General features: G+C 69.1%; 337 protein-coding genes, 6 tRNA genes and 1 riboswitch (1 of these 344 only partly in view). Of the genes, 174 read left to right on the forward strand and 169 right to left on the reverse strand.

Annotation, left to right across the window (positions count from 1 at the left end; translation table 11 throughout):
• A protein-coding gene (locus ACIA8G_RS16490; RefSeq protein WP_396419319.1) for an SGNH/GDSL hydrolase family protein crosses the window boundary here: on the forward strand, positions 1-440 show its 3' portion. The gene continues 442 nt to the left of window position 1, outside the view; the window shows 440 of its 882 coding nt (coding positions 443-882); the start codon falls outside the window, past its left edge; its stop codon occupies positions 438-440.
• 87 nt (positions 441-527) lie between these two features.
• Positions 528-908, forward strand: coding sequence for an SSI family serine proteinase inhibitor (locus ACIA8G_RS16495; RefSeq protein ID WP_396419320.1), 381 nt, complete (start codon positions 528-530; stop codon positions 906-908).
• Positions 909-965: 57 nt separating this feature from the next.
• Here the strand turns inward: ACIA8G_RS16495 and ACIA8G_RS16500 are convergent, their stop codons facing one another.
• On the reverse strand, positions 966-3,233 hold the full coding sequence (locus ACIA8G_RS16500; RefSeq protein WP_396419321.1) for a glycosyl hydrolase family 95 catalytic domain-containing protein: 2,268 nt from the start codon (positions 3,231-3,233) through the stop codon (positions 966-968).
• A gap of 108 nt (positions 3,234-3,341) precedes the next feature.
• Here ACIA8G_RS16500 and ACIA8G_RS16505 point away from each other — a divergent pair, with 108 nt between their 5' ends.
• On the forward strand, positions 3,342-5,219 hold the full coding sequence (locus ACIA8G_RS16505; protein ID WP_396419323.1) for an ABC1 kinase family protein: 1,878 nt from the start codon (positions 3,342-3,344) through the stop codon (positions 5,217-5,219).
• Here the strand turns inward: ACIA8G_RS16505 and ACIA8G_RS16510 are convergent.
• The gene (locus tag ACIA8G_RS16510) at positions 5,216-5,620 is read right to left on the reverse strand and encodes a hypothetical protein (protein ID WP_396419324.1); all 405 of its coding nucleotides are present in this window, start codon (positions 5,618-5,620) and stop codon (positions 5,216-5,218) included. The genes ACIA8G_RS16505 and ACIA8G_RS16510 overlap by 4 nt on opposite strands.
• 71 nt (positions 5,621-5,691) lie before the next feature.
• Between ACIA8G_RS16510 and ACIA8G_RS16515 the strand changes: the two genes are divergently transcribed.
• From ACIA8G_RS16515 to ACIA8G_RS16525, 3 genes are all read left to right on the forward strand, one after another.
• Complete coding sequence (locus tag ACIA8G_RS16515) at positions 5,692-6,342, forward strand: TVP38/TMEM64 family protein (RefSeq protein WP_396419325.1); 651 nt, start codon at positions 5,692-5,694, stop codon at positions 6,340-6,342.
• 308 nt (positions 6,343-6,650) lie between these two features.
• The gene (locus ACIA8G_RS16520) at positions 6,651-8,228 is read left to right on the forward strand and encodes a TROVE domain-containing protein (RefSeq protein WP_396419326.1); all 1,578 of its coding nucleotides are present in this window, start codon (positions 6,651-6,653) and stop codon (positions 8,226-8,228) included.
• 56 nt (positions 8,229-8,284) lie between these two features.
• The gene (locus ACIA8G_RS16525) at positions 8,285-8,638 is read left to right on the forward strand and encodes a winged helix-turn-helix transcriptional regulator (protein WP_396419327.1); all 354 of its coding nucleotides are present in this window, start codon (positions 8,285-8,287) and stop codon (positions 8,636-8,638) included.
• A gap of 165 nt (positions 8,639-8,803) precedes the next feature.
• On the opposite strand, the gene ACIA8G_RS16530 is transcribed toward ACIA8G_RS16525, so the two are convergent.
• Together ACIA8G_RS16530 and gcvH are read right to left on the reverse strand one after the other, a co-directional pair.
• On the reverse strand, positions 8,804-10,168 hold the full coding sequence (locus ACIA8G_RS16530; RefSeq protein WP_396419328.1) for an L-serine ammonia-lyase: 1,365 nt from the start codon (positions 10,166-10,168) through the stop codon (positions 8,804-8,806).
• A 28-nt stretch (positions 10,169-10,196) separates the two neighbouring features.
• The gene (gcvH, locus tag ACIA8G_RS16535; protein ID WP_396419330.1) at positions 10,197-10,580 is read right to left on the reverse strand and encodes a glycine cleavage system protein GcvH; all 384 of its coding nucleotides are present in this window, start codon (positions 10,578-10,580) and stop codon (positions 10,197-10,199) included.
• Positions 10,581-10,653: 73 nt separating this feature from the next.
• Positions 10,654-10,746, reverse strand: a riboswitch (glycine riboswitch).
• A gap of 137 nt (positions 10,747-10,883) precedes the next feature.
• On the opposite strand from gcvH, the gene ACIA8G_RS16540 reads away from it, so the two are divergent.
• Both ACIA8G_RS16540 and ald read left to right on the forward strand, forming a co-directional pair.
• Positions 10,884-13,127: an alpha-L-fucosidase gene (locus ACIA8G_RS16540; protein ID WP_396419331.1), complete on the forward strand. Its 2,244-nt coding sequence runs from the start codon at positions 10,884-10,886 to the stop codon at positions 13,125-13,127.
• A 102-nt stretch (positions 13,128-13,229) separates the two neighbouring features.
• Positions 13,230-14,342: an alanine dehydrogenase gene (gene ald / locus ACIA8G_RS16545; RefSeq protein ID WP_396419332.1), complete on the forward strand. Its 1,113-nt coding sequence runs from the start codon at positions 13,230-13,232 to the stop codon at positions 14,340-14,342.
• Positions 14,343-14,399: 57 nt separating this feature from the next.
• On the opposite strand, the gene ACIA8G_RS16550 is transcribed toward ald, so the two are convergent.
• The 3 genes from ACIA8G_RS16550 to ACIA8G_RS16560 all read right to left on the reverse strand — a co-directional run bounded on the left by ACIA8G_RS16550 (position 14,400) and on the right by ACIA8G_RS16560 (position 17,067).
• Entirely contained in the window at positions 14,400-14,633 is a 234-nt protein-coding gene (locus tag ACIA8G_RS16550; RefSeq protein ID WP_396419333.1) for a hypothetical protein, read from the reverse strand.
• 291 nt (positions 14,634-14,924) lie between these two features.
• The gene (locus ACIA8G_RS16555) at positions 14,925-15,608 is read right to left on the reverse strand and encodes a TetR/AcrR family transcriptional regulator (protein ID WP_396419334.1); all 684 of its coding nucleotides are present in this window, start codon (positions 15,606-15,608) and stop codon (positions 14,925-14,927) included.
• Positions 15,609-15,618: 10 nt separating this feature from the next.
• Positions 15,619-17,067: an MFS transporter gene (locus tag ACIA8G_RS16560; RefSeq protein WP_396419336.1), complete on the reverse strand. Its 1,449-nt coding sequence runs from the start codon at positions 17,065-17,067 to the stop codon at positions 15,619-15,621.
• A 358-nt stretch (positions 17,068-17,425) separates the two neighbouring features.
• Between ACIA8G_RS16560 and ACIA8G_RS16565 the strand changes: the two genes are divergently transcribed.
• The 10 genes from ACIA8G_RS16565 to ACIA8G_RS16610 all read left to right on the forward strand — a co-directional run bounded on the left by ACIA8G_RS16565 (position 17,426) and on the right by ACIA8G_RS16610 (position 30,997).
• The gene (locus ACIA8G_RS16565) at positions 17,426-17,608 is read left to right on the forward strand and encodes a hypothetical protein (protein WP_167979970.1); all 183 of its coding nucleotides are present in this window, start codon (positions 17,426-17,428) and stop codon (positions 17,606-17,608) included.
• Complete coding sequence (locus ACIA8G_RS16570) at positions 17,608-18,048, forward strand: hypothetical protein (RefSeq protein ID WP_396419338.1); 441 nt, start codon at positions 17,608-17,610, stop codon at positions 18,046-18,048. The genes ACIA8G_RS16565 and ACIA8G_RS16570 overlap by 1 nt, the downstream gene beginning before the upstream one ends.
• A 22-nt stretch (positions 18,049-18,070) precedes the next feature.
• Positions 18,071-19,027, forward strand: a complete 957-nt coding sequence (locus ACIA8G_RS16575; protein WP_396419339.1) for an ABC transporter ATP-binding protein — start codon at positions 18,071-18,073, stop codon at positions 19,025-19,027.
• On the forward strand, positions 19,027-19,902 hold the full coding sequence (locus tag ACIA8G_RS16580; protein WP_396419340.1) for a hypothetical protein: 876 nt from the start codon (positions 19,027-19,029) through the stop codon (positions 19,900-19,902). Before ACIA8G_RS16575 ends, ACIA8G_RS16580 begins: the two co-directional genes overlap by 1 nt.
• Positions 19,903-19,949: 47 nt before the next feature.
• Positions 19,950-23,660, forward strand: a complete 3,711-nt coding sequence (locus tag ACIA8G_RS16585) for an ABC transporter ATP-binding protein (RefSeq protein ID WP_396419672.1) — start codon at positions 19,950-19,952, stop codon at positions 23,658-23,660.
• Positions 23,661-24,157: 497 nt separating this feature from the next.
• The gene (locus ACIA8G_RS16590) at positions 24,158-25,057 is read left to right on the forward strand and encodes a hypothetical protein (RefSeq protein WP_396419341.1); all 900 of its coding nucleotides are present in this window, start codon (positions 24,158-24,160) and stop codon (positions 25,055-25,057) included.
• Positions 25,058-25,360: 303 nt separating this feature from the next.
• Entirely contained in the window at positions 25,361-29,035 is a 3,675-nt protein-coding gene (locus ACIA8G_RS16595) for a multifunctional oxoglutarate decarboxylase/oxoglutarate dehydrogenase thiamine pyrophosphate-binding subunit/dihydrolipoyllysine-residue succinyltransferase subunit (RefSeq protein WP_396419342.1), read from the forward strand.
• Between the two features lie 83 nt (positions 29,036-29,118).
• The gene (locus tag ACIA8G_RS16600) at positions 29,119-29,301 is read left to right on the forward strand and encodes a DUF6104 family protein (RefSeq protein WP_045312145.1); all 183 of its coding nucleotides are present in this window, start codon (positions 29,119-29,121) and stop codon (positions 29,299-29,301) included.
• A gap of 581 nt (positions 29,302-29,882) precedes the next feature.
• Positions 29,883-30,410, forward strand: coding sequence for an RICIN domain-containing protein (locus ACIA8G_RS16605; RefSeq protein WP_396419343.1), 528 nt, complete (start codon positions 29,883-29,885; stop codon positions 30,408-30,410).
• A 104-nt stretch (positions 30,411-30,514) separates the two neighbouring features.
• Positions 30,515-30,997 (forward strand): RICIN domain-containing protein, encoded by a 483-nt coding sequence (locus ACIA8G_RS16610; RefSeq protein WP_396419344.1) that lies wholly within the window; start codon positions 30,515-30,517, stop codon positions 30,995-30,997.
• A 61-nt stretch (positions 30,998-31,058) separates the two neighbouring features.
• Here ACIA8G_RS16610 and ACIA8G_RS16615 read toward each other — a convergent pair whose 3' ends face one another.
• Positions 31,059-32,051 carry an aldo/keto reductase gene (locus tag ACIA8G_RS16615; RefSeq protein WP_396419345.1) on the reverse strand — a complete coding sequence of 331 codons (993 nt, stop codon included), beginning with the start codon at positions 32,049-32,051 and terminating at the stop codon, positions 31,059-31,061.
• Between the two features lie 156 nt (positions 32,052-32,207).
• Between ACIA8G_RS16615 and ACIA8G_RS16620 the strand changes: the two genes are divergently transcribed.
• A complete protein-coding gene (locus tag ACIA8G_RS16620; protein ID WP_396419346.1) occupies positions 32,208-33,374 on the forward strand; it encodes a S8 family peptidase in 1,167 nt (388 codons plus the stop codon).
• A 49-nt stretch (positions 33,375-33,423) separates the two neighbouring features.
• On the opposite strand, the gene ACIA8G_RS16625 is transcribed toward ACIA8G_RS16620, so the two are convergent.
• Positions 33,424-34,308: an XRE family transcriptional regulator gene (locus ACIA8G_RS16625; protein ID WP_396419347.1), complete on the reverse strand. Its 885-nt coding sequence runs from the start codon at positions 34,306-34,308 to the stop codon at positions 33,424-33,426.
• A gap of 176 nt (positions 34,309-34,484) precedes the next feature.
• On the opposite strand from ACIA8G_RS16625, the gene ACIA8G_RS16630 reads away from it, so the two are divergent.
• Positions 34,485-35,660 (forward strand): S8 family peptidase, encoded by a 1,176-nt coding sequence (locus ACIA8G_RS16630; protein WP_396419348.1) that lies wholly within the window; start codon positions 34,485-34,487, stop codon positions 35,658-35,660.
• 125 nt (positions 35,661-35,785) lie between these two features.
• Here ACIA8G_RS16630 and ACIA8G_RS16635 read toward each other — a convergent pair whose 3' ends face one another.
• Positions 35,786-36,667, reverse strand: a complete 882-nt coding sequence (locus tag ACIA8G_RS16635; protein WP_396419349.1) for a hypothetical protein — start codon at positions 36,665-36,667, stop codon at positions 35,786-35,788.
• Positions 36,668-36,740: 73 nt separating this feature from the next.
• Here ACIA8G_RS16635 and ACIA8G_RS16640 point away from each other — a divergent pair, with 73 nt between their 5' ends.
• Positions 36,741-38,084 carry a PLP-dependent aminotransferase family protein gene (locus ACIA8G_RS16640; protein WP_396419350.1) on the forward strand — a complete coding sequence of 448 codons (1,344 nt, stop codon included), beginning with the start codon at positions 36,741-36,743 and terminating at the stop codon, positions 38,082-38,084.
• Here ACIA8G_RS16640 and ACIA8G_RS16645 read toward each other — a convergent pair.
• The 8 genes from ACIA8G_RS16645 to ACIA8G_RS16680 form a co-directional block, all read right to left on the reverse strand.
• On the reverse strand, positions 38,072-38,521 hold the full coding sequence (locus ACIA8G_RS16645; protein WP_396419351.1) for a hypothetical protein: 450 nt from the start codon (positions 38,519-38,521) through the stop codon (positions 38,072-38,074). The genes ACIA8G_RS16640 and ACIA8G_RS16645 overlap by 13 nt on opposite strands.
• 110 nt (positions 38,522-38,631) lie before the next feature.
• Entirely contained in the window at positions 38,632-39,765 is a 1,134-nt protein-coding gene (gene hutI, locus ACIA8G_RS16650) for an imidazolonepropionase (RefSeq protein WP_396419352.1), read from the reverse strand.
• Complete coding sequence (locus tag ACIA8G_RS16655; RefSeq protein WP_396419353.1) at positions 39,762-41,036, reverse strand: formimidoylglutamate deiminase; 1,275 nt, start codon at positions 41,034-41,036, stop codon at positions 39,762-39,764. Before ACIA8G_RS16655 ends, hutI begins: the two co-directional genes overlap by 4 nt.
• On the reverse strand, positions 41,033-42,202 hold the full coding sequence (locus ACIA8G_RS16660) for an allantoate amidohydrolase (protein ID WP_396419354.1): 1,170 nt from the start codon (positions 42,200-42,202) through the stop codon (positions 41,033-41,035). Before ACIA8G_RS16660 ends, ACIA8G_RS16655 begins: the two co-directional genes overlap by 4 nt.
• 155 nt (positions 42,203-42,357) lie before the next feature.
• Positions 42,358-43,998, reverse strand: coding sequence for a urocanate hydratase (hutU, locus tag ACIA8G_RS16665; RefSeq protein ID WP_396419355.1), 1,641 nt, complete (start codon positions 43,996-43,998; stop codon positions 42,358-42,360).
• Positions 43,998-45,503 carry a histidine ammonia-lyase gene (gene hutH / locus ACIA8G_RS16670; protein WP_396419356.1) on the reverse strand — a complete coding sequence of 502 codons (1,506 nt, stop codon included), beginning with the start codon at positions 45,501-45,503 and terminating at the stop codon, positions 43,998-44,000. The genes hutU and hutH overlap by 1 nt, the downstream gene beginning before the upstream one ends.
• Before the next feature lie 76 nt (positions 45,504-45,579).
• Positions 45,580-46,545 carry a hypothetical protein gene (locus ACIA8G_RS16675; protein WP_396419357.1) on the reverse strand — a complete coding sequence of 322 codons (966 nt, stop codon included), beginning with the start codon at positions 46,543-46,545 and terminating at the stop codon, positions 45,580-45,582.
• On the reverse strand, positions 46,542-47,069 hold the full coding sequence (locus tag ACIA8G_RS16680; RefSeq protein WP_396419358.1) for a SigE family RNA polymerase sigma factor: 528 nt from the start codon (positions 47,067-47,069) through the stop codon (positions 46,542-46,544). The genes ACIA8G_RS16675 and ACIA8G_RS16680 overlap by 4 nt, the downstream gene beginning before the upstream one ends.
• A gap of 114 nt (positions 47,070-47,183) precedes the next feature.
• Here ACIA8G_RS16680 and ACIA8G_RS16685 point away from each other — a divergent pair, with 114 nt between their 5' ends.
• The 4 genes from ACIA8G_RS16685 to ACIA8G_RS16700 are packed head-to-tail and all read left to right on the forward strand — an operon-like array spanning position 47,184 to position 50,303.
• Positions 47,184-47,969, forward strand: coding sequence for an IclR family transcriptional regulator (locus ACIA8G_RS16685; RefSeq protein WP_396419359.1), 786 nt, complete (start codon positions 47,184-47,186; stop codon positions 47,967-47,969).
• A gap of 36 nt (positions 47,970-48,005) precedes the next feature.
• On the forward strand, positions 48,006-48,443 hold the full coding sequence (locus tag ACIA8G_RS16690; RefSeq protein ID WP_396419360.1) for a MarR family winged helix-turn-helix transcriptional regulator: 438 nt from the start codon (positions 48,006-48,008) through the stop codon (positions 48,441-48,443).
• 12 nt (positions 48,444-48,455) lie between these two features.
• Entirely contained in the window at positions 48,456-49,298 is an 843-nt protein-coding gene (locus ACIA8G_RS16695; RefSeq protein ID WP_396419361.1) for a haloalkane dehalogenase, read from the forward strand.
• Between the two features lie 9 nt (positions 49,299-49,307).
• Positions 49,308-50,303: a GNAT family N-acetyltransferase gene (locus ACIA8G_RS16700; protein WP_396419362.1), complete on the forward strand. Its 996-nt coding sequence runs from the start codon at positions 49,308-49,310 to the stop codon at positions 50,301-50,303.
• 60 nt (positions 50,304-50,363) lie between these two features.
• Here ACIA8G_RS16700 and ACIA8G_RS16705 read toward each other — a convergent pair whose 3' ends face one another.
• The 4 genes from ACIA8G_RS16705 to ACIA8G_RS16720 are packed head-to-tail and all read right to left on the reverse strand — an operon-like array spanning position 50,364 to position 53,643.
• Positions 50,364-51,263: an ABC transporter substrate-binding protein gene (locus ACIA8G_RS16705; protein WP_396419363.1), complete on the reverse strand. Its 900-nt coding sequence runs from the start codon at positions 51,261-51,263 to the stop codon at positions 50,364-50,366.
• Positions 51,260-51,919, reverse strand: a complete 660-nt coding sequence (locus ACIA8G_RS16710) for an ABC transporter permease (RefSeq protein ID WP_396419364.1) — start codon at positions 51,917-51,919, stop codon at positions 51,260-51,262. Before ACIA8G_RS16710 ends, ACIA8G_RS16705 begins: the two co-directional genes overlap by 4 nt.
• 6 nt (positions 51,920-51,925) lie before the next feature.
• Complete coding sequence (locus ACIA8G_RS16715) at positions 51,926-52,564, reverse strand: ABC transporter permease (RefSeq protein ID WP_396419365.1); 639 nt, start codon at positions 52,562-52,564, stop codon at positions 51,926-51,928.
• Positions 52,561-53,643 (reverse strand): ABC transporter ATP-binding protein, encoded by a 1,083-nt coding sequence (locus tag ACIA8G_RS16720; RefSeq protein WP_396419366.1) that lies wholly within the window; start codon positions 53,641-53,643, stop codon positions 52,561-52,563. The genes ACIA8G_RS16715 and ACIA8G_RS16720 overlap by 4 nt, the downstream gene beginning before the upstream one ends.
• Before the next feature lie 132 nt (positions 53,644-53,775).
• Here ACIA8G_RS16720 and ACIA8G_RS16725 point away from each other — a divergent pair, with 132 nt between their 5' ends.
• Complete coding sequence (locus ACIA8G_RS16725) at positions 53,776-55,326, forward strand: bis-aminopropyl spermidine synthase family protein (protein WP_396419367.1); 1,551 nt, start codon at positions 53,776-53,778, stop codon at positions 55,324-55,326.
• Here the strand turns inward: ACIA8G_RS16725 and ACIA8G_RS16730 are convergent.
• Together ACIA8G_RS16730 and ACIA8G_RS16735 are read right to left on the reverse strand one after the other, a co-directional pair.
• The gene (locus ACIA8G_RS16730) at positions 55,288-58,464 is read right to left on the reverse strand and encodes an EAL domain-containing protein (protein WP_396419368.1); all 3,177 of its coding nucleotides are present in this window, start codon (positions 58,462-58,464) and stop codon (positions 55,288-55,290) included. The genes ACIA8G_RS16725 and ACIA8G_RS16730 overlap by 39 nt on opposite strands.
• A 225-nt stretch (positions 58,465-58,689) precedes the next feature.
• Complete coding sequence (locus ACIA8G_RS16735; RefSeq protein ID WP_396419369.1) at positions 58,690-59,886, reverse strand: NADP-dependent malic enzyme; 1,197 nt, start codon at positions 59,884-59,886, stop codon at positions 58,690-58,692.
• Positions 59,887-60,220: 334 nt separating this feature from the next.
• Between ACIA8G_RS16735 and ACIA8G_RS16740 the strand changes: the two genes are divergently transcribed.
• The gene (locus ACIA8G_RS16740) at positions 60,221-60,820 is read left to right on the forward strand and encodes a dTDP-4-dehydrorhamnose 3,5-epimerase family protein (protein ID WP_396419370.1); all 600 of its coding nucleotides are present in this window, start codon (positions 60,221-60,223) and stop codon (positions 60,818-60,820) included.
• On the opposite strand, the gene ACIA8G_RS16745 is transcribed toward ACIA8G_RS16740, so the two are convergent.
• Entirely contained in the window at positions 60,810-61,091 is a 282-nt protein-coding gene (locus tag ACIA8G_RS16745; protein ID WP_396419673.1) for a S24 family peptidase, read from the reverse strand. The two genes, ACIA8G_RS16740 and ACIA8G_RS16745, sit on opposite strands and share 11 nt — an antisense overlap.
• A gap of 98 nt (positions 61,092-61,189) precedes the next feature.
• Between ACIA8G_RS16745 and sodN the strand changes: the two genes are divergently transcribed.
• Both sodN and ACIA8G_RS16755 read left to right on the forward strand, forming a co-directional pair.
• Complete coding sequence (gene sodN / locus ACIA8G_RS16750; protein ID WP_396419371.1) at positions 61,190-61,597, forward strand: superoxide dismutase, Ni; 408 nt, start codon at positions 61,190-61,192, stop codon at positions 61,595-61,597.
• 131 nt (positions 61,598-61,728) lie between these two features.
• Positions 61,729-63,072: a tetratricopeptide repeat protein gene (locus tag ACIA8G_RS16755; RefSeq protein WP_396419372.1), complete on the forward strand. Its 1,344-nt coding sequence runs from the start codon at positions 61,729-61,731 to the stop codon at positions 63,070-63,072.
• 36 nt (positions 63,073-63,108) lie between these two features.
• Here the strand turns inward: ACIA8G_RS16755 and ACIA8G_RS16760 are convergent, their stop codons facing one another.
• Together ACIA8G_RS16760 and ACIA8G_RS16765 are read right to left on the reverse strand one after the other, a co-directional pair.
• Positions 63,109-65,769, reverse strand: coding sequence for an alpha/beta hydrolase family protein (locus ACIA8G_RS16760; protein WP_396419373.1), 2,661 nt, complete (start codon positions 65,767-65,769; stop codon positions 63,109-63,111).
• Between the two features lie 243 nt (positions 65,770-66,012).
• Positions 66,013-66,174 (reverse strand): hypothetical protein, encoded by a 162-nt coding sequence (locus ACIA8G_RS16765; protein WP_396419374.1) that lies wholly within the window; start codon positions 66,172-66,174, stop codon positions 66,013-66,015.
• A 68-nt stretch (positions 66,175-66,242) separates the two neighbouring features.
• Between ACIA8G_RS16765 and ACIA8G_RS16770 the strand changes: the two genes are divergently transcribed.
• From ACIA8G_RS16770 to ACIA8G_RS16785, 4 genes are all read left to right on the forward strand, one after another.
• On the forward strand, positions 66,243-66,839 hold the full coding sequence (locus ACIA8G_RS16770; RefSeq protein ID WP_396419375.1) for a histidine phosphatase family protein: 597 nt from the start codon (positions 66,243-66,245) through the stop codon (positions 66,837-66,839).
• On the forward strand, positions 66,839-67,312 hold the full coding sequence (locus ACIA8G_RS16775; protein ID WP_396419376.1) for a GNAT family N-acetyltransferase: 474 nt from the start codon (positions 66,839-66,841) through the stop codon (positions 67,310-67,312). Before ACIA8G_RS16770 ends, ACIA8G_RS16775 begins: the two co-directional genes overlap by 1 nt.
• A gap of 115 nt (positions 67,313-67,427) precedes the next feature.
• Positions 67,428-67,790 carry a DUF5684 domain-containing protein gene (locus ACIA8G_RS16780; RefSeq protein WP_396419377.1) on the forward strand — a complete coding sequence of 121 codons (363 nt, stop codon included), beginning with the start codon at positions 67,428-67,430 and terminating at the stop codon, positions 67,788-67,790.
• A gap of 139 nt (positions 67,791-67,929) precedes the next feature.
• Positions 67,930-69,405, forward strand: coding sequence for a glycoside hydrolase family 28 protein (locus ACIA8G_RS16785; protein WP_396419378.1), 1,476 nt, complete (start codon positions 67,930-67,932; stop codon positions 69,403-69,405).
• Here the strand turns inward: ACIA8G_RS16785 and ACIA8G_RS16790 are convergent.
• The 3 genes from ACIA8G_RS16790 to ACIA8G_RS16800 all read right to left on the reverse strand — a co-directional run bounded on the left by ACIA8G_RS16790 (position 69,402) and on the right by ACIA8G_RS16800 (position 71,578).
• Positions 69,402-70,253 carry an SAM-dependent methyltransferase gene (locus tag ACIA8G_RS16790; protein WP_396419379.1) on the reverse strand — a complete coding sequence of 284 codons (852 nt, stop codon included), beginning with the start codon at positions 70,251-70,253 and terminating at the stop codon, positions 69,402-69,404. The genes ACIA8G_RS16785 and ACIA8G_RS16790 overlap by 4 nt on opposite strands.
• 112 nt (positions 70,254-70,365) lie before the next feature.
• Complete coding sequence (locus ACIA8G_RS16795; protein ID WP_396419380.1) at positions 70,366-71,076, reverse strand: S1 family peptidase; 711 nt, start codon at positions 71,074-71,076, stop codon at positions 70,366-70,368.
• Between the two features lie 82 nt (positions 71,077-71,158).
• On the reverse strand, positions 71,159-71,578 hold the full coding sequence (locus ACIA8G_RS16800; RefSeq protein ID WP_396419381.1) for a hypothetical protein: 420 nt from the start codon (positions 71,576-71,578) through the stop codon (positions 71,159-71,161).
• A gap of 251 nt (positions 71,579-71,829) precedes the next feature.
• Here ACIA8G_RS16800 and ACIA8G_RS16805 point away from each other — a divergent pair, with 251 nt between their 5' ends.
• Together ACIA8G_RS16805 and ACIA8G_RS16810 are read left to right on the forward strand one after the other, a co-directional pair.
• On the forward strand, positions 71,830-72,765 hold the full coding sequence (locus ACIA8G_RS16805; RefSeq protein WP_396419382.1) for a diacylglycerol/lipid kinase family protein: 936 nt from the start codon (positions 71,830-71,832) through the stop codon (positions 72,763-72,765).
• 245 nt (positions 72,766-73,010) lie between these two features.
• The gene (locus tag ACIA8G_RS16810; RefSeq protein ID WP_015104912.1) at positions 73,011-73,265 is read left to right on the forward strand and encodes a WhiB family transcriptional regulator; all 255 of its coding nucleotides are present in this window, start codon (positions 73,011-73,013) and stop codon (positions 73,263-73,265) included.
• 142 nt (positions 73,266-73,407) lie between these two features.
• Here ACIA8G_RS16810 and ACIA8G_RS16815 read toward each other — a convergent pair whose 3' ends face one another.
• Positions 73,408-74,886, reverse strand: coding sequence for a sensor histidine kinase (locus ACIA8G_RS16815; RefSeq protein ID WP_396419674.1), 1,479 nt, complete (start codon positions 74,884-74,886; stop codon positions 73,408-73,410).
• 53 nt (positions 74,887-74,939) lie between these two features.
• On the opposite strand from ACIA8G_RS16815, the gene ACIA8G_RS16820 reads away from it, so the two are divergent.
• The gene (locus ACIA8G_RS16820) at positions 74,940-75,014 is read left to right on the forward strand and encodes a 50S ribosomal protein bL37 (protein WP_369809028.1); all 75 of its coding nucleotides are present in this window, start codon (positions 74,940-74,942) and stop codon (positions 75,012-75,014) included.
• A 53-nt stretch (positions 75,015-75,067) separates the two neighbouring features.
• On the opposite strand, the gene rsrA is transcribed toward ACIA8G_RS16820, so the two are convergent.
• Together rsrA and ACIA8G_RS16830 are read right to left on the reverse strand one after the other, a co-directional pair.
• Entirely contained in the window at positions 75,068-75,328 is a 261-nt protein-coding gene (rsrA, locus tag ACIA8G_RS16825; protein ID WP_396419383.1) for a mycothiol system anti-sigma-R factor, read from the reverse strand.
• Positions 75,325-75,990, reverse strand: coding sequence for a sigma-70 family RNA polymerase sigma factor (locus ACIA8G_RS16830; protein ID WP_396419384.1), 666 nt, complete (start codon positions 75,988-75,990; stop codon positions 75,325-75,327). The genes rsrA and ACIA8G_RS16830 overlap by 4 nt, the downstream gene beginning before the upstream one ends.
• Before the next feature lie 50 nt (positions 75,991-76,040).
• Here ACIA8G_RS16830 and ybaK point away from each other — a divergent pair, with 50 nt between their 5' ends.
• Entirely contained in the window at positions 76,041-76,517 is a 477-nt protein-coding gene (gene ybaK, locus ACIA8G_RS16835; RefSeq protein ID WP_396419385.1) for a Cys-tRNA(Pro) deacylase, read from the forward strand.
• Between the two features lie 12 nt (positions 76,518-76,529).
• Here ybaK and ACIA8G_RS16840 read toward each other — a convergent pair whose 3' ends face one another.
• Positions 76,530-77,075 (reverse strand): DinB family protein, encoded by a 546-nt coding sequence (locus tag ACIA8G_RS16840; RefSeq protein WP_396419386.1) that lies wholly within the window; start codon positions 77,073-77,075, stop codon positions 76,530-76,532.
• 133 nt (positions 77,076-77,208) lie between these two features.
• On the opposite strand from ACIA8G_RS16840, the gene ACIA8G_RS16845 reads away from it, so the two are divergent.
• Positions 77,209-78,066, forward strand: a complete 858-nt coding sequence (locus tag ACIA8G_RS16845) for a hypothetical protein (RefSeq protein ID WP_396419387.1) — start codon at positions 77,209-77,211, stop codon at positions 78,064-78,066.
• Here the strand turns inward: ACIA8G_RS16845 and ACIA8G_RS16850 are convergent.
• On the reverse strand, positions 78,063-78,674 hold the full coding sequence (locus ACIA8G_RS16850) for an alpha/beta family hydrolase (protein ID WP_396419388.1): 612 nt from the start codon (positions 78,672-78,674) through the stop codon (positions 78,063-78,065). The two genes, ACIA8G_RS16845 and ACIA8G_RS16850, sit on opposite strands and share 4 nt — an antisense overlap.
• The gene (locus ACIA8G_RS16855) at positions 78,671-79,399 is read right to left on the reverse strand and encodes an SOS response-associated peptidase (RefSeq protein WP_396419389.1); all 729 of its coding nucleotides are present in this window, start codon (positions 79,397-79,399) and stop codon (positions 78,671-78,673) included. Before ACIA8G_RS16855 ends, ACIA8G_RS16850 begins: the two co-directional genes overlap by 4 nt.
• 85 nt (positions 79,400-79,484) lie before the next feature.
• On the opposite strand from ACIA8G_RS16855, the gene aroA reads away from it, so the two are divergent.
• Genes aroA through ACIA8G_RS16885 form a run of 6 tightly spaced genes read left to right on the forward strand, consistent with a single transcriptional unit; the run spans position 79,485 to position 84,018 of the window.
• The gene (gene aroA / locus ACIA8G_RS16860) at positions 79,485-80,750 is read left to right on the forward strand and encodes a 3-phosphoshikimate 1-carboxyvinyltransferase (protein WP_396419390.1); all 1,266 of its coding nucleotides are present in this window, start codon (positions 79,485-79,487) and stop codon (positions 80,748-80,750) included.
• Between the two features lies 1 nt (position 80,751).
• Positions 80,752-81,765, forward strand: coding sequence for a ribosome small subunit-dependent GTPase A (gene rsgA, locus ACIA8G_RS16865; RefSeq protein WP_396419391.1), 1,014 nt, complete (start codon positions 80,752-80,754; stop codon positions 81,763-81,765).
• Between the two features lie 28 nt (positions 81,766-81,793).
• A complete protein-coding gene (locus tag ACIA8G_RS16870; RefSeq protein WP_396419392.1) occupies positions 81,794-82,297 on the forward strand; it encodes a hypothetical protein in 504 nt (167 codons plus the stop codon).
• On the forward strand, positions 82,294-82,743 hold the full coding sequence (locus ACIA8G_RS16875; protein ID WP_396419393.1) for a hypothetical protein: 450 nt from the start codon (positions 82,294-82,296) through the stop codon (positions 82,741-82,743). The genes ACIA8G_RS16870 and ACIA8G_RS16875 overlap by 4 nt, the downstream gene beginning before the upstream one ends.
• Positions 82,740-83,270, forward strand: a complete 531-nt coding sequence (locus ACIA8G_RS16880) for a hypothetical protein (protein ID WP_396419394.1) — start codon at positions 82,740-82,742, stop codon at positions 83,268-83,270. Before ACIA8G_RS16875 ends, ACIA8G_RS16880 begins: the two co-directional genes overlap by 4 nt.
• Before the next feature lie 34 nt (positions 83,271-83,304).
• Entirely contained in the window at positions 83,305-84,018 is a 714-nt protein-coding gene (locus ACIA8G_RS16885; protein WP_396419395.1) for an NAD-dependent epimerase/dehydratase family protein, read from the forward strand.
• Here the strand turns inward: ACIA8G_RS16885 and pruA are convergent.
• Positions 84,015-85,643 carry an L-glutamate gamma-semialdehyde dehydrogenase gene (gene pruA, locus ACIA8G_RS16890; protein ID WP_396419396.1) on the reverse strand — a complete coding sequence of 543 codons (1,629 nt, stop codon included), beginning with the start codon at positions 85,641-85,643 and terminating at the stop codon, positions 84,015-84,017. The two genes, ACIA8G_RS16885 and pruA, sit on opposite strands and share 4 nt — an antisense overlap.
• Before the next feature lie 36 nt (positions 85,644-85,679).
• Here pruA and ACIA8G_RS16895 point away from each other — a divergent pair, with 36 nt between their 5' ends.
• Positions 85,680-86,066 (forward strand): VOC family protein, encoded by a 387-nt coding sequence (locus ACIA8G_RS16895; protein WP_396419397.1) that lies wholly within the window; start codon positions 85,680-85,682, stop codon positions 86,064-86,066.
• Between the two features lie 16 nt (positions 86,067-86,082).
• Here ACIA8G_RS16895 and ACIA8G_RS16900 read toward each other — a convergent pair whose 3' ends face one another.
• The 3 genes from ACIA8G_RS16900 to ACIA8G_RS16910 are packed head-to-tail and all read right to left on the reverse strand — an operon-like array spanning position 86,083 to position 88,638.
• Positions 86,083-86,574, reverse strand: coding sequence for a DUF6912 family protein (locus ACIA8G_RS16900; RefSeq protein ID WP_396419398.1), 492 nt, complete (start codon positions 86,572-86,574; stop codon positions 86,083-86,085).
• Positions 86,571-87,962, reverse strand: coding sequence for a wax ester/triacylglycerol synthase family O-acyltransferase (locus ACIA8G_RS16905; protein ID WP_396419399.1), 1,392 nt, complete (start codon positions 87,960-87,962; stop codon positions 86,571-86,573). The genes ACIA8G_RS16900 and ACIA8G_RS16905 overlap by 4 nt, the downstream gene beginning before the upstream one ends.
• A gap of 10 nt (positions 87,963-87,972) precedes the next feature.
• On the reverse strand, positions 87,973-88,638 hold the full coding sequence (locus tag ACIA8G_RS16910) for a phosphotransferase (RefSeq protein WP_396419400.1): 666 nt from the start codon (positions 88,636-88,638) through the stop codon (positions 87,973-87,975).
• A 106-nt stretch (positions 88,639-88,744) separates the two neighbouring features.
• Here ACIA8G_RS16910 and ACIA8G_RS16915 point away from each other — a divergent pair, with 106 nt between their 5' ends.
• Positions 88,745-89,494 carry a TrmH family RNA methyltransferase gene (locus ACIA8G_RS16915; protein WP_396419401.1) on the forward strand — a complete coding sequence of 250 codons (750 nt, stop codon included), beginning with the start codon at positions 88,745-88,747 and terminating at the stop codon, positions 89,492-89,494.
• A 2-nt stretch (positions 89,495-89,496) separates the two neighbouring features.
• Here the strand turns inward: ACIA8G_RS16915 and ACIA8G_RS16920 are convergent, their stop codons facing one another.
• Together ACIA8G_RS16920 and ACIA8G_RS16925 are read right to left on the reverse strand one after the other, a co-directional pair.
• Positions 89,497-89,802: a hypothetical protein gene (locus ACIA8G_RS16920; protein WP_396419402.1), complete on the reverse strand. Its 306-nt coding sequence runs from the start codon at positions 89,800-89,802 to the stop codon at positions 89,497-89,499.
• Positions 89,803-89,886: 84 nt separating this feature from the next.
• Positions 89,887-90,297: an HAD-IA family hydrolase gene (locus ACIA8G_RS16925; protein ID WP_396419403.1), complete on the reverse strand. Its 411-nt coding sequence runs from the start codon at positions 90,295-90,297 to the stop codon at positions 89,887-89,889.
• 67 nt (positions 90,298-90,364) lie between these two features.
• Here ACIA8G_RS16925 and ACIA8G_RS16930 point away from each other — a divergent pair, with 67 nt between their 5' ends.
• On the forward strand, positions 90,365-90,769 hold the full coding sequence (locus ACIA8G_RS16930; protein WP_396419404.1) for an Rv3235 family protein: 405 nt from the start codon (positions 90,365-90,367) through the stop codon (positions 90,767-90,769).
• A gap of 80 nt (positions 90,770-90,849) precedes the next feature.
• On the opposite strand, the gene secA is transcribed toward ACIA8G_RS16930, so the two are convergent.
• Both secA and hpf read right to left on the reverse strand, forming a co-directional pair.
• Positions 90,850-93,714 carry a preprotein translocase subunit SecA gene (secA, locus tag ACIA8G_RS16935; RefSeq protein ID WP_396419405.1) on the reverse strand — a complete coding sequence of 955 codons (2,865 nt, stop codon included), beginning with the start codon at positions 93,712-93,714 and terminating at the stop codon, positions 90,850-90,852.
• 370 nt (positions 93,715-94,084) lie between these two features.
• Positions 94,085-94,753 (reverse strand): ribosome hibernation-promoting factor, HPF/YfiA family, encoded by a 669-nt coding sequence (hpf, locus tag ACIA8G_RS16940; RefSeq protein WP_396419406.1) that lies wholly within the window; start codon positions 94,751-94,753, stop codon positions 94,085-94,087.
• 971 nt (positions 94,754-95,724) lie between these two features.
• Between hpf and ACIA8G_RS16945 the strand changes: the two genes are divergently transcribed.
• Complete coding sequence (locus tag ACIA8G_RS16945) at positions 95,725-96,339, forward strand: ComF family protein (RefSeq protein ID WP_396419407.1); 615 nt, start codon at positions 95,725-95,727, stop codon at positions 96,337-96,339.
• Between the two features lie 240 nt (positions 96,340-96,579).
• On the opposite strand, the gene ACIA8G_RS16950 is transcribed toward ACIA8G_RS16945, so the two are convergent.
• The 5 genes from ACIA8G_RS16950 to ACIA8G_RS16970 all read right to left on the reverse strand — a co-directional run bounded on the left by ACIA8G_RS16950 (position 96,580) and on the right by ACIA8G_RS16970 (position 102,498).
• The gene (locus ACIA8G_RS16950; RefSeq protein ID WP_396419408.1) at positions 96,580-98,316 is read right to left on the reverse strand and encodes an LpqB family beta-propeller domain-containing protein; all 1,737 of its coding nucleotides are present in this window, start codon (positions 98,314-98,316) and stop codon (positions 96,580-96,582) included.
• Positions 98,313-100,064: an MtrAB system histidine kinase MtrB gene (gene mtrB, locus ACIA8G_RS16955; RefSeq protein WP_396419409.1), complete on the reverse strand. Its 1,752-nt coding sequence runs from the start codon at positions 100,062-100,064 to the stop codon at positions 98,313-98,315. The genes ACIA8G_RS16950 and mtrB overlap by 4 nt, the downstream gene beginning before the upstream one ends.
• Before the next feature lie 10 nt (positions 100,065-100,074).
• The gene (gene mtrA / locus ACIA8G_RS16960; RefSeq protein ID WP_030471262.1) at positions 100,075-100,752 is read right to left on the reverse strand and encodes an MtrAB system response regulator MtrA; all 678 of its coding nucleotides are present in this window, start codon (positions 100,750-100,752) and stop codon (positions 100,075-100,077) included.
• A 194-nt stretch (positions 100,753-100,946) separates the two neighbouring features.
• A complete protein-coding gene (locus tag ACIA8G_RS16965; protein ID WP_396419410.1) occupies positions 100,947-101,777 on the reverse strand; it encodes an SAM-dependent methyltransferase in 831 nt (276 codons plus the stop codon).
• Positions 101,778-101,853: 76 nt separating this feature from the next.
• Positions 101,854-102,498 (reverse strand): dTMP kinase, encoded by a 645-nt coding sequence (locus ACIA8G_RS16970; RefSeq protein ID WP_396419411.1) that lies wholly within the window; start codon positions 102,496-102,498, stop codon positions 101,854-101,856.
• A gap of 142 nt (positions 102,499-102,640) precedes the next feature.
• Between ACIA8G_RS16970 and ACIA8G_RS16975 the strand changes: the two genes are divergently transcribed.
• Entirely contained in the window at positions 102,641-103,609 is a 969-nt protein-coding gene (locus tag ACIA8G_RS16975) for a hypothetical protein (protein ID WP_396419412.1), read from the forward strand.
• Between the two features lie 148 nt (positions 103,610-103,757).
• Here the strand turns inward: ACIA8G_RS16975 and ACIA8G_RS16980 are convergent, their stop codons facing one another.
• The 3 genes from ACIA8G_RS16980 to ahcY form a co-directional block, all read right to left on the reverse strand.
• Positions 103,758-105,836 (reverse strand): hypothetical protein, encoded by a 2,079-nt coding sequence (locus ACIA8G_RS16980; protein WP_396419413.1) that lies wholly within the window; start codon positions 105,834-105,836, stop codon positions 103,758-103,760.
• A 346-nt stretch (positions 105,837-106,182) separates the two neighbouring features.
• Positions 106,183-106,653, reverse strand: coding sequence for a hypothetical protein (locus tag ACIA8G_RS16985; protein ID WP_396419414.1), 471 nt, complete (start codon positions 106,651-106,653; stop codon positions 106,183-106,185).
• A 52-nt stretch (positions 106,654-106,705) separates the two neighbouring features.
• Positions 106,706-108,169 carry an adenosylhomocysteinase gene (gene ahcY, locus ACIA8G_RS16990; RefSeq protein WP_396419415.1) on the reverse strand — a complete coding sequence of 488 codons (1,464 nt, stop codon included), beginning with the start codon at positions 108,167-108,169 and terminating at the stop codon, positions 106,706-106,708.
• Positions 108,170-108,267: 98 nt separating this feature from the next.
• Between ahcY and ACIA8G_RS16995 the strand changes: the two genes are divergently transcribed.
• Positions 108,268-110,673: a hypothetical protein gene (locus ACIA8G_RS16995; RefSeq protein ID WP_396419416.1), complete on the forward strand. Its 2,406-nt coding sequence runs from the start codon at positions 108,268-108,270 to the stop codon at positions 110,671-110,673.
• Positions 110,674-110,682: 9 nt separating this feature from the next.
• Positions 110,683-111,207 (forward strand): GNAT family N-acetyltransferase, encoded by a 525-nt coding sequence (locus tag ACIA8G_RS17000; RefSeq protein WP_396419417.1) that lies wholly within the window; start codon positions 110,683-110,685, stop codon positions 111,205-111,207.
• Here the strand turns inward: ACIA8G_RS17000 and ACIA8G_RS17005 are convergent.
• On the reverse strand, positions 111,200-111,778 hold the full coding sequence (locus ACIA8G_RS17005; protein ID WP_396419418.1) for a TetR/AcrR family transcriptional regulator: 579 nt from the start codon (positions 111,776-111,778) through the stop codon (positions 111,200-111,202). The genes ACIA8G_RS17000 and ACIA8G_RS17005 overlap by 8 nt on opposite strands.
• Before the next feature lie 78 nt (positions 111,779-111,856).
• Here ACIA8G_RS17005 and ACIA8G_RS17010 point away from each other — a divergent pair, with 78 nt between their 5' ends.
• Positions 111,857-112,336: a DUF2975 domain-containing protein gene (locus tag ACIA8G_RS17010; RefSeq protein WP_396419419.1), complete on the forward strand. Its 480-nt coding sequence runs from the start codon at positions 111,857-111,859 to the stop codon at positions 112,334-112,336.
• Positions 112,336-112,548, forward strand: coding sequence for a helix-turn-helix domain-containing protein (locus ACIA8G_RS17015; protein ID WP_396419420.1), 213 nt, complete (start codon positions 112,336-112,338; stop codon positions 112,546-112,548). Before ACIA8G_RS17010 ends, ACIA8G_RS17015 begins: the two co-directional genes overlap by 1 nt.
• Here the strand turns inward: ACIA8G_RS17015 and ACIA8G_RS17020 are convergent.
• From ACIA8G_RS17020 to ACIA8G_RS17060, 9 genes are all read right to left on the reverse strand, one after another.
• Complete coding sequence (locus tag ACIA8G_RS17020; protein WP_396419421.1) at positions 112,545-113,780, reverse strand: glutamate mutase L; 1,236 nt, start codon at positions 113,778-113,780, stop codon at positions 112,545-112,547. The two genes, ACIA8G_RS17015 and ACIA8G_RS17020, sit on opposite strands and share 4 nt — an antisense overlap.
• 124 nt (positions 113,781-113,904) lie before the next feature.
• On the reverse strand, positions 113,905-114,360 hold the full coding sequence (locus ACIA8G_RS17025; protein ID WP_396419422.1) for a MarR family winged helix-turn-helix transcriptional regulator: 456 nt from the start codon (positions 114,358-114,360) through the stop codon (positions 113,905-113,907).
• Positions 114,361-114,370: 10 nt separating this feature from the next.
• On the reverse strand, positions 114,371-115,906 hold the full coding sequence (locus ACIA8G_RS17030) for an amino acid permease (protein ID WP_396419423.1): 1,536 nt from the start codon (positions 115,904-115,906) through the stop codon (positions 114,371-114,373).
• A gap of 77 nt (positions 115,907-115,983) precedes the next feature.
• On the reverse strand, positions 115,984-116,907 hold the full coding sequence (locus tag ACIA8G_RS17035) for a cation diffusion facilitator family transporter (protein WP_396419424.1): 924 nt from the start codon (positions 116,905-116,907) through the stop codon (positions 115,984-115,986).
• A 44-nt stretch (positions 116,908-116,951) separates the two neighbouring features.
• Positions 116,952-118,166 carry a mannose-6-phosphate isomerase, class I gene (manA, locus tag ACIA8G_RS17040; protein ID WP_396419425.1) on the reverse strand — a complete coding sequence of 405 codons (1,215 nt, stop codon included), beginning with the start codon at positions 118,164-118,166 and terminating at the stop codon, positions 116,952-116,954.
• 19 nt (positions 118,167-118,185) lie between these two features.
• The gene (locus ACIA8G_RS17045; protein WP_396419426.1) at positions 118,186-119,253 is read right to left on the reverse strand and encodes a hypothetical protein; all 1,068 of its coding nucleotides are present in this window, start codon (positions 119,251-119,253) and stop codon (positions 118,186-118,188) included.
• Positions 119,254-119,257: 4 nt separating this feature from the next.
• Entirely contained in the window at positions 119,258-119,458 is a 201-nt protein-coding gene (locus tag ACIA8G_RS17050) for a Trm112 family protein (protein WP_189154297.1), read from the reverse strand.
• Positions 119,459-119,470: 12 nt separating this feature from the next.
• A complete protein-coding gene (locus tag ACIA8G_RS17055; protein WP_396419427.1) occupies positions 119,471-120,823 on the reverse strand; it encodes a phosphomannomutase/phosphoglucomutase in 1,353 nt (450 codons plus the stop codon).
• Positions 120,824-120,905: 82 nt separating this feature from the next.
• Entirely contained in the window at positions 120,906-121,265 is a 360-nt protein-coding gene (locus ACIA8G_RS17060; protein ID WP_396419428.1) for a DUF3499 domain-containing protein, read from the reverse strand.
• A 93-nt stretch (positions 121,266-121,358) separates the two neighbouring features.
• On the opposite strand from ACIA8G_RS17060, the gene ACIA8G_RS17065 reads away from it, so the two are divergent.
• Positions 121,359-121,805 (forward strand): metallopeptidase family protein, encoded by a 447-nt coding sequence (locus tag ACIA8G_RS17065; protein WP_396419429.1) that lies wholly within the window; start codon positions 121,359-121,361, stop codon positions 121,803-121,805.
• A 159-nt stretch (positions 121,806-121,964) separates the two neighbouring features.
• Here ACIA8G_RS17065 and ACIA8G_RS17070 read toward each other — a convergent pair whose 3' ends face one another.
• Entirely contained in the window at positions 121,965-125,117 is a 3,153-nt protein-coding gene (locus tag ACIA8G_RS17070) for a glycosyltransferase (protein ID WP_396419430.1), read from the reverse strand.
• A gap of 53 nt (positions 125,118-125,170) precedes the next feature.
• Positions 125,171-125,467 (reverse strand): WhiB family transcriptional regulator, encoded by a 297-nt coding sequence (locus ACIA8G_RS17075; protein ID WP_396419676.1) that lies wholly within the window; start codon positions 125,465-125,467, stop codon positions 125,171-125,173.
• A 245-nt stretch (positions 125,468-125,712) separates the two neighbouring features.
• On the opposite strand from ACIA8G_RS17075, the gene ACIA8G_RS17080 reads away from it, so the two are divergent.
• Genes ACIA8G_RS17080 through ACIA8G_RS17095 form a run of 4 tightly spaced genes read left to right on the forward strand, consistent with a single transcriptional unit; the run spans position 125,713 to position 129,294 of the window.
• Positions 125,713-126,468 (forward strand): site-2 protease family protein, encoded by a 756-nt coding sequence (locus ACIA8G_RS17080; RefSeq protein ID WP_396419431.1) that lies wholly within the window; start codon positions 125,713-125,715, stop codon positions 126,466-126,468.
• A 33-nt stretch (positions 126,469-126,501) separates the two neighbouring features.
• Positions 126,502-127,455 carry a 2-phospho-L-lactate transferase gene (gene cofD / locus ACIA8G_RS17085; protein WP_396419432.1) on the forward strand — a complete coding sequence of 318 codons (954 nt, stop codon included), beginning with the start codon at positions 126,502-126,504 and terminating at the stop codon, positions 127,453-127,455.
• Positions 127,448-128,770, forward strand: a complete 1,323-nt coding sequence (locus tag ACIA8G_RS17090) for a coenzyme F420-0:L-glutamate ligase (protein ID WP_396419433.1) — start codon at positions 127,448-127,450, stop codon at positions 128,768-128,770. Before cofD ends, ACIA8G_RS17090 begins: the two co-directional genes overlap by 8 nt.
• Entirely contained in the window at positions 128,767-129,294 is a 528-nt protein-coding gene (locus ACIA8G_RS17095) for an NUDIX hydrolase (RefSeq protein WP_396419434.1), read from the forward strand. Before ACIA8G_RS17090 ends, ACIA8G_RS17095 begins: the two co-directional genes overlap by 4 nt.
• Here ACIA8G_RS17095 and ACIA8G_RS17100 read toward each other — a convergent pair.
• Positions 129,291-130,169, reverse strand: a complete 879-nt coding sequence (locus tag ACIA8G_RS17100; RefSeq protein WP_396419435.1) for a DNA-3-methyladenine glycosylase family protein — start codon at positions 130,167-130,169, stop codon at positions 129,291-129,293. The genes ACIA8G_RS17095 and ACIA8G_RS17100 overlap by 4 nt on opposite strands.
• On the reverse strand, positions 130,162-131,229 hold the full coding sequence (locus tag ACIA8G_RS17105; RefSeq protein WP_396419436.1) for a sugar phosphate nucleotidyltransferase: 1,068 nt from the start codon (positions 131,227-131,229) through the stop codon (positions 130,162-130,164). The genes ACIA8G_RS17100 and ACIA8G_RS17105 overlap by 8 nt, the downstream gene beginning before the upstream one ends.
• 101 nt (positions 131,230-131,330) lie before the next feature.
• Between ACIA8G_RS17105 and ACIA8G_RS17110 the strand changes: the two genes are divergently transcribed.
• Entirely contained in the window at positions 131,331-131,702 is a 372-nt protein-coding gene (locus tag ACIA8G_RS17110) for a hypothetical protein (protein ID WP_396419437.1), read from the forward strand.
• On the opposite strand, the gene ACIA8G_RS17115 is transcribed toward ACIA8G_RS17110, so the two are convergent.
• Complete coding sequence (locus ACIA8G_RS17115) at positions 131,699-132,619, reverse strand: glycosyltransferase family 2 protein (protein WP_396419438.1); 921 nt, start codon at positions 132,617-132,619, stop codon at positions 131,699-131,701. The genes ACIA8G_RS17110 and ACIA8G_RS17115 overlap by 4 nt on opposite strands.
• Before the next feature lie 20 nt (positions 132,620-132,639).
• On the opposite strand from ACIA8G_RS17115, the gene ACIA8G_RS17120 reads away from it, so the two are divergent.
• From ACIA8G_RS17120 to ACIA8G_RS17150, 7 genes are all read left to right on the forward strand, one after another.
• Positions 132,640-133,611, forward strand: coding sequence for a glycosyltransferase family 4 protein (locus ACIA8G_RS17120; RefSeq protein WP_396419439.1), 972 nt, complete (start codon positions 132,640-132,642; stop codon positions 133,609-133,611).
• Between the two features lie 80 nt (positions 133,612-133,691).
• Positions 133,692-134,819 (forward strand): glycosyltransferase family 4 protein, encoded by a 1,128-nt coding sequence (locus tag ACIA8G_RS17125; protein WP_396419677.1) that lies wholly within the window; start codon positions 133,692-133,694, stop codon positions 134,817-134,819.
• Between the two features lie 16 nt (positions 134,820-134,835).
• Entirely contained in the window at positions 134,836-135,693 is an 858-nt protein-coding gene (locus ACIA8G_RS17130) for a glycosyltransferase family 2 protein (protein ID WP_396419440.1), read from the forward strand.
• Between the two features lies 1 nt (position 135,694).
• The gene (locus ACIA8G_RS17135; RefSeq protein WP_396419441.1) at positions 135,695-136,270 is read left to right on the forward strand and encodes a hypothetical protein; all 576 of its coding nucleotides are present in this window, start codon (positions 135,695-135,697) and stop codon (positions 136,268-136,270) included.
• Positions 136,267-136,818, forward strand: coding sequence for a hypothetical protein (locus ACIA8G_RS17140; protein WP_396419442.1), 552 nt, complete (start codon positions 136,267-136,269; stop codon positions 136,816-136,818). The genes ACIA8G_RS17135 and ACIA8G_RS17140 overlap by 4 nt, the downstream gene beginning before the upstream one ends.
• Before the next feature lie 3 nt (positions 136,819-136,821).
• Entirely contained in the window at positions 136,822-139,314 is a 2,493-nt protein-coding gene (locus ACIA8G_RS17145) for a glycosyltransferase (protein ID WP_396419443.1), read from the forward strand.
• Complete coding sequence (locus ACIA8G_RS17150; RefSeq protein ID WP_396419444.1) at positions 139,307-140,398, forward strand: glycosyltransferase family 4 protein; 1,092 nt, start codon at positions 139,307-139,309, stop codon at positions 140,396-140,398. The genes ACIA8G_RS17145 and ACIA8G_RS17150 overlap by 8 nt, the downstream gene beginning before the upstream one ends.
• A 230-nt stretch (positions 140,399-140,628) precedes the next feature.
• Here ACIA8G_RS17150 and rfbD read toward each other — a convergent pair whose 3' ends face one another.
• Together rfbD and rfbB are read right to left on the reverse strand one after the other, a co-directional pair.
• Positions 140,629-141,477: a dTDP-4-dehydrorhamnose reductase gene (gene rfbD / locus ACIA8G_RS17155; protein WP_396419445.1), complete on the reverse strand. Its 849-nt coding sequence runs from the start codon at positions 141,475-141,477 to the stop codon at positions 140,629-140,631.
• 3 nt (positions 141,478-141,480) lie between these two features.
• The gene (gene rfbB / locus ACIA8G_RS17160) at positions 141,481-142,467 is read right to left on the reverse strand and encodes a dTDP-glucose 4,6-dehydratase (RefSeq protein WP_396419446.1); all 987 of its coding nucleotides are present in this window, start codon (positions 142,465-142,467) and stop codon (positions 141,481-141,483) included.
• A 126-nt stretch (positions 142,468-142,593) separates the two neighbouring features.
• On the opposite strand from rfbB, the gene ACIA8G_RS17165 reads away from it, so the two are divergent.
• The 3 genes from ACIA8G_RS17165 (at position 142,594) to ACIA8G_RS17175 (ending at position 146,090) form a co-directional block, all read left to right on the forward strand.
• The gene (locus ACIA8G_RS17165; RefSeq protein ID WP_396419447.1) at positions 142,594-144,141 is read left to right on the forward strand and encodes an LCP family protein; all 1,548 of its coding nucleotides are present in this window, start codon (positions 142,594-142,596) and stop codon (positions 144,139-144,141) included.
• Positions 144,142-144,209: 68 nt separating this feature from the next.
• A complete protein-coding gene (locus tag ACIA8G_RS17170) occupies positions 144,210-145,397 on the forward strand; it encodes an LCP family protein (RefSeq protein ID WP_396419448.1) in 1,188 nt (395 codons plus the stop codon).
• 9 nt (positions 145,398-145,406) lie between these two features.
• Positions 145,407-146,090 (forward strand): TIGR03089 family protein, encoded by a 684-nt coding sequence (locus ACIA8G_RS17175; protein WP_396419449.1) that lies wholly within the window; start codon positions 145,407-145,409, stop codon positions 146,088-146,090.
• Here the strand turns inward: ACIA8G_RS17175 and ACIA8G_RS17180 are convergent.
• From ACIA8G_RS17180 to ACIA8G_RS17190, 3 genes are all read right to left on the reverse strand, one after another.
• A complete protein-coding gene (locus ACIA8G_RS17180; RefSeq protein WP_396419450.1) occupies positions 146,071-146,487 on the reverse strand; it encodes a DoxX family protein in 417 nt (138 codons plus the stop codon). The two genes, ACIA8G_RS17175 and ACIA8G_RS17180, sit on opposite strands and share 20 nt — an antisense overlap.
• Positions 146,488-146,592: 105 nt before the next feature.
• A complete protein-coding gene (locus ACIA8G_RS17185; protein WP_396419451.1) occupies positions 146,593-147,369 on the reverse strand; it encodes an META domain-containing protein in 777 nt (258 codons plus the stop codon).
• A gap of 76 nt (positions 147,370-147,445) precedes the next feature.
• Positions 147,446-148,378: a trypsin-like serine peptidase gene (locus tag ACIA8G_RS17190; RefSeq protein WP_396419452.1), complete on the reverse strand. Its 933-nt coding sequence runs from the start codon at positions 148,376-148,378 to the stop codon at positions 147,446-147,448.
• Between the two features lie 313 nt (positions 148,379-148,691).
• Between ACIA8G_RS17190 and ACIA8G_RS17195 the strand changes: the two genes are divergently transcribed.
• From ACIA8G_RS17195 to ACIA8G_RS17215, 5 genes are all read left to right on the forward strand, one after another.
• Complete coding sequence (locus ACIA8G_RS17195; protein WP_396419678.1) at positions 148,692-149,018, forward strand: ArsR/SmtB family transcription factor; 327 nt, start codon at positions 148,692-148,694, stop codon at positions 149,016-149,018.
• Entirely contained in the window at positions 149,015-149,491 is a 477-nt protein-coding gene (locus ACIA8G_RS17200) for an SRPBCC family protein (protein WP_396419453.1), read from the forward strand. The genes ACIA8G_RS17195 and ACIA8G_RS17200 overlap by 4 nt, the downstream gene beginning before the upstream one ends.
• A 66-nt stretch (positions 149,492-149,557) precedes the next feature.
• A complete protein-coding gene (locus ACIA8G_RS17205) occupies positions 149,558-150,376 on the forward strand; it encodes a hypothetical protein (protein ID WP_396419454.1) in 819 nt (272 codons plus the stop codon).
• A gap of 98 nt (positions 150,377-150,474) precedes the next feature.
• Positions 150,475-150,831 (forward strand): hypothetical protein, encoded by a 357-nt coding sequence (locus ACIA8G_RS17210; protein ID WP_396419455.1) that lies wholly within the window; start codon positions 150,475-150,477, stop codon positions 150,829-150,831.
• A 66-nt stretch (positions 150,832-150,897) separates the two neighbouring features.
• The gene (locus ACIA8G_RS17215; protein ID WP_396419456.1) at positions 150,898-151,347 is read left to right on the forward strand and encodes a macro domain-containing protein; all 450 of its coding nucleotides are present in this window, start codon (positions 150,898-150,900) and stop codon (positions 151,345-151,347) included.
• A gap of 20 nt (positions 151,348-151,367) precedes the next feature.
• Here the strand turns inward: ACIA8G_RS17215 and ACIA8G_RS17220 are convergent, their stop codons facing one another.
• From ACIA8G_RS17220 to ACIA8G_RS17235, 4 genes are all read right to left on the reverse strand, one after another.
• Complete coding sequence (locus ACIA8G_RS17220) at positions 151,368-152,531, reverse strand: acyl-CoA dehydrogenase (RefSeq protein ID WP_396419457.1); 1,164 nt, start codon at positions 152,529-152,531, stop codon at positions 151,368-151,370.
• Positions 152,532-152,609: 78 nt separating this feature from the next.
• On the reverse strand, positions 152,610-153,098 hold the full coding sequence (purE, locus tag ACIA8G_RS17225) for a 5-(carboxyamino)imidazole ribonucleotide mutase (protein ID WP_396419458.1): 489 nt from the start codon (positions 153,096-153,098) through the stop codon (positions 152,610-152,612).
• Positions 153,095-154,285 (reverse strand): 5-(carboxyamino)imidazole ribonucleotide synthase, encoded by a 1,191-nt coding sequence (locus ACIA8G_RS17230; RefSeq protein WP_396419459.1) that lies wholly within the window; start codon positions 154,283-154,285, stop codon positions 153,095-153,097. Before ACIA8G_RS17230 ends, purE begins: the two co-directional genes overlap by 4 nt.
• Positions 154,249-155,079: a helix-turn-helix transcriptional regulator gene (locus tag ACIA8G_RS17235; RefSeq protein ID WP_396419460.1), complete on the reverse strand. Its 831-nt coding sequence runs from the start codon at positions 155,077-155,079 to the stop codon at positions 154,249-154,251. The genes ACIA8G_RS17230 and ACIA8G_RS17235 overlap by 37 nt, the downstream gene beginning before the upstream one ends.
• Before the next feature lie 67 nt (positions 155,080-155,146).
• On the opposite strand from ACIA8G_RS17235, the gene ACIA8G_RS17240 reads away from it, so the two are divergent.
• Positions 155,147-155,908 carry an NAD-dependent epimerase/dehydratase family protein gene (locus ACIA8G_RS17240; RefSeq protein ID WP_396419461.1) on the forward strand — a complete coding sequence of 254 codons (762 nt, stop codon included), beginning with the start codon at positions 155,147-155,149 and terminating at the stop codon, positions 155,906-155,908.
• On the opposite strand, the gene ACIA8G_RS17245 is transcribed toward ACIA8G_RS17240, so the two are convergent.
• The 4 genes from ACIA8G_RS17245 to ACIA8G_RS17260 form a co-directional block, all read right to left on the reverse strand.
• Positions 155,866-156,813, reverse strand: coding sequence for a hypothetical protein (locus ACIA8G_RS17245; RefSeq protein WP_396419462.1), 948 nt, complete (start codon positions 156,811-156,813; stop codon positions 155,866-155,868). The two genes, ACIA8G_RS17240 and ACIA8G_RS17245, sit on opposite strands and share 43 nt — an antisense overlap.
• The gene (locus ACIA8G_RS17250) at positions 156,810-157,604 is read right to left on the reverse strand and encodes an ATP-binding cassette domain-containing protein (protein WP_396419463.1); all 795 of its coding nucleotides are present in this window, start codon (positions 157,602-157,604) and stop codon (positions 156,810-156,812) included. Before ACIA8G_RS17250 ends, ACIA8G_RS17245 begins: the two co-directional genes overlap by 4 nt.
• Positions 157,601-157,981, reverse strand: coding sequence for a GntR family transcriptional regulator (locus ACIA8G_RS17255; RefSeq protein WP_396419464.1), 381 nt, complete (start codon positions 157,979-157,981; stop codon positions 157,601-157,603). Before ACIA8G_RS17255 ends, ACIA8G_RS17250 begins: the two co-directional genes overlap by 4 nt.
• A gap of 115 nt (positions 157,982-158,096) precedes the next feature.
• The gene (locus tag ACIA8G_RS17260; protein WP_396419465.1) at positions 158,097-158,864 is read right to left on the reverse strand and encodes a GGDEF domain-containing protein; all 768 of its coding nucleotides are present in this window, start codon (positions 158,862-158,864) and stop codon (positions 158,097-158,099) included.
• 139 nt (positions 158,865-159,003) lie between these two features.
• Between ACIA8G_RS17260 and ACIA8G_RS17265 the strand changes: the two genes are divergently transcribed.
• The 4 genes from ACIA8G_RS17265 (at position 159,004) to ACIA8G_RS17280 (ending at position 163,251) form a co-directional block, all read left to right on the forward strand.
• Positions 159,004-161,208 (forward strand): sigma-70 family RNA polymerase sigma factor, encoded by a 2,205-nt coding sequence (locus tag ACIA8G_RS17265; protein WP_396419466.1) that lies wholly within the window; start codon positions 159,004-159,006, stop codon positions 161,206-161,208.
• Positions 161,209-161,309: 101 nt separating this feature from the next.
• The gene (locus ACIA8G_RS17270; RefSeq protein ID WP_396419679.1) at positions 161,310-161,909 is read left to right on the forward strand and encodes a GtrA family protein; all 600 of its coding nucleotides are present in this window, start codon (positions 161,310-161,312) and stop codon (positions 161,907-161,909) included.
• Positions 161,839-162,372 (forward strand): GtrA family protein, encoded by a 534-nt coding sequence (locus tag ACIA8G_RS17275; RefSeq protein ID WP_396419467.1) that lies wholly within the window; start codon positions 161,839-161,841, stop codon positions 162,370-162,372. Before ACIA8G_RS17270 ends, ACIA8G_RS17275 begins: the two co-directional genes overlap by 71 nt.
• A 57-nt stretch (positions 162,373-162,429) precedes the next feature.
• Positions 162,430-163,251 carry a methyltransferase domain-containing protein gene (locus tag ACIA8G_RS17280; protein ID WP_396419468.1) on the forward strand — a complete coding sequence of 274 codons (822 nt, stop codon included), beginning with the start codon at positions 162,430-162,432 and terminating at the stop codon, positions 163,249-163,251.
• 58 nt (positions 163,252-163,309) lie between these two features.
• On the opposite strand, the gene ACIA8G_RS17285 is transcribed toward ACIA8G_RS17280, so the two are convergent.
• Complete coding sequence (locus ACIA8G_RS17285; protein ID WP_396419469.1) at positions 163,310-164,584, reverse strand: ATP-binding protein; 1,275 nt, start codon at positions 164,582-164,584, stop codon at positions 163,310-163,312.
• Positions 164,584-165,258, reverse strand: coding sequence for a response regulator transcription factor (locus tag ACIA8G_RS17290; protein WP_396419470.1), 675 nt, complete (start codon positions 165,256-165,258; stop codon positions 164,584-164,586). The genes ACIA8G_RS17285 and ACIA8G_RS17290 overlap by 1 nt, the downstream gene beginning before the upstream one ends.
• Before the next feature lie 31 nt (positions 165,259-165,289).
• Here ACIA8G_RS17290 and hisN point away from each other — a divergent pair, with 31 nt between their 5' ends.
• Positions 165,290-166,069, forward strand: coding sequence for a histidinol-phosphatase (hisN, locus tag ACIA8G_RS17295; protein ID WP_396419471.1), 780 nt, complete (start codon positions 165,290-165,292; stop codon positions 166,067-166,069).
• Here the strand turns inward: hisN and ACIA8G_RS17300 are convergent.
• The 4 genes from ACIA8G_RS17300 to ACIA8G_RS17315 are packed head-to-tail and all read right to left on the reverse strand — an operon-like array spanning position 166,050 to position 169,702.
• Entirely contained in the window at positions 166,050-166,310 is a 261-nt protein-coding gene (locus tag ACIA8G_RS17300) for a hypothetical protein (RefSeq protein WP_396419472.1), read from the reverse strand. The two genes, hisN and ACIA8G_RS17300, sit on opposite strands and share 20 nt — an antisense overlap.
• Positions 166,307-168,904: a TNT domain-containing protein gene (locus ACIA8G_RS17305; protein WP_396419473.1), complete on the reverse strand. Its 2,598-nt coding sequence runs from the start codon at positions 168,902-168,904 to the stop codon at positions 166,307-166,309. The genes ACIA8G_RS17300 and ACIA8G_RS17305 overlap by 4 nt, the downstream gene beginning before the upstream one ends.
• Before the next feature lies 1 nt (position 168,905).
• On the reverse strand, positions 168,906-169,220 hold the full coding sequence (locus ACIA8G_RS17310) for a WXG100 family type VII secretion target (protein WP_396419474.1): 315 nt from the start codon (positions 169,218-169,220) through the stop codon (positions 168,906-168,908).
• Positions 169,217-169,702 (reverse strand): YbaB/EbfC family nucleoid-associated protein, encoded by a 486-nt coding sequence (locus tag ACIA8G_RS17315; protein ID WP_396419475.1) that lies wholly within the window; start codon positions 169,700-169,702, stop codon positions 169,217-169,219. The genes ACIA8G_RS17310 and ACIA8G_RS17315 overlap by 4 nt, the downstream gene beginning before the upstream one ends.
• Before the next feature lie 99 nt (positions 169,703-169,801).
• Here ACIA8G_RS17315 and ACIA8G_RS17320 point away from each other — a divergent pair, with 99 nt between their 5' ends.
• Positions 169,802-170,239, forward strand: a complete 438-nt coding sequence (locus ACIA8G_RS17320; protein WP_396419476.1) for a MaoC family dehydratase — start codon at positions 169,802-169,804, stop codon at positions 170,237-170,239.
• On the opposite strand, the gene ACIA8G_RS17325 is transcribed toward ACIA8G_RS17320, so the two are convergent.
• The 4 genes from ACIA8G_RS17325 to ACIA8G_RS17340 are packed head-to-tail and all read right to left on the reverse strand — an operon-like array spanning position 170,223 to position 173,037.
• Complete coding sequence (locus ACIA8G_RS17325) at positions 170,223-170,768, reverse strand: GNAT family N-acetyltransferase (RefSeq protein WP_396419477.1); 546 nt, start codon at positions 170,766-170,768, stop codon at positions 170,223-170,225. The two genes, ACIA8G_RS17320 and ACIA8G_RS17325, sit on opposite strands and share 17 nt — an antisense overlap.
• The gene (locus ACIA8G_RS17330; RefSeq protein ID WP_396419478.1) at positions 170,765-171,694 is read right to left on the reverse strand and encodes a hydroxymethylglutaryl-CoA lyase; all 930 of its coding nucleotides are present in this window, start codon (positions 171,692-171,694) and stop codon (positions 170,765-170,767) included. The genes ACIA8G_RS17325 and ACIA8G_RS17330 overlap by 4 nt, the downstream gene beginning before the upstream one ends.
• The gene (locus ACIA8G_RS17335; RefSeq protein WP_396419479.1) at positions 171,681-172,205 is read right to left on the reverse strand and encodes a PH domain-containing protein; all 525 of its coding nucleotides are present in this window, start codon (positions 172,203-172,205) and stop codon (positions 171,681-171,683) included. Before ACIA8G_RS17335 ends, ACIA8G_RS17330 begins: the two co-directional genes overlap by 14 nt.
• 13 nt (positions 172,206-172,218) lie before the next feature.
• Complete coding sequence (locus ACIA8G_RS17340; protein ID WP_396419480.1) at positions 172,219-173,037, reverse strand: biotin--[acetyl-CoA-carboxylase] ligase; 819 nt, start codon at positions 173,035-173,037, stop codon at positions 172,219-172,221.
• 117 nt (positions 173,038-173,154) lie between these two features.
• On the opposite strand from ACIA8G_RS17340, the gene ACIA8G_RS17345 reads away from it, so the two are divergent.
• Complete coding sequence (locus ACIA8G_RS17345; protein ID WP_396419481.1) at positions 173,155-174,792, forward strand: acyl-CoA carboxylase subunit beta; 1,638 nt, start codon at positions 173,155-173,157, stop codon at positions 174,790-174,792.
• Positions 174,789-175,010 carry an acyl-CoA carboxylase subunit epsilon gene (locus tag ACIA8G_RS17350; protein WP_396419482.1) on the forward strand — a complete coding sequence of 74 codons (222 nt, stop codon included), beginning with the start codon at positions 174,789-174,791 and terminating at the stop codon, positions 175,008-175,010. The genes ACIA8G_RS17345 and ACIA8G_RS17350 overlap by 4 nt, the downstream gene beginning before the upstream one ends.
• Before the next feature lie 64 nt (positions 175,011-175,074).
• On the opposite strand, the gene ACIA8G_RS17355 is transcribed toward ACIA8G_RS17350, so the two are convergent.
• Positions 175,075-175,461 (reverse strand): hypothetical protein, encoded by a 387-nt coding sequence (locus ACIA8G_RS17355; RefSeq protein ID WP_396419483.1) that lies wholly within the window; start codon positions 175,459-175,461, stop codon positions 175,075-175,077.
• 35 nt (positions 175,462-175,496) lie between these two features.
• Here ACIA8G_RS17355 and ACIA8G_RS17360 point away from each other — a divergent pair, with 35 nt between their 5' ends.
• The 3 genes from ACIA8G_RS17360 (at position 175,497) to ACIA8G_RS17370 (ending at position 178,972) form a co-directional block, all read left to right on the forward strand.
• Positions 175,497-176,939 (forward strand): MFS transporter, encoded by a 1,443-nt coding sequence (locus ACIA8G_RS17360; RefSeq protein WP_396419680.1) that lies wholly within the window; start codon positions 175,497-175,499, stop codon positions 176,937-176,939.
• On the forward strand, positions 176,899-177,498 hold the full coding sequence (locus ACIA8G_RS17365; RefSeq protein WP_396419484.1) for a Maf family protein: 600 nt from the start codon (positions 176,899-176,901) through the stop codon (positions 177,496-177,498). Before ACIA8G_RS17360 ends, ACIA8G_RS17365 begins: the two co-directional genes overlap by 41 nt.
• A 193-nt stretch (positions 177,499-177,691) precedes the next feature.
• On the forward strand, positions 177,692-178,972 hold the full coding sequence (locus ACIA8G_RS17370; protein WP_396419681.1) for a dicarboxylate/amino acid:cation symporter: 1,281 nt from the start codon (positions 177,692-177,694) through the stop codon (positions 178,970-178,972).
• Here the strand turns inward: ACIA8G_RS17370 and ACIA8G_RS17375 are convergent.
• Positions 178,969-179,622, reverse strand: coding sequence for a hypothetical protein (locus tag ACIA8G_RS17375; protein ID WP_396419485.1), 654 nt, complete (start codon positions 179,620-179,622; stop codon positions 178,969-178,971). The genes ACIA8G_RS17370 and ACIA8G_RS17375 overlap by 4 nt on opposite strands.
• Positions 179,623-179,755: 133 nt before the next feature.
• On the opposite strand from ACIA8G_RS17375, the gene ACIA8G_RS17380 reads away from it, so the two are divergent.
• The 8 genes from ACIA8G_RS17380 to ACIA8G_RS17415 all read left to right on the forward strand — a co-directional run bounded on the left by ACIA8G_RS17380 (position 179,756) and on the right by ACIA8G_RS17415 (position 186,309).
• The gene (locus ACIA8G_RS17380) at positions 179,756-181,522 is read left to right on the forward strand and encodes an acetyl/propionyl/methylcrotonyl-CoA carboxylase subunit alpha (protein WP_396419486.1); all 1,767 of its coding nucleotides are present in this window, start codon (positions 179,756-179,758) and stop codon (positions 181,520-181,522) included.
• Positions 181,523-181,553: 31 nt separating this feature from the next.
• Complete coding sequence (locus tag ACIA8G_RS17385; RefSeq protein WP_396419487.1) at positions 181,554-181,937, forward strand: DUF1707 domain-containing protein; 384 nt, start codon at positions 181,554-181,556, stop codon at positions 181,935-181,937.
• Complete coding sequence (locus tag ACIA8G_RS17390) at positions 181,916-182,689, forward strand: HAD-IA family hydrolase (protein WP_396419488.1); 774 nt, start codon at positions 181,916-181,918, stop codon at positions 182,687-182,689. The genes ACIA8G_RS17385 and ACIA8G_RS17390 overlap by 22 nt, the downstream gene beginning before the upstream one ends.
• A gap of 10 nt (positions 182,690-182,699) precedes the next feature.
• The gene (locus tag ACIA8G_RS17395; protein ID WP_396419489.1) at positions 182,700-183,266 is read left to right on the forward strand and encodes a GNAT family N-acetyltransferase; all 567 of its coding nucleotides are present in this window, start codon (positions 182,700-182,702) and stop codon (positions 183,264-183,266) included.
• Positions 183,267-183,272: 6 nt separating this feature from the next.
• On the forward strand, positions 183,273-183,848 hold the full coding sequence (locus ACIA8G_RS17400) for a DUF3558 domain-containing protein (protein ID WP_396419490.1): 576 nt from the start codon (positions 183,273-183,275) through the stop codon (positions 183,846-183,848).
• A gap of 157 nt (positions 183,849-184,005) precedes the next feature.
• Entirely contained in the window at positions 184,006-184,311 is a 306-nt protein-coding gene (locus ACIA8G_RS17405; RefSeq protein WP_396419491.1) for a transcriptional regulator, read from the forward strand.
• Position 184,312: 1 nt separating this feature from the next.
• Positions 184,313-185,503, forward strand: coding sequence for a PPE domain-containing protein (locus ACIA8G_RS17410; RefSeq protein ID WP_396419492.1), 1,191 nt, complete (start codon positions 184,313-184,315; stop codon positions 185,501-185,503).
• Positions 185,503-186,309: an ESX secretion-associated protein EspG gene (locus ACIA8G_RS17415; protein WP_396419493.1), complete on the forward strand. Its 807-nt coding sequence runs from the start codon at positions 185,503-185,505 to the stop codon at positions 186,307-186,309. Before ACIA8G_RS17410 ends, ACIA8G_RS17415 begins: the two co-directional genes overlap by 1 nt.
• Before the next feature lie 6 nt (positions 186,310-186,315).
• Here the strand turns inward: ACIA8G_RS17415 and ACIA8G_RS17420 are convergent, their stop codons facing one another.
• Positions 186,316-186,765 (reverse strand): gamma-glutamylcyclotransferase family protein, encoded by a 450-nt coding sequence (locus ACIA8G_RS17420; protein ID WP_396419494.1) that lies wholly within the window; start codon positions 186,763-186,765, stop codon positions 186,316-186,318.
• Positions 186,766-186,874: 109 nt separating this feature from the next.
• Between ACIA8G_RS17420 and ACIA8G_RS17425 the strand changes: the two genes are divergently transcribed.
• From ACIA8G_RS17425 to ACIA8G_RS17440, 4 genes are all read left to right on the forward strand, one after another.
• Positions 186,875-188,278: an NAD(P)H-quinone dehydrogenase gene (locus ACIA8G_RS17425; RefSeq protein WP_396419495.1), complete on the forward strand. Its 1,404-nt coding sequence runs from the start codon at positions 186,875-186,877 to the stop codon at positions 188,276-188,278.
• A gap of 62 nt (positions 188,279-188,340) precedes the next feature.
• Positions 188,341-189,045, forward strand: coding sequence for a hypothetical protein (locus ACIA8G_RS17430; protein WP_396419496.1), 705 nt, complete (start codon positions 188,341-188,343; stop codon positions 189,043-189,045).
• Entirely contained in the window at positions 189,042-189,635 is a 594-nt protein-coding gene (locus ACIA8G_RS17435; protein ID WP_396419497.1) for a class F sortase, read from the forward strand. Before ACIA8G_RS17430 ends, ACIA8G_RS17435 begins: the two co-directional genes overlap by 4 nt.
• Before the next feature lie 98 nt (positions 189,636-189,733).
• A complete protein-coding gene (locus ACIA8G_RS17440) occupies positions 189,734-190,270 on the forward strand; it encodes a sortase domain-bontaining protein (RefSeq protein ID WP_396419498.1) in 537 nt (178 codons plus the stop codon).
• Positions 190,271-190,305: 35 nt separating this feature from the next.
• On the opposite strand, the gene glpK is transcribed toward ACIA8G_RS17440, so the two are convergent.
• Complete coding sequence (gene glpK / locus ACIA8G_RS17445) at positions 190,306-191,814, reverse strand: glycerol kinase GlpK (protein WP_396419499.1); 1,509 nt, start codon at positions 191,812-191,814, stop codon at positions 190,306-190,308.
• Between the two features lie 14 nt (positions 191,815-191,828).
• On the reverse strand, positions 191,829-192,572 hold the full coding sequence (locus ACIA8G_RS17450) for an MIP/aquaporin family protein (RefSeq protein ID WP_396419500.1): 744 nt from the start codon (positions 192,570-192,572) through the stop codon (positions 191,829-191,831).
• A gap of 282 nt (positions 192,573-192,854) precedes the next feature.
• Between ACIA8G_RS17450 and ACIA8G_RS17455 the strand changes: the two genes are divergently transcribed.
• Both ACIA8G_RS17455 and ACIA8G_RS17460 read left to right on the forward strand, forming a co-directional pair.
• The gene (locus tag ACIA8G_RS17455; protein ID WP_396419682.1) at positions 192,855-194,564 is read left to right on the forward strand and encodes a glycerol-3-phosphate dehydrogenase/oxidase; all 1,710 of its coding nucleotides are present in this window, start codon (positions 192,855-192,857) and stop codon (positions 194,562-194,564) included.
• A gap of 61 nt (positions 194,565-194,625) precedes the next feature.
• Positions 194,626-195,993 carry an alkaline phosphatase D family protein gene (locus ACIA8G_RS17460; protein ID WP_396419501.1) on the forward strand — a complete coding sequence of 456 codons (1,368 nt, stop codon included), beginning with the start codon at positions 194,626-194,628 and terminating at the stop codon, positions 195,991-195,993.
• Here the strand turns inward: ACIA8G_RS17460 and ACIA8G_RS17465 are convergent.
• From ACIA8G_RS17465 to ACIA8G_RS17490, 6 genes are all read right to left on the reverse strand, one after another.
• A complete protein-coding gene (locus ACIA8G_RS17465; RefSeq protein ID WP_396419502.1) occupies positions 195,990-197,267 on the reverse strand; it encodes a M20 family metallopeptidase in 1,278 nt (425 codons plus the stop codon). The genes ACIA8G_RS17460 and ACIA8G_RS17465 overlap by 4 nt on opposite strands.
• Positions 197,264-198,436, reverse strand: a complete 1,173-nt coding sequence (locus tag ACIA8G_RS17470) for a M20 family metallopeptidase (protein WP_396419683.1) — start codon at positions 198,434-198,436, stop codon at positions 197,264-197,266. Before ACIA8G_RS17470 ends, ACIA8G_RS17465 begins: the two co-directional genes overlap by 4 nt.
• A 216-nt stretch (positions 198,437-198,652) precedes the next feature.
• On the reverse strand, positions 198,653-198,946 hold the full coding sequence (locus ACIA8G_RS17475; RefSeq protein ID WP_396419503.1) for a hypothetical protein: 294 nt from the start codon (positions 198,944-198,946) through the stop codon (positions 198,653-198,655).
• Between the two features lie 56 nt (positions 198,947-199,002).
• Positions 199,003-199,995 carry a methylmalonyl Co-A mutase-associated GTPase MeaB gene (gene meaB / locus ACIA8G_RS17480; protein ID WP_396419504.1) on the reverse strand — a complete coding sequence of 331 codons (993 nt, stop codon included), beginning with the start codon at positions 199,993-199,995 and terminating at the stop codon, positions 199,003-199,005.
• A complete protein-coding gene (scpA, locus tag ACIA8G_RS17485) occupies positions 199,988-202,123 on the reverse strand; it encodes a methylmalonyl-CoA mutase (protein ID WP_396419505.1) in 2,136 nt (711 codons plus the stop codon). Before scpA ends, meaB begins: the two co-directional genes overlap by 8 nt.
• Positions 202,120-203,913 carry a methylmalonyl-CoA mutase family protein gene (locus ACIA8G_RS17490; protein WP_396419506.1) on the reverse strand — a complete coding sequence of 598 codons (1,794 nt, stop codon included), beginning with the start codon at positions 203,911-203,913 and terminating at the stop codon, positions 202,120-202,122. Before ACIA8G_RS17490 ends, scpA begins: the two co-directional genes overlap by 4 nt.
• 114 nt (positions 203,914-204,027) lie before the next feature.
• Here ACIA8G_RS17490 and ACIA8G_RS17495 point away from each other — a divergent pair, with 114 nt between their 5' ends.
• The 3 genes from ACIA8G_RS17495 to ACIA8G_RS17505 all read left to right on the forward strand — a co-directional run bounded on the left by ACIA8G_RS17495 (position 204,028) and on the right by ACIA8G_RS17505 (position 208,164).
• Positions 204,028-205,644: a serine/threonine-protein kinase gene (locus ACIA8G_RS17495; protein WP_396419507.1), complete on the forward strand. Its 1,617-nt coding sequence runs from the start codon at positions 204,028-204,030 to the stop codon at positions 205,642-205,644.
• Positions 205,645-205,768: 124 nt separating this feature from the next.
• On the forward strand, positions 205,769-206,560 hold the full coding sequence (locus ACIA8G_RS17500) for a purine-nucleoside phosphorylase (protein ID WP_396419508.1): 792 nt from the start codon (positions 205,769-205,771) through the stop codon (positions 206,558-206,560).
• On the forward strand, positions 206,557-208,164 hold the full coding sequence (locus ACIA8G_RS17505) for a phospho-sugar mutase (protein ID WP_396419509.1): 1,608 nt from the start codon (positions 206,557-206,559) through the stop codon (positions 208,162-208,164). Before ACIA8G_RS17500 ends, ACIA8G_RS17505 begins: the two co-directional genes overlap by 4 nt.
• Before the next feature lies 1 nt (position 208,165).
• Here the strand turns inward: ACIA8G_RS17505 and ACIA8G_RS17510 are convergent, their stop codons facing one another.
• Positions 208,166-208,501: a hypothetical protein gene (locus ACIA8G_RS17510; protein WP_396419510.1), complete on the reverse strand. Its 336-nt coding sequence runs from the start codon at positions 208,499-208,501 to the stop codon at positions 208,166-208,168.
• Between the two features lie 21 nt (positions 208,502-208,522).
• Positions 208,523-209,065, reverse strand: a complete 543-nt coding sequence (locus ACIA8G_RS17515; protein WP_396419511.1) for a class I SAM-dependent methyltransferase — start codon at positions 209,063-209,065, stop codon at positions 208,523-208,525.
• A 109-nt stretch (positions 209,066-209,174) separates the two neighbouring features.
• Between ACIA8G_RS17515 and ACIA8G_RS17520 the strand changes: the two genes are divergently transcribed.
• Together ACIA8G_RS17520 and ACIA8G_RS17525 are read left to right on the forward strand one after the other, a co-directional pair.
• The gene (locus ACIA8G_RS17520) at positions 209,175-209,642 is read left to right on the forward strand and encodes a hypothetical protein (RefSeq protein ID WP_396419512.1); all 468 of its coding nucleotides are present in this window, start codon (positions 209,175-209,177) and stop codon (positions 209,640-209,642) included.
• The gene (locus ACIA8G_RS17525; protein WP_396419513.1) at positions 209,642-210,094 is read left to right on the forward strand and encodes a flavodoxin family protein; all 453 of its coding nucleotides are present in this window, start codon (positions 209,642-209,644) and stop codon (positions 210,092-210,094) included. Before ACIA8G_RS17520 ends, ACIA8G_RS17525 begins: the two co-directional genes overlap by 1 nt.
• Before the next feature lie 70 nt (positions 210,095-210,164).
• Here ACIA8G_RS17525 and ACIA8G_RS17530 read toward each other — a convergent pair whose 3' ends face one another.
• The 4 genes from ACIA8G_RS17530 to ACIA8G_RS17545 are packed head-to-tail and all read right to left on the reverse strand — an operon-like array spanning position 210,165 to position 212,167.
• A complete protein-coding gene (locus ACIA8G_RS17530) occupies positions 210,165-211,085 on the reverse strand; it encodes an aldo/keto reductase (RefSeq protein ID WP_396419684.1) in 921 nt (306 codons plus the stop codon).
• Between the two features lie 47 nt (positions 211,086-211,132).
• Positions 211,133-211,507, reverse strand: coding sequence for a MerR family transcriptional regulator (locus ACIA8G_RS17535; RefSeq protein WP_396419514.1), 375 nt, complete (start codon positions 211,505-211,507; stop codon positions 211,133-211,135).
• A gap of 34 nt (positions 211,508-211,541) precedes the next feature.
• A complete protein-coding gene (locus tag ACIA8G_RS17540) occupies positions 211,542-211,928 on the reverse strand; it encodes a type II toxin-antitoxin system death-on-curing family toxin (RefSeq protein ID WP_396419515.1) in 387 nt (128 codons plus the stop codon).
• 32 nt (positions 211,929-211,960) lie between these two features.
• Entirely contained in the window at positions 211,961-212,167 is a 207-nt protein-coding gene (locus ACIA8G_RS17545) for a ribbon-helix-helix protein, CopG family (RefSeq protein WP_030470728.1), read from the reverse strand.
• Between the two features lie 55 nt (positions 212,168-212,222).
• Between ACIA8G_RS17545 and ACIA8G_RS17550 the strand changes: the two genes are divergently transcribed.
• Positions 212,223-212,846, forward strand: a complete 624-nt coding sequence (locus tag ACIA8G_RS17550) for a TetR/AcrR family transcriptional regulator (RefSeq protein WP_396419516.1) — start codon at positions 212,223-212,225, stop codon at positions 212,844-212,846.
• Positions 212,847-212,882: 36 nt separating this feature from the next.
• Here ACIA8G_RS17550 and ACIA8G_RS17555 read toward each other — a convergent pair whose 3' ends face one another.
• Positions 212,883-214,175, reverse strand: a complete 1,293-nt coding sequence (locus tag ACIA8G_RS17555) for a glycoside hydrolase family 18 protein (protein ID WP_396419517.1) — start codon at positions 214,173-214,175, stop codon at positions 212,883-212,885.
• A gap of 97 nt (positions 214,176-214,272) precedes the next feature.
• Positions 214,273-214,896 carry a uracil phosphoribosyltransferase gene (upp, locus tag ACIA8G_RS17560; RefSeq protein WP_396419518.1) on the reverse strand — a complete coding sequence of 208 codons (624 nt, stop codon included), beginning with the start codon at positions 214,894-214,896 and terminating at the stop codon, positions 214,273-214,275.
• Here upp and ACIA8G_RS17565 point away from each other — a divergent pair.
• The 10 genes from ACIA8G_RS17565 (at position 214,895) to ACIA8G_RS17610 (ending at position 222,362) form a co-directional block, all read left to right on the forward strand.
• Positions 214,895-215,542 carry a maleylpyruvate isomerase N-terminal domain-containing protein gene (locus ACIA8G_RS17565; protein ID WP_396419519.1) on the forward strand — a complete coding sequence of 216 codons (648 nt, stop codon included), beginning with the start codon at positions 214,895-214,897 and terminating at the stop codon, positions 215,540-215,542. The two genes, upp and ACIA8G_RS17565, sit on opposite strands and share 2 nt — an antisense overlap.
• A gap of 34 nt (positions 215,543-215,576) precedes the next feature.
• Positions 215,577-216,569, forward strand: a complete 993-nt coding sequence (locus ACIA8G_RS17570) for a Gfo/Idh/MocA family protein (protein ID WP_396419520.1) — start codon at positions 215,577-215,579, stop codon at positions 216,567-216,569.
• Between the two features lie 9 nt (positions 216,570-216,578).
• Entirely contained in the window at positions 216,579-217,226 is a 648-nt protein-coding gene (locus ACIA8G_RS17575; RefSeq protein WP_396419521.1) for an ArsR family transcriptional regulator, read from the forward strand.
• A complete protein-coding gene (locus ACIA8G_RS17580; RefSeq protein ID WP_396419522.1) occupies positions 217,223-217,687 on the forward strand; it encodes a hypothetical protein in 465 nt (154 codons plus the stop codon). The genes ACIA8G_RS17575 and ACIA8G_RS17580 overlap by 4 nt, the downstream gene beginning before the upstream one ends.
• Positions 217,688-217,789: 102 nt before the next feature.
• Positions 217,790-217,987 carry a hypothetical protein gene (locus ACIA8G_RS17585; protein WP_396419523.1) on the forward strand — a complete coding sequence of 66 codons (198 nt, stop codon included), beginning with the start codon at positions 217,790-217,792 and terminating at the stop codon, positions 217,985-217,987.
• Positions 217,988-218,087: 100 nt separating this feature from the next.
• Positions 218,088-218,732 carry a DUF1707 domain-containing protein gene (locus ACIA8G_RS17590; protein WP_396419524.1) on the forward strand — a complete coding sequence of 215 codons (645 nt, stop codon included), beginning with the start codon at positions 218,088-218,090 and terminating at the stop codon, positions 218,730-218,732.
• Positions 218,732-219,061, forward strand: a complete 330-nt coding sequence (locus ACIA8G_RS17595; RefSeq protein WP_396419525.1) for a hypothetical protein — start codon at positions 218,732-218,734, stop codon at positions 219,059-219,061. The genes ACIA8G_RS17590 and ACIA8G_RS17595 overlap by 1 nt, the downstream gene beginning before the upstream one ends.
• Positions 219,062-219,117: 56 nt before the next feature.
• The gene (gene deoC, locus ACIA8G_RS17600) at positions 219,118-220,074 is read left to right on the forward strand and encodes a deoxyribose-phosphate aldolase (protein WP_396419526.1); all 957 of its coding nucleotides are present in this window, start codon (positions 219,118-219,120) and stop codon (positions 220,072-220,074) included.
• Positions 220,075-220,078: 4 nt separating this feature from the next.
• Positions 220,079-221,506 carry an aldehyde dehydrogenase family protein gene (locus tag ACIA8G_RS17605; protein WP_396419527.1) on the forward strand — a complete coding sequence of 476 codons (1,428 nt, stop codon included), beginning with the start codon at positions 220,079-220,081 and terminating at the stop codon, positions 221,504-221,506.
• Positions 221,499-222,362 (forward strand): aldehyde dehydrogenase family protein, encoded by an 864-nt coding sequence (locus ACIA8G_RS17610; RefSeq protein ID WP_396419528.1) that lies wholly within the window; start codon positions 221,499-221,501, stop codon positions 222,360-222,362. The genes ACIA8G_RS17605 and ACIA8G_RS17610 overlap by 8 nt, the downstream gene beginning before the upstream one ends.
• A gap of 3 nt (positions 222,363-222,365) precedes the next feature.
• On the opposite strand, the gene ACIA8G_RS17615 is transcribed toward ACIA8G_RS17610, so the two are convergent.
• The 3 genes from ACIA8G_RS17615 to ACIA8G_RS17625 are packed head-to-tail and all read right to left on the reverse strand — an operon-like array spanning position 222,366 to position 224,313.
• Entirely contained in the window at positions 222,366-222,557 is a 192-nt protein-coding gene (locus ACIA8G_RS17615) for a helix-hairpin-helix domain-containing protein (protein ID WP_396419529.1), read from the reverse strand.
• Between the two features lie 2 nt (positions 222,558-222,559).
• Positions 222,560-223,186 (reverse strand): response regulator, encoded by a 627-nt coding sequence (locus ACIA8G_RS17620; protein ID WP_396419530.1) that lies wholly within the window; start codon positions 223,184-223,186, stop codon positions 222,560-222,562.
• Positions 223,183-224,313 (reverse strand): sensor histidine kinase, encoded by a 1,131-nt coding sequence (locus tag ACIA8G_RS17625; RefSeq protein WP_396419531.1) that lies wholly within the window; start codon positions 224,311-224,313, stop codon positions 223,183-223,185. The genes ACIA8G_RS17620 and ACIA8G_RS17625 overlap by 4 nt, the downstream gene beginning before the upstream one ends.
• Positions 224,314-224,422: 109 nt before the next feature.
• Between ACIA8G_RS17625 and ACIA8G_RS17630 the strand changes: the two genes are divergently transcribed.
• The 3 genes from ACIA8G_RS17630 to ACIA8G_RS17640 all read left to right on the forward strand — a co-directional run bounded on the left by ACIA8G_RS17630 (position 224,423) and on the right by ACIA8G_RS17640 (position 227,981).
• The gene (locus tag ACIA8G_RS17630; protein WP_396419532.1) at positions 224,423-225,112 is read left to right on the forward strand and encodes an ABC transporter ATP-binding protein; all 690 of its coding nucleotides are present in this window, start codon (positions 224,423-224,425) and stop codon (positions 225,110-225,112) included.
• Positions 225,109-227,295 (forward strand): FtsX-like permease family protein, encoded by a 2,187-nt coding sequence (locus ACIA8G_RS17635; RefSeq protein WP_396419533.1) that lies wholly within the window; start codon positions 225,109-225,111, stop codon positions 227,293-227,295. The genes ACIA8G_RS17630 and ACIA8G_RS17635 overlap by 4 nt, the downstream gene beginning before the upstream one ends.
• Positions 227,296-227,384: 89 nt before the next feature.
• The gene (locus ACIA8G_RS17640) at positions 227,385-227,981 is read left to right on the forward strand and encodes a MarC family protein (protein ID WP_396419534.1); all 597 of its coding nucleotides are present in this window, start codon (positions 227,385-227,387) and stop codon (positions 227,979-227,981) included.
• Here the strand turns inward: ACIA8G_RS17640 and ACIA8G_RS17645 are convergent.
• On the reverse strand, positions 227,978-228,514 hold the full coding sequence (locus tag ACIA8G_RS17645; protein WP_396419535.1) for an SMI1/KNR4 family protein: 537 nt from the start codon (positions 228,512-228,514) through the stop codon (positions 227,978-227,980). The two genes, ACIA8G_RS17640 and ACIA8G_RS17645, sit on opposite strands and share 4 nt — an antisense overlap.
• A 93-nt stretch (positions 228,515-228,607) precedes the next feature.
• Here ACIA8G_RS17645 and ACIA8G_RS17650 point away from each other — a divergent pair, with 93 nt between their 5' ends.
• Both ACIA8G_RS17650 and ACIA8G_RS17655 read left to right on the forward strand, forming a co-directional pair.
• Positions 228,608-228,934 carry a hypothetical protein gene (locus ACIA8G_RS17650; RefSeq protein ID WP_396419536.1) on the forward strand — a complete coding sequence of 109 codons (327 nt, stop codon included), beginning with the start codon at positions 228,608-228,610 and terminating at the stop codon, positions 228,932-228,934.
• Entirely contained in the window at positions 228,931-230,094 is a 1,164-nt protein-coding gene (locus ACIA8G_RS17655; RefSeq protein ID WP_396419537.1) for an NlpC/P60 family protein, read from the forward strand. The genes ACIA8G_RS17650 and ACIA8G_RS17655 overlap by 4 nt, the downstream gene beginning before the upstream one ends.
• On the opposite strand, the gene ACIA8G_RS17660 is transcribed toward ACIA8G_RS17655, so the two are convergent.
• The 3 genes from ACIA8G_RS17660 to ACIA8G_RS17670 are packed head-to-tail and all read right to left on the reverse strand — an operon-like array spanning position 230,084 to position 231,930.
• Positions 230,084-230,503: a limonene-1,2-epoxide hydrolase family protein gene (locus ACIA8G_RS17660; protein ID WP_396419538.1), complete on the reverse strand. Its 420-nt coding sequence runs from the start codon at positions 230,501-230,503 to the stop codon at positions 230,084-230,086. The genes ACIA8G_RS17655 and ACIA8G_RS17660 overlap by 11 nt on opposite strands.
• Before the next feature lie 10 nt (positions 230,504-230,513).
• Positions 230,514-231,512: a zinc-binding dehydrogenase gene (locus ACIA8G_RS17665; RefSeq protein ID WP_396419539.1), complete on the reverse strand. Its 999-nt coding sequence runs from the start codon at positions 231,510-231,512 to the stop codon at positions 230,514-230,516.
• Positions 231,505-231,930 carry a 4-oxalocrotonate tautomerase family protein gene (locus ACIA8G_RS17670; protein ID WP_396419540.1) on the reverse strand — a complete coding sequence of 142 codons (426 nt, stop codon included), beginning with the start codon at positions 231,928-231,930 and terminating at the stop codon, positions 231,505-231,507. Before ACIA8G_RS17670 ends, ACIA8G_RS17665 begins: the two co-directional genes overlap by 8 nt.
• A gap of 83 nt (positions 231,931-232,013) precedes the next feature.
• On the opposite strand from ACIA8G_RS17670, the gene ACIA8G_RS17675 reads away from it, so the two are divergent.
• Entirely contained in the window at positions 232,014-232,577 is a 564-nt protein-coding gene (locus ACIA8G_RS17675; RefSeq protein ID WP_396419541.1) for a TetR/AcrR family transcriptional regulator, read from the forward strand.
• On the opposite strand, the gene ACIA8G_RS17680 is transcribed toward ACIA8G_RS17675, so the two are convergent.
• The gene (locus ACIA8G_RS17680) at positions 232,558-232,884 is read right to left on the reverse strand and encodes a YnfA family protein (RefSeq protein ID WP_396419542.1); all 327 of its coding nucleotides are present in this window, start codon (positions 232,882-232,884) and stop codon (positions 232,558-232,560) included. The genes ACIA8G_RS17675 and ACIA8G_RS17680 overlap by 20 nt on opposite strands.
• A 16-nt stretch (positions 232,885-232,900) precedes the next feature.
• Here ACIA8G_RS17680 and ACIA8G_RS17685 point away from each other — a divergent pair, with 16 nt between their 5' ends.
• The 3 genes from ACIA8G_RS17685 to ACIA8G_RS17695 are packed head-to-tail and all read left to right on the forward strand — an operon-like array spanning position 232,901 to position 234,975.
• Positions 232,901-233,269 carry a hypothetical protein gene (locus tag ACIA8G_RS17685; protein ID WP_396419543.1) on the forward strand — a complete coding sequence of 123 codons (369 nt, stop codon included), beginning with the start codon at positions 232,901-232,903 and terminating at the stop codon, positions 233,267-233,269.
• Positions 233,266-233,703: a YbaB/EbfC family nucleoid-associated protein gene (locus tag ACIA8G_RS17690; RefSeq protein WP_396419544.1), complete on the forward strand. Its 438-nt coding sequence runs from the start codon at positions 233,266-233,268 to the stop codon at positions 233,701-233,703. The genes ACIA8G_RS17685 and ACIA8G_RS17690 overlap by 4 nt, the downstream gene beginning before the upstream one ends.
• Before the next feature lie 54 nt (positions 233,704-233,757).
• Positions 233,758-234,975, forward strand: a complete 1,218-nt coding sequence (locus tag ACIA8G_RS17695; RefSeq protein ID WP_396419545.1) for a primosomal protein — start codon at positions 233,758-233,760, stop codon at positions 234,973-234,975.
• Between the two features lie 76 nt (positions 234,976-235,051).
• Here ACIA8G_RS17695 and ACIA8G_RS17700 read toward each other — a convergent pair whose 3' ends face one another.
• Positions 235,052-235,384, reverse strand: coding sequence for a hypothetical protein (locus ACIA8G_RS17700; protein WP_396419546.1), 333 nt, complete (start codon positions 235,382-235,384; stop codon positions 235,052-235,054).
• Between the two features lie 141 nt (positions 235,385-235,525).
• Between ACIA8G_RS17700 and ACIA8G_RS17705 the strand changes: the two genes are divergently transcribed.
• Both ACIA8G_RS17705 and ACIA8G_RS17710 read left to right on the forward strand, forming a co-directional pair.
• On the forward strand, positions 235,526-236,269 hold the full coding sequence (locus ACIA8G_RS17705) for a GntR family transcriptional regulator (protein WP_396419547.1): 744 nt from the start codon (positions 235,526-235,528) through the stop codon (positions 236,267-236,269).
• A gap of 1 nt (position 236,270) precedes the next feature.
• Positions 236,271-237,251, forward strand: coding sequence for a dTDP-glucose 4,6-dehydratase (locus ACIA8G_RS17710; RefSeq protein ID WP_396419549.1), 981 nt, complete (start codon positions 236,271-236,273; stop codon positions 237,249-237,251).
• Here ACIA8G_RS17710 and ACIA8G_RS17715 read toward each other — a convergent pair.
• The gene (locus tag ACIA8G_RS17715; protein WP_396419551.1) at positions 237,241-238,329 is read right to left on the reverse strand and encodes an adenosine deaminase; all 1,089 of its coding nucleotides are present in this window, start codon (positions 238,327-238,329) and stop codon (positions 237,241-237,243) included. The genes ACIA8G_RS17710 and ACIA8G_RS17715 overlap by 11 nt on opposite strands.
• Before the next feature lie 359 nt (positions 238,330-238,688).
• Here ACIA8G_RS17715 and ACIA8G_RS17720 point away from each other — a divergent pair, with 359 nt between their 5' ends.
• Positions 238,689-240,065 carry a hypothetical protein gene (locus ACIA8G_RS17720; RefSeq protein ID WP_396419552.1) on the forward strand — a complete coding sequence of 459 codons (1,377 nt, stop codon included), beginning with the start codon at positions 238,689-238,691 and terminating at the stop codon, positions 240,063-240,065.
• Between the two features lie 189 nt (positions 240,066-240,254).
• Positions 240,255-241,718, forward strand: coding sequence for a serine/threonine-protein kinase (locus tag ACIA8G_RS17725; RefSeq protein ID WP_396419553.1), 1,464 nt, complete (start codon positions 240,255-240,257; stop codon positions 241,716-241,718).
• Here the strand turns inward: ACIA8G_RS17725 and ACIA8G_RS17730 are convergent.
• From ACIA8G_RS17730 to ACIA8G_RS17755, 6 genes are all read right to left on the reverse strand, one after another.
• On the reverse strand, positions 241,715-242,989 hold the full coding sequence (locus ACIA8G_RS17730) for a thymidine phosphorylase (RefSeq protein WP_396419554.1): 1,275 nt from the start codon (positions 242,987-242,989) through the stop codon (positions 241,715-241,717). The genes ACIA8G_RS17725 and ACIA8G_RS17730 overlap by 4 nt on opposite strands.
• A complete protein-coding gene (locus ACIA8G_RS17735) occupies positions 242,986-243,375 on the reverse strand; it encodes a cytidine deaminase (protein WP_396419555.1) in 390 nt (129 codons plus the stop codon). The genes ACIA8G_RS17730 and ACIA8G_RS17735 overlap by 4 nt, the downstream gene beginning before the upstream one ends.
• Complete coding sequence (locus tag ACIA8G_RS17740; protein ID WP_396419685.1) at positions 243,368-244,564, reverse strand: ABC transporter permease; 1,197 nt, start codon at positions 244,562-244,564, stop codon at positions 243,368-243,370. Before ACIA8G_RS17740 ends, ACIA8G_RS17735 begins: the two co-directional genes overlap by 8 nt.
• A gap of 53 nt (positions 244,565-244,617) precedes the next feature.
• Positions 244,618-245,691, reverse strand: coding sequence for an ABC transporter permease (locus ACIA8G_RS17745; RefSeq protein WP_396419556.1), 1,074 nt, complete (start codon positions 245,689-245,691; stop codon positions 244,618-244,620).
• Positions 245,691-247,271 (reverse strand): ABC transporter ATP-binding protein, encoded by a 1,581-nt coding sequence (locus ACIA8G_RS17750; protein ID WP_396419557.1) that lies wholly within the window; start codon positions 247,269-247,271, stop codon positions 245,691-245,693. The genes ACIA8G_RS17745 and ACIA8G_RS17750 overlap by 1 nt, the downstream gene beginning before the upstream one ends.
• A gap of 81 nt (positions 247,272-247,352) precedes the next feature.
• Positions 247,353-248,483 (reverse strand): BMP family protein, encoded by a 1,131-nt coding sequence (locus tag ACIA8G_RS17755; RefSeq protein ID WP_396419686.1) that lies wholly within the window; start codon positions 248,481-248,483, stop codon positions 247,353-247,355.
• Positions 248,484-249,182: 699 nt separating this feature from the next.
• Between ACIA8G_RS17755 and sdhC the strand changes: the two genes are divergently transcribed.
• Genes sdhC through ACIA8G_RS17775 form a run of 4 tightly spaced genes read left to right on the forward strand, consistent with a single transcriptional unit; the run spans position 249,183 to position 252,574 of the window.
• Complete coding sequence (gene sdhC / locus ACIA8G_RS17760; protein ID WP_396419559.1) at positions 249,183-249,605, forward strand: succinate dehydrogenase, cytochrome b556 subunit; 423 nt, start codon at positions 249,183-249,185, stop codon at positions 249,603-249,605.
• Between the two features lie 2 nt (positions 249,606-249,607).
• Positions 249,608-250,015 carry a succinate dehydrogenase hydrophobic membrane anchor subunit gene (locus tag ACIA8G_RS17765; protein WP_396419560.1) on the forward strand — a complete coding sequence of 136 codons (408 nt, stop codon included), beginning with the start codon at positions 249,608-249,610 and terminating at the stop codon, positions 250,013-250,015.
• A gap of 22 nt (positions 250,016-250,037) precedes the next feature.
• A complete protein-coding gene (sdhA, locus tag ACIA8G_RS17770; RefSeq protein WP_396419561.1) occupies positions 250,038-251,792 on the forward strand; it encodes a succinate dehydrogenase flavoprotein subunit in 1,755 nt (584 codons plus the stop codon).
• Positions 251,792-252,574 (forward strand): succinate dehydrogenase iron-sulfur subunit, encoded by a 783-nt coding sequence (locus ACIA8G_RS17775; RefSeq protein ID WP_396419562.1) that lies wholly within the window; start codon positions 251,792-251,794, stop codon positions 252,572-252,574. Before sdhA ends, ACIA8G_RS17775 begins: the two co-directional genes overlap by 1 nt.
• A 1-nt stretch (position 252,575) precedes the next feature.
• Here ACIA8G_RS17775 and ACIA8G_RS17780 read toward each other — a convergent pair whose 3' ends face one another.
• From ACIA8G_RS17780 to ACIA8G_RS17795, 4 genes are all read right to left on the reverse strand, one after another.
• On the reverse strand, positions 252,576-253,481 hold the full coding sequence (locus tag ACIA8G_RS17780; RefSeq protein ID WP_396419563.1) for a hypothetical protein: 906 nt from the start codon (positions 253,479-253,481) through the stop codon (positions 252,576-252,578).
• 39 nt (positions 253,482-253,520) lie between these two features.
• Positions 253,521-254,087 (reverse strand): hypothetical protein, encoded by a 567-nt coding sequence (locus ACIA8G_RS17785; protein ID WP_396419564.1) that lies wholly within the window; start codon positions 254,085-254,087, stop codon positions 253,521-253,523.
• Positions 254,088-254,168: 81 nt separating this feature from the next.
• Positions 254,169-254,519, reverse strand: a complete 351-nt coding sequence (locus ACIA8G_RS17790) for a hypothetical protein (protein ID WP_396419565.1) — start codon at positions 254,517-254,519, stop codon at positions 254,169-254,171.
• Between the two features lie 8 nt (positions 254,520-254,527).
• A complete protein-coding gene (locus ACIA8G_RS17795; protein ID WP_396419566.1) occupies positions 254,528-254,755 on the reverse strand; it encodes an SCO4848 family membrane protein in 228 nt (75 codons plus the stop codon).
• A gap of 61 nt (positions 254,756-254,816) precedes the next feature.
• Between ACIA8G_RS17795 and ACIA8G_RS17800 the strand changes: the two genes are divergently transcribed.
• Positions 254,817-256,076, forward strand: a complete 1,260-nt coding sequence (locus ACIA8G_RS17800; RefSeq protein WP_396419567.1) for a D-alanyl-D-alanine carboxypeptidase family protein — start codon at positions 254,817-254,819, stop codon at positions 256,074-256,076.
• A gap of 72 nt (positions 256,077-256,148) precedes the next feature.
• Here the strand turns inward: ACIA8G_RS17800 and yhjD are convergent, their stop codons facing one another.
• The 10 genes from yhjD to ACIA8G_RS17850 all read right to left on the reverse strand — a co-directional run bounded on the left by yhjD (position 256,149) and on the right by ACIA8G_RS17850 (position 265,347).
• Positions 256,149-257,135, reverse strand: a complete 987-nt coding sequence (gene yhjD / locus ACIA8G_RS17805) for an inner membrane protein YhjD (RefSeq protein ID WP_396419568.1) — start codon at positions 257,133-257,135, stop codon at positions 256,149-256,151.
• A gap of 24 nt (positions 257,136-257,159) precedes the next feature.
• A complete protein-coding gene (gene trpS / locus ACIA8G_RS17810) occupies positions 257,160-258,185 on the reverse strand; it encodes a tryptophan--tRNA ligase (protein WP_396419569.1) in 1,026 nt (341 codons plus the stop codon).
• Between the two features lie 25 nt (positions 258,186-258,210).
• Positions 258,211-258,366 carry a hypothetical protein gene (locus ACIA8G_RS17815; protein WP_396419570.1) on the reverse strand — a complete coding sequence of 52 codons (156 nt, stop codon included), beginning with the start codon at positions 258,364-258,366 and terminating at the stop codon, positions 258,211-258,213.
• A gap of 159 nt (positions 258,367-258,525) precedes the next feature.
• Positions 258,526-261,048, reverse strand: coding sequence for a bifunctional FO biosynthesis protein CofGH (locus ACIA8G_RS17820; protein ID WP_396419571.1), 2,523 nt, complete (start codon positions 261,046-261,048; stop codon positions 258,526-258,528).
• Between the two features lie 62 nt (positions 261,049-261,110).
• On the reverse strand, positions 261,111-262,772 hold the full coding sequence (locus ACIA8G_RS17825) for a TIGR03767 family metallophosphoesterase (RefSeq protein WP_396419572.1): 1,662 nt from the start codon (positions 262,770-262,772) through the stop codon (positions 261,111-261,113).
• A gap of 119 nt (positions 262,773-262,891) precedes the next feature.
• Entirely contained in the window at positions 262,892-263,614 is a 723-nt protein-coding gene (locus ACIA8G_RS17830) for a S1 family peptidase (RefSeq protein WP_396419573.1), read from the reverse strand.
• Between the two features lie 127 nt (positions 263,615-263,741).
• Entirely contained in the window at positions 263,742-263,870 is a 129-nt protein-coding gene (locus tag ACIA8G_RS17835) for a HepT-like ribonuclease domain-containing protein (protein WP_396419574.1), read from the reverse strand.
• Between the two features lie 98 nt (positions 263,871-263,968).
• Positions 263,969-264,277 carry a nucleotidyltransferase family protein gene (locus ACIA8G_RS17840; protein ID WP_396419575.1) on the reverse strand — a complete coding sequence of 103 codons (309 nt, stop codon included), beginning with the start codon at positions 264,275-264,277 and terminating at the stop codon, positions 263,969-263,971.
• Positions 264,278-264,322: 45 nt separating this feature from the next.
• The gene (locus ACIA8G_RS17845) at positions 264,323-265,117 is read right to left on the reverse strand and encodes an exodeoxyribonuclease III (RefSeq protein ID WP_396419576.1); all 795 of its coding nucleotides are present in this window, start codon (positions 265,115-265,117) and stop codon (positions 264,323-264,325) included.
• A gap of 11 nt (positions 265,118-265,128) precedes the next feature.
• Positions 265,129-265,347: a hypothetical protein gene (locus ACIA8G_RS17850; RefSeq protein WP_396419577.1), complete on the reverse strand. Its 219-nt coding sequence runs from the start codon at positions 265,345-265,347 to the stop codon at positions 265,129-265,131.
• Positions 265,348-265,513: 166 nt separating this feature from the next.
• Here ACIA8G_RS17850 and ACIA8G_RS17855 point away from each other — a divergent pair, with 166 nt between their 5' ends.
• Complete coding sequence (locus ACIA8G_RS17855; RefSeq protein WP_396419578.1) at positions 265,514-265,828, forward strand: hypothetical protein; 315 nt, start codon at positions 265,514-265,516, stop codon at positions 265,826-265,828.
• A 28-nt stretch (positions 265,829-265,856) separates the two neighbouring features.
• Here ACIA8G_RS17855 and ACIA8G_RS17860 read toward each other — a convergent pair whose 3' ends face one another.
• The 4 genes from ACIA8G_RS17860 to ACIA8G_RS17875 all read right to left on the reverse strand — a co-directional run bounded on the left by ACIA8G_RS17860 (position 265,857) and on the right by ACIA8G_RS17875 (position 271,316).
• Positions 265,857-268,487: an AAA family ATPase gene (locus ACIA8G_RS17860; RefSeq protein WP_396419579.1), complete on the reverse strand. Its 2,631-nt coding sequence runs from the start codon at positions 268,485-268,487 to the stop codon at positions 265,857-265,859.
• A 190-nt stretch (positions 268,488-268,677) separates the two neighbouring features.
• On the reverse strand, positions 268,678-268,959 hold the full coding sequence (locus tag ACIA8G_RS17865) for an SH3 domain-containing protein (protein WP_396419581.1): 282 nt from the start codon (positions 268,957-268,959) through the stop codon (positions 268,678-268,680).
• Between the two features lie 212 nt (positions 268,960-269,171).
• On the reverse strand, positions 269,172-270,395 hold the full coding sequence (locus tag ACIA8G_RS17870) for an NADP-dependent isocitrate dehydrogenase (RefSeq protein WP_319975034.1): 1,224 nt from the start codon (positions 270,393-270,395) through the stop codon (positions 269,172-269,174).
• Positions 270,396-270,473: 78 nt separating this feature from the next.
• Positions 270,474-271,316: an SDR family NAD(P)-dependent oxidoreductase gene (locus ACIA8G_RS17875; protein ID WP_396419582.1), complete on the reverse strand. Its 843-nt coding sequence runs from the start codon at positions 271,314-271,316 to the stop codon at positions 270,474-270,476.
• A 113-nt stretch (positions 271,317-271,429) separates the two neighbouring features.
• Between ACIA8G_RS17875 and ACIA8G_RS17880 the strand changes: the two genes are divergently transcribed.
• From ACIA8G_RS17880 to ACIA8G_RS17895, 4 genes are all read left to right on the forward strand, one after another.
• A complete protein-coding gene (locus ACIA8G_RS17880; RefSeq protein ID WP_396419583.1) occupies positions 271,430-272,236 on the forward strand; it encodes a metal-dependent hydrolase in 807 nt (268 codons plus the stop codon).
• Positions 272,237-272,382: 146 nt separating this feature from the next.
• Positions 272,383-273,849, forward strand: coding sequence for a PHP domain-containing protein (locus ACIA8G_RS17885; RefSeq protein ID WP_396419585.1), 1,467 nt, complete (start codon positions 272,383-272,385; stop codon positions 273,847-273,849).
• Entirely contained in the window at positions 273,846-274,328 is a 483-nt protein-coding gene (locus ACIA8G_RS17890) for a hypothetical protein (protein WP_396419586.1), read from the forward strand. Before ACIA8G_RS17885 ends, ACIA8G_RS17890 begins: the two co-directional genes overlap by 4 nt.
• A 9-nt stretch (positions 274,329-274,337) precedes the next feature.
• Positions 274,338-275,288, forward strand: a complete 951-nt coding sequence (locus tag ACIA8G_RS17895; protein ID WP_396419587.1) for a ribose-phosphate diphosphokinase — start codon at positions 274,338-274,340, stop codon at positions 275,286-275,288.
• Here ACIA8G_RS17895 and ACIA8G_RS17900 read toward each other — a convergent pair.
• The gene (locus ACIA8G_RS17900; RefSeq protein ID WP_396419588.1) at positions 275,281-275,919 is read right to left on the reverse strand and encodes a TetR/AcrR family transcriptional regulator; all 639 of its coding nucleotides are present in this window, start codon (positions 275,917-275,919) and stop codon (positions 275,281-275,283) included. The two genes, ACIA8G_RS17895 and ACIA8G_RS17900, sit on opposite strands and share 8 nt — an antisense overlap.
• A gap of 103 nt (positions 275,920-276,022) precedes the next feature.
• Here ACIA8G_RS17900 and ACIA8G_RS17905 point away from each other — a divergent pair, with 103 nt between their 5' ends.
• The 3 genes from ACIA8G_RS17905 to ACIA8G_RS17915 are packed head-to-tail and all read left to right on the forward strand — an operon-like array spanning position 276,023 to position 278,114.
• Complete coding sequence (locus tag ACIA8G_RS17905) at positions 276,023-277,069, forward strand: medium chain dehydrogenase/reductase family protein (protein ID WP_396419590.1); 1,047 nt, start codon at positions 276,023-276,025, stop codon at positions 277,067-277,069.
• Positions 277,066-277,506 (forward strand): TetR/AcrR family transcriptional regulator, encoded by a 441-nt coding sequence (locus ACIA8G_RS17910; RefSeq protein WP_396419591.1) that lies wholly within the window; start codon positions 277,066-277,068, stop codon positions 277,504-277,506. The genes ACIA8G_RS17905 and ACIA8G_RS17910 overlap by 4 nt, the downstream gene beginning before the upstream one ends.
• A gap of 20 nt (positions 277,507-277,526) precedes the next feature.
• Positions 277,527-278,114: an ABC transporter permease gene (locus ACIA8G_RS17915; protein ID WP_396419592.1), complete on the forward strand. Its 588-nt coding sequence runs from the start codon at positions 277,527-277,529 to the stop codon at positions 278,112-278,114.
• Here the strand turns inward: ACIA8G_RS17915 and ACIA8G_RS17920 are convergent.
• The 5 genes from ACIA8G_RS17920 to ACIA8G_RS17940 all read right to left on the reverse strand — a co-directional run bounded on the left by ACIA8G_RS17920 (position 278,060) and on the right by ACIA8G_RS17940 (position 280,784).
• Complete coding sequence (locus ACIA8G_RS17920) at positions 278,060-278,518, reverse strand: DUF3995 domain-containing protein (protein WP_396419593.1); 459 nt, start codon at positions 278,516-278,518, stop codon at positions 278,060-278,062. The genes ACIA8G_RS17915 and ACIA8G_RS17920 overlap by 55 nt on opposite strands.
• A gap of 46 nt (positions 278,519-278,564) precedes the next feature.
• On the reverse strand, positions 278,565-278,825 hold the full coding sequence (locus ACIA8G_RS17925; protein ID WP_396419594.1) for a Prokaryotic metallothionein: 261 nt from the start codon (positions 278,823-278,825) through the stop codon (positions 278,565-278,567).
• A 20-nt stretch (positions 278,826-278,845) separates the two neighbouring features.
• The gene (locus ACIA8G_RS17930; RefSeq protein WP_396419595.1) at positions 278,846-279,217 is read right to left on the reverse strand and encodes an MmcQ/YjbR family DNA-binding protein; all 372 of its coding nucleotides are present in this window, start codon (positions 279,215-279,217) and stop codon (positions 278,846-278,848) included.
• 28 nt (positions 279,218-279,245) lie between these two features.
• Entirely contained in the window at positions 279,246-280,487 is a 1,242-nt protein-coding gene (locus ACIA8G_RS17935) for a glycoside hydrolase family 18 protein (RefSeq protein WP_396419596.1), read from the reverse strand.
• A 223-nt stretch (positions 280,488-280,710) separates the two neighbouring features.
• A tRNA-Arg gene (locus ACIA8G_RS17940) sits at positions 280,711-280,784 on the reverse strand.
• Positions 280,785-280,890: 106 nt separating this feature from the next.
• Between ACIA8G_RS17940 and ACIA8G_RS17945 the strand changes: the two genes are divergently transcribed.
• Complete coding sequence (locus ACIA8G_RS17945; protein WP_396419597.1) at positions 280,891-282,006, forward strand: DnaJ domain-containing protein; 1,116 nt, start codon at positions 280,891-280,893, stop codon at positions 282,004-282,006.
• Here ACIA8G_RS17945 and ACIA8G_RS17950 read toward each other — a convergent pair.
• Together ACIA8G_RS17950 and ACIA8G_RS17955 are read right to left on the reverse strand one after the other, a co-directional pair.
• A complete protein-coding gene (locus ACIA8G_RS17950) occupies positions 282,003-282,407 on the reverse strand; it encodes a hypothetical protein (protein WP_396419599.1) in 405 nt (134 codons plus the stop codon). The two genes, ACIA8G_RS17945 and ACIA8G_RS17950, sit on opposite strands and share 4 nt — an antisense overlap.
• Before the next feature lie 83 nt (positions 282,408-282,490).
• Positions 282,491-283,303, reverse strand: coding sequence for an NADP-dependent oxidoreductase (locus ACIA8G_RS17955; RefSeq protein WP_396419601.1), 813 nt, complete (start codon positions 283,301-283,303; stop codon positions 282,491-282,493).
• A 74-nt stretch (positions 283,304-283,377) separates the two neighbouring features.
• Between ACIA8G_RS17955 and ACIA8G_RS17960 the strand changes: the two genes are divergently transcribed.
• From ACIA8G_RS17960 to ACIA8G_RS18005, 10 genes are all read left to right on the forward strand, one after another.
• Positions 283,378-284,157: an AraC family transcriptional regulator gene (locus ACIA8G_RS17960; protein WP_396419602.1), complete on the forward strand. Its 780-nt coding sequence runs from the start codon at positions 283,378-283,380 to the stop codon at positions 284,155-284,157.
• Between the two features lie 99 nt (positions 284,158-284,256).
• Positions 284,257-284,829: an HhH-GPD-type base excision DNA repair protein gene (locus ACIA8G_RS17965; protein ID WP_396419604.1), complete on the forward strand. Its 573-nt coding sequence runs from the start codon at positions 284,257-284,259 to the stop codon at positions 284,827-284,829.
• A gap of 90 nt (positions 284,830-284,919) precedes the next feature.
• Positions 284,920-285,840, forward strand: coding sequence for an esterase-like activity of phytase family protein (locus ACIA8G_RS17970; protein ID WP_396419605.1), 921 nt, complete (start codon positions 284,920-284,922; stop codon positions 285,838-285,840).
• Positions 285,841-285,897: 57 nt separating this feature from the next.
• On the forward strand, positions 285,898-287,268 hold the full coding sequence (locus ACIA8G_RS17975) for a serine/threonine-protein kinase (protein ID WP_396419607.1): 1,371 nt from the start codon (positions 285,898-285,900) through the stop codon (positions 287,266-287,268).
• Between the two features lie 34 nt (positions 287,269-287,302).
• Complete coding sequence (locus ACIA8G_RS17980) at positions 287,303-287,821, forward strand: hypothetical protein (protein ID WP_396419608.1); 519 nt, start codon at positions 287,303-287,305, stop codon at positions 287,819-287,821.
• A gap of 111 nt (positions 287,822-287,932) precedes the next feature.
• Positions 287,933-288,643, forward strand: a complete 711-nt coding sequence (locus tag ACIA8G_RS17985; protein WP_396419609.1) for an ABC transporter permease — start codon at positions 287,933-287,935, stop codon at positions 288,641-288,643.
• Positions 288,636-289,433 carry an ABC transporter permease gene (locus tag ACIA8G_RS17990; protein WP_396419610.1) on the forward strand — a complete coding sequence of 266 codons (798 nt, stop codon included), beginning with the start codon at positions 288,636-288,638 and terminating at the stop codon, positions 289,431-289,433. The genes ACIA8G_RS17985 and ACIA8G_RS17990 overlap by 8 nt, the downstream gene beginning before the upstream one ends.
• The gene (locus ACIA8G_RS17995; RefSeq protein WP_396419611.1) at positions 289,430-290,401 is read left to right on the forward strand and encodes an ATP-binding cassette domain-containing protein; all 972 of its coding nucleotides are present in this window, start codon (positions 289,430-289,432) and stop codon (positions 290,399-290,401) included. The genes ACIA8G_RS17990 and ACIA8G_RS17995 overlap by 4 nt, the downstream gene beginning before the upstream one ends.
• 45 nt (positions 290,402-290,446) lie before the next feature.
• Entirely contained in the window at positions 290,447-290,794 is a 348-nt protein-coding gene (locus ACIA8G_RS18000) for a hypothetical protein (RefSeq protein ID WP_396419612.1), read from the forward strand.
• A gap of 87 nt (positions 290,795-290,881) precedes the next feature.
• Entirely contained in the window at positions 290,882-291,073 is a 192-nt protein-coding gene (locus ACIA8G_RS18005) for a DUF1918 domain-containing protein (protein ID WP_396419613.1), read from the forward strand.
• Here the strand turns inward: ACIA8G_RS18005 and ACIA8G_RS18010 are convergent.
• On the reverse strand, positions 291,070-291,882 hold the full coding sequence (locus tag ACIA8G_RS18010) for an inositol monophosphatase family protein (RefSeq protein ID WP_396419614.1): 813 nt from the start codon (positions 291,880-291,882) through the stop codon (positions 291,070-291,072). The genes ACIA8G_RS18005 and ACIA8G_RS18010 overlap by 4 nt on opposite strands.
• Before the next feature lie 20 nt (positions 291,883-291,902).
• The gene (locus ACIA8G_RS18015; RefSeq protein ID WP_396419615.1) at positions 291,903-292,883 is read right to left on the reverse strand and encodes a malate dehydrogenase; all 981 of its coding nucleotides are present in this window, start codon (positions 292,881-292,883) and stop codon (positions 291,903-291,905) included.
• Between the two features lie 140 nt (positions 292,884-293,023).
• Between ACIA8G_RS18015 and ACIA8G_RS18020 the strand changes: the two genes are divergently transcribed.
• Positions 293,024-293,575: a pentapeptide repeat-containing protein gene (locus ACIA8G_RS18020; RefSeq protein WP_396419687.1), complete on the forward strand. Its 552-nt coding sequence runs from the start codon at positions 293,024-293,026 to the stop codon at positions 293,573-293,575.
• A 3-nt stretch (positions 293,576-293,578) separates the two neighbouring features.
• Here the strand turns inward: ACIA8G_RS18020 and ACIA8G_RS18025 are convergent, their stop codons facing one another.
• Complete coding sequence (locus ACIA8G_RS18025) at positions 293,579-296,215, reverse strand: glycohydrolase toxin TNT-related protein (RefSeq protein ID WP_396419617.1); 2,637 nt, start codon at positions 296,213-296,215, stop codon at positions 293,579-293,581.
• A gap of 138 nt (positions 296,216-296,353) precedes the next feature.
• Here ACIA8G_RS18025 and ACIA8G_RS18030 point away from each other — a divergent pair, with 138 nt between their 5' ends.
• Genes ACIA8G_RS18030 through ACIA8G_RS18040 form a run of 3 tightly spaced genes read left to right on the forward strand, consistent with a single transcriptional unit; the run spans position 296,354 to position 298,426 of the window.
• Positions 296,354-297,274: a DMT family transporter gene (locus ACIA8G_RS18030; protein ID WP_396419618.1), complete on the forward strand. Its 921-nt coding sequence runs from the start codon at positions 296,354-296,356 to the stop codon at positions 297,272-297,274.
• A complete protein-coding gene (locus tag ACIA8G_RS18035) occupies positions 297,271-298,119 on the forward strand; it encodes a bifunctional methylenetetrahydrofolate dehydrogenase/methenyltetrahydrofolate cyclohydrolase (protein WP_396419619.1) in 849 nt (282 codons plus the stop codon). The genes ACIA8G_RS18030 and ACIA8G_RS18035 overlap by 4 nt, the downstream gene beginning before the upstream one ends.
• Positions 298,106-298,426 carry a DUF3017 domain-containing protein gene (locus ACIA8G_RS18040; protein ID WP_396419620.1) on the forward strand — a complete coding sequence of 107 codons (321 nt, stop codon included), beginning with the start codon at positions 298,106-298,108 and terminating at the stop codon, positions 298,424-298,426. The genes ACIA8G_RS18035 and ACIA8G_RS18040 overlap by 14 nt, the downstream gene beginning before the upstream one ends.
• On the opposite strand, the gene ACIA8G_RS18045 is transcribed toward ACIA8G_RS18040, so the two are convergent.
• Entirely contained in the window at positions 298,416-298,985 is a 570-nt protein-coding gene (locus ACIA8G_RS18045; RefSeq protein WP_396419621.1) for a TetR/AcrR family transcriptional regulator, read from the reverse strand. The genes ACIA8G_RS18040 and ACIA8G_RS18045 overlap by 11 nt on opposite strands.
• Positions 298,986-299,179: 194 nt before the next feature.
• Here ACIA8G_RS18045 and ACIA8G_RS18050 point away from each other — a divergent pair, with 194 nt between their 5' ends.
• The 6 genes from ACIA8G_RS18050 to ACIA8G_RS18075 all read left to right on the forward strand — a co-directional run bounded on the left by ACIA8G_RS18050 (position 299,180) and on the right by ACIA8G_RS18075 (position 300,510).
• Entirely contained in the window at positions 299,180-299,752 is a 573-nt protein-coding gene (locus tag ACIA8G_RS18050; protein WP_396419622.1) for a dihydrofolate reductase family protein, read from the forward strand.
• A gap of 230 nt (positions 299,753-299,982) precedes the next feature.
• Positions 299,983-300,054: transfer RNA gene (locus ACIA8G_RS18055), tRNA-Arg, on the forward strand.
• Between the two features lie 107 nt (positions 300,055-300,161).
• A tRNA-Phe gene (locus tag ACIA8G_RS18060) sits at positions 300,162-300,233 on the forward strand.
• Positions 300,234-300,237: 4 nt separating this feature from the next.
• Positions 300,238-300,325: transfer RNA gene (locus ACIA8G_RS18065), tRNA-Ser, on the forward strand.
• A gap of 20 nt (positions 300,326-300,345) precedes the next feature.
• A tRNA-Ser gene (locus ACIA8G_RS18070) sits at positions 300,346-300,437 on the forward strand.
• 1 nt (position 300,438) lies between these two features.
• Positions 300,439-300,510: transfer RNA gene (locus ACIA8G_RS18075), tRNA-Arg, on the forward strand.
• Between the two features lie 115 nt (positions 300,511-300,625).
• On the opposite strand, the gene ACIA8G_RS18080 is transcribed toward ACIA8G_RS18075, so the two are convergent.
• Positions 300,626-301,249, reverse strand: a complete 624-nt coding sequence (locus ACIA8G_RS18080; RefSeq protein ID WP_396419623.1) for a hypothetical protein — start codon at positions 301,247-301,249, stop codon at positions 300,626-300,628.
• Between the two features lie 213 nt (positions 301,250-301,462).
• Between ACIA8G_RS18080 and ACIA8G_RS18085 the strand changes: the two genes are divergently transcribed.
• From ACIA8G_RS18085 to ACIA8G_RS18115, 7 genes are all read left to right on the forward strand, one after another.
• Positions 301,463-302,011: a MauE/DoxX family redox-associated membrane protein gene (locus ACIA8G_RS18085; protein ID WP_396419624.1), complete on the forward strand. Its 549-nt coding sequence runs from the start codon at positions 301,463-301,465 to the stop codon at positions 302,009-302,011.
• Positions 301,999-302,532: a TlpA family protein disulfide reductase gene (locus ACIA8G_RS18090; protein ID WP_396419625.1), complete on the forward strand. Its 534-nt coding sequence runs from the start codon at positions 301,999-302,001 to the stop codon at positions 302,530-302,532. Before ACIA8G_RS18085 ends, ACIA8G_RS18090 begins: the two co-directional genes overlap by 13 nt.
• Positions 302,532-304,376, forward strand: coding sequence for an ABC transporter ATP-binding protein (locus ACIA8G_RS18095; protein WP_396419626.1), 1,845 nt, complete (start codon positions 302,532-302,534; stop codon positions 304,374-304,376). Before ACIA8G_RS18090 ends, ACIA8G_RS18095 begins: the two co-directional genes overlap by 1 nt.
• Before the next feature lies 1 nt (position 304,377).
• Positions 304,378-304,911: a S26 family signal peptidase gene (locus tag ACIA8G_RS18100; protein ID WP_396419627.1), complete on the forward strand. Its 534-nt coding sequence runs from the start codon at positions 304,378-304,380 to the stop codon at positions 304,909-304,911.
• Positions 304,912-304,995: 84 nt separating this feature from the next.
• Complete coding sequence (locus ACIA8G_RS18105) at positions 304,996-305,202, forward strand: hypothetical protein (protein ID WP_396419628.1); 207 nt, start codon at positions 304,996-304,998, stop codon at positions 305,200-305,202.
• Positions 305,203-305,286: 84 nt separating this feature from the next.
• Positions 305,287-308,079, forward strand: coding sequence for an FtsX-like permease family protein (locus ACIA8G_RS18110; protein ID WP_396419629.1), 2,793 nt, complete (start codon positions 305,287-305,289; stop codon positions 308,077-308,079).
• Positions 308,080-308,081: 2 nt separating this feature from the next.
• Positions 308,082-308,813, forward strand: a complete 732-nt coding sequence (locus tag ACIA8G_RS18115) for an ABC transporter ATP-binding protein (protein ID WP_396419630.1) — start codon at positions 308,082-308,084, stop codon at positions 308,811-308,813.
• Here ACIA8G_RS18115 and ACIA8G_RS18120 read toward each other — a convergent pair.
• From ACIA8G_RS18120 to ACIA8G_RS18145, 6 genes are all read right to left on the reverse strand, one after another.
• Positions 308,772-310,559: a BTAD domain-containing putative transcriptional regulator gene (locus tag ACIA8G_RS18120; RefSeq protein WP_396419632.1), complete on the reverse strand. Its 1,788-nt coding sequence runs from the start codon at positions 310,557-310,559 to the stop codon at positions 308,772-308,774. The genes ACIA8G_RS18115 and ACIA8G_RS18120 overlap by 42 nt on opposite strands.
• 372 nt (positions 310,560-310,931) lie before the next feature.
• Positions 310,932-311,375, reverse strand: a complete 444-nt coding sequence (locus tag ACIA8G_RS18125) for an RICIN domain-containing protein (protein ID WP_396419634.1) — start codon at positions 311,373-311,375, stop codon at positions 310,932-310,934.
• Positions 311,372-311,776, reverse strand: a complete 405-nt coding sequence (locus ACIA8G_RS18130; RefSeq protein WP_396419635.1) for a hypothetical protein — start codon at positions 311,774-311,776, stop codon at positions 311,372-311,374. The genes ACIA8G_RS18125 and ACIA8G_RS18130 overlap by 4 nt, the downstream gene beginning before the upstream one ends.
• An 83-nt stretch (positions 311,777-311,859) precedes the next feature.
• Positions 311,860-315,147 carry an error-prone DNA polymerase gene (locus ACIA8G_RS18135; protein ID WP_396419636.1) on the reverse strand — a complete coding sequence of 1,096 codons (3,288 nt, stop codon included), beginning with the start codon at positions 315,145-315,147 and terminating at the stop codon, positions 311,860-311,862.
• Between the two features lie 51 nt (positions 315,148-315,198).
• The gene (locus ACIA8G_RS18140; protein ID WP_396419637.1) at positions 315,199-316,701 is read right to left on the reverse strand and encodes a DNA polymerase Y family protein; all 1,503 of its coding nucleotides are present in this window, start codon (positions 316,699-316,701) and stop codon (positions 315,199-315,201) included.
• Positions 316,698-317,450 carry a hypothetical protein gene (locus ACIA8G_RS18145; RefSeq protein ID WP_396419688.1) on the reverse strand — a complete coding sequence of 251 codons (753 nt, stop codon included), beginning with the start codon at positions 317,448-317,450 and terminating at the stop codon, positions 316,698-316,700. The genes ACIA8G_RS18140 and ACIA8G_RS18145 overlap by 4 nt, the downstream gene beginning before the upstream one ends.
• Before the next feature lie 270 nt (positions 317,451-317,720).
• On the opposite strand from ACIA8G_RS18145, the gene ACIA8G_RS18150 reads away from it, so the two are divergent.
• Both ACIA8G_RS18150 and ACIA8G_RS18155 read left to right on the forward strand, forming a co-directional pair.
• Positions 317,721-318,482, forward strand: a complete 762-nt coding sequence (locus ACIA8G_RS18150) for a hypothetical protein (RefSeq protein WP_396419638.1) — start codon at positions 317,721-317,723, stop codon at positions 318,480-318,482.
• Complete coding sequence (locus ACIA8G_RS18155; protein ID WP_396419639.1) at positions 318,479-319,129, forward strand: hypothetical protein; 651 nt, start codon at positions 318,479-318,481, stop codon at positions 319,127-319,129. Before ACIA8G_RS18150 ends, ACIA8G_RS18155 begins: the two co-directional genes overlap by 4 nt.
• Before the next feature lie 50 nt (positions 319,130-319,179).
• On the opposite strand, the gene purH is transcribed toward ACIA8G_RS18155, so the two are convergent.
• From purH to ACIA8G_RS18190, 7 genes are all read right to left on the reverse strand, one after another.
• Positions 319,180-320,751 carry a bifunctional phosphoribosylaminoimidazolecarboxamide formyltransferase/IMP cyclohydrolase gene (gene purH, locus ACIA8G_RS18160; RefSeq protein WP_396419640.1) on the reverse strand — a complete coding sequence of 524 codons (1,572 nt, stop codon included), beginning with the start codon at positions 320,749-320,751 and terminating at the stop codon, positions 319,180-319,182.
• Entirely contained in the window at positions 320,748-321,368 is a 621-nt protein-coding gene (gene purN, locus ACIA8G_RS18165; protein WP_396419689.1) for a phosphoribosylglycinamide formyltransferase, read from the reverse strand. Before purN ends, purH begins: the two co-directional genes overlap by 4 nt.
• Positions 321,369-321,420: 52 nt before the next feature.
• Positions 321,421-322,962 carry a DUF6350 family protein gene (locus ACIA8G_RS18170; RefSeq protein WP_396419642.1) on the reverse strand — a complete coding sequence of 514 codons (1,542 nt, stop codon included), beginning with the start codon at positions 322,960-322,962 and terminating at the stop codon, positions 321,421-321,423.
• Between the two features lie 110 nt (positions 322,963-323,072).
• Positions 323,073-323,771, reverse strand: a complete 699-nt coding sequence (locus ACIA8G_RS18175; protein WP_396419643.1) for a DUF5336 domain-containing protein — start codon at positions 323,769-323,771, stop codon at positions 323,073-323,075.
• Positions 323,772-323,929: 158 nt separating this feature from the next.
• Positions 323,930-324,817: a succinate--CoA ligase subunit alpha gene (sucD, locus tag ACIA8G_RS18180; RefSeq protein WP_396419644.1), complete on the reverse strand. Its 888-nt coding sequence runs from the start codon at positions 324,815-324,817 to the stop codon at positions 323,930-323,932.
• Positions 324,818-324,822: 5 nt separating this feature from the next.
• Complete coding sequence (gene sucC, locus ACIA8G_RS18185; protein WP_396419645.1) at positions 324,823-325,989, reverse strand: ADP-forming succinate--CoA ligase subunit beta; 1,167 nt, start codon at positions 325,987-325,989, stop codon at positions 324,823-324,825.
• A 173-nt stretch (positions 325,990-326,162) separates the two neighbouring features.
• Entirely contained in the window at positions 326,163-327,842 is a 1,680-nt protein-coding gene (locus ACIA8G_RS18190; protein ID WP_396419646.1) for a hypothetical protein, read from the reverse strand.
• A 261-nt stretch (positions 327,843-328,103) separates the two neighbouring features.
• On the opposite strand from ACIA8G_RS18190, the gene ACIA8G_RS18195 reads away from it, so the two are divergent.
• Both ACIA8G_RS18195 and ACIA8G_RS18200 read left to right on the forward strand, forming a co-directional pair.
• Positions 328,104-329,084: an esterase/lipase family protein gene (locus tag ACIA8G_RS18195; RefSeq protein ID WP_396419647.1), complete on the forward strand. Its 981-nt coding sequence runs from the start codon at positions 328,104-328,106 to the stop codon at positions 329,082-329,084.
• A 209-nt stretch (positions 329,085-329,293) separates the two neighbouring features.
• A complete protein-coding gene (locus ACIA8G_RS18200) occupies positions 329,294-330,082 on the forward strand; it encodes a M23 family metallopeptidase (RefSeq protein WP_396419648.1) in 789 nt (262 codons plus the stop codon).
• The last annotated feature ends 1,243 nt before the right edge of the window (positions 330,083-331,325 follow it).

A 331,325-nucleotide genomic window follows, 5' to 3' on the forward strand; every position in this document is an offset into this window, starting at 1 on the left:
ACGGTGACGAGCTCGCCCAGCGCGTCGCCGCGACCGCGCCGAAGGTCGCCGAGGTGCTCAAGGGCATCAAGCAGCGCTCGCCCAAGGCCAAGATCGTGCTCGTCGGCTACCTGCGGATCCTGCCGCCGTCCGGGGGCTGCTGGCCGATCGTGCCCATCTCGAGGGGCGACGTCCCGTACCTCGACACCGTGCAGAAGCAGCTCAACGGAATGCTCGGTGCCGAGGCCGAGGCCGCCGGTGCCACTTTCGTGAACCCGTACGACATCAGCCTCGGTCGCGACACGTGCGCGGCACCGTGGGACAAGTGGGTCGAGGGCATCATCCCGACCAGCCTCGCGTTCCCGGTTCACCCGAATGCCAGGGGCATGGCAGCGGTGGGTAAGCAGGTCGCCGGAGTGCTCGGTTCCGGGCTCGCCGGGACGGAGTTCGACGGCGTCTAGTTGCACGTACTTGAGGCGGTTTACACGATCCGGTGTTACCGCCGAGTTGGTTGGAATTCCGGGTCCTTGCCGCGCCACAGTGTTGGCATGGCAAGGACCCGACTTTTGTTTGCCTGCCTCGCGCTCGCAACGCCGCTCGTTCCCGCGACGGCCACCGCGGCGCCGCTGCCCGCATCCGGCCTGGTGCTGTCGGTGCGGCAGGAGATGGGCACCTTCAGCACCACGCAGCTGTCCTGCGAGCCCGCAGGCGGACTGCACAAGAACGCCAAGGAGGCGTGCGCCGGCCTCGCTCCCGTCGAAGGTGACTTCACCAAGATGAGCCCGGGCGACGCCATGTGCACCATGGAGCTGAACCCGACGAAGGCGACGCTGCGCGGAAAGTGGCGCGGCAAGAAGGTCGACTTCCAGGAGGTCTTCTCCAACCCGTGCGTCATGCACGTGAACACCGGCAAGGTGTTCGAGTTCTAGACCGCGTTCGCCGGTGTCCCGCCGCACCGCCGTCGCGGCGGGGCACCGGCAACGCCCTTACTCGGGCAGACCCCAGGACGGTGCGGGTGCACCGACCACCGGTCCGACCTTCAGCTCCGGCTTGTCTCCCGCGCGGTGGATGACAGCTTCCTCACCGCGCTTCAGGTCGATGCGCAGATCTCCGTTGCCCAGCACCGAGAAGTGCTTCTGCCGGCCGTACCGATCGCGCACAACGGGGTCCTTGATGTCCGTGCGGACAACGCACGGCGCCCCGGCCTCGCTGCGCAGCCTGATCCACCGCGTGACGCCTTTCTGCCGCGAAGCGCTGAGCAGGAACGCGCCCTGCGTGCGGAAGTTGTCGAGCGAGATCTCGGGCCACGGCACCGCCGGGAACACGCGGATCACGCCACCCCAGCTCTGGCACAGCATGTCGTACATGGACTGCACCGCGGACAAGGGCGTCTCGATGACCGGACCGGACTCCTGGTACATCGTGTTCGGCTTGATGTACCGGCGCATCAGCTCGCCGAGGTAGAAGTCCGCCTTGTCACCGCGCAACATCTGCGCGCTGATCGACGCCGCACCCGTGAACGTGTAGCCCTGCAACGCACCCTCGAAGCTGACCCAGTGGTTCAGCGACGTCTCGATCAACTGGCGCTGCGCCGGGTCCTCCCAGGTCACCTCGTACAACGGGTAGATCTGCAGCAGGTGCGAGTAGTGCCGGTGCGACTTCGCGAACGGCACCCCGGCGCCGATCATGTAGCCGTTCTTGTCGACCGGGTACGGAGTGAGGTTCGCGAGCGTGTCCTGCCACTTCGGGATGAGCGGATCGTTGACGCGCAACGACTTCGCGGACTCGATCAGGGTCTGGCAGCCCCACCGGATCAGTGCGAGGTCGTAGTTGCAGTCCGCCGCGTTGACGCCGTACTCGGGTGAGAAGGTGAACGGCAGGTGCCACTTGCCGTCCGCGCCCTTCGTCAGGAAGTGGAAGTAGTAGTTGATGGCTCTGCGCAGCAACGGGAACAGCACGTTGCGCAGCACGCGGTCGTCCATCGTGTGCCGGTAGGTGAGCCAGACGTTGTGCAACGTCCAGGTCAGGTTGCCGACCTCGGGCGTCGGCACGTCCTTGCCGGGAATGCCCACGCCGTAACCGGAGTTGCCGATCCCCGCGCCGTTGTTCAGCACGGTGTCGGTGGTGCGCGGGATGCCGGCCGAGTCGTGCCGGTACTCCGCGGGCACCTGCTCGACGAGCACGTCGCGATACCTGTCGACGGAGTACGTGACGGCGTCGAAGTCGACGTGGTTGGAGCCGTGGATCAGCCAGTACTCCAGCTGCACGTTGAGGTTCCACCACGTGTTCGGCCACGGCGTGTTCTCGAGCCACGGCCCGCAGGTCGCGATGGCGGGTGCCTCCTTGCGCGCCGCGGACGCGAACTTGTAGAGCTGGATCCAGTAGAACGCCTGCAGCCGTTTGTCCGGAATGGACAGGAAGCTCTTGCGGTAGAAGTCGTGCCACCACAACCGGTGGTCGACGGCGAGCCCTTCGATGGAGCCGCACCGGACGTTGCCGATCGCCTTGCTCACCGCGGTTTTCGTCGGGTGTGACCAGGCGACGCTGGTGTAGAGCGTGCGACGGGTGCCACGGGTGACTTCGCGCCACGCCGTCACGTGCTCGCCGCCCGAGTTCAACGGCTGCACCGCGAGTTGCACGTCACCGCTGCTGGTGAGCTGGACGGGCGGGTTGTCGGTGAAGCCCGCGGGTGGCTGGCGGCCCCACTTCGGGTCGGTGCGCGGGCTGATCGCCTTGAGCGGGTGGAAGACCCACTTGAACGAGCGCTCGCCCTCGGTCGCCTGGACGTCGATGGCGTAGAGGTCGCGCTCGGTGTGGATGAACGCCCGGAGTCGCAGGCTGCCGGCGGCCGTGGTGATCGTTCCGGTGAGCTCCGCGTTCCACAGGTCGAGGCGCCAGTCGACGCCGGTGATCGCGCCGACGGGTTCGAGCGTGAAGTACCCGATGGGCAGCCGGGCGAGGCCGAACAGCGCCCCGAACTCCGGCCGGTGGTCCTGCACCTGGGAGTGCTGGACGTTGAACCTGATGGCGTTGGCGTTCGGCTCGGCGTAGATGCCGGACCCCAGGTAGCCGTTGCCGAGGTACGGACCCTCGTACCACGTCTTCGGCATCCTCTTCCAAATGAGATCCGATGACCCGAGGAAGTCTTGCCAGTTGAAGTCGTCCCGCGCGAACGCGCTGCCAGGGAGCAGCGCACTGCCCGCCACCCCAGCTAACGCGCCTCCGATCAGCGTGCGCCGGTTGAGTTCGACCACTTTCGGACACCTCACTTCGATGTGCGGTCATGTCAACGCGGGCGGCGATTCATCGGATCTTTCGTGACTGCCGTGCCTCAAGTCAAGGCCCGTGCATAGGCTTCGATCATGGGGGACTTCCTCGTCTACACGATCGGCTTCCCGATCACGTTCCTGCTGCTGGTCCTGGGCATGGCGCTGGCGGCGCGCCGAATTCTCGGCCTGCGCATCGGCCTGATCCGCACCGCGCTCGTGTGCCTGCTGGCGATGTCCATCGCGTCCACCGCGTTCGGCGAGACGACCGCCGAACCGTCGTCCGGGCTCGTCACGATCCAGCTCGGGCTGTCGCTGCTCGTGGTGATCGGGCTGCTGGCGTTCGCGGAGATCATCGTGCCGACCGGCTCGATCCCACCGCCGACGGAGTGGTGGGGCATGGCACGGCGGCGGATCGCGCGGACCCGGCGGTACTCGCGGATCACCGCGATCGCGTTCCGGCACGGGCTCGGGCCCTACCTGCGCGGCCGGGAGCGGACCTCCACCGGCCTGGCGCGGTCCTTGCGGCTGGCGTTGCAGGACGCGGGCGTCACGTTCGTGAAGCTGGGGCAGGTGTTGTCCACGCGGGCCGACCTGCTGCCGGAGGACTTCGTGGAGGAGCTGAGCCTGCTCCAGGACAGGGTGCCGCCGGCGTCCTGGGAGTCGGTGCGGGCCGTGCTGGACGCCGAGGTGGGGCTCGACTCCTTCACCTCGGTCGATCCCGAGCCGCTGGCCGCCGCCTCGATCGCCCAGGTGCATCGGGCGGTGCTGAAGTCCGGCGCCGAGGTCGTGGTCAAGGTGCAGCGGCCGGACGTGCGCGCGGTGGCCGAGGGCGACCTGGACATCGTCTCCCGGCTGGCGGAGACGTTGCAGCGCACGCGGTGGGGCTCGGCGCTGGGCGTCAGGGACCTGGCGGCGGGGTTCGCGGCGGCGTTGCGGGAGGAGCTCGACTTCCGGGTCGAGGCGCGCAACATCGCGGCGGTGTCGGCGGCCTCGGACGCGTCGGTCGGGCTGCCGAACGTCCACCTGTCGACCTCCCGCGTGCTCGTGATGGACCGGCTCGACGGCGTGCCGCTCAAGGGCGCGGCGGAGGACCTGGACCTCGCCAGGACGTTGCTGCGGTTCGTGCTGCGGCAGGTGATGCTGGACGGCGTCTTCCACGCGGACCCGCATCCGGGCAACGTGATGCTGCTGAGCGACGGACGGCTGGGGCTGCTCGACTTCGGCTCGGTCGGGCGGATCGACTCGGTCCTGCGCTCGGCCCTGCAACGGTTGCTGCTGGCGATCGACCGCAGCGATCCGGCGGGGCTGACGGACGCGTTGCTGGAGCTGACCTCACGGCCGGAGGACATCGACGAGCAACGGCTCGAACGCTCGCTCGGGCAGTTCATGGCGCGGCACCTGGGCGCGGGGATGCGGCCGGACGTGGAGATGTTCGGCGACCTGTTCCAGATCGTGTCGCGGTTCGGGCTGAGCATCCCGCCGGAGATCGCGGCGGTGTTCCGTGCGCTCGCGACGCTGGAGGGCACGCTGGCCGTGCTCGCGCCGGGCTTCAACATCGTGGTCGAGTCGCGGTCGTTCGCCGCCGAGCAGATCTCCGAACGGCTCACGCCGGAGTCGGTGCGGCACACGCTGACCGAGGAGCTCCAGGCGGTGCTGCCGATGCTGCGGCGGCTGCCGAGGCGGATCGACCGGATCACCGGCGCGGTGGAGCAGGGCCGGCTGAGCATGTCGATGCGACTGTTCGCCGACGAGCGCGACCGCTCGTTCGTGACCGGCCTGCTGCACCAGGTCATGCTGACCGCGCTGGGCGCGACCGCCGGCGTGATGGCTGTGCTGCTGCTGGGCTCCACCGGTGGGCCGCAGATCACGCCGGACGTGGGGTTGTACCAGGTGTTCGGCTACAACCTGCTGATCATCTCGATCCTGCTAGGCCTGCGCGTGGTCGTCACCGTGTTCAGGCCGCGGGCCTAGAACTGCCTCCGGTAGACGGACACGTCGTCACGCCACACGCCGAACTGATCAGGTGCCGATTGGACGATCGTCATCTCGTTGAGGTTGCCGAGGATCCGCCACGACCGGGCCATGGCCTGCGCGCCCGCGTAGGCGATCGTGCAGAACCGCCGCGGCTCGACGACCGTGCGCACCCGGTCGACCTTGCCGACGTTCATCGGCGTGTCCTGCCAGAGGTCCAATGTGTACCCCGTGCGGATGGGATCACCGGACCCCAGCACGCCTTCGATGCTCACGACGAGCCGGTCGCCCTCCAGGCGCAGGTCGTGGTGACCGCTGCGGGGAGGCACACCGCCGGTGTACGCGGAACGCGCCGGGTCGAGCACCCAGTGCCCGAGAAACGGCACGAGATCGTCACTCATGTGTGTCTCCTTCTCGGAACCTGCGCCACTGGCGGATTGTCCGGCGCATCGAGGTGGGCGACCATCACCCGATGAGTTATGAGACAGGCGTCCGGTGGAAGTGGATACCGGCCGTCGTGCTCGGCTTCGTGCTGCTGAGCTGGATCGTGTTCGAGGCACTCGACCTCATCGACTTCGAAGGTGTCGTGACGTGGGTGCGTGGCATCGACCCGGTGTGGGCGGCAGTGGCGATCTTCGCCCTGCTCGTCGTGGACGTGCTGCTACCCGTGCCGTCGACTCCGCTCATCGTGCTCGCGGGAACGGCACTCGGCCTGCCCGTCGGGCTGGCACTCGCGATCGTCGGGTCCCTGGGTTCCTCTGCCGCAGGGTACGCCCTCGGCCGGTATGCAGGCCCGTGGTTGGTGCGCCGGGTCGTGACCATTGACGAACTGACTGAAATGCGGCGCTGGGGCCGCCAGTTCGGTCCCTGGTTCTTCGGCGTGGCGCGCGGCATTCCGATGATGGCGGAGACCGTGTCGGTGTCGGCAGGCGTGTCCAGGGTGTCATTCCGGACTTTCATGCTGTTCACCCTCGTCGGAACCGTGCCGATTTGTTCCGCCTACGTGTTCGCGGGTTCGCAGGCGGACACCATGGAGCAGATCGTGATGATCAGCGCGGTCGGATTCCTGCTGACGGTGGGGCTGTTCTACCTGCTGCGCCGGCTCGTGAAGGCGGCGCCCTAGAAAAATCGCTGGCGCAGCGTGGTTGTATGAGTGTGCACCCGGTGCGAAGCCAGCGGTTACTTCGTCTCGAAAACGCAAACAACCCGTTGGCGACCTTGATCTCGGGAGCGCACAACTTCACACGTGGCCCGGTGCGAAGTGGGGGGTTACTTCCACTGTTAATGGGGCGGTCGCAGGTTCGAATCCTGTCAGCCATTCGGCTGTAGCTCAGTCCGGCAGAGCACCAAACACCTTCCGCGACTTTGATCTCGGGCCACGTGTGGAGTTCGTGGGCTCCCTTTTCTTTTTCTCTGAGGGGGGAAGAGCCGATGTCGAAGTTCAACATCTTCCGCGCGCGTCCGGCGGGCACCAGCCCGGTCGCCACGGCGCCGGCTCCGTCCGGCCGCACCTACGAGGGCGGCGACGGTTACGCCCGCGACACGAAGTCCGAGCTGTTCCTGCTCGCCGTGTCGAACATGGGCGGCGAGGACACCTTCTACGAGTCCTCGGACCAGCGTGACACCCGCTTCGCCCAGCTCGTCCACACCGCGGCGCTCGCGGATCCCGAGTGGACCGCGCGCCTGCTGAAGTGGCTGCGCAGCGAGGCCAACATGCGCACCGCGTCGCTCGTCGGCGCGGCCGAGTTCGTCCACGCACGGCTCGCGGCAGAGTCCGACGCGGGCGTCACCAACCGCGCGGTCGTGGACTCGGTGCTGCAGCGAGCGGACGAGCCGGGCGAACTCCTCGCCTATTGGACCGGCACGAACGGCCGGCGCGTGCCGAAGCCGATCAAGCGCGGCATCGCCGACGCCGTCGCTCGCCTCTACGACGAGCGCGCCGCCGTGAAGTGGGACAGCGACGCACGCGGCTTCAAGATGGCCGACGTGCTCAACCTCGTGCACCCGTCGCCACGCGCCGGCTGGCAGGGCGACCTGTTCGAGTACGTGCTCGACCGGCGCCGGGACGGCGACGCGGCGGTACCTGAGTCGCTGCGGGTGATCACGGCACGGCGTGAGCTGATGGCGTGGCCGGTCGAGGAGCGGCGTGCCCTGTTCGAGCGTCCTGACGCGGCCGACGTGCTGCGCCGGGTCGGGATGACCTGGGAGTCGGTGGCCGGGTGGCTGCAGGGACCGCTGACGAAGGAGGTGTGGGAGGCACTGGCGCCGTCCATGGGTTACATGGCGCTCCTGCGCAACCTGCGCAACTTCGACCAGGCGGGAATGTCCGACGAGGTCGCCGCGCAGGTGGCGGCACGCCTGGCCGACCCGGCTCAGGTCGCTCGCTCGCGCCAGTTCCCGTTCCGGTTCCTGTCCGCGTACGAGGCGGCACCGAGCCTGCGCTGGGGCCACGCCCTGGACCAGGCGCTGCAGGCGTCGCTCGGCAACCTGCCGGCTCTGCCCGGCCGGTCGCTGATCCTGATCGACACCTCGGCGTCGATGACGCACACCACGATCTCGGCGAAGTCCAAGGTCACCCCGGCCAAGGCCGCGGCGGTGTTCGGCGTCGCGCTGGGCGCGAAGGGTGAGCGGGTCGACGTCCACGGGTTCGCGGACGGCACGTTCCGGCACGACATCGCGCCGGGCGCGTCGGTGATCCGGACGGTCGACCGGTTCCTGAAGCGGATCGGTGAGGTCGGGCACGGCACCGACATCGCCGGGGCGCTGCGGCGGACCTACCGGGGCCACGACCGCGTGTTCATCATTTCGGACATGCAGACCCAGGGCCGGGGCGTCTGCAACGCCGTGCCGCGGCACGTGCCGATCTACGGCTTCAACCTGGCCGGATACCAGAAGGCCGCGTACGCCACCGGCAAGGCGAACCGGCACGAGTTCGGTGGCCTGACCGACGCGACCTTCCGGCTCATCCCCCTGCTCGAGGCAGGTCAGAACGCCGACTGGCCGTTCTGATGACCCCGAGATAGCGCTAACTTTCGGTTAGCGCTATCTCGGGGTATTCTCGGCCGGTGGAGTACAACGTGTTCGCGAAGGCGTGTCCGTCACGCCCGACGCTGGAGCACGTCACCGGCAGGTGGGGCAGCCTGACGATGGGCGTGCTCGTGGACGGTCCGCTGCGGTTCAACGAGCTGCGCCGCCGGGTCGACGGGGTCAGCGAGAAGATGCTGTCCCAGACGTTGCACGCGCTGGAGCGCGACGGCCTCGTGCACCGCGACGCGCAGCCGACGAACCCGCCGCGCGTCGACTACAGCCTCACGCCGCTCGGGCAGGAGACGGCCGAGCGGGTGCTCGCGCTGATCCAGCTCCTGGAGGCGCGGATGCCGGACGTGCTGGCGGCCCAGCAGGCGTACGACGCCCGCTGACCTGCCACTTCGCGCCGGACGAGCACTCGCTCGCTTGGCGGCGGCTCGCGCCCGCCGAGCCGATCCGGGAGTGGTTGCTCACCCCCGCACTGCGCGTGCGGCTGTCCGAAATGGACAACGAGCACGCGCAGTACGCGGCGATGCACATCGACGCGCTGGTGGAGATCAGCACTCGATGACGTTCACGGCGAGCCCGCCTCGAGCTGTCTCCTTGTACTTCACCGACATGTCCTTACCGGTGTCCCGCATGGTCTTGATGACCTTGTCCAGCGACACGAAGTGCGAACCGTCACCGCGCAAAGCCATGCGCACCGCGGTGATCGCCTTGATCGACGCGACGGCGTTGCGTTCGATGCACGGGATCTGCACCAGGCCGCCGATCGGGTCGCAGGTGAGGCCGAGGTTGTGCTCCATGGCGATCTCGGCGGCGTTCTCGACCTGTTCGGGGGTGCCGCCGAGCACCTCGGCGAGACCGCCGGCGGCCATCGAGCAGGCCGAGCCGACCTCGCCCTGGCAGCCGACCTCGGCGCCGGAGATGGAGGCGTTCTCCTTGAACAGCACGCCGATCGCGGCCGCGGTGAGCAGGAACTTGATCACGCCGTCATCCGAAGCGCCCGGCACGAACTTCGTGTAGTAGTGCAGAACCGCCGGGACGATGCCGGCCGCGCCGTTGGTCGGCGCGGTGACGACACGGCCGCCCGCCGCGTTCTCCTCGTTGACCGCCAACGCGAAGAGCGTCACCCAGTCCATGACGCGCAGCGGGTCGGTGACGAAGTGCTCTCGCTCCAGCGTCTTGCGCATTTCGGCGGCACGGCGGCGGACCTTGAGGCCGCCGGGCAGGATGCCGTGCTCGTTGCAGCCGCGTTCGACGCACTCCTGCATCACGTGCCAGATGTGCAGAAGTCCTTGGCGGATCTCGTCTTCGCTTCGCCACGACTGCTCGTTGGCCATCATGATCTCGCTGATGGACAGGCCCGTCTCGCGGCACCGCGCGAGCAGCTGGTCGCCGGTGAGGAACGGGTGCGGCAGCGGGGTGGTGTCCGGCTTGATCCGGTCGGTGCCCGACGCGTTCTCGTCGACGACGAAGCCGCCGCCGATCGAGTAGTAGACGGCGTGCTCGACCGACTCCTCGCCCCGGTACGCCTCGAAGCTCATGCCGTTGGGGTGCAACGGAAGCGACTTGCGCCGGTGCATGACGAGGTCGCGGTCGTGCACGAAGTCGATCTCGTGCACGCCGCCGAGCCTCAGCCGGTTGCCGGTGACGATCTCCTCGACGCGCCCGGCCGCGACCGCCGGATCGACTTCTTCCGGGTGGTTGCCCTCGAGGCCGAGGAAGACGGCTTTCGGGCTGCCGTGGCCGTGCCCGGTCGCGCCGAGCGAGCCGAACAGCTCGACGTGCACGCGGTCCACTTCGGACACTCGTGCACCGAGCTTCTCGACGAACATCGCGGCCGCCCGCATCGGGCCGACCGTGTGGGAGCTGGACGGTCCGATGCCGACGGAGAAAAGGTCGAAAACGCTGATCGCCACTGATCAGTCCTTCGTGGTGGTGGGGCGGTCAGTCAGTCTTGGTGAGCTCGGCGTACTTCGCCGACGTCAGGAGGTTCTCGGCCGACTCGACGCGCACGCGGAAGAGCCAGCCGGCGCCGTACGGGTCGTTGTTGACGATCGCCGGGTCGTCGACGACGGCCTGGTTGACCTCGAGGACCTCGCCGCTGACCGGGGAGTAGAGGTCGCTGACCGACTTGGTGGACTCGAGCTCGCCGCAGACCGCGTTCGAGACGACCTTGGTGCCGACCTCGGGGAGTTGCACGAAGACGATGTCGCCGAGCGCGTCCGCCGCGAACTCGGTGATTCCGCAGGTGAGCGGGTCCTGGGTACCCGGCGTCCAGTCGACCCACTCGTGCTCGACGGTGTAGAGCAGGTTCTCGGGGAACTCCACGGCGACTCCTCTGGCATCTCTGGCATCACGGCTCGGTCAGGAAACTTGCGCCCCCTCCGCCGTGCAGAGTTGCCTACCCCGAGCGGTCTTGCTGCCTGAGAGTGTGCGGGAGCTTGCCCCTTCGGCGCCCCGACTCGTTCGTCGAGGTCTCTCCCACTCGGGTTCTGATGCCAGTGGCATCGCGGCGATCTTCAGTTCTCGGAACGCCCGAACGCTATGTGCGGCCACCGCCAAGTGTCAACGCGAAGTGGGTTGACATGAATGAGGGAGCGGTCTCAGATGAAGGGAGACATCGGAGGTCTTATGAGGACAGCGCTCCCTGCCGCTCTGCTCGCCTCACTTCTCGTCGCACCGCTCCCCACCGCGAGTGCAGCGGAAGCTCCCCAGCCCATCCCCGTACCGATCAGCTCCCACTTCAACAACGACGGCATCGACTCCGCCGCCGACCGGACCGGCAACTTCGACGGTTCCGGTTACGCCTTCCCTGCGGAAGGACTCCCATCCGGGCAGGTCACAGCCGATTCCGTACCGTACTTGTTCCCGGAACATTCACAGTCGCGGCCCAACAACGTGGTCGCTCTCGGTCAGCGGATCGACCTGCCGCGCGGCCGTTACTTGACCGCGCACTTCCTCGTCTCGTCCAGCTACGGCACGGCGGGAGGCACCGTGACGGTGCATTACGCCGACGGGACGACGACCACCGGCGGACTGACCGGACCCGACTGGTACACGGGCAGTGGTCCGATCTCCGCTCCGTTCCGCTATTCGCCGGACGGAACCGACCAGCACCCTGTGTCGATCGGCACTGGTCAGGTGTGGACGGATCCCGCGCGGGAGGCCGTCGGCATCACGCTGCCGACCACGAACCCGGCCGTCGAGGGCAAGTCATCGCTGCACGTGTTCGCGCTGTCGTTGCAGCCGGCGGGCAAGGGCGAGGTGCTCGCGGTCCGTTCCGCGCGCAGCACGGCCAAGCTGCCTCGCGTGGGTGGCCAGACGATCGAGGCGACCGTCGTGAACCTCGGTGACCAGTGGATCTCGAACGTGTCGGTGCGCGCCGAGGGGCTGGGCGTCGTCACGCTGCAGCCGGCCCTGGTGAAACGCCTCGCTCCCGGCGAGGACGCGCGGGTGCGGATCGGCGTCCACGCGTACCGGACCGGCACGTTCGACGGGAAGGTCATCGCTCAGACTGCCCGTGTGACCGCCTCGCAGAAGGCCCGGTTCGTCCTGGGCGTGGCGGACTACCAGGCGACCGACGCGTCACTGGCCGCGCACGAGTCGCCGTACTGGTTCGACGACGCCAAGTTCGGCATCTTCATCCACTGGGGCCTGTACTCGGTGCCCGCGTGGTCGCCGCCGGGCGAGCAGTACGCGGAGTGGTACTGGCAGTGGATGCAGAACCCCTCGAACGCCGTGCACCCGTACCACGCGGCGACGCACGGGAAGGACTTCGCGTACGACCAGTTCATCCCGCAGTTCACCGCCTCGAAGTTCAACCCGCGCGAGTGGGCCGAGCTGTTCCAGGCCGCCGGCGCGAAGTACTACGTGCTGACCTCGAAGCACCACGAGGGCTTCGCGCTGTGGGACTCGAAGGTGTCCGGACGGGACTCCGTCGATCTCGGGCCCCGTCGCGACCTGGTGAAGGAGCTGTTCGACGCGTCGCGGAAGTACACGCCGGCCATGAAGAACGGTCTCTACTTCTCGATGCCGGAGTGGTTCAACCCGGACAACCCGTGGAGCGGCAACGCGCCGCGCAACCCGTACACGGGCGCTCCCGAGCCCTACACCGGCTACCAGGCCGGGCGGGACTTCGTGCGCGACTACCAGGCGCCGCAGATGACCGAGCTGGTCGACGGCTACGACCCGGACGTCATCTGGTGCGACATCGGCGGTGCGAACGACAGCCGCCGCGTGCTGGCCGACTACTTCAACAAGGCCAAGAACCGGGCGAAGCCGAAGGACGTGACGGTCGACGACCGGTGCGGCATCCCGACCCACGACTACACGACGCCGGAGTACGCGACGTACCCGAACACCGTGGTGAAGAAGTGGGAGGCCTCGCGGGGTCTCGACCCGCGCTCCTACGGGTGGAACCGGGCGACGCCCGACTCGATGTACATGACCGCGGACGAGGTGGTCGACACGCTGGTCGACACGACGTCCAAGAACGGCAACTTCCTGCTGGACATCGGCCCGCGGGCGGACGGTTCGATTCCGGAGATCATGCAGCAGCGGCTGCGCGAGACCGGTGCCTGGCTGAAGACCAACGGTGAGTCGATCTACGGCACGACGTACTGGTCGCGGATGGCCCAGCTCGGTTCGCTGCGGTTCACCGTGAAGCCGAACGAGGCGTTCTACATCACCTCGTTGGTCCAGCCGGGGTCACAGCTCGTGGTCGACGCTCCGGTGCCGCTCAAGGACGGCGACAAGATCACCTTGCTCGGCCATGACAGGCCCCTGAAATGGACCCGATCGGGTGGAAAACTGGTGGTCGACGTGCCTGCCGGCGTTGGCCAGCACGCATGGGTCTTCAAGGTGGCTTTGTCCTAGCAGAACAACCGGACAGTGACCGGATAGTGCGATCCGCACGGTGACATGACCTTCAGGCTGCCTCACATTGTGAGATGTCGGCCACCGAACGGAGGAGTCATCGTGCGGATCGCTGTTCCCCGCGAGATCAAGAACCACGAGTACCGCGTCGCCCTCACCCCTGCCGGTGCCCACGAACTGACCAGCCGCGGCCACGACGTCTACGTCGAGCAGGGCGCCGGTCTGGGCTCCGCGATCACCGACGAGGAGTACCTCGCCGCGGGCGCCAAGATCCTCCCCACGGCCGACGACGTCTGGGCCGAGGGCGACCTGGTCCTCAAGGTCAAGGAGCCCATCGCGGAGGAGTACCCCCGCCTGCGCGCCGGCCAGACCCTCTTCACCTACCTGCACCTCGCCGCCGACAAGCCGCTGACCGAGGCCCTGCTGGCCTCCGGCACCACGGCCATCGCCTACGAGACCGTGCAGCTCCCGAACCGCTCGCTGCCGCTGCTCGCCCCGATGTCCGAGGTCGCGGGCCGGCTGGCCCCGCAGGTCGGCGCGTTCGCCCTGATGAAGCCCTCCGGCGGCCGCGGCGTGCTGCCCGGCGGCGTCCCCGGCGTCGCCCCGGCCCGCGTGGTCGTGATCGGCGGCGGCGTGGCCGGCATCAACGCCGCCACCATCGCCGTCGGCATGGGCGCCGACGTCCAGATCCTCGACACCAACGTCGACCGCCTGCGCCAGATCGACGCCCAGTTCCAGGGCCGACTGCGCACGCTGGCGTCGAACGCTTTCTCTGTTGAGCAGGCCGTCCGCGAGGCCGACCTGGTCATCGGCGCCGTGCTCGTCCCCGGTGCCGCGGCCCCGAAGCTGGTCTCGAACGCGCTCGTCGCCGACATGAAGCCGGGCTCGGTGCTCGTCGACATCGCCATCGACCAGGGCGGTTGCTTCGAGGACTCCCGCGCCACCACGCACGCCGAGCCGACCTACGAGGTCCACAACTCGGTCTTCTACTGCGTGGCCAACATGCCGGGCGCCGTCCCGCGCACCTCGACCTACGCGCTGACCAACGTGACGCTGCCCTACGCGGTCGCGCTGGCCGACAAGGGCTGGGCGCAGGCGCTGAAGGACGACCGTTCGTTGGCCCTGGGCCTGAACGTCCACGCCGGCCAGCTCACCAACGGCCCGGTGGCCGAGGCGACCGGCCTCGTGCACACGCCGCTGGAGACCGTGATCTAACACAGGCCAACTGAATGAATGAGGCCCCCGCACGCGATCACGCTGCGGGGGTTTCGCCTATTCGGCGAGGGTGACGAGCTGCGGCCAGCCACCGAGGTGGCGGAACTGGCGCAGGTAGTGCTCGCACCGCCGGGCGAAGGTCAGGTCGCTGCGGGCCAGCCGGGTCGTCGCGATCACCCGCTCCGGTTCGTACGTCAGCGGCCGCACGATCGCGCGCTCCTCGTCGAGGTACTCACCGCCGCCGAGGTCGGCCGCGGCCACGGCGATCGCGATGCACAGCACCACGCTCACGCAGCTGATTCCGACGTTGTGGCGCGGGCAGACCGAGACGAGCACGGGCCGCGGGGCGACGTCGAGGAGCTCCTCCTGGATGAGCGTGCCGACCTCCGCGCCGTCTCCCGTGGCCAGCAGGACCTGGAAGTCGAAGTCCGGTCCGTGCCGTCTCGATGGTCAGCACCGGGGCGTTGGCTGTCAGCTCCGGAAGTTCGTCCAACGCCAGCAACTCGCGCAGCACCTCACGGGTGCGCTGCACCAGCGTCGCGACCTCGACCGGTCGCGTGATCTCGCCGTACAGGCTCCAGCTCATGACCGCGGCACCGCGACCCTCGCCCGGACGCCGTCGATCACGCAGTCCAGCCCGAACTCGAACTGCCCGTCCACCGACCACAGCGCGGGCTCGTCCAGCATCTCGACGTAGTGCGGGTGCCTGTCGCGGTACAGATCGGCGATCCTCGACATGTCCGGCGGCGCGACGTCCATCCTGCCGCTGCCGTTGAAGTTCACCTCGGCGATCGCGAACCCGATGACGAAGCTCGACACCGTCGACACCGACCGCGACGCCTCGACCACCGAAAGACCGGCCGCCCGCAGGCATTCGAGCATCGCGTCCGCCATCGCGACAGCGTTCGGGCCGATCGTCGCGAACTCGCCGATGTTGCGCACCCACCACGGGTGCCTGAGCGCGAGATGACGCAACGAGTGCATCATCCCGCGCAACGCCGTCTCCCAGTCGGTGCCGGACTCCGGCCGCCCGAACTCGCCCCAGACCTCGTCCAGGCAGAGTTCGAGCAACGCGTCCTTCGTCGGCACGTGCCAGTACAGCGACATCGGTGCCGCGCCGAGCTCGGCGGCGAGCTTGCGCATGGAGAGCTTCTGCAGGCCGTGTTCGTCCAGCACCTCCAGCGCCTTGCGGACGATGGCCTCCCGGCTCAGGCCGAGGGGCTGCCCGCTGCTGGGCCGGGGCTTGCCGAACCACACGCTGTCCACAGCAGCGATCCTAAGCACGCCGAAGCAACACGCTGGCCACAACACCTCCCAGGAACACGGCGATCGCACCGATCACCAGGCTCACGGTCATGCCGTTCGAGAACGCCTCACGCACGACCGTGAGATCCGCACCGCTGTGCAGTGCCTCGGACAGCGACCGCGACGGCACGCCGTCCGGCAGCGAAGCCGCGAACCGCGCCGACAGGAACGCGCCCAGCACCGCGATGCCGAACGACGCACCCAGCTCCGTCAGCGTGCTCGACAGGCCGGACGCGATGCCCGCGCGCTCCGGCGGGATGGCGCCCATCAACGCGTTGACCGCAACCGGTTGTGCGACACCGACACCGACGCCGATCAGGATCAGCCCGGCCAGCGTGGGCGGGTAGGTCGCGCCGATCGAGAGCAGCACCACGCCGCCCGCGACGATCGTCATGCCGAGCAGCATCGCCTTGCCGGCGCCCAGCTTCAGCACGAGCTGGCCGAGGGTGTTGCTGGTGACGAGCAACGCGATCGCCATCGGCGCGACGCGCACCCCCGCCTCCAGCGGGCTGTAGCCGAGCACGCCCTGAAGGTGTTGCGTCAGCAGGAAAAGCGAGCCGGCCATGCCGAACGACGCCAGCACGCCCGACGCCACCGCGCCGGTGAAGCGGCGATCCTTGAAGAACCCGAGGTCCAGCATCGGTTCCGCGGTGTGCCTCTCCCACAACGCGAACGCCGTCATGGTGACGAGCCCGAGCGCGAGCGGCAGACCGAACTCCAGCGAGCCGAAACCGTTCTCCGGCACCGAGATCACCGCGTACACCAGCGAGACCATGCCGATGATCGACAGGATCGAGCCGAGGACGTCCGGCCTGCGCACGGTCGGATCCTTCGACTCCGGCACGAGTGCCGCCACGGCCGCGATCGCGAGGACCGCCACCGGGACGTTGATCAGGAACACCGAGCCCCACCAGAAGTGCTTGATCAGCGCGCCACCGATCACCGGTCCGGCCGCGAAGCCGAGGCTGGTGACCGCGGCCCAGATGCCGATGGCTTTAGGGCGTTCCTTCTCGTCGAACAACTGCATCAGCACGGCCAGCGTGCCGGGCATCAACATGGCGGCGCCGATGCCCATGAAGCCGCGAGCGGCGATCAACGCCTCGGACGAACCCGCGTAGGCCGCGACGGCGCTGCCAGCGCCGAAGAGCGCCAGCCCGGTCAGAAGTGCGCGCTTGCGGCCGAAGCGGTCGCTCAGCGAGCCGGTCGTCAGCAGCAGCCCGGCCAGTGCGAGCGAGTAGGCGTTGATCATCCACTGGATGTCCGCGGTGCTGGCGCCGAGACCAGTGGAGATCGACGGGATCGCCACGTTCAGCACGGTGTTGTCGAGCACCACGACCATCACGGACAGGCAGAGCACGCCGAGCACGGCCCAGCGCTGCGGGTGCGGCTGCACCCCGACCTTCTCGGTCGTTGAAGTCATCTCGTCCCCCTTACGGTGTACGAGCAACTTACAGTGTACGAGGCCTCAGGGCGCAAGAGGATTTCACTGAGGGAAGAAGAGAGAGCTTGCGGGGGTTTGTCACCCGGATACGTAAAGGGCGGCCGCGCTCAACCAGCCTGGGGGTCACTGGGAGCGGGGCCGCCGTAATCAAATATAGCGGGCCGATGGCAGCGGCGCCCAGCACCCCCGCCCAAACGCGACCCAAAAGTTTCCCCGACTGGACCACCGCCCGTGTTCGGCCCGTCCAGCAAACGAGTGAATTCCCCGCGGGACGGTGCGCCGAGCAGGGCCGACGGCCGATGAAGACGGAGTCGGGTGTCCCTCGAAGGGAGATTCCATGGCTGAACCACAGGGATGGATCCACTGCCACGACCCGTTCGGTCGGGACAGATCGATGACCGTTCTGGTCGAGAACGACCGAGTTCTGCTGGTCGCGCCGCCCGGCGAGACCGCTGTGATGTCCGCCACTCAGACGCGTCGACTGGGCTCTTTGCTCGACCAGGCCTCGGCGAAGATGTGATGGACGAGACCCTGCGCGACGCGGTGCTGCAACGTCTGGCACTGCTCGACAAGGTGGCCGAGCACGGCGAGGCCGAGGCGCTGGTTCCGCTGGCACGCGCGGAGATCCACCGCCTGGCGGACGGCTGGCGTCTGCTGCTGACGGTCCACCAACCCGACGAGGACGGCCGCTGCAAGGCCTGTCCCGGCTGGCTGCGCCGCCGCCGGTGGCCGTGCCAGATCTGGAACATGGCGCACCAGCACCTGATCGGAGAGGGCCTGCCGCATCGCGAGCGCCGCAAGCCGTTGCGCAACCCTTTCACCCGATCGGGCACGATCGACGAACTGCCCGTGGAAGCACCCGCAGAGCTCACCGCTGAGCTGCCGATCTTGACCGACGCACCGCCCGTGGTGCACCGCGCTCCCGTGGTGACTCGGCCGAAGCACGCCTTGCCCGACTGACCTGTCGGGCAGGATGGGTCGCATGCATGACGGCAGCGGCCTCATCGCGGTGCAGAACCTGACCAAGCAGTTCGGTTCGGTGACCGCGGTGCAGAACCTGAGCTTCACCGTGTCTCCTGGCACCGTGACGGGCTTCCTCGGCCCGAACGGCGCCGGCAAGACGACGACTCTGAGGATGTTGCTCGGGCTCGTCCAGCCGACCTCGGGCACGGCGACGATCAACGGACGGCAGTTCCACCAGCTCGGCCAGCCCGGCCGCGTGGTGGGCGCGGTGCTGGAGGCGCAGGGGTTCCACCCCGCCCGCACGGCCCGCAACCACCTGCGCGTGTACGCGGCGGCCGTCGGCGTGCCGGACGCACAGGCCGACCAGGTGCTCGGTCTGGTCGGTCTCGGTACCGCGGCCGACCGCAGGGTGGGCGGGTTCTCGCTGGGCATGAAGCAGCGGCTGGCGCTGGCGACGGCGTTGCTCGGTGACCCGCAGGTGCTCGTGCTCGACGAGCCCGCGAACGGCCTCGACCCCGAGGGCATCGCGTGGCTGCGCACGTTCCTGCAGTCGTACGCGCGGATGGGCCGCACGGTGCTGATCTCCAGCCACCTGCTGGCCGAGGTGGAGCAGACCGTCGACCAGGTCGTGATCATCTCGCGCGGTCAGACCGTGTACTACGGGGCGCTGGATCACCTGCGCCAGCAACAACAACGCCGCGTTCTCGTGCAGCCGTCGGACGTCAACGCACTGGCGGCCGCGCTGCGGGAGGACGGCATCGAGACGATCGAGCAGCTCGTGGACGGGCGGCTCGCCGTGTCCGGAGTGGACTCGAAGCACGTCGCGGACGTCGCGTTGCGCGCCGGTGTGTCGGTCTACGGCATCCAGGAGGAACAGGTCGACCTGGAGCGGCTCTTCTTCCAGCTCACCAGTGGCCAGTACGCCGGATACGCCCCGGCCCCGGCTCCGTTCAATCAGCAGGGTGGTTGGGCCTGATGGGCAACCTCGTACAGGCGGAGCTCCGCAAGACGACGACGACCGGCCTGTGGTGGGGTCTGCTGATCCCGACGGTGCTGCTGGCGCTGGGCGGCGGTCTTCTGTCCGGCCTGATCGGCCAGTGGTTCGTCAACCTGATCTCGACCTCGGAGGCGGAAGAGCTTTCGCAGGTGCTGGGCGTCACGCCGGACCAGTGGCGCGTCTCGATGTTCGGCATGGCGCGGTCCATCAACCTCGCCACGCTGTTCCCGCTGGTGTTCGGCGCGCTGGCCATCTCCGGCGAGATCAGCAGGCGGACGATCACGACGACGTTCCTGACCGCGCCGTCGCGGATGCACGCCATGCTGGCCAAGATGCTGGTCTACGCGTTCTGGGGCGCGGTGTACGGGCTGGCGATCATGGCGTCCACCGCGCTCGGCGTCGTGCTCGTCAGCGAGTCCTCCCAGCTTCCCGACGCGGGCGGCTGGGCGATGCTCACGCTGGTCTGCGTGCTGTCGTCGATCCTGATGACGATGTTCGGCATCGGCATCGGCGCGTTGATCCCGAACGTCGCCGGGGTGGTCGTGCTGCTGATCATGTACTTCCTGGTGATCGAGAACGCGCTGCAGCTCGGACTGCGGATCTCCGGCACGCCGGAGACGCTCGTCGGCTTCCTGCCGAACGGGTCGGTCGACGGGCTCACCGGCACGGTGGCCGTCGACCTGTTCCTCTCCACGGCCGGCGTGGTGCCCGAAGAGGGTGTCGAGTGGCTGCGGATCATCGCGGGTGCCGGTGGCGCGCAGGCGTGGTGGCTGTCCGGGCTCATCTTCCTCGGCTGGGTCGGGGTCGCCTTCGGTGGCGGCTGGGCGCTCGTGGCGCGCAAGAACATCACCTGACCTGCGGTTTCTGAGATCACAATTTTCTGTCGGACCCCGTCCGTAACCTGGGACGCGTGACCAAGGGCTGGATCCGCCGACTGACCGCGGCCTGCTGGCAACACCCCCGCCTGGTGGTGTTGTCGGTGGTGGCCGCGGTCGTCGGCGTCGGCCTGCAGGCGGCGGGTCCGTTGCTGCTCAAGACCGCGATCGACGACTCGACGACGGGCCGCACCGACAGGTTGTGGGTGCTGACGGTCGCGCTGATCGTGCTGGAGCTGCTCACGTTCGGGTCGGCGTTCCTGCGCCGGTATCTGGGCGGGCGGCTGGCGCTGGGCGTGCAGCACGATCTGAGGCTCGGGGTCTTCTCCGCCGTGCAACGGCTCGACGGCGCGAAGCAGGACGAGATGCGGACCGGGCAGATCGTGTCGCGGTCGATCACGGACCTGCAGCTGGTGCAGTCGTTGCTGATGATGGCGCCGTTGGCAGTCGGCACCGTGGTGTTCGCATTGGCCGCTCTGGCCGCGATGCTCTACCTGTCGGTGCCGCTGACGATCATCGCGCTGGTCGTGCTGCCGCTGGTGGCGTGGCTGGCGGGCCGCACCCGGCTGACGTTGTTCCCGGCCACGTGGTCCGCGCAGCAGCGGGCCGCCGATCTCGCGCAGCACGTCGAGGAGACCGTCACCGGTGTCCGCGTGGTGAAGGGGTTCGGCCAGGAGGCGCGTGAGGTCGCGCGGCTGGAGAAGCACGCGAAAACCCTGTTCGCGGAACGGATGCGGGCGGCCAGGTTGTCGTCGCGGCCGCTCGCGACGGTCACCGCGCTGCCGTTGCTCGGCCAGGTCGCGGTGCTGGGCCTGGGCGGCTGGCTGGCGTTGCACGGCCAGGTCACGCTGGGCACGTTCCTCGCGTTCACGGCGTACGTGGCAAACCTGGTGGGCCCGACCAGGTTGCTGTCGAGCCTGATGGTGTCCGCGCAGCTGGCCCGCGCCGGCGTAGAGCGGGTGTACGAGCTGATCGACTCGCAGCCGGACGTGCGGGACGGGCCTGGCGAGGTGCCGGACGGTCCGCTCGGGATCACGTTCTCGGACGTGACGTTCGGCTACGCCCGCAGCGAACCGGTGCTGAAGGACTTCTCGATCTCGGTGCAGCCGGGCGAGACGCTGGCGCTGGTCGGCACCGCGGGTTCCGGCAAGTCGACGGTTTCCCTGCTGCTGCCCCGGTTCTACGACGTGCACGCCGGCGCGGTCCGGGTGGGCGGCGTGGACGTGCGGACGCTGCGCCTGGAGTCGTTGCGCGGCGCGGTCGGCGTGGTGTTCGAGGAAGCGTTCCTCTTCTCCGACACGGTGTTCACGAACATCGCGTACGGCCGTCCCGACGCGTCCAGGGCCGAGGTCGAGCAGGCCGCGAAGGCCGCAGAGGCGCACGAGTTCATCGAGGCGCTGCCGGCGGGCTACGACACGGTGGTGGGCGAACGCGGCCTCACGCTGTCGGGCGGTCAGCGCCAACGCGTCGCGCTGGCGCGTGCCCTGCTCTCCGACCCCCGCGTGCTGCTGCTGGACGACGCGACGTCCGCGGTGGACAACGCGACCGAGGCCGCGATCCACGCGACGCTGGCCTCGGTGACGGCGTCACGCACGACGTTGTTGGTGGCGCACAGACGTTCCACGCTGTCGTTGGCCGATCGCATCGCGGTTCTGGACGCGGGCCGCGTGGTCGACGTGGGCACACACGACGAGCTGATGTCCCGCTGTTCCCTCTACCGCGATCTGCTGGCGGGCCCGGACGAGGCGATCGAGTCGACAGCTCCGGCCGTGTCCGGCGAACTGTGGCCTGCCGTCACCCAGACCGAGCTGGACCAGCGCCTGATCGACGAGGGCAGAGCACCCGCGCCGACGTCGTCCGGTGGCAGGAGGGGCGGCGGTGGTGGCGGCATGTCCGCACTGTCCGGCGGCCCGCCGACGCCGGAACTGCTGGCCCAGGTCCGCAAGCTGCCGCCCGCGACGGAGGCCCCGGTGCTGCACGGCGAAGACCCGCGCGCCCCCGACCCCGGCTTCCGGCTGGCCCGCCTGCTCCGCCCGGTGCGCTGGGCGCTGGCCGGCGTCGGCGTCCTGGTGGTGCTGGACACCCTGCTCGGCATGGGCATGCCCGCGCTGGTGCGCCTGGGCATCGACGGCGGCGTGGTCGCCGGCACCGAGGCGCCGCTCTGGCAGGCCGTCGGCCTGGGCGTCGCCCTGGTGGTGGCCGGCTGGTTCACGACGGCGGGCAGCACGATCTTCGCCGCGCGCCTGGGCGAACGCCTGCTCTACCTGCTCCGCGTCCGCAGCTACGCCCACCTGCAACGCCTCGGCCTCGACTACTACGAGCGCGAGATGGCCGGCCGCATCATGACGAGGATGACGACGGACGTCGACGCCCTCTCGACGTTCCTGCAGACCGGCCTCGTGACGGCCGTGATCAGCCTGTTCACCGTCGTCGGCGTCACCGGGGCCCTGGTGGTGACGGACGCGTCGCTGGCCCTGATCGCCCTGTCCGTCGTCCCGGTGCTGGCGGTCGCCACGGTGATCTTCCAGCGCCTCTCCTCCGCCGCCTACGCGGAAGCCCGCGAACGCGTGAGCGCGGTGAACGCCGACCTGCAGGAGAACGTCTCGGGTCTGCGCGTCTCCCAGGCCTACACCCGCGAACGCCGCTCCGCGGAAGCCTTCGCTGAACGCAGCGACGCCTACCGCCGCACCCGCCTGCGGGCCCAGCGCTACATCGCGACGTACTTCCCGTTCGTGGCAATGCTCTCCGGCGTGGCCCAGGCCCTGGTCCTGGCGGTGGGCACCCACCGGGTGGCCGCCGGCACGCTGACTCCGGGCGTCCTGCTGGCCTTCCTGCTGTACCTGGGCCTGTTCTTCAGCCCGGTCCAGCAGCTCTCCGGCGTCTTCGACGGCTACCAGCAGGCCCGCGTGGGCTTACGTCGCATCGGCGACCTCCTGCGCACCCCGAGCGCGGTCGAGCCCCCGCCGAACCCGATCCCAGTCCCCGCCCGCCTGCGCGGCGAGGTGGAACTCCGCAACGTCACCTTCACCTACGCGGGAGCCGACCACCCGGCCCTCGACGACGTGTCGCTCCACGTGACCCCCGGCGAGACCGTGGCCCTGGTCGGCGAGACCGGCGCCGGCAAGTCCACCCTCGTGAAGCTGGTGGCCCGCTTCTACGACGCCACCGCCGGCACCGTCCTGATCGACGGCGTGGACGTCCGCACCTACGACCTCTCCGCCTACCGCCAACGCCTGGGCGTGGTCCCCCAGGAGGCCCACCTCTTCGGCGGCGACGTGGCCGAGAACGTCGCCTACGGCCGCCCGGCAGCCACCAACACCGAGATCCAGCGGGCCGTGGAGGCCGTGGGCGCCCTCCCGATGGTCGCGACCCTCCCCGCCGGCTTCCACCAGCCGGTGGGCGAACGCGGCAACCAGCTCTCCGCGGGCCAGCGCCAGCTGGTGGCCCTGGCCAGAGCCGAGCTGGTAAACCCGGACCTCCTCCTGCTCGACGAGGCCACCGCCGCCCTCGACCCGTCCACGGAGTCCGCCGTCCTGGCCGCAAGCGACCACCTGACGGGTACCCGCACGACGTTCGTGGTGGCGCACCGCCTGGCCACCGCCGCACGCGCCGACCGCATCGTCGTACTGGCCGACGGCCGGATCGCCGAGCAAGGAACCCACGCCGAGCTCCTGGCCGCCAACGGCGCCTACGCCCGGCTGTGGCGACACGGCACCACCCCGGAAGCCGCCGCCTGACCGCCCGTGACGGCAGCGCCGCGGGCGCCACCGCACTCGCCTGACCACCGCCGCGCGCGCCGACCGCATCGTCGTACTGGCCGACGGCCGAATCGCCGAGCAAGGAACCCACGCGGAACTCCTGGCCGCCAACGGCCCCTACGCCCGGCTGTGGCAACACGACACCACCCCGGAAGCCGCCGCCTGACCGCCCGTCACGGCAGCGCCACCGAGCAAGGAACCCACGCCGAACTCCTCGCCGCCGACGGCCCCTACGCCCGGCTGTGGCGACACAGCACCACCCCGGAAGCCGCCGCCTAGCCACCTTGTCGCGCCCCCAGCCACCTGGCACGCCACCAGCCACCCGGTCACGGCAGCGCCATCCGTGCCACCGGCCCCGCGTGGCCGGTGGCCGCAGGCGACAGGACCGTGGCTCCCAACACGATCCCTCGTCCCCATGCCCCGCCATGACGTAGAAACCAGCTCCCAGCCCACCCGAGGCCGAGGAGCCCCAAGCCATGCCGGAACGCCCCCGCGTCCTGTACGTCTCCGACCTCACCTACCCGGCCAGGGGCCGCCGCTACTGCGACGAGGACATCTACCTGACCTCGAAGCTCCGCGAGGCCTTCGACCTGGCCGTCTGCCACCCCCGCGACGCCGCCGCCCTCATGCCCGGCTTCGACACCGTCGTGGTCCGCAACAGCGGCGCGGTGCTCGGCTACCCCGACGCCTACCGGCACTTCCGCGACCAGGCCGAAGCGCAGCGCCAGCGCGTCTACAACCCGTTGACCGGCAAGGCCGACATGGCCGGCAAGCAGTACCTGCTCGACCTCACCGAACTGGGCTACCCGGTGATCCCCACGATCGACAGCCTGAGCGACCTGGACCGCCTCCCGCACACCAGCCGGTACGTCGTGAAGCCCAAAGCCGGCGCCGACTCGCACGGCCTCGAGTTCGTCACCCGCGACGAGCTCCACGACGAGCTCCGCGACAAGCTCCGCGACGAGCTCCACGACAAAGCCAGCTACAAAACCGGCGACAGGACCAGCGACAGGACCAGCGACAAATCCGACGTCCTCATCCAGCCCATGATCGATTTCAGGTACGAAGTGTCGTTCTACTTCGTCGACCACGAGTTCCAGTACGCCCTGCACGCCCCGCACCCAGCCCAACGCTGGGAACTCACCCACTACGAGGCCGCCGCCGCAGACCTGGACTTCGCGCAGAAGTTCATCGACTGGAACGGCCTCGACCACGGCATCCAGCGGGTCGACGCGTGCCGCACACAGGACGGGGACCTGCTGCTCGTGGAGCTGGAGGACCTGAACCCGTACCTGTCCCTGGACCGCACGACGGACGAGAACCGGGCAGCGTTCGTGCAGGCGATGACCGGCTCGATCCGGCGATCGCTCGGCTGACCGAGCCAGGCAAGATCAATCCGCGAGGTACCCGACGTGTACCTATTGTGAACTGATCACTGCTCTCAGTGCGTATGCCCGTCCAACAGCTCAGTGGGCATTGCCCGAAAAGGAGGCGCCGTAGTGAGACGCACATCAAGAATTGCTCAACTGCGGGTGACGCCAGGCCCGTCCTGATCGATCCTGTGACTGAGCACTCCTTGCCAGGTGCCTCCAGCGTGTGAAGGCCGGGGCCAGGGGGACTAGCCTGACTACCGCATGAGTCAACACCAAGAGCGAGATGGATAGAGGCGAGCGCCAGCCGTGTCCAGCAGCAGTCCTGCGTCACAATTCGGGCCGAACGAATGGCTCGTCGAGGAGATGTACGAGCAGTTCCTCGCCGACCCTTCATCCGTAGACCCGGCGTGGCATGACTTCTTTGCCGACTACAAGCGCGCGGGTGGTAACGGCAACGCCGCCGCCAGCGCCGGTGGTTCGACGACCACCACGACGACCGTGACGGCGCCCGCCGCTGACAACGGCCAGGCCGCGCCAAAGCCCGCTGCCGTGCAGCCGAAGCCCGCGGCCACGTTGCCGCAGACGGGCAAGCCGGCGCCGCAGCAGGCCGCGAAGGCCGCCCCGGTCAAGCCGAGCGCGCAGCCGGAGCAGAAGCAGTTGCGCGGTGCCGCCGCCGCGATCGCGAAGAACATGGAGCTCTCGCTCACCGTTCCGACCGCGACCAGCGTGCGTGCCGTGCCCGCCAAGCTGCTGGCCGACAACCGCATCGTCATCAACAACCACCTGAAGCGGACGCGTGGCGGGAAGGTCTCCTTCACGCACGTCATCGGCTACGCGGTGGTCAGGGCGCTGCAGGCGTACCCGAACATGAACCGGCACTACGCCGAGGCCGACGGCAAGCCGTTCGTCGTCACGCCGGAGCACGTGAACTTCGGTCTGGCGATCGACCTGCCCGGCAAGGACGGTCAGCGCACGCTGGTCGTCGCGTCGGTCAAGGGCTGCGAGAACATGACGTTCACGCAGTTCTGGCAGGCCTACGAGGACCTGATCCGCAAGGCCCGCGGCGGGTCGCTGACCGCGGACGACTTCTCCGGCACCACGATCTCGCTGACCAACCCCGGCACGATCGGCACGAACCACTCGGTGCCGCGGCTGCAGTCCGGTCAGGGCGCGATCATCGGCGTCGGCGCCATGGAGTACCCCGCGCACTTCCAGGGCACCAGCGAGCAGGCGCTCACGGACATGGGCGTCAGCAAGATCATCACGCTGACCTCCACGTACGACCACCGCATCATCCAGGGCGCGGAGTCGGGCGAGTTCCTCAAGCGCGTGCACCAGCTGCTGCTCGGCGAGGACGGCTTCTACGACGACATCTTCGCGTCGCTGCGGCTGCCCTACGAGCCGATCCGCTGGGTCGCCGACATCCCCGAGGGCGCTGTCGACAAGACGGCCCGCGTCATCGAGCTGATCGACGCGTTCCGCACCCGCGGCCACCTGATGGCCGACACGGACCCGCTGAACTACCGCCAGCGCTCCCACGCCGACCTGGACGTGCTCAGCCACGGCCTGACGCTGTGGGACCTGGACCGCGAGTTCCCGGTCGGCGGGTTCGCCGGCCAGGAGCGGATGAAGCTCCGCGACATCCTGGGCGTGCTGCGCAACTCGTACTGCCGCACCGTCGGCGTCGAGTACATGCACATCCTGGAGCCGGAGGAGCGCCGGTGGATCCAGGACCGCGTCGAGGTCCCGCACGAGAAGCCCCCGGCCACCGTGCAGAAGTACATCCTCAGCAAGCTGAACGCGGCTGAGGCGTTCGAGACGTTCCTGCAGACGAAGTACGTCGGCCAGAAGCGCTTCTCGCTGGAGGGCGGCGAGACCGTCATCCCGCTGCTCGACGCGGTGCTCGACAAGGCCGCCGAGCACGAGCTCGACGAGGTCGTCATCGGCATGCCGCACCGCGGCCGCCTGAACGTGCTCGCGAACATCGTCGGCAAGCCGATCTCGCAGATCTTCCGCGAGTTCGAGGGCAACCTCGACCCCGGCCAGGCGCACGGCTCCGGCGACGTGAAGTACCACCTCGGTGCCGAGGGCAAGTACTTCCGGATGTTCGGCGACGGCGAGACCAAGGTGTCGCTGACCGCGAACCCGTCGCACCTGGAGGCCGTCGACCCGGTGCTCGAGGGCATCGTGCGCGCCAAGCAGGACCTGCTCGACAAGGGCGGCGACTTCTTCCCCGTCCTGCCGGTCGCCATGCACGGTGACGCGGCGTTCGCGGGCCAGGGTGTCGTCGCCGAGACGCTGAACCTGGCGCTCGTGCGCGGCTACCGCACCGGTGGCACGGTCCACATCGTCGTCAACAACCAGGTCGGCTTCACCACCGCGCCGGAGCACTCGCGGTCGTCGAAGTACTCGACCGACGTCGCGAAGATGATCGGCTCGCCGGTCTTCCACGTGAACGGCGACGACCCGGAGGCCTGCTACTGGGTCGCCAAGCTGGCCGTGGAGTACCGCCAGGCGTTCCACAAGGACGTCGTGATCGACATGGTCTGCTACCGCCGCCGCGGTCACAACGAGGGCGACGACCCCTCGATGACGCAGCCGGCGATGTACGACGTGATCGACCAGAAGCGCTCGGTCCGCAAGACCTACACCGAGTCCCTGATCGGCCGCGGCGACATCACGGTCGAAGAGGCCGAGAAGGCGCTGCAGGACTTCTCCAGCCAGCTCGAGCACGTCTTCAACGAGGTGCGCGAGCTCGAGAAGCACCCGGTCACGGTCAGCCCGTCGGTCGAGGCCGAGCAGCAGGTCCCGGCGAAGCTGCCGACCGGCATCTCGCGCGAGGTGCTGGAGCACATCGCCGACGCGCACGTGAACCTGCCCGAGGGCTTCACGCCGCACGCCCGCGTCAAGCCGGTGCTGGACCGCCGCGCGAAGATGGCCCGCGAAGGCGGCATCGACTGGGCGTTCGCCGAGCTGCTCGCGTTCGGCTCGCTCGCGATCGAGGGCCGCAACATCCGCCTGGCCGGCCAGGACTCGCGCCGCGGCACGTTCGTGCAGCGCCACGCGACCCTGATCGACCGCAAGACCGGCGAAGAGCACACGCCGCTGCAGCACCTGTCGGACGACCAGGGCAAGTTCATGGTCTACGACTCGGTGCTGTCGGAGTTCGCGGCGGTCGGCTTCGAGTACGGCTACTCGGTGGCGAACCCGCAGGCGCTGGTGCTGTGGGAGGCGCAGTTCGGCGACTTCGTCAACGGCGCGCAGCCGATCATCGACGAGTTCATCTCGTCCGGTGAGGCGAAGTGGGGTCAGCGTTCCGACGTCGTGATCCTGCTGCCGCACGGCCACGAGGGTCAGGGCCCGGACCACACGTCCGGCCGCATCGAGCGCTGGCTGCAGCTGTGTGCCGAGGGCTCGATGACCGTCGCGGTGCCGTCGACCCCGGCGAACTACTTCCACCTGCTGCGTCGCCACGCCCTCGACGGCGTCGACCGGCCGCTGATCGTGTTCACGCCGAAGTCGATGCTGCGCCTGAAGGCCGCGGTGTCCGGGACCGACGAGTTCATCAACGACCGCTTCCAGTCGGTCATCGACGACCCGACGATCAAGGACCCGAACGCGGTCACCAGGGTCCTGCTGTGCAGCGGCAAGATCTCCTACGAGCTGCACGCGGAGCGCGAGAAGCGCGGCGGCGGCGAGGTGGCGATCGTGCGCGTCGAGCAGCTCTACCCGGTCCCGGCCCGCAAGCTGACCGAGACGCTGGAGCGCTACCCGAACGCGAAGGACGTCCGCTGGGTGCAGGAAGAGCCGGCGAACCAGGGTGCCTGGCCGTTCTACGGTCTGGCCCTGCCGGAGCTGCTGCCCGAGCACCTCGGCGTCGTCCGCCGCGTGTCGCGCCGCCCGATGGCCGCCCCGTCGGCCGGTTCGAGCAAGGTGCACGAGGTCGAGCAGCGCGAGATCATCACCCGCGCGTTCGAGTGATCACCGTTTGACCGAACGAGCCGCCGGGCCCTCTTCTTGGGGGTCCGGCGGCTCGTTTTCTGAGCCCACACAGGAGTTTGAGCATGTACCACACCGATCGTGGCATCGAGGAGCTCGAGAAGCGGCGCGGCGAGGAGGAGGTCACCCTCGCGTGGCTCGCCGACAAGCTCCGCTCGTTCGTCGACGCGAACCCGGACTTCGAGACCGCTGTCGAGCGGTTCGCCACCTACCTGGCGCGCGACGACGAGGACGACTTCGAGGACTGATCACCTTTTGGGCTTTTGCCGACGTTTTTGAGCATGCCGATGCTCAGGTACTCCCCCTCTGTGCGGCGATGAGATGGGCCTTTGTCCGATCATCAGCTCGTTTCCGAGGGGGAGTTTTGTTCACGACGACCTTGATCGGGCCACCGCGCTGATCGCGGGGCTGCCCTGTGCGTGCTCAGCGACACGGTGGGCCAAGACGGCGGCACTGTCCGCATGTAGGCAGGCGACGGCACCGATGAGCAGAAGTGGCTGTTCTTCAGCGATAACACCATCCGTCCCTTACTGGACGCGACGATGTGCCTCACCGCCAACCCGGACACTCCTGGGGACGGCGGCCAGGTCTACCTCTGGAAGTGCTACATCGTTGCCTGGGGACCAACGGCCGCACCGTGTACCGGTTGCGCTGCAACGGTTCCGTCCAGCAGCAGTGGGCCTTCGCGGGCTGACGCATCCTCACGTTTTGGCCCTTTGGCCTTTTGGCCTTTTGCCAACGTTTTTGAGCATGTCGATGCTCAGGCACTCCCTCTCGGGACGCCGAGAAGATCGAGTCGTTCGATCACCGCGACTCCTGAGGGGGAGTTTTGTTCAAGAAGTTGATGGTGGCCGCGGCCGCGATCGCGATGACGTTGTCCGGCACCGCATTGGCTGTGGCACAGGACCAGGCGGCGAACCCCGGCGTTGGTGCGCAGGCCGTCGATGGGCCGTTCATCATGAGGATCGGCTTCGCCCCGTACCGCAACCTCGAGGTGGTGCGCACCGAGGTCAGCCAGAGCGGCGGCCGGATCCGCCAGTGGCAGAACGACAACTCCGATGAGCAGAAATGGCTGCGCTTCAGCGACAACACGATCAGACCAGTGCTGGACACCACGATGTGCTTGGACGCCAACCCGAACGAGAACTGGGACGGCGGCAGGGTGTACGTCTGGAAGTGCCACGGCGGGGCGCCGCAGGTCTGGCGGCAGTCGCCCGGTCTCCCCAAGACGCTGGCCAACGACGCCACCCTGCGTTGCCTCGATGCCAACCCGAACACCAACTACAACAACGGCGTCATCTACCAGTGGCGCTGCCACGGCGGTGAGCCGCAGCAGTGGACGTTCGTCCGTGTCTGATGGTCTGTGCAGCGTCGGCTGATATTTGAGCATGTCGATGCTCAGGTGCTCCCCCTCGCAACGCGGTGACGATGGATTCGTTCACCGAGTTCCGAGGGGGAGCTTTGTTCAGGAAGATTCTCACGCTGGCCGCCGCGCTGGCACTGACCGCCGTACTGCCCGTGGCCGCGCAGGCCGAGCCCGGCCCGGCGTTGCGCCTGACAAGCATGCTGGCGCCGCACCGCGTGATCGACGTCGTGCCCGACCAGGTGCACAACAACGGCGGCTGGGTGCACATGTGGTCCTACCACGGCGGCAAGAACCAGCAGTGGTACTGGTACAGCGACCACACGATCCGGCCGGTGCTCGACACGTCGATGTGCCTCGACATGGAACCCATCCAGCAGGACGGCGCGCGGCTGCGGGTGTGGAAGTGCAACAGGTCGGACAGTCAGAGCTTCTGGCTCGGCACGCGCGACAACATCTACGCGATGTACCCGCGCCTCAACATCGACGTCAACCCGAACACGAACCGCGATGGCGGCCAGGTCTACGGCTGGACGGGCAACGGCGCGATCCAGCAGCAGTGGTGGAGGTACCTCGCGTGATGACACGTCTGCAAGTACCGCCGACCAGGGCGTTGGCGGTACTTGCAGACGCCGAGAAGCCTTACCAGGCGTAGGCCTCGGGGGCGGGCTTGGAGCCGTTGGGCGCGGGTGCCGGGAAGAGCTCGTCGAGCTTCGCCAGGACGTCCGCGTCGAGCGAAAGTTCCGCCGCACGAAGGGAGTTGTCGAGCTGCTCCACGGTGCGCGGCCCGATGATCGGCGCGGTGACGCCGTCCTGGTGCAGCAGCCACGCGAGGCCGACGTTGGCCGGGTCCTCACCCAGTTCGGCGCAGAGCTTCTCGTAGGCGTCGATCGTGTCGCGGTACTTCTCCAGCGCGTCCGCGGAACGGCCGGAGGCGCCACGCGAAGCCGTGCCCTCGCGCTGCTTGCGCAGCACACCACCGAGCAGGCCGCCGTGCAGCGGCGACCACGGGATGACGCCGAGGCCGTAGTGCTTGGCGGCGGGCAGCACCTCCAGTTCGACCCAGCGGGTCATCAGGTTGTAGATCGACTGCTCGGACACCAACCCCAGAAACCCGCGCGTGCGAGCGGCTTCCTGAGCCTGGGCGATGTGCCAGCCGGCGAAGTTCGACGAGCCGAAGTAGATGACCTTGCCCTGCTGGCGCAGCACCGAGAACGCTTCCCAGATCTCGTCCCACGGCGTTTCCCGGTCGACGTGGTGCATCTGGTACAGGTCGATGTAGTCGGTCTGCAGGCGCTTCAACGAGGCGTCGGCGGCGCGGCGGATGTTCAACGCCGACAGCTTGTTGTCGTTGGGCCAGTCACCCATGCTGCCGTAGAGCTTGGTGGCGACGACCGTCTTCTCGCGACGGGTGCCGCCCTGCGCGAACCACCGGCCGATGATCTGCTCGGTGACGCCTTCGCCCTGCTTCCAGCCGTAGACGTTGGCCGTGTCGAAGAAGTTCAGGCCGTGCTCATGGGCGCGGTCCATGATCGCGTGGCTGTCGGCCTCGGTCGTCTCCGGGCCGAAGTTCATCGTGCCCAGGCACAGGCGCGAGACGGACAGGCCGCTGCGGCCGAGGTGGGTGTATTCCATGCACTCCACCCTGCCTCGCGCGGCGGCATTGTGCCACGTGGAGTTGCTCCAGCTCGCCACAGATTTGACAGTATTGGCCACCAAATTTTCTCACCTGCCATTTCACCCTCTCGTGAAGTTACGTTTCATCGCGTTCAACCTGCCAGGAGGAACTCGATGAGAATCAAGATCTGCATTGCCGCGGCATTGATCGCGACCACTCTCAGCACTCCCTCCGCCAATGCGGAAAAGGATGTCATCGGCACCGGGGACGCCGTCGCGGACAGCTACATCGTCGTCCTGAAGGACGGCGTCAGCGCCTCCCCTCAGACCCTCCTGAACAAGTACAAGGGCACGCTCAAGCGGACTTACAAGGCCGCGCTCAACGGCTTCTCCGTGCACGACATGTCCGAGAAGCAGGCAAGACGGCTGGCGGCCGACTCGACGGTCGCCTACGTGCAGCGCAACCTCCGGACCAAGATCCAGCAGAACCAGTTCAACCCCGTGTGGGGCCTCGACCGCATCGACCAGCGCGCCCTTCCGCTCAACAACCGCTACACCTATCCGGACCAGGCGGCGGCGGGCGTGCGGGCATATGTGCTCGACACCGGAATTCGAACCACCCACCAGGAATTCCAGGGACGCGCCTCACACGGGTTCGACTTCGTCAACGACGACCCGATCGCGGACGACTGCAACGGGCACGGCACCCATGTCGCGGGCACGATCGCGGGCAGGACCTTCGGCGTCGCCAAGCAGGCGCGGGTCATCGGCGTCAAGGTGCTCGGCTGCAACGGCTTCGCGGTCGCGGACAGCGTGGTGGCCGGCATCGACTGGATCACCGAGAACGGGGTGCGCCCCGCCGTGGTCAACATGAGCCTCGGCGCCTTCGGCCAGAACCCCGGCCAGGAGGAGGCGATCAGGCGGTCGATCAGGGCCGGGTTCACCTACGTGCTGGCGGCAGGCAACGACGGCATCGACGCCTGCAACTTCACGCCGGCCAGGCTCCCGGAAGCGATCACGGTCGCCGCCACCGACCGCTTCGACGCCCGCGCGGTGCACGCCAGGTGGCAGTCGAACCACGGCCGCTGCGTCGACATCTGGGCCCCTGGCGCGGACATCCAGTCGGCGTCGTTCAACGGCGACATCGCCACCGAGATCAGGGGCGGCACGTCCATGGCCACACCGCACGTCGCGGGCGCCGCGGCTCTGCACCTGGGCGCGAACCCGAACGCCACGCACCAGCAGGTGCGGGACGCGCTCGTGAACGGCGCGACGACGACGGCCAACCTGCGCGACCTCCGGATCGGATCGCCCGACAGGCTGCTGCGCATCGGGAACTAGGGGAACAGGACCCTCGATGTGCAGTCGTGGGAGTAGCGAGCGAGGGCCGCTACTCCCACTCCCACTTGATGCCGTAGACGAAGCCCGGCTGAGCTTCCTTCACCACGAGATGCGCGGAGGCAGTGGTGCCGATCCACAGCTCGCCGGTGTCCACGTCCGGCGCACTCGGCTCGGACCGGCTGAAACCGTGACACCGCACGGGCACCGCGTCGGGGTGGAACTCGACCTCCAGCACGTAGTCGCGCAGTGGCCGGACGAACGTGCGGCTGGCCAGGACGCTGTCCGCGCCGGGATCCGAGATGTACCGGAGATCGACGAGCGCGGTGTCCCCCGCTCGCAACACGCGGTCGAGGATGATCTCCGCGACGTACAGCTTGTGCTCGTCGTCCTTGCGCACCCGGCCCACGCGGCAGGACTTCTCGGCGGAGATCTCGCCGGGAGAGCGGTCGGTCTCGTCCGCGGTCTTCGCGACGAGGAACCGGTCGACGCCGTCCTCGAACGCCTCGATCACCGAACTGGTCCGCATCTCGACCTCACGCCGGTCAGGACCGATCACCATCAGGTCCCGCACGCTGACGTACTTCGCCGGATACGGCAGCAGGCGGTCGACGCGGGCGATGGCGCGGCCGAGATCGATGGCGGCGTCCTGCCAGATCCCCTCCAGCGCGGCCGCCCGATCGACCCACCGCCCGCGCGGCCGCTTGTCGCCGAGCTTCCCGGTCAGTTCGCCCTGCGGGAGTTTCAAGATCTCTTCGAGCACGGCGACGGCGTGCAGGGACTCCGGTCGTTCCGGGCGGCTGCGGCCGCGGCGCCAGTAGCTCAGCGTCGACAGGCTCACCTGCACGCCGTGCAGTTCGAGGTGGTGCTGGATCCGCTCCAGGCTGAGGCCACTCGCCTCCACGGCTCTGCCCAACGCCTCAGCGAATTCCGCCATGACGGAATGCTACGGCCCGTAACCGAATCCGGCTCAGTCGGTACCGCGAGTGCACAAATCGGGGTTCGCCACAGTTTTGACAGTATTGCGGACTGAAGTTTCGAACCTGTTATCCAAGCCACAGACCGCGTTAGTTTCTTCGTGTTCCCCAGTTCATTCCCTGCCAGGAGGAACCCATGGCACGACTACGGCGTCATGTCGCCATTGCGGCGGCAATCGGCATCGCTTCCACCGCGATGTGGACGCCCACCGCGATCGCTGAGGAGGCGGTGCTGCCCGGTGCGGGCACACAGGCGGTCGAAGGCAGCTACATCGTCGTGCTGAAGAACGGAGCGCGCACCCCTGCAAGCGCGCTGGCGTCCCGCTACCAAGGGTCGGTCCGGCACACCTACAGCACCGCGTTGCACGGTTTCTCCGTCGCCGGCATGTCCGAGCGGCAGGCCAGGCGGCTCGCGGCGGACCCCGAGGTCGAGTTCGTCGAGCGCAACACCTTCGCGACGATCCAGGAGACCCAGTCGAACCCGACCTGGGGCCTCGACCGGATCGACCAGGCGAACCTGCCGCTGGACCGCAAGTACACCTACCCGAACACCGCGTCGAACGTGACCGCGTACGTTCTCGACACCGGAATCCGGAAAACGCATTCCGAATTCGAGAATCGCGCCGCGGACGGTTACGACTTCATCGACAACGACGCGATCGCGGAGGACTGCCAGGGTCACGGCACGCACGTCGCGGGCACGATCGCGGGCAAGACGTACGGCGTCGCGAAGAAGGCGAAGGTCGTCGGCGTGCGCGTGCTCAACTGCGCCGGAAGCGGAGCGTGGGACGGCATCATCCGCGGCATCGACTGGGTGACGCAGAACGGCCAGAAGCCCGCCGTGGTGAACATGAGCCTGGGCGGCAGCGGCACGAACAGCGCGCTGGAGAGCGCCGTGCAGCGCTCGATCACCGCGGGCTTCACCTACGTGCTGGCGGGCGGCAACAGCGGCCAGGACGCGTGCACCTTCACCCCGGCCCGCACGCCGGAGGCGATCACGGTCGGCGCGTCGGACCGCACCGACAAGAGGTCGATCTACACGTCGGGCTCGTCGAACCACGGCCGATGCCTCGACATCTGGGCGCCGGGCAGCGACATCGTCTCGGCCTCGCACAGCGACAACACCGGCACCCGGTCGATGGGTGGCACGTCGATGGCCTCTCCGCACGTCGCGGGTGCGGCGGCGCTCTACCTGAGCACGAACCCGTCGGCGACGCCGGCCCAGGTGCGGTCCGCGCTGGTCGGCGCGGCTACTCCCGACAAGCTGACCGACATCAAGACAGGTTCACCGAACCTGCTGCTGAAGGTCTAGAAAGCCTGCCGCCGCCGGACTCCCTGCTCCGGCGACGGCCATCCTGGCGCCCTTGATGCCCAGGCCGAATGCGGCTCGGCCCCGGCATCGGCAACCCATGGGGGCGCGTGCGGTGGGAGTGGGTCCTAATCCCACTCCCACCGCACTCCGTAGATCCCGGGTCCGGAGTTGCGCACCGAGATGTGCGTCGAGGCGGTCGTGCCGATCCACAGCTCGTTGAGCAGGACTTCGGGTTCCTGCAACGAAGGCTGCGTGAACGAGTAGCACCGGACCGGCACGGCGTCCGGGTGGAAGTCGACCTGCAGCACGTAGTCGTGCACCGCACGCAGGAACCGCCGGTCGCACACCTCGCTGTCCGCGCCGGGCCGCATCGTGATCTTGTAGTCGACGACCGCGGTCTCACCGGCTCGCAGGACGCGGTCGAACACGATCTCCGCGACGAGGAACCCGCTGGCCTCCTCGGTCCGCACCCGCCCGAGCCGGCACGGCGCCAGCGCCTCGATCGTGCCCACGCCGAGATCCGTGGCATCGGCGGCCTGGATGGCCAGGAACCTGTCGACGCCGTCCTCCAGCGCCTGGATGAGCCCGGTGCAGTGCATCTCGACCTCGCGCCGGTCCGGCCCGATCACCTGCCGGTCGCGCACGCTGAGGTACGTGCTCGGGGTGGGCGCAAGCCGGGCGACCCGCGCCATGACCTCGCTGAGGGTCGTGGCGCGCGAGTCCCAGATCTCCTCCAGCGACAGCGCCTGCCCGACCCATCTGCCGCGCGGCCGCTTGTCGCCGAGGCGGTCGGTGAGGTGCCCGTCGCCGAGGTTGAGCAGCTCTTCCAGCGCGGTGACGACCTTCAGCGACTCCGGCCGCTCCGGCCTGCTGCGGCCGCGGCGCCAGTAGCTCAGCGTCGAGAGGCTCACCTGCATGCCGCGGGCGGCGAGGTGGTGCTGAATGCGTTCGAGGCTGAGGCCGCTGCTGTCGACGGCTTTCGTCAGTGCCTCCGAGAAGTCCACCACAGGGGGAACCGTACGGCGAGTGGCCTATCGCGGAGTAGGACCACTCGTAGGGCCGGTCCGTACAGTCGATCATGTGACTGGGTGGGACGCGCTGCTCGACCTGGACGACCGCGAAGGCTCGCTGCACCAGCGGTTGACCGACGCGATCAGGGTGGCGGTGGTGAGCGGCAGGGTCGGGCCCGGCTGCGCGTTGCCGGCCAGCAGGACGCTGGCGAGCGATCTCGGCTGTTCGCGCTGGGTGGTGACGGAGGCGTACGCACAGCTCGTCGCCGAAGGGCTGCTCGAGGCGCGCAGTGGTTCGGCCACCACGGTGCGCTGCCCCGGCGTCGTCGGTGCCACGGCGAAGAACGCGCAGTGCACGCCTGCCTTCGACCTGTCGCCCGGCGTGCCCGACCACCGCACGTTCCCCGCCGGCCGATGGGCCCGCCACGTCAGGGAGGCCGCCGAGGCGTTGACCGCCGGCGAGATCGGCTTCCCCGATCCACGCGGGCACCACCGGCTGCGGCAGCAGCTCACCGACTACCTCGTCCGGGCCCGCGGCGCCGTGCTGACCGTGGACGACCTCGTGATCTGCATGGGCACGCCGGACGCCGTGCGGCGACTGGGCCAGGTTCTTCGCGCCGAAGGGCACACCCACGTCGGGGTGGAGGATCCCGGCTGGCCGGAACTGAGCGCGGCCGTCCGTGCGGCCGAGCTCGTGCCCGTCCCGGTTCCCGTGGATGACGACGGGCTTCGCGTGGACGTCCTGCACCGCATGCCGCACGTGCGTTCGGTGATCGTGACGCCCGCCCATCAGTTCCCGACCGGTGTCGCACTCGCAGCCACCCGCCGGGCCGCGTTGGTCAGGTGGGCCCGTGACGTCGACGGGCTGATCGTGGAGAGCGACTTCGACGGCGAGTTCCGCTACGACCGGCGCCGGATCGGCGTGCTGCAGGCGCTGGACCCCACACGGGTCGCGCTGATCGGCGCGATCCACAAGGTGCTCTCGCCCGCGTTGCTGATGGGGTGGCTGGTGGCGCCGGCGCGGTGGCTGCGGCCCGGCCACGCGCCGTCGGTGTTCGACCAGGAGGCACTCGCGCGCTTCATCGGCGCCGGCTCCTACGACCGCTGCCTGCGCCAGTCGCGCCTGCTGCACCGGCGCAGACGCGACCGGCTGCGCAGTGAGATCGCGGCCGCGCTACCCGGTCACCGGATGACCGCCATCGATGCCGGGCTGCATCTCGTGCTGCACCTGAACGACCGTGCGGCCGCAGCGGTGGTCGCTGCGGCCGCACGGCGTGATCTGCGGCTCGTCGACCTCGACGAGTACCGCTCAGCACAGGGACCGCCCGCGCTGGTGCTCGGTTACGGCAACCTCGCCGACTCGGCGGTGCGCGGTGCCGCGCGAGCAGTGGCGGACGCCGTTCAGCAGTCTTGACGGACGTTCGGCGCGAAGGCCCAGCTGGTCGACCCGTTCACCGTGAGGTAGACCGTGTTCAGGTGGTCACCACAGGGAACGACGACGGTCGGCCCGAAGCAACCGCGCTGGAAGCCGGGGTTGAGCACCGAGTCGGCGCACGTGACGTTGCTCCCGAACTGGGAGTTGATCCACCCTCCGATCTTGACCGCTTTGGGCGCGTTCGCGCTGTTGACCACGAGCACGGCCTGAGCGTGGCCGTTGGAGTTGATGACGACGCATCCCTGGAAGTGGATCTGCGGATAGGTCGCGTGGGCGACCGTCGGCCGGCAGGTCCAGGTGGAGGTCGGGTTGATCGGCTGCCAGTTGGCCGCGGCGGACGCGGGCGCGGTCATCACCCCCATCGCGAGCAACGCAGCGAACACGGCCCCCAGGCCGCGCAGGATGTGACGAATCATGGATTTCCCCTCAGATCGGCTGGTCGAACTCGCTGATCAACGTAGGAATCCACGCGGCCGAAGTCCCGGTCCGTTCCCTGGCCGGAAAGCCAGACCAATCGGGGGCCGATCTACACCTCTCGCACGCCGCGCCGCCACACCGCGTGCGTCAACGGCACGCCGGGCCGGTAGGCGAGGTGCGTGATGGACGGCGCGTCCAGCACGTGCAGGTCAGCCCGTGCTCCCGGCCTGATCACGCCTACATCGTTGCGACGCAACGCTTGCGCGCCACCGGCCGTCGCCGCCCACACCGCTTCCTCGACGCTCATCCGCATCTGCAGCACCGCGGTGGTCACGCAGAACGCCATCGACGAGGTGTAGGAGGAGCCGGGGTTGCAGTTGCTGGCGAGCGCGACCGTCGCACCGGCGTCCAGCAGCGCCCGGGCCGGCGGCAACGACTGGCGGGTCGAGAGGTCGCACGCCGGGAGCAGCGTGGCGACCGTGTCCGACGACGCCAGCGCGTCGATGTCCTGCGCGGACAGGTAGGTGCAGTGGTCGACCGACGCGGCGCCGAGCTCGACGGCCAGCCGCACGCCGGGCCCCTCGCCGAGCTGGTTGCCGTGCACGCGCAGGCCGAGGCCCTTCTCCTTGGCCGCGGTGAGCACGGCCTTCGACTGGTCGTAGTCGAAGGCGCCCTTCTCGCAGAAGACATCGGCCCAACGCACGAGCGGTGCCACGGCGTCGAGCATCTCGCCGCGGACCAGCTCGACGTACTCGTCGGCGTCCGCGCCGGGCGGCACCAGGTGGGCGCCGAGGAACGTCACCTCGTCGACGTGCTCGGCCGCGATCCTGGCGCTGCGCACCTCGTCGGGCACGTTGAGGCCGTAGCCGGTCTTGGTCTCCACGAACGTCGTGCCCTGTTTCAACGCCTCGGCGACGTGCTTGCGCACGACCTCCGACAGTTCGGCGTCGGTGGCACTTCTCGTCGCACCAACGGTTACCGCGATGCCGCCCGCGGTGTACGGCTTGCCGGCCATGCGCGCGCCGAACTCGGCGGTGCGGTCGCCCGCGAAGACCAGGTGGGTGTGGCTGTCGACCCAGCCGGGCAGGACGGCGCGGCCCTCGACGTCGACCCGCTCGTCCGCCGCCGGAGCGCTTCCGGACTGACCGACCCAGGCGATCTTCGAGCCGTCGATGATCAACGCGTCGCCGGTTGACTCGCTGTTCGTGGTCAGCTCGCCGATACCGGTGATCAGCACGCTCATGCCCACAGCTCCTCGATCGCGTCCGTCAGCAGCCTGCCGACATCTCCCAGAGTCTCGTGCACGCCGCCGGAGGCGACCACCCGCCCGCCGGCCACGACGGTGTCCACATCGGACGCCGTCGCCGACAGGAGCACCTGCTGCGGCAACGATCCCGCGGTGCGCGGCGTCGAGCAGCTGATCGCCACGAGGTCGCAGGGCGCACCCGGTTCGATGCGTCCCCCGTCCCAGCCGAGTGCGGAGTGGCGAGTGGCGGCGGCGAGCAGCTCGGCCGGCGAGAACCGGCCGCGCTCGCCGGTGCGGAGGCGTTCGTTGTGCTCCAGCGCGCGGGTCTCCAGCAGCGGGTCGATCACCGCGTGCTGGTCGCTGCCCAGCGACAGCGGGCTGCCCGCGTCGGCCAGCTCGCGGGCCGGGCCGATGCCGTCGGCCAGGTCGGCCTCGGTGGTCGGACAGAAGCACGCTCCGGTGCCAGAGTCGCCCAGCAGAGCGATGTCCTCGGGCGTCAGGTGCGTTGCGTGCACTGCCGTGGTGCGCGGTGACAACGCTCCGGCTTCCTGGAGCAAGCCAGTCGGGGTGAAGCCGTACGCGGCGAGGCACGCTTCGTTCTCGGCGGGCTGCTCGGAGAGGTGGACGTGCAGCGGAGCGTCCGGAAACGCCTGTGCCACCGCGGAAAGCTCCGCGCGAGGCACGGCCCGCACGGAGTGGATCGCAGCCCCGACGCGCATCACGTCGTCGGACTTGAGCTCCGCGACCCTGGCCGCCCACGCCTCGGCGGTGCCGTCGGAGAAGCGTTGCTGCACCTCGTTCAGCGGCTGGTCGATGCCACCGGCGAGGTAACAGGTGTCCAGCAACGTGAGCCGGATGCCCGCATCTTTGGCCGCTTCTCTTAGTGCGTACCCGAACTCGTTCGACCTGTCGTGCACGTAGTGGAACTCGCCAACGGCCGTCACGCCGGCGAGCGCCATCTCGCCGTAGACCGCGCGGGCCAGGCGGTAGTAGGACTGCGGGGTGAGTTTGCCTGCGAGGGCGTACATGCCTTCGCGCCACGTCCAGAACGTGCCGCCACCGTCGTGCGTGCGGCCTCTGAGAGCGCGATGGAAGGCGTGCGAGTGGGCGTTCGCGAAGCCGGGCACCACGACGCCGTACAACCGCCGCACACCCAGCGGAATCGTGTCCACTGTGGACACGTTGGCGATCACGCCGTTCTCGGCCCGGATCAGCACGCGTTCGGCGAGCCCGCCGGGCAACCAGGCCCGCTCGCACCAGAAGTTCATGAGCCGAGGTGTTCGATCGTCGCGGCCAGCGCCTTGACGCCCTCGTCGACGTCGGCCTGCTCGGCGAACTCCTCCGGCGCGTGACTCACGCCAGTGGGGTTGCGCACGAACAACATCGCGGTCGGCACGTGCTCGGCGAGGATGCCAGCGTCGTGCCCCGCGCCGGTCGGCAACGCCGGAACGCCGCCGAGCGCCCCCGCGATGTCGTCGCGCAGCGCCGCGTCGAAGTACACCGTGTCGCCGTACGACTCCTCGGTGATCCTCAGCTCGCAGCCCTCCTCCTTGGCTGCCTGCTGCGCCGCCTCGGAGATCTCCGCGACCATCGCGCGGGTGCGCGCGTCATCGGTGTCCCGCGCGTCCAGCCAGACGTCCACAGTGGACGCGATGACGTTGGTGCCGCCGGGGTTGGGAAGCACCCGCCCGACCGTGGCCCTGCCGCCGTCCTTGGCCGCCTTCCGCGCCGCGAGCACGAGTTGCGCGGCCGGGAGCATCGGGTCACGCCGGTCCTCGATCAGGGTGGCGCCGGCGTGGTTGCCCTCGCCGGCGAACGTGAAGCGCCACCTGCCGTGCGCGAGGATGCTGCTCGCCACGCCCACCGGCACCGTGAGGCCGCGGCCCTGCTCGACGTGCAGCTCGACGAACTGGCCGATGCGCCTGAGTGCGCGATCGTCCTTGCCGACCAGGTCCGGGTTGTAGCCGGCGGCCTTCATGGCCTCGGCCAGCGTGATGCCGTCCGGGTCTTTGAGGCCGAGCGCCTTCTCCGGGGAGATGGCGCCGGTCAGGAGGCGGGAGCCCAGGCAGGCGACGCCGAACCGGCCACCCTCCTCCTCGGCGAAGACCGTGATGGCGAACGGCTTGCTGGGCTTGAACCCCTTGGCCTGCAGCAGATCCACGGCTTCCAGGGCGCTCGTGACACCGAGGGGGCCGTCGAAGGCGCCGCCGCCGGGGACCGAGTCCAGGTGGCTGCCGGTGACGAGCGCGTTGTCGCCGCGCTCGCCCCACCAGGCCCAGAGGTTGCCGTTCTGGTCGGTTTCGACGTTCAGGCCGCGGCGGACGGCCTGTTCGACGAACCAGTGCCGGAGCTCCAGCTCGGGCTTGTCGTAACCGTGCCGGGAGTAGCCGCCGCGCTTGAGGTCGCGCCCGACATCGGTGATCTGCTGCAGCATCACGCCTCCACCCGCAGGCTCGCGCAAGGGTCCCCTCCCAGGGGGTCCCCTGATTCAATTCTCCCAGGCAGCACCGACAAGATCGGCAAGCTTGCGCAGGGGTCCCCTCCAGGGGGTCCCCCGATTTCAATTCTCCCAGCGAGGTCTGACAATTTTCAGCCCTCCATCGGAATGCGAACGCCCTTGTCAGATGCGACAGCCTTGGCCTCGTCGTACCCGGCGTCCACGTGCCGGATGACGCCCATACCGGGGTCGTTGGTGAGCACGCGCTCGATCTTCTGCGCGGCCAGCTCGGTGCCGTCCGCGACCGTCACCTGACCGGCGTGGATCGAGCGGCCGATGCCCACACCACCACCGTGGTGGATGGACACCCATGTCGCACCCGACGCCGTGTTGACCAGGGCGTTGAGCAGCGGCCAGTCCGCGATCGCGTCGGAGCCGTCGGCCATCGCCTCGGTCTCGCGGTACGGCGAGGCCACCGAGCCGCAGTCCAGGTGGTCGCGGCCGATCACGATCGGCGCGGACAACTCGCCGGAAGCCACCATCTCGTTGAACTTCAGGCCGGCCAGGTGCCGCTCGCCGTAGCCCAGCCAGCAGATCCGGGCGGGCAGGCCCTGGAACTCGACGCGCTCACCGGCCATCTTGATCCACCGGGCGAGCTGCTCGTTCTCCGGGAACAGCTCCAGGATCGCGCGGTCCGTAGCAGCGATGTCCGCCGGGTCACCGGACAGCGCGGCCCAGCGGAACGGGCCCTTGCCCTCGCAGAACAGCGGCCGGATGTACGCGGGCACGAAGCCGGGGAACGCGAACGCCCGGTCGTAGCCGGCGAGCTGCGCCTCGCCGCGGATCGAGTTGCCGTAGTCGAACACCTCGGCGCCGCGGTCCATGAACCCGACCATCGCCTCGACGTGCGTGGCCATCGACTTCCGCGCCCGGTCGGTGAACTCCTCCGGCTTCGCGGCGGCGTACGACGCCCAGTCCTCCAGCGCGACGCCGATCGGCAGGTACGCCAACGGGTCGTGCGCCGACGTCTGGTCCGTCACGACGTCGACCGCGATCTCGCGACGCAGCAGCTCGGGCAGGATCTCCGCCGCGTTGCCCACGACGCCAACGGAAACGGCCTCACCGGCGGCCTTCGCGGCGAGCACGCGCTCGATCGCCGAGTCCAGATCGGCGGCGATCTCGTCCAGGTAGCGGGTCTCCAGGCGACGCTGCGCGCGGTGCGGGTCGACCTCGATGCACAGCGCGACGCCCTCGTTCATCGTCACGGCGAGCGGCTGCGCGCCACCCATGCCGCCGAGGCCGGCCGTGACGGTGAGGGTTCCGCGAAGCGTTCCGTTGAAGCGCTTGTTGGCGACCGCCGCGAACGTCTCGAAGGTGCCCTGCAGGATGCCCTGGGTGCCGATGTAGATCCACGAACCCGCGGTCATCTGCCCGTACATCGTGAGGCCCTCGGCCTCCAGGCGGCGGAACTCTGGCCAGTTCGCCCAGTCCGGCACCAGGTTCGAGTTCGCGATCAGCACCCGCGGTGCCCACTCGTTCGTGCGCATGACGCCGACCGGACGGCCCGACTGCACCAGCAGCGTCTCGTCGGCCTCCAGGTTCTTGAGCTCGCGGGTGATCGCGTCGAACGACGGCCAGTCGCGCGCGGCCTTGCCGGTGCCGCCGTAGACGACGAGGTCCTCGGGGCGCTCGGCGACGTCCGGGTCGAGGTTGTTGTGGAACATCCGCAGCGCGGCCTCGGTCGACCAGTTCTTCGCGGTCAGTTCGGTGCCACGGTCAGCGCGTACGACCATTACAGAGCTCCACTTCGAATCAGGGCCTCGGCGGCAGCGATCTCGGGGGCGAGGTGGCGGTCAGGACCGGGGCCCTGGACGGTCTCGCGCAACTTCGCCACGGCGGCGGCCGTCGCGGGGGCGGGCTTGAGGGGCGCGCGCAGGTCGAGCGCCCGCGCGGCCGTGAGCAGTTCGATGGCCAGCACGGTCGTGAGACCGTCCACGGCCTTGCGCAGCTTGCGGGCGGCGGACCAGCCCATCGACACGTGGTCCTCCTGCATCGCGGAGGACGGGATCGAGTCGACGGACGCCGGCACGGCCAGGCGCTTGAGCTCGGACACGATCGCCGCCTGGGTGTACTGGGCGATCATGTGACCGGAGTCGACACCGGGGTCGTCGGCGAGGAACGGCGGCAGGCCGTGCGAGCGCGAGACGTCGAGCATGCGGTCGGTGCGGCGTTCGGCGATGGACGCCACGTCCGCGAGCGGGATGGCGAGGAAGTCCAGCACGTACGCGACGGGCGCGCCGTGGAAGTTGCCGTTCGACTCGACCCGGCCGTCCGCGAGCACCACCGGGTTGTCGATGACCGAGGACAGCTCGCGGTCCGCGACCGTCGCGGCGTACGCCACGGTGTCGCGCGCCGCGCCGTGCACCTGCGGAGAGCAGCGCAGCGAGTACGCGTCCTGCACGCGGGTGCAGTCCGGGCCGCGGTGCGACGCGACGATCTCGGAGTCGCGCAGGAACGCGAGCATCCGCGCGGCCGACACGTTCTGACCGGGATGCGGGCGCAGCGCGTGCAGCTCGGGCTCGAAGACGCGGTCGGTGCCGAGCAGTGCCTCGACGCTCATCGCGGCGGTGAGGTCCGCGATGTCGAGCAACCTGGTGAAGTCCGCGATCGCCAGCGACAGCATGCCGAGCATGCCGTCGGTGCCGTTGATCAGCGCGAGGCCTTCCTTCTCGGCCAGCTGCACGGGTTCGATGCCTGCGGCCTGAAGAGCTTCGGCAGCGGTCACGAGCTCGCCGGCCGCGTTGCGGACCATGCCCTCGCCCATCAACGCCAGCGCGCTCGCCGACAGCGGCGCCAGGTCACCGGAACAGCCCAGCGAGCCGAACTCGTGCACCACCGGGGTGATGCCGGCGTTGAGCATCCCGGCCATCGCGTCCACAGTGGACATCCGGACGCCGGTGTGCCCGGTCGAGAGAGTGCGCAGCCGCAGCAGCATCAACGCCCGCACGACCTCGCGCTCGACCTCGGGGCCGGAACCGGCCGCGTGCGAGCGGATCAGCGATCGCTGCAGCTGGGCGCGGCGGTCCGGCGGGATGTGCCGGATGGCGAGCGCGCCGAACCCGGTCGAGACGCCGTAGGTGGGGCGTTCGGCCGTGGCGAGCTCTTCGATGTGGGCGCGGGCGGCGGTGACCGCCTCACGGGCCGCCTCGGTGATCGCCACCGGGGCGCCGTCACGGGCGACGGCATGAACGTCATCGAGGGTCAGCGGCTTCGGACCCAGCTCCACCGGTTGTCGCATGGAGACATCACAGCGCTCCGGAGCCGACTCAGCGACCCCGGAGCGCCCGATGGTGTCTGGAATACCAGACGGGGGTCTACAACCCCTTGCCGATCCAGATCGTGTCAGGAGAGGGCACGATCTGGAGTTGAACGCGGTTGGCGGCCTCGACCAGGCTGTCGCGCGCTCCCGGAGCACCCTCCACGGTGATCCAGAAGCCGCTGCTGTCCCGCACCACGACCGCGCTGTCGTTGACGACGGTGCCCTTCTGACCGCGCACCGTCGCGAGCGCACCCTCGGTCTTGGCCGGCTGCCTCGTCGACACGGTCACCCCGAACTTCTCGCCGGCCCACCGGGCCGACCAGTCGTAGGGCGAGCTGCCCCAGACGTCGGCCGCGGCCTTTCCGTCCAGCCAGAACGGCGGCAGGAAGGAGAGGTTCGAGTCCGCGCGCACCGAGTCGGCGACGCGCAGTGCGGCCTCCGATGCGTCCGTCACGCCGCGCAAAGTCACGCTGAGGGCGTCCTGCGCCTGCCACACGACCTCGGTGGTGAGGCCCGCCGACTGCCCTTGGGACGACTTCTGCCACGCCTTGAGCCCGCGGACGGTGACCTCCTGCCACTGGTCCAGGCCGTCCGGCAGCTTCTTCAGCTTGCGCAGGGTCACCCGCGGGTCGCCGGTCTGCTCCATCGGGTTGCGGTCCTTGGCACTCACCGGCACCCAGACGCGGGTGACCTCGGGACCGACACTGCGGTAGTTCTCGACGAAGCCGTCCGGCAGCCAGTGCGGCGCGTACTTCAACTCGAAGCTCTGCCCGTTGACGTTCGTCGGCATCAGCGCGGCAGCCGCGTCGTTGTGATTGGGCGGCGTGTACCGGTCGCTGGCGATGAGACCGGTGAAGATCAGGACGGCGACCGCGGCCATACCGGCGGTGGCGATGAGGAAGACGTTGTTCCGCTGCCTCTTCCGCTTGCGCCGCAGGGCGTTGAGCGTCGGCCCTGGGTGCGGTGTGCGTTCTGCGAGCTTGCCGAGCGCATCCTTGATCAGCTGTTCGGTGTCGTTCACGACAGGCCCTCCCCGAGCCGCAACCCGACACCAGCGGGCTCCGGCGTGTGGTCCAGGCGGAGTGTGGCCAGCGCACGCGAGATGTGGCTGCGCACGGTTCCCTCGGCACAACCGAGCATCTGTGCGATCTCCGAGTCCTCGTAGTTCTCGTAGTAGCGGAGCACGACCGCCGCCCGCTGTTTGCGGGGCAGCCTCGCGATCCGCTGCAACATGGCTTCCCGTTCGTCGAAGTGGTGGGTCTTGTCCGCGACGGGCGGGGTGACGGACTCCAGCGTCGTCATGCAGAGGGCGACGTCCTTGGCCGCCCTACGTCTGCGCCACGAGAGGTACTCGTTCGTGACCATGCGTTTGACGTAGGCGTGAGGGAGGTCGACGGATCCGATGCGATCCCACTTCTGCTGCGCACGCAGCAGCACTTCCTGGACCACGTCCTGGGCCAGGTGCGGGTCGCACGTGAGCACGGTGGCGTAGCGCAGCAACGGGGTCACCTGTTCTGCCACGAAGTCATCGAAACTCGGTGTCAATCCCGACCCCCTTCAAAACCGTCACGCCACTTACAACGCACCTCGAGGCTGTTCTGTTGAGTGTGCACTGATGGCGGAACGGCGTGGGCTGGATCACGTGGGAAAATCACTTTTGTGGGCAGCAGCAGTGATGTTCCCGCGCTGCGGCGAGGGCTCGCGGTCCTGCGCCTGCTCGCCGGGCGACCAGGTCCCGTCTCCGCGGCGTCGGTGGCGCGTGAGCTGAATCTGCCCAGGTCAACGACCTACCACCTGCTGTCGGAACTGACCGAGGCCGGCTTCGCGACGCACTTCCCCGAGGAGAAGCGGTACGGCCTGGGCGTCGCGGCGTTCGAGCTCGGGTCCGCCTACCTTCGTCACGACCCGCTGGAACGGCTGGCCCGTCCACTGCTGCGCAAGCTCGCCGACCGGATGGAGAAGGTCGCCCATCTGGGTGTGCTTTACGGCGCCGAGGCGCTGTACCTCGTGCGCGAGCAGCCCCGGCAGCCGCAGACGATCGTGTCCGACGTCGGCGTCCGGCTGCCCGCCCACCTGACGGCGTCCGGCCGCGCGATGCTGGCGCACGTCCCACCCGCGCAGGCCAGGGCGCTGTTCCCGTCGGTCGCGGCGTTCGTCGACAGGACCGGACGCGGCCCGCACAACCTGCCCGCGTTGCGCCGGCTGCTCACCCTCGAGCGCCGGCAGGGGTGGGCCGTCGAGGACGGGTTCGTGACCGCGGGGTTCGCCTCGGTGGCGGCGCCGGTGTTCGACCACGGAGAACGGCCGATAGCGGCCATCACGCTGACGTTCCGGCACGTGTGCGACACGCCGTGCGGGCAGACGTGGCCAGACCTGGCCAAGGAGGTCAGGAAGGCGGCCGAGGAGCTGACGACGCGGATCGGCGGCCACGCGGCCCAGAATTAGTAGCCATGTACATAGTAGCTATGTACTGTATCTGCTATGAGCAGCTCTTCAGCAACGCCCGGACACCTCGTGTGGCGACTGGCGATGAAGTGGCGGGTGGCCGTAGATCGCGCGTTGACCCCACACGGCCTGACGCACGCCCAGTACGTGGTGCTGGCGTCGCTGCTCGCGTTCGACACCCCGCCATCGCAACGTGAACTGGCCGACTTCACCGGCCTCGAAGCGCTGTACGTGTCCAAGCTGGCGCGCGCGCTCGACGCCGACGGCCTCATCCAGCGCACCCGAGACAAGGCCGACACCCGAACCGTCCGGGTGTCGCTGACCGACCGCGGGCACTCCGTGGTCCTGCCTGCCGTAGAGCTCGTCGGCGCGCTGCTGGACCGCCTGCTGGCCCCACTGGGAGGCAGGTCCGGCGACCGCACCGCGGCCCTCTCCCGCGACCTCACCGCACTGCTCTCCGTGCCACTCGACTAGGAGCTTCTCCCGATGCCTGTCGTCCCCGTACTCGACTCGACCATCCACTACCTCTCGCAGGACAACGCGCCGTTCGTCTTCCTGCACGGCAATCCCGGCTCATCGCACATCTGGCGCAACGTGCTGCCGGAGTTGGGCGGGCTCGCGCCGGACCTCATCGGCATGGGCCGCTCCGGCAAGCCGGCCATCGACTACTCGTTCGCCGACCACGCCCGCTACCTCGACGCGTGGTTCGACGCCCTGGAGCTGGACCGCGTGGTCCTGGTCGGCCACGACTGGGGAGGCGCGCTGGCGTTCGACTGGGCGGCCCGGCATCCGTCGCGCGTGGCCGGTGTGGCGTTCTTCGAGACGATGGTCAAGCCCTTGGCGAGCACCGACCTCCAGCCCGCCGCTCAGGAGCGTGCGCACAAGTTCCGCACGCCTGGGCTCGCTGAGGAACTGGTGCTGGACCAGGACGGGTTCGTGCGTCAGGCGTTCACCGGTGGTGTGCGCACGCCGGTGTCGGAGGAGGACATGGCGGTGTACCTGGCGCCGTTCCCGGATCGGGAGAGCCGCCGGCCGGTGCTGGCGTGGGCGCAGCAGCTGCCGGTCGACGGTGAGCCGCCTGCGCTCATTCCTCGCATGGAGGCCTACGGGGAGTGGCTCGGGGCCTCCGAGGTGCCCAAGCTGCTGATGACGTTCGAGAACTCTCCGACGTTGTTGATCGGGCCGGAGATGCAGGCGTGGTGTGAGGAGAACATCGCCGCGCTGGAGGTCCTCGCGGGTGGCGAGGCCGGGCATCACGCGCAGGAGGACCGGCCGAAGGAGATCGCCGCCGCGATCGCGGCCTGGGCATCCCGGCACAGCCTTGCTTAGATCGGTTGTATGGGGGCAACAGTCGAGAAGTTCGATCCAGCGCACGCATCCGAAGCCGATCTCCGCGCCTTCTACGAGGTGCTCAGCGCCCGGTACGCGGACGACCTCCCGAAGTGGCCGGCACCGACCTATGAGGAATTCCTGCTCCGGCTGGGGACGCCGTTCCAGGGGCTCGGGCCATCACAGACGTGGGTGGCCCGCCTCGACGACGAGATCGCCGGCTTCGCCGACCTGTGGTTCCCGGACTGGGAACACACCGTACTGATCGAGATCACGGTGCACCCGCGCGCACGCCGCCAGGGAGTCGGCACGGCGATCCTGCGCACTCTGCTGCCCGAGATCCAGGCCGGTGGCCGTACCAGGATCGAGAGCCGGCAGCCGACCAGGGACAGCGACGGTTCCCGCTGGGCGGCGAACCGCGGGTTCCGGACCGTCAACACCGCGATCTTCCAGAGCCTGAAGTTCGCCGAAGTGGACAGCGCGCTCTGGGACGTCCCGGTGCCACCCGGCTACCGCCTGGCGCAGTGGACCAGCCGCACGCCCGACGACCTGTTGTCCTCCTACGCCACCGCACGCAACGCGATCCAAGACGCCCCCACGGGCGACCAGACCGTGCCGTCAGCGCAGTGGACGCCCGACAGGGTGCGGGCGGCGGAGGACGACTATCTCGAACGCGGTGCCGAGCAACGAGTGGTGGTCGCCGTGCACGAGGCCAGCGGCGCCGTGGCCGGCATGACCGAACTCGAACTGCACAGCGACCGCCCGCACCGGGCTTCTCAGCAGGAAACCTCGGTGGTGCCGGCTCATCGTGGGCACGGGCTCGGGCGCTGCATGAAGGCGCACATGATCCGGTGGGTGCGGGCGGAGCGGCCCGCGGTCACGCAGATCCTGACCGGCACCGGCGCCGAGAACGCGCACATGGCACGGGTCAACCACTCGGTCGGCTTCGTGACTGTCGGCGAGATGGTCTCGGTGAGCGCGTCGATCTCGGAACTGCGGCTGTAACCAAAGGCGTCTGCAAGTACCACCGACAGCGAGCCGGTAGTACTTGCAGACGCCCGAAAATCAGAGACCCACCGAGGCGAGCCACTCCTTGGCGACCTTGTCCGGCTCCGGCTTGTCCGGCGCGCCCAGCTTCTGGTTCAGGTCCAGCAGCGTCTTCGTGTCGAGCTTCTTCGAGATGGCGTTGAGGATCTCGCGCACCTGCTGCGACGCCTTCTTCTCGTTGATCAGCGGCAGCACGTTCTGCGCGGCGAACACGCTCTTCGGGTCCTCGAGCACCACGAACTCGTTGGCCTTGATGGAGGTGTCCGTCGTGAACAGGTCGGCCGCCTGCACCGTGTTGTCCTTCAGGCCGGCGACCGTCAGCGGGCCGCCGACGTCGAGCGCCTTGAACGACTTGAACTCGCACGCGTACTTGGCCTTCAGGCCGGGCAGGCCGTCCGGGCGGTTCTGGAACTCCGGCGGGCCGCCGAAGACCAGGTCCTTGCAGTACGGCACGAGGTCGTCGATCGACTTGAGGCTGTACTGGGCCGCGGTCTGCTTGGTGACGACGACCGCGTCCTTGTCCTCGGCCGCCGACTTGTCGAGCACGATGAGGCCCTTCGGCAACGCCTTCTGCAGCGCCGCGTACACCTCTTCGGAACCGACCTCGGGCGCTTCCTTGTTGACGTGCTTGAGCAGCACGCCGGTGTACTCGGGGATCAGGTCGATCGAGCCGTCCTGCACGCCCTTGAAGTACAGCTCGCGGTTGCCGATGTTCGGCCTCTTCGAGACCTTGATTCCCTTGGCGGCCAACGCTTCCGCGTAGATCTCCGAGAGCAGGCGCGACTCCGGGAAGTTCGCGGAGCCCACGACGATGGTGTCCGTCGGGGCCGGGTTGCCGTTGCCACCCTGCAGCGGGTCACCGCCGCACGCCGACAGAAGCATCACGGCAGCGACAGCCGTGGCGATGCGCTTCATCATTTTCCTCCGGTTCCCACTGGACGCAGCCCTGGCGAGACCGTCAGCCGTTGCAGGCCGGCGAACCCCAGGTCGACGAGAACGGCGAGCAGTGCCACGAGCACCGCGCCGGCGAGCATCTGTCCGAACTCCTGCAGGGCGAGGCCGTCGAAGACGAGCCTGCCGAGGCCACCTGCACCGGTGTAGGCGGCGATGGTGGCGGTCGCGACGACCTGCAGCGCGGCGCCGCGGAAACCGCCGTAGATCAACGGAAGCGCGTTCGGGATCTCCACCTGGAGCAGCACTCCCGACTCGCGCATGCCGACACCCCGCGCCGCGTCGACGGTCACCGGGTCGACCGCGCGGACGCCCGCGTAGGTGCCCGCCATGATCGGCGGGATCGCCAGCAGCACCAGCGCTACGTACACCGGGAAGTCGCCCAGGCCCGCCCACAGCACCACGAGGATCAGCACCGCTGTCGTGGGCAAGGCCCGGAGCGTGTTGGAGAGTCCGACGATCACGAACCCGCCCTTGCCGGTGTGGCCGACGAACGCGCCGAGCGGGATCGCGATGACCGCGGCGATCAGCAGCGTGACGAACGTGTAGCCGAGATGTTCCAGCAGCCGCACCGGAATCCCGGTCGCGCCGCTCCAGTGCGCGGGATCGAAGAGCCAGCCCACGTCAGCTCACCTCCCCGCCCTTGCCCACGGCGTGAGCACCCGTCCGAGCAGCAACAGCGAGCCGTCCGCGAGCACCGCCAGCACCACCGTGCCGATCAGGCCCGCGAGGACCTTCTCGGTGTGGTCCGCCTGGTAGCCCTCGGTGAAGAGCTGGCCGTAGCCACCGAGTCCGACGAGCGCGCCGACGCTCACCATGCTGATGTTCGACACCGTCGCGACCCGCAGTCCCGCGATCGTGACCGGTAGCGCGAGCGGGAAGTCGACGGTGAGGAACCGGCGCAACGGCCGGTATCCCATCGCGTTCGCCGCGGCGACGACGTTGCCCGGCACGGCGGAGAGCGCGTCCGCGACCGAGCGGACCATCAGCGCGACCGTGTAGACGACCAGCGGCACGATGACGTTGATCTCGTCGAGGATCTTCACGCCCAGCAGCACCGGAGTGATCACGATCAGCGCGATGGACGGGATCGTGAAGAGGATGTTGGCGAACGGGAACAGCACCGCGCGCGCCGTCTGCGACCGGCTCGCCCACCACCCCAGCGGGATGGCGAGCACGAACCCGATCAGCACCGGCACGACGGAGAGCCGGAGGTGCACCAGGGTGACTTCCCAGAACCTTTCCCAGTTCTCGAAAATCCAGGTCACTTCGGGACCTCACCCGCCGCGCGGGCCTTCGCGAGCGCCTTGATCACGTCGTCGGCCTCGACCACGCCGACCACCGCACCCTTGTCGTCGATCGTCACGCCGAGCGCGGACGGTGAGCTGAGCGCCGCGTCGAGCGCACCGCGCAACGACGAGCCGTCGTAGAGCGACCCGCCCGAGATCAGGTGCTTCTCGCTGACCTCGACCTCACCGTCCACTCCGGACAGCCAGCCCTTCGGGCGGTTCGCCTCGTCGACAACAAGCGTCCAACCGGTGACGTTGACGCGCTCGCCGAGCTTCGCCGTGGCGACTTCGCGCACGGGCACGTCGGCGTGCAGGAAGGTGAGCGTGCGGTAGCCGCGGTCCCTGCCGACGAACGACGCGACGAAGTCGTTGGCGGGAGCGCTGAGCAGCTCGGTCGGCCGCGCGTACTGCGCGAGGTGCCCGCCGGTCTGGAACACCGCGACGCGCTCGCCGAGCTTGAGCGCCTCGTCGATGTCGTGCGTGACGAACACGATCGTCTTGTCGAGTTCCGCTTGCAGGCGAAGGAGTTCGTTCTGCAGGTCCTCGCGCACCACCGGGTCGACCGCGCTGAACGGCTCGTCCATCAGCAACACCGGCGGGTCGGCCGCTAGTGCGCGGGCGACGCCGACGCGCTGCTGCTGACCGCCGGAGAGCTGTGCCGGGTAGCGCTTGCCGAAGTTCGGGTCCAGGCCGACGATCTCCAGCAGCTCCGCGGCACGGGTGCGAGCCTTTCGTCTGTCCCAACCGGACAGCAGCGGCACGGTCGCGATGTTGTCGAGCACGGTCCGGTGCGGGAAGAGCCCCGCCTGCTGGATCACGTAGCCGATACCGCGCCGCAGGGTCGGCGGGTCGACGGTCAGGACGTCCTTGCCGTCCACCAGGATCGTGCCCGAGGTGGGGTCGATCATGCGGTTGACCATGCGCAGCGACGTCGTCTTGCCGCAGCCGGAGGGGCCGACGAACACCGTGATGGTGCCCGCCTCGACCGTGAGGTCGAGCTCGTCGACAGCGATGGTCCCGTCCTCGAACCGCTTGGTGACGGCCCGGAACTCGATCACCCGAAGATCCCTCCGGTCGTGACGGTCACCCCGATTCGGACCGCCCTGGATGTAGATCCCAAAGACCTTAACTCGTTCGGTGTACCCCGGCACAGCGTTCCACGATGTGGCAGGCCGTATGGTTTACCGCTTGTGACGATTGACCAGGTTCGGCAGGTGGTGGCGGAGCGCGGTGTGCACGCGCGCAAACTCCGCGAGGTGTTGTCCCTGCTCAGCGAGGACTGGCATCCGCTGGCCGAACTCGTGCGCCTGCCGGCCGTCCCGCGCCGCACCGTGCAGGACCTGCTCAAGGCTCTGGGTGACGACGCCGAATCGTCAGGCGATCGTTACCGCATCGCGCCTGGTCGCGTCGCCGAGTACCGCGCCGCCTTCGCCGTCGCGGGCGTCCGCGATCACACCGACGTGCTGCGCCAGATCCTCGTGGACATCGCCGACGTGCCCGCGCCATTGTCCTCGTTGGACCACGTGCAGGCGACCGCGGAGACGGCGCTGAACCGCGCCGTGTGGCTGGATTCCACCTATGACCTGACAGGCAAGCGTTTGCTGTGCCTGGGCGACCACGATCTGACGTCACTGGCGGTCGCCGCCGTCAACCCGCACGTGTCGATCACGGTCGTGGATCTGGACGAGCGGCTGCTGGAGTTCATCGACACGCGGGCGGTGTCCCGCGGACTCGACGTGCGGACCTTGCACTGCGACATGCGCTTCGGCCTGCCGCCATCGGTTCTGGAGTCCGTCGACCTGGTCTTCAGCGACCCGCCCTACACGCCGGAGGGCATGGGCCTGTTCGCCGGGCGTGCCGTGGAGGCGTTGGCGGACGTGGCCGCCGGGCGCGTGTTGCTGGCGTACGGGTTCTCCGACCGCACGCCCGCGCTGGGGTTGAAGGTCCAGCAGGAGCTGCAGAAGCTCGGGCTGGTGTTCGAGGCGATCCTGCCCGCGTTCCACCGGTTCGACGGCGCCCAGGCCATCGGTTCCGCCGCGGATCTGTACGTCTGCCGTCCGACCGGGCGCCGCGCGGTCACCGGCGGCACCCGGATCTACACGCACGGCGCGCAGTCCGTGGAGTCTTCCGGGCCGTCGAAGGAAGCGCTGTCTGCGTTGTCGGAACTGGCGCCGCGCCAGGAATCCTCACCGCCGCCGAAACCGCGTTCCGCCGGGTGGGCCGAACCGGTCGGCAAGGGCGCGGCGTCGCTGGCCGTCGACCTGTCGGCGGATCCGGGACCGTGGTTGTTGCGGACGCTCCTGGCTTCCTCTCCCGCACGACTGGCATGCCTGGTGCCGAACAACCACCCGGCGGTGTCGTCGGAGGCCGGGCAGAAGGAACTTCAGGAGCTGGTGCACACCCGGTTCAAGTTGAAGTTCCTGCGCAACAACCCAGATGGCAAGACCACGATCGTCGTCGCCGATCAGGTGCTGACCGGAACGCTGTCGCTGGGCGACCGCACGGTCCGCGAGGTCCTGATGAAGGCGCACGGCAAGCTGCGCAACGTGTGGCGTGAGGCCTTGATCACGGCGTCGCAGGGCGTGCTGACCAAGCGGCAGGCGACCGAGATCGTCGACAACGCCTCCGCGTCGTCGGACGACCTCGAGCTGCGATTGATCGACCTGCCCAAGCACCGCATCGCGGCACTGCTGACGGAGATCTCAGCCAGCGCGCGGTATGTGGAGCGGTCCGAGGGCTAGCACCGCCCGGAACTCCTTCGGCGGCACCGGACGCGAGAACAGCCAGCCCTGGTAGGCGTCCACGCCGACCCCGCGCAGCACGTGGAACTGCGTGGCCGTCTCCACGCCTTCGGCCACGCACTTGCGCCCCATCGCCCGCGCCATGTCCACGACGGCGCGGGCCACGGCGAAGTCCGAGGAGTCGTTGCCGACGCCGGAAACGAACCGCCGGTCGACCTTGATGATCTGCGCGGGCAGGTCCTTCAACCTGGCCAGCGACGAGTACCCGGTGCCGAAGTCGTCCACGGCGAACTGGACGCCGCGCTGCACCAGCTCGTCCATCGACTGCCGCACCCGTGACGGCAGGTCGACCAGCGCCGTCTCGACCAGCTCCAGCACGACCCGGTCCCACGGCACGCCGGATTCCAGGATCGCGTTCGACACGATGTCGACGAACTCCGGGTCACCGGGCACCAGCCCGGCCAGGTTCACGGCCACCGACACCGGACGGCCGTCGGGGGCGGGCCAGGTCGCGGCCTCCTTCAACGCCGTCCGCAGTACCCAGCGGTCGAGCTCGCGCATCAGGTCGCCCTGCTCGGCGACCGGCAGGAACACGTCCGGCGGCAGCAGCCCGCGGTCGGGATGCGGCCAGCGCACCAGCGCCTCGGCGGTCAGCACGGCACCGTCGACGCCCACGACCGGCTGGTAGTGCAACGCCAGTCCGTCGTTCTGCAACGCGTCGCGCAACTGGCCTTCGAGGTGCACCTGGCGGTCGGCGGAGGCGATGAGGGCGGCCGAGGCGAGGGACACCCGGCCGGCGCCATTGCGCTTCGCTTCGAACATCGCGGCATCGGCGAACCGCAGCAGGTCCGCCCCGTTGGCGCGCGACCCGTTCGGGACGGCCGCGCCGATCGAGGCGGAGACCCTGACCAGCTGGCCGTGCACCGGAACAGCGGTCCGCAGCAAGGAAGCGACCTTGGTCGCCAGCGCGTCCACGCCGCCCACGGCGTCGATGTCCTCACAGATGATCACGTACTCGTCGCCGGAGAGCCGGGCCGCGGTGCAGCCGTCCGGCAGGCCGCCCTCCAACCGGCGAGCCAGCGCCACCAGCAGCTCGTCGCCCGCGTCGTGGCCGAGCGAGTCGTTGACGCGCTTGAAGTTGTCGATGTCGCAGAAGAACACGGCGACCTTGGAGCGGCCGGGCCCGTCCAGCAGCTTGCCGAGGATCTCCTTCACCAGCGCGCGGTTCGGGAGACCGGTCAGCTCGTCGTGGGTGGCCTGGTGCCGCAACGCCTCGGCGGCGCGCCGGCGTTCGGTGATGTCCAGGAACACGATCAGCCAGAAGCGACGGCCGTCGTCCTGCACGGACAACGCGATGTGCAGCTCGCAGTACACCTTCTCCCCGTCGGGACGGACGAGGATGCGCTGCGGGATCTTCTGCGTGCGCTCGGCCGCCCACTGCAGGCCGGGCGAGGTGTCCTCGGGGTGGGTGAGCTGCTCGGCGGTCATGCCGCGCAGCTGTTCCAGCTCCATGCCGAGCAGGTCGCACAGCGCGTCGTTGGCGTCGACCAGGCGTTCGCCCTCGTCGAAGAGGCCGATGCCGACCGGGGTGACGGACACCAGGTCGGTGAAGCGCTGAGAGGAACGCTTCATGCGCGCCTCCGCGGCGCGCTGCTCGGTCACGTCCTGCGCGGTGCCGACCGCGAGCTGCTTGCCGTACGGGTCGCGGACGATCATGCCGTGGCAGCGGAAGATCCGCATCGAGCCGTCGCGTCGCACCACGCGGTGCTCGCACTGCACCGCGATCTCGTCGACCGCGAGCTGGCGCCACAGGTCGTCGACCCAGGCGCGGTCCTCGGGATGCACGAGGTCGAGGTAGTACTGGTAGCTGCCCTCCACGTCGGCCGGGATGCCGTAGAGCTCGCGCAGCATCTCCGACCACACGACGTCGCCGGTCGCCGGGTTCCACTCCCACATGCCGAGGCGGGCGGCTTCCTGGGCGTCGGCCAGTCTTCGGCGGTCGTCGCGCATCTGGCGTTCCAGGGCGCGTGCCTCGGTCACGTCCTGGATGGTGCCGTGGTAGCGCTCCACGCGGCCGGACGGTTCGATCTCGGCGCGGACGCGGCAGATGTAGACGCGGTCGCCGATCTCGCTGCGGACCTCGATCTCGACCGGAGCGTCGTCACGGGTGTGCAGCAGCTGGTGCCGGATCTCCTTGACGGCCTCGCGGTCGTCCGGGTGCACGCCGCTGAGCAGGTCGTCGTCCGGCGTCATGCCCAGCTCGGCGTACATCTCCAGCAGGACTTCGCTGCGGTGCACGGCGCGCGTGCCGGTCTCGTACGCCCAGCTGCCGATGCGGGCGATGCGCTGCGCCTCCAGCAGCCGCGCGCGTTCCTGCGCGAGTTCGCTGGCCGCGCGCTTGGACTCGGTGATGTCGCGGATGTAGCCGGTGATCTTGTCCAGCCGGCCCTCGTCGGTCAGCCGCGCCTCGGCGACGCCGCGAATCCACCGCAGCTGCCCGTCCGGGCGGACGATTCGATACTCGATGTCGATCGGGTCGCCGGTGATCTCGCGGCCCTGCCAGTACGACTCGACCATCTCGTAGTCGTCCTGATGAACAACGTCCAAAACGGCCTGTGCGCCGGGCACGACCGCGCCACGTTCAACGCCGAGCAGTTCGTAATGCGTGTCCGACCACACGGTCTGGCCGGTTTCCGGGTCGTATTCCCAGGAACCCAGTTCCGCGACCCGTTGCACCTTCCGCAGCCGGCGCTGTTCGTCGCGAAACGCGTCCGCGGCGGCGGCGAGGTCCGAAACGTCGATCAGCAGCACGGCCTGCAGGCCCGTTCCCGGAACGGCGTGCCGGGCGACGCGCACGGGCAGTTCGGTGCCGTCGGCGCGCAACAAGCGCAGGTCAGACTGGTTGCCGAGAAGCAGTTCGCCGAGCGGGTGCCCTACCAGGTCGTCGGCTCCCTGGGCGCCGGACAGCTCCACGGCGGCCGGGTTCGCCTGCATGACGACACCCTTGATGTCCACGAGCAACGACGGTGCGTCGGGCAGGGTCAACCCATCGAGCGTCACCGGCGGTTTCCCCGAATTGGGAGCAGCCGTCCGAGCACGGCCGTTCACCACCGTCGCGCGTCCTACCCACTTGGGCACCGGCCCACCCTCTCCCGCATCCGCCGCCCGCGGCAATTCGGGTGGGCACGACAACGGCACCCGAACGGCGGCAAACACGAACCCTCTCCTCGAGTGAACACCCGAGGAGAGGGACGGTAGCGCTTCGGAGCGTCATCGCCCACCCCTGCACGGGTTAACGAAAAACCACGTTCGTGGTTCCGGTACCCGTGAAGATGCAAAAGGGTGGCAAATACTCGTGTGGGATCAGGCGACTCCGTCGGCCTTCGCGGCGACCGCCACAGCAGCGGCGACCTCGGGTCCAACGCGCGGGTCGAGTGCGGAAGGAACAATTCGGTCTGGACCCAAATCATCTTTCGCAACGGCCAGAATGGCGTCGGCCGCGGCGAGCTTCATGCCCTCGGTGATCCGCCGCGCACCCGCGTCCAGAGCCCCGCGGAAAATGCCGGGGAACGCGAGCACGTTGTTGATCTGGTTCGGGAAGTCGCTGCGGCCGGTCGCCACGATGGCGGCGTGCCTGGCGGCGACCTCCGGGTGCACCTCGGGGTCCGGGTTGGACAGCGCGAAGACGATCGAGTCGCTCGCCATGCTCGCGATCAGGTCCTCGGACACCTTCGAGGAGCTCACGCCGATGAACACGTCGGCGCCCCGCAGCGCCACGTCGATGCCACCGTCGAGGTTGCTCTTGTTGGTGACCGCGGCGATCTCTTCCTTGACCGGGTTGAGGCCGGCCCGCCCGGTGCGGACGATGCCACGCGAGTCGAGCAGCGTGATGTCGCCGGCGCCGGCGGCGATGAGGATCTTGGCGATCGCGATGCCCGCGGCTCCCGCACCGGAGATGACCACCCGCTGGTCACCGATGTTCTTGCTGAGCACCGTGTTCGCGCCGTTGAGCGCGGCGAGCGACACGACGGCCGTGCCGTGCTGGTCGTCGTGCATGACCGGGCAGTCGAGCGCCTCGATCAGCTTCTGCTCCAGCTCGAAGCAGCGCGGCGCGGAGACGTCCTCGAGGTTGACCGCGCCGAACGACGGGCGCAGCCGCACGAGCGTCTCGACGATCTCGTCGACGTCCGTCGTGTTGAGCACGAGCGGGATGGAGTCGAGGCCGCCGAAGGTCTTGAACAGCGCGGACTTGCCCTCCATGACGGGCAGCGACGCGCTCGGGCCGATGTCGCCGAGACCGAGCACCGCGGTGCCGTCGCTGACGACGACGACCAGGCGGTGCGCCCACGTGTACTTCGCGGCGAGGCTGGCGTCCTCCGCGATGGCCTTGCTCACTCGTGCGACACCGGGGGTGTACGCGATGGACAGCGCTTTCGGGTCAGCGAGCGAGGCGGTCGCACCGACCTCGAGCTTCCCGCCCAGGTGCGCGTTGAAGATCTCCTCATCCGTCAGCTTCGTCGGATCGGAGTTCTCGGTACGGGCTTCGTTCACTGCTGTCACGGCGTCCCTCCTGCGGTGCGGGCGGCGTAGTAGCCCCGGACATGGGCTCATCACCAAACGGCGCACCGGCCCAGCGTTGTCACGCCGGGTGCACGGGGCCTGGAAACTCGGTCGATGCCCTCCGACGAGTTGCGTCGCAGAACCACCCGAGTGCTGCGGGTGACGGAAGTGTGGCAGGGTCGCGCGCGGCTGTCTGCGGCGGGGATCACACTTTTTCCGCAGGTCAGAGGGCATGTAGCAAGACGTCCGTCCGGTTTTCTGCACCGACCGGTCGGTTTATGCAGGCAGGAAGCACCCGATCGGTCAAGAAAGATTGACGCCTTAGAGTGACGGCATGCAGGCGAGTTCGCTGAAAATTGACGGCGCGTTCGAGTTCACTCCCCGGACATTTCCCGACGACCGCGGCGTGTTCGTCTCGCCGTACCAGGAGGCCGCCTTCACCGAGGCGGTCGGCCACCCGTTCCGAGTAGCCCAGACCAACCACAGCATCTCCCGAGCGGGGACGATCCGAGGCATCCACTACGCGGACGTCCCGCCCTCCCAGGCGAAGTACGTCTTCTGCCCGCGCGGCTCGCTCATCGACGTGATCATCGACATCCGCGTCGGCTCCCCCACGTTCGGCCAGTGGGACGCGGTCCTGGTCACCTCGGCGAAGTGCAACGCGGTGTACCTGGCCGAGGGCCTGGGCCACGCGATGATCGCCCTCGAGGACGACACGACCATGAACTACCTCTGCTCCACGGTCTACAACCCGTCCGGTGAACACGGCCTGACGCCCCTCGACCCCGCGCTGGACCTGCCGTGGCCGCGCGAGCTCGAGTTCCAGCTCTCCCCGAAGGACACGGAGGCGCCGACCCTGGCCGAGGCCTACGAGGCCGGCGTGCTGCCGCGCTACGAGGACTGCCTGGCCCTGTACGCGTCCCTCAAAGCCTGAACCGCGGCCTCGGCCATAGTCGAGCTTTGACGACTCCGAGCACCTCCGCAGGTCCGAGCTGCTCGGAGTCGGTACTCGCATAGGGGTTGTCGCCTACTACGTGCCACCCGCCGTCCACTTGGTGAGAGGCACGTTTGACCGACAGTTGATCCGGCCGCTGCGCCCACCTGACGAGCACGACGTCGTTTGGCCTGGGCCGCACACCCCACCTGACCAGCACGATGTCCTCGTCCCTGAGGGCAGGAACCATCGACGGCCCGCGGACGAGCACGGTGGAGAGGCGCGGTCTCAACGATCACCCTTCGGTCGGCCGGAGTAGGGTTCCGTGTTGTCGGAGCATCCACTGTCAGCACCATTCTGGGAGGAACGATGCGACTCGTGTCGCGCATTCTCCGCCCGCGCGTCGTAGCAACCGCGCACTGCGATCTGCCCTGCGGCGTGTACGACCCGGCGCAGGCCCGCATCGAGGCCGAGTCGATCAAGGCGGTCCAGGAGAAGTACCAGGCCAACGAGGACCCGGAGTTCCGGGAGCGCGCCGTCCTGATCAAGGAACAGCGCAGCGAGCTCGTCAAGCACCACCTGTGGGTGCTGTGGACGGACTACTTCAAGCCGCCGCACTTCGAGAAGTACCCCGAGCTGCACGACCTGTTCAACCGCGCCACCAAGGCCGCGGGTGCGGGCGGCACCAAGGGGTCGATGGACCCGTCTTCTGGCCAGCAGCTGCTGGACCTGATCGCGGAGATCGACAAGATTTTCTGGGAGACCAAGCAGGGCTGAGCCCTTCTTCTGGTCTTTGAACGGCGTCGCCTCCCCGGGCAGGGAGCGGCGCCGTTCTGCTTTCTGCCGTAACCCCGGTCGAGCAGCGTGCGATGTGACCTGATGTGACTGGCGACTCGTGGGATCTTCTCGTGTCCTGCACCGAGGCCGACCGCGCCTGGGCCGAGTGGTTCGCGAGACAGCTCGAAGAACAGGGGTATCGCATCCCGGTTCGGACGGGGGACGCGCCGCAGAGCGAGGTTCCAGAGCCCGAGCGCACGTTCGCGGTGAAGTCCGCCGATTGGGAACTGCCTGATCCGCCGGCAGTGTCTCTGATCGAGCTGGGCGACCTCAGCCCCGCCGCGGCCGAGCTGCTCGCCATGCTGGCGTGGATGGCATACGCACCAGTGCCGGTCGATCTGTTCGTCAACCACCCCGGCAGCCTTCCGGCCGGCTTGGCCGTGGCTGCACGGGATCCGCGCAGCTGGGCGGAGACCGTCGACACGCTGGCGCGGCTGGGCTTCGTGCGCCGCACGCCCACCGAGGTGCTCATCGGCCACCAGCTGCTGCTGCAGTCGGTGCGGACGTGCGGGCCGTGCCGCAGTGTCGAGGTGCAGACGCTGCTCGAAGCCGATGTGCCAAGCCGGATCGTGGCCACGCCCGCCGACTGGCCGCGGTGGCAGGCGCTGCTCTCACACGTGCTCGCCGTCGCGGACCACGTGGAGAACGATCCGGCCAGGTGCGCAGCGGAGAACAGCGGGTGGCTGGTCGACCGCGCGGCCACGTATCTGCAGGTGCGTGGACGCCACGCCGACGCCATTCACCTGTTCAAACGCGCGCTGGCCATCATCGAAGGAGTTCACGGCCCCGGCAGCCTCGCCGCGGCTTCGACTCTCAACAACCTCGGGGAGAGCCTCTTCGAACAGGATCTCTCAGCCGAGGCCATTCCCGTGCTCAAGCGCTCCCTCGCCATCCACGAACGGGCTGATGGCGAGCAGATCAGCGTCGCCATCAACCTCGACAACCTGGCCAAGGCGTATGTCGGCCAACGTCGACATACAGAGGCGATTCCGCTGATGGCACGCGCCATCACGATCTGGGAGGCCGCTCTCGGCCCTGACCATCCCGACCTGGGCGTGTCTTTGCACAATCTGGCCTCGATCCACAACCAGACGAAGCGCTACGACGAAGCCATCCCCTTGCTCGAACGCGCTCTAGCCATTGACGTGTCCGCGTACGGACCCGATGACGTCACGGTCGCGACGAGCCTGGACGCGCTCGGTATGAGCCTGCGCGGTTCAGGCCGCCTCCTCGAATCCGTCTCGCTGTTCGAGCGCGCTCTTTCCATCTACGACGCCGTCTACCCGACCGGTCACCGCCATGTCGCCATCTGCCTGAGGCATCTCGCCGGCGCCTTCACCGATCTCGGTCGTCACGACGACGCCCGGAACGCGACGGCACGAGCACGGGCGATCGACGACGGTGCCGCTTCCTGAGCAGGAAGCGGCACCGTTTCGCGTACACCCCAAGAACTAGGCGGCGTCAGCCACCTTGCCGGTCACCTCCAGCGTGACCCCGGAAGGCTGCTGCCCCTCGAACTTCCACCGAACCTGCTCCTCCCCCTCGGCATCAGAGTCGACCAGGGTCGGCACCGTCACCTCGAAGGAAGTCTGACCCGGCGGGATGTAGATCCACAGGTACATCCCGGTAGAGGACAACGGCCGCGACGGCGCAACCTCTTCACCCGAGTTGTTGGAGAACCACTCGGCATCGACGTCCGTTGTGGACAGTTCGGTGGCACCGGCAGGCGCGATCGGCAGCCCAGCGAAGATGACACCCGAGTCGGCAGCCTCGGACAGGGTCAGCTTCCAGGTGAGAGACCCGCCCTCCTTCACGCTGTCCGCAACCGGCACGACCGACACAACCGGCGCCGGGTCGTCGTTGCGCACCAGCAACCCACCGAACGCGGCACCGACGACAGCGTTGGAAATCGCCTGCACCCCAACGGGATAGCGGGTGTCGGCACCCCAGCGCGTGTTGGCCGTGTAGGTCACCGGCACCTCTGCGCGGTGCTCGCCCGGCTTGAGCGTCACGAGCTTGGTGGCGGGCTTGTTCTCGGCGTCGTTGTAGAAGAGCCGGATCACACGGGTGCCGTTGCCGGAAGCCGTGACCACGATGTTGTGGGTGTGGGTGCCCGAGTTGCCCTCGTCGACCGTCGTCAGGGTGGCGTCGACACGGCCGAGGTGCGCCGGGATCACCGGGACGAGGCCCTTGTTCCAGCCGTAGGCGTCGATCAGCCACGCCTGGCCGGAGGCGGACTCGGGGACCAGTTCCAGCGCGGCCACCTCGGAAAGGCCTGCGGGCAGCGGAACGCGGACTTCCTGTGCCCACGAAGAACTCGTGCGCTCGGTGCCCGGGAGGCCGGTCACCGAGACCGAACCCAGTGACCTCTTCTGTCCACTTTGGTCAGTCACGGAGACGCCGAAGCTGGTGGCCGGAGTGTTCGCAGGAACGGCCAGGCGCAGCGCCAGCTGCTTCGATCCCCGCACCGACACCGGCGCGGCAGGCCGGATCTCGCCCGCTTGACCCGAAGCCGACCACTGAAGCGACACCGACAGGCGCTCGGGCTGGGCCGAGGCGTAGCGGAAGCCGACGAAGTGCGGCGAGCGGAAGCCACCGCAACCCACGGCGGCGTCACGAGAGATCTGCTGGCACACGCGAGCGCTGCCGGAAACGGTGGTCGTCGCGTCCGGCACGAAGGCCGGCTTGCGGTCGCCGCCGATGGCGTGCGAGAGAACGCGGGCCGGGTCGGCGGACGGGGCGCGGACGCCCGAGCCGTCGAGCAGCGGCAGCACCGACTCGTCGCGGCTGAGGAAGAGGCGCGTGGACGCCGCGATGTAGGTGGCGCCCATGGTCTGCTGCTGGTCCGCGGTCAGCCTGGTCGCCGTTCCCGGTGCACACACCGCGTCCGGCTGCTGGCCCGGCCAGAAGTCGTCGTTCGCGGGCGCCACGGCCTGGCCGGGCGTCCACTCGCTGTTGAAGAAGTTGTGGTTCGCGCCGACCATGTACAGCGCGCTGTGCAACGCCGCGCCACGGCTGATGCCGCGCGTCTGGTCGATGAACATCTGGCCCTGCAGGTCGGACACGTCGCCGTCGCAGCCGGGCAGGAACGTCACCGAGGGCACGTCCGGCGCCGGGTTGTGGCCGAAGATCGTGGGACCGATCAGCACGTCACCGCGGATGTTCCAGCGCACCGGGCCGCTGAACCCGGTGTCGCCGGGCGGCGGGGAGAGGCTGTCCGTCGCGGCGCGGTTGACGCCCTCGCCACCGCGGGAGTGGCCGACCAGCAGCACCTTCGACATGTCGGCCGGCGCGGTCTTCACGACGGCGGGTGCGGAGCCCCGGCCCGCGGACCACTCGGCCCACTTCGCCAGGTGGTGGCGCACCAGCGACGAACGTCCCTGGGCGCCGGCATCGGCGGTCATCGCGTCCTGGGCGTTGATGCCGTTCGCGGAGATCGACACCGTCACGTACCCCTGCGAGGCGAGCAGCTGCTGCGCCTTCAGGTATCCGCGGTGGCTCGGGATCGAGGTCAGGCCGGCCGGGCACGGCCACTGGCCGGTGACCTGGTTCGGATTCGTCTTGCTGTAGCAGGTGGCGTGCCTGCCGTGCAGGAACAGCACGAGCGGCCGCTTGCCGGAAGCGCCCTTGGGCGCGACGACGACGGCGTCCATCTCGATCGGCGCCGCGTAGTCGGGCAGCTTGATCGAGTCGAGCGTGTAGTCCCCGGTCGTCGTGGCGTACGGCCCCGGCTTACCGGGATCCACCGCGGCCTCCGGCTGCAACGCGGGCAGCTCCGGCGCGGAGAGACTGGCCGGCGGCGCCGGCTCGGCGACGTCCAGGCGGCGCCCGGCCGAACGCACCTGGAGCGCGGCGGGGTCCTTCAGCTTGGCGCTCAGCGTGAACGTGCGCAGGTTCGCCGACTCTCTGGCCGTGCCGAGGAGCCGGTCCCCCTCCCAGAACTCGACGCCGGCGTCGGACAACGGCATCGGCGTGGACGCGGTCCACCGGATCACGTCACCGGCGACGGTCCACCCCGGAGTGGACGGCTGTTCCGGCGCGGCGGAGGCCGGCAGCGCGGGTATGACCGCGGCCAGCATTGCAGGTATCAAGAGCGCGACTGTGCGGCGCATGTGTGAATCCCCTCAGAAAAGGACGATCCACTCCGTTCTAGCGACGTCGCGCAGCACACCGCACGTAATTTCGGCGACAAAGTGCCAATTAGGACAGCAACGGTACCCAAGTATTACGCCATACGACCAAATACCCGACGAACGACGGGTTGACGCAGCTCGCAAGGGTGCCGACACCCTCACGAACTCTCGTTGCACCTACCAGGAAAGCACAGGAGCCGTCATTCGTGAAAGTCCGAAACATCACTCTTCTCTGATGTCGGAGTCGCGCTCGTTCTGACGCAGTTTGTTCCACGTCGAGGTCAGTTCGGTCCGGATGCGCGCGATGCGAACCCCGAAGGCCTCGCGGATCTCCTGGGCGTCGACCTCGTCGGGGACGCCGTGGTCGGGGTGCTCGGCGGTCATGGGGAGTGGAGTACCTCCAAACCGGACTCCCCCAAACGTGGGCCCCGTCACTCCTTAGGATCGAACAGGTGAGCACCCACCTCTACCTGCTGCGGCACGGCCAGACCGAGTGGTCCGAGACCGGCAGGCACACGGGACGCACTGACATCGAGCTGACGCCGGAAGGCGAGCAGCAGGCACGGCGGGCGGGCGGCACCCTAGCCCGGCTGCGCGGCACCGACCAGGCGCCGCCGCTCGTGCTGACCAGCCCGCGGCAACGCGCGCGGCGAACCGCCGAGCTCGCCGGGCTGGAGATCAACGCGACGACCGAGGACCTCGCCGAGTGGGACTACGGCGACTACGAGGGCATCACCACTCCGCAGATCCGCGAGCGGGTGCCGGGGTGGACCGTGTGGTCGCACCCGATGCCGAACGGCGAGGCGCACGCGGACGTCGAACGCAGGGCCCGCAAGGTCCTCGACGAGGTGCGGAAGATCCTCCCCGGCGGCGACGTGGTGCTGGTGGGACACGGGCACTTCAGCCGCGTGCTGATCGCCGCGTGGCTCGGCCTGGCCCCCGACCAGGGGGTCCACTTCGGACTTGACCCGGCCGGCATCTGCCAGCTGGGCGACGAGCGGGGCGACCCGCAGGTGCGCAGGCTCAACGTGCCTGCCTGGGAGATGTGATGATCCGGCGGGTGGAACCGCGCGACGTCGACGCGGTCGTGCGACTGGTGCACGAACTGGCCCTGTACGAACGGGCCCCCGAGCAGTGCCACCTCACCTCGGAACAGTTGCACACCGCGCTGTTCGGCGAGAGCCCCGCACTGTTCGGCCATGTGGCCGAAGTGGACGGTCAGGTCGTCGGAATCGCCTTGTGGTTCCTCAACTTCTCGACGTGGGACGGCGTGCACGGCGTCTACCTGGAGGACCTCTACGTCACACCGGAGCAGCGCGGCAGCGGGCTCGGCAAGCAGCTTCTCGAGGCACTCGCCCAGGAGTGCATCGCCAAGGGATACACCCGGCTGCAGTGGTGGGTGCTCAAGTGGAACGAGCCGACGATCGGCTTCTACAAGTCGCTCGGCGCTATCCCGATGGACGAGTGGACGACCATGCGGGTCTCCGACGAGGCGCTGGCTGAGCTGGGCTCTTCACTCTGAAGGTTGACGGAAGGTCTCGAAAGGCTCACGAAACAGGCATTCCACACTGGACGGGTCCACGGTGCTGGCAGCGTCCCGCGACGCCGATCCTCGGCACCATTCGGAAGGACCTACCGTGTACGAAGACTCCGGCACGAGCCCGGTTTCCCTGATCTTCAGCCTCGTCTTCGCCGTGCTCGTCATCGCCGGCCTGTGGGCGACGTTCACGAAGGCCGGCAAGCCCGGCTGGGCAGCGATCATCCCGATCTACAACATCTACGTCTGGCTGAAGGTCGCCGGTCGTCCGGGCTGGTGGCTGATCCTGATGATCATCCCGATCGTCAACTTCGTCATCTCGATCATCGTGTCGCTCGACATCGCGAAGTCGTTCGGCAAGAGCGGCGTGTTCGGGTTCTTCGGCCTGTGGCTGTTCGGCTTCATCGGCTACCCGATGCTCGGCTTCGGCAGCGACCAGTACCGCGGCCCGGCCGCGGCCTGACGCACGCCCGCTAGGCGCAGGCCGGGTCTGTACTTCGGACCCGGCCTTCACTATGGTCGGAAATGAAATCGTTTTCAGAACGTTTCAGACGCCGAGTTGCCGCCGCCCTCGACGCATGATGAGGAAGGACCTCTCAACGATGAGGCGTCGACTGACCGGCGCGTTCGTCGCGCTAGCGGTGGTCATCGCACCGGTGGGCGTGGCGAAGGCAGCCAGCTTCAACGTCAAGGACTACGGGGCGAAGGGCGACGGCAAGGCGATCGACTCGGTCGCCATCGACAAGGCCATCAGCGCCGCCAGCGCGGCGGGCAACGGCATCGTCGAGATCCCGCCGGGCACCTACCTGTCCCGCTCGATCCACCTCAAGAGCAACATCACGATCAACATCCAGCAGGGCGCGCGGATCGTGGCGTCCGGCAGCGGCATCGACGCGCCGGAGCCCAACCCGACCTACGGCAAGTACCAGGACTTCGGGCACAGCCACTTCCGCAACGCGCTGCTGTGGGGCGAGAACGTCGAGAACATCAGCTTCACCGGCAAGGGCGTGATCGACGGCGCCAACAAGCTGGAGACCGGCGAGAACATCCCGGCGGGCAAGGGCGACAAGATGCTGTCGCTCAAGTTCTGCAAGAACGTCAACATCACCGACGTGACGTTCCGCGAGGCCGGTCACTTCGCGATCATCGTCAACGGCTGCAACGGGATGAAGCTCGACCGCATCACCGTCGACACCCCCGACGACCGCGACGGCATCAACTTCATCAACAGCTCCAACGTCGAGCTGTCGAACTCCACGATCATCTCCAGCGACGACGCGGTGGCGTTCAAGAGCGACTACGCCACCGGCAGGACGTTCCTGAGCGAGAACAACATCGTCCGCGACTCGACCATCCAGTCGACCGAGAACAACGCCATCCAGTTCGGCTCGGAGACCTGCGGCAGCTTCAAGAACATCCAGTTCCGCAACCTCAAGGTCACCGGCGCGTCGAAGGCCGGCCTGGGCATGGTGTCGATGGACGGCGCGGTGATCGAGGACGTGCTGTACGAGAACATCCAGCTCACCAGGACCGCCTCGCCGATCTTCATCCACATCGGCAAGCGCGGCCGCTGCCCGAACAGCCCGCCCACCGGCAAGATCCGCAACATCACCTACCGGAACATCACCGGCACGAACCTGACCGCGCCGCGCGACATCCCGGGCGACCCGGAGTACGCGTCCACGATCTCGGGCCGCTCTGACTCGAAGATCACCGGTCTGACGTTCGACAACGTGAAGCTGACCGTGCCCGGCAACCACAAGGAGTCGGACTCGTCGAAGAACCCGCCGGAGGTCTCCGGTGAGTACCCGCCGCGGATCTTCGGCGTGCGGCCCGCGTTCGGGTTCTGGATCCGCAACGCGGTGGACGTGAAGTTCACCGGCAGCACGATCGAGTTCGAGAAGAACGACGGGCGGCCCGCGTTCACCACCGACAGCGTTTCCGGGATCTCGCTCGACGGCGTGAAGGTGGAGCGCAGCACCGGCGCGAGCGACCTGTTGTGGCGCAAGAGCAGTGGCACGTCCGTCACGAACAGCAGCAGCACGAGCGGTCAGGCGTTGCGCGCCAAAGCGAGCTAACCCCTGACCACGCCGACCGCGCCGTAAGTCGACGCGTCAGCCGCGGCAGAAGTGCCGGGAAGCTCGCCGTCCGCCCGCCAATGGGCGGCGAGCACCAGTCCGGGTTCGAGCAGCCGCAGCCCGCAGATGAACTCCTCCACGTCCTGCTTGCTGCGCGGCACCAGCGTGCTCTCGACGCCGTCCGCGAGCTCGACCAGCTGGTCCACCAGCTGCGGCTCGACGTCCTTCGTCAGGTGCGTCAGCGCCAGGACGCTGCCCTCGCACAACGCGGCCCGGTAGCGCGCGACGACACCCGCGGGCTCGTCGAGGATGTACGGGAGGATGCCGACCATCAGCACCGCGGTCGGCTGGGTGAAGTCGATGAGCCGGCGCGTCTCGGGATCGCGCAGCACGGCGCCCACGTCGCAGATGTCCGCCTGCACGATGGCGGCGTTGAGGTTCTCCCGCAGCATGGTCCGGGAGTGCGCGACGGTCACCGGGTCGTGGTCCACGTAGACGACGTGGCAGGACGGGTCGATCGACTGGGCGACCTCGTGCACGTTGCCCGCGGTGGGGATGCCGCTGCCCAGGTCGAGGAACTGGCGGATGCCCATCTCCTCGACGCACAGCCGCACCACGCGGCGCGAGAAGGACCTGATCGTCCGCGCCATCTCGGCGACGGGGAACTTCTTGATGCTCTCCTCGGCCAGCGCACGGTCGACCGCGAAGTTGTGCGCCCCGCCGAGGTAGTAATCGAACAGGCGAGCCATATTTGGGCGTTCGGAACCGCCGTTTGTACTCACCCGCTTCGGGCCGTCCTGCACTGCGCACCTCACCCTGCTCCCGAGCGGCGCGAACGCTGGCAGCACGGTAACCGGCTACTCCGTTCGTGTCCATCCACCATTCGTGAACACGCAGGGTGATGGCCCCCGGCCGAAGCCGAGGGCCACCGCAGGGTTATGCCAGGTCAAACAGGGTTTGTCAGACGCCCGCGTTGGTGGTGATCCAGGAGCGGTAGGTGGCGATGCGGGTGTAGTTGGAGCGCGTCGCGCGGTCCGAGGTGGACGCGACGCCGACCTGACGACCGCCGCCGAACATCGGGCCGCCCGAGTCACCACCGGCGGCGATGCCGTCGACGCGCTGGACGGAGATCGCACGACCACCGCGGTAGTCGGAACCGTTGGGGTTCGTGACGCGGGTGTTCGCGACCTTCAGGTAACGCGACTGGCAGTTGATCTCCGGCTGGTTGGTGCAGGTGGCACCCCAGCCGTAGAGCTGCACGGTCTGGCCGGTGGCCACGCCGTCGCTGCTGCCCGCGAGCGGCGAGAACGGCGCCGACATCGCCGTGCCCACCTGGACGAGCGCCAGGTCCGCCGACGGGTGCTTGATGATCCGGGTACCGGTCACCAGCTGGCCGCCGGAGGTCTGGTCCAGGCTGCCCGCACGGAACGTGTACGTGCCGGAGGACGCCACACAGTGCTCGGCGGTCAGGATCCACCGAGGGGCGATCTTCGTGGCCGAGCAGTTCTCACGGCCGTTCACGAACAAACGGGCCGCGTAGGGGAAGTTCTGCGCGTAGCTGCCACCGATGATCATCGGTGACATGTCCGGGTCTTCCGGAGCAGCCGACGCGACAGGAGCGAGGGAAAGCGCCGCCAGGAAGGCGCCTGCGATCGCAGTCAAAACACGCATGGTTGGTCACCTCGTGAGTGCAGGGAGTGGTTAAACAACCACGCACAGCTTCACTCGGGAGTGTGACCCTGACCACCCGCCGTTAGTCGGCTTTGTCACCTTCGGCCACATCCGTGAGGCCCATCGCCCACTGGCGACCCTCACGGGTGAAAAGCAGCACGAGCACCGCGACGCAGTAGAAGCCGCCCAGCGAGCCGAGCAGCTGCTGGTCCGACGGGCCGTACGCGTACCAGGCGCAGCCGAGCAGCAGCAGCTGCGTGACGATTGCGGGCGAGCGAGCGCCGTGCCGGCCGCGGAACAACATGACCGCCGCGAAGATCACCGCGCCGAACCAGAGCACGAGCACCCCGGCGGCGCCGAGGATCGGGCCTGCCGACGGTGCTCCCCCGAGCACCCGCACGACGAGCGCGACGGCCAGCGCGATGCCGCCCAGACCCTGCAGAAAGGTCAGCACGGCGGCGATCCGCACGGCGCGCGGCGGCGCCGGGGTCTGAGTGGTCACGGGAGACCTTTCCTCACGTTCTGTACTGGTCACGGATCGTAGGCCACCCGGTTGGACGTCTCACTTGGCACGCCAGGCGCGGGAAGATCAAGGGGCCTTCAGCGAGCCGGCGGTCGTCCGGGGTGCACTCGGCTGCGAGGCGTACGCGGTGCGAGCGGAAGGGAGATTTGCGCCACTTTCGTGAAGCTGGAGCCACCCTGAGGGAGGACATGCGCGCGGCTGACGGTCACGCACTGTCTTACTCTCAAGTAGTGCGCGCTCTTCTCGTGGTGAACCCGCAGGCGACTACAACAACGCCGGCGGGCCGTGACGTATTGGCGCACGCACTCGCCAGCGACGTGAAGCTGGAGATCATCGAGACCTCCTACCGCGGCCACGCGGCGGACGCCGCCGGCCAGGCTGCGGCGGACGGCTTCGACCTGGTCATCGCCCACGGCGGCGACGGCACGGTCAACGAGGTGGTCAACGGCATCCTGCGCGACGGCCCACGCCCCAACAAGCCGATGCTCGGCGTCGTGCCGGGCGGTTCGGCGAACGTCTTCGCGGGTGCGCTCGGCATCCCGCGCGACCCGGTCGAGGCGACGCACGTCCTTCTCCAGTCCATCGAGCACGGCACCAAGCGCCGCATCGGGCTCGGTCAGGTCTTCGCCGACGTCATCGAGGGCGGCCGCTGGTTCACGTTCAACGCGGGCATGGGCCTGGACGCCGATGTCGTGGCCGGCGTGGAGGCGAAGCGCGCGAAGGGCCGGAATGCGAGCCCGGCTCTCTATCTGAGGGTCGCTTTGCGGGCTTATGCGCAGAACGTGCGCAAACCGCAGCACTTCACGGTCGAAGTACCGGGAGAAGCGCCGTTCAAGGACGTCGGCATGGTGTTCGTGTCCAACACCGATCCGTGGACGTACTTCGGCGACAAGGCCATCCAGCTCAACCCGAGCACCTCGTTCGACGGCGGCCTCGGCCTCTCGGCGCTGAAGACCCTGCGCGTGCCGACCGTGGGCCGCTATGTCGCCCAAGTGCTGAGCACCGGGAACCCAAAGGGTGGAAATCTCGTTCGGCGCGACGACGTGGGTTATGTCAGAGTGAAGTGCGAGGAGCCCGCCAACCTCCAGGTCGACGGTGATTTCCTCGGTATGACGACTGCAGTGGAGTTCCGGGCAGTCCCCGATGCGTTGACTGTTGCCGTATAAGGAACTTGACAGTCCGTGATCGGTTCGTGACCGTCTCGGTACCCACCCGGGATGTACTGCAGTCGAGTGACAGCAGAGCGTGAAACCCCAGGTGAACGATGTCGATCTTTTGGGTGAGTTCACTCACCGGGTCAGTGCTAACCCCTTGACATCCCAGCCGTTCGTGAAAGCATTCACAAGCACCCCAAAACGACCGCTGACAACCGGCGTGCCCTTGTGCGCGCCTAGGCTGAGGAGTAGTTCCAATGGACTGGCGCCACCGCGCGATCTGCCGCGACGAGGACCCCGAGCTGTTCTTCCCCGTTGGGAACAGTGGTCCCGCGCTGCTTCAGATCGCCGAGGCGAAGACCGTCTGCCGCCGCTGCCCCGTCGTCTCCGACTGCCTCGCGTGGGCGCTCGAGAGCGGCCAGGACGCCGGCGTCTGGGGCGGGATGAGCGAAGACGAGCGCCGCGCTCTCAAGCGCCGCAACGCCCGCACGCGGGCTCGCAGCAACGCCTGACCAGGCAGTTAGCTGCTAGTTAGACCTGAAGAAGAAGCCCGACACCGTGCCAGGTGTCGGGCTTTTTCTTTGTTTTGCACACCCTCCCGCATGACCACGTGAGAGCCGCTGAGGCTGGCCGTCACGTGTGCACGGCGTTAGTTTAGCGCCGCCCTCTGAGGGGCACGCGCAGGACCGCCTCTGTACCGCCTCGGGGCCTGCGCCGCAAGCTCAACGAGCCTCTCAATTCGGAATCAACAAGGGTCCGAACGATCTGCAGACCGAGACGATCGGTGCGCTCCAGAGAGAAACCGGGCGGAAGCCCCTTACCGTCGTCGGAGACCGTCACGTCGAGCCACTTCGCCGACCGCTCGGAGTGCACGACGACCTCTCCGCGCTGGCCAGGGGCGTAGGCGTGCTCGAAGGCGTTCTGCACGAGCTCGGTGAGGACCATGACGAGCGGGGTCGCGATCTCGGCGGAGACCACCCCGAATCCACCCTCGCGGCGCACCTTCACCTCGGTCTCGGTGACCGCCACGTCGCCCATCATCGGGATCACCTTGTCGATCACGTCGTCAAGATCGACTCGCTCGTCCACGGACATCGACAACGTCTCGTGAACCAGTGCGATCGAAGTCACACGGCGGACCGACTCGGCCAGCGCCTCCTTGGCCTCCGGGTTGCTCAACCTGCGGCTCTGCAGCCTGAGCAGAGCGGCCACGGTCTGCAGGTTGTTCTTCACCCGGTGGTGGATCTCGCGGATCGTGGCGTCCTTCGACATCAACGCCCGGTCGCGCCGGCGCACCTCCGTGACGTCGCGGCACAGCACGATCGCACCCGCCGCCTGGCCGCGGGGCCGCAGCGGCAACGCCCGGAACAGGACCGCGGCACCGCGCCGTGACTCGGCCTCCATGCGCATCGACGGCTGGCCGTCCAGCGCGGCACGCATGCGCTGGGCGACCTCGGTGGCGTCGAACGGATCGCCGATGAGGCTGCGGGTCAGCGGTGCGAGGTGCACGCCCACCAGGTCCGACGCGTGGCCCATGCGGTGGTAGGCCGACAGCGCGTTCGGGCTGGCGAACACCACCGCGCCGGACGGATCGAGCCTGATCAGACCGTCGCCGACGCGCGGGCTGGTGTGCACGTCCGGCGACGGTTCGGGTGCGGGGAAGGTGCCGTCCGCGATCATCTGGCAGAGGTCGGCCGCGCTGCCCAGGTACGAGATCTCGAGCGGCGACGGCACGCGCGGGACCGCCAGGTTCGTGCTGCGGCTCAGCACCGCGATGACCTGGGTGCCCAGCCGGACGGGGATGGTTTCGCGGCGCACCGGCACGCCCAGGTGCCAGCGCGGGTCCTCCTCGCGGCAGATCCGTGACTCGTCGATGGCCCTGCGCAGCTGCGGATGCTCCTCGGTGTCCACCTCGCTGCCGACCACGTCCTCCGGGTGAGCCGTCGGCGCCGTAGTGGGACGGGCCTGCGCGACGCACAGGAACTTGTTGTCGTCCAGCGGCACCCACATGTTGAAGTCCGCGAACGAGAGGTCGGAGAGGAGCTGCCACTCCGCGACGACCAGTTGGAGGTGGTCGGCGGCGGCGCCGGAGAGCTTGGTGTGCTCGGCCAGCAGGTCCGTGAGCGTGCTCAGAACTCCTCCATGTCAAACTGGTGGGTGAAGCAGTTCGATCCTAGGAGACACAGATGTCGAAGCGTGCTCGCAAGCGCCGCGACCGCAAAAAGGGCGGCGCCAACCGAGGCAAGCGCCCCAACGCCTGAGTACGACAAAAGCCCTGGTCACATAGCATGTGACCAGGGCTTTTGCGTTGTGTTCAGTCCTCGGTGCGGATCTCCACGATCGTGGCGCGGATGCGCGCCTTCAGATCCGCCGGGGCGTAATCCCCACCACACTTGCGGGCGAGCAGCGCCTTGAGGTGCTCCTCCAGCCCGAACTGCTCCAGGCACGGGTGGCACTCGTCGAGGTGCGTCTGCAGCGCCTGGCGCCGCGTCTGGTCGCATTCCTGGTCCAGGAAGAGCCAGACCTCGGACAGCACCTCGGAGCAGTCGGTGTCGTGGGGTTCGCCGCAGTTCATGACGCGTCTCCGTTGCCGTTCCGGAGGAAACCGCGCTCACGTGCGGTGTCCGCGAGCAGGTCGCGGAGCTGGCGACGGCCCCGGTGCAACCGGGACATCACCGTGCCGATCGGGGTGCCCATGATGTCTGCGATCTCCTTGTACGCGAAGCCTTCGACATCGGCGAGGTAGACCGCGATCCGGAACTCCTCCGGCAACCGCTGCAATGCTTCCTTGACGTCGCTGTCGGGCAGGTTGTCGAGTGCCTCGACCTCGGCGCTGCGCAGCCCGGACGAGGTGTGGCTCTCCGCCTGCGCCAGCTGCCAGTCCGTGATCTCGTCGGTCGGCTGCTGAATCGGCTGGCGCTGCTTCTTGCGGTAGCCGTTGATGTAGGTGTTGGTCAGGATCCGGTACAGCCAGGCCTTGAGGTTCGTACCCTCCGAAAAGGACGCGAACGCCGAGTAGGCCTTGAGGAACGTCTCCTGCACCAGGTCTTCGGCGTCAGCCGGATTGCGCGTCATGCGCAAGGCCGCCGAGTAGAGCTGGTCGAGCATCGGCATCGCGTCGCGCTCGAAACGCGCGGCACGCTCCGCCGTCGTCTCCGTCGTGCCGGTGGCGGGCACCGCGCTCCCTTCCCACTGGATCTGGGTCGGGACCGACAATACGCGGGGCCGCTCGAGCATGTTCGTCACCACGTCTTAGGTAACAACGCACGTGCTGGTAGTAATTCCGCATGGCCGGACGTGGGACGCCCGCCACAGCGCTGCTGGACAAGCAGCGGGTGGCGCACACCTTGCACTCGTACGCGCACGACCCGCGCCACGAGTCCTACGGCCTGGAGGCCGCCGAGGCGCTCGGCCTGGTTCCCGGCCGCGTCTTCAAGACCCTGGTGGCCGAGGTCGACGGCAAGCTCGCGGTCGGCGTCGTGCCGGTGACCGGGCAGCTCGACCTGAAGGGCCTGGCGGCTGCTTTGAAGGGCAAGAAGGCTCGGATGGCCGTCGTCGCCGATGCCGAGCGGGCCACCGGGTACGTCGCGGGCGGGATCTCGCCGCTCGGGCAGAAGAAGCGGTTGCCGGTCGTGGTCGATGCGTCCGCGCTGGAGTTCGAGACCGTGTTCTGCAGTGCCGGACGGCGCGGGCTCGAGGTCGAGATCGCGCCGGCCGAACTGGTTCGCCTCACTTCTGCCATGGTGGCTCCGATCAGCGCTTGAGGCCGTGGCGGCTCACTCGCCGGTCTGGCCGTCGATCGCTTCCCTGAGCAGGTCGGCGTGGCCGTTGTGCCGGGAGTACTCCTCGATCATGTGGGTGAGGATCCAGCGCAGGTTCATCTTCCTGCCGTCCTTCCACGGCGCGCGCTTGACCAGTTGACCGAGGTCGCCGGTTTCGAGTGCCTCGGCGGTGGCCTTGCGGGCGCGGTCGACCTCGTCCTGCCAGAGGGCGTTCAGCTGCTCCGGGGTGTCGTCGGCGGCCGAGTGCCAGTCCCAGTCGTTGTCGGCCTTCCAGTCGACGCTCGCCCACGGCTCCAGCGGCTCCCGGTCGTGCAGGACGACGTGGAACCACTGCTGCTCGACGTAGGCGAGGTGCTTGAGCAGGCCGCCGAGGGTCATCGCCGACTTGGCGGTGGTCTGGTTGAGCTGGTCCGCGGTGAGGCCGTCGGTCTTCCACGCGAGGGTGGCGCGCTGGAACTCCAGGAAGCCCACGAGGGTGGCGAGTTCATCGCCTGCCATCGGGGGTTCCGGGCGGCCCTGCTCGTCCAGTTCGATCGTCATCGAGGCTCCCGAAATTGTCGGTGTCGCCTGGGAGAATAAAAGTAGGGGACCCCCTGGAGGGGACCCTTGCGCGAGCTTGCCGACGTGAGGCGTTTGGTCTATACCGATGGTCTAGACCACAGTGGAGGCAGACGTGCGCATCCTCGACCTCGACCGCACCCAGCTCGCCGCGCTCCGCGGACCGGACCTCACCAGGGCCGTGGCCGCGTCCGAGGGCAGGACCATGGTCGCCGAGGTGTTCGCGGACCGCGCGGCGCTCTCGTTCGACGGTGAGACCGGCGTGCACAACGCCGAGCTGATGGCCGCGTTCGGCGCGGACGTCATCGTGCTGAACATGATCGACCGGGTCTGGGACGGCACCACCTTCCGCTTCCCCGGCCTCGGCGAGTTCGGCAGCCTGCACGAGCTGGCGGCCAGGATCGGCCGTCCGATCGGCGTGAACCTGGAGCCGGGCACCGTGCCGGAGCTGCGCAAAGCGACGCCGGAGAACGCGCGGAGGCTCGCGGACGCGGGTGCCGCGCTGATCGTGCTGACCGCCAACCCCAGCACCGACGGCTCGCTCGACGGCATGGCCAAGGCCACCGAGCTGATCGGGACCGAGGCCGCCCTCTGGGTCGGCAAGATGCACCACGCCGGTCACCCCGAGCCGATCACCGCCCAGAAGCTCGCCAACCTCGTCGACGCGGGCGCGGACGGCGTCATCCTCCCGATCCCCGGCACGCTGCCGGGCGTCACGCGCGAGGCCGCCGCCGAAGCCGTCCAGGCCGTGCACGAAAAAGGGGCAGTCGTGATGGGCGCGATCGGCACATCTCAGGAGGGCTCGCACACCAACGTGGTGCCGCAGCTCGCGCTCATGGCCAAGGAGATCGGGGTCGACGCGCACCACATCGGCGACTGCTTCCTGCCGGGCATGGGCGATCCCGAGTTCCTCTACGCGTACTCGGTGGCCGTGCGTGGGCGCCGGCACACGTGGACGCGGATGGCTCGTTAGTCGAGCGGACGCAGCACGCGGTCCAGCCACTCACCGACAAAACGGCCCACGTCCCCGACCGAAGCCTTCAGCGAGTGGTCGCCTTTCAGCAGGATGACCTCGCGGTGGTGAGCCGACGGCGGCAGGCCGAACGGGTCGTTCTCGCCCTGCACGACCAGGGTGGCGACCTCGACGCCGTCCAGCTCGGCCAGGCGGGACTTCTCCGGCTTGCCCGGCGGGTGCACCGGGAACGCCAGGCACAGCACCGCGACGGCCTGGCCCTCCACCGAGGTGCGGCAGGCCACGCGTGCGCCGGACGACCGGCCCCCGAACACCAGGGGCAGGCCGTCGAACCAGCGTTCGCCGAGGTCGTCGACCACGGAGAGCCAGGCCGTGTCGAGCTGGCCCGCGGGTGCGGGGGCGCGGCGGCCGGCCACGCGGTAGGGCTGTTCGATCAGGGCCACGTGCACGCCGACGGAGTTCGCGGCGTGGCACGCGGCCACCAGATCCGGGGCCTCGACGCCGCCACCGGCGCCGTGGCCCAGCAACAGGGCTGCACGCGGTTCGTGGGCACAGTGCAGTGAGGCCCGTGCCGGGCCGTGCGGCGTGTCCACCAACAGCGTTGTCACGACAGCTCGAACAACGTGGGTGAGGGCTTCTCGTCTTCGGTCAGCGAGACGCGGTCCATCAGGTGCGGGTTGTTGTTCTTCACGCTGTTCACCTCCGTCGACACCGGACGGAGCTCCAGCGCGTCGACGATCGACGGTTCCGGAGCCAGTAGTTCGCTCGGATCCAGCGACTCCGGGTTGAGCCATGCGGCCCAACGGTCCTGAGGCAGCAGCAACGGCATGCGGTGGTGCACCTCGGTCATCGCGCCGATGGCGTCCGTGGTGAGCACCGCGCACGTGACCGTCGGAACGTCGTCTTTCCACCACACGGACCAGATGCCGGCCATGGCCAGCGACGCGTCGTCCCCGAGGGTGATGAAGTACGGCTGCTTGCGCCCCTCGCCCGGCTGCCATTCGTACCAACCGGCGGCGGGGATGATGCAGCGGCGCTTCATCGCGGACTGCTTGTAGGCGGGCTTGCTCAGCACGCTCTCCGCGCGGGCGTTGATCATCTTGGCCGCGCCGGAGAGGTCCTTGGCCCAGTGCGGGACCAGGCCCCAGCGCATGACGCGGACGCTGCGTTCCAGCTCCTCGTCCTCGGGTTTGCGCTCGACCACCGCCATGACGTGCTTGGTGGGAGCGATGTTGTAGTCCGCCCCAGGCGCCTCGTCGCCGGTTCCGTCCACCGCGTCGAACTCGGCCGCCAGCAGCGCCGGGTCCTTGGTGGAGGCGTACCTACCACACAAAACCGATCACCTCCGAAGTCGTCATCGTCGCACGTCGGAAACACCTGTGCGAGCCGCCCCAGTAGCTATGCGGGATCATTCAGGCATGACTCAGCACTGGTCAGCCCCCAGCGCAGCAGGCCCAGTCCACTCGACGGTGCCGGTGCCCGGCTCGAAGTCGATCACGAACCGCGTTCTGGTGCTCGCGGCACTGGCCGACGGACCCTCCACGGTGCACGCGCCGTTGCGCAGTCGCGACACCGTGTTGATGGCGGCCGCGCTCACGTCGCTGGGCGTCACGTTCACCGATCGCGAGGACGGCGGCTGGGACGTGCTGCCCGGTCTGCTGCGCGGACCGGCCGACATCGACTGCGGGCTGGCCGGCACGGTCATGCGCTTCCTGCCGCCCGCCGCCGCGATCGCCGAGGGCGAGATCCGGTTCGACGGCGACCCGCACGCCCGCAAGCGCCCGATGAGCACGGTGCTGAGTGCGTTGCGCGGCCTCGGTGCGGAGGTCGAGGGCGACGCGCTGCCGTTCACGTTGCACGGCACGGGATCGCTGCCCGGCGGCGAGGTGACGATCGACGCTTCGGGCTCGTCGCAGTTCGTGTCCGGGCTGCTGCTTTCCGGCGCGCGCTACGACAAGGGCGTGACGGTGCGGCACGACGGCAAGCCCGTGCCTTCGTTGCCGCACATCGACATGACGGTCGAGACGCTGCGTTCGGTCGGCGTGCGGGTGGAGACCGGCCCGAACGTCTGGCACGTCGAGCCCGGCCCGATCGCCGCGCGCACGTGGCGCGTGGAGCCGGACCTGTCGAACGCGACGGTGTTCCTGGCGGCGGCCGCGGTGACCGGCGGCGAGGTGACGGTGCCCGGCTGGCCCGCGCAGACGACGCAGGCGGGCGACGCGGTGCGCGACATCCTGACGCGGATGGGGTGCACGGTCGAGTTGTCCGAGCGCGGCCTGACCGTGCGGGGCCCGGCGAAACTGTCCGGTTTGGACATCGACCTGCACGACGAGAGCGAGCTGACCCCGACGGTCGCCGCCCTCGCGGCGCTGGCCGAGGGCCAGACGATCATCCGCGGTGTCGCGCACATCCGCGGCCACGAGACGGACCGGATCGCGGCGCTGGTCAACGAGATCAACGCGGTGGGCGGCAACGCCACGGAGACCGAGGACGGCCTGATCATCGACCCGCGGCCGCTGCACGGCGGTGTGTGGAAGTCCTACGCGGACCATCGGATGGCGACCGCGGGCGCGATCATCGGGCTGGTGGTGCCCGGCATCTCGGTGGACGACATCGGTTCGACGACGAAGACGATCCCCGATTTCCCGGGGATGTGGGACGCCATGCTCACGGGGACGCGCTGACGTGAGCAAGCGGGACTGGCGCAAGCTCGACGAGTCCGACGTGCGCGTGCGCCCCGGCAAGGGGACGCGCCCACGCAGCAAGAGGCGGCCAGAACACGCCGACGCCGAGACCGCGATGGTGATCGGCGTGGACCGCGGCCGCTGGACGTGCGCGATGGAGTCCGGCGCCGTCGTCACCGCGATGCGTGCGCGCGAACTGGGCCGCACGCCCGTGGTGGTGGGCGACCAGGTCGGCATCGTCGGTGACACGACGGGCCAGCCGGACACGCTGGCCCGCATCGTGCGCGTCGGGGAGCGGACGTCGGTGCTGCGCAGGACCGCGGACGACACGGACCCGTTCGAACGCGTCGTCGTCGCGAACGCCTCCCAGCTCATCATGGTGGTCGCGCTGGTGGATCCACCGCCGCGCACGGGTTTCATCGACCGCTGCCTGGTCGCCGCCTACGCCGGCGGCCTGGAACCGGTGCTGTGCCTGACGAAGTCGGACCTCGCGTCCGCGGATTCGTTGCTGGCCCTCTACACCGAGCTCGACGTGCCGGTGATCGTGACGCGGTTCGACGAGGAACCGGCCGCGCTGCGGGCCCGCCTGGCGGACACGGTGTCGTGCCTGATCGGCCACTCCGGCGTCGGCAAGTCCACATTGGTCAACAAGCTCGTGCCGGACGCGAACCGCGCGGTGGGCGTGGTGTCCGGTGTGGGCAAGGGCCGGCACACCTCCACCCAGGCCGTGGCGCTGCGGCTGCCGGAGGGCGGCTGGGTCGTGGACACGCCCGGCATCAGGTCCTTCGGGCTCGCGCACATCACGCCGAACGACATCGTGAAGGCGTTCCCGGACTTCGCGGAGGCCGCCGAGGAGTGCCCGCCCGGCTGCGGTCATCTTGGCAGCCCGGAGGATCCGGGCTGCATGCTGGACGAGCTGGTGCCTGGCTCGCCTGGCCGGCTGGAGTCGCTGCGGCGGTTGCTGGCGTCACGTGCCGGGATGGACGATTACGGTCTGGACGATTCCGCGGAATGAGCTTGCGCCGATCCGGCAAACTCACCGCATGAGCAGACTTCTGGGGGTCGTCGCGCTGTGTGCCGCGCTCTCCGCGTGCACGAGCACGGTGTCCACCCCCAGGCCGGTGCCGGCCACGACGAGGCAGGCGCTGCCCGATCTCGACACGGTCGACCCCTGCTCGTTGCTCGGTGCGTCGGACTTCAAGAAGCCGTTCACGAGGCAGCCGGAGCGGTTGACGACCCTGCTGTCGTGCACCTGGGCCACCGAGGACGAGGCCGTGTGGCTGAGCGTCGAACAGGAGTCGCTGGAGCAGGGAAAGGTCCGGGTGCGCGACGGCTCCGAACTGACGGTCGAGGGCCGCAAGGCGTGGTGGGGTGTCACCACAGAACGCGTCAAGGATTCGCAGGAGTTCAGCGTGGGGATCATCGTGATCGAGTTGGAAGTGGACAGCGTGCTGGTGCTGCGTGCGCTGCGAACACCGCCGAGCTACAGCGTCGGGATGGCCGCCCGTGAGCGGTCCGTCAAGGTGCTGCAAAGGTTGGCGCCGTGAAGAGGCTGATCCCGCTGCTGCTGCTCGGCGCGCTGGCCGCGTGCACCGCCGAGCAACCCGCTCCCCCGAAGTTCGATGCCGTCGACGCCTGCACGCTGCTCGCGTCCGGTGACGCGGGCAACCTGAAGGGCACGGCCAAGGCCGATCGAGCGTGCGACTTCACGTTCGACTCGCTGACGGCGCGGGTGACGCTGCTGACCTCGACGTACGAGGACGCGTCGAAGCCGCTGCAGGCAGACGGCGGCTACGGCGCCGTGATCGGTGATCGCCCGATGACCCGCCGCTGTGCGGATGCCTCGGGCGAGGTGACGTGCGATGCCGTCGTCGAGGTGCGGGCCGGGCAGTTGATCGGGCTGAAGGTGGTGCAGCGCAGCCACGACCCGAACGCGCTCGGGCAGGTCACGCAGGGGCTCGCCGCCAAGGCGCTGGAACGGTTGCCGAAGTGAAGCTCTGGTTGCCACTGCTGGTTCTGCTCGCGGGCTGCGCCACCGCTCCGGTGACGACCATGCCGTCGAGCACGACGAGCGAGACAACGACGACGGTCGCCACAACGTCACCGCGCATCGACACGCCACGCAAGCTCGCCGGCGCCGACCCGTGCCGGATGCTCGCCGCCGAAGACTTCGACCAGTCGCTGAACGGCACTCCGCAGCCGTATCCGGACATCCCGCGGTCCTGCGCGTTCCGGGTGGGATCCGGCGCCGAGACGGATCTGGTCGTGCTGGTGGCGTTCGCGGAGGCCTACGCAAAGCCCGGAAAGGCTTTGGAAATGCTCATCGGTGATGGCCACTCAGCGGCGACTTCGTGCGCCGGCTCGGCTGATGCCATGGAATGCACCACGCTCGTGGCAGTCAACGCGACCGAGTCGTTGAAGATCATCGCGCACCTGCGGGACGGCAACGCCGACCAGGTCGCCTCGATCTCGCAGGGCTACGCCGCAAAGGCGTTCGAACGAGTGGCTGTCACATCCTGACGCGCTGCCTCGTCCACCGGTCATGAAGGTATTCGTGATCGGTGCGACGGGTGTGCTCGGACGGGAAGCGGTGCCGCTGCTGCGGGCCGCCGGCCACGAGGTCGGGGTGCTCGACCGGCACACCACCTCGATGTTCGACCCTGACCAGCTCGCCGCCGCGCTGACGGGCTACGACGCCGTCATCAACCTCGCCACCCGCATCCCGCTCAGCGTGAAGGCCGTGCTGGCCAGCGCCTGGGCGGAGAACAACCGCCTCCGCACCGAAGGCAGCGCCGCACTCGTCGAGGCCGCGCGGAAGGCAGGCGTCGGGCGGATCGTGCAGGAGGGCATCTCGTTCGTCTACGCGGACGGCGGCGATCAGGAGCTCGACGAGAACGCTCCCATCAAGCCGGTCGGGCACATCGCGAGCTCGGTGCAGGCACAGCAGAACGTTCTCGCGCGCCCCGGCGGCGTGTTCCTGCGCTTCGGGATGCTGATGGGCGGCGAGGCGATGTCCCCGCCGGTGCTCGTGGGCGACGGCTGGATGTCGGTCGTGCACCCCGGTGACGCGGCGGCCGCGGCCGTCGCCGCCCTCGACGCGCCGCCCGGCATCTACAACGTCGGATCGCCGGTGTTGAAGCGGGACCTGGGCATCACACGGCTGCCCCGGTTCTTGGGCAGGTTCGCGGCGTCGTTCGAGGTGTTCGGGCGGTCGCAGCGGGTGGTGAGCACGAAGCTCACCGAGGCGACGGGCTGGAAGCCGCGCTAACCCATGTGCGGGTACTGGTGATCCGTGGGCGGCACCAGGGTTTCCTTGATGGCGCGCGGGCTCGTCCAGCGCTGCAGGTTGTAGATCGAGCCCGCCTTGTCGTTGGTGCCGGAGCCGCGCGAGCCGCCGAACGGCTGCTGCCCGACGACGGCGCCGGTCGGCTTGTCGTTGACGTAGAAGTTGCCCGCCGCGAACCGCAAAGCCTTGTGCGCCTGCTCGACGGCCACGCGGTCGCGCGCGAAGATCGCGCCGGTCAGCGCGTACGGGGTGGACGTGTCGATGGTCTCCATGATCTTCGGGAAGTCCGCGTCCTCGTAGACGTGCACGGCGAGGATCGGCCCGAAGTACTCCGTCGTGAAGATGTCGTGGTGCGGGTCGGTGCCGAGCAGCACGGCCGGGTCGACGAAGTAGCCGACCGAGTCGTCGCACGTGCCGCCCGCGAGCACCTCGACCGACGTGGACGCGGACGCCATCAGCAACGCGTCCTTGTGCTTGGCGAACGCGCGGTGGTCGATCACCGCGCCGCCGAACGCCGACAGGTCCCTGACATCGCCGTACGCCAAGGACTTCGTGACGTCGAGCAGACGTTCGCGGACCCCGCCGTCCCACAACGACCGCGCAACGTACGCACGTGAGGCGGCGCTGCACTTCTGACCCTGGTACTCGAAAGCACCGCGGACCAGACCCGTGACGAGCGACTTCGGGTCCGCGGAAGGGTGGGCCAGCACGAAGTCCTTGCCGCCGGTCTCGCCGACGATGCGCGGATAGGCGCGGTAGTTGTCGAGATTGGTCGCCATGGTCTGCCAGAGCGCCTTGAACGTGCGGGTCGAGCCGGTGAAGTGCAGGCCGGCGAAGAACCTGTCCCGCATCGCCACCTCGCTCACCGCGTGGCCGTCACCGGTGACGAGGTTGATCACGCCCGGCGGCAGGCCCGCCTCCTCCAGCAGCCGCATGGTGAAGTGCGCGGCGAGCTGCTGCGTGGGGCTCGGTTTCCAGACCACGGTGTTGCCCATCAGCGCGGGTGCCAGCGGCAGGTTGCCCGCGATCGCGGTGAAGTTGAACGGCGTGATCGCCACGACGAACCCGTCGAGCGGCCGGTGGTCCATCCGGTTCCACCCGCCAGGGCTGGAGATCGGCTGCTCCGCGAGGATGCGGCGGCCGAAGTGGACGTTGAAGCGGAGAAAGTCGATCAGCTCGCACGCCGAGTCGATCTCGGCCTGCTGCGCGGACTTCGACTGCCCGAGGATCGTGGCGGCGTTGAGGGTGTCGCGCCACGGACCGCTCAGCAGGTCCGCCGCCCTCAGCACGACCGCGGCCCGCTCGTCGAACGGCAGCTCCTGCCAGCCGGGCGCCGCGTGCTGGGCGGCCCGCACCGCATCCGCGACGTCGGCGGAGGTGGCCTGCGCGGACACCCCGAGCACGTGCCGGCGATCGTGCGGCTGAACCACGTCGATGCGCTCGCCGCCACCCATCCGCTGCTGACCGCCGATGGTCATGGTCAGCTCGTGGGTCGTGCCTTCGAGGTTGACGATGCGTGCCTGCAGACTGGCTCGTTCAGCGCTACCAGGAGCGTAGGTGTGCACTGGCTCGTTGACCGGTTCGGGTGCAGACGTTACGGCGTCCATTCCCCCATCGTGGCACGCGGTAGTAGGGTCCGTCGGGTGGCGCGGGTGACTGGCATCGGCGGGGTTTTCCTGCGTTCCCGAGATCCCGTGCGCCTGGCCGCCTGGTACCGCGACAACCTCGGCGTGCCGATGAGCGAAAAGGGCACCGTCACCTTCCACTGGCTCGACACGGCGACGACGGATCATCCCGGCACGACGACCATGGCGTTGTTCGCTCAGGACACCGAGTACATCGGCGAGCCGCACCAGCGCACCATGCTGAACCTGCGCGTGGACGACCTGGTGTCGTTGATGGCGAAGCTCAAGGCGCGTGGGGTCGAGGTGCTGCCGGAGACCGAGGACTCCGAGTTCGGGCGGTTCGGGTGGTGCGTCGATCCGGAGGGGAACCGGATCGAGCTCTGGGAGCCCGCAGAAGGCATGTGAGTCCGCGGCGATCGGGCTACATCAGCTCCAGCACGAACGCGAGCTCCTGCGCCGCGTACCAGGCCAGTTCGTGATCCTCCGCGCTACCCAGCGCGAACTCGGCATCCGGGTCACCCAGATCGGCCGCGTCCACAACGTCAGCGGCCGCACGCACGTCGGCCTCGGCCTCAGCCGTGTCGAGATGCACGGACGCGACGTCCTTCAACGTGAAGGAGCCGGCGACCTTCACCACCGAGTAGTCGAGGTCCGGACGCAGCGTCACGTCGTCCATGTCCACCGCGAGCACGGCTCGGCGCGGCTCGGCCTTCTCGTCGCCCGCCAGCAGCCGCAACGACGCGCGGGCGGCGTCCAGCATCGCGGCGTACTCCAGCTCTTCCGTGTCGCCCGCCGCGTAGGACTCGCGCAGTGCGGGAGTCAGTGCGAAAGCGGTGCCGCCGATCGGGGTCAGTTCGCCGCTGTCGACGAACGTGCGCAGCATCGACACCGTGGCCGGGATGTAGACCCTCATGCGCTCGCCGTCCCCATCAGTTCCTCCACCGACTCCTCGACCATGCTCGCGAGTACGTCCACATCGGACATGGCGTCGCGGTCGCCGTTCAGCCCGAAGTAAACACCGCCGTCGTACGACGTCACCCCGATGGCCAGCGCCTGGTTCTTGGCGAGCGGCACGACCGGGAAGATCTCGGTCATTCTCGCGCCCGCGGCGTACAGGGGCACCTGCGGGCCGGGAACATTTGTGACGATCAGGTTGAACAACCGGCGCGAGAACGACGACGCGGCCCGTGCGCCCAGCGCGTGCAGCGTCGGCGGGGCGAAGCCGGAGACCTTCACCAGGGCGTCGGCGGCGACGGACTGGCCTGATTCCTTGTGCGCGCGCATCGCGTGGCTCACGTGGTGCAGGCGCACGACCGGGTTCGGCTCGCCGACCGGCAGGTCGACGAGGTACGCGCTCACGTTGTTGCCCGAGTCCGGATCGGCCTCGCGCACGGACAGCGGCGCCATCGCGCGGATCGTGGTGCTGCCGGTGACGTTCTCGCCGCGGCTGAGCAGCCAGTTGCGCAGCGCGCCCGACAGCGCCGCGAGCACCACGTCGTTGACCGTGCCGCCGTGGGTCTTGCGGATGGCGCGCAGGTCGTCGAGCTGGGCGCGCGCTACGGCGAACCGGCGCTGGGGCGAGGTGATGCGGACGTTCAGCGGGGTTCCGGGCGCCGGGGTGGCCGCCGTCCTGACCGCGGACGCGAGGACGCCGAACGCGTTGAAGACCTTCTCGACGGTCGCGACGGTGTCGAGCGCGGCGCTGCGGACGTTCTCGACGAGCTCGCTGGGGCGCTGCACGATGTCCGTCACCGCGTCGGCCACCAGCTGCAACGAGCCGGGTTCCGGCTGGGGCATCCAGAGGTTCTCGACGTTCGTGCGGGGCGACGGCGACACGTCCAGCATGACCTGGCCGATCTCCAGCGACGCGATGCCGTCGATCATGGCCTGGTGGGTCTTGGTGATGACCGCGGTCTGGTTCTTCGCGAGGCCCTCGACCAGGTAGGTCTCCCACAACGGGCGGGAGTGGTCGAGCGGGCGCGACATCAGGCGCGCGACCAGGTCGTGCAGCTGCGCGTCGTTGCCCGGCTTGGGGAGGGCCGACCGGCGCACGTGGTAGGTGACGTCGAAGTCCGGGTCGTCCACCCAGACCGGGCGGGCGATGCGTCCAGGGACGTGCACGACCTTCTGCCGGTAGCGCGGCACGAGGCTCAGCCGCTGCTCGATGAGGTCGACGAGCTTGTCGTAGTCGAAACCCGCCTTGGGCCGCCGGAACACCGCCACGCCACCGACGTGCATCGGCGTCGTGGAGTCCTCCAGGTACAGGAACGAGGCGTCCAGCGCTGACAGTCGGTCCGGCATGCAGCCCAGCCTAGTGGCGTTCGCGGTCCATCAACTTCTCAAGTGCGGCGCGCTCGGCCGGGTCGCGGTCGTGGCGTTCGAGCCGGATGCGCGCGGCCTCCGGAATCGCCTCGATCGCCTTCGGGTCGACGTTGGCCATGAACGACCTGAGGAACCGCCACCGCGTGAGCTTCTTGACCGGCGCGAGGCGGGCAACGGCCAGTGATACCCAGCTCAACGCGACGTCGAGCCGGCGGTCGCCCTTCGTGGCACACGCCCAGTCGAGCACCACGGGGCCCTCTGGGCCCATGACGACGTTGCCGGGGTGCAGGTCGAGGTGCAGGAGGTCGCCCTCGCCGCTGAGGAAGTCGGGGGCCGCGACGGCGTCGAGCCGGTGGTGCAGCTCCGCCAGGTCCCGGCCGAGACTGCCGGCGAGCCACGGCCTGCGGCCGATCTCCTCGGACATCCGCGGGCCGGGCACGTACTGCATGACGAGCTCGTCCGCGGTCGCGTCGTGCACGCGCGGCACCGGGATGCCGTGGCCGCTCAGGTACAACATCATCTCGGCCTCGCACCGCAGGTCACGGCCGGTGCGAGTGCGCTTGACCAGCAAGCCGTCGGACCGGAGGAACACATCCGAGTCCTGGCCGCTCGCGAGATGTTGACGTTGCGCGACGCTGCGCATACCTGCCGTCATGTGACGATCATCATCAATATGATCCGAAGCACAAGGGCCGAACGGCTCTAGTGGAGCTCTTCACCCGTTTGAGCCGGCCGTGCTCGCCTCTGTCACGCTTCTTCCCGTGGAGATCTCGCCCAAGGACCGCTTCGTCACCGTTTACGGCCGCAAGCCCGTGCTGGAAGCACTGGACGACCCCGGGCTGTCGGTGGACAAGGTGGTGCTCGCCGACACGGCCCGCGGCCCGGCCGCGCGCGAGATCATCGATGCGGCCCGTTCCCGTGGCGTCGAGGTGCAGCGGGCGACCGCGCAGCGCGTGAAGGTGCTGGCCGGCAACGGCAAGCAGGACCAGGGCGTGCTCGCCGACGTGGTGGCGCCCCGCATGAAGCCGCTCGCGCTGGCACTCGAGGAAGGCTCGCTGCGGTCGGTTCTGGTGCTCGACGGCATCACCACGCCCGCGAACGTCGGCATGATCCTGCGCACCGCGACCGCCGCGGGCATCGACGGCATCGTGGTGCCACGCCGTGGCGTCGCGTCGATCGACCCGCTCGTGGTGAAGGCCTCCGCCGGGGTGGCTTTCCGAGCGCCTGTGCTGCGCTGCGGCACCGCGGCGGAGGCCTCGGCATTGTTGCGCGCATCCGGCTATCCGCTTTACGCGTTGGATTCCCACGCATCCGACACGATTTATTCCGCCACTTTCGGAAAACGCGCCGCCTTCGTCCTCGGCAGCGAAACGTCCGGAATCACCGACGACGTGCGGCCACACATCACGTCGTGGCTGTCGATTCCGATGGCGGCGAGCGTGGAATCGCTCAACGTGGCTTCAGCAGCGGCCGTGCTCTGCTTCGAACTCGTGCGCCGCGCCCAGCCCTAGCGTCACTGCCCCAGCCACTGGACGTGGTAGTCCTCGACCCACACGGGGCCGAGCAGGGCGTCGCAGTCGGCGAACGACGGCTTGCCGTAGACCCGCCCGATGCTGCCGTAGTCGTTCCAGCTGGCCAGTGGCGTGCGGCAATGGGCGACCGCGCGGAAGTTGTCCGACCGGCCGTCGCCGCAGAAGACCTCGACGCTGCGACCGTCCCCCAGGTACTCCTCGAAGCAACCGCGCTCCTGCGCCTGCGCGGGTGAGGCAATTGCCGTGGCTGCGATGGCGATAGCAACACAAGCGACAATTCTTCGCATTTTCTCCCCTATGCATTCGACTGCTGGCAAAATTGACGGTAGTGCGCAGCCGAATAATGAGCAATTACGCAGCGGGGTGAACTCTCAATCGCGGAGAGCTATCGCTAGCAGGATTTCCAGCTCCTCGAGGGTGGACCGTGTCGACCGATGGTGGACGCCGACCATGCCTGCTTCCGCCGCACCTCGCACGTTCACCGCGAGGTCGTCGACGAAGACGCACTCCGACGGTTCGAGGTTCAGCTTCTTCGCGGTGAGCAGGTAGATGTCGATCTCCGGCTTCGCCAGGCCGACCTCGCCGGAGATGATCGTGGCGTCGAACAGGCCGTGCCAGGCGGAGGGCGGCTGCCACCAGCCGTCCGCGTTGGACAGCAGGGCGGTCTTCAGGCCGCGCTCGCGGGCCTTCCTGAGGGCGGTGAGCAGCGGCGGTTCGGCGGCGTTGTCCTCGCCGGGATCGGTGAGAACGCCGCCGTAGTCGAGCACCAGGGCTTTGAGCACCTGGTGGACGGTACCCACTTTCGGGTGGACCGTGCCCTGAACCGGCCGGTGGGTCGCCTGGTTCGGCATGCCCCCAGTTGTTCGCCGCCTGCCCGTCTACGAACCGCCGGCCGGCCTGGACCTCATCCCGCGGCCGAGACCTCGGCCGCGATGGTCACCAACGCCGGAGCCGTCGCCACCGTCGCTGGAGGCCTCACGGCTGGTCGCAGCGGTGCTGGAGGTGCTGGACGGGCGCCGATCAGGGCGGTTGCTGCGGGACATCGCCTCACCCGCACTCGCGACCAAGCTGGCCGGGCTGGTGCGGCTGCGGACCACCCGGATGGTCCGGGCGCCTCGGGTCTGCCACCCGTCGCCGCTCGTGGCCGAGATCTCGGCCGTCGTGCGCCGCGAGGAACGGGTGCTGGCGGTCGCCGCCAGAGCAGAACACCAGGCCGGCCGCTGGCACTTCACCACGTTCGCGGTACTGGAATGAACGCTTGAACTGCCATGAGGGTGACCTTCATGGACCTGAGGTCCATGAAGGTCACCCTCATGGCAAAACGGGAAGCGCGGTCAGCGCTTCTTGCGCTGGTTCTTGGCCTGCTGACGGGCCGCCTCACGGCGCTCCCTGCGGGTGCCGCCCTGCTGGCCGCCGTCGGCCTCGCCGTGCTGGTCGACACCGCCGTCCTCGGCCGGACCGCTGTAGGTCAGGTGCTGCTCACCGGGGCCACCGAGACCCTTGCCGCGCAGGGCGGGCGGGATGGCGTTGCCGCCGGCCAGCTGGGCCATCGCCGGACCGGCGGGGGCCTGCTCCTGCTGCACCCGCTGCTGCTCGGCGGCGGCAGCCGCACGGGCACGGGCCCGCGAGCCGCTCTGGGTCTGCTGGAGGGCCTGCGGCGCCGCGCTCAGCGAGACGGGCACCTGGGGCTCGGCGGGCTCCGGTTCGGCAGCCTCCACCTGGAGGTTGAACAGGAAGCCGACGATCTCCTCCTTCAACGCGTCCAGCATCGCGCCGAACATGTCGAAGCCCTCGCGCTGGTACTCGATGAGGGGATCGCGCTGCGCCATGGCGCGCAGGCCGATGCCCTCCTTCAAGTAGTCCATTTCGTACAGGTGCTCGCGCCACTTGCGGTCCAGCACGGACAGCAGGACACGACGCTCCAGCTCGCGCATCGCACCTTCGCCGACGCGGCCGTCGATCTCGGCCTCGCGGTTGCGGTAGGCCTGCCGCGCGTCCTCGACGAGCGTCTCGCGCAGGTACTCGCGGGTGACGTCCTCATCGGACTCCAGCAGCTCGTCCGCGGAGAGGCTGACCGGGTAGAGCGTCTTCAGCGCGGTCCAGAGCTTCTCGAAGTCCCAGTCCTCGGCGTAGCCGTCGGCGGTGGCGCCGTTGACGTACTCCTCGACGACGCTCTCGATCATGTGCTCGACCTGTTCCTTCAGGTCTTCGCCCGCGAGCACGCGGTGGCGCTCGGCGTAGATCACCGTGCGCTGACGGTTCATGACCTCGTCGTACTTGAGGACGTTCTTGCGGATCTCGAAGTTCTGCTGCTCGACCTGGGTCTGCGCGCTGCGGATCGCGCGGGTGACCATCTTGTGCTCGATCGGCACGTCGTCCGGCACGTTCAGGCGCGTCATGACCATCTCGACCATCGACGCGTTGAAGCGGCGCATCAGCTCGTCCTGCAGCGACAGGTAGAAGCGCGACTCACCGGGGTCGCCCTGACGGCCGGTACGACCGCGGAGCTGGTTGTCGATGCGGCGCGACTCGTGGCGCTCGGTGCCCAGCACGTAGAGGCCACCGGCCTCGCGGACCTCGTCGGCCTCGGCCTTGCCCTGGATCGTCAGTTCCTCGACGACCTTCGCCCACGCGGCCTCGTACTCGTCCGGCGTGGTCACCGGGTCGAGGCCGCGGTCGCGCAGCTCGTGGTCGGCGATGATGTCCGGGTTGCCGCCCAGCACGATGTCCGTACCGCGACCGGCCATGTTCGTGGCGACCGTGACGGCGCCCTTGCGGCCGGCCTTCGCGATGATCAGCGCCTCGCGGTCGTGGTGCTTCGCGTTCAGCACCTCGTGCGGGATGCCCTTGCGCACCAGCAGCTTCGACAGGTACTCGGAGCGCTCGACGCTCGTCGTGCCGATCAGGACCGGCTGGCCCTTCTCGTGCCGCTCGACGATGTCCTCGGCGACGGCCTCGAACTTCGCCTCCTCGCTCTTGTAGACGAGGTCGGGCTGGTCGGTGCGCTGCGGCGGCCGGTTCGTCGGGATCGACACGACGCCCAGCTTGTAGGTCTGGTGGAACTCGGCCGCCTCGGTCTCGGCGGTACCGGTCATGCCGCCGAGCTTGTCGTAGAGGCGGAAGTAGTTCTGGAGGGTGATCGTGGCGAGAGTCTGGTTCTCCGCCTTGATCTCCACGCCTTCCTTGGCCTCGATGGCCTGGTGCATGCCCTCGTTGTAGCGACGGCCGGCGAGCACGCGGCCCGTGAACTCGTCGACGATCATGACTTCACCGTTGCGGACGATGTAGTCCTTGTCCTTGGAGTAGAGCTCCTTGGCCTTGAGGGCGTTGTTCAGGTAGCCCACCAGCGGCGTGTTCGCGGCCTCGTACAGGTTCTCGATGCCGAGCTGGTCCTCGATGAACGCGACACCCTGCTCGGACACACCGACGGTGCGCTTGCGCTCGTCGACCTCGTAGTGGACGTCGCGCTTCATCAGCGGCGACATGCGCGCGAACTCGACGTACCACCGCGCGCTCTGCTCGGCCGGACCGGAAATGATCAACGGCGTGCGGGCCTCGTCGATGAGGATCGAGTCGACCTCGTCGACGATCGCGTAGTAGTGGCCGCGCTGCACGCACTCGTCCAGGCTCCACGCCATGTTGTCGCGCAGGTAGTCGAAGCCGAACTCGTTGTTCGTGCCGTACGTGATGTCCGAGTTGTAGGCGACGCGACGCTGGTCCGGCGTCATCTCGGAGAGGATCGCGCCGACCGTCAGGCCCAGGAAGCGGTGGACACGACCCATCCAGTCCGCGTCGCGCTTGGCCAGGTAGTCGTTCGTGGTGATGACGTGCACGCCCTGCCCGGCGATGGCGTTGAGGTAGACCGGCATGACCGAGGTCAGCGTCTTGCCCTCACCGGTGCGCATCTCGGAGATCTGCCCGAGGTGCAGCGCGGCGCCGCCCATCATCTGCACGTCGTAGGGGCGCTGGCCCAGCGTCCGCTTCGCGGCCTCACGGGCCACGGCGAACGCCTCTGGCAGCAGCTCGTCCAGCGACTCGCCCTCGGCGTGGCGCTTCTTGAACTCCTCCGTCTTGGCGCGCAGCTCTGCGTCGGAAAGGTCGACCACCTCGTCTTCGAGCTGGTTGATGTGTGCTGCGATGTTGCGGAGGCGCTTGAGCATCTTGCCCTCGCCGGCGCGGAGCAGTCGGGACAGCACCATCTGGATAGACCTCATCACCTGTATCGCGGCGCGCCCACGTCGGACGCCTTTCCCCTGCCCATCGTAGGCAAGTCGCCAAGATGTGCGCACAGACACAGGCGGATTGGTGCCCCCGACCTGGTATACGCAGGTCAGGCGCCCATTCTGCGATCATGCGCAGTCCGCCCGGCGCCGGTGCCCCCACTTCGGCTACTGGAGTGGTGAACGCATGAGGACCGCGTAAAGGTTCCTGGTCCGGCCAACTTCACCTTGACGGTCAACACACAGACGCCGAACGGGGTACGCGGGTGGGCCGGTCAGAACGCACGCCACCGCCCTCACACGCGAGGGGTGTGAGGGCGGCGGCGGTCGAAGGTGCTGGGTTCGGAAGTCAGGCCAGCCTGATCACGCCGTAGTCGAATCCCTTCCGGCGATAGACGACGCTCGGGCGCCCGTTGTCAGTGTCGGCGAACAGGTAGAAGTCGTGTCCGACCAGTTCCATCTCGTAGAGGGCCTGGTCGACGGTCATCGGTTTGGCGGCGTGCTCCTTTTCGCGTACGACGCGTCCGGGCAACTTGTCATCGAGGCCGTCGTCCCAACGCTGCGCGGGCACTTCCGCCATGCCCTCGTAGTCGGCCTCGGGTGCGTCGAGCACCGCGGTCTTCGCGCGGCGCGACGTCATGCTTTCGCCGGCGGAGGGGATCTCTCCCAGTCCGCTTGTCGCTTCCGCCACCGAGATCGGGGCCCGCGCCCCGTGGTGGACTCGCCTGCGGTCGTGCGACCGACGCAGACGGTTCTCGAGCTTCGCGACCGCAGAATCGAGCGCGGCGTAGAAGTCACCCGCGCAGGCTTCGGAACGGACCACAGGTCCACGTCCCTTGCCGGTGATTTCGACCCGCTGGCAGTTCTTCGACTGGCGGCGGTTCGGCTCGTGGAAAAGCTCCACGTCGAAGCGGATGACCTTGCGGTCGTAGCGCTCAAGCCGGGCCAGCTTTTCGGCGACGTGCACCCTGTAGTGATCGGGCACCTCGACGTTGCGGCCCTTAACGACGATGTCCATACACGACCTCCCTCGCTTTGCTGCGAGCTATGGCTGGACTGCATTCAGAGCGCCGTGGCGATCTTGGATCGCAGATGTGTCGCAGAGGGTCGTCTCCCTCAGCTCTCACGGCGCCAGGATCATGGGCTGTTCGCCTCCTCCCCGCGGGCCGGGAACGCTGATAGCGGTGCACGTTAGCTTGGGATTCACCGTCGCGTAAGCCCCCTTGCCGGGGGAACGCGCAGATTTTTTGGTGACTACGCAGCGCGACGACGGAGCGCCACACCTCGTGTCCCGAGCGTGCCACGAACAGTGCTCACCGGCATCTCGCTCACCCGTACGGCCCAGCCCCGGACCGGCACTCGACGGCAGTCCCACTGCGTCGAACGGGTCCAGTCGTGGCCTCATACCCAGCCAACGGGCGACCCGCGCGTCATGTTCCCGAAACCCGGAAGAGATCGATCCTGATCCGCCAACTGAGACCGATCATCACTTCTTCCCGCCGGACTGATCCGTTTCGATGCCCGATCACGACCCAGTCACGCCTGGCTGAACGGGGGATTTCGCCCAATGGCGGACAAGACCGTTGATCACCCCCGTCGCCGCAAACCCATGCATTCCAAGGAATAAGTGCTGGTCGTGGCCGCATGTGAATAGTCGTTAACTCCGAGCGGCCCGGATGGCCGCCTGCCCGCCTGTACCCCGTCACCTCGCCGCTTATGCCTGGCGGACGCCTGGGTGCGTTGGCCGTACGGGCAACGTGTGGACGCCTCAGTTCAGAAACATCCGGTCAACAGAGGTTGGGACAAACGGGTCGAAACGAGTTACCGGATCTTGGGACGTGGTCACCGAAGCCACCGCGACCTGGCGATACGAGTCCATCCTGGACCCAACGGTGATCGACAACGAATCCCGAACTTCACCCTTGTGGGCGGTGCCAAAAGTCCCCTCGACCGCAATTTTCTGTCGGACCCCGCCGTCATGCTGGCTCCATGACAGCACTCGACCTGCTCCTGCCGTCCTCTTGCGCCGGCTGCGGCCGCCGCGGCACCGCCTGCTGCGCCACGTGTCTCGCCGGTTTCGGGCCACCCACCCAAATCCAGGTTCCCGGCGTGGGGCCGCCGGTGTGGGCGCTGGCCGCCTATCACGGCGCCGCAAGGGAACTCGTGCTCGCCTTCAAGGAACGCGGCGCACGGCCGCTGGTGGCGTGGTTCGGCGCCCTCGTCGCGGCGGCCTTGGTCGCGGTGGGCCCGCCGCCGTGGACGCTCGTCCCGGCGCCGTCCCGGCGTAGCGCCGCCCGTGACCGCGGTGGCGACCACATGCTGAGAATCGCTCGGGCGGTGCATGTTGCCGCGGTGGCTCCGGTGCTGGGGCTCGCGGCTGGGGTGCGGGACTCCGTGGGGCTTGGGGCTGGGGCTCGGCGGCGGAATCTGGAGGGCCGGGTTGTGGTTGGTGGTCGGCCGCCTCCTGGGACCGTGGTGCTGCTCGATGACGTGGTCACCACGGGGGCTACTGCGGCTGCTTGTGTCAGGGCGTTGCGGGGGTGCGGGGTGCGGACGCATGCCGTGCTTGTGTTGACGTCTGCACGGCTTCGGCAATCCGGGTAGGGCGCGGCAGTCCGGGTAGGGCGAGGCAGCGTGCGTGAGAGCGCTGCAGGGGTCCGGGGTGCGCACGCACGCCGTGCTCGTACTGACGTCGGCCCGGCCGCGGCAGTCCGGGCAGGCACGCGGCCGCGTGCGTCAAAGCGCTGCCGGGTCCGGGGTGCGCACGCCGTCCTCGCGCCGACCTCCTCGCGCCCCGCCAGTCCGATCAGGTCACCCACGATCGGCCCGACAAGAGCCCCGGCCTCAGCCCGGGTAGAACACCGACGCCCCCGCCGAAACCCGGATCGCGCTCGACTTCCACACATCGGTGATGTCCGAAGCGGACCACAACCCGGACGGGTCGATCACCTGCACCTGACGCGCGGGAGCCGCCGCCACCGCGCCCACCGGCACGGTCAGGTTCGACTGGCTGTACCGGTCGATTTTGGACCCGTCGGTGTAGACCTTGCTGACCGGCCACGAAGGAAGGGAGGACGAGACGACCAGCACGTCCTGAGAAAGCCAGTCGACCGACTGCACGGCCGAACCCAGCGTCGCGGGCTGTACCGGCCGGGGTGATCGCAGCGCGACGTCCTGGTTGTTGCGCACCACCGAGGCGACGAAGAGCTTGCCGGCGATGACCAGTGCGGCGCGCGTGCCGTCGCGGGACAGCCGCAGTTCGCTGATCGCGCCGAACGGTGCGAGGTCGGTGATGTTGACGCCCTTGGCCGTCCAGGCGCCGTTGTCGGAGCGGGTGACGCGGGTGACCGAGGTGCCGTCGACCGCGGTCCACACCTCGTTGCCCGGTTCCTTGGGGCCGCTCGACACCAGCCACGTCGGTCTGCTCAGGGTCGTCGCGCGCAGGTCCACTTCGGACAGGTCCTGCTCGAGCTCGCCGACCCGCAGTCGCATCGAGCCGGACTGCCGGGACACCACGGCCAGGCGCGAGCCGTCGAGGGACTGCGCCGCGCTCACCGCGCCGTACGTGCCGGCGCCCGCGGGTCCCTTGATCGCGTTGCCGTCGGTGAGCGAGCGGAGCGCGCCGTCCACCGTGAGCATGCCCGGGAGGTTCGAGTTCGGTGCCAGCAACGCTTCTCCGGCGGTCGCCGACACGTCGGACGGCCGGTAGTCGCGCTGGTCCGGCAGGATCTGCTGGCCGTCGATCAGCACCCGCACGCGGGAGGAGGTGACGCCGGAGAACGACTTCACCACCTGCGCGACGATCTGCTTGCTCTTCTCGGGGGTCAGGTCCTTGCCGATCTTGGTGAGGTTGACCTCCAGCGCGCCGTCGTCGGACTCCTTCGTCTCCGAGAAGACGTCGGTGTCCGGGCCGAGCGAGCTGACCAGCGTGTCGCGCAGCGCGTCGCCGGGGCCCTTGATCAGCAGCTCGGTGACGCGGCTGGGAATGCTCGTCGCGGGCGGCACGACCACGAACCGCGGATCCGGCACCAGCACGGTGAACTCGGGGTTGTAGAAGTAGAGCGTGACGCGGCGGTAGTTCGTGTTGAACAGGCTCAGCGGCATGAACACGCCCGGCGGGGGCTCGGCGATGCGCCACTGGTTGTCGCTGTTGAGCTCGAGCTTCACCGGCATCTGGAAGTCGCCGAGCTGAGGCACGAACGCGTTGTCGTTGCCCAGGCGACCGACGTACTTCCCCTGCAGCAGAACGGTTTGGGCCTTCTCTTGCGGCGCCTGCGAGGTCGGCACGGCCGCGAAGACCGTTTCGATGATCGTGGGGTTCTTGGTGTCCCACCGCTTGTCGGCGTCCTGCGTGAGGAACGCGCGGGCCGCCGCGTAGTTGCCGTCCGGGTTCGACGTCGCGTCCACGAAGTCGCGCACGAGCGTGAACGGGTCGATGCCTCGCCGCGGTTCCGGCGCGACGGCCGTGTTGGAGACCTTGCTGTCCTTGGAACCGATCGGCTTCGGCTGCGTGTTCGTCGGGATCGCCGCGCACCCGCTCAGGGTCACGAGAACCAGCACCAACAACGCCAGCCGTTTCACCGCACTTCCTCCGAAACCTCGTCCGCTGCCTTGTCCGCGGGAGTCGCGTCGACCGGCTCTGCCGGTTGCCAGGTGATCTCCTCCGGGGTCAGCTCGACCTCGGCCGGCTCCTCCGCCACGACGGGTTCTTCCACCACCGCAACGGGTTCGAGCTCGATCGCGGGCGCGAGCGGCAGCGGGCTCTCCCGCACGTCCTCGCCGTGGCGGCGCGGCAACGTCAGCCGGAACACGGCGCCGTGGCCGGGTTCGCCCCACGCCTCCAGCCAGCCGCCGTGCAGGCGCGCGTCCTCCAGCGAGATCGAGAGGCCCAGGCCGGTGCCGCCGGTGCGGCGGTTGCGCGACGGGTCGGCTCGCCAGAACCGGCTGAACACCAGCTCGGCTTCACCTTGGCGCAGACCGACTCCGTGGTCCCGCACGGTGATCGCGACGGCGTCGGCGTTGCCGCGCATGGCGAGCTCGACCGGCTGGCCCTCGCCGTGGTCGATGGCGTTCGCCAGCAGGTTGCGCAGAATCCGTTCCACGCGGCGGGAATCCAGCTCCGCGATGAGCTCGTCGTCCGGCAGGTCCAGCACCACCGGTGAACCGGCGGTCGTCGAGATCGCGCGCACCGAGTCGTGCGCACGACGCGCCAGCACCCGCATGTCGACCTGCTCGGCGGTCAGCTCCTCCACACCGGCGTCCAGGCGGGAGATCTCCAGCAGGTCGCCCAGCAGCGACTCGAACCTGTCGAGCTCGTCGACCAGCAGCTCGGTGGAGCGGGCGAGGCCGGCGGGGAACTGCTCGCGCGAGGCGTGCAGGACGTCCGCGGCCATGCGCACAGTCGTGAGGGGCGTACGCAGCTCGTGCGAGACGTCCGAGGTGAACCGGCGTTGCAGCTGGCCGAACTCCTCCAGCTGCTTGAACTGGGCCTGGATCGACTCGGCCATCTCGTTGAACGACTCGGCCAGGCGTGCCACGTCGTCTTCACCGACGACGTGCATGCGTTCGTGCAAAGTGCCGTCCGCGAACCGTTCCGCGACCTCGGCCGCCTGCCGCACCGGCCGCACGACCTGGCGCGTCACCAGGTTCGCGATCAGCGCGAGAAGGATCAGCAGCACGATGCCACCGACCACCAGCGTCGACTGCACGACCTCCGCGGTGCGCTGCTCCGAGGTCAGCGGGAAGATCAGGTACAGCTGCATGGAGCGGGACGACGTGCTCATCGGCAGGCCGACGACGAACAGCGTGGTCTGCGTCTTCCCCCGCTGCACGGTGTGGATCTGGGTGCCGTCGCGGCCGTCCTCGACCATCTGACGCAGGCCGCGCGGCACGTCGTCGAGCGGGCCGACGAAGGGCACCCGCCCGGACCCGAGCCCGTCCGCCAACACAGGTTCGAACGCGCCAGCGCCCGCCGTCGTGGCGTCTGTACCGACGCCACCGACCGCGAGCTTGTTGATGGCACTGGTGAACCGCGTCTGCACGCTGTCCGGGCCGGGGTTCAGCCCGATCAGGTCGGACTGGATGAGACTGCGCGACGCGTTCGCCTGCCGCACCGCCGCCTGCTCCTTGGTGTCCAGCAGCTGGTTGGTGATCTGCATCTGCAGCACCATGCCCAGCACGAACACCACGGCGGACGACAACGCGAGCGTGGACACCACGACGCGCAACTGCAGCGAACGACGCCACAGGTCACCAAACGCGGCCCACCGCTTACGCGCTTCCTCGATGAGGATCTGCGCCTTCGCGACGACCGGTCGAACGAACTTCATACGCCACCTGTCACGGAGGGCCGGCCTTGTACCCGACGCCGCGAACAGTCAACACCACCTCGGGGTGCTCCGGGTCCCGTTCGACCTTGGAACGCAGCCGCTGCACGTGGACGTTCACCAGGCGCGTGTCGGCGGCGTGGCGGTAACCCCACACCTGCTCGAGCAGCACCTCGCGGGTGAACACCTGGCGCGGCTTGCGGGCCAGTGCGACGAGGAGGTCGAACTCCAGCGGCGTGAGCTGGATCGGCCTGCCCTCGCGCAGCACCTCGTGGCCGGGGACGTCGATGGTGAGGTCACCGATCTGCAGCACCTCGGACGGCTCGGCCTCCGTGCGGCGCAGGCGCGCCCGGATGCGGGCCACCAGCTCCTTCGGCTTGAACGGCTTCACCACGTAGTCATCCGCGCCGGACTCGAGGCCCAGCACCACGTCGACCGTGTCGCTCTTCGCGGTGAGCATCACGATCGGCACGCCCGACTCGGACCTGATCGCCTTGCAGACGTCGATGCCGTTCATGCCCGGCAACATCAGGTCGAGCAGCACGAGGTCGGGCTTGAGCTCGCGCAGCGCGGGCAGGGCACGGGCACCGTCGGCGACCACCGCGGTGTCGAAGCCCTCCCCGCGCAACACGATCGTCAGCATCTCCGCCAGGGCGGGGTCGTCATCGACGACGAGCACGCGTGCCTTCATACCCAACATCGTCGCACTGCCGGTTGCACGTTCGCGCACCGCCCACGTTCCGTTGCCGCTGGTGGCGGTGTGCGCTCGTTCGGTAACCGACCGGAACTGTCGTTCCACGTACCCCACCTCGCCCGATTTCGCCTGTTCGTCGCGGGAGTATCCGCGCGACGCTCACCTTTTGTTACCTGGTGACGCCGGTGAGTTCAGGCCGTGCGGATGGCCGAGGCCAGCCAGATGCGCGCATCACCCACCTTTCGCGGATCGGTGATGGCCGGTACCGCGCGGTCGTGCTGCGCGGCGAGGTCGACCTGATGCGTCACGGTGGCGAGCCAGCCGTAGCCGCTCAACCACTCGATCGGGTCCTCCACGTCGGACAACCAGCGGGCGTCCATCGTGTCGAACCGCTCGTGCACGGCTTTCATCTGCGGCAACTCGCGGAAGGCGAGGTTGACGTGCTCGAGCGCGAGCGTGCTGCCACGGGCGGACAGCGCGCTCACCAGGTACATGATCTGCTCGCCCGCGTCCGGCGGCAGAAACATGAAGAGGCCCTCCAGCAGCCATGCCGTGGGCCTCTTCGGGTCGAAACCAGCGTGGATCAACGCTGTCGCCCAGTCCTCACGCAAGTCGCAGGGGACGACGACTCGTTCGCATGAAGGCCGGGCGCGTTGATCGTGCAGAGCGTCTTCCTTGAACTCGATCAACTCGGGTAAGTCGAGCTCGAAGACTGTTGTGCCGGGAGGCCACATCAGCCGGAACGCTCTTGTGTCGAGGCCCGCCGCCATGATCACGACCTGGGGCTGGGCCGAGCTGAGGAGCTGGTCGTCGAAGTAACGGGTGCGCAGGACGAAGTGCTCGCCCGCGAGGGTGCGGACGCCGTCGAGGTCCCTCGCGGAGCCGGCGGCCTCCACGAGTCGAGCGGCCAGTGGATCGTCGAAGAGGCGGTGGAGATGACGTTGCTCGTTTGCGCGGGCGGCAGCGATCAGGACCGCCGTACGGGCGACACCGACCGGGGGGCGCTGCAGAACACGCTTCAAATTGTGATCTCCTATACACTCACAGTGACGTGCCGGATACACGATCGTGTCAACGGGTACGCACGTGAGCGACCACTCAAGGAGTGAAGAGTGGTCCCAATAGCGAATGAAAGTTCACGTTTGACCGCCCGTCGACCACTTGCCACGGCGCGAGCCAGCCGATCTTCGCCAATCCGTCGTAAACGACGCCGCACCTGGCCTGCAGCCCGCCATCGGATTCATAAATGTCACGGGCCCGCGAGTCGTCGTCCTGCTCGCGCTTCGCCGCCCTCTCGGCCGCGACCTCCACGGGCACGCGCAGCAGCAGGTGAAGATCAGGAACGGGCAGCCCGAAGCGGTCGATCTCGAGCTCGCGCACCCACCGGACGAACTCCCCGTTCTCGTCCTGGTGCAGACGCGCCGCGCTGTAGGCGGCACTGGACGCCACATAACGATCAAGCAGCACCACGTCGTGCTCTTCGAGGTCCTTGCGGATCTCGTCGGCCGCGCCGCGCCGGTCCAGCGCGTAGAGAACGGCCATGCCGTAGACGGAGTCGCTGAGGTCGCCGACCTTGCCGTAGAGGGCGTCGCGGACCAGGTCCGCGTGCACGCTCTGCCCGTAACGCGGGAAGGCGTGGCTGGTCACGGTCCTGCCCTGCGCCTCGATCGCCTCCGTCAGTCCGTTGGCGAGAGTGCGCTTACCGGCCCCGTCCAGGCCTTCGATCACGACGAGCTTTCCCACGCGCGAACCCTAACCGCAGCCGCCCCCGCCACTCACACGGCCGCCACGCGTCCCCCACACGGGCGAAATCCGATCTTTCGATCACCAGAACGAGTGACTACGGTGAACAGTCACACGGCGCGTGTGAAGGGTAGGTGCCGCGGTGGCCGCGGATTCCGGGCACGCCGGGTCGGTCGACGAGCCGATCGGCCACCCGACCGGGGGTCTACCGACCCCTCTCGCCGAGACGCTGCGCTACGGGCCGTTCCATCGCGCACTGCGCGAGGCGATCGCCCACCGGGGCCTCTCGCTCGCACGGCTGCGCGCCCACCTCGAACAACTCGGCGTCCAGGTAGGCCAGTCCACGCTGTCGTACTGGCAACGCGGCCTGCGCCACCCTGAAGTACCCCGCGCTATCGGCACGGTGCGCGCGCTGGAGTCCGTGCTGCGCCTACCGCCGTCGTCCCTGTTGGACCTGATCGGACCGCGCAACGCCAACACCTACGCCGCGCGCCCCGTCGCGACCTGGCCGGAGCCCGCGCCGCTGCTGGCCTCGTTCGACTCGGTGCCGGAGGCCGCGCGCGGCAACGCCGACCTCGAAGTGCTGTCCGTGCACGACACCGTGCAGCTGGGCATGCACCGCGAGCAGCGCTCGATCACCACCCGCCTGGTCGTGCGGGCGGTGCGTCAGGGCCCGGACCGGTACCTGGCGGTGCACCGCGGCGACGACGGCTCGTTGATCGAGAACGCGATGGTGAGAGCCGGCGAAGGATGCCGGCAGGGGCGTCTGCGCCGGGAAAGCGCTTCCCGCAACCTGGCGGTGGAGATGCTGTTCGACCGGCGGCTCGCGGCCGGTGAGGAACACGTCTTCAGCTTCACGATCGTGGACGACACCGGCAGCGCGACTCCTGGGCACCACCGGACGTTCCGCGACGTCTGCGGCTCGTACCTCGTGCAGCTCTCGTTCCACCGGCGGGCGATGCCGGCGCGCTGCATGAAGCAGTTCCGCGCCTCGGCGGATGCCACGCCGGTCGACGTCGAGGAGCTGGTGTGCGGGCTCGGCGGCGTCGTCAGCGCGTACTTCGGCGATGTCGGGCCAGGAATTGCCGGCATCGCCGTCGAATGGAGTTAGGCCCGGGGTCTGGGGTGTCCCCAGAGGACACTCCGAGCGACGTGGTCCGCGCATTCCGCGGACACACGTCCCCGAGCGAGGGCGAGGAAAGCGAGAGCGCTAATTTCCGAGGTTGTTAGAAGGAAGCACTCTCATAGCCTCGCTGGGCTCACGCTAGCAGCGTTGCGCCTTCGGGTTCCAGCAGTTTCGCGAGCTGGTCGACCGTGACCACGTCACGACCCTCCGGCCGCTCCAAGGCGATGTGCAGCTCCGGACCGTCCACAGTGGCCTTGCGACGGATCAGCTCCGCGAGCCTTTCGACGGTGAAGTACTTGCGGCGCAACACTCCCCCGGTGATGAGCCGGACGAGGTCGCGGTTGTCCTCGACCTGGTTCGCCCACGGCGTGCCGCGCAGGTACAGGTGCAGCCAAGTCCCGACCCACCCGTCGTCGGTCCGCTCAAAGATGATGGGCACAGCGACGTTGCCGTAGCCGCGCAAGGGAATGCGCGCCTGCACGGTGCTCGGCTCGTACGGCATGCCCTTGTGGGCGAGGTCCCGCGTCATGAAGCCGAACATCGACTCGGCGACCTCGGCGAAGGTCTCCCCCGCGAAGTGGTTCACCTGCGGCACGACGTACCTGGTCCGCACCGCGTCCCTCGGCACGTCGATGAACTCCGTGGCCCCAGCGGGCGCGTCGGTGAGATCGCCCGAGTAGTAGGCACCGTCGTCGCTGAGGTTCGTCCACGACACGTGCCCGACGTGCTCGAGCTTGTCGTTGAGCAGCACCGCCGACAGGTCGTAGTCCGTGCGCTCCTCGTGCTGACGCCAGTACGTGAACAGCCGCAACAGCTCACCGTCCAGCCTCACCTTCGAGCCGCGCGGCCACACACCGAAACCGTCCTCGGAGGTGTTGCCGGACAACGGGACCACGACGTCGAGCGCTCCGGGATCGACGGTCAGCCGTGACACCGCGGGCAGCCTGCGAACAAGCTCGTCCTCCAGCGCCGCCGTGACGGCCTCCACCGCGGCCGCGTCGAGCGGTGGCCGCGTGTCGTCAGCGATCCACGCGCGGCGCGACCGGTTGGCGAAGACCCTTGCGACGTCGGGCTTTCCCCGGTTCTCCAGGTGTTCCAGCACCGAGCACAGCACGCGGCCGGACACCTCGGGTGCGGCCTTGCGCACGGCCTCGACGATGACCGGCACGTCGTCCTCACCGCCGTGCCGGAGCAGCCGGTCGAGCTGACGCAACAACATGCCGGGCGCGGCGCTGAGGATCTCGACGGCCCTGCGGATGTCGTTGTCCTGGAACGCCATCTCCGTCCGACCGGCGAAGGACCGCGCGGCCTTGTCACCACGCGCCACCGCGAACACGTCCTGCGCGTGCGGCCACTGGTCGTGCTCGTGCGGGTGCAGGCGCTCACCGAGCCGCTTCCACGCCTCCCTGCGCTGCCCGACATCGCCGAGCTTGCCGGGATTCCGCGCGACGACCTCGTCGAGCGCGGCCAGCAGGATGCGCCGCTCCGGACGCCGGAACGACCGGAAGCGGGTCGGTTCGAGCAGCGTCACGTCGCCGCCGGAAGCCTGACAGACCAGGCGAAGCACGTCGGTGACGGTGTCGACGGCGACCGGCGCACGACCGGCACCGAGACGAGCGGCGTTGATCACCGCGCGGTTCTCCCGCAGCGTGATGGTGTCCGGCACCTCGGTGATCAACTCGGCGAGCTCGATGAACAGCGCCAGATCAGCCTCACCGAGCACGGTCGGACTCGCGGCCAGATCGCGGTAGACGCGGCGGGTCTCCTCTTCGAGCGTGCCGCCGAGGTGCAGGACGGTGAGCTTGTCCTTGATCGACGGGATCAGCTCGTCATGCGCCTCGAGCAGCTCCTCGTACGTGTGCCGGCGGGTGCCGTACATCGGCATCGCCAACAGGTTGAAGAAGCCGTTGACGCGCAGGCGTTCCGCCGGCACCTGCTTCGCCAGCGCGTCACGCAGGCACTCCGACCAGAACTCCGCGGTGTCCGGAACGTCGTGCGGGAAAGTCATGAAGTACGGGCTGTGCTGAACGTCGTCGCCCACGAGGCCGCGAACGGCGTCCACGATCGACTTCGTGTACGCGGTGGGCCGCGCGAAGCCCGCAACGTGCTCGAGCAACTCCTTCGAAGCCTTGAACCCCACCTTGAGCAGCGTGGCGTCCAGCTGCATCGCGGCGGCGCGGCCATCACCGGCGGCTCCACTCGACGTGGGCACGCGCAAGGTTCTACGGATGACGGTCGTGAGCACGAGGTAAGTCAACCTCGCACGTCAACCGAGTTCCGCGAGCTTCTCCAGCACCGTTTCGCACTGCTTGCGGTCGAACGTGTACGGCCCGAACCCGCTGTAGTCGCGCTCGCGGCGGCGCGGGTGCCGGAACTGGCGTCGATCAACGGCACGACCGCGTCCTCGCCCCAGACCTCGTGCCTTCCGTCGTAAAGCCGAACTCGTTCACCGCCTCAGCGCAGGTCCGCCCGTTTGGGCACGCTGTTGTTTTTTCTCCATCACCTGAGTTGCGTCCGGTTCGGGAGCGCTACACCTCGCGCAAAGCAGCGGCACGCCCTCAGCTGAGCTCGGTAGGCAGCGGCAGCCCCAGCACCCCGAGGAACCGAGCCGTCTTCACCTCGACGAACACCTCGGCATCATCGATCTCGACGTCCTCCGACTCGTCCCACTCGATGTCCGGCTCCTCGTCCGCGGCGAGATACCCGGCCAACTCCTCCTGCTTGGCCGCACACTCCGCAGCAGAGGCGGACCGCTGTGACGCCCACCACGCCGCCAGCCCAGCAGCCTCGACCGAGACATCAGTGGGATCCGAGGCGCTCTCGTTCTCGAAGTAGGTACGCGGCGTCAGCCCGAGGTAAGCGACACCGGTTCCAGGCCCGTGCGGCGCGTAGACGACCGACGTGATGTCGCTGTCGTGGATGTCGATCCACAGCCACGGCTCCACCAGCGGCGGCAGCTCGCCCTCGGACAGGGTCGTCCAAGAGCCGTTCTCGTAGGCATACGTGCCGAAGAATCCCACGACGGACATGAAACAGGGGTCTCCCGCATCGTGCACGGGAGACCCCTGTCAAAAGCAGAACTCAGTACCGGTAGTGGTCCGCCTTGAACGGGCCTTCGACGTCCACGTCGATGTACTCGGCCTGCTCCTTGGTGAGCTTGGTCAGCTCGCCGCCGAGCGCCTCGAGGTGGATGCGCGCGACCTTCTCGTCCAGCACCTTGGGCAGGCGGTAGACCTCGTTGTCGTACTCCTTGAACTTGGTGAACAGCTCGATCTGAGCGATCACCTGGTTCGAGAAGGAGTTCGACATGACGAACGACGGGTGGCCGGTGGCGTTGCCCAGGTTCATCAGGCGGCCCTCGGACAGCACGATGATCGTGCGGCCCGACGGGAAGACCCACTCGTCCACCTGCGGCTTGATGTTGTTCTTGCGGATGCCGGGGTAGCGCTGCAGGCCCGCCATGTCCAGCTCGTTGTCGAAGTGGCCGACGTTGCCCAGGATCGCCTGGTGCTTCATCTGCGCCATGTGCTCGACGGTGACGACGTCCTTGTTGCCGGTCGTCGTGATGACGATGTCGGCGATCGGGAGGACGGTCTCCAGGCGAGCGACCTGGTAGCCGTCCATGGCCGCCTGGAGTGCGCAGATCGGGTCGATCTCGGTGACGATCACGCGAGCGCCCTGGCCGCGCAGTGACTCGGCCGAGCCCTTGCCGACGTCGCCGTAGCCGCAGACGACCGCGACCTTGCCGCCCATCAGGACGTCGGTGCCGCGGTTGATGCCGTCGATCAGCGAGTGGCGGATGCCGTAGCGGTTGTCGAACTTCGACTTCGTCACGGCGTCGTTGACGTTGATCGCGGGGAACAGCAGCTCACCGGAGGCAGCCAGCTGGTACAGGCGCATGACGCCCGTCGTGGTCTCCTCGGTGACGCCGCGGATGCTCTCGGCGATGTTCGTCCACTTCTTGCCGTCCGCCGCGAGCGAGTTGCGCAGCGTCGCGAGGACGATCTGCCACTCTTCCGGGTCATCTTCCTCGGTGTTCGGGACGACGCCGGCCGCCTCGTACTGGACGCCCTTGTGGACGAGCAGCGTCGCGTCGCCGCCGTCGTCCAGGATCATGTTCGGGCCCTTGCCGTCGGGCCAGGTGAGCATCTGCTCGGCGGTCCACCAGTACTCCGGCAGCGTCTCGCCCTTCCAGGCGAAACAGGGGATGCCCTTGGGCTCCTCCTCCGTGCCGTACGGGCCGACGACGACAGCGGCGGCCGCGTGGTCCTGGGTCGAGAAGATGTTGCAGGAGGCCCAGCGCACCTCGGCGCCCAGGTCGACCAGCGTCTCGATGAGGACGGCGGTCTGGATCGTCATGTGCAGCGAGCCCGAGATACGCGCACCCTTGAGCGGGTACACCCCGGAGTATTCGCGGCGGAACGCCATCAGGCCGGGCATTTCGTGCTCGGCGAGGCGGATCTCCTTGCGACCGAACTCGTGGAGCGACAGGTCGGCCACTGCGAAGTCGATGCCGTTGCGGGTCTGCAACCGGTCCGCGGTCATTGAGAAGTCCTCCAGGGCACTTCAGAGAGGGTGTCGTCCGACCATACCGCCCACCTATGCACCACTATGACCCCTACTTTGGGTGAGGGAGGTCTCGGGTGTTGATCGCGGGCCCGGACACACGTGTCGTCGAACTGCGGGTGCACGGCGTGCAGGGCACGACGCCGCAAACGCTGGTCGACGCCGTTGCGGCCGTGGACGTTGCCGGTGACGGGATCGGGCGAATCGTCCGTCCTGCCGACAGACTCCGCAGGCCGGCGCCGGGTCCTGTGCTGCAGACCGAGGGGCGGCCGATGCCCCGGGTCGTCGAGGGCTACCTGTGGGGCGGCATGACGTCCGGAGGTGTGGCCAAGGCCACTTGGGCGCTGCTTTTCCCGTTCAGCATCGCGAACGTCGCGCACTGGATGCTGCCTCCCGTTCCGGAGCGGAACCTGCCTGCTCACCTGCTGGGCCTCGGCCTGCGGTCGTTGCTGCGGGTGTTCGCGCTGCTGCTGACGGCACTGCTGGTCGCGCAGGTCTCCGTGGTGAGCCTCGACCTGCTCGCGGCCCAGTGTCTGCGACCGGGTACCACGTGTTTGACCAGCATTCCGGCCGATGTGCGGACCTTTCCCTGGTTCCGCACGTTTCGCGGACTTCTGCCGATGGTGCTGCTCATCGCGGTGATGCGGCGGATCTCGCACGTCGACTGGCGGATCGAGCGCAAAGAGATCGCCGAGGCGGAGGAGGACGAGCAGCGGCCGCCGTCCGGCCTGCCCGGCGCGCACGTCGCCACTGATCCGGACACGCCGGCGCTGCGCTCGCTGCACGTCGTGACCGCGCTCGCCACGGCCGCGCTGATCGCCCTGGGCGGCCCGTTGAAGCAGCTCACGGCGAGCGGGCCGATGGGTGTCGCGATCACCGTGGCGTGGGCCGTCGCGCTGGTCTTCATCGGGCTGTCGTTGCTGGCCGTGCTCCTGCTCGACGACCCGACCGGCGGCACCCCGCACCGCGGCGGGAAGTGGCTGCGCGCGGCGCTCTCGCGGCGGCCGCGGCGGGTGTTCCTGGTGCTGTCGGCGATGCTGGTGCTGACGACGCTGGGACTGCAGGAGCAACTGCCCGCACGGGTGCCCGGCGCGGACGTGACCGTGCAGGTGGTCGCGCTGCTGCTGGCGTTCGTGCTGGTGCTGTTCGGCCTGATGCTGGTGCCCGCCGCGCTGCTGGCCCGCAAGTCCTGGGCCTCACTGCCGCGCGAACTGCGACCGTGGGCCGGTGGCTGGTTCTCCGCGCCCGTGCTGGCGATCGCCGGTCTGCTGGGCGGCGGGTTCGGTGCCGGGATCGCACTGCCGGTGCGCAAGGCGCTGGGCTCGGAGCTGCGGCTACCGGTCGGGTACGACTACATCACCCTGCTGTGGGGCGTTGCCGGAGCGTTGGGACTGCTGAGCATTTTCGCGGTGGGGTCCTTCACGGGCGCGGTGCGGTGGCGGGCGTTCCGCAAGGGCAAGCTGTGGGCGCGCGAGGCCTCCCTGCTGCACTCCGGCCGCATGCGCGACCTGCGCGCCGCGACGCGGGCGTGGTGGTGGGCGCGCTGGGAACGCAACCACGGCCACCACCTGATCCTGATCATCGCCTCGGTGCTGGTGGTCGGCGCCGTCCTGGCCACGTTGCTGCGGGTGAGCAACGTGCCGCTGCCCTCCTGGACGCTGCCGTTCTCGGCCTTCGGCGTGTTCGTGCTCGGTTTACTGGCGGTGTCGCTGCTGCGGGCCGTGTACCTGGCCGCGCGACAGCCCGAGTCCGGGCGGCGGCTGGGGATCATCGCGGACATCGCGCAGTTCTGGCCGCGCGAGGCGCACCCGATCGTGCCGCCCTGCTACGCCCTGAAAGTGGTACCGGAGCTGGTTTCCCGCGTCCAGGACCACCTGCGCGACCCCGGCGTCCGCGTGGTCCTTTGTGGACATTCGCAGGGCTCGCTGCTCGTCGCCGTCGCGGCGGCCCGGTTGCTCGAAGAACTGCCCGCGCACGACCGTGAGCGGATCGGGATGGTGACGGCGGGTTCGCAGCTGCAGTGGGCGTACCCGCGGGCGTTCCCGGCCGTGGTGCCGCACGCTTCGCTGGCCAGGCTGGCCGGCGGGCTCGACGGACGCTGGCGCGCGTTGTGCCGCGGCACCGATCCGCTGGGCGGCGCGGTGACGACGTGGCGGCGGCAGGTGTTCGACGGGATGTTGCTCGGCGTCGGCTACCGCGCGGACGGCTCGGAAGGCGCGCTGGCACCGGCGTTGCGCGGGCCTACCGGGGCTCTTGTCCTGGGTGGCGATCACTGGTTGCCGGATCCGCAGCGGGGGCCGTTCCCGGGACGGCGGTGGCGGTCCGGGGTGTCGGCGCACTCGGACTACACGTCGGATCCGGAGTGGGATCGGGCGGTGGCGATCGCGGCCGGGCTGATGCAGGTGGACACGCCGGAGTCGCCGTCGTTGCCGTTCGCGCGCAGGCCCGAAAGTCGGTCGCGGGACGCGTTGGGCGGCTCCTAGTCTGCGGTCATGCTGACCGGAGACCTCGTCCGACTGCGACCCGTCGAACCGGAGGACGCCGACGCCTTCTACCGCTGGCACAACGACGAGAACGTCATGCGCTGGCTCCAGAGCTACTTCCACGAGTCGCTCGCCGCCATCCGCAAACGCTTCGCCGACCGCAGCGACAACTCCTACGAGAAGGTCACCTTCTGCATCGAGACGCTGGAAGAGCGCATGCTCATCGGCGTTGTCGTGCTGAGGGACGCTGACCCGATCAACGCGCGCGCCGAGGTCGACATCTACATCGGCGAGCAGGAGCAGTGGGGCAGCGGCTACGGCACGGACGCCCTGCGCACGGCCTGCCGGTACGGGTTCGGCACGATGCGGCTGCACTCGATCGAGCTCACCGTCGTGGAGGCGAACAGCCGCGCCATCCGGTCCTACGAGAAGATCGGCTTCCAGGTCGACGGACGGCGGCGGCAGGCCTTCTTCCGCGACGGCGAGTGGCACGACGAGTTGCTGATGTGCGTGCTCGCCGGCGAGCTCACCTGAGCGCCGGCTCCAGGTGGCCGATGGCCTCGCGCAGGTGGTCCTCGATGGACCCGGCCGGGACCACGACCAGTCCGGACGGGCGCACGTCCACCCAGCGCTGCACGGCGAGCCGCGCGGCCGCTGACACCGCGGCGGCCAGGACCGAGGCGCCCAGTTCGGACTTGCCCAGCCGGGCGGCGATCACCGAGGCGATCGGCGGCTCCATCGACGACACCGAGTCCAGGTAGGCCTCGCGCAACGACGGGGTCGAGGTGATCAGAGCCAGCGCGTCGGACGGCGGTTCGCGGTACTGCTCGGCGAAGGCCGCGATGAGCGACTCGACCAGGGGCTCGTCGGACGGCCTGGACTCAAGAGCCGAAGCGACCTGCAACACCCGAGATGCGGTGATGCCCGCAACGATCGCCTGTTCGCGGCTGGCGAAGTAGTTGTTGTAGGTGCGGGGCGAGACGTCCGCCGCTTCGGCGATCTCGTCGACCCGCACGTTGTCGACGCCCTTCTCCAGGGCGAGCCTCAGTGCGGCCGCTGACAGCGCCGCTCGGGTCTCGGTCTTCTTGCGCTCACGCAGTCCCACGCCGATCACTGTAGAGACCTGCCGTGACACGATCGCTACCGATTGACTTTCGATAGATCACTACCGATACTCGATCGCATGATTGCTGAACGCTGGGCGGTGACAGCCCTCCGGGTGTTCCTCGTGGCGCTGTTCGGGATCCTCGTCGTGCTCGAGACGTTGTCGATCCCTGGTTCGTACGCGTACATGGCGCAGCAGAACCCCGCGGAGGCCTACCTGAGGTGGCCCTCGACGATCGTTTCGGTGTTCTGGGTGGTGTGCGTGCAGGTGGTGATCGTCGCCACGTGGAAGCTGCTCACGCTGGTGCGCAAAGATCTGATCTTCACCGACGCCGCGATCAGGTGGGTCAACGTGATGGTCTGGGCGATCGGGGCCGCGTGGGTGGTGCTGGTCGGGGTGTTCGTCTGGGTCGGCTTCAACGCGGACGACCCCGGTGTGCTGGTGTTGTTCTTCCTCTTCACGACGGGGGTCTCCGTGATCGGGCTCGTGCTGGTCGTGATGCGGGCGCTGCTGCAGCGGGCCACGACGTTGCGCGCCGACATGGAAGCGGTGATCTGATGCCGATCGTCGTGCGCATCGACGTCGAGCTCGCCAAGCGCAAGATGAGCGTCGGCGAGTTCGCGGAGAAGGTCGGGCTGACGCCGGCCAACGTCGCGGTGCTGAAGAACGGTCGCGCCAAGGCCGTGCGGTTCAGCACGCTGGAGGCCATGTGCCGGGTGCTGGAATGCCAGCCCGGCGACATCCTGGAGTTCGTCGACGAGGAACCCTAGGCCAGCCTTTTCGCCAGTCGGTCGGCGGCCTCGAGCCGCCCCGACTCGGCGAGCAGGCCCACCGGTGCCAGCACGTAGTCGCGGTCGACGGTGATCTCGGCGGTCCGCAGCACCGGCCGCAGCACCGGGTCGTCGCGCAGCGCGTTGATGATCGGCGTGATGTCCGGCGTGTGCCGGAAGACGCCGCCGGAGAGCACGAGCAGTCCCGCGCCGTGTGGTCCGAGCTGGCCGTCGACCTGCCGCAAGTGCCTGCGCACAGCCAAGATCGCCGCGAACGACGCCAGCTTCACGTCGACCGCCGGGTCGTCGGGGAGCCAGCCGACGTTCTCGGCACGCTTCTGCGCTTCTGCAGCAAGATCCTCGGTCGTCAGGCGTTCGGCCAGCGCCTCGGCCACCACTCCCGGCGCCGACCAGCGCATGCCGAGGTCACCCTCGACCGTGCGGCGGTCCGGCGGCAGCGCGACCGTCCGCTCCAGACCTTCGCTGTCCACTGTGGACACGGCTGAGTAGACGTCCGTGGTCGCGCCACCCACGTCCACGACCAGCACGGCACCCTCGCGGTCCTGTGCGGCGAGCCTGGACACACCGGCCAGCACCGCATCGGGCGTCACGGCGCGCACGAGCTGCCGGAACCGCGGCCCGCGCGAGAGTCCCTTGCCGCCGATCACGTGCTGGAGGAACGCCGCCCTGATCGCCCTGCGCGCGGGTTCGGGGGCGAGCTGGCCGACGTCCGGCAGCACGTTCGGGCACGCCATCACGGTTCGTGCGCTCAGCAGCCGCAACGCTTCCGGCTGCGCCTCGATGTTGCCCGCGAGCACGATCGGCACGGCCACGCGGGCGAGCTTCGCGGCGTTGTGCAGCAGGACGGACTGGTCGCCGCCGTCCGTGCCGCCGACCAGCAGGACCAGGTCCGGTGTGGCCGCCCGCAACGCCTTGACGTCGACCGGGCCCGCGCTGACGTGCACGATCTTGGCGCCCGCCGACAACGCGACCCGGTAGCCGGCCTCGGCGCTCACCACGCGTTCCTGACCGACGACCGCGAGCCGCAGCCCACCACCGGCCGACGAACACGCCAGGATCTCGCCGTCGCCCACCTCGGCGCGCAACGCGTCGATGCCGCGCAGCACCTCGGGCGGCGTGGTCGGGTGCTGCCCGGTCCTGACCAGCTCGCCCTCGGGGGTGATGAGGGCGGCCTTGGTCCAGGTGGAACCGACGTCGAGACACAGGATCACGGGGCAAGCTTGCCACTATGAAGCTCACGCCCAAGGTGATCCTCGAAGGCACGCCGTGGGGCCGCGAGCGTGCTTTTCGCGCCAAACACGACTGCGGGTAGGAAGTTCTGGCTTGGGCGACTTCCTAGTCGTCCGCTTTCTCGTGCACGACCTGCATGAACGAACCGAGCTGCGTGAGCTGGTCCGGCGTGAAGAGGTCGATCAGGTACTCGCGGACCGTCTCGACGTGACCGGGCGCGGTGGTCTGCAGCAGGGCCTTCCCCGCGTCGGTCAGCACGGCGAGGATGCCGCGCTCGTCGGACTCGTGCGGTTCGCGCCGCACGAGTCCCGACTTCTCCAGCTTGCCGATCTGGTAGGTGAGCGAGCTCTTCGATACCACCACGCGGCGGGCGAGCTCGGTCATCCGCATGCGGTTGGCCGGTTGTTCGGACAGGACGACCAGCACGTTGTACTGCGCGTGCGAGAGGCCCGCGTCGCGCTGCAACTGCTGTTCGATCTGCCTCTCGAGGAGGTGGTACGCCTGAACGAAGTGATGCCAGGCGTGCCCCTCCTCCTCTGAGAGCCACCGCGCGTTACCCATGGCACGAAGGTTAGATGCCCGGTTCTTCTCCGTGCTTGATGACCGGCTCCGGTTCCACCCTCGCGTGCCCCGACTTGCCGAGCACCGAATTGCGGCGGCTGTAGGCGAAGTAGACGACGACACCGAGCGCCATCCAGACGATGAACCGGACCCAGGTGAGCGCGGTCAGGTTCAGCATCAGCCACAGGCAGGCGAGGATCGCGAGGATCGGCACCAGCGGCACGAGCGGCACCTTGAACCCGCGCTCCAGGTCCGGCCTCGACTTGCGGAGCACCAGCACACCCGCGGACACGAGGATGAACGCGAACAGCGTGCCGACGTTCACCATCTCTTCCAGCTTGCCGGCCGGGAAGAAGCCCGCCGCGACCGCGACCAGACCACCGATGATGATCGTGATGCGGGTCGGCGTGCCGTGGGTGCCGGTCTTCGCGAGCTTGCGCGGCAGCAGGCCGTCGCGCGACATCGCGAACAGCACGCGGCTCTGGCCGAGCATCAGCACCATCACGACCGTGGTCAGACCGGCGAGCGCGCCGACCGAGATCACCGTTGCCGCCCAGTCGACCCCGTTGTCCGAGAACGCACTGGCGAGCGTCGCGCGCGTGCCGTCCGGCTGCGTCGCGAGCTTCGTGTACGGCACCATGCCGGTGATCACCAGCGTGACGGCGACGTACAGCACCGTGACGATCGCGAGCGAGCCGAGGATGCCGCGCGGCACTGCCTTCTGCGGGTTCTTCGTCTCCTCGGCCGTGGTCGCCACGACGTCGAAGCCGATGAACGCGAAGAACACGATGCTCGCCGCGGCCAGCATGCCGAGCACGCCGTACGTGCTGCCCGAGTAGCCGGTGATCAGCGAGAACAGCGACTGCTCGATGCCCGTGTGCGCGGCAGGGCCACCTTCGGCGGCCGGCGGGATGAACGGCGTGTAGTTCTCGGCCTTGATGTAGCTGATGCCGAGCACGATCACGAGCAGCACCACCGCGACCTTGATGGCCGTGATCACCGCGCTGACCCGCGAGCTGAGCTTCGTGCCGATGACCAGCAGCACCGTGATCACCGCGACGAGGAGCACGGCGCCCCAGTCGAACTTGAAGCCGTCGCCCACCTCGGTCTTCACGTCGAGACCCATGAGCCCCAGCGTCGTCTGCAGGTAGGCCGACCAGCCCTTGGCCACCGCGGCCGAGCCGACCGCGAACTCCAGCACCAGGTCCCAGCCGATGATCCACGCCGCGAACTCGCCGAACGTCGCGTAGGAGAACGTGTACGCGCTACCCGCGACCGGCACCGTCGAGGCGAACTCGGCGTAGCACAGCGCGGCCAGCGCACACGCGATCGCCGCCAGCACGAACGACAGCGACACCGACGGCCCCGCGAGGTTGCCGGCGGTGCTCGCGGTGAGTGTGAAGATGCCGGCACCGATGACCACCGCGACGCCGAAGACTGTCAGGTCCCAGGCGGTCAGATCCTTGCGGAGCTTGGTGTCCGGCTCGTCCGTGTCCGCGATCGACTGCTCGATCGACTTGGTGCGCCACAACCCGTTGCCCGGCACGGTGCATACCTCCTTGATGGAACCGATCGGCCCACCCTAGAGGTACCCGGCATGCGAAATCCCTACAGCTCACCCAGTCAGACGTTGGTGACCGTGGACCGGTCCAGGTCCGGCTCCAGGTAGATCAGCCGCGCGTGCGGAACCTTGTTCCGGACGCGCTGCTCGGCGTCGTTTATCGCCTGGGCGACCTCGTCCAGCTGCAGCCCGGGGTGCAGCGCGATCTTGGCCGCGACGAGGATCTCCTCTGGCCCGATGTACTGCGTCTTGATGTGGATGACGCGCTGCACCTTGCCAGCCGCCAACTCGTCGATGATCACTTCGAGGTCGGCGTCGGACGCGCCCTCACCGATCAGCAGCGACTTCATCTCGATGATCAGGATGACCGCGATGATGCCCAGCAGGACACCGATGGCGATCGTGCCGAGGGCGTCGAAGGCCGGGTTGCCGGTGACCACGGTGAGCCCGACACCGAGCAGCGCGAGCACCAGACCGACGAGCGCGCCGAGGTCCTCCAGCAGCACGACCGGCAGCTCCGGCGTGCGGGAGTTGCGGATGAAGCCCCACCAGCTGGCGTCGCCCTTGATCTTCTTCGACTCGTTGATCGCGGTGACGAAGCTGTAGGTCTCCAGGCCGATGGCGACCACGAGGATGCCCACCGCGACGAGCGGGCTGGTCAGGGCCTCCGGCGCCTGCAGCTTGTGGATGCCCTCGTACAGCGCGAACACCGAGCCGAGGCTGAAGAGCATCAGCGCCACCACGAACGACCAGAAGTACCGGTCGCGGCCGTAGCCGAACGGGTGCAGCTTGGTCGCCTTGCGCTGGGCCGTCTTCTGGCCGAGCAGCAGCAGTCCCTGGTTCGACGTGTCGGCGACCGAGTGCACCGACTCCGCCAGCATCGACGACGACCCGGTGATCAAGAATCCGACGAACTTGGCCACCGCGATACCGGCATTCGCCACCAATGCCGCGACGATGGCCTTGGTTCCGCCCCCTGCTGACACGCCTGTCTCCTCGCTGAACCGTCCGGTTTGTCCGGTCGTGAACCTTAGTCCGTTCCCGCGGTCGCGCGGAAAAGCTGGGCGGATTCAACACCATCCGGTCGCACGAGCACCGCCGGGTCCGACGCGGGCAGCCACACGGACTCGCCGCGCACGAGCCGGAGTTCGTCGCCGCGCGCGTTCGTCAGCACCGCGGCACCCGACGTGCAGATCATGATCTGCGGGCCGTCGTGGTTGATCCGCGTCTCGTTCACCAGGTCCAGCCGGGACAGCTCGAACTCCGGCGCGGGAGTGCGGTACACCCGCACGCCCGGCGAGATCTCGTCGCCCAGCAGCACCGGCATGTCACCGCAGGCGAAGTCGAGCACCCGCAACAGTTCCGGCACGTCGACGTGCTTCGGGGTGAGGCCGCAGCGCAGGACGTTGTCCGAGTTCGCCAGGATTTCGATGCCCGTACCCCGCAGGTACGCGTGCAGGTTGCCGGCGGGCAGGTGGATCGCCTCGCCCGGCTGCAGCACGATCCGGTTGAGCAGCAACGCGGCCAGCACGCCGGCGTCACCGGGGTAGGACTCGCCGAGCTCCAGGATCGTGCGGCATTCGACGTCGAACTCGCCGTGCTCCTTCACGTGCAGCACGCACGCGTCGAGCACCTGCGGCAGCAGCGTGCTCAACGACGTCTGCGGCAGCGTGATCAGCATCGTGAACAGCGCTCGCAGGCCCGACGAGTCCGGCTGCGCCACCAGCATCTCGGTGTACGGCGACAACGCGGGCGCGTCCAAGGTGCGCAGCAGCGCGACCGTGCGGTCCGGCGCCCGGAAGCCGGCGAGGGCGTGGAACTCGGTCAACGCGCAGATCAGTTCCGGCTTGGCGGCCGGGTCCTTGTAGTTGCGCACCGCGGCGTCGCGCGGCACGCCGGCGGCCTCCTCGGCCGCGAAGCCCTCGGCGGCCTGCGCCGCGGACGGGTGTGCCTGCAGGCTCAGCGCCTCCTCGGCGGCGAGCACCTTGAGCAGGAACGGGAGCCTGCTGCCCCACCGCTCGGCGACACGGGCGCCGAGCTGGCCGTCCGGGTCCTCGGTCAGCAGGTCGAGCAACGAGCGCTCGACGCCGTCCGCGCCGAGCACGCGGGACGGGTCGCCGGGGTGGGCGCCCATCCACAGCTCAGCCTCGGGATGGGGTGCGGGCACCTCCTTCCCGAGCAGCTCGGCGATGGCCGTGCGCGAGCCCCACGCGTACGGCCTTACCGCGTTGTGCAGCAGGTCCACTTCTAAGTCAGCTCCCAAATCAGTACGGGTTGCCGCCGAGCGTTCCGGCGGCGAGCCCGAGGTACAGCGCGGCCAGTTCGAAGCGCAGCGCGAGCAGCGCGGCGCAGACCGCGTCGCCTCCCGCCACCTCGACGGCCGGCTCGAGCACATCGGCTCCCGGCAGGGCGTCCTCGGCGGCGTGCCGCACAGCATCGGCCACCGGGCCCTGGCGCACGGCCAGCAACAACACCCGCACGAGACTCGGAGACCCCAGGTCGTCGTCCGGGTCGGCGAACAGGTCTGCACCAGAAGTCCCCTGCACCGCGCGGCGGTGCAGCACCGGGCGGGTCAGCGCTTGTGAATACCCGGAGACGTCGCTCGCCACACCGGCGAACGCCGCCAGCACGCCCGCGCCGTGCACACCGACCGCCGCGGCGACCTCGTCGAGGCCCCACAGCAGCGGCGTGCGGTCGGCGACGCGCAGCGCGAGCGACTTCGCCGGGTTCACGAACGACTCGTGCATCGGGTGATCGCGCTCGGCCTCGCGGTCGAGCTCGTCGGCGATCAGGTCGACGTCGATCTTGAGCAGGCCCAGCGAGTTCAGCACCACGATCCACGCGGCGAGCGCGCGGTGGAAGCTGAAGCCGGGCGGCACCTCCACCCGTGGTGCGAGCAGCACGGCCTGACCCGCCGCCGCGGCGGCGACCGGACCGGAGTCCGGGGCGGTCAGCAGCGTGCGCGCGCCACGCCGGGAAGCGCGGTAGATCGACTCGGCGAGCACCCGGTCGCTCGGGTCCTCGGTGTGGGCGAGCACCACGTCGAGCGCGCCGACCCACGGCGGCACCTCGTCGGACACCACGACCGGCACCGAGCAGCCGGGGCCGAGCAACGCCATGACGACGCCCGCGACCGCGACCGAGTGGCCGGGTCTGGTGATCAGCACGACCGCGCGCGGGCGTTCGGAGAAGATCCGCTCGACACCGGCTTCGGCCGTGGCCTCCACGGTGGAGCGGACCTGCGCTCCCGCCCGTGCGGCAGCGCGCAGCCAGCCACCGGTGTCCGCATCGGCCAGCCGGCTCGGGTCGTCGAGCAGCGTGTCGTCGAGCACCAGGTCACCCAGCCGAGGGCGGCTCGACCGCCTCGTCCAGCAGCAGGACCGGGATGCCGTCGCGCACCGGGAACGAACGACCACACGCGGTGCACGTGAGGAAGTCCGCTTCCGGGTCGCTCGGCGTCCCGACCTGCAAGGGCGCGTGCTCTGGGCACGGGCAGGCGAGAATCTCCAGCAACTGCTCTTCGAGCTTGACGGCCACGGTGTTCTCTCCTCAGGCCCGCACGATCGCGAGGACGGCGTCGCTGAGTGCGGCGACGGCCTCGGGGGTGGCGGCTTCGACGTTCAGGCGCAGCAGCGGCTCGGTGTTCGAGGCGCGGAGGTTGAACCACGACCCGTCCGGCAGCTGCACGGTGAGACCGTCCAGCTCGTCGATCGTGACGCCGTCCTTGGTGCCGTAGGCGTCCTTGATGGCGGCGATCCGGCCCGCCTGGTCCGTCACGGTGGAGTTGATCTCACCGGAGGCGGCGTAGCGGTTGTAGACCTCGGTCAGCGTCGACAGCGGACCGGCCTGCTCACCCAGCGCGGCCAGCACGTGCAGCGCGGCCAGCATGCCGGTGTCGGCGCGCCAGAAGTCGCGGAAGTAGTAGTGCGCGGAATGCTCGCCACCGAAGATGGCGCCGGTCTTGGCCATCTCCTCCTTGATGAACGAGTGGCCGACGCGGGTGCGCACGGGCTTGCCGCCGTGTTCCTGAACGATCTCCGGCACGGCGTGCGAGGTGATCAGGTTGTGGATGATCGTGCCGCCGGGGTCCTTGGCCAGCTCGCGCACGGCGACCAGCGCGGTGATCGCGGACGGGCTGACCGGGTCGCCGTTCTGGTCGACGACGAAGCAGCGGTCGGCGTCGCCGTCGAACGCGACACCGGCGTCGGCACCCTCGGCCTTGGTGCGGGCCTGGAGGTCGACGATGTTCTTGGGGTCGAGCGGGTTCGCCTCGTGGTTCGGGAAGCTGCCGTCCAGCTCGAAGTACATGGGGATGACCTCGATCGGCAGGCCCGCGAAGACCTCGGGCACCGTGTAGCCGCCCATGCCGTTGCCCGCGTCGACGACGATCTTGAGCGGGCGGATGCCCTTCAGGTCGACGAGGTTGTTGAGGTACGCCGCGTAGTCCGCGAGCATGTTGCGCTCTTCGTAGCTGCCCTCGGTGACGCCCTCGGCGTCCGGGACCTGGTTCTCGGCGTCCTGCCGGATCTGCGCGAGACCGGAGTCCTGGCCGACCGGCGAGGCGCCCGCGCGGCAGAGCTTGATGCCGTTGTACTGCGCGGGGTTGTGGCTCGCGGTGAACATCGCGCCGGGCAGGTCGAGCTTGCCGGAGGCGAAGTAGAGCATGTCGGTGCTGGCGAGGCCGATGCTGATCACATCGACGCCCTGCGCCCGCGCGCCGTCGGCGAAGGCCTTGCTCAGCCCCGGCGACGAGTCGCGCATGTCGTGCCCGATCACGATCGCGGGTCCACCGACCAAGCGCGCGAAGGCTGCGCCGAAGTCGCGGACCACGCCGGCGTCCAGCTGTTCGCCGACCACCCCGCGGATGTCGTACGCCTTGACGATGCCGGACAGGTCACGCACGCCGCACACTCCCGAAACTCGCTCTTGACGGCCACTGCTCAGGCAGCCTACCGGCGAGCTGATTAGTGATGCGTGTGGTCGTTCAGTCCTCGTGCGGATCTGGCAATACCCGCAGGTGGCCACGCCGTTGCGTGCCCAACGGCACATCAGGCAGCGACGGGGCCACATCAGCCCGCCCTGCCTCACGCACGGCTTCAGCCAAAGCCGTCAGGTCGTCCACAGTGGGCTCGGGCGCCGCGAACTCACCCTGATGCCTCACGACCTCCCAGCCGCGCGGCGCCGTGAGCCGCAAGGCGTGCTCCTCGCACAGGTCGTAGCTGTGCGGTTCGGAGTACGTGGCGAGCGGTCCGACAACTGCGGTGGAGTCCGCGTAGGCGTAGGTGAGCGTGGCGACAGCCGGGTTAGCACACCCGGTTCGCGAGCACCGTCTCACGCTCCGCACGATCGGGGACGATAGCGCGTCCACGTGAGGCTGTGTGTGAGGCACGCTGTGTTTAGTCGTCCGCGGAAGCAACTAGGCTGCTCGGTTGTGGTGATGGCACGGGGTTCACGGCGGCAGGATTCGCCGCGTCGGCGCAACCGCGACCGGCACGGACGCGGTCTGCGCGGTCCGCTCTACCCGGCCACCCTGCCTGCGGCGCGGTCCAGGGCCGAGCGGTTCGACGCGCTGGTCATCGAGGCTTTGGAGCCGATCGAGGCACGGTGGCGGACTGAGCTCACCCAGCTCGATGTAGCCGTCGACGACGTGCCGGACGTGCAGGTCGAGGGTGAGGACGGGGTGGTCGAGGACGGCAACGTCCCGCTGGCCCGGTTGCTGCCTCCTACCGGGTCTGATGCTCGCGCTCGGATCGTGCTGTACCGGCGGCCGTTGGAGGCTCGGGCCAAGGACGGTGCCGATCTTTCGGATCTGGTGCATGACGTTCTGGTGGAGCAGGTTGCCAACTATCTCGGGCTTGATCCGGACGTGGTCGACGAGGGCTGAGGCCCCTGCTGCTGGCTCCCTGCGGTGGTGCACGCGGGGAGCTTTCGTGCGCTCTGACGGCACGAAAGGGCCCGCGTGCCATGAGAGCAAGGGCACGAAAGCTCCCCGCGTGCCGTTGGAGTGCGCGAAAGGGCCCCGCGTGCCGTCTGGGAGCAGGGGTTATGGACGGCGGCGTGTGGGGATAGCCGTCAGAAACGTGAACAACGCCGCCGCAGCCTGCGCCAGCAGCAGGAAGTCCCGCAGCGTCGTAGACATCTCCACCCGCACCTCGGCACCGGACGAAGGCAACGGCAACCCGACCAGGTGACCCCAGGCGCGCACCACCGGCACCTGCTGCCCGTCCACGAACACCCGCCACCCCGGCTCGTCCTCGGCAGCCAGCACCAGCACCCGCCCCTCGCCACCGGACGACACCCGCACGGCCACGTCGGGCAGGGACACGTTCACCGGCGCCACCCCGGCCGCGGCCAGCTCGGTCGGCGGCTCACCACCCGTACGCGCGCGCCGAGCAAGGTCCGGGCCCAGCAGCACCCCGGTGTCCGCGGCCAGGCGCACGCGCAGCACCGGACGGCCGTCGGTGGCGCCGGGCGCGACCGACACCAGCTCCCCCGCGGCGCCTCGCACCCGTGCGGCGGCCTCCTGCGTAGGCAGCACCACGAAAGAGACCCCGGACGACGCCGCCTGGGCCAGTGCGACCTTCACGTTCTGTTCGGCGCCTTCTAGCAGTGCGGTGTTCCACCGGCGCAGGCGCGCGGGCGAGGAGACCGTGGGCACCAGGTCGTCGTCGCCGAACTGCGGCATGCGGCCGGCGACCTGACGCGGGGTGGAACCGAGGAGCAGCACCGATCGCCCGGTTCGCTCCAGTTCGGCGGTCAGCGAGGGGCTCAGCCGTGGGCCGCCGTCCGCTCGCAACGGGCCCGAGCGCAGGTCCAGCAGGCCTGCCACGCCGAGGCTGACCAAGGTCACCACGCCGACGACGTAGACGGCGCGGCGGACTCGCACCTGGCCGGCGACACCCGGCGCCACGCCGCGTTGGCAGCCGGCCAGCACCACACACACGAGGCCCCACGCGAGGATCACCAGCGGTGTGCCCGGCCAGGCTCGTACGGCGGCTACTCCGGCCAGTGAGCCGATGGCCAGGACGATCACGAACAGGCCGGGGAGCATCGCGGCGTTCGGGCGCAGGACGGCGGCGGCGAAGGCGGCGGCCACGAAGACCGAGCACACGATCAGGTTCGGCGGGGGTGAGTCGAAGGCCGCGCCCAGTCCGTTGAGGACCATCTCGGGGTGTTGCAGCAGCACGGCGGGCCACGGGAGCAACAGCGCCATGGGCAGCAGCACGATCACGAACAGAGCGGCGATCCGGCGGGCGCCGCCGGACACCGCGATGAAGCCGCCTAGGGCGCCGACGATCGTGACGACGTGGGTCAGCGGCGAGAAGGCGCCTAGCACCGCGACGCCGATGGCGGTGCCGGAGGCCATCGGCAGCCAGGCGTGGGTCGAAGAGGCGCGCAGCACCGCGTAGACGCCGGCGAACACCACGGGCGTCACGACGTGGACGACGACGACGTCCAACCGGCCCTCGGCCACCGCCGTCGTGGCCACGGGCAGCAACCCGTAGAACGCCGCCACCACCGCGCGCACAGAACGTCGTACGCGCATGCCCCGTGACGCGATGTACGCGGACAACGCGGCGAGCGGGATGTCGCCGAGCAGCAGCATGGCCACCGCGAAGGACGGGCCGCCGGGGATCAGGCCGAGCACGGCCAGGGCCGCGGGAGCGGGGGCCGCGGTGCCGCCGAAGACCGGGTGCCACGAGGCCAGGTAGGTCGACCACACCGAACCGGCCGAGCCGACCGGCAGCAGCCGGCCGCCGGCCAGATCCAGGCCGAGGCGGGACCAGTTGGCGGCGAGCGCGACCGCCGACAACCCCAGCAGCAGGAGCACGGGCGGCGCCAGTACCAGGGACCGCAGCACGCGCGACTGGTCGACCTCGACGAAGACCATGTCGGCGCGCGGGCCCGGCGACGGGCGCGGGCGTGGCGTCGGCCGGAGGGCGCCGGGGTGCGCGGCGGCGACCGGGACGACGACCGGTGGGCGGCGCAGGCCCGCGACGCGTGGTCGTCCGCGGGAGGCGCCCGCCGGGAGCGCGGCCGGACCGACCGGGCGGGAGTCCACTTCGGACGGTTCCAGCCAGGTCGACCTGGCATCGGTTGCGGGCAAACGACCCAGGGCGGCGTCGGCCTCGACGCGGCGGCGGATCAGGAACGCGGCTCCGGCGCGGATCGCGTTGCGAAACCTGGTGAGTCTGCTGGTGAAGAGCCCGCGCACGACGGCGGATCCGCGGCGGACGCGGCGGCCCTCGAGCAAACGGCCTCGCGTCAGCAGGTAGCGGGCGGCGCCCACTTCGGCGTGTGCGTCGGCGAAACGCCGGAGGAACAGGAACCCCAGCGCCCGCAGCAGCGAGAGAAAAAGCAGGCGTGGAAGTCCGATGAAGAACGAGAAACCTGAACAATTGACCAAGAATGTACGCATGCCGTGCGCGCGGTCGACGCCACGAAATGACGGCCCCGGACGAGCCATGGCCGCATCCAAACGGCGTGCACCTTTAGTTGCGGCGCGCGCGTGACGCATGCGGGCAACAGGAACGCACAGGACCAAATGACCGGCGCGGTTCGCGCGCCAGCCGAAGTCGACGTCGTCGCGCAGCAGCGGCATCGCCTCGTCGTAACCGCCGAGCGCGTGCCAGACCTCACGCCTGATCAACGATCCCGCCGAGGACACAGCGAGCACCTCGGTGCTCTGCTGGAACGACGCGCTGTGTTCGGACGATGACAGACCGGTTTGCCGGTGGCCGGACGCATCGGTCGACAGACCTGCCTCGACGACCAGCCGAGAATCCACCCAATCGAGGCACAGCGGGCCGAGCACCGCCGCCGAGGGTGAGACCTCGACAGCGGTCAGCAAGGCGGCCAGGCAGTCAGGTTCCGGCGCGCTGTCGTCGTGCAGCAACCACAGCCACTTGCCGGGGTCGCCCCATCGCTCGACAGCGTGCTCGACAGCGATGCGCACAGCGGTGCCGAAGCCCGTGCCACGAGGCGCGGTCAGCACTCCGTCCAGCAGATCTTCCGCCTCAGCCAGCACCTTCGCCGTGCGATCCGTGGATCCGGTGTCGACCGCGATCACGTGCCTCGGGCGAATTCGCTGACGCCGCAACGCGGACAGCGCCGTGCTGAGCCACTGGTCGCCGTCGTGGCAGACCAGGACGCACAGCACCGGCGCGGTCCGGAGCCTCGGGTGAGGACTTGTCACGTCCTCAAGTTAAGGCAAAAAGATCACGCTTCAGTGCGCCTTGATCAGCGCACTCAGACGACTCGCTTCTTCAGTTTGCGGCGCTCCCTCTCCGAGAGACCGCCCCAGATGCCGAAGCGCTCGTCGTGCTGGAGCGCGTACTCCAGGCACTCCGACCGGACCTCACAGCCCAGGCAGATGCGCTTCGCCTCCCTCGTCGAACCACCCTTTTCGGGGAAGAACGCCTCGGGATCTGTCTGCGCGCAGAGCGCGCGTTCCTGCCAATCTTGCTCGTCGGCGGGGTCGAACAGGTACGACAGCTCGCCCTGTACAACCGGCTGCGCGACGTGATCTTCTTCGAATTCCTGCATTTCGTCCGCCTCCTCGCCTTCCGCTCTCCCCGGTTGGCGGACGCCAGTCGCCGCTCCCACAACGACGAATGACACCGATGTGATTACACCTGCGTCACAGCAGGGGGTCAAGTGGAGTCCACACGTCGGGGGATATTCGCGCGGATGGACTCAAAAACCTTGACGGGTCGCACTGACAGTGATCCACGCGTCGCAACGGGTCCCCGAACGGCCCACGACGCCAGCCGACACGCCACACTGGTGGGGTGAAACGATCAGCGGTGCTCCCCAGTCCACTGTTCCTCGGCCTGCTCGCGGTGACCGCCGCCGGAGCGGCACTCACCCTGCTCGACGGCGGGTTCGCCACCACCACGGGCACCGTCCTCTTCGTGCTCGGCGGCTGGGCAGTGACGCTCTGCCTGCACGAGTTCGGGCACGCCGTCGTCGCCTACAAGGGCGGCGACTTCTCCGTGCGGGACAAGGGATATCTGACCTTGGACATCCGACGCTACACCGACCCGGTGCTCAGTGTCGTGCTGCCGCTGGTACTGCTCGCCTTCGGTGGCATCCCGCTTCCCGGCGGCGCGGTGTGGATCAACCACCACGCCCTGCGATCGAAGAAGATCGAGTCTTTGGTCTCACTCGCCGGTCCGATCTCGAACCTGCTCATCGGCGTGATCCTGGCCGGGATCGTCGCGTTGTTCTCGCCGCCGGCCGCGCTCAGCGCCGCGATTTCGTACCTTGCTTTGTTGCAGGTCTTCGCTTTCGTGCTGAACATCCTGCCGATTCCCGGGCTGGACGGCTGGGGTGTTTTGGAGCCGTTCATGTCGTACCAGGCTCAGCAGTTCGGCGCGAAGGCCAGGCCGTGGGCGCCGCTCGTGCTGTTCGCCGTGCTGATCGGCTTCGCTCAGGTCAGCGCGCTGTTCTTCCAGGCGGCGGCGTCGGTGTTCGAGGCGATCGGCGGCGTGCCGGAGGACGCGGGCGACGGAGCGCGCACCTTCATGTTCTGGCGCTCCCTCTAGGCGGTTCACCGCGCTGTGGAAGCATGGCGCGGCGTGAAGGTCGTAGCACTGGTCGGCGGGGTCGGCGGCGCGAGGTTCCTGCAAGGGCTCAAGGCACTCGGAGCCGATGTCACCGCGGTGGTGAACACCGGCGATGACGTGTGGATGCACGGACTGCGCATCTGTCCGGACCTCGACACCTGCATGTACACGCTGGGCGGTGGCATCGACACGGAGCGCGGCTGGGGCCGCTCCGGGGAGTCGTGGACCGTCAAGGAGGAGCTGGCGGCGTACGGCGCCGAGCCGACGTGGTTCGGGCTCGGTGACCGGGACATCGCCACGCACCTGATCCGCACCCGCATGCTGCGCGCCGGCTACCCGCTGTCGGCCGTCACCGAGGCGCTGTGCGACCGGTGGCAGCCGGGCGTGAAGCTGCTGCCGATGACCGACGACCGGGTGGAGACCCACGTCGTCGTCGACCTGGACGGCGAGCCGAAGGCGATCCACTTCCAGGAGTGGTGGGTCAGGCACCGGGCGGGCGTGCCCGCGCAGTCGTTCGCGTTCGTCGGCGCGGAGACCGCCACCGCCGGACCTGGCGTGCTGGACGCGATCGCCGGGGCGGACGCGGTGATTCTGGCCCCGTCGAACCCCGTGGTGAGCATCGGCACGATCCTGAACGTGCCCGGCGTGCGCGACGCGCTGCGCAAGACCGAGGCCGGCGTCGTCGGCCTGTCGCCGATCATCGGCGGGAAACCGTTGCGAGGCATGGCCGACGCCTGCCTGGACGCGATCGGCGTGGAGACCTCCGCCGAGGCCGTCGGGCGGCTCTACGGCTCCCGCAAGTGCTCCGAAGACGGCATCCTCGACGCGTGGCTGGTGCACACCGGCGACCGCGCCGACGTGCCGGGAGTCGCGGTGCGCGCGGTCCCGCTGCTGATGTCCGATGTGGACGCGACCGCGCAGATGGCCCGGGACGCGCTGGAGCTGGCCGGAGTCGAAGTTGACTGATCACGCCGCTGCCGCTCTGGAGCTGCTCGGGGTACCGGGACTGCCGGAATTCCGGCCCGGCGACGACCTGGCCGGCGCGATCGCCGCGGCCGCGCCCTGGCTGCGCGACGGCGACGTGCTGGTCGTGACGTCCAAGATCCTGTCCAAAGTGGAGGGCAGGCTGGTCCGGGTACCGGCCGACCCGGAGGAACGGGACCGGATCCGGCGCGAGCACGTGGCCGCGGAGTCCGTGCGGGTGCTCGCCCGCAAGATGCGCACGCTGATCACCGAGAACAGGCTCGGCATCGTGCAGGCCGCATCCGGCGTCGACGCCTCGAACGTGGCCGGCGACGAGATCGCGCTGCTCCCGGTCGACCCGGACGGCTCGGCGGCCGCCCTGCGCACGGCCCTGAAGGACCTGCTCGGGGTCGGGGTGGCCGTGGTCGTCACGGACACGATGGGCCGCGCGTGGCGGATCGGGCAGACCGACGCCGCGATCGGCTCGTCCGGCATCCGCGTGTTGCACGACTACGCCGGTGCGGCCGACCAGCACGGCAACGAACTGGCCGTCACGATGGTGGCGATCGCCGACGAGATCGCGGCCGCCGCCGACCTGGTGAAGGGCAAGCTCGGCGGGGTGCCGGTGGCGGTGCTGCGCGGGTTCGACGTGGTGGATGACGGTTCGTCCGCGCGCGACCTGAGCAGGCCGGTCGAGGAGGACCTGTTCTCCCTCGGCACGGAGGAGGCGCTGGCCCAGGGCCGCGCGGAGGCCGTGCTGATGCGCCGGTCCGTGCGGTTCTACGCCGACGCGCCGGTGGATCTGGCTGTGCTGAAACGCGCTGTCGGGGCCGCGTTGACCGCGCCTGCGCCGCACCACACGAAGCCACTGCGGTTCGTCCTGGTGCGGGAGAAGCGCGCCGAGCTGCTGCAGGCCATGCGCGAGCGGTGGGAAGCCGATCTGCGCGGCGACGGGTTCACCGACGAGCAGATCGCGCGCCGGCTGCGGCGGGGCGACCTGCTGGTGGAGGCGCCGGAGGTCGTGGTGCCGTTCCTGGTCCGCGACGGCGCGCACAGCTACCCCGACCCGCGCAGGTCCGAGGCCGAGAAGACGATGTTCACGGTCGCCGGCGGCGCCGCGGTCCAGGGCCTGCTGGTGGCACTGGCCGCCGAGGGCCTCGGCTCGTGCTGGGTGTCGTCGACGATCTTCTGCGCCGACGTGGTGCGCTCCGTGCTGGGCGTGCCGGAGGACTGGGAGCCGCTGGGCGCCGTGGCGGTCGGGCACCCGGCCGAGCCGCTGACGCCCCGTGCGCCGCTGGAAGGACTGATCGAGCTGTGACACTGCACGCCGACGCCGTCTCGACGCTGAGCCGGTTCGTCGGACAGGACGCGCTGAAAGAGGCCTACCTGGGCTTCCTGGCGGCGCGGGAGGACGCCTGCCGCCGATCCTGCGAGCCGGGCCATCTCACGGCCTCAGCGCTCGTTCTGGACGCCACTGCGGAGCACGCGTTGCTGACGCTGCACCCGCGCGTGGGCCGGTGGCTGCAGCTGGGCGGCCATTGCGAGCCCGAGGACGTCTCACTCGCCGCCGCCGCATTGCGCGAGGCCACCGAGGAGTCCGGCATGCGCGGGCTGCGCATCGAGCCGACGCCGATCCACCTCGACGTGCACCCGATCACGTGCTCGCTCGGGAAGCCGACGCGGCACTTCGACGTGCGGTTCCTGGTGCGGGCCCCGGTCGGCGCGCAGCCGGTGAGGTCCGCCGAGTCGGTGGACCTGCAGTGGTGGCCGCTGGACTCGCTGCCCGACAACGTGGACGACCTCCACCCGTTGATCGAGTCGGCGCTGGCGAGATTGCGTTAGACCCTGCGGTAATCACGCGGCGAGAACCTCGGGGCTCGGCGCGGCCGCTTCATGCCCGCCGCTTCCAGGTACCGGACGGCACGATGCCGTTGCGGCGTGTAGGGCTCGAGCAGCTCCATCATCCCGTCGTCGTCCACGGGCGTGCCGGTCAACGCCCAGCCGACGTTCTTCGCGATGTGGTAATCCCCGACGCTCACGGCGTCCGGGTCGCCCCACGACCGTTGCGCCACTTCGGCTGACGTCCACACACCGATCCCGGGCACCTTTTCGAGCAACTCCCGGCTGCGCATCTCGGCCGCCTTCTCCAGCCGGTGCGCGACCTGAGCAGCGTTGATCAACGTGCGGCGGCGGGCTCCGTCGAGGCCGCACTGGTGCCACTCCCAGTCCTGCAGGCTCAGCAACCGCTGCGGCGTCGGCGGAACCTTCAGCGCGAGCGGGCCCGGCGCGGGCTCGCCGAACCGGCGCCCGAGTTCGCGCCACGTCCGGAACGCCTCCGTGCCGGTGACCTTCTGCTCCAGGATCGAGGCGAACAGCAGGTCCCAGACCCGGCCGGTGGCTCCGAGCCGCAGCCCGGGCCGCCGGCGACGAGCCTCGGCGATCACGTCGTGGTGCGCGACGAACTCGTCCACCGGATCATCCGCGCCGAGCAGGGCGGGCAGGCCGTCCAGCAGCCACTGCCCTCCCTCGCCCCACGCCTCGGCTTCGACCGCGATGGTCCGGCGCACGCGCAAGGTGCCGGGACCGCACGGTGTGTTCGCCGCGAACCAGATGCCGCCCTCCGTGCTGAAGGACGGATCACCGGGCCCGCGGCGCAGTGGTCCGAGCACCGCGCCCAGATCGAGTGGGAACGGTGGTGTCCAGGACCTGTCAGACATCCGCGGAGAAGCGCACGCCGGCTTCGGGCAGCACCACGCCCGGCCAGACCCGCGCTCCACCGATCAGCTCGCAGCGCGCCCCGATGACGGCCGAGTCGCCCACCACGGCGTCCCGCAGCACCGCGCCGGCCTGGACCAGCGCGCCGGCACCGACGATCGAGCGCTCCACGACCGCGTTCTCGCCGACGACAGCACCGTCGAACAGGATCGCGCCGTCGAGCACCGCGCCGTCCGCGACCGTGCACCCGGCACCGACCGTGGAGCCACCGCGCACCGACGCACCTGGGTGCACCGAAGCGCCCTCGAGCACCAGGAAGTCGCCCGGCTGCTCGACCGCGGCCGACGGCGCGACGCCGCGCACCAGGTCGGCGGAGCCCTGCACGAACGCCTCCGGCTTGCCGAGGTCGAGCCAGTACGTGGCGTCCACGTGGCCTTGCAGGCGCTTGCCGTCGGCCAGGAGCCCCGGGAACGTCTCGCGCTCCACCGACACCGGGCGACCGGCCGGGATGGCGTCGATCACCTCGCGGCGGAACACGTAGCAACCCGCGTTGATCTGGTCCGTCGGCGGGTTCTCGGTCTTCTCCAGGAACGCCTGCACGCGGCCCTCGTCGTCGGTCGGCACGCAGCCGAACGCCCGCGGGTCCGCGACCTTCACGAGGTGCAGCGTGACATCCGCCTCGTGCTTGCGGTGGGTGTCGACGATCCCCGTCAGGTCGACACCCGACAGGATGTCGCCGTTGAAGACCATCACGTCGGGTTCGCGCAGCTTGTCAGCGACGTTGCGAATGGCCCCGGCCGTGTCGAGCGGAACCTCCTCGACCACGTACTCGAGCTCCAGCCCGAGCCTCGATCCGTCACCGAAGTACTCCTCGAACACCTCGGCCTTGTAGGAGGTCCCGAGCACCACGTGGGTGATCCCGACCTCCTTGATCCGCGACAGGAGGTGTGTCAAAAATGGCACCCCCGCGGTCGGCAACATGGGTTTGGGAGCGGACAGGGTCAGCGGGCGAAGACGGGTGCCCTTGCCCCCGACCAGCACCACAGCTTCGACGCCGTGCACCTTTTTCCTCCTCCGCGTTACAGCGAGCCGTTCGACGGAATACTCTGACACGAAGCAGATCGTCATAAGGGATCTGGTCCCGGCAAGGAGCTAAATCCGACATGGACCCCCGCGACCGGGCCGACGCCATGCTCGCCCGTGCCCGCGCACGTGGGCGGAACATCGTGACGCCGGACAACATGACGTCTCCGATGGACGCGTCCGACACGCAACAGATCCCTCGCTCGCTGGTCAACGCGGTCGACCCGCGGCGTGACCCGGACTCGACGATGATCTTGCAGCCCGCGCAGATGGGCCAGCAGCAACAACAACACCGGCCGCCTCCGCACCGGCCGGGGCACACCCAGCCGCTGCCGGTCATGGATGAGGCGGAAGTCACCCAGGTCGTCCAGCCGGGTGTGATCCCGACCGTGTCGAACCATCAGCAGACCAGGTCGTCGCTCTCGCAGCGACTCAGCGGAGACGTGGGCTAGGAGCCCGCCCAGGCCCGCCACACGGTGCGGCGGGCCACCGTGGAACGTGTACCGATCATCAGCCGCTGAACGACCGTCACCGGCATCCTGAGCAGCACCTCGCCGAACACCCGCAACCGCAACCCGATCCGGAAGTTCGCGGCCTTCGGCACGTCCTTGCGCACCGGCAGCAACGCCGTGATCACCAAAAACCGCACCAACTCGCGCACCGCGACGGACAAAGGCGCACAGCGCCACAGCATCAGCAAACGGTTGCGCTCGTTCCACCGGTGGAACTGCGCCGAGCCCGGCCGCGTGCTGGCGCCGTGCCGATGCCGCACCCGCGCCGGCCCGACCGAGACCACCCGGTGGCCGGCCAGCCGCAACCGCCAGGCCGTGTCGGTGTCCTCGTAGTAACAGAAGTAGCTCGCGGGCACGCCACCGGCGGAGCGCAGCTCCGCGGTCCGCAGCAACGCGGCACCGCCGCAGAAGCCGAACACCTCGCGCCCGGCGAGCACGACGTCCTTGCCGTGGCCGTCCGCCGTGAGCGCCACGCCGACGGACTGCGTCGAGCCGTCGGTGAGCAGGATCGACGACGTGGCCGCGGCCGCGCCGGGATCGGCCTCCAGCGCGTTCTCCAGCTCGGTCAGCCAGGACGGGTCGGGCACCGCGTCGTCGTTGAGCCACGCCACGTACGGCGTCTCCACGCGGTCCAGCACGGCGGCGAGCCCACCCGCGTAACCGCGGTTGCGCGGCAACCGCACGACCTCGTGCTCGCCGATGTGTGCACTGATCAGCTCGGCCGTGCCGTCGTCGGAGGCGTTGTCGACGATGATCGTCCTATGTGGACTCTTCTGGGCCGAGAGGGCGTCCAGGCACGCCGTGATGTGGTCACGGCCGCGCCACGTCACGACCACCACGGTGCTAAGTGCCGACACGGCGTGAGACGGTACGCGACGTGCCCGAGCTCGTAGTGCTGACCGAGCAACTCAACGCCCCCGTCCCCGGCGGCACCGGCCGCTACACGGCCGAGCTGCTCAGGGCGTTGACCGAGACCGCGCCGGACGGCTGGTCGGTGACCACCGCGGCGACCGCCAACGCGAACCGCGTGATCAGGGTGCCGAGACGGGTGCTGGTGGCGTTGTGGGAACGGGGTTTGCCGCCGAAGCTCGGCCCGCACGTGCACGCTCCCACGCCGCTCGCCCCGCTGCCGGGCGCGGTCGTGACGGTGCACGACGTGGTGCCGTGGACGCATCCCGAGACGCTGACTCCGCGCGGCGTCGCCTGGCACCGCAAGGTGATCGCGAAGGCCGCCACCGAGGCACGCGCGCTGGTCGTGCCCACGCAGGCCGTCGCGGACCAGCTGCACGACCACGTGCAGGTGCGGGTTCCGGTGCACGTTGTGCCGAACGGCGTCACCAGGCTCGTCGGCGAGAAACCCGCTGATCTTCCTGACCGCTATGTGCTCGCGATCGGCACGATCGAGCCGCGCAAGGGCTTCGAGCTCTTGGTCCGCGCGACCGAACGGCTGCGCGTCCCGCTGGTCGTGATCGGCCCGCAGGGCTGGGGCGGTGTTGATCTGCGGGCAGCGCACGTGACGTTGCTGGGCAAGGTTTCCGATGGCCGGCTCGCCGACGTGCTGGCCGGCGCGACGGTGCTCGCCGCGCCCAGCCTGGCCGAGGGTTTCGGGCTGCCGGTGCTGGAGGCGATGGCCGCCGGCGTGCCGGTCGTGCACTCCGACGACCCGGCTCTGGTGGAGGTCGGTGGCGGCGCCGGCACCGTCGTCCGGCGCGGAGATCTGGCCTCTTTGACGGAAGGTCTGCGGGCCGTGCTGACTGATCCTCATCACACCGTCGAGGCCGGGATCACCCGCGCGAGTGAGTTCACCTGGGAAAAGACTGCGCTGGGTGTCTGGGATACACACGGTTAACGAGCATGTTGGTGCATTCCTGCTAACCGCGTATGCGAATGACATTACGCTTGCGGATCGTGTCCACCGTCGAACCCAGCGTGCTGATCGACGCCACCGCGATCCCCGCAGACCGTGGTGGCGTCGGCCGATATGTGGACTCCCTCGTCGCTGCTCTGGATGCCGACGGGACGAAGCTCTCGGTCGTGTGTCAGCCGCGCGACGACGAACTGTTCTCCAAGCTCGCCCCGAATGCCCGCGTGGTGCGGGCCGCCGACGCCGTCGCCACCAGGACGGCGCGCCTGGCCTGGGAACAGACCACGTTGCCGCGGCTGGTGCGGACACTGGGCATCGACGTCGTGCACTCGCCGCACTACACACTCCCGTTGGCCAGCAAGGCCGCCTCGGTCGTGACGCTGCACGACGCCACGTTCTTCACCGACCCGGTGCTGCACTCGTCGGTGAAGGCGCGCTTCTTCCGCACGTGGACACGTGCCTCGCTGAAGCGCGCGGAGCTCTGTGTGGTGCCGTCGCAGGCCACGGCAGACGAACTGGTGCGCGTCGCCGGTGCCGAACGCCGCGTGCTGCACATCGCGCAGCACGGCGTCGACACCGAGCGGTTCCACCCGCCGTCGCCGGACGAGATCATCGCGGTGCGGCGGACGTTGTCGCTGGGTGACCTGCCCTACGTGGCGTTCCTGGGTGCGCTGGAGCCGCGCAAGAACGTCCCGGCGCTGATCCGCGGTTTCGCCCAGGCGATGGTCGGCCGCGCGAACCCGCCCGCACTGGTCCTCGCCGGCCAGCCCGGCTGGGACGGCCAGGTCGAGCGGGCGCTCGACTCGGTGCCGCACCGGATCCGGGTGATCAGGGCGGGCTACCTGCCGTTCGAGCAGCTCGCCGGGTTCCTGGGCGGCGCCGAGATGGTCGCCTACCCGTCGCTCGGCGAGGGCTTCGGCCTGCCGGTGCTGGAGGCCATGGCGTGCGGCGCCTGCGTGCTCACCACCCGAAGACTGTCGCTGCCGGAGGTCGGTGGCGAGGCCGTCGCCTACTGCGGTGTCGGAGCGGGTGACATCGCGGCCGCGATCGCCGATCTGCTGGACGACCCGGCCCGCCGTTCGGCGCTGGCAGCCTCCGGTCAGCAGCGCGCGAAGGACTTCTCGTGGGCGGTCAGCGCTGATCGTCACCGGCTGGCCTACGACCGCGCGGCTCTGGTGCGCCGCCGCCGGTGAATCGGGCACCACTACTGTGTCGCCCGTGAACTACGGCGACGGACTTGGTGTCGTGACGGTCACGTACTCGCCGGGCGAGACGCTGGCACCGTTCGTGGACACCCTCGCGAAGGCGACCACCCGCGACACACGGGTGATCCTCGCCGACAACGGCTCCACCGACGGCGTGCCGGAGCAGGTGGCGGCCGAACGCGAGCACGTCACGTTCCTGTCCACCGGCGGCAACCTCGGCTACGGCGGTGGCGCGAACCGCGGCGTCGCGGCGCTCGGCCAGGACGTCGGCTGGATCCTGATCTCCAACCCCGACATCGAGTTCGGGCCTGGCAGCGTCGACGCGCTGATCGAGGCCGCTTCGCGCTGGCCGCGCGGTGGCATGTTCGGCCCGCTGATCCGCGAGCCCAGCGGCGAGGTGTACCCGTCGGCCCGGCTGCTGCCGTCCGTCGGCCGCGGCGTCGGGCACGCGCTGTTCGCCAAGGTGTGGCCGGCGAACCCGTGGACGAAGGCCTACCGGCAGGAGAAGGCACCGGCCGAGCGCACCGCCGGGTGGCTGTCCGGCAGCTGCTTCCTGATGCGGCGCGAGGCGTTCGACTCGGTGAACGGGTTCGACGAGCGCTACTTCATGTACTTCGAGGACGTCGACCTCGGCGACCGGGTCGCGCAGGCCGGCTGGCAGAACGTCTACGTGCCGGACGCCGAGGTCACGCACATCGGTGGCCACTCCACCGCGCGGTCCTCCGACCGGATGCTGCGCGAGCACCACCTCAGCGCCTACCGGTACCTGGCGGACCGGCACCAGGGCGTGCTGTGGGCGCCGTTCCGGTTGCTGGTGAAGGCGGGTCTCACGGTGCGGGTGAAGCTCCTCACCCGGCGCTGACGTGTCGCGCAGCCGCAAGCCCCGCCTGATCCACGAGCCGGACCGCTCGCCGATGCCGAAGCGGACGGCCTGGCTGCTCATCGCGGGTGGCCTGGTCGTGCTGGCGATCGGCGTCGGGCTCGGCATCACCCTGACCACCGGGCTGCTGTTCGTCGGACTGCTCGGCAGCCTCGCGTACGTCCTCGGCGTCAGCGGTCTCGCCGAGCGCAAGTGGATCCTGCTGCCCGCGTTCGTCGTCGGCGTCGCGGCACCGTTCGTGCTGACGTTCGGCGTGCACAGCGTGCTGATGCAGCGGATCGGGCAGGTCGAGCACTGCACGGTCACGCAGGCCACGGAGCACAAGTTCGCCAAGAACCCGTCGGTCGACTACGTGCTGGCGTGCCCGAGCGGTGAGGTCGAACTGACCCGCGACTGGGACGAGCGCCTCCTGATCCAGGAGGCAGACGTGCTGGTGGGTCCGCCCCTGGAGCCGATGTTCGCGGACGGCACCCGATGGAACCTCCTGCTGGTCACAAGCGTCCCCGTGATGATGATGCTTCTCATTCCAGTCGCCAGAGCGCTCAGGAGAGCGCCGTGAGGCGGCCCGCCCCGCTGATCGTGATCGGGCTCGTCGCGATCGCCGCCGCGGTCGTGCTGGGCGCCGTCGTACCGGAGCCCTACCAGCTCGCGGTGCTGATCCCGTGCGGTCTGCTGTCGCTCGCGTTCGCGTGGGGCATCGGCAAGCTCGGTCCCGCGTGGCTGGTGCTGCCCGCGTTCATGATCGTGATTCCCGGCACGGCGGTGCTGGTGAGCGACGGTCACCGGGCGTTGATGGACCTCGTCGGCACACCGGAGCCGTGCGTGATCAGTTCGGTCGAGGACCTCCCCCGGCAGGACAACCCGGCCTTCACGCACCACGTGGCCTGCCAGGACGGCGCGGAGCTGCGGATCGTCGTGCTGGGCGAGCAGGACAAGAAGATGCAGCCTGGTCCGACGACCGTGCTGCGCCATCCGCTGATGCGGCCGTTGCTCGCCGAACGCAACGACTGGTCCGTCGAGTGGGTCTTCGGTGTGCCGCTGGCGATCGTGCTGCTGCTGATCTGTGCAACCACACTGCGGGCGCGCAGAGTGATGAGGCAGGCTTAGCGCGTGGATCGAGCCTCACTGCCCGTCGTCTCCGTCGTCGTCGTCAACTACCGCGGCGCGGACGACACCGTCACCTGCGTGCGCGGCCTGGCCGAGGTGGACTACCCCGCCGAGTTGCTGCAGGTGATCGTCGTCGACAACGAGTCGCACGACACCGCACGGCTCAAGGCGGAGCTGCCGGGCGCGAAGATCGTCCCGTCGGCGGGGAACCTCGGTTTCGCCGGTGGCTGCAACCTCGGCGTCGAGTACGCCACGGGTGACGTGCTCGCGTTCCTCAACAACGACGCGCGGCCGGACCGGAACTGGATCAAGGCCGCGATCAAGGTCTTCCACGCCGAGCCGACGGTCGGCTCGGTCGCGAGCAAGGTGCTCGACTGGGACGGCAACAAGATCGACTTCGTCGACGGTGGGCTCACCTGGTTCGGCATGGGCTACAAGCGCCACGTCGGCACGGTCGACGACGGCAGCCACGACGCCCCGCGCGATGTGATGTTCGGCACCGGGTCGGCGCTGTTCGTGCGGACCGCGCTGTACCGCGAGCTCGGCGGGTTCGACGAGCGGTTCTTCATGTTCTACGAGGACGTCGACCTCGGGTGGCGGCTGAACCTGCGCGGCTGGCGGGTGCGCTACGAGCCCGCGTCGCTCACGTTCCACCGCCACCACGGCTCGATGAGCTCGATCGACCACAGCCGCGAGCTGTACCTGCTGGAGCGCAACGCCCTCGCGACGCTCTACAAGAACTTCTCCGACGAGACGCTCGCGCGTGTGCTGCCCGCGGCCCTGGCTCTGGTGGTGCGCAGGGCCACCGCGCGCGGCGAGATCGACCCGACGCAGCTTGAGATCACCAAGCGGCCCGCGGACCCGGCTGCGGACAAGGCACCGGTCGAGATGCCGCGGCAGTCGCTCGCCGGGTTCCTCGCGATCGACCAGTTCGTCGAGATGATGCCTTCGCTGGCCGAGTCGCGCCGCGTCGAGCAGGCATCGCGGCGGATGTCGGACACCGACCTGGTTCCGTTGATGCGCAAGGCGTTGGAGCCCGCGTACGACATCGGTCGCTACATCGTGGCGCACGACATCCTGGTCGAGGCGCTCGGCATCGACGAGGTGTTCGGCAAGCCGCGCAAGATCCTGGTGATCACCGGTGACGCGATCTCCGAGCGGATGGCCGGTCCGGCGATCCGCGCGTGGCACATGGCGGACGTGCTGTCCGGCGAGCACACCGTGCGGCTGATCACGACGAACCCGTTGTGCGACCCGCCGGACGCGCCGTTCGTCGTCGAGGGCGTGAAGCAGAAGCAGCTGCCCGAGAACGTGCGGTGGGCGGACGTGATCGTGTTGCAGGGCCACGCGCTGGAGATGGCGAGCGAGCTCAAGCAGCCGGGCTCCACCAAGATCGTGGTCTGCGACATCTACGACCCGATGCACCTGGAGCTGCTGGAGCAGGGCAAGGACGACAGCGACGAGAAGCGCGCCGCCGACCTCAAGAGCGTCACGCGGGTGCTGACCAACCAGCTCGAGCGCGGCGACTTCTTCCTGTGCGCGTCGGAACGGCAGCGGCACTTCTGGCTGGGCCACCTGGCCGCGCTGGGGCGGCTCACGCCCACGTTGTACGACAACGACCCGACGACGCAGTCGCTGCTCGGCATCGTCCCCTTCGGACTGTCGGGCAAGCCGCCGCAGCGCACCGGCCCGGCGATCAAGGGCGTGGTGCCGGGCGTCACCGACGCCGACAAGGTCGTGATCTGGGCCGGCGGCGTGTACAGCTGGTTCGACCCGCTGACGCTGATCCGCGCGATGGACCACCTGCGGCAGCGGCAGCCGTCCGCGAAGCTGTACTTCCTCGGCATGAAGCACCCGAACCCCGAGGTGCCGGACATGGACATCGCCGGCCAGACACGCGGGTTGTCCGCGTCGTTGGGGCTGACCGGCGAGCACGTGTTCTTCAACGACGGGTGGGTGCCCTACACCGAGCGGCAGAACTGGCTGCTCGACGCGAACTGCGGCGTCACCACGCACTACGAGCACGTCGAGACCACGTTCGCGTTCCGCACGCGTGTGCTCGACTACCTGTGGGCCGCGCTGCCGATCGTCACCACGTCCGGCGACTCGTTCGCGGACCTGGTGGAGCGGGAAGGTTTGGGCGTCGTCGTGCCGCCGGAGGACCCGGAGGCACTGGCCGACGCACTGGAGAAGGTGCTCTACGACGAGGAGTTCGCGGCCGCGTGCCGTGAGCGCATCGCCGTCGTCCGCGAACGGTTCACCTGGGAGACGGCGCTCGCGCCGCTGGCGGAGTTCTGCCGCAACCCCAGGCCTGCCGCGGACCGTCTGCCCGGCTCGGCTCCCATGGTGCGCACGCCGGGGCTGAGCAAGGCGGACAAGGTGAAGCGGGATCTGCGGCTGGTGCGCGAGTACCTGGACGCGGGTGGCCCGTCCGAGTTGGCCAAGCGGGCGACGGGGCGTCTGCGCAAAATCGCGCGTGGTGGCAAGCATGGCTAGATCCCCGAAACCTCTGTCCGTACTGCTCGACGGCACACCTCTGCTGGGAAACCGCACCGGAATCGGCCGCTACACCGCGGCGCTGGCCGAAGAGCTGGCCTCCATGCCGGAGGAGGCGAACGTGCGGGCGGTGGCGTTCACCCTGCGCGGCTGGCGCGCGTTGCGGACGATCCTGCCGCACGACGTCACCGCGCGCGGCCTGCCCGTCGCGGCCCGCGCGCTGCGCCAGATGTGGCTGCGCGCCCCGTTCCCCCCGGTCGAGCTGCTGGCCGGCTTCTCCGACGTCATGCACGCCACGAACTTCGTGCTGCCGCCGACGATCCGCGCCGGTCGCGTCGTGACGATCCACGACCTGGCGTTCCTGGACAACCCCGGCGACCTGCCGCCGTCCGACCGCCGCCTGCCGGAGCTGGTGCGGCTGTCGGCCTCACGTGCGGACGTGATCTGCACGCCGACCGCGGCCGTTGCCGCCGTGGTGGCCGACCGGTTCGCGGTGCCGCTGGAGAAGATCGTCGTGACGCCGCTCGGCGTCGACCCGATCTGGTTCGCCGCGCGCCCGCCCTCCCCCGCCCTGCGCGGCCGGTTGGGCCTGCCGTCGGAGTACCTGCTGTTCGTCGGCGCGGACGGCCCGCGCAAGGGCCTCGAGTACCTGATCAAGGCACACGCGTCCGACCCGGAGCTGCCGCCACTGGTGATCGTCGGCCCCGGCCGGTCCGGTGTGGACGGCCGGGTGCTGCGGACCGGGTACCTGTCGGACGTGCACCTGCGGGCCGTGGTGGCCGGGGCCACCGCGCTGGTGATGCCGTCGCGGGACGAGGGCTTCGGGCTGCCGGTGCTGGAAGCGTTGGCGTGCAACGTTCCTGTCGTGTGTTCGGACGTGCCCGCCTTGCGCGAGGTCGCGGGCGGGCACGCGTTGCACGTGCCGGTCGGCGACGTGGAGGCACTGGCCGAGGCACTGGCCCAGGCCGTTGCGGCGCCGACGACTCCTGAAGCTCAGGCGGAGCGGCGTGCTTATGCGTCGGGGTTCACCTGGCGGCGGTGTGCGGAACTGACGATCGGTGCGTACCGGCAGAGCCGTGCGTGACCTGTAGGGCGTCAGGAAAACCTGACGCCCCAACAGCTTCACCGAGAATGCGGCCTCGGCGACAACCTGTCGAGCTGACTCATCGACACCTGCCGCGAGCCCGTGACAACAGCAACGCATTTCAGGAAGCGCTGCCGATCAGAATCCGTTGTCGCGGGACGCTGAGGTTTGCGCCCGGAATCGAACATGCGGAACAGGTTCTCGTACTTGAAACGGCCGTGCCAGACCGGTCACCCCAATGGCGCAGCACCGGTACGGGGAGCTACCACGCCCGCGCGGAATGCCTCCGAAAGGGCGCTTCGCCACTGCGGCAACGGACGTAGTCCCGCTGCTGCCCACGCCGCGCCCGACAGCACCGAGTAGGCAGGTCGCGGGGCCGGTCGCGGGAAATCCGCCGTCGTGCAGGGCTGCACGCGCGCCGGATCGGCGCCCAGTTCCTCGAAAATCGCCTGCGCGAAACGGAACCACGTCGTCTCGCCACCGCCGGTGGCGTGCAGCAGCCGTTGCTCGGGCAGAACTGAAACCAGTTCCAGCAGACCGGCCGCGAGGTCGCGCGACCACGTAGGCGCGCCGCGCTGGTCGTCCACAACGGACAGGGTGGGCCGCGAGGATTCCAGCGCTGCCATGGTCTTCACGAAGTTCGAGCCGCCGGCGCCGTACACCCACGAGGTGCGCACGACCCAGCCGCCCGCCTCCAGCACCCGGCGCTCGCCTTCGAGCTTCGTGCGGCCGTAAGCGGACTTCGGGCCGACCGGGTCGGACGGCTCGTAAGGCCGCGTGCCCTCACCGGAGAACACGTAGTCCGTCGACACCTGGATCATCGGAATTCCGATGGAGGCACACGCTTCGGCCAGCAGACCGGGCCCCACGGCGTTGACGGCGAACGCCCGCTCCTCGTCCGTCTCCGCCGCGTCCACCGCGGTGTAGGCGGCGCAGTTGATCACTGCGGAGGCACCGGCGAGATCAGCGGCGGTCACCTGGGTCACGTCGAGCTCGGCGGACGACACCGCACGGACGTCAGCGGACAGCGCGGCGAGGTCGTGGCCGAGCTGGCCACGACCACCTGGAACGAGGATCAACGCTCAGCCCTTCGCCAACTGAGCTCGCTCCTTGAGCGGCTCCCACCAGGCGCGGTTCTCGCGGTACCACTCGACCGTGTCGGCAAGACCCACGGCGAAGTCGACCCGCGGCTGGTAGCCCAGCTCGGCGGAGATCTTGGAGATGTCGACGGAGTAGCGGCGGTCGTGGCCCTTGCGGTCCTGCACCGGCTCGACGGACGACCAGTCGCGTCCGGTCGCGGCGAGCAGCTGCTCGGTCAGCTCGCGGTTGGTGAGCTCGGTGCCGCCGCCGATGTTGTAGATCTCACCCGCCCGGCCGGCCTCGGCGACGAGCTGGATGCCGCGGCAGTGGTCGTCGACGTGCAGCCAGTCGCGCACGTTGAGGCCGTCGCCGTAGAGCGGCACCTTCCTGCCGTCGATCAAATTGGTGACGAAGAGCGGAATCACCTTTTCGGGGAACTGGTACGGCCCGTAATTGTTCGAACACCGGGTGATGCTGACCGGCAGTCCGTGCGTGCGGTGGAACGCGCGGGCGAGCAGGTCGGAGGACGCCTTGGAGGCGGAGTAAGGCGAGTTCGGCTCAAGAATGTGGGACTCGGTCCACGAGCCCTCCTCGATGGAGCCGTAGACCTCGTCCGTCGACACGTGCACGAACCGGCCCACGCCCGCGTTCAGCGCGCCCTGCAGCAGCGTCTGCGTGCCGAGGACGTTGGTCAGCACGAAGTCCGCGGATCCCGTGATGGAGCGGTCGACGTGCGACTCGGCGGCGAAGTGCACGACGACGTCGACGCCGTTCATCTGCTCGGCGACCACGCCGGCGTCGCAGATGTCCCCCTGCACGAACTCGAACTTGCCGGCGACCGCCGCGAGGTTGGTCTCGCTGCCCGCGTAGGTGAGCTTGTCCAGCACCACCACTTCGGCACCCGCGAAGGCCGGGTACGAGCCGCTCACCAACTCCCGCACGTAGTGCGAGCCGATGAAACCGGCCCCACCTGTCACCAGTACGCGCATGCCATTTCCTCCTGTGGTGTTCCCCGCTCGCAGTCTGTCACGTAGTCAATCGTTGCAACCCACAGCAACGTCACGTCGTGTGTCTTATAAACGACTAAACTCGACGTAGTGGGGGAGGGACCAGCAGTGGAAGGCAGGACTCTGCCGGTACGGGTGGACGCCACCCGGCCGTCGGCCGCTTTCCGCGCGTTCCTGGTGACCGGCCGGATCTTCGTCGCGCTCGTCTCGGCCGCTGTGCTCCTGGTCACGTCGTACGGCTGGGCGAAGCTTCGCGCGGCCAACGACGGCATCGTCAAGACCGAGGTCATCTCCGAGGACATCGCGAAGGACGCGGGACGCAAGCCGCTGGACGGCGCGGTCGACATCCTCCTCGTCGGCATGGACAGCCGCACGGACGCGCAGGGCAACCCGCTGTCGAAGGAAGTGCTGGCGCTGCTCAACGGCGGCTACGCGGACGGCGAGCAGAACACCGACACGATGATCCTCGTGCACATCCCGGTGGACGGCACGCGCGCGGTGGCGATCTCGTTCCCGCGCGACTCCTACGTCGAGATGGCGGACGGGTTCGGCAAGCACAAGCTCAACTCGGCGTTCGCCCGCCAGCGCAACACCGTCGACCAGGAGATGCGCTCGAAGGGCGAGACCGACGAGGCGAAGATCCGCACCGAGTCGATGGCCGCCGGCCGCAAGACGCTGATCAAGACGATCGAGAACATGACCGGCGGATCGGTGCGCATCGACCGGTACGCCGAGGTGAACCTGGCGAGCTTCTACGAGGTCACGAAGGCCATCGGTGGCGTCGAGGTGTGTCTGAAGGAGGCCACCGCGGACTCCGACTCCGGCGCGAACTTCAAGGCGGGGCAGCAGATCATCGAGGGCAGGGAGGCGTTGTCGTTCGTGCGGCAGCGCAAGGGCCTGCCCGGCGGCGACCTCGACCGGATCGTGCGGCAGCAGGTGTTCATCGGCGCGCTGGCGAAGAAGGTGCTGTCGACCGGCACGCTGACGGACACGGACAAGCTGAACGGGCTCGTCGAGGCCGTGCAGAAGTCGGTGATCCTCAGCGCGGGCTGGGACATCACCACGTTCGCCGAGCAGATGCAGGGCCTGGTGGGCGGCAACTTCGAGTTCCGCACCATCCCGGTGGGTGACCCGATGGACACCTACGGCGACGGCAACGTGTTGCCGGTGAACCCGGCGCAGGTGCGCAAGTTCCTCACGAACCTCGCCTCGGACAAGCCGGCCACCAGCTCGTCGTCGCCGACCACGGCCACCTCGCTGCCCGCTCCGCCGAACTCGTCGATCACCGTGCAGGTGTACAACGCGGCGAACGTGCAGGGGCTCGCGAACCAGGTGATGAACACGTTGGCCGCCAAGGGTTTCCAGCGCGGTCTCGTGGCATCGGCGCAGGAGCTCGGCGACACCACCGTCGTGCGGTACGCGGCAGGCGAAGAGGGTTCCGCGCGCAAGGTCGCCGGTGAGCTCGGGCCGAACGTGACGGTCGAGCAGAACGCGTCCGTCCGAAAGGGACAGGTGCAGGTCTTCGTCGGCACCGACTACCAGTCCCCCGCCGACGGCGAGGACGTCGACCCGCAGGGCGCGCCCGGCACGCCGTCGGTCCCGTCCTCGAGCAGTGTTCCGCCGATCACAGCGGGCGGCCTGGTCTGCGTGAACTGACGGAAATCCCGCGTCGCGGGATTCTGATCGTTACGCTGAGCAGGCAAATCCCGTACCTGGAGGACACGTTGAGCGCCGCTGCACGCGCGAAGAAGACCGCCCTGGTCGCCGGCCGGACGGTCGTCGCGCTCGTCGCCGTGACAACGTTGGCGTTCTCCGGCTACTTCTGGACGGCACTGCGGCTCGTCAAGCAGAACACCAACACCACGCAGATCCTCGAGGTGCTGGACGACATCCCGAACTCGCCGCCCGTGGAGGACGGCGCGATCGACATCCTGCTCGTGGGCAGCGACAGCCGGACGGACGCGCAGGGTCGTCCGCTACCCGCCGACGTGTTGCGCAAGCTGCGCACCGAGGGCACCGACACGGTGAACACGGACACGATCATCGTGATGCGGGTGCCGCGCAACGGTGGCAAGGCGAGCGCGATCTCCATCCCGCGCGACACCTACGTGCCGATCGCCGGTTTCCGCGAGGACAAGATCAATTCGGCGTACGGCGCGGTGAAGTTCCTGACCGCCGAACGGCTGCAGGCCGAGGGCGTGAGTGACCAGCAGGAGCGTGAACGCAAGTCCGACGAGGCCGGGCGCAAGGCGTTGGTGCAGGCGGTGCAGGAACTGACCGGGATGCGCGTCGACCACTACGCCGAGATCAACCTCTACGGGTTCTACCTGCTGACCGAGGTGATCGGCGGCGTGAAGGTGTGCCTGAAGGCCGGCACGTCCGACCCGAACTCGGGCGCGAACTTCGCGGCTGGCGAGCAGGTGATCTCCGGCGGCGACGCGTTGTCGTTCGTGCGGCAGCGGAACATGCCGGGTGGTGACCTCGGTCGCATCGCGCGGCAGCAGGTGTTCATGAGCCAGGCGATGAAGCAGCTGCTGTCCGCGGGCACGTTCACCGACCCGGGGAAGATGAACGGTCTGCTGGACGCGGTGTCGAAGTCCGTTGTGGTGGACGAGAAGCTCGACCTCGCGACGCTGGCGACGCAGGCGCAGGGCCTCGCGTCGGGCAACGTGGAGTTCGCCACGATCCCGGTGACGAACATCGACGCGCGCAACGAGCGCGGCCAGAGCGTGGTGACGGTGGACCGCGAGGCGGTCAAGGCGTGGGTCGCGCAGCTGATCGGCGAGACGCCGAAGCCGGCGCCGTCCTCCGCTACCCCGACTCCCAGCTCGAGGTTCGGCCCTGAGAAGCTGCTGTCCCTGGACGGCTCGCACGCCGTTCAGGTGCAACCCAGCGTTCCCTGTGTCGACTAGGAGTTCCGCGTGAGCGTGACCGAGATCCTCTTCACGCCGTTGCTGAAGGCTGATTCCGGTCGTCCGCTGATCACGCACTACGACGACGCGGCGGGCTCGCGCATGGAGCTGTCCCGCGCGACCATCGCGAACTGGGCGGCGAAGACGGCGAACTGGCTGCGGGACGAGCACGACGTCGAACCGGGTGACCCGGTGGCGGTGCTGCTGCCCGCGCACTGGCAGACCGCCGGGCTGCTGCTCGGCGCGTGGTGGTGCGGTGCCCGCGTCGTCGGTGCGGGCGAGGACGCCAAGGTCGCCGTGGTGCCGCCCGGCGGTACCGCTGAGGCGGAGGTCGTGGCCGTGGCCTCGTTGCACCCCTGGGGTGTGGGTTCCGGCGCCCCCGTCGACTACCTGGACGACGTCCGCGCGCACGGCGACGACTTCACGCCGTGGGAGCCTCTTCCCGGCTCGGCGCCCGCCCTCGGCGAATCCACTGTGGATGATCTGGTGGCGCAGGCGCGAGAACTCGGCGCGAAGCTCGGCAGCGAGCCGCGGGTGCTGTCCACTCTGGAGTGGAACGTGCCTTCCGGTGTCCTGGAAGGGTTTCTCGCGGTGCTCGCGGCCGGTGGCTCGCTGGTGCAGGTGAGCAATCCCGACGCGGGCCTGCTGGCCGCGCGCCGGGACACCGAGAAGATCACGCAGCAGCTGGGTTGAGCACCTTGCTGTTCTTGAACAGCACCCGGTCGAGCGCGTAGGCGCCACCGTTGAAGCCGAGCGCGAGCGCGGCGGCGCCCAGCGCCACGACGAGCTCCGAGCCACCCTCGCCGAGCAGGCCGTTCGGCAGGTGCACGAGGACCAGCGCGCCGATCATGTCGACCGCGAGCAGCAGGCCGACGATCGGCAGCGCGACACCGGCGATCAGCGCGATACCGCCGCCGAGCTCGACCGTCGCGGCGAACCACGCGGAGATCGTGGGCAGCGGCACACCCATCTTCTCGAACGACCCGGCGACACCGGCCATGCCGAACTCGGTGAACTTCTGCCAGCCGTGCGCGACGAACACGATGCCGATGCCGATGCGGCCGATGAGTGCGGCGACGTCCTTGACCATGGTGCTGATCCCCGATCCCTGTCGTTTGGCTGTCGGTAGTTCAACTTCGAACCAAAACCTAGTACAGGTTTCAACGACCTCACGATTTCGACAGGAACCCAACAGCTACTTCTTAAGTTGCACGCCGTCACCGTTCCCGTTCGTCAGGGTCAGCGTGCTGCGGTCGATCTTGTACGCGATCTTGTCCTTCAGCGCGGCCAGCACGGCCTTCTCGACGATCATCTCGTTCTCGCCGCACGCCTTGTCGGTGTACACCAACGGCTCGAACGTGATCATCTGTCCGTCCACCTTGTACGCCCCGCCACCGCTGTTGCAGCCGGCGAACACCTCGACCTTGCCGTTCGCGAACTTGACGGTCGCCCGCACGTCGCCGGGGATGGACGAGGCGGTCTCGCCCTGGAGGAGGCCGTTGAGCTTCCACTCGCCGCCCTCGAGCGTCGCCGGCGCCTCGGCCGAGAGCACGATCTCCGAGTCGGCTCCGGTGACCACCAGGTTCGTACCGTCCATCCGCCACGACGGCTTGGCCGTCAGGAACTTGGCCAGCCACTCGTCCTGCGCGTACAGGTCGGGGTTGGGGCAGCCCATCTGCGTGATGGCGAGCTCTGCCGCCGCGATCTTCCCGCCGTCGAGGGTGACCGGGGCCTGCATCATGTTGCAGCCGGCCCTGGCGTTCAGTCTGCCGTCGTCGGTGAAGCTCAACTCGACCGACGTGCCGTCGACGAGGGGGCGCGGCTTGCCCTGCTCGGTGACGGCCGTGGAGAGGAACACCTTGCCCTGCAGCGCGGCGCTGTTGCCCTGCGCCCCCTGGGACCTGTCGCCGCAGCCGGGGGTGACGGCGAGCAGCGTGACGACCAGCGCGGCGAGGAGGATTCGGTTGCTCATGAACGTAGGACGGAACACAGAATCTCCTGGGTTGCCCGAAGGCCGGACCTGAGTCCGGCCTTCGGCATGTTCGACGTCACGGAGACAGGGACTCCGCGAAGTCGTAGAGGCTCTTGATGTCGTTGTCGAAGTACGGGCCGTCCATCTGGGCCGGGTCACCGTGCCGGTGGCTGACCACGCTGTTGATGTAGCCGAGCCCGTTCTGGTCGTTGTACTCCTGCAACCACGGACCGCCACTCGAGCCGCCGGTCATGTTGCACCAGGCCCGCACCTGCTGGCCGTGGCCGTTCCAGGTCGTGCCCTGGCAGAAGTACTGCAGCTCACCGGTGAACGGCGGTCCCGCGGGGTAGCCGAGGATCGTCACCGCCACCGAGTAACCCCAGTTCCAGCGCAACCCGTTGCCACCCACGACGTTCGCGATCGAGTTGCCGCCGAGGGTCTGCATGATGACGATGCCCATGTCCTCATCGCTGCTGCTGGAGTTGATCCAGGCCGTGCGAGCGGTGAGCTGGTAGGCGCTCCACGTGCCGAACGGCCGTGCGCCGTTGCGGTAGCGCGGAACGAAGACCCAGTTGCGCATCCACTGGCCACCAGAACCGCCGTGCACGCAGTGCCCCGCCGTCTGGACCAGCTTCTTCTTGCCACTGTTGACGGTCGCACCCGAGCACACGTAGTTCAGGTTGTTGACCGGGTTGGTGAAGTACACCTTCCCGACCGTCTGCGACTCGTTGAGCATGACGCCGATGCCCTGCGCCTGCTGGTTCTGGACCTTCACCGACGGCGCGGCACCGGCGATGCTGCCCGCACGCCCCGAGGGCTGGGGTGCGGAAGTGGTCTTCACCGTGGCAGGAGCCTCGGCCGGGATCGCGGCGGCCATGCGCTCCGGAGTCCAGTAGGACTCGCCCGCGGCCGTCGACTGGATCTTGTTGTCGGAGGTTCTGGCCAGGCTGGCCGAGCTCCCGTTCGGTGCCGCCTGCGCGGTCGGCACCAGCACGGAAGCAGCCAGCACGAATCCAAACGCTAACGAAACAGTTCTTTTCGCTCTCATTCGAAATACCCCACTAAACGAGGTTAACTTGCGGCATCGGAAACGTATCGAGGCCTCTGACCTGCTGTCTAGGGTGCAATTAAAGTTGCTCTATTCAGCAGAACTCCCATTCCATGTCGGCCAGAAAAAGGTCCATCCGGGCCATTTCCTTGCCTGATGTGCAGGATCGGAAAGCGCTATCCGATCAGTTGATCTTGAAGTTGGGGCTTGACAGTCGACGGCCGGCGGGGCTTACTTAACCCAGAGGTTAGATAACCAAGTGGTTAGGTACGAGATGGACCAGCTGAGCGCCACCTTCGCCGCACTGGCGGACCCGACCCGCCGGGCGATCCTCGCGCGGCTGACCGAGGGCCCGGCAACGGTGAAGGAGCTCTCCGAGCCGTTCGACATCAGCGGCCCGGCGATCTCCAAACACCTGCGCGTGCTGGAGAAGGCAGGCCTGATCACCCGTGGCAGGGAGGCCCAGTGGCGCCCCTGCCAGCTCGACGCGACACCTCTTCGCGACGTCGCGGTCTGGGCCGAGAACTACCGACGCTTCTGGGACGCGAGCTACGCACGCCTGGACGCACTGTTGACCGAGATGAAGGAGCAGGAATCATGACCACCAAGTTCGGCACCTCCGTGTCCCTCCCGTCCGACACCGAGATCGCCATGTCCCGTTCGTTCGACGCCCCGGCCACCCTGGTCTGGGACGCGTTCACCAAGCCGTCCCTGATCAAGCGCTGGCTGCTCGGCCCCGACGGCTGGGAGATGCCGATCTGCGAGGTCGACCTGCGCGTGGGCGGCAAGTGGCGCTACGGCTGGGCGCAGCCCGACGGTTCCGGCGCGTTCGAGATGTACGGCGAGTACTCCGAGGTCACGCCTCACTCGCGGGTCGTGCACACCGAGCACTTCGAGGACAACCCGCCGGCCGTCACGACCATCACGTTCGCTGAGGTGGATGGGCAGACGACCATGACCACCACCATGCGGCTGGTTTCGCAGGAGGCCCGGGATGCCGTGCTGGCTACCGGGATGTCGGATGGGGCTGGGCGCAGCTACGAGCGGCTGGCCGAGGTTCTCGCCACCCTGTAACCAAGGTCATACCTTGGGCGATGGTTTGCGTAGCAGACACTCACGCAAACCCGCCCAGGGGTGGCCATGGACACGTTCTTCCTGGTGATCATGGCAGTCGGCTTCGTCATCGCCGCCTACGGCCTCGGTGTCTACGTGACCGAAGAGGCCGCCAAGCGCAAGAAGGCTCACGAGTCCGCCACTCAGGCTGTAGAGAACAAGACGCCTGCCACCCTCGCCGGCCACGGATCAGAGCAGCAGGCGGAGTTCGATCGGACGCTCATCCGCACGTTCCTCTTCCTCGACGAGAACTCGATCATGAGCCTGTACAGCCAGACGGCACACGCGGCGGGCGAAGCGACGAAGATCGAAGTCGAGAAAGGGCGTCAGAACGAAGGCACGCTGGGCGTGAAGGCCTCTGTGTTCGAGGCTGCGGGCAAGCGCGGCAGTTCCGAGACCGTGCGGGAAACGTTCGAGGCAAGAACGAACGCTGAACGCGCGCTCGATCTGGTGATGAAGCAGCTTGCTGCGAGCAACTCGCTGGACCAGCTCGATCTGACAGTGCAGCAGCCCAAGCACAAACGGTCAATCTTGACCTCCTCCCTGGTCGACCTTTTCAGTGGCACGTCGTCCGATTCCCGCCTGCGATCCATGCAGGGTTACGTGAAGATCAAGGCGGAATACCGGGTCGCTTCGACGGACGACAACAACATCGCCTTGTACGCGTCGAGCGACGGGCTTGCAGAGATCAGCCTTTCGTTCAAACACGTGCAGCTGACCAGATACGGGCAGACCCTATTCGCGGACGGCAGGTCCGTCACGGCCATCTGCTTCGGCCTCGCGGCGCGGTGGGAGGAAGACCGGTCAACGCTGGTCGTGTTGCCCACCGCGCTGTACTTCGCCTGATGGCACCGTTCATCCACTTCGGACACGGCGGAGCGTAATCACCTGACGTGGCAACGGTTCCCCCGGTCAGGTGCTCGACGTCCGGTTACGTTCGGGGCATGGGACGTTTCTTCGCAGCTCTGGCCCTCACGCTCGGCTTCGTCGCGCTGTCCGCTCCCGTCGCTGCGGCGGCCGCGCCGACACGTTGGGAAGTTTCGCCGTGCGCGTCCGGGCAGAAGGCGCTTTGGATGCCGCGCGTTGACAAGTTCGGCACCGATCTCAGTTGCACGACTGAGGAAGTCCGTGCTGCTGCGGTGAAGGCGGCCGTGGACAGCGGTAGTCCGATGCGGATGATGAACATCGCGATCGCGTTCGCTCAGCAGATCTCCGACTCGTCGTTGACCGCGGAGTCGCCGTGTGTGCTGGGGGCCAAGGGGGCGATCGGTGAGGCGATCGGGAGCTGTGTGGCGGCTTGAGCTCGGTGATCTTGTCGGTGGTGTCCGGCACTATCCGGGATGAGGACACCATCTGGGGGGATTGCTGTGATCGTGCAGGGTTCTGGCGACCTGCTGGACGCCGAGGTCGATGCGCTGGTGAACGCGGTGAACTGCGTCGGCGTGATGGGCAAGGGGTTGGCGCTGCAGTTCAAGCAGCGGTTCCCGGAGTACTTCGCGACGTACGCATCGGCTTGTGCGGCCGGTGAGGTGCGGCTCGGACGGGTGCACGTCGTGGAGGTGGGGCGGCCGCGGTGGATCGTCAGCTTCCCCACCAAGGGGCATTTCCGGTCGCGGTCCAAGCTGTCCGACGTCGCGGACGGGCTGGACGACCTGGCGCGGGTGATCGCGGAGCTGGGCATCCGGTCGATCGCCGTGCCGGCGCTCGGCGCGGGCCTCGGCGGGCTGAACTGGGACGCCGTGGAGCCGTTGATCGTGGAGAAGCTGGGATCGCTGGACGCGACCGTCACCCTCTACCGGCCGGGGAGCCGGCCATGACCGGCTCCCCCCAGACCAACTCAGCCGTTGAGCACAGCGCGCGACATAACAACGCGCTGAACCTGATTAGTGCCCTCATAAATCTGCGTGATCTTGGCATCACGCATCATCCGCTCAACCGGGAAGTCACGCGTGTACCCCGCGCCACCGAACAACTGCACCGCATCCGTCGTGACCTCCATGGCCACATCAGAAGCGAAACACTTGGCAGCAGCGGTGATGAAGCCGATGTTCGGCTCCCCACGCTCAGCCTTGGCGGCGGCGACGTAGACCATGTGCCGAGCAGCCTCGATCTTCATGGCCATGTCGGCGAGCATGAACTGCACACCCTGGAAGTCCGAAATGGACTTCCCGAACTGCTTGCGGTCCTTGACGTACGCGACAGCGGCCTCGAGAGCGCCCTGCGCGATGCCGACGGCCTGCGCACCGATCGTCGGGCGCGTGTGGTCCAGGGTCCGAAGTGCCGTCTTGAGGCCCGTGCCCGGCTCACCGATGATCCGGTTGGCGGGGATGGTGCAGTTCTCGAAGTAGATCTCGCGGGTCGGCGAGCCCTTGATGCCGAGCTTGCGCTCCTTCGGGCCGACCGAGAAGCCGGGGTCGTCCTTGTGCACGACGAACGCCGAGATGCCCGCGGACTTCTTCGCGGCGTTGGGGTCGGTCACGGCCATGACCGTGTACCAGGTGGACTCGCCGGCGTTGGTGATCCAGCACTTGGTGCCGTTCAGCACCCAGTCCGAGCCGTCGAGAACGGCGCGCGTGCGCATGGAGGCTGTGTCGGAGCCCGCCTCGCGCTCGGACAGCGCGTAGGAGGCCATGGCCTCGCCGGACGCGATGGAGGGCATGACCAGCTGCTTCAGCTCTTCGGAGGCCGAGAGCAGGATCGGCATGGTGCCCAGCTTGTTCACCGCGGGGATCAGCGACGAGGAGGCGCAGACGCGGGCCACCTCTTCGATGACGATGCAGGTGGCGACGGAGTCCGCGCCCTGGCCGTCGTAGGACTCCGGGACGTGGACGGCCGCGAAACCTGACTTGACCAGGGCGTTGTGTGCCTCTACCGGGAAGCGCTCGTTGTCGTCGACCTCGGCCGCGAACGGCTTGATCTCCTTCTCGGCGAGCGAGCGGACGGCCTCTCGCAGCGCCTCGTGCTCCTCGGCGAGCTGATAGGTGCCGAAGCTCGGGTTCACCTTGTTACCTCCCAGTAGCGAGTCCTCGGCACGATGTTAGCGCCCGTTCACGTCGGGCGCCGCTGTGCTGTTGAGCACTCAGAGGGACTTCTGCAGCGCCGCGTCCTTGTCTAGTACGAGCTGCTCGAGTTCTGCCTGGAAGCGGGCCATGCGCTCCTGCAACGCGACGTCCGACGCGGCCAGCACGCGGACGGCCAGGAGGCCTGCGTTGCGGGCTCCGCCGACCGAGACGGTCGCGACCGGGACGCCTGCGGGCATCTGCACGATCGAGAGCAGCGAGTCCATGCCGTCGAGGTACTTCAGCGGCACCGGCACGCCGATGACCGGCAGCACCGTGGCCGAGGCCACCATGCCGGGCAGGTGGGCGGCGCCGCCCGCGCCCGCGATGATCACTCGAAGGCCGCGCGACGCCGCCGACGTGGCGTAGTCGAGCATGCGCTGGGGGGTGCGGTGCGCGGAGACGACGCTCACCTCGAACGGCACGTCGAACTCGGCGAGCGCTTCGGTGGCTGCCTTCATCACCGGCCAGTCCGAGTCGCTGCCCATGATCACGCCAACCTGAGTCACTCCGAGCTCCCGTGAATGTCGTATCCGTCTGACCAAATGCCGGTGGACAGCCAGTCCGCGGCCAGCCGTGCGCGCTGGCGGACCTCGGTCATGTCGTTGCCGAGGAACGTCACGTGCCCGACCTTGCGGCCCGGCCGTTCCTCCTTGCCGTACAGGTGCACGTGCGCGTCCGGGAACCGGGCGAACAGGTGGTGCACGCGCTCGTCCGGGCCCATCGTGGGCGTTTCCCCAGCTCCGAGCACGTTCGCCATCACCACGGCGGGCGCCATCAGGTCTGTGCGGCCCAACGGGTAGTCCAGCACCGCACGCAGGTGCTGCTCGAACTGCGACGTGCGCGCGCCCTCGATCGACCAGTGGCCCGAGTTGTGCGGGCGCATCGCGAGTTCGTTGACGACCACGTCGCCGCTGGAGGTCTCGAACAGCTCGACGGCCAGCACGCCCACGACGCCCAGCGCCTCGGCGACCTTCAGCGCCAGTTCCTGTGCGGCGGCACCGTCCAGGCGAGGAGCGGGCGCCAGCACTTCGACACAGATGCCGTCGGACTGCACGGTCTCGACGACCGGCCACGCGGCGCCCTGCCCGAACGGCGAGCGCGCCACCACGGCCGCCAGCTCGCGGCGCATCGGCACGCACTGCTCGACCATCAGCGGCGTCCCGGCCTCCAGCAGCTCGGGGACGACCAGCTCGGCGCTGTGCGGCTGGTTCAGCATCCACACGCCACGGCCGTCGTATCCGCCGCGGATCGCCTTCAGCACGCACGGCCAGCCGTGCGTGGCACCGAAGCGGAGCACGTCGCGGACTTCGTGCACCTCGGTGAACGGCGGCACCGGGAGTCCCAGCTCGGCCAGCTTCACCCGCATCTTCAGCTTGTCCTGCGCGTACTGCAGCGCGTCCGGACCGGGGTGCACCTTCACGCCGTCCGCGACCAACGCACGCAGGTGCTCCTGCGGCACGTGCTCGTGGTCGAACGTGACGACCTCGCAGCCCTTCGCGAACGCGCGCAACGCGTCCAGGTCGGTGTGCGTACCGAGCACGACGTCGCGCGCGACCAACGCGGCGGGGTCGTTTTCCGATGCTGCGAGCACGCGAAGCGACTGGCCGAGCGGGATCGCGGCCTGGTGCGTCATGCGGGCGAGCTGCCCGCCGCCGATCATGCCGACGACTGGGAGACGGGTACGGGAGTCCACGGTTCAGGCAGCCTACCTGCAGCTTCCGACTCGCTCACCAGCAGATCCAGGCGCTGAGCGGTGACACTGCCCGCCGGTGCGACGTGGATCACGAGTCGCTGGTCGTGCTCGGGCGCGCCGAGCACCTCGCAGTCGAACTCCAGCACGCCGAGAACGGGGTGCCGCAGCCGTTTGCGGGCCGACCGGCGGACCGCCACGTCGTGCTGCGCCCACAGCCGGGCGAACTGCGGGCTCGCCATCAGCTCGTCGACCAGCTCCCGTGCGGCGGGGCGGCGGGCGACCGTGGCCCTGAGGTCGGCGACGTGTGTCCTGGCGACCTCCTCGCGCTCCTCGGCGGGCACGCGGTCCTGGTCACCCAGGAAGAAGGCGCGCAGCAGGTTCAGGCCGGGGCGAAGGTCCGGGTGCACGAGCGCCGCCCGCGGTGTCCACGCGAGCACGTCACCGACGTCGGTGACAACCATCGCGATGTCGTCACGCAGGCGGTCGAGCAACAGCCGGACGCCGGGGCGCACTTCGCCACCGGACGCGGGTTCCTCCGGCACGGCCTCGCCTGCCAGCCGGAACAGGTGGGCGCGCTCGTCGGGGTCGAGCTCCAGCGCGCGAGCGATGCCGTTCAGGACGGACACCGACGGACGCGGGCCACGAGCCTGTTCGAGGCGCGTGTAGTAGTCCACGGACATGCCCGCGACCGCCGCGATCTCCTCACGTCGGCGCCCCGGTGTGCGTCGCCGGCCGTTGCCGAGCGGCGCCATCCGCTCGCGGCGGCTGCGCAGAAAACCCGCCAGTTCACGCATGTCTCCACCGTAGCCAGGGATCGATCGTCCCTGGCTGCCCGAGAGCGGCACGAACACGCTGGAACGCATGAAGATCGCGATGACGGGCTCGACCGGACGGGTCGGCAGCAGGCTCCTGCCGAGGCTGCGCGAACAGGGTCACGAGGTGCGCGCGTTCGCCCACCGGCTGGCGGACACCGAGGCGGTGGAGGAACTGGTCACCGGCGTGGACGCGGTCGTGCACCTGGCAGCGGGCCTCCGCACGAGCACGGACCACGAAGGTGTGAACGTGCACGGCACGAGGGCATTGGCCGAAGCAGCCGTGAAGGCGCCGCTGTTCGTCCACATCAGCACGAACCTCGTCTACCCGGGCGGACTGGGCAGGCCGGCGGCCGAGGACGACCCGGCCGCCCCCGGCCCGGAGTTCGGCGAGTACGCCCGGACGAAGGCACTCGGCGAGCAGGCGGTGCTGGAAGCGCGAGAAGAAGCCACGATCCTGCGCCTGGCCTTCGTCTACGGCGATGGCGACCCGCACCTGGAGGAATCGCTGCGCTGGGCGTCGACGTGGCCCGGCCACCAGCGGCTCCACATGGTGCATCACGAAGATGTGGCCCAGGCGATCACGAAGGTCCTGGACACCGGCGCGAGCGGGATCTTCAACATCGCCGACGACAACCCGGCCACGGCCGTGGAGCTGCACCTGCTGAACGGCCTCACCCCCAGTGAGGCCGTCCAGCAGGACTTCGACCCGTGGCAGGGGATCGTGTCGACCAACCGGGCACAAAAGGTGCTCGGCTTCCGACCGCGCTACCCCTCGGCCTGGGCCGCCGCGGCCGCGGGAGTGCTCTGAGCGCTCTCCTGTTCGACCGGCGCGATGCGGCGGTGGGAGCGCGTCGGCTTCCACCCGCCGCCACGGCGCAGCAGCCAGAACGTGATCGCGAACAGACCGGCGGCGATCGCCACGCTCACCCCGAACTCGATGAACCGGAAGAGACCGGCCCGCTCGACCGGCTGGTAGTCGACGTACGTCCCGACGGCGGTGTTCGAGCTGCGCATGCAGCTGTGCGGGGTGGGGAACTTCAGGCACTGCTCCGGCACGTCCACCGGTTTCAGGTCGGCACCGACGAAGCCGCCACCGGTGTGGAGCGCGTTGTTCGGCACTTCCACGGTGCTGTTCCAGCGGGCGATGGCGCGGTGCGCCGGCAGGTAGTGATCCCGCGCCATGAACACTATGACCAGGCGGAACATCGTGTCGAACACCAGCGTCGCCGCCATCGCGGTCAGCACGTGCCTGGTCAGCAGGCCGGTGAGCACGCCGATGGCGAGGCCGACCAGCGCGTAGCCCGCCTGCACGAACGGGCTCGCCTCGAACGTCGACCACGTGGTCAGCTGCGCGCCGCGCAGGCCGTCACCGAGACCCACCAGCCCGCCCAGGACGGCCGCGATGGCGCCGAGCACGATGACCTTGCCGCGCAACCACTTCGTGGGCGTCACGTCCTGGCCCCACGCGACGAAGTAGGTGCGCTCCTCCAGTTCGCGGGCGAGCAGTGGCGCACCCCAGAACATGCCGATGAACGCACCGAAGACGAGCTGCACGATGAGCGCGTAGAAGCCGGTCATCGACATCGTGTCGCCGCGGAACTCGTTGTTGATCTCCGTGGTGACCAGCCCGTACGCGGCGAGCAACGCGATGGCCGCGGTGCCGAGGACGACCCAGCGGTGCTGACGCCAGGTCAGCCAGACGAGTGCCCTCACGCGGCACGCTCCAGGTGTGCCACGACGAGCTCCTCCAACGTCACGTACCGAGCGGTCCACGGCTCGGCGATCTGGGCACCGCCGGAGCGGACCAGGTACGACGACTGCGACTTGCTGTGCTTCGCCAGCACCACGCGCCCCTCCACCGGTGGATCCGTGACACGTGGGCCTGTGTAGAGAACGTGCTGTTCCAGCAGTTCGTCGGTCTCGCCGTCGACCAGCAGCCGCCCGTCGGCGAGCAGCAGCAACCGGTCGGCCACGCCGCCGATCTCCGCGACGACGTGCGTGGAGAAGACCAGCGTCATGCCGTTGTCGTTCACCTCGGTCAGCAGTTCCCGCATGACTTTGCGCCGTGCGAGAGGGTCCAGTTCGGACAGTGGCTCGTCGAGCAGCAGCACGTCCGGACGCGCTCCCAGTGCCAGCGCCAGCGTCACGTGAGTGCGCTGCCCGCCGGACAGATCGCCGACCTGCAACCGGCGCGGCACCTTGAACCTGGTCAGCCACTCGTCGGCGCGGTCGTTGTCCCACACCTTGTTCATCCGGCGGCCGAACTCCAGGACGTCGGCGACCTTGAAGCTCTTGTACATCGGCTTGTGTTGCGGGACATACGCCACCCGGCCCGCGATCGCCGCGTGCCCCGATTCCGGCGGCAGGTGCCCGGCCAGCACGTTCAGCAGTGTCGACTTGCCGGAACCGTTGGCCCCCACCAAAGCCGTGACGCTGCCCGGCGGCAGGTCGAAGGAGACGTTTCGCACCGCCCACTTCGACACTTCGGCCGCAACCACGCTCATCGCGCTCCCCCACTCAGCACCTCGCGCACCAGCGCGTCGATGTCCTCGTCCTCCAACCCGGCGGAGCGTGCCTCCGCGACCCAGCCGGCGAGCACTTCGCGCAGCGAGTCCAAGGCCTCGGGGGCGGCGGACCCCAAGGAAGCCTTGACGAAGGTGCCGGAGCCCTGACGGGCTTCGACGAGGCCGGCGAGCTCCAGCTCGCGATAGGCCTTGAGCACGGTGTTCGCGTTCACGCCGCTCGTCGCGACGACATCGCGGACCGTCGGCAACCGATCACCCGGCTGCAACCAGCCGAGTCTCATGGCCTCCCGCACCTGCCTGCCGAGCTGCAGGTAGGCGGGCAGGCCACTGCCGCGGTCCACGTGGAACTCGACCACGCACGCTCCCCAGATTGTTCTAGTGAACTAGCACAATAGAACACTTCTGGAGAGCGCGGGAAGGGGTCCCTTCACTTCCGGTGGGGACGGGAAGTGCGGGCGCGGGACAGGGGAGTCAGCGCCCGAGCGAGGTGAGGAGCGCGCACGCGTCGGCGTGCGTGTCCGGCAAGCGCTCCAGCCAGACCTTCGCGGGCCCGGTGGGCCGCACGTTGGGATCGTCGGCCAGCCGATCGGCGGCAAGAACCCGGAGGTTCGAGATCCGCCGTGCCAGCGTCTCGTCGCGGCGGACCAGCACCGCGGCCACACACGGACCCAAGGTCGCGAGGGTCTCGCCACCGTCGAACACCGTGCGCAGTGCGTCCGAGACGAGGGTCATCGCGACGACCCGGGACCAGCCCGAGGCGCGATGCACGTCGAGGCGCAGCAGGACCAGCGCGTAGTCCAGGGGCGCGACGGGGGTCTCCCGGTACACCTCACCCAGACGAGTCCGCAGGTACGCGCCTGTCGCCAGGCCGGTCAGAGGATCTTCGGCCGCGCAGTCGCCGGCCTGTTTCGTCACCACGTCCGCCCATCCCAGCGCTGTCATGCGCAACATCCGCGAAGGGAGTGCGTCCACGTTCGGCGACACGATGTGCGACGGGTCCGTCAGCACGGCGTGCAGCGCGGCCAGGTCCAGCAGCGTCTCGCTGAGTCCCGCCCCTGCCTCGGCGCGGGCGCGGCCCAGCCGGACCAGCGCGTCGCCGGGGTCGGCGTTCTCCAGCATCGCCGCGCACACCTCGTCGACCTCGGCGAGCGGCCAGTCTGCGGGGAACGCCCAGCCTGCGGCCATGGTGGCGTTCCGCCACCTCGACTTCAGGAGGCGTTCCGCTTGTGCGACACCCACCCGGTCTCCCTCCAGTTCTCCCGATTCCAGGTGGGAGACGCAGCCGACGCCGACTCGTGACGCAACCCGCGCGGGGGATTGAGATGACTCTGCGCCGCGTCGTAGGTCACACTGAGCGCCGCGAGGAGGGAAACGAGACTTGGCGACCGTTCCTGCAGACGTCCAGGGGCCCAGCGACGCGGAACTCATCGAGTCCGTGCGTGGCGGGACCATCGACGCCTACGGCCAGCTGTACGAACGGCACGTCGCTGCTGCGTACAACCTCGCCCGCCAGCTGGCCCGCTCGCAGGCGGAGGCCGACGACCTGGTCTCCGAGGCGTTCGCGAAGGTCCTGGACACCCTGCGCGCCGGCCGCGGCCCCGACTCGGCGTTCCGCGCGTACCTGCTCACGGCGCTGCGCCACACCGCCTACGACAAGACGCGCCGCGACAAGAAGGTCGACCTCACCGAGGACATGACCGACGTCGCGCCGCCCGTGATGTTCAGCGACACCGCGGTGGCCGGGCTGGAGCGGTCGCTGGCCGCCCGCGCGTTCGCCGCGCTGCCGGAACGCTGGCAGATGGTGCTCTGGCACACCGAGATCGAGGGCCAGTCGCCCGCCGACGTCGCCCCGCTGCTCGGGCTGACGGCCAACGGCGTGTCCGCGCTCGCCTACCGCGCCCGTGAGGGCCTCAAGCAGCAGTACCTGCAGATGCACCTGGCCGAGACCGACGCGGAACGCTGCAAGGCGACCGTCGACCGGCTCGGCGCGTGGACCCGCGCCGGTCTGTCCAAGCGCGAGGCGACGCAGGTCGAGGCGCACCTCGACGAGTGCGGTCGCTGCCGGGCGCTGGCCGCCGAGCTCGCGGACGTCAACGGCGCGCTGCGGATCTTCGTCGCCCCGCTGGTGCTGGGCATCGGCGCCACGACCTACCTCGCGGTCGCCGGCACGACCACCGCCGTCGTCGGCGCCGGTGCGGCCGCCGGCGGCGCGGGCGCGGTCGGTGCCTCGATCCCCCGCCAGCTGGTCACCGTCGGCGGTTCCGCCGCAGCGGTGGCCGCCGCCGTGGTGATCGCGCTGACCGCGGGTGGCGGCAACCAGCAGCAGCCGGCCGTGCAGGCCGCCGTGGAACCGCCACCACCTGCACAAACGCAGGTCCAGCAGCCCCCTCCGCCGCCACCGGCTCCCACGCCGCCACCGGCCACGCAACCTCCGCCGCAGCTCCCGCCGCCGCCGTCACCGACTCCCACGCCGCCGTCACCGACGCCGACCCCGCCCACCCCGGCGCCGACGCCCACGCCGCCGTCGCTCACGCCGACGACGCCGAGCGGGTACACGCTCACGCCCGGCGAGGAGCCCAAGGACTTCCCGATCACCGTCCGGAACAGCGGCGGCACCGCGGCACCGCCCGCGAGCATGGTGCTGAACCTCCCGCCGGGCGTGCTGTCCACGGGAGGACCGGCCTCGTTCGCGTCCGCCCGCCTGCTGCAACCGGACGGTTCGGCCGACCAGACCGTGAACTGCCCGGCCGGAGGCGGCACGATCACCTGCGCGACGCCGCAGGGCATCGCGCCCGGCGGCCAGGCCACGTTCCTGTTCCGGCTGCGCGCGACGCACGAGGCGGTGCCGGGGACGATCACCGGCACCATCAGCGCGGGCGCCGCGATCTCGGTCAACGTCAGCGTCGCAGTCGACGTGCCGCCGGTGAACGACGACATCGAGCTCACCGTGTCGACGTGGCACGAGGTCTACTGGGACCCGCGCGTCGACGTGCAGGTGCGCAACATCGGCCCGCGCGCCGGCACGTTGAAGCTCGACGTGTCGTCGTCGGAGAACATCGTCGTGTACACGCCGTCCCGCGAGTGCACGCGCACGGACAAGAATTCCATCCACTGCGTCACTGACCTGGACAAGGGCGGCAAGTTCCGGCTGGCGATCTGGGCGTTCGGCCTGCCTCACCGGGGCGGGACGATCACCGTCTCGGCGTCGCTGGGCAACGCGAAGAAGTCCGTGACCGTGCCGGTGAAGACGCGGCCGGACCACCCGCCGGTCGACGACGAGAAGCCGCCGACGCCGGACCCGACCACGACCGTGCCGCCGACGACGACCACGCCGCCGACCAAGCCGACCGTGCCGGCGGACCCGACGACGCCGGGCAAGCCGACCCTGCCCGTTCCGACGGTGCCGCCGGTTCTCCCGCCGGTGCTGCCTCCGCCGACCGAGCCTTCGCCGACCGTGCCGCCGTCGACCCCGGTGCCGACCACACCGCCTCCGACGTCGGAACCGTGCGAGCCGTGGCCCGGCTGGCGCCCGCCGCTGATCCCGGACCTGCTCGGGTGGCCGTGCAAGCCCGCCCGAAGTTGATCTTTTGACGTAACGGAACGTGCAGGTGACGTGCCTCAGGGTGGCCGAAAGTGACACCCGGAGGCGGGGGCGGTGAGCATGATCCGTAAGCTGCCCTGGTGCTGCCAGTCGTTCGCCGTGCCCTGAGCCGCTTCCCGGAACCAGTTCAGTTCCTCCTGCACAAGCACCGCGAGATGATCCGTTTCGCCGTGGTCGGCGGCACGACGTTCCTCATCGACAACGGTGTCTGGTACCTGCTCAAGCTCACGATCCTGACCGACAAGGTCGTCACGGCGAAGGTCATCGGCGTCCTGGTCGCGATCATCGCCTCGTACGTGCTGTCGCGCGAATGGTCGTTCCACACCCGCGGCGGCCGCGAGCGCCACCACGAGGCGGCGCTGTTCTTCCTGGTCAGCGGCCTGGGCGTGGCGATCAACATCCTGCCGCTGTGGATGTCGCGGCACCTGTTCGCCCTGCAGTCGCCCGCCGTCTCGGTCATGACCGAGGAGATCGCGGACTTCGTCTCCGGCTCGATCATCGGCATGCTGCTCGCCACCGGCTTCAAGTTCTGGGCGATGCGGCGCTGGGTGTTCCCCGACGCGGGAGCACGACCGGACCGGCGCGTTCACCCGATCTCCGTAGACTCGTCGCGTGTCCCTAGCCGAAACAGTGGTCTCCAGGTTTCCGGAGCCGATTCGATCAATCGCGCTGAAGCATCGTGAACTAGTCAAGTTCGCCCTGGTCGGGGGCACGTGCTTCGTGATCGACACGGTTTTGTTCTTCGGAATCAAGACCATCGTCCTGCCGAACAACCCGGTGACGGCGAAGATCATCGCGACCCTGGTCGCCACGATCGTGTCGTACATCCTCAACCGGGAGTGGTCCTTCCGCACTCGCGGCGGACGTGAGCGTCACCACGAGGCAGCGCTGTTCTTCCTGGTCAACGGCATCGGCATCGTGCTGAACTCGGCACCGCTGTACATCGCGCGGTACGCGTTCCACCTGCAGGAACCGCATGTGTCGCGATTCACCGAAGAGGTCTCGGACTTCCTGAGCGCGCAGATCATCGGCACGCTCATCGCGATGGCTTTCCGCTGGTACGGCTACAAGACCTGGGTGTTCCCCGAGCAGAACGCGCGTGGGCGCCGGCCGTTGGACGAGGAAGAGGCGCTCGGCCACTCGTGAACCGGCACCGCACGTTCGGCGGCTGCTGATCGTCCCCAGGCTCGGTAAGACCGAGTCATGTCTCACTCTGCCGCCGATGTCGGCGACTTCTACGACCAGCTGACCGACGCGATCACCGAGCCGGGTGCGGGCAACATCCACTTCGGCTACTGGCACGACGACGCGGATCAGGCCGATTTCCCGCGTGCCTGCGAGCAGATGACCGAGCAGCTCGTCACGAGGCTCGGACCGACCGCCGGCCAGCACGTCCTGGACATCGGCTGCGGGGTCGGGGTACCCGCGCTGAAGCTCGCCGCCGAGCACGACGTGCGCGTCACCGGGATCTCGATCAGCGAGCGGCAGATCGGCCAGGCACAGGAGCGTGCCGCGGCCGCCGGGCTCGCGGACCGGGCGTCCTTCCAGTTCGCCGACGCGATGCGGCTGCCGTTCGAGGACGGGTCGTTCGACGCGGCGTGGGCCGTCGAGTCGTTGCTGCACATGCCGGACCGGCTGACGGTGCTGCGCGAGGCGGCGCGGGTGCTCCGGCCGGGCGGCAGGTTCGCGCTGAGCGACATCTACCTGCGCAGACCGCCGGAGACCGAGCAGGCGCGGACGACGCTGGCCGACTTCTGCCGGGCCGGGTCGGTCAACTCGCTGGTCAGCGCGGAGGAGTACCGGGCGGTGGTCGAGGAGGCCGGTCTGCGGGTGCTGGACGTCACCGACGTGACCGCGCACGTGCGGAACTCCATCGTGGCGATCGGCGAGCCGGTGTTCACCAACCCCGAGCTGGCCGAACGGGTGCACGGCCCAGGCGCCAGCGACTGGCTGAAGGACATGCTCGAACGCTTCAGCACGCTGCCGGAGGCCGGTTATCTCCTGATCTCGGCTGAGAAGCCCTAGTGCCGTGAGGCGCCCTGCTGAGCGCCGGAAGACGCGGCGAAGGCAGGCGGTTACGGCACTAGCGAGGTGTGCTCGGCGTCTTCCAGGAGATGCCGACCACGTCCTGGGCCTTCGGCACCGGCAGGAAGACCGCGAAGGTCGCCGGCCGCGCCGTCGACAGCTCCAACCGGCCGCCGTCCGCGTCGACCAGGGCACGCGCCAGCGCAAGACCCACGCCGGTCGAGCCGCCGCCGGAGACGCCGCGCTCGAAGATGTGCGCCGCCAGCTCGTCCGGGACGCCCGCGCCACCGTCGCTGACCTCGACGACGACGGTGCCTTCTTCGCTGCGTGCGGTGAGAACGACGGAGCCTTCGCCGTGGCGCAGCGCGTTGTCGAGGAGTACGCCGATGGCCTCGCGGAGGCGGGCCGGGGTGGCCCTGGCGAGCAGGCCGTCCGGGACGCGGACGCGCAGCGCCCGGCCCTGGCTCTTCACCTGCTCACGCCATTCCTCGGCGATCGCGTTCAGGGCCGGGCGGAGTTCGAGCGGCTCGGCCTCCACGGATCGGGCCGCGCGGGCTGCGGCGAGGAGCTCGTCGAGGACGGCGGCCAGGCGTTCGGCCTGTTCGAGGGCCGCGCGGGCCTCGGCCGCGGTGTCCGGTTCCGGGTGGTCGGCCAGGGCTTCCAGGCGCAGCTGCAGGGCGGTCAGGCGGCTGCGGAGCTGGTGCGAGACGTCGCCGACGAGCTCGCGTTCGCGTTGGACGAGACGCGCGAGGGCCGTGCCGGAGGTGTCGAGGGCTTCGGACACCGCGTCCAGCTCGGGGATGTTGTAGCGCTGCTCGTCGGCGCGGAAGTCGCCTGCGCCCAGCCGTGACGCGCGGGCGGCGACGTAGCGCAACGGGCGCGAGAGCGTTTGCGCGGTCACCAATGCCACGACCGTGCCGGTGCCGACCGAGAGGGCCAGCAGGAGCAGCACCAGGCCCGCGACCTGGGCCTGGGTGGTGTGCATCGGGGCGGAGGGGATCTCCAGCCGCACGGTGCCCTGCTGCGCGATCGGCAGCTCCACGGTCAGCGGGTCGGGGCCGGGAGACGGGCCGGTCACGCTCGTCGCGCCGCCCGACGTGACGGTCAGGCGGCCGTCCGTCGGCACGGCGATCTTGACGGCCTCGATGTCGATGCCCTGCCGGTCGGCGAGCTGGTCGTCCAGCGTCGTCGCGATCCGCTGGGCGCGTTCGGTGAGGACGCCGCGGGCGTTGTCCTCGACGAGCTGCAACGCCGTGTAGCCGAGCGGGATGCCGAGCACGAACCCGGTGACTGCGACGGCGAGCAGGATCGCCCGCAGGATGCGGCGGCGCATCAGTCGGCGTTGAAGCGGAAGCCGCGGCCGCGCACGGTCGCGATGCGCTTCTCGGCCGAGTTCGGCGTGCCGTCGCTGAGCTTCCGGCGCAGCCACGACATGTGCATGTCGAGCGTCTTGCTGCCCTTGAGGTCCGGGTCGTTCCACACCTCGGAGAGGATCTCGTCGCGGCTCACGACCTGGCCCGCGCGCTGGATCAGCACCTTGAGCAGCTCGAACTCCTTGTTCGCGAGCTGGATCTCGCCGCCGTCGACGGTCACTCGGCGGGCGGCCAGGTCGACGCGCACGCCGTTGACCTCGAGCGTGCCCGGCGCGCGGCGGCGCAGCAGAGCCCGGATCCTCGCCATCAGCTCGGCGAGCCGGAACGGCTTCGCGACGTAGTCGTCCGCGCCGGCGTCGAGCCCGACCACGAAGTCGACCTCGTCCGCTCGCGCTGTGAGCATCAGCACGGGGATGCCTCTGCCGTTCTGCCGGAGTCTGCGGCAGACCTCCAGGCCGTCCATGCCGGGCAGCCCGAGATCGAGCACCAGGAGGTCGATTCCCCCGGCGATCGCGGCGTCGAAGGCACTCGGCCCGTCCCCCACGACCTGCACTGAATATCCCTCCCGCGTCAACGCGCGGGAGAGCGGTTCCGCAATGGCCGGATCGTCCTCGGCCAGCAACACCACGCTCACGACCCCAGCGTATTCGTGGAACGATCGCCGCGTGTCACGCCACGATGCTGATCTCGAACTCGCCCTGCGCCTCGCCGACGCCGCCGACGCGATCACCGCGACCCGATTCCGCGCCCACGACCTCGCCGTCGAGCGCAAACCGGACCGCACGCCCGTGACCGACGCCGACGTCGCGGTCGAGGACGCGGTGCGTGCTGTGCTTGCCCTGGAACGCCCTGACGACGTCGTCATGGGAGAAGAACGCGGCGGCACCCTGGACGCCGCCCGCGTCTGGGTGCTCGACCCGATCGACGGCACCAAGAACTTCCTGCGCGGTGTACCCATCTGGGCGACGCTCATCGCCCTCGTCGAGGACGGCATCCCGGTCGTGGGTGTCGTGTCGGCGCCCGCACTCAGCCGCCGGTGGTGGGCCGCGGCCGGGGGCGGCGCGTTCGCCTCTGATGCCGCCGGTGAGCGCGCGATCTCCGTGTCCGGGGTGCGGTCGCTGGAGGACGCGTACGTGTCCACAACGGACATCAAGTCGTGGGTGGAGTACCACTCACGCGAGGCCTTCTTGAGGCTGGTCGACGCGACCTGGGAGAGCCGCGCGTTCGGCGACTTCTACCAGCACTGCCTGGTCGCCGAGGGCGCCATCGACCTCGCGCCAGAGGCCGTGGCGAACCCGTGGGACATCGCGCCGTTCCAGGTGCTGGTGACCGAGGCGGGTGGCCGTTTCACCTCACTCGAAGGTGAGGAGCGCTACGACGGCGGCAACGTGCTGACGTCGAACGGCCACCTGCACGAGGCTGCACTCAAGCTGTTGGCACGGTAAGACTTCCGCGCGCGACCTGGGCCCAGGCCAGCCGGCCGAAGAGGTAGTGGCACGCCACGCTCTCGTCGTCGAACCGGGCCCAGTCGTAGCGGTTGCCCTGCTCCTGCCAGAACACCTCATGCCCCTTGTCGTCCTCGTCGGTGAGGAGGCACCAGCGCTGGTCCGCCTCCACACCGATGCTGACGACGTCGTCCGGCACGCCGATCTTGGTCAGCCACTCGGGCAGCGTCTCGACGTTCATGCGGTGATCTCCGTGAGGTAGCCGAGCGCGACGAGGTCCGCGACGGGGTAGGTGGTGCGGTACCGGGAACCACCGCCGGGCTGGCCGAACCAGGGCGCGCTGATCGTGCGGTGCACGGGCAGGTCCCTGGTGACCTGGTAGCGGTGGTAGCCCTCGCCGGCCGCGCCCGGCGGCAGCGAGCGCTCCGCGAACGGCGTGCCGAGCTTGGCGAGGACGCGGCCTTCCGCGGTGCCGAACCTGTCGAGCTCCGCGCCCGCCTTGAGGATCTCGGGCTGGCTGTCCTCGTAGCCGCCCTCGCGTTCGACCGGCCATCTCGGGGTGCCGTCCTCGTTCTGGAACAGGCTTTCCCAGTCGCGTTCGTGCATCCCGGCGAGCTGGTCGTAGCCGGCCAGGAGCTCTTGCACGATCGGGTGATCCTTGCCGAGGCCCGCGGACTGCTTCGTGCTCTGGGCGGGGGTCGCGATGACCAGGCCGGCCTGCGGGTGGTCCTGCGGGGCGAACCGCGGGATCGCCTGCTGCTCCGGGGTCTGGGGTGCGGGGAGCTGCCGGGCAGGTTTCGGGGCCAGGCGCGGGAGCTGGCCCGCGGCGATGAACACCGCCATGAACCAGCTGCCCACGGCGGCCGCCGTGTAGGTGTGGCGGGCGATGTCGTAGGCGATGCCGGGGTTGGCGAGGGCCTGCTCGCGGTTGTCGAGGCGGTCGGTGAGGGCGCCTGCCTGCGGGGCCGAGGGGACGGTCTCGCTCGTGGAGTGGGCGCCGGTGCCGAGGTCGACTCCGGCTCCTGGGGCCGCGGGTACGGCGACCGGCTGGGCACCAGAGCCGAGGTCCACTCCGGCTCCTGGGGCCGCGGGTGCGGCGATCGTGTCGCCGACCTTGTTCGTGCCCGTGGTGAGGCCGTCGGGGCCGAGGTCGCCGAGCGCGGCTTCCTTGTCGAGCGCGTCCTTGAGGGCGTCCTTGGCTGCCGGGTCCTTGGCGAGCGCGTCCTTGGCGCCTGCCTGGCCGGGCTGGCCCTGGCTGGAGCCCTGGTTGCCGGACTGACCCTGCGCGGGCTGGCTGCCGGACTGGCCGGGGAGCTGGTTGCCGGACTGGCTCGACTGACCGCCGAGCTGACCCGCCTGGCCGCTCAGCGCCTGACCCGCTGCCGCTGCCGCGCCGGGCACGCCCGTCTTGGCCGCTGCGGCTTGCGCGGCCTGCGCGGCCGGGCCGGCCTTGGCGTCCGGTGCCTTCACGTCGGTGGCCTTGGCGGCCTGCTGAGCCTGGCCCTGCGCACCACCTTGCTGGCCGACGACCGCACCCACCTGTCCGGCGGCCGCGGGAGCCGCCGACGCGACGCCACCGACCGCACCACCCACGGCGCCGCCGACAGCACCGCCCAGCGGACCGCCGACGGGCGCACCGCCACCGAGCGGGCTGCCCACGGTCGGGGCCGTCGGCGCGGCCGGGGCGGCGGGAGCGGCGGACTGGGGTGCGGCGGAGGTCTGGCCGGGCACCTCACCGCGGACCAGCGGCTGGTCGAGGACCGCCGCAGAGGCCTGCGTGGTGCCCTCGGCGATCGGGCCGAGGGTGCCCTGGACGCTCGGGATCACGTCGGCCACCGGCTGTGCCACCTGCGGGACGGCCTGGCCGACGGACTGCGCCGTCTCGGGCAGCAGTCCCGGAAGCAGGCCCTTGTTCTGGGTCTCGCCACGGCCCTCGGCCGGGGGAGCCTCACCGCGGCCGTCCACCGCGTCGAACACGGGGGCAGCGACTTCGCGGCCGCCCGGCACCGCTTCCACGACGGGCTGAACGGCAGCGGCAATGGGTGTGGCCACCGGCGCTGCAGCGTTGACGACCGGGGCGGCGGCCTCCGTGACGGCACCGACGACCGGGGCAGCGGCCTCCGTCACCGCACCGACGACCGGGGCCACGGGTGCGGTCACCGCGCCCACGACCGGGGCGACCGGAGCGGTCACCGCGCCGACCACCGGAGCGGCTACTTCTGCGACCGGCGCGACAACCGCGGCAACGGGCGCGAGGATGCCGCCGGCGGGCGCACCGGAGGGGCCGTGGGCACCGGGCGCGGTGTTGACGGGCGGCGAGCCGTGGCTCATGTCCACGCCGCTGTCGAGGCGGATCGCGGAGGACAGGGTGCTGTGCAGGTTCGCGACGTTGGCCGCGGTGCCGCGGGTCAGGGTGTCGAGGCCGAGCAACGCGTTGGGGTTGCCCGCACCCGCCGAAGCCTGGGCCGCGTCGTTGTTCTTGGCGAGCGTCACCAGCTCGCGGACGATCTCGACCTTCGCGGCACCGACCTGCTGGGCGGCGTGGTCGAGCCGGTCGGCGGCGGCGTGGCAGCCGCGAGAAGCGCGCTGCAGGTCGCCGTCCGGTGCCACGACCTTCGCCCACCGGCCGCGCGCGGCGTCGCCGGTCGCGCCGGTCAGGCCGTCCAACGCACGCGTCGCCGCGCCGTCGGAGGAGGTGCCGAGGCCCTTGATCTTGTCGCCCGCGTCGCGCCAGGCGGTGGCACTGGCGCGCATGGCGTCCTCGTCCGCCTTGGGCCACGACACACCCGCCTTGGCGGCGACCGCGGTGAGTTCGGCGGGAAGCTCGATGCCCATGTCAGCCGTCCAACCTCTTCATCGCGGACGCGTTGCTCTGCTCGACGTGCCGGTACGTCTCGGCCGTCGCGGCGAGCTTGTCGCCCACGTCCCCCAGCGTCGTCGCCAACGCGGACAACACTCCCGTGGTGTCACCGGACGGCTTCTCGTGCGATGCCGCGAAGCTGCGCCCGACCGCGTCGTCCCCCCAGCAGGCACCGAACGCCGCCAGCGCCTTGTCCAGCGCCCCCGCGATCTCGGTCGCCTGGGAGGCAAAGCCCTTCAGCTCCCCCGCGCCGGCGTCCAGCCGCTCGAGGTCGGCCTCGTACCCGGTCATCGCACCCTCCTGTCGATGAGCTCGGAGTCGAGCCAGCTCTCCCGTTGCTCGTTGTCCTCGTCGTCGTCAACGCGACGACGGGCGGGCTGCCGCCCCAGATCCACGGTCTCGGTGTCGTCGAGCGCGTACTCGGCAGGCTGCAGGTCGGCGGTGCCGGCCACGAGCGCGGCGGGATCCGTCGCGGCGGGCAGCACGGTGCTCAACGTCTGATAGGTGTCCTCAGCGGCGGAAGCAGCGGCCGTCGCAACGGTCCGCAGGATCAGTTCCGCCAGCTGCTCCGGACGATGCCGCCGGTAGGCCAGCTCGGAGAGCTCCAGCGACGTGAGCTTCCCCCCGGCTCCCACCGTCGCGGTGACCGTCCCATCAGGACTGGTCGCCTGCCCGGACACGGCCGCGAGCTCGCGCTGGACGGACGCCAGCTGCTCTCGGCTGCGCCGGTAGTCGGCGAGCAGCTCATCGACCTGCGCACGGTGGTCGTCCACCGAGTCCCCCTCACACACGCATAGCCCTGGGCTCGGGCTCTTGGACGCCGTCGCACTTAGATCGGTTCCCAGCGAATTCAGTTACGTACGATCATCGGTGTGATCGCCTTCGAGGATCTGCCTGCAGGCCGAATCATCCCGCTCGGCGAGGTCGTCGTCGACCGGGACGACATGCTGGACTTCGCGAAGAAGTTCGACCCCCAGCCGTTCCACCTGGACGAGGAAGCGGGACGAAACTCGATTTTCGGCGGTTTGTCCGCATCCGGCTGGTACACGGCCTCGCTGTGGATGCGCCGCTGGGTCGACGCGGTCCTCTCGGACTCGACCTCGCAGGGCTCGCCCGGCGGGCGCGAACTCTCCTGGCTGGCGCCGGTGTACCCCGGTGACCGGCTGACGTTCGCGGCCGAGGTGCTGAGTGCGCGGCTGTCGAAGAGCCGGCCTGAGCTCGGGCTGGTGGAGTTCGAGGGCACGGCTCACCGCGGTGACGAACTCGTCTACCGGTTCGTCGCGACGGGGATGTTCACAGCGCGCGGCTGACGAGCGCGCGTCGCGTTCCCCTGCGCTCGACCAGCTTGAAGCCCGCGTCGAGGAACATCGTCAGCCGCCCGTGGTACAGCTCGCCTGCCTGCAGCTTGCGGCCCTCGGTGTCGATCGGATATCCCTCGATCGACCTGGCACCAGCGGCGGCCGCGTGCTCAACAGCCGCGTCCAGCAACAACCCCGTCACGCCTTGCCGGCGCGCCAACCGTTGGACGTAGAAGCACGTCACGGACCAGACGCCATCGATGTCGTCGGACACCGCGGCGGTGACCTTCGACCTGGCCAAGCGCGAGTACGACGCACGCGGCGCGACGGCCACCCAACCGACCGCCTCATCGCCGTCCACCGCCAGCAGCCCGATCGGCGAACCCAGCCGTTCGCGCAGGACGTCGCGATTGTCGTTGGTGTCCATTTCCTTGTTGGTCTGCATGAACCACGTGCAGAAGCACCACTCGACGGTCTTGCTCGTGCTGAACAACGACTCGGCCAGCGGCCAGGTCGATTCGGTCAGCTCGACGACCTTCACTTCGACAGGGCCCGCACCACACGCGAAGGACTCGGCCGCCCCAACTGCTCAGCCATCCACACCGAGCACTCGACCAGCTTGTCCAGGTCGACCCCGGTCTCGATCCCGAGCCCGTCGAGCATCCACACCAGGTCCTCGGTCGCGAGGTTCCCGGTAGCCGACTCCGCGTACGGGCAACCGCCGAGCCCACCGGCCGACGAATCGACCGTCGTGACGCCACAACGCAAGGCGGCCAGCGTGTTCGACAACGCCTGCCCGTACGTGTCGTGGAAGTGGACCGCGAGCCGCGACACGTCCCGGAAGCCCTCCAAAAGGGACTCCACCTGGCCCGGTGTCGCAACGCCGATGGTGTCGCCCAGCGACAGCTCGGAGCAGCCCATCTCCAGCAACCGCTCGCCGACGGCCACGACCTGGGAGCGCGCGACGGGGCCCTCCCACGGGTCGCCGAAGCACATCGACACGTACCCGCGGACGTCCATCCCCGCGGCCAGAGCGCGCTCGACCGTCGGCGCGAACATCTCGAACTGAGTGTCCAACGTCCGGTTCAGGTTGCGCGCCGCGAACGTCTCCGTGGCCGAGGCGAAGATCGCGATGTGCGTGACCCCGGCTTCGAGGGCCCGGTCCAGCCCGCGCTCGTTCGGCACCAGCACGGGGTAGACGACGCCCGGCCGCTGGTCCAACCCGGACAGCAGCTCGGCGGCGTCGGCCAGCTGCGGCACCCACTTGGGGTGCACGAAGGACGTTGCCTCCAAAACGGACAGTCCCGCCTCGGCCAGGCGCGCCAGGAACTCCAGCTTCACCGACACCGGTACGACGGCGGACTCGTTCTGCAGGCCGTCCCGTGCGCCGACCTCCCAGATCGTCACCCGCGAGGGCAGCGATCCGGATCCGACCACGTCGGGCAGGCCTACCTCACGCGCGCCCATCGAGCGTCCTCGGGTGGAAGTCGTCGTCCGGGTTGTCGTTGACCTCGCGGTACAGCAACGAGTGCACCCTCTCCACGGACGGGATGTCGTCGAACTCGAGCGGCTCGTCCGAGGCCGACTCGATGATCAGCGTGCCGCAGCCCAGCACCCGGTCGAGCAGGCTGTGCTCGAACCGGACGCTGTTGATGCGCGACAACGGGATGTCCAGGCCGGTGCGCTTGAACACGCCCTCGCGCGCCATCACCCGTTCCGACGTGATGATGAAGTGCGTGGTCCGCCAGCGCACCAACGGCGCCAATGTGAGCCACACCACCAACACGAGACCGATGATCGTGAGGGCGATCCACGCGATGGTGGCCCACGACTGGTCCACGACGAGTCCGGCCAGGTAGGTGCCGAGCGCGACCACCACCAGCAGCCAGAACACCGGGAAGAGCAGCATCTTCCAGTGGGGGTGCTTGTGGATCACGACGTGCTCGCCGGAGCTCAGCAGGTCGTCGGGGTAGGCCATGGGCCAACCCTAATCACGCCGGGCGCAAATGCACCACGTCACCAGCGGACACGCCGTGATCGACTCCGTCGGTGCCGCGGACGACCAACGTGCCGTCTGCCTCGATGCGCTGGGCGTTGCCGAGCAGCTGCACGCCACCCGCCAGTTCCACGCGGACACGCTCGCCGATGGTGGCCGAGTGCGACTGGTACTCCTCCAGCAGACCGGACTCGGCCGCGTCGCCACCGTTCTTGCGCCACACGCCTTCCAGCACGGCCAGCTCGGCCAGCAACCGGAAGGCCAGCTCGCCACGATCCAGCTCCGCGGCGCCCACGTCCTCCAGGGACGTCGCCGCCAGGCCACCCGGCGCGGGCTGCACGTCGTCCGGCAACTTCGCCACGTTCAGCCCGATGCCCACGACGACGGCCTGCGCGCCACCGGCGGAGATCTCGGACAGGATTCCGGCGCCCTTCTCCGCCTTCGGGCCGAGCAGCAGGTCGTTCGGCCACTTCAACGACGCCTCGACGCCGACCGACTCGGCGACCCGCACGAGCGCGAGGCCGGCGATCAGGTTGAGCCACGGCAACCGCTGCGCGGGCACGCCGGTGGGCCGGAACAACACGCTTACGTAGAGCCCGCCGGGAGGGGAGGACCAGGTGCGGCCGCGACGGCCCTGACCGGCGCTCTGCGCCTGGGCGATCAGCACACTGCGATCGGGCGCGCCGGCAGCGGCGGCCTGAGCCAGATCCGCGTTCGTGGACGGAGTGGTCTCCACGACGTCGAGGGCGGCGTACGGACCGTTGGGGGCGACCAGCCGCGCGCGCAGCGCTTCGGCGTCGAGTGCGGTGTCCATCACATCAGGCTATTGGAACGCGTGACTCTACGTGCGATCAGAGATGACCGACAGGTTGCCGTGACCTGGACAACTGCACGGCGCCGTTCCGCAATGGTCTCGTTAGGCTGCGACCCCATGAGCAGTGCGACCGAGCCGATCGGGACCGTCCCCGCGGACGCCCCGGACGTCCACACCACCGCGGGCAAGCTCGTTGACCTCTACCGGCGCAATGACGAGGCGGTTCACGCCGGCTCGGCACGCGCGGTCGAAAAGCAGCACGCGAAGGGCAAGAAAACCGCCCGCGAGCGCATCGACCTGTTGCTCGACCCCGGTTCGTTCGTCGAACTGGACGAGCTGGCACGGCACAGGTCCACCAACTTCGGACAGGAGAAGAACCGCCCGTACGGGGACGGCGTGGTGACCGGCTACGGCACCGTCGACGGCCGTCCGGTGTGCGTGTTCTCCCAGGACGTCACAGTTTTCGGTGGCTCGCTCGGCGAGGTGTACGGCGAGAAGATCGTCAAGATCATGGATCTGGCGATCAAGACCGGCCGCCCGATCGTCGGCATCAACGAGGGCGGCGGCGCGCGCATCCAGGAGGGCGTCGTCTCGCTCGGCCTCTACGGCGAGATCTTCACCCGCAACGTCCGCGCGTCCGGCGTGATCCCGCAGATCTCGCTGATCATGGGCTCCAACGCCGGCGGGCACGTCTACTCCCCGGCGCTGACCGACTTCGTGGTGATGGTCGACCAGACCTCGCACATGTTCATCACCGGCCCGGACGTCATCAAGACCGTCACCGGCGAGGACGTGACGTTCGAGGAACTCGGTGGCGGTCGCACGCACAACACCAAGTCCGGCAACGCGCACTACCTCGGCAGCGACGAGGAGGACGCGATCGCGTACGTCAAGGAACTCCTGTCGTACCTGCCGTCGAACAACCTCTCCGACACGCCGTCGTTCGAGGGAACCCTGACCGAGGGCTCGGTCAGCGACTCGATCACGGACACCGACCGCGAGCTCGACACGCTCATCCCGGACTCGGCGAACCAGCCCTACGACATGCACGAGGTCATCAGCCGAGTGCTGGACGAGGGCGACTTCCTCGAGGTGCAGCCGCTGTTCGCGCCGAACATCCTCGTGGGCTTCGGCCGCGTGGACGGCCACTCCGTCGGTGTGGTCGCGAACCAGCCCACGCAGTTCGCGGGATGCCTCGACATCGACGCCTCCGAGAAGGCCGCGCGGTTCGTGCGCACCTGCGACGCGTTCAACATCCCGGTGCTGACGTTCGTCGACGTGCCCGGCTTCCTGCCAGGCACCGACCAGGAGTGGAACGGCATCATCCGCCGCGGCGCCAAGCTGATCTACGCCTACGCCGAGGCCACCGTCCCGCTGGTCACCGTCATCACGCGCAAGGCGTACGGCGGCGCGTACGACGTCATGGGCTCCAAACACCTCGGCGCCGACATCAACCTCGCGTGGCCGACCGCGCAGATCGCCGTGATGGGCGCGTCGGGTGCGGCGAACATCGTGCACCGCAAGACTTTGGCCGCTGCCGCTGCCCACGGCGAAGACGTCGACGCACTGCGCGCGCAGCTCCAGCAGGAGTACGAGGACACGCTGTGCAACCCGTACGTCGCCGCTGAGCGCGGGTACGTCGACTCGGTGATCCCGCCGGCGTACACCCGCGGTTACGTGGCGCGGGCGCTGTCGATGCTGCGGGACAAGCGGGAGACGCTGCCGCCCAAGAAGCACGGGAACATCCCGCTGTGAGCGCGCCCGAGGACAGGCCGCTGCTCCGGGTCGTCAAGGGCGCGCCGGACGACTACCAGTTGGCGGCTTTGACCGCTGTCATCGCCGGGCTGGCTTCGGTCAGCCCGGCCGAGGACAAGGCGGCGCGGCGTTCCGAGTGGGCCAACCCGGCCCGCCGCGTGCGCCGCCCCCTCCAGCACGGCCCCGGCGCCTGGCGCGCCTCCGGTTTCCCCGGCTGATCGGGTGCACGCGGGGAGCTTTCGTACGCACTGAAGCTACGAAAGGGCCCCGCGTGCCGTCAGATCAGCAGGAGACGCGGCGGCTGGTGATGCTGAGGCCGACGGCCACTTCGCGGCAACGGATCTCGCCGTCGATCTTGAGTTTCAGGGTCCAGAACTCGCTGCCGTAAGCGGCCGTCCTGCGCAGCACCTGGACGTTGTCGCTGTTGAGCGGCAGGTTGCCGCGCACGGCCGACACGACCTGGCCGAGCAGCGCGTTCTCCGCGCGGTCGACGGTGTCGGCGAACGGCCAGACGGGTACGCCGTACCCGATCGGGTCACTCGCGAGCACACTTCCAACGGCCCACGATCCAATGAGCCCGCCGAGCACGACGAGCAGTGCCGCGATCCGTCTGCGCTTGCCTTCGCGATCGGAACCGCGTTCGGTGAGGACAAGCACCCAGCGCTTCACTCTGTCGAGAGTGCCGACGGAAGAGGTGGTCGCGCATCAGTAGTCCTACGCAATCGGACGACAGGGCCAGTTGGCGTGCGGTCTACGCGCTCTGCATCGGGTTCTTCATGACCCTGCTGGACACGACCATCGTGAACGTCGCGATGCCCGCCATGATCACGGGCCTCCACGCGTCCCTGAACGACATCATCTGGGTGAACAGCGCCTACCTGCTGGCGTTCGCGGTGCCGTTGCTGCTGACCGGCCGGCTCGGCGATCGGTTCGGGCCGAAGCGGCTGTACGGCGCCGGGCTCGTGCTGTTCGTGCTCGCCTCGCTGGCCTGTGGTCTCGCGGGCAGCGCCGAAGCGCTGATCACGGCCCGCGTGTTCCAGGGTCTCGGTGCCGCGGCCATGACCCCGCAGACGATGGCGTTCATCACGCACCTGTTCCCGGCGCACAAGCGCGGCGCGGCGCTGGGCATGTGGGGCTCGGTCGCCGGGCTCGCCACGATCACCGGGCCGTTGCTGGGCGGGGTGCTGGTCACGCACCTCGGCTGGGAGTGGATCTTCTTCGTCAACCTGCCGGTCGGCGTGCTCGCAATCGTGCTGCTCGTCCTGTGGGTGCCGGACCTGCAACCGGGCCGTGCGCACCGATTCGACGTCCTCGGCGTGATGCTGTGCTGCCTCGGGCTCGGGCTGCTGGTGTTCGGCGTCCAGAACGGCGAGCACTACGACTGGGGCCGGGTGGCGGGGCCGATCACGATCGCCGAGATCATCGCCGTCGGCGTGCTGCTGCTCGTGGGATTCGTGCTGTGGCAGGCGTCCGGGCGCAATCCCGAGCCGCTGCTGCCGTTGCGGATCTTCCGCAACCGCAACTTCTCGCTCGGCAACCTCGCGAACATCATCATCGGGTTCACGGTGACCGGGTGGTTCGTGCCGCTGGTGCTGTTCCTGCAGACGGTGCCGAAGCTGTCGCCGCTGATGGCGGGTCTGGTCACCGCTCCGGCGTCGCTGATGTCCGGTGTGGTGGCGATCTTCGCTGGTCGGCTGTCGAACCGGGCGAACGCGAAGTACCTGCCGATCACCGGGTTCACGTTGCTGGCGCTCGCCATCGGCGCGATGACGTTCCTGCTGCACGACGGTTCGCAGTGGGTGCTGATCCCGTCCATGCTCACCGCCGGCACCGGCATGGGACTCGTGTACTCGCCGCTGACGAACATCTCGACGAGGTCGCTGCCCCGCGACCTGCTCGGTGCGGGGGCCGGGATCTACAACACCTCCCGGCAGTTCGGGAACGTGCTGGGCAGCGCGGGCACGGGCGCGGTGCTGCAGGTGGTGCTGGCCTCGACCGGCGACTTCACCTCGGCGACGCGGGCGGCGTTCTACGTGCTCATCGCGGCGCTGTTGATCGGGCTGACGGTCGCGTTCGCGTTCCGGAGAGTCGTGGCAGACTCCGGCCGTGCGTCTGATCCTGGCCTCCCAGTCACCCGCCCGTCTTAGCGTCCTGCGGTCCGCGGGCATCGAGCCCGTCGTGCGGGTCTCCGGTGTCGACGAGGACGCGCTCGTCGAGTCGCTCGAGAATCCCACGCCCGAGGAGACCGTCGTCGCGCTGTCCGCGGCGAAGGCGGAGGCGATCGAGCACGACGACGAGTGCGTCGTCGTCGGCTGCGACTCGATGCTGCTGTTCGAGGGTGAGCTGGTGGGCAAGCCCGGCACGGCGGAGGTCGCGCGGGAGCGGTGGCGGCGGGTCGCCGGCAAGAGCGGCGTGCTGATCACCGGGCACACCGTGCTGCGCGTGTCCGCGGGCGTGATCACGGACCGCGCCTCGGCTGCCGAGTCGACGACCGTGCGGTTCGGCACGCCGACCGACGAGGAGCTCGAGGCGTACATCGCCACCGGTGAACCGCTGCACGTCGCGGGCGGCTTCACTATCGACGGGCTCGGCGGCTGGTTCATCGACGGCATCGACGGCGATCACACGTCCGTCATCGGCATCAGCCTGCCGCTCACCCGCCGGCTGCTCGGCCACGTGGGTGTTCCGGTGTCCGCACTCTGGTAGACGCTGGTCACACTTCCTCTGATCAGGGAAGACTGCCCTTCTGACGAGAGTTGGCGTGCGTAGGGGAACGAGTCTTTGACGCGGGATCGCGGGGTCCTGGACATTCAGATTGTCCGGGGAGTACGAAACCTCTCCCATGTCGGATTTGACCGCTCCCGACGCCCATTCGCTCGTTCCTGTGCAGGAGATCCCTGTGTCGTTCGTGCAGACATACCGCAAGCCCAAAGTCTTCGGCCTGACAGTTCTCGGCGCGCTCATGCTCGGCGCGCTGGCCGGCTGGCTCGGCAAGGGCACGTGGCTCGCGCCCGTGCTGACCAAGATCGGTTCCACTTTCACGGCGCTGCTGCAGCTGACGGTGATCCCGTTGGTGTTCACCGCGATCGTGGTGGGCATCGCCTCGCTGCGGAACCTCGGCGGCGGCCGCACCGCCGCCCGGCTCGGCGGCAAGACGTTCCTGTGGTTCGCCATCACGTCGTTCATCGCAGTGCTGATCGGCCTCGCGGTCGGCGCGATCATCAAGCCCGGCCAGGGCGTGCAGATCGAGCCCGCCGCCGGTGCGGTCGACAAGCTCGCGAAGCGCGCGTCCGGCTCGTGGAACGCGTTGCTCGACAATTTGGTGCCCACCAACATCTTCAGCGCGTTCACCGAGGGCGACGTGCTGCAGGTCGTGTTCATCGCGGTGCTGGTCGGCTTCGCCGCCTACGCGCTCGGTGAGAAGGCGGCGCCGTTCACGAACCTGGTGCGGTCGTTCTTCGACCTCGTGCAGAAGGTCGTCGGCTGGATCATCCTGCTGGCGCCGATCGGCATCTTCGGTCTTATCGGCAACGCCGTCGCGTCGTACGGCAACGCGTTCGTGAAGCCGTTGTTCTCGTTGATCCTGGCCGTGTACGCCGGCACGCTGCTGGTGCTGTTCGTCGTCTACCCGATCCTGCTGAGGTTCGTCGGCAAGACCTCGCCCGTCGAGTTCTTCCGCAAGGCGGGCACTGCGATCCAGTTCGCGTTCGTGTCGCGCTCGTCGGGCGCCACGCTTCCGTTGTCCCGCAAGGCGGTCGCCGACCTCGGCGTCTCGCAGGAGTACGCGAACTTCGCCGTGCCGCTGGGCACGACGACCAAGATGGACGGATGCGCCGCGGTCTACCCGGCCGTCGCGACGATCTTCATCGCGAACCTGTTCGGCATCCAGCTCTCGGTGTGGCAGTACGCCGGCATCGTGCTCGTCGCCGTGTTCGGCGCGCTCGCGACCGCCGGGACCACCGGCTGGTACACGATGCTCACGCTGACGCTGAGCGTGGTCGGCCTGCCGCCGCAGGTGATCGCGACCGGGGTGGCTGTGGTCTACGCGATCGACCCGATCCTCGACATGGTGCGCACCGCGACCAACGTCGCCGGCCAGATCACCGTGCCGGTGCTGGTGGCGCGCAGCGAGGGCCTGATCGCGGAACCGGCTGAGGACCGCGAACTCGTCAACGCCTAGGAATCAGCGCACGGACGGATCTGCGACATCTTCGGCGCCGGTGCGGGCCAGCCAGGGAGCTGGTCTCGCGCCGGCGCCGACGTCGTGCAGCCGACGTCCGGTCCCAGCGCCGAGAACACCTGCACGAATGCGTCGTTGCACAGGCCGTCGCACGCACGCTGGACGGCGACGATGTCCGCCGTGCCGTCCTCGTTGACGTCGTGCAGTCCGAGGTAACCGGCGCTCGAGAGGTACGCCGCCTGCGCGCGCGACCACGTGCCGCCCTTGCGGATCAGCACCTCGCCGTACACCGCGTCGCCGTCCGCCCCGCGCACCAGGCACACGCTGGTCGGGGCCTCCTGGCACAGCAGCGAGTCGTCGTTGATCTTCGCGCCCGACTCGGCGATGGTCATCTCGAAGATGAACGGGCCGGACTCGCCGGTGACCCTGATCCGCCCGCCGCCGGTACCGCCGAGCAGTTCGACGAGGTCGTTGCCGACCGATTTGCCGACGATGGTCTGACAGACCGTCGTTCCACAGCGCAAACCGGTGTCGGTGGTTTGAGCTGAATCGGTGTTGTTCGGCCGTTGGAAATAGGCGAACACCACCCCGGCGACGACGACCACGGCCGCCACGACAGCGATCACCTGCACCGACCTGGATCCACCCACAGCGCAGATTGTGACGGATGGGCCCAGGATGGATGTGAAGTGAGCCGTCTCTCGCTCTCGAATGTCACCGATTTCCGTAGACTGCGGCACCAGCCAGAGCCGTAATTGCCGGTCCAGCAGGAGGTACGACGCCGTGTCGCTGCGCAAGGTCCTCATCGCGAACCGCGGTGAGATCGCCGTCCGGGTCATCCGCGCCTGCCGTGACGCCGGTCTGACGAGCGTCGCCGTCTACGCCGACCCCGACCGCGACGCGCCGTTCGTCCGGCTCGCCGACGAGGCCTTCGCGCTCGGCGGCAACACGCCCGGCGAGAGCTACCTGTCGTTCGAGAAGGTGCTGGCCGCCGCCGCGCAGTCCGGCGCGGACTCGGTGCACCCCGGCTACGGCTTCCTGTCCGAGAACGCCGACTTCGCCCAGGCCGTGATCGACGCCGGGCTGATCTGGATCGGCCCGACCCCGCAGGCGATCCGCGACCTCGGTGACAAGGTGACCGCGCGGCACATCGCGATGCGCGCCGGCGCGCCGCTGGTGCCCGGCACCAAGGACCCGGTCGCCGGTCCCGACGAGATCGTGGCGTTCGCCGAGGAGCACGGTCTGCCCGTCGCGATCAAGGCCGCGTTCGGTGGCGGTGGCCGCGGCCTGAAGGTCGCGCGGACGCTGGAAGAGATTCCGGAGCTCTTCGACTCAGCGGTGCGCGAGGCCGTCTCGGCGTTCGGCCGCGGCGAGTGCTTCGTCGAGCGCTACCTGGACAAGCCGCGGCACGTCGAGGCGCAGGTGCTCGCGGACACGCACGGCAACGTGATCGTGGTCGGCACCCGCGACTGCTCGTTGCAGCGCCGCCACCAGAAGCTGGTCGAGGAGGCGCCCGCGCCGTTCCTCACCGACGAGCAGCGCGCGTCGATCCACTCCTCGGCCAAGGCGATCTGCAAGGAGGCCGGCTACCACGGCGCGGGCACCGTCGAGTACCTCGTCGCGCTGGACGGCACGATCTCGTTCCTGGAGGTCAACACCCGCCTGCAGGTCGAGCACCCGGTCTCCGAGGAGACCACCGGCGTCGACCTGGTGCGCGAGCAGTTCCGCATCGCCGCCGGCGAGAAGCTGCGCCACCTCGAAGACCCGACGCCGCGCGCGCACTCGATCGAGTTCCGCATCAACGGCGAGGACGCCGGCCGCGGCTTCCTGCCGGCACCGGGCACGGTGACCACGTTCGTCGCACCGTCCGGCCCCGGCGTGCGCGTCGACGCCGGTGTCGAGAGCGGCTCCGTGATCGGCGGGCAGTTCGACTCGTTGCTGGCCAAGCTGATCGTGACCGGCGAGAACCGCGACGAGGCGCTGGCCCGTGCGCGCCGCGCGCTGGACGAGATGGTCGTGGACGGCATGGCGACCGTGCTGCCGTTCCACCGGGTGATCGTGCGGGACGCGGCGTTCACCGCCGAGAAGCCCGAGGGCTTCACCGTGCACACGCGGTGGATCGAGACCGAGTTCGACAACCAGATCCCGCCGTTCGCCGGTGGCGCCTCGGAGGCAGACGAGGAGACGCCGCGCCAGACCGTCGTGGTCGAGGTCGGCGGCCGCCGCCTCGAGGTGTCGCTGCCAGGCGACCTCGCCGTGGGTGGCGGGCGTCCCGCGGCTGCCGCCAAGAAGCCCAAGTCGAAGCGCGCGGGTGGCAGTGCCGCCGCTGTTTCGGGTGACGCGGTGGCGGCGCCGATGCAGGGCACGATCGTGAAGGTGGCCGTCGAGGACGGCCAGACCGTCGAGGCCGGCGACCTGATCGTGGTGCTCGAGGCGATGAAGATGGAGAACCCGGTGACCGCGCACAAGGCGGGCACCGTGACGGGTCTGGCCGCCGCCGCGGGCGACCCCATCACCCAGGGCACTGTGATCTGCGAGCTGAAGGACTGACCCCGCGGGTCGCTCACCTACGATTGGTGGTGTGAGCGACCCGCGGGAAATCCGCATCGGCGATGCCGAGCGCAACCAGGCGTTGCAGGTGCTCGGCGAGCACATGTCGGCGGGCCGCATCGACGTGACCGAGTACGGCGACCGGTCCGCGAAGATCGCCACGGCGAAAACGCGGGGCGAGGTGCTCGCGCTGTTCACCGACCTGCCGGACCCGCGGCCTCAGTTCGTGCAGCACACGCCGATGGTTCAACCGGTGGGGCGGGCTCCCGCGCGCAAGTGGGAGGGCATGGTCATCCCGGCCGTCGGCGTGATCGTCATCATCGTGTTCTTCGTGGCGCTGCGGAATCCGTTGATCTTCCTGGCCATCCCCGCTGTGGCGCTGCTGTGGGGTCAGTGGAACGGACGCCGGCGCTGAAACCGTTGCTGTTGCTAGATCTCGACGGAGTGCTGCGCGCGTTCCCGCCCGTGCCACCGGAGATCGCCGAGGTCGCCTTCGAGCCGTCCCTGCTGCGCCGTGCCGTCACCGGCGAGATCACCGACGAGCAGTGGCGGCACGAGGTGGGCGGCTGGTCCGCGTCGCCCGGCGAGGTGATCACCGAGGCGCTGGCGCTGGTGCGGACCGCCCGCCGGCAGTGCTTCGTGGCGCTGGTGTCCAACGCGACCACCCGGCTGGAGGCGGACCTGGCCGTGCTCGGCCTGGACGCGGAGTTCGACGCGATCTTCAACTCGGCCCGGCTCGGCGTCGCGAAACCGGACCCCGAGATCTTCCGCCGGGTGCTCGACGAGCTCGGCCACTCGACGGCGGTCTTCTGCGACGACACCGAGGAGAACGTCACCGCTGCCCGCGCAGCCGGTCTGGACGGCGTGCACGTCCCGGACACCGCGGCGTTGCGGACGGCGCTGGCGGTGCGTGGACTGATCCCGCCGACCGTGCTGCTGATCCTCCCGGACCGCGACGAGGCCGAGGAACTGGCGACCGAGCTGCTGGCAGACGGCTGGGGACCGTGCGCGGTCCACCGCGACATGCTGGCCGGCGAAGACGACGCCGAGGACGTGGACTGGGTGATCGAGCTGACCACCGCGCCGGACGGCGCCCCGGCGTCCGCGCGGCGGGACGAGCTCGACGCGCTGGCCGAACGTCACGACGGGTTCACCGCGGAGCATTAGCCTCAGGCCCGTGGAGCCAGTCGAGATCAACGCGGGTGAGTACTACCTGCGCGCTTTCCGGCACGATGACCGAATCGACGACGTCCCGGCGCTCGTGGCCGCGTTCACCGACGAGGAGAACAGGCGCTACCTGCCGAGGACGGACATCGGCGGCGCGGCGGCCGCGGAGATCTTCGTCAACTACCTGGCCGACGGCTGGAAGTACGAGAGCCGACTGTCGTGGGCGGTGTGCGACGCGACGACTGCCGAGTTGCTCGCTGGTGTGGTCATCCGCGATCTCGACCTGAGGTTCGGGCTCGGCGAGGTGATGTGCTGGTCCCAGCCCGACCACCGCGGCCGGGGAGTGCTGTCCACCGCGCTCAACTCGGCGCTGGGCTTCGCGTTCGGCGGGATGGGCCTGCACCGCGTCACCTACCGGCACGCGGTGTCGAACAAGGCGTCACAGCGGGTCGCGGAGAAGTGCGGGTTCACCCTGGAGGGTCGTCTTCGCGAGGAGATGATCGTCGATGATCAGCGCGAAGACATGCTGCTGTGGTCCCGGCTGGCCTCGGACCCCTCGCCTGACCAGCTACGGTGACCGGCCATGCGGATCCTGGCGCTCCTCACCGTCGCGGTGGCGCTGGCCGGATGCACGGCCGCGCCTGAGCAGAGTCCCGTGAACAGCCCGGCGCCGCCCCCGACGACCTCGGTCACTCGGCTCGACTTCCCGCCGCGGCCGCGGGCCGTGCCGCTCGACGGGGTGGAGCCGTGCGAGCTCCTGTCCCCCGACCAGCTGCTGGCGTTGAGCCTCGACAACCCGCCGAGCGCGTACGTCGAGCCGAGCTTCGGCAACGCGAAGGCGTGCACGATCCGGAGCACGACCAGCGGCAACGTCGCGCGGATCGCGCTCGTGCTGGCCTCGGGCGCCGACGTGTGGCTCTCCGACAACGCCCAGGTGGAGTACACGGTGGGCTCGATCGAGGGTTTTGCGGCGATTACCGTCCGCACACCCGACGTGGACAACATCTGCAACGTGGAGATCGATGTCGCCGAGGGGCAGTTCCTCGACGTCATGTTCCGCGATGGCGGGAATTCCACTGCGGTGCAACAAGATCATCTTTGTCTCGGGGCCCAGCGGGTGGCCGAGGCGGCGATGGCCGGTTTGCTCCAGAAGCGCTGACCCACACGGGCGGATGTCACTGATCCCACTCCCCAGCGTTACTTTCGGTGGCTAGAGTGTCGACGCGCTTGTACGCACAACCGCCGGAGGTCTCACGATGCCGCCAGGGGGACGTAGCGGGGCTGACTCCTCGCCGCCCGTCCAGCATCAGCTGAACGTGGAACCAGAAGCGATTCCGGCGTTGCGCAACACCTTCTCCGCGGCGCTGACGAAGCTGGACAAGCAGATCGAGCTCGCGATCACCGAGTTCCGGGTGCGGCCGTGGGCCGGCGACCCGGTCAGCCAGGAAGCCGCCGAGAAGTTCAACGACCGGTCCGTGGCCGACGGCGACTCCGCACTGCAGGCGCTGCAGAACTACCAGCGCCAGCTCAAGACGGCGATGGACAACCTCAACCAGATCGAACGTCAGTACGACGTGGTCGAGGGCGACAACACCGGCATGATGAACAAGAGCGGGTGCTGAGATGGCCGAACACCGCTGGCAGGGCTACAGCCACAAGGAGCTGTACGAACGCATCCACGCAGGTCCCGGCCCCTCCGCGTCGTTCGCGTCGATGGAGCGCTGGGCGGGCGTGTCGGCCGCGCTGACCGAGATCAACGACGACCTGCACAGCGGCATCACGCTGTCGGGCGCGAAGTGGCAGGGCAAGGCCGCCGAGACGGCGCAGGCCGGCCTGAACCCGATCGCCGCCTGGGCTGACGGGGCCCGCACCGGCGCGGACGTGATGCGGTACTCGGCCGAGCTCCAGGCAGGCCACATCTCGAAGGCGCGCTCGGACATGCCGGCCCCGGTCAACGTGACCGCGGAGCAGCCGGGTGCCCTGATGACGGGCCTCACCCACCTCTTCGGCGGCCAGACCGACCACGAGAAGCAGGAGGCGGCCCAGGACGCCGCCGAGCGCCGCGCCCGTGAGGTCATGTCCACCTACGCGTCGTCCACGACCGCGAACACCTCGACGCTGGGCCAGTTCAGCCAGCCCCCGCAGCTGCAGATCAACTCCACGATCTCGCAGAGCGGCGGCGCCGGTGTCGGCACGGCCGGTGCCTGGGTCGTCGGACCGCGCGGCTCCTCCGGTGGCGTCGTGAGCGGCCGCACCGGTTCGGGTTCCCGCACGTCCTCCGCACCTCCGCCGCGTGGCGCCACGCCGCCCGGCCCCTCGACCCGCACCTCGGGCACGACGGCCACGCCGGCCGCCGCGGCCGCGAAGGGCACCGGCACCTCGGTGTCGTCGGCCGGCACCTCCGGCGCGTCCGGCACGGGCACCGCCGGTGTCGCCGTGCCTGGTCAGCGCTCCGGCCGCGGCTCCGGCTCGTCGGAACCCAAGCAGATGGAGCAGGGCGCGACCGCCGCGTCGTCGGCCGGGCTCGCGCAGATGATGGGCGCCGGCGGTGCCGCCGGTGTCGCGGGCCAGACGGGTTCCGCACTGGGCCCAACGGGCACGGTCGGCGCGTCGTCGAACAACAACGACCAGCTGCACCGCCGAGCCGTGCCGATGCCGCCGTCGTTCGACCCGTTCGGCGGCATGGGCCCGCGCAAGGGCGAGGAAGAGGAGGACACGCTGCACAAGGCAGCCGACTACCTCCGTGAACGAGACGACATCTACGGGGTCGGCAGCTACACGCTGCCGGTCATCGGGGAGAGCACGACAGACTGATGACTCTGTTCGGCTTGGACGTCGGGGCGAGCGACACGCGCGACCCGGTGATCATCTCCACGCTGGAGTTCGACATCCTCTGGGACCACCTGGGCCTGGAGACGATGCCGCTCGTCCTGAAGGTCCCCTCACCGGGCAAGACCCGCGATGAGCGCCGTGCGCTGGAAGATCAGGTCTGGCGTCAGCTGGGCGCTCGCGGTCTCGGCGGTCCGCGCTCGCTGGACCCGACCCTGGAAGACCTGCTGCACGTCCTGAACCGCCCGCAGCAGGAGATCGACGCCCGCATCTGGGTGGACCGCAGCGTCCGCGTCCTGGCCGCCGGCAAGGGCCAGGCAGGCGTGCTGGCCGTCCTGGACTCGGGCCAGCTGATCCTGCGTCCCGCCGAAGCCGACGGTCTGCCGCGCGAGGCCCTCACGGCGCTGCCCACGGCCGCCGCCGGGGAGGGTCACTCCATCACCCTGCCCTCGTCCGACCTGGACGCAGCGGCCTCCTCAGCGGCTTCTCCCGAGGACCTGGAGGCCTCGCTGAGGCGCAGCGGCCTGCGCGGGGACGACGCCCACACGCTGGCCGAGATGGTCCGCGACGCCACCCACCGCGGCCAGTTCGGCGCCGCCGCCCGCGACAAGTGGGGCAAGCGGGTCCGGCCGGACCGCGTGGTGGCCTTCTACGACACGCCCAAGGGGCGCTACCTGCAGATGCGGCGGTCGACGCCGGGGCAGCCGCCCTGGTCGACGATCACGCCGGTGGACTACCGGCGGCTGCACCACCACCTGGTGGAACTGCTGGCGGAGGCAGCCGGTTCCTAGCGCCCGTCAGGGGCCGATCCCCTGGCAGGGCCGGGTCCGCAGGTCGTTCACGTAGTCGTCGGGCGCTCCGGCGGCTTCGGCCGCATCGGCCACGACCCCGATGTACCGGGCCGACGGCAAGCCACCCTCGTAGGCGTCCAGCACGTACAACCAAGCCACCACAGACCCCTCGAGGGTCTGCACGCGCAACCGGATCTTCTTGTAGAGGCCGAGCGCGCCCTCCCAGCGGTCCAGGCGCGATTCATCGCGCGGCGAGACGTCGTAGAGCACGCAGAACGTCTGCTGGTCAGGCTCCTCGACGATGGTCGCGAGAGCCCCCTCCCAGCCGAGGTCCTCGCCACCGAACGTCATGCGCCAACCCACGAGCCAGCCGGTCCCCGCGAGCGGGGAGTACGGGGCTCGCTCCATCATCTGGTTCGGATCCATGTTCGACCCGTACGCGGCATAGAGCGGCACGTCCGACAGCGTAGCGACCCAACGATCAGCTTTCGGTACTGACGACACGCGCGATTCGGTCAACGCGTACGGTTGTGCCGGCCAGCAAGCGCGCAGAAGGGGAATGATCGTGACCCGCATCGTCATCATGGGCGGCGGACCCGCAGGTTACGAGGCAGCCCTGGTCGCAGCCCAGCACGGCGCCGACGTGACCGTGGTGGAGAACGACGGAGCCGGTGGCGCGTGCGTGCTGTACGACTGCGTGCCGTCGAAGACCTTCATCGCCTCCGCGGGCGCTCGTAGTGCCTTCCGCAATGCCGGTGAGCTGGGCATTCAGACCAACAACGGCCACGCCGCGGTGGATCTGCCGGTGGTCCACGGACGTGTGAAGGGCCTTGCCCTGGCGCAGTCCGCGGACGTCCGGGCGCGCCTGCAGCGCGAGGGCGTGCGGCTGATCAACGGCCGCGCGAAGTTCGCGGACGACTCGAAGGGTCTCGCGCAGCACCGGGTCATCGCCACGAGCGCGGACGGCGGCGAAGAGGTCCTCACCGCCGATGTGGTGCTCATCGCAACGGGCGCCACGCCGCGGGTGCTCCAGGGCGCGGAGCCGGACGGCAAGCGCGTCCTCAACTGGCGCCAGATCTACGACCTGCCCGAACTGCCGGAGCACCTCGCGGTGATCGGCTCCGGTGTGACGGGTGTCGAGTTCGCCTCCGCCTACACCGAGATGGGCGTGAAGGTGACCATGGTCTCCAGCCGGGACCGGGTGCTCCCCCACGAGGACGCCGACGCGGCCGCGGTGCTGGAGGACGTGTTCGCCGAGCGCGGCACGGCCGTGGTCAAGCACGCCCGCGCGGAGAAGGTCGAGAACACCGGCGACGGCGTGCTCATCCACCTGGAAGACGGTCGCACGATCGAGGCGTCGCACGCCCTGATGACCGTCGGTTCCGTCCCGAACACCGAGAACATCGGCCTGGACAAGATCGGCATCGAACTCGGTCGCGGCGGGTACATCCCGGTCGACCGGGTCAGCCGGACCAACGTCAGCGGCGTCTACGCGGCCGGCGACTGCACCGGCATCCTGCTGCTCGCGTCAGTGGCCGCCATGCAGGGCCGCATCGCGATGTGGCACGCGCTGGGCGAGGGCGTCAGCCCGATCAAGCTCAAGACCGTGGCCGCGAACGTCTTCACCAACCCCGAGATCGCCAGCGTCGGCATCAGCCAGCAGGCGATCGACTCGGGCGAGGTCCCGGCCCGCACGATCATGCTGCCGCTCGCCACGAACCCCCGCGCCAAGATGGAGGGTCTGCGCCGTGGCTTCGTGAAGCTGTTCTGCCGCCCGGCAACTGGTGTCGTCATCGGCGGTGTGGTCGTCGCGCCGAACGCGAGCGAGCTCATCCTGCCGATCGCGCTGGCCGTGCAGAACCAGCTGACCGTCGAGCACCTCGCCACGACCTTCTCGGTCTACCCGTCGCTGTCGGGCTCGATCACCGAGTCCGGTCGCCAGCTGATGCGTCACGACGACCTGGACTGACCAGGGCAACCCCTCCCCGGGTTCGCGCGTGCTCTAGGCACACCGACCCTGGGGAGGAAGTCGTGGGAAGAAGTGTCGCAACACTGCTGAGCGCGCTGAGTCTGCTCGCAGTCGTCCCGGCCGCCGCGCAGGCGCAAGCCGAGATCTACCTTCAAGTGTGGCCGCCGAGTCCGCAGATCAACACCGAGGTCGGGGTGTCGCTGGTCGGCTGCCGGACGCCGACCGTCGCCACGTCCCCCGGCTTCGTGAGCCCCGTGCAGATGGAGCCCGTCGAGTACGGAATCGAGGGCGTCGTCCGGGTGGTCGACAAGGCCGGTGGCTACACCGCGACAGCGGAGTGCGCCGGCAAGTCCTATTCGGTCCAGTTCGTCGTGCAGGAACCGGGCCTGACCGGCTGGAGCCTCAACGCGCTCGTCGAGCCGGGCGGACAGATGCACACCAAGGTCTTCCGGTTCGCCTGCGACCCCGAGGGGCCCATCACCTCACCCGGTTTCGCCGAACCGCTCCGTCCCCTCGTCACCGATCCGCGCTGGTACGAGGGCACCACCACGGCGATCACGACGCCGGGCACCTACACCGCGACTCTGCGCTGCTCGGGCAAACCAGACCCCTTCACCACGCTGTTCACGATCAAGGGGACTCCGCCCACCAGCACGAGCACGCCGCCGCCGACCAAGACCACTCCGCCGGCCGCCAAGCCGAAGCCCAAGGCGCCCATCGTGAAGCCGAAGGGTGCCGCGCAGACCGGCGGTGGCGGTACCGCGTGAAGACGCTCGCAACGGCTCTGGTGACGCTGGCGCTGCTGACCGGTTGCGCCTCGTCACCCGACGTCGTCCTGCCCACCGCTCCGGCCCCGCCGACCTCGACCGCAACGTCCACTTCGGACACCAGCGCCGCCGGGGGCCTGCCACCGTCGGAACCGACCGAGGTCCGCATCCCGAAGATCGGCGCGAAGTCCTCGCTGATCCCGCTCGGCCTCAACCCGGACGAGACGGTCGAGGTGCCGCCGGTCGAGCAGCCGATGCAGGCCGGTTGGTACAAGCTCGCCCGCACGCCAGGCGAGGCCGGTCCCGCCGTCCTGCTGGGCCACGTCGACGGCAACAAGCAGCCGGGCATCTTCTCCCGGCTGCACGAGCTCGCCGAGGGCGACGAGGTCGAGGTGTCCAGAAAGGACGGAACCACAGCGAGGTTCCGCGTGCACAAGAAGGAGCAGATCGCCAAGGACCGGTTCCCCACCGAGGCCGTCTACGGCGACACCGCCGCGGCGGAGCTGAGGCTGATCACCTGCGGCGGCAGCTTCGACGCGGCCGCCCGCAGCTACCGGGACAACATCATCATCTACGCGACGCTGATCTGAGTGGCCCAGAACACAGCACAGAACACCTGTCAAAAACTCGGGGAAAACCGTCTTGATTGGATGAGCAACTAACCCACCGGATGTGCGTCAATGACTCCGTGGGGACTCGTGTCTTGATCGCGGTGCTGAGTGTGGCGCTGGCCACCGCCTGCTCCCAGGCGCCGGCATCGAAGCCATCGGCGGCGACGAGCGACAGCGCTCCGCCGCCGGTGGTGTCACCGTTGGGCAAGTCGGATCCCATGGAGCTGCGGATCGAGCGCATCGGCGTGCGGTCGTCGCTGATCGCGCTCGGGCTCGGATCGCAGGGCGTCGTCGAGACGCCGCCGGCCAACGAGGGCATGCAGGCCGGTTGGTACCAAACGCATCCGAAGCAGTGGATCATCGTCGGCCGGATCGAGAGCAACAAGGCCAGAGGGGTGTTCTACCGGCTGAACGACCTGCAGCAGGGCGACACCCTCGAAGTGTCCAAGAAGGACGGCTCGGTCGCGCTGTTCACGGTGTCGCGCACCGAGAGGATCATCCGGGACGACTTCTTCGCCGAGGCCGTGGCGAGGGACGAGGCCGAGGAGGGGCTGCGGCTGATCACGTGCGGCACCCGCGACAACGTGATCGTGCACGCCGCTGCCTCGTCCTGATTCGGCGAAGCCCAGGACGAGGCAGCGGCCAAAGCTCAGTCCTCGACCCAGTCGAAGGTCTTCGTGACGGCCTTCTTCCAGTTCGCGTACTCGGACGTGCGGCGGGCGTCGTCCATCTGCGGCTCCCACTGCTTGTCCATCGCCCAGTTCTCGCGGATGTCGTCCTCGGTCTTCCAGAACCCGACCGCGAGCCCGGCCGCGTAGGCCGCACCCAGCGCGGTCGTCTCCGCGACCACCGGCCGGATCACCGGCACGCCGAGGATGTCCGCCTGGAACTGCATCAGCAACTCGTTCACGACCATGCCGCCGTCGACCTTCAGCGCTGTCAGGTCGACGCCCGAGTCGGCGTTCATCGCGTCGAGCACCTCACGCGTCTGGAACGCGGTTGCCTCCAGCACGGCCCGCGCGAGGTGGCCCTTGTTGACGAACCGGGTGAGGCCGACGATCGCGCCGCGGGCGTCGGAACGCCAGTACGGCGCGAAGAGACCGGAGAACGCGGGCACGAAGTACGCGCCGCCGTTGTCCTCCACACCCCGCGCGTGCTCCTCGATCTCGGCCGCGGTGCCGATCATGCCGAGGTTGTCGCGCAGCCACTGCACCAGCGAACCGGTGACCGCGATCGAGCCCTCCAGCGCGTAGACCGGGGCGGCGTCGCCGATCTTGTAGCAGACCGTCGTCAGCAGGCCGTTCTCGCTCATCACCTTCTCGGTGCCGGTGTTGAGCAGCATGAAGTTGCCGGTGCCGTAAGTGTTCTTGGCTTCACCGGGCGAGAGGCAGGCCTGGCCGAACGTGGCCGCCTGCTGGTCGCCGAGGATGCCGGAGATCGGCACACCGGCCAGCGCACCGCGCTCGCGCACCTGGCCGTAGACCTCGGACGACGAACGGATCTCCGGCAGCATCGACAGCGGGATGCCCATGTCCGCCGCGATGGACTCGTCCCACTGCAGTGTGTCGAGATCCATCAGCATGGTGCGCGACGCGTTCGTCGGGTCGGTGACGTGCACACCGCCGTCGGCGCCGCCGGTCATGTTCCACAGCACCCACGTGTCCATGTTGCCGAACAACAGGTCGCCGGCTTCGGCACGTTCGCGGGCGCCCTCGACGTTGTCGAGGATCCAGCGGATCTTGGGTCCGGAGAAGTAGGTCGCCAGCGGCAGGCCGACCTTGGCGCGGTAGCGCTCCTGCCCACCGCCCAGCGCGCCGAGCTCCTGCACGATCTTGTCGGTGCGGGTGTCCTGCCACACGATGGCGTTGTAGACCGGCGCGCCGGTGTTCTTGTCCCACACCACCGCGGTCTCGCGCTGGTTGGTGATGCCGACGGCGGCGATGTCGGAGGTGGTCAGGTCGGCCTTCGCGAGCGAGCCCGCGGTGACCTGGCGGGTGTTCTGCCAGACCTCCATCGGGTCGTGCTCGACCCACCCGGCCTTGGGGAAGATCTGCTCGTGTTCCTTCTGGTCGACCGACACCACCCGACCCGAGTGGTCGAAGATCATGCAACGGGTCGACGTGGTGCCCTGGTCGATCGCGGCCACGTACTGGGACATGCGGATGAGTCCTTTCAGACCGGGAGAACCAGGAAGAGCAACGCGGCGAGCGCGGCACCCACGAGCGGGCCGGCTACGGGCACCCAGGAGTAGCCCCAGTTGGCGTTGCCCTTGTTGCGGATGGGCATGAGGAACGCGTAGGCGATGCGCGGACCGAGGTCACGCGCCGGGTTGATGGCGTAGCCCGTGGGGCCACCGAGCGAGGTACCGATCACCAGCACCACGAACGCGACGCCGGCGTAGCCCAGCGCCGAGTTGCCGAACTGCGGCACGCCACCGTCACCGGCCTTTGCGGCAGGCGACAGCAGGATCCACGCGACGAGCACGAACGTGCCGATGATCTCGGACACGAGGTTCCACACCTTGTTCGGAATGGTCGGTCCGGTGGAGAAGATGCCGAGGGTGTTCTGCGGCTCGTCGTGGGCGTCGAACTGCATCTTGTAGGTCGCCCAGCAGAGCATCGCGCCGATGATCGCCCCGACCATCTGGCCGAGGACGTAGAACGGCACGTCGCCCCACGGCGTCTTGTCGGCGATCGCGAGACCGAACGTGACCGCCGGGTTGAGGTGTGCCTGGCTCGGGTTCGCGATGCTCGCACCGGTGAAGACCGCGAACGCCCAGCCGACGTTGACGAACAGGAAACCCGTGCTGTTGCCGAGCGTGTTCTTGAGCACCTGGTTGGCGACCACACCGGTGCCCAGGAGGATGAGGACCGCCGTCCCCAGCATCTCCCACACGAAGATCGAGCCTGCGCTCATTCGCCGACCTCCCAAGTTTCCGGCACAGGAGGGAGCGCAAACCCGGAGGCCAGGCCGCGCCGCCCGCCCACAACGCTCGGACGCTATTCCTACTACTGATCACTTGTCCATGCCGGTTAGACCGCATCAGGCCGTTTAGGGGCCGTTCGTATCTAGCAGCGCATCCATGGGCGAAGGGCGGTGGCTGAAGGTAGCGTGAGCCGGAGTCGTCACAGGGAGGCGTCTGTCGTGGCAACGCGCAAGAACGCAGCTGCTCCACCGCAAACCCATCTCGCACCACCGATCACCGGCAGGCTCGGCCCGGCCGAACGCGAGGAGTCCTGGCACCGCCTGGGATCCGAGACGTTCGACGTCGTCGTGATCGGCGGCGGTGTGGTCGGTGTCGGCGCGGCTCTGGACGCGGCCACGAGAGGTCTGCGCGTAGCCCTCGTCGAGGCCCGTGACCTGGCGTCGGGCACGTCGAGCAGATCCTCGAAGCTCTTCCACGGCGGCCTGCGCTACCTGGAACAGCTGGAGTTCGGCCTCGTCCGCGAGGCACTGCGCGAACGCGAGCTGTTGCTCAACCGCATCGCACCGCACCTGGTGAAGCCGGTGAGCTTCCTCTACCCGCTGACCAACCGCATCTGGGAGCGCCCGTACACGGCGGCCGGGCTGTTCCTGTACGACACGATGGGCGGCGCCCGGTCCGTGCCGGGGCAGAAACATCTCACCCGTGCGGGCGCCCTCCGTCTGGTGCCGGCTTTGAAGCGCGATGCGTTGATCGGCGGCATCCGTTACTACGACGCCCAGGCCGACGACGCACGGCACACGATGATGGTCGGCCGCACCGCCGCCCACTACGGCGCCGTCGTGCGCACCTCGACCCAGGTGGTCGGGTTCCTGCGCGAGGCGGACCGGGTGTCCGGCGTGCGGGTGCGCGACGTCGAGGACGGCCGCGAGGTCGACGTGCGGGCGCATGCCGTGATCAACGCGACCGGCGTGTGGACGGACGAGCTGCAGCGGCTTTCTGGCTCGCGCGGCCGGTTCCGGGTGCGCGCGTCGAAGGGCGTGCACATCGTCGTTCCGCGGGACCGGATCGTGGCCGAGTCCGGCATGATCCTGCGCACCGAGAAGTCCGTGCTGTTCGTGATCCCGTGGCGCAACCACTGGATCGTCGGCACCACGGACACCGACTGGAACCTCGACCTGGCGCACCCGGCGGCGACCAAGCACGACATCGACTACATCCTCGAGCACGTCAACTCGGTGCTCGCGACGCCGTTGACTCACGACGACATCGAGGGCGTCTACGCGGGTCTGCGGCCGTTGCTGGCTGGCGAATCCGATTCGACGTCAAAGCTTTCGCGCGAGCACGCGGTGGCGCGGGTCTCGCCGGGTCTGGTGGCGATCGCGGGCGGCAAGTACACGACGTACCGGGTCATGGGTGCGGACGCCGTCGACGCGGCGCAGGTGGACATGCCGGGCCGGATCCAGCCGTCCATCACGGACAAGGTGCCGCTGGTCGGTGCCGACGGGTACCACGCGCTGGTGAACCAGGCCGATCAGCTGGCGGCCAAGCACGGCCTGCACCCGTACCGCGTCCGGCATCTGCTGGACCGCTACGGCTCGCTGGTGCACGAGGTGCTGTCGCTGGCGACCGACAACCCCGAGCTGCTCAAGCCGATCCCGGCCTCCCCCGACTACCTGCAGGTCGAGGCGCTGTACGCGGTCTCGCACGAGGGTGCGATGCACCTGGAGGACGTGCTGACGCGGCGCACCCGCATCTCCATCGAGTACGCCCACCGCGGCGTCGACTCGGCGGAGGCGGTGGCGCGGCTGATCGCGCCGGTGCTCGGCTGGGACGAGGACGCGATCAAGCGCGAGATCGAGGTCTACAACGCACGCGTCGAGGCCGAGCGCGCGTCCCAGACCCAGCCGGACGACCAGGCGGCCGACGCCGTCCGCGCCTCTGCCCCGGAAGCGCGTCCTCAATTGACCGAACCGGTGAGCTGATCTTCGGCATGCTGGAGGCATGACTGGGGTTGCCAGAAGAACTTTCCTGCTAGGCGCAGCCGTGGCCGGTGCCGCTTCGACCGGTACCGCCCGCGCTGCCACTCCGTTGTTCGAGCACGGTGTCGCGTCCGGTGATCCGTTGCCGGACGGTGTGCTGCTGTGGACTCGCGTGATCACGTCCGAGCCGATCCGCTGGGAGATCGCGCGCGACGAGGACTTCCGCCGGATCGTGCGGCGCGGCACCACCCGCACCTCCGCCGCGCGGGACCACACGGTGAAGGTCGAGGTCCACGGCCTGCGGGACAACACCCGCTACTGGTACCGCTTCCGCGTCGGCGACGTCGTGTCACCGGTCGGCAGGACCAAGACCGGGGGCTGCGGGTCCGAGCTGAACTTCGGCATCGCGTCGTGCGCGAACTGGTCGGCCGGGCACTTCGCCGGTTACGGGCACCTCGCTCGCCAGGACCTCGACGCCGTGATCCACCTCGGCGACTACATCTACGAGAACGTCGACGGCGTGGTCCGGGAGCAGGACCCACCGCACAAGTGCATCACCCTCGACGACTACCGGCGCCGGCACGCGAAGTACAAGACCGACCGGCACGTGCAGGCGCTGCACTCAGCTCACCCGATGATCGCGACCTGGGACGATCACGAGAGCGCCGACAACTCGTCCAGCATCGGTTCGCCACAACACGATCCGGCCACCGAAGGCCCGTGGGCCGCGCGGATGGCCGCCGCGACGCAGGCCTACTTCGAGTGGATGCCGGTCCGGGAGGGCAAGCTCGACCGGACGTTCCACTTCGGCTCGCTGGCGACGTTGACCATGCTCGACCTGCGCTCGTACCGCACCGACAGCACGATCCTCGGCACGGCCCAGCGCGACCGGCTGATCAGGACCCTCACCACCGACGGCGCCCGCTGGCAGCTCGTCGGCAACTCGGTGATGATCAGCCCGCTCAAGGTCCCGCCGCTACCGGGCCTCCCGCAGACGAACCCCGACCAGTGGGACGGCTTTCCCGCCGACCGGGAGCTGGTGCTGAGGTCGTTGGGCGAGCGGAAGAACACGGTGTTCCTGACCGGCGACATCCACAGCTCGTGGGCCAACGAGGTGCCGTACAACAACAACTCGGTGGCGACGGAGTACGTCGTCACGTCGCTGACGTCGGACAACTTCGACGATCTGCTGAAGGTGCCGCCGCGCACGGTCGCGTTGCAGGTCGAGGCGCAGTTCCAGGCGCTCAACCCGCACGTGCGGTTCGTGGAGCTGGACTCGCACGGCGTCTCGACGCTGCGGGTCACGCCGGACGAGGTCCGGATGGACTGGCACTACGTGGCGGACAAGAAGGACCCGGACAGCGCTGTGGCGCGTGCGCATTCGTTCCGCACGCGCCACAACACGGCACGATCTGAAAGGGTCGTCCTCTAGGCCAGAGCAGCCAGCGCGGTGTGCACCATCACGCGGACGCCCACGAGGAGCGCGCGCTCGTCGAGGTCGAACGTCGGCTGGTGCAGGTCGCGCTGTTTCTCCTGGCCGTTCCACACGCCGAGGCGCGCGAACGAGCCGGGGACGTGCTCCAGGTACCAGCCGAAGTCCTCACCGCCGGAGGACTGCTCGGTGCCTGCGAGCGCGTCGTCGCCCAGCGCGGCCTCGATGCCGGCACGCAGGATCTGGGTGGACTCGCGCTCGTTCACCACCGGCGGCACGCCGCGGCGGTGGTGCAGGTCGAAGCCGACGCCGGTCGGGGCCAGCAGGCCCGTCACGAGGTCCTTGACCAGCGGCTCGAGCTCGGCCCAGATGTCGCGGTCACCGGTGCGCAGCGTGCCGCGCACCAGGCCTTCCTGCGGCACCGCGTTCGGCGCCTCACCCGCGTGGACCGCGCCCCACACCAGGACGGTGCCGGAACGGGGGTCGACGCGGCGCGACAGCATGGTCGGCAGGCCGGTGATGACCGTGCCCAGGGCGTGCACCAGGTCCGCGGTCAGGTGCGGGCGCGAGGTGTGGCCGCCCGGCGACGACAGCCGCAGCTCCAGCAGGTCGGAGGCCGACGTGATGGCGCCGATGCGGGTGCCGATCCGGCCGACCTGCAGCCGCGGGTCGCAGTGCAGACCGAAAATCCGCTCCACGCCGTCGAGACCGCCCGCCGCCAGCACGTCCAGCGCGCCGCCCGGCATGACCTCTTCGGCCGGCTGGAACACCAGACGGACGCGGCCGGGGAGCTCGGTGGCCGACGCGAGCGCCAGCGCGGTGCCGACGAGGACCGTCGTGTGGGCGTCGTGGCCGCACGCGTGCGACACACCGTCCACAGTGGACGAGTACGGCAGGCCGGTGTTCTCCGGCAACGGCAGGGCGTCCATGTCCGCGCGCAACGCCACGCAGCGGGGGCCGCTGCCGATGTCGCAGATCAGGCCGGTGCCGCCGGGCAGCACCCGTGGCTTGAGGCCGACCTCGCGCAGCAGCTTCGCCACGAGCTCGGTGGTGTTGTACTCACGACGGGACAACTCGGGGTGGGCGTGGATGTGCCGGCGCCAGGCGACGATGTCGGAGGCATGCGCCTTCAGCCAGTCGTCGAGCCAGGCCGGTCCACGACCCTCTCCGAGATCATCCACAGGAGACATGCTCACCCCGGTGGGGTCGACAAGCATCTCGGTGGACGTCTTCACAGTTGAGGAGCCGGAGGGCCGGGAGTCCAGAACCGTCATGCCGCACCTCCGCGGGCCAGCAGACGTGCGCGCTGCTGGGAATCGGTGGCTGTCGCGATCGTCGTCCAGGCCATGGCAAGTGCTCCATCGAGCAGCGCACGGTCGGCCGACGCCGACGCACAGGCGGTCGCGAACTCTAGTTGGTGGTTCACCGCGTCTCCGCAGTCAATGGCGATGGTCGGGTGGATAGCGGGCAACACTCTGGTGACGTTGCCCATGTCGGTACTGCCGATCTTCTCTCGCTGCTCGAGTTCCGGCGAAAGCGGACGTCGTCCCAGCTCGGTGGCCGCACGCCGGTAGGCGTCCGCCAGCCACGGATCGGGAGTCAGCTCGGCGTAGATCGGTGAGACCTGCACGACCTCATGGGTGCAGCCGGTCGCGAGCGCGCCGGCCTGAAAGCAGTCCCGGATCCGGTTCTCCAGGCGCTGCAAAGACTCCAAGTTCTCCGCCCTCACATCGAACATCGCCGATGCGCGGGCGGGTATTACGTTCGGCACGGTGCCGCCGTTGGTGACGATGCCGCTCACCATCTGGCCCGGTTCGAGGTGCTGGCGCAGCAGACTGATCGAGATCTGCGCGACCGTCACCGCGTCCGCGGCGTTGATGCCCAGGTGCGGGGCGGCGGCCGCATGCGACGGCTTGCCCGTGTAGTGCACCTCGAGGTCGGTGATGGCCAGCGAGCGCGCGGCGCACGACTCGTACGGCGCCGGGTGCACCATCATCGAGAACGAGACGTCGTCGAACACGCCCCGTTCCAGCATGAGCACCTTGCCGCCGCCGACCTCTTCGGCCGGCGTACCGATCACCTTCACGGTGACACCCAGTCGGTCCGCGATATCACGCAGCGCGAGTGCGGAGCCCACGGAAGCCGCGGCGATGACGTTGTGCCCGCACGCGTGCCCGACCTCGGGCAGTGCGTCGTATTCGGCACAAAGTCCCAGCACCAGCTCGCCGTCGCCGTACGTCGCGGTGAACGCGGTTTCCAGGTCAGCGACGCCGCGGTCGATCTTGAAACCCTCGCGGGCCAGCAGGGAGGTGATCTTCTCAACGCTGCGGTGCTCGGAAAACGCCAGCTCAGGCTCGGCGTGGATCGAGTGCGACAGGTCCAGCAGCGCGTCCGAGTACCGCTCGACGGTCGAGCGTGTGCTGATCTTCAAATCGGTACCCATTTGCCACCATCCTGCATCACCACCCGAAAGACGCGGTGCGCTGATGATGATCAACCGGCTGGCCGGTCGCAGCGCTGCGCCAAGCGGCGAGCGAGTTTCGGTCTGACCGATCAACGATGACGCAAATGGTCGGGAAGCACGCTTAATTTTGACTATTACGTCCCATCATCTGGGACGAATCGTCTCACCTCGAACGACCGCCGAGCGGTCCTCGAGTCAGCCCTTCTTGGCCGCCCTGTCCTTGCGCCACGCTGCCCACCGCTTCTTGTTGCGGTAGTAGACCAGCACGAAGAGCAGCGCGGCGATTCCGCCGAGCCACAGCTTGCGCTTGGTCTCCGCCCGCTCTTCGGGCGACGGCGCCTGCGGGGAATCCACGCTCGGCGCCGGGTTCACGGTCGTCTGCCCGGCTACTACTACGGCGTCGTTCGCGGTGTCTCCGGCGAAGGATGTTCCGGCCAGACCGAAGACACCCATCAGCGCGAACACGCAGGCCAGCAGCAACCTCGACATGGCCTGAACTCTACCTCGAATACCACGTTCGAAGGTCACCCAAACTAGTTAAGCGCTCACCCAGAGTCCGATTGAAACGCCTGCAAAATCTGCTCCGCGGCGAGGGTCGCGGTCAGTTCTCCTGACCGCACCTTCTCCTCCAAAGAGGGCGCTAGCGCGCGTACAGCGGTGCTCTCGCGCACCTGCCGCCACAGTTCGTCGTGGACCATCATCCAGGTCCACTCGACCTGCTGGCGGCGGCGCCGTTCGTCCAGCTCGCCCGCGTCCCTCAGGGTGGCCCGGTGTTCCAGCACTCGGGACCACAGCTCGTCGAGACCGGTTCCCGTGAGGCCGGAACACGTCAGCACCGGTGGGTGCCACAACGCGTCCGGGGGACGCAGCAGTTTCAACGCACCGGCCAGCTCACGGGCGGCCTTGCGGGCCTCCAGTTCGTGGTCGCCGTCGGCCTTGTTGACCGCGATGACGTCCGCGAGTTCGAGGATGCCCTTCTTGATGCCCTGCAGCTGGTCGCCGGTGCGCGCCAGGGTCAGGAAGAGCGAGCAGTCCGTCATGTTCGCGACGGCCACCTCGGACTGCCCGACGCCCACGGTCTCGACCAGCACCACGTCGAAGCCGGCCGCCTCGACCAGCACGATCGTCTCGCGGGTGGCCTGCGCGACGCCGCCGAGCGTGCCGGAGGTCGGCGAGGGCCGGATGAACGCGTCCTGGTTCACCGAGAGCCGCGACATGCGCGTCTTGTCGCCCAGAATGCTGCCGCCGGTGCGGGTCGACGACGGGTCGACGGCGAGCACCGCCACCCGGTGGCCCTTCTCGGTCAGCGTGGTGCCGAGAGCGTCGATGAACGTCGACTTGCCCACGCCGGGGACGCCCGTGATGCCGACCCTGATCCCGTTGCCCGACTTGGGCAACAGCTCGATCAGCAGCTCCTGCGCTTTGGCTCGGTGCTCGGCGCGCTTCGACTCGACCAGCGTGATGGCCTTGGCCAGCACGCCTCGATTGCCGTCGAGGACGCCCTTCGTGTACTCGGCGACATCGATCACCCTAGCCATGGTGCCCGAGCTGGTCCGAGAGTTTCACCAGCAAATCCTTGGCCGCGTCGGCGATCACGGTGCCGGGCGGGAAGATCGCCGCCGCACCCGCCGCGTACAGCTCGTCGAAGTCCTGCGGCGGGATGACGCCACCGACCACGATCATGATGTCCCCGCGGCCGAGCTTGGCGAGTTCTTCTTTGAGCGCGGGCACCAGCGTGAGGTGGCCGGCGGCGAGCGAGGACACGCCGACGATGTGCACGTCGGCCTCCACGGCCTGGCGCGCGACCTCCTCCGGCGTCTGGAACAGCGGGCCGACGTCGACGTCGAAGCCGAGGTCCGCGAACGCCGTGGCGATCACCTTCTGGCCGCGGTCGTGACCGTCCTGACCCATCTTGGCGACCAGGATGCGCGGCCGGCGGCCTTCCTCCTCCGCGAACGCCTCGACGACCTCGCGGCAGGCGTCCACGTTGGACACTTGGCCGACCTCCTGCCGGTAGACACCGGAAATGGTGCGGATCTGGGCGGTGTGCCGCCCCCACACCTTGCCGAGCGACTCGGAGATCTCGCCCACGGTCGCCTTGGCGCGGGCGGCGTCGATGGCGAGCTCGAGCAGGTTACCGCCACCGCTCGCCGCGTTCGTCAGCGCGTTGAGCGCACTGTCCACAGCGGACTGGTCGCGCTCCTCCCGCAGGCGCCTGAGCTTCTCCAACTGCTGCGTGCGCACGCCCGCGTTGTCGACCTTGAGGACGTCGATCTGCTCGTCGTTGGTCACCAGGTACTTGTTGACGCCGATGACGGGCTGGCGGCCGGAGTCGATGCGCGCCTGCGTGCGGGCGGCGGCCTCCTCGATGCGCAGCTTGGGGATGCCCTCGTCGATCGCGCGGGCCATGCCACCAGCCTTCTCGACCTCGGTGATGTGCTCCCAGGCCTTTGCGGCCAGCTCGTTCGTGAGTCGTTCGACGTACGCGCTACCGCCCCACGGGTCGATCACGCGCGTGGTGCCGGACTCCTGCTGCAGCAGCAGCTGGGTGTTGCGGGCGATTCGCGCCGAGAAGTCCGTCGGCAGCGCGAGCGCCTCGTCGAGAGCGTTGGTGTGCAACGACTGCGTGTGCCCCTGCGTCGCGGCCATCGCCTCGACGCACGTGCGCGCGACGTTGTTGAACACGTCCTGCGCGGTGAGCGACCAGCCGGACGTCTGGCAGTGCGTGCGGAGGCTGAGCGACTTCTGGCTCTTGGGCTCGAAGCCGTTGACCAGCTTCGCCCAGAGCAGGCGTGCGGCCCGCATCTTGGCGATCTCCATGAAGAAGTTCATGCCGATGGCCCAGAAGAAGCTCAGACGCGGCGCGAACGCGTCCACGTCCAGGCCCGCTTCTTTTCCGGCCCGGATGTACTCGACGCCGTCCGCGAGGGTGTAGGCCAGCTCCAGGTCGGCCGTCGCCCCGGCCTCCTGCATGTGGTAGCCGGAGATGGAGATGGAGTTGTACTTCGGCATCTTCTGGCTGGTGAAGCTGAAGATGTCGGAGATGATCCGCATCGACGCCGCGGGCGGGTAGATGTAGGTGTTGCGGACCATGAACTCCTTGAGGATGTCGTTCTGGATCGTCCCCATGAGCTGCTCCGGCTTCACCCCCTGCTCCTCCGCCGCGACGACGAACAGGGCCAGGATCGGCAGCACCGCGCCGTTCATCGTCATCGACACGGACATCTTGTCGAGCGGGATGCCGTCGAACAGCGTGCGCATGTCGTAGATCGAGTCGATCGCGACGCCCGCCATGCCGACGTCCCCGGCCACGCGCGGGTGGTCCGAGTCGTAGCCGCGGTGGGTGGCGAGGTCGAAGGCGACCGACAAACCCTTCTGCCCGGCCGCGAGGTTGCGGCGGTAGAAGGCGTTCGACTCTTCGGCCGTCGAGAAACCCGCGTACTGGCGGACAGTCCACGGCTGGTTGACGTACATCGTCGGGTACGGGCCTCTGAGGAACGGCGCGACACCGGGATAGGTCTGCAGGAAGTCCAGTCCGTCCACATCGGACGGTCCGTAGGCCGGCTTGACCGCGATGCCCTCCGGCGTGTCCCACACCGGCAGGTCGCTCTCGTACTTCGCCGACGGCAGCGGGCCGAGGTCGATGTCCGCGAAGTTGGGGATCATCGCCTGACTCCAAGGAACTCGAAGGTGTCGTTCAGGATTTCCAGCGCCGGGCAACCCGCGTAGACGTAGCCGTCGACCTCGGCGTCGCTCTTGCGCCCGGCCAGGAGTACCCGCTCGGCGCCGGCTTCGCGCAACGCCTCGACGACCTGGGCGGCGTCGGCGTAGCTGGTGTCGCTGCCGCACAGCACGGCGACCCTTGCCTTGGACTCCTTGAACTTCTGCGCCACGTCGTCCGCGGTCTTGGTCGGGCCCGCGTTCGGGGTGGCGAGACCGCCGGCGTTGAAGAGGTTCGCGGCGAAGGTGGCGCGGGCGGTGTGCGCGGCTACCGGGCCCAGGGTGGCGAGGAAGACCTGGGGGCGTTCCTGTTGGGCGTCGGCCAGGTCGCGCAGTTCCTCGAAGGCCTGGGCGTAGCGGACGCGCGGCAGCCAGGAACTGTCAGACCTGCCTGAGACACTTGGGATGGGGGGTGGATCCCCCCAGGGGGCCTGCGAGTCGGAATCGATCCCGGGAGCGGGGTCGGCTGCGGCGACGGGCGCGCCGGGAGCGGGTGGGCGGACGACCGGCTTCTCACCCAGGTTCGGGAACTCGCTCACCCCCGTGATCGGATCGCTGCGATTCGCGAGCCGCGCAGAACGCTTCTCCCAAGTCTGAGCGATCCGGTCGGCCACCAACGACCGCGCGGCAGGCAGCCCGCCCGCCCGTTCGATCTCCTGGAACCACGCCCAGGCCCGCGTGGCGAGGTCGTCGGTGAGCTTCTCCACGTACCAGGACCCGGCCGCGGGGTCGATCACCTCACCGAGGTGCGACTCCTCCAGCAGCAGGTTCTGCGTGTTGCGGGCGACGCGGCGGGCGAACTCGTCCGGCACCCCGATGGCCGCGTCGAACGGCTGCACCGTCACCGAGTCGGCGCCACCGAGACCGGCGGCCAGCGTCGCCACCGTGGTGCGCAGCATGTTCACCCACGGGTCGCGGCGGGTCATCATCGCCGAGGACGTGACAGCGTGCTGCACCTGCGGCACGTCGGCACCGGACACCTCGGCGACCCGCGCCCACAGCCGGCGAGCCGCTCGCAGCTTCGCGATGGTGAGGAACTGGTCGGCGGTCGCGGCGTAGCGGAACTCCAGCTGCGCGAAGGCCTGCGCGACGCCGAGCCCGGCATCCGTCAAAGCACGCAGGTAGGAGACGGCCAGCGCGAGCGACGCACCGAGTTCCTCCGTGTCCGACCCGCCCGCGTCGTGGAACGGCAGCGCGTCGACGACCACCGTGCGCAGACCCGGAAAGAGCTTGTTGGCCTGCTTGATGACGTCCAGTGCCTCGCCAGACGGCACCAGAGCGAGGTTGCCGACCACGTCCGCGGCCAGCAGCGGCGCCTGGTCGTAGATGCGCAGCATGGCGCGGGCGGCGTCGACGTCACCGTCGAGCACGATCGGCGCGAGGTCGAGGTAGACGCCGTCCAGCACCCGCTCGAGCGAGTCGGCGGGGATGGCGAGCCACAACGAGGTGACGCCGCCCTCCAGGTCGTTCATCACGGCGACCGGGTCGGGCACGGCGTGGCGCTGGCGGACGTCCCAGCCCTGCTTGGCCGGCGCGAGCGCGTACGGCGTGGGCAGCGCGTCGTCCAGCGTGTAGAGAGGCTGCAGCTCGATGCCGTCGTAGGTCTTCGTGACAAGCGACTCGAAGCTGGCCCCGGTCTTGCGGAGGACGGCGTCGACCAGCTCACGCCACTGTTCCCTCGACGCGGAGGGGAACTCGTTCGGGCGGAATTCGGCGGACAAGGCCAACTCCATCATGCGTTGCAGTGTTACCGACCGGTACCGACACGGCTATGTGAGGTTCACCGCCGTTAATGATGCAGCAAGAGTGTCAGGAAGAATGGGCTAGTGGAAAACGGTGACCAGGATCGCTTGATCGCGGCTAGGTACCGGCTGCTGCACCTGCTCGGACAGGGCTCGATGGGCACGGTCTGGGCCGCCCACGACGAGGTGCTGCGCCGGCAGGTCGCGGTGAAGGGCATCCTGCGGCCGCCCGGCATGCCCGACGTCGCGGCCGCTGAGCTGCGCGAACGCACCATGCGCGAGGCACGGGCCGTCGCCGCGCTGTCGCATCCGAACCTCGTCACGCTCTACGACGTCGTGCAGCACGACGGCGACCCGTACGTGGTGATGGAGATCGTGCCGTCGCGCAGCCTCAGCGAGGTGCTGCAGGAGCAGGGCTGCCTCACCGAGAAGCAGGGCGCGGCGGTGCTGGACGCCATCGCGGCCGCACTGGAGTCCGCGCACCGGGCCGGCATCACGCACCGGGACGTGAAGCCCGGCAACGTGCTGATCGCCGACGACGGCCGGGTCAAGCTCACGGACTTCGGCATCGCGCGCAACGTCGCCGAGGCCACCATGACCGCGCGGGGCATCACGCTGGGCACCCCCGCCTACATCGCGCCCGAGGTCGCCCAGGGCGGGGACGTGTCGGCGGCCGCGGACCGCTGGTCGCTGGGCGCGACGCTGTGGGCCGCGATGGCCGGCGAGCCGCCCTACGTGGGCAAGAACGTCATGCAGACGATCAACTCGGTGATCAACGGTGACGTGCCGGTGCCGGCCGGTGCCGGGCGGCTCGCGCCGGTGATCAGCGGGTTGATGCAGAAGGAGCCGGCCGAGCGGATGCCGCTGGTCGACGTGCGCAAGCAGGTCTACCCGCTGCTGCCGGAGCCCGGCACGGACGCGTTCGAGGTGCGTCAGACGGTGGCGCCGCCGGTGATCGTGCGGCCGAAGCCGAAGGTCGAGCCGGACGCGCCGCTGGCCGACGACCCAGGGCCGCTGCCGTTCCTGGTCACCGAGCCGTTCCCGCGGCAGCGCCGGCGCGGTCCGATCGCGACGACGTTCGTGCTGGTCACGGCCGTCCTGCTGTTCCTGGCCGGGTCGGGCGGCGGGTTCGCGCTGACGCGGATCGTGGCGGGGGCCCCGCTGCTCCCGCCGGTCGAGCAGAACTCGCCGACGGTGCTGCCGACGCTGCCCACCGCGCCGTCGTTCGAGCAGCGGACCGCCTCGGCCGTGACCGCGAACGGTGACCAGGGCGGCCGGTTCGCCCTGAACGTCGAGGAGAGCTGGTCGACGTACGCCGAGCAGCGCGCGGCCGACAACTGGATGCCCGCCTCCGCGGTCGTGCACTTCATCTCACCGACCGGTGCGTACGAGGTCACCGTCCAGCGGTTCCCCGGCTACTACCCGAAGCGCGACATCGGCGACTACACGCAGGGCGTGGCGGCGCAGTGGCCGGACCGGTTCTTCGGCGGCGAAAAAGTGCAGACGCCGAACCTCGCGGGGCCGCGCAGCGAGGAGAGCATCCAGTTCATCTACCGGACGGTGGAGGGCACCGAGCCGAACGCGTTGCGGAGGTCGCACTTCTCTCGCGTGCTGCCGCACGGCAACGACCTGTGGGTGGTCGAGGTCGTCGTGCCCACTGAGCAGGAGGACGAGGCGCGGGTGAGGCTGTTCGACGCGATCGCCTCCACGTTCGCCCCGGTTTGAGCCGTGTCCCGCGGGTCGGTCCGATGAGAGTCGTGTCCGAGAGGGTTCATGACGGTGCCGTCAGGGACCCCCTCGGGCGCGGCTATCGCGGACAGACCCGCGGGACACGGCTTAAGCTCTCGCGGTGACTCCAGAAGAGCTGGCCGGCAAGGCCGCGGAAGAGATCCAGAGCCGCACCGGCGTGGCGAAGCACGACATCGCGATCGTGCTCGGCTCCGGCTGGCGGCCCGCCGCCGACGTGATCGGCGCACCCACCGTCGAAATCCCCGTCGGCGAACTGACGGGCTACGAGGCCCCGACCGCACTCGGCCACGGCGGCACCATCCGCTCCGTCGAGGTGGGTTCGAAGAAGGTGCTCGTCGTCCTCGGCCGCACCCACGGCTACGAGGGCAAGGGCGTCCAGACGGTCGTCCACGGCGTGCGCACGGCCGCTGCCGCTGGGGTGTCGACGGTCATCCTGACCAACGCCGCCGGTGGCCTGCGGCAGGGCATGTCCGTCGGGCAGCCCGTGCTGATCTCCGACCACCTGAACCTGACCGCGGTGTCGCCGCTGGTCGGCGCGCGGTTCGTGGACCTGACGGACCTGTACTCGCCGCGCCTGCGGTCGCTTGCCCAGCAGATCGACTCGTCGCTGGAGGAGGGCGTGTACGCCGGTCTGCCCGGCCCGCACTTCGAGACGCCGGCCGAGATCCGGATGCTGCGGACGCTGGGTGCCGACATGGTCGGCATGTCGACCGTGCACGAGGCCATCGCCGCGCGCGCCGAGGGCGTCGAGGTGTTCGGCCTGTCGCTGGTCACGAACCTCGCGGCGGGCATCACCGGTGAGCCGCTGAACCACCAGGAGGTGCTGGAGGCCGGTGCCGCGGCCGCCCAGCGCATGGGCACGCTGCTGCGCGAGCTGGTGGACCGCGCATGAGCCTCACGCCGGCACTGCGCGACGCGACGTTCCGGTGGATCGCTGACGACCCCTCCGCGGCTTCTCGTGAGGAGCTGCAGGGGGTGTTGGCGCGCGCGATGGGCGGTGACGCCGCCGCGCTGGAGGACCTGGCCGACCGGATGGCCGGGCCGCTGACGTTCGGCACCGCCGGGCTGCGCGGACCGGTGCGGGCGGGCACGAACGGCATGAACGTGGCCACGGTGGTCCGCACGACCGCCGGACTGGCCGCGTGGCTGGGCTCGCCGGGGTCCGGCGTGGTGTTCGTGGGCAGGGACGCCCGGCACGGGTCCGAGGAGTTCTGCACGGCCGCCGCCGAGGTCATGGCCGCGGCGGGCTTCGACGTGCGGGTGCTGCCAGGACCGTTGCCGACGCCCGTGCTCGCGTTCCTGGTGCGGCGGCACGGTGCCGTCGCCGGGATCCAGATCACCGCGTCGCACAACCCGCCAGCGGACAACGGCTACAAGCTCTACCTGACCGGCGGTTCGCAGATCGTGCCGCCGTCGGACGGCGAGATCGAGAAGGCGATCGAGGCCGTGCCCGCGGCGGTGTCGGTGCCGCGGTCGCCCACGTACTCGGTGGTGTCGGACGCCGAGGTCGACGAGTACCTGGAGCGGGTCTCCTCGCTGCCGCGCCAGAACGCGCGGGGCCTGAAGATCGCGCTGACGCCGATGCACGGTGTCGGCGGCGCGTTCGCCGTGGAAGCGTTGCGGCGCGCGGGTTTCACCGACGTGCATGTGGTGCGGTCGCAGGCGGTGCCGGACCCGGACTTCCCGACCGTCGTGTTCCCGAACCCCGAGGAGCCGGGCGCGTCGGACGAACTGCTGGCGCTGGCCGCCTCCGCCGACGCCGACCTGGCGATCGCGCTGGACCCGGACGCCGACCGGTGCGCGCTGGGCGTGCGGGACGGCTCGGCGTGGCGGATGCTGCGCGGTGACGAGACGGGCGTGCTGCTCGGCTCGCTGGTGCTGTCGACGACCGAGTCCGCAGATCCTTTGGTGGCAACGACGATCGTGTCGTCGTCGCTGCTGAAGTCGATCGCTGCCGCGCACGGTGCCCGCTACGCGGAGACGCTGACCGGCTTCAAGTGGCTGGCGCGGGCGGGCGAGGGTCTGGTGTTCGCCTACGAGGAGGCGCTGGGCAACTGCGTCGACCCGTCGCACGTCGCCGACAAGGACGGCCTGTCCGCCGCGGTCGTGGCCGCTGACCTGGCGGCAGGGCTGAAGGCGTCGGGGCGCACGTTGCTGGACGCGCTGGACCAGCTGGCGCTGGACCACGGCCTGCACCTGACCGACCAGGTTTCCTTGCGGTACACCGACTTGAGCCTGATCGGCGCCACGATGGCCCGGCTGCGCGCCGAGCCTCCGCCGGACTTCACGTCCGAGGACATGCTGCCGGGCGCGGACGTCCTGCGCTGGACCGCGGACGGCGTGCGCGTGATCGTGCGGCCGTCCGGCACCGAGCCGAAGCTCAAGGCGTACCTGGAAGTGGTCGAGCCGGTCACGGACGGACTTCCGTCCGCCCGTGAAGCCGCGGTTGCCAGGTTGAAGGTGTTGCGGGAGCGCGTGACCGAGTTGGTCGGCTAGGTCAGCCGGCCAGCGCGATCATCAGGCACAGCGCGGCAAGAACGAAGCCCCCGCCGGCCACCAGGTAGGCCCTTCTGGTCGGCGGGGCGATCGCGTTGCGACGCCCCTCGGTGACCGCCGCGACGGCGATCCGGCCGAAGATGTAGGCGATCGTGCAGAGCCCCACGCCGAGTCCGAGCAACATCGTGTTGACGTCCCACGGGCTGTGGTCGAACCCCGGCCACAGCGACGCGAAGAGGGGCCCGATCCCGATCATCCCGATGCCGATCGCAAGGCCGAAACCCCAGGTGATGCGACGCTGACGAGGACTGGTGGTCATAAGGGCGGTGGTCTTCATGGTCCCTCCTGTGTACACCCTTTAGGACGTCTTGCGGGCCTCGGGGTTCCGTTGTGTCTTCTGCAGCAACAGGAACGCCTGCGGGCCCTTCTCGTGCACGTCCTTCTGACGTTGCAAGCGTGCCACTTCGTTGAATCCTGCGTCGCTCGCGTTTTTCACCGTCTCGTCCGGCTCGTGCCAGTAGACGTCGAGGTCCACGTCGTGGCCGTAGGCGTGGTCGAGGTGCACTTTCTGGTTGCCGGCCTTGAACGCGTGCAACAGGTACCCGCCAGGTTTCACGACGCGGTGGAACTCCCGCCACGGCACGGATTCCGCGGGCACGTGCACCGTGGAGTACCAGACGACCGCGCCGCCCAGGCTGTCGTCCTCCAGATCCAGCGCGTTGTTGTCGCCGACCTGGAACTCTAGATGCGGGTAGAGCTTCTTGGCCTGCTCGACCATGCCCGGCGAGAGGTCGACCCCGAACGCGTCCAGCCCGAGTTCGTACAGGTACTGCGTGATGCGGCCGGTGCCGCAACCGAGGTCGCCGATCCTCCCCTCGGCCAGTTCGGCGAACGCCCGCATGATCGCGGCGTCGAGCGGGCGGCCGTCGTGCGCGTCCGGATGAGCTCGGCGTAGCTGGCGGCAACAATGTCGTAGGAGGCGCGGGTCATGGTCATCTATGTTGCCGCCCATGGAGTACACGCGGCGTGACCTGGCACAGGCGGTGCTGGACGCACACCCGGACAGCAAGCGCGGCCTCGACATGTTCCGGGGCGGGTTCAGCAAGGACATGAAGGCGCACCAGGTGCGGGTGCGCGACGGGCTGTTGAAGGCCTTCGGCATCAACTTCAAGGCTCACACGGCGATGAAGATGATGCTCACGGCCACGGTCAAGTCGAACTCGGCGATCACCGGGCCGATGAGCGGCTTCGGCGAGGCCGGCCTGCTCATCCGCAAGCTGGAGGGCACCGGTGTCCTCGACAAGGTGAGTGAGATCGGGGCGCTGAACACGATGTCGAGGAAGGCCCACCTCGACATCGTCGAGGAGCTGATCGGACTCATGGGTCCTACCGTGGACACGGTGACCTCGGAAGACCTCAAGGCAGCCGGCGTGGACGACCCGCCGCCGAACAGCGACGACTACGAGATGGACTACTGATGGCCAGGCTGCTGGTCGTCCACCACACGCCGTCGCCCGCCGTGCAGGCGATGTTCGAGGCGGTCGTGTCCGGGGCGTCCACCCCGGAGATCGAGGGCGTCGAGGTGGTGCGGAAGGCCGCGTTGTCCACAACGGCTGTGGATGTGCTCGAGGCCGACGGCTACCTGCTGGGCACGCCCGCGAACCTCGGCTACATGAGCGGTGCGCTGAAGCACTTCTTCGACACCGTCTACTACCCGTGCCTCGACTCCACGCGCGGCCGGCCGTTCGGGCTGTACGTGCACGGCAACAACGACACGACGGGTGCGGTGCGCAGCGTGGAAGCGGCCACGACCGGGCTCGGCTGGGAGAAGGCGGCCCAGCACGTGCTGGTCACGGGCGAGCCGTCGAAGGCCGATCTGGAGGCGTGCTGGGAGCTCGGCGCCAGCGTTGCGGCCCAGTTGTCCACATGAACCCGGGGTTGTCCACAGCCTCTTGTCCCCAACCTGTGGACAACCCTGGGGATTATCTCGAACACATGTTCTATCGGCCGACGGGCCTCATGTCCGGGTACCGGTCCCCTGCCACCTCGGCGGCCGGCACGGCCACCTCGATCGCGGCCAGGTCGGCGTCCGACAGCTCCAGAGCGGCTGCGGCGACGTTCTCCTCCAGGTACTTGATCCGCTTGGTCCCCGGAATCGGCACGACGTCGGCACCGCGGTGCTGCACCCACGCCAGCGCCAGCTGGCCGGCCGTGACCCCGCGGTCGGCGGCCAGCGCCTTGAGCTCGGCGACCATCTTCAGGTTCGCGTCCAGGTTGGCCCCGGAGAACCGCGGCTGCGCGACCGCTCGGAAGTCACCCTCGCCGAAGTCGGTGGCGGAGGTGAAGCGGCCGGTCAGCACGCCGCGGCCCAGCGGCGAGTACGGCACGAGGCCGACGCCGAGTTCACGCGCGGCCGGCACGATCTCGGCCTCGATGTCGCGCGACCACAGCGACCACTCGCTCTGCAGTGCGGTGATCGGGTGCACGGCGTGGGCCCTGCGCAGCGTGGCCGCGCCCGCCTCCGACAGGCCGAGGTGCCGGACCTTGCCCTCGCTGACCAGCTCGGACATCGCGCCGACGGTCTCCTCGATGGGCGTGTCCGCCGGCACCCGGTGCAGGTAGTACAGGTCGATGTGATCGACCCCGAGCCGCTTCAGCGAACCCTCGACCGAGGACCGCACGTACTCGCGGTCGCCGCGGATGCCTCGCGTGCCGCCCGCTTCGCGGACGATGCCGAACTTCGTGGCCAGCACCACCGAGTCGCGACGGTCGGCGATCGCGCGGCCCACCAGCTCCTCGTTGACGTACGGGCCGTACATGTCCGCGGTGTCGAGCAGGGTGACGCCGAGCTCCAGGGCCCGGTGGATCACCGCGATCGACTCGGCGTCGTCGCCGGCGCCGTAGAACTCCGACATTCCCATGCAGCCGAGCCCCTGTGGCCCGACTTCCAGCTGACCGATGAAACGGCTCACGCCGTCGCCTCCAAGTCCCGCTCGACCACCGCGTAGTGGTCGATCTTGTAGTCCAGCACCTCGAGGCACGACTGCAGTTCCGCGATGCGGGCGCGGACGTCGCTGCGGTGTTCCACGAGGATCTGCTTGCGGCGGCCCGCGGTGTGTTCGCGGTGCCTGAGCTGCGCGAACTCGCGCATCATGCGGATGGGCATGCCGGTCGTGCGCAGGCGCGTCACGAAGGCCAGCCAGCCCAGATCTTCCTCCGAGTAGCTGCGGCGCCCACCCGAGTCACGCGCGGGCGGGTCGACGAGCCCGATTCGTTCGTAGTAGCGCAAGGTGTCGATGGACAACCCACTGCGCTGCGCGGCTTGGGCTATCGAGTAACTCACGGACTCGACGCTAAGACCTAGAGCGCGCTCTAGGTCAAGCGGAATCCTTCGGGAGCCCCCACGCTTCGAGATGGCCCGCCATCTCCGAGACGTCGATCTTGTCGCGGCCGAGCGAGCGGACGAGGTCCAGCGCGTCGTCCTCGTCGGCGTCGATCCAGTAGCCGTTGATGTCGCACATCGTGACGGCGGCGACCCAGCCGAGGCGCCAGTTTCCCTCGACCAGTGGGCGGGTTCGCACGATCGAGTCGAGTAAAGCGGAGGACTTCAACCACAGCGTGTCGTAGGCCTCCACGCCGAGCACGGTGGCGCGGGGACGGTACGCCGCGGTGTCGAGGAGACCGATGTCCCTGACGACGAGGTCGCCGCCGGTCACTGCCGTGGCCAGCACTAAGAGGTCCCCGGCGTCGAGGTAGGAGATCACAGCACCCAGTTGATCACAGAGGTCTGACAGTTTCAGGAAGATCCGAGCCTATCCAAAAGACCTCGGTACTTCGGGAGGACTCGCCCAAGCACCTCGCCGAGCTTCTCCTCCTGCTGCATGCGCTGGTAGCGGTCCGCGATCGCGAGGCGCACGACCTCCTGCTTGGAGCGCCCCTCGGCCTGCGCCAGTTCAGCGAGCCGCAGGTTCTCCTCCTCGGTCAACCGCAAGGTCATCGCCATGGAGGGACGGTACCAATCTGATACCACGCAGACCAGCGGCCGTTAGGATTGCGTGATGCCCCGGCCCAAGACCCACGATGACGCTCTGCGACGGCGTCTGCTCGAGCGGGCGGGCGAGCTGCTCAGCACCGAGGGCCCCGCCGCGGTGAGCCTGCGCAAGATCGCCACCGACGTCAACACCTCGACGACAGCGGTCTATTCCCTCTTCGGCGGAAAACCCGCGTTGCTCGAAGCGCTGTACGACGAGGCGTTCAGCCGGTTCGGCACCAACCTCGCGAATGTGCCGGTCACCGAGGACCCGGCGGAGGACCTGCTGCAGATCGGGCTCGCGTACCGGCGCAGCGCGCTGGCGGACCCGCAGTTCTACTCGGTGCTGTACTCGAAGGTCGTCGAGCACACGCGGGAGATGAGCAGGGCCGCGGGCAGGACGTTCGCACCGGTGATCAACGCGGTGCGCCGCGCGGTGGAGCTCGGCGTCTACCTCGACGAGGATCCCGAGCAGATCGCGATGTCGATGTGGGGCATCGCGCACGGCCTGGTGAGCCTGGAGCTCAACGGAAACCTGCCACCCGGCGTCGACGCCGCGGCCACCTACGAGCTGGCACTGCGGGCGCACGGCAGGGGGTGGATGGCGGAATCCGGGGAGGCGGCCGCCGCGAAACCTCCCCGGACCCGCTGAACTGTCCGAAATGGACAGCCCGTCTGCTGCGGTGCCCTACTTCAGGGCACCGTCCAGCGCCTTGATCAGCTCAGCGTCGGCGGTGTCACCGTCGAGCGACCAGATCATCGCGCCACCGAGCCTGCGCTCGTTGATGAAGCGAGCCTTGCGCTTCATCTCGGTCGCGTCGTCGTAGGTCCACCACGTCGTGCCGTCGTAGATCCACGCGAAGCCGGCGCGCTCGTCGCGGTAGACCTTGTACTTCGGGTCGGCGAGCTTGGGCTTGATCGTGTGGAAGTCCTCGTAGCCCGCCTCGTACGTGGCCGGCGCGGGCGTGCCCACCCCGAACAGTCCGTTGCGGGTACCCGGCGCCACACCGGTCCAGCCGCGACCGTAGAACGGCACACCCAGCACGGCCTTCGACCGCGGGGCACCGCGCGAGAGCCACGCGTTGACCGTCACCTCGGAGCTGAACGCGAACTCCGACGGGTCACCCTTGGGCGTGCGCAGCGCGGACTGCTGGTTCGCCGGCGGGTCCCACGCACCGTGGTAGTCGTAGCCCTGCAACGTGCCGAAAGTCAGGTAGCAGAACACCGCCGAGACCTCGAAGCCCTTGTCCACCTGCTTCGGGTCGGCCGGCAGGAACGCGGTCAGGTCGCGGTTCCAGCCCATCTGCTTGCGGTATTCCTTCAGCAGCAGCGTGAAGTTCTGCTTGTCCTCCGGGCGAACGACGTTCGGCGGAGTCATGTTGCCGTTGCTGGAAGGCCATTCCCAGTCGAGGTCGACGCCGTCGAAGACGCCCTTGGCGGCACCCTCCGGCAGACCGGGCAGGTTGCCCTTGATCCACATGTCGGTGCACGACTTGACGTGCTCGGCGCGCGAGACGTCGTTCAGCGCGGCGTTGGAGAAGTAGCGCGAGCCCGTCCAGCCACCCAGCGAGATGTTGACCTTCAGCTTGGGGTACTTGGCCTTGAGCTGCTTGAGCTGGTTGAGGTTGCCCAGGAGCACCTGGCCAGGCTCGTCGGCCTTGCCGCTCACGGACTGCTCAGCGGTGTAAGGCATCTGCCAGTCGGCCCACGGGTCGGCGCTGATGCACTTGCCCGACTCATCGAGGAAACCGAAGGCGTAGTTCAGGTGCGTGAGCCGCGCGGCGGCCCCGCTGTCTACGAGGTTCTTGACGCGGAAGTTCCTGCCGTACACGCCCCACTGGATGAAGTACCCAACGGTGCGGGTCTTCGAATAACCGTGGTGCCCATTGGTCTCGACATCGGCGTTCGCGGGCGCAACGGCCAGCGACGCTGACAGGGCGCCGACCACGAGCGTGGCGACACCCCATCTCCGTCTGGACATGTGACTCCTCATTCGGATCGCGGCAGCGGCGATGTGTGGTCCAGAGCACGATAGGCCTGAGGTCTAGACCATTGCTACGTCCGATCGGAGGTATGTCCTAAACCGCCCCGTACAACCGGTCACCGGCATCGCCCAGACCAGGCACGATGAAGCCGGAATCGTTCAACCGCTCGTCAACTGACGCCGTGATGAGACGCACCGGGAGCTTCGAGTCCTCCAGGTGGTTGATGCCCTCGGGCGCGGCGAGCACGCACACCGCCGTCACGTCGGTCGCGCCGCGCTGGGTCAGCAGCCGGATCGTGTAGGCCATCGAGCCACCGGTCGCGAGCATCGGGTCGAGCACGAGCACCGGGCGGCCGGCGAGATCCTCCGGCAGCGACTCCATGTACGGCGTCGGCTGCAGGGTCTCCTCGTCGCGCGCGAGGCCGACGAAACCCATCTGCGCGTCCGGGATCAGCTTGTGCGCCTGGTCCGCCATGCCCAGCCCGGCCCGCAGCACGGGCACCAGCAACGGCGGGTTCGCGAGCTTGTGGCCGGTGGTGCGGGCGACCGGCGTGTGCGTGCGTTCTTCCGTCAGGGGCGCATCGCGCATGGCCTCGTAGACCAGCATGACGGTGAGCTCTTGGAGGGCCGCGCGGAACGCGGCGTTGTCCGTCCGAGCGTCACGCATGGTGGTGAGTCTCGCCCTGGCGAGTGGATGATCGACGACGGTGACGTCCATGCTCGTCACCGTAGCCGTTGGGGAGGAGCCAGGGGTGTTCGAAGAGATCTACCGCGAGGCCCGGCCGCGCATCGTCGGCCTGACCATGGGGCTGACCGCCGACGAGCTCACGCGAGTGGTGCCGGCATGTCCTGAGTGGACCGTGCACCAGCTGATCGCGCACCTGTCCGGCGAGGCGTCGGACCTGGTGTCGGGCCGGATGGAGGGCGCGCCGTCGGAGGAGTGGACCGCGCGGCACGTCGCCGAGCGCGAGGGCGTCCCGGCGGACGACCTGCTGGTGCAGTGGAACGAACACGCCATCCGCATCGACGCGATGGACCGGATCCCGTTCCAGCTCGCGCTGGACGCGATCACGCACGAGGCGGACCTGCGCGCGGTGCTCGGCCGCGAACGCCTGCCGGACGCCGTGTGGCAGCCGACCCTGGTGTGGCTGACCCCGCGCCGCCTGCCGGAGGTGACCGTGAAGACCGAGTTCGGCGCACTCGGCGACGGGCCGATCACCCTGGAGGTAGACGGCTTCGAGCTGTGGCGTGCGTTCTTCGGCAGGCGCTCACGCCGCCAGATGGAGTCGTGGAACTGGTCCGACCCGGCGCCCGTCGAGAAGATCCCGTTCTTCCCGGCCAGGGACACCGATCTGTTTGAGTGATACCTGTTAACAAAGGTGGAGTAGGGTCGGCCGGGTGGCAGACCACGTGCGCATCGGAGTGCTCGGCGCGGCCATGATCGCGCCGCCCGCCGTCATCCGTCCGGCCCGCTCGTCGACCGTCGCCGAAGTGGTGGCGGTAGCGGCCCGTTCCACTGAACGCGCCCAGGCGTTCGCCGACAAGCACGGCATCGCCCGCGTGCACGGCTCCTACGAAGACTTGCTGGCGGACCCGGCGGTCGACGCCGTCTACAACCCGCTGCCGAACGGCCTGCACGGCAAGTGGACGCTGGCCGCACTGGAAGCCGGCAAGCACGTGCTGTGCGAGAAACCCTTCACCGCGAACGCCACGGAGGCGGCCGAGGTCGCCGCCGCCGCAAACGCTTCCGGGCTGGTGGTGATGGAGGCGTTCCACTATCGCTACCACCCGCTGGCCCAGCGCGTGGACGAGATCATCCGCTCCGGCGTCCTCGGTCCGCTGCGGCACGTCGAGACCGCCGTCTGCTTCCCGCTGCCGGTGTTCTCCAACATCCGCTACGACTACTCGCTGGCGGGCGGCGCGATGATGGACGCCGGTTGCTACGCCGTGCACATGGCGCGCCTGCTGGGCGGCGAGGAGCCCGAGGTCCGCTCCGCCCGTGCGTTGCTGCGCGGCCCCTCGATCGACAGGGCGATGCGCGCTTCGTTGCGTTTTCCTTCTGGGCACACGGGTTCCGTGCAGGCCTCGCTGTGGTCGTCGACGCTGCTCAAGCTGTCGATGAAGGCCATCGGCGAGAACGGCACGCTGAGCGTCTTCAACCCGCTCGGCCCGCAGACCTTCCACCGCCTCTCGTTGCGGCTCAAGCACCGCAGCTCGTCCGAGACGTTCGGCCGGCGCCCCACCTACGCCTACCAGCTGGACGCTTTCACCGACGCGGTGTTGCACGGCAAGCCGTTCCCGACCACCGCGGACGACGCGGTGCGGAACATGACGGTGATCGACTCGATCTACCGGGCGGCCGGTCTGCCGCTGCGCCAGCCGGTGCAGTAACCCTGCCGCTTGACGTTTCGCATTAACCGAAGATATCTTCAGTTAATGCGAAGTAACGCGCCCGCGCTGCTTCCCGTCCTGCGGTCGCGGCTGCAGGCCGGAATCCTCGCAACGCTGCTGCTCAGCCCAGACATGGAACTCTCGCTCACAGACCTCGCCAAGCGAGTCGACGGCTCGATGGGCGGCGTTCACAACGAGGTCGAACGCCTTGAGCAGGCGGGCATTCTCACCTCACGTCAGGTGGGCAGGACCCGGCTGGTCCGCGCAGGTGCAAGCGCACTCGTCGAGCCGCTGACCAGGTTGATCGAGTTGGCGTTCGGCCCGCAGCAGGTGGTCGCCGAGGAGTTCGGCGGGTTGCAAGGAGTGGCCGAGATCCTGATCTACGGCTCGTGGGCCGCGCGCCTGCACGGCGAGCCGGGAGCAGAGCCGCGCGACATCGACGTGATGGTCGTCGCGTCGACCGAACAATCCGCCGATCGCGCGGACGTCTACGCCGCGGCAGACCGCGCGGAGAAACGTCTGGCGAAAGCTGTCAACCCGACGGTGGTGAGCGCCAAACGGTGGGCCACGCAGTCTCAGGACGACGCGTTGCTGCAGGAGATCTCCACCCGACCGGTGGTCAAGATTCCTTTGGCCGCAACCGAAAACGAGGCGTGAGTATTTCCAAGTGGCCCAAAGGTGCCGACGCCATCGAGGCGCTTCTGGCGAAACGCCACCTTGACCGCGTCAGCGGTGCGGCCGCGGTCGCCGAACCCTGGCTGCGTCAAGCCAAACGCCGCCTCGACACGGCGAAGCAGATCGCCGACGACGATCCTGAGTCCGCCTTCATCCTTGCCTACGACGCGGCCAGGTTCGTCGGCACGGCTCTCCTTGCTCAGCAAGGACTTCGGCCGACGCAGGCAGGCGGGCACCTGGTCGTGTACGAGGCGGTCCGCGACCAGTTCGGCGGCCCGTTCGTCCAGCTCGGCACGCTCCGCCGGCGACGAAACGAACTGGAGTACCCGGCGTTTCCCGGGGAACATGTCGAAGCGACAGAGAGCCGTGGCGCGATCGCCATCGCGGAGTCGCTGGCCGAGACAGCACGCCAACTCGTTGACCATCTGGGCCTCTTCACCTGACACCACCCGATCAGGGTGCTGCTCGACCCGATCCGGGAGTAAAGATCCGGCAAAACAGCACCGAAGTGACTCAGAGCCAGTTGAGACGCGGAGGTGCGAACGGTGACCGTCGAACAGAAGCCCGTCCAGCAGTTGTGTGAATCCCCGCTGCTCATTCTGGGTGTATCGGCGTCGCTCGCGGTGGTGATCGGATTGCTGCCCATGCTCTGGGGCCACAGCCCGGCCCTCGCCACCGGCCTCGCCGCGCTCCTCGTGCTCGCTCTCGGCATCACCATCAAGTACGCACCGAACCGCAAGTGAGAGTTCTAGGGCCTGTATCGAAGTCCCGTTCGATGAGAGTCGAGCCTGAGGCCCGGCTATCGCGAACATGGACTTCGATACAGGCCCTAAACTCGATCGGGTGAGCGACGAGCTGGTACCTGCTGACCCGAGTCACATGCGCGCGTCCGACGCCGACCGGGAACGGATCGCGCAGGTGCTGCACAAGGCGACCGCAGAGGGCCGCCTGGACATCCACGAGCTGGACGAGCGACTCGGCGCCGTCTACGCCGCGAAGACCTACGGTGAGCTCGCTCCCATCACCGCCGACCTGGTGCTCAGCGGCCTGCCGCAGCCCCCGGTCGTGCCGCAGTACCAACCGGCCGCCGACAACCGGGTCGGCGGCCAGCCCGGCAGCGCGGTGTCCGTCGCCTTCTGGTCCGGCGTCAACCGCAAGGGCCAGTGGGTGGTGCCGCGCATGCACAACGCGGTCGCCGTCATGGGCGGCATCGAGATCGACCTGACCCACGCCCGGTTCGAGGAGCAGGAAGTCACCATCAGCTGCTTCGCGTTCTGGGGCGGGGTCGAGATCCGGGTGCCCGACGACATCAACATCAACGTCGACGGGTTCGGGTTCATGGGCGCTTTTGAGGATCGGGCTCCTGGGCGGCGGCACATCCCTGGTGCGCCAACGGTTCGGATCACCGGGCTCGCGATCATGGGTGGCGTTGAGGTGAAGGGGCCCAAGCGGAAGAAGTCCCAGATCCTGCGCGAGCTGCTCGACTGATGAAGGTCACCGACCTCATCGAACTGGCAGGGTTCGCCGGCGCCTCCGTCATGCTCAAGATCGACGGGGAGCGTGCGACCAAGCGGTGGACCGTGGTCGTCTCCGGTCCGGACCTCGAGCACTCGTACCGGTGTGACGTCAATCGGCTCGACCAGGCACTCGCTCGGGCACGGACGGCGCTGGTGCAGCTACCGGGCGACTGGTCGTGGCTGGACGACCCGATCGACGACCTCGACTCGTTCGCCGAGCACTACGAGGAACTCGGCCGCCGCGGTGAGGTCGTGATCATCGATCGGCGCGGCGAACAGCGTGTGGGTTTTGCGCCCTGATCAGCGCAAACGTCCTCACTTAGGACGGGCGTCCCATTCCGCTTAGACTCCCAGACATGGCTGCTCCAACGACACTGCCGTCGGCCCTGGCTGACGCCGTGCGCGACGAATCGTCGCTGCGGCGTTTCCTGCACGGGCTCCCCGGCGTCGACCAGGTCGGCGTCGAGCAACGAGCCGCGGGCCTCGGCACGCGGAGCATCAAGAAGGCCAGCAAGCTGCACGCCATCGACCTGGCGATCAGCATGGTTGACCTCACCACGCTGGAGGGCGCGGACACCGCCGGCAAGGTGCGCAGCCTGGCCGCCAAGGCCAAGCGGCCCGACCCCGAGCGGCCGGACGTGCCGAAGGTCGCGGCTGTCTGCGTGTACCCGGACATGGTCAAGACGGCGGCCGACGAGCTCAAGGGCACCGGGATCAACGTCGCCAGCGTCGCGACGGCCTTCCCGAGCGGCCGCAGCACGATGGACATCAAGCTCGCGGACACCAGGTTCGCCGTGGAGCAGGGTGCCTCCGAGGTCGACATGGTGATCGACCGCGGGGCGTTCCTCAGCGGCAGGTACGGCCAGGTGTTCGAGGAGATCGTCAAGGTCAAGGAAGCCTGCGGGGACGCGCACCTCAAGGTCATCCTGGAGACCGGCGAGCTCGTGACGTACGACAACGTCCGCCGCGCGTCGTGGCTCGCCCTGCTGGCCGGTGGCGACTTCATCAAGACCTCGACCGGCAAGGTGCAGCCCGCCGCGACGTTGCCGGTGACGCATGTGATGTTGCAGGCCGTGCGGGACTGGCAGACGCAGACGGGTGAGCTGCGCGGGGTCAAGCCCGCCGGCGGCATCCGCGCGACCAAGGACGCGATCAAGTACCTGGTGGCGGTGCACGAGGTGGCCGGGCCGGAGTGGCTCGACCCGCACCTCTTCCGGTTCGGCGCGTCGACCTTGCTGAACGACCTGCTGATGCAGCGGCGGACCCAGTTGGACGGCCACTACAGCGGCCCGGACTACGTGACGGTGGACTGAAGACATGTGGGAATACGCCCCCGCGCCCGAGTCGCGGGACATCGCGAACCTCAAGCCGAACTACCGGATGTTCGTCGACGGCAAGTTCGTCGAGGGCACCGGCGAACCGCTCAAGACCATCAACCCGGGCACCGAAGAGGTGCTCGCCGAGGTCTCCACGGCCAGCGAGTCCGATGTGGACACCGCGGTCAAGGCGGCCAGGAAAGCCTACGACCGCGTGTGGTCGAAGATGCCGGGAAGTGAGCGGGCCAAGTACATCTACCGCATCGCGCGGCAGATCCAGGAGCGCGGGCGCGAGCTCGCGGTGCTGGAGTCGCTCGACAACGGCAAGCCGATCAAGGAGTCGCGCGACGTCGACGTGCCGACGGCCGCCTCGCACTTCTTCTACCACGCCGGCTGGGCGGACAAGCTCGGCTACGCGGGCTACGGGCCGGACCCGAAGCCTCTTGGCGTTGCGGGACAGGTGATCCCGTGGAACTTCCCGCTCCTGATGGCCGCGTGGAAGATCGCGCCCGCGCTGGCGTGCGGCAACACGGTCGTGCTGAAGCCGGCCGAGACCACGCCGCTGACGGCGCTGGTGCTGGCGGACATCATCCAGCAGTGCGACCTGCCGCCGGGCGTCGTGAACATCATCCCCGGCGCTGGTGACGTCGGCGCGACGCTCGTCCAGCACCCGGACGTCAACAAGGTGGCGTTCACCGGGTCGACCGACGTCGGCAAGATCATTCAGGGGCAGCTGGCCGGTACCAGCAAGAAGCTCACGCTGGAACTGGGTGGCAAGGCCGCGAACATCGTGTTCGACGACGCGCCGCTCGACCAGGCCGTCGAGGGCATCGTCAACGGCATCTTCTTCAACCAGGGCCACGTCTGCTGCGCCGGCTCCCGCCTGCTGGTGCAGGAGTCCATCGCGGACGAGCTGCTCGAGAAGCTGCACGCCCGCGTCTCCACGTTGCGCGTCGGCGACCCGCTGGACAAGAACACCGACGTCGGCGCGATCAACTCGCGCGAGCAGCTCACCAGGATCAAGGAGCTGACCGAGTCGGGCGAGGCGGAGGGCGCGCAGCGCTGGACGTCGTCGTGCCCGTTGCCGGACAAGGGTTTCTACTTCGCCCCGACGGTGTTCTCGAACGTCTCGCAGGCGATGCGGATCGCCCGCGAGGAGATCTTCGGCCCGGTGCTGTCGGTGCTGACGTTCCGCACGCCCGAGGAGGCCGTGGCCAAGGCGAACAACACGCCGTACGGCCTGTCCGCCGGTGTCTGGACGGAGAAGGGCTCGCGCATTCTCTGGATGGCACAGCAGATGCGCGCCGGCGTGGTGTGGTCCAACACGTTCAACCGCTTCGACCCGGCCGCGCCGTTCGGCGGGTACCAGGAGTCGGGCTTCGGCCGTGAGGGCGGCCGCACCGGGCTGGAGGCCTACCTCGATGTCTGATCGCATCTCGGTCGCGAAGACCTACAAGCTCTACATCGGCGGCAAGTTCCCGCGGTCCGAGTCGGGCCGCAGCTACCCGGTCACCGACTCGAAGGGCACCTTCCTCGCGAACGCCGCGCAGGGCTCCCGCAAGGACGCCCGTGACGCGGTCTCCGCCGCCCGCAAGGCCTTCTCCGGCTGGTCCGGCGCCACGGCGTACAACCGCGGCCAGGTCCTGTACCGGGTGGCCGAGGTGCTGGAGGGCCGCCGCGAGCAGTTCATCACCGAGGTCGCCGCCTCCGAGGGCGTCGCGGTGAAGAAGGCGCAGTCCCTCGTGGACGCCGCGATCGACCGCTGGGTCTGGTACGCGGGCTGGACTGACAAGATCGCGGCCGTGCTGGGTTCCTCGAACCCGGTCGCCGGCCCGTACTTCTCGTTCTCCACGCCGGAACCGACGGGTGTGGTCGCGGTGTTCGCGCCGCAGCAGTCGTCGTTGCTGGGCCTGGTGTCCGTGATCGCGCCGGTGATCGCGTCCGGCAACACGTGCGTGGTGATCACCTCGCAGGACCGGCCGCTGCCCGCGATCACGCTGTCCGAGGTGCTCGCGACGAGCGACGTGCCCGCTGGCGTGGTCAACATCATCACCGGCCGCACCGCGGAGATCGCGCCGTGGCTCGCGTCGCACGCCGACGTGAACGCTCTCGACCTGACGGGCGCGCCCGAGTCGTTGCGCGTCGACCTGGAGCGCAGTGCGGCGGGGACGGTGAAGCGCGTGCTGCGCAACAAGGTCAGCGAGGACTTCACTCGCGAGCCGGACATGTCGCGGCTGCGGGCCTACCTCGAGACGAAGACGGTCTGGCACCCCATGGGTGTGTAGGAGCTACTCGGCGGCGTAGGCCTTGCCCTGCGCCGCCAGCTCCTCCCCGAGGATCCTGATCGCCTTCGGGCCGACGCCGTGGATCTTCAGCAGTTCCTTGGCCGACACCTTCGTGAGCGAGTCGAACGTGGTGTAGCCGTTCGACGCCAGCTCGCGGGCCGCCACTTTGCCGATGGTGCGCGGGAACTCCGACATGCTCAGGAGTTCACCAGACCGGCGCGCCACGCCCAAGACGCGATACCGACGCGGTTGCGCACGTTGAGCTTGGTCTGCACCGACGCGAGGTGCGTCTTCACCGTCGACAGCGACAGGTAGAGCTCCGACGCGATCTCCTGGTTGCTGAGCCCGCGCGCCACCTCCCGCACGACGTCCTGTTCCCGTGCGGTGAGCAGCCCGAGATCGGGCCGCTGAGCCGGCCGCGCGAAGTGCTCCAGCATCCGGACGGTCACCTGCGGCGAGATCAACGCGTTGCCCTGCGCCGCCGCCCGCACCGCCTCGACCAGCAGGGCCGGCCCGGCGTCCTTCGTCAGGAACCCGGAGGCGCCGTTCTCCAGCGCCGTGTGCACGTACTCGTCCAGGTCGAACGTCGTCACCACGACGACCTTCGTGGTGCCGGCGAGCTTCTTGGTGACCTCCAGCCCGTCCAGGCCGGGCATGCGGATGTCGAGCAACGCGACGTCCGGCCGGTGCTCGCGCGCCGCCGTCACCGCCGAGATGCCGTCCGGCACGTCCGCGACGACCGTGATGTCCGGCTGCTTCTCGAGGATCATGCGGAAACCGACGCGGACCATCTCCTGGTCGTCGGCGATGAGAACCGAGATCACTTGTGCCCTTCCAGAGGTAGCTCGGCGAGCACCTGCCAGCCGTTCTCGCGCGGACCCGCGGAGAACAGGCCACCGAGCAGGTCGACCCTCTCACGCATGCCTACGAGGCCGTAGCCACCCTGGTTCAGCTCGTGCGGCTGACCGTCGTCCGCGACGATCACCCGCAGCGCGTTCTGCGGCGTTCGCGAGATCTCCACGTCGATCATGGTGGGGCTCTGCGCGTGTTTGTGCACGTTGGTGAGCGACTCCTGGACCAGGCGCAGCACCGAGCGGCCCAGTTCGGGCGCCACGTCGTCGGGCAGGTCGATGCGCAGCCTGGTCTCGAAGCCGAGCTCGCGGGTGCGTTCGACGGTCGAGATCACGTCGGCGGCCAGGTCGGTGGTGGCGACGTCGCTCTCGCCCTGCCGCAGGGTGCCGACCATGCGGCGCATCGCGCCCAGCGCCTCCGTGCCGGACCGCACGATGCCCGGCAGGAGGCGGTGCGCGGCGCGCGGGTCGTCGTCGGAGACCTCCAGCGCGGCCTGGGCCTGCACGAGCATGCCGGTCACGTGGTGCGCGACGACGTCGTGCAGCTCCCTGGCCAGCGCGATGCGTTCTTCCTTCTGCGCGTCCGTGACCGCGGCGGCGATCAGGCGGCCGCTCTCGGTGTCGCGGGCGCGGAAGTACAGGCCGGTGCCGACGGCCAGGAAGCCCAGCACCAGCGAGCCGAGCACCTCGGAGGAGTTGCTGGTGGAGAGCCAGTTGTCGCGGACGATCGCCGCGAAGACGCTCACCACCATCAGCGAGCCCACGGACCACGTGGCGGAGCGCCGTGGCTCCTCGCGCACCACCACGGCGGTGATGACCAGGCACGCGGCGGTCTCTGCGATGGTGAGCGGGCTCAGGATCGTGGGCAGAGACACGTCGAACAGCCGCATGACGAACGACGACACGAAGATCGACGCCACGGTCACCGGGATGGTCAGGGAACGTGTCTTGAACGACGCCACCGCCGCGATGCACGGAGGCACGCTGAGCAGCCACACGAGCGCCTCGGCGCTGCGCGGCCCCTGCATGAGAATCAGCTCGCCCAGCATCAGCAAGGCGAGCAAACCGGCGATCGGCCACTGGCCCCGATGGTTGTCCACGGGAGACAACGGTAGGACCACCACACCTCTCCGGCCTCGGTCATCCGGCTGACCCGGTGTGTCGTTCCGGCTGAGGTTTCGCGTACCCGCGACCGGCACCTTGAGTGACATGAATTCGGTTCTGGCCGCTCGTGGCCTGGTCAAGACCTACGGCGACGTGCACGCGCTCGCCGGGGTGGACATCGACATCAAGGCCGGGGACGTGCTGGCGGTCGTCGGTCCGTCCGGCTCCGGCAAGACGACGCTGCTGCACGTCCTGTCCGGCATCCTGCGCGCCGACGGCGGTGAGGTCTTCCTCAACGGGCGCGCCATCGGTGAGCTGAACGAGACAGGCCGCAGCGAACTGCGGCGCACGGCGTTCGGGTTCGTCTTCCAGTCGGGCATGCTCGTCGCCGAGCTGACCGCGGAGGAGAACGCCGCGCTGCCGATGCTGCTGGCCGGCGGGTCGCGCACGGAGTCGCTCGGCGCTGCCCGGCTGTGGCTCACCCGCCTCGGCCTGCAGGGCATGGAGAAACGGCGGCCCGGCGAGCTGTCCGGCGGGCAGGCGCAGCGCGTGGCGATCGCGCGAGCCCTGGCGCACCGGCCACGCGTGATCTTCGCCGACGAACCGACCGGTGCCCTGGACACCCGCACCGGCCAGGAGATGATGACCGCCCTGCTGGCCGCCGCCGAGGAGACCGAAGCGGCCGTCGTGATCGTCACGCACGACAAGGCGATCGCCGAACGGGCGTCGCGGGTCGTCGAGATCGAGGACGGCCGGATCGCCGTGCCCGAGCACCGCAAGGCGGTGTCCGCGTGAGGATCGCGCTCGCGGTGCTGCGCCGCGACCGCCGCAGCCAGGTGGCGACCGTGCTGGTCGCGCTCGGCGTGATGATCGCGGTGTCGCTGGTGCTCTGGCTCGTCGCCGCACCGAACGGCCTGCAGGCCCGCGCCGACCGCACGGCGTGGCGCGACACCATGGGGAAGGCTGACAAGGGTGCGATTTCCGTTGCGATGAACCGGGATTCGTACGACGGCAAGCTCATCGAACGGTTCGACGTCGCACGCACCGAGCAGGGCGACATCAAGGTCGCGGCCGGCATCACCAAGTTCCCCGAAGCGGGCGAGGTGCTGCTGTCTCCCGCCCTCGCCGATCTCGTGCGCACCACACCGCCGGAGAAGCTCGGGAACCGCTTCCCCGGCAAGCAGATCGGCGTGCTCGGGCAGGAAGCGCTGCAGTTCCCCGGCGAGCTCGTCGCGATCGTCGGCCACCCCAAGATCGAGAACGGCTACCCGGCGACCGGCCTGGAGGGCGGCGCCGGCTCGTACCGCGACGACTACAAGGGCATGCTCTACCTGCTCACCCGTGTCGGGCTCGTGGTGCTCGTCGTGCCGTGCCTCGTGCTGGTCGCGTCGGCAGCTCGGCTGACCGCGGCGAAGCGGGAACGGCGCCTCGCCGCGCTCCGGCTCGCCGGCGCGTCCCCGCGGCAGGTCATCGTGATGACGGCCGTGGAGACCGCGATCGGCGCGATCGTCGGCAGCGTGCTGGGTGTCGTGCTGGCACAGCCGTTCAGCCACATCACGGCGCTGGTCCCGTGGGCAGGCGGGACCTGGTATCCGGGCGACTTCGTGCCGTCGCCAGCGGTGATCGCGGCGGTGGCGCTGCTCGCGCCGGTGCTGGTGGTCGGCGCGGCGATCATGGGACTGCGGCGCGTGGTGAGCCGGCCGCTCGCCGCCGAGGAACAGCGCAAGGTGCGGCCGTGGCGACTGCTGATGATCGCGGGCGCACTGGGCGTGTTCTTCCTCGGCATCCTGTACGCGCAGGAAGCCGGTGGCGACAGCCAGTTCACCGTCGTGCTCCTCGGACTCGGCGCGGTGGCGCTCGCGCTGGTGCTGGCCGGTCCGGTGCTGACCGCGTGGGTCGGCAGGTATTTCGTCGGCCGGTGGCGCACGCCGTCGACGCTGCTGGCCGGTCGCCGGCTGTCCGGTGATCCGGTGGCGGCGTTCCGCGGCTCGGCCGGTGTGGTGATCGCCGTCTTCACCGGGTCGATGGCGCTGACCATGTTGCCCGGCCTGGAAAGTCAGGTGCCGTCCCGCGACGACACGTGGAGCGCCGACGCGATCGTCGCGGAGGAGGTGACGCACGACGTCACACCGTTGCGGCTGTCGACCTCGGCGCCGATCGTCACGATGCTGGACGGCTCGGTGAGCACTGGCGAGGAGCGCGACTACGGGACGTACGTGATCGTCGGCAAGTGTGCGGACGTCTCGAAGGTGCTCAACGGCCTGGCATGTCAGCCCGGACCTGCCGTGTACGGGTCGTGGAAGCTGACCGGCGACGTGTTCAAGTCGACCGGGCCGCGCGACGTCGTGACCGCGAAGCTGCCCGCGCGGTACGAGACGAGGCCGTTCGAAGGAACCGGCCGGATCCGCGTGGTGATCGATCCGGAACTGCTGCCGGAGATCGCGGGCAAGGTGTCGATGGTCGGCGTGCCGACGACACCGGAGAACCGCGACGCCGTGCACACCGCGCTGGTCGGCACGCTGCCCGGCGTGCGGCTGGTCGACGGCGAGCAGCGGGCGCTCTGGGGTGACACGTTGATGGGCGACCTGCAGCGGGCCACGGTCATCGGGCTCTCGATCGCGGCGATCCTCGGCGGCATCGGCGCGGCGGTGGCCGCGGCCGGGTCGGTGATCGACCGCAGGCGCACTTTCGGTGCGTTGATCGCGGCAGGCACTCCTGTTCGGGTCCTGGGGCATGCACTGCGGCGGGAGGTGATGTTGCCGGTCTTTGCTGTCACGCTCGCGGCCTGCGGGGCGGGACTTGTGGTGGGACTCGGGCTGCTCACTCTGGCTCGGGGACTGGTCGGGCACGGCGACATGCCGATCACGCCTTGGGTGGCGGCACCGGTGGCTGTCGGGCTGGTGGTTGCGCTGGTGGCGGCGCTGGCTTGTGGGCCGGTGCTGCGCGGAATCAGCGCGCGGGACTACGCGGCCGAGTAGCTCTGTCGTCGTCGATCTGAGGAGCTGACGTTCACCCGGCGGCGTGAGGCAGCAGGCGCCGCCGGGCCGGCAGCTCGATCATGGCCGCCATGAAGTTCGTGGAAGCCTTCAGCATCCTGGTCGCGGTGGTCGGCCCGCCCAAGATCCTCCTGGCGTTCCTGATGGACACCGAGGGGGCCGACTCCCGGACGCGGTGGCGGGTGGCGTTGTCCTCCACCGCGATCGCCCTGGGTGTCGGCCTGTTCGTGGTGGTGGCCGGGCGCTTGCTGCTCTCGCTCTTCCACATCAGCGAGGGCGGGTTGTACCTGGCCAGCGGCGTGATCCTGTTCGTGCACGCGCTCGACCTCGTGCTCGGCCGCAAGCAGGACCCCACGCACGACGAGACCCGCGGCACCCACGAACTGGCCACCGCGTACTACGCGAACCCCGTGGCGCTGGCCTACCTGTTCCTGCTCTCGGACACGAAGTCGATCGGGACGACGTTCGTGCTGGCGGGCGGGTTCGCCGCGGTGATCGCGCTCGACCTGGCCGCGATCGCGGTGCTCGGCATCCTGATGCGCTGGGTGAAGATGACCTACGCCTGGGTGCTCGTGCGGGTGCTCGGCGTGCTGCTCGCGGCGCTGGGCGTCGACCAGATCATCGAGGGCCTGATCTCGCTGGGCATCCTCGAACGGGTGGCCAGTTAGCTGGTCCGCCAGCCCAGCTCGCCCGCCGAGTTGACCTCGGGGAAGCAGTGCCCGACCGTGCTGCGCGTCTCCAGCGCCGTCGCGACCTGGTCGAACATCTCCAGGATCGACGTCCACTCCGGCTTGACCATCTCGTTGCGCTCCTGGTCCCACTCGACCACGCAGCCGCGCAGCACGCCGGGGCGCAGGTCCACCGCGAGCACGTCACCCGTGCCGTCGAAGGCGATCGGCAGCCATTCCGGGTGAAAACCCGCGGTCGGCGAGCCCGCCTCCGACCCGTCCGCGGGCTTGCTCGTGTGGGTCTCCCTGAGCACGAACGCGCGATCGGCGCCCAGCGGCGTGTAGAAGGGCGGCAGGATCTCGGCGTAGAGGCCCTCCTCCGTGCCGCCGTAGACGCTCCACCACAGCTGCAGGTCGATCGGAACCCGAAGCTCCGGCAGCGCGTCATACCTCGGCTGCAGCACGGCACGGGTGGCGGGAGCGTGCTCAGCCAGCCATGCCAGGATCCGGTTCCAGTGCTCGATCACACCCACGGTTCCATGATCTTGGCGGAACGACGGGCGAGGTACCGCCCATCGGGGCAGGATCAAGGCGAACAGGTCACTACTGGGGGAAGAAGCTTTCAGATGGCGGAACAGGGTCTCAAGGTCGACCTCGACGCCTTGACGGGCTACGCGTCGGCCGCGAACGGCCTGGCAGGCGAGGTCGGCGGCGTCGGCACCGGCACGCTGAGCGGCACCACGTCCCTGCCGGGCGACTGCTTCGGCAAGATCGGCAACGAGGTGGGTCTCAACGCCGCCTTCCAGACCGCGGCCCAGGCGCAGCTCGACGCTCTGAAGGCCGCGTCCACCGGTCTCGCCGGGCTCGGCAACGCCGTCGCGAAAGCCCGCGATGCCTACATCGCCCAGGAAGAGGCGCACAAGGCGTCGCTCGACAAGGCGGCGCGTGCATGAGCGTCGAAGGACTTCTGAGCGCGTTCATCGCGCCCATGAAGGAAGACCTGGCCAAACTGGACGGCGACACCGGCGGCGCCACCCGCGTGGGTGACCAGTTCGGACGCGCCCAGACCGCGCTGACCGACCTGGGCTCGCGGCACGCCTCGGCCTCGACCGCGGTGCTGAACACCTGGTCCGGCGACAGGGCCAACGCCTTCACCAGCCGGGTCGCCGCGTTCGCCACGGCCGCGAACACGTTGGCGCAGAACGCTTCCACGGCCAAGACCGTGGCGGCCTCCGGTGTCTCCGCGGTGACCGGCGGCCGCACCGCCATCCAGGGCCTGATCGACGAGTTCGTCTCGAGGGCGACCCCGAAGCTGGCCGCCGCCGTCGCCCTCAGCGCGATCGCCGGCCCCGGTGTGGTGCTCGCCGCGCTGGCCGACCTCGCCGGAATGGCGTCCGGTTACCAGGGCAAGACCTCCGCCGAACTGCAGAAGGTGCGCGACCAGCTCAGCCAGCTGGTCGGTCAGCTCAACGGCATGCAGAAGCCCGACATGGGCACGCTGGGCAAGCTCGGCGACCCGCTCGGTGGCGACGAAGGTTCCACCACGACCTCCAGCGCCGGTGGCGACTCCAAGAAGCAGGACTCCGGCAACGGCTCCAGTTCTGGAGGCGGGGGCGGGGGCGGAGGCGGCGGTGGCGGCGGCTCCGGTGGTGGAGGCGGAGGTGGCGGTGGCGGCTCAGGCCCCCGGCTCCCGGTCGCGATCCCGCCGCAGCCTGGCACCGGCGTCGGCGTGAACCTGCCGGACGGCAGCAGCGCGGAAGCCCCGAACGAGACCGCGGCGAAGGCAGTCCGCAACGCGCTGTCCGCGCTCGGCACCCCGTACGTGTGGGGTGGCGCGAACCCGCCGCAGGGCACCGACTGCTCTGGCCTGACCCAGTGGGCCTACAAGAACGCGGGCTTCGACATCCCCCGCCCGGCCTCGTCGCAGGCGATGGGCGCGTCCGTGCCGGCGGACCAGCTGCTGCCGGGCGACCTGGTGGTGTGGGACGGGCACGTGGCAATGGTGATCGGCAACGGCCAGATGGTCGAGGCCGGCGACCCGGTGCAGGTCGGCAAGATCCGCACGACCAACAGCGGCATGTCGTTCTACGGCTTCTACCGGCCTACCGGCTGAGTTTCGCCCGGGCGGTCACGAAGGCCGCCCGGCCCAGTCCCTTCAGGACCGCGAACAGGAACGTCGCGTTGTCGTAGTAGTCGCGCCACAGCACGACTTTCCCGTCGCGCACCACGAACGTGCCGCACACCCAGAACTCGGCCCTGAAGGCACCGCGCCCGATCACGTCGGTGCGCTCGGTCAGCACCACGTCGCCGTTGGCCGCGATGTTGTGGATGTGCACCTCGACGTCCGTGATGACCTTGTGCATGGCCCGGAACTGCTTGGCCACGGTGGCTTTCCCGCGCGCGGGCGGCAGCGGGACGTTCTGCCACACCACGTCGTCGGACATGTGGCTCACGACCTCCTCGGGGTCACCGCTCTCGGAGGCTTGCAGCAGGGCGGTGACAACGTCCCGAGGATCAGTCATGTGTCAGAGGTTAGCGAGTGAACACCGGCTTGAGGTGCCGCTCCGCCAACACCTCGGGCAGCTGCTCCCAGTCGAACACCCCGGACACCACCCGGCCGGGATCGACCTGCCCCGACGCCGCCAGCTCCAGCGCGTCGGGCAGGTGTGCACTGACGTTGTCCCGCGCGACGCGCAGCGTGACGCCGTTCAGGCCCAACTCCAGGAGCGGCAACTCGCCCGGCTTGAAGTGGTTGCCCGTGCTCTCGCAGAAGCCCTCTGGCACGAGGGATCGCAGGGCCGTCGCGAGCTGGTCGACTCGCCCCGTGGCCTCGACCGCGAGGTCGAACCCGTGGTGCACCGGCTCGATCTCCGCCGCAGTTCGCGCGCCATACCCCTCGGCGATGGCGCGATGAGCCGGATCCGGATCGACGTACAGGACATCGGACGCACCCAGCGCGCGAGCAACGTCGCACACGTAGAGGCCGGTGCTGCCCACTGCCATCACCAGCACCCGCGCCCCCGGCTTCGCCTTGAGGTGGGGCGCGACGAGCCGCCACGCCAGCGACCAGTTGTCACTCGCCGACGCCATCGCGATCGGATCGAGCCCTGCTGGCAACGGCACCAGCATCGCGTCCGCCCACGGGACCCGCACCAGGTCGGAGTACAGGCCACCCCACTCGCCCCCGAGGGGAGTGCCGAACATCGCCATGTGCGGCACCGACGTGCAGGCCGAGGTGGTCCCGTCGCGGCAGCGCTCACAGGCTCCGCACGAGATCGCCCACGGCACGACGACCAGGTCTCCCGGCGAGAAGCGGCTGGAGTCCCCGACCTCGACCACGCGCGCGACGCACTCGTGACCGATGGCGAACGGCGGAGGAATCGGGCCGTACCCGGCGATGAGCGCCGCGTCCACGTCACAGGGAGACGCCGCGACCGGCGCCACGATCGCGTCGTCGTCGGACTGCAGGACCGGGTCCGGCACTTCGCGCCACTCGACGGTCCGCTTGCCGACGTAGGTCAGCTCACGCATCGGCGGCCTGCGCCATCGCCTTCAGCTCGGCGAACTTCACGATCTGCCCGCCGGCACCCCACGTCCCCTCCGCCTGCTCGTGGATGAGCACCCACACCCGCAGCACGTCCGCCTCGCCCAGCCCGGCGGCCTCGAGCACCAGCGCGGTCGCCTCCTGCACCAGCCCGGCCTTGCGCCGATCGGACAGCGCGCCGGCCGGAACGCGAACGTCCACCCGGAACCGCGGCGCGTCGTCCTCGGCGGTCGTCTGCGCTCCCGCGGGCAGCTCGTGCAGGTAGGTCCACGCCACCGAGCGGAAGAACTCGTTGTCCGGCGCGCCCTCCCACTTCAGCAGCAACGTGGCGAGGTCACGCTGCACGCTCTTGCGCCCGGCATCGGTCAGCGACCCGGCCTGGACGGTCAGCTCGATCATCGGCATTGCGCACTCCCCGATCTATAACGACTGTCATAACCCCCGGCAGACGCTATCCTATGACGAGCGTTATAGCCAGAGAGGTGTTCATGACCCGAGAGCAGATCGTCGTGGGAGCGGCCGACATGATCCGGCGCCGCGGTCTCAACGCGACGAGCATCCGGGAGGTCGCCAAGCACGCGGGCACGCCGCTCGGCTCGACGTACCACTACTTCCCCGGCGGCAAGGGCCAGCTGGCGACCGAGGCGGTCCGGTGGGCCGCGGACACGGTGTCGGGACTGCTCGCGGCGAAGCTCCGCAAAGGACCGGTCGACGGGGTGAGGGCGTTCTTCGCGCTGTGGCGGCAGATCGTCACCGAGACCGAGTTCCGGGCCGGTTGCCCCGTGCTCGCGGTCTCAGTGGAGGACACCACCGACGGCGAGGCGTTGGCCGCCGCCGCCGAGGCGTTCCGGACGTGGTCGGCACAGCTCGCCGAGTCGCTGCGGGAGCACGGCGTGGCAGGTGACCGCGCGGATCGCCTCGCGGCACTCGCCGTCGCCGCCGCGGAAGGCGCCGTCGCGATGTGCCGGGCACAACGGAGCGTCCAGCCGCTCGACGACGTGGCCGCCGAGCTGGCTGCCCTGCTCGAATCGGCTATCGGGGCGCGTACATGATCACGGCGACGCCGGCCAGGCAGATCAACGCGCCCAGCACGTCGTAGCGGTCCGGCCGGAAGCCGTCGACGACCATCCCCCACGCGAGCGAACCTGCCACGAACACGCCGCCGTAGGCCGCGAGGATCCGTCCGAAGTGGGCATCGGCCTGCAGGGTCGCCACAAAGCCGTAAACGCCCAGCGCGATGACACCCCCGCCGATCCACAACCAGCCGCGATGCTCCCGCACGCCCTGCCACACCAGCCAGGCGCCACCGATCTCCATGAGGGCGGCGAGTGCGAACAGCACGACCGAACGAAGGATCATGCGGCACACTGTCACAGTGGGGAGTGATCAGGTGGACGACGACGTCGAGCGCGCCGCGCGAAAAGTGCGCGATGTCGAGCACGCCGTGTCGGAACACGTCACGCGCAGCGGTCCCATCACGGGACGTGCGTCCTCACCGGACGGCGCGGTGACGGTGATCGCGACGCCGGGCGGTCCGCCCCAGCAGATCACGGTGAGCCCCGCCGCGTTGCGGATGGGACCGCAGGGCCTGGCCGCCGAGATCATTCGCATCGCCGAGAAGGCACAACGCGCCGCCGCGACCCGGCTGCACCAGTCGCTGGAGCGGGTCGTCGACCCGCGGGAGCTGACGGAGCTCGGGATCGTGCGCGGGCAGGACGAGGACGAGCTCGGGTGGCGGCGGTGAACGAGGAACGCATGCAGGCCGTCGAGCAGCTCCAGCGCGACCTCGCGGTCACCGCCGAGACGGTCGAGCACCCGAACGGGCTGTGCATGGTCACGGCGACCGCGAAGGGCGAGCTCAGGGCCGTGCACCTGCACCCGGCGCTGCTCAACCAGGGTGCGCAGGCGGTGGGCCACGTGGTCACCGAGACCGCGCAGCTCGCGACGAACGCGGCCGTGCAGACGAGCTTCAACAAGATGGCGCTGGCACTCGGTGACGGCGTGGCGATCGACGTGGAGTCCATCGCCGGCGACTCACCCTTCCGGTCGACGTGGCACCCGGTCGTGCCTCCGAAAGCCGCTGCTCCCGAGCCGCCTGCGGAGCGGCGGAGCCGAGCGCCTATCGTTGAGGACCCGGACGAGGACGCGTTCTTCGAGAACCCCTTTGGGCGCCGGTGATCAGCACCGTTAGGCTCGCCCACGGCATTCGGCAGGCGTGACCGGGAGGTCAGGATGGCGCAGGACATCGTCCCCATCGAGCTGGGGCTGACGCAGGGTGACGTTGTCACGCTGTGGGCACCCCGTTGGCGCGAGAAGGGCGAGGAGTGGGAGGCGTTCCTCGGTGACGAGGAAGACCTGTTCGTCTTCCCCGACGCCGCGCACCTCGCCGCCTTCGTGCGCACCGCAGAGGAGCACGACCTGACCGACCACCCGGCGTGGCCGGTCGTGCCGTCGCTGGGCGTCGCGGACCTCTCGCCGGACGACAACCACCAGTTCGACCTGGTCGGCGTGCCCGAGCTGATCGCGGAGGAGCCGGACACCTGGACGATCGGCGAGCTGGCCGACGTCATCGCGATCGTGCGGGCACTGGCCGACGTCTGCGACCTGGAGAAGGTCCACGAGGTGCTCGACTCCGCGGAGGGCTTCTCGCTGCTGCCGCAGGGCACGCTGCCGTTCAGCGGCCGTGACGGCGCCAAGCTGTGGGACGAGCTGTCCGCGGTCGTCTCCGAGAAGTGGGACGAGGTCCTCGACGCGATCGACAGCGTGGTGAACACGCCGGAGGTCCCCGAGAAGGAACTCGCCGTCGCACAGGACGAGCTCGCCGTGCTGGAGGCCGCCGCCCCGGCAGCGGCCGACGCGGACTCCGACGCCGACTCCGACGACGAGGAGAAGGCCGCGCCCACCGGCTTCTGGGCCGACGCGGGCATCGACCCCATCAAGATCATCACATCGGCCGGCGAGTTCTACACGCTGCGCTGCTACCTCGGCGACGACCCGCTGTTCCTCGGCCGTCGCGGCAAGATCGAGGTCTTCGGTTCGGGCCGCAGCCTGAGCCGGTTCGTGGCCGAGAACGACGAGCACGACCTCGCCGACGTGGAGACCTGGAACGACGTCAAGGTCAAGGCCACCGCGGGCGAGCTCAAGGTCGACGTGGACGACGAGAACGTCTACGTGCTGACCGGCATCGCCGAGGACATGGAGGAGGGCCCCGACGCCCTCGACCCGCAGCAGCTCGACCTCGCGGTCGAACTGTTCGAGGACGCCGCCGAGTGGGCCGACGACGAGTCCGTGAAGGACGCGCTGGCCTCGTCCGAGTCACTGGGCTGGCTGGTGTCGTTCGTGGTCTCGCCGGACCCGACGCGTCTCGCGCCGTCCGCGCCGTACGACGCCGAGGTGGCCTCGTTCCGCGAGCTGCAGGCGAAGTTCGAGGACCGCCTCAACACCAACTGATCGCACCTGATCGCACCTGATCGCACCTGATCGCACGAAAAGGGCCACCCCGCGGGGTGGCCCTTTTCGTTGGCGCCTAACGGACCCGGTAGCTCACCGCGGCGAACGAGAAGTTGCCCTGGTGCAGGCTGCCGAGGACGTAGTAGGTGTCGCCGGAGCGGCCCGGCAGGCCCGGCTTGCAGTCGGCGTTGTAGAAGACCTCGATGTCGGCGGACGAGACGTTCAGGCCGCTCTTGGAGGGCACGGCCAGGTTCACGCAGTCGCCGTTGGCGAGGTCGACCGGCGATTTGGTGCCGGAAAGGTCGGCACCGCTGTAGAACGTGGCGCTCTCACCGGAGGCGGACGCGGGCAGGGCGAGCGCCAGCGAGGCGAGCACCGCGAGGCCACCGGAGATCAGAGCAGGGCGCATGGGGACCACTCACATTCTGTCGACTGTCTACCGTGCGACGGCACTTTCAGGCTGCCAGCGGTACCTGTCGATCAGCTGTCGTTGACTGGTCAACCAGCGCCGGATCAAGAACCGGTTGCAACACCTGTATGATACAGGTTTATGACAGGTTCGCGGTCGCAGCGCCTAGCCACTGAGCTGAGGGAACGCATCACCCTCGGCGACTACGGCCCGGCCGGCGCGCTGGAGAGCGAGGCCGAACTCGGCCGCCGCTACGAGGTCAGTCGCGTGACCGTCCGCCGCGCCCTGGAGCAACTGCGCGACGAGGGACTCCTGGCGTCACGTAAGGGCGCGGGCTGGTACGTCGTGTCGTTCGCGCAGCCACTGGCCCTGGGTTCGTTCCAGCACGCGCGGTCCGCCGTCGCCGAGGCCGGTGTCGACCTGGTGCGTTCCGTGCTCGAGTACGGCTACCGCGCAGCGCCATCCGATGTCGCCCTCACGCTCGGCGCGGGCGAGATGCTGCGCGTGCGGTCGTTGCGCCGCACCGGTTCCTCTGCGCTGGACGTCGTCACCGAGTGGGTGCCGCTGGAGCTGGCGGCGCCGGTCAGCCGGGCCGACGCCGAGTCGCCGGGCACGTGGGAGACGTTGCGGCGCAACGGAAACGAGATCGCGTTGGTGCGGCAGAGCATCGCGGCCGTTGCTGCGGGAGATGTCGGCCCGCTGCTCGGTGTCTCGGTTGGCACGCCGGTGTTGTTGGTGCGCCGCATCGCTCTGGACGCCGCCGAACGGCCGATCGCCCTGTCCGAGCACCACTACCTCGGCCACCGCTTCCGGCTGGAGGTCGAGTTCCGCGGCTGGCCAGGCGCCGAACCACCCGGCGTGGCACCGATCCCCGAGGAGAACTGACATGCGCGTGCTCATCACCGGTGCGGCCGGGTTCATCGGCTCGCACTTCACCCGCTACTGGCTGCGCTCGCACCCCGCGGACGAGGTCATCGCCCTGGACGCGCTGACCTATCGGGGCACGCGCGCGAACCTGCCCGCCGACGTGCCGTTCGTCCACTCTGACATCGCCGAGGCCGACGTCGAGGGCATCGACGTGGTGGTGAACTTCGCCGCCGAGTCGCACAACAGCCTCGCCGTGCTGGATCCCGGCCGGTTCTTCCGCACCAACGTGCTGGCTACCCAGGCGTTGCTGGAGTCGTGCCGTCGCGCGGGCGTCCGGCGGTTCCACCACGTGTCGACGTGCGAGGTGTACGGAGATCTCGCGCTCGATGCTGCTGACGCGTTCCACGAAGAGTCGCCCTACCGTCCGCGCACGCCGTACAACGCCTCGAAGGCGGGTGCCGACCACGCGGTGCGCTCGTACTACGAGACGTTCGACCTGCCGGTCACGATCACCAACTGCGCCAACAACTACGGGCCCAACCAGTTTCCGGAGAACGTGCTGCCGCTGTTCACGGTCAAGGCGCTCGACGGCGAGCAGCTGCCGATCTACGCGGCGCGCGGCAACAAGCGTGAGTGGATCCACGTGCTGGACCACTGCCGGGCGATCGACGCAGTGCTGCAGGCTGGCGAGATCGGCCGCACCTATCACGTCGGCACGGGTGTCGAGGCGAACGTCGACGAGATCGCGGACCTGGTGCTGGACGAGCTGGGACTGCCGCAGTCGCGCAAGAGCGTCGTGCCGGACCGGCCTGGGCACGACCGGCGGTACCTGCTCGACTCCACGCGGATCGGCCGCGAGCTCGGATGGCGCCCGGAGATCGGCTTCGAAGCCGGTGTCCGGGACACCATCCGCTGGTACGCGGCCAACCGCGCGTGGTGGGAACCGTTGCGCGCCCTCAGCCCGATCGACGAGAGCGCGTGGGCGACGACTACGCGGTGAGCGCCGCGTACCCCGGCTTGACCAGCTCGTTGATGATCGCGAGCCGCTCGTCGAACCCGATGAACGCCGACTTCATGGCGTTGATCGTGAACCACTGCAGATCAGCCCACCCGTAACCGAACGTCTCGACCAGCGCGGCGAACTCGCTGGAGAGCGTGCAGTCGCTCATCAGCCGGTTGTCGGTGTTCACGGTCACCCGGAACCGCAGCTTGGCGAGCAGGCCGATCGGGTGGTCGGCGATGGTGGCCGCCGCGCCGGTCTGCAGGTTCGAGGTCGGGCACATCTCCAGCGGGATGCGGCGGTCGCGGACGTACGCGGCCAGGCGGCCCAGCTGGACGCTGCCGTCGCCGTCGACCTTGATGTCGTCGACGATGCGGACGCCGTGGCCGAGACGTTCGGCACCGCAGTGCTGGATCGCCTCCCAGATGGACGGCAGGCCGAAGGCCTCGCCCGCGTGGATGGTGAAGTGCGTGTTCTGCTGGCGCAGGTACTCGAAGGTGTCGAGGCCCCTGGTGGGCGGGAAGCCGGCTTCGGGGCCCGCGATGTCGAAGCCGACGACGCCGAGGTCGCGGTAGCGGACGGCCAGTTCGGCGATGCGCAGCCAGCCCTCGTTCTGGCGCATCGCGCACAGCAGGGTCCCGATGCGGATCTTGCGGCCGGTCTCGGCGACACGGGCGGAGCCGAGGCGGAAGCCCTCCTGGACGGCCTCGACGACCTGCTCCAGGGAGAGGCCCTTCTCGGTGTTCAGCTCGGGGGCGTAGCGGATCTCGGCGTAGACGACACCGTCGGCGGCGAGGTCCTCGACGGCCTCGGCGGCGACGCGGACCAGTGAGGCCTCGTCCTGCATGACGCCACAGGTGTGCGCGAAGCCTTCCAGGTAGCGGACGAGCGACCCGGAGTTGGCGTTGTCGCGGAACCAGCCGGCCAGGACGCCCGCGTCAGTGGTGGGCAGGCCCTGGTAGCCGGAGGCATCGGCGAGTTCGATCACCGTCTGCGGGCGGAGGCCACCGTCGAGGTGGTCGTGCAGCAGCACCTTCGGCGCGCTGCGGATGGTCTCCAAGGTAAGCGGCGTGGACATTGCTACACGTTACTTCAGGCGACACGCCGCTTCAGCGCTGGCCAAAATGATCTTGCTCCGGCTATGATCGACGGCTGGATCCTGGATGTTGCCGATCCGTGATCAGCAACTTTCTGCAACCAGATCGACGCTTGAGTCACCCCAAGGTAGGAACATCACCGGTCGCTACCGCGCGCTTCCAGCCGGTAACTTGGCGTTCAGAGTAAGCAGATAGCCTGATCGGGTCAGTCGCCCGTCCGCACCCGGCCGTTTTCTGGCGGGGGTGGTACAGACACGTGCCGTGACGCGGATAGGCTCCCGTGGTCTCCCCCTCCCCTGGACGAAGGCACTCAGCCGTGACAGAGAACAACAACTCCACGATGTCCTTCGATCGGATGCGCAACATGCTCACGCGCGCCGCGGAGATCCGTGAGAGCGAGCAGCAGCAGATCTTTGACGCGCTGGACGAGATCCACGCCCGGATGTCGCCTCTGGAGTCGCTGGGTTCGGTTCGCAAGCGCCTGTCGGAGCTGCCGGACCGCACCGAGGTCAGCGTTCTCGCTGAGCGCCTGGACGAGGCCCTCGCCAAGCTGGAGGCCCAGGACAACGCCGTGGCGGACATCGGCCGCTCGGTCGACGCCCTGGTGGACAAGCTCGCCAAGCCCTTCGCTCAGCTGGACGGCCGTCTCGACGGCGTCGCCGGGCGCTTCGAGGGTGTCGCGGGCCGCATGGACGGTCTCGAGGACAAGCTCGCGAGCATCCACAAGCGCATCGACGACCTCGACGGCCACCTCGACAAGCAGGACGGCAAGGTCGACTCGATCCCCGGCGCCGTCACGAACCCGCTGCGCGAGCGCATCGAGGCCCTCGAGGCCGCGCTGCGTGGCCGCCTCGACGAGGTGGACGAGGGCGTGCACGAGCACCTCGACGGCACCCGCGAGGCCCTGCAGAAGGTGCTGAACGACTCCTTCTCCAGCCTGCACGGCCGCGCCGACGAGTCCCGCGACTCGCTGGCCGCCGCGCGCGCCGAGCTGGTCGCCGCGATCGCCGAGAGCCGCGGGGAGCTGGCCGGGGCGATCGTCGACAGCCGCGAGAAGCTCACGATCACCGTCACCGACCGCCACAACCAGCTGTCCGGTGCTCTCGCCGAGACGCGTGGCGAGCTGTCCGGCGTCGTCACCGAGACCCGCGACTCGCTGGCCTCCTCCCTCGCGGAGACCCGCGCCGAGCTGGCGTCCGCGGTCGCCGACACCACCAGCACCGTCAACGGCAAGCTGGACGAGGCCCGCACGGCCCTGTACGCGGCGATCGAGCAGTCCCGCGACCAGGTCGACGCCGCCGACCGCCTCGAGGCACTGGCCGGCCGCCTGGAGCAGGTCACCTCGAAGCTCGACGGCATGACCGACCGCCTCGACAAGGTCGAGGACGGCTTCGCGGCCCGCATCTCCGAGCTCGGTGGCTCGGTGGACGCGAGCCTGAACAAGGTCGCCGAGACCGTCGGCGCCCGCCCGGACGCCGACGCGCTGCAGTCCCTGGTCCGCAAGTCGAACCAGGAGTCGGAGCTGCGCATCGGCGGTCAGCTGGACGAGGCCATGGCCACCTTCGCCGAGCTCATCCTCGGCGGCGGCTCGCCGACCCCGCCCCCGCCGCCCACCGCACTGCCCCGTCCGCAGCGCCGCACCCGCAAGAACGGCCCCAAGCCGGCCGGTGGCGGCAAGGACATGGACGACGACGATCTGGCCGCCGAGGGCGCCTGATCGCCTGATTTCCTGATCTGCGAACGGCCCCGGAGCTGCTGCTCCGGGGCCGTTCGCGATCTGTGGCCCCGCTCATGCCACAACGGACGGTTGAACCTGGGCCCGGCTCTGAACGTGACCATGGCGAGAGCGCTCACACCACCGTCGTCAAGCTCGCCGCAATCTGGGGGCGTCCAGAAGGGATAGTCCGTGCAGCAGCAACAGCGACTCATCGCCAACCGCTACGCACTGCTCGCCGAACTCGGCCGCGGCGCGATGGGCGTCGTGTGGCGAGCCCACGACCAGCTGCTCGGCCGCGCGGTCGCGCTCAAGGAGCTGCACCCGCCGCAGGGCATCTCCGAGCAGGAACGCACCGTGCTCGAAGAGCGCATGCTCCGCGAGGCACGGACCGCCGGCAGGCTGAACCACCCGGCCGTGGTGACCGTCTACGACGTCGTCCGCGAGGACGGCCGCACCTTCCTCGCGATGGAGCTGGTCGACGCGGCCGACCTCGCCACCATCGTCGAGCGGCACGGTCCGCGCGACTCGGTGTGGATGGCGAACGTGGCCCTGCAGGCACTGGGTGCGCTGGAGGCCGCCCACGCGGCGGGCATCGTGCACCGGGACGTCAAGCCCAGCAACATCATGGTGCGCCCGGACGGTGCCGTGAAGCTGACCGACTTCGGCATCGCGCAGGCGATCGACGACCCCCGGCTCACCACCAACGGCGGCATCGTCGGCTCGCCCGCGTACATGTCGCCGGACCGGCTGCACGGCTTCGAGGCCTCACCCGCGTCGGACCTGTGGGCGCTCGGCGTCACGTTGGCGCACGCGGTCGAGGGCATCAGCCCGTTCGAACGCACGTCCACCGCGTCGACGTTGCACGCGGTCATGAACGAGCCGCCTGTGCTGCGACTGGCCTCGCCCGCGCTGGCCCAGGTGATCCACGGCCTGCTGACCGTCGACACGGCCCGGCGGATGACCGCGCCCCAGGCGCGCGAGATGCTGACCGCGATCGTCCAGGGCACGGCGCCGGTTCCGGTGCAGCGCAAGAAGAACACGGCCGTGAAGGTCGCCGCCGTCGCGCTGGGCGCCGTGGTGCTCGCGGGCGTCGCGTTCGGCGGCTACCTCGCTTTCAAACCGAAGGACACCCCGCTGTCCGCCGGTGGCGCCACGCCGACCGGTGGCGCGCCGACCTCGGAAAGCTCCAGCGAGTGGAGCACCGACACCTCGCCCCTGCCGATGGGTGCGCCGCTGCTCTCGCGGCGGATCGCCACGTTCGGCCGAGGTGGCGACATCCCGGCCTGGAACCTCACCGGCACGGAGTGCGCGAAGGACTTCCTCACCCAGGGCTCACCGGTGCCCGGCAGCGTGCCGTGCAACAAGCCGCACAGCATCCAGCTCTTCGCCGCCGCGACGCCGCTCTGGGACCAGCCCAAGACCGTCGCCTACCCCGGCGTGAACTGGCTCGCCGACTTCGCGAAGAAGTACTGCACCGAGCAGTTCCAGGCCACCGCCTCGCGGTCCAAGGACGCGCTGGGGTTCACCGGGCTGGTGCCGACGGAACAGGAGTGGAAGGCCTGGAACGACCCGGCCGAGCCGGGTCGCCAGGAAGTGCTGTGCGTGGTGTGGAAGCAGGACCGCGGGCCGCTGGCGGGAACGCTCGTCGGCTAACCGCGGATGGTGTCGATCACCAGCGGCGGACGCTCCGCCGCGGTGTCGGCCACCGTGTACGCGCCTTCCAACGCCTGCAGGGCACCCTCGACGGCATCCGGGGTGTCGGTGTACAGCTCCAGCAAGGGCTGCCCGGCCTCCACCACGTCACCGGGCTTCGCGAGGCAGAGCACCCCGGCCCCGGCCTGCACCGGGTCCTCCTTGCGCGCCCGCCCTGCCCCCAGGCGCCACGCCGCCACCCCGACGCCGTAAGCGTCCAAAGTGGACAGAACGCCGGAGGCAGGCGCCTCCACGACGTGCTTGTGCTTGCCAACGGGCATCGGGGCGTCCGGATCGCCGCCCTGGGCCCGGATCATCCGAGCCCACACCTCGTAAGCCTCACCAGAAGCCAGAACGGCCGCCGGATCAGCGGAAATCCCGGCCAGCGACAGCATTTCCGCGGCCAGCGCCACGGTCAGCTCCACCACGTCGGCGGGCCCGCCACCACGCAGCACGTCGACGGACTCGGCCACCTCGACCGCGTTGCCGACCGCCCGCCCGAGCGGCACCGACATGTCGGTCAGCAGGGCCGAGATCCGCACGCCGTGCTCGACACCGATCGCGACCAGCGCCTCGGCCAGAGCACGAGCGGACTTGAGATCCTTCATGAACGCGCCGGAACCGACCTTCACGTCCAAAACAAGAGACTCGGCACCCTCGGCGATCTTCTTCGACATGATCGAAGAAGCGATCAGCGGAATCGCCTCGACGGTCCCGGTGACGTCCCGCAACGCGTAGAGCTTCCGGTCGGCCGGCGCCAGCCCCTCGGTCGCGGCACAGACCACCGCACCGACCGAGGAGAGCTGCTCGAGAATCTCCGAAGTGGACAGTGCGGCCCGCCACCCCGGGATCGACTCCAGCTTGTCCAGCGTCCCGCCGGTGTGGCCCAGCCCGCGCCCGGACAGCTGCGGCACGGCAGCACCACAGGCAGCGACCAGCGGCGCCAGAGGCAGCGTGATCTTGTCGCCCACGCCACCGGTCGAGTGCTTGTCCACGGTCGGGCGGTCGACGTGCAACGACAGCCGCTCGCCCGACGAGATCATCGCCTGGGTCCAGCGCGCGGTCTCGGCAGGAGTCATGCCGTTGAAGAAGATCGCCATGGCCAGCGCGGACATCTGCTCGTCCGCGACCGCGCCACGGGTGTAGGCGTCGATCACCCAGTCGATCTGCTCGTTCGAGAGCACCAGGCCATCGCGCTTGGCCCGGATGACGTCCACAGCAGAGAAGCTCACGGCAGGTCCTCCGGTCCGAACGCGTCGGGCAGCACCGCGGTCATCGGCAGCACACCGGAAGGCGTGTCCACCAGGCAGTCGCGGCCGCCCAGTTCGTAGAGCACCTGGCGGCACCGGCCGCACGGCATCAGCAGCTCGCCGGCACCACTGCGGCACGCCACGGCGACGAACCGCCCACCGCCGGTCAGCTGCAGCTGACCGGCCATCGTGCACTCGGCGCACAGACCGAGGCCGTACGAAGCGTTCTCGACGTTGCAGCCCACCACGATGCGGCCGTCGTCGCACAACGCCGCTGACCCGACCTGAAGCCCGGAGTACGGGCAGTGGGCGGACTGTGCCGCTTCCACCGCCCGTGCCCTGAGCAGGTCCCAGTCAACGTCAGCCACGGCGGTAGACCAGACCGTCGGCGGCCGGCATCCGCAACCGCTGCGACGCCACGGCCAGCACGGCCAGCGTCACCATGTGCGGCGCGTAGGACACGAACTCGCCGGGGATCTCGTCGAGGCTGATGTACAGCAGGTACAGCACCACGGCCACGACGATCGCCGCGGCGGCGGAGAACCACTTCCGGCGGATCAGCTGCCACACCACGATCACGCCGAGCAGGAGCACCACGCCGTAGACCAGCGCCAGCACGGTGTCGCCACCGGAACGCAGCTGCAGGCCGTCGGCGTACCCGAACAGCGCGGCACCACCCAGCAGCCCACCTGGCCGCCAGTTGCCGAAGATCATCGCGGCCAGGCCGATGAAGCCGCGGCCGCCCGTCTGACCCTCCAGGTAGGAGAGCTGACCGGCGTTCAGCACCAGCGCGGCGCCACCCAGACCGGCGAGACCGCCGGACACGATGACGGCGACGTACTTGTGGAAGTACACCTTCACGCCCAGCGAGTCCGCGGCGTACGGGTTCTCACCGACCGAGCGCAGACGCAGGCCGAACCGGGTGCGCCACAACAGGTAGTACGAGAGCGGCACGAGCAGGATCGTCAGCATCGTCAACGGCGAGACGCCCGTGACGAGGCCGCGCACGATGCCCGCGACGTCGGAGATGATCAGGCGCTGCCCGGACTCCAGCTCACCGAGCCAGTCCGCGAGGCCTCCTGCCGAGTACGTGTCGAACGGCGCGACCGGCGGCGACTGGCGCGGGTTGTGCGACAGCGGCTGGAAGATCAGCGTCGACAGGTACTTCGTCAGACCGGCGCCGAGCAGGTTGATCGCCACACCGGAGACGATGTGGTTGACGCCGAACGTCACCGTGGCGATCGCGTGCAGCAGACCACCCAGCGAGCCGAACACGACCGCGGCCACGACCGCGGCCCACGGGCCCCACTGGTAGCCGGCCCACGCCGCGCCCCAGGTACCCATGATCATCATGCCTTCGAGGCCGATGTTGACCACGCCGGCCCGTTCCGACCACAGGCCACCGAGACCGGCGAGCAGGATCGGCAGCGCCAGCCGGACGGCGGTCTGGGTCGTGCCGGACGACGTGAGCTGCAGGAACCCGGTCTGGTACGAGGTGATCGACAGCAACAGGATCGCGCCGGCGACACCGAGCATGCCGACGGCCCAGCCCGGCATCTTCTTCTTGCGAGGCGCCGCCGGGATGTGCGGCTTCTCCTCCAGCGTCGTGATCACGCGGCACCTCCGACAGTTCCGAGCTCGCGGCCGACGCGGCGTTGCTCGGAGGCGAGCTCGAAGCGGCGCACCACCTCGTACGCGACGACGACGGACAGGACGATGGAGCCCTGCATGATGGTGACGATCTCCCTCGGCACACCGACGTTGTCGAGTGCGAGACCCGACTTGTCGAGGAACGCCCACAGCAGCGCGCCGAACGCGATGCCGCCGGGGTGGTTGCGGCCCAGCAGCGCGATCGCGATGCCGGAGAACCCGATGCCCGCGGTGAAGTTGAGGCTGAACGTGTGGTCGCGGCCGAGCAGTTCCGGCAGCGAGATCAGACCCGCGATGGCACCCGAGAGCAACATCGAGACCAGCACCATCTTCTTGGCGTTGACGCCACCGGCCGAAGCGGCGGTGGACGACTCGCCGGACGCCCGCAGCTCGAAGCCGAACCGGGTGCGGTTCATCATGATCCAGTAGCCGACGCCGAGCGCGATGGCCACGAAGATGAAGCCGAACATCGTGCCGGAGCCGCCGAACGAGATGCCGAACATCCAGCCGCTCTCCGGGATCTCCGGCGTGCGGATGTTGTTGCCCCGCAGCTCACCGAAGACGTCGCGGCGGATCAGGTACGCGGACAGGCCGATCGCGAGGCCGTTCATCATGATCGTCGAGATGACCTCGTTGACGCCACGGGTCACCTTGAGGATCGCGGGGATCGCGGCCCAGGCGGCACCGGCGATCGCCGCCACGATGATGATCACCAGCGTGTGGATGCCGGTGGGCAGGGCGATCGAGCCGCCGACGACCGCGGCGGTCACGGCCGCGACGCGGTACTGGCCCTCGACACCGATGTTGAACAGGTTCATCTGGAACCCGATCGCCACCGCGAGCGCCGCGATGTAGTAGATGCCCGTCGAGTTGATGATGTCGACGGAGGTCGTGCCCTTGCCGACCTGCGAGATCATCGCGCCGAACGCGCTGAGCGGGTTCGCGCCCGAGATGATCAGCGCCACGCCGCACAGCAGCATCGAGAAGACGATCGCCAACGCGGGCGGCAGGAGTTTGCCGCGCAGGTGTCCCATCAGTGCTCGCCTTCCTCGACGACAGCGGTCTCCTGGACCGCCGCGCTCGTGCTGCCCGCACCCGTCATCGCACTGCCGAGGTCCTCGGGAGTGACGGTGCCCGGGTCGGCGTCGGCCACCAGGCGTCCGCGCAGCATGACCTTGATGGTGTCCGACAGGCCGATCAGCTCGTCCAGGTCGGCGGAGATCAGCAGCACGGCGAGCCCGCGGGCGCGTGCCTGCTTGATCTCCTCCCAGATCAGCGCCTGCGCGCCGACGTCGACACCGCGGGTCGGGTGCGAGGCGATCAGCAGCACCGGGTCGCCGGACAGTTCCCTGCCGACCACGAGCTTCTGCTGGTTGCCACCGGACAGCGCGGCCGCCGGCACGTCGATGCCGGGCGTGCGGACATCGAACTCGTCGACGATCCGCCCGGTGTCGCGCTTGGCGCCCTCGGTGTCGAGCCAGATGCCCCTCGCCGTCGGCTTGCGCGTCTGGTAGCCGAGGATCCGGTTGAACCACAGGGGCTGGGTGAGCAGCAGACCGTGGCGGTGGCGGTCCTCCGGGATGTACCCGATCCCCGCCTCGCGCCGGCCGAGCGTGCCCAGCTTGGTGAGGTCCTTGTCCAGCAACGTGATCGTGCCGCTGCCGGCCTTGCGCATGCCCATGATCGTCTCGACCAGCTCGGTCTGGCCGTTGCCCTCGACACCGGCGATGCCAACGACCTCGCCGGAACGGACCACGAGGTCGATGTCGTCGAGGATCGGCCGCGAGCCGTCCGGCGTCATCAGGCGCAGGCCCTGGACGTCGAGCACGACCTTGTCGGTGACGGTGGACTCGCGGGTCTCCGGGCTGGGGAGCTCGCTGCCGACCATCATCTCGGCGAGCTGGCGCGACGACACGGTCTTCGGGTCCGCGCTGCCCACGGTCGTGCCGCGGCGGATCACCGTGACCGAGTCCGCGATCGCGCGGACCTCGTCGAGCTTGTGCGAGATGAACAGGAACGTGTAGCCCTGCTCCTGCATGCCGCGGACGGTGTCGAAGAGCTCGTTGACCTCCTGCGGCACGAGCACGGCGGTCGGCTCGTCGAGGATGATCACCTTGGCGCCGCGGTAGAGCACCTTGAGGATCTCGACGCGCTGCCGGTCGGCGACTCCGAGCTGCTCGACCAGCACACCGGGGTCGACGTTGAGCCCGGTCTTGCCGGACAGCTCGATGATGCGCCTGCGGGCCTTCTGCCCGATGCCGTGCATGGCCTCGGCGCCCAGGACCACGTTCTCCTGGACGGTGAGGTTGTCGGCGAGCATGAAGTGCTGGTGCACCATGCCGATGCCGGCCTTGATCGCGTCGGACGGGGTGCGGAACCGCACCTGCTCGCCGTTCACCTCGATGGTGCCCTCGTCCGGCGGCTGCATGCCGTAGAGGATCTTCATCAGGGTGGACTTGCCGGCACCGTTCTCACCGCAGAGGGCATGTACCTCGCCACGGCGGACGGTCAGGTGCACGTCGCTGTTGGCGACCACACCGGGGAATCGCTTCGTGATGCCGGTCAGCACCACCGCGGGGGGATCGTCCGTCCGAACGGACGTGGAACTGCTCATCTTCGAGTGCTCCTCCTACCACGCACCAGGCCCTGTGAGGGCGAATCCTCACAGGGCCCGGCGCGTGCTGTGGCTGACGGACTACGGCTTGTCCGCGACCTTGATCTTGCCCTCGATGATCTGGGCCTTGTAACCCTCGAGGATGCCCTGCAGCTTCGCGTCGATCTTGCCACCCGAGGTGGCGTAACCGACACCGTTGACCTTCAGGTCGAAGACCTTCGGCAGCGAGGCGAGGTCGTTCTTCGCGACGGCCTTGATGAAGTCGTAGACCGCGACGTCGACGCGCTTGAGCATCGAGGAGACGATGACGTCCTTCGTGTCGGCGACGGTCGCCTGGTTGTACTGGTCGGAGTCGACACCGATCGCCAGCACGCCCGCCTGCTTAGCGGCCGAGAAGATGCCCTTACCGGAGGCACCCGCGGCCTGGTAGATCACGTCGGCGCCCTTGTCGATCTGGCCCTTCGCGGCCTCCTGGCCCTTCGGGGCGTCCTGGAAGCCCGTGAAGTCACCGGCGGGGGTGATGTACTTCTTCTCGATCTCGATCTTCGGCGCGGCGGCCTTGGCACCCTGGAAGTAGCCGGCCTCGAACTTCTGGATCAGCGGGATCTCGACGCCACCGACGAAGCCGACGTGGCACTTCTTGCTCTGGTACGCGGCGATGACGCCGGCCAGGAAGGAGCCCTCCTGCTCGGCGAACAGCAGCGGCGTGACGTTCGCAGCGCCCTCGACACCCGCGTCGACCAGGCCGAACTTGACGTTCGGGAACTCCGCGGCGACGAGCTTCATCGACTCGGCGTAGGCGAAGCCGACACCGATGATCGGGCTGAAGCCCTCGGACGCCAGCTGACGCAGACGGGTCTGCTTCGCGGACTCGTCCTCGTTCGGCGCGGCGGAGAGCTCGCGGGTGTTCTCCTTCTTCACACCGAAGTCGGTGAGCGCCTTGTCCAGACCGGCGGCGGCGGAGTCGTTGAACGACGCATCGCCACGGCCACCGATGTCATAGGCCAGGCCGACCTTGAGCGCGCTCCCGTCGACCTTCTCGCCGTTGGCCGAGCTGGTGGCCGACGTGGCCGGGGCCGGGGGAGGCGTGGCGAACTCGCAAGCGGTGCCACCGCTGCCGTTCGACGTGTTGCCGCCACCCGAATCCTTCGCGCAGGCGGCCATCGACATCACGCTGGTCAACGCGATCGCGGCAACCGCGACACCACGCATACGACGACGCACGGCTCGTCTCCTCCCTGAGGGTCCTCCCCAACGTCGTTGTTGGGTCCTAGACGCGGCACCGTACCTCTTAGTAACCAACCTCGTTGCGCCCAGCACCTACAAAGCGCCCTATCGGTTACGCATTCGACGCTTTGGCCGTACCAGTGGTGATCACTCGTGTTCGGCGCGTGGCGAAACGTCCACTTCGACTGCTTCGGCGAGCTGATCTGCGTCCGAACGGAGCAGTCTCCCGTGCCGGGCCGGCGGCGGTCGTCGCCGTGGCGCCGGCCGATGACTGCGGAATGTCTGCGAGTTGACCGCTGCTGACCAGGGGTTCGACGGTCGACGAAATTTCTTGGCCGCTCCGTTGAACCGCCCGCGGGGTCATCGTCGTGTAGATGGTGGCAAGTGCCCTTGCCACCGACGGCGGCCCGGACCAAGGCGGAGGTCCTGGCCGCCGTCCTTTTCGGCACGCGGGGCCCCCACGTTGCCTCCAAGCGCACGAAAGCTCCCCGCGTGCGCATGCAATGTGGCCTGGGCCGCATTTCGTGATCGATAAAGACCGCTTGGCCGATCGACAGCGTGTCTCATCGATCACAGAGCGGGTGTGCCTGCTGGGTCGGTTCCACCGTGCGGGACTACGATTTTCCGGTCACGGTCGGGAACTTTCACCGGCCACACCACCACTGACGTTGGAGGCCGCGGCGCATGACCAGCGCAGGCGCACCCGAGCGGTCGGGCACCACCCGAGGGGGTGGGACGCTCTACCGCGGTGATCTGGGCATGTGGTCCTGGGTCGCCCACCGGATCACCGGTGTCCTCACGTTCTTCTTCCTGTTCACCCACGTGCTCGACACCGCACTCGTGCGGGTGTCACCGAACGCGTACGACGCGGTGATCGAGACCTACAAGAACCCGGTCGTCAACCTCTTCGAGGTCGGCCTCGTCGGCGCGGTGCTCTACCACGCGCTCAACGGCATCCGGGTCATGCTGGTCGACTTCTGGGAGAAGGGCGCCAAGTACCAGCGGGTCATGCTCTGGACCGTGCTGGCCATCTGGGTCGTCGTGATGATCCCCGGCTTCTACTTCATGATGGAGCGCACGATCTCCGAGTTGGTTGGGGGTCACTGACCATGTCTCTCGCACTCGACAAGCCCCGTCAGCCGCGCCGCCCCGCGGCCCGTCGCAGCAACGGCGAGCTCTACAGCTGGCTGTTCATGCGCCTTTCCGGCCTGCTGCTCGTGGTCCTGGTGCTCGGCCACCTGTTCATCATGAACATCCTCGACGGCGGCATCCACAAGATCAACTTTGGCTTCGTGGCCGGCCGGTGGGCCTCGCCGTTCTGGCAGTTCTGGGACCTCGCGATGCTCTGGCTCGCGCAGATCCACGGCGGCAACGGCGTCCGGACGATCATCAACGACTACGCCCGCAAGGACTCCACCCGGTTCTGGTTGAAGATCCTGCTCTACGTCTCGATGGTGCTGATCGTCTCGCTCGGCACGTTCGTGATCTTCACCTTCGACCCGAACATCTCGAACTGACCCGCGCGGGGAGCCCACCACAATGCAGTTCCACAAGTACGACGTAGTCATCATCGGCGCTGGTGGTGCCGGAATGCGCGCGGCGATCGAGTCCGGCCAGCGCGCCCGCACCGCGGTGCTCACCAAGCTCTACCCCACGCGTTCGCACACCGGCGCGGCCCAGGGCGGCATGTGCGCCGCCCTCGCCAACGTCGAGGAGGACAACTGGGAGTGGCACACCTTCGACACGATCAAGGGCGGCGACTACCTGGTCGACCAGGACGCCGCCGAGATCATGGCGAAGGAGGCCATCGACGCCGTTCTCGACCTCGAGAAGATGGGCCTGCCGTTCAACCGCACGCCCGAGGGCAAGATCGACCAGCGCCGGTTCGGCGGCCACACGCGCAACCACGGTGAAGCCGCCGTGCGCCGCGCCTGCTACGCCGCGGACCGCACCGGTCACATGATCCTGCAGACGCTGTACCAGAACTGCGTCAAGCACGGCATCGAGTTCTTCAACGAGTTCTACGTGCTCGACATCTGCCTGACCGAGACGGAGAACGGCCCGGTCTGCACCGGCGCCGTCGCCTACGAGCTCGCGACCGGCGAGATCCACGTCTTCCAGGCCAAGTCCGTCGTGTTCGCGACCGGTGGCTTCGGCAAGGTCTTCAAGACCACGTCGAACGCCCACACGCTGACCGGCGACGGCATGGGCATCATCTTCCGCAAGGGCCTCCCCCTCGAGGACATGGAGTTCTACCAGTTCCACCCGACCGGCCTCGCCGGTCTCGGCATCCTGCTGACCGAGGGTGCTCGTGGCGAGGGCGCGATCCTGCGCAACGCCTCGGGTGAACGGTTCATGGAGCGCTACGCCCCGACCATCAAGGACCTGGCGCCGCGCGACATCGTGGCCCGCTCGATGGCCCTCGAGGTGCTCGAAGGCCGTGGCGCCGGCCCGAACAAGGACTACGTGCTGCTCGACTGCACGCACCTCGGTGCCGAGGTGCTGGAGACGAAGCTGCCGGACATCACCGAGTTCGCCCGCACCTACCTCGCGGTCGACCCGGTCGTCGAGCCCGTCCCGGTGTACCCGACCGCGCACTACGCGATGGGCGGCATCCCGACGAACATCCACGGCGAAGTGCTGCGGGACAACGACAACGTGGTTCCTGGGTTGTACGCCGCCGGTGAGTGCGCCTGCGTTTCGGTGCACGGCGCGAACCGCCTCGGCACCAACTCGCTGCTGGACATCAACGTGTTCGGCCGCCGCGCCGGCATCGCCGCCGCGGAGTACGCGCTGTCGCGTGACTCGCACGTCGAGCTGCCGGAGAACCCGGCCGCCTCGGTCGAGGCCCAGGTCGCGCTGGCGCTGTCCGAGCACGGCCAGGAGCGCGTCGCGGACATCCGCACCGAGCTGCAGGCCACGATGGACGCGAACGCGTCGGTGTACCGCACCGAGGACACGCTGAAGACGGCACTGCACGACGTGCAGGCGTTGAAGGAGCGGTACGCCCACATCCAGGTGCAGGACAAGGGCAAGCGCTTCAACACCGACCTGCTCGAGGCCGTCGAGCTCGGCTTCCTGCTGGAGCTGGCCGAGGTGCTCGTGCACGGCGCGCTGGCGCGCAAGGAGTCCCGCGGCGGTCACGCCCGCGAGGACTACCCGAACCGCGACGACACGAACTTCATGCGCCACAGCATGTTCTACAAGCAGGGCGAGGGTCTGTCCGCCGACATCCGGCTCGACTTCAAGCCCGTCACCTTTACCCGGTACAAGCCGATGGAGCGCAAGTACTGATGACCGCCACCACCGAAACTGTGTCGGGTTCCCGCGGAACGCAGCCGCCGGTTCCGGACGGCGCCGTCACGGTCACCGTCAAGATCCGCCGGTTCAACCCGGAGTTCGACGACGAACCGCGCTGGGACTCGTTCGACATCCCGGCCCTGCCGTCGGACCGCGTGCTGAACCTCCTGCACCACATCAAGTGGTACGTGGACGGCACGCTGACCTTCCGCCGTTCCTGCGCGCACGGCATCTGCGGTTCGGACGCGATGCGCATCAACGGCGTGAACCGCCTGGCGTGCAAGGTGCTGCTGAAGGACCTGCTGGAAAAGGGCGACAAGCACACCACGATCACCATCGAGCCCATCAAGGGCCTGCCGGTGAACAAGGACCTGCTGGTCAACATGGAGCCCTTCTTCGAGGCGTTCCGCGCGGTCAAGCCGTACCTCGTGACCTACGGCAACGAGCCGACGCGCGAGCGCATCCAGTCGGCCGCCGACCGCGAGCGGTTCGACGACACCACGAAGTGCATCCTGTGCGCCTGCTGCACCACGTCGTGCCCGGTCTACTGGGCGGAGGGCTCGTACTTCGGCCCGGCGGCGATCGTGAACGCGCACCGGTTCATCTTCGACTCGCGTGACGAGGGCGCTGAGGAGCGGCTCGACATCCTCAACGACATCGACGGCGTGTGGCGGTGCCGCACCACGTTCAACTGCACGGACGCCTGCCCGCGTGGCATCCAGGTCACCAAGGCGATCCAGGAAGTGAAGCGCGCGCTGCTGTTCAAGCGCGTCTGAGTTAGACCATCCGCACGGGCGGTCTCGGCCTCGCCGAGGCCGCCCGATGTGCTTTCTTCAGCTCCTGCGCCACCTGCTCCGGGTCGTCACGCAACCGGTTCGGCAACGTCTGCACCACGAGGACGCCTGCGGCCGCGTACCTGCTGTTGCGCGCCAACGTCCGTTCGTAGTCCCGCAGCCCGTAGTGGAACGCCTTCGAGTCGATCTCCCAGGCCAGCCCCACGTCGTCGAACCAGGCGTCCGGCCGGCCGATCACCACACCGTCGGCGTCCGCGATCGGGACGTTCCAGTGCGGCGTCGGCAGCCGGATCCGCCGGGACAGCCGCCTGGCATCGCGCTCGGCCACCGATTCGGCCCGGCTCAGATCTTCGAGCACAACGCGGACGAGCCGAGTGCCGTACCGGTTCGTGCGGGCCTGCGCTCTCAGGCTTTCCGGCGTGCAGCGTCCCTTTTGGACGGCGGCGGCGACCAGGGCCGTGACGGCGTCCTCGGACCTCAGCTGCCGGCACGCGTCCACCACGGCCCGCGCGGCGGACACCGCCGGAAAGCCGCCGACATCAGCAGAAGCGGGCATCGGCGAGGCCCGCTCGACGATCAGCGACCCGCTGCCGCGCACCGAGCCCGGCACCAGCACGTGGATCTCCTGGCCGGACGCGGGCAGGCCGTGCCGCCGGCACGCCTCGGCGCCGGTGAGCACCGCCCCCGGCCCTGCCCGCAGCAACGCCGCGGTGACCTGTTGGTCGCGCGTCGGCGGGCCGTTGTGCAGCAGCACGACACCGTCGTACATCCGCTGCCACGGCCCGCCGGACCGGCACCGGAGCCACGGGTTCGTGACTCCGAGTGACTTCAGGGCTCGGGCACTGATGACTCCGAGATCGCTGCGTTCGCGCAGTTGTTCGATGAGCACGGAGTCAGTGTGACGAGCACCACCGACAGTTTTCGGCGGTCAGCGCCGGGAGGGCCGCCTGGAGCGGTTGAGCAGGAGCACGAGCGCACCGGCGAGGACGAGCAGCGCTCCGACCGGCACCAGCCAGCCGACCGAGGCACCTGTGCTGGCCAGGCGGTTGTCCTCGTGCCGTGGCACCTGCCGGACCGGCGTGGACGGCGTCGACGGCGGTTTGGTCGTGTGCCGGGTGTTGGAGGTCGTCGTCGTGACGGGCGGGGTGGTCGTCGACGGCTTGGTGTAGGTGGTGGACGAGGTCGTGGTCGTGGACGACGTCGTCTTGGTGGAGGTCGTCGTCGAAGTCGTCGTGGACGGCTTCGTCTTGGTCGTCTTCGTGTAGGTGGAGGTGGTCGTCGACGGCTTTGTCTTGGTCGTCTTCGTCGACGTCGAGGGCTCGTCACCTCTCTTCACGGGCGTGGCACGGTCAGGCTTGGCCTTGTCCGGACACCACGAGGTGACGCACCCCCAGCGATCACCGGTTGCCGAAGCCTCCGGGCCGGGACCGTGCACCGCGACAACCGTCAGCACAGCGCCTGCGAGAAGCGCACCGATATAGGCGATACGTGACATGGCACGATGGTTCGCCCAGACACGGCCGGTCGCGCGGGCAGCGGGCAGACGTCACCCACGAGTGAGTGCTACATCCCTCGATCAGGTCCAGAAGACCGCGATGCCCACGTTCAGCACCACGAGCGAGGCCGCGGTCGGCAGCAGCCAGGACGGCGCCTTGGGCTTGTTGACGTTGATCGCGACGACGGCGGCGATGGCCACGACGACCAGCAGCTTCACGCCGATCTTGATGTGGTCGTACTTCACCGAGTCGACCAGCGGGTCGATGCCCACGAGCGCGACGCCCGTCAGCAGCTGCAGACCCGCACCGTGCAGCCAGCCCTTGTTGACCGGGGCGTCCTTGCCGGCCTTCGCCTGCAACATGATCATCGCCACGAGCATGCCCATGCCCAGCAGGTGCAGGAACACCAGCAAGAGGCGTACGAACTCCACAGCGTTTCCTATCGACGTCGAGTGGCCAGGAAGCCCCGCACGCCCAGCACGCCGATGGTGGTGCCGAGCACGAGCGAGACGATCACGAGCACCAGGTGCACCGTGAAGAAAGCAGTAGGTCCGTCGTTGAACGAACGTGGGTCGTTCCAGATGTTTTGCAGGAACGTGGGCCAGATCACCCACGACCACACTCCGAAAGCCACCAGAAAGAGTGACATCGGGCGCGAGAGCTTCACACCGACCAGTATCGGACGTGGTGCGTGCAAGCCGCTAAACGGGGGTGGATAGCCTGGAGGCGTGCCCTTCACCCAACGGCTCATCGTCGCCCTGGTCCTAGCAACGGCCACAGCCGCGTTCGCCGCACCGACCGGCACCGCGCAGCAGGCCGCCTCGGCGCAGTGCGCGAACCGCGAGACTCCGCCGCCCCCGGTGGACACCTCGGAGCAGCCCGCGCCCGGCCAGAAGGCGCCGACGCCGCTCGAGGTGCCGGAGAAACCGATCGGTGGCGATCGGCTCGGCGAGTGCGGCCTGATCCTGCCGCCGAACTCGGCCCAGCCCCCGAGCGGCATCACCGCCGCCTCGTGGCTGCTGGCGGACATGGACAGCGGCGCGGTCATCGCCGCGTACGACCCGCACGGCCGGCAGCGCCCCGCGAGCGTCATCAAGGTGCTGCTCGCGATGGTCGTCGCCAAGGAACTGCGCGGCGACATGGTCGTCACCGCCTCCGCCGAGGACACGCAGCAGGAGTGCACCTGCGTCGGCCTCAAGGACGGTGGCCAGTACACGGTCCGGCAGCTGCTGCAAGGCCTCCTGCTCACCTCCGGCAACGACGTCGCGCACACGCTGGCTCGTCAGGTCGGCGGCGTGCCGAACGCACTGCGCAAGATGAACGCCATGGCCAAGGAACTCGGCGCGCTGGACACCCGCGCCGTGACCCCGTCCGGCCTGGACGCCCCCGGCACCAGCACCTCCGCCTACGACGTCGGCCTGATCTTCCGCGGCGCGATGAAGTACGAGGAGTTCGCGAACGCCATCAAGATGCCGCAGGCGCAGTTCCCCGGCCGCAACGGCGGCACGATCATGCTGGTGAACGACAACCGCCTGCTGGCGAACTACGAGGGCGCCCTCGGCGGCAAGACAGGCTTCACCGACGACTCCCAGCACACGTACGTCGGCGGGGCCGAACGCAACGGCCGCCGCCTCGTCGTCGTGCTGCTGCGCGGCCAGCAACAACCGACCCACATCACCGCCCAGGCCGCGAAGCTGCTCGACTACGGCTTCGCCATGGGCCCCGGCGGCGTGGGCAAGCTCGTGGACGGCGCACCGCAGCCGAAGCCGAAGGTCGTGCCCACCCAGGACAACGCCGCCAACAACACCGCCGCGGCCGACGCAGGCTCCGACCGCCCGACGCCGACCGCGTTCGGCACCGTCGGCCTGCCGATCACGGCTGCCGCGGGCATCGGCCTGCTGGCCGCTGTGCTCCTCTACATCCGCAACAAGCGGGCCAAGGCGGCGCGGGCACGCCGTCAGGCCGCACAGGCGGCTCAGGGCGTCTGAGAGCCTCGAACGACGGCCCCTGGCAGCTGCCAGGGGCCGTTTGTGGTTCGCACGCTCAAGAAGGCCGTGGCCTCACCGACGACGCCAGCGAAGCCCGAGCACCGCCCCGACCAGCGCACCCGCCCCGAGCATCAACGAAGGCGAAGGCCCAGACCGCACAGTCACGACAGGCGAGATCACGGCAGGAGGCGGCGCCGGCACGACCTCAGGCTCGCGGTTCTCCCGCGCCGTGGCCGTCCAAGCCGTGATGAACAGCAGGAACTGCGCCACCAGGTTCGCGAACACCAGCACACCGATCACGGACCCGAACGCGGCCGAGGTCGGCGAGGTCGTCACGAACGACAGGAAGATCGTGGCCGCCTGCTTGAGCACCTCGAACCCGATCGCGCCCGCGAACGCCCCGCGCAGCGCACTGCGCCAGCCGACGGGCTTGCGGGGCAGCCGGGCGAGCACCCAGAGGAACACCATCCAGTTCGCGAGCAGCGACAGGATGATCGAGCCGATCCGCAGCAGCACGTGCGCCCAGCCCGCGTTCTCCAGGCCCATCCACTCCAGCATCTGCTCGGCGAACCCGCTGCCGGCGGCGGTGATGCCGAACGACAGCACGATCGCGAGGCCCAGGCCGAACAGCGACAGCAGGTCGCGCCACAAGGTGCCCAGGAACGGGAGGTTCTCCTTGGCGTGCCCCCACTGCGCGGTCAGCGCGTCGCGGAGGTTGCCCATCCAGCCGAGACCGGAGTAGGCGGCACCGAGCAGACCGATGATGCCGACCGTGCCCTTGGACTCCAGCGCGGTGTTCACCGCTTCGTTGATCTGTTCCCTCAACTGCTTGTCCGGCACCGCCTCGGCGATGCTCTGCCGCAGGTCGGCGAGCAGATCAGGCTGGGACTGCAGCACGAAACCGGCGATGGCGAAGCCGATCATCAGGACCGGCACCAGGGACAGCACGCTGAAGTACGTGACCGCGGCGGCGTAGTGAGCGCCGTATCTCTCGGTGTAGCGCTCGTACGCCAGCATGATGTGGTCGAGCCACGCGTACTTCCGCCGCCACTTGTCCACGGCGCTGACGCTAGTGCACGTGCACTACTCAGGCAGCACAAACCCGAGCTTGTCGTACGAGCGGCGCAGCGTGACCGACGCGACCTCGCGGGCGCGCTCGGCGCCGCGGGCCAAGATCTTGTCGAGCGACGCCACGTCGTCGAGGTACATGCGGACGCGGTCCTGGACCGGCGTGACCCACTCGGTGAAGACCTCGCCGAGGTCCTTCTTCAGGTCGCCGTAGCCCTTGCCGTCGTAGTCGACGACCAGCGACTCCACCGAACGGCCGGTCAGGGCCGAGTAGATCGTCAGCAGGTTCGAGACGCCCGGCTTGTTCTCGAGGTCGAAGACGATCTCGCGGCCGGTGTCGGTCACCGCCGAGCGGATCTTCTTGGCCGAGCGCTTCGGCTCTTCCAGCAGCTCCACGACGCCGCCGGGCACCGACTTGCTCATCTTGGCCGTCGGGTCCTGCAGGTCGTAGATCTTGGCGGTGTCCTTGACGATGTACGCCTCGGGCAGCCGGAACGTCTTGCCGTACCGCGAGTTGAAGCGCGTCGCGAGGTCGCGGGTCAGCTCCAGGTGCTGGCGCTGGTCCTCGCCGACCGGCACGTAATGCGCCTGGTACAGCAGGATGTCCGCGGCCTGCAGGATCGGGTACGTGAACAGGCCCACGCCGACGGCCTGCTCCTGGCGCGCGGACTTGTCCTTGAACTGCGTCATCCGCGACGCCTCACCGAAGCCCGTCAGGCACTGCATGACCCAGCCGAGCTGGGCGTGCTCGGGGACGTGCGACTGCACGAACAGCGTCGCGCGGTCGGGGTCGATCCCCAGCGCGAGCAGCTGAGCGGCCGAAACGCGCGTGTTCTGGCGCAGTTCCTTCGGGTTCTGCTCCACGGTGATCGCGTGCAGGTCGACGACGCAGTAGAACGCGTCGTGATCTTCCTGCAGCGCCACCCACTGCCGCACCGCACCCAGGTAGTTGCCGAGGTGGAACGACCCGGCCGTCGGCTGGATGCCGGACAGCACTCGGGGGCGCTTGACCGTCTCTGCAGGCGCGTTCTCCGTGGACACGAAAGAATCTTCTCAGACGGATGAATCAGTGTTGCGCGGTGTCCTGCTGGACCAGGTCGACGCGCTGGTTCGCCGCCGTGACCGTGGCCGGCTTGCGCCGCTTCACCAGGCCGTACACCAGACCACCAACACCTGCCGTGACCGCGATCAGACCAACGGGACCCGCGGCGGTGCCGGTCATGCTGCTCTCAACTGCAGCACTGAGCACCAGACTCATGCCTTGCACTTGCCGAGCCTCCCCAAGGCACAGATCCACCCCGGAACGGGTGAACCTTGCTGACTGATTGGCCGCCAAGCTACCGAAGGCCGGTAGCGTCGATGCGCCGAAACAGACTATCGGTCACTGTTGATCGATCCGCACTCGCCCATATGTCGTAGTCCGCTGACGGGCGTTACGCCCAGCGAGCGAAGCCAGGCTTTCAAGCTCACGCACAGTACGCGCCGATCCGTGCTCGGATCCGGCCATGCGACTGATGGTCTCCTCCATCAACGTGCCGCCGATGTCGTTCGCGCCGCCGTTGAGGATCTCCGCGGTCCCCTCGTCGCCGAGCTTGACCCACGAGCACTGGATGTTGTCGATCCGGCCGTGCAACGCCAACCGCGCGAACGCGTGCACGGCACGGTTGTCGCGGCGGGTGGGGCCGGGACGTGCGACGCCGGCGAGGTAGATCGGGGCGTTGCGGTGCACGAACGGCAGCGCGACGAACTCGGTGAGCCCGCCTGTCTGGTCCTGCAGCTTGGCAAGCACGCGGAAGTGGCTGAGCCAGTGGCCGGGGTGGTCCACGTGGCCGTACATCATCGTGCTGGACGACCGGATGCCGAGCTCGTGGGCGGTGCCGACGACCTCCAGCCAGGTCGCGGTCGGGAGCTTGCCCTTGGTGAGCACCCAGCGCACGTCGTCGTCGAGGATCTCGGCCGCTGTACCGGGAATCGTGTCGAGACCGGCTTCTTTCAACTCGCTCAGCCAGTCGCGCACGCTCACGCCCGCCTTGGCCGCCGCCGACACGATCTCCATCGGACTGAACGCGTGCACGTGCATCTCCGGCACGCGCTTCTTGATCGTGCGCACGACATCCGCGTAGTAGGTCACCGGCAGCTTGGGGTCGATGCCGCCCTGCATGCAGACCTCGGTGGCACCCGCGTCCCACGCCTCCTGCGCGCGGTCGGCGACCTCCTCAGCCGAGAGACGGAACGCGTCCGCGTCGCGTTCCCGTTGCGCGAAAGCACAAAAGCGGCAACCGACGTAGCAGACGTTCGAGAAGTTGATGTTGCGGTTGACCACGTACGTGACGTCGTCGCCCACCACCTCGCGGCGCAGGTCGTCGGCCAGCCGCGTCATCTCCTCCAGCGCGTCGCCGTCGGCGGTCAGCAGCGCCATCGCGGCGTCGGTGTCGCCGAGCAACGCCGCCGGGTCGTTCGCCGCCATCTTCAGTCCACGTTGGACGTCCTCGGAAAGCCGTTGCGGCGCAACGGGAATCCTCAGCTCATCCCAGTCGCCGTAGACATCGTCGAAGTCGCCGCGGCGGTCGCTCGTGCGGCCCACGGTGTCGATAGTGGTGTTGAGATCAGCGCGGCCGTAGGTGTCGATCCCGCCGTCGGGCTCCTGCCACTCGCGGCCGACCACCTCCGCGTCCGGGTTCGCGAGGCCGCTTTCCAGTGCCAGCGCGGAAACGTGCGTGGTGAGGCGCGTGTCGATCCACTGCCCCTGGGTGGCGCGAACGAAGCGCGGGTAGACGTTGAGCCGCTCCTGCAGGCTGAACCCGGCCTCGCGCGTGATGTCCACGAGCTCGTCGACCTGCGGCCACGGCTTCTCGGGGTTCACGTGGTCCGGCGTGATCGGCGAGACGCCGCCCCAGTCGTCGACGCCGGCGCGCAGCATCAGGTCGAACTCCTGGCCCACCAGGTTCGGCGGCGCCTGCACGCTCACCGTCGACGGCATCACCAGGCGCGCAACGGCGATCGTCGCCGCGAGCTCGGTCAGGTCCGCGTCGGGCATGCCGCGCATCGCGGTGTCCGGCTTGGCGCGGAAGTTCTGGATGATGACTTCCTGGATGTGCCCGTACTGCTTGGCGATCTGCCGCATCGCGAGCAACGACTCGGCGCGCTCGGTCAGGTTCTCACCGATGCCGATCAGGATTCCGGTGGTGAACGGGACGTTGACCCGGCCGGCGTCGGTGAGGACGCGGAGGCGGACAGCGGGATCCTTGTCCGGGCTGCCGTAGTGCGGCCCGCCCTTCTCGCTCCACAGCCGCTCGGCCGTGGTCTCCAGCATCATACCCATGCTGGACGCGACCGGGCGCAGGCGCTGAAGTTCCTCCCAGCTCAGCACGCCGGGGTTCAGGTGCGGCAGCAGCCCGGTTTCCTCAAGCACCGCAATGGCACTGGCCCGCACGTAGTCCAAAGTGGACTCGTAGCCGCGCGCCTCCAGCCACTCCTTCGCGGCGGGCCACCGGTCTTCCGGCCGGTCCCCGAGCGTGAAGAGGGCCTCCTTGCACCCCTGGGCCGCGCCCGCCCTGGCGATCTCCAGGACCTCGTCGCGCTCCAGGAACGCGGCGGGCACCTTGTGCGGCACGGTCGCGAAGGTGCAGTAGTGACATCGGTCCCGGCACAGCCTGGTCAGCGGGATGAACACCGACCGGCTGTACGTGACGACCCCGGGACGGCCCTCGGCGAGCAGGTGCGCGTCCCGCACCTTGCCCGCCGAGACCAACAGCGCGTCCAGGTCCTCACCGCGCGCATGCAGCAACACGGCGGCCTCGGTCGCGTCGAGCACGGCACCGTCGGAGGCCCGGCGCAGGGCACGCCGCATGGCCGCCGCGCTCGGCCGGGGCTGCGGTGGGGTTATTGAGATGTCCACTGCCACGTCAACGACCTTAGGCCGCCGAAATTCCTGATCAGGTGCGACCGGCTGTGGGACATCCCACTTCACCGCACCGCGACCAGCAGTTCCGTGTTCCGGTCGAGCGGTGTGCCGAGCGGGCTCGTCCGCGAGTGGATGTCGTTGTAGGTGAACTCCCGGCAGAGGCTGGCGAGCCCCGTGTCACTGCGGTCGTCGTAGTCGACCTGGTAGGGCGCTTCGGCCTCCAGCAACGTCGTGAACAGCGACAACGTGCCGTCACCGTTGTCCGCGACCTCGATCACGCGGGCGTGCTGCGGGTAGTCGACGTGCGCGGCGGTGTTGATCTCCCAGAAGCTGCGGGACGGGGTGCCGTGCCGGTGCGGCGTGATCACGTTGCGGTGCGTGTGGCCGTTGACCCACGCCAGCACGTTCGGGAACCGGTGCAGGAGGTTCACGAGGGCGTCGCCGTTCATGCGCGGGTCCAGCGGCCGGCGCCGGTCCGGCAGAACGTTGCCCATCGTCTTGCTCGTGTGGTGGCTGAACAGCACGAACAGCTCGTCGGTGACGCTCTGCCGGGCAGGCCGGCCGAGCCAGTCGTAGTAGAGCGAGCTGTTGCGCTTGAGGGTCTTTTCGATCCAGTTGAGCTGATGCAGGCCGATGGAGCCCTCGGAGAAGCCCGCGAGGTTCGTCGTGTCCATGCTGATGCCGGTCACACCCGGCGCCATCCGGAACGTGTAGAACACGTCGACCCCGTCCGCGTTCGCCTCGGTGTAGCCGTGCCCGCCCGTCGGCAGGTGCTTGCGCACGAACTGACCCGTGTCGAACAACCGTCGCCGGCTGTCGGGCGTAACGGTCCGGACGACGCCGCCGTTCGCGATGATCGCCATCGCCTCAGGAACCGCCTTGGGGTCGTGGAACGCCTGCGCGACCTTGGCGTTCTGCACGGGGTCGCCGAACCCGACGATCTTCTTGCGGCCGGTGTACCAGCTGTCCAGCAACCCGTCCGGCAGCGCGCCGACCACGCTGTCGTCGTGGTTGCCGATCGTGGAGTACCAGGGGATGTTCAGGCCGGGGCTGGTGAACGGGCGGATCGCCGCGTCGAGCAGTCCCGGCAACCGCGGGAACCCGGCGGCCTTGTAGGAGTCGGTGCCGGACAGGTCTGGCTGCCAGAACGTCTGGATGCCCGCGTTCTGCACACCCTCGTACCGCGCGGGATCACCGGTGTTCGGCGTGATCGAGCCGCCGTTGAGGACCGTGAGGAACCAGTCCAGCTCGACGTGCTCGTGGTTGTCGGTGTTGTCTCCGGTCGTCATCAGCAGATCGAAAGGCCGACCGGTGATCGGGCCCTTCTTGACGGCGTTGACGCGCCGCACCAGCGAGGTGGAGCCCTGCGCGGTGAGCGTCTCCTGCGGCCGGTGCGCCCCGGAACCCATCTGCGGGTGCAGGTACTCGAAGCGCAACGGGCTCTGCGCGTCACAGATGTGCATGTCGCTGAACTGCACGAAGCTGGTCAGCGCGCTCCTTCGTGCCGCCCGGTTCGGGTGGGCGGGCACGAGATCAGCACGGACGACCATCGGCCAGCCGGGGCCCGCCGCGAGCCTGCGGTAGCCGCTGGTGCCGATCGGCGTGGCGGCGACCTCGAGCGTGGTGCCCGCGGTCGAGGCCATCGCCTGAGGGTTGAGGAGCGGCACGCCTGCGGCGCCCACACCCATCGCGAGGAGGAACGAACGCCGGTTGAAACCTGTCATCAGCCGCCCCCGATTCATCGATGGTGAATCGTGTTCATATTCGGGGAGCCGACAGGTGAAATCGAGCCGTCAGCCGGGCGACAAGAGCGATAAAGGCTGGTCGGGCTGGGTCAGTCGGCCTAGATGACGGACTGGATCCACGCCCGTTGGTACGCAACGTCGCCAAAGCTCGCGAGGTGATCGCGGTCGCTCAACGACAGAACGCCGACGAGCACCGCACTCCCATCGGGGCGCGTGAGGAACGCGGGGCCACCGGAGTCGCCCCCGGCAGTGATGCCGTTGATGCGCGCCGCGCAGAACTCCGTGGGGCTGTCAGAGACCATGCGTTCGTCCCGGCACTCCTGATCCGAGTTGGGTCGCACGGTCAGATCGGCCTGCTTCAGCACGGGAGACTGACACCCGCCCTCCAGCCCATCAGTGCACGTCGCACCCCAGCCGTAGGCCGTGATCGTCTTACCGGCGGCGAGGTCACCGCTCTCGGCAAGGCGAGCGAGAGCCACCGTCATCGGCGGAACCTTGATCAGCGTCATGTCGGTGTGGTCGTTGCCGCGACGGGAGTCGGGGATCGGCCGCACCACCTCACCCCCTTGCGGGCCAAGGCTTCCGACGCGGAAGGTGATCGCCGAGTCCGGGATGTTCTTGAAGCAGTGGGTGGCCGTCAGGACCCATTCCCTGGCAACGGCGGTGCCGGTGCACTGCGGTGCCCCGTCGACGAGCATGTGGACCGCCCACGGCGCATCCTTGCTCACCGTGCCGCCGATGATCGCCGATGCTGGGGCGGCTGCCGCCAGGAGGGCGGCGACGCTCACGCCGAGTGCCAGCGTTGCGCGACGAACAGACATCGAGAAGCCCCCTCCGGAACGGATCAACGCTGGAGAGACGTGCGTTGCGGGGTGAGGTTGCTCCGGTCGGCGGGCTGGGGGTTGGGCCAGTCGAAGGTTGCGGTGACCGGGGCGTGGTCCGACCGGCTCAGCCGAGACCGGCGAGCAACTGACGAAGGTGCCCTTCCAATTGCGGTCGCTTCTCCGCGAGCACCTGCCACACCAAAGCATCGTCCACGCTTGCGTAGCCGTGGATCAGGATGTTGCGGAACGCCACGATGCGAGGCAGGTCAGGAATCGAGTCGGCCAGTTTCTGATCAACCGTCGGCCAGCAACTCGGTGGCGCGCAAGGCATCCCACAGGTACGTGCGGGGATCACGCCGCATAGAGAGTTTCCTTGGTGTCCATGACCTGCTGGCGGAAGTACGGGTTGCGAATGCTCGCGCTGACCACGAGGTCGACCGGCCTGCCCAGGATCCGCTCCAGCCCCTCCTTCAGCGCGAAGTAGGTACCGAAGTGGTCGAAGCTCTGTGTGACGTCGAAGTCCACAAGGAGGTCGACATCGCTCAACTCCACGTCGAACGACTCACCGACCGCCGAGCCGAACACGTCGAGCCGCCGAACGCCCAGCGTCCGGCACAGGTCCTCGATCTCGGCCAGCTTGGCAGCCACGACCTCGTGCATCCCGTCACCTCCCAGACGCGATTGTGCCTGATCTCAGACGTTGAGTCAGTCCGAGTAGACGACAGTGACCGGGGCGTGGTCCGACCAGCGCTCCGCATACGTCGCCGCCCGCTCCACCACGGCAGACGTGGCCGCAGCAGCCAGCCCATCCGTGGCCACCTGATAGTCGATCCTCCACCCAGAATCGTTGTCGAAAGCCTTCCCGCGATAAGACCACCACGAGTAAGGCCCAACAGCGTCAGGGTGCAGCGACCGCATCACGTCGGTGTACCCGGAGGAGAACACCGACGACATCCACTCCCGCTCGTACGGCAGGAACCCGGACGACTTCTGGTTCGTCTTCCAGGCCTTCAGGTCCTCGGCCCGGTGCGCGATGTTCCAGTCACCGCACACGAGCACCTCACGGCCCGATACGGCCGCCTTCTCCCGCAGCGACACCAGGTACGGCAGGAACGCCGCCATGAAGCGATCCTTCTCGTCCTGCTTCGGAGTGCCCACATCGCCTGACGGCAGGTACAGGGACGCGACGACCACGCCCGGCAGCTCGATCTCCACGTACCGGCCGCTCGCCTCGAACTCGGAATCACCGAAGCCCACCCGCACGGACGACGGCTCGACGCGCGACAGCACGCCTACGCCGGCGCGGCCCTTCAGGGACGACGGCGCGTAGACGCCGTGCCAGCCGTGGGGCGAATGCACGTCAGCGGCCAGCTCATCTGGCTCGGCGCGGACTTCCTGGAGACACACCACATCGGCCGAAGAGGCCGAGAGCCACGAGAGGTAGCCCTTCTTGGCGGCAGCGCGCAGACCGTTGACGTTGACCGTGGAGACCGTGAGCACGACGGAGGAGCCTACCGAGAGGCCAGGCCCCAGGGTTTCGGGTACTCGGCACCGCAGCCGGCGCAATGAGCGCTCAAATCCAGGTAGCCCACGATGGTCGCCATCTCGTCGCGGGGCAGCGCCAGCTGGCGCTGGCCGTCGATCTCGGTGTAGAGGCCCTGCCACTCGGGCTCGCAGGAGCACTGCGTGACGCCCTTGCCTCTGCCCCACCGAAACATGTTCCGCAGCATGCCCACAAGTTTGCCACACGCCACCGAAGTCGTTGGCCAATGCAAAGCGGCACTTCGGGGAATACGTATTGTTCGCGGCCACCCCTTGAGCGTGCGGATCACCATCGGCCAGATTTCAACCGGGCCCAGCAATCTCCCCAAAGCACGCAAGCATCAAGGAGAAACAATGAACGCGATCAAGGGTGTTCTCGTCGGTCTCGCCGCCACCGCCGTGCTCTTCGGTGGTGCCGCCCAGGCCATCGCCGCCCCGGTGACCTCCCAGTCGACCGAGGCGTCGGCCAGCGTGAGCGGCGAGGTCGTCGCGATCGTCAAGGGCAAGTCCATCAAGGTGAAGGTCAACGCCTCCACGACTGTGGACGTGGACTACGACGTCACCAAGACCGTCATCTCCGGCGACCTGAAGGTCGGCGCGTCGGTGGACGTGAAGGGCCACAAGGCCGGCGGCACGATCTTCGCGTCGGGCATCATCGTTCTCAAGTAACGACTCTTGGAAAAGGCCGGCGCCGCCCTCACGCGCCGGCCTTTTCCAATGCCGCCGCCAAATCACGACGGCCGGAAATACCCAGTTTTCGGTAGGCGCGCGTCAGGTGGAGCTCGACCGCCCGGGGCGTCACGAACAGTTCCGCTGCGATTTGCCGATTCGTCAGCCCGTGCACGGCTCGACGCACGATGTGGTCCTCCTGCGCGGTCAGCACCGAACCCGACTGTGTCCGGGCAGGACGGCCGCCCGCCGCGCGCAGCTCTCGTGCCGCGACGCCCATCAACGGGATCGCACCGCACCTCTTCGCCAGGTCGTGCCCCTGCCGCAACGCCGCCAGCGCCTCCGGGCCGCGCCCGGCAGCGCGGAGCACGACTCCCCAGTCGACCAGGGCCCGCGCCAGTTCCAGCCGCGCCGGTGCCGCGCGCAACGCCGACACGGACTCCTCCAGCAGCGCGGCACTTCCCGCCACCACACCGGAAATCCGCAACGCCACACCGACCGGTACCGCGAGACCCCAGTCCCGCGCCAGTTCCAGTTCCTGTTCGGCCAGCCGCAGAGCCTGATCCCGTTGCCCCAACGCCAAGTGCGCCAGCGCCGCGTGCGAACGCCACGGCTGCAAAGCCGGGTTGCGCGCGCCGCGCCGTTCCACCCGGTGCCCGCAGTCGAGGTGGTCGCGCAATGCGGCGGCCGGGTCGCCGAGGGCCATGTGCAGGCGGCCGCGCTGGTGCAAAAGTGCTTGGTAGTGCGAGTACTCCGGCAGATCGCCGGCCAGCTCCCGGTCGCGCAGCAGCCGCAACGCTGACGTCGTGTCGCCGGTGTCCACCCAGGCACCTACCAGTCCGGAGACGGTGACCACCACGTTGCCGTCCTGGTTGGCGCCCAAGACGTCCAGCTTCTCCAGAGAGGTGATGCCGAGCCGTTCCGCGTCGGGCAACGCCCCCAGCCGCCGCGCCACGTGGCACCGCAACCCCTGCACCAGAGCCGCGCCCACGGCGAGATCTCGTTCCGACGTCACCCGCAGCGCCTCCTCGCACTGCCGGTCCGCCTGCTCGTACTCGTCGATGCCGATCAACGCCACGATCATGTGCGCGAACGAGTACTGGTCGATCACGTCGCGGCCGATGTGCAACGGCAGGGACGCCTGCACCCGCCGCCGCGTCTCCCCCAGGTTCGCGCCGATCGTGGCGCCCCGGTACGCGAGCACCGTGTTGAAGAACCGCTCGTTGCTCACCGAGGTCATGCGCGAACCGGACAGCCTGGCGATCCGCGTCTCCACCTCACCGGAGAAGAACGACTCCTCCAAGCCGAGCGACAACGCGTAGAGGTCCAGCCGCTGCGCCAGATCCGCGTCCACACCGGACACCCGCGCGATCACCGACTCGACCTTGGCCACCGCGTCGCGGTACATCCGCCGCCCGGCGAGGTCGTAGGCGAGCAGCAACGCCATCCGCCCCTCGGCCAGCACGTCCATCGACTGACCGGCGGCCTTGTTCAGCGACGCGATCGCCGCACCGGGGTCGACCAGCGACTGCGCCTCGCTCAGCTCGACCAGCACCTCGCCGCGCAGGTCGTCCGGCAGCGGCTCGCGCAGAAGCCTGCGCAGGTAGGCGATCTGTTTGTCCGAAGTGGACCGTCGTGCGGCGATGCGCAGCACGTCCCGCACCCAGTCCGCACCGATCGGAGCGGCTTCGAGCAGGTGCGCGGCGACGTCCTCGACGGGTGCCTGGTCGTCGTGCCGAAAACGGGCAGCCCGCGCGTGGATCGCGCCGCGGTCCAGTGCGGTGGTGCTCTGCGCCAGCGTGGCCAGCACCATCGGCACACCCGCGAAACCCAAGCCTCCCAACGCCCGGGTCGCGTCGACGGCCTCCCGCGGGCCCAGCCCGGCAGCTGCGCCGGCCAGCGCCAGGTCCACCTCGCCGAGCACCGCGAACGACCGCGCGAGCGCCACGACCTGCGGACCGGCCTGCGCCAGCCGGGAGACCAGCTCGCCGGCGCGTTCCCCGAGGTCGCGCGGGCGCAGGGCGAGGAGGTACGGGTTGCCGCCGGTCGCCACCCGCCAGTCGGCGACCACCTCGTCGGTGACGCCGGACGCGAAGATCGTGCGCAGGAACCGGGCACAGGCCTGCTGGTCCAGGCCCGCCAACGGGATCCGCCGCGCGTCACCGACCACCTCGCGCAGCAACGGTGTCGCATCGACGGCGAGCCCCCGCGTGACCACGACCAGCACGGGCAGCTCGCCCAGTCGTCTTCGGAGGTAGGACAGGAAGTTCAACGAGGCGGCGTCGGCCTGTTCGACGTCGTCCACGGCCAGCAGCACCGGAGCGCCCAGTGAGACCTCGCGGACCAGCCGGTGCAGGCGGTGCATGGCGGCCTGGTCCGCGTCACCGTCGAAGATCTCGTCGGCCTCGCTCTCGAAGAGCTGCGCGACCACGCCGAACCGGAACCCCGACTCCGAGGCCGAGCACTGCGCGCGGAAGACCGTGAAACCCAGCTCCTTGGCCATCCGCACGGTCTCGGCGAGCACCGTCGTCTTGCCCAGACCCACCCTGCCCTCGACGCAGACGACCGAGGGCGCACCCTGGGCGGCCTCGTCCAGTGCCCTGCGCAGGGCGGCCAGCTCACGCTTGCGGTCGGACACCACGGAACTCGTGACCGCCACCGGATACGTCCCTTCGCCGCAACGCTCTTCGAACACGTGGCGGCGCGTTCAGGGCCGTCCTGACTAGACCAGCCGGATCAATCCTAAGGAGGGTGCCCCGGCCTGGAAAGGCCTTTCCGAACCGGGAATCCCCTCGTGTTTCATACCGCTTCCGCGGCCTTCACCGAGGACCGGAAATTCGCCCGGTCGCTCACTTGCAGGTGGAATCGCTGGTCAGCGCCACGAACTGGCCGCTAACCCAGCGCCGGTCGCTCAGCATCCGGTACCCGTTCTCCACCCGCGCCTGTGCATCGGCCACGGCATCGCGCGGCATCGTCGAGACGATCGGCTGCATGTCGCCCGGCCCGGACCGCACGTTCAGGATGTCCGCGGTCACCGTGATCTTGCAGATCTCCGTCCCCGTCTTGCTGTCCATGGGCTTGCCACCGTTCGCCACGTACATGACGCCGGCGATCCCCAGGACGCCGATCACGATCATTCCCCTGACCGGAACACCCAACATCGCGCTGCCTCCGAATACCCGCACAAAGCCCAGAGCAGCAGATATAGCGGCTGCCGGTGCCCCGTGGACGGCTCGGCGCGGCAACCACCCGCAAGAGGAACCGACCGGGTGACGCGGGAACGCGAAAGGCCACCCCGGCGTGACCGGGGTGGCCTTCTGCAGTGCTCAGATCAGGCGAGGAGTCAGAACGACGCCATCTTCTTCTTGAGGTTCTCGTCGAGCGCGCCGAGGAAGTCCTCGGTGGTCAGCCACGCCTGGTCCTTGCTGATCAGCAGGGCCAGGTCCTTGGTCATCTGACCGGCCTCGACGGTCTCGATCACGACCTCCTCGAGCGCCTCGGCGAAGCGGATCACCTCGGGGGTGTTGTCCAGCTTGCCGCGGTGCATGAGGCCACGGGTCCACGCGTAGATCGACGCGATGGGGTTCGTGGAGGTCGGCTTGCCGGCCTGGTGCTGGCGGAAGTGACGCGTCACGGTGCCGTGCGCGGCCTCGGCCTCGACCGTCTTGCCGTCCGGGGTCATGAGGACCGACGTCATCAGGCCGAGCGAGCCGAAGCCCTGCGCGACCGTGTCGGACTGCACGTCACCGTCGTAGTTCTTGCACGCCCAGACGTAGCCGCCCTCCCACTTCATGGCCGCGGCGACCATGTCGTCGATGAGGCGGTGCTCGTAGGTGAGGCCCTTGGCGTCGAACTCCGCCTTGAACTCCTCGTTGAACACGCGCTCGAAGATGTCCTTGAAGGCGCCGTCGTAGGCCTTCAGGATCGTGTTCTTCGTCGACATGTAGACGGGGTAGCCCCGCTGCAGGCCGTAGGAGAACGAGGCGCGGGCGAAGTCCTCGATGGACTTGTTGTAGTTGTACATGCCCATCGCCACACCGCCCTCCGCCGGGAACTCGGTGACGACGTGCTCGATCGGGTCCGACCCGTCCTCGGGCTGGAAGGTGATCGTCAGCTTGCCGGCGCCGGGCACCTTGAAGTTGGTGGCCTTGTACTGGTCACCGTGCGCGTGACGGCCGATGATGATCGGCTTCGTCCAGCCGGGGACCAGCCGCGGAACGTTCGAGATGATGATCGGCTCGCGGAAGACGACACCGCCGAGGATGTTGCGGATCGTGCCGTTGGGCGAGACCCACATCTTCTTGAGGCCGAACTCCTCGACACGCGCCTCGTCCGGCGTGATCGTGGCGCACTTGACGCCGACGCCGTGCTTCTTGATGGCGTTGGCCGCGTCGATGGTGACCTGGTCGTCAGTGGCGTCCCGGTGCTCGATGCCCAGGTCGTAGTACTCAAGGGTGACGTCCAGGTACGGGTGGATCAGCTTGTCCTTGATGAACTGCCAGATGATCCGGGTCATCTCGTCGCCGTCGAGCTCGACGACGGTGCCCTGAACCTTGATCTTGCCCATAACCCGGGCGCTCCTCTCGCGACGATGCAAGCAAGACAAGCGTACTGGTAAACCGCCGACGTGTGCTTGCGACCCTGGTTACACCGATTCAGGGTCGCGGTCGGTCGAGCGGCTCACGTGCTCCCACTTGTCGATTTCCGCGTTCCGTGCCTGGTCCGCCATGCGCACCATATCCACCGCGTCGCTGCCCAGCAGCAGACACAGCGGCGGCTCGTCCATGGCTACCACGTCGAGCATGACGCGCGCGGCCTTGGCAGGATCACCAGGCATGTTGCCGTGCGCGCCGCGCATCATGTCGAGCAGAGCCCCGGCAGACGAAACGTAGTCCTCCCCCGGCTCGGTCACCACCAGGGAGGGGCCGGTCCAGTCCGTCTGGAAGCCGCCGAGCTCGATCAGGGTCGTCCTGACCCCGAACGGCGCGACCTCGGCCGCGAGCGACTCCGAGAAGCCGCGCAGGGCGAACTTGGCCATCACGTACGGCGCGAGCCCGCCGCCGAACGCCATGTGCCCCGCGGTGGAGCCGACCTGCAGGAAGTGGCCGGACCGCTGCTCGCGCAGGACCGGGAGCGCGGCGCGGGTGACGTTGACTACACCCCAGAGGTTGACCTCCAACTGGTCGCGGAAGTCGGCCTCGGAGCACTCCTCGATCGACGTGACGCGGCCTGCGCCCGCGTTGTTCAGCACGACGTCGAGGCGGCCGAACTCAACGACGGCGGTCCGCACGGCGTCTAAGGCTTGCTGGGGATCGCGCACGTCCAACGTCACGGCTCTGACCCGGTCGCCATGTGCCGCGACCAGATCATCCAGGTCGCGCGGATTGCGCGCGGTCGCGACCAGCCGGTGCCCGGCGGCGAGCACCGCTTCCGCCGTCTTACGTCCGATGCCGCGAGAAGTGCCGGTGATGAGCCAAACCTGCGCCATGTCCGTGACTCCTTCTGGGAGATCAGTTGTCCGCAGATATGGAGTTTGGCCTCAACCGCCTGATACCTGCGGCTACTGTTCCACTCGTCGGGTGATCATCAGAAGGGGCGTAAGTGTCAACTGGGCCAACACATGCGATGAGCGGGCTGCTTGCCTGGTCCGCCGTCACCGCACTCGCCTCCGCTCACCCGATCGGCCAGCTCTCCCCGCAGAGCTGGGCTGTCGGCGCCGTTCTCGCGACAGGTGCGGCGTTGCTGCCCGACCTCGACCACCCCGGTTCGACGATCTCGCGCACGTTCGGTGCGTTGAGCGGCGGGCTTTCCGCGGGTATCAACACACTCAGCAGCTTCGTGTACCGAACGACCAGGACTCGCAAGGATTCCAACCGAGATGGCGGGCACCGCGGTCTCACGCACACGCTGGTTTTCGCGTTGTTCGCCGCCGTGTTCACCACCGCGGTCGTGCAGAACAGCCAGAAGTGGGCACTGCCGGTGTTGATGTTCGTGTTCGCCGGCCTCGCGGTGCGCGGCATCATGAACGACTGGTGCCCCAAGCAGGACGCGCTGATGATCACCGTGGTGTCCGCGGGCATCACCTGGGCGATGATCGCGTGGACCTCGCAGACGAACGCGTCCGCCGCGGCGTGCGGGATCGCGGTCGGTGTCGGCTGCTTCGCGCACTACCTCGGCGACGCGATCACCGAGCAGGGCTGCCCGATCCTGTGGCCGGTTCCGATCATGGGCAAGACGTGGTTCCCGGTCGCGCCGCCGAAGATCATGCGGATGAAGACCGGCGGCGTCGTGGAGATGGCGATCGTCGGGCCCGTGGTGACGGTCCTGTCCCTGTGGCTCGGGCTCGCGGCGCTGCAGGCCGCCGGAGCGCTGCCGTTCCTGGACTGGGTCGACCTGCTCCCGATCTAGATCTTTCTGGAACTTGTTCTTTCACCAGCCATTCAGCGGCTACCTGCGTCTCACCCGATCGGTCTAGCCTCCATCGACCCGACCAGTCGCGTGGAGGACCCGCTGTGCCCGAAGTAGCCCGCAGACGCTTCTTGCAGGGAGCGAGTGTGCTGGGTGTGGCGGGGGTCCTGGGTTCCGGGAGTGCCTCCGCGTCGACCCGATACCACTGGTTGTCCGGCGATCACCACACGCACACGCAGTACTCGTACGACGGCATGTACACCATCGAGCAGCAGATCCGCGGTGCGTTGCGGCACGGCACGGACTGGCTCGTGATCACCGACCACGGCCACCAGTCGCACGAGGCGCACTCGGTGGAGGCGACGGCGGCCGACGTGAGCCGCGCCGCGCGGAAGTTCCCCCAGCTGCTGCTGTGGCACGGCATGGAGTGGAACGTTCCCGGCGCCGAGCACGCGACCCTGTTCTTCGAGGACTGCCGCGACGAGGCCGGCGTGCTGCGCGACTTCGAGCGGCAGTTCGACTGGCGGCTCAACGGCGCCGAGGCGTCCAACCCGGCCAACGAGCGCAAGGCGCTCGACGCGATCCGGTTCCTCCAGACCAAGATCCGCAACGGCACGATGAAGTCCGCGCTGGTGTTCGTGAACCACCCGATGCGCAACGGCCGTGTGGCGCCTTACGAGTTGCGTGCGATGCGAGACCTCGCGCCCGACATCGTTGTCGGCATGGAGGGTGCGCCCGGTGCACAGGGCGACGGCGACCCGTTGCGCGGTCCCGGCGGCCACCGCGGCGGCTACGCGAACAGCCCCGGTTCCAACTCGTACGCGGCGTACCCGCCGGAGGCTTACCGCACGTACGGCGGCTTCGACTGGATGACCGCGAAGGTCGGCGGCGTGTGGGACTCGCTGCTCGCCGAGGGTCTCGGCTGGTGGGTCACGTCGAACTCCGACTCGCACTTCAACTCGCGCGACACCATCGTCCGCGTGCCGGAACCGGGCATCCAGTTCGACCAGTTCGGCAAGCACCTGGACCCGGTCGACACGGGCCCGCCGCAGGTGCAGCCGCCGTACGTCGACTTCTTCCCGTGCGAATTTTCCCGAACCGTCGTGGGCGCGACACGCCGGACGCGCGGTGCCGTGATGGAGGGCCTTCGGGCGGGTCGCGCGTGGGTTTCGCACGGCGGTCTGGTCGACGATCTGCAGTTCTCGGTTTACGGCTCGTCCGGTGCGGCGACACTGGGTGGGAGGCTGCGCGTGCGGCGCGGCTCCGACGTGACCGTGCTGGTCAAGGCCCGCTTGGCGACACGCCCGAACAGTGCGGGTTTCGTGCCGCGCCTACGTCGTTTGGACCTCATCAAGGGCCTGGTAACCGGTCGGAGCTCATCCGAAACGTTGTCCACGCCACATGTGAAGGTCGAGCGATCCTACGAGCCGCGCTGGCACTATGCGGTCTTCACGCACACGTTCCGCAACGTCCGGGAGCCGTTCTACCTCCGGATGCGCGGAACCGACGGCAACCGCGGCGCGTTCGAACCGCAGGCGGACACTCCGGGAGCCGCGAACCCGTGGGAGGACCTGTGGTGCTACACCAACCCGATCTTCGTGGAGGTCAGGTGACCAGCACCTTCGTCGGCATCGACGCCGGCTACGAGAACCGCTGGGAAGCGGAGAAGATCGCGTTAGAGCTGCACGACACACAGCTCACCACGGCCCGGACGGTCGTGGTGCACGAGGTCGACGGCCACTACGCGATGTCCTTCCTCGTACCAGTGCCCCCGTCCGACGCAGTGGTGAACTCGCTGGTCAACCAGGGCTTTGGCGTTGCCGTACGTGGCGCATCGTCAGGGCGTTTGGTGGGTCCGGAGGCGCTGCGAGTCGGCGCCTCTGCTGCTGCGGAGGCCCATCAGTACCGCCGCGAGGGGCGCGCTCTGCGCTTCCAGGGCCAACGGTCGTTGCGCGGCCGTCACGGTGTCTCGGACATCCTGGCGTTCACCGCGATCGAGGTCGTTCTCCCGCGTGGAACCCACACCGTCGACACGCGCGGGAACCTCACCCCGTTCTTCCGCGACGGCAAGTTGGTGCTGGTCATCGACTAGGTTCGGGATGTGCGTGACATCGCTGTCTTCAGTGGTTCTGCCCATCCTTCACTCGCTGCCGAGATCTGCCGTGATCTCGGTGTCGAACTCTCGCCCACCCGCGTCACGCGGTTCGCCAACGACTGCCTCGAGGTGCAGCTGCAGGCGAACTGCCGTGAACGGGACGTGTTCCTGATCCAGCCGCTCGTGCCGCCGGTGCAGGAGAACCTGGTCGAGCTGCTGCTGATGCTGGACGCCGCCCGTGGCGCTTCGGCCGCGCGCACGACCGTGGTGCTGCCGCACTACGCCTACGCCCGGTCGGACAAGAAGGACGCGCCGCGGATCTCCATCGGCGCACGGCTGGTCGCGGACCTGATGGTGTCCGCCGGGGCGTCGCGAGTGCTGGCCCTGACCCTGCACTCGCCGCAGGTGCACGGGTTCTTCTCCGTTCCCGTTGATCATCTGCACGCGCTGCGGGAACTGGCCGGGTACTTCTCGCGGTACGACCTGTCCAACACCGTGGTGGTGTCGCCGGACCTGGGGAACGCCAAGGAGGCCGCGCACTTCGCGCGGATCGTGGACGTGCCGGTGGCGGCGGGCGCCAAGCAGCGGTTCGCCGACGACGAGGTACGGATCTCCACGGTGATCGGCGAGGTGTCCGGGCGCGACGTGATCGTGCTGGACGACGAGATCGCCAAGGGCAGCACCATGATGGAGCTCCTCGACAAGCTGCGGGAGCGCGGCGCCCGGTCGATCAGGGTCGCCTGCACGCACGGCCTGTTCACCTCCGGCGCGCTGGACCGGTTGCAGGCGCAGGAGGACGTGCTGGAGATCGTGTCGACCAACTCCGTGCCGATCCCGGACGAGAAGCGGGTGCCGAAGCTGAAGGTGCTGTCCGTCGCGCCGGCGCTGGCCGAGGCGATGCGGCGGATCAACATCGGCGAGTCCGTGTCGACGCTGTTCGAGGCGCCCTCTACTTGAGATGCGCGAGTGCGGTGATCAGGCGTTCCGCAACGTCGCCCGGCCCAGGCATCTTGCGCACCACGGCACGTTGGTGCGCGAGGCCGTGCAGCCCGAGCCACAACGCGACCGCGTCGCCGTAGAGGTCATCGCTGCCGTACGCGATCCCTGCCTCCACGCACGCGCCGAGCACTCCGGCGAGCAGCGTGAGCGCCTCCGCGCCCAGTGAGTCCAGGTCGGCGTCGGTGATCGAGACGTCGTCCACCGACGGCGTCCAGAGGCCGCCGAACATGATCCGGTAGCGCTGCGGGTGCGCCTCGGCGAGGTCCAGGTAGGCGTGGCAGACGGCGAAGAGCCGTTGCCGGGCGTCCGGGCCCGCGTTCTCGTCGGCCTCGCGCAGTGCCGCCGCGAGCCGGCCCATCTCCTGCTGCACCACGGCCAGCATGATCTTCGGCTGGTCCGCGAAGTGCGCGTAGATCGACGGTGCCGCGATCCCCGCCCTGCGCGCGACCGACCGCAGCGTGACCGCGCGCTCGTCGCCGCCCTCGTCCAGCAGCGCCACCGCCGCGGCGATGATCTCTTCGCGCAGTTTTCCGCCTTCGCCGCGGCGATTTCGCCTGCGTGCGGGGGCTGCGGTCGCTTCGTTGGTCACGCTCGTAACCATACACCTGAAAGTTTATGGGTGTTAGGCCTTGCGTTCGTAGACTTACGCTCGTTACCTTACGAGTGTCAGCACAGCGACCGAGGAGATCCAGATGAACACCACCGCCACCACCCGCGCCACCGAGATCGTCCTGCCCGGCGTGGTCGACCCCGACGGCCTGCAGGTCCAGGTCCGCGACCTGCCCGCACCGGGTGAGGGCCAGGTCGTCCTGCGCATGGAGGCGACCGGCGTCTCGTTCGCCGAGCAGCAGATGCGCCTGGGCAAGTACTTCGACCAGCCGCCGTTCCCGTTCGTGCCCGGCTACGACGTCGTCGGCACGGTCATCGCGACCGGCCCCGGCGTGGACCCCGGCCTGAAGCTCCACCGGTTCGCCGCGGTCACCAAGGTCGGCGGGTGGGCCAGCCACCTGATCGTCGAAGCGGCCGACCTCGTGCCGGTGCCGGACGGTGTCGAGGCCGCCGCCGCGGAGACGGTCGTGGTCAACGGCGTCACGGCGTGGCAGATGATGTACCGCACCGCGAAGGTCGAGCGGGGCGACACGATCGTGGTGCTGGGCGCCAACGGCGGTGTGGGCTCGACGCTCGTGCAGCTCGCACGCCACGCCGGAATCAGGGTGATCGGCACGGCCTCGGCCCGCCACCACGACGCGGTGCGCGAGCTCGGCGCGATCCCCGTCGACTACCGCGACCCGCACATGTACGACCGCATCCGCGAGCTCGCGCCCAACGGTGTCGACGCGGTGTTCGACCACGTCGGTGGTGTCGCGCTGAACGAGTCCTGGCGGCTGCTGCGCCGCGGTGGTGCGCTGGTCAACTACGGCTCCGCCGCGACGAAGGACGTCCCTGGCAACGCGATGCTGCCGGTGCTGAAGCTGTTCGGTCAGCTGATGCTGTGGAACCTGCTGCCCAACGGCAGGCGCGCCGGGTTCTACAACTTCTGGGCGGGCAAGCGCTTCCGTCCCCAGGCGTTCCGCGCCCGGCTGCGCGACGACCTCACCTCGGTGCTCCGCCTGGTGCACGCCGGTGTGCTCACGCCGCAGATCGCCGCGCGCATCCCGCTCTCGGAGGCCGCCGCCGCGCTCGCGCTGGCCGAGTCGCGGACGGTTCTGGGCAAGGTCGTCATCGTCCCGGAGCCGTGAGCACCCGCGAGGCCATCGTGGCGGCCGCGACCGCCCTGGTAGACAGGGACCGCGCCGTGACGCTGCGAGCCGTCTCGCGTGAGGCGGGCCTCCCCACCTCGTCGATCTACCCGCACTTCCCCGACTGCGCGGCGATCCTGCGGGCCGTGTGTCACGCGGCCTTCGCCGAACTCTCGGCCGCTGTTCTGAGCGCTTCCGACGTCCACGCGGCAGGCCTCGCCTACCTGGACTTCGCCGCTCTTCATCCGCGTCGCTACCGCGTGATGTTCGGTGTTCTCGACCTCGCCGAACCGGCATTTCGGTTGTTCACCGGCTACACCGCGAACGCCTTGGCGCTCTGGCTGGGCCTGCACGGCCTCGCCGACCAGCGCGCCTCGTTCCGCCGCTCGCCCGTGCTCTCCGCACTCGCACCGCGCCTGATCGCGTCCCTCAGCTGACTTTCCCGGAGGTCTCCACCATGAACGCCACCGCCCTGCGCACCGCAGTCGCCGTTCCCGCCGACGAGGTCGACAACCGCGCCGCCTACCTGGCGTTCGCGTCCGCCTACGTCTTCGGCCACGGCTCGGCGATGCTCGCCAAGGCAGGGGTGGTTCCCCTGCCGCCCTGGCTGCCGATCGCGTTGCTCGGCTCGGGTGTCGTCGCCGGCACGGTCCTGGCCGTGATCGCGTCCCTGCGGGCTCAACGTGGCGCCAGCGAGGCCCGGCGTCGTGCCGAGAAGCTGGTCGGCACGGCCTGGATCACCGGTTTCGTGGCGCTGGCACTGGCGATCACCGGTCTGAGCACGATGTTCGACAAACCGGAGCTGCAGACCGTGCTCTGGCCCGCCGGCTCGACCATCGTGGTCGGTCTGATCTACCTCGCCGAGGGGGCCGTGCGAGGCAACGCGTTGCACTACAACCTGGGCACCTGGCTGACGCTGGTCGCGGCGGCGACGCTGTTCGTGCCCGGCGCCGGCTTCTTCGGGGTGCTGACGGTGCTGGGCGGCGGCGCCTACCTGGTGGCCGCGTTCCTCGAGCCCCGCCGGCTGGCCGCGCTGGCCAGGTAGGTGGCGGCCAGCAGGAATGCCCCGCCGAGCATGAACCACGGGTTCCAGAGCAGCAGACTCCACCGGGTCTGCTGCTCTCCCACTTCCTCGGACAGGTTCGTGGTCAGCAGCGCCACTTCCAGGCCCGCGCCGCGCAACAGGAGCGCGGCGCCACCGAGCCAGCCGAGTGCGGTCACAAGGCGGTGCGGGCGCCAGCGCGTGAGGCCGACGCTGAACCAGGCGCCGACCAGCAGCACGAGGGCGACGCCCCACAGGCCGCCCAGCACGAACCAGGCCGGCCTCTGCGTCGCCAGGTCGGCGCCGGCCGACTCAGCCAGCCCGACCGTGCCGCCCAGCGCCCAGAACACGTGCAGCGCGGCGAACAGCAGGCACCACGATGCCGCCGCATATCCCCAGATCTTCACGCCGGGCCCAACGAACCCGGTAGGGCGGTGGTTCCGGCGACCGGGTCTAGCCCGGATGTGCGCCGACCGTGTCCCGGATCTGCGCGCCCAGGTCGGCAGCCGCGGACCGCGCGCAGTGGGCGCAGCAGAAGAAGCGGCCCTCCACCTCCACGCCGTGCCCGATCACGCGGCAGTCGCAGTGTTCGCAGCGAGGAGCGAGGCGCTGGATCGCACACTCGAAGCTGTCGAACGTGTGCACGCCGCCGCCGACGGTGCGCACCTCGAAAGCCATCCAGTAGTCGTTGCCACAGACGTCACAAGTCGCCATGCGCGGAAGAGTGCGGCAGGTCAGTCGGGTCGGCAACTTGAGGCGTCGAGTTGCGCTACCAGCGTCTTCGGGGCAATCACCCGATAGGCGTCCTCGACCAGGTCACCGAGGACGTCCCAGTCGACCTCGACGTCCAGGTACACGCCCAGCCAGCCGCGGTGGCCCACGTAGGGCGGGCGGAAGTAGCTGTCCGGCGCCTGCGCGACCAGGGTCTGCTGCACTTCCGGGGCGGCCGCGCACCAGAACGCGACGCGGTCGTCGTGGTGCTGGTTCGCGAACATCACGAAGGTCTTCTTGCCGCGGACGAACCAGGTGGGCTCGCCGTGACTCTGCCGTTCGGTGACCTCGGGCAGGGCCAGGCACCGGCGGCGCAGGTGTTCGAGTGCGTCCACCCGAACATCCTGCGCCATTTTCGGTGGATCAGCCGATTCCGGAGCGGATCGCGCTGACCAGCTCGCCGTTGGTCGTGTCACCGGAGAGTTCCCAGAAGAACACGCCGCCCATGTTCTGGCCGCTGGCCCACGAGATCTTGCTGCGGATCGTGGCCGGGGTGTCGTAACTCCACCACTGGCTGCCGCACTTGGCGTACGAGGTGCCCGCCACGGATCCGTTGGCAGGGCAACGGGTCTTGAGCACCTTGTAGTCCTCGATGCCCGGTTCATAGGTGCCGGGTGCCGCACCGGTCGCGGTGCCGCCGGGTGCGGTCTGGGTGACGCCGGTCCAGCCGCGTCCGTAGAAACCGAGGCCCAGCAACATCTTGCTGGCCGGGATGCCCTTGCTCTTCAGCTTCTGGATCGCCGCGTCGGTGTTGAAACCCTGCTGCGGGATGCCGGCGTAGGACGTGAGCGGCGAGTGCGGAGCCGTCGGGCCCTGCTGCGCGCCCGGCCACGAGCCGAAGAAGTCGTACGTCATCGGGTTGTACCAGTTCACGTACTGCGCGGCGCCGGCGTAGTCCGCCTTGTCGATCTTGCCGCCGGTCGAGGCGTCCGCGGTGATCGCGGCGGTCACGAGGTTGCCGCTGCCGAAGCGGGTGCGCACGGCCTGCATCAGCGTCTTGAACGAGTTGAAACCGCTGGTGTCACAGCTGAGCCCGCACGCGTTCGGGTACTCCCAGTCGATGTCGATGCCGTCGAAGACGTCCGCCCACCGCGGGTCCTCGACCATCCGGTAGCAGGAGTCCGCGAACGCCGCCGCAGCCGCCGGGCTGCTCGCCGCCGCCCCGAAGCCGCCGGACCAGGTCCAGCCGCCGATCGAGAACAAGATCTTCAGGTTGGGGTGCAGCCTCTTCAGCTTGCGCAGCTGGTTGAAGTTGCCGCGCAGCGCACCCGCGTCCCACGTGTCCGAGGTACCGTCCACAGAGGACGCCGCGTCGTAGAACTTGTCGTAGTCGGCGTAGGCGTCGCCGAGCACGCACCGGCCGCCGGAGACGTTGCCGAACGCGTAGTTGATGTGCGTGAGCTTGCTGGACGAGCCGGACGTGCGGATGTTCTTCACGTGGTAGTTGCGCTGGTAGACGCCCCACTGCACGAAGTAGCCGACGACGCGGTTGGCGATCGCCTGCGCGCCGATGTCGGATTGCGGAGCGGCTTGGGATGCGGGTGCGGCCAGGGTGACTGCGGTTAACAGGGCTGTCGCCGCCGCGACGATTCTGCGCCTGAACATAGCGGTCTCCTCGATGGGTGACGGCGCGGCGGCGCTCCCCTCAAACTAAGTGGACTAGACCACTTCCGTCAATGGTTGAACCGGGAACACGACCGGGCCGTCCGGGAGTGAGGGATGGCGGCAGCCAAGGGAGGAGTGGTGTGCCTCGGGGTGTGGGGTGTCCCCACTGCGCCGGCGAACGAACCGGTTCGTGCTTTCTGCGAACAGAGGGCCCCTGAGAGAGCGGGACCGGCCGGATTCGAACCGGCGTTCTCCCTCCGTGACGGAGGGCGCGTCGACCACTGCGCTACAGGCCCCTTCGCACTGCGTGACACCACCCTAGTCCGCGATTGCCGGGCCGTATGCCCTGCGAAAGTGTTGGACCCAATAAGGTTCACGCACCAACCCCGAACTGGACGGTGTCGTGCCAGGGATCGACTACTACGAGTTGCTCGGTGTCAACCGGGGCGCCAGCGCCACGGAGATCAAGTCGGCCTACCGCGCTCTCGCCAAAGTCATGCACCCGGACGCGGGTGGGACTTCTGGCAGCTTCCGCCTGCTCCAGGAGGCCTACGAGACGCTGAAGGACCCGGTCCGGCGCGCCGACTACGACCGTCCGGCCGCGCCGCCTCCGCCCGTCACCCGACCGCAGGCACGCCCGCGACCTCGCCGAACCGGCCGCGCGGGCCGGTTGCGCGACTTCGGTGACGACCCGAACTACGCAGCTCCGCGCCCCCGCGTCGACCTGGGCTCGATGGACTGGTGGCACCGCATCGACCTGGGCCAGCGGGTCCGCTACGTGCCCGCCACGGGCCTCGGCCACGCCCCGGCGGCCGCGGCGATCGGTGGCTGGTTCGTGCTGTTGATCCCGCTGACCTTGCCGTTGTCACCGCTGCTCCTGGCCGTCTGGCTGCCGCTCGTGGCCGGCGCCGGTTACGGGGCGTTTCGACTGGTGCGCCGCTACATCAGCACCGTGCGGGCCGAACGGGCGTTCGCCGGCGAGTACGACGGGAACACCATCTTCGGCCGTCCGGGTGAAAACAGACGCGAACGGCTGACCGCCGGACTGCTGACCGAGTACCTGACGCAGCTACCGGGAGTACGCATCTTCCACGGCCTCGCCTGGCCTGGCTCCGTCTTCACCGACATCGACCACGCCCTGCTGTGCGGCCGCCGCCTGGTCCTGATCGAGTCGAAGTCGTGGCTGCCCGGCCACTACTACTGCGACGAGGACGGCGAACTCTGGCGCAACGGCCACCCGTTCCGCGGCGGCGGCTCCCAGCTGCTGGACGGAGTGGAGCGCTTCGCTGAAATCCTGCCGTGGCTGGAGATCCGCGGCGCCCTGCTCATCTACCCGAGCCGCGCCGGCGAGGTCACGTGCGACGACGACCTGGACTTCGAGGTACCGCCGATGACACCGGAGCAGTTCGTGCGCGAGATCGGCGACTGGCTGGCCGACGACCCGGCCACCGTCGACCGCGAGGCGCTGCGCGCGCTGGTGCGCCAGGTGGTCTCCGAGGTCAGGGTCGCGGGCGCCTAGTTCCTGCAGGCCGCGGGAATCCCCTCGGAGACCAGCCTCGTGCCGCTGCACAGTCCGGTCTCGACCTCCCTGTCACCCGCGTCGCCCTTGGCGTAGATCAGGTAGTCCTTGCCGACCTTGAGGCCGATGCCGCACGAGGCCTCGCTGGCGGCGGAGATGACGCTGACGTACCGCGGGACGTCACCCTTGCGCTCCTTGTAAACGACCACGCGGTAGCGCACCTGCTGGCCCGGCTCGGCGACCTTCGCCAGGATCCGGCCCTGGAACACGTGGTCGGCGCGCTGGAACAGCTGCTCCTCGGTGGCGGGCGCGCAGCTGCACGCGTGCGCGGCGCCGGCCGCCGCCGTGGTGAGGCCGGCTGCGAGTGCGGTGACGGCTGCGATTCTCGCGATGCGCTTCATCGTGATTCCCCCTGTTCAGACCCCCTGTGATGCTAGGTAGACGGGGGTGGGGCGGCGAGAGGTTGCACCGCTGAGCGGCACACTCACGGCGTAAGCACGATCTTGCCGCGGATGTCGCCTGCCTCGCTGCGCTTGTGCACCTCGCCGATCGCGTCGAGCGGAAGCACCTCGGTCACGTCGAGCTTCAACTCACCGCGGTCGACGAGCGAGACGAGTTCGGCGAGCGTGGCCCGGTCGTAGCGGGTGATCACATGCGTGCCGACCCTGGTCGTGACGGAGACGATCCGCCCTGCGGCAGGCACGTCCGAGATGGCGACGAGGTTGAGCACCACGTCCACGTCCTGCGGCAACGACGTCAGGGTGTAGTCGACGACCTCGTCCGCCCCGAACGCCTCGACCGTGGCCGCACTGCGCGGCGACGCGGTCGCGATCACGTGTGCGCCGGCACGTTTCGCAAGCTGCACAACGAATCCCCCGATGCCGCCGCCCGCACCGTTGACCAGCACCCGTTCCCCAGGCCGCAGCCGTGCCTCCGCGACCGCCTGCCACGCAGTCAGTCCGGCCAGCGGCAGCGCCGCCGCGTGGGCCAGCGGCACTCCTCGCGGCGCCGCGACCAGCCGTTCCCCAGGCGCCACAACGAACTCGGCCGCAGCGCCCCCGTCGAGAAAGCCGACCACCTGCTCACCGCTCTCGACCACGGTGCCCGCGACGTCCCACCCGAACGCGAACGGCAGGCTCACCGGCACGAGGCCTCGCCGGACCCCGACCTCGGTGGGGTTGAAGCTGGTCGCCGCGACCCGCACCAGCACCTGGGAAGGTTCTGGCACCGGTGGCGGCACGTCGTCGACCCGGATCACGTCCGGGGTACCGAACTGGTGGATGCGCGCGATCTTCATGAGAACCACGCTAGGCGCCTCCGTCGAGACCATCCATGCGCTGCAGGCTCATCTTCATATGAGATCGTCTCACCGTGGACGTGCTGAGCGACGTGATCACCGTGATGCGCACCGGTACACCCCGTTCCGCCCGTTTCGAACGCCGAGAGCCCTGGGAACAGCACTACCCGCCGGTCCCCGGCTCGCTGGGCTTCCACGTGGTGGTCAGCGGAACGTGCAGGCTCGAGGACATGACACTTCAGGCGGGCGACATCGTCGTGGTGTCCGACCAGGAGCACACCATGTCCGGCGAAAGCCCGTGCGTGACTCTCTGCGGCGCCTACGAAGTGGATCCGTCCCGGCTACACCCCCTGCTGCGTTCCCTGCCACCGCTCCTGCGCACGTCCTCGCCATCCGCCGTCTCGTTGCTGAACGCCGAACTGGCCTACCCGGCCCTCGGCTCGGACGCGCTGGTGCCCGCAATGCTCGACGTGCTGCTGGTGCACGCCCTTCGAGCCTGGTGCACCACAGTCGGCGAAGGCTGGGCGGCAGCACTCCGCGATCACCCGGTGACCACCGCCCTGCAGGCCATGCACGACACCCCGGCGGCACCGTGGACGGTCGCCAAGCTGGCCGCCACCGCGGGCCTCTCGCGCGCCACGTTCGCCAGGCGCTTCACCGCCTACACCGGGCAACCGCCACTGACCTACCTGACCTGGTGGCGGATGACCCTGGCGGCACGCGTGCTGCGCTCCACCGACGCGCCACTCAGCTCGGTGGCTGCCGGCGTCGGCTACGCCTCGGAGTTCGCGTTCGCCGCGGCCTTCAAGCGGTCGTTCGGCGTCGCACCTGGCCGATATCGGCGATCATCCTGACCGAGGACCGGTTCGCACGGCTGACCAGCGATGGAACCTCAACGCGCAGCCGCGGGTTCGGCAGGCGGCAGTTGGTTGGTCCGTGACACCATTGCCGGCATGACCCGCACGTTGTGCCTGGCGCAGAACCCCGACGCGGACGCGCTCCTGGCAGAGGATCGGTTCGCACTGCTTCTTGGCATGTTGCTCGACCAGCAGATTCCCATGGAGAAGGCGTTCTCGGGCCCCAAGGTCCTCGCCGACCGCATGGGCGGCCTGGACGTGCACCGCATCGCCGAGGCCGACCCCGAGGCCTTCGCCACCACCATGGCCACCCCGCCAGCCGTGCACCGCTTCCCCGGCTCCATGGCCAAGCGGGTGCAAGCGCTCTCCCAGTTCGTCGTCGAGCAGTACGACGGCGACGTCACGCGCATCTGGGCCGAGGGCGACGGAGCCGCGGTGTTCAAGCGGCTCAAGGCGTTGCCCGGCTTCGGCGACCAGAAGGCCAAGATCTTCCTGGCATTGCTCGGCAAGCAGATCGGTGTCACGCCGGACGGGTGGCGCGAGGCTGCCGGGCACTACGGCGAGGAAGGTAGCCGGCGCAGCGTTGCCGACGTGACGGACCAGAAGTCGCTGCTCGAGGTGCGCGACTTCAAGAAGGCCGCCAAGGCCGCCGCCAAAGCTTCGAGCTAGCGCGAAAGCCCCGATGTCTGGTCCACTGGACGCACGCCGTCAGCTCAGCGAGGTGCCGTAGCGCGCCTCGCAGGAGAAGGGGCGCTTGCGTTGCGCATCAAAGCACTTGGCGTGTGCACGGTCATCGCGTTCGGTCTGGCGGTCACTCCGGCGGTAGCGGCCACCACGTGGCCTGGAGACTCGGCGACGAGGACCGCGGACGGGACGAACGTCTTCGGTACTAACCTCAGCGGGCTCTCGTTCGAGAGCTCGGACGTCTTGTGGGCGGTGAAGAACGGCCCCTCCACGCTCTACCGGCTGGTGCCTAGCGGGAACCAGTGGCGGGTGGATCAGGCGAGGCCCCTGCGGTTCAAGAACGGTCAGGGCGACCCGGACGCGGAGGGTGTCGTCGCTTCGCCGGACGGGTTGTTCGTGGTCAGTGAGCGGGACAACGACAACGGCAGCGTCAGTGCGCCGACCGTGCTCAAGTACGGCAGCGGGGCCACGCAGGAGTGGAGGCTCCAGGGCATGCCGAAGGTCGGGGCGAACGACGGGCTGGAAGGCATCGCGTGGGTGCCGGACTCGTTCCTGACCAAGGCGGGGTTCGTCGACGAGCGCACCGGGCAGGCGTACCGGCCGGCGGACTATCCCGGGCACGGCAGCGGGTTGGTGTTCGTCGGGCTGGAGGCGACGGGCACGGTGTACGTGTACGCCTTGCAGGACAGCGGGTCCAAGCTCGTCGCGTCGTTCGCGAGCGGGCAGAAGCAGGTGATGGACCTCGAGTTCGAAGGCGACCGGCTGTGGGCCACGTGCGACAGCAACTGCAGTGGGCGGGCGACGACGCTGAAGATCAGCGGCGGGAAGTTCCGCGTGACGGCCACCTTCGACCGGCCGGCCAAGTTGCCCAACGTCAACCTCGAGGGCTTCGCCATCTCGCCGAGTTGTGCCGGCGGCAAGAAGGCCGTGCTGTGGGCGGATGACGACAACACGAGCAACCACGCATTGCGCCAGGGCACGCTGAACTGCGGCTGACCCAAGTCGGTATCGGGGACGCCACACGTCCCCGGTGCCGTCGCCTAAAGTGCGCGCGTGACCGCACCCCACATTCCCGGCCTGACCGACCTGAGACCGTTGGGCGCAGGCGGGTTCGCCACCGTCTACCGGGCGCATCAGGCGCAGCTCGGGCGCGATGTCGCGGTGAAGATCGACAACCGGGTGCTCGCCGACGAGCGCGACCGGCGCCGCTTCCTGCGCGAGGCTCAGGCGGCCGCCAGGCTCTCGGGACATCCGCACGTCGTCGGGGTGCACGACGCGAACATCACCGTGCAGGGCACGCCTTACCTGGTCATGGAGCTCTGCACCGGCGGGTCGCTGGCCGACCAGCTGGACGCACGCGGGCCGTTGCACCACGAGCAGGTGCGCGACCTCGGCATCAAGCTCGCCGACGCGCTGGCCGCGGCACACCAGGAAGGTGTGCTGCACCGGGACATCAAGCCCGGCAACATCCTCGTCGACCGCTACGGCACGCCGAAGCTGGCCGACTTCGGGCTCGCGGCGCTGCTCGACGCGCAGGGCGGCAGCACGGTCACCAGGGACGCCCTGAGCCCCAGCTACGCGCCTCCGGAAGCGTTCGCGATGGCCCAGCCCACGCCGCAGGCCGACGTGTATTCGCTCGCCGCGACGCTCTACACGTTGCTCGCCGGCAAGCCGCCGCGGCCGGTGCCGTGGCCGATCAGCAGCTTCGACCACCTCGGCGAGATCCTGCGCCGGCCCGTGACCGCGGTCCCCGGCGTGCCGGCGGCGCTGCACGAGACGCTGGCCCGCGCCCTGCACCCCGATGCCAATCTGCGCACGGCTAGTGCGGCGCAGTTGCGCGACGAGCTGGCCAACCCGATGAACATGCCCACGGTGCCGATCCCGCCTTCGCCGAAGCGCGGAAAGTGGCCGTTGGTCGCGGCCGCTGGGCTGGTTGTCGTGGTCGTTGCGGGTGTGGTCGCGTGGAACCTCTTCGACAACGAGAAGGCCGGCGCTCAGGGGCCTGGGCCGTCGACTACTCAGCCGGGTGGCGCTGAGGACATTCCGCCGTTCCTCAAGCAGTGCGGCGACAAGTTCTGCATCGACAAGTCGACCTGCTACGGCGGCATCAACCACGCGGGCGGGGAGCCCGCTATCGCGAGGCGCCGGCAGAGTTGCGCTGAAGAGCACTACTGGGAGGCTTTCGCCGGCGGCTGGCTGTCCGGTGACATCCCCAAGGCCGACTCCGACGTCCTGGTCAAGTCGCCAGAGCTGGCGAAGACCTGCACGCCCGAGATCATGAAGGCCAACACCAAGCCGGGTGTCGACACGACGGGGTGGGAGATCACCGCGGTCGGGTTCAAGGAAGGCACCCGCAACTACTACCTGTGCTTCGCCAAGAATCCGGAGATCGGAGAGGACGTCACGAGCGCGTTCGGCAGCTGACTAAGATCCCCTCGACAAACATCCTGGGGGGATCATGAAGAAGCTTCGCGCACTCGTTGTGTGTCTGGCCGCCGCAAGTTCGCTGGTGGTCAGCGCCCCGGCAGCGCAGGCAGCTGCCGGGTGCTTTCAGTCCGGTGCACACGCCGGCTACTCGACGACCTACACCTGCCACATCTGGCGGAGCAACCACCAGTGGGCGATGTACGGCGGGAACAAGTTCACCCCTGTGGGCAACGTCGAGGGTGTGCTCAACGCGGGTAACAGCTGGTTCGTCTGCCAGCGCAAGTTCGGGATCACGCTGACGTACGGGGTCAACGGCAGCCCGGACCTCATCAACAACTGGTTCGCCTACACCCTGGGAGACAACGGTTTCTGGGGCTGGGTGAGTGCCACGCACTTCTCCACCGGCGGGAACATGGAACCCGTCCCCGGCCTCGGACACTGCCCCGCGGGGTTCGGCGACACGGCGACCTACCCCGGCGAGAGGCCGGTGCCCGGGAAGTGGTGGAAGGTCCCCGGACCGGACCGTGAGAAGAAGGTCACGATCTTCTAGAAAATCCACTTGCGACGGTCGGTAACGTGGATCGCTGTGCGTGTTCACGCCAATTTGATCGTTGCTGGATTCCGAAGGTACTCGACCTACCGACAAGCGATGCTGGCCGGAATGACCACGAACGTGGTCTTCGGCCTGCTGCGCGTCGCCATCCTCATCGCCGCTCTCAAAGCGGCGAACGGCGACATCGCGGACTACAACGTCGCTGCCGCCAACACTTACGTCTGGATCGGGCAGGGGCTGCTCGGGTTCGTCCTGTTGTGGGGAACCAACGAGCTCGCCGAGCGCGTGCGATCCGGTGACGTAGTAGTAGACCTGTATCGGCCGTGGCACCTGCAAGGCGCCCTTCTCGCGGAGGACGTCGGGCGTGGCGGTTACGCGTTCCTGACCAGGCTCGTACCGCCGATGGTGTTCGGCATGGTGTTGTTCCCGTTCCAGTTCCCCGCGCACGCCTACCAGTGGCCGCTGTTCCTGCTCAGCGCGCTGATCGCACTGGTGGCGAGCTTCGGGGTGCGGTTCCTGGTGGAGATCAGCTCGTTCTGGCTGATCGACAACCGCGGGCTGTACGGGTTCTGGAACGTCTCCTCCGGCCTGCTGTGCGGGCTGACCGTGCCCATCGCGTTCTTCCCGGAGTGGGCGCGGGAGGTGCTGTGGATGACGCCGTTCCCGGCGATGCTGCAGGCGCCTATCGACGTGTTCCTCGGGCACGGCGACCCGGTGAAACTCCTTCTGTACCAAGCGTTCTGGGCCGTCGTCATCCTCGCGCTGGGCCATTTCGCGTTGCAGCGGGCCGTGCGCAAGGTGGTGTTGCAGGGTGGCTGACTACATCTATCCCCGGCTGATCGGCGCCCGCCTCAGGAGTCAGATGTCCTACCGCGCGTCGTTCGCGCTGGACTTCTTGACGCAGGTGCTGGCGCAGGGTTACGAGCTGATCGTCATCCTGATCCTGTTCACCCAGATCCAGGCGCTCGGCGGGTTCAGCAAGAACGAGGTGCTGCTGATGTACGCGTTCGCGGGCGCCGCGTTCGGGGTCGCGGACCTGTTCGCCGGGCAGCTCGACAACCTGCCCACCTACATCCGCACCGGCAGTTTCGACGTGTTGCTTTTGCGGCCGCTCGGCACGTTGCCGCAGATCATGTGCTCCGACATCCGGCTCAGGAGGATCGGGCGCATCACCGGCGCGCTCGCGGTGATGGGCTACGCGCTGTCGCACGTCGCGATCGACTGGACGCCGGCGAAGGTCGTGCTGACCATCGTGACGCCGATGGCGGGTGCGGTCATCTACAGCGCCGTCTGGGTGGTGGCGTGCTCGGTCTGCTTCTGGATCGTGGACGGCCGCGAGTTCGCCAACGCGGTGACCTACGGCAGCAACGCCTTCACGTCGTACCCGATCAACGTCTACTCCGCACCGCTGCGCTGGGTGATGGCGTTCATCGTGCCGGGGGCGTTCGTCGCGTACTACCCGAGCCTCGCGCTGCTCGGGAAGGAAGATCCGCTCGGCCTGCCTGGCTGGGTCGGCTGGACATCACCGCTCGTCGCGGCACTGGCGGCCGCGGTCGCCGGGCTGGTGTGGCGGTTCGCGGTCAGGCACTACCGGGGAACGGGATCATGATCGAGGTCAGCGAGCTGCGCAGGGAGTTCAAGGTCGCCACGTCGAAAGGCTTGCGGCGCAACTACAAGACCGTCACGGCGGTGGACGGCGTCACGTTCGACGTAGCCGCAGGTGAGGCCGTCGGGTACGTCGGGCCGAACGGTGCCGGCAAGTCCACGACGATCAAGATGCTGACCGGGATCCTGGTGCCGACCAGCGGTCACATCCGGGTCGGCGGCGTGGATCCGTCCAAGCAGCGCCGCGATCTCGCGCGGCGCATCGGGGTCGTGTTCGGCCAGCGCAGCCAGCTCTGGTGGGACCTGCCGCTGCAGGACAGCTTCGACCTGCTGAGGTCGATCTACCGCGTCGGCGCCGGCGACTACCGGACCAGGCTCGACGAGTGCGTCGAACTTCTTGGCCTGCAAGAGTTCCTGCTCACCCCGGTGCGGCAGCTCTCGCTGGGGCAACGGATGCGCGGCGAGATCACCGCCGCCCTCCTGCACGCCCCGGAACTGCTGGTGCTCGACGAGCCGACCATCGGCCTCGACCTGGAGTCCAAGGAACGGCTCAGGGAGTTCCTCAAGGACATCAACACCCGCCGCGGCACCACGTTGCTGCTCACCACGCACGACCTCGACGACATCGAGCGGCTCTGCCCGCGGCTGATGGTGATCGACCACGGCGTGGTGCTCGCCGACGGCCCGCTCGACGAGCTGCGGGCCGAGGTCACGCCGGAGCGCGTGCTGGTCATCGACCTCAGGGAACCCGGCCCGGCGCCGGACGTCCCTGGAGTAACGGCGGTGCGCAGCGAGGCGAACGGGCTGCGCCACCACCTCTCGTTCAAGAGGGCGGAGACGACGGCGGCGCAGTTGATCACCCAGGTGGTGCGCCAGGTCGAGGTGCACGACCTCGCCGTGGTCGAGCCCGAGATCGACGACGTAATCCGGAAGCTTTACCAACGCCAGGTCGCGCAGGATGCACCTCGGTAGAGTCGTAACCAACACAAACGGACACATCGGGCAGAAGGAGAGCGAATGCGCCTAGTCGGACCGCTGGCGGCCGCCGTCATCGCGTTGGGTGGCCTGACGGCCTGCGACACGATCCAGGGAGTCAGCGACACCGCGGACAAGGTGAAGCTGTGCGCCGATGCGATCCAGTTGGTCGGGTTCTCACCGGACCTGAGCGACCCGCAGAAGGCGCTGGCAGACACCCAGGCCAAGGCGGCGGAACTCGAGAAGCTCGCGAGCTCCTCGCCTGACGAGCAGGTGAAGAAGGCCCTCGAGGAAGCGGCCAACGGCATGCAGAACGTCAGCTCCGCGGCTGACTGGGTGCAGCAGAAGGCCGACCTCGTCGCGAAGGTCTCCTCGGCTTGCGGCGGATGAGTCCATGAGCCCTGTTGCGCACCTCCGGTGTCGGCCTAGGCTTTAACGCGCCTACCTCACGCCGCACACCGGAGGTGTTGCAGCACCATGCACGCAACCGTTGGTGACAGACTCCACGTCCACAGCCGCTCGGTCGGCCTCGAGGAACGCCTCGGCGAGATCCTCGAAGTCCGCGGCAACGACGGCCAGCCGCCGTACCTGGTCCGCTTCAACGACGGGCACGAAGGCCTGGTGTTCCCCGGCCCAGACTGCATCGTCGAACCGCGGGGGGTCGTCTAGCCCAGCACGGTCGTGATCAACTCCTCGGCGAGCTGAGGAGTCGCTGCCGCCACGCCTGACCACCGGTGGGTCAGGTCGGGCTCGAACGTGAACGGCCGCCCGTGCAGGTCGAGCAGCACCCCTCCGGCGGCGGGCACGGTGACCAGCGCCGTCGCGAGGTCCATGATCCGGTGCGTGTCGCTGCCCGGATCGATGAACGCGTCGACGGTGCCCTCCGCGACCAGCATCGTCTCCAGGCAGGTCGTGCACAGCACCCGGATGCGGTCGGCGCGGTTCGCGATGCGCAGCCAGGCGTCCTGCGTGCCGGTCTTCGGGCGCATCAGACACACGGACGCGCCGTCGAGCGAAGTACGTCCGGTCGTGCGGAACGGAGTGTCGACCCCTGCGCGCGCATGCCACGCACGGCCCGTGTCGAACCACGTCGTGAGCGCTTCTTTTGCCGTGCCGTCTTCAACGAGCGCACCGGCGAAGCACGAGAGAGGAACGCCGAACGCGGCGTTCGCCGACCCGTCGACCGGGTCGATGACCAGGGTGATCGAGGAACCGTTGTCGACGAACCCGGCTTCCTCGGACAGCAGGTTCACGCGATTGCGGTGGATGGATTCCAGGATCGCGTCTTCGACGATGCGATCGACGCGCATCGTCGGGGTGCCATCGGCGCCGTCCGCCACTTCTTCGCGGAGTTCGAGGCGCGTGTGCAGTGCTCGAGCACGCCCATACGCCGCTGACGCCGCACGGGCGGCGTCAGCAAGCGCGGGGTGCACGTCATCGGAGAGCTGTGGCTGGGGAACGTCCCATGGAATCCGCACGTTCCCCACACTGCCACGTCTTAGATCAGGCCAAGACCCTTCACGGCGTCGCGCTCCTCGACCAGCTCGGCCACGGAGGCGTCGATGCGGCCGCGGGAGAACTCGTCGATCTCCAGGCCCTGGATGATCTCGTAGCTACCGCCCGAGGTGCGAACGGGGAACGACGAGATGATGCCCTCGGGCACGCCGTACGAGCCGTCCGACGGGATGGCCATCGAGGTCCACTCGGTGCCGTTGACCCAGTCGTAGATGTGGTCGATGGCGGCGTTCGCGGCCGACGCGGCCGAAGACGCGCCACGGGCCTCGATGATCGCCGCGCCGCGCTTGGCGACGGTCGGGATGAAGTCGTTCTCCAGCCACGCCTGGTCGTTCACGGCCTCGGCGGCGGTCTTGTCGCCGACCTTGGCGTGGAACAGGTCCGGGTACTGGGTGGCCGAGTGGTTGCCCCAGATCGTCATGTTCTGGATGTCCGTGACCGCGACGCCCAGCTTCTTGGCGAGCTGCGACAGGGCGCGGTTGTGGTCCAGACGCGTCATCGCGGTGAAGCGCTCGCGCGGGACGTCCGGCGCGTGCTGCTGGGCGATGAGGGCGTTGGTGTTGGCCGGGTTGCCGACCACGAGGACCTTGACGTCGTCCGCGGCACCGGCGTTGATCGCCTCGCCCTGCGGCTTGAAGATGCCGCCGTTGGCCTCCAGCAGATCGCCGCGCTCCATGCCCTTCGTGCGGGGACGGGCGCCGACGAGCAGGGCGACGTTCACGCCGTCGAACGCGGTCTTCGCGTCGTCGGTGATCGTGATGCCCTTGAGCAACGGGAAGGCGCAGTCGTCCAGCTCCATCGCGGTGCCCTCGGCGGCCTTCAGCGCGGGAGTGATCTCCAGCAGGCGAAGGTTGACCGGGACATCGGGACCCAGCAGGTGGCCGGAAGCGATGCGGAAGAGCAGTGCGTAGCCGATCTGGCCGGCCGCACCGGTGACAGTGACGTTCACGGGCGTGCGGGTCATGAGCCTTCCCGAATGACGGTCTTCGTTGACGTCGGGCGGGTCGCCCGGCCTCCCGCACGTTACCAACACCCGGTGAGTGCGAAAGTGTGAGAGTGGACAACTCAGTCGAAGAGATCGGCGAGGACTACGCCGACGCCGTGATGCCGGGTCAGCACTGGGAGAAGAGGTCTTTCACGGACTGCGACTTCACCGAGGCCGACCTGCGCGACCTGGTGACGACGGGGTGCACGTTCACCCGATGCGACTTCACCCGGACGGACCTCGGCGAGTCGAAGCACCACGCGACAGCGTTCCGCCAGTGCACCTTCGACCGCACGGTGCTGACCCGCGCGTCGTTCGCCTCGTGCAGCCTCATGGGCTCGAACTTCGCGAACTGCGTGATGCGGCCGATCACCTTCACCGAGGTGGACTTCACGCTGGCGTCGTTCGTGAAGGCGCCGTTGTACGACCTGAAGCTGCGCGGGCAGCGGTTCCGCGAGACGAACCTCAGCGAGGCCGACCTGCGCAACACCGACCTCGGCGAGGCGGACCTGATGGGCGCGCGGCTGCTCGGCACGTTGCTGGAGGGCGCCGACCTGCGCGGGGCGAAGGTGGACGCGAACGGGCTCCGGCAGGCCAAGCTCGCCGGAGCCCTGATCGACATCGACACGGCGGTCGCGTTCGCCGCGGCCTACGGGCTGGTCGTGAACTGAAGTTCAGTGGTCAGCAGCTCCTGAGATCTCCACGAGGATGCCATCGGCGACCATCTCCTCGACCGCCTTGGGCAGCAGGTAGGCCGTGCCGCCACCGGGCTGCTCGAACCACGGCACCGCCACACCGGTCAGCACCTCGAGCGGGCGGCGCAACCGGTACACGCGGTACGGGCGGTTGATCCACGACGGCACCAGGCTGCGTTCCGGGAACGGCGTGCCCGCCACGTAGACGAGGTTGCCGGTCTGGTCGCCGTAGCGATCGACCTCGGTGCCCGCCGGCAGCTCGAACATCTGCTTGTGGCGGAACAACGTCAGCGGCGGTTCGCCCGCGAGCGGGGAGATCGGGAACTTCCGCTTCGAGGGCTCCTCCTGCGCGACAGCGGCGGCCACCGGCGAGGGTGCCGGAGCCTGCTGGGCTACGGGTGCGGGTGCCGGCTGAGGTGGCGGCGGCGGGGCCTGTTGCGGCATCGGCGGACGCTGCGGCGGCGCCGGGCGGCGCGGCTCCTCGCGGAAGCCGTTGCTCATCGGCCGCGGCGCCTGTTGCTGAGCCGGCGGTGGTGGAGGCGGCGTACGCACGATCGTGCGGAAGTTGCCCAGCACCAGCTTGCCGACCAGGTAGGCCGACGCGTCCTCGACCTTGTCGAACCGCACCGGGCTCTTCGGGCCGTGGTCGTACCAGCACACCTCCCAGCTGTCGCCGTCGAGGTGCAGCCTCCAGGTGCGGTCGGCGGGCTCGCCGATCCGGTACACGCCGTGCGGCACGTTGAGGTCGTCCAGCGCGCGGCGGGTGCCCGCCAGCTCGCGGTCCTCCTCCGGCGTGACCTGCCGCGGTTCGGGCTCCGGTTCCGGCTCGGGCTCCGGTTCCGGCTCGTCCTCGACGAACAGCGCCGCGTTGAACTGGGTGGTCTCCTCGGTCGGCGCCGGTGCGGGCGGAGGAGGAACCGGCAGAGGAACCGGCAGGGCCACGGGCAGCACCGGCACCGGCGAGGGCTCGGCGACGGGCTCTGGCGCGACGGCCTGCTGGCTCTCGAACTGCGACTCGAACTGGCTGTCGAACTGGGCCCCGAACTCCGCCGTGGACTCGATCTCGTTCTCGGCCAGGTCGGGCTCGTCCTCGGTGACGGCGACGACCGGGTGCTCCTCGGTCACCTCCGCCGGGCTCTCCGGCTGCTCGTCGAGGACGGGGCTCCACGCCATCGTGTCCTGCATGGCGTCGCGCGGGCGCTCGTCCACCTCCGGGAGGTGATCCGTGCGCTCTTCCTCGCGCTGGTGCGTGAGGAGCTCGGGCTCGTCCGGTCCCGCGGTGGGGATCTCGGGTTCCTCGGCGACGTCCACGACTTCTTGTTCGTGGTCGGCGTCCGTTTCGTTCGAGATCTCGGGAACGTCCTCCGCGACGACCTCGGCGACGGGTTCCGCGACGGGCTCCCGTTCCTCGACCTCGCTCGGGTGCGGGGCGAAGAGGTCCATGCCCGCGCCGTAGGTGTCGCGCAGGCGCCGGTCGTCGTAGTGCTCGGGCACGCCGTCGGAGTCGAAGACCACCCGATAGGGCGGACCTTCACCGGCCATCGGCGGCACCGCGACGGCGATCGTCTCGCCGATGTCCGCGGGCTCGCGCTCGACCTGAGGCTGTTCGGTGGTGACCTCGGCGGCCTGCGGCTCGGGGATGAGCGGCCCGAAGTCGTACTCCTCCTCGGGCTCGTCCTCGAAGGCCGGCGGCTTCACGAACAGCGTCGCGTCCTGCTGCGGTTCCGGTTCCGGCTCGGGTTCCGGCTCCTGTTCCTGCTGCACGACCGGCTCCGGCGCGGGTGGCGGCAGCAGCTGGGTGCCGGGAGGCGCGGCGGGCGCGCCGAGGTTCGCGGCGGCGGCGAGCCTGTTCTCCTCGGACACCTCGGGCAGGCTGAAGCCCGCTGCCCGCGCGCGTTCGACCAGCTCCTGCTCGGGCGGCACGCCGTACTTGCGCAGGTAGTACGTGACTCCGGCGGGCCAGATCCACACACCGTCGGTCTGGAAGCCGGACGGCACGACCTGCGGGCTTTCCGGGTGCAGGACGTCGGCGTCGAACCCGCGACCGGCGACCGCGACCGGCGCGTTCGAGAGGTACGCGAGCAACGGCGCGACCTCGGGCTCCGGCACCGGCGGCCGGTTGACCGACGGACGGCCGTTGGGGCCGGCGCCGTCGAACACGCGCGCCGAGCGGAACACCGGCGTCGGCGGGTTCAGCCTGCGGCGCAGCCAATCGGGGACGTTCTCGTCGGCACGCGGGAAGAACCGCATCTCGTCGAAGTACGCCTGCTGCGGAGGAGGCGTCTGCCAGTTCGGCTCGGCGCGGTCGAAATCGAGGTTGTAGCTGGACGGGTGATCGAGCTGGTAGCGGGCGTTCGACCAGCTGCCCCTGCCCTCGCGGTGCATGCCGGCACGGAGCCGGGCGAACAGCGAGGCGACGTCCTGCGGCACGGCCCACGCGTGCGCGGTGCCGTCCTGCAGCCGCAGCTCGGACTCCAGCTCGAAGTACCGGCCCGTGGCCCGGTACTGCGCGACGACACTGCGCCAGTCCTCCGGCGCGGCTCGCATGAGGGTCAGGCCGATCTGCTTAACCAGAGCGTCCTGCTCGGTAGGGTTCAACGGCTTCGGCTCGGACACGCCAACATCTTCCCCCGCAACTCGCCGGATCGCACACGTCCCCCGCCACTGCGCCGAACGGTGGAGGCCCGACCATAACGCGGTCGCCCTCCCGCGTTAAAGCTGATCAAGAACACCCCTGTCTCGGCTGGAGGACGTGTGACGCGGTCCGCACGGGTGACCGGCGGCCTCCTGGCGGCGGTCGGAGGCCTCGCCATCGCGGTCCAGGCACGGGTCAACGGCACCCTGGCACAAGCGCTCCAGAACGGCCTGCTGGCCGCGTTGATCTCCTTCGCCGGCGGGTGGTTGGTGCTGATCGCGGTGGTCCTGTCGCGACAGTCCGGCCGGGACGGGCTGCGGCGGTTGCGCGAGTCGCTGCGGCAGCGGCGCATCCGCTGGTGGGAGTGCATCGGCGGAATCAGCGGCGCGGTGCTGGTGGGCTCGCAGGGACTCGCGGTCGCGACCATCGGTGTGGCGGTGTTCACGGTCGCGGTCGTGATCGGGCAGGTCGTGAGCAGCATGGTGATCGACCACCACGGGGTCGGGCCGGGCGAGCCGAAACCATTCACAAAGACTCGTGTCGTCGGCGCGGCCGTCGGCGTTATCGCGGTCGTCGTGGCGGTGTCGGACCAGTTCACGTCGCCCGGCACGTTGTGGCTCGCGGTGCTGCCGCTGGTCGCGGGACTGCTGATGGGCTGGCAGCAGGCGGTGAACGGCCTGGTCCGCGAGGCCTCGGCCAACTCCGTGGTGACGATCCTGGTGAACTTCACCGTCGGCACGGCGGCGTTGGCGCTGGTCAACCTCGTGGTGCGGGGCGGGCTGCCGGGTGGCTTCCCGCCGGACTGGTGGCTCTACCTCGGCGGGTTGCTCGGCATCGTCGGCGTGGGCGGCGCGATCGTGTCCGTGCGGTTCATCGGCGTGCTGATGGTCGGCTTGTGCGCCGTGTGCGGGCAGCTCATCGGGGCTGTGCTGCTGGACGCGGTGAGCGGGCACCTGGCCTGGCCGACGGTGGCCGGCGTGGTGCTGACGCTGGTGTCGGTGGGCATCGCCGCCCTGCCCGGTGGGAAGATGGTCAGGTGACTGCGACGCTGCTCAACGGCAAGGAAACCCGGGACGCGCTGTTCGAGGACCTGAAGGCGCGGGTCGCCGCGCTGCCGGCGCCGGTGGGTCTGGCCACCGTGCTGGTCGGCGACGACCCCGGCTCGCACTCGTACGTCAAGGGCAAGCACTCGGCGTGCGCGAAGGTCGGCATCAAGTCGATCCGCCGCGACCTCCCGGAGACGACCACGCAGGAGGAGCTCGAGGCCGTCATCGACGAGCTGAACGCGAACCCCGAGGTCACCGCCTACATCGTGCAGCTGCCGCTGCCCAAGCACCTGAACGCGAACGCGATCCTGGAGCGGATCGACCCGCGCAAGGACGGCGACGGCCTTCATCCGGTCAACCTGGGCAAGCTCGTCCTCGGTGAGGAAGCGGCGCTGCCGGCCACGCCGCGCGGCATCGTCGAGCTGCTGCGGCGCTACGAGGTGCCGATCGCCGGTGCGAACGTCACCGTCGTCGGCCGCGGCGTGACCGTGGGCCGCCCGATCGGCCTGCTGCTGACCCGCCGCAGCGAGAACGCCACCGTGACGCTGTGCCACACCGGCACCAAGGACCTCGCGGCCGAGGTGCGCAGGGCGGACATCGTGATCGCCGGCGCCGGCAGCCCCGGCCTGATCACCAAGGACATGGTCAAGCCTGGCGCCGCGGTGGTCGACGTCGGCATCACCCGCACCGAGGCCGGCCTGGTCGGCGATGTCGCGAAGGACGTGGCCGAGGTCGCCGGGTGGCTCGCCCCGATGCCGGGCGGCTCCGGCCCGATGACCGTCGCGATGCTGCTGACCAACACCGTCGAAGCCGCCGAGCGCGCCAATGCAGCGGTCTGACGCCGAGGCGCTCATGCCGGAACAGCGCTGGCGCTCAGGCCCCGGGAAGCACCTGCCGTTCGCGCTGGTGCTCGGGATCAGCGCGCTCGGGCTGCTGCGGATCTTCCAGTACCACTGGCGCCAGGGCGCGGTCCTGCTGGGCGTGTCGCTGCTGGTGGCGGCCGTGCTGCGGATCCTCGTGACGGACGAGCAGGCGGGCCTGATCAAGATCCGCGGCCGCGGCATGGACGCGTTCCTCTACACGATGCTGGGCGTGGTGGTGATCGCCGTGTCGCTGACGATCACCGGCGGACCCCTCAGCCGATAGCGCGGTCGACGAGGACCTCGATGAGCTCGTCGAGGTCCATCGGCGCCAGCACGTCCGGCAACGTCAGCCGTTCGTAGATCAACCCCGTCATCGCGAAGTACAGCGAGACGACGGTCATCCGGTCGCCGGGCAACTTCGACTCCTCGTTGAACGTGACGTTGAAGTCGAGGTTGTCGGCAACCGTCTTCGTGAGCGCGGTCCGCAGGTCCGGCCGCCGCGTGGCCTCGAGCCGCAGCTCCATCATCGCGAGGTAGCAGGCCTTGTCGGCGTCCGCGCGATTGACGATGTCGTGCATGAACTTCAGCGTGAGCGCGCGGTCCCGCGGCATGGCCAGCGACTCCGCGATCGACTCGTCGGACGGCATGAGCCGCTGGTTGACCCGGATCGCCACCTCCGACATGAGGTCGTCGCGGTTCGCGAAGTAGTTCGACGCCGTGCCCGCGGGCACCCCCGCCTTCGCGTCGATCGCGCGGTAGGTCAGCCCCCGCGCGCCCTCCTCCGCCAGGACCTCGATGGCCGCGTCCAACAGGGCGGTTCGCCGCGCTTCGTTCCGGACCACGTTTCCTCCTTGACAACCACTACAGACATAGTACTACAGTTGTCGTGGTTGAAGCGAGTTCGCGTCGGTCGTCCGGTCGCCCCTTCGGGTCAACCGCCGAAGGCGATTCGGCCCGAAGCGGTGGCCGGACGACCGACTTCCCGGCGAACTCGCCGCCGCCTGCGGAGCAGCGGCAATCGAACACAGTCAAGGGGATGATCTGTATGCGAAAGCTCGTCTACTACGTGGCAGTGACGCTGGACGGGTTCATCGCGGCCGAGGACGGGACCTTCGACGGGTTCATCTTCGAAGGCGACCACATGGCCGGCATCAACGCCGAGTACCCGGACACGCTGCCCACCCAGTTCCGGTCGGCGCTCGGCCTGGAAGACGCACCGAACCGGCACTTCGACACGGTGCTGATGGGCCGCCACACCTACCAGGTGCCCGGCGGGCTGGCCTCGCCGTACGCGCACCTGCGGCAGTTCGTGGTGTCGTCGTCGCTGATCGACACCCCGCACGACGTCGCGGTAATCCGGCAGGACGTCATCGGCCGCGTGCGTGAGTTGAAGGAGGAGGACGGCCTCGACATCTGGCTGTGCGGAGGCGGCAAGCTGGCCGCCGAACTGCTGCCGCTGATCGACACGTTGCTCCTGAAGATCCACCCGGTGGTGTTCGGGCGCGGAATCCCGCTGTTCGACGGGAAGGCCGACATCACGAAGTTCGCGCGGACCAACGCGCAGCTGTTCGAGAGCGGAGTTTCGTTCATGACCTACGAACGTGGATAAAATGATTGACGACCGGCATGCGCGCCGGTAATACTTGGTCCAACATCAAGCCAGGAAGGGGAACGCCATGACGAGCCGCCGATTTAGCTCATCGCGACCGTTCCCGCGACCGTTTTCGCAGGTGAGCGGCGCAGGCTCCCCGCCATGACCTGGTAGTACGTCATGTTCAGGGAGCCGCCCCTCGGGAAACCGAGCAGGGCGGCTCTCTCTATTCAGCGCGCTTTTATTTCGCCCTTGTAGCTCAATGGAAAGAGTACGGCGCTACGAACGCCGAGGTCCAGGTTCGACTCCTGGCAGGGGTACTCGCGGATGCGAGGGAGACGGCAACCCGCCTCATTTGGGATGAGGACACACCGCGTTCGACTCGCGGGCATCCGACTTGGAAAGGCGCCTTTTCGAAGGCGCGCACGGCTCTTTAGCTCAACTGGCAGAGCACCGGGGTGAAGTTCCGGCGGTCGGGGTTCGACTCCCCGGGGAGCCACGATGGAGGGCTGGCCGAGTGGTAAGGCACCGGATTGCTAATCCGTGGTCCGGGCATCGCGCCCGGCGCGCGTTCGATCCGCGCGCCCTCCGCTCAGCAGGTCCGCACGTCTGGAGGATTGGCCGAGCCCGGTAAGGCATCCGTCTCGAAAACGGTGGTCGGCGCGCGAGCGCCGCGCAGGTTCGAATCCTGCATCCTCCGCCACACCCTCGTGGTCCAACGGACACGACACCGGCGTCCGAAGCCGGAGACGCAGGTTCGACTCCTGCCGGGGGTATACAGCTAGGCAGGCCGCACAGGCCCGATCCTTTCGTTTGACAGACCCCTTTGATGGGGCGAAATGCGTCACGGCCCACCCCCGGTTCGGGGGTGGGCCGTGGTCCCGTTGTCTCTCAGAGAACGTCGTTGATCTTCACCTCACGTGGGCAGGCCGCGACGATCAGCTCTGCGAGCTCCCGGCGGAACAGCAGCTGCCTGAACGCGTTCCACCCGTCGCCGAACCACTCGGGACTGGCGATCACGTCCTTGCCCTGGCCCGCGTGGTCGAGCCGCAGCGGCGGTAGCCCCACGCCGAAGCCGAGGGGCATCCACCTCCACGCACCGCAGTCCGGGCAGGTCTTGCCCGCGACCCCGTGCCGCTGCTCGGCGGCGGCGCGGAGCTCGTCGTGGTCGAACCACGGCTGCTCCGTCCACGGCGCCACGATCTGCATGGCGTCGGCGCCGCCGGAGCCGTGCCAGGCGACCTCGCACAGCTCGATGTCGAACTTCGCCCCGATCTCCTCGGCAAGCGAACGCTCCAGACAGACGACATCGAACTGCCAGTTGGGCACCCAGGCCGCGGGAGGACCGGTCTTGCCCTTCTTCCGCAGGACGAGCGACCCCGACTGGGCGCGTTGCGGGACGCCACAGGAGCGGCACCAGCCGTCCTCACCGAATCTCGGCGTCAGGCCCCAGGAGTCCTCCGGCCACGGCCAGCCCCAGTTGCGTTTCCACTCCAACTCGACGAAGTCACCCACTACAACCCCAATGCCTTGAGGATCTCCGGATGGTCAGCGTGGATCCGTCTGGCCGAATCCTCGATAGCTCTCCCACCACACAAGCAGGAGCAACCAACCGACAGACTCCCCCTCCCGGAGGTACTTCTGACGCCCGCATACGACGGCGTATCTCCGCTGTGTGCGTCGGTTTGGTCGACTGCGGCCTGCCGGCGGACATCGAGGGGGGCGCGGGTGGACTACGTGGCGCTTGCCTGCCGTGTGCTGGTCGGGGCGGTCTTCGTCGTCTCCTTCGCGACCAAGGTGTCGCCGGGGGCGCTTCAGAACTTTGCGGAGTCGTTGCGGGACATGAAGGTTCTGCCGGCATCCGTCGTGCGGATGGCTGCCGTTGGCGTTGTGGTCGCTGAAGCGGCTGTGGTCGGCATGTTGGCGTGGCCCGCGAGTGTGCGCGCTGGGGCCGTGTTGGCGGGGCTGCTGCTTGTCGCGTTCTCCGCGGCGATCGCCCTTTCGCTGGCGCAGAACACGAAGGCGAGCTGTCGGTGCTTCGGGGCCGGCGGTGGGCGCCTTGGGGTGCGGCACGTCGTGCGCAACGTCTTTCTGTTCGGCGCGGCCGGTGTTGTGGTCGCAGGTGGGGGCACGGCTCCTGCGGACGCCGCGATGGCGGTGGCCGCGGCGGGTGCGGGTGCGGTCGCCGCTCTGTTCGTGCTCGGAATGGACCCGGTGGTCGAACTGTTCGGCCGGCGCGGTGATGTGGTGGGGGAGAAACCGACATGGCACAGCTGATCGGACTGGTCGCGGTGGGCCTGCTGGGGTTGTTCAACCTGGTCCTCGCGTTCGGGCTGGTGCGCAGGATGCGCGAGCACGCCGACCTGATCTCGCGGTTGTCCGACGTGGTCGGCGGACGGTCCAGCGCGGGCGCGATCGTCGGCGTCGGCACGCGGGTTCCGCCGTTCCGGGTCACGGCGCTGGACAACGGGATCGTCGACCGCGACCGGTTGCCCTCGTCGACGCTCGTGGGGTTCTTCTCCCCCGGTTGCACGCCCTGTGAGGAGCTTCTGCCCGGTTTTGTCGCTGCGGCACGGGCGATGCCGAACGGAAAAGCCGGCGTCATCGCGGTGGTGGTCAGCGAGGAGTTCGCCGGCGAGTACCTCGACGTGCTCGGCGAGGTCGCAACCGTTGTGGTCGAAGGGCGCAAGGGTGCGCTCGGTGTCGCTTTCGGCGTGACGTCCTACCCGGCCACCTGCACCATCGACGCGACCGGAACCGTGACCTCGACGAGGCTCGCCGTCCCGGCTGGGGTGTGATGGCCGGCTCCGGCGGTGCGCGGGCGGCGGCTGAGGCACTCGCCGTTGCGCTGCGCGCCGCTCCCTGGCACCTGGCGGGATATGGCGCGCTGACGTTGCTCACCGGCGGGTTCCCGGTGATCGCGGCGTGGTGCACGAAAGGTGTGCTCGACCAGATCACCGGACAGGAACCGAACGCCGCGGCCGCGGTGCGGCTGGTGGTCGTGCTCGCGCTCGTCGGCGTGGCGGCGGCGGCCGCGCCGAGCCTCACGCAGTACCTCTCGGCCCAGGCGCGGCGTGCGGTCGGGCTGGCCGCGGCGGACCGGCTGCACCGCAAGATCAACGAGTTCGGCGGCCTGGCGAGGTTCGAGGACCCCGCTTTCCTCGACCGGCTGCGGACGGCCCGGCTCTCCGGGCAACGGGCGCCCGCGCAGGTGGTCGACAGCGTGGTGAGCGTGGCCAGGGCCGTCGTCACCGTCGGAGGGTTCGCCCTGTCGGTGTGGCTGATCAGCCCGGTGTTCACGCTGGTGGTGCTGGCGGCGGCGGTGCCGGTGCTGGTCGCGGAGCTGGCGCTGGCGCGGCGCCGGGCGCACACCCAGCACGGGATCGGGGCGTTCGACCGGCGCGAGTCCTTCTACGGCAGCCTGTTGACGACCGTCCAGGCCGCCAAGGAGGTGCGGCTGTTCGGCCTCGGTGACCACTTCCGGTCGCTGATGCTCCGCGAGCGGCGCGCTTCTGACGCGGCCCAGCGCACGGTCGACCGCAGGACGGTGTTCGCGCAGGGCACCCTGGCCGTGCTGGCCGCGGCCGTCGCGGGCGCCGGACTGGTGTGGGTCGTGCAGGCCGCGGTGCGCGGTGAGGTGTCGATCGGCGAAGTGACGTTGTTCGTCGCGTCCGTCGCCGCCGTCCAGACCGGACTGGCCGGTGTCGCGGTCACGATCGCGACGGCGCACCAGGCGTTGGTCGAGTTCGAGCACTACCGGTTCGTGCTGCGGACCGACTCCGATCTGCCGGTACCGGCCCATCCAGCTGAACTGCCCGCGCTGGGTGCGCGGATCGAGCTCCGCGACGTGTGGTTCCGGTACTCGCCGGAACACTCCTGGGTCCTGCGCGGCCTGACGTTGACCATCCACGCCGGACAGTCCGTCGGAATCGTGGGCGTCAACGGCGCGGGCAAGAGCACGTTGGTGAAGCTGCTCTGCCGGTTCTACGACCCGACCAGGGGTTCGATCACGTGGGACGGCGTGGACATCAGGGACGTCGAGCCGGACGTGCTGAGGCGCCGGATCGGCGCCGTCTTCCAGGACTACATGGAGTACGACCTCACGGTCGCCGACAACATCGGCGTCGGCGACCTGGCGGTGGCGGGCGACCGGAGCCGCGTCCATGCCGCGGCACGGAACGCCGAAATCCACGACACCCTGGAAGAACTGCCCAACGGATACGACACGATGCTGAGCCGCGTTTTCGCGGACCCGGCGAACCCGGCCACGGGAATGCTGCTGTCGGGTGGTCAGTGGCAGCGGATCGCGCTGGCCCGCAGCTATTTGCGCGACAATCCTGATCTGCTCATCCTCGACGAGCCGAGCGCGGGGCTGGACCCGGAGGCGGAAAGCCGGGTGCACGAAAGGCTGAGCGTGTTCCGTGCCGGCCGCACGAGGGTGCTGATTTCACATCGGCTCGGCACGTTGCGCGATGCGGACGTGATTGTCGTGCTGTCCGAGGGGAAGATCGTCGAACAGGGCACGCACGACGAGCTGATTGCCGGAAAGGGCGATTACCGGCGGCTATTCCAGCTGCAGGCCAAGGGATATCGGACCGAGGTGGCGGCCGAACCGGCGTATGCGCCCCGATGGGGAGGCTGACGTGTGGTGGATCGCCCCGGTCGTCCTTGCGGTCGTCGCGGGTGCCTGCGCCTTGTGGGCCCAGCGACGGCTGCTCGTCGTGCGGGTGATCGGGCAGAGCATGCTGCCCGCGTTGCAGGACGGGCAGAAGTTGCTGGCCCGCCGCACTTCACGGGTGCCGGCGACCGGGACGATCGTCGTCGTCGCCCCGTTCGGGGACTCGCAGCTGGTCGTCAAGCGTCTCGCCGCGGTCGCGGGAGAACCGGTTCCGCCAGAGGTGGCGCAGCTCGCCGGCATCGCACCGGGAAGCACGGTCCCGCCGGGAAACCTGGTGCTGCTCGGTGACAACGCCGATGCCAGCATCGATTCGCGCGTCTGGGGGCTGATGTCTGTTTCCAGCGTGGTCGCCGTAGTGGTGCGGAAAATGCGCAACGACGTCCGTCCCGAGTCCGAGAAGATGCTCACGGGCGAGCCTGTTCCGCTTCCGCAGCCGGGCGAGACGGTCGAATTCGGATCGTTCCGCTTCCGATTGCGCGAAGACACCGACTCACATTGACGTAGTCGTATGCAAATCGTATGCCTCCTCGTTCTAGCGTGGTCCGCAAGAGCCGCCGCCGGGCTGGCTCCGAAAGGGGAAATCGTGAAGGCATTGCGTGCAATGAGCGACCGGATCGTGGACGCCTTCGTCCCGAAGGTCGACGCTTCCGCGCTGTACTACTGGCGCCGCACCTGCACGAGCAGGTACGCCTGCTACCAGAACAACCGCTGGCACAACAGCTGGCTCATGGAGTACGTGCACGACGGCAGCGGTACCGTGACCGAGTCTTACCTCGACGGTTGTTGCTGAGTTGAGTCGTCCCCGTCCGCGGTCGTGGGGTCATTCGGCCGCGGACGGGGGTTCATCATTGCCGGGGGGCCGGGGGAATCACGAATGCGTTCATTGCTGACCGGCCAGTTGCGCCACCGCAGGGGCCGGACACTGGCGCTGTTCCTCGGCATCCTCGCCGCCACCACCGGGTTCACCCTGCTCACGGGCAGCACGACCACCTCCAGGCTGCAGACCCTCGGAGCGGTGGACGCGAACTACCGCGCCGCGTACGACATCCTCGTGCGCCCCAGCGGAGCCCGGACGCCGCTCGAGGTCGAGCGCGGACTCGTGCGGCCCAACTACCTCTCCGGCCTCTACGGCGGTATCAGCCTCGACCAGTACGAGCAGATCAAGCGGATCACCGGTGTCGAGGTCGCCGCACCGATCGCGATGGTCGGGTACACCACGACAACGCTGCGTGCCCCGGTCGACGCCACGGACGCGATCGACCGGTCCAAGGCGACGCAGACCGTGCGGTTGCTCCCCCGCTGGACGGCCGATCGCGGCCTCACCAAGCTCGACGACGACGCTGCCCACATCGCCTACGTGACCAAGCGCGCGATCGCGTGGCCGAAGGTGGACGCGTCCGGCCGGATCGCGGGCCACGACGACGGCAAGGACCACGCGGCCGAGGTCGCGATCTGCGGGTCCGGCGCGAGCCTGTCTCCGGTCGAGATCCAGGAGGACGGAAGCGGCCGCGCCCTGTGCCAGGCGGGCGGGCGGCCCGGTTCGACCGGACTCGAGACGAGTGACCGCCAACGGCTGGTCATCGCGCAGCTGCTGCCAGACGGGTCGTTCGACCTGGGCCCCACCTATCCGACCGGCGTGCATCGCGTCTCCCCCCGCCTGACCGTCGACTTCGAGTGGCCGATGTCCCTGCTGCTGGCGGGAATCGACCCGCAGCAGGAAGCCGCGCTCGTCGGCCTGGACCAGGCCGTCGTCTCCGGCGACTACCTGAACGGCACCGAGACCGCCCAGCCCGAGGAGTTGAGAGGGCTGTCGATCCCGGTCGTCGTGCCCGACCGGCCGGCGCTGGACGAACAGCTGGTCGTCGCGACCGAACAGGTTGCGGGGCAGGGCATCGCGGGCCTCAACGCGGAGAGTGCGTACGAGGGTGTGCGCACGGCACCAGGTACCCGGGCCGGCGAAGTCCGCATGGGCGCCACCGACGTCTACACCGCGGCCGTGCGCGACGAGCTGCGCGCGCAGCTGACCGTGGTGATCCAGGCGGGTTCTCCCCAGTATGACACGGGATCCGACGGGTCGTTGCGTCCACGGGACGTCGAGGTGAACCGGAGTTCCGTGTGGGGCAACAACACCATCGACGGCTATGCCACGCCGTGGTTCGCCAAGGACATGGCGAACCGGCCGCTCACGAAGCTCCTCTCCGGCCAGGCCGGTGGCGATCCGTTGTCCGCCAAGGCCACGGGCGTGTTCGACGCGACCAAGCTGCGCGGCTTCTCCGAGCTGTCGGCCGTCCCGCTGGAGACCTACCACCCGCCGAAGGCCGTAGCTGCCGACGACGAGAGCAAGCGCCTGCTCGGCGACCAGCCGTTGGTGCCCAACAGCAATCCCGGCGGCTATCTGGCGTCTCCGCCGATGATGCTCACCTCGTTGTCCGCGCTGCCCACACTGCTGCAGGGCACGCCTCAGGAGAAGGCACCGATCTCCTCGGTCCGCGTCCAGGTCGCCGGCATCACCGGCATGGACGCGGTGTCGCAGGAACGGGTCCGGCTGGTGGCCGAGCAGATCAACGCCGTCACCGGACTCGACGTGGACATCACGATCGGCGCGTCGCCCGCACCGCAGAAGGTCACCCTCGGCCCCGGCGACTACGGGCGACCCGAACTCCGCCTCGTCGAAGACTGGTCCCGCAAGGGCGTCGCGGTGTCGGTGATCAACGCGCTGGACCACAAGACCGCGGCACTGGTCGTGCTGATCCTGGTGGTGTGCGCGCTGTTCCTGTTCAACGCGGTGTCCGCGGCCGTGCGAGACCGGCAACGCGAGCTGGCCACCCTGGCCTGTCTCGGCTGGCCACCGCGGAAGCTGTTCCAGGTGCTGCTCGGCGAGGTCGCCCTGATCGGTCTCGCGGCCGGGGTGGGCGGCGCCGGGCTCGCCGCGCTGCTGTCGTCACTCGGCTCGCTGGCCGGACCCACGTGGCGGGTGCTCCTGGCCGTGCCGGTGGCCGTCGGGCTGAGTCTGATCGCCGCGCTCGTTCCCGCCGCACGGGCCGCGCGCACGCATCCGGGAGCAGGCCTGCAGCCGATCGCGGTCAAGTCCCGCCACGCGACCGCACGACGGCACCGCACGGTGGCGAGCCTCGCGTTCGCGAACCTGTGGCGCACGCCCGGCAGAACGGTTCTCGGCGTGGTCTCCCTCGCGATCGGCATCGCGGGAGCGACGGCGTTGCTGGCTGTGGTCCGCGGCTTCCACGGCGCGGTCGTCGGCACGTTGCTGGGAGACGCGGTGTCGGTCCAGGTGCGCGAGGTCGACCTGATCGCGGTGGGGGCCGTGCTGGCGCTCGGCATCGCAGCGGTGGCGGACGTCCTCTACCTCAACGTCCGCGAACGCGCGGGTGAGATCGCGACCCTGCGCGCGACCGGCTGGAGCACGGGGGCGGTCATCCGCCTGATCGCCTGGGAGGGCATCGGTATCGGCCTGCTCGGCGCGGTGGCGGGCACGGTGACCGGTCTGGTCGCGATCGCGGCGATCACCGGGACCGCTTTCACCACGGCGACGTTGACGGCGGCCGGAGCCGGTGCGGGCGCCGCGATCATGTCGGCGTTGATCGCCGCCTGCGTGCCCGCCTGGACCATCGGGCGATCGCCGATCACGCAGAACCTCGGGGAGGAATGAGCATGGACGGCGCGACTGTCGCGATCAGCTCGGTCAGCAAGCGATTCACCAGTGGCACGGCGGGGATCAAGGCCGTGGACGACGTCTCACTGGAGATCGAAGCGGGCACCGTGGTGGCGTTGTCCGGACCGTCGGGTTCGGGCAAGTCGACGCTGCTGCACCTGGTCGGCGCGATCGACCGGCCGGACACGGGGTCGATCACCGTGGACGACGTCGACGTGACCACGTTGTCCCGCAAGGAGTCTGCCGCCTACCGCAGTCGGATCGGGTTCGTCTTCCAGCGCTACCACCTGATCCCCACCCTGTCCGTGCTCGACAACGTGCTGGCGCCGGTGCTGCCCCACAAGGTCGACTTCGACGCCCCCGCCCGTGCGGCCGAGCTGCTCGCCGCGGTCGGGCTCGAAGACCGCGGCCGGGCGCTGCCCTCCCAGCTGTCGGGCGGCCAGCAGCAACGCGTCGCGATCGCGCGGGCGCTCATCTCGCGGCCCCGGTTACTGCTCGCCGACGAGCCCACCGGCAACCTCGACTCCAAGACCGGCACGGAGATCCTGGACCTCCTCGCCACGTTGCAGGCCCAGCACCCGATGACGATCGTGATCGCAACGCACGAGCAGCACGTGGCGCAGCGCTGCGACCGGTTGGTGCGGATGCGCGACGGCCAGGTCGTCGGCGACCTGGCCGTCAGAGCGGGATCACCCGGTCTGCTCGCCGACGCGGTCGAGCTGCGCACCTGAGTCGGCGCCGATTTCGGCGCCGTACAGGCGAAGCAGGTCGTGCACCCGATACTGCCCGGACGCGCAGCGCTCCACCAGACACTCCTCGACCAGGCAGTCCAGCGCCGCTTCCGTGAGCGCAGACGGTTCGCCGAGCGTGCGCTGCGCCCAATGATTGTCAACGGCGTCACCCTCGAAGCGGCTCATGGCCGTGAACAACCGTGCCGCCCGGCGGCCCAGGTCGTCCGAGCGCCGCGACAGGCGGATGTGGTGGCGGCGCAACGAGTCACGGACCGCGTGCCCCTCCAGCCTCAGCGCATCGAGCCGATGCGCCGGGTCCAGCAGCCGCCGCACCACCGACCCCACCGCACACCGCGGCTTGTTCGCGATCAACTTGCCCGCGATGCGCAACGCGAGCGGTAAACCTCCGCAGGCCTCGGCGATCGCCGCCGACTCCTCGTGGTGAACGCCGGATGTGCTGCGCAACAGGTCGACCGCGGCCGCCGTCGGCAGCATGCCGAGCTGGATCTGCAGATCGGGGTGGGGATGCCCGATGATCCGCCGCGAGGTGATCAGCACCGTGCAGGAACCGTCGCCGGGAATCAGTCCCAGCACCTGTTCCGCGCGCTGGACGTGGTCGAGCACCAGCAGTACCCGGCGGCCCGCGGTCGCCGAGCGGAGCATCGCCGAGGCCTCGGACAGGCTTTCCGGCAACGTGGAGCCGGATCCCAGCAGCGAGCGCAGTACCCGGCGCAGCACCTGCAGCGGCGGAACGGTGTCGTCGCCCAGTTCGACGAAGATCTGTCCGTCCGGGAACGCGCTCGCAGCACGGTGTGCGGCGTGGACGGAAAGCGCGGACTTGCCGCACCCACCGGGACCGACGACCGCGACGATCTTCGGCCGGTTCGCCGCGTGACCGCTCGGTGCCAGCGCCGCGTCCAGCTGGGCGAGCTCGTCCTCGCGCCCGATCAGGACGGCGACGTCGGCCGGAAGCTCCCGCGGAATGCGGGCAGGAGAGGAAGCCGGGATGTCCGCGGCACGTCTTCGCCCGGTGAGGATCGTTCGGTGCAGCTCGCGCAGCTGCGGCTCCGGCGTGACCCCGAGGTCGCGGGCGAGCAGCGCGCGCACCTCCTCGTAGGCAGCCAACGCCGACGTCCTGGCGCCGATGTCGTCGAGGCTCTGCACCAGCAACCGCCACGCGCGTTCCCGGTACGGGTTCGCGCTGGTGAAGGCACGCAGGGCGTTGACGACCGAGATGTCGACCCCCATGCGGCACTTGGCGTCCAGCAGGTTCTCCTCACCCGCCAGCCACTGCTCCTTGAGCGTGCCCGTGACCGTGTCGAGCCGGGGGCCGCACTCGACGCTCTCGAACGGTTCACCGCGCCACAGCGCCTGCGCCCGTTCGAGGTGCAGCACCGCCGTGACGACGTCGCCCTTGCCCAGCGCGGTGTGTCCGGAAGTGGACAGTTCGTTGTAGACCAACAGGTCGAGCTCGGCCGGCTCGACGGCCAGGCTGTACCCGCTGGACCTGGCCTGCAGCCGTTGCTGCTGGCCGGCGGGCAGCATCTGCCGGATGCGCGCCACGTAACTGCGGATGTTCGCCATGCCGGACGCGGGAGGCGTTGTGCCCCACAGCTCGTCGATCAGCTCTTCGTGGGTGGCGACCCGGTTCGCCTTGGTGAGCAGGACACCGAGAACTGTGCGCAGCTTCGGACTTCCCGCAGGTCGCGCCTTGCCCCCGACTCTGATCTCCAGTGGTCCGAGCACGCGAAATTCAACCGACTCTTGCATCTGTTGCCCCCCAGGCAGAACTCGGGTGACGGTATCCCGAGGTTCTCGGGGATCGTAAGTCATTCAAGAGCTCGGGGGAATGCCGAAGTCGGTTCACGAACTGCCAGGGGTGGGCGCGGTGCTCGACTCGGAAGAGTGCGGCACCACGCCCACCCACGGTGATCGACTTCTTCACCCTCGAGATCTGTGCTGTGACCGCCGCCCTTTGCCCCGTATTTCGGTGGTCAGACGGGTGCATCGTGGTACCGGCCCCGCGTCCTCGTACTGGTTGTACGGGGACGCGGAGCCGGTGCCGCGAGGCGCCCTGCTGAGCGCCGGAAGACGCGGCGAAGGTTGGCGGTCACAGCACTAGGCACGTTGCCAGCGCTGGCCAGGGGTGCCGTCACAGGCCTTCATCCCGACCTGGGCCGAGCCGGTCCTGCTGAGGCAAAGACCGGTGTCGGCCGCCTTGATCAGCAAGTTGTCCGGCGTGCCGGTCACCAGCCAGCGGTTCGGCACCCCGCTGCCGCAACCGGACAGTCCGACGTCGGCACGGAAGCGGTCGGCGCAGGTGCCCGTCCCGACGTTCTGCAGCAACGTCCCGCCGCTGCTCGGGGTCGACCAGCGCCACAGCTGACGATTGGCCGGCCCGCAGGTGGCGAGACGGACGTCGTTGCTCGCGTCGAGGCACACGCTCGTGCCCGCCGCCTTGAACCGGTGGGTCAGCACTGCCGCCGACGCCGGCTGGGCGATGCTTCCCAGCACCCCCACCGCGAGCAGGACCGCGGACACGACGACCCTGCGCGCGATCATCCGCAGGCCACCGTGATGCTGCTGGACGTCTTGACCCACGCGTGGGTGCCGATGCCGCTCTTGATGAGCGCCCGGAACTTCTTCGACTTCGTGCCGTTGCAGGTGTACGTGGTGACGGCGTACTGGTTGGTCCGCCACACACCCGACCTGACCACGTGGTCCTTCCAGCCGATGGTCCTCTTCTCCTGGACCATGATCGTGTAGCCGGTGGTCGCCTGGTCGCAGTTGAAGAACCCGCCGAGCCCGTCGATGAAGTTGCCGCGCTTCTGCACGCTGATCCGCACGTGCTTGTCCGGGTCGCACGCGGCCATCGTCCCCATGTCCTGCGCCGACGCGCCCCCCGGCATGAGCAGCGTGGCGGCGACCGCGGTGGCCGCGGCCGTCACGAGAATCTTCCTCAATGCTTTCTCCCCTTCTGAGCAAGTGCGGGGAACCTTGCCCGGGGATTCGTTCAGGTTTCTTGCGGCTTCCTGCATTCCGCAGGTCAGCGGAAGTCGCGGGACTTCGCCGGGATCCGCAGCTCGAGGTGCTGCAGCCGGTCCGCCATCAGGCTGACCACGCCCTCCGCCGACTCCACCACTCCCCGCACGAGCATCGCGCCGCTGCTGCGCGCCACCCGCCGATAGCGCGCCCACAACCCTGGCGAGCACACGACGTTCACCATCCCGGTCTCGTCCTCGATGTTGAGGAACGTGACCCCGCCCGCCGTCGCCGGCCGTTGCCGATGCGTCACCGCGCCGCCGACCAGCACTCGCGTCCCGCGTTCGACGGAAGACAGTGCGGCGGCGGGCAAAGCTCCGAGAGAGTCCAATCGCGACCGGACGAACTGGGTCGGGAAGCTGTCCGGGGACAGGCCGGTTGCCCAGACGTCCGCCACCGCCAGTTCGACCTCGTCCATGCCTGGCAACGAAGGTGCGTCCACCCCGACCGCGGTGCCCGGCAGGCGATCGGGCCGGATGGCTGCCACAGCGCCGGCCGCCCACAGGGCTTCGCGGCGCTCCAAACCGAAGCAGGAGAAAGCGCCTGCCGTGGCAAGGGCTTCCACCTGGGCGGTGGTGAGCTGCACGCGGGCGCCGAAGTCCTCCATGTCGCGGAACGGTTGTGCGGCAACGATTCGCTCGGCATCCTCAGCACCAACGCCACGTACGGCGGAGAGGCCGATGCGGACGGCGTTCGCGCCCTCGAACATCTCCAAGCCTGCCCACGGAAGCGAGAGGTTCACGCACGGGCCGTGCACCGTCACGCCGTGGCGGCGGGCGTCGGCCACCAGGGTCTGCGGGGAGTAGAAGCCCATCGGCTGGGCACGCAGCAGGGCCGCGCAGAACGCGGCCGGGTAGTAGAGCTTGAACCACGCGCTCACGAAGACCAGGTGCGCGAACGACAGCGCGTGCGACTCGGGGAAGCCGAAGTTGGCGAACGCCAGCAGCTTCGCGTAGATCCTGCCGGCCAGTTCCTCGCCGATGCCCTGCGCCCGGCAGCCCTCGTAGAAGCGGTCGCGCAGGCGTTCCATCCTGGCGGTCGACCGTTTGGCGCCCATCGCGCGGCGCAGTTCGTCGGCCTCGGCGGCGGTGAAACCGGCCACGTCGACGGCGATCTGCATGAGCTGTTCCTGGAACAACGGGACGCCGTAGGTCTTCTTCAGCGCGTTCTTCAGCAGCGGGTGGTCGTAGTCCCACTCCTCGACCCCGTTGCGGCGCCTGATGTACGGGTGCACCGAGCCGCCCTGGATCGGGCCCGGCCTGATCAGCGCCACCTCCACGACGAGGTCGTAGAACGTGCGTGGTTTCAGGCGCGGCAACGTCGCCATCTGCGCGCGGCTCTCCACCTGGAAGACCCCCACGGAATCGGCTTTCCGCAGCATCTCGTAGACGCGCTGGTCCTCCAGGTTCACCGCTCCCATGTCGACTTCGACGCCTTCGTGGTCGCGGACGAGGTCGATGGCGTAGTGCAGGGCGGAGAGCATGCCGAGGCCCAGCAGGTCGAACTTCACCAGGCCGATGGACGCGCAGTCGTCCTTGTCCCACTGCAGAACCGTGCGCCTGTCCATGCGCGCCTTCTCCACCGGGCACACCTCGCTGACCGCGCGGTGGCAGATCACCATGCCGCCGGAGTGGATGCCGAGGTGCCGCGGGAAGTTCTCCAGCTGCGCGGACAGCTCCAGCACGTCGCGCGGGATGTCGCAGTCGTCGGTGGTGACGTTGAGCGGGCCCCACCTGTCTATCTGCTTGCTCCACGCGTCCTGCTGGCCCGGCGAGTGGCCGAGCGCGCGGGCCATGTCGCGCACCGCGGACCGGGCGCGGTAGGTGATCACGTTCGCGACCTGCGCGGCGTGCCGGCGGCCGTACTTCTCGTAGACGTGCTGGATGACCTCCTCGCGCCGGTCGGACTCGATGTCGACGTCGATGTCGGGAGGGCCGTCGCGGGCGGGGGCGAGAAAACGCTCGAAGAGCAGATCGAAGCGGACGGCGTCGACGTTGGTGATGCCGAGCGCGAAGCACACCGCGGAGTTGGCTGCGCTGCCCCTGCCCTGGCAGAGGATGTCGTTCTCCTTGCAGAAGTTCACGATGTCGTGCACGACGAGGAAGTAGCCGGGGAAACCGAGCTGTTCGATGACCTTCAGCTCGTGCTCGATCTGCCGGAACGCCTTCTCGTCGTCGTCCCGGTACCGCCGGCGCGCACCCTCGTAGGTGAGCTCGCGCAGGTAGCTGCTCTCGGTGTGGCCGGGCGGCACGTCGAACGGCGGCAGGCGCGGCGCGACCAGCCTCAGGTCGAACGCCAGCTGCATGCCGAGCAACGCGGCGTTGTGCACGGCGCCGGGGAAACGGCGGAACCGGTGCCACATCTCCTCACCGCTGCGCAGGAACGCTGCGGGCGAGGGCGGCAGCCAGCCGGCCATGTCGTCGAGGCTGCTCCGCGCGCGCACCGCGGCCATCGCGGCAGCCAGGCGGCCGCGGTTCGGCGTGGCGTAGTGCGCGGCGTTCGTCGCCACGACGGGAAGTTTGAGCCGCTGCGCCATCGCGTTGAGGATGTCGTTGCGCCGGCTGTCCTCCGGCAGGCCGTGGTCGGTCAGCTCGACGTGGACGCGTCCCTTGCCGAACAGGTCGGTGAGCCGGACGATCTCCCGGTAGGCCGCCTCCGGGCCCTCCCTGGTGAGCGCGCGGCGCACAGTTCCCTTGCGGCACCCCGTCAGCACCACGACCTCGCCCTTGGTGTCGGCGACGATCTGGTCGATGTCGTAGACGGGTTTGCCCTTCTCCGCGTCGTCGTGGAGGTGGCCGGTGGTGAGCGTGTGGCAGAGCCGGTGGTAGCCCTCCTGCTGGCGGGCAAGGAGAAGCAGGTGGTCGCCTTCCGGGTCCGGTTCGCCGTTGGCCGGCTTGCCGAGCCCGATGCTGAGCTCGGCGCCGAACACCGTGTGCACCCCGAGCTCCTTGGCCGCCTCCGCGAACCGCACCACGCCGTACATGCCGTCGTGGTCGGTGAGCGCGATGGCGTCGAGCTTGAGTCGTTGTGCCGCCTCGACGAGCTCCTCCGGGTGGCTCGCGCCGTCGAGCCAGCTGAAGTTGGAGTGCGTGTGCAGTTCCGCGTACGGCACGCGTTTGCGGGTGATGGCGCGGTCGTCCACGCGCAGCTCGAAGCCCGGCGGCGCGGTGTACCGGTCGCGGTGCCGTGACCACGCGGGACTGTCGCCACCGTCGGGGTTCTGCTCGACGGGCTTGCCGGAGAGAGCGCGTTCCAGCTCCCGCCAGCGGACCGGCGGGTTATTCCAGCCCATCCGGAGCCTTGCGCGGCAACGGGATCATGATCTCCAGGTAGTCGTCGAACATCAGTCGTACACCCCTTCCAGGAACCACTTCTCGTTCCTGCGGATCAGCAGGAACGCCTGGCCGTTCGTCTGCACCTGAATGCGCGCGGCCCGGTGCGGGTCCGGCGCCCACCACCGCTCGTCGACCGGCCACGGGCCCGCCCACGCGATGACGTCCTGCGCTTTGCCTTTCACGGCAAGCCTTTGAGGCCGCGCGGTCAGCTCGAGCCGGCCGGTCACGCCTATCTCCTCGCCGGCCGCGTCCCACAGGTCGGCCGGTTCGTCGGCGAGCGTCGCGGGCGCCCTGGCGAGCCGGCCTGGCCACGGGTGGTCCGGGTTGCGCAGCGGTACCCGCTCGTCGCCCCACGGCACGAGCCTGACCTGCTCCTTCGGCCCGATGCCGCCGTCGAGCACCGGGACCTGCACACCGTCCGGGCCGAGCAGGCCCTGCACGTGCAGCAGGGCGCGCACCGCGCGTTCGTCGTCGTGGCCCCACAAGCCGAGCTGCAGAGCGGTCCCGTGGACGACCTCGACCGGTTCGAGGGTGAGCGTCCTGATGCCGGAGCTGAGGCGTTCGCGGGTCAGCCAGCCGTCCAGCTGCCAGCGCACCCGGTCCGCGATTCCCCGTGGTGTCAACGGTTCCGCGGCACGCCACACCCGATGCAGCTCCTCGTCGTGCTCGGTGCGGGCGTGGATGCCCAGGCGCGTGCACGCGAGACTTCTGGCGGCGAGCCCGTCGTGCAGCCGTTCCGCGAGGATCTTCGCGGCGAACGCGGCCTTGTCGATCCGGTCGACCGGATCGTCGAACGTCTCCGTGACGACCAGCTCCGGCGCGGGCCTGCGCTTGTCGAGCGGACGTTCCGGCAGGCCGCGGGCCAGCCGGTGCTGGCGCGTGGCCGGACCGCCGAACCGCGACGCGACAGCGTTCTCCGGCACGTCCGCGAACGCGCCCAACGTCTTCAGCCCGAGCCTTCTGAGCAGATCGACCAGTTCCGGGGAGTCCAGTTCGTGCACGCCCAGCGGCCGCAGGAACTCCGCGGTCTCGCCCGGCGGCACGATCACGTTGCGGTGCGCGGCTTTCGTGGCCGCGAAGAGGCTGTCGGCGAACCCGACCCAGGCTTCCGTGCCGGTGTGCGTCGCGACGTGGTCGACGATGCGTTCCGCTGCCTGCTCGGCGGTCTTGAAGTAGCCGACCGGACCCCGCGCCGCGACGGCGACCAGCCCCGGCTGCACGACCTCGATACCGGGCGCGAGCTCCTCGACGGCCTCGGCGACCGGCTCGAAGAACCTGGCGTCGCGCTGGGGGTCGTGCTCGAACGTGATCAGCTCGGGGCACATCGACTCGGCCATGCGTTTGCGCATCGCCCGGCGCAGGCCCTCGGCGCGTGCCACGGCCGAGGTCGACACGATCTCGTTGCCGTCGACGACCGCCACCGGCACGTGCGGGCTGGTGCCTGTCGCGGTGCAGGCAGCGATCACCGGCCAGTCCGGGCACCAGACCGCGAGGAGCCGGGTGTCCCTCACGCGGGCAGCTCCCAGGTTGTAGCCCGCCTGGCGGCCAGCTCGTCGCCCCGGTCCGGACCGGCATCAGCCGGCTCGTCGGACCTGAGCGGTTCGCCGGCCACCAGCGGGAGCTCGATCTCTTCCTCGCCGAACGTCAGCAGCACCTGCTTCGGCCGTCCCGCCGAGCCGCGGCCACCGCTGCGCACGCTGATCTGCTGACGCCGCAACGTTTCCGCGCCGTCGTCGAGCGGGTTCCACTGCACGGACTCGGCGGTCAGCTCCACATCGGCGGAGGGCCAGGAGCCGAACGCGATCAGGACGGCCCGGCGCTGACGGGCACGGGCCGTGAGCCGGCGGGCCAGCGCGGGTGACAGGGGGCAGCCGACCGCCACCAGGTCGATGCCGTCCAGCAGGGCCGCGATCACCGGGCCCGGATCGGCGCCGGGACGTGGGACGAGTGCCAGCCGCTGCACCGAGACCCCGAGCTCGGCCGCGGCCAGCACTCCCACCTGCGGCAGGCCGACCACGGCGGCCCAGCAGCCGTCCGCGGTCGCACCAGCCAACAACGCGAGCAGCAACGATGTCGATCCGCCCACCGACACCGTGCTGCCTCGCCGCAAGCCGCCCCACGGCAGCAGGCCCGCCAGTTCCCCGCGAACCGGCAGCACCCGCCCCGTGGTGTGGTCGGTGGTGGTGCTGGTCAGCTCGCTGGCCGGGTTCACCCCGAGCGCGGCCAACGACGCCGTTGCCGACCTCTGCACTCCACCCACCTCCCGTCCGATCGTGCGCACCCCTGTGCACGATCGCCGAGGGAAGTTCGGCGACTTGCTATTCGAACTCTTGTTCGAACGATGGGGAGATCGTAGCGCGCCGTTGCGCCCCGCTGTCAATGCCAAACGCCACCCACATGGGTGAATAACCGGATCACTCACCGCGTCCGTTCGAACACGCTGAGGGAAAGCTTCTGGTCAGAGCGGCCACGCGGAACCGCAAGGTCAACTACGGTGACGCCGACGTCTCAGAACTGATGAGGAAACCCCGTGAACGCACCTCAGGGCTGGCAGCAGCAACCTCCGCAGCAGGGCTGGCAGCAGCCGCCCGGGCCGGGATACCCGCCGCCCCAGGGGCAAGGCCACGGCTACCCGCCCCAGGGTCCTGGCTACCCGCCGCAAGGCCCCGGTCATCCGCCGCAGCGCAAGAAGAGCAAGGCACCGATCGTCATCGCGGCCGTCATCGGCTCGATCCTGCTCCTCGGCGGACTCGGCACCGGCGGTTTCTTCTTCTTCAACGTCCGCAAGGACCACGGCGACCCGCTGCGCACCGTCGCCCAGCCCGAGCTCTGCAAGAACGTCTCGCCAGAGACGCTCGCCAAGGCGCGCACCACGAACCCCGCGCAGATCGGCACCTACGAGCAGAAGTTCGACGGCTCAACGCTCACGGCCTGCTCCTGGGACAAGACCAAGGGCCGCGACGGCTCCGGGGTGCGGATGCTGACCGTCTACACCGAACAGACCGACACGAGCGGCGAGAAGGCGTTCGAGCTGCGCCTGCAACAGGCCAGCACCAGCACCCAGGCCACCCTCAAGAAGGTCGACGGCGTCGGCGACCAGGCGTCGGTCGTCGTCATCCCCCGCGGCAGCGGGACCACGGAGCTCGTCTACCTCGTCCGCAGGGGCGAGGACGTCGTCAGCGTCGAGTACTTCGGCTGGGACCCCGGCCTGTTCTCGCCCAGCAAGCCGGACACCGCGGAGCTGGAGGCGACCGCGAAGGCGGTGCTCGACGACGTGCTGGGGAAGTTGTGAACCAGCCGCCGCCGGGCTGGGGCCATCCGCAGCCGCCCAGGAAGAACAAGGCACCGCTGATCATCGGGATCATCGGCGGCGTCCTGGTGCTCGGCGGCGTCGTCACCGCGCTCGCGTTCTACCTCAACGCCAACACCGAAGGCGGCAGCGAAAAGCGGTCCGACCAGCTGCCCGCGACGTGCGCCAACATCTCGGAGGCCGCGCTGGCCAAGGCGCGCACGACGAACCCGAACGGACTCGGCTCGTCCGAGCAGGAGCTGTCGAACGGCAAGCGCACGATCTGCTCGTGGAACCAGACCAAGCACACCGACGGCACCGGCCTGCGCAGCACCGACGTCTACATCTCCAGCGGGCAGGAGCAGGCCGGCAACGACTTCGACCGGATCGTGGCGCAGCACATGGCCAACGCCCAGGGCGTGCCGCGGCAGAAACCGCTCAACGGGCTCGGTGACGAGGCCGTGGCGGTGCTGGTCGAGACGAAGTCGGCGTTCACCGAGATCTCGATCATCGTGCGCAAGGGCGACACCGTGGTCGAGGTCGACTACGCGGGCTGGGACGCGGGCATCTTCACCCACTCCAAGCCGAACGTCGTGGAGTTCGAGGCCGCCGCGAGGGGCATGGCCGAAGAGATGGTCGCCCGGCTGTAGCAACGAAAAGGGCCGCTCCCCCAACGGAAGCGGCCCTTCTCAGCACGAACTCAGTGCGCGAAGTGGCGCGTACCCGTGAGGTACAGCGTCACGCCGGCCTCCTCGGCCTTGGCGATCACCTCGGGGTCGCGCACCGAACCACCGGGCTGCACGACCGCGCGCACACCGGCCTCCAGCAGCACCTCGAGGCCGTCCGGGAACGGGAAGAACGCGTCCGACGCGCCGACCGCACCCTTGGCCCGCTCACCGGCGCGCTTCACCGCGAGGTGGGAGGAGTCGACCCGGTTGACCTGGCCCATGCCGACGCCGACGGTGGCACCGTTGTCCGCCAGCAGGATCGCGTTCGACTTCACCGAGCGGATGGAGCGCCACGCGAACTCGAGGTCCGCCAGCGTCTTCTCGTCCGCGGGCTTGCCGGCGGCCAGCGTCCAGTTCGCCGGGCTGTCGCCGTCGGCATTGATGGCGTCGCGCTGCTGCAGCAGCAGGCCGCCGGACACCGGACGCATCTCGGCGCCACCGCGGGCAGGTGCCTCGGCCACGAGGATGCGCACGTTCTTCTTGCGCTGCAACACCTCCACCGCACCGTCCGCATAGGACGGAGCGATGACGACCTCGGTGAAGATCTCCGAGACGAACTCGGCCATCTCCACGGTGACCTCGCGGTTCGCCGCGATGATACCGCCGAACGCGCTCACCGGGTCGCACTCGTGCGCCTTGCGATGCGCGTCCGCGATGCTCACCGTGGACACCGCGATGCCGCACGGGTTCGCGTGCTTGATGATCGCGACGCACGGCAGCTCGTGGTCCCACGCGGCACGCCACGCGGCGTCACCGTCGAGGTAGTTGTTGTACGACATCTCCTTGCCGTGCAACTGCTTCGCCGACGCGAGGCCGGTACGGCCGTCGCCCTGCGTATAGATCGCGGCACTCTGGTGCGGGTTCTCGCCGTAGCGCAGCACGTTCGACCGGTTCCAGGTCGCGCCGACCCAGCCGGGGAAACCGCTGCCCTCGTCGTCCGGCGCCAGCACGTTGCCGATCCAGGACGCCACGGCCACGTCGTAGGTCGCGGTGTGCCGGAACGCGGCCGCGGCCAGCTTCTGCCGGTCCGCCAGCGTGAAGCCGCCCTCGCGGACGTTCTCCAGCACCCAGTCGTAGCGCGCCGGGTCGACGACGACCGCGACGTTCGCGTGGTTCTTCGCCGACGCGCGCACCATCGCGGGGCCGCCGATGTCGATCTGCTCGACGCAGTCGTCGGGGCTCGCGCCGGACGCGACGGTCTGCGTGAACGGGTACAGGTTCACGACCAGCAGGTCGAACGGCGCGATGTCCATCTCACGCAGCTGCTGGACGTGCGACTCCTTGCGCACGTCCGCGAGCAGACCGGCGTGCACGCGCGGGTGCAGCGTCTTGACGCGGCCGTCGAGGCACTCGGGGAACCCGGTCACCTGCTCGACCGGCGTCACCGGGACGCCCGCGTCGGCGAGCACCTTCGCGGTGCCGCCGGTGGACACGATCTCGACTCCGGCCGCGTGCAGGCCGGTGGCCAGTTCCAGCAGGCCGGCCTTGTCGGAGACCCCGATCAGGGCCCGGCGGACCGGTCGCCTCTCGGCAGGAGTGCTCACGGAATGCTCACCTTTCGTCCGTTCACGGTGCAGCCCTCGCGGGCCAGCCTGCCGACCGTCTCGACGAGCAGCCGGCGTTCGACGACCTTGATGCGTTCGTGCAGGGTCTCCTCGGTGTCGCCGGGTTCGACGACAACGGCCTCCTGCGCGAGGATCGGCCCGGTGTCCACGCCCGCGTCGACCAGGTGCACGGTCGATCCGGTGACGTGCACGCCGTAGTCCAGCGCGTCACGCACACCGTGTGCGCCGGGGAAGGCGGGCAGCAGCGCGGGGTGGGTGTTGATCATCCGGCCGCCGTAGCGCGCCAGGAACGCCGGGCCGATGATCTTCATGAAGCCCGCCGACACCACCAGGTCGGGCTCGTGGGCCGCGACGGCCTCGGTCAGGGCGATGTCCCACGCCGCGCGGTCCGCGTGGTCGCGCAGCTTCACGGCGAAGTGCGGCACGCCCGCGCGTTCGGCGCGCTTGAGGCCCTCGATGTTCTCGCGGTCGGCGCCGACCGCGACCACCGCGATCGGGAGGTCGGTGGCGTCCAGCAACGCCTGCATGAGGGTTCCGGAACCGGAGACGAGTACGACGACGCGCGCCGGTGCGGGAAGCCGAAGTTCGGTACTCAGCGTCTACTCCTGGGCGTGGCGTGTTGTAGCAGCTCAGGGGCAGCCTATGACGTCACCGTTCGGGCTTGCCGTCCAGGTCCTCCTCGGGCTCCATGCCGAGCATCTCGTCGAACTCCGCGTCGAGGTCTTCCTCTTCTGCGACGGGTCCTTCGACGTCTTCAGGAGCGTCTTCTTCGGGGTCTTCGTCGAGTTCGTCGTCCTCATCGACGACGTCCTCGTCGTATTCGTCGTACTCGTCATCGTCGTAGTAGTCGTCGGTCTCGAGGTCTTCCTCGACCTCGAACTCGTCCTCGTCCACCACTTCGAGCTGCTCGAACTGCTCGGTGAGCTCGTCGTCCTCGAACACGGTGTCCTCGTCGACGGCTTCTTCGTCGTAGTCCGGCTCGACGAACTCGGCATCGCCGTCCTCGGCCGCCGCGGCCTTCGTCTTCGTCCCGGCGAGCCAGGCGACGAGCGCTCCCGGCACCAGCACCCACAGCGCGACCATCAGCGCGAGCAGGCCGGCCGGCACCGTCACCGGGTCGAACGCACCGGACGCCAGCCGCCCGCCGGCGGTCGCGGCGAGCACCAGGCTGCCCACGGCAGCGGTGATCGCGGCGACCAGCACCGCGCGGAACCGCGAGGCGGGCCGCTCGGACACGGTGCGGCAGGTCCAGCCGACGAACGCGCCGATCACCGCCGCGCCCACCAGCACCACCGGACTCAGTGCGAACTCGGTCTCCGGCATCGCGGCCAGCAACGGCACGGACGGCACCGGACCGGGGACGAACCGCATCGGCGAGATCTCGACCCCGCCCATCGAGAACCCGGCACCCACGACGTACGAGTAGCCGGCGATGATCGCGTTCGGGAGATAGCCGACGCACAGCAGGAACACCCCGAGCCCGACCCCGACCGTCGGCCCCGCCTGCGAGAAGAGCTCGCTGGTCTTGGGCCACGAGGCCGCCAGCCCGGCCGCCACCGCCAGCGCACCCGCGCTGACCAGTGCGAACAACGCCATGAACCCGGCGCGCAAACCCTGCAGCGCCACCGGGTCGAGCTTGTCGAACACCATCTCGACGAGACCGCAGCGGCGCGCGACACCGATCGTGGCGGCGACACCGGACACCGCGGCACAGCCGAAGAACGCGACGGCGGGCGTGGCACGCACGACCCCGTCTCCCATCAGCAACGCGATCGTGCCGCCCACCACCGCGTGCGAACCCGCGATGCTCAGCACGACAGCACGTGCCTGCAGAGGTTCGTAGAGACCGAGCCGGTCGGCCGTGCCCGCGGCGGTGCGGCTGACGAGCAGCATCAGCAACGCGGTCGGCAGCAGCGGCAACACCCCGAACTGACCGGCGTCGAAGCGCAGCGGCACGTGGTGTGCGGCCAGCCACGCGGGCGCGGCGGCGGTGAGCACACCGGCGGTGTCGAAGTCCGCGTAGGTCGCCGTCGCGGTGATCAGCGCGAGCAGCGCGGCCACGGCGGCGTACCCGACGACCACCGACCCGATCGCCGCCGCGATGAGCACCCGCGTGCGTTCGGAGCGCGAGAACTCCGGCGGACGGACGGTGTTCACCTCGCGGGTCGCGTCGCGTTGCAGCACGGGCACTTCTCCACTGTGTCAGGCCGACTGAGCCATTCGGATGAGGCACGCCGCGTGAAACGACAGGGGTGGCACCGGAAGACCCGGCACCACCCCTGATGTCGAACGGCGTGCGGTTACTGCTGCGGTCCGCCGAAGCCACCGGGCGGCGTGCCCGGCGAGCCGAACTGACCCGGCTGCGGCATGAAGCTGGTCTGCTGCGGCGGCTGACCCGGCTGCTGGGGCTGCTGCGGCTGCTGGCCGAACTGCTGCTGGCCGAACTGCGGCTGCTGCGGAGCCTGCTGCTGGGGCGCACCGTGCTGCGGGTGCTGACCCTGCTGCGGGAACGCGCCGGACTGCGGGTTCCAGCCACCGGGCTGGCCACCGCCGTACGGGTTCGCGGGCTTCGGCTCGAACTTCACGATGCCCTCGGCGAGCAGCAGCGTCAGCACGATGGCCGCGGCCTGCACGAGCGCGACGATCAGCAGCACGATCTGCATGCCCTGAACCGACGGGCCCTTGATGATGCTCTGCAGCACCAGAAGCATCTGCACCGCCGACAGCGCGGCGGCCACCGGGATGAACTTCGGCGCGTTCGGCAGAAGCGTGAGGCCCGCGAGCGCGCCCGCGACCATCAGCCACAACGCGTCGCCGGAGCTCACGTCGTCGGCGAAGGCGAGCAGGTACGCGACGAGGCCGAGACCGGCCGCGACCAGCGGAAGGATCATGCTCAGGTTGACGTTGCCGGCGCCGGGGGCGCCAGGGGCCTGGGACGGTGCCTGGTGCTGTGCCGGACCCGGCGGCTGCTGTTGGGGTGCGCCGTAAGGCACGGACATGTCGAGGTCTCCTCCTCAAGCCATGGTTGCGTCGTCGACGCTAGCCGATGCGTTTGCTCAGACGATGACCGGATCATGCCGGTTCCGCCATACGAGCGAGGGCCGGACTCCGAAAGTACTCCGAAGCCCGGCCCTGTGTGCTGCTCTACGTACGTCTGTCAGAGAGCGTTCATGATCTCGCGCATCAGCGCGGCGGTCTCGGACGGCGTCTTGCCGACCTTGACTCCGGCGGCCTCGAGGGCCTCCTTCTTCGCCTGCGCGGTGCCCGCCGAGCCCGAGACGATGGCGCCGGCGTGGCCCATGGTCTTGCCCTCGGGGGCGGTGAAGCCCGCGACGTAGCCGACGACCGGCTTGGTCACGTTCTCCTTGATGAACGCGGCCGCACGCTCCTCGGCGTCGCCACCGATCTCACCGATCATCACGATCGCGGTGGTCTCGGGGTCGGCCTCGAACGCCTCGAGGGCGTCGATGTGCGTGGTGCCGATGATCGGGTCGCCACCGATGCCGATCGCGGTGGAGAAGCCGAAGTCCCGCAGCTCGTACATCATCTGGTAGGTCAGGGTGCCGGACTTCGACACCAGACCGATCTTGCCGCTGCCCGCGATGTTCGCGGGGATGATGCCGGCGTTCGACTTGCCGGGGCTGATGATGCCGGGGCAGTTCGGGCCGATGATGCGGGTCTTGTTGCCGGTCGCGACGGCGTGCGCCCAGAAGTAGGCGGTGTCGTGCACCGGGATGCCCTCGGTGATGACGACGGCCAGCTCGATCTCGGCGTCGATCGCCTCGACCACGGCGGCCTTCGAGAAGGCCGGCGGGACGAAGATCACGGTCACGTTCGCGCCGGTGGCCTCGATGGCCTCCTTGACGGTGCCGAAGACCGGGAGGACGGTGCCGTCGAAGTCGACCTTCTCGCCCGCCTTGCGCGGGTTCACGCCACCGACGATGTTCGTGCCGGACGCGAGCATGCGCTTGGTGTGCTTGGTGCCTTCGGCACCGGTCATGCCCTGGACGATGACCTTGCTGGTCTCGTTGAGGAAGATAGCCATCTTGGTCAGACCCCCGCAGCCGCGAGCTCGGCGGCCTTGGCGGCCGCGTTGTCCATCGTGTCGACAACGGTCACCAGCGGGTGGTTGGCCTCGGCGAGAATGCGGCGGCCCTCCTCCACGTTGTTGCCGTCGAGGCGGACGACGAGCGGCTTGGTGGCCTCGTCGCCGAGGATCTCCAGCGCCGCCACGATGCCGTTGGCGACCGCGTCACACGCGGTGATGCCACCGAAGACGTTGACGAACACCGAGCGGACGGCCTCGTCGTGGAGGATGACGTCCAGGCCGTTCGCCATGACCTCGGCGGACGCGCCGCCACCGATGTCGAGGAAGTTCGCGGGCTTCACGCCGTACTGCTCACCGGCGTACGCGACGACGTCCAGCGTCGACATGACCAGACCGGCACCGTTGCCGATGATGCCGACCTCGCCGTCGAGCTTGACGTAGTTGAGGCCCTTCTCCTTGGCCTTCGCCTCGAGCGGGTTCTCGGCGGCCTTGTCGACCAGCTCCGCGTGAGCGGGGTGGCGGAAGTCCGCGTTCTCGTCGAGCGTGACCTTGCCGTCGAGCGCGACGATCTTGCCCTGCGGGTCGCGGACCAGCGGGTTGACCTCGACGAGCGTGGCGTCCTCCGCGACGAAGGTCTCCCACAGCTTGACGATGACGTCGACGACCTGGTCCTTGACCTCGGCCGGGAACTTCGCCGCGTCGGCGATCTCCGTGGCCTTGGCGACGTCGACACCCTTGATGGCGTCGATGTGGATCTTCGCGAGGGCCTCGGGCTTGGTGGCCGCGACCTCCTCGATGTCCATGCCGCCCTCGACGCTCGCCATGGCGAGGAAGGTGCGGTTGGCGCGGTCGAGCAAGAAGGAGAAGTAGTACTCCTCCGCGATGTCAGAGGCGGGCGTCACCAGCACGCGGTGAACGATGTGCCCCTTGATGTCGAGGCCGAGGATGGCGGTCGCCTTCTCCTCGGTCTCGTCGGCGTCCTTGGCCAGCTTCACGCCGCCGGCCTTTCCGCGGCCGCCGGTCTTCACCTGGGCCTTGACGACGACGGCCTGGCCGAACTTCGCGGCGATGGCCTTGGCGTCGGCGGGGTTGGTGGCCACATCGCCCGGCAGTACCGGGACGCCGTGGGCGGCGAAGAGATCCTTCGCCTGGTACTCGTACAGGTCCACTCGGGTCTCCTGCGACGTCGGTGTCGGAACACCGCGCCTGGGTGGTCCTCAAGGGGCCGTGCGAACCCACTTGACGCGGCTGGGCCCAGACACTATCGAGCTGCAGGTACCCGACGCACGCCACCACCGGTGAGGTCGGTCTCAACAGCGGTGAGGTCGATCACGCGAGCCCTTTATCGACTTGCGCGAGCACCCATCAAACCCGCCGCGACCAGCAGCGCCGCGCAGGACGCCAGCGCCAGCCACGTGCCGGGCGCCGCCACCGCTCCCACGACCTTGTCACCGGTCAGCGGCAGTTCCAGCGCACGCACGCCGAGCAACAGCACCCCGCCCGCGAGCAGCGCGGCACCGCGAGCGGGCCGCGACCGCAGTGCGACCGCCAGGCCGATGATCAAAACCACAAGTGAGGAGAGCAACGCTGCCGAAACAGCGGTGTCGCCGTCCGGCACCAACGTCGGCGCTGTGTAGTTGTCACCGCGCAGGTTCGGCAGCGCGAAGGCGCCCACCGCGAAGAGCCCGGCCAGCAGCACCGCGCCCAACTCGGCCACCGGCACCTCCTGCCGTTTGCCGATCTCCGTGTTCTCCCGCTCGACGGCACCGGCGAGGCCAGCGCAGATCAACGCGAGCAGACCGAGCGGGAACTCGATCACCATCAGCCAGAAGCCCGCACCGGGCTGGGCGATGCCCAGCTGGTTGGCGGCCAGCACCGGCTGGGCCGCGACCGCCGCGGCGAGCTGCATCGCGAGGTAGCCGAACAACAGAGCCGGGCGCACCGCGCCGGCGACAGACGGGACGAGCAACGCGAGCCCCAGCAGACCGAACGCGAGCCCGGCAGGCCAGAGGACATTCGACGAGGCCAGCTCGGGTGCGGCACCACCCGTCGCGAGGACGAGCTGCGGCACGACCGCGCCGGTGAGCGTCGCGGCGGCGGAGAGCACGGCGAGGACACCTGCCGTCACGTGCATCCGCTGGATCGAGGGCAACGGGAGGTCACGCGTGGCGTCGCGCTTGCCGCGCACCATCCGCCACAACCGGGCCAGCGGGGGAATGAGAGGCAACGCCAGCGCGGCGAGCAGCGCGAACACCGGACCCGCCGCGATCCCGATACCGGGCGCGACCGTGGCGGTCACCAGCGGCGGAAGCACAACGGCCAGCAGCGCGAGCATCACGCCGAGCGCCCCACCCTCGCGGGTGTCCGGATCGGGTGAGGTCGCGGCGAGAGCGGCGGCGAGCGGCGCGGCGAGGGCGATCAGCAGCCCGCCGGTCAGCCCGAGTGCGGGCAGGTCCCACGGCCCGCGGTCGAGCTGGAACGGATCCGCCGAGATGAACGGCTTGCCCAGCAACCCGACCGTCGCCACCGCGGCAATGATCATGGAGCGCATCACGAGGCCCGCGGGCTCCGACTCGTCCGCCGGCATGCCGGCACGACCGGCCGCCAGCAGGCCGCCGGCGATCGCCAGCACGTGCCCGGCCAGCAGCAACCACAACCCCGGCGCCGGGGTGACAGCGATGAGGGTCGCCGGCCGGAACAGCTCTGGCCGCGCCACCGACATCGGATCGAACGCGATCAGCAGGTCGCTCAACAGGCGGCCGACGGCGAAAACGCCCACCGCGGCGATCAGCCCGGCCGCCACGAACGGCCTGCCGCGCAGCAGCAACGCGCCCGCGACCACCGGAGGCGCCAGCGCCAGCAGGGCGAGCAACGGCCAGGAGGTGAAGGCGGGTTCCGCTCCGTCGACCACCCCGAGCAGCGGGCCCACCGCGAGGAGGAGGGCGCCTGCCGCAGAGAGCGCCCACGCGGTGCGCAGTCGGGAGGCCGCCGGGGTCTGGTTCTCGAGCTCGGTTCGAGTCATCGCGGGCGAACCTAGCAATACAGCTGTTGGGTTCTGTGTCACCTGTGAGGTCCGGGTTGCGTGGCGATGGGATGTTCGGGCGCTCGGCTGTGTTTGTTCGGGCGTTCGGCGGGGGCGTCACTCTTGTTGTTCGGGCGTTCGGCGGGGGCGTCCGGGCGCGTGTCGACGCGAGCTCGCCCTAGTGAGACGAAATTCGTTCGCATGTGGAAAACGTCCGCTGGGTACTCCTAGTCGGTGACTCCATCACTTACCGTCGCTCATATGAGCGAGAGCGGCCGGTCGTGGATGACGCGTCTGACTGACGCCGTCCTCGATCGTGCCGGGTGGGGCGTGCACGCCGCTCGCGACGTCGCCGAAGAGGTCAAGGTCGCGCTGCGCGCCATGGCCACGCCCGGCGGGATGCGCGGAGTCGCGATGGAGGCGGCCTGGCTGACCGCCCACGCGGTGCTCTACCCGTGGGGCGCGATCACCGAGCAGCTGCGCCCGGACGGCCACTTCCGGCACTACCGCACCGACGGCCTGCCGCCCCGCCAGCGCGGTCTGGTGGTTTCGGCGATGGACGCGGCGGGAACCCCCATCGTGTTGGTGCACGGCATCGGGGACAACCGCTCCGCCTTCGCAGTGCTGTCGGGGGCGCTGCGAAGGCGGGGCTTCGGGGTGGTGCACGCCATCAACTACAGCGTGCTGACGGCGTTGACCGGGGACGTCCGCCGCTCGGCCGCCCTGCTCGGTGCGCACATCGAGCGGATCTGCGAGCAGACCGGCTCGGATCAGGTGCATGTCGTCGGCCATTCCCTGGGCGGTCTCATTGCCAGGTACTACGTGCAACGGCTGCACGGTGACTCACGCGTTCGCACACTTGTGACCCTCGGGACGCCGCACAGCGGCACCCTCGCCGCCTATCTGCTGCCGACCCCGCTGACCAAGCAGTTGCGCCCCGGCTCCGAACTGCTCTCGGAGCTCGCCGAACCGTGCCGACCGTGTCGCACGAAGTTCGTAGTGGTGTGGTCAGAGATGGATCAGATCATCGTCCCGCAGCGCAACGCCCGGCTGGAGCACTCGTCATTACTCGTTGAAGAGCACCAGATACGTGATTCAGGTCACCTTTCTTTGCCGGTTGACACGAGGACTCTTCACGTAGTTGTGACCGCCATCACCCGATCGGATGACTTGTCAACTCACCCCATTGCCGCTGGCGGTGAGGCGTGTCGTCCACCCGGCGTGACCGACGGTCACAGTTGACAGTTGAAAGTTCCAGGTAGCCGCCTGTTCGGACGACATAACGAACTGGGGTTTGCCCTCCGAGGCTCCCCGCCGTTACTGTCCCCCGGTCCGTTGTCACGGTCTGGTCACAGAAGGACACCGAGTCAGAACCCCGAATTCTGACTCACCGGGAATCCCCCGCCCGGCAGTCCACCCGACCAGGCTCCCCGAAGGCGGAAGGGCAAGCTTTGTCTCACCACCGCTCCCCCGGCGGCCATGAACGCAGTGCTGCGCTAGATGAGGCGGTCGACCGTGCCTCCACGCGCAACGTCAGCTCTCACCGGCTCCCCCCGCCGCCCTCGGCGCTGCGCGGACGCATCGTCGTCGCCGCAGTCGCAGTAGGCGCGTTCGCCGCAGCAGGCGCAGGTCAGACCCTGCAGGCCGCTACGGACGACACCAAAGACGTTCAGCTCGCGAACCAGGCAGACGCCGCGGCCACGTTCGACGGCCAGGGCGGTAACACCGCGCCCGCGCCGCAGATCCTCGCGATCTCCAAGACGACGGCGGAAGGCTCCGCCGAGGCCGCGAAGCTCGTCCGCAGCCAGCAGGCCACCACGCAGCGCGAGGCCGCAGAGGCCGAAAAGAAGCGCCCGAAGTTCTTCCGCCCCGCCGCCGGTGACTTCACCTCCGGCTACGGCGGCCGCTGGGGCTCGATGCACTACGGCATCGACATCGCCGGCCCGATCGGCACCCCGATCCTCTCCGCCGCCGACGGCGTGATCCTCGAGGCCGGGCCCGCGTCCGGGTTCGGGTTGTGGGTTCGCGTGCAGCACACCGACGGCACCATCACCGTCTACGGCCACGTCAACGACTACAGCGTCCGCGAGGGCCAGCAGGTCAAGGCCGGTCAGCAGATCGCCCGCATGGGTAACCGCGGCTTCTCCACCGGGCCCCACCTGCACTTCGAGGTCTGGAACCCGGACGGCCAGAAGATCAACCCGCTTACGTGGTTGAACTCGCGCGGCGTCTCGGTCTGATTCGCCTGATTCCCGGGCCTGATCTTGTGGGCCTGATTTTGTGGGCCTGGTTTTGGTTCGGCCGTTGCTGAACTACCGCTGAGTAGCCGTGTGAGCCGCCTGGTGCGGTGGACCCACCTCTCGGTGTGGGTCGGGGCGCTTCAGGGGCCCCAGGGGCCTCAGAGGCCTCAGAGGCCTCAGGAGGCCCGTTAGGCTCAAGCGTCGCCGTAGTGGGGCTCGTGCTCCTGGCGGATGAAGTACGCGGTGGCGACTCGCCAGACTGAGCACATGTGGCGGCGCCAGCGGGGGCCGCACGCCTTGCAGGACCCGCTCTCGGTGGCCTCGTGGAGGCTGAGGAGGGTTCGCCAGGCTTCGATGAGTCGTTGAGCTTCTGAGCTCCGGCGGTCCTGGTGGTCCAGGTGACTCTGGTGTTCCGGGCGACTTTGGCGTTCCAGCTGCGCGAGATTTGCGAACACACGTTCGTGTAGCAGCTGAGCAAGTACGTGATCCATGCTGAGCGCTCCCGCTGGGTTGAGTTCCGCATGCGGTTGATTGTGCTCAGGGGGTCTGACAATTTTTGGCGGCTGGATCCTGGGCCGGTTCCTGGGCTGCTTCCTGGGCGACCTGGGCGTGGTCTAGCTGCGGAAGCGCTGCTGGTTGGCTGGCGAGACAGTACGGCCGGACCGCTCTCCCGTTCGGTCCGGCCGTACCTCGCCGCGAAGTTCTGGCCCCCGCCTTCCCTTCGCTCCCCTTCGTCTGCAGGCTGCTTCCCTCTTGCCTTGGATCGCCCCGAACGTTCCTCGGCTGTGCTGCTTGCGACACCCAAATAGACGTACTTGGGGGCTGGGCGTTGCGCGAAAATTTGGACTTTCTGTGAAATTCATCAAGTTGGGCTGAAGGTGCAGGTCAGGGAGGTGGGGGTTGTCCGGTTCGTGAGGGTTGTGGTAATTCGTCCCTGGGCGGTCGCGTGCGGTCCGTAGGTGGTGCTGTTGCGTTGGCGGGTTCCTGGTGAGTGCTTCCACCTGGGGCTCTGCCCCAGACCCCGGCAATCTGATCTGGGGGTCCGCGCCGGTCGCGGGTTGATGGCACGCCTGTTGCATTGGGCGGCCGCCGGTTGCGTAGGTGCTTGCGTTGGCGGTGGGGTCCCGTCACGAGTCACACGGGAGGCAGCCACACCTGGGGGATGAGGTCAAGTCGACGAAAAGCGTGTCGACTTGACCTCATCCCCCAGGCGCGGCAACAGCATCCATGCGACTCGTGACGG

The organism is Lentzea sp. NPDC051213, assembly GCF_044455585.1.
Lineage (GTDB): Bacteria > Actinomycetota > Actinomycetes > Mycobacteriales > Pseudonocardiaceae > Lentzea.

Bases quoted from the DNA above. Each gene is read 5' to 3' on its own strand.
- ACIA8G_RS17530 (WP_396419684.1), bottom strand. From the start codon at position 211,085: ATGGGAATGTCGGAGTTCTACGGCGCCGGCGACGACGCCGAGTCGATC.
- ACIA8G_RS16520 (WP_396419326.1), top strand. From the start codon at position 6,651: ATGTCGAAGTTCAACATCTTCCGCGCGCGTCCGGCGGGCACCAGCCCG.
- ACIA8G_RS17400 (WP_396419490.1), top strand. From the start codon at position 183,273: ATGCGGATCCTGGCGCTCCTCACCGTCGCGGTGGCGCTGGCCGGATGC.
- ACIA8G_RS18015 (WP_396419615.1), bottom strand. From the start codon at position 292,883: ATGACCCGCACGCCCGTGAACGTCACTGTCACCGGTGCGGCCGGCCAG.
- ACIA8G_RS16945 (WP_396419407.1), top strand. From the start codon at position 95,725: ATGACAGCACTCGACCTGCTCCTGCCGTCCTCTTGCGCCGGCTGCGGC.
- ACIA8G_RS17550 (WP_396419516.1), top strand. From the start codon at position 212,223: ATGCCCCGGCCCAAGACCCACGATGACGCTCTGCGACGGCGTCTGCTC.
- ACIA8G_RS17950 (WP_396419599.1), bottom strand. From the start codon at position 282,407: ATGAAGCGCATCGCGAGAATCGCAGCCGTCACCGCACTCGCAGCCGGC.
- ACIA8G_RS17555 (WP_396419517.1), bottom strand. From the start codon at position 214,175: ATGTCCAGACGGAGATGGGGTGTCGCCACGCTCGTGGTCGGCGCCCTG.
- ACIA8G_RS17955 (WP_396419601.1), bottom strand. From the start codon at position 283,303: ATGAAGATCGCGCGCATCCACCAGTTCGGTACCCCGGACGTGATCCGG.
- ACIA8G_RS16830 (WP_396419384.1), bottom strand. From the start codon at position 75,990: ATGCTCGAGCGGCCCCGCGTATTGTCGGTCCCGACCCAGATCCAGTGG.
- ACIA8G_RS16785 (WP_396419378.1), top strand. From the start codon at position 67,930: ATGAGGCGTCGACTGACCGGCGCGTTCGTCGCGCTAGCGGTGGTCATC.
- ACIA8G_RS16795 (WP_396419380.1), bottom strand. From the start codon at position 71,076: ATGCGTGTTTTGACTGCGATCGCAGGCGCCTTCCTGGCGGCGCTTTCC.
- ACIA8G_RS17925 (WP_396419594.1), bottom strand. From the start codon at position 278,825: ATGGCGACTTGTGACGTCTGTGGCAACGACTACTGGATGGCTTTCGAG.
- ACIA8G_RS17605 (WP_396419527.1), top strand. From the start codon at position 220,079: ATGTGGGAATACGCCCCCGCGCCCGAGTCGCGGGACATCGCGAACCTC.
- ACIA8G_RS17025 (WP_396419422.1), bottom strand. From the start codon at position 114,360: ATGGGTAACGCGCGGTGGCTCTCAGAGGAGGAGGGGCACGCCTGGCAT.
- ACIA8G_RS17995 (WP_396419611.1), top strand. From the start codon at position 289,430: ATGATCGAGGTCAGCGAGCTGCGCAGGGAGTTCAAGGTCGCCACGTCG.
- ACIA8G_RS17745 (WP_396419556.1), bottom strand. From the start codon at position 245,691: ATGGGACACCTGCGCGGCAAACTCCTGCCGCCCGCGTTGGCGATCGTC.
- ACIA8G_RS17470 (WP_396419683.1), bottom strand. From the start codon at position 198,436: ATGGGTACCGATTTGAAGATCAGCACACGCTCGACCGTCGAGCGGTAC.
- ACIA8G_RS17825 (WP_396419572.1), bottom strand. From the start codon at position 262,772: ATGACAGGTTTCAACCGGCGTTCGTTCCTCCTCGCGATGGGTGTGGGC.
- ACIA8G_RS18095 (WP_396419626.1), top strand. From the start codon at position 302,532: ATGGCCGGCTCCGGCGGTGCGCGGGCGGCGGCTGAGGCACTCGCCGTT.
- ACIA8G_RS16600 (WP_045312145.1), top strand. From the start codon at position 29,119: ATGTACCACACCGATCGTGGCATCGAGGAGCTCGAGAAGCGGCGCGGC.
- deoC (WP_396419526.1), top strand. From the start codon at position 219,118: ATGGCTGCTCCAACGACACTGCCGTCGGCCCTGGCTGACGCCGTGCGC.
- ACIA8G_RS17665 (WP_396419539.1), bottom strand. From the start codon at position 231,512: ATGCGTGAGCTGACCTACGTCGGCAAGCGGACCGTCGAGTGGCGCGAA.
- ACIA8G_RS17610 (WP_396419528.1), top strand. From the start codon at position 221,499: ATGTCTGATCGCATCTCGGTCGCGAAGACCTACAAGCTCTACATCGGC.
- aroA (WP_396419390.1), top strand. From the start codon at position 79,485: ATGACTCAGCACTGGTCAGCCCCCAGCGCAGCAGGCCCAGTCCACTCG.
- ACIA8G_RS17410 (WP_396419492.1), top strand. From the start codon at position 184,313: ATGGCCGAACACCGCTGGCAGGGCTACAGCCACAAGGAGCTGTACGAA.
- ACIA8G_RS16655 (WP_396419353.1), bottom strand. From the start codon at position 41,036: ATGAACTTCTGGTGCGAGCGGGCCTGGTTGCCCGGCGGGCTCGCCGAA.
- ACIA8G_RS17525 (WP_396419513.1), top strand. From the start codon at position 209,642: ATGGCCAGGCTGCTGGTCGTCCACCACACGCCGTCGCCCGCCGTGCAG.
- ACIA8G_RS16910 (WP_396419400.1), bottom strand. From the start codon at position 88,638: ATGACGGCAGGTATGCGCAGCGTCGCGCAACGTCAACATCTCGCGAGC.
- ACIA8G_RS17335 (WP_396419479.1), bottom strand. From the start codon at position 172,205: ATGGCCTACCCCGACGACCTGCTGAGCTCCGGCGAGCACGTCGTGATC.
- ACIA8G_RS17640 (WP_396419534.1), top strand. From the start codon at position 227,385: ATGAAGTTCGTGGAAGCCTTCAGCATCCTGGTCGCGGTGGTCGGCCCG.
- ACIA8G_RS17180 (WP_396419450.1), bottom strand. From the start codon at position 146,487: ATGGTCAAGGACGTCGCCGCACTCATCGGCCGCATCGGCATCGGCATC.
- ACIA8G_RS16690 (WP_396419360.1), top strand. From the start codon at position 48,006: ATGAGCAGCTCTTCAGCAACGCCCGGACACCTCGTGTGGCGACTGGCG.
- ACIA8G_RS17660 (WP_396419538.1), bottom strand. From the start codon at position 230,503: ATGACTGATCCTCGGGACGTTGTCACCGCCCTGCTGCAAGCCTCCGAG.
- ACIA8G_RS16515 (WP_396419325.1), top strand. From the start codon at position 5,692: ATGAGTTATGAGACAGGCGTCCGGTGGAAGTGGATACCGGCCGTCGTG.
- ACIA8G_RS16985 (WP_396419414.1), bottom strand. From the start codon at position 106,653: ATGTCCGTCGTGGGATTCTTCGGCACGTATGCCTACGAGAACGGCTCT.
- ACIA8G_RS17670 (WP_396419540.1), bottom strand. From the start codon at position 231,930: ATGCCGATGATCGAGCTGACCGTCCAGGCCGGGTCGCTGACCGATGCC.
- sodN (WP_396419371.1), top strand. From the start codon at position 61,190: ATGCGACTCGTGTCGCGCATTCTCCGCCCGCGCGTCGTAGCAACCGCG.
- ACIA8G_RS18020 (WP_396419687.1), top strand. From the start codon at position 293,024: ATGCCGGGTCAGCACTGGGAGAAGAGGTCTTTCACGGACTGCGACTTC.
- ACIA8G_RS18090 (WP_396419625.1), top strand. From the start codon at position 301,999: ATGGCACAGCTGATCGGACTGGTCGCGGTGGGCCTGCTGGGGTTGTTC.
- sucD (WP_396419644.1), bottom strand. From the start codon at position 324,817: ATGGCTATCTTCCTCAACGAGACCAGCAAGGTCATCGTCCAGGGCATG.
- ACIA8G_RS17340 (WP_396419480.1), bottom strand. From the start codon at position 173,037: ATGGACACCGCACTCGACGCCGAAGCGCTGCGCGCGCGGCTGGTCGCC.
- ACIA8G_RS16575 (WP_396419339.1), top strand. From the start codon at position 18,071: ATGCATGACGGCAGCGGCCTCATCGCGGTGCAGAACCTGACCAAGCAG.
- ACIA8G_RS17065 (WP_396419429.1), top strand. From the start codon at position 121,359: ATGGCACGGGGTTCACGGCGGCAGGATTCGCCGCGTCGGCGCAACCGC.
- ACIA8G_RS17330 (WP_396419478.1), bottom strand. From the start codon at position 171,694: ATGGGCGCGCGTGAGGTAGGCCTGCCCGACGTGGTCGGATCCGGATCG.
- ACIA8G_RS17195 (WP_396419678.1), top strand. From the start codon at position 148,692: ATGGACCAGCTGAGCGCCACCTTCGCCGCACTGGCGGACCCGACCCGC.
- ACIA8G_RS16660 (WP_396419354.1), bottom strand. From the start codon at position 42,202: ATGCTGCAGCAGATCACCGATGTCGGGCGCGACCTCAAGCGCGGCGGC.
- ACIA8G_RS17980 (WP_396419608.1), top strand. From the start codon at position 287,303: ATGAAGAAGCTTCGCGCACTCGTTGTGTGTCTGGCCGCCGCAAGTTCG.
- ACIA8G_RS18195 (WP_396419647.1), top strand. From the start codon at position 328,104: ATGAGCGAGAGCGGCCGGTCGTGGATGACGCGTCTGACTGACGCCGTC.
- sdhC (WP_396419559.1), top strand. From the start codon at position 249,183: ATGACCAGCGCAGGCGCACCCGAGCGGTCGGGCACCACCCGAGGGGGT.
- ACIA8G_RS17280 (WP_396419468.1), top strand. From the start codon at position 162,430: ATGTCTCACTCTGCCGCCGATGTCGGCGACTTCTACGACCAGCTGACC.
- ACIA8G_RS17210 (WP_396419455.1), top strand. From the start codon at position 150,475: ATGGGACGTTTCTTCGCAGCTCTGGCCCTCACGCTCGGCTTCGTCGCG.
- ACIA8G_RS17850 (WP_396419577.1), bottom strand. From the start codon at position 265,347: ATGCTGCGGAACATGTTTCGGTGGGGCAGAGGCAAGGGCGTCACGCAG.
- ACIA8G_RS17905 (WP_396419590.1), top strand. From the start codon at position 276,023: ATGAACACCACCGCCACCACCCGCGCCACCGAGATCGTCCTGCCCGGC.
- pruA (WP_396419396.1), bottom strand. From the start codon at position 85,643: ATGGACGCCGTAACGTCTGCACCCGAACCGGTCAACGAGCCAGTGCAC.
- ACIA8G_RS16570 (WP_396419338.1), top strand. From the start codon at position 17,608: ATGGACGAGACCCTGCGCGACGCGGTGCTGCAACGTCTGGCACTGCTC.
- ACIA8G_RS17750 (WP_396419557.1), bottom strand. From the start codon at position 247,271: ATGAGCAGTTCCACGTCCGTTCGGACGGACGATCCCCCCGCGGTGGTG.
- rsrA (WP_396419383.1), bottom strand. From the start codon at position 75,328: ATGAACTGCGGCGAACCCCACGACACCGACTGCTCCGAGGTGCTGTCC.
- rfbB (WP_396419446.1), bottom strand. From the start codon at position 142,467: ATGCGCGTACTGGTGACAGGTGGGGCCGGTTTCATCGGCTCGCACTAC.
- ACIA8G_RS17915 (WP_396419592.1), top strand. From the start codon at position 277,527: ATGAACGCCACCGCCCTGCGCACCGCAGTCGCCGTTCCCGCCGACGAG.
- ACIA8G_RS17830 (WP_396419573.1), bottom strand. From the start codon at position 263,614: ATGTCTGTTCGTCGCGCAACGCTGGCACTCGGCGTGAGCGTCGCCGCC.
- ACIA8G_RS16505 (WP_396419323.1), top strand. From the start codon at position 3,342: ATGGGGGACTTCCTCGTCTACACGATCGGCTTCCCGATCACGTTCCTG.
- ACIA8G_RS16620 (WP_396419346.1), top strand. From the start codon at position 32,208: ATGAGAATCAAGATCTGCATTGCCGCGGCATTGATCGCGACCACTCTC.
- ACIA8G_RS16565 (WP_167979970.1), top strand. From the start codon at position 17,426: ATGGCTGAACCACAGGGATGGATCCACTGCCACGACCCGTTCGGTCGG.
- ACIA8G_RS17710 (WP_396419549.1), top strand. From the start codon at position 236,271: ATGCGCGTGCTCATCACCGGTGCGGCCGGGTTCATCGGCTCGCACTTC.
- ACIA8G_RS17475 (WP_396419503.1), bottom strand. From the start codon at position 198,946: ATGTCGAGGTTGCTGCTGGCCTGCGTGTTCGCGCTGATGGGTGTCTTC.
- ACIA8G_RS17505 (WP_396419509.1), top strand. From the start codon at position 206,557: ATGAGCCTCACGCCGGCACTGCGCGACGCGACGTTCCGGTGGATCGCT.
- ACIA8G_RS16540 (WP_396419331.1), top strand. From the start codon at position 10,884: ATGAGGACAGCGCTCCCTGCCGCTCTGCTCGCCTCACTTCTCGTCGCA.
- hutH (WP_396419356.1), bottom strand. From the start codon at position 45,503: ATGCGACAACCGGTGGAGCTGGGTCCGAAGCCGCTGACCCTCGATGAC.
- ACIA8G_RS17110 (WP_396419437.1), top strand. From the start codon at position 131,331: ATGGACCCCCGCGACCGGGCCGACGCCATGCTCGCCCGTGCCCGCGCA.
- ACIA8G_RS17675 (WP_396419541.1), top strand. From the start codon at position 232,014: ATGACCCGAGAGCAGATCGTCGTGGGAGCGGCCGACATGATCCGGCGC.
- ACIA8G_RS18000 (WP_396419612.1), top strand. From the start codon at position 290,447: ATGCGCCTAGTCGGACCGCTGGCGGCCGCCGTCATCGCGTTGGGTGGC.
- ACIA8G_RS17765 (WP_396419560.1), top strand. From the start codon at position 249,608: ATGTCTCTCGCACTCGACAAGCCCCGTCAGCCGCGCCGCCCCGCGGCC.
- ACIA8G_RS17515 (WP_396419511.1), bottom strand. From the start codon at position 209,065: ATGCGGGCGTTCGCCGAACTGGCCGAGGGGAGGATCGGCGACCTCGGT.
- ACIA8G_RS18110 (WP_396419629.1), top strand. From the start codon at position 305,287: ATGCGTTCATTGCTGACCGGCCAGTTGCGCCACCGCAGGGGCCGGACA.
- ACIA8G_RS17650 (WP_396419536.1), top strand. From the start codon at position 228,608: ATGGCGGAACAGGGTCTCAAGGTCGACCTCGACGCCTTGACGGGCTAC.
- ACIA8G_RS16840 (WP_396419386.1), bottom strand. From the start codon at position 77,075: ATGACGATCGAACTGGACGAGCAGGGCCGCCCGGAACCCCCGATGGCA.
- ACIA8G_RS17935 (WP_396419596.1), bottom strand. From the start codon at position 280,487: ATGTTCAGGCGCAGAATCGTCGCGGCGGCGACAGCCCTGTTAACCGCA.
- ACIA8G_RS17680 (WP_396419542.1), bottom strand. From the start codon at position 232,884: ATGATCCTTCGTTCGGTCGTGCTGTTCGCACTCGCCGCCCTCATGGAG.
- ACIA8G_RS18135 (WP_396419636.1), bottom strand. From the start codon at position 315,147: ATGGGCTGGAATAACCCGCCGGTCCGCTGGCGGGAGCTGGAACGCGCT.
- ACIA8G_RS17205 (WP_396419454.1), top strand. From the start codon at position 149,558: ATGGACACGTTCTTCCTGGTGATCATGGCAGTCGGCTTCGTCATCGCC.
- ACIA8G_RS16905 (WP_396419399.1), bottom strand. From the start codon at position 87,962: ATGCCGGACCGACTGTCAGCGCTGGACGCCTCGTTCCTGTACCTGGAG.
- ACIA8G_RS17740 (WP_396419685.1), bottom strand. From the start codon at position 244,564: ATGCCGGGCTGGGCCGTCGGCATGCTCGGTGTCGCCGGCGCGATCCTG.
- ACIA8G_RS17010 (WP_396419419.1), top strand. From the start codon at position 111,857: ATGATTGCTGAACGCTGGGCGGTGACAGCCCTCCGGGTGTTCCTCGTG.
- ACIA8G_RS17755 (WP_396419686.1), bottom strand. From the start codon at position 248,483: ATGCGTGGTGTCGCGGTTGCCGCGATCGCGTTGACCAGCGTGATGTCG.
- ACIA8G_RS17565 (WP_396419519.1), top strand. From the start codon at position 214,895: ATGCTCGTCACCGTAGCCGTTGGGGAGGAGCCAGGGGTGTTCGAAGAG.
- ACIA8G_RS17655 (WP_396419537.1), top strand. From the start codon at position 228,931: ATGAGCGTCGAAGGACTTCTGAGCGCGTTCATCGCGCCCATGAAGGAA.
- ACIA8G_RS17965 (WP_396419604.1), top strand. From the start codon at position 284,257: ATGACCCGCACGTTGTGCCTGGCGCAGAACCCCGACGCGGACGCGCTC.
- ACIA8G_RS17415 (WP_396419493.1), top strand. From the start codon at position 185,503: ATGACTCTGTTCGGCTTGGACGTCGGGGCGAGCGACACGCGCGACCCG.
- ACIA8G_RS18115 (WP_396419630.1), top strand. From the start codon at position 308,082: ATGGACGGCGCGACTGTCGCGATCAGCTCGGTCAGCAAGCGATTCACC.
- ACIA8G_RS16760 (WP_396419373.1), bottom strand. From the start codon at position 65,769: ATGCGCCGCACAGTCGCGCTCTTGATACCTGCAATGCTGGCCGCGGTC.
- ACIA8G_RS17000 (WP_396419417.1), top strand. From the start codon at position 110,683: ATGCTGACCGGAGACCTCGTCCGACTGCGACCCGTCGAACCGGAGGAC.
- ACIA8G_RS17870 (WP_319975034.1), bottom strand. From the start codon at position 270,395: ATGGGCAAGATCAAGGTTCAGGGCACCGTCGTCGAGCTCGACGGCGAC.
- ACIA8G_RS18040 (WP_396419620.1), top strand. From the start codon at position 298,106: ATGCAGCGGTCTGACGCCGAGGCGCTCATGCCGGAACAGCGCTGGCGC.
- ACIA8G_RS17695 (WP_396419545.1), top strand. From the start codon at position 233,758: ATGGCGCAGGACATCGTCCCCATCGAGCTGGGGCTGACGCAGGGTGAC.
- ACIA8G_RS16510 (WP_396419324.1), bottom strand. From the start codon at position 5,620: ATGAGTGACGATCTCGTGCCGTTTCTCGGGCACTGGGTGCTCGACCCG.
- ACIA8G_RS17715 (WP_396419551.1), bottom strand. From the start codon at position 238,329: ATGTCCACGCCGCTTACCTTGGAGACCATCCGCAGCGCGCCGAAGGTG.
- ACIA8G_RS18175 (WP_396419643.1), bottom strand. From the start codon at position 323,771: ATGTCCGTGCCTTACGGCGCACCCCAACAGCAGCCGCCGGGTCCGGCA.
- ACIA8G_RS16630 (WP_396419348.1), top strand. From the start codon at position 34,485: ATGGCACGACTACGGCGTCATGTCGCCATTGCGGCGGCAATCGGCATC.
- ACIA8G_RS16615 (WP_396419345.1), bottom strand. From the start codon at position 32,051: ATGGAATACACCCACCTCGGCCGCAGCGGCCTGTCCGTCTCGCGCCTG.
- ACIA8G_RS17840 (WP_396419575.1), bottom strand. From the start codon at position 264,277: ATGCACGAGGTCGTGGCTGCCAAGCTGGCCGAGATCGAGGACCTGTGC.
- ACIA8G_RS16625 (WP_396419347.1), bottom strand. From the start codon at position 34,308: ATGGCGGAATTCGCTGAGGCGTTGGGCAGAGCCGTGGAGGCGAGTGGC.
- ACIA8G_RS16705 (WP_396419363.1), bottom strand. From the start codon at position 51,263: ATGATGAAGCGCATCGCCACGGCTGTCGCTGCCGTGATGCTTCTGTCG.
- ACIA8G_RS16645 (WP_396419351.1), bottom strand. From the start codon at position 38,521: ATGATTCGTCACATCCTGCGCGGCCTGGGGGCCGTGTTCGCTGCGTTG.
- mtrA (WP_030471262.1), bottom strand. From the start codon at position 100,752: ATGAAGGCACGCGTGCTCGTCGTCGATGACGACCCCGCCCTGGCGGAG.
- ACIA8G_RS16810 (WP_015104912.1), top strand. From the start codon at position 73,011: ATGGACTGGCGCCACCGCGCGATCTGCCGCGACGAGGACCCCGAGCTG.
- ACIA8G_RS17465 (WP_396419502.1), bottom strand. From the start codon at position 197,267: ATGACGGTTCTGGACTCCCGGCCCTCCGGCTCCTCAACTGTGAAGACG.
- ACIA8G_RS16920 (WP_396419402.1), bottom strand. From the start codon at position 89,802: ATGCGAAGAATTGTCGCTTGTGTTGCTATCGCCATCGCAGCCACGGCA.
- ACIA8G_RS17310 (WP_396419474.1), bottom strand. From the start codon at position 169,220: ATGACCGGGTACGAGGCCGACCTCGAGCGGCTGGACGCCGGCGCGGGG.
- ACIA8G_RS17305 (WP_396419473.1), bottom strand. From the start codon at position 168,904: ATGGGCATCGAGCTTCCCGCCGAACTCACCGCGGTCGCCGCCAAGGCG.
- hpf (WP_396419406.1), bottom strand. From the start codon at position 94,753: ATGGACATCGTCGTTAAGGGCCGCAACGTCGAGGTGCCCGATCACTAC.
- ACIA8G_RS17185 (WP_396419451.1), bottom strand. From the start codon at position 147,369: ATGAGCAACCGAATCCTCCTCGCCGCGCTGGTCGTCACGCTGCTCGCC.
- ACIA8G_RS16900 (WP_396419398.1), bottom strand. From the start codon at position 86,574: ATGAGGGTCTACATCCCGGCCACGGTGTCGATGCTGCGCACGTTCGTC.
- ACIA8G_RS17490 (WP_396419506.1), bottom strand. From the start codon at position 203,913: ATGATGGAGTTGGCCTTGTCCGCCGAATTCCGCCCGAACGAGTTCCCC.
- ACIA8G_RS17630 (WP_396419532.1), top strand. From the start codon at position 224,423: ATGAATTCGGTTCTGGCCGCTCGTGGCCTGGTCAAGACCTACGGCGAC.
- ACIA8G_RS16700 (WP_396419362.1), top strand. From the start codon at position 49,308: ATGGGGGCAACAGTCGAGAAGTTCGATCCAGCGCACGCATCCGAAGCC.
- hutU (WP_396419355.1), bottom strand. From the start codon at position 43,998: ATGGTCGTACGCGCTGACCGTGGCACCGAACTGACCGCGAAGAACTGG.
- ACIA8G_RS16765 (WP_396419374.1), bottom strand. From the start codon at position 66,174: ATGACCGCCGAGCACCCCGACCACGGCGTCCCCGACGAGGTCGACGCC.
- scpA (WP_396419505.1), bottom strand. From the start codon at position 202,123: ATGATCCCCAACTTCGCGGACATCGACCTCGGCCCGCTGCCGTCGGCG.
- ACIA8G_RS17300 (WP_396419472.1), bottom strand. From the start codon at position 166,310: ATGAACGTCGAGACGCTGCCCGAGTGGCTGACCAAGATCGGCGTGCCG.
- ACIA8G_RS17150 (WP_396419444.1), top strand. From the start codon at position 139,307: ATGGCTAGATCCCCGAAACCTCTGTCCGTACTGCTCGACGGCACACCT.
- ybaK (WP_396419385.1), top strand. From the start codon at position 76,041: ATGGCCGGACGTGGGACGCCCGCCACAGCGCTGCTGGACAAGCAGCGG.
- ACIA8G_RS16775 (WP_396419376.1), top strand. From the start codon at position 66,839: ATGATCCGGCGGGTGGAACCGCGCGACGTCGACGCGGTCGTGCGACTG.
- ACIA8G_RS17785 (WP_396419564.1), bottom strand. From the start codon at position 254,087: ATGTCACGTATCGCCTATATCGGTGCGCTTCTCGCAGGCGCTGTGCTG.
- ACIA8G_RS17705 (WP_396419547.1), top strand. From the start codon at position 235,526: ATGACAGGTTCGCGGTCGCAGCGCCTAGCCACTGAGCTGAGGGAACGC.
- ACIA8G_RS18005 (WP_396419613.1), top strand. From the start codon at position 290,882: ATGCACGCAACCGTTGGTGACAGACTCCACGTCCACAGCCGCTCGGTC.
- mtrB (WP_396419409.1), bottom strand. From the start codon at position 100,064: ATGAAGTTCGTTCGACCGGTCGTCGCGAAGGCGCAGATCCTCATCGAG.
- ACIA8G_RS17775 (WP_396419562.1), top strand. From the start codon at position 251,792: ATGACCGCCACCACCGAAACTGTGTCGGGTTCCCGCGGAACGCAGCCG.
- ACIA8G_RS17250 (WP_396419463.1), bottom strand. From the start codon at position 157,604: ATGAGCGTGGTTGCGGCCGAAGTGTCGAAGTGGGCGGTGCGAAACGTC.
- ACIA8G_RS17815 (WP_396419570.1), bottom strand. From the start codon at position 258,366: ATGACCGGCACCGCCGCGGGTCCCGTTGGTCTGATCGCGGTCACGGCA.
- upp (WP_396419518.1), bottom strand. From the start codon at position 214,896: ATGGACGTCACCGTCGTCGATCATCCACTCGCCAGGGCGAGACTCACC.
- ACIA8G_RS18190 (WP_396419646.1), bottom strand. From the start codon at position 327,842: ATGACTCGAACCGAGCTCGAGAACCAGACCCCGGCGGCCTCCCGACTG.
- ACIA8G_RS17200 (WP_396419453.1), top strand. From the start codon at position 149,015: ATGACCACCAAGTTCGGCACCTCCGTGTCCCTCCCGTCCGACACCGAG.
- ACIA8G_RS18050 (WP_396419622.1), top strand. From the start codon at position 299,180: ATGATCTGTATGCGAAAGCTCGTCTACTACGTGGCAGTGACGCTGGAC.
- ACIA8G_RS17015 (WP_396419420.1), top strand. From the start codon at position 112,336: ATGCCGATCGTCGTGCGCATCGACGTCGAGCTCGCCAAGCGCAAGATG.
- glpK (WP_396419499.1), bottom strand. From the start codon at position 191,814: ATGTCCCAGTACGTGGCCGCGATCGACCAGGGCACCACGTCGACCCGT.
- ACIA8G_RS17100 (WP_396419435.1), bottom strand. From the start codon at position 130,169: ATGTCTGACAGGTCCTGGACACCACCGTTCCCACTCGATCTGGGCGCG.
- ACIA8G_RS17720 (WP_396419552.1), top strand. From the start codon at position 238,689: ATGTCCTTCGATCGGATGCGCAACATGCTCACGCGCGCCGCGGAGATC.
- ACIA8G_RS17615 (WP_396419529.1), bottom strand. From the start codon at position 222,557: ATGTCGGAGTTCCCGCGCACCATCGGCAAAGTGGCGGCCCGCGAGCTG.
- ACIA8G_RS17985 (WP_396419609.1), top strand. From the start codon at position 287,933: ATGACCACGAACGTGGTCTTCGGCCTGCTGCGCGTCGCCATCCTCATC.
- ACIA8G_RS17520 (WP_396419512.1), top strand. From the start codon at position 209,175: ATGGAGTACACGCGGCGTGACCTGGCACAGGCGGTGCTGGACGCACAC.
- ACIA8G_RS17285 (WP_396419469.1), bottom strand. From the start codon at position 164,584: ATGCGCCGCCGCATCCTGCGGGCGATCCTGCTCGCCGTCGCAGTCACC.
- ACIA8G_RS16930 (WP_396419404.1), top strand. From the start codon at position 90,365: ATGCCCCCAGTTGTTCGCCGCCTGCCCGTCTACGAACCGCCGGCCGGC.
- ACIA8G_RS17240 (WP_396419461.1), top strand. From the start codon at position 155,147: ATGAAGATCGCGATGACGGGCTCGACCGGACGGGTCGGCAGCAGGCTC.
- ahcY (WP_396419415.1), bottom strand. From the start codon at position 108,169: ATGACCGCGGACCGGTTGCAGACCCGCAACGGCATCGACTTCGCAGTG.
- ACIA8G_RS16560 (WP_396419336.1), bottom strand. From the start codon at position 17,067: ATGACTTCAACGACCGAGAAGGTCGGGGTGCAGCCGCACCCGCAGCGC.
- ACIA8G_RS16495 (WP_396419320.1), top strand. From the start codon at position 528: ATGGCAAGGACCCGACTTTTGTTTGCCTGCCTCGCGCTCGCAACGCCG.
- ACIA8G_RS16580 (WP_396419340.1), top strand. From the start codon at position 19,027: ATGGGCAACCTCGTACAGGCGGAGCTCCGCAAGACGACGACGACCGGC.
- ACIA8G_RS17510 (WP_396419510.1), bottom strand. From the start codon at position 208,501: ATGAAGACCACCGCCCTTATGACCACCAGTCCTCGTCAGCGTCGCATC.
- ACIA8G_RS16740 (WP_396419370.1), top strand. From the start codon at position 60,221: ATGCAGGCGAGTTCGCTGAAAATTGACGGCGCGTTCGAGTTCACTCCC.
- ACIA8G_RS17855 (WP_396419578.1), top strand. From the start codon at position 265,514: ATGAACGCGATCAAGGGTGTTCTCGTCGGTCTCGCCGCCACCGCCGTG.
- ACIA8G_RS17450 (WP_396419500.1), bottom strand. From the start codon at position 192,572: ATGAGCGCAGGCTCGATCTTCGTGTGGGAGATGCTGGGGACGGCGGTC.
- secA (WP_396419405.1), bottom strand. From the start codon at position 93,714: ATGGTGCTGTCCCGACTGCTCCGCGCCGGCGAGGGCAAGATGCTCAAG.
- ACIA8G_RS18125 (WP_396419634.1), bottom strand. From the start codon at position 311,375: ATGATCGCGCGCAGGGTCGTCGTGTCCGCGGTCCTGCTCGCGGTGGGG.
- hutI (WP_396419352.1), bottom strand. From the start codon at position 39,765: ATGAGCGTGCTGATCACCGGTATCGGCGAGCTGACCACGAACAGCGAG.
- ACIA8G_RS16870 (WP_396419392.1), top strand. From the start codon at position 81,794: ATGAGCAGACTTCTGGGGGTCGTCGCGCTGTGTGCCGCGCTCTCCGCG.
- ACIA8G_RS17075 (WP_396419676.1), bottom strand. From the start codon at position 125,467: ATGCAGGAATTCGAAGAAGATCACGTCGCGCAGCCGGTTGTACAGGGC.
- ACIA8G_RS17545 (WP_030470728.1), bottom strand. From the start codon at position 212,167: ATGGCGATGACCTTGCGGTTGACCGAGGAGGAGAACCTGCGGCTCGCT.
- ACIA8G_RS16590 (WP_396419341.1), top strand. From the start codon at position 24,158: ATGCCGGAACGCCCCCGCGTCCTGTACGTCTCCGACCTCACCTACCCG.
- ACIA8G_RS17875 (WP_396419582.1), bottom strand. From the start codon at position 271,316: ATGGCGCAGGTTTGGCTCATCACCGGCACTTCTCGCGGCATCGGACGT.
- ACIA8G_RS17345 (WP_396419481.1), top strand. From the start codon at position 173,155: ATGAGCAGTGCGACCGAGCCGATCGGGACCGTCCCCGCGGACGCCCCG.
- ACIA8G_RS17700 (WP_396419546.1), bottom strand. From the start codon at position 235,384: ATGCGCCCTGCTCTGATCTCCGGTGGCCTCGCGGTGCTCGCCTCGCTG.
- ACIA8G_RS17595 (WP_396419525.1), top strand. From the start codon at position 218,732: ATGAAGGTCACCGACCTCATCGAACTGGCAGGGTTCGCCGGCGCCTCC.
- ACIA8G_RS17235 (WP_396419460.1), bottom strand. From the start codon at position 155,079: ATGCGTGAACTGGCGGGTTTTCTGCGCAGCCGCCGCGAGCGGATGGCG.
- sdhA (WP_396419561.1), top strand. From the start codon at position 250,038: ATGCAGTTCCACAAGTACGACGTAGTCATCATCGGCGCTGGTGGTGCC.
- ACIA8G_RS16695 (WP_396419361.1), top strand. From the start codon at position 48,456: ATGCCTGTCGTCCCCGTACTCGACTCGACCATCCACTACCTCTCGCAG.
- meaB (WP_396419504.1), bottom strand. From the start codon at position 199,995: ATGGCTAGGGTGATCGATGTCGCCGAGTACACGAAGGGCGTCCTCGAC.